The 461,373-nt window shown below is 61.6% G+C and carries 401 protein-coding genes, 1 tRNA gene, 1 other RNA gene, 8 pseudogenes and 2 riboswitches (1 of these 413 running past the window's edge); of the genes and pseudogenes, 173 read left to right on the forward strand and 238 right to left on the reverse strand.

Annotated features, from left to right (window positions below):
- Positions 1–1,100 precede the first annotated feature (1,100 nt).
- On the reverse strand, positions 1,101–1,586 hold the full coding sequence (locus JFU04_RS19910) for a hypothetical protein (RefSeq protein WP_201145478.1): 486 nt from the start codon (positions 1,584–1,586) through the stop codon (positions 1,101–1,103).
- Positions 1,587–1,660: 74 nt separating this feature from the next.
- Positions 1,661–1,854, forward strand: a riboswitch (cobalamin riboswitch).
- A gap of 115 nt (positions 1,855–1,969) precedes the next feature.
- Here JFU04_RS19910 and JFU04_RS19915 point away from each other — a divergent pair.
- Genes JFU04_RS19915 through JFU04_RS19925 form a run of 3 tightly spaced genes read left to right on the forward strand, consistent with a single transcriptional unit; the run spans position 1,970 to position 4,742 of the window.
- The gene (locus JFU04_RS19915) at positions 1,970–2,980 is read left to right on the forward strand and encodes an ABC transporter substrate-binding protein (RefSeq protein WP_201145480.1); all 1,011 of its coding nucleotides are present in this window, start codon (positions 1,970–1,972) and stop codon (positions 2,978–2,980) included.
- The gene (locus tag JFU04_RS19920) at positions 2,977–3,981 is read left to right on the forward strand and encodes a FecCD family ABC transporter permease (RefSeq protein WP_065904489.1); all 1,005 of its coding nucleotides are present in this window, start codon (positions 2,977–2,979) and stop codon (positions 3,979–3,981) included. Before JFU04_RS19915 ends, JFU04_RS19920 begins: the two co-directional genes overlap by 4 nt.
- On the forward strand, positions 3,978–4,742 hold the full coding sequence (locus JFU04_RS19925) for an ABC transporter ATP-binding protein (protein WP_065904487.1): 765 nt from the start codon (positions 3,978–3,980) through the stop codon (positions 4,740–4,742). Before JFU04_RS19920 ends, JFU04_RS19925 begins: the two co-directional genes overlap by 4 nt.
- Positions 4,743–4,794: 52 nt before the next feature.
- On the opposite strand, the gene JFU04_RS19930 is transcribed toward JFU04_RS19925, so the two are convergent.
- The 3 genes from JFU04_RS19930 to JFU04_RS19940 all read right to left on the reverse strand — a co-directional run bounded on the left by JFU04_RS19930 (position 4,795) and on the right by JFU04_RS19940 (position 6,154).
- Positions 4,795–5,292 (reverse strand): GNAT family N-acetyltransferase, encoded by a 498-nt coding sequence (locus JFU04_RS19930; protein WP_106803162.1) that lies wholly within the window; start codon positions 5,290–5,292, stop codon positions 4,795–4,797.
- Positions 5,289–5,513 (reverse strand): hypothetical protein, encoded by a 225-nt coding sequence (locus tag JFU04_RS19935; RefSeq protein WP_201145482.1) that lies wholly within the window; start codon positions 5,511–5,513, stop codon positions 5,289–5,291. The genes JFU04_RS19930 and JFU04_RS19935 overlap by 4 nt, the downstream gene beginning before the upstream one ends.
- Before the next feature lie 101 nt (positions 5,514–5,614).
- Positions 5,615–6,154, reverse strand: a complete 540-nt coding sequence (locus JFU04_RS19940; RefSeq protein ID WP_226939940.1) for a hypothetical protein — start codon at positions 6,152–6,154, stop codon at positions 5,615–5,617.
- Positions 6,155–6,278: 124 nt separating this feature from the next.
- Here JFU04_RS19940 and JFU04_RS19945 point away from each other — a divergent pair, with 124 nt between their 5' ends.
- Genes JFU04_RS19945 through JFU04_RS19955 form a run of 3 tightly spaced genes read left to right on the forward strand, consistent with a single transcriptional unit; the run spans position 6,279 to position 7,830 of the window.
- Positions 6,279–6,680, forward strand: coding sequence for a hypothetical protein (locus JFU04_RS19945; protein ID WP_201145484.1), 402 nt, complete (start codon positions 6,279–6,281; stop codon positions 6,678–6,680).
- Positions 6,681–6,706: 26 nt separating this feature from the next.
- The gene (locus JFU04_RS19950) at positions 6,707–7,393 is read left to right on the forward strand and encodes a hypothetical protein (protein ID WP_201145486.1); all 687 of its coding nucleotides are present in this window, start codon (positions 6,707–6,709) and stop codon (positions 7,391–7,393) included.
- 2 nt (positions 7,394–7,395) lie between these two features.
- The gene (locus JFU04_RS19955; protein WP_201145487.1) at positions 7,396–7,830 is read left to right on the forward strand and encodes a DUF6678 family protein; all 435 of its coding nucleotides are present in this window, start codon (positions 7,396–7,398) and stop codon (positions 7,828–7,830) included.
- Here the strand turns inward: JFU04_RS19955 and JFU04_RS19960 are convergent.
- From JFU04_RS19960 to JFU04_RS19985, 6 genes are all read right to left on the reverse strand, one after another.
- On the reverse strand, positions 7,827–8,750 hold the full coding sequence (locus JFU04_RS19960; RefSeq protein WP_201145489.1) for an alpha/beta hydrolase fold domain-containing protein: 924 nt from the start codon (positions 8,748–8,750) through the stop codon (positions 7,827–7,829). The two genes, JFU04_RS19955 and JFU04_RS19960, sit on opposite strands and share 4 nt — an antisense overlap.
- On the reverse strand, positions 8,750–9,190 hold the full coding sequence (gene tspO / locus JFU04_RS19965; protein ID WP_201145491.1) for a tryptophan-rich sensory protein TspO: 441 nt from the start codon (positions 9,188–9,190) through the stop codon (positions 8,750–8,752). Before tspO ends, JFU04_RS19960 begins: the two co-directional genes overlap by 1 nt.
- Positions 9,191–9,499: 309 nt before the next feature.
- Positions 9,500–10,063 carry a nucleotidyltransferase family protein gene (locus tag JFU04_RS19970; RefSeq protein ID WP_106803158.1) on the reverse strand — a complete coding sequence of 188 codons (564 nt, stop codon included), beginning with the start codon at positions 10,061–10,063 and terminating at the stop codon, positions 9,500–9,502.
- Between the two features lie 70 nt (positions 10,064–10,133).
- On the reverse strand, positions 10,134–10,433 hold the full coding sequence (locus JFU04_RS19975; protein ID WP_065904505.1) for a hypothetical protein: 300 nt from the start codon (positions 10,431–10,433) through the stop codon (positions 10,134–10,136).
- A 66-nt stretch (positions 10,434–10,499) separates the two neighbouring features.
- Positions 10,500–10,733, reverse strand: coding sequence for a hypothetical protein (locus JFU04_RS19980; protein ID WP_106803157.1), 234 nt, complete (start codon positions 10,731–10,733; stop codon positions 10,500–10,502).
- A gap of 189 nt (positions 10,734–10,922) precedes the next feature.
- The gene (locus JFU04_RS19985) at positions 10,923–11,345 is read right to left on the reverse strand and encodes a hypothetical protein (protein ID WP_120449206.1); all 423 of its coding nucleotides are present in this window, start codon (positions 11,343–11,345) and stop codon (positions 10,923–10,925) included.
- A gap of 300 nt (positions 11,346–11,645) precedes the next feature.
- On the opposite strand from JFU04_RS19985, the gene JFU04_RS19990 reads away from it, so the two are divergent.
- The gene (locus tag JFU04_RS19990) at positions 11,646–11,981 is read left to right on the forward strand and encodes a hypothetical protein (protein ID WP_201145494.1); all 336 of its coding nucleotides are present in this window, start codon (positions 11,646–11,648) and stop codon (positions 11,979–11,981) included.
- Positions 11,982–12,015: 34 nt separating this feature from the next.
- Here the strand turns inward: JFU04_RS19990 and JFU04_RS19995 are convergent, their stop codons facing one another.
- Together JFU04_RS19995 and JFU04_RS20000 are read right to left on the reverse strand one after the other, a co-directional pair.
- Entirely contained in the window at positions 12,016–12,384 is a 369-nt protein-coding gene (locus JFU04_RS19995; protein ID WP_201145496.1) for a hypothetical protein, read from the reverse strand.
- A 486-nt stretch (positions 12,385–12,870) separates the two neighbouring features.
- On the reverse strand, positions 12,871–13,416 hold the full coding sequence (locus JFU04_RS20000; RefSeq protein ID WP_201145498.1) for a GNAT family N-acetyltransferase: 546 nt from the start codon (positions 13,414–13,416) through the stop codon (positions 12,871–12,873).
- 444 nt (positions 13,417–13,860) lie between these two features.
- On the opposite strand from JFU04_RS20000, the gene JFU04_RS20005 reads away from it, so the two are divergent.
- Positions 13,861–14,166: a hypothetical protein gene (locus tag JFU04_RS20005; protein ID WP_201145499.1), complete on the forward strand. Its 306-nt coding sequence runs from the start codon at positions 13,861–13,863 to the stop codon at positions 14,164–14,166.
- Between the two features lie 295 nt (positions 14,167–14,461).
- The gene (locus JFU04_RS20010; protein WP_201145501.1) at positions 14,462–14,764 is read left to right on the forward strand and encodes a hypothetical protein; all 303 of its coding nucleotides are present in this window, start codon (positions 14,462–14,464) and stop codon (positions 14,762–14,764) included.
- A 175-nt stretch (positions 14,765–14,939) separates the two neighbouring features.
- On the opposite strand, the gene JFU04_RS20015 is transcribed toward JFU04_RS20010, so the two are convergent.
- A complete protein-coding gene (locus JFU04_RS20015; RefSeq protein ID WP_201145503.1) occupies positions 14,940–15,266 on the reverse strand; it encodes a phosphotyrosine protein phosphatase in 327 nt (108 codons plus the stop codon).
- 629 nt (positions 15,267–15,895) lie between these two features.
- Here JFU04_RS20015 and JFU04_RS30425 point away from each other — a divergent pair.
- Entirely contained in the window at positions 15,896–16,027 is a 132-nt protein-coding gene (locus JFU04_RS30425) for a hypothetical protein (protein ID WP_274610241.1), read from the forward strand.
- A gap of 466 nt (positions 16,028–16,493) precedes the next feature.
- On the opposite strand, the gene JFU04_RS20020 is transcribed toward JFU04_RS30425, so the two are convergent.
- A complete protein-coding gene (locus tag JFU04_RS20020; protein ID WP_065904450.1) occupies positions 16,494–16,787 on the reverse strand; it encodes a hypothetical protein in 294 nt (97 codons plus the stop codon).
- A 218-nt stretch (positions 16,788–17,005) separates the two neighbouring features.
- Here JFU04_RS20020 and JFU04_RS20025 point away from each other — a divergent pair, with 218 nt between their 5' ends.
- The gene (locus JFU04_RS20025) at positions 17,006–17,356 is read left to right on the forward strand and encodes a DUF7079 family protein (protein WP_065904448.1); all 351 of its coding nucleotides are present in this window, start codon (positions 17,006–17,008) and stop codon (positions 17,354–17,356) included.
- A 120-nt stretch (positions 17,357–17,476) separates the two neighbouring features.
- On the opposite strand, the gene JFU04_RS20030 is transcribed toward JFU04_RS20025, so the two are convergent.
- On the reverse strand, positions 17,477–18,037 hold the full coding sequence (locus tag JFU04_RS20030) for a hypothetical protein (protein WP_201145505.1): 561 nt from the start codon (positions 18,035–18,037) through the stop codon (positions 17,477–17,479).
- Between the two features lie 247 nt (positions 18,038–18,284).
- On the opposite strand from JFU04_RS20030, the gene JFU04_RS20035 reads away from it, so the two are divergent.
- Together JFU04_RS20035 and JFU04_RS20040 are read left to right on the forward strand one after the other, a co-directional pair.
- Positions 18,285–18,746: a hypothetical protein gene (locus JFU04_RS20035; RefSeq protein ID WP_201145507.1), complete on the forward strand. Its 462-nt coding sequence runs from the start codon at positions 18,285–18,287 to the stop codon at positions 18,744–18,746.
- A gap of 364 nt (positions 18,747–19,110) precedes the next feature.
- Positions 19,111–19,647 (forward strand): hypothetical protein, encoded by a 537-nt coding sequence (locus JFU04_RS20040; protein WP_106803150.1) that lies wholly within the window; start codon positions 19,111–19,113, stop codon positions 19,645–19,647.
- 12 nt (positions 19,648–19,659) lie between these two features.
- Here JFU04_RS20040 and JFU04_RS20045 read toward each other — a convergent pair whose 3' ends face one another.
- Positions 19,660–20,286, reverse strand: coding sequence for a LysE family translocator (locus JFU04_RS20045; protein WP_201145509.1), 627 nt, complete (start codon positions 20,284–20,286; stop codon positions 19,660–19,662).
- Positions 20,287–20,397: 111 nt separating this feature from the next.
- Here JFU04_RS20045 and JFU04_RS20050 point away from each other — a divergent pair, with 111 nt between their 5' ends.
- Entirely contained in the window at positions 20,398–21,261 is an 864-nt protein-coding gene (locus tag JFU04_RS20050; RefSeq protein WP_065904438.1) for a LysR family transcriptional regulator, read from the forward strand.
- Between the two features lie 13 nt (positions 21,262–21,274).
- Here the strand turns inward: JFU04_RS20050 and JFU04_RS20055 are convergent, their stop codons facing one another.
- Positions 21,275–21,757, reverse strand: a complete 483-nt coding sequence (locus JFU04_RS20055) for a GNAT family N-acetyltransferase (protein WP_201145511.1) — start codon at positions 21,755–21,757, stop codon at positions 21,275–21,277.
- A gap of 94 nt (positions 21,758–21,851) precedes the next feature.
- Between JFU04_RS20055 and JFU04_RS20060 the strand changes: the two genes are divergently transcribed.
- The 3 genes from JFU04_RS20060 to solA all read left to right on the forward strand — a co-directional run bounded on the left by JFU04_RS20060 (position 21,852) and on the right by solA (position 24,926).
- Positions 21,852–22,202: a hypothetical protein gene (locus JFU04_RS20060; protein WP_201145513.1), complete on the forward strand. Its 351-nt coding sequence runs from the start codon at positions 21,852–21,854 to the stop codon at positions 22,200–22,202.
- Between the two features lie 97 nt (positions 22,203–22,299).
- The gene (locus JFU04_RS20065; protein WP_106803147.1) at positions 22,300–23,559 is read left to right on the forward strand and encodes a hypothetical protein; all 1,260 of its coding nucleotides are present in this window, start codon (positions 22,300–22,302) and stop codon (positions 23,557–23,559) included.
- Between the two features lie 182 nt (positions 23,560–23,741).
- Complete coding sequence (solA, locus tag JFU04_RS20070; RefSeq protein ID WP_201145515.1) at positions 23,742–24,926, forward strand: N-methyl-L-tryptophan oxidase; 1,185 nt, start codon at positions 23,742–23,744, stop codon at positions 24,924–24,926.
- Between the two features lie 52 nt (positions 24,927–24,978).
- Here solA and JFU04_RS20075 read toward each other — a convergent pair whose 3' ends face one another.
- Positions 24,979–25,605 (reverse strand): glutathione S-transferase family protein, encoded by a 627-nt coding sequence (locus JFU04_RS20075; RefSeq protein ID WP_201145517.1) that lies wholly within the window; start codon positions 25,603–25,605, stop codon positions 24,979–24,981.
- A gap of 141 nt (positions 25,606–25,746) precedes the next feature.
- Between JFU04_RS20075 and JFU04_RS20080 the strand changes: the two genes are divergently transcribed.
- Positions 25,747–26,373 carry a LysE family translocator gene (locus JFU04_RS20080; RefSeq protein WP_201145519.1) on the forward strand — a complete coding sequence of 209 codons (627 nt, stop codon included), beginning with the start codon at positions 25,747–25,749 and terminating at the stop codon, positions 26,371–26,373.
- A gap of 10 nt (positions 26,374–26,383) precedes the next feature.
- Here the strand turns inward: JFU04_RS20080 and JFU04_RS20085 are convergent, their stop codons facing one another.
- The 5 genes from JFU04_RS20085 to JFU04_RS20105 form a co-directional block, all read right to left on the reverse strand.
- Entirely contained in the window at positions 26,384–28,123 is a 1,740-nt protein-coding gene (locus JFU04_RS20085) for an OPT family oligopeptide transporter (RefSeq protein ID WP_201145521.1), read from the reverse strand.
- A 202-nt stretch (positions 28,124–28,325) separates the two neighbouring features.
- Positions 28,326–30,383 carry a methyl-accepting chemotaxis protein gene (locus tag JFU04_RS20090; protein WP_201145523.1) on the reverse strand — a complete coding sequence of 686 codons (2,058 nt, stop codon included), beginning with the start codon at positions 30,381–30,383 and terminating at the stop codon, positions 28,326–28,328.
- A 220-nt stretch (positions 30,384–30,603) separates the two neighbouring features.
- Positions 30,604–30,894, reverse strand: a complete 291-nt coding sequence (locus JFU04_RS20095; RefSeq protein WP_065904424.1) for a DUF3144 domain-containing protein — start codon at positions 30,892–30,894, stop codon at positions 30,604–30,606.
- A gap of 129 nt (positions 30,895–31,023) precedes the next feature.
- Positions 31,024–31,719, reverse strand: coding sequence for a tRNA (adenine(22)-N(1))-methyltransferase (locus JFU04_RS20100; RefSeq protein WP_201145525.1), 696 nt, complete (start codon positions 31,717–31,719; stop codon positions 31,024–31,026).
- Between the two features lie 24 nt (positions 31,720–31,743).
- Positions 31,744–32,454 carry a FadR/GntR family transcriptional regulator gene (locus JFU04_RS20105; RefSeq protein ID WP_065904421.1) on the reverse strand — a complete coding sequence of 237 codons (711 nt, stop codon included), beginning with the start codon at positions 32,452–32,454 and terminating at the stop codon, positions 31,744–31,746.
- A gap of 339 nt (positions 32,455–32,793) precedes the next feature.
- Between JFU04_RS20105 and JFU04_RS20110 the strand changes: the two are divergent.
- Positions 32,794–34,154 (forward strand): annotated as a pseudogene (locus JFU04_RS20110) (MFS transporter).
- 19 nt (positions 34,155–34,173) lie between these two features.
- Positions 34,174–35,499, forward strand: a complete 1,326-nt coding sequence (gene gudD / locus JFU04_RS20115; protein ID WP_065904417.1) for a glucarate dehydratase — start codon at positions 34,174–34,176, stop codon at positions 35,497–35,499.
- A 109-nt stretch (positions 35,500–35,608) separates the two neighbouring features.
- On the opposite strand, the gene JFU04_RS20120 is transcribed toward gudD, so the two are convergent.
- Both JFU04_RS20120 and JFU04_RS20125 read right to left on the reverse strand, forming a co-directional pair.
- Positions 35,609–35,962: an addiction module antidote protein gene (locus JFU04_RS20120; RefSeq protein WP_201145527.1), complete on the reverse strand. Its 354-nt coding sequence runs from the start codon at positions 35,960–35,962 to the stop codon at positions 35,609–35,611.
- Between the two features lie 4 nt (positions 35,963–35,966).
- Entirely contained in the window at positions 35,967–36,269 is a 303-nt protein-coding gene (locus JFU04_RS20125) for a type II toxin-antitoxin system RelE/ParE family toxin (RefSeq protein WP_201145529.1), read from the reverse strand.
- Positions 36,270–36,565: 296 nt separating this feature from the next.
- Here JFU04_RS20125 and JFU04_RS20130 point away from each other — a divergent pair, with 296 nt between their 5' ends.
- Positions 36,566–37,810, forward strand: coding sequence for an acyl-CoA dehydrogenase family protein (locus JFU04_RS20130; RefSeq protein WP_201145531.1), 1,245 nt, complete (start codon positions 36,566–36,568; stop codon positions 37,808–37,810).
- A gap of 628 nt (positions 37,811–38,438) precedes the next feature.
- Here JFU04_RS20130 and argE read toward each other — a convergent pair.
- The 7 genes from argE to JFU04_RS20165 form a co-directional block, all read right to left on the reverse strand.
- Complete coding sequence (gene argE / locus JFU04_RS20135; protein ID WP_201145532.1) at positions 38,439–39,590, reverse strand: acetylornithine deacetylase; 1,152 nt, start codon at positions 39,588–39,590, stop codon at positions 38,439–38,441.
- Positions 39,587–40,261 (reverse strand): DUF1028 domain-containing protein, encoded by a 675-nt coding sequence (locus JFU04_RS20140; protein WP_106803134.1) that lies wholly within the window; start codon positions 40,259–40,261, stop codon positions 39,587–39,589. Before JFU04_RS20140 ends, argE begins: the two co-directional genes overlap by 4 nt.
- A 10-nt stretch (positions 40,262–40,271) precedes the next feature.
- Entirely contained in the window at positions 40,272–41,003 is a 732-nt protein-coding gene (locus tag JFU04_RS20145) for a class II aldolase and adducin N-terminal domain-containing protein (RefSeq protein ID WP_106803133.1), read from the reverse strand.
- A gap of 50 nt (positions 41,004–41,053) precedes the next feature.
- Positions 41,054–41,884 (reverse strand): ABC transporter substrate-binding protein, encoded by an 831-nt coding sequence (locus tag JFU04_RS20150; protein WP_065904498.1) that lies wholly within the window; start codon positions 41,882–41,884, stop codon positions 41,054–41,056.
- Between the two features lie 29 nt (positions 41,885–41,913).
- Positions 41,914–42,786: a phytanoyl-CoA dioxygenase family protein gene (locus JFU04_RS20155; RefSeq protein WP_201145535.1), complete on the reverse strand. Its 873-nt coding sequence runs from the start codon at positions 42,784–42,786 to the stop codon at positions 41,914–41,916.
- Positions 42,787–42,813: 27 nt separating this feature from the next.
- Positions 42,814–44,331, reverse strand: a complete 1,518-nt coding sequence (locus JFU04_RS20160; protein ID WP_106803132.1) for an amino acid ABC transporter permease/ATP-binding protein — start codon at positions 44,329–44,331, stop codon at positions 42,814–42,816.
- A 311-nt stretch (positions 44,332–44,642) separates the two neighbouring features.
- The gene (locus JFU04_RS20165; protein WP_065904400.1) at positions 44,643–45,617 is read right to left on the reverse strand and encodes a LysR family transcriptional regulator; all 975 of its coding nucleotides are present in this window, start codon (positions 45,615–45,617) and stop codon (positions 44,643–44,645) included.
- 182 nt (positions 45,618–45,799) lie between these two features.
- On the opposite strand from JFU04_RS20165, the gene JFU04_RS20170 reads away from it, so the two are divergent.
- The 6 genes and pseudogenes from JFU04_RS20170 (at position 45,800) to JFU04_RS20195 (ending at position 50,343) form a co-directional block, all read left to right on the forward strand.
- A complete protein-coding gene (locus JFU04_RS20170; RefSeq protein WP_201145537.1) occupies positions 45,800–46,222 on the forward strand; it encodes a RidA family protein in 423 nt (140 codons plus the stop codon).
- A complete protein-coding gene (locus JFU04_RS20175) occupies positions 46,219–47,199 on the forward strand; it encodes an NAD(P)H-quinone oxidoreductase (protein ID WP_201145539.1) in 981 nt (326 codons plus the stop codon). The genes JFU04_RS20170 and JFU04_RS20175 overlap by 4 nt, the downstream gene beginning before the upstream one ends.
- Positions 47,200–47,212: 13 nt before the next feature.
- Positions 47,213–47,674, forward strand: coding sequence for a type II 3-dehydroquinate dehydratase (locus JFU04_RS20180; protein ID WP_201145541.1), 462 nt, complete (start codon positions 47,213–47,215; stop codon positions 47,672–47,674).
- Positions 47,675–47,718: 44 nt separating this feature from the next.
- Positions 47,719–48,971: pseudogene (locus tag JFU04_RS20185) on the forward strand (flavin-containing monooxygenase).
- Between the two features lie 220 nt (positions 48,972–49,191).
- Positions 49,192–49,686: a hypothetical protein gene (locus tag JFU04_RS20190; protein WP_201145543.1), complete on the forward strand. Its 495-nt coding sequence runs from the start codon at positions 49,192–49,194 to the stop codon at positions 49,684–49,686.
- Positions 49,687–50,010: 324 nt separating this feature from the next.
- Positions 50,011–50,343 (forward strand): DUF6124 family protein, encoded by a 333-nt coding sequence (locus tag JFU04_RS20195; protein ID WP_201145545.1) that lies wholly within the window; start codon positions 50,011–50,013, stop codon positions 50,341–50,343.
- A 737-nt stretch (positions 50,344–51,080) separates the two neighbouring features.
- Here JFU04_RS20195 and JFU04_RS20200 read toward each other — a convergent pair.
- From JFU04_RS20200 to JFU04_RS20210, 3 genes are all read right to left on the reverse strand, one after another.
- Positions 51,081–51,338, reverse strand: a complete 258-nt coding sequence (locus tag JFU04_RS20200; RefSeq protein WP_201145547.1) for a bacteriocin immunity protein — start codon at positions 51,336–51,338, stop codon at positions 51,081–51,083.
- A 1-nt stretch (position 51,339) separates the two neighbouring features.
- A complete protein-coding gene (locus JFU04_RS20205; RefSeq protein WP_342389449.1) occupies positions 51,340–53,049 on the reverse strand; it encodes an S-type pyocin domain-containing protein in 1,710 nt (569 codons plus the stop codon).
- A gap of 566 nt (positions 53,050–53,615) precedes the next feature.
- Positions 53,616–53,927 carry a hypothetical protein gene (locus tag JFU04_RS20210; RefSeq protein WP_201145550.1) on the reverse strand — a complete coding sequence of 104 codons (312 nt, stop codon included), beginning with the start codon at positions 53,925–53,927 and terminating at the stop codon, positions 53,616–53,618.
- A gap of 261 nt (positions 53,928–54,188) precedes the next feature.
- Between JFU04_RS20210 and JFU04_RS20215 the strand changes: the two genes are divergently transcribed.
- Together JFU04_RS20215 and JFU04_RS20220 are read left to right on the forward strand one after the other, a co-directional pair.
- On the forward strand, positions 54,189–54,689 hold the full coding sequence (locus JFU04_RS20215; protein WP_201145552.1) for a septation protein IspZ: 501 nt from the start codon (positions 54,189–54,191) through the stop codon (positions 54,687–54,689).
- 157 nt (positions 54,690–54,846) lie between these two features.
- The gene (locus JFU04_RS20220; protein ID WP_201145554.1) at positions 54,847–55,215 is read left to right on the forward strand and encodes a hypothetical protein; all 369 of its coding nucleotides are present in this window, start codon (positions 54,847–54,849) and stop codon (positions 55,213–55,215) included.
- Between the two features lie 48 nt (positions 55,216–55,263).
- On the opposite strand, the gene msrA is transcribed toward JFU04_RS20220, so the two are convergent.
- The 3 genes from msrA to JFU04_RS20235 form a co-directional block, all read right to left on the reverse strand.
- Positions 55,264–55,770 carry a peptide-methionine (S)-S-oxide reductase MsrA gene (gene msrA / locus JFU04_RS20225; RefSeq protein ID WP_201145556.1) on the reverse strand — a complete coding sequence of 169 codons (507 nt, stop codon included), beginning with the start codon at positions 55,768–55,770 and terminating at the stop codon, positions 55,264–55,266.
- 116 nt (positions 55,771–55,886) lie between these two features.
- Entirely contained in the window at positions 55,887–56,300 is a 414-nt protein-coding gene (locus JFU04_RS20230) for a hypothetical protein (protein WP_201145558.1), read from the reverse strand.
- The gene (locus tag JFU04_RS20235) at positions 56,293–56,595 is read right to left on the reverse strand and encodes a DUF7660 family protein (protein ID WP_201145560.1); all 303 of its coding nucleotides are present in this window, start codon (positions 56,593–56,595) and stop codon (positions 56,293–56,295) included. Before JFU04_RS20235 ends, JFU04_RS20230 begins: the two co-directional genes overlap by 8 nt.
- A 160-nt stretch (positions 56,596–56,755) precedes the next feature.
- Between JFU04_RS20235 and JFU04_RS20240 the strand changes: the two genes are divergently transcribed.
- Together JFU04_RS20240 and JFU04_RS20245 are read left to right on the forward strand one after the other, a co-directional pair.
- Positions 56,756–57,805 (forward strand): alpha/beta hydrolase family protein, encoded by a 1,050-nt coding sequence (locus JFU04_RS20240; RefSeq protein ID WP_120449246.1) that lies wholly within the window; start codon positions 56,756–56,758, stop codon positions 57,803–57,805.
- Positions 57,806–58,085: 280 nt separating this feature from the next.
- On the forward strand, positions 58,086–58,247 hold the full coding sequence (locus JFU04_RS20245; protein WP_065904377.1) for a DUF2986 domain-containing protein: 162 nt from the start codon (positions 58,086–58,088) through the stop codon (positions 58,245–58,247).
- Between the two features lies 1 nt (position 58,248).
- Here JFU04_RS20245 and JFU04_RS20250 read toward each other — a convergent pair whose 3' ends face one another.
- Positions 58,249–59,460, reverse strand: a complete 1,212-nt coding sequence (locus tag JFU04_RS20250; RefSeq protein ID WP_201145562.1) for a YeeE/YedE family protein — start codon at positions 59,458–59,460, stop codon at positions 58,249–58,251.
- 942 nt (positions 59,461–60,402) lie between these two features.
- Between JFU04_RS20250 and JFU04_RS20255 the strand changes: the two genes are divergently transcribed.
- From JFU04_RS20255 to JFU04_RS20265, 3 genes are read left to right on the forward strand one after another with little or no spacing between them, the layout of a single operon-like run.
- Positions 60,403–60,855, forward strand: a complete 453-nt coding sequence (locus tag JFU04_RS20255) for a MarR family winged helix-turn-helix transcriptional regulator (protein WP_106803121.1) — start codon at positions 60,403–60,405, stop codon at positions 60,853–60,855.
- Positions 60,856–60,883: 28 nt separating this feature from the next.
- Positions 60,884–61,450: an isochorismatase family protein gene (locus JFU04_RS20260; RefSeq protein ID WP_201145564.1), complete on the forward strand. Its 567-nt coding sequence runs from the start codon at positions 60,884–60,886 to the stop codon at positions 61,448–61,450.
- Between the two features lie 4 nt (positions 61,451–61,454).
- Positions 61,455–62,723, forward strand: coding sequence for an MFS transporter (locus tag JFU04_RS20265; protein ID WP_106803119.1), 1,269 nt, complete (start codon positions 61,455–61,457; stop codon positions 62,721–62,723).
- Here the strand turns inward: JFU04_RS20265 and JFU04_RS20270 are convergent.
- Together JFU04_RS20270 and JFU04_RS20275 are read right to left on the reverse strand one after the other, a co-directional pair.
- Positions 62,674–63,471 (reverse strand): DNA/RNA non-specific endonuclease, encoded by a 798-nt coding sequence (locus JFU04_RS20270; protein WP_201145566.1) that lies wholly within the window; start codon positions 63,469–63,471, stop codon positions 62,674–62,676. The genes JFU04_RS20265 and JFU04_RS20270 overlap by 50 nt on opposite strands.
- 93 nt (positions 63,472–63,564) lie before the next feature.
- Positions 63,565–64,780, reverse strand: a pseudogene (locus tag JFU04_RS20275) (MFS transporter).
- 121 nt (positions 64,781–64,901) lie between these two features.
- On the opposite strand from JFU04_RS20275, the gene JFU04_RS20280 reads away from it, so the two are divergent.
- Positions 64,902–65,606, forward strand: a complete 705-nt coding sequence (locus JFU04_RS20280; protein WP_201145568.1) for a TetR/AcrR family transcriptional regulator — start codon at positions 64,902–64,904, stop codon at positions 65,604–65,606.
- On the opposite strand, the gene JFU04_RS20285 is transcribed toward JFU04_RS20280, so the two are convergent.
- Complete coding sequence (locus JFU04_RS20285) at positions 65,509–66,432, reverse strand: LysR family transcriptional regulator (protein ID WP_120449254.1); 924 nt, start codon at positions 66,430–66,432, stop codon at positions 65,509–65,511. The two genes, JFU04_RS20280 and JFU04_RS20285, sit on opposite strands and share 98 nt — an antisense overlap.
- 168 nt (positions 66,433–66,600) lie before the next feature.
- Here JFU04_RS20285 and JFU04_RS20290 point away from each other — a divergent pair, with 168 nt between their 5' ends.
- The 3 genes from JFU04_RS20290 (at position 66,601) to JFU04_RS20300 (ending at position 70,556) form a co-directional block, all read left to right on the forward strand.
- A complete protein-coding gene (locus JFU04_RS20290; protein WP_120449255.1) occupies positions 66,601–67,122 on the forward strand; it encodes a sigma-70 family RNA polymerase sigma factor in 522 nt (173 codons plus the stop codon).
- Positions 67,119–68,069, forward strand: a complete 951-nt coding sequence (locus JFU04_RS20295) for a FecR family protein (protein WP_201145570.1) — start codon at positions 67,119–67,121, stop codon at positions 68,067–68,069. The genes JFU04_RS20290 and JFU04_RS20295 overlap by 4 nt, the downstream gene beginning before the upstream one ends.
- A 75-nt stretch (positions 68,070–68,144) precedes the next feature.
- Positions 68,145–70,556, forward strand: coding sequence for a TonB-dependent siderophore receptor (locus tag JFU04_RS20300; RefSeq protein ID WP_201145572.1), 2,412 nt, complete (start codon positions 68,145–68,147; stop codon positions 70,554–70,556).
- A gap of 980 nt (positions 70,557–71,536) precedes the next feature.
- Here the strand turns inward: JFU04_RS20300 and JFU04_RS20305 are convergent.
- The 6 genes from JFU04_RS20305 to JFU04_RS20330 all read right to left on the reverse strand — a co-directional run bounded on the left by JFU04_RS20305 (position 71,537) and on the right by JFU04_RS20330 (position 82,686).
- Positions 71,537–73,369 (reverse strand): peptide transporter, encoded by a 1,833-nt coding sequence (locus JFU04_RS20305; RefSeq protein ID WP_201145574.1) that lies wholly within the window; start codon positions 73,367–73,369, stop codon positions 71,537–71,539.
- Complete coding sequence (locus tag JFU04_RS20310; RefSeq protein WP_201145576.1) at positions 73,366–76,263, reverse strand: two-partner secretion domain-containing protein; 2,898 nt, start codon at positions 76,261–76,263, stop codon at positions 73,366–73,368. Before JFU04_RS20310 ends, JFU04_RS20305 begins: the two co-directional genes overlap by 4 nt.
- Positions 76,264–76,273: 10 nt before the next feature.
- A complete protein-coding gene (locus JFU04_RS20315) occupies positions 76,274–79,303 on the reverse strand; it encodes a porin (RefSeq protein WP_201145578.1) in 3,030 nt (1,009 codons plus the stop codon).
- A gap of 53 nt (positions 79,304–79,356) precedes the next feature.
- On the reverse strand, positions 79,357–80,421 hold the full coding sequence (locus JFU04_RS20320; RefSeq protein WP_201145580.1) for a hypothetical protein: 1,065 nt from the start codon (positions 80,419–80,421) through the stop codon (positions 79,357–79,359).
- A 99-nt stretch (positions 80,422–80,520) separates the two neighbouring features.
- Positions 80,521–81,846: an MFS transporter gene (locus JFU04_RS20325; RefSeq protein WP_106803107.1), complete on the reverse strand. Its 1,326-nt coding sequence runs from the start codon at positions 81,844–81,846 to the stop codon at positions 80,521–80,523.
- A gap of 186 nt (positions 81,847–82,032) precedes the next feature.
- On the reverse strand, positions 82,033–82,686 hold the full coding sequence (locus tag JFU04_RS20330; protein WP_106803106.1) for a GntR family transcriptional regulator: 654 nt from the start codon (positions 82,684–82,686) through the stop codon (positions 82,033–82,035).
- Positions 82,687–82,858: 172 nt separating this feature from the next.
- On the opposite strand from JFU04_RS20330, the gene JFU04_RS20335 reads away from it, so the two are divergent.
- Entirely contained in the window at positions 82,859–83,728 is an 870-nt protein-coding gene (locus JFU04_RS20335; protein ID WP_201145582.1) for an NAD(P)-dependent oxidoreductase, read from the forward strand.
- 14 nt (positions 83,729–83,742) lie between these two features.
- The gene (locus tag JFU04_RS20340) at positions 83,743–84,402 is read left to right on the forward strand and encodes a 4-carboxy-4-hydroxy-2-oxoadipate aldolase/oxaloacetate decarboxylase (RefSeq protein WP_226939943.1); all 660 of its coding nucleotides are present in this window, start codon (positions 83,743–83,745) and stop codon (positions 84,400–84,402) included.
- An 81-nt stretch (positions 84,403–84,483) separates the two neighbouring features.
- Here the strand turns inward: JFU04_RS20340 and JFU04_RS20345 are convergent, their stop codons facing one another.
- The 3 genes from JFU04_RS20345 to JFU04_RS20355 form a co-directional block, all read right to left on the reverse strand.
- Positions 84,484–84,942, reverse strand: a complete 459-nt coding sequence (locus JFU04_RS20345) for an Hsp20 family protein (RefSeq protein WP_065904350.1) — start codon at positions 84,940–84,942, stop codon at positions 84,484–84,486.
- 390 nt (positions 84,943–85,332) lie between these two features.
- On the reverse strand, positions 85,333–85,794 hold the full coding sequence (locus tag JFU04_RS20350) for a hypothetical protein (protein WP_162946119.1): 462 nt from the start codon (positions 85,792–85,794) through the stop codon (positions 85,333–85,335).
- 420 nt (positions 85,795–86,214) lie between these two features.
- Positions 86,215–86,814 (reverse strand): histidine phosphatase family protein, encoded by a 600-nt coding sequence (locus JFU04_RS20355; RefSeq protein WP_201145584.1) that lies wholly within the window; start codon positions 86,812–86,814, stop codon positions 86,215–86,217.
- A gap of 430 nt (positions 86,815–87,244) precedes the next feature.
- On the opposite strand from JFU04_RS20355, the pseudogene JFU04_RS30700 reads away from it, so the two are divergent.
- The 3 genes and pseudogenes from JFU04_RS30700 to JFU04_RS20370 form a co-directional block, all read left to right on the forward strand.
- A pseudogene (locus JFU04_RS30700) lies at positions 87,245–87,328 on the forward strand (RAQPRD family integrative conjugative element protein); the annotation flags it as partial.
- 97 nt (positions 87,329–87,425) lie between these two features.
- Entirely contained in the window at positions 87,426–87,563 is a 138-nt protein-coding gene (locus JFU04_RS30340; protein WP_240435260.1) for a TIGR03758 family integrating conjugative element protein, read from the forward strand.
- 92 nt (positions 87,564–87,655) lie between these two features.
- A pseudogene (locus tag JFU04_RS20370) lies at positions 87,656–87,963 on the forward strand (TIGR03745 family integrating conjugative element membrane protein).
- 103 nt (positions 87,964–88,066) lie between these two features.
- Here JFU04_RS20370 and JFU04_RS20375 read toward each other — a convergent pair.
- From JFU04_RS20375 to JFU04_RS20420, 10 genes and pseudogenes are all read right to left on the reverse strand, one after another.
- A complete protein-coding gene (locus tag JFU04_RS20375; RefSeq protein ID WP_201145586.1) occupies positions 88,067–88,315 on the reverse strand; it encodes a DnaB-like helicase N-terminal domain-containing protein in 249 nt (82 codons plus the stop codon).
- Positions 88,312–89,199, reverse strand: a complete 888-nt coding sequence (locus JFU04_RS20380; RefSeq protein WP_201145588.1) for a ParA family protein — start codon at positions 89,197–89,199, stop codon at positions 88,312–88,314. The genes JFU04_RS20375 and JFU04_RS20380 overlap by 4 nt, the downstream gene beginning before the upstream one ends.
- A 972-nt stretch (positions 89,200–90,171) precedes the next feature.
- The gene (locus tag JFU04_RS20385) at positions 90,172–90,423 is read right to left on the reverse strand and encodes a hypothetical protein (RefSeq protein WP_201145590.1); all 252 of its coding nucleotides are present in this window, start codon (positions 90,421–90,423) and stop codon (positions 90,172–90,174) included.
- A 15-nt stretch (positions 90,424–90,438) separates the two neighbouring features.
- On the reverse strand, positions 90,439–90,687 hold the full coding sequence (locus JFU04_RS20390; protein WP_201145592.1) for a hypothetical protein: 249 nt from the start codon (positions 90,685–90,687) through the stop codon (positions 90,439–90,441).
- A gap of 4 nt (positions 90,688–90,691) precedes the next feature.
- The gene (locus JFU04_RS20395; RefSeq protein ID WP_201145594.1) at positions 90,692–97,780 is read right to left on the reverse strand and encodes a two-partner secretion domain-containing protein; all 7,089 of its coding nucleotides are present in this window, start codon (positions 97,778–97,780) and stop codon (positions 90,692–90,694) included.
- A 33-nt stretch (positions 97,781–97,813) separates the two neighbouring features.
- Entirely contained in the window at positions 97,814–99,535 is a 1,722-nt protein-coding gene (locus tag JFU04_RS20400; RefSeq protein WP_201145596.1) for a ShlB/FhaC/HecB family hemolysin secretion/activation protein, read from the reverse strand.
- Between the two features lie 744 nt (positions 99,536–100,279).
- Positions 100,280–101,911: a hypothetical protein gene (locus JFU04_RS20405; protein WP_201145598.1), complete on the reverse strand. Its 1,632-nt coding sequence runs from the start codon at positions 101,909–101,911 to the stop codon at positions 100,280–100,282.
- A gap of 459 nt (positions 101,912–102,370) precedes the next feature.
- Positions 102,371–102,586: pseudogene (locus JFU04_RS20410) on the reverse strand (ParA family protein); the annotation flags it as partial.
- Between the two features lie 124 nt (positions 102,587–102,710).
- Positions 102,711–102,786, reverse strand: a tRNA-Asn gene (locus JFU04_RS20415).
- 60 nt (positions 102,787–102,846) lie between these two features.
- On the reverse strand, positions 102,847–103,743 hold the full coding sequence (locus JFU04_RS20420) for a LysR family transcriptional regulator (RefSeq protein WP_201145600.1): 897 nt from the start codon (positions 103,741–103,743) through the stop codon (positions 102,847–102,849).
- 101 nt (positions 103,744–103,844) lie between these two features.
- On the opposite strand from JFU04_RS20420, the gene lldD reads away from it, so the two are divergent.
- Positions 103,845–104,975, forward strand: a complete 1,131-nt coding sequence (gene lldD / locus JFU04_RS20425; protein ID WP_065904338.1) for an FMN-dependent L-lactate dehydrogenase LldD — start codon at positions 103,845–103,847, stop codon at positions 104,973–104,975.
- On the opposite strand, the gene JFU04_RS20430 is transcribed toward lldD, so the two are convergent.
- From JFU04_RS20430 to JFU04_RS20440, 3 genes are read right to left on the reverse strand one after another with little or no spacing between them, the layout of a single operon-like run.
- On the reverse strand, positions 104,972–106,204 hold the full coding sequence (locus JFU04_RS20430; RefSeq protein ID WP_201145602.1) for a CaiB/BaiF CoA transferase family protein: 1,233 nt from the start codon (positions 106,202–106,204) through the stop codon (positions 104,972–104,974). The two genes, lldD and JFU04_RS20430, sit on opposite strands and share 4 nt — an antisense overlap.
- Before the next feature lie 26 nt (positions 106,205–106,230).
- Positions 106,231–107,760 (reverse strand): 3-hydroxyacyl-CoA dehydrogenase, encoded by a 1,530-nt coding sequence (locus JFU04_RS20435; protein ID WP_201145604.1) that lies wholly within the window; start codon positions 107,758–107,760, stop codon positions 106,231–106,233.
- 2 nt (positions 107,761–107,762) lie between these two features.
- Entirely contained in the window at positions 107,763–108,548 is a 786-nt protein-coding gene (locus tag JFU04_RS20440) for an enoyl-CoA hydratase (protein ID WP_120449278.1), read from the reverse strand.
- Positions 108,549–108,798: 250 nt separating this feature from the next.
- On the opposite strand from JFU04_RS20440, the gene JFU04_RS20445 reads away from it, so the two are divergent.
- From JFU04_RS20445 to JFU04_RS20460, 4 genes and pseudogenes are all read left to right on the forward strand, one after another.
- Positions 108,799–109,668: an IclR family transcriptional regulator gene (locus tag JFU04_RS20445; RefSeq protein WP_065904331.1), complete on the forward strand. Its 870-nt coding sequence runs from the start codon at positions 108,799–108,801 to the stop codon at positions 109,666–109,668.
- Between the two features lie 69 nt (positions 109,669–109,737).
- Positions 109,738–110,892 carry an acyl-CoA dehydrogenase family protein gene (locus JFU04_RS20450; protein ID WP_065904329.1) on the forward strand — a complete coding sequence of 385 codons (1,155 nt, stop codon included), beginning with the start codon at positions 109,738–109,740 and terminating at the stop codon, positions 110,890–110,892.
- A gap of 55 nt (positions 110,893–110,947) precedes the next feature.
- A pseudogene (locus tag JFU04_RS20455) lies at positions 110,948–112,220 on the forward strand (MFS transporter).
- A gap of 326 nt (positions 112,221–112,546) precedes the next feature.
- The gene (locus JFU04_RS20460) at positions 112,547–113,473 is read left to right on the forward strand and encodes a GGDEF domain-containing protein (RefSeq protein WP_065904326.1); all 927 of its coding nucleotides are present in this window, start codon (positions 112,547–112,549) and stop codon (positions 113,471–113,473) included.
- 20 nt (positions 113,474–113,493) lie between these two features.
- Here the strand turns inward: JFU04_RS20460 and JFU04_RS20465 are convergent, their stop codons facing one another.
- From JFU04_RS20465 to trhO, 5 genes are all read right to left on the reverse strand, one after another.
- Positions 113,494–114,261 (reverse strand): TenA family transcriptional regulator, encoded by a 768-nt coding sequence (locus JFU04_RS20465; RefSeq protein ID WP_207200669.1) that lies wholly within the window; start codon positions 114,259–114,261, stop codon positions 113,494–113,496.
- 77 nt (positions 114,262–114,338) lie between these two features.
- A complete protein-coding gene (locus JFU04_RS20470) occupies positions 114,339–116,801 on the reverse strand; it encodes an EAL domain-containing protein (protein WP_106803084.1) in 2,463 nt (820 codons plus the stop codon).
- 71 nt (positions 116,802–116,872) lie between these two features.
- Positions 116,873–118,687: an ATP-binding cassette domain-containing protein gene (locus tag JFU04_RS20475; protein WP_201145606.1), complete on the reverse strand. Its 1,815-nt coding sequence runs from the start codon at positions 118,685–118,687 to the stop codon at positions 116,873–116,875.
- A complete protein-coding gene (locus JFU04_RS20480) occupies positions 118,680–119,282 on the reverse strand; it encodes a DsbA family protein (RefSeq protein ID WP_177343946.1) in 603 nt (200 codons plus the stop codon). Before JFU04_RS20480 ends, JFU04_RS20475 begins: the two co-directional genes overlap by 8 nt.
- 36 nt (positions 119,283–119,318) lie before the next feature.
- Complete coding sequence (gene trhO, locus JFU04_RS20485) at positions 119,319–120,260, reverse strand: oxygen-dependent tRNA uridine(34) hydroxylase TrhO (protein WP_033900937.1); 942 nt, start codon at positions 120,258–120,260, stop codon at positions 119,319–119,321.
- A gap of 285 nt (positions 120,261–120,545) precedes the next feature.
- Between trhO and JFU04_RS20490 the strand changes: the two genes are divergently transcribed.
- The 3 genes from JFU04_RS20490 to JFU04_RS20500 are packed head-to-tail and all read left to right on the forward strand — an operon-like array spanning position 120,546 to position 132,477.
- A complete protein-coding gene (locus tag JFU04_RS20490) occupies positions 120,546–123,038 on the forward strand; it encodes a Tc toxin subunit A (protein ID WP_201145608.1) in 2,493 nt (830 codons plus the stop codon).
- A gap of 35 nt (positions 123,039–123,073) precedes the next feature.
- Positions 123,074–127,951 carry a Tc toxin subunit A-related protein gene (locus tag JFU04_RS20495; protein ID WP_201145610.1) on the forward strand — a complete coding sequence of 1,626 codons (4,878 nt, stop codon included), beginning with the start codon at positions 123,074–123,076 and terminating at the stop codon, positions 127,949–127,951.
- Entirely contained in the window at positions 127,948–132,477 is a 4,530-nt protein-coding gene (locus tag JFU04_RS20500; protein WP_201145612.1) for a SpvB/TcaC N-terminal domain-containing protein, read from the forward strand. Before JFU04_RS20495 ends, JFU04_RS20500 begins: the two co-directional genes overlap by 4 nt.
- Positions 132,478–132,534: 57 nt before the next feature.
- Here JFU04_RS20500 and JFU04_RS20505 read toward each other — a convergent pair whose 3' ends face one another.
- The 3 genes from JFU04_RS20505 to JFU04_RS20515 all read right to left on the reverse strand — a co-directional run bounded on the left by JFU04_RS20505 (position 132,535) and on the right by JFU04_RS20515 (position 136,220).
- On the reverse strand, positions 132,535–135,243 hold the full coding sequence (locus JFU04_RS20505) for an RHS repeat-associated core domain-containing protein (protein ID WP_201145614.1): 2,709 nt from the start codon (positions 135,241–135,243) through the stop codon (positions 132,535–132,537).
- 158 nt (positions 135,244–135,401) lie between these two features.
- Complete coding sequence (locus tag JFU04_RS20510; RefSeq protein WP_065904311.1) at positions 135,402–135,695, reverse strand: BolA family protein; 294 nt, start codon at positions 135,693–135,695, stop codon at positions 135,402–135,404.
- A gap of 6 nt (positions 135,696–135,701) precedes the next feature.
- Positions 135,702–136,220, reverse strand: a complete 519-nt coding sequence (locus tag JFU04_RS20515) for a DUF2059 domain-containing protein (RefSeq protein WP_025855033.1) — start codon at positions 136,218–136,220, stop codon at positions 135,702–135,704.
- 193 nt (positions 136,221–136,413) lie between these two features.
- Between JFU04_RS20515 and JFU04_RS20520 the strand changes: the two genes are divergently transcribed.
- Positions 136,414–137,796 carry a class II fumarate hydratase gene (locus JFU04_RS20520; protein ID WP_065904309.1) on the forward strand — a complete coding sequence of 461 codons (1,383 nt, stop codon included), beginning with the start codon at positions 136,414–136,416 and terminating at the stop codon, positions 137,794–137,796.
- Here the strand turns inward: JFU04_RS20520 and JFU04_RS20525 are convergent.
- The 3 genes from JFU04_RS20525 to pap form a co-directional block, all read right to left on the reverse strand.
- The gene (locus JFU04_RS20525; protein WP_065904307.1) at positions 137,793–138,749 is read right to left on the reverse strand and encodes a DMT family transporter; all 957 of its coding nucleotides are present in this window, start codon (positions 138,747–138,749) and stop codon (positions 137,793–137,795) included. The genes JFU04_RS20520 and JFU04_RS20525 overlap by 4 nt on opposite strands.
- A 118-nt stretch (positions 138,750–138,867) precedes the next feature.
- Positions 138,868–140,052, reverse strand: coding sequence for a thiolase family protein (locus JFU04_RS20530; RefSeq protein WP_201145616.1), 1,185 nt, complete (start codon positions 140,050–140,052; stop codon positions 138,868–138,870).
- A 447-nt stretch (positions 140,053–140,499) separates the two neighbouring features.
- A complete protein-coding gene (gene pap / locus JFU04_RS20535; RefSeq protein WP_201145618.1) occupies positions 140,500–142,014 on the reverse strand; it encodes a polyphosphate:AMP phosphotransferase in 1,515 nt (504 codons plus the stop codon).
- Positions 142,015–142,170: 156 nt separating this feature from the next.
- On the opposite strand from pap, the gene mnmC reads away from it, so the two are divergent.
- Positions 142,171–144,168, forward strand: a complete 1,998-nt coding sequence (gene mnmC / locus JFU04_RS20540; protein WP_201145620.1) for a bifunctional tRNA (5-methylaminomethyl-2-thiouridine)(34)-methyltransferase MnmD/FAD-dependent 5-carboxymethylaminomethyl-2-thiouridine(34) oxidoreductase MnmC — start codon at positions 142,171–142,173, stop codon at positions 144,166–144,168.
- Between the two features lie 8 nt (positions 144,169–144,176).
- Here the strand turns inward: mnmC and JFU04_RS20545 are convergent, their stop codons facing one another.
- Complete coding sequence (locus JFU04_RS20545; RefSeq protein WP_201145622.1) at positions 144,177–149,012, reverse strand: NEL-type E3 ubiquitin ligase domain-containing protein; 4,836 nt, start codon at positions 149,010–149,012, stop codon at positions 144,177–144,179.
- Positions 149,013–149,323: 311 nt separating this feature from the next.
- Between JFU04_RS20545 and JFU04_RS20550 the strand changes: the two genes are divergently transcribed.
- From JFU04_RS20550 to JFU04_RS20565, 4 genes are all read left to right on the forward strand, one after another.
- Entirely contained in the window at positions 149,324–151,096 is a 1,773-nt protein-coding gene (locus JFU04_RS20550) for an N-acetylglutaminylglutamine amidotransferase (protein ID WP_201145624.1), read from the forward strand.
- 3 nt (positions 151,097–151,099) lie between these two features.
- Positions 151,100–152,848, forward strand: coding sequence for an N-acetylglutaminylglutamine synthetase (gene ngg, locus JFU04_RS20555; RefSeq protein WP_065904291.1), 1,749 nt, complete (start codon positions 151,100–151,102; stop codon positions 152,846–152,848).
- A 567-nt stretch (positions 152,849–153,415) separates the two neighbouring features.
- On the forward strand, positions 153,416–154,600 hold the full coding sequence (locus tag JFU04_RS20560) for an osmoprotectant NAGGN system M42 family peptidase (protein ID WP_065904290.1): 1,185 nt from the start codon (positions 153,416–153,418) through the stop codon (positions 154,598–154,600).
- Between the two features lie 60 nt (positions 154,601–154,660).
- Positions 154,661–154,888 (forward strand): YheU family protein, encoded by a 228-nt coding sequence (locus JFU04_RS20565; protein WP_003192759.1) that lies wholly within the window; start codon positions 154,661–154,663, stop codon positions 154,886–154,888.
- Positions 154,889–154,898: 10 nt separating this feature from the next.
- Here the strand turns inward: JFU04_RS20565 and csrA are convergent, their stop codons facing one another.
- Complete coding sequence (csrA, locus tag JFU04_RS20570) at positions 154,899–155,102, reverse strand: carbon storage regulator CsrA (RefSeq protein ID WP_120449285.1); 204 nt, start codon at positions 155,100–155,102, stop codon at positions 154,899–154,901.
- Positions 155,103–155,266: 164 nt separating this feature from the next.
- The gene (locus tag JFU04_RS20575) at positions 155,267–156,088 is read right to left on the reverse strand and encodes an SDR family oxidoreductase (protein ID WP_065904286.1); all 822 of its coding nucleotides are present in this window, start codon (positions 156,086–156,088) and stop codon (positions 155,267–155,269) included.
- A 328-nt stretch (positions 156,089–156,416) separates the two neighbouring features.
- Here JFU04_RS20575 and JFU04_RS20580 point away from each other — a divergent pair, with 328 nt between their 5' ends.
- Positions 156,417–156,569 (forward strand): DUF3309 family protein, encoded by a 153-nt coding sequence (locus JFU04_RS20580; protein ID WP_015885095.1) that lies wholly within the window; start codon positions 156,417–156,419, stop codon positions 156,567–156,569.
- Positions 156,570–156,639: 70 nt separating this feature from the next.
- Here the strand turns inward: JFU04_RS20580 and JFU04_RS20585 are convergent, their stop codons facing one another.
- The 5 genes from JFU04_RS20585 to JFU04_RS20605 all read right to left on the reverse strand — a co-directional run bounded on the left by JFU04_RS20585 (position 156,640) and on the right by JFU04_RS20605 (position 162,565).
- Positions 156,640–158,727 (reverse strand): LTA synthase family protein, encoded by a 2,088-nt coding sequence (locus JFU04_RS20585; RefSeq protein ID WP_065904285.1) that lies wholly within the window; start codon positions 158,725–158,727, stop codon positions 156,640–156,642.
- Between the two features lie 569 nt (positions 158,728–159,296).
- A complete protein-coding gene (locus JFU04_RS20590) occupies positions 159,297–159,488 on the reverse strand; it encodes a PLDc N-terminal domain-containing protein (protein ID WP_003172956.1) in 192 nt (63 codons plus the stop codon).
- Between the two features lie 67 nt (positions 159,489–159,555).
- Positions 159,556–160,086 carry a hypothetical protein gene (locus JFU04_RS20595; protein ID WP_201145626.1) on the reverse strand — a complete coding sequence of 177 codons (531 nt, stop codon included), beginning with the start codon at positions 160,084–160,086 and terminating at the stop codon, positions 159,556–159,558.
- Between the two features lie 41 nt (positions 160,087–160,127).
- Positions 160,128–160,643, reverse strand: coding sequence for an ankyrin repeat domain-containing protein (locus JFU04_RS20600; protein WP_065903353.1), 516 nt, complete (start codon positions 160,641–160,643; stop codon positions 160,128–160,130).
- Positions 160,644–160,738: 95 nt separating this feature from the next.
- Positions 160,739–162,565, reverse strand: coding sequence for a long-chain-acyl-CoA synthetase (locus tag JFU04_RS20605; RefSeq protein WP_120449289.1), 1,827 nt, complete (start codon positions 162,563–162,565; stop codon positions 160,739–160,741).
- Positions 162,566–162,960: 395 nt separating this feature from the next.
- On the opposite strand from JFU04_RS20605, the gene JFU04_RS20610 reads away from it, so the two are divergent.
- Positions 162,961–163,239 carry a DUF3509 domain-containing protein gene (locus JFU04_RS20610; RefSeq protein WP_003172952.1) on the forward strand — a complete coding sequence of 93 codons (279 nt, stop codon included), beginning with the start codon at positions 162,961–162,963 and terminating at the stop codon, positions 163,237–163,239.
- A gap of 58 nt (positions 163,240–163,297) precedes the next feature.
- On the opposite strand, the gene JFU04_RS20615 is transcribed toward JFU04_RS20610, so the two are convergent.
- The 4 genes from JFU04_RS20615 to aroC form a co-directional block, all read right to left on the reverse strand.
- Positions 163,298–163,561, reverse strand: a complete 264-nt coding sequence (locus JFU04_RS20615; RefSeq protein WP_065903357.1) for a response regulator transcription factor — start codon at positions 163,559–163,561, stop codon at positions 163,298–163,300.
- Positions 163,562–163,772: 211 nt separating this feature from the next.
- Positions 163,773–164,303, reverse strand: a complete 531-nt coding sequence (locus JFU04_RS20620) for a 1,2-dihydroxy-3-keto-5-methylthiopentene dioxygenase (RefSeq protein ID WP_201145628.1) — start codon at positions 164,301–164,303, stop codon at positions 163,773–163,775.
- Positions 164,300–165,463: an MFS transporter gene (locus tag JFU04_RS20625; RefSeq protein WP_120449291.1), complete on the reverse strand. Its 1,164-nt coding sequence runs from the start codon at positions 165,461–165,463 to the stop codon at positions 164,300–164,302. The genes JFU04_RS20620 and JFU04_RS20625 overlap by 4 nt, the downstream gene beginning before the upstream one ends.
- 73 nt (positions 165,464–165,536) lie before the next feature.
- Positions 165,537–166,628, reverse strand: a complete 1,092-nt coding sequence (aroC, locus tag JFU04_RS20630; protein WP_106803068.1) for a chorismate synthase — start codon at positions 166,626–166,628, stop codon at positions 165,537–165,539.
- Positions 166,629–166,771: 143 nt separating this feature from the next.
- On the opposite strand from aroC, the gene JFU04_RS20635 reads away from it, so the two are divergent.
- The gene (locus tag JFU04_RS20635) at positions 166,772–167,734 is read left to right on the forward strand and encodes an alpha/beta hydrolase (protein WP_201145630.1); all 963 of its coding nucleotides are present in this window, start codon (positions 166,772–166,774) and stop codon (positions 167,732–167,734) included.
- 99 nt (positions 167,735–167,833) lie between these two features.
- A complete protein-coding gene (locus tag JFU04_RS20640; RefSeq protein WP_065903367.1) occupies positions 167,834–168,640 on the forward strand; it encodes a hypothetical protein in 807 nt (268 codons plus the stop codon).
- 83 nt (positions 168,641–168,723) lie between these two features.
- On the opposite strand, the gene prmB is transcribed toward JFU04_RS20640, so the two are convergent.
- The gene (gene prmB, locus JFU04_RS20645; protein WP_065903369.1) at positions 168,724–169,632 is read right to left on the reverse strand and encodes a 50S ribosomal protein L3 N(5)-glutamine methyltransferase; all 909 of its coding nucleotides are present in this window, start codon (positions 169,630–169,632) and stop codon (positions 168,724–168,726) included.
- Between the two features lie 240 nt (positions 169,633–169,872).
- Between prmB and JFU04_RS20650 the strand changes: the two genes are divergently transcribed.
- The 3 genes from JFU04_RS20650 to JFU04_RS20660 all read left to right on the forward strand — a co-directional run bounded on the left by JFU04_RS20650 (position 169,873) and on the right by JFU04_RS20660 (position 171,559).
- A complete protein-coding gene (locus tag JFU04_RS20650; protein ID WP_065903371.1) occupies positions 169,873–170,463 on the forward strand; it encodes a cysteine hydrolase family protein in 591 nt (196 codons plus the stop codon).
- 142 nt (positions 170,464–170,605) lie between these two features.
- Complete coding sequence (locus JFU04_RS20655; RefSeq protein WP_120449294.1) at positions 170,606–170,926, forward strand: hypothetical protein; 321 nt, start codon at positions 170,606–170,608, stop codon at positions 170,924–170,926.
- Between the two features lie 75 nt (positions 170,927–171,001).
- Entirely contained in the window at positions 171,002–171,559 is a 558-nt protein-coding gene (locus JFU04_RS20660; RefSeq protein WP_057721413.1) for a Smr/MutS family protein, read from the forward strand.
- 50 nt (positions 171,560–171,609) lie between these two features.
- Here the strand turns inward: JFU04_RS20660 and JFU04_RS20665 are convergent, their stop codons facing one another.
- Both JFU04_RS20665 and JFU04_RS20670 read right to left on the reverse strand, forming a co-directional pair.
- Positions 171,610–171,789 carry a hypothetical protein gene (locus JFU04_RS20665; RefSeq protein WP_106803066.1) on the reverse strand — a complete coding sequence of 60 codons (180 nt, stop codon included), beginning with the start codon at positions 171,787–171,789 and terminating at the stop codon, positions 171,610–171,612.
- Positions 171,786–172,481, reverse strand: coding sequence for a zeta toxin family protein (locus JFU04_RS20670; protein WP_242485922.1), 696 nt, complete (start codon positions 172,479–172,481; stop codon positions 171,786–171,788). The genes JFU04_RS20665 and JFU04_RS20670 overlap by 4 nt, the downstream gene beginning before the upstream one ends.
- Positions 172,482–172,694: 213 nt before the next feature.
- On the opposite strand from JFU04_RS20670, the gene folE reads away from it, so the two are divergent.
- On the forward strand, positions 172,695–173,240 hold the full coding sequence (folE, locus tag JFU04_RS20675; RefSeq protein ID WP_019826593.1) for a GTP cyclohydrolase I FolE: 546 nt from the start codon (positions 172,695–172,697) through the stop codon (positions 173,238–173,240).
- Positions 173,241–173,341: 101 nt separating this feature from the next.
- The gene (locus JFU04_RS20680) at positions 173,342–173,713 is read left to right on the forward strand and encodes a glutathione S-transferase N-terminal domain-containing protein (protein ID WP_065903382.1); all 372 of its coding nucleotides are present in this window, start codon (positions 173,342–173,344) and stop codon (positions 173,711–173,713) included.
- 114 nt (positions 173,714–173,827) lie between these two features.
- On the opposite strand, the gene JFU04_RS20685 is transcribed toward JFU04_RS20680, so the two are convergent.
- The 3 genes from JFU04_RS20685 to JFU04_RS20695 are packed head-to-tail and all read right to left on the reverse strand — an operon-like array spanning position 173,828 to position 176,758.
- A complete protein-coding gene (locus JFU04_RS20685) occupies positions 173,828–174,142 on the reverse strand; it encodes an AtuA-related protein (protein WP_106803065.1) in 315 nt (104 codons plus the stop codon).
- Positions 174,139–175,464, reverse strand: coding sequence for an acyclic terpene utilization AtuA family protein (locus JFU04_RS20690; protein WP_201145632.1), 1,326 nt, complete (start codon positions 175,462–175,464; stop codon positions 174,139–174,141). The genes JFU04_RS20685 and JFU04_RS20690 overlap by 4 nt, the downstream gene beginning before the upstream one ends.
- Position 175,465: 1 nt before the next feature.
- Positions 175,466–176,758, reverse strand: a complete 1,293-nt coding sequence (locus tag JFU04_RS20695) for a CitMHS family transporter (protein WP_120449296.1) — start codon at positions 176,756–176,758, stop codon at positions 175,466–175,468.
- 130 nt (positions 176,759–176,888) lie between these two features.
- Here JFU04_RS20695 and JFU04_RS20700 point away from each other — a divergent pair, with 130 nt between their 5' ends.
- Positions 176,889–177,776 carry a LysR family transcriptional regulator gene (locus tag JFU04_RS20700; RefSeq protein WP_201145634.1) on the forward strand — a complete coding sequence of 296 codons (888 nt, stop codon included), beginning with the start codon at positions 176,889–176,891 and terminating at the stop codon, positions 177,774–177,776.
- Positions 177,777–177,813: 37 nt separating this feature from the next.
- On the opposite strand, the gene JFU04_RS20705 is transcribed toward JFU04_RS20700, so the two are convergent.
- Positions 177,814–178,416, reverse strand: a complete 603-nt coding sequence (locus JFU04_RS20705) for a glutathione S-transferase family protein (protein WP_106803062.1) — start codon at positions 178,414–178,416, stop codon at positions 177,814–177,816.
- A 10-nt stretch (positions 178,417–178,426) separates the two neighbouring features.
- Positions 178,427–179,593, reverse strand: coding sequence for an aminotransferase-like domain-containing protein (locus JFU04_RS20710; RefSeq protein WP_120449298.1), 1,167 nt, complete (start codon positions 179,591–179,593; stop codon positions 178,427–178,429).
- Between the two features lie 81 nt (positions 179,594–179,674).
- Here JFU04_RS20710 and JFU04_RS20715 point away from each other — a divergent pair, with 81 nt between their 5' ends.
- From JFU04_RS20715 to JFU04_RS20725, 3 genes are all read left to right on the forward strand, one after another.
- Entirely contained in the window at positions 179,675–180,109 is a 435-nt protein-coding gene (locus JFU04_RS20715) for a MarR family winged helix-turn-helix transcriptional regulator (protein ID WP_065903407.1), read from the forward strand.
- Positions 180,110–180,603: 494 nt separating this feature from the next.
- Positions 180,604–181,950 carry an NCS2 family permease gene (locus JFU04_RS20720; RefSeq protein WP_065903410.1) on the forward strand — a complete coding sequence of 449 codons (1,347 nt, stop codon included), beginning with the start codon at positions 180,604–180,606 and terminating at the stop codon, positions 181,948–181,950.
- Between the two features lie 15 nt (positions 181,951–181,965).
- Positions 181,966–182,607, forward strand: coding sequence for a LysE family translocator (locus tag JFU04_RS20725; protein WP_065903413.1), 642 nt, complete (start codon positions 181,966–181,968; stop codon positions 182,605–182,607).
- On the opposite strand, the gene JFU04_RS20730 is transcribed toward JFU04_RS20725, so the two are convergent.
- Together JFU04_RS20730 and uraH are read right to left on the reverse strand one after the other, a co-directional pair.
- Positions 182,588–187,780, reverse strand: coding sequence for a dermonecrotic toxin domain-containing protein (locus JFU04_RS20730; RefSeq protein WP_201145636.1), 5,193 nt, complete (start codon positions 187,778–187,780; stop codon positions 182,588–182,590). The two genes, JFU04_RS20725 and JFU04_RS20730, sit on opposite strands and share 20 nt — an antisense overlap.
- Before the next feature lie 155 nt (positions 187,781–187,935).
- Positions 187,936–188,289, reverse strand: coding sequence for a hydroxyisourate hydrolase (uraH, locus tag JFU04_RS20735; protein WP_065903417.1), 354 nt, complete (start codon positions 188,287–188,289; stop codon positions 187,936–187,938).
- Positions 188,290–188,669: 380 nt separating this feature from the next.
- Between uraH and puuE the strand changes: the two genes are divergently transcribed.
- The 8 genes from puuE (at position 188,670) to JFU04_RS20775 (ending at position 195,928) form a co-directional block, all read left to right on the forward strand.
- Positions 188,670–189,596 carry an allantoinase PuuE gene (gene puuE, locus JFU04_RS20740; protein WP_065903420.1) on the forward strand — a complete coding sequence of 309 codons (927 nt, stop codon included), beginning with the start codon at positions 188,670–188,672 and terminating at the stop codon, positions 189,594–189,596.
- Positions 189,593–190,108, forward strand: a complete 516-nt coding sequence (gene uraD, locus JFU04_RS20745) for a 2-oxo-4-hydroxy-4-carboxy-5-ureidoimidazoline decarboxylase (RefSeq protein WP_065903423.1) — start codon at positions 189,593–189,595, stop codon at positions 190,106–190,108. Before puuE ends, uraD begins: the two co-directional genes overlap by 4 nt.
- Positions 190,109–190,189: 81 nt before the next feature.
- Positions 190,190–191,185 (forward strand): allantoicase, encoded by a 996-nt coding sequence (alc, locus tag JFU04_RS20750; RefSeq protein ID WP_120449303.1) that lies wholly within the window; start codon positions 190,190–190,192, stop codon positions 191,183–191,185.
- A gap of 137 nt (positions 191,186–191,322) precedes the next feature.
- Entirely contained in the window at positions 191,323–191,826 is a 504-nt protein-coding gene (locus tag JFU04_RS20755; RefSeq protein ID WP_027603915.1) for an ureidoglycolate lyase, read from the forward strand.
- Positions 191,827–191,877: 51 nt separating this feature from the next.
- Positions 191,878–193,185: a urate hydroxylase PuuD gene (locus tag JFU04_RS20760; protein WP_065903429.1), complete on the forward strand. Its 1,308-nt coding sequence runs from the start codon at positions 191,878–191,880 to the stop codon at positions 193,183–193,185.
- A 177-nt stretch (positions 193,186–193,362) separates the two neighbouring features.
- Positions 193,363–194,706, forward strand: coding sequence for a nucleobase:cation symporter-2 family protein (locus JFU04_RS20765; protein ID WP_065903433.1), 1,344 nt, complete (start codon positions 193,363–193,365; stop codon positions 194,704–194,706).
- A gap of 44 nt (positions 194,707–194,750) precedes the next feature.
- On the forward strand, positions 194,751–195,119 hold the full coding sequence (locus JFU04_RS20770; protein ID WP_201145638.1) for a hypothetical protein: 369 nt from the start codon (positions 194,751–194,753) through the stop codon (positions 195,117–195,119).
- Between the two features lie 23 nt (positions 195,120–195,142).
- Entirely contained in the window at positions 195,143–195,928 is a 786-nt protein-coding gene (locus JFU04_RS20775) for an outer membrane protein OmpK (protein ID WP_065903436.1), read from the forward strand.
- 111 nt (positions 195,929–196,039) lie between these two features.
- Here JFU04_RS20775 and JFU04_RS20780 read toward each other — a convergent pair whose 3' ends face one another.
- Positions 196,040–197,188, reverse strand: a complete 1,149-nt coding sequence (locus JFU04_RS20780) for a patatin-like phospholipase family protein (RefSeq protein WP_120449305.1) — start codon at positions 197,186–197,188, stop codon at positions 196,040–196,042.
- Between the two features lie 84 nt (positions 197,189–197,272).
- Complete coding sequence (locus tag JFU04_RS20785) at positions 197,273–198,205, reverse strand: lipid A biosynthesis lauroyl acyltransferase (RefSeq protein WP_065903442.1); 933 nt, start codon at positions 198,203–198,205, stop codon at positions 197,273–197,275.
- A gap of 118 nt (positions 198,206–198,323) precedes the next feature.
- Here JFU04_RS20785 and minC point away from each other — a divergent pair, with 118 nt between their 5' ends.
- From minC to JFU04_RS20820, 7 genes are all read left to right on the forward strand, one after another.
- Positions 198,324–199,061 carry a septum site-determining protein MinC gene (gene minC, locus JFU04_RS20790; RefSeq protein WP_065903444.1) on the forward strand — a complete coding sequence of 246 codons (738 nt, stop codon included), beginning with the start codon at positions 198,324–198,326 and terminating at the stop codon, positions 199,059–199,061.
- Between the two features lie 201 nt (positions 199,062–199,262).
- Positions 199,263–200,075 carry a septum site-determining protein MinD gene (gene minD / locus JFU04_RS20795; RefSeq protein WP_003175251.1) on the forward strand — a complete coding sequence of 271 codons (813 nt, stop codon included), beginning with the start codon at positions 199,263–199,265 and terminating at the stop codon, positions 200,073–200,075.
- 3 nt (positions 200,076–200,078) lie between these two features.
- The gene (minE, locus tag JFU04_RS20800; RefSeq protein WP_003175252.1) at positions 200,079–200,333 is read left to right on the forward strand and encodes a cell division topological specificity factor MinE; all 255 of its coding nucleotides are present in this window, start codon (positions 200,079–200,081) and stop codon (positions 200,331–200,333) included.
- Positions 200,334–200,428: 95 nt separating this feature from the next.
- Positions 200,429–201,064: an RluA family pseudouridine synthase gene (locus JFU04_RS20805; protein WP_201145640.1), complete on the forward strand. Its 636-nt coding sequence runs from the start codon at positions 200,429–200,431 to the stop codon at positions 201,062–201,064.
- A gap of 1,127 nt (positions 201,065–202,191) precedes the next feature.
- Positions 202,192–203,481, forward strand: a complete 1,290-nt coding sequence (locus tag JFU04_RS20810; RefSeq protein WP_065903452.1) for a M18 family aminopeptidase — start codon at positions 202,192–202,194, stop codon at positions 203,479–203,481.
- Positions 203,482–203,700: 219 nt separating this feature from the next.
- A complete protein-coding gene (locus JFU04_RS20815) occupies positions 203,701–203,868 on the forward strand; it encodes a hypothetical protein (protein ID WP_162946051.1) in 168 nt (55 codons plus the stop codon).
- 72 nt (positions 203,869–203,940) lie between these two features.
- Positions 203,941–206,109, forward strand: coding sequence for a mechanosensitive ion channel family protein (locus JFU04_RS20820; RefSeq protein WP_065903455.1), 2,169 nt, complete (start codon positions 203,941–203,943; stop codon positions 206,107–206,109).
- Between the two features lie 320 nt (positions 206,110–206,429).
- Here JFU04_RS20820 and JFU04_RS20825 read toward each other — a convergent pair whose 3' ends face one another.
- From JFU04_RS20825 to JFU04_RS20845, 5 genes are all read right to left on the reverse strand, one after another.
- The gene (locus JFU04_RS20825; RefSeq protein WP_065903458.1) at positions 206,430–206,651 is read right to left on the reverse strand and encodes an MbtH family protein; all 222 of its coding nucleotides are present in this window, start codon (positions 206,649–206,651) and stop codon (positions 206,430–206,432) included.
- Between the two features lie 82 nt (positions 206,652–206,733).
- Positions 206,734–208,146 carry an aspartate aminotransferase family protein gene (locus JFU04_RS20830; RefSeq protein WP_120449306.1) on the reverse strand — a complete coding sequence of 471 codons (1,413 nt, stop codon included), beginning with the start codon at positions 208,144–208,146 and terminating at the stop codon, positions 206,734–206,736.
- A gap of 162 nt (positions 208,147–208,308) precedes the next feature.
- On the reverse strand, positions 208,309–209,076 hold the full coding sequence (locus JFU04_RS20835) for an N-acetylmuramoyl-L-alanine amidase (protein WP_201145642.1): 768 nt from the start codon (positions 209,074–209,076) through the stop codon (positions 208,309–208,311).
- Between the two features lie 122 nt (positions 209,077–209,198).
- A complete protein-coding gene (locus JFU04_RS20840; protein WP_065903466.1) occupies positions 209,199–210,521 on the reverse strand; it encodes an ATP-binding protein in 1,323 nt (440 codons plus the stop codon).
- Positions 210,518–211,198, reverse strand: a complete 681-nt coding sequence (locus JFU04_RS20845; protein WP_065903475.1) for a response regulator — start codon at positions 211,196–211,198, stop codon at positions 210,518–210,520. Before JFU04_RS20845 ends, JFU04_RS20840 begins: the two co-directional genes overlap by 4 nt.
- A 176-nt stretch (positions 211,199–211,374) precedes the next feature.
- Between JFU04_RS20845 and dsbD the strand changes: the two genes are divergently transcribed.
- Genes dsbD through dsbG form a run of 3 tightly spaced genes read left to right on the forward strand, consistent with a single transcriptional unit; the run spans position 211,375 to position 214,705 of the window.
- Entirely contained in the window at positions 211,375–213,102 is a 1,728-nt protein-coding gene (dsbD, locus tag JFU04_RS20850) for a protein-disulfide reductase DsbD (RefSeq protein ID WP_201145644.1), read from the forward strand.
- Positions 213,102–213,953 carry a prolipoprotein diacylglyceryl transferase family protein gene (locus JFU04_RS20855; protein WP_201145646.1) on the forward strand — a complete coding sequence of 284 codons (852 nt, stop codon included), beginning with the start codon at positions 213,102–213,104 and terminating at the stop codon, positions 213,951–213,953. The genes dsbD and JFU04_RS20855 overlap by 1 nt, the downstream gene beginning before the upstream one ends.
- Complete coding sequence (gene dsbG / locus JFU04_RS20860) at positions 213,929–214,705, forward strand: thiol:disulfide interchange protein DsbG (protein WP_201145647.1); 777 nt, start codon at positions 213,929–213,931, stop codon at positions 214,703–214,705. The genes JFU04_RS20855 and dsbG overlap by 25 nt, the downstream gene beginning before the upstream one ends.
- Before the next feature lie 87 nt (positions 214,706–214,792).
- Here the strand turns inward: dsbG and JFU04_RS20865 are convergent, their stop codons facing one another.
- Both JFU04_RS20865 and JFU04_RS20870 read right to left on the reverse strand, forming a co-directional pair.
- Positions 214,793–227,689, reverse strand: a complete 12,897-nt coding sequence (locus JFU04_RS20865; RefSeq protein WP_201145648.1) for a non-ribosomal peptide synthetase — start codon at positions 227,687–227,689, stop codon at positions 214,793–214,795.
- Between the two features lie 51 nt (positions 227,690–227,740).
- Positions 227,741–228,493, reverse strand: coding sequence for a thioesterase II family protein (locus JFU04_RS20870; protein WP_065903494.1), 753 nt, complete (start codon positions 228,491–228,493; stop codon positions 227,741–227,743).
- Positions 228,494–228,795: 302 nt separating this feature from the next.
- On the opposite strand from JFU04_RS20870, the gene JFU04_RS20875 reads away from it, so the two are divergent.
- Positions 228,796–229,347 carry an RNA polymerase factor sigma-70 gene (locus tag JFU04_RS20875; RefSeq protein WP_065903497.1) on the forward strand — a complete coding sequence of 184 codons (552 nt, stop codon included), beginning with the start codon at positions 228,796–228,798 and terminating at the stop codon, positions 229,345–229,347.
- On the opposite strand, the gene JFU04_RS20880 is transcribed toward JFU04_RS20875, so the two are convergent.
- The 3 genes from JFU04_RS20880 to JFU04_RS20890 all read right to left on the reverse strand — a co-directional run bounded on the left by JFU04_RS20880 (position 229,344) and on the right by JFU04_RS20890 (position 231,158).
- Positions 229,344–229,583, reverse strand: coding sequence for a hypothetical protein (locus JFU04_RS20880; RefSeq protein ID WP_201145649.1), 240 nt, complete (start codon positions 229,581–229,583; stop codon positions 229,344–229,346). The two genes, JFU04_RS20875 and JFU04_RS20880, sit on opposite strands and share 4 nt — an antisense overlap.
- A 68-nt stretch (positions 229,584–229,651) precedes the next feature.
- Positions 229,652–230,440: a substrate-binding periplasmic protein gene (locus JFU04_RS20885; RefSeq protein ID WP_083221366.1), complete on the reverse strand. Its 789-nt coding sequence runs from the start codon at positions 230,438–230,440 to the stop codon at positions 229,652–229,654.
- Positions 230,441–230,534: 94 nt separating this feature from the next.
- The gene (locus JFU04_RS20890) at positions 230,535–231,158 is read right to left on the reverse strand and encodes a TetR/AcrR family transcriptional regulator (protein ID WP_201145650.1); all 624 of its coding nucleotides are present in this window, start codon (positions 231,156–231,158) and stop codon (positions 230,535–230,537) included.
- A 153-nt stretch (positions 231,159–231,311) separates the two neighbouring features.
- Here JFU04_RS20890 and JFU04_RS20895 point away from each other — a divergent pair, with 153 nt between their 5' ends.
- From JFU04_RS20895 to ppnP, 8 genes are all read left to right on the forward strand, one after another.
- Positions 231,312–233,090 carry an acyclic terpene utilization AtuA family protein gene (locus JFU04_RS20895; RefSeq protein ID WP_201145651.1) on the forward strand — a complete coding sequence of 593 codons (1,779 nt, stop codon included), beginning with the start codon at positions 231,312–231,314 and terminating at the stop codon, positions 233,088–233,090.
- Between the two features lie 12 nt (positions 233,091–233,102).
- Positions 233,103–233,975 (forward strand): SDR family oxidoreductase, encoded by an 873-nt coding sequence (locus tag JFU04_RS20900; protein ID WP_065903510.1) that lies wholly within the window; start codon positions 233,103–233,105, stop codon positions 233,973–233,975.
- Positions 233,976–233,978: 3 nt separating this feature from the next.
- Positions 233,979–235,595, forward strand: a complete 1,617-nt coding sequence (locus JFU04_RS20905; protein ID WP_201145652.1) for an acyl-CoA carboxylase subunit beta — start codon at positions 233,979–233,981, stop codon at positions 235,593–235,595.
- 20 nt (positions 235,596–235,615) lie between these two features.
- Positions 235,616–236,773: a citronellyl-CoA dehydrogenase gene (atuD, locus tag JFU04_RS20910; RefSeq protein ID WP_065903517.1), complete on the forward strand. Its 1,158-nt coding sequence runs from the start codon at positions 235,616–235,618 to the stop codon at positions 236,771–236,773.
- The gene (locus JFU04_RS20915; RefSeq protein ID WP_065903520.1) at positions 236,770–237,531 is read left to right on the forward strand and encodes an enoyl-CoA hydratase/isomerase family protein; all 762 of its coding nucleotides are present in this window, start codon (positions 236,770–236,772) and stop codon (positions 237,529–237,531) included. Before atuD ends, JFU04_RS20915 begins: the two co-directional genes overlap by 4 nt.
- A gap of 124 nt (positions 237,532–237,655) precedes the next feature.
- Complete coding sequence (locus JFU04_RS20920) at positions 237,656–239,578, forward strand: acetyl/propionyl/methylcrotonyl-CoA carboxylase subunit alpha (RefSeq protein ID WP_201145653.1); 1,923 nt, start codon at positions 237,656–237,658, stop codon at positions 239,576–239,578.
- Positions 239,579–239,652: 74 nt separating this feature from the next.
- Positions 239,653–240,195 (forward strand): exonuclease domain-containing protein, encoded by a 543-nt coding sequence (locus JFU04_RS20925; protein WP_065903525.1) that lies wholly within the window; start codon positions 239,653–239,655, stop codon positions 240,193–240,195.
- Positions 240,196–240,347: 152 nt separating this feature from the next.
- A complete protein-coding gene (gene ppnP / locus JFU04_RS20930) occupies positions 240,348–240,632 on the forward strand; it encodes a pyrimidine/purine nucleoside phosphorylase (RefSeq protein ID WP_058424671.1) in 285 nt (94 codons plus the stop codon).
- 65 nt (positions 240,633–240,697) lie between these two features.
- Here ppnP and JFU04_RS20935 read toward each other — a convergent pair whose 3' ends face one another.
- Positions 240,698–241,504, reverse strand: coding sequence for an MOSC domain-containing protein (locus JFU04_RS20935; protein ID WP_120449320.1), 807 nt, complete (start codon positions 241,502–241,504; stop codon positions 240,698–240,700).
- A gap of 39 nt (positions 241,505–241,543) precedes the next feature.
- Complete coding sequence (locus JFU04_RS20940) at positions 241,544–242,479, reverse strand: chemotaxis protein CheV (RefSeq protein WP_065903528.1); 936 nt, start codon at positions 242,477–242,479, stop codon at positions 241,544–241,546.
- 551 nt (positions 242,480–243,030) lie between these two features.
- Between JFU04_RS20940 and JFU04_RS20945 the strand changes: the two genes are divergently transcribed.
- The 3 genes from JFU04_RS20945 to JFU04_RS20955 all read left to right on the forward strand — a co-directional run bounded on the left by JFU04_RS20945 (position 243,031) and on the right by JFU04_RS20955 (position 245,367).
- Positions 243,031–243,480, forward strand: coding sequence for a hypothetical protein (locus tag JFU04_RS20945; protein ID WP_201145654.1), 450 nt, complete (start codon positions 243,031–243,033; stop codon positions 243,478–243,480).
- Between the two features lie 337 nt (positions 243,481–243,817).
- Positions 243,818–244,711, forward strand: coding sequence for a sensor histidine kinase (locus JFU04_RS20950; RefSeq protein WP_201146435.1), 894 nt, complete (start codon positions 243,818–243,820; stop codon positions 244,709–244,711).
- On the forward strand, positions 244,708–245,367 hold the full coding sequence (locus JFU04_RS20955) for a response regulator transcription factor (protein WP_106803042.1): 660 nt from the start codon (positions 244,708–244,710) through the stop codon (positions 245,365–245,367). The genes JFU04_RS20950 and JFU04_RS20955 overlap by 4 nt, the downstream gene beginning before the upstream one ends.
- Here the strand turns inward: JFU04_RS20955 and yegS are convergent.
- From yegS to JFU04_RS21210, 51 genes and pseudogenes are all read right to left on the reverse strand, one after another.
- Positions 245,326–246,246: a lipid kinase YegS gene (gene yegS / locus JFU04_RS20960; RefSeq protein ID WP_106803041.1), complete on the reverse strand. Its 921-nt coding sequence runs from the start codon at positions 246,244–246,246 to the stop codon at positions 245,326–245,328. The genes JFU04_RS20955 and yegS overlap by 42 nt on opposite strands.
- Before the next feature lie 901 nt (positions 246,247–247,147).
- Positions 247,148–247,540: a DUF2802 domain-containing protein gene (locus JFU04_RS20965; protein WP_065909843.1), complete on the reverse strand. Its 393-nt coding sequence runs from the start codon at positions 247,538–247,540 to the stop codon at positions 247,148–247,150.
- Complete coding sequence (locus JFU04_RS20970) at positions 247,541–248,023, reverse strand: chemotaxis protein CheW (protein ID WP_010564003.1); 483 nt, start codon at positions 248,021–248,023, stop codon at positions 247,541–247,543.
- Between the two features lie 80 nt (positions 248,024–248,103).
- Complete coding sequence (locus JFU04_RS20975) at positions 248,104–248,919, reverse strand: CheW domain-containing protein (RefSeq protein WP_106803040.1); 816 nt, start codon at positions 248,917–248,919, stop codon at positions 248,104–248,106.
- On the reverse strand, positions 248,919–249,707 hold the full coding sequence (locus tag JFU04_RS20980) for a ParA family protein (protein ID WP_014719332.1): 789 nt from the start codon (positions 249,705–249,707) through the stop codon (positions 248,919–248,921). Before JFU04_RS20980 ends, JFU04_RS20975 begins: the two co-directional genes overlap by 1 nt.
- A 51-nt stretch (positions 249,708–249,758) precedes the next feature.
- Positions 249,759–250,646 (reverse strand): flagellar motor protein MotD, encoded by an 888-nt coding sequence (motD, locus tag JFU04_RS20985; RefSeq protein ID WP_065909838.1) that lies wholly within the window; start codon positions 250,644–250,646, stop codon positions 249,759–249,761.
- A gap of 63 nt (positions 250,647–250,709) precedes the next feature.
- Entirely contained in the window at positions 250,710–251,450 is a 741-nt protein-coding gene (locus JFU04_RS20990; RefSeq protein WP_010208778.1) for a flagellar motor protein, read from the reverse strand.
- On the reverse strand, positions 251,450–252,586 hold the full coding sequence (locus tag JFU04_RS20995; protein WP_201145655.1) for a protein-glutamate methylesterase/protein-glutamine glutaminase: 1,137 nt from the start codon (positions 252,584–252,586) through the stop codon (positions 251,450–251,452). Before JFU04_RS20995 ends, JFU04_RS20990 begins: the two co-directional genes overlap by 1 nt.
- 47 nt (positions 252,587–252,633) lie before the next feature.
- Positions 252,634–254,841, reverse strand: coding sequence for a chemotaxis protein CheA (locus JFU04_RS21000; RefSeq protein ID WP_106803038.1), 2,208 nt, complete (start codon positions 254,839–254,841; stop codon positions 252,634–252,636).
- A gap of 11 nt (positions 254,842–254,852) precedes the next feature.
- Entirely contained in the window at positions 254,853–255,641 is a 789-nt protein-coding gene (locus tag JFU04_RS21005) for a protein phosphatase CheZ (RefSeq protein WP_065909831.1), read from the reverse strand.
- An 18-nt stretch (positions 255,642–255,659) separates the two neighbouring features.
- Complete coding sequence (locus JFU04_RS21010; protein WP_015885173.1) at positions 255,660–256,034, reverse strand: chemotaxis response regulator CheY; 375 nt, start codon at positions 256,032–256,034, stop codon at positions 255,660–255,662.
- 170 nt (positions 256,035–256,204) lie between these two features.
- Entirely contained in the window at positions 256,205–256,945 is a 741-nt protein-coding gene (fliA, locus tag JFU04_RS21015) for an RNA polymerase sigma factor FliA (RefSeq protein ID WP_201145656.1), read from the reverse strand.
- Positions 256,942–257,775 (reverse strand): flagellar synthesis regulator FleN, encoded by an 834-nt coding sequence (gene fleN / locus JFU04_RS21020; protein ID WP_003192912.1) that lies wholly within the window; start codon positions 257,773–257,775, stop codon positions 256,942–256,944. The genes fliA and fleN overlap by 4 nt, the downstream gene beginning before the upstream one ends.
- A 106-nt stretch (positions 257,776–257,881) precedes the next feature.
- Entirely contained in the window at positions 257,882–259,198 is a 1,317-nt protein-coding gene (gene flhF / locus JFU04_RS21025; protein ID WP_065909827.1) for a flagellar biosynthesis protein FlhF, read from the reverse strand.
- Between the two features lie 12 nt (positions 259,199–259,210).
- Positions 259,211–261,324 (reverse strand): annotated as a pseudogene (gene flhA, locus JFU04_RS21030) (flagellar biosynthesis protein FlhA).
- A 272-nt stretch (positions 261,325–261,596) separates the two neighbouring features.
- On the reverse strand, positions 261,597–261,785 hold the full coding sequence (locus JFU04_RS21035) for a cold-shock protein (RefSeq protein WP_242485923.1): 189 nt from the start codon (positions 261,783–261,785) through the stop codon (positions 261,597–261,599).
- A 399-nt stretch (positions 261,786–262,184) separates the two neighbouring features.
- Positions 262,185–263,321 (reverse strand): flagellar biosynthesis protein FlhB, encoded by a 1,137-nt coding sequence (gene flhB / locus JFU04_RS21040; RefSeq protein WP_065909824.1) that lies wholly within the window; start codon positions 263,319–263,321, stop codon positions 262,185–262,187.
- 3 nt (positions 263,322–263,324) lie between these two features.
- Positions 263,325–264,110: a flagellar biosynthetic protein FliR gene (gene fliR / locus JFU04_RS21045; RefSeq protein WP_065909822.1), complete on the reverse strand. Its 786-nt coding sequence runs from the start codon at positions 264,108–264,110 to the stop codon at positions 263,325–263,327.
- 4 nt (positions 264,111–264,114) lie between these two features.
- Positions 264,115–264,384, reverse strand: coding sequence for a flagellar biosynthesis protein FliQ (gene fliQ, locus JFU04_RS21050; protein ID WP_003214552.1), 270 nt, complete (start codon positions 264,382–264,384; stop codon positions 264,115–264,117).
- A gap of 4 nt (positions 264,385–264,388) precedes the next feature.
- A complete protein-coding gene (gene fliP / locus JFU04_RS21055) occupies positions 264,389–265,132 on the reverse strand; it encodes a flagellar type III secretion system pore protein FliP (RefSeq protein WP_016976565.1) in 744 nt (247 codons plus the stop codon).
- Entirely contained in the window at positions 265,132–265,572 is a 441-nt protein-coding gene (gene fliO, locus JFU04_RS21060) for a flagellar biosynthetic protein FliO (protein ID WP_065909820.1), read from the reverse strand. Before fliO ends, fliP begins: the two co-directional genes overlap by 1 nt.
- Position 265,573: 1 nt before the next feature.
- Positions 265,574–266,041 (reverse strand): flagellar motor switch protein FliN, encoded by a 468-nt coding sequence (gene fliN / locus JFU04_RS21065; RefSeq protein ID WP_003214557.1) that lies wholly within the window; start codon positions 266,039–266,041, stop codon positions 265,574–265,576.
- Between the two features lie 39 nt (positions 266,042–266,080).
- Positions 266,081–267,049 carry a flagellar motor switch protein FliM gene (fliM, locus tag JFU04_RS21070; RefSeq protein ID WP_065909818.1) on the reverse strand — a complete coding sequence of 323 codons (969 nt, stop codon included), beginning with the start codon at positions 267,047–267,049 and terminating at the stop codon, positions 266,081–266,083.
- A 9-nt stretch (positions 267,050–267,058) separates the two neighbouring features.
- A complete protein-coding gene (fliL, locus tag JFU04_RS21075) occupies positions 267,059–267,559 on the reverse strand; it encodes a flagellar basal body-associated protein FliL (protein ID WP_065909816.1) in 501 nt (166 codons plus the stop codon).
- Between the two features lie 223 nt (positions 267,560–267,782).
- Complete coding sequence (locus JFU04_RS21080) at positions 267,783–269,123, reverse strand: flagellar hook-length control protein FliK (RefSeq protein ID WP_106803037.1); 1,341 nt, start codon at positions 269,121–269,123, stop codon at positions 267,783–267,785.
- Positions 269,124–269,267: 144 nt separating this feature from the next.
- Complete coding sequence (locus JFU04_RS21085; RefSeq protein WP_065909810.1) at positions 269,268–269,612, reverse strand: Hpt domain-containing protein; 345 nt, start codon at positions 269,610–269,612, stop codon at positions 269,268–269,270.
- Between the two features lie 30 nt (positions 269,613–269,642).
- Complete coding sequence (locus JFU04_RS21090) at positions 269,643–271,361, reverse strand: ATP-binding SpoIIE family protein phosphatase (RefSeq protein ID WP_201145658.1); 1,719 nt, start codon at positions 271,359–271,361, stop codon at positions 269,643–269,645.
- Positions 271,358–271,663 (reverse strand): STAS domain-containing protein, encoded by a 306-nt coding sequence (locus JFU04_RS21095; protein ID WP_106803036.1) that lies wholly within the window; start codon positions 271,661–271,663, stop codon positions 271,358–271,360. The genes JFU04_RS21090 and JFU04_RS21095 overlap by 4 nt, the downstream gene beginning before the upstream one ends.
- Before the next feature lie 170 nt (positions 271,664–271,833).
- Positions 271,834–272,283 (reverse strand): flagellar export protein FliJ, encoded by a 450-nt coding sequence (gene fliJ / locus JFU04_RS21100; RefSeq protein ID WP_065909807.1) that lies wholly within the window; start codon positions 272,281–272,283, stop codon positions 271,834–271,836.
- A gap of 3 nt (positions 272,284–272,286) precedes the next feature.
- The gene (gene fliI / locus JFU04_RS21105) at positions 272,287–273,645 is read right to left on the reverse strand and encodes a flagellar protein export ATPase FliI (RefSeq protein WP_201145659.1); all 1,359 of its coding nucleotides are present in this window, start codon (positions 273,643–273,645) and stop codon (positions 272,287–272,289) included.
- Positions 273,635–274,399, reverse strand: coding sequence for a flagellar assembly protein FliH (fliH, locus tag JFU04_RS21110; RefSeq protein ID WP_065909803.1), 765 nt, complete (start codon positions 274,397–274,399; stop codon positions 273,635–273,637). The genes fliI and fliH overlap by 11 nt, the downstream gene beginning before the upstream one ends.
- Positions 274,400–274,409: 10 nt before the next feature.
- Entirely contained in the window at positions 274,410–275,429 is a 1,020-nt protein-coding gene (gene fliG / locus JFU04_RS21115) for a flagellar motor switch protein FliG (protein ID WP_010208743.1), read from the reverse strand.
- Entirely contained in the window at positions 275,422–277,200 is a 1,779-nt protein-coding gene (gene fliF / locus JFU04_RS21120; protein ID WP_201145660.1) for a flagellar basal-body MS-ring/collar protein FliF, read from the reverse strand. Before fliF ends, fliG begins: the two co-directional genes overlap by 8 nt.
- 16 nt (positions 277,201–277,216) lie before the next feature.
- Positions 277,217–277,546, reverse strand: coding sequence for a flagellar hook-basal body complex protein FliE (gene fliE, locus JFU04_RS21125; protein ID WP_065909800.1), 330 nt, complete (start codon positions 277,544–277,546; stop codon positions 277,217–277,219).
- Between the two features lie 132 nt (positions 277,547–277,678).
- The gene (locus JFU04_RS21130; RefSeq protein ID WP_201145661.1) at positions 277,679–279,055 is read right to left on the reverse strand and encodes a sigma-54-dependent transcriptional regulator; all 1,377 of its coding nucleotides are present in this window, start codon (positions 279,053–279,055) and stop codon (positions 277,679–277,681) included.
- Positions 279,056–279,061: 6 nt separating this feature from the next.
- The gene (locus tag JFU04_RS21135) at positions 279,062–280,273 is read right to left on the reverse strand and encodes a sensor histidine kinase (protein WP_106805615.1); all 1,212 of its coding nucleotides are present in this window, start codon (positions 280,271–280,273) and stop codon (positions 279,062–279,064) included.
- 110 nt (positions 280,274–280,383) lie between these two features.
- Positions 280,384–281,859, reverse strand: coding sequence for a sigma-54 dependent transcriptional regulator (locus JFU04_RS21140; protein WP_065909797.1), 1,476 nt, complete (start codon positions 281,857–281,859; stop codon positions 280,384–280,386).
- 171 nt (positions 281,860–282,030) lie between these two features.
- Positions 282,031–282,327: a flagellar protein FliT gene (gene fliT, locus JFU04_RS21145; RefSeq protein WP_028617332.1), complete on the reverse strand. Its 297-nt coding sequence runs from the start codon at positions 282,325–282,327 to the stop codon at positions 282,031–282,033.
- Positions 282,328–282,368: 41 nt separating this feature from the next.
- Complete coding sequence (gene fliS / locus JFU04_RS21150; protein ID WP_065909795.1) at positions 282,369–282,773, reverse strand: flagellar export chaperone FliS; 405 nt, start codon at positions 282,771–282,773, stop codon at positions 282,369–282,371.
- 140 nt (positions 282,774–282,913) lie between these two features.
- Complete coding sequence (gene fliD, locus JFU04_RS21155) at positions 282,914–284,314, reverse strand: flagellar filament capping protein FliD (protein WP_120449338.1); 1,401 nt, start codon at positions 284,312–284,314, stop codon at positions 282,914–282,916.
- 80 nt (positions 284,315–284,394) lie between these two features.
- The gene (locus tag JFU04_RS21160; RefSeq protein ID WP_120449340.1) at positions 284,395–284,745 is read right to left on the reverse strand and encodes a flagellar protein FlaG; all 351 of its coding nucleotides are present in this window, start codon (positions 284,743–284,745) and stop codon (positions 284,395–284,397) included.
- A gap of 74 nt (positions 284,746–284,819) precedes the next feature.
- Positions 284,820–286,319, reverse strand: coding sequence for a flagellin N-terminal helical domain-containing protein (locus tag JFU04_RS21165; RefSeq protein ID WP_120449342.1), 1,500 nt, complete (start codon positions 286,317–286,319; stop codon positions 284,820–284,822).
- Between the two features lie 264 nt (positions 286,320–286,583).
- The gene (locus JFU04_RS21170; RefSeq protein WP_065909788.1) at positions 286,584–287,513 is read right to left on the reverse strand and encodes a ketoacyl-ACP synthase III; all 930 of its coding nucleotides are present in this window, start codon (positions 287,511–287,513) and stop codon (positions 286,584–286,586) included.
- A 275-nt stretch (positions 287,514–287,788) separates the two neighbouring features.
- Positions 287,789–289,420 carry a flagellar hook-associated protein 3 gene (locus JFU04_RS21175; RefSeq protein ID WP_201145662.1) on the reverse strand — a complete coding sequence of 544 codons (1,632 nt, stop codon included), beginning with the start codon at positions 289,418–289,420 and terminating at the stop codon, positions 287,789–287,791.
- Between the two features lie 14 nt (positions 289,421–289,434).
- The gene (gene flgK / locus JFU04_RS21180) at positions 289,435–291,489 is read right to left on the reverse strand and encodes a flagellar hook-associated protein FlgK (RefSeq protein ID WP_106803032.1); all 2,055 of its coding nucleotides are present in this window, start codon (positions 291,487–291,489) and stop codon (positions 289,435–289,437) included.
- A gap of 10 nt (positions 291,490–291,499) precedes the next feature.
- On the reverse strand, positions 291,500–292,765 hold the full coding sequence (gene flgJ, locus JFU04_RS21185) for a flagellar assembly peptidoglycan hydrolase FlgJ (RefSeq protein WP_065909782.1): 1,266 nt from the start codon (positions 292,763–292,765) through the stop codon (positions 291,500–291,502).
- Between the two features lie 4 nt (positions 292,766–292,769).
- Positions 292,770–293,858, reverse strand: a complete 1,089-nt coding sequence (locus JFU04_RS21190) for a flagellar basal body P-ring protein FlgI (protein ID WP_033901075.1) — start codon at positions 293,856–293,858, stop codon at positions 292,770–292,772.
- Positions 293,859–293,885: 27 nt separating this feature from the next.
- Positions 293,886–294,581, reverse strand: a complete 696-nt coding sequence (gene flgH / locus JFU04_RS21195; protein WP_003214607.1) for a flagellar basal body L-ring protein FlgH — start codon at positions 294,579–294,581, stop codon at positions 293,886–293,888.
- Between the two features lie 53 nt (positions 294,582–294,634).
- Positions 294,635–295,420 carry a flagellar basal-body rod protein FlgG gene (gene flgG, locus JFU04_RS21200; protein ID WP_005790105.1) on the reverse strand — a complete coding sequence of 262 codons (786 nt, stop codon included), beginning with the start codon at positions 295,418–295,420 and terminating at the stop codon, positions 294,635–294,637.
- 59 nt (positions 295,421–295,479) lie between these two features.
- On the reverse strand, positions 295,480–296,220 hold the full coding sequence (locus JFU04_RS21205) for a flagellar basal body rod protein FlgF (RefSeq protein WP_065909780.1): 741 nt from the start codon (positions 296,218–296,220) through the stop codon (positions 295,480–295,482).
- Between the two features lie 311 nt (positions 296,221–296,531).
- Positions 296,532–298,094 carry a sigma-54-dependent transcriptional regulator gene (locus tag JFU04_RS21210; RefSeq protein WP_106803030.1) on the reverse strand — a complete coding sequence of 521 codons (1,563 nt, stop codon included), beginning with the start codon at positions 298,092–298,094 and terminating at the stop codon, positions 296,532–296,534.
- Between the two features lie 255 nt (positions 298,095–298,349).
- Between JFU04_RS21210 and phhA the strand changes: the two genes are divergently transcribed.
- From phhA to JFU04_RS21225, 3 genes are all read left to right on the forward strand, one after another.
- Positions 298,350–299,141 (forward strand): phenylalanine 4-monooxygenase, encoded by a 792-nt coding sequence (phhA, locus tag JFU04_RS21215; RefSeq protein WP_120449348.1) that lies wholly within the window; start codon positions 298,350–298,352, stop codon positions 299,139–299,141.
- 97 nt (positions 299,142–299,238) lie between these two features.
- A complete protein-coding gene (locus JFU04_RS21220) occupies positions 299,239–299,595 on the forward strand; it encodes a 4a-hydroxytetrahydrobiopterin dehydratase (RefSeq protein ID WP_010208721.1) in 357 nt (118 codons plus the stop codon).
- Positions 299,595–300,788 carry an amino acid aminotransferase gene (locus JFU04_RS21225; RefSeq protein ID WP_106803029.1) on the forward strand — a complete coding sequence of 398 codons (1,194 nt, stop codon included), beginning with the start codon at positions 299,595–299,597 and terminating at the stop codon, positions 300,786–300,788. Before JFU04_RS21220 ends, JFU04_RS21225 begins: the two co-directional genes overlap by 1 nt.
- A gap of 123 nt (positions 300,789–300,911) precedes the next feature.
- On the opposite strand, the gene JFU04_RS21230 is transcribed toward JFU04_RS21225, so the two are convergent.
- Positions 300,912–301,721 (reverse strand): UDP-2,3-diacylglucosamine diphosphatase, encoded by an 810-nt coding sequence (locus tag JFU04_RS21230; protein WP_106803028.1) that lies wholly within the window; start codon positions 301,719–301,721, stop codon positions 300,912–300,914.
- Between the two features lie 137 nt (positions 301,722–301,858).
- On the opposite strand from JFU04_RS21230, the gene JFU04_RS21235 reads away from it, so the two are divergent.
- The 3 genes from JFU04_RS21235 (at position 301,859) to JFU04_RS21245 (ending at position 303,997) form a co-directional block, all read left to right on the forward strand.
- Positions 301,859–302,620 (forward strand): helix-turn-helix transcriptional regulator, encoded by a 762-nt coding sequence (locus tag JFU04_RS21235; protein WP_201145663.1) that lies wholly within the window; start codon positions 301,859–301,861, stop codon positions 302,618–302,620.
- 82 nt (positions 302,621–302,702) lie between these two features.
- A complete protein-coding gene (locus JFU04_RS21240) occupies positions 302,703–303,587 on the forward strand; it encodes a DMT family transporter (protein ID WP_065909764.1) in 885 nt (294 codons plus the stop codon).
- A 128-nt stretch (positions 303,588–303,715) separates the two neighbouring features.
- The gene (locus tag JFU04_RS21245; protein ID WP_106803027.1) at positions 303,716–303,997 is read left to right on the forward strand and encodes a hypothetical protein; all 282 of its coding nucleotides are present in this window, start codon (positions 303,716–303,718) and stop codon (positions 303,995–303,997) included.
- Positions 303,998–304,036: 39 nt separating this feature from the next.
- Here JFU04_RS21245 and JFU04_RS21250 read toward each other — a convergent pair whose 3' ends face one another.
- Positions 304,037–304,324 (reverse strand): SelT/SelW/SelH family protein, encoded by a 288-nt coding sequence (locus tag JFU04_RS21250; protein ID WP_201145664.1) that lies wholly within the window; start codon positions 304,322–304,324, stop codon positions 304,037–304,039.
- Between the two features lie 84 nt (positions 304,325–304,408).
- On the opposite strand from JFU04_RS21250, the gene JFU04_RS21255 reads away from it, so the two are divergent.
- A complete protein-coding gene (locus JFU04_RS21255) occupies positions 304,409–306,598 on the forward strand; it encodes a patatin-like phospholipase family protein (protein ID WP_106803026.1) in 2,190 nt (729 codons plus the stop codon).
- 113 nt (positions 306,599–306,711) lie between these two features.
- Here JFU04_RS21255 and JFU04_RS21260 read toward each other — a convergent pair whose 3' ends face one another.
- Positions 306,712–307,146, reverse strand: coding sequence for a MarR family transcriptional regulator (locus JFU04_RS21260; RefSeq protein ID WP_065909756.1), 435 nt, complete (start codon positions 307,144–307,146; stop codon positions 306,712–306,714).
- 121 nt (positions 307,147–307,267) lie between these two features.
- The gene (recQ, locus tag JFU04_RS21265) at positions 307,268–309,394 is read right to left on the reverse strand and encodes a DNA helicase RecQ (RefSeq protein ID WP_065909753.1); all 2,127 of its coding nucleotides are present in this window, start codon (positions 309,392–309,394) and stop codon (positions 307,268–307,270) included.
- A gap of 275 nt (positions 309,395–309,669) precedes the next feature.
- On the opposite strand from recQ, the gene JFU04_RS21270 reads away from it, so the two are divergent.
- The 3 genes from JFU04_RS21270 to JFU04_RS21280 all read left to right on the forward strand — a co-directional run bounded on the left by JFU04_RS21270 (position 309,670) and on the right by JFU04_RS21280 (position 314,251).
- Entirely contained in the window at positions 309,670–310,257 is a 588-nt protein-coding gene (locus JFU04_RS21270; RefSeq protein WP_065909751.1) for a UPF0149 family protein, read from the forward strand.
- Between the two features lie 20 nt (positions 310,258–310,277).
- Positions 310,278–310,661, forward strand: a complete 384-nt coding sequence (locus tag JFU04_RS21275; protein WP_065909749.1) for a YbaN family protein — start codon at positions 310,278–310,280, stop codon at positions 310,659–310,661.
- Between the two features lie 119 nt (positions 310,662–310,780).
- A complete protein-coding gene (locus JFU04_RS21280) occupies positions 310,781–314,251 on the forward strand; it encodes a hybrid sensor histidine kinase/response regulator (RefSeq protein ID WP_201145665.1) in 3,471 nt (1,156 codons plus the stop codon).
- Between the two features lie 90 nt (positions 314,252–314,341).
- Here JFU04_RS21280 and rmuC read toward each other — a convergent pair whose 3' ends face one another.
- Entirely contained in the window at positions 314,342–315,706 is a 1,365-nt protein-coding gene (rmuC, locus tag JFU04_RS21285; protein WP_177343968.1) for a DNA recombination protein RmuC, read from the reverse strand.
- Between the two features lie 175 nt (positions 315,707–315,881).
- Entirely contained in the window at positions 315,882–316,205 is a 324-nt protein-coding gene (locus JFU04_RS21290; RefSeq protein WP_065909744.1) for a hypothetical protein, read from the reverse strand.
- A 456-nt stretch (positions 316,206–316,661) separates the two neighbouring features.
- On the opposite strand from JFU04_RS21290, the gene JFU04_RS21295 reads away from it, so the two are divergent.
- The 4 genes from JFU04_RS21295 to JFU04_RS21310 all read left to right on the forward strand — a co-directional run bounded on the left by JFU04_RS21295 (position 316,662) and on the right by JFU04_RS21310 (position 319,823).
- Entirely contained in the window at positions 316,662–316,967 is a 306-nt protein-coding gene (locus JFU04_RS21295) for a hypothetical protein (protein ID WP_201145666.1), read from the forward strand.
- A gap of 443 nt (positions 316,968–317,410) precedes the next feature.
- On the forward strand, positions 317,411–317,632 hold the full coding sequence (locus JFU04_RS21300; protein ID WP_024076751.1) for a hypothetical protein: 222 nt from the start codon (positions 317,411–317,413) through the stop codon (positions 317,630–317,632).
- 281 nt (positions 317,633–317,913) lie between these two features.
- The gene (locus JFU04_RS21305) at positions 317,914–318,396 is read left to right on the forward strand and encodes a hypothetical protein (RefSeq protein ID WP_065909741.1); all 483 of its coding nucleotides are present in this window, start codon (positions 317,914–317,916) and stop codon (positions 318,394–318,396) included.
- 146 nt (positions 318,397–318,542) lie between these two features.
- Positions 318,543–319,823, forward strand: coding sequence for an OmpP1/FadL family transporter (locus JFU04_RS21310; RefSeq protein ID WP_201145667.1), 1,281 nt, complete (start codon positions 318,543–318,545; stop codon positions 319,821–319,823).
- A gap of 65 nt (positions 319,824–319,888) precedes the next feature.
- On the opposite strand, the gene JFU04_RS21315 is transcribed toward JFU04_RS21310, so the two are convergent.
- From JFU04_RS21315 to cobO, 14 genes are all read right to left on the reverse strand, one after another.
- Positions 319,889–320,443 carry a glutathione peroxidase gene (locus JFU04_RS21315; protein WP_065909737.1) on the reverse strand — a complete coding sequence of 185 codons (555 nt, stop codon included), beginning with the start codon at positions 320,441–320,443 and terminating at the stop codon, positions 319,889–319,891.
- A 35-nt stretch (positions 320,444–320,478) separates the two neighbouring features.
- On the reverse strand, positions 320,479–320,601 hold the full coding sequence (locus JFU04_RS30430; RefSeq protein WP_256595067.1) for a hypothetical protein: 123 nt from the start codon (positions 320,599–320,601) through the stop codon (positions 320,479–320,481).
- Positions 320,598–321,797, reverse strand: a complete 1,200-nt coding sequence (locus JFU04_RS21320) for an MFS transporter (protein ID WP_162946160.1) — start codon at positions 321,795–321,797, stop codon at positions 320,598–320,600. Before JFU04_RS21320 ends, JFU04_RS30430 begins: the two co-directional genes overlap by 4 nt.
- Before the next feature lie 63 nt (positions 321,798–321,860).
- Positions 321,861–322,265, reverse strand: coding sequence for a MarR family winged helix-turn-helix transcriptional regulator (locus JFU04_RS21325; RefSeq protein WP_065909733.1), 405 nt, complete (start codon positions 322,263–322,265; stop codon positions 321,861–321,863).
- A 42-nt stretch (positions 322,266–322,307) separates the two neighbouring features.
- Positions 322,308–323,036 carry an adenosylcobinamide-GDP ribazoletransferase gene (locus JFU04_RS21330; protein WP_201146436.1) on the reverse strand — a complete coding sequence of 243 codons (729 nt, stop codon included), beginning with the start codon at positions 323,034–323,036 and terminating at the stop codon, positions 322,308–322,310.
- Positions 323,037–323,038: 2 nt separating this feature from the next.
- Positions 323,039–323,614, reverse strand: a complete 576-nt coding sequence (gene cobC, locus JFU04_RS21335; protein WP_106803022.1) for an alpha-ribazole phosphatase family protein — start codon at positions 323,612–323,614, stop codon at positions 323,039–323,041.
- Positions 323,611–324,666: a nicotinate-nucleotide--dimethylbenzimidazole phosphoribosyltransferase gene (cobT, locus tag JFU04_RS21340; protein ID WP_201145668.1), complete on the reverse strand. Its 1,056-nt coding sequence runs from the start codon at positions 324,664–324,666 to the stop codon at positions 323,611–323,613. The genes cobC and cobT overlap by 4 nt, the downstream gene beginning before the upstream one ends.
- Complete coding sequence (gene cobU / locus JFU04_RS21345; protein ID WP_106803020.1) at positions 324,663–325,184, reverse strand: bifunctional adenosylcobinamide kinase/adenosylcobinamide-phosphate guanylyltransferase; 522 nt, start codon at positions 325,182–325,184, stop codon at positions 324,663–324,665. Before cobU ends, cobT begins: the two co-directional genes overlap by 4 nt.
- A 139-nt stretch (positions 325,185–325,323) precedes the next feature.
- A complete protein-coding gene (locus tag JFU04_RS21350) occupies positions 325,324–326,775 on the reverse strand; it encodes a cobyric acid synthase (protein WP_201145669.1) in 1,452 nt (483 codons plus the stop codon).
- The gene (gene cobD, locus JFU04_RS21355) at positions 326,772–327,761 is read right to left on the reverse strand and encodes a threonine-phosphate decarboxylase CobD (RefSeq protein ID WP_065909725.1); all 990 of its coding nucleotides are present in this window, start codon (positions 327,759–327,761) and stop codon (positions 326,772–326,774) included. Before cobD ends, JFU04_RS21350 begins: the two co-directional genes overlap by 4 nt.
- Positions 327,754–328,662: an adenosylcobinamide-phosphate synthase CbiB gene (cbiB, locus tag JFU04_RS21360; protein ID WP_201145670.1), complete on the reverse strand. Its 909-nt coding sequence runs from the start codon at positions 328,660–328,662 to the stop codon at positions 327,754–327,756. The genes cobD and cbiB overlap by 8 nt, the downstream gene beginning before the upstream one ends.
- The gene (gene bluB / locus JFU04_RS21365; protein ID WP_201145671.1) at positions 328,659–329,309 is read right to left on the reverse strand and encodes a 5,6-dimethylbenzimidazole synthase; all 651 of its coding nucleotides are present in this window, start codon (positions 329,307–329,309) and stop codon (positions 328,659–328,661) included. The genes cbiB and bluB overlap by 4 nt, the downstream gene beginning before the upstream one ends.
- Positions 329,306–330,697 (reverse strand): cobyrinate a,c-diamide synthase, encoded by a 1,392-nt coding sequence (locus JFU04_RS21370; RefSeq protein WP_201145672.1) that lies wholly within the window; start codon positions 330,695–330,697, stop codon positions 329,306–329,308. Before JFU04_RS21370 ends, bluB begins: the two co-directional genes overlap by 4 nt.
- A complete protein-coding gene (gene cobO, locus JFU04_RS21375; protein WP_010208674.1) occupies positions 330,694–331,305 on the reverse strand; it encodes a cob(I)yrinic acid a,c-diamide adenosyltransferase in 612 nt (203 codons plus the stop codon). The genes JFU04_RS21370 and cobO overlap by 4 nt, the downstream gene beginning before the upstream one ends.
- Before the next feature lie 79 nt (positions 331,306–331,384).
- Positions 331,385–331,648, reverse strand: a riboswitch (cobalamin riboswitch).
- Between the two features lie 99 nt (positions 331,649–331,747).
- Between cobO and JFU04_RS21380 the strand changes: the two genes are divergently transcribed.
- On the forward strand, positions 331,748–333,061 hold the full coding sequence (locus JFU04_RS21380) for a PQQ-dependent sugar dehydrogenase (RefSeq protein WP_201145673.1): 1,314 nt from the start codon (positions 331,748–331,750) through the stop codon (positions 333,059–333,061).
- A 43-nt stretch (positions 333,062–333,104) separates the two neighbouring features.
- Here JFU04_RS21380 and JFU04_RS21385 read toward each other — a convergent pair whose 3' ends face one another.
- From JFU04_RS21385 to JFU04_RS21405, 5 genes are all read right to left on the reverse strand, one after another.
- On the reverse strand, positions 333,105–333,644 hold the full coding sequence (locus JFU04_RS21385) for a C40 family peptidase (RefSeq protein ID WP_025855819.1): 540 nt from the start codon (positions 333,642–333,644) through the stop codon (positions 333,105–333,107).
- Positions 333,645–333,788: 144 nt separating this feature from the next.
- Positions 333,789–334,418, reverse strand: a complete 630-nt coding sequence (locus tag JFU04_RS21390) for a C40 family peptidase (RefSeq protein ID WP_065909715.1) — start codon at positions 334,416–334,418, stop codon at positions 333,789–333,791.
- Positions 334,419–334,631: 213 nt separating this feature from the next.
- Positions 334,632–335,336 carry a DnaA regulatory inactivator Hda gene (hda, locus tag JFU04_RS21395; protein ID WP_058422138.1) on the reverse strand — a complete coding sequence of 235 codons (705 nt, stop codon included), beginning with the start codon at positions 335,334–335,336 and terminating at the stop codon, positions 334,632–334,634.
- 203 nt (positions 335,337–335,539) lie between these two features.
- Complete coding sequence (locus tag JFU04_RS21400; RefSeq protein ID WP_065909713.1) at positions 335,540–336,613, reverse strand: AI-2E family transporter; 1,074 nt, start codon at positions 336,611–336,613, stop codon at positions 335,540–335,542.
- A 43-nt stretch (positions 336,614–336,656) separates the two neighbouring features.
- Positions 336,657–337,697 carry a DUF2066 domain-containing protein gene (locus tag JFU04_RS21405; protein WP_065909711.1) on the reverse strand — a complete coding sequence of 347 codons (1,041 nt, stop codon included), beginning with the start codon at positions 337,695–337,697 and terminating at the stop codon, positions 336,657–336,659.
- A 356-nt stretch (positions 337,698–338,053) separates the two neighbouring features.
- Here JFU04_RS21405 and purM point away from each other — a divergent pair, with 356 nt between their 5' ends.
- From purM to JFU04_RS21425, 4 genes are all read left to right on the forward strand, one after another.
- Complete coding sequence (purM, locus tag JFU04_RS21410) at positions 338,054–339,112, forward strand: phosphoribosylformylglycinamidine cyclo-ligase (protein ID WP_005790182.1); 1,059 nt, start codon at positions 338,054–338,056, stop codon at positions 339,110–339,112.
- Positions 339,112–339,762, forward strand: coding sequence for a phosphoribosylglycinamide formyltransferase (gene purN, locus JFU04_RS21415; protein WP_065909707.1), 651 nt, complete (start codon positions 339,112–339,114; stop codon positions 339,760–339,762). The genes purM and purN overlap by 1 nt, the downstream gene beginning before the upstream one ends.
- 8 nt (positions 339,763–339,770) lie before the next feature.
- A complete protein-coding gene (locus JFU04_RS21420; protein ID WP_065909705.1) occupies positions 339,771–340,484 on the forward strand; it encodes a DUF3108 domain-containing protein in 714 nt (237 codons plus the stop codon).
- Positions 340,485–340,791: 307 nt separating this feature from the next.
- The gene (locus JFU04_RS21425; protein WP_065909702.1) at positions 340,792–340,980 is read left to right on the forward strand and encodes a hypothetical protein; all 189 of its coding nucleotides are present in this window, start codon (positions 340,792–340,794) and stop codon (positions 340,978–340,980) included.
- Between the two features lie 511 nt (positions 340,981–341,491).
- On the opposite strand, the gene JFU04_RS21430 is transcribed toward JFU04_RS21425, so the two are convergent.
- The 7 genes from JFU04_RS21430 to JFU04_RS21460 form a co-directional block, all read right to left on the reverse strand.
- Positions 341,492–342,037 carry a DUF2058 domain-containing protein gene (locus JFU04_RS21430; RefSeq protein WP_010208656.1) on the reverse strand — a complete coding sequence of 182 codons (546 nt, stop codon included), beginning with the start codon at positions 342,035–342,037 and terminating at the stop codon, positions 341,492–341,494.
- A gap of 25 nt (positions 342,038–342,062) precedes the next feature.
- A complete protein-coding gene (gene mazG, locus JFU04_RS21435) occupies positions 342,063–342,896 on the reverse strand; it encodes a nucleoside triphosphate pyrophosphohydrolase (RefSeq protein ID WP_201145674.1) in 834 nt (277 codons plus the stop codon).
- Between the two features lie 161 nt (positions 342,897–343,057).
- Entirely contained in the window at positions 343,058–345,301 is a 2,244-nt protein-coding gene (gene relA / locus JFU04_RS21440) for a GTP diphosphokinase (protein WP_201145675.1), read from the reverse strand.
- Between the two features lie 122 nt (positions 345,302–345,423).
- Positions 345,424–346,776: a 23S rRNA (uracil(1939)-C(5))-methyltransferase RlmD gene (gene rlmD / locus JFU04_RS21445; protein ID WP_201145676.1), complete on the reverse strand. Its 1,353-nt coding sequence runs from the start codon at positions 346,774–346,776 to the stop codon at positions 345,424–345,426.
- Entirely contained in the window at positions 346,776–347,678 is a 903-nt protein-coding gene (gene cysM / locus JFU04_RS21450; RefSeq protein ID WP_106803010.1) for a cysteine synthase CysM, read from the reverse strand. The genes rlmD and cysM overlap by 1 nt, the downstream gene beginning before the upstream one ends.
- Before the next feature lie 173 nt (positions 347,679–347,851).
- Positions 347,852–348,457, reverse strand: coding sequence for a tRNA-uridine aminocarboxypropyltransferase (locus JFU04_RS21455; RefSeq protein ID WP_201145677.1), 606 nt, complete (start codon positions 348,455–348,457; stop codon positions 347,852–347,854).
- A 5-nt stretch (positions 348,458–348,462) separates the two neighbouring features.
- Positions 348,463–349,356, reverse strand: a complete 894-nt coding sequence (locus tag JFU04_RS21460) for a LysR family transcriptional regulator (RefSeq protein WP_017134867.1) — start codon at positions 349,354–349,356, stop codon at positions 348,463–348,465.
- Between the two features lie 522 nt (positions 349,357–349,878).
- Here JFU04_RS21460 and speB point away from each other — a divergent pair.
- Genes speB through JFU04_RS21480 form a run of 4 tightly spaced genes read left to right on the forward strand, consistent with a single transcriptional unit; the run spans position 349,879 to position 354,194 of the window.
- On the forward strand, positions 349,879–350,829 hold the full coding sequence (speB, locus tag JFU04_RS21465; protein WP_065909690.1) for an agmatinase: 951 nt from the start codon (positions 349,879–349,881) through the stop codon (positions 350,827–350,829).
- Positions 350,829–351,251, forward strand: a complete 423-nt coding sequence (locus JFU04_RS21470) for a YybH family protein (protein ID WP_106803008.1) — start codon at positions 350,829–350,831, stop codon at positions 351,249–351,251. Before speB ends, JFU04_RS21470 begins: the two co-directional genes overlap by 1 nt.
- A gap of 21 nt (positions 351,252–351,272) precedes the next feature.
- A complete protein-coding gene (locus JFU04_RS21475; RefSeq protein ID WP_201145678.1) occupies positions 351,273–352,787 on the forward strand; it encodes a purine-cytosine permease family protein in 1,515 nt (504 codons plus the stop codon).
- 24 nt (positions 352,788–352,811) lie between these two features.
- Positions 352,812–354,194 carry a sodium:solute symporter gene (locus JFU04_RS21480; RefSeq protein ID WP_106803006.1) on the forward strand — a complete coding sequence of 461 codons (1,383 nt, stop codon included), beginning with the start codon at positions 352,812–352,814 and terminating at the stop codon, positions 354,192–354,194.
- 63 nt (positions 354,195–354,257) lie between these two features.
- On the opposite strand, the gene JFU04_RS21485 is transcribed toward JFU04_RS21480, so the two are convergent.
- The 3 genes from JFU04_RS21485 to ptrR all read right to left on the reverse strand — a co-directional run bounded on the left by JFU04_RS21485 (position 354,258) and on the right by ptrR (position 358,018).
- Positions 354,258–356,357, reverse strand: coding sequence for an NAD(P)-dependent oxidoreductase (locus JFU04_RS21485; RefSeq protein ID WP_201145679.1), 2,100 nt, complete (start codon positions 356,355–356,357; stop codon positions 354,258–354,260).
- Positions 356,358–356,859: 502 nt separating this feature from the next.
- The gene (locus tag JFU04_RS30435; RefSeq protein ID WP_003193089.1) at positions 356,860–356,982 is read right to left on the reverse strand and encodes a PA1414 family protein; all 123 of its coding nucleotides are present in this window, start codon (positions 356,980–356,982) and stop codon (positions 356,860–356,862) included.
- 142 nt (positions 356,983–357,124) lie between these two features.
- Complete coding sequence (gene ptrR, locus JFU04_RS21490) at positions 357,125–358,018, reverse strand: putrescine utilization regulator PtrR (protein ID WP_065909679.1); 894 nt, start codon at positions 358,016–358,018, stop codon at positions 357,125–357,127.
- Between the two features lie 103 nt (positions 358,019–358,121).
- Here ptrR and JFU04_RS21495 point away from each other — a divergent pair, with 103 nt between their 5' ends.
- Entirely contained in the window at positions 358,122–359,330 is a 1,209-nt protein-coding gene (locus JFU04_RS21495; RefSeq protein ID WP_120449391.1) for an MFS transporter, read from the forward strand.
- Here JFU04_RS21495 and JFU04_RS21500 read toward each other — a convergent pair.
- The 3 genes from JFU04_RS21500 to JFU04_RS21510 form a co-directional block, all read right to left on the reverse strand.
- Positions 359,242–360,684, reverse strand: a complete 1,443-nt coding sequence (locus JFU04_RS21500) for an NCS1 family nucleobase:cation symporter-1 (protein ID WP_065909676.1) — start codon at positions 360,682–360,684, stop codon at positions 359,242–359,244. The genes JFU04_RS21495 and JFU04_RS21500 overlap by 89 nt on opposite strands.
- Before the next feature lie 196 nt (positions 360,685–360,880).
- Complete coding sequence (locus JFU04_RS21505) at positions 360,881–361,279, reverse strand: DUF2177 family protein (protein WP_201145680.1); 399 nt, start codon at positions 361,277–361,279, stop codon at positions 360,881–360,883.
- 113 nt (positions 361,280–361,392) lie between these two features.
- Positions 361,393–362,229 (reverse strand): CvfB family protein, encoded by an 837-nt coding sequence (locus tag JFU04_RS21510; RefSeq protein ID WP_034099624.1) that lies wholly within the window; start codon positions 362,227–362,229, stop codon positions 361,393–361,395.
- A 322-nt stretch (positions 362,230–362,551) separates the two neighbouring features.
- Here JFU04_RS21510 and JFU04_RS21515 point away from each other — a divergent pair, with 322 nt between their 5' ends.
- From JFU04_RS21515 to JFU04_RS21525, 3 genes are all read left to right on the forward strand, one after another.
- Positions 362,552–362,731, forward strand: a complete 180-nt coding sequence (locus JFU04_RS21515) for a hypothetical protein (protein WP_003193095.1) — start codon at positions 362,552–362,554, stop codon at positions 362,729–362,731.
- A 207-nt stretch (positions 362,732–362,938) separates the two neighbouring features.
- Positions 362,939–363,661 (forward strand): TorF family putative porin, encoded by a 723-nt coding sequence (locus JFU04_RS21520; RefSeq protein WP_065909672.1) that lies wholly within the window; start codon positions 362,939–362,941, stop codon positions 363,659–363,661.
- Between the two features lie 66 nt (positions 363,662–363,727).
- Positions 363,728–364,594 carry a DUF6279 family lipoprotein gene (locus JFU04_RS21525; protein WP_201145681.1) on the forward strand — a complete coding sequence of 289 codons (867 nt, stop codon included), beginning with the start codon at positions 363,728–363,730 and terminating at the stop codon, positions 364,592–364,594.
- 628 nt (positions 364,595–365,222) lie between these two features.
- Here JFU04_RS21525 and JFU04_RS21530 read toward each other — a convergent pair.
- Positions 365,223–365,612 (reverse strand): hypothetical protein, encoded by a 390-nt coding sequence (locus JFU04_RS21530; protein WP_017134854.1) that lies wholly within the window; start codon positions 365,610–365,612, stop codon positions 365,223–365,225.
- A gap of 152 nt (positions 365,613–365,764) precedes the next feature.
- Between JFU04_RS21530 and JFU04_RS21535 the strand changes: the two genes are divergently transcribed.
- Entirely contained in the window at positions 365,765–366,040 is a 276-nt protein-coding gene (locus tag JFU04_RS21535) for a hypothetical protein (RefSeq protein WP_065909667.1), read from the forward strand.
- A gap of 49 nt (positions 366,041–366,089) precedes the next feature.
- On the opposite strand, the gene JFU04_RS21540 is transcribed toward JFU04_RS21535, so the two are convergent.
- The gene (locus JFU04_RS21540) at positions 366,090–367,436 is read right to left on the reverse strand and encodes a DEAD/DEAH box helicase (RefSeq protein ID WP_065909664.1); all 1,347 of its coding nucleotides are present in this window, start codon (positions 367,434–367,436) and stop codon (positions 366,090–366,092) included.
- 193 nt (positions 367,437–367,629) lie between these two features.
- On the opposite strand from JFU04_RS21540, the gene JFU04_RS21545 reads away from it, so the two are divergent.
- Complete coding sequence (locus JFU04_RS21545) at positions 367,630–368,928, forward strand: mechanosensitive ion channel family protein (protein ID WP_106802997.1); 1,299 nt, start codon at positions 367,630–367,632, stop codon at positions 368,926–368,928.
- Here JFU04_RS21545 and JFU04_RS21550 read toward each other — a convergent pair.
- From JFU04_RS21550 to JFU04_RS21560, 3 genes are all read right to left on the reverse strand, one after another.
- Positions 368,925–369,794: a carboxylate/amino acid/amine transporter gene (locus JFU04_RS21550; protein WP_201145682.1), complete on the reverse strand. Its 870-nt coding sequence runs from the start codon at positions 369,792–369,794 to the stop codon at positions 368,925–368,927. The genes JFU04_RS21545 and JFU04_RS21550 overlap by 4 nt on opposite strands.
- 202 nt (positions 369,795–369,996) lie before the next feature.
- Positions 369,997–370,596: an FMN-dependent NADH-azoreductase gene (locus tag JFU04_RS21555; RefSeq protein ID WP_065909657.1), complete on the reverse strand. Its 600-nt coding sequence runs from the start codon at positions 370,594–370,596 to the stop codon at positions 369,997–369,999.
- 148 nt (positions 370,597–370,744) lie between these two features.
- Entirely contained in the window at positions 370,745–371,059 is a 315-nt protein-coding gene (locus tag JFU04_RS21560) for a 3-phosphoglycerate kinase (RefSeq protein WP_120449401.1), read from the reverse strand.
- Positions 371,060–371,108: 49 nt separating this feature from the next.
- On the opposite strand from JFU04_RS21560, the gene JFU04_RS21565 reads away from it, so the two are divergent.
- From JFU04_RS21565 to aqpZ, 5 genes are all read left to right on the forward strand, one after another.
- Entirely contained in the window at positions 371,109–372,032 is a 924-nt protein-coding gene (locus JFU04_RS21565) for a LysR family transcriptional regulator (RefSeq protein WP_065909653.1), read from the forward strand.
- A 14-nt stretch (positions 372,033–372,046) separates the two neighbouring features.
- The gene (locus JFU04_RS21570) at positions 372,047–372,850 is read left to right on the forward strand and encodes an alpha/beta fold hydrolase (protein ID WP_201145683.1); all 804 of its coding nucleotides are present in this window, start codon (positions 372,047–372,049) and stop codon (positions 372,848–372,850) included.
- Positions 372,851–372,853: 3 nt separating this feature from the next.
- Positions 372,854–373,417, forward strand: coding sequence for a peptidylprolyl isomerase (locus JFU04_RS21575; RefSeq protein ID WP_065909649.1), 564 nt, complete (start codon positions 372,854–372,856; stop codon positions 373,415–373,417).
- Between the two features lie 82 nt (positions 373,418–373,499).
- Positions 373,500–375,332 carry an ABC transporter ATP-binding protein gene (locus JFU04_RS21580; protein WP_065909647.1) on the forward strand — a complete coding sequence of 611 codons (1,833 nt, stop codon included), beginning with the start codon at positions 373,500–373,502 and terminating at the stop codon, positions 375,330–375,332.
- Between the two features lie 275 nt (positions 375,333–375,607).
- Entirely contained in the window at positions 375,608–376,309 is a 702-nt protein-coding gene (gene aqpZ, locus JFU04_RS21585) for an aquaporin Z (protein ID WP_065909644.1), read from the forward strand.
- 10 nt (positions 376,310–376,319) lie between these two features.
- Here aqpZ and JFU04_RS21590 read toward each other — a convergent pair whose 3' ends face one another.
- Positions 376,320–377,444 carry a GNAT family N-acetyltransferase gene (locus JFU04_RS21590; RefSeq protein WP_120450794.1) on the reverse strand — a complete coding sequence of 375 codons (1,125 nt, stop codon included), beginning with the start codon at positions 377,442–377,444 and terminating at the stop codon, positions 376,320–376,322.
- 283 nt (positions 377,445–377,727) lie between these two features.
- Here JFU04_RS21590 and JFU04_RS21595 point away from each other — a divergent pair, with 283 nt between their 5' ends.
- Entirely contained in the window at positions 377,728–379,074 is a 1,347-nt protein-coding gene (locus JFU04_RS21595) for a putative porin (protein ID WP_065909643.1), read from the forward strand.
- Positions 379,075–379,181: 107 nt separating this feature from the next.
- On the opposite strand, the gene JFU04_RS21600 is transcribed toward JFU04_RS21595, so the two are convergent.
- The 6 genes from JFU04_RS21600 to aceK form a co-directional block, all read right to left on the reverse strand.
- Positions 379,182–379,427 (reverse strand): zf-HC2 domain-containing protein, encoded by a 246-nt coding sequence (locus JFU04_RS21600; RefSeq protein WP_201145684.1) that lies wholly within the window; start codon positions 379,425–379,427, stop codon positions 379,182–379,184.
- Positions 379,421–380,035 carry an RNA polymerase sigma factor gene (locus JFU04_RS21605; RefSeq protein ID WP_106802992.1) on the reverse strand — a complete coding sequence of 205 codons (615 nt, stop codon included), beginning with the start codon at positions 380,033–380,035 and terminating at the stop codon, positions 379,421–379,423. The genes JFU04_RS21600 and JFU04_RS21605 overlap by 7 nt, the downstream gene beginning before the upstream one ends.
- A 159-nt stretch (positions 380,036–380,194) precedes the next feature.
- Entirely contained in the window at positions 380,195–381,316 is a 1,122-nt protein-coding gene (locus JFU04_RS21610) for a beta-ketoacyl-ACP synthase III (RefSeq protein WP_065909636.1), read from the reverse strand.
- 549 nt (positions 381,317–381,865) lie between these two features.
- Positions 381,866–385,777 carry an ATP-dependent RNA helicase HrpA gene (hrpA, locus tag JFU04_RS21615; RefSeq protein WP_201145685.1) on the reverse strand — a complete coding sequence of 1,304 codons (3,912 nt, stop codon included), beginning with the start codon at positions 385,775–385,777 and terminating at the stop codon, positions 381,866–381,868.
- Positions 385,778–387,107: 1,330 nt separating this feature from the next.
- A complete protein-coding gene (locus JFU04_RS21620; protein ID WP_162946123.1) occupies positions 387,108–387,593 on the reverse strand; it encodes a hypothetical protein in 486 nt (161 codons plus the stop codon).
- A gap of 272 nt (positions 387,594–387,865) precedes the next feature.
- Positions 387,866–389,599, reverse strand: a complete 1,734-nt coding sequence (gene aceK / locus JFU04_RS21625; protein ID WP_201145686.1) for a bifunctional isocitrate dehydrogenase kinase/phosphatase — start codon at positions 389,597–389,599, stop codon at positions 387,866–387,868.
- A 406-nt stretch (positions 389,600–390,005) separates the two neighbouring features.
- Between aceK and JFU04_RS21630 the strand changes: the two genes are divergently transcribed.
- Together JFU04_RS21630 and JFU04_RS21635 are read left to right on the forward strand one after the other, a co-directional pair.
- The gene (locus tag JFU04_RS21630) at positions 390,006–391,616 is read left to right on the forward strand and encodes a methyl-accepting chemotaxis protein (protein WP_446739701.1); all 1,611 of its coding nucleotides are present in this window, start codon (positions 390,006–390,008) and stop codon (positions 391,614–391,616) included.
- 64 nt (positions 391,617–391,680) lie between these two features.
- Entirely contained in the window at positions 391,681–392,568 is an 888-nt protein-coding gene (locus tag JFU04_RS21635) for an EamA family transporter (RefSeq protein WP_201145688.1), read from the forward strand.
- 65 nt (positions 392,569–392,633) lie between these two features.
- Here the strand turns inward: JFU04_RS21635 and JFU04_RS21640 are convergent, their stop codons facing one another.
- The gene (locus tag JFU04_RS21640) at positions 392,634–393,494 is read right to left on the reverse strand and encodes a DMT family transporter (protein WP_065909624.1); all 861 of its coding nucleotides are present in this window, start codon (positions 393,492–393,494) and stop codon (positions 392,634–392,636) included.
- Between the two features lie 421 nt (positions 393,495–393,915).
- On the opposite strand from JFU04_RS21640, the gene JFU04_RS21645 reads away from it, so the two are divergent.
- Both JFU04_RS21645 and JFU04_RS21650 read left to right on the forward strand, forming a co-directional pair.
- On the forward strand, positions 393,916–394,707 hold the full coding sequence (locus JFU04_RS21645; protein WP_201145689.1) for a CPBP family intramembrane glutamic endopeptidase: 792 nt from the start codon (positions 393,916–393,918) through the stop codon (positions 394,705–394,707).
- Between the two features lie 73 nt (positions 394,708–394,780).
- A complete protein-coding gene (locus JFU04_RS21650) occupies positions 394,781–396,346 on the forward strand; it encodes a methyl-accepting chemotaxis protein (protein WP_065909619.1) in 1,566 nt (521 codons plus the stop codon).
- Between the two features lie 84 nt (positions 396,347–396,430).
- Here JFU04_RS21650 and JFU04_RS21655 read toward each other — a convergent pair whose 3' ends face one another.
- Positions 396,431–397,123, reverse strand: coding sequence for an alpha/beta family hydrolase (locus JFU04_RS21655; protein WP_065909618.1), 693 nt, complete (start codon positions 397,121–397,123; stop codon positions 396,431–396,433).
- Positions 397,124–397,202: 79 nt separating this feature from the next.
- Here JFU04_RS21655 and ccoN (JFU04_RS21660) point away from each other — a divergent pair, with 79 nt between their 5' ends.
- From ccoN (JFU04_RS21660) to hemN, 16 genes are all read left to right on the forward strand, one after another.
- Positions 397,203–398,627 carry a cytochrome-c oxidase, cbb3-type subunit I gene (gene ccoN / locus JFU04_RS21660; RefSeq protein WP_065909616.1) on the forward strand — a complete coding sequence of 475 codons (1,425 nt, stop codon included), beginning with the start codon at positions 397,203–397,205 and terminating at the stop codon, positions 398,625–398,627.
- A gap of 10 nt (positions 398,628–398,637) precedes the next feature.
- Complete coding sequence (ccoO, locus tag JFU04_RS21665) at positions 398,638–399,246, forward strand: cytochrome-c oxidase, cbb3-type subunit II (protein WP_038847986.1); 609 nt, start codon at positions 398,638–398,640, stop codon at positions 399,244–399,246.
- Positions 399,247–399,249: 3 nt separating this feature from the next.
- Positions 399,250–399,450: a cbb3-type cytochrome oxidase subunit 3 gene (locus JFU04_RS21670; RefSeq protein ID WP_065909612.1), complete on the forward strand. Its 201-nt coding sequence runs from the start codon at positions 399,250–399,252 to the stop codon at positions 399,448–399,450.
- A complete protein-coding gene (ccoP, locus tag JFU04_RS21675) occupies positions 399,447–400,361 on the forward strand; it encodes a cytochrome-c oxidase, cbb3-type subunit III (protein ID WP_065909608.1) in 915 nt (304 codons plus the stop codon). Before JFU04_RS21670 ends, ccoP (JFU04_RS21675) begins: the two co-directional genes overlap by 4 nt.
- Before the next feature lie 480 nt (positions 400,362–400,841).
- Positions 400,842–402,284 (forward strand): cytochrome-c oxidase, cbb3-type subunit I, encoded by a 1,443-nt coding sequence (gene ccoN, locus JFU04_RS21680; RefSeq protein ID WP_065909606.1) that lies wholly within the window; start codon positions 400,842–400,844, stop codon positions 402,282–402,284.
- Entirely contained in the window at positions 402,284–402,892 is a 609-nt protein-coding gene (gene ccoO / locus JFU04_RS21685; protein ID WP_003193167.1) for a cytochrome-c oxidase, cbb3-type subunit II, read from the forward strand. The genes ccoN (JFU04_RS21680) and ccoO (JFU04_RS21685) overlap by 1 nt, the downstream gene beginning before the upstream one ends.
- Before the next feature lie 5 nt (positions 402,893–402,897).
- On the forward strand, positions 402,898–403,083 hold the full coding sequence (locus tag JFU04_RS21690; RefSeq protein WP_005790274.1) for a CcoQ/FixQ family Cbb3-type cytochrome c oxidase assembly chaperone: 186 nt from the start codon (positions 402,898–402,900) through the stop codon (positions 403,081–403,083).
- Positions 403,080–404,057 (forward strand): cytochrome-c oxidase, cbb3-type subunit III, encoded by a 978-nt coding sequence (ccoP, locus tag JFU04_RS21695; RefSeq protein WP_065909604.1) that lies wholly within the window; start codon positions 403,080–403,082, stop codon positions 404,055–404,057. The genes JFU04_RS21690 and ccoP (JFU04_RS21695) overlap by 4 nt, the downstream gene beginning before the upstream one ends.
- 159 nt (positions 404,058–404,216) lie before the next feature.
- Positions 404,217–404,471, forward strand: a complete 255-nt coding sequence (locus JFU04_RS21700) for a type II toxin-antitoxin system Phd/YefM family antitoxin (RefSeq protein ID WP_065909603.1) — start codon at positions 404,217–404,219, stop codon at positions 404,469–404,471.
- A complete protein-coding gene (locus JFU04_RS21705) occupies positions 404,472–404,882 on the forward strand; it encodes a type II toxin-antitoxin system VapC family toxin (protein WP_065909602.1) in 411 nt (136 codons plus the stop codon).
- Positions 404,883–405,089: 207 nt separating this feature from the next.
- Positions 405,090–406,505, forward strand: a complete 1,416-nt coding sequence (ccoG, locus tag JFU04_RS21710; RefSeq protein ID WP_065909601.1) for a cytochrome c oxidase accessory protein CcoG — start codon at positions 405,090–405,092, stop codon at positions 406,503–406,505.
- A 15-nt stretch (positions 406,506–406,520) separates the two neighbouring features.
- Entirely contained in the window at positions 406,521–407,060 is a 540-nt protein-coding gene (locus tag JFU04_RS21715) for a FixH family protein (RefSeq protein ID WP_201145690.1), read from the forward strand.
- 115 nt (positions 407,061–407,175) lie between these two features.
- Positions 407,176–409,626 carry a heavy metal translocating P-type ATPase gene (locus tag JFU04_RS21720; RefSeq protein ID WP_065909597.1) on the forward strand — a complete coding sequence of 817 codons (2,451 nt, stop codon included), beginning with the start codon at positions 407,176–407,178 and terminating at the stop codon, positions 409,624–409,626.
- A 22-nt stretch (positions 409,627–409,648) separates the two neighbouring features.
- The gene (ccoS, locus tag JFU04_RS21725) at positions 409,649–409,867 is read left to right on the forward strand and encodes a cbb3-type cytochrome oxidase assembly protein CcoS (protein ID WP_065909596.1); all 219 of its coding nucleotides are present in this window, start codon (positions 409,649–409,651) and stop codon (positions 409,865–409,867) included.
- On the forward strand, positions 409,860–410,543 hold the full coding sequence (locus JFU04_RS21730; protein WP_120449427.1) for a sulfite exporter TauE/SafE family protein: 684 nt from the start codon (positions 409,860–409,862) through the stop codon (positions 410,541–410,543). Before ccoS ends, JFU04_RS21730 begins: the two co-directional genes overlap by 8 nt.
- 103 nt (positions 410,544–410,646) lie before the next feature.
- Complete coding sequence (gene hemN, locus JFU04_RS21735) at positions 410,647–412,029, forward strand: oxygen-independent coproporphyrinogen III oxidase (protein ID WP_201145691.1); 1,383 nt, start codon at positions 410,647–410,649, stop codon at positions 412,027–412,029.
- Between the two features lie 7 nt (positions 412,030–412,036).
- Here hemN and JFU04_RS21740 read toward each other — a convergent pair whose 3' ends face one another.
- Positions 412,037–412,501 (reverse strand): hypothetical protein, encoded by a 465-nt coding sequence (locus JFU04_RS21740; RefSeq protein ID WP_201145692.1) that lies wholly within the window; start codon positions 412,499–412,501, stop codon positions 412,037–412,039.
- A 153-nt stretch (positions 412,502–412,654) separates the two neighbouring features.
- Here JFU04_RS21740 and fnr point away from each other — a divergent pair, with 153 nt between their 5' ends.
- On the forward strand, positions 412,655–413,389 hold the full coding sequence (fnr, locus tag JFU04_RS21745; RefSeq protein ID WP_065909589.1) for a fumarate/nitrate reduction transcriptional regulator Fnr: 735 nt from the start codon (positions 412,655–412,657) through the stop codon (positions 413,387–413,389).
- Positions 413,390–413,470: 81 nt separating this feature from the next.
- Positions 413,471–414,019 carry an adenine phosphoribosyltransferase gene (locus JFU04_RS21750; protein ID WP_065909587.1) on the forward strand — a complete coding sequence of 183 codons (549 nt, stop codon included), beginning with the start codon at positions 413,471–413,473 and terminating at the stop codon, positions 414,017–414,019.
- A 108-nt stretch (positions 414,020–414,127) separates the two neighbouring features.
- Here JFU04_RS21750 and JFU04_RS21755 read toward each other — a convergent pair whose 3' ends face one another.
- The 5 genes from JFU04_RS21755 to dnaX form a co-directional block, all read right to left on the reverse strand.
- Entirely contained in the window at positions 414,128–415,276 is a 1,149-nt protein-coding gene (locus tag JFU04_RS21755) for an acyl-CoA dehydrogenase family protein (protein WP_201145693.1), read from the reverse strand.
- Between the two features lie 200 nt (positions 415,277–415,476).
- Complete coding sequence (gene recR, locus JFU04_RS21760; protein WP_015885312.1) at positions 415,477–416,079, reverse strand: recombination mediator RecR; 603 nt, start codon at positions 416,077–416,079, stop codon at positions 415,477–415,479.
- A 66-nt stretch (positions 416,080–416,145) separates the two neighbouring features.
- Positions 416,146–417,180: an NADP-dependent oxidoreductase gene (locus tag JFU04_RS21765; protein WP_065909583.1), complete on the reverse strand. Its 1,035-nt coding sequence runs from the start codon at positions 417,178–417,180 to the stop codon at positions 416,146–416,148.
- A gap of 182 nt (positions 417,181–417,362) precedes the next feature.
- Entirely contained in the window at positions 417,363–417,701 is a 339-nt protein-coding gene (locus JFU04_RS21770) for a YbaB/EbfC family nucleoid-associated protein (protein WP_003193199.1), read from the reverse strand.
- Between the two features lie 43 nt (positions 417,702–417,744).
- Entirely contained in the window at positions 417,745–419,799 is a 2,055-nt protein-coding gene (gene dnaX, locus JFU04_RS21775) for a DNA polymerase III subunit gamma/tau (RefSeq protein ID WP_201145694.1), read from the reverse strand.
- Positions 419,800–419,932: 133 nt separating this feature from the next.
- On the opposite strand from dnaX, the gene JFU04_RS21780 reads away from it, so the two are divergent.
- A complete protein-coding gene (locus JFU04_RS21780; RefSeq protein ID WP_065909580.1) occupies positions 419,933–420,700 on the forward strand; it encodes a substrate-binding periplasmic protein in 768 nt (255 codons plus the stop codon).
- A gap of 54 nt (positions 420,701–420,754) precedes the next feature.
- Positions 420,755–421,126: a VOC family protein gene (locus tag JFU04_RS21785; RefSeq protein WP_065909579.1), complete on the forward strand. Its 372-nt coding sequence runs from the start codon at positions 420,755–420,757 to the stop codon at positions 421,124–421,126.
- Here the strand turns inward: JFU04_RS21785 and JFU04_RS21790 are convergent.
- Positions 421,040–421,999 (reverse strand): DMT family transporter, encoded by a 960-nt coding sequence (locus JFU04_RS21790; RefSeq protein ID WP_201145695.1) that lies wholly within the window; start codon positions 421,997–421,999, stop codon positions 421,040–421,042. The two genes, JFU04_RS21785 and JFU04_RS21790, sit on opposite strands and share 87 nt — an antisense overlap.
- 101 nt (positions 422,000–422,100) lie before the next feature.
- Between JFU04_RS21790 and JFU04_RS21795 the strand changes: the two genes are divergently transcribed.
- Entirely contained in the window at positions 422,101–422,964 is an 864-nt protein-coding gene (locus tag JFU04_RS21795) for a LysR family transcriptional regulator (protein ID WP_201145696.1), read from the forward strand.
- Between the two features lie 61 nt (positions 422,965–423,025).
- The gene (locus JFU04_RS21800) at positions 423,026–423,928 is read left to right on the forward strand and encodes a DUF2167 domain-containing protein (protein ID WP_065909570.1); all 903 of its coding nucleotides are present in this window, start codon (positions 423,026–423,028) and stop codon (positions 423,926–423,928) included.
- Positions 423,929–423,984: 56 nt separating this feature from the next.
- Here the strand turns inward: JFU04_RS21800 and JFU04_RS21805 are convergent, their stop codons facing one another.
- Both JFU04_RS21805 and JFU04_RS21810 read right to left on the reverse strand, forming a co-directional pair.
- Positions 423,985–424,572 (reverse strand): hypothetical protein, encoded by a 588-nt coding sequence (locus JFU04_RS21805; protein ID WP_201145697.1) that lies wholly within the window; start codon positions 424,570–424,572, stop codon positions 423,985–423,987.
- Between the two features lies 1 nt (position 424,573).
- Positions 424,574–425,620: an N-acetylmuramidase family protein gene (locus JFU04_RS21810; RefSeq protein ID WP_201145698.1), complete on the reverse strand. Its 1,047-nt coding sequence runs from the start codon at positions 425,618–425,620 to the stop codon at positions 424,574–424,576.
- Positions 425,621–425,878: 258 nt separating this feature from the next.
- Here JFU04_RS21810 and JFU04_RS21815 point away from each other — a divergent pair, with 258 nt between their 5' ends.
- On the forward strand, positions 425,879–426,436 hold the full coding sequence (locus JFU04_RS21815; RefSeq protein WP_201145699.1) for a hypothetical protein: 558 nt from the start codon (positions 425,879–425,881) through the stop codon (positions 426,434–426,436).
- Between the two features lie 86 nt (positions 426,437–426,522).
- Here the strand turns inward: JFU04_RS21815 and ffs are convergent.
- The 6 genes from ffs to JFU04_RS21845 form a co-directional block, all read right to left on the reverse strand.
- An RNA gene (gene ffs / locus JFU04_RS21820) (signal recognition particle sRNA small type) lies at positions 426,523–426,619 on the reverse strand.
- Between the two features lie 142 nt (positions 426,620–426,761).
- Positions 426,762–427,925, reverse strand: a complete 1,164-nt coding sequence (locus JFU04_RS21825) for a zinc-binding metallopeptidase family protein (protein WP_201145700.1) — start codon at positions 427,923–427,925, stop codon at positions 426,762–426,764.
- 151 nt (positions 427,926–428,076) lie between these two features.
- Positions 428,077–430,446, reverse strand: coding sequence for an NAD-dependent DNA ligase LigA (gene ligA, locus JFU04_RS21830; protein WP_201145701.1), 2,370 nt, complete (start codon positions 430,444–430,446; stop codon positions 428,077–428,079).
- A gap of 87 nt (positions 430,447–430,533) precedes the next feature.
- Positions 430,534–431,397, reverse strand: coding sequence for a cell division protein ZipA (gene zipA / locus JFU04_RS21835; protein WP_065909559.1), 864 nt, complete (start codon positions 431,395–431,397; stop codon positions 430,534–430,536).
- Positions 431,398–431,717: 320 nt separating this feature from the next.
- Positions 431,718–435,206 carry a chromosome segregation protein SMC gene (smc, locus tag JFU04_RS21840; RefSeq protein ID WP_201145702.1) on the reverse strand — a complete coding sequence of 1,163 codons (3,489 nt, stop codon included), beginning with the start codon at positions 435,204–435,206 and terminating at the stop codon, positions 431,718–431,720.
- Between the two features lie 2 nt (positions 435,207–435,208).
- On the reverse strand, positions 435,209–435,868 hold the full coding sequence (locus tag JFU04_RS21845; protein ID WP_065909555.1) for a GntR family transcriptional regulator: 660 nt from the start codon (positions 435,866–435,868) through the stop codon (positions 435,209–435,211).
- A gap of 280 nt (positions 435,869–436,148) precedes the next feature.
- Between JFU04_RS21845 and xdhA the strand changes: the two genes are divergently transcribed.
- The 4 genes from xdhA (at position 436,149) to guaD (ending at position 442,282) form a co-directional block, all read left to right on the forward strand.
- On the forward strand, positions 436,149–437,597 hold the full coding sequence (gene xdhA, locus JFU04_RS21850; protein ID WP_106802953.1) for a xanthine dehydrogenase small subunit: 1,449 nt from the start codon (positions 436,149–436,151) through the stop codon (positions 437,595–437,597).
- On the forward strand, positions 437,590–439,989 hold the full coding sequence (gene xdhB, locus JFU04_RS21855) for a xanthine dehydrogenase molybdopterin binding subunit (RefSeq protein WP_201145703.1): 2,400 nt from the start codon (positions 437,590–437,592) through the stop codon (positions 439,987–439,989). The genes xdhA and xdhB overlap by 8 nt, the downstream gene beginning before the upstream one ends.
- 123 nt (positions 439,990–440,112) lie before the next feature.
- Positions 440,113–440,970, forward strand: coding sequence for a xanthine dehydrogenase accessory protein XdhC (gene xdhC / locus JFU04_RS21860; RefSeq protein WP_065909550.1), 858 nt, complete (start codon positions 440,113–440,115; stop codon positions 440,968–440,970).
- 7 nt (positions 440,971–440,977) lie between these two features.
- Positions 440,978–442,282 carry a guanine deaminase gene (gene guaD / locus JFU04_RS21865; RefSeq protein ID WP_106805611.1) on the forward strand — a complete coding sequence of 435 codons (1,305 nt, stop codon included), beginning with the start codon at positions 440,978–440,980 and terminating at the stop codon, positions 442,280–442,282.
- Between the two features lie 138 nt (positions 442,283–442,420).
- On the opposite strand, the gene JFU04_RS21870 is transcribed toward guaD, so the two are convergent.
- The gene (locus tag JFU04_RS21870; protein ID WP_017477154.1) at positions 442,421–443,185 is read right to left on the reverse strand and encodes a GntR family transcriptional regulator; all 765 of its coding nucleotides are present in this window, start codon (positions 443,183–443,185) and stop codon (positions 442,421–442,423) included.
- 225 nt (positions 443,186–443,410) lie between these two features.
- Between JFU04_RS21870 and JFU04_RS21875 the strand changes: the two genes are divergently transcribed.
- Positions 443,411–444,601, forward strand: a complete 1,191-nt coding sequence (locus tag JFU04_RS21875) for a benzoate/H(+) symporter BenE family transporter (RefSeq protein ID WP_106802952.1) — start codon at positions 443,411–443,413, stop codon at positions 444,599–444,601.
- A 56-nt stretch (positions 444,602–444,657) separates the two neighbouring features.
- Here JFU04_RS21875 and JFU04_RS21880 read toward each other — a convergent pair whose 3' ends face one another.
- A complete protein-coding gene (locus tag JFU04_RS21880; RefSeq protein WP_106802951.1) occupies positions 444,658–445,002 on the reverse strand; it encodes a YggL family protein in 345 nt (114 codons plus the stop codon).
- A gap of 238 nt (positions 445,003–445,240) precedes the next feature.
- Between JFU04_RS21880 and dacB the strand changes: the two genes are divergently transcribed.
- Positions 445,241–446,701: a D-alanyl-D-alanine carboxypeptidase/D-alanyl-D-alanine endopeptidase gene (gene dacB / locus JFU04_RS21885; RefSeq protein ID WP_106802950.1), complete on the forward strand. Its 1,461-nt coding sequence runs from the start codon at positions 445,241–445,243 to the stop codon at positions 446,699–446,701.
- 37 nt (positions 446,702–446,738) lie between these two features.
- Here dacB and JFU04_RS21890 read toward each other — a convergent pair whose 3' ends face one another.
- Together JFU04_RS21890 and rlmKL are read right to left on the reverse strand one after the other, a co-directional pair.
- On the reverse strand, positions 446,739–449,177 hold the full coding sequence (locus tag JFU04_RS21890; RefSeq protein ID WP_201145704.1) for a sensor domain-containing diguanylate cyclase: 2,439 nt from the start codon (positions 449,175–449,177) through the stop codon (positions 446,739–446,741).
- A gap of 139 nt (positions 449,178–449,316) precedes the next feature.
- Positions 449,317–451,581: a bifunctional 23S rRNA (guanine(2069)-N(7))-methyltransferase RlmK/23S rRNA (guanine(2445)-N(2))-methyltransferase RlmL gene (rlmKL, locus tag JFU04_RS21895; protein WP_065909542.1), complete on the reverse strand. Its 2,265-nt coding sequence runs from the start codon at positions 451,579–451,581 to the stop codon at positions 449,317–449,319.
- Between the two features lie 542 nt (positions 451,582–452,123).
- Here rlmKL and rmf point away from each other — a divergent pair.
- Positions 452,124–452,339: a ribosome modulation factor gene (rmf, locus tag JFU04_RS21900; RefSeq protein WP_002553055.1), complete on the forward strand. Its 216-nt coding sequence runs from the start codon at positions 452,124–452,126 to the stop codon at positions 452,337–452,339.
- A gap of 184 nt (positions 452,340–452,523) precedes the next feature.
- Here rmf and JFU04_RS21905 read toward each other — a convergent pair whose 3' ends face one another.
- From JFU04_RS21905 to sctC, 5 genes are all read right to left on the reverse strand, one after another.
- Positions 452,524–453,576: a quinone-dependent dihydroorotate dehydrogenase gene (locus JFU04_RS21905; RefSeq protein ID WP_065909540.1), complete on the reverse strand. Its 1,053-nt coding sequence runs from the start codon at positions 453,574–453,576 to the stop codon at positions 452,524–452,526.
- A gap of 86 nt (positions 453,577–453,662) precedes the next feature.
- Positions 453,663–454,124 carry a transglycosylase SLT domain-containing protein gene (locus JFU04_RS21910; protein WP_065909539.1) on the reverse strand — a complete coding sequence of 154 codons (462 nt, stop codon included), beginning with the start codon at positions 454,122–454,124 and terminating at the stop codon, positions 453,663–453,665.
- The gene (locus JFU04_RS21915) at positions 454,117–454,536 is read right to left on the reverse strand and encodes a winged helix-turn-helix domain-containing protein (protein ID WP_065909538.1); all 420 of its coding nucleotides are present in this window, start codon (positions 454,534–454,536) and stop codon (positions 454,117–454,119) included. Before JFU04_RS21915 ends, JFU04_RS21910 begins: the two co-directional genes overlap by 8 nt.
- Before the next feature lie 155 nt (positions 454,537–454,691).
- Positions 454,692–454,916, reverse strand: coding sequence for a FliM/FliN family flagellar motor switch protein (locus JFU04_RS21920; RefSeq protein WP_065909536.1), 225 nt, complete (start codon positions 454,914–454,916; stop codon positions 454,692–454,694).
- A 15-nt stretch (positions 454,917–454,931) separates the two neighbouring features.
- On the reverse strand, positions 454,932–456,395 hold the full coding sequence (gene sctC, locus JFU04_RS21925; protein WP_446739688.1) for a type III secretion system outer membrane ring subunit SctC: 1,464 nt from the start codon (positions 456,393–456,395) through the stop codon (positions 454,932–454,934).
- A 252-nt stretch (positions 456,396–456,647) separates the two neighbouring features.
- Here sctC and JFU04_RS21930 point away from each other — a divergent pair, with 252 nt between their 5' ends.
- The 4 genes from JFU04_RS21930 to JFU04_RS21945 form a co-directional block, all read left to right on the forward strand.
- On the forward strand, positions 456,648–457,874 hold the full coding sequence (locus JFU04_RS21930; protein ID WP_201145705.1) for a CmpA/NrtA family ABC transporter substrate-binding protein: 1,227 nt from the start codon (positions 456,648–456,650) through the stop codon (positions 457,872–457,874).
- Between the two features lie 13 nt (positions 457,875–457,887).
- Positions 457,888–458,463 carry an ANTAR domain-containing response regulator gene (locus JFU04_RS21935; protein WP_065909533.1) on the forward strand — a complete coding sequence of 192 codons (576 nt, stop codon included), beginning with the start codon at positions 457,888–457,890 and terminating at the stop codon, positions 458,461–458,463.
- Between the two features lie 211 nt (positions 458,464–458,674).
- Entirely contained in the window at positions 458,675–459,886 is a 1,212-nt protein-coding gene (locus tag JFU04_RS21940) for a nitrate/nitrite transporter (RefSeq protein WP_065909531.1), read from the forward strand.
- On the forward strand, positions 459,886–461,373 hold the 5' portion of the coding sequence (locus JFU04_RS21945; RefSeq protein WP_201145706.1) for a bifunctional protein-serine/threonine kinase/phosphatase. Its footprint extends 183 nt past the window's final position; the window shows 1,488 of its 1,671 coding nt (coding positions 1–1,488); the start codon lies at positions 459,886–459,888; the stop codon falls past the right edge of the window. The genes JFU04_RS21940 and JFU04_RS21945 overlap by 1 nt, the downstream gene beginning before the upstream one ends.

Consider the following 461,373-nt stretch of genomic DNA (forward strand, 5'->3'; position numbering starts at 1 on the left):
GCTTCGCAACCCAACGCAGGGCAAGCCTGCTCACCACAATTAGCCTGCTGGGCCTGCGCATTGGTGCCCGAGTAGTAAATTTGCATGCCTTTCAAATCCAGCCCTTCACAAGCGTTGCCGATCACGGCCACGTCAACGGGGTGTTGTGGTGAGCCTGCTCACCACAATTATCTTGCTGGGCCTGCGCATTGGTGCCTGAGTAGTGAATCTGCATGCCTTTCAGATACACCCCTTCACAGGCGTCGCCGATCACGGCCACGTCAACGGGTTGCTGTGGTGAGCAGGCTTGCCCTGCGTTGGGGTGGTGAGCAGGCTTGCCCTGCGTTGGGGTGCGAAGCGCCCCCATGAATCCCACCGCATCGTTTCAGGCAAACCGTGGTGTGAGGTTTTGGGGCTGCTTCGCAACCCAACGCAGGGCTAGCCTGCTCACCACAATTATCTTGCTGGGCCTGGGCATCGGTGCCTGAGTAGTGAAGCTGCATGCCTTTCAGATACACACCTTCACAGGCGTTGCCGATCACGGCCATCTCAATGGGTTGTTGTGGTGAGCAGGCTTGCCCTGCGTTGGGGTGCGAAGCGCCCCCATGAATCCCACCGCATCGTTTCAGGCACACCGTGGTGTGAGGTTTTGGGGCTGCTTCGCAACCCAACGCAGGGCTAGCCTGCTCACCACAATTAGCATGCTGGGCCTACGCATTGGTGCCTGAGTAGTAAATCTGCATGTCTTTCAAATCCAACCCTTCACAAGCGTCGCCGATCACGGCCACGTCAGTGGGTTGTTGTGGTGAGCAGGCTTGCCCTGCGTTGGGGTGCGAAGCGCCCCCATGGATCCCACCGCATCGTTTCAGGCAAACCGTGGTGTGAGGTTTTAGGGCTGCTTCGCAGCCCAACGCAGGGCAAGCCTGCTCACCACAATAACCTGCTCACCCTGCTCAACCTGCTCAACCTGCTTGGCCTGCTTGGCTGCTTAGCCTGTCTGGCCTGCTTAGCCTGCTTAGCCTGCTTAACCTGCTGGGCAAGATACGTCCGCATACCCGTACAAGAGCGTTTGCGAGCACTGGCCCACTCACTGCCAAAAGGCTGCCTCTACTGCCAGACACTCACTGCGCATTAATGTAATAAAACTGCGCCTGGGTCTTTTCAACCGCGTTTCGCACTTTATCCTTCTGCGCATCGGTGCCCGAGTAGTAAATCTGCATACCTTTCAGATCCAGCCCTTCACAGGCGTTGCCGATCACGGCCACGTCAACGACAGTGCTGGCGCCGATAATCAGAAAGCCGGTGTCGCCCAGGCTTTTGGCCTTCAGCAATTCTTCTTTCAGATACATCGCATTGGCGCCACCGGCCATGGCAAGGGCCAGGTTGTCGGCGATCAAGCCGTGGCTGGGGATTTTCACACTGTGCAAGCGCACCCTGTTTTCCCCGGAAGGCAGCGACATGACATGCGCGGTGGCGGCTTCGTCAAAAATCTGCTTTTCGCTTTTACCCGGGGTGGCGCAACCGGCGAGCATGGCGATGAGGGCGAGGGCGACGAATGATTTCACTGTGTATTCCTTGTGTGAAGGCTGTCCATGGCCGCGCATCATAGGAGACCCATCCCACAAGAGCTACCGCAGTCCTCTCACCGCGCGCCGTCAGAACTCCCGCTCAACCGCGTGATCGACTACCATACCGCGCCGGTTCCCAAATGGGACTAATAGGGAATCCGAAGCGCGGTATGCCGCGCCAATCGGAACTGCCCCCGCAACTGTAGGTGCCGAGCCTGCTCCTTGATGCCACTGGACCTCGTCCGGGAAGGCCGGAGCGTGGCGACGACGCATCAGTCAGGAGACCTGCCGGCCCAAGCACCAACACTAACCGGCGGGGTGTCCGGGAAGGACATCCTTGCCTGCCTGACCCGCAGCGTTCGAGGGCGTAATTCCAGACCGTACCTCCCCAGTTCCACGTACGGTTTCAAGGAGATCGCCCCATGCTGCCACGCGTTACCGCCCTGATCACTGGCCTGGGCTTCTGTGCCCTGGCCCACGCCGCACCCACCGAGTACCCGCTGACCGTGCAGAACTGCGGCAGCACGCTCACCTTCCAGCAGGCACCCGCGCGCAGCGTGACCATCGGCCAGGCCGCCACCGAAATGCTCTACGCCCTCGGCGTAGGCGATAAAGTGGTCGGCACCTCGCTGTGGTTCAACAGCGTCCTGGCGCAGTACAAGGCACAGAACGACACAATCGAACGCCTGGCCGACAACGAGCCCAGTTTCGAGTCGGTGATCGCCAAGCGCCCGCAACTGGTGGCTGCCGAGCTGGAATGGGTGGTCGGCCCGCAGGGCGTGGTCGGGACCCGCGAGCAATTCCACGAATTGAAGATCCCCACCTACCTGCTGCCCTCCGACTGCGAAGGCAAGGACAATCTGGTCGGCGCCGACGGCACGCGGCTGGAGCCGTTTCGCATCGAGACCATTTATAAAAGCATCAGCCAACTGGCGCAGATTTTCGACGTACAGGATCGCGGCCAACAGCTGAACGACGAACTCAAGGCGCGCTTGGCCAAATCCGTCGCGACCGTGCAGGGCAAAGGCCTCAAGCAGGCCAGCGCGCTGGTGTGGTTCTCCAGCTCGGAGATGGCCAGCGACCCTTACGTGGCCGGCCACAAGGGCATTCCCGAGTTCATGCTGCAAACCCTGGGCCTGCACAACGTGGTGCAGTCCGATGAAGAATGGCCGGCCGTTGGCTGGGAAACCATTGCCAAGGCCAACCCGACCTTTTTGGTGATCGCGCGCATGGACCGCCGCCGCTACCCCGCCGATGACCACGAAAAGAAACTCGCCTTCCTGCGCAGTGACCCGGTCACCCGCAACATGGACGCGGTGAAAAACAACCGCATCATCATCCTCGACGCCCTGGCGCTGCAGGCCAGCATCCGTATGTTCGATGGCCTGGAACAACTGGCGACAGCCATCGATGGCTACGACTTGCCCAAATGATACGCACCCTACTCGCCCTGTCGCTGCTGCTGATCGCCGTGCTCGCCGGCGTGGCCATCGGCGAAACCGCCATCGCACCAAAGGTGGTACTGCAGGTGCTGGCCAACAAGCTCTGGGCCGCCGGTTACGTGCTGGACCCGATCGATGAAGGCGTGGTGTGGAACTACCGCCTCACGCGCGCGCTGGTCGCTGCCGCATGCGGCGCCGGGCTGGCGACCTGCGGGGTAATTCTGCAATCGCTGTTGCGCAACCCGCTGGCCGATCCGTACCTATTGGGCATCAGCGCCGGCGCCTCGACGGGCGCGGTGCTGGTGGCGTTGATCGGGGTGGGCGGCGGTTTGATCTCGCTGTCGGCCGGCGCCTTTGTCGGTGCGATGGCGGCATTTGCGCTGGTGATCCTGCTCGCGCGAGCCAGTGGTTCGGCCAGCGGCACCGGGCAGATCATCCTCGCGGGCATCGCCGGTTCGCAGCTGTTCAATGCGCTGACGGCGTTCCTGATCACCAAGTCGGCCAGTTCCGAACAGGCGCGCGGGATCATGTTCTGGCTGCTCGGCAATCTCAGCGGGGTGCGCTGGCCTTCAGTATGGCTGGCGGTGCCGGTGGCGGTTGCAGGGCTTGCTGTGTGCCTGTGGCACCGCCGCGCGCTAGATGCGTTTACCTTCGGCAGCGACTCGGCGGCCTCCCTGGGCATCCCGGTGCGCCGCGTGCAATTTGTGCTGGTGGCCTGCGCCGCACTGGTCACGGCGGTAATGGTGTCGATTGTCGGCTCCATCGGATTTGTCGGCCTGGTGATTCCCCACGCCGTGCGCCTGCTGCTCGGCACCGGGCACTCGCGCCTGCTGCCCGCCAGCGCCTTGGGCGGCGCGTTGTTCTTGATTGCAGCCGATGTGTTGTCGCGCACTTTGATCAAGGGCCAGGTCATCCCGGTCGGCGTGGTCACGGCGTTGGTGGGCGCGCCGGTCTTTGCGCTGATCCTGATCGGCCGGAGGAATGCGCGATGACCGTACTGAGCTGCACCGGCCTGGGCTTCAAAGTGCGTGAAGCCACGTTGCTGCGCGACATTCACCTGCAGGTCCAGCGGGGTGAAACCCTGGGCATCGTCGGCCCGAACGGCTCAGGCAAATCCACCCTGCTGAAACTGCTGGCCGGCCTGCGCACCCCGGCCACGGGCGAGGTGCGACTGGGTGAAGTGCGCCTGGGCGACCTGTCCCGTCGTGCCATTGCGCAGCAACTCGCGGTGGTCGAACAACAGGCCGACACCGACGACGCCATTCGCGTGTTCGACGCCGTGGCCCTGGGCCGCACGCCGTGGCTGTCGGCACTCAGCCCCTGGTCCCGCGAGGACGACGCTATCGTGCACCAGGCGCTGCAGGATGTAGACGCCACCCACCTGGGCCAACGTGCGTGGCGCAGCCTCTCGGGCGGTGAACGCCAGCGGGTGCACATCGCCCGTGCGTTGGCGCAACGGCCGCAGATCCTGTTGTTGGATGAGCCGACCAATCACCTGGATATCCAGCATCAACTGGGGATTCTGAAGGGGGTGCAAGGCTTGCCGGTCACCACCTTGATTGCCCTGCATGACCTCAACCAGGCGCTCACCTGCGACCGCTTGGCGGTGCTGGATCATGGGCGGTTGGTGGCGCTGGGCAAGCCGCTGGACGTGCTGACGCCGCAGCGGTTGCAGGCAACGTTCGGGGTGCAGGCGCATTACCTGACAGACCCGTTCGATGGGGCGCAGATACTGCGGCTACGCCCAAACTGACCAGAACACTCAACGGTAGGAGCCGGCTTGCCGGCGCTTACACTGGGTGGTGTTAGAGGGTGCGCTGCATATGCGTCGTGCGCCACACCGGGTCCGCGTCCACATCCACCACTTCGAACCCCTGCCGAAGCCAAAAATCAATCGCCCCAGGCAAAAACGGATGGGTGTGCAGGTACATCACCGCGACCCGATCCGCCTTAGCCTGCGCCTCCAACGCAAGGTACAACGCGCGCGCCAGACCCAAGCGGCGAAACGCCGGCAGCACAAACAGGCGCACCACCTCCACGGTCTTTTCGCCTTGGTAATTCAACTGCGGGAAACGACCGTCATAGGGCAGATAGCCAATGGCGGCGACGATCTGGCCTTGATCGCAGGCAACCAGAAATCGCCCATCACCCTGCACATAAATCGCCTCGAAATGCGCCAGGTCCGCTGGCATCCCTGTCGCGTCGAGCTTGGGGAAAAGCTCGGCACGGGCCTCCAGCACGAACGCCAGTACCTCAGGGATATCCGCCGCCGTGACCGCCCGAATGATCGGCCTTGGGCTCATGCAACCTCGATCTGCGTAATCCCCACCACCTGCGCCTGCTCGAGAATTTCCTTCGGCGCTGCATCCGCAGGCGGCAGGATCAAGCCATTTTCCGCATCACCGAAATGCAACTGCAGCAAGTGCAACGCCGCCTCATGCACCGGCAGGTCGGGCTGTTTGAGCTCGAACACATGGGTGCGGGGTTCGTCGTTGAACAAGTAGTTGAGGGTGTATTCGCGCATGGGAGGAGTCCTTGTCATGGAAGAAGAGTTGCTGATTAACCTGACTCATCGATCAAGTTTTAAGTTCAATGGATCAGCATTGACAACAGCTCCGGCAGCACTTACTGGCGCAACTCACACACTGCATTGCCCTTCATCCCCGACGCATGCACGCTCACATGGCGCACGCGAAAACCCGGCTTCTGGACGAACTTCTTCTCTTCCCAGGTGCTGCCGTTTTCGACCTGGTAGCCGATGGCGCCATCGGCTTGCCAGGTCAGGCGCAGCGTATACACACCGTTTTGATCGGGAGCCCGGTGGAAAAACGTGTCGATCACCGGCTCCGCCTTGTTGAAGGTGCGCACCTGGAACAAGCGCAGGTCAGTGTCGGCGGGCGTGTAGCTGGAGAGAAACAACGTATCGTCTTCGGCAGCATCCTCAGCGGCCGCGAGGATCACCGATGGCACCCACTTCTCGCCACGGTCCTGGGTGTCGGTGGTCACCTTGCAGGTCAACTGGCCCTTCTCGGTCACGTCCTGGCGCCAGGCGGTCTCGTAGTAGCCGTAGGGCACGTCGAAGCGCACGGCTTTCTCAGTGACTTGCTCGCAACCGGCCAGCAGGTACAGCGCCGACAAACCGATGAATCCTTGAAGAACCTTCACGTGCTTTCCTTGGCTTGATTGTGGGAGGCGAGAGGTTACCCGGCTTGTCGGAAAAAGGGGATCGTTTTAGCCGGACGGCGTGGCGTGGTATATCTGCGCGCCACCTCTACAACAGGAACGGCCCATGTCCTCCCCCGTCCCCCTCCTCGGCTGCCGGTCGATCATCGACGTGCTGCGCCACATGACCGAAGACGGGCCGGAATGGGCCCACCGTTACGTCACCCTGTGGTTCCAAAGCCCTCCGGATGCCTGGGTGTTGGTGTACCCGCTGCAAGACACCACCGAGGCGTATTTTGACTTTATGTACACCGGTACGCAGTCGCCGAAGGCAGCCCTGCCGACGCTGTTGGCCAAGTACCCTCAATGTGACGTCATCGATTGGTCGCCCGGACGCCTGGCATGCATCAGCGCCCCTGCGACAAACATTGAGACACTGCAGGAGATTATCCAGGATCTTGCGCAAGAGGCGTGGGGTGAACGCGGCACACTGATGAGCGCCTCGTACGAGCAGACGATTAGCGCCTGAACACCTGGCTGAAATGGAGCATCTTGATGGCTGAAAACTCTCTTGTGACCGCGGTTGTTACCGCTGTCCTGACTTCACTACTCACGCTGGCCGGTACCTACGCCCTGCAATCACGCCAAGAGGCGCGGGCGCAGGCGAGCCAATTTCTGGACGCAGCACAAAACACGGTGCAAGAAACCGTGTCTATCTTGGATGATGGTTACAACGCGCTGGACAAGTTGCTCAGCGCAACGCATGAAACCGGGTGGAAAGAGTTCTCCCAAGGCCCTTGGCGCGAGTACAGGGCATTCGAGCGCCGCTGGCATCAGAGAATGATTGTTCAGCACTTCAAGCTGGAGCGGTACTTTGGCAAAGACATGGCCGATACGCTGATTGACTTGGACGACGTCCCCATGGGCCCGACCCACACAGGCAATGCTAAGGAAGACGCGGCAGTCAGGCGCTATAACCTCCAGAAGCTCGCGGCCGATACCGAGTACACCGTACGAAGTATGACAGTGACCCAGGACATCATCGACGAAGACATCAAAGCCGGAAAACCTGATGGGTTGATGGAGATGATTTTTGCCGTGAACAGCGACAGGGATACCGCGAACCGTCAGCTCAAGGAATACGATGCCGGCTCGATCAGGCTGCTCAAGGCACTCGACGGAAGGCTGACCGAACTGGGTGCCAGTAAGGTCACAGTCGTGAATACGAACAAAAAGGACTGAAGATGACTGAACTGCCAATGGCCGACGCGCGCCAGAACGATAAAAACCGCAAGATTATCCACGCCACGGTCGCGGCGAGGAACCTGGCAGGCGCAGCAAACAATACCAAGTGGAACGAACTGATCAGTCACTTCCGCCAACGCCCTGGTTGGCGCCCGTCCTATCGCTCCAAATCCATCAAAGGCCCACGCTCGGATTGGGATGTGGAATGGTTTTACCACCTTCCATTTCCATTTGCGTATGTCGAATGGTTCGACATCGGCTTGTGGGAACTGGCGCCCTCTTTGGGCGTGCTACTGCCACAAACATACATCGACCATACCGAAGAAATATCGACAGTCGTCGCGCGAATTGGCTTCGAGTTTGAAGTGCAAGCCGATGTGCTAAGGATTTGGGGTTACCTTCCAAAATCCTACGAAGACTTTCCGCCTGCCTAAGACGAAACCTCGATGGTCCGGGTAATCCACTCTCGGCTGTAGGCAAGCACGCCCGCGCCCATTGCCACCGGAAAATGAATAAACCCATGCGCCGACTCCGCCAACAGATGCGCCTCAGCGCCCGGCCACTGCTCAGCGAGCATCAGCGTGTCATCCTTCAACGGGTCCAGCTCCCCGACAAACATCAACGCCGGCGGCAAGCCCTCGAAGTCGCCATACAACGGTGACAGCGGCGGCCGCCGACGCTCATCATCGCTCAAGCCCGGCGTCAGCATGCGCAATGCCTCGACCATGCCCGGCCCGTCCAGCAGCAACGTATCGGGCCCTGCCGCACGTACGCTCGGGGTACCGGTCAGGTCGTAGACACCGTAATACAAGACCGCCCCGCTCACTCGCTGGAGCAATTGCGGCCATTCTTTCAACGCCAGCAATGTCGCCGCAGCCAAGTGCCCACCGGCCGATTCGCCGACGACAATCACCGGCAGGTCGGCAAACTCATCGTCGGTGAGCAACCAACGAGCGGCCGTCAGGCAGTCATCCATCAGCCCTTCGACCGGCGTGTCGACCGCCAGCCGATAATCCACCGACACCACCGCCACGTCGCACGCGTTGACCATGCCCAGGTTGAGGTCGTCGTCCATCTGCGCATTGCCGATGACCCAACCGCCGCCGTGGATATCCAGCACCACGCCCTTGGGCTTGCCGCTCGGTCGCAGGATGCGCACGGGCACCGATCCTACAAGCTTGCGCTCTGCATCTGGCGCCTTCTTCAGCGTCTGGCTGACGCGCAGCAGTGCCTGGATCAAGCGCGGCGTGACGCGATTACGGATCTTGAAACGCGGCAACCAGGCGAGCTTCTGATTGAAGCGGCGCATCTGGGCCAGTTCAGCCTCACTGGCAGGCCAAGGTTTGCAGGCCATCAACGGTTATTCCGCAGGATCGAGAAGTTTAGCGCCGCCGCCACACACAGCCACGCCAGGTAAGGGAACAGGATCAACCCGGTGATCAAGTCCAGGCGCACTGCCAGCACCACCATCGTCGCCACGGTGATCCACAGCAACACGATCACCACCATCCCGGCGAGGATGCGATGTGCGCCGAAAAACACCGGCGTCCACAGCGTATTCAAGGCGATCTGCGCCGCCCACAACGCCAGCACTTCCTGGCTGCCGGGGATCAGGCTCAGGCGATAGCCGGCCCACGCCAGCAGCACGTAGATGATCGTCCACGCCACCGGAAACAACCAATTGGGTGGGGTGAAACCGGGTTTGACCAGGGAGTCGTACCAGGCCCCGGGCTTGAAAATAATGCCGGTACTGGCGGCGGCGGCGCAGGCGAGCAGGAAGATGAAGAAAGTCATGGTCGGTCCTTGGCTGAGCATTTCAAGCTTGGACGTGTCGCACAGGGGTAAAAGTTCACTGCCGATCTACAGGTAGGCACTGGCAATGCGGGGTACCTTTATCGCCTGAAATACCGCTTTCGCAGCCTCGCTGGGGCTCGGCAGCTCCCACAGGGGGGCTGCTGTGCTGCTGCATTCCAGTATGTCTAAAGATGGGATTTCAGCCGTGACCACGATCAACTGTGAGAGCTGTCGAGCCCTAGCGAGGCTGCGAAGGGATCGCCACGCCCTACCGACCCACACCCTACAAGCATCACCGCCACACTCACGCTAGCCAGGCGCCACAATCTTCAACCATGGCCAGCGTGCCTGATAACTCCTGGCCTTCTGCGCAAACAACTCAGGCTCCGCATGCAGCGGATTGATCCGCAGCACGCCCTGCGCCACATCCTCCAGCCCGTAAGGGGCATACACCTCACCCGTCGCAATTTCCACGCCGATGCAGGTGCCCGCCACGAGGTAGCGATCAATCCCCTGCTTGGCCGTGTGCAATTGCGGATAGGGCCGGCCAAAGCGCTGCACATACCACAGGTGCACCCGCGCCTGGTTCTTCAACTCGACATGAACGCCAAGGTCCTGGAACAACTGCTCGGCCGCACGAATGACCTTGTCCTCAGCCTCGTAGGACAGGTCGGTGTCGAAATAGAAAACGTCGTAGTCCTTAACGCCCTGATCTGCAGGCAGGTTCGACTGATGATTCCACACCGCCTGAAACAGACAGCCCGCCGTCAGAAAACACTGATCCAGGCCCAGGGCCGGCAGACGCGCGATGATTTCGGCATTGATGGGGTTGGCCATGGCCAGTTCGAGCAGGGTTTCGACGGTCAATGTCATGGAGACTCCTGGGTGATCAACAACCCTTCACCGTTGGCTTTTCGTGACTGAGCGGCCGGCAGCGCCGCCTTCAGTTAACGCCAGGGTAGTGATCCACGTACTGAATAGTGAAATCGGGGTAGTGATCGACGATCTGGATCTTGTAGTCGGGGTAGTGATCGACCGTTTTCCATTTGCCGGCGGAGTCAGGATAGTGATCGACCTGCTGCACCTTGAGGTCGGGGTAGCTGTTCACCACCTTGACCTTATAGTCGGGATAACTATCGACAAATTGGATATTGCCGTAAATCTTCGAGACATCAACGCTCGTCCCCGCCGAAACACAGACGGACGCGCTCAACAGCAGTGATGCGACGACAACTTTAAGCATGAGCATTTCATCCTGAAATATAAGGCGCCCAGTCTAGCGGACGTGCGCGCGCAGTGTCCCTGAAAGTCAGCCCTTCAACTCGCTGGCGCGGTGACTGGCAGCGTCATCGTAAGCCACATACAACGACTCGGCGATCTGGCTCTTGATGGCCTTGGCGGACTCCAACCCCAACACAAAACCCTCGGCCTTGCCGCCGGCGCGGTTGAGTTCTTCATGGGTGGATGCGCCGGTGATGGCGTCGAGGAGCTTGGTGGCGTGGGGGCCTACGCCTTTAGGCAGGGAGATCTGGTCGATGGTCATGAGCGTTACCTTTAAGGAAAGAGAGCGGTAGCGCGTGAAACCACTGCCGGGGTGGCATGGTAGACCGGATGGGGGGAGAAAGGGGCTGATTTCGGCCAATTTCTGCCCTTTGTGAACCGGCTTCGGGCCGAAAACACTCAGTCGTATACCGCAGTAACTGTCCGACCACGGACGTGCCCTTTCTGGCGGTCAATTTGAGTTGAACATACCGACATATGAAATAGTTCCAGTGCTCTGCGGCAAGCGCACCAGCGGTTCTACTTGGGAAGAGGTCGAACGACGGTCGCCCCAGATGGCATTCGAACCCACAATGATAAAATGCGTGAATTCTCCTGCTTTGGAGACGATCAGCGCTCTTTCGGACTGACTGCGGATTTGCGCTATGACGTCTTCCGCAGTGGCGGCAAGCTCAACGAAGTCTGAATCCATGTAGAACCCAAGATCCTCCGCCAGTCGCCAGGTTGGATTGCGTTCTTCCCACACATCGTACTCGGCTTCGCTCGCGCCTTCAGGCGGCTCTGGCTCCCAATGTTCAAACACAAACTTCTGCGCCTCGGATTCCGTGGCGAAATTGGCACCGAAGAGATGAAAGGGCCAACAGCCATCTTGCATGACACGATCTCAGTTGTTGATGAGTCGTCAGGATCGTACCTGACTGTAGGTGGAGGAGCAGCTTGTCAGGGAACCTCCGACGGGAAAAGATACGCACAACTCCCCCCTCATCGCTGTGACAAGCTTAAAACTTACCCGCCCGTGCGGGTGCAATATAGGCTGCACACCCGTTACCACGCTGAAATATTGCGAGCACGTAGCCCGAATTCACAGTGGTCACCCAGGCTTCCAGAGCACACGCTGGAGCAGCCATCCTAGTAGAATACATCGAGCTGATTACCGCCCCCTTTGAGATGTTCTATGAACACTGAATTAACTGAAGAAGAAATGCGTTGTGCTCTATTCGGTACGCCTCAGCCCGAAGAGCAGGTTTCTGCTCCTCTAGTAAAGGCGCCTGTGGAAGACGTTGTGCCCGCGAAACCCGTGGTCGTTCCAGCAGCCAAGAAGAAGGTGGCGAAAGCATTTACGCCCAGGCTGAGGGTCACGTTGCGTGTTGGAAACGAGTTTGAGGGAAAAATGATCGAGTTGATTCACGAGGCCGATACGTTGAGCTCATTGCTTGCTGAGCAGGAGGCGGTGAAGGCTGCCAGGAAGAAGTACAAGTACGTGGATGTGGTATCGGTTAAATCCATGTAGGCGACGCCATCGGGCAGGATTGGGAGGTTCTTTTTTACAAAAAATCAGCAATAACAACGGGTCTATCGGTGGCAAAGATCGACTCGTAAATGGCTTCGCCGGGTGCCTCACGAGCCAACCAAGCGCTGGCGCTGTAGGCTCGAGCCTTACAGAAAAACACTCGATGCATCTCATCTCCGAGCTCGAAGAGCTTGAAATACTGCAACTCCATCTCAGAACAAAGGTTGTCGAACAGCACTGGATCCAGCTTTGATAGCGTGACCATGATTTCGGCTGGATCTAGCCCGGCGTCACTCGCCGCCCAGAGGACAATACGAGTAGCCACGTCCATTTTTTTGCTTGGAATGAACGCGTCCAGTGCATGTTGAATATCTGGGTAGCTGGAGGCCAAACGTGAAGGCATGTCTTTTTCCTGAGCCGCTTTAGATGGAATGTGAAAGACCTGAGGTTGTTTGTCTACGCTATTTGATTCACCGGCAATGTGTTCACACATCCTGGGTGAAAGCAGTCAGCTGGATGCACCTCTAGATACAGGGGGCAACTCAGCCTACGGGGTTTTCAATAGGCTTCATTGCGCCGACTCACAGGCTTTCAACGGTTCCTTGGGGTGCAATGCACAGATGTCGAAACCGTCACGCCGGGTATAACCCGCACGCTTCACGCATACAAGTCGCTGGGCCATTTCTTGGAAGCTGGCCTTGGGATCAACGCCGGAGCCATTGTTTTCACCACACGCCAACATGGAAGCAACCACATCCTGGTGACTGGCGCCGGGTTTCTCCCACACGTCGGCATCGGCCGTGGGGGGCTAGGGGGCGAGGACAGTCGCCGGAGGCATCGAGTCGCAGGTTTTGGGTTGGAACACCCATAGATGAGTGACCGCCCCTTCTCACCCCCGCGACGTCCTCCATTGAGCGCGCGTTAGTCCGTAACACTTCGCCAAGGCAGGCGCGGCGGATATTTTCAGTTCGGCATCATACAAGTGCACCGCACCCAACTTCATCGTGGCCGTTTGCGAACGAATGTTCGTAGTCGCTATGTGGAAATAGACGATGTCGTAAGCCTTGAATGCATGCTCCAGCATCAACTGCTTAAGCTCGCGGTTGGAATTGCCACCCCACTTCGCACGCACCAGAAATGTAAAACCGATGGCAATGCTGTTCGGTAGATCCGGCGGCGTGTAGTAGCTTGATGTGCCAACGATATCTCCCGAGGCAATATCAATGACGGCGAGCGCCTTCTTCGTGGCGAGTAGAGAGGCGAAGTACGCCTCGAACACCTCACGTTTATAGCGATCCCTGGCGGGATGACCGCCCCAGATGTCTGGATCAGCCGCAGCCTGAAACATACCTTCAAAATCACTGCCTGCCAGCGGTCTAAGCCTCAGGGTGCTTCCGCACAGATCGGGTTGGCAGTCGAAGTCGGGGGCAGACATGGGTTTGTTTCCGATTGGCCAAGGGGTAGGAGCCAGTCTAGAGCGGCACTTTGATAAAGAAAGATCCAATGTGACAGGGAATGATGGAGCCATCGCTGTAGGAAAGGAGACGGGGTTATTTTCCGAGTAACAGCTCGTTAGCTGGCCTTCCTGAAAGGCAGGTGTTGGCCGGGAGTAACTCTTCATGACAGACCGCTGTCGGCCAGAAGCAGTCATTCAATACTCTACAAAATCAGGGGCGATTCAGAATTTTCTCTCCGCCATTTTCGGATCACCGGCGGGGAATTGCACGGGCTCGCGCTCATGTGCATTCGACTTAACTATTCATGCGCACTATTTTTGATCAGCAAGATCAGCGAAAAACAGCAAGACATAAAAATGCGCTAAAATCTTTGGCTATGCTCACTGGGACGGATTAACGCCCGCCCATTAACCGAATGGTAAATGCAAAATCAAAGTCGGCAACATGGTCAAAAACATATGAAGTTTAAAGATGGTGATAGAGTAAAAATTAAGCCGCACCCGTGGTGGCCCAATGGTGGAGTTGGAGTAATTTCGTTACCACCAGAATTTGTAAAAGAAGCTTTGGATGGCGAGGTGGCATTCACTAGTACTCAGCGAACTATTGCTGGCAAAGAAAGAGTTATCACCAGTGCCTGGGTTAATTTTGACGAGCCGGCAATGGATTGTGGTGGTGACGGCCCTTACATCGGTGGAGAGGTCTCCATAGAATATTTGGAGCATATATAGTGGAGCAACCGCTGGAGGTCGCATTTAGTCAGTGCGGCATCCAATGGCCGCAGACATCATTGTTCTCGCGCAATAATAGTTATGGCGGTCAAGAAACGGATAATTAAAACAAGCATTACCGTAAAGGCTTGGACGTTCGCGTCGGAAATTAATAGAACTCTTCTGGAGGGCCGGTTTTTGCCCTCCCCGAAGGGCTGCTATGGGTCGAAAAAAGCTGCCAGTCGCGGCCGGCTCAAATCGATCTAAAGCAGCCCTATGAAATGGAAAGCCCACGATATATAAGGCGACCGAGGTCATGCCACAACCTACGAATTGTTTTTTTGCAAAAGTAAGGAAACTCAACGAATTTCGGCCTGGCGTAACCTCACTCGTGCTTTTCGGCCTAGAAATAGAAGGTGATAACCCGATGTATCTGGAGATCCGCTTTGAGGACTACGAAACGATCCAGATTGAAGGTGACCACTTGATGCTTGGATTAGAAGAGGCAATGGAAAGCGCCGAGCTTGAGTACGGTATTTTGCGTAGCGATTGGCGAGAAATGAGCGAGATGGAAATTCAGCGCATTCCTTTTTTTGTTGGTGGATTACCTGTTAAGTGATTCGTCGCTGTGATTCTACAGATGTCACTCGCAAGCGGCTGCTACTGGCCGTAAGTGGCCCGTCACAAATGGCGGCTAATGGGTGTGAGCTTGATCTTTAAACGCAATAGAAGGTCTAGATCGGCCCGCCGGCTTATCCGCGACCATTCCTGCGACAGTCGTTCCCACATGAAGCCTATGTGGTGAGGTAGGACGTCACAATGTCTTCAAGCATGCCCACCAGTTCAGGATCCATGTAGCGGTAATCATCTGGAATATCGAGAGAGTGGAGCCGTTTGTGTTCAAGAAGGCGGGCGTATTCAGCCTGAAGACGATTAAGGTGTTTGCGTTCCATGACAAAGATCACATCAGCCCAGCGAATATCCGCTGGGCTGATAGGTTTACGTGCACTTGGACTGGTTCCTGCTGAACGGGCATTAAAGCCGGGACGACGGCGCCAGATCGCTTCCGCAGTAGGACTACGCCATTGGTTACGGCTACAGACGAACAGGAGGTTAGTCACTCTTGATCCAGTAGTTGACGGGTTGTGCGGGATAGCTCATCCCGAGTTGGTGTGCTCTGTACAGTTTGGCTGCGCGGGTGTACATCAGTTTCCAATGCTTTTCTGGCTTGAACTCTAGCGGACGAACCGTATTGTCGCCTCTGCATTTAAGGGCCTGCATACGTCTCCAGGCGCGGGTTCTTTTCATCGTTATATCCTCGTGAGTACCGGGTTCAGCAGCCGCAGTAATACGAGTTGGAAATATAGTAAACGTGAATCGATGCAGGGGCTAGCTAGGTTGAGCGCTTGATACTAGCAGCAGCTAATGACTGTAGGCAGTCTCAGCGCCAAACGGCCGACTTCTGTCGGTGCCGGAAGGCTGCTCTGGGCCGAAAAAAGCTGCCAGTTGCGGCCGGCTCAAATCGATCTAAAGCAGCCCTATGAAATGGAAAGCCCACAATATATAAGGCGACCGAGGTCATGCCACAACCTACGAATTGTTTTTTTGCAAAAGTAAGGAAACTCAACGAATTTCGGCCTGGCGTAACCTCACTCGTGCTTTTCGGCCTAGAAATAGAAGGTGATAACCCGATGTATCTGAGATCCGCTTTGAGGACTACGAAACGATCCAGTTTGAAGGTGACCACTTGATGCTTGGATTAGAAGAGGCAATGGAAAGCGCCGAGCTTGAGTGCGGTATTTTGCGTAGCGATTGGCGAGAAATGAGCGAGATGGAAATTCAGCGCATTCCTTTTTTTGTTGGTGGATTACCTGTTAAGTGATTCGCCCGCTGTGATTCTACAGATGTCACTCGCAAGCGGCTGCTACTGGCCGATTGCCGCCTTTCGCGAAGGGCAGCTTAGGGTCGATAGCTGCCACTCAGTGAAGGTGGAAAAGCCTCAAGATCAAGCGTGAGGCTTTATCACCGTCGGTCTCATATAGACCGTGTAATCCGGCCTGATCGGTGAGTTTGTGTAGATTGAAGTGGTTGTAAAACGCTTGGCCCAGTCGCTGATGCTCGAAGCTTCCTTGACTCCACAGCCGAACGAACTCCTCATAAGCGGCGCGTTCGATCTGCAACGAGCAATCATGTCCCATGTCAGGTTCCTATCATTCGAGAGACTCAAGCGTACTAGCTGCCTATCAGCCCTTCCAGCTCGGCCTTTCCAATCAGAAAGTCAGTTATCGGCCACAATCAGACATCCGTGACGGTTAGCATTCAGCTCGAAGTAGCCTCCCGCACGGTAGTTACATCAGCTTTTCAATCAAAATCGAGGTGGCTGTGATCGTTATATCTCCAAAATCGCCTTCAAGGGATAGAACATTATCAACGATATTTATCCCTTCAAGCTCTCCGAGTTCGCTGATGTTTTGAAGTTTAAGAGCGCCAAGCCTGATAGCTAGCTGAGTGCCGTCCGCGTTCCACGCCATCAGCTTGTTTCTGGACCCGTCATCCAGTCTGACAACCATCTCGAAATAGCGATGGGCTTGGTCCATTGTGATCGATAAGACACTGCTTTCTTCAAGTGCGTGAACATCCATGATGAAGCTTCTTTTGTTCAAATCCGCATTCTACTACAGGCCGCTATAGGCGAATGAATGCATCTAAAATGAAGGTCCGCTTCTGGCCGATTGCTACCCTTCACGACAAGCCGCTTTGTATCTAAAGCAGCCCGTCCCGACGGCGAATATCTGTCTAAACGCTTTTTCGGCTACCCTACCCTCTGGCCTCCGGGCGCCATCCAGCTTCGGGATATTGCATGGAAACTGTCGACACAAACCGCCTGAAGATCTGGCAGGCACTTTCAGAGTTTTTCCTAGATACAGAGATCACCGACTCGACGTTTGACTATGTCGCTCGCGTAGTCGTGGAAACAGGCTATTCGCCCCAGGAAATTCACAGCATCCTATGGGGTGAAGTTTTCCCGGCACTTGAAGCAAACCTCAAATCCATTGCAGGTGAATGGGCGGGATGGACAGATGAGTGGCTGTTAGAGCATTTGTCGGTGTGTGAGGTCTCTACGAAAAAACAGGGTGACAGCAGCATTATCAAAGAAATCAGAAGATGCTGGGAGCAAGTGGCAACCCGCCTTCCGCCGGGATATGCCTGACCTGACTCATCAATGCCCCTGGTGGCTAGCCGGGCGTATAGGCCAGAAGCTACCGATAAACAGAGATAAATTTCGAACGCCCCAACGCTTGGTATGAGCCCCTCTCGTAGCCGCCGCCGCTCAAGGCGTCGCACATTGACCTGTCCGAAGGAAATCTTTAAGCGCCGCCTGATAGAGCGTCAATGGCTGATTGTCCGTATTGAAGAGTGCAAACGGAATCATGGTGAGATGTGAAAACGACGTGGAGTTGATCGAGTAGGTTTTCTGCCTGCAAAAGCGCTGATCCTTGTTCAATATAAAATCAAACTTGAAAAGGTTTGTCCGCGTACACCAACTGGGGATCAAGCCCAGGCTCAGGCCCGTCAAGTACTCTTGTCCGCACGCGCCGCCAGATGAAAACTCCGAGATCTTTATTTCCAATGCCGGCAGGCTCGGGGCGGCAAGGCTGGAGCTCGTATCCTGGGCATCGGGAATAACCTTGAGTGTCGCTGCGTACGCGTCCTTGCCGAAGCGACTGGCTTTCCAGGGGGAGTTTATTGCGTAACTGAAGCTGGAGATGATTTCTTTTGTTTCGGGCTCAACGTGTGCGTTGATTGTCGGCTGGGACGAATAAGATGTGCAGCCGGAACAGAGTATCGCAATGCTGACAAACACAAACCAATGGGCTATTAAGCGACGCATACTCAGTTTTCCCTAACCATCAATTAGCCGACATTCCTGTCGCTTAATGCCGTATGGCATCTTATCTACACCCCGGATTGCTGAATCAGAATAACAGGGCGGACTGTACGCGCGACACATCGGCAGGGGAAAAAGGCAGCCGCCCGGCTTTCTTTGCCCAATCCAATGCGAGCCTGCGAACTTTGAAGGCAAACGCCTGCCCAAACCCCGTCATCACCAAGGTTGCGCCACTAACAGGGAGAAAATAATGAAGCAGGACGCCAGCAAGCGCTCATCAATTCATACCGGCTTGGGCACTGTCATCGCACGCCTGGGGCTGTTGCTCATCGTGCCGTTGGCTGTCGGGGGCTGCACCTTCAAGAAAACCGATGTCCAGGACCCGGCCGAGATGGCCAAGTACGACCCCGCCAGTACGGCGCGCATCCGCCTGATCAGCGGGCAAGGGGCCTACGCAGGTTTTGTCTCCGGCCAAAGCTGCGAGCAGTATTTCAACGACACTTACGTAAAAGCGCTGGCGGCCCGCGAACGGCCGCAAGGATGGAATCCTTCGCGTATCGTGCCCAGCGGTCAGAGCGGCGATATCTTCGGCATGTGGCCTTCCGACTACCAGAACAATGTCATCGGCATGCCCCCTCCCCGGTCAGCGCGAAGATCGATGAGACGCGCAGGTACTTCGATGAACATGTGGTCCCGGCCGGGCAGCCGCTGATCGCGTTTGTGGCGTTCGTCACGTCCGGGTCCAGTTGCTCTTCAGCGCCCGTGAGTTTTGTGCCACGCGCAGGCGCCGACTATGAAATCCGGCAGGCATTCCAGTCGCAAACATTCAAGACAACGTGCCGCAATGAGGTGGTTGAGTTGAAAGCCGGCGAGGAAAAGCCGATTTCCCCCAATTACTGCATCCAGGACGCGTCGGGCGATTATCACACCCGCAACGTGACCCCTGTCAGCCAGGCCGGGCAATAAGCCGACCGGGCCTGGTACACAATGGCTGCTGTGTGTGCAGCCACTTTCGCGCTGGCCCTTTTGCGCTGAAAAAAGGGCGTTCTTGACCGTCAATCCGCAGGGAGCACCTCATGTACACATCGCCGCGCGCGCTTAACTCGCTTGTCGGAATCAGCCTGCTGGCATTGCTCAGCGGGTGTGGAGCGCTGACGGATGTCCGCTCCTTCTCCACTCCCTACTCATCGCCCACCAGCGGCGACACTGCCCGCGTGCGAGTGATCAGCGACGGCATGGTCCGCGCCGTGCCCAAGTCGGACTGCATCAACTTCCGTCTGCCTGGCGCGGGGGTGATGGTGGCGCAGCGCGACGGCTATGCTGATCGCAACGGTGAAAAGCTCGGCATGCAGCCCACCGCCGTGCAGTTACCCTCCACCGTGGAGAGTGAGCTGCTGGTGCCCGCCGGGCAGCCCATCGCGTTTCATTACATCGGCAATCGTTGCTACAACATGTTCACTTTTGTGCCTGTTGCTGGCGCGGACTACGAACTGCAGGCGGCCGGGCTTGGTAGCTGCGCGGTGATCCTCAAGAGAATGCAGGTGGGCACACGCTCGTTCAGCTTCGAACCGTTGGGCGACAGCAAGTTGTGCAAATGGGGCGACAACTTCTAAGGCCAACGACCTTCAGCTATGCGCCGGCAAGGCCAGCCCGAACAGCACAAAAAAACCGCCGCAGACTTTATTGAAGCGGCGCCCGGTTCGGGCCAGCCAAGGGCGCACTCGGTGTGCGGCGCTGGCGACCAGGTATTCCACCGCGAACTCCACGACGGCGTAAGTCAGCGCGATGGCGGCTGTCTGCGCGATGGCGGCTGTCTGCGCGATGATGCTGCGGTGCGGGTCGAGGAATGGCGGGATAAACGCGGTGAACAGCAGCAACGCCTTGGGGTTCGAGAGGGCCGAAACCAGCCCCTGGCGAAACAACGGCCAGCGGCGCAGGCTTGGCGTCGCAGTGGTCTCGAGGCTCACCGGCGGCGACCGCCACAGGCCAAACCCCAGCCAGATCAGATACAGCCCGCCGACCACCTTCAAGGCCGTGAACCAGGTGGCCGAGGCCTTGATCAGTGCGCCCAGGCCGAGCGCGCACAGCGTCAGCACCAGGGCAAAGCCGAGTACGCCGCCGCTGATGGTGAACAACGTCCTGCGGCTGCCGTGAAGGGCGCCATGGGTCAGCACCAGTAACGCATTGGGTCCTGGCACCACGGCAATGCCGCAGCAGGTCACCAGGTACAGCAGCCACGTGTCGAATGGCATGATCAGATCCTGCAAATGGGGGGCAAGCGCCTATCTTGCGAGTGAACAATCACCCTGAAAAGCGCATTATTCACGTCGCAGCCATTCGATTAACGAATACAGGTAAGTGCAATGCCGTCCAGCGATCTGCAGATTGATTGGCTCAAATGTTTCGTCGCCGTGGTGGACGCGGGGTCGCTCTCTGGCGCTGCCCAGGAGGTTAACCGGTCGCAGTCCGCCGTCAGCATGCAGATGAAGAAACTCGAAGCCGCACTGGGACGCCCGCTGTTGAACCGTGGCCCGCGGCACCTGCAACTCACCGATGACGGCCAGACGCTGCTGGGCTACGCGCGCCGCATGCTTGCCCTGCACGCCGAGACCCAGGCGGCCTTCAACGGTGAGGCATTGACCGGACGCATCCGCCTCGGCGTTGCAGAGGACTACGCCGCCAGTTACCTGACACCGGTGCTCAAGCGTTTTTCGCCGCGCTACGCAGGGGTCGAAATCGAACTCACCTGTGAGCAGTCGACCACGCTGATCCCGCGTCTACGCAGCGGCGATCTTGACCTTGCGCTGGTGTCCCGCGACTCGTCCCACAGCGGCACCTTTCTGTTCAAGGAGCCGATGGTGTGGGTGGGCTCGCCGCAATTCGAACTGTGGCGCCGAGACCCGCTGCCTATCGCGGTCTACGAAAGTGAAAGCCTGGCGCGGCGTTACGCGGTGAATTCACTGGCCCAGCAGGGGCGCCAATACAAGGTGGTCTACAACAGTTCCAGCCTCGCCGGCCAGGTGGCCGCCGTCGAGGGCGGCCTCGCGATTGCCGCGATCACCCAGTGCACCGTGCAGCCATCGCTGCAGGTGTTGAGCGCCGAGCATGGCCTGGGCACTATCGCGCCGATGGAAGTTTCGATCCTGCGCAGCCGCGCCTCGCGCGGGTCCAAGGCGGTGAATAGCCTGCACGCGTTCATCATCAGCGCATTAAGGGCGCCGGTGTAGTCGACGGCCCGCGCTACAGACGCATTCCCATCTCCAGCGCACGCCTCTCAAACCCCAACTCGGTGTACATGCGCACGGCACGCTCATTGAACGACCACACCGATAAGCGCAAATCCTGCGCGTCATTGACCAGCGCCCAGTTTTTAACCAGGCCCATAAGGTGGCGGCCAATACCTTGGCCCCAATACGCTTCGGCTACGCACACCGAGCCTACGCGCGCGACAGTCTGCGGCTGCATCAGCGGCCCACTGCTGGCTGAGAGGCTGGCGGTAATAAAGGCCACGGCCTCAAGGCCCGCATGCGCGATGAAGACAACCTGGCCTGCCTTTTCGAACCGGCCAGACCAATGGGCAAGATCGCGGGAAAAATCCTCGGTGGGCGCCGCATAGATATCGGGCCGCGCAGCATGGTGCACGTCGCAGAGCACTTGCCCCAGTTCACACAGGCTCAGTGCGTCATCGAGCGTGGCAAGTCGATAGGTAACAGCGTCGTCCATGAGGGCACTTTCCTTGAAATGGATTTGCACAATGCAACCAGCCCATTAGTCTGGGACCTCCTCGTGAAAAACACATGACATCCCGGAGCCCCGCATGCCCTTGACCCCACGCGAAGCCACGCGCCTGGAACGCCGCCTCGTCGCCACCCTCACCGACGCCTGCGAAACCGCCAAAGCCGAAATCCCTGGCTTCGAGTGGCTGACCCACACCGTCGACTACGCCGCCTTCCCCCAAAGCCTGCGGGTGATCTGGGTGTTCGACACCCGCGCCAGCAAAGACCAGGCACTCGCCGCCGGCACTGACCAGCGCCTGCGTGAGCTGACCAGCATTGCGCTGGCCGCTGCCGAAGCCGGCGCGGTGCGCCTGGACCGCTGCGTACGCGTTGACAGCGAAGAAGAATGCCGCCTGCAGCACGGCGGTGATTGGCGTGTACGCCTGGGCTGAAAGGCGACACGCTCGACAACGCCTACATTTTGACTGCGCTGGCGCTCAATTTCTGGATAATGCCCACCTCCCCGCCTCGATACGGAAATCCCGCCCAATGAAGTTGCCTGCGTCCGCCCTCGTCCTCGCCTGCGCCCTGCTGGCACCGTCCTTCGCCCACGCCGATGACGCCGCCCTGACCGACACGCTCAAGGCCTTCGCCCGTTGCGACGCGAGTTTCTTCAGCAGCTTGAACACCCATCGCGATGCCTGGCAGGCCTATGCGCCGCTCAAGCAGGAAAAGAACTACACCTGGATCGCGGTGAAAGATCGCACCAACCGCAACGCCAACGCCGTGCCGGTCAGCGCGCCGCCGATCGCCGGGTTGAAACTGCTGGCCTATAACGACGAGGTCGCCGACCTCGGCCCGTTGGGGCTCTACTATTACTGGGGTTTCATTGCGCAGGGCAATATCGATGAAGTGGCTCAGCGCCTGGCGCCGTTGCTGGACCAACCGAATTTCCTGTTCAAAGGCGAACACGAATACACGCGCAGCGAGCTTAAGGTCGGCAACAGCTGGCGCTCGATCAAGCCCCAGCCAGGCAAGGCGCCGGGCACGCGCAATGTCGAGCGCGTGCTGATCATCGAACCGGAAGGCAAGCAAGGCACGCAGTCGCGGATCAGTTGTTCGGTGCAGGGTGGGGTCAACGCAGCGCTGCTGGCGATGTTGCGACCGGACATCGCGCCGGTCGACTACCCGCGTACCCAGGTTGAAACCAGCCTCGGCGATGTCGAGGTGCCGGCTGCCGTGCTGCAACGCCTCGATTCGCCGTTGCTGCAACCCAAGTTCAAGACGCTGAGCTACACCTACCTGTCCAAGAAGGGCGACGGCAGCGAGGATTCGCCGACGTCGGTGACGCTCAAGGCCGAGGGCGGCCTGCTGGTGAAGAACGAGGTCTACGGACCGGTCTTCAACGTCGACCGCCTGATGCAGGCCGACCTGATCCAGCTGAAATCGAAGATGAACGGCGTGGGTGACGGGCGGGTGCTGCAAACCCGCACAGCCGAGCTGAAGCTGCCGACCAGCTGGACGCCGGGCCAGACGCTGACCGCTCACCTGAGCATGGTCAATGTGCCGGCCAAGCCCACCGACAAACCGAACGACACGACGTTGACCTGCAAGGTCGGCGAGCGTTTCCCGGCGCGCCAGGTGTTTGCCACGCTGACCGGGGACGCCATCCGGCTCGCGTGCGACCAGGGCGACTACAAAACCTCGCGCGCCTTCATCGAGGACCTGGGCGTCGCGTTGACGCTGGAATCGACGTCGAGCGAATTTCACTATGTGAATGAAATTACCGCGTTGGACGTGGTGCGCTGACCGGCAGCGTTATCGGTTGCCGGTGAGCCCTTCACCGGCAACGCAAAGCTCGGCACCTCGCAAAAACGTTGCGCGGTTTCGCCCAAGCGCACATTGACCGGCCTGAAACATCCCGCCCCCCATTGTGTTTTAGCCGCCGTTGCCCTCAACTAAGCGCCCTCCCTCTCTAGCGAGTATCGACAGTGGAACGTTATGAATCGCTGGTCATCGGCCTGGGCGCCATGGGTGCCGCCACCGTGTACCAATTGGCCAAAGCCGGGGTAAAGGTCGCCGGCATCGACCGTCATCATCCGCCCCATACCTTCGGCTCCAGCCATGGCGACACCCGCATCACGCGGCTGTCGGTGGGTGAAGGCGCGCAGTACGTGCCCATCGTGCGCAACTCGCACCGTATCTGGCGTGAGCTTGAGGCCGCGTCGGGGGAGGCATTGTTCGAACAATCCGGGTTGCTGGTACTGACCTCCCGCGATGATTTCGACCCCAGCGATGAATCGGACTTCACCTTGCGCACCATTGGCCTGGCGAACACCTACGGCATCGAACATGAAGTATTGGACGCGGCGCAGATTCGCCAGCGCTTTGCGCAATTCGCCCACGTGGTGGACAGCGCCATCGGCTATTACGAACCGGGCGGCGGCTTTGTGCGGCCAGAGCGTTGCATCGAGGTGCAGCTCCGGTTGGCTGAACAGCACGGCGCCACGTTGTACAAGGGCGAGACCGTGACCGCTATCCGCGCGGACGATCACGGCGTCACCGTGACCACCGACCGGCGCACGCTGCAGGCCGACAAGTTGGTGGTGAGTGCGGGCAACTGGGCCGGCGGCCTGCTTGGCGCGCCGTTTGATCAACTGCTCAAGGTGTATCGGCAACAGCTGTTCTGGTTCGAGCTTGAGCCGGGGGCCGACCTGGTGGGGAAATCACCGACCTACATCCTCACGCACGGCCAGGGCGAGGGCAATACCAACTACGGTTTCCCGGCATTGCCCGGCGAGGGCACGTTGAAGATTGCCACGGCGCAGTACCACACTGCGTCCACCCCCGAAACACTCGACCGCACGGTCTCGGCCGCTGAGGAGCAGGCAATGTATGAGCAGCAGGTACGAGGCCGTATTGCCGGGGTCACGTCCAAAGTCGTCAAGTCGGCGGTGTGCGCCTACACGGTGACGCCGGATCACCATTTCATCATCGACCAGCACCCCACGCTGCAGCACACCCTGGTGGTGTCGCCGTGCTCGGGGCACGGCTTCAAGCACTCGGCTGCACTGGGCGAGGCATTTGCGCAGTGGTGTATCCGCGGTTCGAGCGACCTGGACCTGTCGGCGTTTTCGCTGAAGCGGTTTGCAGGCCAGGCATTAGCGCCGCAGTAAAGCGCTGGAGGCGAGGCTGGGGCGAGGCGGATAGGCCTCGCCTGCGCTGAGTTTATTTGGCAAACGCGTACTCGCCGCCCTGCTCCACCGCCTTGCGGTAGGCAGGTCGCGCCTGGAAGCGCTGCACCCACGCCGCGAGGTTCGGGTAGGCCTGGAGCTTGCCCTGGGCCTTGGCGATTTCACCGATGAAGCTCATCTGGATATCCGCGCCGCTCAACTCGTCGCCGACAAGGTAAGGCGAATCCGCCAGCACATCGTTCAAATAGCCCAGGTAGTTGGCCAGCTCCGACTCGATCCGTGGGTGCAACGGCGCGCCCGCCTCACCCAGGCGGCCGACGTAGAGGTTGAGCATCAACGGCAGCATCGCCGAGCCTTCGGCGAAGTGCAGCCATTGCACGTACTTGTCGTAGGTGGCCGTGGCAGGATCGGGCTGCAGGCGGCCTGCGCCGTGGCGGCGGATCAGGTAGTCGATGATCGCGGCGGATTCGATCAGGACCAGCGCGCCGTCCTCGATCACCGGGGATTTGCCCAGCGGGTTGATGGCCTTGAGTTCCGGCGGCGCCAGGTTGGTTTTCGGGTCGCGCTGGTAGCGCTTGATCTCGTAAGTCAGGCCCAGTTCTTCGAGCAGCCACAGGATGCGCTGTGAGCGCGAGTTGTTGAGGTGGTGGACCGTGATCATGGCAAGCTCCGCAGGACGAGAGTGAGGGGTGTCTAGAACAAGACTACGCCGTCGCCGTGGAGTGCCCTGAATCAAACAGTATTGCATTCATGCCAAACCTGAGGATAACTGAGGGCCTTGCCTTCAACTGGACAGCTCGCCATGTTTGAACTCACCGCGCTCATCACCTATATAGCCGTGGTCATCGGCCTGTTCCTGATCCCCGGTCCTGCCGTGTTGCTGGTAATCACCCGTACCGTCCAGGGCGGACGCCAGGCCGGTATCGCGACCGGGCTGGGGGTGGCCACGGGCGACTTGATCCATACGCTCGGCGCGGCCCTGGGTTTGTCGGCGATCCTGATGACCTCCGCCACCGCGTTCAATCTGGTGAAGTGGGCGGGTGCCTGTTATCTGGTCTATTTGGGCGTGCGCGCGTTCATGGCCAAGACCAGCACCTACGCACGCGCAGACCTGCCGCAGGTGACGCCGACCCAGGCGTTTTTCCAGGCGGTGGGCGCCGAGGTGCTGAACCCGAAAACAGCAATTTTCTTCCTGGCCTTCCTGCCACAGTTCGTCCACCCGCAATCCGGCTCGTCCCTGCTCCAGTTCGCCGTGCTGGGCCTGATTTTCTCGGGACTCAGCGCGGTCTACACCAGCCTGATTTCACTCTCGATTCGCCCCTTGAGCCGCATGATCAAAGGCCTGGCCCGGCTGCGTCGCTGGGAAGGCAAAATCATCGGCACGCTGTTCATGGGCCTCGGGCTGAAAATCGCCCTGCAACAGCGCTAGACAGGCGTGATCAGCCATTCATCATGGCCCACAACGACGCGCCGACACCGGTGATGCTCTCCCCCGCAATCAACCCGGCGGCGGCGGTAATGGCGAAGCGTTCGGTGAGGCTCGCCCAGCGGCAGCTCACCAGCCAGGTGAGGATGGCGCCGAGCGCCATCATCAGTGACACCGACGCCGGCAACACAAAGGCCAGGCCCAGGGCAGCGGCGCTGGGCAGGTAGCGCGCCCGCTGGGTAGACAGTGTGCTGTCGAGAATGCCCAGCAGTACGCCAACCAGGCCCGCGATGGCAATCGCCCAGCGGATGCTGGTGGACAGTGACTCCAGGCCATGGGTCAGGGTTTGCGCCACGGCTTTCCAGGTGGCGACCGCCGGCGCCGGCCATTCTTCCGTGAGCAGCATGGCTTGCGGGTCCGGAATCAGTGCCAGGTAGGCGAACACCCCGACGATGCTGCCGATGAAAATCCCCAGGATCTGCGCGATCACCTGCTTATGCGGCGTGGCGCCAATCGCCTTGCCCACCTTGAAGTCGTTCATCAGATCCGTGCATTGCCCGGCCGAGCCGCCGGCGGTGTTGGCGCTCATCAGGTTGATCGGCACCTGGCCGGGCGCGACGATGCCAAAGCTCAATTGAGACAGCTGCCCGATGGCGCCGATCGGCGGAATACCGGTGGCGCCCACCACCCGCGCGGCCACGGCGGCCAGGCAGATCGCCAAGGGAATCGTCAACAATGCCATCCACAGGTTGATGCCGAACAACACCGCCTGCAGGCAAACGACCAATACGATCGATAACACGAACCCCGCAGCCGGCCCTGGCCGGGGCACGCTCCAGGTGCGCCCGCCCGCTGCCTGGGTGGCGGCGCGCAACGCCCACAAGCGAATCGCCAATGACGCCAAGGTGGAACACACCATCAGGCTCACGCCCGGCCACAGCAACCACTCCACCAACGCCGCGAACTGCGGGCCACTGCTGTCGGCCGGCAACGTCACCAGGTGCTGCGCCAAAAGCCAAGGGCCGAGGCCGCCCCACGCGAGCAAGGCCCCCAGCAACAGGGTCAGGCCCACACGAATACCGATGATGCCGCCAAACCCCACCAGCAGTAACGACGGGTCGGCGGTGAAGGTCAGGCGCTCCAGTGATGCGCTCGGCGCCCAGCGCGGGATCGCCCACCAAAACGTGTCCACCCATTTCACCAGCCCCGACAACAGCGCGGCGCCGAGCAGCACCTTCAAGCGTGTCGCGGCCTCGCGCCCGTGGTTGTAGATGTGCAAGAGGGTTTCGAGGGTGGCCATGCCTTCGGGGAACTTCAGTGCCTTGTCATTCAGCAACGAGGGCCGCAGGTACCAGGCGATCCAGATCCCCAGGAAGCTCACCGAGAACACCCAGGCGATCATCGGCAGCGCGTCCAGCTGGTTACCGGTCAGCAGCGTGTAGGCCGGGATCGGCGCGACCAGCCCGCCGGAGATGATCGACGCCGCCGCCGAGGCGACGGTCTGGTTGATATTGCTCTCGTGCAGCGTCCACGGCAGTGGCTCGGCAGTGCGCCGGGCCAGGCCCTGCCAGATGGCATAACCGACCAGCAGGGCAATGATCGACATGTTGAACGACCAACCGATCTTCAACCCGGCGTACACATTGGAGGGCGTCAGCAGGATACCGAGCACGCTCCCGGTGATCACGGCGCGCAGGCTCAGTTCGCGTTCGACAGGGCCGCACGGAGGCAGCGTTGGCGAGGTTGCAGGCATGCGGATTCCTTTCGGCAAGGGAACAGGGCGACCTAACAAGTGAGCCCTGTATCCACCGAAGGTTCAGGTGGCGAACATAACCGGGGCCGGAAAACACCGCTGCTGTGCCGTGGGGGCGGGGTTACTCGCGAGCGCGGCGGGTCAGTGAGGGAGGCGGTGGCTGACCCGGCGCATTCGCGGGCAAGCCCGCTCCCACGCCAGATCAGGCCAGGCGAAACCGTGCGGTGTTGTCGCTCAAGGCCTGGCTGCCCTTGCTCAGGGTGTCCGCCGCGCGATTGACCGCACGCGCACCGTCCAGCAAGCGCCCTGCCGCCTGGTCGACCTGCTGGATATTGCCGCTGACTTCATCCGCCGTCGCCGCTTGCTCCTCCACCGCCGTGGCGATCTGCGCCAGGGTGTCGGTGACGTTCTGCACTGCACCGGCGATTTCGCCCAGGCGCGTGCCCAGCCCTGTGACCGACTCGGCATCGGTCAGCGCCTGTTCGCACGCGGCACCCATCAGGTTGACTGCCTGGCTGACCGTGGCGCGCAGGCTGTCCACCGTGCCGGCGATCTGTGCGGTCGAGGCCTGGGTGCGTTGCGACAGGCTGCGCACTTCATCGGCCACCACGGCGAAGCCGCGCCCCTGCTCGCCGGCGCGCGCGGCCTCGATCGCTGCGTTGAGCGCCAGCAGGTTGGTCTGCTCGGCGATGCCTCGAATGGTGTCGACCACCGATTGAATCTGCTGGCCCTGCTGGCTGACTTGCTCCAGCGCATCGGCGGTGTCGGTGAGGCGCTGGTTGAGCTGCTGGATACTGGCCGTGGTGCGCTGGCTGTCGCGGCTGCTGTCCTCGGCGATGCGCCGCGTCTGCTGGGCACTGCCCGAGGCCTGTTCGCAACTCTTGGCGACGCCCATCGAGGTGGCGGCCAACTGGGTGGCCGCTGCGGCAATCTGGCTGATCTGCTGTTGCTGGTCCTCGACCTCGGTGAGGGTGCTGCCCGACTGCGTATTGAGGGTGAGCACCGCCGAACCGAGCTGCTGGGTTTCATGGTTGACCCCCAGCAGGCTGGTGCGCAACTGCACCACCGCGACGTTGAGCGCGGTGCTGATGGCGGCGAGTTCGTCGCGCCCTTCCACCGCCACTTCCACGCACAGGTTGCCGTCGCGCAAGGATTCGGCCAGCGTGGTGATGCCGCTGGCACTGCGACGAATCGAAGCCTGCAGGCAGATGAATAGGTACAGGGCCGCCAACGCCAACAGGCTGAAGGTCGCGGCCACCGGAACGAATTTTTGCAGCGAGCGGTCGCGGTAGTAACCGAGCCGCGCGTCCAGCGACATCAGCGACTGGTTGCGCAGCGCGCCCAGGCCGTCGAGCATCGCGTCGACACTGCCCTCAAAGGCTGCGGTATCGAGCTTGATGGTGCCGCCGAACACGCCGTCGTCGAGGACTTTGAGCTGGTTATCGAGCTGTTGCAGGCTGTTGTCGTATTGCGCCGTCCAGGGCTCCAGGCCGGCGTATTGCTTGGCCTTGAGCGACGCCGCGGCCTTGACCAACTGGTCGCGCGCATCGCCGATGCGACCGCGCAGATCGCGCATCTGCAAACGGCTTTGCAGGGTGAACTGCCCCGAGGCGATGGACGACTGGCCGACACTGGCCATGCGGCCGATACGCTCGATCAGATCGGGGCTGTGCTGGGTGGAAATCTGCATGAGCAAATAGGTTTCCAGCCATGGGTCGAGGATCAGGCCGGCGTCCAGGGTGATCTGCTCGCGCAGGGTTTGCATCGCGGTCAGGGCCGACGTAAAACGGTCATATCCGTCCGGCCACCAGCCCACGGTGCGCAGCGATTGCGAGTCCATGCCCTTGACGCTGGCTTGCAGCGCCTCGAAGCGCGCCAGGGTGTCGGCGCTGGCGTTCTGGCTTTTCAGCGACTCGCCCAGGGCCTGCAGGCTTTGCAGGATCAGCGGGAAATTCGCATCGACCTTGTCCATCGCCGCCTTCGCCGCGGGGGTGGGGGCGTGCAGGATGTCTGCGGCCTTCCAGCGCGCCGCCAGGTTGCGCTGGGCGGTCAATTGGGCATCCAGCGCATCGAGGGCCAGCAGTTGCCGAACGCCGGATTGCTCGCTGGAAATCACGGTTAACTTGTCGCGATAGTCCGCCCCAATCATCCACAGGCTGCCCGCCAGGGGCAGCATGAACAGGAAAAACAGGATCTGGAATTTGCGCGCAAAGCCGAAACGCCCGAGCAGGCGGATACCGGGTGACAAGAGGCTGTGCATGTCCGACTACTCCCCAAAAACAACCCACGCGTACAGCGGTGGGCAAAGCCTTGAAATGACTAACGGCAAAATGCCATGTCATTGACTGGGAAGGCACTAGCAAGATACGGGCCGCAGGGAGCATGCCCCGAAATAGACGGTGTGACGCACGAAGGCAGGTGAGGTGTGCGCGAAAATGGGGCAAAAGCACTCAAGGTCTGGGCACACCTGTAACAGTGAGCTATTTCACCAGCATGTACTGGCTGAAATTATTGATGTGATCGTCGAGGTTATCTTCAAGCATCATCCGGTACTGATCGCAGAAATACTTCAACATCGCCTCGCGCGCCTCGGCCATTTCCGCACCGGACTTGAAGTTGCGCGCACTCGCCCAGGCATTGAAACGGGTGGTGCCGAACATCATCGAGGCGCTGACCTCGCCGAGGTTTTCACAGGTCTTGAGTTGCTCGTTCGACAATTCGATATGCGCGTCTGCACGGTCATAGAAGGCTTGGTCAGTGGCGTCTGCCATGGCGGATGTCCAGGATAAGTGAATGATGGCCGCCATTGAACCATACCCCCCGCCAGCGTAGGAGCCCGGCCTGGCGCCAGCCTGCTCAAGAACACCACCGACAGCAGGCCCGGCGCCGACCAAAACGCATCAGGCCAGCAGCGAACTGATCCACCGCACCTGCCGCGCAACCTCCTGCACCTTCTCCTGCGGCACTGCCTGCCGCGCCTGCTCGAAACTGGCCAGGGTCTTCTGCTTCTGGCGCAGCATGCGCTGCCACTTGGCCAGGAACTCCGGGCTGCGCGCCTGCATCTGCAGTGGGCCGAAATACAGCTGCTCAGCGGTATAACTCACCGGCGGGGCACGCTCGGCCACAATGATTTCGTAGTAGAAGCGGTTTTCGCGCAGCAGCTCTTCAGTGAGGATCGCGTAACCGTTGTCCATCAACCACTGACGCAACGGCTGCTCGCCGCCATTGGGCTGCAGGACCAGGCGCTCACGGCCGCTCAGGTGGGCCTTGCCACTTTCCAGGATGTCGCGAATCGTCTCGCCGCCCATGCCGCAGAGGCTGATCGCGGTGATCTGGTCCGCCGGCGTTATCGCCGCCAGCCCATCGGCCAGGCGCACGGTAATGTGCTGCTCCAGGCCATTCTCACGCACAGTGCGCACAGCCGCATGGAACGGCGTGGTCGCCACCTCCCCCGCTACCGCCGCGGTGATCAACTCGCGTCGCATCAACGCGACTGGCAGGTAAGCGTGGTCCGAGCCGATATCGGCCAGGCGCGCGCCAGCGGGCACGTTCGCCGCCACGCGCTCCAGGCGCATGGACAATGTCTGTGGGTTCAACAGCTGTTCCTTATCAACACAAAATTACTCACCCGAAAACCGATCCCGACTGTTGGTCAGGTGCAGCACCATTGCGGCGCGGGCAGCGTCCGGGTCTTGGCGCTTGATCGCGTTGAAAATCGCCTCATGCTCCAGGTTCGCCAACTGCCCCAGTTGGGCAAAGTCCGCACCGCCACGCTCATCCCCCTTGAGCTGGGTGCGCGGAATCATCGCATTGCCCAGGTGCAGCATGATTTCGGTGAAGAAGGTATTGCCGGTGGCCTCGGCGATCAACTGGTGGAAACGCTTGTCCTCTTCGACGCAGCTGTCGTTGTTGGCCAGCGACGCCTGGTAATCGTCGAGCGCAGTGCGCATGTGCGCCAGGTGTTCGTCGGTCCTGCGTAACGCGGCCAGCGCAACCGCCTGCACCTCCAGGCCCAGGCGCAACTCGAGCATGTTGCGCACACTGGCAACCGTGTCCACGTGCAAGCGCAGGCCTTGGCGGGCGTGTTGCGCCAGCACAAAGGTGCCAATGCCATGGCGGGTCTCGACCAGCCCCGACGCCTGCAGCTTGGAAATGGCCTCACGCACCACGGTGCGACTCACGCCATGCTCAAGGACGATGGTGGATTCCGACGGCAGCTTTTCACCGGGCTTCAACTGCCCGAGCAGGATGCGCTGGGTCAGCGCGTCGACCACGCCTTGGGCAAGGTTGTTGGAGCGTCTACGGACGGGCATTCCACTGTCAATCGGCATCGTTGCGGGTCCACGGGGTTGGGCTGGTGCGAGCTTAACATCCCGCCCGGCGACACGGCTGAGTTGATTTGCCCTGGCTTAACTTGTATGACAACCAATCTTAACCCCTAATCTCCGCATCACTACCAGCGTCAGACACCCACATCATTCCTGGGTACCAAAGCCCTCTAAAAACCAAGTAAATGCTGGCACATAACCAAAATAATTGGTCGAGCATCGGCCTTATAAGAACAAATTCACTTATGACCGCATTGCGGCCTTCGGAAAATCACTTGTATGATGTCTATCAACAAGACACGCAAACCCGCATAAAAATAAATCAGGGGGAGTTTTGAATTTGTGAACAATTCAAGCCATGCATCTGCCGCTCCAGAAAGTGATTCGGTCCTCGCGCGCGCCGTGAGCAAAGTGAAGGGCCACGTGCTCCCACTGTTCGTGATCATGTTCATCCTCAACTACATCGACCGGGTCAACATCGGCTTCGTGCGCACGCACATGGAGCACGACCTCGGCATCGGCGCTGCGGCCTACGGCCTGGGTGCCGGGTTGTTCTTCATCGGCTACGCGCTCTTCGAAGTGCCCTCCAACATGCTGCTGCAGAAGGTCGGCGCGCGCATCTGGCTGACCCGCATCATGTTCACCTGGGGCATCGTCGCCACGCTGATGGCGTTCATCCAGAACGAAACCCAGTTCTACATCCTGCGCTTCCTGTTGGGCGTGGCCGAGGCCGGGTTCTTTCCTGGGGTGATCTACTACTTCACGCGCTGGCTGCCGGGTGTGGAGCGCGGTAAAGCCATCGCGATTTTCCTCAGCGGCTCGGCGGTGGCCTCGTTGATCTCCGGCCCGCTCTCCGGTGCGCTGCTGCAGATCGAAGGGTTCGGCTTCCACGGCTGGCAATGGATGTTCGCCATCGAAGGCCTGGCCTCCGTGGCGCTGGGGTTCTTCGTGTGGTTCTGGCTCGACTCCAACCCCCACGACGCCAAATGGATGACCCGCGAAGAACAGGACGCACTGGTCGGCGCCATCGATCAGGAACAGCGCGAGCGTGAAGCCCTGACCACGGTCAAGCCGACGCTCGGCAAGCTGCTCAAGGATCGCCAGATCCTGCTGTTCTGCGCGTTGTACTTCTGCATCCAGCTGACCATCTACGCCGCGACGTTCTGGCTGCCGAGCATCATCAAAAAGATGGGCGACCTGAGCGATGTGCAGGTCGGTTTCTTCAACTCGATCCCGTGGCTGATCTCGATCATCGCCATGTACGCGTTCGCGTCGTTGTCGAGCAAGTTCAAGTTCCAGCAGGCCTGGGTCGCGGCCGCGCTGTTGATTGCCGCTGCCGGCATGTTCATGTCCACCACCGGCGGGCCGATCTTCGCCTTCGTGGCGATCTGCTTTGCGGCCATCGGCTTCAAGTCGGCGTCTTCGCTGTTCTGGCCGATCCCCCAGGGTTATCTGGATGTGCGCATCGCTGCAGCCGTGATCGCGCTGATCAACTCCATCGGCAACCTGGGGGCTTCGTCGCACCGACCACCTTCGGCTTCCTCGAACAGACCACCGGCTCGATCCAGGGCGGCCTGTATGGCCTGGCAGGCACATCAGTGCTCGCCGCAATCCTAGTGTTCTTTGCCAAGACCTCACCGTCCGCCGTACTGGCCTCGCCCGGCGCTGTGCCCGTGGGCGCAGCCATCAGCAAACCTCTCTGACCTTATCCAGGAACGTGCCATGAATACCCCAGTAGTCACCCACTTCCAAGTCATCCCCGTGGCCGGCCACGACAGCATGCTGCTCAACCTGAGCGGCGCCCACGGGCCTTACTTCACGCGCAATATCGTCATCCTCAAGGACAGCAGCGGCCGCACCGGCGTGGGCGAAGTGCCCGGCGGCGAACGTATCCGCGAAACCCTGGAGGACGCGCGCAGCCTGGTGATCGGCCAACCGATCGGGCAGTACCAGCGCATCCTCAACCAGATGCGCAGCACCTTTGCCTCACGCGACGCGGGCGGTCGCGGCCTGCAGACGTTCGACCTGCGCATCACCATCCACGCGGTCACGGCGATGGAAGCAGCGCTGCTCGACCTGCTGGGTCAATTCCTGGAAGTGCCGGTGGCCGCCTTGCTCGGCGAAGGGCAGCAACGTGATGCGGTGAAAATGCTCGGCTACCTGTTTTATATCGGCGACCGCAACGCAACGACCCTGGCATATCGCAACGAGGCCGAGGCCGATGATGACTGGTTCCGCCTGCGTCACGAAACAGCCCTGACGGCGGAGGCCGTAGTCCGCCTGGCCGAAGCCGCCAAAGCCAAGTACGGCTTCAATGATTTCAAGCTCAAGGGCGGCGTGCTGAGCGGTGACGCAGAAATCGAAGCCGTCACCGCACTGGCCGAGCGCTTCCCCGACGCACGCATCACCCTTGACCCGAATGGCGCGTGGTCATTGAAAGAAGCCATCCGCCTGTGCCGCGACCAGCACCACGTGCTCGCCTACGCCGAAGACCCATGCGGTGCCGAAAACGGTTACTCGGGCCGCGAAGTCATGGCCGAATTCCGCCGCGCCACCGGCCTCAAGACCGCTACCAACATGATCGCCACCGACTGGCGCGAAATGGGCCACGCGATCCAGCTGCAATCGGTCGATATCCCGCTGGCCGACCCGCACTTCTGGACCATGCAAGGCTCGGTGCGTGTCGCGCAGATGTGCAACGAGTGGGGCCTGACCTGGGGCTCGCACTCCAACAACCACTTCGATATTTCCCTGGCGATGTTCACCCAGGTGGCCGCCGCCGCACCGGGCGACATCACCGCCATCGACACCCACTGGATCTGGCAGGACGGCCAGCGCCTGACCCATGAGCCATTGAAGATCGAAGGGGGCTACGTGAAGGTGCCCGCCAAGCCTGGCCTGGGCGTGGACATCGACATGGACGCCGTGGCCAAGGCCCATGAAGTGTACAAAGGCATGGGCCTCGGCGCGCGCGATGACAGCGTGGCGATGCAGTTCCTGATCCCGGGCTGGAGCTTCAACAACAAGCAACCGTGCCTGGTGCGCTAGGCACTCACACGCCCGCTCAATGCAGGAGTGGGCTTGCCTGCGATAGCAACTCTGAGGTGGCCTGCCCCATCGCCATCGCAGGCAAGCCAGCTCCCACTGGCGATCGTGGTCACTTCGCCGAGTGGGTTCGCTTGATCGGCTGCACCGTCAGCTCCACGCCTAACGCCAGCATCAGTTTCTGCACGGTCTCATAGCGCGTTTTAGACCCGCCCTTGAGCGTCTTGTACAGACTCTCGCGATTCACTCCCGCCGCCGCGGCCACCTTGTTCACACCTTGTGCCTTGGCAACCTCGGCAAGCGCCTTCATGAGGATCTGCAGGTCTTGCGACTTCATGCTTTGCGCAAGGTAAGCACTGATAGTTTCAGGGCTGTCGAGGAAGCGCGAAGCTTCATAGACCTGGGTACCGGAGGTATCCAGATCGAGGATCGGCATGTCCTCTGGCTTGAATGTCGAATTGCTCATTTGGTTAACCTCTCAGGGCATCCAGAATCTCTTTGGCGCGCTTGATGCCTCTTTGCTGGTCGGTTTTGTCACTGCCCCACAGCATCAAGTAGGCGGTGATGCCCGTGCGTACAAAGTAGATCCGGTAGCCGGGCCCGACAAAAATACGCATGTCACTGAGGCCGTTACCGGCAGGCTCGCAATCGCCAAAAAAATTGTTGTCTTCGGCGCGATCCAACCGAGTCAGAACCGCCACTTTTCCACAAACGTCCCTCATTCCATCCAGCCATGTATCAAACTCTGGCGTCCTGCCGATTATGTTGGTCACAGATTCACATGTAGCCTACTGGCTACTCCCTGCCGATGCTAGTGATTTTTCAAGCTGCGCAGAGCTCCCCGAAGAAAAAATCCTAGTTCACGCCCGGTACATGGGGCCGGGCGATTCTGTGAGTGCTTGTTTCCCGTCGCGCCGATAGAACCAGCCCGCAGTTCGATAGCAATTTTTCGTATTAAAAACCTCGTCACCGCTGGGTTAGGGTGGCGTCACCAGACCACTGGCCCCGTGCTTCTGACTCTTTTTTTCCAGCCCGACGCGTCCACGCGCAGGCACCGCCAGGTCAACCCATGTCCAATTCTGCCTTGCCTATCTGGGGCGCACCGCCGTCTGCCCGCTACGAACAATTGGCCGCACCGTTGCGCCCACTCTTCGCTCACATCCTCGCGCAGGCGGCCGAGCACGATCAGACGCGTGCCAGCCTGGCCGGTGTGATCCAGCAACTCACCGCCCTGGGCCTGCCGCGCTGGCGCCTGCCGCCAAGCCATGGCGGTCACGGCGCGACCCTGGTTGAGCTGCTCGCCGTGCTCACCGAACTGTCTGCCGCCGACTCCAACATCACCCAGGCCCTGCGGGGGCATTTTGGTTTTTGCGAAGATGTACTCAGCGCCAAAGACCCCGCCTGGCGCGCCAAGTGGCTCGACCGTCTCGGCGAGGGCGCGTTGCTCTCTCCCGGCAGCACCGAAGTCGGCAACCAGACCCGTGGTGATTTCGAAACCCGACTGCACCGCGACGCAAGCGGTACCTTGCGCATCAGCGGCCGCAAGTTCTACACCACGGGCGCGCTCTACAGTGACTTGATCAACACGATTGCAACCGGCGAAGACGGCACGACCTACAGCGTGGTTGTCGATCTCAAGGCTGCCGGCGTGCAGGTCGTCGATGACTGGAACGGCTTCGGCCAACGCCTCACCGCCAGCGGCACCTGCATCTTCGACAGCGCGCCGGTGCTGGACAATGAGGCGCGTCCCACCCAACAGCGCTTTGGCCATGGGCAATCGTTTTTCCAGCTTTATCACCTCAGCACCCTCGCCGGCATCGCCCGCCGCGCGGCCTTGAGTGGCGCCGAAGAACTCAGCCAACGCGCCCGCACTTTCACCACGGGCAATGCCGATGTCGCCGGCCAGGATGTGCAATTGCTGCAAGTGATCGGCGAAGTCGCCAGCCAGGCCTACGCCGCCCAGGCCATCGCCCAACAGGCGGCGCAGCGCCTGGAACACACCGCGCAGTATGTGATTGCCCACGACCAGCCCGTGCATGACGACGACCCACAGGTGGCACTCGCCGAGCTGGAAGTGTGCCTGGCCGTCAACCCGGTGGTGGATGCCACACTCGCAGCGACCACCGCGCTATTCGACGCCCTGGGCGCCAGCGCCACCGCCAGCAACAAGGCACTGGACCGGCTATGGCGCAACGCGCGCACATTGGCCAACCACAACCCGCGCGTCTACAAATCGCGGATCGTGGGAAATTACCTGGTAAACGGAACCCTGCCCCCGGCGCAGTGGCGAGTGGGCGTGGCCGGGGCTGGGTGAAATCACCAGCCAGCTTCCACATTTGATCTCCATATGCTTGGGGGCTTGAGCTATACCTTGGGGCCTCTGTGGGAGCGGGCTTGCTCGCGAAGGCGGTGGGTCAGTTAACTAATTCGTCGACTGACACACCGCCTTCGCAGGCAAGCCAGCTCCCACATTTGATCTCCATAGACTTGGGGGGCTGAGCCATGCCTTGAGGCCTCTGTGGGAGCTCCATATGCTTGGGGGCCTGAGCCATGCCTTGAGCCCCCTGTGGGAGCGGGCTTGCCCGCGATGGCGGTGGGGCAGTTAACCAATTCGTCGACTGACACAGCGCCTTCGCAGGCAAGCCAGCTCCCACAGTTGATCTCCATATGTCCGGGGGCCTGAGCCATGCCTTGAGGCCCCTGTGGGAGCGGGCTTGCTCGCGAAGGCGGTGGGTCAGTTAACTAATTCGTCGACTGACACAGCGCCTTCGCAGGCAAGCCAGCTCCCACATTTGATCTCCATAGACTTGGGGGGCTGAGCCATGCCTTGAGGCCTCTGTGGGAGCTCCATATGCCTGGGGGACTGAGCCATGCATTGAAGCCTCTGTGGGAGCGGGCTTGCCTGCTCCCACAGTTTGATGAGCACATGGCTTGAGAGGGATTTATCGGCTCACGAACGCGAGCACCCGTTCCAGCATTCGGTCGCAGGCATTCAGCTGTTCCAGGCTGATGAATTCATCCGGCTTATGCCCCTGCTCCATGCTGCCGGGGCCGCATACCACTGTCGGGATGCCAGCCTGGTCAAACAGCCCGCCTTCAGTCCCGAAGGCCACGGTGCCGTACTCCCGGGAGCCGCAAAACTGCGCGACCCATTCCGCTGCCTGGCTTTGCGGCGAGGTGGCCAACCCTGGGTAGCTGGACAATTCACTGAACTCAATCGCGCAGTGCGCGCTCACTGCCTGCATCGCCGGCAGCAAGGTGTGCTCGGCGTAATCACGCAGTTGCTGCGCCACCTGCCGGGGATCCTGGACCGGCAGCGAGCGCACTTCAAAGTCGAACGTGCAGTTTTGCGGGACGATATTCAGCGCCTTGCCGCCGCCGATCACGCCGGTCTGCACCGTGGAAAACGGCGGATCAAAACGCTCGTCGAGCAACGTCGGCGCCTTGAGCGTTTCACCGAGTCGCACCAGCTCGCTGATCAGTTGCGCGGCATATTCGATGGCATTCACACCCGACGGTGCATACGCCGAATGGCAGGCCGCGCCGTGCACTTCGCAGCGCACTGCCAGCTTGCCTTTGTGGCCGACCACCGGCTTGAGCTCGGTAGGTTCGCCGATCACGCACAGCAACGGCTTGACCGCCTGCCCATGGAACCGCTCGATCAACGCGCGCACACCCAGGCAGCCCACCTCTTCGTCGTACGACAGCGCGATATGCACCGGCATGCGCAACGGAGCCTTCACCAGCGCCGGCACACAGGCCAGTACGCAGGCGATATAGCCCTTCATATCGGCAGTGCCGCGCCCGTACAACCGGCCGTGTTTTTCCGTCAGTTCAAACGGCGCCACCGTCCAGCGCTGCCCGTCCACCGGCACCACGTCGGTATGCCCGGACAACACCACGCCAGGCACCTCGGCCGGGCCGATGGTCGCCAGCAGGTTGGCCTTGCTCTTGTGCGCGTTGTAGACCAGCTCGCAGGCCACGCCGTGGTCCTGCAGATAGGTACGCACAAAGTCGATCAACGCCAGGTTGGATTCGCGGCTGGTGGTATCAAAGCGCACCAGTTGCGCCAGCAGGTCGCGGCTTGTGTTCAACGCTCATCTCCCGGCACGGCATAGCCCGGTGCGATTTGCGGGTTGAGGGCGCGGTCGATGTAGGCCTGCAGTTGCGGGCGATAGGCTTGCCAGAGTTGGTCGAGCGCGCCGATCGGGTCCTCGTCGGCCCAGTCGACGCGCAGGTTGACGATCGGCCACAGCAAGTCGTCGACCACCACCAACGCCGCCGAATGCACTGGCCCCGCTTCACCGCCTTCGGCCTGGCCGGCCTGCATCGCCGCCAACAAGCGCTCGGCGAGCGGCCCCGTGGCCATCTCGAACGCGCGCACCATCGCCGCAATCACCCCGGTGTCGGCCAACATATTGCCCGCCGCTACGCACTGCTCGCCGTTCAGCGCGTGATGAATCCCGAGGGTCTGCGCCCCGCTGAAATGCGCGGTGCGCCCCTGGCTATCAATCACGGTGACCTGACGATATTGGCTGTGATCCTGTTCCACCAAGGTCGCCAGCGCCTCACTCGGTGCCAGGCCCTGCTCGAGCAAATCCAGCAGTTGCGGCCCCAGGCTCGGCAGCGTGATGTTCTGCGACGCCACCGCGCCAACGCCTGGACGCAGCCAGGGGCAACGGGCACCCACGGCAATGCTCGAAGAGCTGATCGCAATACCCAACTGGCCGGTCTCGGCACACCGGGCGACAACGGAAAAAGTCATGGCGTGCTCCTCAATCGAGTACCGAAGGGTCGGCGTCGATCATCAACTGCTTCATTTCTTCAAAATGCCGGACCGAGAAATCCACAATCCCTTCCCAACCGCGCGCGGTTTTCTCCGCCACGTCATCGGATAGCACCCGCAACGGCTGCCCGGTGGACCAGGCCGTCACGAGGATCTGGCAGGCACGCTCCAGGGTCCAGATATCATCGAAGGCCTCGCCGATGGACGTCGCCGTCACCATCACGCCGTGGTTGCCCATCAGCAGGCGGCGCTTGCCGTCGAGCAGCCCGGCCAGGCGAGCGCCTTCGGCCTCGGTGTCGGCCATGCCGCCGTAGAGTTCATCCACCGCCACGCGGTTGAAATAACGCGCGGTGTTCTGGTCGATCGGCGGGATGTGCGGCGTGGCCAGGCACGCCACGGCCGTGGTGTACACCGGGTGCAAATGCAGCACCGCGCGGGTTTGTGGCAACAGCCGGTGGATCTGCCCGTGGATCGACCAGGCGGTGGCGTCCACGTTCGGGTGATCGGCACAGGCGCTGTCATCAGCGTTCAGCAGCAACAGGTCACTGGCACGGATACGCGAGAAGTGCTTCCACTTAGGGTTGAGCAAAAACTGTTTGCCATCGGCCGACACGGCAGCGCTGAAGTGGTTGGCCACCGCCTCGTGCATGCCCAGGTGGGCGATGATGCGAAAGGTCGCCGCCAGGTCGATGCGCGTCTGTTCTTCGTGGGATAACGCCATGAATCGGTCTCCGCAGGACGCGGCCGCACAGCGGCGGCCGCGTGATTGGGTTACTTGGGCATCAGCGCCGCGAGGTCGGCATCGGTCGGTGCTTCGAAGTTGTACTTCTTCAGCAAGGCCGCGTACTCAGGCGTGGCGCGGTATTTTGCCAGGCCGTCGAGCAAGGCCTGCTTGACCGTGTCATTGCCCTTCTTCACACCAAAGCCGTTGAGCACCGGGTAGATCAAGGTGTCGGACGAAATCACCACGCGGTTGCCCAACTTGTCGATCACCCCACGGGCCACGGCGGCGTCGGTGATCTGCGCTTCAACCGCATGCGCCAGCAGGGCCTGGGTGGTCTGCGGGTCGGTGCTGTATTCGCTGATCTGGATCGGCTTCAAGCCCTTGGCCACGCAGTACTCCGTCGACAGTTTGTTCATCTGCGCCAGCCACGAGGTGGCGCCCATGGAGCCGATCTTGTGGCCGCAGAACTCTTCCGGGGTCTTGGGCTGGAAGGCACTGTCCTTGAGGGTCAGGATCGACTCGCCGCTCTTCAGGTAAGGGATCATGTCGATGACCTTGACCCGCTCCGCCGTGATGTACATCGACGAGTTGGTCACATCGAAACGCCCGGCCTGCAGGCCGGTGATCAAGTTGGGAAAGCGTGTGTCGAGGGTCTCGACCTTGCGACCCATGACCTTGCCCAGGCCGTCCATGAACTCGATATCGAAGCCCGCCGGCTTATTGTTGTCCATGTATTCATAGGGAAAGAACGTGACGTCGGAGCCGGCGACAATCGTGCCGTCTTTCTGGAAGGCCGAAGCCGCCAACGAAGTCATCGCAACCGCAGCACCCAACAGGCACACGGCAAGGGGGCGAACACTTTTACGAAACGCTGTCATGGTCATTACCTGCAAGGTCTTGGGGGTGGTTAGGCAGTGGCGGTATCTTGTCCGGCCTGTTGCACGAAGAACGACGCGCCGCGAGGCTTCTGCGGCAAGCGCATGTGGTTGCTGGTGGAGCGCACCAGGCCACTTTCGGCACCGGCCACGAGCAGGCCGGCATGAACGCTGGGCAATGGGTTTTCGCCGAATGGCAGCGCGTCTTCAGCGGCGTAGACACTGATGAACAGCGTGCGCGGCACCTCGGTCTCGTTAGGGCTCGACGCATGCAACAGCCGCGTGTGCATAAAGCACACGGAACCGGCCGGGCCGTAGCAGGCGACCGGTTGCTGGCAGTGCTCTCCAACCACCGCGTCGTCCACCGAACCGGTGAAACGCTGGTTCTGCCAGTGCGACCACAGCGGGCCTTTGTGGCTGCCGGGGATCACATTCAGCGGGCCGTTCTGCGGGGTCACTTCGCTGACCATCAGCAAGGCCGTGACGATGTCGTCATTGCTGTGCGGCGTGAACAGAAAGTCCTGGTGCCACTTCACCTGGGTCGCGGTGTGCGGCAGCTTCGAGTTGATCTTGCTGTGGTGAAACCGCGCACCACTGGCGCCGACCAGCTGCGCGGAAATCGCTGCCATCCGCGAGTGCAACGCCACGCGCTCGTACACCGGGGAAATCTCGGTAGGCGAACTCACCCGGCGCAGCGAGGGATGATCCGCGCGGTGGTCGCCCTCCAGGTCGAACCGCGCGCGGCCATCCACGGTGGCGCCCCAGCCCTGGTCATGGCTGCGGCTCTCTTCTACCCACTGGTCGAAGTCATGCTGCAGCGCGGCCACTTCATCCGCCGACAGCACGCCTTCTACCACCAGGAAGCCGTCGCGCTGGAATTGTTCGATGTGTGCTTGCTCGATCATTTTAGTGTTTCCTGAACGTTAAAGAGATCACGCCAGCGAGACGTCCTTGAGGAACGCCTCCACGCGTGGGTTATGGCCGCTGCGCAAGGCATCGGGCGTGTCGTCGCAGACCACGCGCCCCTTCTCCATGAACACGATGCGGTCGGAGACCTTGAAGGCGAAATTCATCTCGTGGGTGACGATCACCATGGTGATGCCCTCCTCGGCCAGGGCCTCGATGACCTGCAGCACTTCGTTGACTTTTTCCGGGTCGAGCGCCGAGGTGGGCTCGTCGAACAGCATGATCTGCGGGCGCATCATCAAGGCGCGGGCGATGGCCACGCGTTGCTGCTGGCCACCGGACAACTGGTGCGGGTACTTCCAGGCGTGATCGAGCATGCCGACCTTGTGCAGCAGCGCGTAGGCCTGCTGCTTGAGTTCGGAGGTCGCGCCCAGGCGGTGGTATTTGGGCGCCATCAGCAGGTTGTCGAGCACGCTCAAATGCGGGAACAGGTTGAAGCTCTGGAACACCATGCCGATGTTCAGGCGATGCTCGGCGTGCTCGATGTACTGGGGTTTCTGCGCGCCGACTTTGTTCAAGTGAATGAACGGCTGGCCATTGATCTGGATCTCGCCGTTGTCCAGTTGCTCGAGGCCGTTGAGCAGGCGGATCAGCGTGGTCTTGCCGGAGCCGGACGGCCCGATCACCGACACCACTTCACCCGGCTGGATCTGCAGGTTGACCGAGCCCAGCACCTCGATGTCGTTATAGGCCTTGTGCAACCGCGTGGCTTGCAGCGCGGCGGCGCCGGTGCTGGCCGGGCGTTGCAAGGCGACGCGTTGCTGCGTGGCCAGGGCCAGCACCGCCGCATCCGGCACGCGGGAGACATTGCGTTGGTTGACGTCGAGAAAACGCTCCAGGCGTTTGAGCAGGAAGTCGAACACCGTGACGATAAACACATAGAAGAACGCCACCGCCGCCATGGTCTCGATCACCAGGAAGTTCTGCGAATACAGGCGCTGGCCGACCATCAGGATTTCGGTCAACGAGATCACCGACACCAGTGAGGTGAGCTTGACGATGGAGATGTATTCGTTGGCCAGCGACGGCAACGCCACCCGCAGCGCCTGCGGGATGACCACGCGCCATTGCGTGCCGAAAAACCTCAAGCCCAGCGCCCGCGCCGCTTCGCCCTGGCCCTTGGGAATCGAGAGCAAACCGCCGCGATGGATCTCGGCCACATACGCGGTTTCGCAGATCACCAGCGCCAGCAGGCCGGACCAGAACGGATCGGCCAGAATCGCCGAGGTGCCCGGCAACGCCTGGGGCAGGTTGTAGATGAAGATCAGCAGCACCAGCAGCGGCAGGCTGCGGAACAGCCAGATATAGCCACGCGCGGGAACACTCAACAACGGGTGCCGGGATTGCTTGGCCAGCGCCAGCAGAAAGCCCAGTGCGATACTCAAGACCCACGTCAGGGTACTCAGCTTGATCACCGTCCACGTCGCGCGCCAGAACTCGGCATCGCCCAGCAAACCAAACATGTAATTCCAGTCGAATGTCATCGTCGCTGTGCCCTGCAAAAAAAAGAAGTTGATCTGCATCGATGGGATGAGAGTCGTGGCGGGAGGTGGTCAGGGTCAATTCGTAAAAGCCGGGGCACTGGGTAGGCAGAGCCTATGCAGCCCCGCAAGCCCCCCAGATCAGCTGTAGGCGCCGGCTTGCCGGCGATAGCGATCTGTCAGTCAATGAATGGACAGCTGCGCAGCGCCCTCCCGGGCAAGCCAGCGCCTGCAGGTGCGCGCTGCCCAGGCACTGGCCAAAACGGTGCACGCCTGAATGCAGGGCGCGGCACACGCGACCTTTTGGTGCAACCTCAGCTCACACCACTCAGCACCCGCACCGCGTGTGGGTCAAAAAAGCTCGGCGGGGCCATGCCGGGGATGTATTGGTCGGAGACAAACATGCGGCAGCGCTCGGCAAACGCCGACACCACGCGCGACAGCTGGGTGTTGCTGGCCGTGGCATAGCCCAGCCGCATCGGCCGGTGTGCACCGGCCAGGCGCAGGCGGATCACGCGCTTGCCGTCCTGGGACATATTGGATTTTGGCCGCGCATTCGCGAAGGAATAGCCGATCCCGTTGCCGACCATGGCGCGCACCGTTTCGAGGTTGGTGGAGCGCATGATGATGTTCGGCGTGGTGCCCGCCTGGATAAACAGGCTGAGGAAATAGTCGCGGCTCCACGGCGTATCCAGCAGCACCACCGGGTACGCCTCAAGGTCCTGCATGCTCACGGCCGGCAAGCTCGCCAGCGGGTGATACTCACCGACCATCACATACGGCGGCAGCTGCGCCAGGGGTTGGAAATCGATATCCGGGCTGGTCACCAGGTCATAGGTCAGGGCGATGTCCAGCTCGCCGCTGCGCAGTTTTTCCAGCAATTCCTCATGGTTGCCTTCGGCCTGGGTCAGGCGCACGCCGGGAAACGCGCGGCCAAAACCAAACACCAGTTCCGGCGTGATCATCGGTGCCAGCGACTCCAGGCAGCCCACCCGCAACGGCCCGCGCACCGTGTTCAATGACTCCGAGGCGATGGTGTAGAGGTTGGTCATCTGCTCCAGGATCAGCTTGGCCTCCTGCATCACCAGGCGCCCCACCGCCGTCAGCGAAATGCCCTGGGCGTGATGCCGGACAAACAGTTGGATGCCCAGTTCGGCCTCCATATGGGTGATCGCCGCCGAGATCGACGGCGACGACACGTGAATGCGTTCAGCTGCAGCACTGATGCTGCCCGCCTCTCCCGACGCGACGAAATACTCCAGTTGACGCTGAGTAATACGACTGAGCATTACGCCTGCCCCTCAACAATGACTGTATGGGCAGCGTTGCAGGGTTCGTGCCGGGTCCGCCACGAACCGATGAGGGGCACAGGCTTCGGTTTTTCCTAAGCACTACCCCGCGCAAATGCTGGTTTCGCCGGAACCGGGGCGGTGTGAAGCTGGATTCATCCCGCTTCCCACGAGTTGCCGTTATGCCTACCCACACCCGCATCCGCATGTTCAACACCCGGCAGACCTACCCCAACCAGGCCCTGGACAACGACCTGTGCCAGGCGGTCCGCGCCGGCAACACCATTTATGTGCGCGGCCAGATCGGCACCGATTTCGACGGCAACCTGGTCGGCCTCGGCGACCCGCGTGCCCAGGCCGAGCAGGCGATGAGAAACGTCAAGCAACTGCTGGAGGAGGCAGGCTCCGACCTCTCGCATATCGTCAAGACCACCACCTATTTGATCGACCCGCGCTATCGCGAGCCGGTGTACCAGGAGGTCGGCAAGTGGCTCAAAGGCGTGTTCCCGATTTCCACCGGGCTGGTGATTTCCGGGTTGGGCCAGCCGGAATGGTTGATGGAAATCGACGTGATCGCCGTCGTGCCGGACGACTGGACCGTATGAAAGCGGTGATCGCCCGCGAGCCCGGCGGACCGCAGGTGCTGCAGTCCGTCGAGCGCCCGCTGCCGGATGTACAAGCCGGTGAAGTGCTGATTCGCGTCACGGCTGCCGGGGTCAATCGTCCCGACCTGATGCAACGCAGCGGCGCGCCGATTCCGGCAGGCGTCACCGATGTGCTGGGCCTCGAGGCGGCAGGCATCGTGGTCGCGGTAGGCAGTGGCGTGGATGAGTTCGCGATCGGCGATCGCGTGATGGCCTTGCTCAACGGCGGCGGCTACGCCGAGTACTGCGTGGCCCACGCGGCGCACTGCTTGCCGGTGCCTGCGGGGTTGTCGCTGCTCGATGCCGCCGGGGTGCCGGAAGCGGCCTTTGCCGTGTGGCACAACCTGTTTGAACTGGGGCGCTTGCGCAGCGGCGACAGTGTGCTGATCCACGGCGCCGCCAGCGGTGTCGGCAGCTTCGCCGTGCAGTGCGCGCATGCCGCCGGTGCGCGGGTGATCGCCACGGCCGGCGGCCCGCACAAGGTCGCGATGCTGCAAACGCTCGGCGTGTGGCGCGCGGTTGACCGCCACCTTGAAGACTTCGTCGAGGCGGTGCACGACTGCACCGACGGCCGTGGGGTCGACGTGGTGCTGGATAACGTCGGCGGGCCCTATGTGGCGCGCAACCTCGCGGCCATGGCCATGGGCGGGCGGCACGTGAGTTTGTCGTTCCTGCAAGGCGCCCATATCGACTTGGATTTGCAGGTGCTGATGCGCAAGAACCTCAGCCTGACGTCCTCCACCCTGCGCCCGAAAAGCCACGCCGAAAAAGCCCGCCTGGCGGTGTGCATCCGCTCACGCTTGTTGCCGTGGCTGGCGGCCGGCGTGGTGCGCCCGCAGATCCACGCGCGCGTGCCGCTGGCTCAAGCCGCCGAGGCGCACCGCCTGCTGGAAGCCAACGCCAATGTCGGCAAAGTCGTGCTCACCGTCGCTGAATAACCTGGAGCCCTTCATGACCCACCGCGTGTTTTTCCTCAATGGGCCCAACGCCAACCTCTACGGGCTGGATAAAAACGGCACCTACGGCCGCGAGAGCTTCGCCAGCATCCAGGCGCGCTGCGAACGCCACGCTGCCGAGCTGGGCCTGAGCCTGGACTTTCGCCAGAGCAACCACGAAGGCGTGCTGGTGGACTGGATTCAAGCGGCACGCCTTGATGCCGACGCCGTGGTGATCAACGCCGCCGGGCTCAGCTACAGCTCGGTGCCGATCCTTGACGCGCTGCTGGCCTTCGACGGCCCGATCATCGAAGCGCACATGAGCAACCTCTGGAAGCGCGAGAGCTTCCGGCACCACTCCTACGTCTCCAAAGCCGCCACCGGCGTGATCGCAGGGCTGGGCGCACTCGGTTACGAACTGGCACTCACCGCCGTGGCGGCATTGCTACAAGAAACCACCATCAGCGCCCACAGCTGAAACTCGGTGATGCCTACACACCTCTTACCTCCCAGGAACCGCCCATGTCAGTAGAAACCATCAACACCCTGGTCGTCGGCGCAGGCCAGGCCGGCGTCGCCATGAGCGAACACCTGTCCCTCATGGGCGTCCCCCACATCGTCCTCGAACGCCACCGCGTCGCCGAACGCTGGCGCTCCGAGCGCTGGGATTCTCTCGTCGCCAACGGCCCCGCCTGGCACGACCGCTTCCCCGGCCTCACCTTCGAAGGCCTCTCCCCGAAGCCTTCCCGCCCAAGGAGCGCATGGCCGACTACTTCGAAGCCTACGTGGATAAGCTGCGGGCTCCCGTGCGCACCGGTGTAGAAGTCCAGCAAGTGGAACGCCACATCGGCCGCCCCGGCTTCAAAGTCACCACCTCGGCCGGCGTGTTTGAAGCCGCCAACGTGGTCGCCGCCACCGGCCCGTTCCAGCGCCCCTCTATCCCCAACATCGTGCCTGCCAGCGCACCGATTCACCAACTGCACTCCTCCACCTACAAGAACCCCGGCCAACTGCCCGAAGGTGGCGTACTGGTGGTCGGCGCTGGCGCCTCCGGTTCGCAAATCGCCGAAGAACTGCAAAAGGCCGGCAAAACCGTATACCTCTCGGTCGGCGAACATTACCGCCCGCCGCGCGCCTACCGCAGCCGCGACTATTGCTGGTGGCTGGGTGCGTTGGGTTTGTGGGACGAAGTCAAAATCCAGCCGAAGAAAAAGCACGTGGCCTTTGCCGTCAGTGGCTACGAAGGCGGCAAGACCGTCGACTTCCGCCGCCTCGCGCACCAAGGCATTCAGTTGGTCGGCGTCACCCAGGATTGGCAGGACGGCGTCATGACCTTTCAACCTGGGCTCGCCGAAAACGTGGCCGAAGGCGACCGCGCCTACTTCGATGTACTGCGCGACGCGGATGCCTACATCGAGGCGAACGGATTGCCGTTCCCCCTGGAGCCTGAAGCCTGGGAACTGCTGCCCGACCCTGAGTGCTTGGTGAACCCCATCCTCAGCCTGGATCTGGCGAAGGCCGGCATCACCACCATCCTCTGGGCCACCGGTTTCAGGTTCGATTTCAGCTGGCTGAAGGTCGATGCGTTCGACGAAAAAGGCGAGCCCTTCCACAAACGTGGGATCTCGGCGGAAAGCGGCATCTACTTCCTGGGCCTGCCCAACCTGGTCAACCGTGCGTCATCGTTCATCTACGGGGTGTGGCATGACGCGAAATACGTCGCCGACCACATCGTGCTGCAAAACGACTACAAGTCCTACAAGAAACCCGAGTGAGGCGGCCAACTACTTTCACACACCTCGGCGCGCCCCTGGGACGCGCCGAAAAACCACACTCCCCACAACCACCGCCGCTCCCCTGTAGGAGCTGTCGAGCCCCAGCGAGGCTGCGAAGACGCCCGCACACACAATAAAAATCTCACGCCCCCAGCCCCCCACTTTGCGTAAACTGCGCCCCCTACTCGATCAGGACAACACCACCCAGGAGGGGTAACGCTTGAAACTGCTCAACACCGACACACCCATCACCCGACTCACGCTCAAAGACCAACTGACGGTTGACCCCTACAAGGCCTTGGCACTGCTGGAAACACTCCTGCTGTTTTTTGTCGTGATGGCACTGGTGCTGTTCGTCGCACACCGCGTCGGCATCACCGACACCTTCAAGAGCGCCCTCCTCTACAGCGGCACCTTCGGCGCATCCATCGGCATGGCGTTCAATATGTACCGCGAGGCCGCCCTGTCGGAGTGGACCTTCGCCGCCCCCCTCAGCCCCATCGCGCTGCAAAACGCCATGCTCAGCTTGAAGTATTCCGAGCGACAGCCAGGTGTCTACGGCCCCAAAAAACCCATGTTCACGCTGTTGCATCGCTGCGATTCGGAAAGAATCACAGTGACGACCCTGAACGGTAAAACGCGCTTCACCGGCCCCGCCAACAAACTCAAAGCACTGTCGGCTTTGCCCCTCACTGATACACCCGACGCGCAGTGAGGACATGTCCTACAGCAGGCTTCAGCGGCTTGCTCCATTGCCTACAGTTACGTCAGAATCCGCCGGCTTGTGCGCTTGAGTGGGCGTCTCTAAGGTGGTTCGGTCGCTGACAACTCAGTGATCGGGTTTAGTAGCCCGCGTGACAACATAAAGTGCATGAGCCTCATCAATCAGATGTTCTTGTCTGTGCTTGATGGTGGCTGTACGCAGGGCGCCCTCGGGCGCGCCGGCTTTGTGTGTTTCCCCGGTCTACTAACCTGCGTACAGCCGCCACCCTCTCGTTTAGTAGCGAAAAGGTGTTGGCCCTAATCAGGTACAACACACATGTTCAAAGTCACGCCCAACCCTCCGAACGAGCCGGACCTGAAATTTAACCAGGCTGCGCACCGTGCAATCGATCACTACCTCAATCCAAAAACTGCCCCATCTGTGGCCACCCTCGGCCTATTCACCGTCGCCGCCAACGCCAGCAACGAAACCCTGATCACCAACAGCTACGAAACCTTCTCCTCAGTAACCGCGTTGCTGCTCGACCTGTCAGAGGACTTGACCGGTAAACAGCGAGATGTGGTCCTGGCGATTCACCAGTTGAGTGAGTTGGGGGTGTTGTTGATGGACAGGCTGATGGAGCGGGAGTCGGCTGTAGCAGGCGGTTAAGCGTTCAGTTTTAGTACCCAAAAAAATCGCCGAGTCGTCGTGATTGCTACATGACGAATCGGCGATTGTGCGACTGAGCGGCTTTCTGAAAGGCATGAACAGACAAGGCATGTATTGGCCGAGCCGTCAGTCATGCCCGACGACTTGCGATCCCTCCCCCCGCCCGTGAATGATCAGGGCGCACCACCCGCCATTCTCAGTAACTGAGAAACTGGTAGATCGCGAAGTGGATGTCATCCCTCGTATCACCATCCCACGCCTCGACCGTTTCCAACTCGGCCCTGAGGGATTCGATGCGTCTCTCGATCTCCGCAATTTCCGCCGGCCCGCATTGCGACGCGATCGCTGCCCATTTTTCATGTGGGATTTGCTGCTGGATGGAAAGGGCTGATCGGGCTTGCGTGAGTAGTGTTGGGAGTCTGCTCATTGAGTTCCGGGCTGAGGAGAAGGAAGGGTCAGCGATTTTAGCTGTGTTGACGTCGGGGTTCGGCCAATTGCTGCTCTACACGACAGGCAGTAATCGGCCAGGAGCTGTCGTTCAATCTTAGGTTACTAGCGGCTCGGCAGCGAACTTCCGCAGTTGACACCTATATACCTGAATCCACTTCCCACCTACGCCACATATGTCCTTTCAACTGAATTTACCAGGGAACCTCCCAGTTACCTCCTACAATGTTCGAAAAATAAAATACCCTCACCGAAGCTCACGGCAAGGGCATCACCAGAAGCAATCGAGCTTAAGTAGCTCTAAATCCAGGCTTACCGTTCGCTGCGCGCCACTCTTTAACTTTTTTTGTTATGACTTCAGGCGTACTCTCCGCATTCGATGGAGGATAATAAATTAAGTCAGATCCGTCTGGATGCTCTGTCAATACCTCAAACTCTAAAACCGCATCAACTTGGTCTTTCTCGGTGGCGTACTCAGAATCACAAATTTTTTTAACAAATAGTAAAAACTCAGACTCTGTGTACTCTTCTATTTTTTTAATGCTCATATTACTTACCCTCTAGATGTATTGAGCTGTGCTGCTTTGGGGTAACCACCCGAATATTATCAATATCAAAAACTGCGCCTCCTTTGGATACATAAGTGGCATGATGAAGTTCAAACTTCACCTGACCACCAACCCGATCTCCCTTTCGAACAAACGGAGCTCGTCCGTTCTTCATTTCAGAAATATTGTTGCTGATAAATTGCTTTGATAGTTCGGAGTCATTAGCGACAGACTTCCAAAACGCCTCTCGAAATTTCCTGAAGTTTTTAAACTCTTTCCCTCGCAATTGGTCCGCAATCTGTGACGGAATTGGAGCCCCTTCAACTTGTGATGCAGCGCCCAACCAGTTCCCCGACACAGGCTGGCCAAAACCTGTTGCAACACCTGCATCCTCTCGCCGATCCCGGAACATCGTATAGATCGGTGGCAGACCTGAATCCGCCGGAAAGACCGTAATAAAATCATCAAAACTCGCTTCTGAAACTGCAGGAAAGGCGTCAATGCGGCCTTCCACCGGAGTCACTGTAGCGCCAGTGTAAACTGTTGGCACAGGCTGTTCAGTAGGCGAAGTCGTTGAATTATTCCCTGGGCTGACAATAGGCGTCCAGGTTAGAGTCCGTGGAGGTACATCCGCTGTCGTAGCGGTATAGACTTTCTGTGCCGCATCATAACGAGCCGCCACTACCCTGACCTTTGACGGAACCGTCACGCCATCAGTCTTGACTACAAAGACCTCTGACTGCCCATCTGCAGCAGTTTTTGAGCTAATGCGGTAAGCCAAATCAACGGTGCCACCCATGGCAACAACGCTATTCAGATCTTGCTGAAGGTCAGGAATCAGGTCCGATACTGGGGTACTGAAAGCATAACGCTCCGACAGTTCGCCATTCGCCAGCTTTGACGAGTAAAACAGCGCTGAGACCCCAACAACAAGGCCTGCCCCAACACTCGCAACAACTCCGCCCAAAGCGCTAATGGCTGCACGAATAGCCGCTTGTAGAGTGAGCGCTGCGGCTTCAACTACCGTTACGGTTCCGGCTGAAGTCATAAACAGCGAGCCGGCAGCAGATGCAGGGCCCGGTGCACGGAACGTATTGGCGTTCCGAACAGCTTCATGTGCGGCGGTTAGGCGTGCTTGTTCGGCCTGAATAACAGCCAATGCATCTGCTGCCACTTTTAAACGCCTGGCTGTTTCTGCATAGACCTGAGCGAGCCGAAGGGCTTCATAGCCTAAAGCCCAATCAATAAGCCGTTGCTTTCGGACTGCTGCATCTTGGTACTTATTATCCGGAAATACATCAGAAACAGAATAATACGGTTTAAGGTCCGGGCCGACTTTCAGCGACGCTGCTTTGTCCGCTTGGTTTTTTTCTTCTGCTTTAGAATTGTAGTATAATTTTACATGAATGACATGTTCTTTTGTTACGGTTGATTCTGGAGTTATGGCATCCATTGGCTCATTAGAGCCTCCCTCACTCTCTACATCCTTTTTTATGTCACTGTCGATTTTCTGCATGTTTTCAGCATGCGCGGCATCGATTTCTTTTTGAAACTTGCTTGTGAATGCATTTATTACATCCCGTCTTTGGAGGTCCATCCGAGTAGCGGGAGGGAAGAAGTTCAGTGGCTGATTATCGCTTCTAAGATTGAAGTTAAACGCCTCTATCAAGGCCGGGGCTGTTACTCTGGATTCTCCGAGTTCTATTGTCATTACCATTTCCTTTTGGTTAAGTCGTCTGATCCATTCATCGACAGTATTCCTATTTGTGAAGGCTTCCAGCCTTCGCTGCTTCGTGTACTTCGCCCGCCTAAGGTTATCGCGAAGCATGACGTGGGCGAGCAAAAAATACTGTATATACATACATATTTTGCGTCAATGTATATTTTTGCATAAATGCATTTTATGCATCTGTAGAACTGGCTGGGATGGCAATGTGATCTCGCCTAATGAAACCCCTGAGGTTTGAAGCAGAAAATTTGGAGTGCCGTCGGTTGGCTCTGGGCATTCGAACCCATATTTCGCAAGCATCCACCTCTGGCCGATTTCTGCCTGTCGCAACCGTCAGCTTTGGGTCGATAGCTGTCACTCGCGAACGGCAGCTCCCGACCCTGAGCGGACTTTGAAGGCCAGGCCTCCACCTCAGTCACTGCTGCTGCCCATCAGAATCCATCGCTTTCCATGGGCTTGGATATCGAAGGAAAAACCCGAGTACACCGGATAAGCCGGATGGCCCTTAACAAGCCAGAATGAAGTGATGGCTTTGGCTTTGTCGAGATTCACAGAAGTAAACAGGGCTTGGCCAGCGCTAGGATTTCTGAGCGTTTTGCAGCCAGGTCTATCGGGCCGTAGGCTTCATCACCTGGGTGCAAAAGTAGTTCTAATGCTTCGCGACGTGCTTTGCTTGCAGACACGTTAGTCTGGTTACTCACGATGGCGTTTTTGCTTACGGAGCGGGCCAGTTGCTCTTCAAGTGTCCGGTCCAAGTCAAAAGGCCCGTAGGTATTTATCCAGACAGTATAGTTGTAGCCCTCTAGGAGATCCTCCAGCCTGAGGATTTCGTTTGGCCGGGAATCTGTGACGATGCGCATGATGGTTCCATCCAGCCGCTAGTGGACCGATATTCTGAGGCAACGCCAATTAGAACGGCAGGACATCGTAAAATATGCGGGCGAACGTCTGCTTTTGGCCGAAAGCAGCCAGTCACAAGCAAGCAACATCGCCCCTAGCCGCCCTGGTAGCAGAAAGCCCGCAATGCATGATTCCTTTCACCCTAAACCCAATCGACAACACCAAACAGACACCCAAAACATTAGAATGCCGCCCTCCCCAACCACAAGGACGTAGGCAGCATGATAAAACAACGCTTCTCCCTAGCCCTCAGCCTCCTATGGCGCACCTACCTGGCGTATTTCATCTACTCCGTAGTATTCAGCCTGGCGCTGGGGTTCACGATTGGTGCTGAATTGCTTGCCAGCCGGGATTTTCTGCGGTTCGGGCCGCCGTTCACGCTCGGTTTGTTTGCGCTGTTGATCGCCGTCCTGGAACTCGGAGGTCGCGTCAATGTGCTGCAGGCCGTGTTCGGTGCGCGGTTGAAGCGCACACAGGCTCACTGGCGGACCTATGTGCTTCAGTTGTCATTGCTACTGATTGCCCTGGCACTCTTGAATGCCCTGTTCGCACTCTTCGCTCCGTTTGAGGTTTGGGTGTACTACAAAGTCTATGGCGCCCCGTTGCTGTTTGCCTTTGGCATCTTTGTGCTGGGTTGGGCGCAAACGCCTTCCACCGCTGAAACGATCGCGGCACACGCAGAAGAGTCATCACCAACAAATGCTGCACCTAAGTGGCCATAAGCTTCAGGGCCTGACCCCGAATCCCTGCGCCTATTTTTGATACCTGCGCTTGGCCCGTTCTCGGCTACGCTTTTCAACATTCACTTCCCCGGTGAGCGGGATAGTTGGCGGTGGAAACGAAAGAAACTTGATGTGATGACTCAGTCGAGAACGGCCTATGGACATTACGATTTGTCGCAAGCGTGGTTTTTTTGATAGCGCCCATGGACGACGCGTCCCGCTGCTGGTGCTCTTTAACGGCGCGGTTGTCGGCCGTGTTGCAACCGGTGAAGTCTTAGCGCTGACACTGGCGAATGTGGTCGGCACGTTGCAAGTCGGCCTCCTTGACGACAGGAAACCGTCTCGCAGTGGGGATGTGCCTGAGGGCGTTTTCTCCGTCAGTCAGGGCATCAGTATTTCCCCGAGCCCTCAGGTTCAGGCTTTTTCGGTAAAGACCCGCAGTTGGGTGTTGTTTGATGTTTTTGATTGGGTGTATTTTCGGCCACTGGGGCGCTGGGTGTTCGCGGTCCAGAAAGAAGCCACCTAGCGGCCCCTGAATCAGGCTCCGCTCGGGCTTCTCTGCCGCGACGCCCTCTCAGCCTCGCTTCGGCAGCTTCCAATTCGGTCGAATGAAGTGGCAGGTGTAGCCGTTGGGAATCCGCTCCAGGTAATCCTGATGCTCCGGCTCTGCCTGCCAAAACGGGCCTGCTGGCTCGATCTCTGTCACCACCCTTCCCGGCCACAGCTTCGATGCGTCTACATCCGCCGCCGTATCTTCCGCAATATCGCGCTGCTGCTCGCTCAGGTAATAAATCGCCGACCGATAGCTCGGGCCGAGGTCATTGCCCTGCCGGTTAGGCGTGCTCGGGTCGTGGATCTGGAAAAAGAATTCCAGGATCTGCCGGTAACTGATTACCGCCGGGTCAAACACGATTTCAATCGCTTCGGCATGGTTACCGTGGTTGCGGTAGGTGGCGTTCGGCACGTCGCCGCCGGTGTAGCCGACGCGTGTCTGCAGCACGCCGGGGTAGCGTCGCAACAGGTCTTGCATGCCCCAGAAGCAGCCGCCGGCAAGGATGGCGGTTTCGGTTGGGTTGGTCATGGTCTGTCCTTCCGCTCAATGGATACAGGGATAGTTATGGGGCTGGGTTGGCCAATAGCAAGTTGAACGGTGGATTGCCCGAATCAGCCCGCGCGCCTGGCACTGACAGACAACCACTAATGCCGAAGCTTGCGCATTATCTGCAAGACCAACGGTTTCACATATTTCTCACCGGGGTCCGTTTCGGGTGGGTCGTCGCTGCGCCGCCACTCGCCCTGATCGAACGCCTGATACAGCGAAAACGCAGGCTGCGGCAGGTCACGGGACATGCCCACGTCAACGATGGCGTCGATGAGCCCGTTGAGCACGCCGTCGCAGAACGCATAGGTCAAAGTGCCCTGGAGATAGCGCTCGGCGACGCTGATGGACAGGGTGTTCAACAGCGCTTGCGGTGTCACGCCGATTTTCTCGCATGGGTCGGCCAGGTCATCCAGGGTCAAGCCGCTGGCTTCGGCTTGTGCCAAGAGCCTGTTGAGTTCGGTCTCCGGTAATACACCGCGGCGGCGAGGGGGTGTACGGGGCTCACTCATAAAATTTGCCGGCGAATAAAATCGCCGCGCAGCGTTGCCACACATTGGGTGCCGTTGCTTGCGTTTGGGCAAGCCCGGCGCTGGCCTCTGCCCATGCGGTTGCCGCCTCGAAAAACGCATCAATAGAGCCGTTTTCCCAACCTAGCGCACCGGGCCCATAGGGTGATGAAGGCGAGGTCTTTTCGATCTCGCGTTCATGGGCGAAATCGGTACCGAGCGCCTCAACAAAGCGGATGAACGACGGTTCATCGCTGACGTGCGCCAACAACTCATGAAGGTCCACAGAGCTAGGCATAGGTCTCCAGGCAAGGCGTAACGAGTCGACGCATGCTGCCGCACGGCATCGTCAACGGTCAACGTCGGCGGTGTTGGCCGCTTTTTTGTGGCCGGCCGGGGATGCATTGCGGCAGGTTTCAGGTAATGATGCGCCACCCGAATCAAGGACGATAACAACAATGAAAACTGCACTGCGCGCCCTGTTCCTGCTGTGCTTGGCCACTCCTGCCGTGGCTGCCGAAAGCCCTGTGGGCTTGCGGACTGCCACCCTGGCGGATGCGAAAAACACTCGCCCACTCGAGCTGGTCGTGTGGTACCCCGCCAGCACCTCGGCCACACCTGAGCTGATCGCCGACAACGCGGTGTTCGTCGGCGCGCTCGCCGTCCCCGACGCGCCGCCCGCTGCCGGTGAGCATCCGCTGGTGGTGCTGTCCCACGGGTACGGTGGCAACTGGCTCAATCAGGTATGGCTGGCGAGTGCGTTGGCGCATCGGGGCTTCATCGTGGCGGCGGTCAACCACCCTGGCACCACCAGCAAGGACCGCAGCCCGCAGGCCGCCGCGCAGTTGTGGCAACGCCCGGCCGACCTGAGCCGCGCTATCGACGCGGTGCTGGCTCAACCGACGCAGTTTGGCGCGGTGGCAAAGACGCGGATTGCCGCTGTGGGCCATTCCCTCGGCGGCTGGACCGTGCTGGAAATCGCCGGCGCACGCTTCGACCCCGACCTGTTCAGCCGCGACTGCAGCGCACACCCCAAGCTCGGTGGTTGCATTGGCTACCAGCAGATGAACCCCGCCGGTACGCCTGCCGGCAAAGCCCAACTGGCGGCGGACTTGAGCGACACTCGCGTCAGCGCCATTGTGTCCTTGGACCTGGGCCTGTCACGCGGCCTGACCGACGCCAGCCTGGCCGCGCTGCCGGTGCCGGCGCTGGTGATCGCGGGGGGCGTGCCGTCAGAGGATATGGATCCCAATCTGGAATCCGCCGACATGGTCAAGCGCCTGCCAAAAGCATCCACGCAGTACGTGGAAATCGGCGACGCCACGCACTTTAGCTTCATGACGATCTGCAAGCCGGGCGGCATGGCGTTGATTGAAGAGGATTCCCCGGGGGATGGCATGATTTGCCGCGACGGCGAGGGCGCACGACCTCGGGCGCAGATTCAGCAGCAGGTGGTGGCGTTGATCAGTGAGTTCTTGGGACGTACAGCGCCGCAAAAAAGCCTCTGAAAAAACTAATTGCATCAAATGCGCTGCATGTTTGATCGGAGTATTTGCTGATAGCTGCCAAATGGAAGGTCGGCGATGAGGCAGGCCAAGCGTTTGGTGCGGGGTGTGGAGGCTCATCGTGTCTTCCCTGTGGCGTTCAATAGTCGGGGATTCAGGGCCCGATTATTGGCGAAAGACACGGTGATTCAATGCACGGATCGGCGCTAAAAAGCGACCCAGGCAGCGGCTGGCGATTTTTAAACTGGTATCATCGCGGCCTGTATCCACCAGGTAAAAACCGATGAATCGCCAGAAAAAACTCCAGCAGCTGTTCAAGGCCAAGGCCAAGAAGGCCAGCGCCAAATTGGCGCCGAAAAGCAAGGACCGCTATATCAGCAAGGCGGATCGGGAAAAGCTGGCGGCCGAAGCGGCCCAAGAGCCCAGCCTTTCCCCCGAGGCGTGACTCAGCAACCGCTCAACGCCACCTGCGGCCGCTCGCCGGCAAAGAAAAACGGCCGCAGGCGCACGCCCACGCTATTGCCGATAAACGCCGCCACCAGCCACACCCAGCCATGCAGGCTGCCTGAGGCGATGCCGCTGAAGTACGCGCCGATGTTGCAGCCGTAGGCCAGGCGCGAGCCGTAGCCGAGCAGCAGGCCGCCGATCACTGCCGCGACCAGCGAGCGCGCCGGGATTTTCAGGCTGGGGGCAAAACGCCCGGCCAGGCCGGCAGCCAGCAGCGCACCGAGGACAATGCCGATGTCCATGACGCTGGTGATGTCTTCCCACACCGGCGCGGCCAGCGCCTTGGCGTTGCCCGGCATCTGCCAGAACGCCCAGCTGGCCACATCCACGCCCAATCCGCTTGCCACCTTGGCGCCCCACAATGCGAACGCCGAGGTAATCCCCCACGGCCGCCCGGCCAGTGCCAGGGTCGCGTAGTTGAGCAGCGCCAGGCCAATCGCGCCCCACACCAATGGCCACGGCCCGCGCAGGAAACGGCGCAGGCCCTGGTGCTCGCTGGTCACGCCGGCTTCGAGTTGGCCATGACGGCGTTTTTCCAAGCGCACGGTGACAGCTGCAATCAGGCCGAACACGGCCAGGCTGAGGATCAAGGCCGGCACCACGCCGAAGCTCTTGACGATGGACACGGCCGGGAACGCCGGCAGTGCAAACCACCAATCGACATGGTGCGTGGCGATCAACGAGCCACAAATGAAGAAGAACAGCGTCACCAGCATGCGCGCATTCCCGCCGCCCACGGTGAACAGCGTGCCGGACGCACACCCGCCGCCCAACTGCATGCCGATCCCGAAAATAAACGCACCGAACACCACGGAAACGCCCGCCGGTGCTACCAGCCCGACCACCGGCTGCCCGAACAACGTGCCCGCCCCCAGCGCCGGGAAGAACAGCAGCACCGCCACCGCAAGCATCACCATTTGCGCACGCAGGCCGGCGCCGCGCCGATCATTGATGAACACCCGCCAGGCCGAGGTGAAACCAAAGGCGGCGTGGTAGAGGGTCAGGCCCAGCGCCGCGCCGACCACCAGCAACAGCACCTGGCGCGAGCCCACGCTGTTTTGCAGGAACAGGGCGCCAAGCACCAGGATGATAAAAGCCACCAACGGCGCAACAGGCGTGCGCGCTGGGGCGATAGGAAGAGAACTGCTCATGGGGTATCTCGGTGTGAAGGGGTTGAATGCGAGGGGGACGAGTATAAACCCAGGGCACGCGGGGGGCGCGTTGTGCCTGACAGACTTTTTTGTGAGGAGCGATCGTCTTCTGTGGTGAGCGGGCTTGTTGTGGTGAGTGGTCATCTTTGGTGGTGAGCAGGCTTGTTGTGATGAGTGCTCATCTTTTGTGGTGAGTGGTCATCCTTCGTGGCGAGCGGGCTTGCCCCGGGTACAAACCGGGGACATCGTTTACATTTCTAACCGGGGACATGGTTTACAGGCTAATACGCATGATCAGGAGGTAACTGATCATGCCCTGGAACCAAGAGTTCCAAGCCGACCCTCTGTGGCAAGCGGTCATCCTTCGTGGTGAGTGGGCTTGCCCCGCGTTGGGCTGCGCAGCAGCCCCAATCCAGCAGAATGCGGTGTGTCAGGAACTACTCAGGGGATGGCTTTGGGGCCGCTACGCAGCCCAACGCGGGGCAAGCCCGCTCACCACAGGAAGCTCGCTCGCCACAATGAATCCATTCGCCACAAAGACACTGCTAACCGGTCCGCGCCCCACAAGAAAAAATTTAACTGGGGGCGTACGCACAGGACACATTGGATTATCAAGGTGGCCGTGCTGTGCCTGCCCGACTTCCCGTCCCCAGCCGACCTTTTGTGGCAAGCGATCATCCCTTGTGGTGAGCGGGCTTGCCCCGCGTTGGGCTGCGCAGCAGCCCCAATCCAGCAGAATGCGGTGCATCAGGTGCTACTCAGTGGATGGCTTTGGGGCCGCTACGCAGCCCAACGCGGGGCAAGCCCGCTCACCACAGGAAGCTTGCTCGCCACCACAAATCCATTCCCCACAGAGAAACTGCTCGCCCTCCCCGCCCACATGAAAAAAATTTAATACAGCTAAACTGTACAGTTTTCCTGTACCCATGCTACGGTTTCAGCATGACTAAACCACTCTCCACCCCCTCATCGCATTCCGCCGCCACCCTGGCCGCCGAGCTGCGTATCTCCCTGGGCAAGCTGATCCGCCGCCTGCGCGAGCAAACCCATCCTGATGATTTCACCACCGCGCAAAAGTCCGTGCTGCTGCGCCTGGATCGCGATGGCCCGAGCACAGTTTCTGCCCTCGCCCGCGCCGAAAGCGTCAAGCCGCAGTCGATGCGCATCACCGTGGCCGGGCTGGAAGTGATGCAGGCCGTGAGCGGCAAGCCGGACCCAAGCGACGGCCGGCAGACGCTGATCAGCCTCACGCCGAGCTTTCGCAAACACCTGAGCGAAAACCGCGCGGCCAAAGACGATTGGCTGCTGCGCGCGCTGCAGGAACAACTGTCGCCCCAGGAACAAGACGAACTCGCCGCCGCGGTGAAACTGCTGGAGCGCCTCGCCGACTTTTGACTCTCCCCTACCCGCTTGAGGAAATAGCATGGCTGTCACCTCGCTGGATGCAACAACCGCACTGATCATCGTGGACCTGCAACACGGCATCATCGGCTATCCCTTCATGCACCCGATCGGCGAGGTGGTGCAGCGCTCGCGCACACTGCTCGATGCCTTCCGCGCGCGCGATTTGCCGGTGGTGCTGGTCAACGTCACAGGCTTTGCGCCGGGACGCACCGAGCGACCACGGCGCAGCGAAGCCTTGCCGCCCGACTGGGCCGAGCTGATCCCCGAACTCAACCCACAACCCACTGACCTGCGAGTGACCAAACGCAGCTGGGGCGCGTTCGCCAACACCGACCTCGAGGCCCGGCTCAAGGCCCTCGGCGTTACGCAGGTCGTGGTCACCGGCGTGGCCACCGGCACCGGGGTCGAAGCCACCGCGCGCCAGGCCTATGAGTTGGGTTTCAACGTGACGCTCGCCATCGATGCAATGACCGATGCCAACCCCGAGGCCCACGCCTATAGCCTCCAGCACGTGTTCCCGCGCCTGGGCGAGTCGGGCACCACGCAGGCCATCATTGATCTGCTCGACACCCGGGGGAACGAATAACGCCATGAGTTTCCTCGGCACCTTCCGCTCCCTGCGCAGCCCCAACTACCGCATCTGGGCCGCCGGTGCGCTGGTCTCCAACATCGGCACCTGGATGCAGCGCACCGCCCAGGACTGGCTGGTGCTCACCCAGCTCACCCCGCACAACGCCGCCGCTGTCGGCATCGTCATGTCGCTGCAGTTCGGCCCGCAGTTGTTGTTGCTGCCATGGACCGGGTTTGCCGCCGACCACTACGACCAGCGCAAGCTGCTGATCGTCACCCAGGCGGTGATGGGCCTGCTGGCGCTGACGCTGGGGGTGTTCACCATCACCGGGTTTGTCGAGCTGTGGCACGTGTACGTATTTGCGTTCCTGTCCGGCTGCGCCTCGGCGTTCGATGCGCCCGTGCGGCAGATTTTCGTCGCGGAGCTGGTGGGCGAGAAGGATTTGTCCAACGCCATCGCGCTTAATTCCACCTCGTTCAATATGGCACGCATGATCGGCCCGGCGGTGGCCGGCCTGACCATCGCGTCGGTGGGCACCGGCTGGGCGTTCCTGCTCAATGGCAGCAGTTTTTTTGCGGTGCTGGCCTCGCTGTTCTTCCTGCGGGTGTCGGGGCAGCACGCCAAGGTGCGAGCCTTGCGCACCAAAGGCAGCCTCACCGAAGGCCTGCGCTATGTGTGGGCGCGGCCGGACTTGAAGGCGATCCTGCTGATGCTGTTTCTGATCGGCACCTTCGGCATGAATTTCCCGATTTTCATCTCGACCATGGCCGTGACCGCGTTTCATACCGATGCACGCGGCTACGGCCTGCTGACCTCGACCCTGGCCATCGGCACCATCGCCGGCGCACTGCTGGCCGCCGGTCGCGAAAGGCCGCAGTTCAAGTCCCTGCTCAATGGCGCCGCGATCTTCGGCGTGGGCTGCACCCTGGCGGCCCTGGCGCCGAACTACTGGTTGTTCGCGGTCGCGCTGGTGATCATCGGCGTGGGGGCGATGACCTTCAGCAACACCACCAACAGCCTGATGCAACTCACCACCGAACCGGCGATGCGCGGCCGCGTGATCGCCCTGCGCGTCGGCGTGGCCCTGGGCGGCACGCCCATCGGCGCGCCCATTGTCGGCTGGGTCGCCGACCACCTGGGGCCGCGCTGGGCGCTGGTGGTCGGCGCGGTGTCAGGCATCCTGGCGGTGGGGGTGGCGGTCTACACGATCAAGCGCCAGCTGGATCGGCCCGCGTCGATTACGTCCGCCCCACCGAGCCCGACACCGGGAGATTCCCCAACAACTTGAGCCCGGTGCTCTTCACGAACGTGTCGTAGTCCATCGGTTTCTGGATGCGGGTTTCGGTGTTGGGCAGTACGTAGGCCCAGGCACGCTGGCTGGAAGCGTCATACACCAGCTTGAACAGGCGCGTCGGCACCCACACCCGGTTGTCGCCGATGGTGCCGTAGCCTGGGTCGAACAGTGGACCGGTGAACACATACACATCGCCGCCGGCGCGCTTGGCGAATTTGCGCACGTCGGCTTCGACCTTGCTCCAGATCTTGCGGTTGTTGGTCGGGTCCTGCGGGACCATGTTCGACAGCGCGAAGGATTGCGCCATGGCGTGCGCATTCGGCGCGTCGGCGGCTGGCGCCTGGTGGCCACGGTCGACGGCCGGGTGCTGGCTGCGGTAGTCGCTCAACTCCGCACGGCCACCTTTGGGAATACGCGGATCGGGGTAGAACTGGTTGGTGCGTTCCTCGCCCTTGGCCTCCTGCAATTGCGCGGCGTTGAGGCGCTCGACCACCACCAGAGGGGTCTTGCTGGTTTGCGAGTACAGCACCGCAAAGGTGTCCGAACACAGCGCCAGCGGTTTCATCGCCGCCGGGACAGTCGCCGTGTTGATCGGATTTTTCGCCGGGAAAAGTTCAGCGCATCCGTCAAACGAGGCGCGTTGTTCCGAAGGCGTGTAAGGGGTTGCGGGGGTGCGGGCATCAACGGTGGTGGAGAACAAAAACAGGGCAGACAGCCCGACTGCAATATTGCGTAGGTGCATGGGTAAATCTTCGAAAGGGAATAAAGCGGCAGGCTCCGGCGCGCGGAGCCAAGTGGATGATATTTCGAGGATTATGGACTAGCTAAAGTCAGATTAGTGCCCGACAGCCGCAGGTTTACCCGCTCCCCGCGCCCCCGGTTTGAAGGCATGGGCGCGGGCCGCCCAAGTCAGCACCAACGCCACCCCGATCAACCCCAGCATCGCCCACGGAAACGCCGCCACGCCCCAGCTCTCCAGCAACACCCCCGACCACGCCGCTGCCGGCAATCGCGCTGTTCCAGGCCACCACGTTGAGTGACAGCGCCACGTCCGCGCCATCTCCCGCCGCATCGGCCAGGGCGGTCTGCAGCAAGGTCGCGGCGCCGCCGAAGCTCAGGCCCCAGACTGCCACGCCGAGGTAGATCACCGACGGCAGATTGCCCAACAGGCCGAACACCACGCTCACGCCGGCAAACAGCAGCAGGCTCGCCAGCACCGTGTTGCGCAGCAGCGGCTCGACCAGCCGGGCGGTGATCCAGATGCCGGCCAACGCGGCGATGCCGAACACCAGTAACACCAGGTCCACGCGCTCGGCCAGGCCGGCCGGCGCCACGAACGGGGCGATGTAGGTGTAGAGGATGTTGTGGGCGAGCATCCAACTGATCACCACCGCCAGCACCGGCCGCACGCCCGGCGTGGTCAGCACCTTGCCCAGCGACACGCGTTGATGCGCGGGCTGGGGCGCGAAGTCCGGGACTTTCACCAGCACCCAGGCAATCAGCACCAGGCTCACGCCGGACATCAGGCCGAACGTGGTGCGCCAACCCACCAGACCGCCGAGCCAGGTGCCCAGCGGCACACCCAGCGACAGCGCAATCGGCGTGCCGACCATCGCCAGTGCGAGTGCCTTGCCCTGTTGGTGCGGTGCGACCATGCGCCGGGCGTAACCGGCCAGCAGGCTCCAGGCCAGCCCCGCCGCGACACCGGCGAAGAAGCGCGCCACCAGCGTCACGCCATAGTGCGACGACCACGCGGTGATGGAGTTGAACAGCAGGAAACCGACGATGGTCAGCAGCAACACATTGCGCCGGCGCCAGCCACGGGTGGCGATGGTCATGGGGATCACCGCCAGCACCGAGCCCAGCGCGTAGGCGGTGACCATTTGCCCGGCCATCGACGGCGAAATCGCCAGGCCGTCGCTGATCAGCGGCAACAGGCCGGCAGGCAGGGTTTCGGTGACGATGCAGATGAAGCCGGTCATGGCCAGCGCGAGCAAGGCGCCGATGGGCAAACGTTCGGACGAGGCCGATAGGGTCAGTGAGGGCGTCACGGGATACTCCTGGGGCAAGACTTAGATACTGATCGATATAAATGTTGCGGGCAGTCGCGACGCGTTGTCAACGACTTATGTATCGACTAGTATTTATCTCATTCCCCACCGGAGACCCGACATGGCACAAATGGGCCGCCCCCGCACTTTCGACCGTGAACAGGCTGTGGAACAGGCCTTGCACCTGTTCTGGCAGCACGGCTACGACGCCACGTCTTTGGCCCAGCTCAAGGCGGGGTTGGGTGGCGGTATCTCTGCGCCGAGTTTCTATGCGGCGTTTGGCTCCAAGGAAGCGCTGTTCGATGAGTGCGTGCAGCGCTACCTGGCGACCTACGCCCAGGTTACCGAATGCCTGTGGGACGAAACCCTGTTGCCGCGCAAGGCGGTGGAGACTGCGCTGCGCCAGTCGGTGCGCATGCAGTGTGAAGACGGGCACCCCAAGGGCTGCATGGTCGCGTTGGGCGTGATGAGCGCGCCGAGCCCGGAGAATGCACGCGTGGCCGATGCATTGACCCAGTCACGGCTGCGCACGCGGGCGGGGATCGTCGCGTGTGTGGAGCGGGCGATGCGGCTCGGCCAGTTGCCGCAGCACACTCAGCCGGCGGTGATGGCGAGCGTGTTTGACAGTTTCCTGCAGGGGGTGTCGATCTTGGCCCGGGACAACGTGCCCCATGCGACCCTCGATGCGGCGATCAGCCAGCTCATGCTGGGCTGGGATGTCGCCGCCTCTATCGCGCCGCCTTTGCATCCCGGTGCTGCATCAGAAAATCCACAAACGCGCGCACCCGGTGCGGCACATAGCGCCCATGGGGATACAGCAGGGTAAACGGCCGCGAACGGCCGCCATACGCCTGCAGCACTTGCACCAGGCTGCCGTCCGCCAATTCCTGCTCGACGATGAACTTGTAGGTCTGGAACAACCCCGCACCATGCTTGGCCAAAGTCACGCCGCCAAGGACATCGTCGGAACAGCTATACCCCGCCTCCCCCGCGAATTCCTGCGCCTTGCCGTCCACCTGGAACAACCACGGGATGCGGCGCCCATTGCTCGGCAGTTCGTACTGGATGCATTCGTGGGTAGGCAAATCCTCCAGCGTCTGTGGGGTACCGGCGCGTTGCAGGTAGGACGGCGCGGCCACCACCACCAGTTCGGCATCTTCCAGCAGGCGTGCGATCAGCGATGAGTCGGGTTGTGCGCGTACGCGCACGGCCAGGTCATAGCCCTCGGCGACGAAGTCGATATTGCGGTTGCTGATGTGGATATCCACCGTGACCTGCGGGTACAGCGCGCGAAACTTCGGCAGCAGCGGCAGCAGGCGATGATGGCCGTAGGTGGTCGGAATGCTGATGCGCAGCAGGCCGGAGGGCACGGACTGCGCGCCCATCACTTCCTGTTGGGCTTCCACCAGTTGGGTCAGGGCTTGGCGGCATTGCTCGAAAAACGTCCGGCCGCTGTCCGTCAGGCGAATGCTGCGGGTGGTGCGCACAAACAGCCGCGAGCCCAGGCGTTCTTCCAGGCGCGAGACGCTGCGGCTCACGGCAGCCGGGGTGACGCCGGCGACCTGCGCGGCGGCGGTGAAACTGCTGGCTTCGGCTGCCAGGCAAAACAGCTCGATACTGCCCAGCTGCAAATCTTCGAAATGACGCTTCATGAGGGAGGCTTCTGACTCAACGGCAGCGAGTAGCGGTTTGATGGATGACACGCCCTGTTTATCAGCAGTGCCAAGATAAATACAGCGTTCGGCACCGGCCACGCTTGCTTTCGCTGATGGCACACCGCTAATCTTGCGAATAATTCTTATCCGCAGACGTATCTTTCCATGTCGGCCAGCAACCTTCCCTTGAATCAGGCGGTCCATGCGCTCTACGCCGAGCACCATGGTTGGCTGTTCGGCTGGCTGCGCAAAAAGCTCGGTTGCCCGCAAAACGCTGCGGATCTTTCCCACGATACGTTTCTGCGCATCCTTGCGTCCCGCGATGCCCTCGGCGCAATGCGCGAACCGCGTGCGTTTCTGACCACCACCGCGCGCCACCTGATCATTGACCGCGCGCGCCGGCGCCAGCTGGAAGACGCCTACCTGCGCGAGCTGGCCCTGACCATCGAGATGATGGAGCAGTGCCAGCAGTCGCCGGAAGAGATCCTCGTCACCCTGGAAGCGCTGGAACAGATCGCCTTTGTGCTCGACGGCCTGGCGCTGAATGCGCGGCAGGCGTTCCTGCTGTACTTCCTCGAAGGCCTGCGCCAAAGCGAGATCGCCAGCCGCCTGGGGATTTCCGAGCGCATGGTGCGCAAGCACCTGATGAATGCGCTGATGCACTGCAACCACGCGCTGGACATATGAGCACCGACCTCGACCAGCAGGCCGCGAACTGGGTGATCCGCCTCAATGAGGGCAATCTCAGCGAGCGCGAGCAGCAGCAGTTCGAGCGCTGGCAAGCGGCCGATCCACGCCACGCGGCGGCTTTCGAGCGCCTGCAAGGGTTTGTCGGGCGCTTGCAGGCGTTGCGCCCGCAACAGGCCCCGGTGCAAGCCGCGCTGGAAGCCGCCCGCGTGCGCCGGCGCAACCCGGCCGGGCGCGTGCTGCTGGGGTTGCTGGTGGCATTGCCGGTGGCCCTGGCGTTGCGCGCGTACCCGCCGAGCTACTGGCTGGCCGACCAGCGCACGGCGCCGGCGCAATGGCAGCAGGTCGCCCTGGAAGATGGCTCGCAACTGACCTTGAGCGGCAACAGCGCCGTGGACCTGACCTTCAACGGCCAGCAGCGCCAGGTGCGTTTGCTGCGCGGCGAAATCCTGGTGCAAGTCGCCCACGATGCGACGCGCCCCTTTACGGTGGTGACCGACGACGGCCAGATGCGCGCCCTCGGCACACGTTTTACGGTCAAGCGCGAGGCGCCGGGCACCTTGCTGAGCATGCTTGAATCGACCGTCGCGGCCACCGACGCCGCCCAGCACAAGGCTGTGCACGTCAGCGCCGGCCAACAGGCGCGCATTACCCCGGATGCCGTGAAGGTGCTGGGCAAAATCGACCCGCGCGCCACCGACGATGCCTGGAAACACCATCAATTGGTGGTGCAGGACCGGCCCCTGCCGGAGGTGCTCGACGAACTGGCGCGCCAATACGGCGGCCATGTGCAGTTTGATCGCCAGCAGTTGGCCGACCTGCGCGTGTCTGCCGTATTGCCGCTGGATAACCCGCGCCGTGCGCTGCAATTGATTGCCGATGGCCTGCCGGTGCGCATCCGCGCGTTCAGCCCGTTGTGGCTGCAGATCGAACGCTACGAAAAATAGTTTCGCGTGCCGGGTTCCGCTTTTCAGGGTTGCCCCGTCAAGGAAGAAAGCACCTCAATAACAGGAATTTCTTCCATGCCGCGCCACTTCAAGCGTTCTCCGTTGCCCCTCGCCCTGGCGATCAACCTGGCCAGCCTTGCTGCGCTGAGCCTGGGCCTCTGCAGCCCGGTGGCGGCACAAGAGGCGGCGCGGTATGCGATCGCTGCCGGCCCCCTCGGCCCGGCGCTCAACCTGTTCGCGCAACAGGCGCATGTGGCGCTGCTGTTCGACAGCCAGACCGTCGCCGGCCTGACGACTGCCGGCCTGCACGGTGACTTCGCAATTGCCCAGGGGTTCGCCCAACTGCTGCGCGGCAGCGGTTTGCAGGCCGTGCAGGGAGCAAACGGCTATGTGCTGGTGCCGATCAACACCAGCGGTTCGCTGGAGCTGGGCCCCACTGCAATCACGGGCCTGACCGAAGAAAGCAGCACCGAACACGTCAAGGGTTACGTGGCCACACGCAACCTCAGTGCCACTAAGACCGACACGCCGATCATCGAAACCCCGCAATCGCTGTCGGTGGTCACCAGCGACGAGATCCGTGATCGCCAATCGGAAACCCTCTCGCAAACCCTCGACCTGACGCCGGGTTTCACCAGCCAGCCGACCAGTTTCAACCGCACCTCGGACCGTTTCCGCATTCGCGGCTTCGACGTCGAATCTGCCACCGGCGGTTCCCTGCGCGACGGGCTGCGCCTGCAGAACAACTCCTACGACGGCGTGCAGGAGCCCTATGGCCTGGAACGCGCCGAGGTGATTCGCGGCGCGGCGTCGGTGTTGTATGGGCAACTGTCGCCGGGCGGCCTGATCAATACCGTGAGCAAGCGTCCCAGCCAGACGCCCTACCACGAGGTCAACCTGCAAGCCGGACAGAACAACCGCAAGCAACTGTCCGCCGACTTCACCGGCCCGCTGGGCGACAGCGACACCCTGAGTTACCGCCTGACCCTGCTCGACCGCAAGAGTGACACCGCCGCCGACCACATCAACAACGACAAGGTCTACGTCGCCCCGGCCCTGACCTGGCGGCCGGATGACGACACCTCGCTGACCCTGCTGTCGTTCTACCAGAAGACCGAGACCGGCTTCTCCGCGCCGCTGCCCTATCAACTGACCAAGGGCGTCGGCAGCGGCAAATTCCAGATCGGCCGCCACGACTTTATCGGCGAGCCCGACTACGACGAAATGAACGGCGAGATGTCGGCGCTGGGCTATGAGTTCGAACACCGCTTCGATGAGCACACACGCATCAGCAACAAGCTGCGCTACTACCAGTCGGATGTGACGTGGCGCTACCTGCAGGTCAACATCGGCGGCCAGAACATCACCAACGCGCAAAACACCGGCATCCTGCAGCGCCAATACAGCGACCGCCGTGAACGCTCGCGGGGCCTGGCCAGCGACACCAATATCGAGAGCAAGTGGCAGTTTGGAGACTGGCAGCACACGTTCCTGCTGGGCTTTGATGGCTACGACACCAGCTACGACTCGCACAATTTCCGCGGCGCCGCCCAGCCGTTGAACCTGGCCACCTACCAGTATGGGCAGCCGGTGGTGGTGAATCGCAACCCGGCCACCGACCGTGGTTCCCAGATCGACACCTTGCAAAAGGGCATCTACTTCCAGGACCAGATCAAGTTCGATGAACGCTGGATCCTGCTGCTCGGCGGCCGTCATGACTGGGCGGACCAGGACACCGAACTGTTCCGCAATTCGGCCAAGAGCAGCCAGAGCGATGAAGCCACCACCTGGCGCGCGGGGCTGGTGTACAAGGCCGACAATGGCCTGGCGCCCTACATCAGCTACAGCGAATCCTTCTTCCCGGTAGCCGGCACCAACAAGGCCGGCGAAAGCTTTGTGCCCACCGAGGGCAAGCAGTATGAAATCGGTATCCGCTACCAACCCGAAGGCAGCGCGACCCTGCTGAGTGCGGCGGTGTACCAGCTGGAGCAGAAAAACGTCCTGAGCCAGGACCGCACCGATATCAACTTTTCGGTACAAGTCGGCGAAGTGCGCTCGCGTGGTTTCGAACTGGAAGCCAAGACCGAGGTCACCCCCGACCTCAGCCTGATTGCCTCCTACGCCTACATCGACGCGCGCATCACCAAAAGCGATATCGCCCGCGAAATCGGCCAACGCAGCGAAGACACGCCCTACCACCAGGCGGCCCTGTGGGCCGACTATCGCCTGGCGGCGCTGGGAATCCCGCAACTGCGCATCGGCGGCGGCGCCCGCTACAAAGGCACCACCCAGGCCTCCGGCGTGCCTTCCTCCATGCCCGCCTACACCCTGTACGACGCCCGCGCCAGCTACGAAATCGACCCGCACTGGGAAGTCGCGCTCAACGCCAACAACGTCACCAACAAACGCTACACCTACTGCGAGTTCGCAATTTGCCGGTACGGCGACGAGCGCCAACTGGTCAGCTCGCTGACGTATCGCTGGTAGCAGCGCGCCGCCGAGCAAAATGGGGAAGCGGACTGGTTGTGGTGAGCAGGCCTGCTTTCTGTGGTGGACAGATCTGTGTCAGTGGTGAACAGGCCTGTTTTTCTGTAGTGAGCAGGCCTGTTTTGTGGTGGACAGGCACGTTTTTGTGGTGAGCGGGCTTGCCCCGCGTTGGGCTGCGCAGCAGCCCCAATAAGACCGCTGCGGTCTTTCAGGTAAATCAGGTACTCAGGTTTTAGGGGGGCAAGCCCCCCAACGCGGGGCAAGCCCGCTCACCACAAAGGAAGTGTGCTCATCACAATAGGCTCACCCTTCCCTCTGCGATTCAAACTACTCTGCCAACAAACCCTCACTCAACGCATAAGGCTCGCCCTCAAACAAAATCTCCCACGGCCTGTGTGCTTGTTTATGGCAGCAGCAATTGTTGTGGTGAGCAGACCCGTTTTTTGTGGTGAGCAGGCTTGCTTTTTGTTGTGAGCAGGCCTGTTTCTGTGGTGAGCGGGCTTGCCCCGCGTTGGGCTGCGCAGCAGCCCCAATAAGACCGCTGCGGTCTTTCAGGTAGATCCGGTACTCAGGTTTTAGGGGGGCTTCGCCCCCCAACGCGGGGCAAGCCCGCTCACCACAAAAAAGCCCGCTTGCCACAATAAGTTCGGCCTCATCCCGCGATTCAGCCCGGTTCTGCCAACCACGCCTCACTCAACCTCTGAGGCTCGCCCTCGAACAAAATCTCCCGCGGCCTGTGTGCTTGTTTATGGCAGCAGCAATTTTTGTGGTGAGCAGACTCTCGAGTGAGCAGGCCTGTTTTTTGTGGTGAGCGGGCTTGCCCCGCGTTGGGCTGCGCAGCAGCCCAATAAGACCGCGGCGGTCTTTCAGGTAAATCCGGTTCTCAGGTTTTAGGGGGGCTTCGCCCCCCAACGCGGGGCAAGCCCGCTCACCACAAAGGAAGTGTGCTCATCACAATAGGCTCGGCCTCATCCCGCGATTCAGCCCAGTTCTGCCAACAACGCCTCACTCAACGCATGAGGCTCGCCCTTGAACAGAATCTCCAGCGGCGCGCTGGTGTCCAGGTGCCGATACAGCGCGCTGCGCTCGGCGAAGTCGCCGGCCAGGCGCACAGCGGCCGCTATGTACTCTTCATGGGTCAGTGCAATGCACCACGGCGCCAGGCCGACTCGGCGAAACAACCCTTCGTCGATATGCTCGAACACTTGCGGGCCGGTCTTGCAGACGCCCGGCAGGCCGACGGTCAGCGCGTCGATGATGCCGTTGGTGTTACCAAACGGAAATGGGCTAAGGAACAGGTCGCAGCGGTTCAACGTGGCCATGTAATCGGCATAGGGCTGATGCGGGTACACCGTAGCATCGCCGACATACCGCTCGATCAGGCGCACCAGTTGCGGGAACAGCAGCCCTTGCGCCTGCCCCACCAGGAAGTGAAAACGCACGCGCTTGCCGCAGGTGTGCAACGTGCGCACGGCAATCGCCTCGCACGCGCGCAGGAAGGTCGGGTTGAGTTTCATGGTGGTGGCGGCGATGGCGACGTTGACCCACGGCGCGTCCTCGCGCGGCAGCCGTGGCAACTGCACCGGGATCGCCGAGGGCCGATACGGCTGCCCGTTCGCCGGCAGTTGCAGCAGGCGTTCGGTAAAGCACGCGGGGTCGCCGACAAAATCCGCTTCGACGCTGATCAGGTCGATATGCCGCGACGCCGTGGTCGCCGGGTGCCCGAGGGCGGCCACCTGCAGCGGCGCGAAGCGCAGGTTGCTGGCGAACAGGGTGATCTGGAACATGCCGACACTGGGCATGTAGAACACCTCGGGCCGGCGTGCACCGGCGATGGCCGAGATCTGCCGCAGGCAGGCAAACAGGTCATCCGGCTCCGACAGCTCGATAAACTCATCGAACACTGCCCGTCCGAGCTCATCCACGTTCGCCGCATACCCCAGCGCCACCACGTGGAAATCCCGCCGCGCCGCCTGCAACGTCAGCGAGTGCGTGCGGTAGATAGAATGCCCGCCGGAGAACCATTCGAGCAGCACCAGCATCAGCGGTTTGTCACGCACCGGCGCGGCAGCCGGGGGCACGCTGGTGATGCCCACGCTGGCGAGCTTGCGTTCGATCAACGTATTGATCGAGGCCTTGATGCGATGGCGCTCGGGCAAGTCGGCGTAGCTGCAGTGCATGTACACGTCGTGCAGTACGTTGAGCGGCAGCGTGTCCAGGCTGTCCAGTTGCTCCAGGCGCCCCGGCAGCCAGGCCAGCAAAGCCTCGCGCTTGGAGTGCGCGGCCGGGGTGCCGAGAAAGCGCGGCGACAGCAGCGCCATGCACAGCGCCGCCGCCAGCGTCGGGTTCTGCGCCCACAGCAGGTCCACGTCCAGCGGCAACTGGGATTCCGGCGAATACAACAGGCAGAACTTCACCAGGTCCTGCTCGGCCAGGCGGTAGTCACCATCGTCGGGCCCCAGTAGGTTCAGCGCGCGCAGGATGTGATCCGCATTGATAAAGGCACTCGCGGCAAACAGCGAGGACAGCCAGCGCTGCAGGTTGATCAACTGGCCAAAGCCCCCCGGGCTGAGGCTGAAACCGGGGTCGGAAAACAGCGCGGTGATCGCGCAGGTAATGCGCGTCAGCACGTGGCTTTCCAGCTCGCCAGGACTGATTGCCGGCGACACACTGAGGGAAAACTGCTCGGACAATTTGCCGTAGTTGCGGTCGATCAATTGCAGCAAACGCACCAGTTCACGCGCGCCGCCTTCATGGTCGCGGGTGTAGCACAGGTATTCGAAGCCCTCCAGGGAGAACAGCGGCTCGGTCATAGCGGTCGCTCCACGTCGATCTGCACCTCATCGGCGTCCCGGCTGCGAGCGGTGAGCGGCTGGCTCCAGGCGCCGCCGACCATCTGGCTCTGATGGTATTGGCGCGTCGGTTCGGTACGGGTCTCCAGCAGGTTGTTGTGGATCAAGCCGCCGCGACTGGTCAGCACGGCGCCGTTGCCGGTGGCGGTGATCGACGCGGTGCCGTTGCCTTGGTTGAGGTAGTTGCCTGACGGCGTATCGAGGTCCAGGCGCAGGGTGCCGTCCGCCACTTGCAGGGTGTTGGTGCCGTTGTCGAAGCTCAAGGCGGCGCCACTGGCACTGCGCGCGGTGACGGTAAGGTTGCCGCTGCCGCCGGTCATCACGTTGTTGAAGCCGCGCGCGTTGGTGGCGTTGAACGACAGCCCCGGCCCCGCCCCTTGTGCGGTGCCTTGCAGGCGAATATCGCCGCTGCTGGAGAGCACATTGACCCCATTGCCCGCACCCGAGGCGCCGCTGCGAATGCTCAGGCCCGGTGCGCTGGAGGCCGGTCCCGAGGTGCCGCTCAAGGTCAGGTCGCCGTCCTGGGTGGTCAGGTTGATCACCGAGCCGGTGCCGGTGGAGTTGACCACCGTGCCGGAGTCACCGGCACTGCGGCCCTCGATGAAGATATCGCCGCCCGCGCCCGCGTTCAGCGTCACCACGCCGGTGGTCGAAGCCGCGAGGAAAACACCTCGGCCCGAATCCGCCGCGCCCTGCACCGTCAAGGTGCCGCTGCCGACGCTCAGGGTTTGCGTCGACGTTGTCGCCGTCGAGCACACCAGCACGCCGCTGCCCGACACCGCGCTACCACGCAGGGTGAGGTTGCCGCTGCCGGTGGTGGCGATGGTGTTGCTGGTGCTGAAGATGCGCGTGCCATTGCCGCTGCCGAGATTGCTGCTGTCGATGTTGATGTTGCCGACACCCGAGGTCTGGAGTGTGCTGCCGCCAGTGAGCACGAAGGCATCGCCGGTGCCGGTGGTGCTGGCCTGCACGGCGGTGATGCTGATATTGCCGCCACCCGCATCCAGGGTGCTGCGGCTTATATTGATCGCGGTCGCCGTGGAGCCTGCGGCCAGGCTCGACGAGGTGGCGCCGCGCAAGGTGATGTCGCCGCCGCTGGTGCTGATGCGCGTGCCGTTGGTCAAGGAAATACCCACGCCATTGCTGACGTTGGTGCTGGCCCAGGACGTCGCCGGGTCGACCGCGCCACTGAGGGTGAGGTTGCCGCCGTTGGTGCTGATGCTCGCGTTGCTCAGGGCCACCGAGCCGTTGCCGCTGTTGTTGAAGTTGGACACCAGCGACACATTCAGGGTCTTGCCGGTGCCATTGCTGATGCTGGTGTTGGTCATCACGATATTGCGGTGGGCCTGCAGGGTCAGCGTCGCGTTGCCCACGCCCTTGACGTTGGACAGCACGTTGATGTCCCCCGAGGTGCCGGCGCCCGATGAGGTGGTCACCAGGATATTCGCGCCCTCGGACAACGACGCATTGAGCGTCGCCGAACTCAGGTTGGAACTGGCGCCGGCATTCGGCGTGAACGGAGAGCTGGTCGACGTGCCGCTGCTGGCGCCGCTGGTGATGTTGATGTTGAACGGATCGATCAACCACGTACCGCCCTGCCCCGACACCGCACTCAGGTCGACGGTGCCGGCGATGTCCAGCGCGTGCCCGGAAGTTTCCACCAGCCCGCCACGGCCCTGGCGGCCGGCGCCGCGCACGCTGATGTCGCCGTAAAACTGAGTGTTGTCCTTGGACCACAGGATGACCTTGCCACCATCACCGCTGCTCAAGGCATTCGCACTGATGCGTGCGTCACTGCCCATGAAGGTGCTGTCGGCCTGGTGCAGGTTGCCGCTGCCCTGGTAATCGCCGCCCATCAACACCGTGCCGCCGCCGAGGTCGCCGTCGGCATCGATGCGGCCGCTGTCGAACAGGCCGACATACTGCCCGCTCATGGTAACGTTGCCGCCGCGCTCACCCACCTGCTTGCCCGAGACATCGAGCACGCCGCCGTTGACCACCACGCCACTGTCGCCGCCATCGAGGATGATCCTGCCGTTGCGCTGTTGCAGGCTGCGCGCCTCGATCACGCCCTGGTTGTTCACCACATTGCTGAGCATGGCCTGGGAGTCGCGGGCGGTCATGGTCACCGCACCGCCGTTGGCGCTGAGCAGACCGCGATTGATCACGCTGGCGCCGATGGCCGGGTCGTTGACCTCGACATTGATCAAGCCGTCGCCGGTGAAATCCAGGGTGATTTTTTCACCGCCGCCGAGCACCACCGAGCCCAGCCGCGCAACCACCGTGCCTTCGTTGCGCACCTGGCTGCCGAGCAGCGCCACGCTGCCGCCGTCCCGCGCGCGGATAGTGCCCTGGTTGACCACCGCGCCACCGCCCTGGCCGGCAAACACGTGCTTGCCGGCCATGAAATCGCTGTTGGAAATATTCAGCGAACTGGCGACCAGCCCACCGACATCCACCATGGAGCCGGCACCAAACAGCACGCCCTGGGGGTTGATCAAGAACACCTGGCCGTTGGCATTCAGGTGGCCGAGGATCTGCGAGCCGTCGCTGCCGGTCACCCGGTTGAGCGCCACTGACGACGCGCCAGGCTGGAGGAAATTGACCTGGGCGTTCTTGCCGATATTGAACGTGTCCCACGTGGCGATCAGGCGGTCGCTGCCCTGGTTCACCGTGAGGACATTGCCGTTGCTGGTGATGGTGCCGCTGCCCGCGACCACCTGGCCGTTGGTGGGCAAGGCATTGTTGTCCAGGGCCAGCGCAGGCATCGGCACCAGGCCGTACAAGGCGCAGAGCACGGCAAAACTCAGGGGCTTGAGTACAGGCAGTGCGGTGTGACGGTATTGTTTGCTCATGGCCTGCTCCTCAGAACGAATAGTTGATGCCAGTGCCGATGGCGCTGATGGTGGTGCCCACGCCCGGCGAGTAACCGCTGGCCGCGTAGACCCCGGTCAAGGCGAAGTTGTAGTTGGCCAGGGAGTTGTTTTTGAGCAGCACGTACTGGCTGAACACATCGATGTTCTTGGTCAGCTTGTAGTTGGCGCCGATGGCGTACTGGGTGGCGCCCATGCCATGGGTGTCGCAGTCGACGGCGGTGGCGCGGATCATTTCGCACTTGCCGGCCAGCGCCTTGCCGTAGCTGGCCTTCAGGCGCCAGGCGCCGATCTTGTGCGACACGCCGAGCAGGTAGGCACGACGGCGGTACTCGGAGAGATCGCTGGAGGTGGTGCTGTTATTGATCACGCCGTCTTCGGAGTACGACAGGTCATCGGCAATCGCCGACCACGTGGTGTTGCCGAAGGTATAGGCCAGGCCGTAGCGGAAGCTGAAGTCATCCGAGGAGGTACCGTCGGTGACATGCGTACTGCTGCCCACGCCCCGCGCGTTACGGCTCAGGTTGGTGATGCCGAAGTAGTTGATGTGCCGTTCGGCCGCCACCACGGCGGTGAAGCCCCGGTAGTTCCAGACCAGGCTGCTGCCGTAGATATAGCCCTTGTCGACGTCGCTGGCGGCGCTCATGCCGTTGTTCGAGTAGGCCAGCTTGAGCTGCAGGCCGTTCCACTCCGGTGTCCAGTACTGCACCACGCCGGCCTGGCGCCGGTTGAACGCAGCGTCGCCATTCACCGAGGTGTCGTTGTAGCTTTGCGGGCCGTTGGCGTTGGTGGACAAGCCGGCGCTGAAACCCGGCGAGCCGATGATGTTGAAGTACGCGGCGCTGGTCTTGCCGTTGAACGGGTCGAGGCTGGTGGTGGCTTCTTTCATCGGCATGTCCCACACGCCGTAGAGCAAGGTGCCGTAGTCGCCGTTATTGAAGGCCGCGCCGGTGTTGCGCAACTTGGTGCTGGGCGACGCGGATTTCACCACCGAGTCATCGTTGCTCTCGGTGTAGTTCATCGAGATGCCGTATTCGAGTTGCCACAGCAGCTTCCAGTCTTCACTCAGGCCGTAGCCGCCGTGCACACCGATGGCCGACACGTTGTCGCGGGCGCGCCAGAAGCTCGCCATGTTGCGCCCGTTGGGCGTGGCCAGCCGGCTTTGGTCGTTCGGCCCGGCCGAGGTCGCGCCACGCCGGTCGACGTATTCGGGGACGATGCCGATGCTGCCGTAGAACACCGTGTCGGTCTCGGCTACCTCGAAGTCTTCGCCCTTGGAGCCGATGTCGCTGGCCAAGCCGGCAAACGCCTGCGGCGAACCGGAGATCGAGAACCACAGGCGCTTGGCCGCGCGGTCGTCGCTGGTGGGGTCTTCACCCGGCGAAAACGCCAGGCTGGCGTTCATCACCAGGTCGCGGTGATAGAGGTTCAGGCCCACGCCATAGCCGTAGCGCGTCAGGGTATTTTCGCTGTTGTCCCACGGGTTCTTGTTGACCGTGACCTTACCAGCGTCGGCAAACAGCGTGCCCTCGGCAATCGCCCCGGACACACGCCCCAAGTATTTGCGTAGCTCCAGGCGGCCCAGCAGCCCTTCGTCGCCAGCCACTTCTCCGACCGGATACGCGCGCACGCCGTTGGGGCCACCGAGGCTGAGTTTTTCCGAAGAATCGAGGTTCTTGTCGGCCCACTGGCCGGTCAACGAACCGAACAAGGAGTAGCCGTTGCCCAGGTACTGCAGGCGGCTGAAATTCGCATTGGCCTTCTTGTAGCGACCGGCAGCATTGGCGGTGAGCGCATCCAGCGCGGCGTCGGCTGGGGTGTTTTTATTCAGGTCGCCAATGCCATACGCCAGGCTCCAGGCATTGTTGCCCTGCCAGTCATCGCGCCAGTTGCCGTACAGCGTGGCGCTGCGAAACACCGCGGATTTGTTCACGGTAAAACCGCCGGCCGAGTCTTCGAAACGCCGGTGATCCTCGGCCAGGTTAAAGCTGATGTTGCTGTCGCGCGAGCGCAGCAGCGCGCTGTTGATAAACACCGAGGACACCTCGGCGGTGCCGTCCGCATCCAGGCCCTTGAGGTTCTTGCCGATGCTGTATTCCAGCTCGGCGTAGTTGGCGCCCACCGAAATCCCGGTGGCACCGAGCGGCTGCTGGTAGCCGACGCCCTTGATGTCCAGGCCTTCGAAGGAGTTCTGCGAGGTGACGGTAAAACTGTCGCCAATCCCCAGTGCATCGTTGAGGCTGACGCTCGAGGTGAGGCGGTTGGTGCCGGTGTAGTAGTTGCCGTAGTTGTCGATGGCGGCGCGGGCGGTCCAGGCGGTCATTTCGCTGAGCTTGAGCACGATGTCGGCCGCGCCCGGCTGTTGCGAGGGGCGCAGGATGGCGTGCACCGACACTCCGGTGATGTCGGACAGGCGCAGCAGCACGCGCTCCAGGTCCTGCTCGCGGATGATCGTGCCGGTCGGCAATGCGTTGACGAACTGCTGCTGCACACCGGGGCGCAGGCGCACATTTGCGTCCGGCAAGGTGCTGACCTGGCCGATCACCCCTTCGGAAACGCCCACGATGACCTGGCCGTCCTGGATGTCCTGGGCCGGCAGATACGCCCGCGCCACCAGGTAGCCCCGCGCCCGATACAGCGCGGTGACTTGCGCCGCGGCTTCGCGCAGGCCGTCGAGGCCGAGGGTCTTGCCCACATAGGGTTGCAGCACGGCCTGCAACTGGGCATCGCTGAGTTCGCGATTGCCGTTCACCACGAAGCGCTTGACCTGCAACTGCAAGGTCGAGGCGCTGGCTGTGGGCGCCGGCTCATCGCGCTGGCTTTCGATGTGCACACTGCCGGGCGCTGCCGGCTGGGCGTTGTCCGTGGGACGCAGCACCGAGCGGCTGTTATCGAACAGGGTGCCGGACGATGGCAGCGTATCGGCCTGGGCATGGGCGGCGATCAGGGCAGCGGCCAGCAGCGACAACGCGCCAGGCCCCCAGGCGCGAGGCGCCCGGGTATTCGGGAGAGGTTGGCTCATACAATGCTCTTATTGTTTTTATCGAGACGCGGCGTCAGGCAGCAGCGTTGAACTCAGGGAAACAGCATCCGCGCGACGGCTTTGTCACCCAGCAGGCGTGCCGCGTTGTGGCCGATCCCCGGGATCGTGTGCTGGGGGTGGCGCAAGGGAATCTGCCATTGGCTGGCCAGGAACTGCTCGTAGCTCACGTAGTTCAACTGGCGATCCAGCCGTGTCGCGCCCTGGTAGCTGGCCCCGCAGGAGCTGTCCAGCACACGGCTGGTAGGGTTGTTGTCCTGGGCGCCGACCAGATAGGTGATGTCGCGCGCGGCATAGCGGGCAAACACCTGGCGGCTGGTCAGTTGCTGCTTGAGCAGGTACGCCGGCGCGCCGTCGAGGCCATAGCGGTAGCGGCTGTAGCTGGGGCACATGATGGTCACGACCGGCTTGAACGCGCCGTCCTGCAAGCGACTGTCTTCGAAATACACGTAGCTCGACGGGCTGGCGACCACGTAGCGAATGCTCAGGCCACGGGCCTTGAGGCCGCCGTCGAGGTCATTCATCACCGCGTAGCGCTGCATCAACTGCGCGCCCGCCGAGTGGCTGACCATTACGATTTCCTTGAGCGCAGGATAACGCTGGCGATCGGACAAATAGGCGACCAGATCGTCCAGCACCTGGAACGCCGGGATGCCCTTGTGGCCGTATTGCGAATCGATGCCGTGCATCCACTTGTCGCGTGGCCACAGCGGCATGTCATCGCTGATGCCCGAGTCGGTCGGCGTGAGGAAATTCGGCGCCAGCAGCAGTGTGCTGGTGTTCTGCAGGTGCGCATTGCCGAGCAGCTTGCGGCCGGTCTTGAAGTACTCGTCGCCGTCACGCTGCACGCCATGCAGGATCACCACGGCGCGTTCGATGGAACTGGGCGGGTTGTACAGGTCGGCGTTGGCGTAGACCAGGAACGGGTAGGCATTGCCGTCATGGCCCAGGCGCAGCACCTGGCGCGCATCGGCCTCAGGCTTGTCGACGCTTTCGGTGTGCACATCGACCTTGGCGCAGCTGGTCAGCGTGCCCATCAGGGCCAGGGTGCCCAGCAGGGTGGTGAAGGGTTTGATGGAGGTGGACAGGCGTATAAACATGACCGGGCACTTCTCTTGTTTTTTTACGAGCCTATCAGTGCCGTCCACCTATGAAAAATATCTAAATAACGGGGTTTGGATACTTTAAAAATATGACAATCATTCGCTCACCGGCACCGGCTCGGCGATGGTCAGCAGCACCAGGAAGCTGGCGAACGAGCCGATGGCCATGAACAGGAACACCTGGGACCAGCCATAGCTGTCGAGCAGTAAACCCACCAGGAACGGTGCTGCCGCGCCGCCCAACTGCCCGCCCATGTTGACGATGGAACTGGCGATCGGGAAAGTCTTCTTGGTCGCCAGGCCCATCGGGTAAACCATGTAGGAGGAGTAGCCAATGCTGATCAGCGTGCCGGTGAGGAACAACAGCGCGGCATACAGCGTGGGGTCATTCGGTGAATTGATCAGGGCGTACATGGTGCCGACCGTGGCCAGCGCCGAAAGCATCATCCCCGGCTTGCGCCGCTTGCCCAGCACGCGGTCGGACAGGATCCCGCCGAGCAGGTTGCCGCAAATGGCGCCCACCCACGGTGCGGCCGAGACAAAGCCCATGTGCATGATCGAGAACTGCTTGACCGTCATCAGGTAGGTGGGAATCCACGACAACAGCACCATGGTGATGCCCACCTGGAAGCTGTAGCTCAGCGCGCAACCGACCACGTTCCAGGAGCGAAACAGGCCACGACTGGTGGCGATCGGCGCCACCGGCCGGACCCGGATAAACGTATCCAGGCGCTTGAAGTGGCGCTGGGCGCCTGCGGTTTTCTGGGTGATGACGTTGTTGCTTTCATCGGTGATATACGCCAGCTCGCCGGCGTTCACGAAACGGCTTTGCGCGGGCTGGTTGGCCACCAGGAAATACCAGGCGATGGACAGCAAAATCCCCGGTACGGCGAAGATGTAGAAAATTTCGCGCCAGCCCCACATCGCCACGATCGCCACGCATAACGGCGGCACGATCACCGGGCCGAACTTGACCGCCGCTAGGAAGATACCGGTGGCCGTGCCCTTCTCTTTCGCCGGGAACCACTGGTTGATCGTCGAGGCGATGCCAATCGGCAGCGGGCCTTCGGCAACGCCGAGGGCAAAGCGATAGATCTTCAGCGCCAGCACCGAATTGACCGTGCCCATCAGCGCAGTGAACACCGACGTCGCAATCATCGAAAACGAGAAAATCTTGCGCACCCCGAAGCGGCTGGAGGCAAAGCCCGAGGGAATCTGCGCCAGGGCGTAGGCCAGCAGAAACACACTCAGCAGCGCCCCGGCCTCGGCGTTGGTCATGGGGTATTCCTCGCGGATAAACGGCAAGGCCACGCCGAGGTTGGCGCGGTCGGCCGACGCCACGGTGTACACGAGGAAAAACAGCCCAGCGACGATCCAGCGAAAACGCGACGGTTTTTCAGTGGTGGAGTCCTGAATACTCATACGGGATACCTGATTTTATTATTGGAATGTGCCGTGTGTGCCGAATCCGGGGTGCAGGCTCCCGCTGAGGCGTGTTGAAAGCCTCACGTCAGGTGTTTCTTCGGGTCCTTGTGAATCTCAGGCAGGAGTCATTGCCCGGTCTCGTGGCGCCGACTCTAACGCATATTGTTTTAGTTTTGTATTTTTTTATCGACGAACGGGCGACTCGCTGCGGCGTGCCATAAAGCGCAGGTAGGCCATGCGAATATGGGTCTGCATGGCGTGCCGGGCCAGCTCGCCGTCGTTCTGCTCGATGGCGTAGGTGATGTCCAGGTGCTGCTGCAGGCTGCGCTCCAGGTCCGCCGGACGGTAGAGGAAAAACGAGCGAGTGATCACCGGCATGTCGATCAGGGTGGCGAGCATCGACTTGAGCCGTTGCGAGCGCGCGATCTCCAGCACCTGGCCATGAAACGCCCGATTGGCTTCCTGCACACGCAGGGTCACATCCGCGCCTTTGCCGGCGATGGCAGCTGCCATCTGCTCGTTGATACGCTGCAACTCGGCCACGTCCTGTGGCGTCGCACGCTGGGCCGCGAGCATTGCCGCATGGGGCTCGAGCAGCTCGCGAAAGCTGAACATCTCTTCCAGATCCCATTGGGTCCAGCCGGCCACGAACACACCACGATTGGCCTCGATCACGGCCAACCCGTCGTCCACCAGCTTCTTCAGCGACGCGCGCACCGGCGTGCGGCTGAGGCCGAACTCCTTGCCCAGCGGTTCTTCCTTGAGCTGCGTGCCGGGCTCGTACTGGCCGGCAATGATGCGGTTGCGCAAGGTCTCGTAGATGAGATCGTTGGCCATTTTTCCCTTCTGATCATTTGAATTTCAGCGGTTCTACCGTGGACGCCCCCGCCATGCAAGCAGTCGATTTCGTCACCTGCGCCTGGGCACCCTGCAGGCACTTTGTACAAAAATCGTTTGCAATCGGCTAAATTGTATTTTAATTGTATTGCCACCTGAATCCGGAGGCGACATGAAAATAACAATCGTAGGGCTCGGCGAAGTGGGCCGTTGCTATGCCCAGGCCCTGGCCAATACCACCACGGCGCAATTGCTGCTGTGTGAGCAACGCATTGCCCCGGCAGCGCAGACACTGGCGGATAACATCGGCGTGCCGATCCACTCATCCATCGGCGCGTGGCTGGCTGACTCGGACTGCGTCCTGTCCTGCGTGGTGGGCACCCAGTCGCTGGAGGTCACCCGCGAATGCCTGGCGCACCTCAAGCCCGGCGCCCTGTTCGCCGACCTCACCACCGCCGCGCCCGAACGCAAACGGATCGCTGCAGAGGAAGCCGCACAGCAACAGATCGATTACGTCGACGTGGCGATCATGGGCGCCATTGCCTACCTGCGCGAACAGACCCCGCTGCTGTGTGCCGGCGCCAAGGCCGATGCGCTGGTCGAATTGTTGAACGCGGCCGGTGCCCGTGCACGCGCCCTGCCGGCCAGCCAGCCGGGGGATGCGATCACCCTGAAGATCCTGCGCAGCGTGTTCACCAAAGGCATGGAGGCCCTGGCCGTGGAAGTGCTGCTGGCCGCCGAGCGCCAGCAATTGCGGGGGGCGCTGTACGAAGTGCTGGCCGATATCGACCAGGCGCCCCTGCCCGCCTTCCTCGAAATGCTCGTGTCGACCCATGTGGTGCATGCCACGCGGCGCCTGCACGAAGTCGAAGACGCCGAGCGCCAGCTCGCCTCGCTGGGCATCGCCAGCAGCGTGCTCGGTGGCGTGCGCCAGCGCTTCAGCCACAGCAGCCAGGGCCTGGCGGTTGAGCCGATCAGCGAAGAAAAACCCAGCCTCGACCAGGCACTCGACTGGCTGGGCCGCCACACCCCTGCCGCCTGAAAAACCGACCTTCAATAAAAACGGAAAGCATCATGCCTATCACCCAAGACCAACTCGACACCCTCAAGCAATTGGGCACCGCCACCATCCACGAAGCCCAGGGCCAGACAGGCGCGCTGGACAGCGGACTGCGCCCGGTCGACCCGAGCCTGCGCCTGGCCGGCCCGGCCCTGACGGTAGATTGCCGCCCCGACGACAACCTGGCCATCCACTACGCCCTGACCAAGGCCAAGCCCGGCGATGTGCTGGTGGTGGACGCGAAGGGCTTCATGGAAGCCGGGCCCTGGGGCGACCTGTTGACCCTGGCCTCGCAGAAACTGGGGATCGTCGGCCTGGTGATGAACGGCGCCGTGCGTGACGCCAACGCCATCATCGAAATGGGCTTCCCGACCTTCTCGCGCGGCCTGAGCATCAAGGGCACCAACAAGTGCCAACCGGGCAAGGTCAACGTACCTATCGTAATCGGCGGCGTGCACATCAACCCAGGCGACATTATTGTCGGCGACCGCGACGGCCTGGTGGTGGTGGAGCAGTCACGGGTCGAGGAAGTGATTCGCCTGAGCCGCAATCGCGAGGACAAGGAAGATGGCATCCGTGCGGGGCTGGAAGCCGGCAAAAGCACCGTGGATCTGCTGGGGCTGGCGCCGACGCTGGAAAAATTCGGGATGCGTTGAGGTCGGCCGATTCGCCGCTAATGACGGTCAATCGCCAGGCAGAATAAAGGCGCTCCAAGGAGCGCCTTTATTCATTTCACCTTACTGCTCGCCGATGGATTTCACATCGGCCTTGGCAGCACCGCCAATCGCGATGCGTTTCGGCTTGGCTTCCTCCGGCACCACCCTGAGCAGGTCGATGCTCAGCAGGCCATTGGCGAGCTGCGCGCCCTGCACTTCGATGTGGTCGACCAGGCGGAACGACAAACGGAATGCCCGCTGGGCGATACCCTGGTGCAGGTAAGTGATGCCCTCATTGTGTTCGCGCTTGCCGCCGGCGACGGTCAACACACCTTTTTCCACCTGGATGTCCAGGTCGTCCTCCACCAGGCCGGCAGCCGCGATGACAATGCGATAGTGATCATCACCGTGCTTTTCGACGTTGTGCGGTGGGTAGGTCGTACCGGCCTCGCTGCGAAGCGCCGATTCAAAAAGGTCGTTGAAACGATCAAAGCCAACGGAGTGGCGGAACAGTGGGGCCAACGAAAGCGTAGTAGCCATTGCAAAATCTCCTGAGTTTTCTCCAAGTGATTTGAGCCGCGACCCGTCTTCGGCATCGCGTAAAACCTAAATAGGTTCAGGGGGGAAAATTTCAAGCGGCGCCCTGAAAATTTTTTCAGCGGCCCTTCGACGGAGGATTCAGCGCCTTGATTTCGACCACCTGGCGAGGGTGGTGGTGAATCTACTTGCCTTACAAAAGTGAGGCCAAATAAGTGGATGTATCTCCTGTCTCAGCTCCACGAATCGCGGCCCAAATCGTTAAATATTCTGACAGCACGAATATCGACCTTTCGAGTCGACGAGGTCTCTCAGTGGGTCAGCACAGTAAGACCTTCGCAAACTCATAATAGTGCGAAGGTCCTGCGCGGGAAGATTTCTCGAAGAGATTCGCTAGCTTAGGGTCGAGAACCCTTCCTTACTCCTGACCTTCTTGTAGAAGACATACAGGACTAGCCCAACCAATGTGCTGACAAGAAAGCACATCCAGATCGCCCAAAGCGTCTTTTGTGCGGCCTCGAAAAATGACATCGTACCGTTGTAATCCCGCTGGCTAAGAATGACGTTTGACAACAGATTGGTCGCGAGCCCAGCGCTAAAAAACGGGATCAAATACAGCGCGACCTGATACTGGTCTCTGAGATCCTTGTCCTCTATAGAAGAGTCCGGCAAGAGCCCCAAAATACTCTGAACCATCCCCAAAAAAAGCGCCGCCCACAGAAGCAGAAGAATTGACGCCGCCACATCCATCCATTTGGGAGTCTTTGGGTCACGTATGGCGATCAACATAACAGCTGCGCCTATACCGCCTAGGACAGTTGCACCAATATGGAAATATCTAAATGATTCACTCAACAGCTTGGTCTCCCTTCCAAATCAACACGTTAGGTTTACGAACGTCTCGATATCGACCACATTGCCTTTAGCTTGAGGTTTGTCTTCTAACTAAGTCAGCGCGCCTCTCAAAATGAATAAAAATCAATAAACCCGAGTCTTTCCATACCAGTTTGTCTGGTGCGCATACCTGTGCGGTTTGATACCGTGTACCTTTCCTAAATGAACACACCAGCATGCACTGCCTGCTGATGCAGCCAATGAAAGCCCCACACATCATTACCCCTTTGCTGATCTCAATTACTCTTGCTGGAGAGGCGCGAACGTTGTTTGCCCAGCCACTCTCGTAGATCACCATTGAAAGGACGCTTACGCCCTCTGTTGCAGCGCGACGAAAACTCACCGCAGCGGGAATCTGCCGCAAAATGGCAGCAGCCCACATCACGCTATGGGTAGAGAGCGCCTCAGAGTTTCAAGATCTTGTGTAGGCATATTGAAGCTTTGCAAAAACAGCATGTTACCGTTTGAAAGCTGCCATTCGTAGAAGTCTGAAAAGTCTCCTATGGCCAGTGCTCTGACTACTTTTGCAACGAAGCCGTGTGCTACAAGCAAAACAGTTTTGGAGGAATATTTAGATTCCAGCTCAGCTAAACCGTCTCGCACTCGTTTCACAACGTCAGAGATCGACTCACCACCGGTCGGCCCAGCATCCCAAAGTCGAGTGATGTTCTGCGACCAGAGTTGCGGATAGCGCTTCTTGGCATCGCCTTGGGTCAAACCCTCGAAAACGCCGACATCCCGCTCTCTGAAGCAGTCCATTATTTCAGGCGAGAGCTTGAGGTGTTCGTTCAGAATACTCGCGGTTTGTACCGCCCTGAGGCGTGGAGAAACGACAAGTACATCAAGGCTTGCGGGCAATTGCTCGCAAAGCGTTTGAGCTTGCTGGCGGCCCAGCGCGGTAAGTTCTGGATCAAGAGATCCAAGGTATCGATGTTCGGCATTAGCCCAGGTTTCACCATGCCGCACGATGTATAAATGCATGAAATCCGTCTCAGCGAAATATAAGAGATAGATTGTACCTTTCCATCGCCAGTGAACACACCAAGACGGGGTTTTGGGACAGGTGTATTCTCCAGACGCTTACGAAGCAGTTAACATATAAGCGCTGTAAGAGCGCAGAACCTGATCGTTACCAAAACTATTGGTATAAATTCCCGAGGGGATCATAATTTTTTCGCATCAGCCTGCGGGTGCGAAAATCGCCCCCCCTACTGCCGCCGAAACCCTGTAGACCAGGGCTGTTGTCCGAAGACAACGTCCCTCAATTTCGGTACGGGCTGTGGCGACAGTCAACTGGTCATCAACCACAGCCTCACTGTTAGTCATTGAATCATTGGGATACGCGGGGCCGCACATTCGACTATCCTCGCTTTTCGGCTGACATCGACCTGATGCGCCAAGGCATCACGAGTACCTGACGCCATCTCGCGCTCAACCTCGTATCTCGCCCGAGTTGACCGGTCACTACACTCGGCCAAGCGCTTCACAGCCATGAGCATGAGCCAACAGCAGCTCGTCGCGTTTCGGGCTTTAGGTGGGCTCACACCACAGCAAAGCACCACTCTCTTAATCGGTTTGGTCTGGCTAGTGCCTTGGTCTTCGCCGCTTGGGCGCTCGGTAGCGGCTATCGCGGTTGGACGACGGGCCAGATTTCACAGGCGAAGTTCGTTGGCCTGACAGTGAAGGTAACTCTGATCTACATCCTGCTCACATTCCTGTTACTGCACTGATGCAGCAACAACGTTCACATCGCCATTGGAGGCACACCATGCATTTTCGCCCTATCTTCAAGAACCTCGCTCGCCGCTTCTCGCTCTACTTCATGATCTGCTCCGCCGCTGTGTCTGCCGGCACTCACGCGGCGCTTCCACAAATGGAGGCCCCCAGCCGAGGTGAAGGCAACGGTATTATCCAAACGCTACAGAACCATGGTTCGACATCGTAGGGCTTATCGCCCTGGCCATTGCCGCAGCGGCCTTCTGCGGTGTGGCGTACCACGCCTACGGGACCTATTCCTAACTGCAAAGCGGCAAGAAAACCTGGGTGCAATTCGGATTGACATGCGGTGTGGGCGCCCTACTCCTGGTGATCATCATCTGGCTGCTGACCAAAGGCACAAGCGTGCTGTGAGGCGGACGCTCAATGATAAGAGACTGAGATCAGCAACTGCCTGACGGCACTTTGCGCTTCCTACCCACGCGGCTGAACCGCCAGCCCATTATTGTCTTGAGGCTTAGCCTAGGCCTCCTACTTCATCTGGCTCGTCCAATGACTCGGGGGCGGTTACCACATCAATCGGTGAACCGCGCACAGCAAGCTTCTCGATCGCATGGTAAATCAGACGATGATCACGCCTGAAAAAATCGTCCGCGGTAATGACGTCTGCAATGAGGTCCCACGTGGAATTGTCGAGCATCAGGCCACCGAGAACGCCTTGCTCGGCTTCAACTGAATGAGGCTGGGCTAAATCAAGCACGCTCATACTGCCGCTCTCCCTAGCGTTGCCCTCTTCGATAGCATCGACACGTTCTGGCTCAGCCGCTCTTCACTCAGCGCTTCGAACTTCAAACGCCACTCGGGAAACAGCTCCATAGAGAGGTCTTTGATGACCTTGAACGCGGTTGGTGAACGGCGATGTGTAGGCAGCCGATATTCCAATCGGTGAGCGGGAATACCTTCAGTGGCAGCACGACGAAAACTCACCGCCGCCGGGATTGTTGTGCGGACCATCTGAACCTGGGCATGGTCCGAAAAAGTCTCGGCTAAAGATTGATAAATCAGGTTTGCATCATTCGTTGCGTCAAGCTTGTTGATCACCACATTCAGCGGTGGCGTTACAGCACCAAGCGCTGCCAATGGCTCAAGATCTCGGTAGAGCTGGAGCATCCCGCGGTGAAACTCTCGAGCAGTCAACATATCCGGCGTGATGGGAGAAATAGCCATTTTGGCGCCCAGCAACGCCATCTCCAGGAGGATGGAGCGCGCGCCCTGGGTGTCGATCAAAATCAGATCAAAGTCGCTCTCAAATGCCGGCATCAAATTTTTGAGACGAAGACGGCCGTCAGCTGCGTGCAACAGCAGATTGCTCAACTGGTTGAACGGGTCATTGGAGTGAATCAGCGAGAGATTGGGAATGCAGGTCTGGGAGATGATCTGTTCGGCCCGGGTCTCATTATTCGCGATCAGTTGATAAGTGCCCCCTGGCGCTTCATGCGAAAGCGCGTAGAAAGACGACAGCGACGGCTGATTATCGAGATCAATAAGTTGGGTTCGAAGACCTGCATCGGCGCAGAACGCACCTAGGTTGGCGCCTACCGTGGTTTTACCCGGTCCGCCCTTGGTTGAAACAATTGCTGCGATTTTCATACTGCTTGCCTCTGAATCGAAGGATTAGAGACAGCTTCATAAAGGTCAAGCTATAGGCTGATTGTCAGGAGTAAACGCCCTGAACCAAAAAAGCCTGCATCTCTGCAGGCTTTTCTCAACGTCTGACTCCACGACCTGGACTCGAACCAGGGACCCAATGATTAACAGTCATTTGCTAGCTGTTAGGCACATAGGGACCACGAAAAAAGTGGTGGAGAGATGGGGTTGCTGCATAGCGTGGGTCGCATGAATGCGTCACGCCAGGAAAGTTAGTCGGGTTGGGCTGGCTTGTCAAAGCTGGGAAAATAAATGGTCTGTAAGAAAAGGAGACGGTCGTTGTCAGCTACCCGGAGCCCCACGAGCCGTATCAATGATCTACCTTTTCGGACGCCTCCGTCTGAAAACGAATGGCGTTATCACCAAGCCAGTTGGAGCCAGGCCATGGCCATATTGCTGGCCTCACTTATCAATGCGGCTCTGAAGTTGCTACCGAAACTGTCACCACCAATGTCCGAAGACACCCGCGAGAGATGAGCGCCCACCCAACAGTACGAGTGGCGGCAAAGGTGGGGATGAGGACCGAGGAGGGGTCCGGATGAATGTGGAGCGGTGGCACCAGGAAGCAGAACATTACTCGCAATTGTTTCAGAAGGCATGCATGTGATAGTTTCTGATCGTGCGGTAATGGATCGGTGAAAAACCGAATAGGGGGAATTTTGGGCCCTGAAAATTCAAACCTTTCGCGTTTGCGTGTTGCCCCACCGGATTGCCATGGTGATTTTGTCTCCGCCGCAGACCCAAGCTACGCAGCATTCGAACAGGCCTCAGCCGGTCTCAGAGCAATCGTCTGAGGTAGGTGAGTATCCTGACCCAATTGAGACATATTGAGCAGAACCTCTGACGGTTTATTCGACTTTAGTACATTCGCCATTTTTCCGCGGCGAGGGGTGACTTCCAGTCTTTCCATGAATCTCACCCCTCAAAATTAATCTTATCTACGATCGCCTGCAATTTTTGCTGATCCGCTGCACACCCAAAAAAATACTCAAGCATGCCCTCACCATCCAGACTTGGTACCTTAGACACCCAGTAAGGCAAATAATACTTCCCCTCAAGTATTGCCTTCAGCCATTCAGGCTCACTCTGTCCAGAAATACGAAAATAAGGGCCGTACTCCTCACTAATTAAGACAACAACTCTTTCACCCGAAATCCTGTCAATCATCTAGTCCACCTGTGTCTACCAATTTAAGCCGATGCTGTCTATGCGTTCTTGCAATTTTTCAACATCAACAGCCCATCCAAAATAATACTCTCTGGCCCCCGTCTCTTGAAAATCTTTTGGGGTTTGTGGCCAATAGAGCACGTAGTCATCGTCCAGTACATCTTCGAGAGCGCCACCATCGTCCGCGTCAAGAACGCGGACATAGGGGCCATACTCCCTGTCAACCACTACAACAACGCGCTGCCCTGTAGCTGAATCGATCATCTTTTTAATCCCATGTGATGCTATTGAACCAATCTAGCTCCGCCTTCGTCGGAGCCCGTTTCGTTCCGCTATTATCAAGAGCATTCTCAAATTTAACCGGCCGCGTTTTCCCCGGTTTATAAGTATTTGGCTCCGTTTCTTTGACGCGAGTGCGAGTCATGTCAAAGGTTGTGCCGTCCTTGTAAGTGATAGTAATCCCTGGCTCGCCTGCCTCACCTCCCAAGCGAGTCTGGTTTTTGGTCGTCCTGACTTTGATAGTACCGATTTCTGGCGCCGGGGTCGTCACGGAGTCCTTCGTCGCACCAGGGCGCTTTCCAGGGACAAGAAAAATTCCCTGCTTAATCGCCTCCGCCGCCAACAGCGTCACAGGACTACCGCCTTTTGACTTGATTATTGAACCAATCGTCGCAGTGGCTCCAAAATTTTGGTCAATAATCATGCCGACTGTTGACGCCGCAGGATTGCCCTCGTGACGTAGCGTAGTAATCAAATCTGCTGATTTCTGATAATCGTCAGCAAGTCGAATGGAAATCGCTCTGCACTCTGATGGTGATCTAACACACAATTCATCCAGCTCAGCGTCTCTTTTCGCGCTTAGTGCATTGTAACGGTCTATTACTTCCTGCTTCTCAGCCGCAGTTACCTTGCTATCAACCTCCCGAAGCATTTCTTTGACTTCTTCATGATAAAGATAGTTAAACGTTGTCGCCTTCTGAGCAATCACCGAGCCTGCATTTAGATCCCCTCCAACGGCGGCCGCTCCCACCAGACCGGTAAGCTGAGAAAGCACCAACTGCAAATCTTTGTTTTTTCCAGCTACGGCAGCCATTCCGTTGATCAAGGCTTCGTTCAGCCCTGCCGCTGCGGCTCCCGTTTTAAAATCGCTTCCAGTCAACTCTGCCAGTAGACCGCCCATGATCGCGTGAGCAGCAATTTTCTGAACACTTCCATTTGGGAAAGTAATGGTGTCGCCAACCCAATTGAAGCCGGTGGCCATAGCCATATTCCCAGCTTCCCCAAGCAAGGCAGCATTGAAACTACTGCCAAAACTACCACCGCCTATGGCCGTCGAGATTCCGCTGGTAATCAGTGCTCGCCCAACTACCCGGGTGGCTGCATCAGTCGCGCTACTCCAATGGAAAATGTCCTGGGAGCTATTAGTCGTGCTCAGCGCGGAGCCAGTGGAAGGCTGGACCCCCTGTGTAACCCCGCTGGCCTTATCAGCGGCCGCAAACCAATTGTCGTTGGCGTAATCCAGCATCTCAGCAGTGAAGCCCGCAATTGCCGCATTTTTCAGGCTACCCGCGCTGAACGTTTCCTTCACTGCTAACCCAAGATTTCCCTTGTTATCAATGGTACTTGTGACTGCCGTAGTACTCAGGCTTGTCGCCACGGCCAAGTTGGCGCCCTGTAACCCGAAACCTGCTGGGCCCATGATGAACGACATCAAGATTGCGATGGCAATCTTTGCCCCCGCCCCCAACCCAGAAGACTCGTACTTGAAGCTATCGTGAATTTCCTTGACCTGACGCCAATCGATATCGCCCCGAGCTTCCGCCTGCTTCATCCAAGCAAGGTTCGGATCAGCTTGAACCATCGCGTCGATGGTTTGGCTAACGCTTTGTTGATCGACCTGTTTGATGTCAATACGAATGCCTTCGGCCGCTTTAATGACAAGCTTGCCTTGAGCGATCAGAGCGCTTTGCCGAAGAGTCTCATCCGTTTTCCCTTCGCCTTTCATCTTGTACCAAGCCAAGTCACCCTTGCTCTTGGTATGGCTCTCATCGTGGAAATCCTTCACACCCTCAAACACGATGCGGCCACCGCTATCCAACGTCAGGTCTTTACCGCTATCCAGTCTTGCCACCTGATAGCGTTGATCGCCACCGCTCTTGAGCGTGAGATCACCGCCGGTCTTAATTTCACTACCAACGTTCGTGTTTTGCGTTATTTCGTCGCGCTTCGCCGCGTTGCTTCCCCAACTCCCTTTCTTTTTCATATCGTAGAGGGAATGATCGCGGTCCTGCTCTGCGAGCAGATTTAGCTTGTTTTCCGCGACCAGATAGGCTTCCTGCCCAGCGATTATCTTGCTCGACACCATCGACAAATCATTACGTGCAGTGACATTGACGTCACCGCCCGCATTTATCGTCGTTGACTGTTGTTTGACATGATCCTCTTCCTGGTTGACTTTTTTCCCGCTGCGCTTGTAACGATATTCACTCGACTCTTCATTGGCTGCGGCTAGTAAGCTAACGTCGTTGCCCGAAAGATTGATATCGCCTTCGGCTGTTACATTGCTAGCAACGATCGCCAAATCCTTCGTGGCGGCGATTTCCAAATCCCCACCGACCCTGACCTCACTCGCATGCTGAACCGTCTGGCTTTGCTCCCAAAAATGCCGCTTATCCTGGCGCATCGACCCGGTTTCTTCGCGAGCTGCCGCGATAACAACATCCCTGCCTGCGATCAGGTCTGCATTGTTTCCAGCAGTAATGGCCCCGCCCACATTCAGCAGGTCGCGAGCGGCATGCATCGTCAGGTTGTTTCCGGCTTCAATGCTCGCAGCGCTATCCACAACAGCAGTCTTGGAGCTGAACCCTTTTCCACTGTTTTCAATCGTGGTGATGCTCCGGTCGTTGCGGATATCGCCGGTCAACGTGCTCAGGTCAACATCCTTGCCTTTGAGGATGCCGCCTTGCATATTCACCAGGTCCTTGCCCGCGACCAGCTTGAGCTTTTCACCAGCCTCGACCAGCCTTGTATTCACCAGGTTATTACCCGCCGCTGCCGACAGGCTTTCACTGGCGCGCAAGGTCCCGGCGTTCTTCAAATCCGCACCGGCAATCAGCGTCACATCCTTGCCTTGAATCAGCGCGCCATCCGCCGTCAGGCGGTTGTTCGCCTGGGCCATGTACAACACGGGCACTAACACGTGCTCACCATTGACCACCTGGTCTTCCATCCAGACGATGTCGTGGGTCAGTGCGGCGACTTGTTGGGAGGTGAGGCTTACACCCACGGAAAGGTTGAGTTGATCCTTGCTGGCAATGGCGTTGTTCATCAAGTACTTGAACATGCCTTCATCGGTGGTCTGGCCAGCGATGAAACGTTGGCCGGTTCGGGCCGTGACGGCTTGTTGGATCAGGCGTTGTTCGTAAAGGCCGTCACCCAGGCGTTTCCAACTGGTTTCAGGGTCGTAACCGAGTTTGCCCAACAGGTAATCCGAGCTCATAAATTGCTTGAGGTCGGTGAAGGCAGAGTTGGTTTCGACCAGGTATTTAGGGCCAACAAACACGCGACTGGCGTCCGAGCCCTGGATGTTGGCCTTGCTCAGGTCCTGGCTGTTTTTGGCTGCGGCGGCGCTATCGACCACATGGAACAAGCCGTTCGTACCGCTCGGCAACGTAAAGCCTGGCAGGGTGGTCGGGTTGACTTGTTGCTGTGCCAGGTCGGGTGGCAGTTGTGGGTTCAGCACGACCACGGCCGGTTTGGTCACAGCAGTGGCGCCGCCTTTGTCCGAAACCGGTGTAGGCGGTGCGAACTGTATGATGCTGCTGTTTTCCAGCTGTTGTGTCGCCTGGATGCTGATGTTACCGCCCGCTTGAATCACCGAGGCGATCGGGTCGCCCGGGGTCACGTTGGTGGTATCACCTACCAGATTGAAGGAGTTGAGCGCGCCTACCGGTAGTACCTTGGGGTTACCTTGCGCGTTGTAGGGGTAGATCCAGTTGGCACGAAAGCGCTCGTCTGTACCATCGGTAATACGACCGGTGTTCCACGTACGCGTGCGTGTGCTGGTACCGGTGGTCGCGCCGATGTTGGCGAAGTTGTCAGCGGTGATCAGCAGATCAGCGCCCGAGGCCATGGTGCTGTACTTATTGAGAACACTTGACCCTTCGACGGTCAGCTTCGCGCCACTCTGGATCAAAGAGCTGCCCGAATCTGTCGCCACCACACTTTTGGAGACTTCATGTGCAACGTAGTCGACGTTGTGATGATCACCACTGCAGTCGTAGCACGTTACGCTGAGGTAGCCCGACACGGCTTCGTCGACAGTGCTGAACACATCCTTGCGGTTGATCACGCTGTCGCTGCGCACTAATACGTCGTTGGTGGCCTCGATATGGCTGGAGATGTTTTCCAACGACGCACTGCGCGCCACGCCGTCGCGAGCCATTACGCTCAGGCCGCCCAAGCTGTAGATATCGGCGTAGTAATTGGTCAGGTTCTTGAGGCGCAGCGCCATGTCGGTGCCGCTGAAGATCAGGCCGTGGTCGTTGCGTACAGCGTCAGCGTTCACATCAACCTTGCCGGCACCACCCAGGGTACCGGTGTTTGTGACGTTGGTAGCCGTCAGGGAGAACGCCCCGCCGCTGGTGATACGCCCGGCATTGATCCACGTGTCGCCTTTACCGGTGAAACTCTGGCTGGCCGCAAGCTTGCCGGTGGATGCCTGGTTGAACTGGCCGACGGTGACGTTGAGCACATCAGCTTGAACGTCAGTGCTGTTGTCCCAGGTCGCGGCATCGACGGTCAGTGTGCCGGCAGTGGCAACGCTTCCGCCGATATTGCTGAACTTCGCCAGATCGACTCCAAAGGTCCCGGTGCCGACGTGCTGGATATTGCCACCCGCGTTATTGAAGCTGGCCATGCGCAGGGACACGTCATGGTTAGCCGCTTCGATCATGCCGCTCTGGTTATCCAGCAATTGCTGGCTGGCCACGCTGGCGGTGCCTTGTTGGCCGAGGGAGCGCAACTTGCCGTTCTGGTTGTTGATGGAGGCGGCGTCGATCAGCAAACCGCTGCTGCCTTCGACCAGGCCTGACTGGTTGTTCAGTGCGCCGGTCAGGCCGAGATCGATGGCGTCGCCAGCCGCGCGGCCTTGGGTGTTGTTGAGGTCGTGAGCGCGCACCACCAGCTGTTGCTTGGCCAGCACGGCGCCGCCCTGGTTGTCGAGGGTGGCGGTGGTGATCAGGGCATCGCCATTCAAGGCAGACACCTGGCCGCCATTGTTGAGGACGGCCTGCTGAGCACCAAGATCGAGCGACTGAGCCTGAATCAGCCCCGCCTCGCCGGGCGTGCTGAGCGACTTGCCGTTATCCAAAACAGACGCCAGGGTGGTCTTGAGTTTGCCCGCGACACTCGCCAAAACGCCCCCACGGTTATCGACGCCGTCGGCATCAATCGTGAGGTCGCCTGTTTGCGTGATGACGCTACCGTCTCGGTTGTTGAGCCCCTCGCTCAACGTAGCGGTAATACCGCGCTGGCTGAGCAGGCTGCCGGTGGTGTTGTCCACCGCACCGCCGTTGATCGTCAGGCCCTGCTGGGTGCTGATAATGCCTTTGCCGGTGTTGATCAATTGCTGGTGGGCCGTAAGGCTCATGGCATTGGCGGACGCGATGTAGCCGTCAAGACTGTTATCGAGGGTGTCGGCTACCAGGGTGAGCTGGCCCTGGCTGATCAACTTGCCGCCTTGCTGGCTGAAGGTTTTGGCCGTGGCGAGGATGTCTCCCTGGCTGGTGATTTGGCCCTTGGCGTTTTCAATGGCCATGCCGTCAAGGGTCAGGGTGTTTTTGGCGGTGATCTTGCCGCTGGTGTTGTCGAGACTGGCTAGGTCCAGGCCGAGCGTGTCCTGGCTGCTGATCACGCCATCAGTATTTTTTACCGCCGCAGCGTTCAACGTTTGCTCGCCGCCGCTGGCGAGCGTGCCTTTTTCTCGGTTGTCGAGTGTGCCGCTGAGGGTGGTCTTGACCGCACCCTGACCCGTCAAGGCACCGCCACGGTTGTCCAGATCCTGCGCGTCAAGCGTCAGGCGGGCGTTGGCTGAAAGCGTACCTGCACGGTTGTCGAGTGCTTCGGTGGCGGTTGCCTTGAGGTCACGGCTGGCGACAACGCTCTGGCCACGGTTGTCGATGTTCTTGGCGGTGAGCACCACGTCACCCGTCTGGTTGCGGGTGTTCTCCGGGGTGACGCCCGCTTCGATCATGCCCAGGTTTTCAAGCTGACCCGCACTGGTCAACGCAACGCTGTCTTGGGCAGCGATGGCGCTGCGATTGGTCAACGTACCTTGGGTGGTCGCTTCAACGCGGGTGCCGGCGTAGATCTTGCCCTGGGCGTCCAGGCTCTGTGCCTTGATGACAACCGCTTCGGCGGCGGTGGCTTGCACCAGGCTCAAATGACCATTGGCATCCAGTTGCATGTCGCCGCCACTGGCGAGCATCTTGCCGTCGAGCTTCACGCCTACGCCGGCTTCGCTGCTGACCAGCTTGATTGCGCCGGCGTACATACCGCCCAACGCCGAAGAGTCGATGGCCAGTTGAGGGGCGGTCGCCGGGTCAGCGCCACGTGCCGTAGTTTTCAGGGTCTTGGCATCGACGTCATTGGCGCCGGCGATGATCGTCAGGTTCTTGGCCTGGATCTCGGCATTGATCTTGGCCGAGCGGGTGATGATCTCGAAACGATCGATGTTATTGACGTTGAGCCCGGCACCTTCGATGGAAACGCTGCCTTGATCGACCTGATAGCGGCCGACCTGGCCGTTTTCAATCACTGCTTTACCGGTGGTCAGCGTCGCCTGCGGCGTGTTGATAAACCCGCAGCCGTTGCAGGTGATGCCGTAGGGGTTGGCGACGATCACATGCGCCGACTGCCCCGCCACTTCGGTGTAGCCGCGTAACTGGCTTGGGCTACCGCCATTGACTTCATTGAGGATGGTGCTGGCGGCGCGACCGTTGAGGTTCGAGTTGCCAAGGATGATCCCGCCCAACTGCGTGGACTCGGTGCGATTCGTCGCGTTGTTGAGGATGAGCCCGTTGGCGCCGACGTTGTAGTCCTTGAACTGGTTGTGCGACAGCCCGCTGCCATTGGGCGCCGCGATATTGACGATCGGCACGCCATTCGCGGCCTGGCCCAGGCCGGTGCCGGGTGCACTGACCACAATGCCGTCCGCTTGCGCCAACAACGGTTGCCAGAACATGGCGTTGGCCAGCACCAATGCCAACCCGCGTTTGGGCAGCCCCAAGAAGTTGGAACGATTTTTCAGGGCCGCAGAAGGTTGGCGCGCAAGGAAGGCAAACTGGCGAACGTCCATGTGATGTCTCGATGCCCGAAGGGCGGTAAAAATTTAAAGGAAGAAATCCAGGCGGAAATAGATCGGCGCTTCACGTTCAGTGATCGGCCCCGGTCGTTCCAAAGAGTGGGCAAAAGTCACCGTGGCGGCGACGTTTTGGCCGCGCGCAAACAGCTCCACGGAGTTGCTGCTCATGCGTCCATGCTGCTCGGCGTTGTAGCGGCCATGGCTGATCACGCCTTGGTCGTAGCCAAGGCTGGTGCCGTACTCGCTGAACACCGGCTGCATCCAGGCCCAGGTCACCGGGCGGCTCCAACGCAGGTCGTTGCGCCAATAGCCGCCGCTATCACCGGCCAGGCTCTGGTCCTTGTAGCCACGAATCGAAGACTGCCCGCCGAGGCTCATGCGTTGTGGGCTGAACAGCACGTCTTCGCTGCGCTGGCCGGTCATCAGGCTGCTGAAACTGAACGACTCGCCCCACAGCTTGAATGGGTACAGGTAGCTCAGCGTGGCGGTGTATTTGCGATAGCGCGCATCGGCCTGGCCGGGGCGTGGGTTGTGATTGGCCTGGGCGTCGAACGCACCGATGCCATCCTGCATGCCCAGGTCGATGTTGAGGAACGAACCGCCAATACGTCGACCATGGTTGATGCCGAACTGCGCTTCGCTCAGTCGGTTGCTGCTCAGGGCGAGCTTGCTGTCTTCGATGAAGTTGTTGGTGCGCAGGTAGGCAACGCCGGTGTTGAGGGAGGTTTTGCTCAGGGCGTCACGGTGAATAACCCGTTCCAGGCGTAACTGATGGTTCTGGCTATCGCCCGATTGCTTGAAGTTGAAGCCGCTGGCTTGGGCCAGTGAGCGGTATTCGGTTTCGCTGTAGCTGTAATTGAGGTTCCACCAACCGAACGGCAGGCTGTAATTGAGCATAGAGTTGCGCGAGGTTTTCTGGTGGTCACTGACCGCATCGTGGCCGCCACGCAGCGACAATTGATCGGCCAGACCGAGTGGATTATCCCAATCCAGACTGGCGCCCCACTGCTGCTCGCCAGTGGCGCGCTGGCCGCCGTTGTGGCGCGACAGGCCGACGCGCCAGGGTTTCTGCGGGGTGTTTTTGACCAGCACTTCGCTGCCGCCCACTTCTTTGCCGGGCGCCAACTCCATCTGGGCCTGGTTCGAGGGCAGACGGTTCAGTTGATCCACCATTTGCTCGATTTCGCGCAGGTTAAGCAGGTCACCCGGTTTGCCTGGGAAGCTCATGGCGAGTTGGCGGTCGGTGATGCCGCTGCCCTCCGCGCCCTTCATGCCTTCCAGACGGCCTTCCACCACTTGCACCTTGAGGTTGCCGCTGGCGAGGTTCTGTTGCGGCAGGTAGGCGCGACTGGTGACGAGGCCTTTGGCGAGGTAGTGGTCGGTGATGACCTTGAGCAGATCATTGAGCTGAGGTACGCCCAGGCACTGGCCAATGTACGGCTTGAGCAAGCTGTTGCGCTCGCCTTCGGAGAGGGCGTCAGCGCCGGTGAGTTCGATGGTTTTGATCAGGAAGCAACGGGTGTCAGCCGGGGCTGTCGGTTTGGCGGAGGCAGCGGTTTTGCCGGGCAGATCCTTGAGTTCTTCGAGGCGGCGCTGCTGCTCTTCGAGCAGGCGATCCTGACGATCGCGGATCAGGTCGGTAACGCCCGGCGTGTTCTGCGGGGTTGCGCCTTGGGCCGTCCCGGCTAAGCCCAGGCATAAAAAAACGGACAGCAGGCTGAGCCTGGTCCGACGCCTGCAACGCCACATGTGTAGATCCCTCTATATAGCCAAGTGCCATCAATGAGCGGCGATCATATGGTGGCGTTATAGTGGCGTCAATTAAATGTACAAATTTGTTTTCTGGACGATACATGGAAAATTGGGACCGCCGCTCAGCCGTACATGGAGGAAATTGAGACGAGCTCTGTAAATATAGCCAAGCACTCTAATCGCTAGGCCAATCAAAAAACCTGCATGGCTGCAGGCTCTTCTCAAGCTAGGTTCTCAATCCAGACAGCAAATCGCCCGCTACCGCATTGCCTCCAGTGCATGCCTCACCTGCTCAACATCCACATGAACATATTTCAGGGTCGTGGCGATACTTCGGTACCCCAACAGGTCCTAGAAGATGTGAAGGTTGCTCTTGGGTTGCTTCATCAAATCGGTAGCGATCGTATGCCGAAAGCCGACTTAGCACTCGGAGCAGAACGCCTCATGCGTTCATTTCAAGAGCTTCTTGGAGAGGTACGGATGTAACCCAAGACTATTCCCCAGTGCTGTTCTTGATTGGGGGCATTTCCCGAGCGCCCTACGTGATCGATGCGATCAAAGAGGCATTCCCGGAATGTGATTTTGCTCCGAGCGACGCATCACTCGGAGTCGTGGACGGTTTATCAGTGTATGCATCACTGACATGAAGGTCTGGTCCCTCAAAACGACTGGAACATTGAACGCCATTATCAATGAGCTTGTAGAACCTCAATATCCAGATCTTCCTTAGCGGCAAGCGAATCACATCCGCGTGTATTGCATCTGTGATAGCCCCAAGACGTTGAATGCTTTACGAATGTTTGCGTCAGTGGGCTCTCTATCCCGTAACCACCTCACAGGTAAGTCGAGATAGCTAGCCCACAGCGCCCCTTGCTTGAAGTCCAGCCACCGATTGGTTTTTGCCATTACCTCCAGATATTGATTCACCAGTGGGTACTGCAGATCCCCAGCTGAATACTTAGCCAACTTGAATGCTTGGGTGTAGTAAATAGAGGAAGCGGCGTAATCGGCTGACCTGTAGAAAACGATCCCCTTAAGCCATTCCACAAGCCATGGCAAACGCCCTGCTATGGAGGCGCAGCTCAACTCTTCGTGGAAAGAATTTACGTCCTCCAAGGTTAAATTTTGGAGGTTCCTCATCACCATGCCTCGCTGCACATACGTGTCAAGATCAGCGGGCTTGTCTAATCTCCAGCGAGAAATAACGTCTGCGCGGATCCGCGCTGCATAGGCGCCGTAGCGCTTCTCCAACCACAAAGTAACGTTATCGGGCACATGCCCATCATGGTCTGTGTGTTCCATCATAAGGTCGCTTGCAGTCTGGCATTTAGCTTCAAAGCCCCCCCAAAAGTAAGGTGCCATTTTGATACCTAGACTGACTCTCTTCTTCATGCGGATTGAAGCCTGGCTCTCTAGTCCAAACTTTTTCCCACTCTCGTCGGGTGGCTCAATTTCTGAAGCATGTTCAATAAGGTATTGATCTAGATTGGCAAGGTATTCCTTGATCTCTACCGCCATCCATCCAGCGTAAAGCCGTGTCTGGCTCAAGGTCTCCTTCAGAAACTCCCTGCCAAAGACCTTTTGAACATCCTGCGTAATGAAGGTGGTGATTCGTGCAATTACAGCGCAGGTAACAATACCGTCTTGGAGCCGTTGCTCAACTGGATTTCCAATCAATGCTTGCGCATTGAAAGAGTCCTCCAAGTTTTTCACCAGCGCAGGAAGGGAAGGTAAATGCTTGCCCGCTTTCCAGTTCCGGGCAGCCCTCTCGTTGCGCTCATGTCGACCTATTTCGTCCTGCGTCCCTGCGGGATCATGGAACGTGGAAAGGCGACAGCCACATGCCGCATAGGCCCAAGCCATTACCTTAGCAAGGGGTGTTGTCATATCCCCATCAACGTTTGAGGGCAGGTACCAACACGGCTCCAGAGGCTGAGGAACGGCATAGATATACCCTTGCATCACGATCCAGGTACGAGCCGCAGAGCGCACCGCTATTTCAATGGCATAGCTCGTTAGAAAATAGCGTGTGGTGTCGGCCTTGGTCATGTACGTACCCATCTGTTTAATCAGGGACACGTACGACTCGTGCAGGTCATTGAGTAATTCGCGGATTTGCTCCGCTCGGAACCCACATCGGACATACCGCCCTAGCGTGCTTGTAAGGAGCTTCGCGATATCCTCAAATGTGCTCTGCAAATGGCAGTCCTCCTTCGCCAGGCGCTGCATTCGCTTTTGGTAAGTCTTCGCCATGCTCTGATCGAACTCGGTTTCGTCGAGACGATCATGGGCCTTTCGGGGCATCACGCCAGACGCCGCAACCGCATACTTAACCACGTCGCCTAGAGTGGGTGATGTGTACACTCTTTCCATGATGTGTTTCCCCGAAGTGCCCGTGTGGCTTACTGCTGATTAGGGTTCATTTGCTTACCTCGGTTTCCGTGCACAAGGGAGTTGGTGGTGTTCGAACCATTGGTACCTCGGTTCGTGTTTAACGAGTCAGAACGGTGATTGTTCTGAACGCGCTGGTGGTTGGATGGTTGCTGATTCGACGGTTTGTTCGACATGGTGTTACTCCTGAGTAATGGAGGCGCAGCGTGATTGAGCGCGCTCCTTGGGTGACGCCTGCAGATTACTCAGTGCCCCCTCATCACTCCACGTCGAAACTGGCGACGTTCTTTTTATACGTTTGGGAACTTACAGAACGTCAAGGCGCCCCCCGTACATTTTTTTTCAGCGCTAGCAGTTGAACAATTAGGTCTGTCTGAGCGGCATAGTCATCACACCCATAAAGCGCGGCACACTGAATCAGAGATGAATCAATTTCTGGAAAATTGAATCGCCCCGGGTCTCATTATTCGCGATTAGTTGATAGGTGCCGCCTAGCGCTTCATGCGATAGCGCGTAGAACGACGACAGCGATGGCTGATTATCAAGATCAATGAGCAGGGTCCGAACACCTGCATCGGCGCAGAACGCACCTAAATTGGCGCCAACCGTGGTCTTACCCGGCCCGCCTTTGGTTGAAACGACTGCAGCGACTTTCATGGAGCTTCCCTCTGAATCGTAAGATTTGGGACGGCTTCATGCTGGTCACACTGTGCACTTTGATCACCCTGGAGAAATCCAAGGCAAAAAAAAGCCTGCATCTCTGCAGGCTTTTCTCAATGTCTGGCTCCACGACCTGGACTCGAACCAGGGACCCAATGATTAACAGTCATTTGCTCTACCAACTGAGCTATCGCGGAATGCGCCGTATGTTACTGATTGAAAAGGAGAAGTCAAGCTTTCTCTGGTATTTCAAGTGATTAAACCGGATGACCGGTTGCGAGCCGGTGCTCCTTTGCCAGTTCCAGCCAGGCCAGGGCTGCCGGTGGCAGGTGGGCGTTGGTGCGCCAGGCCAGGGCGATGTGCCAGTCGGTGTGGGGTTCGTCCAAGGGGATCAGGGCGATGCCGGGGTGTTGGTGTTTGTGCGCCAGCATGCGCGGCAGGAAGGCGACGCCGAGGCCGGCGGCGACCAGGTCGACGATGAAGTCGATCTGTCCGCTGCGTGCGGTGACACGCGGCGTGACGCCTTTGCGCTCGCAGGCGGCGAGGATCTTGGCGTTGAGGGCGAAGCCGGCTTCGAAGAGGATGAACGGTGAATCGGCGAGGCCGGTAAAGTCGATGCGTGAGCGCCGCGCCAGTGGGTGACTGATGGGCAACACCGCCATCAGCGGTTCATTGCGCACGGGCTGGTAGTCGAACGCTTCATCCACCGGCAGCAGCAAGGCGGCGAGGTCGACCTCCCCCGCTTCCAGGCATTCGCGCAGGCGTTTGCTGCCGTATTCGGTGAGTTCGATGTCGATGTCCGGGTAGCGGCTGCGGTAGGTGGCGAACATGGTCGCGAACAGCACGCCGCAGCCCACCGGTGGCAGGCCAATGCGCAATACACCGCGCTTGAGGCCGCGCAAATCGTTGATCTCGGCCACCAGGTCGTTGCGTTCGGCGAGCAGCACCAGGGCCCGGCGATAGGCGATTTCGCCGGCGGCGGTGAGTTCGTTGCGGTGACCCAGGCGGTTGAGCAGTGGCGTGCCCAGTTCGTCCTCCAGGGTCTTGACCGCCTTGCTCACGGTGGACTGGGTCAGGGAGACCACCTCGGCCGCCTGGGAGAAACCGCCCTGGCGGACCACTTCGACAAAGGCGCGCAGTGTTCTGAGGTTCATCGGTATTCCCTTTGCGACTGGATGCCAGTGATAAAAGTTGTTTTTATCATGCCATAAATTTCCTTATCCTCAAGCCACCTTGCCTTGTGGAGACACTGTTGATGATCATCTCGTCCGCTTCCGATTACCGCGCCGCCGCCAAACGCAAGCTGCCGCGCTTTCTGTTCGACTACATCGACGGCGGCGCCTACGCCGAGCACACGATGCGCGCGAACAGTTCGGACCTGGCCGAGATCAGCCTGCGCCAGCGCGTCCTGCGCAATGTCGACAACCTGAGCCTGAAAACCAGCGTGTTCGGCCAGGAACTGGCGATGCCGGTGATCCTCAGCCCCGTCGGCCTGACCGGCATGTACGCGCGACGCGGTGAAGTGCAGGCCGCAAAAGCGGCGGCCAAGCAGGGCATTCCCTTCTGCCTGTCGACGGTGTCGGTGTGTTCGATTGAAGAAGTGGCGTCGCAGAGCCCGCAGTCGATCTGGTTCCAGCTGTATGTGCTCAAGGACCGTGGCTTCATGCGCAATGCCCTGGAGCGCGCCCAGGCGGCCGGGGTCACCACGCTGGTGTTCACGGTCGACATGCCCACACCTGGCGCGCGCTATCGCGATGCGCATTCGGGCATGTCGGGTCCGTTCGCGGCACAGCGGCGCATGCTGCAGGCCGTCACCAAGCCACAATGGGCCTTCGATGTGGGCCTGATGGGACGTCCGCACGACCTCGGCAATATCTCCAGATACCTGGGCAAACCGACGCACCTGGAAGACTACATTGGCTGGCTGGCCAACAACTTCGACCCGTCGATCAGCTGGAAAGACCTGGAGTGGATCCGCGAGTTCTGGAAGGGACCGATGATCATCAAGGGCATCCTCGACCCGCAGGACGCCAAGGACGCCGTGAGTTTTGGCGCCGATGGCATCGTGGTCTCCAACCATGGTGGCCGCCAGCTCGACGGCGTGCTGTCCACCGCCAAGGCGCTGCCACCGATTGCCGATGCGGTCGGCGATGACCTCACGGTGCTGGTCGACTCCGGCATCCGTTCCGGACTGGACGTGGTGCGCATGCTCGCCCTGGGCGCCAAGGCGTGCCTGCTGGGCCGCGCGACTGCCTATGCACTGGCCGCCGATGGCCAGCACGGGGTGGAGAACCTGCTGGATATCTTCGCCAAGGAAATGCGCGTGGCCATGACCCTGACCGGCGTCACTTCGATCGACCAGATCGACCGCACCACCCTGGTCTAGCCCTGCTGCTCGACGATACCGCGCGCCTTGAGGTGCGCCAGTTGCTCAGCCGACAGGCCCAGCCGCTGCCCGAGGATATCATCGGTGTGTTGCCCCAGCATCGGAGCCGGCCGCACATATTCCACCGGCGTCCCGGACATCTTGATCGGGCTGCCGACCATGGCGAAATCGGGATTCTGCGGGTGGGGGATTTTCACCATCAGGTTGCGCGCGATCACTTGGGGCTCTTCCAGCGATTGCGCGATGGAGTTGATCGCCCCCACCGGCACCTTCGAGGCATGAATGCACGCCACCCACTCATCGGCCGTACGCCCGAGAAAGTGCGCCGAGAGCAACTCGACGATCTCGGCGCGGTGGGCCACGCGGTCGGCATTGCGGCGAAAGCGCGGGTCATCCGGCAGGTGCGGCAAGCCGATGCTCTGGCACAACGCGACGAACTGGCTGTCGTTGCCACAGGCAATGATGAAGTCGCGGTCGGCTGCCCGGAACACCTGGTAAGGCACGATATTGGCGTGGGCGTTGCCATAGCGCTGCGGCACCTTGCCCGAGGCCAGGTAGTTCATGCTCTGGTTGGCCAAGGTCGCGACCTGCACGTCGAGCAAGGCCATGTCGATATGCTGGCCGACGCCTGTGCGCTCGCGGCTGAGCAGCGCGGCCTGGATCGCCACCGTGGAATACAGGCCGGTCATCAGGTCGGAAAAGGCCACGCCGACTTTTTGCGGACCGCCACCCGGCAGATCGTCGCGCTCGCCGGTGATGCTCATCAGGCCACCGATGCCCTGGATGATGAAGTCGTAGCCCGGTTCTTCGGCACGCGGGCCGGTCTGGCCAAAACCGGTGATGGAGCAGTACACCAGACGCGGATTGATCTCGGCCAGGGTCGCGTAATCCAGGCCGTAGCGCGCCAGGGAACCGGCCTTGTAGTTCTCGATCAACACATCGGAACTCGCCGCCAGTGCCCGTACCAACTCCTGCCCTTCCGCACTGGCCAGATCGATGGCCACCGACAATTTGCCGCGATTGGTGGACTGGTAATAAGACGCCTGCCCGGACGACTCGCCGGTGTCGGTCTTCATCCACGGCGGGCCCCAGCCACGTGTGTCGTCACCGCTTTGCGGCCGTTCGATCTTGATCACTTCCGCGCCGAGGTCCGCCAGCACTTGCCCACACCACGGGCCGGCCAACACACGGCTTAAATCCAGTACCCGCAAACCTGTCAATGCACCCATTGTTCTTATCCTGTGAGGTTGGGAAATCAGCCGACTGCCGGCTCTTCATGGCGCAGGGAAATCCCCAGCAACGCCCGCCGCCGCAACCAGGGGCTGGGGCGGTAGCGCGGGTCATGGGTGAGTTCGCTCATACGCTGCAAAATTGTCAGCAAACGTCGCGGGCCAAGCGCATCGCCCCAGGCCAGCGGGCCGTTGGGATAGCCCAGGCCCAATTGCACCGCCTGGTCGATATCGGCGGGGGTGGCGATCCGTTGCTGCGCGATGTCGCAGGCCAGGTTGACCACCATCGCCAGGGTGCGCTGGGCGACAAAACCGACACTGTCACCGATCACGGTCACCCCGACCCCATCCGCCGCGAGCAAGGCATGCGCAGCATCACGCATGGCGGCAGAGGTCAGCGGGTTTTGCATCAGGGTGCGCTGGCGCGACAGGTCCGTCAGCACATCGATGCACACGGTGCGCGCCGGATCGGTGTCGAAGTGCACCGACGCGCTGGTCGCGTCCCGCCCATAAGGTGCCAGCAGGCACAGCGCGTCCGGCGACGGTTGTGGCGTGTTTTCCAGCTGGGCGCCGAGGTCGATCAGCAAGGCACTGAGGCGCGCATGGTCTTCACTGTTTTCGGTGGCGATCCACACCGGTGGCTGTTGCCGCACCGTCGGTACGGGCTGAGGCTGCGGGGCGTCCACTAACTGACCGTTTTCATAGCGGTAGAAACCCTGCCCGGTCTTGCGCCCGAGGCGCCCGCCCACCAGCATCTGCCGGGTCAGCGGTGACGGCCGGTAGCGCGGCTCCTGGTAGAACTGGGTGTAGATCGATTCCATCACCGGGTGTGACACGTCCAGGCCGGTGAGGTCGAGCAGTTCCAGCGGCCCCATGCGGAAGCCGGCGCCGTCACGCAGGATGCGGTCGATATCGCCCCGCGCAGCGATGCCCTCGTCGAGCATCTTCAGGGCTTCGGTGCCATAGGCGCGCCCGGCGTGGTTGACGATGAAGCCCGGGGTGTCCTTGGCGCGCACGCCGCGATGGCCCATGCGTGCAACCAATGCGAGCAGCGCGGTGGCGACGTGCGGCGCCGTGGCCAGCCCGTCGATGACCTCCACGACGCGCATCAACGGCACCGGGTTGAAAAAGTGCAGGCCCGCCACGCGTTCCGGGTAGCGGCAGCCGGTGGCGATGGCGGTCACGGACAGCGAGGACGTGTTGGTGGCGAGGATGCAATGCGGGCTGACAATGCCTTCCAGCTGTTGCAGCAGGCCGCGCTTGGCGTCGAGATTTTCGACGATGGCTTCGACCACCAGATCGCAATGCTGCAGGTCATCGATAAGCTCAACCACCTGCACGTTGGCCCACGCCGCATCCATCGCCGCCTGGCTGATCTTGCCCTTGCCCACCAACTTGGCAAACGTGGCGCCGAGGTTGTCGCGGGCCGCTTGCGCAGCGCCGTCGCGGGCATCGAACAGGCGCACCGCCACACCGGCTTGAGCGGCGATCTGCGCAATGCCCGCGCCCATCACACCGGTGCCCACCAGGCCCAACGTATTAAGGGTGTCGGTCATGCTTATTCCCCCCGGTATTCAGGCGTGCGTTTCTCGAAGAACGCCGCAGCGCCCTCCTTCTGGTCCTTTGAATCGAACAACAACTGGAAGGCCTTGCGCTCCAGTACCAGCGCACTTTCCAGCGGCAGGTCGGCACCGGCCAGCATCACTTCCTTGATCTGCTCGACTGCCAGGGGCGGCAGTGCGGCAATCTGCGCCGCCAGCTCCAGCGCCCGAGGCAGGGTCTGGTCGTCGCTGACGACTTCGCTGAGCATGCCCATCGCCAAGGCTTCTCGTGCGCCGACCATGCACCCGGTGAGCGCGATGCGCATCGCCTGGAACTTACCCACCGCGCGGATCAACCGCTGGGTACCGCCCGCCCCCGGCATCAAGCCCAGCTTGACCTCCGGCTGGGCAAACCGCGCCGATTCGCCGGCGATGATCAGGTCGCAATGCATCGCCAACTCGCAACCGCCGCCCAGGGCAAACCCGTTGACCGCGGCAATCACCGGCTTGGGGCAACGGCTGATGGCTTCCCACAGGTACTCGGTGTGGCGTCGATACATATCGATTGCGCCTGCGCTGGCGAACTCTTTGATATCGGCTCCGGCGACAAAAAACTGCGCGCCACCGGTCAGCACAATCGCACGCACCTCGCGGCGTTTGGCGAGTGCCCGAAAATGCTCGGCAAGGGCCTCACGCACCTGGGCATTCAGGGCGTTCTTGACCTCGGGGCGATGAATACGGACCACGGCCACGCCGTTGTCGTGGACGTCGAGGGTTACCACGGGTTGGTCTGCGCTGGTCACATTCACTCCTGCTGCAACGTTCTTGTTAGTCGGCCTGTCACTTGTTTCGCTGTGCGAAATAACATTCCGTATTTAGCCATGATCATAAGTATCGACCCTGCAGGTGTAAACGCAAAACCCCCAATCCATTTGAAAATAGCCGCTAACCCGCTGTTTCCACAGGTGTTATCAGCAAGCGTCGGAAAACCTCAACATCTTGCTTTGTTTCGCTGTGCGGAATAGAATTTTGTTTTGTTGATTTTATAAAAAAATGAGGCTTAACATGCGCCGTCAAAACGCGGACCCGGATAGCTCAGAAGTCCCGGCTGGCAACCACGCTTTCGAGCATGTGTTGATTGACCCGATGAACAACGATGAGGAGGAAGACAAGGACCGCCAGTTCGTCACTGCGCTGGCCCGTGGCCTGGAACTGCTGCGCTGCTTTACGCCCAGCGAGAGTGTGCTGGGCAACCAGGAACTGGCGCGCAAGACCGGGCTGCCGAAACCGACGATCACCCGCATGACCCACACGTTGACCCGCTTGGGTTACCTCAAGCACCTGCCGCAGTCAGGCCGGTACCAGTTGGATGTGGGCGTGATGGCCTTCGGTTACGCGATGCTGTCGAACCTGTCGATCCGGGCCGTGGCCCACCCGTTGATGGAGACGATGGCCAAGTACGCCCAGGCGGCCGTTGCCATGGCCACCCGGGACCGCCTGGACATGGTCTACCTGGACGTGGTCCAGGGCGAAGCGAACATGACGATGCGCCGCCAGGTCGGTACGCGCCTGCCGTTGCACTTGAGTTCGGCAGGCCGCGCCTGCCTGGCGGCGATGCCGGAAAACGAGCGCGAGTTCATGCTCGACCATATCCGCCAGCGTCATCTGGAGGACTGGCCGACACTGCGCAAGGGGCTGGAACGCGCGTTCAGGGACTACACCGACTTCGGCTATTGCATGTCGATCGGAGAGTGGCACCGCGATGTAAACGCCATCGCCGTACCGCTGCTGCACCCACAACATGGCTTGCTGGCGTTCAACTGTGGCGGACCGAGTTTTCACCTTTCCCGGGAGAAACTCGAAGACGACATCGGACCGCGCCTCAAGCACATGGTGAACAATATCGTGGCCGCCACCCGCTAGCTGGATCGGTGTGCGGCCTCGGCAGATTGACGATAACAGGCCCGCTGAACGGGCCGCTGAGGAATGCACATGATCCGAGACCCGCAAACACTTCATATCCTGGTGGATGCCATTGCGCAGTTCGTCAACGAAGCGCTGATCCCACGGGAAAACGAAGTCGCCGAGACCGATGAAATCCCGGCGGACATCGTCAGCCAATTCCAGGAAATGGGCCTGTTCGGCCTGACTATTCCCGAAGCCTACGGCGGCCTGGGGCTGACCATGGAAGAAGAGGTGACCATCGCCTTTGAGCTGGGGCGCACCTCCCCCGCCTTCCGCTCCTACTTCGGCACCAACAACGGTATCGGCTCCATCGGCATCCTGCTCGATGGCACCGAAGCGCAGAAGGCGCATTACCTGCCGTTGCTGGCCAGCGGCGAGCTGCTCAGTTCGTTCTGTCTCACCGAACCGGACTCGGGCTCGGATGCCGCCTCGCTGAAAACCACCGCGGTGCGCGACGGCGATCACTATGTAATCAACGGCACCAAGCGCTTTATCACCAACGCGCCCCACGCCGGGATTTTCACGGTGATGGCCCGTACTGACACGGCGATTCGCGGCTCGGGCGGTATCAGCGCGTTTATCGTCGAACGTGAAACACCGGGGCTGTCGCTGGGCAAGCGCGACCACAAGATGGGCCAGCAAGGTGCGCATACCAGCGATGTGATCTTCGACAACGTGCGCGTTCCGGCCAGCCAATTGATCGGCGGCGTCGAAGGCGTGGGCTTCAAGACCGCGATGAAGGTCCTCGACAAGGGGCGCCTGCACATCGCGGCCGTCAGCGTGGGAGCGGCAGAGCGCATGCTCAACGACGCGCTCAACTACGCCATCGAACGCAAGCAATTCGGCCAGCCGATTGCCGAATTCCAACTGATCCAGGCCATGCTTGCCGACAGCAAGGCCGAGATCTACGCCGCCCGTTGCATGGTGCTCGATGCCGCGCGCAGACGCGACGAAGGCCAGGACATCGGTACCGAAGCCTCGTGCTCGAAGATGTTCGCCACGGAAATGTGCGGGCGGGTAGCCGACCGTTGTGTGCAGATTCATGGGGGTGCCGGCTATATCAGCGAGTACGCCATCGAACGGTTTTACCGGGATGTGCGCCTGTTCCGCCTGTATGAAGGGACCACGCAAATCCAGCAACTGGTGATCGCCCGCAACATGATTCGCGCGGCGCAGCGCTAGGACTCACCGCAATACCCATACCCAATGCCCTAACAACTACAAACAAGGTATCGCTATGGAAGTCGCCGCATCGGCGGGCGCGTTGTCGCCTGCCAAAAACCACCTGTGGATCATCGTATTCATCTTTTGCTTCCTCGGCCTGCTGATCGATGGCGCCGACCTGATGCTGCTGTCCTACAGCCTCAGCAGCCTCAAAGCCGAGTTCGGCCTGAGCAGCGTCGAAGCCGGCAGCCTGGGCAGTTTCACCCTGGCCGGCATGGCCATCGGCGGGATCTACGGCGGCTGGGCCTGTGACCGTTTTGGCCGGGTGAAAACCGTGGTGTGGAGCATCGTGCTGTTCTCTGTCGGCACCGCCATCCTGGGCATGACCCACAGCTATTGGCAGTTTGCGAGCACGCGGTTTTTCGCCTCCCTCGGCCTGGGCGCGCTGTACGTGGCGTGCAACACCCTGATGGCCGAATACGTGCCGACGCGCTATCGCACCACCGTCCTCGGCACGCTGCAGGCGGGCTGGTCGGTGGGGTATATCGTCGCCACCTTGCTGGCCGGCTGGATCCTGCCTGAACACGGCTGGCGCTGGCTGTTCTACGTGGCGATCATCCCGGTGGTCCTCGCAGTCCTGATGCAACGCCTGGTTCCGGAACCCCAGGCCTGGCTGACGGCCCGCGCCGAACGCGCGCGGCAGAAAGCCGATGGCACCCGGCACGCGCAGAAGAGCAAGCCCGACGGCATGTTCAAACTGATTTTCAGCGATCCAAAAGCCAGCCGCATGTTCCTGCTCTGGGCCCTCACCGCAGGCTTCCTGCAGTTCGGCTACTACGGCGTGAACAACTGGATGCCGTCGTACCTGGAAAGCGAGCTGGGGATGAACTTCAAGTCGATGACCAGCTACATGGTCGGCACCTACGCGGCGATGATCTTCGGCAAGATCCTCGCCGGCCTGGCGGCGGACCGCCTGGGTCGGCGTACGGTGTTTGCCGTGGGTGCGTTGGGCACCGCGATCTTCCTGCCGGTGATCGTACTGTTCCAAAGCCCCGAGAACATCTTGTGGATGCTGGTGGTGTTCGGCTTCCTGTACGGGATTCCCTATGGCGTCAACGCCACCTACATGACTGAAAGCTTCGAAGCCAAGTTTCGCGGTTCGGCAGTGGGGGGCCTACAACATCGGCCGCATCGGTGCCGCCGTGGCGCCAGCCGCCATTGGTTTCCTGGCATCCCACGGCTCCATCGGCGTGGGCTTTCTGGTGATGGGCGGCGCGTACTTTATCTGCGGGGTGATCCCGGCGCTGTTTATCCGCGATAAACAGTTCGATCCACAAAAACAGTAAAGCCGAGCGGGCCGGTGGCAGCGCCGGCCCTTGTTTGCCAAATAACTGGCGTCAGTCTTTGCTTGCCGGTTTAACCTGAAAAGAAGGCGATTGATTTATAAGGGTTTTAATTTAGTTAAAACCAATTGGCATGGATCTGGCTCTAACCTCTTTCAAGCAGGTTACGCGATGACAAGACGTGCGGCAGTGCCCAGGGGTTATAACCCACTGTAAAGCGGTTTAAACTATTCCCATGTTTTACGGAACTGAAGGAACAGTAAGACGCTTGGCACTCGCCACTCTCATCGAGCCTGTAAGACAGCCAAGTGCTTAGAGGCCGATCGTTTATGAAAACACCCACCCAGACCAACGCAATTGACTTCGACAGTGCCAAATTGCAACGCCTGGGCTTTGGTCAGCCGTCCCTCCTGCCGCGCCGTCCCATCACCCTTCTGCAACTTCGCCAGCAACTGGGCATGCAACTGCAGACCAGCCTGGAACCGGAGCGCATCCTCGCGACGTTTTTCCGCGAGATCCAGCGCCTGGTGCCGCTGGACGCCCTGCAATATCGCCACGCTGCCAGCGATCTGCGCCTGGAGTTCGGTCATCGCGGCCACCATTCGATGAGCTATAGCCTGAGCCACGAAGGCGAGCATCTGGGCGAGCTGATTTTCCGGCGCAACCAGCGCCTGCTGGAAGAGGAACTCGGCCAGCTGGAGTCGCTGCTGGCAACCTTGCTCTACCCGATGCGCAACGCCCTGCTCTACCGCGCCGCCACCCGCAGCGCGCTGCGTGATCCGTTGACCGAGACCGGCAACCGGATTGCCATGGACCAGACCCTGCAACGGGAAATCGACATGGCACGTCGTCACCTGAACCCGCTGTCGCTGCTGATGCTGGACATCGACCACTTCAAGAACATCAACGACACCTACGGCCACGCCGCCGGCGATAACGTCCTGCGCGCCGTTGCCGGAGCGATCAAGGCCCAGTTGCGCAATGTCGACATGGTCTTCAGGTTTGGTGGGGAAGAGTTTCTGATCCTGCTGTCGAACACCGGCCGGGATGCAGCCGCAATGGTCGGCGAACGCCTGCGCCAGGCGGCACAGGCCCAGGATTATTCGGCGGAGGGTAAACGGATCGAATTGACGGTGAGCCTCGGCTGCTCGACCTTGCTGGCCGCCGAGTCTGCGGAAAGCCTGCTGCGCCGGGCCGACAACGCCTTGTACGTGGCCAAGCGCGAAGGCCGCAACCGCCTGGCGATGGCAGGGTAACCCCCACCACCGCCGTTACATCAGGCTTCGCTGGCCACCCGCGCCGGGCGCTCACGCACCAGCACCGCCGGCTTTTCCTTCTCCAGGCGCATGCAGCTTTCCAGGAACAGGTACATGTAGTCGTAGCTCTTGCACACGGCCTGGCGCAGCTCAACCTGCAAGGCTTTGCTGGGGTTCATGCCGGCCAGGGTGCAGATGATTTCCAGCGCCTCCCACGGGTGGGCGTCATCGTACTGGGCATGCATCTTCAGCCACTTCATCGCGCGCTTGCGGTCTTCCTCGGGGAAAGCCGCCGCGTAGACACCGGTGGAACACACCACCGCCGACCACTCCCCAGTCGCCCCCTCGATCGCGTAGTTGGTCGCGGCGATGGCCACGATCAGCGAATCGGCCGAGCTGGTGTGCCAGCACCAATGGCTGAGCGCGTGCAGCTCCGGCGGCACGTTCTGCGCCTGCAGTTCTTCGAGGCTGACGCCATGCGCACGGGCCCAATGCACCCAATAATCGGCGTGGTTCAGTTCCACGCGAATGTTGCGCATCAGCCAGCGTCGCGCCATATCCTCCCCAGGATGGCGGGCAAACTTGGTCTTGGTAAGGTTCTGTGCCATGTACAAGGCAAACTGTTCCACCACGGGCCAGCCACCGATCAGGTAGTGACGCAGGGTCTTGGCGCTGAGCGTGTTATCGCGCATGCGCTGGTACAGTTCGTGTTCGACAACGCGCCGCTTGCTCTCGCTACAGTCCTGGATCAGTTGTTGCGCCCAGGCGGGGTAACTCGAGGCTTCCATAAGCGGGCCGGTTCTGTTGAATGTGTCGATCACTGTCGGGCTCCTTTTTAAGTGTGATGTACAGACCAGCAAAGGTTTCAGCGGAATGTGCCGGGCGCCTTGAATAACAGGGGCTGCGGCCGCGAAGGTCGACACTGCAGACTATCAAAGGTAAACAACTGCGGTCGTTCGATCAGGTAACCCTGAGCGTAATCCACCCCGATCTCGAGCAACGCCTGTTCGATGTGCGGTGTTTCAACAAACTCTGCAATTGTGCGCTTACCCATGACGTGGCCAATGTGATTGATCACTTCAACCATCGCGCGGTTAATCGGGTCGTCCAGCATATCCTTTACGAAACTTCCATCGATCTTCAGGAAGTCTACAGGTAAATGTTTGAGATAAGCGAATGAGGACATTCCGGCGCAGAAGTCATCCAGCGAGAAATGACAGCCTAAGGCCTTGAGTTCATTAATAAAGCGGATCGCACTGCCCAAGTTTGCAATTGCACTGGTTTCAGTAATTTCAAAACAGATCATGCTGGGCGGAATACTGTAAGTATGAAATTTCTCACGCAAGAATCCGAGGAAGTCATCATCACCGATAGTAATGCCTGACAGATTGATCGCACACATGGCCATCGGACGCCCCGGACGTTCGTGCATGCAGGCGGCAATCAGCTTGAAGACATTCTCGACCACCCAGCGGTCCAGGGAAGTCATCAGACCGTAGCGCTCGGCCGCCGGGATAAAGCTGTCCGGCAGGATGATGCGCCCGCCCTCATCGTGCAGGCGCAGCAGGATTTCTATATGCCCGTTGCCGCCGTCAGTGTGCCCCAGCGGCATGATTTCCTGGGCGTACAGGCAGAAGCGGTTTTCTTCCAACGCCATGTGCAGCCGCTGCACCCAGGCCATTTCGCCAAAGCGCACCGACAGTTCCGAGTCATCGGCGTGGTACACCTGCACGCGGTTGCGGCCTTTTTCCTTGGCCATGTAGCACGCCATGTCAGCCGCCCGCAGCGACGTTTCAAGGGTGGTCGGCGTGTGCCCGATGTGCACCAGGCCGATGCTGACGGTGGTCATGAACGGCCGGCCCTTCCACACGAAGTGCAGGCTTTGCACGGTATGACGCAGGCTCTCGGCGATTTTTTCCGCCACCGGTGCCGGGCAGTTCTCCAGCAGGATGCCGAACTCATCGCCGCCCAGGCGGGCCAGGGTGTCGCCTTCGCGCAGGTCCGACTGCAACAGTGCGCAGATATGCCGCAACAGCTCGTCACCCGCCGCATGGCCGCAGGTGTCGTTGACCAGCTTGAACTGGTCCAGGTCGAGAAACATCAACGCATGCCGCCCGCTCTGCGCGCCCCCGGCCGGGTGCAGCACCTGTTCCAGGCGGAACTCGAACTCGCGGCGGTTGGCCAGACCGGTCAGGGCGTCATGGGTCGCCTGCCACGACAGGTTGGCGATGTACTGGCGCTCCTGGGTCATGTCGTGCAGCACCAGCACCGCGCCCGTGACCTTGCTCGCGCTGCGGATCGGCGCGCCCACCAGGTTGACCGAAACGGTGCTGCCGTCCAGGCGCTGGATTGTTTTCGAATGCTCGCTGCCGCTGCTGAGCTGGCCCTTGACGATGTGCTCGATCAAGGTGAAACCGTCGGGCTGGGCATTGTCATCCAGCAGGTTGAACAACGCCGCCAGCGGCAGGCCCTGGGCCTGCGCCGTGTTCCAATGGGTCAGCGCCTCGGCCGCCGGGTTCAGGTAGGTGATGCTGCCTTCAACGTCGGTGGTGATCACGCCATCGCCAATCGACTCCAGGGTGATCTGCGCCCGCTCCTTCTCTTCCTGCAGCGCATCGGCAAAGGCATGGCGCTGGGCCAGGAGCTTGTGGGTGCGCAGCAGCGCCAGCACGATCAAGCCCAGGGCCGTGGTCAGGTTGGTGATCAGCAGCAGCCGCAGGATCATCCGCGAGCCTTCGCCCAACGCGTCGCTGAACGCCTTGGCGGCGGGTGTCACGCCTTCGTTGATGGCAATGATGTGCGCCTTCCATTGGCGCACATCATTGGCGTTGACCTGGTCACGGCGGATCGCCTGATGCATCTCCCGGGCCAGGTCATCGAGCTGCATCAGGTAGCCATCGCCCACCGTCCACAGCTCGATGGCTTTTTCCAGGTAGCTGAAATGCCGGAAATTGAGGTACAGCCAGATCAGGCTGGAGACGTCATCGGGATGGTTGCCGCCCTTGAGGATGCCCAGGCGGGCGGCAGCAAGATCGGGCGTGGGCCGATCCAGGGCGATGCGCAGCTCATGCCCGCCCTGGGGCACGGCAATCGCCTGCTGATACTTGAGATAGGTGGATTCGTCACGGTTGTCGGCGTAGAGCGTCAGGTAGTAGATCGCGTCTTTCTGGCCCTTCGACCACAGGCTTTCACCGGCCACGTAGCCGCGTACCGCCGAAAGCACGTAGAGACTGACGCAGCCCAACAATGCCTGAAACAGAACGACGGCGATGAAGGGCCACACAATGCCCAACAGCCGAGGCGTTCCGAGAGTCCGCTTTTGCTTCATGAAGTCCCTTACACATGCACTGCCCAATACGCACGCGAAAATCCGCTTCCGATAGCTAAGCCTAGGCTAAATCAACGCACTTGCTGCAAGTGTCCATATAGCTTGGCGTACAGGCCGCCATCGGCAATCAACTGCTGATGATCGCCGTCCTCAGCAATATGACCGCCGTCGAACACTAATACTCGATCCGCTTGCTTAACCGCCGACAAACGGTGAGCAATGATCAGTGTAGTACGGCCACTGAGAAACCGCGCCAGCGCCTGGTGCAGGTTGTATTCGGTGGCGGCATCGAGGGCGGAGGTCGCCTCGTCGAGGATCACCACTTTCGGCTCGGCGAGGACCATGCGCGCGATCGCCAGGCGCTGGCGCTGCCCGCCGGAAAAGCGCACGCCAGAGCGTCCCACCACACTGTCCAGACCCTGCGGCAGGGCTTTGACGGTGGCGTCCAACTGGGCAATTTCCAGCGCCTGCCAGCAGGCCTGGTCAGTGCGCTCACGCCCCATGGTCAGGTTGGCGCGAACGGTGTCGTTGAACAGCGCCGGGTGTTGCAGCACCACCGCGACGTTCTCGCGAATGGTCTCCAGGCCGATGGCCTGCTGGGTCGCTCCGCCGAAACGGATACTGCCGGCCTGCGGCGTGTACAGCCCGAGCAGCAACTGCACCAGGGTACTTTTGCCGCCGCCGCTGGCACCGACAATCGCGACCTTTTCACCGGGAGCGATGGCAAGGTTCAACTGGTTGAGCACCAGGTCATCGCCATAGCCGAAGTCCAGGCCGCGGACTTCGATGCCGACGGTTTCGCGGCCGCTGAACGGGTCTTCGCCGCCCGCATATTGCGGCTCGTCGGCACGCGCCAGCAGCTCGTTGATCCGCGTCAGCGCGCCACCCGCAGCGTAGTAGGCGTATTGCAGGTTGAGCAGTTGCTCCACCGGGCCGATCATGAACCACAAGTAGCTGAATACCGCGAGCATCTGGCCGATGGAAAGGTTGGAAAACAGCACCGTCAGCATCGCCGCCGCCCGGAAGATGTCGATACCGAACTGGAACAGCAAGCCACTGGCGCGGCTGGACGCGTCGCTTTTCCATTGCGAATTGATCGCGTAGTCACGCACTTCCTGGGCGCGCTGGCCAAGGCGTCCGAGGAAGAAGCCCTGGCGGTTGCCGGCGCGTACTTCCTGGATGGCGTCCAGGGTTTCGGTCAGCGCCTGGGTGAAGCGCGAGGTGCTGTCGTTTTCGAGCTTCTTCAGGTGTTTGACGCGCTTGCCCAATTGCACCGTGGCGTAGATCACCAGCGGGTTGAACAGCAGGATCAGCAAGGCCAGTTGCCAATGCATCCACACCAGGATGGCCGAGGTGCCGACCAGCGTGAGCATGGCCACCAGGAAGCGGCTGAGGGTTTCGCCGACGAACTTGTCCAGGGTGTCCAGGTCGGTGACCAGGTGCGTGGTCACCGTGCCGCTGCCCAGGCTTTCGTACTCGCCCAGGGAGATGCGCTTGAGGCGTTCGATCAGGCGCACGCGGATGCGGTACACGATGTCCTTGGCCAACCGCGCAAACAAGCGCGCCTGCACCACGTTGAACACCAGGGCGCCGCACCGCAGCGTCAGCGTCACCAGCAGCATCAGGCCGATATAACCGGCTGCTTTCTGCCAGCCCAGGGGCAGCGCATGGTTCATCACCTTGAGCGCGGCATCGCCGTGGCCCAGCAGCACTTCGTCCACCAGCAACGGCAACAGCAAGGGAATGGGCACGCTGCACAGGGTCGCCAGCACGGCAACGCCATTGGCGATCCACAGGGATTTACGGTGCCGCAAGGCCAGGCGGCGAATTTCCGCCCAGGTCAGTCGGTCGACGCGTTTGGGTTGCTCATCGGGCCGGTCATACACAGGCAGCTCGCTCCAGCCAACGGGCGAGCAAGGGCGACAGTTCCGACAGCGGCTGGTAGCCGTTGGTCAGCAACGCGAGCTGGCCATTGCGTTCGGCCAGCAGCGTCGGGAAACCGGCGATGCCCAAATCCTGGACCCAGGTGAAATCGGCGGCGGTCGCGGCGTGCTGCTCGGCACGGTCGAACGCACCGGCAAACTCGATGCGCGGGATGCCGGCCTGCTCGGCCAGCTCCACCAGCACGCTGGCGAGGGTCACATCGCGACCCTCGACATAAAACGCGCGCTGGATCAGCCCCAGCAGTGTCCACGCGCAATCCGGCGCCAGGCTGCGCGCGGTGACGATGGCGCGACAGGCGGGCTCGGTGTCATAGACAAAACCGTCGGGCAACGCACCTTCGCGCTTGAACGGCTGGCCGGTGGCATCGGTGACGGCCTGCCAGTGCTCCAGGATGTAGCGCCGGGTGGTCGGTTCCAGCGCCGCGCCGCTGCCGGTGCGCAAGCCGCCCACCACCAGGTGCAGTTCCACCCCGGCCGCCTGGGCCTGCTCTACCAACGCCTGCGCCACCGGGGCAAAGCCCCAGCACCAGGAACACATCGGGTCCATTACATAGAGCAGGCGCGCGGACATGGGTCAGGCCTCGGAAGGGGTTTGCTTATAGTTGAAGCCAATCGGGTGCGGCATGTTGCGGGCCTTGGCCAGCTCGATCTGCTTTTGCCGGTCGATCGCGCTGCGACGGGTCTTCTCCGGCAGCTTATCCCAGCAATGTGGACAACTGATGCCGGCCACATAGTGCTCGGACGCGCGGTCTTCCACGCTCACCGGTGTGCGGCAGGCATGACATTGATCGTAGTCGCCTTCGCTCAAGTCGTGGCGCACAGTCACGCGATTGTCGAACACAAAGCAGTCGCCCTGCCATTTGGTTTCTGCCTGGGGCACCTCTTCGAGGTACTTCAGGATGCCGCCCTTGAGATGGTAGACCTCATCGAACCCTTCGCTGAGCATATAGCTCGAGGCCTTCTCGCAACGAATGCCGCCGGTGCAGAACATCGCGACTTTCTTGTGCTTGGCAGGGTCGAAGTTGGCTTTGATATAGTCGGGAAATTCGCGAAAACTAGTGGTTTTCGGATCGATTGCGCCTTCAAAGGTGCCAATCGATACTTCGTAGTCGTTACGCGTGTCGATCAACAGCACTTCCGGATCGCTGATCAGCGCGTTCCAGTCTTGTGGATCAACGTAGGTACCGACTTTTTTGTTCGGGTCGACGCCTTCGACACCCAGGGTCACGATCTCTTTCTTGAGCTTGACCTTGGTGCGGTAGAACGGCTGGTCGTCGCAGTACGATTCCTTGTGGTCGATGTCGACCATGCGTGGATCGTTCTTCAGCCACGCCATCAGCCCGTCAATGCCTTCGCGGCTGCCGGAAACGGTGCCGTTGATGCCTTCTTCGGCGATCAGCAAGGTGCCTTTGATGCCATTGTCGACCATTGCTTGCAGCAATGGCTCGCGCAGGGCGACGTAATCTTCCAGGGTGACGAACTTATACAGTGCCGCCACGACAATCGGTTGAGTCATGGGTGTTCTCTCCAGGTGGCTACCCTCGTAAGGGGTGAACCGGATGTCGGCAGCTGCGGGCTTTTAACCGCAAGCTGCCAGTAAACGCAAAAAAAACGCGCCGACTGGGCGGCGCGTTGCGGATTCTAGCAAAACCCCGATGCGACTGCATCGACACTCAATCACCGATATTTCCTTGACGCCCTCACGGCATTGGCTGACCTCGGCCCAGACCACCTGCGTGATAGCGTCTTGCGTCGCCCATGGGACCCGCCTTTGGACAGTTTTATTGGAAGATCGATTGATATGGACACCTCAACTCCAAGCAGTCCGCTACTGGCGCAACTGGTGGAACACCCCGTCACTCCTGGCGCAGGGAGGGTCGATTTGAGTACCGCCTTGAATAGACTCAAACTCACCAGCGTCTTCGACATTGTCGACCAGCCCAAGGCCGAATTCATCCGTCAATTGGCTCAATACACTGATGACGATGGCGCCCAGGCCTATGAAAATGCGCTGTCCTACGCCACCCAGTTGCAATGGCTGCACGACCAACAATCATTCAGCCCGCGCCCTGCCCCCTCCCACAGCAAGCGCGACCTGGGTTCAAAGGCGCCCAGCCCGCTCAACGAGGACTGGGGGAATGTCTGCCACCCGGAGGCCATCGCCGCTATCGACTCACCGGTTGCCTACCTGCGCACGCTGTTTCTTTTTGCAACTCAACTGGAAAAAAAAACCGCGGCAACCAGTAAAAAAAAAATCCTGTTGAGCCAACGACGTCCGGACCTGGGACGCTTATTGATCGACCACGACACAACCTATTCTCAACGCCCCCTGCTGACACTCATTGATGAGATGTTGCACGTGCAGATCCAGCTCCACCATCCGGATAAGGACCTGCATCAACAACTCAGCAGGGCGCGCTACCCCATGGCGTTGCCTTACCACCATCATCATCGCCAGTGCCAGCTGGCACTCTCGGGAACCCGGTACTCCCTGGGTGAGTTGAATTATCGAATCAGCAAACGCTTGCCGTTTGACGACGCCAGCAGCGCACGCTATGCCACGGTCACAAAGCCCAATGCCAATACCCAGCGGCTGCTGGGTGAACTGAGTCCGGAGCAGCAAAAGCTCTTGGCGCAATCGCTCGTTCCGGAAGACACTTTGTATGAAATCTACTACGGCCGGCCTCGGAAACCGCCGACCCAGATGGCAATCCCACTGGAAAACCTCGACGTCTTCTTGAAAAGTACGGCGTTGAACAGCCTCCAATTGCAGGCACTGTTGGCGCAAAACAGTTTCGCTCCCCACGCCTCTCTCTCGACCAAGGGCCAGACACTGCCGACCTTTGGGGCGCGCTACGTCAACGGTACTGGTGACCCGCCCATGACTGTGGAGGGCATCTCCACCAGCAGGCAAACCGCGCAACTGCTGAATACCTCGCACGACCGGTTTGATCGCATGCAACGGATGATCCGCCTGCAACAGTGGGTCAATCTGCCTTTCGCCGAGCTGGACACTTTGATCGTCAGCGCCATGGAGTGTGAGGGCACAGCCAACTCGAGCCTGCGCATCAGCCCCAATACCCTGCGCGCACAAGGCGTCTACCGCTACCTGAGTCGGCACTACGCCCTTAAGCCATTGGAGTTTTCCGCGTGGCTGCATCGCTTGCCCGTTCAGGCCAGCGCCAATGAGCAGCCGCTGTTCGATCAAGTGTTCAACCGCACAGCGGTGTCCTCGCAACCCCTGCCGCTGGACGACCAGGCCTTCGATTCACACACCCGCCAGCAACTCTGCGCCGCGCTGACGTTGAGGGACACGCCGGATTCACTGCAATTGCTCATCGAGGCCACGCCGGCCCCTGTCGCCCGAAACCTTGCCACGTACTCCGCGATCTATCGGCAAGCGCGGATCGCTCAAGTCTTCGGCCTTTCTGTCCTGCACTGCAAACAACTGGCTGACGTGCTCGGCCCGTCGACCTGGGCGTCGCTGGTCACCCCCACATTACGCATCAAGAAAGCCGCTCCGATGGATTTTCTCGATGTGCTGATGCAAATGGACTGGGCCGTCACGTGGCTCAAGGCCTGCGGTACCAGCGTGACGCAGCTGCGCCAGCAATTGCTGCTGGAACCCATTACTGACAGCCCGGCACTGCAACGCGGGGTCGACCTGCTGAGACAAGGGTCGCACTCATGCATCCAACAGTTCCTGGAAAGCCCGGAGCCGGCCGTCTACAGCAATGAGCTGAAACTCTACTACGGCCAACATTTTATGCCTGAGCCTGAGCCTGAGCTGGCACCGGTACACCTGATCCTGCTGGTTCCAGACATCACCACATTGTTGTCCTTGCCGGTTAACGGCACGTCGCTACGTCAATTGCTGCTCAACCCTCATTGGCTGGACAGCGAGATGACGAAAGGCGCGCTGGTCGGGCTGAACCTGGGCACGCTTTATCTATTACAGCGTTTCAGAGACTGCTGCGATACGTATGGCCTGGCGCAGGACAGCCTCCTGGCGTTTTTCCAGGGCGCCAACAACAACGGGCCGCAAAACCCCAACGCCCAGCTGAGTCAATGGTTGGGCTGGGATGAACGCGAGCTGCGCGTGCTCACGGCGACATTGCCCTCAGGCATGGTCAGGTCCATGGACCAACTGGATTGGATCATGCGCTGCCGGCAAGCCTGCACCCTCACCCGACTCTCCAGCCAGACCCTGCTCGACACCAGCGAACTGGATATCCAAAGCGACTTCAGCAGTTGGCAGTCCGTGGGTGAAGCCGTCGTCGCCGCACGTCAATAACGCTGCATCTCAATCAGCAGACTCAAGGAATGACTATGTCTGAGAACCTCGACCAACGGCTTAATGAAGCCAGGCGTGATGCCATGCTGAGCTACTATCTGGCTCACTGCATCAGCGCCGACCTTAAAGACGCGTTGCAGACACCCAACGACCTGTACGACTACTGGCTACTGGACGTACAAGTCAGCGAAGCAGTGCCGACCAGCCCGGTCGCCAGTGCGATCACCAGCCTGCAACACTACATAAACCGCATCCACTCAGGCCTCGAACCGGGTTATGAGACCCCGGGCATGTCGCCACACGAGACCCTGGCCTGGCAGAACTCCCTGCACACTTACCCCCTCTGGAGCGCCAGCCAGCAACTGCGCTATCACCCGCACAATTTCCTCGACCCCACGCTGCGCGAGGACAAGAGCGACAGCTTTGCGCAACTGGAAAACGAACTCCAACAGCATCGACTCCAACCCGACACCGCACTGAAGGCCGTGCAAGGCTTCCTGTCACGGTTCGAAGAGGTCGCCAGCATTCAAACGCTCAATGGCTACATTGATGGCAATGTCGGACAGTTGGAGACCAGCACTTATTATTTCGTCGGCAAGTCCGCCACCGACAGCATCTATTATTGGCGTTCGCTGGACCTGTCCAAACGCTCGACCGCCAACCCTGACGCACCTGCACCTCTGGCCTGGACAGACTGGAAACCCATCAACCTGACGTTTGGCGCCGATACACCGGCCCACAGTATCCGTCCCGTCCTGTTCAATCAGCGGCTATTTATGGTTTGGGCCGAGATCATCAAGCCGGCCCCGCACCACTCCTTCAAGGCACAGGGCAATGGCAATGGCAATGGCGACAACGAAGAGGACGGGGATGAAAAACAACGCCAGGCTGAATGGCTGAACAGCCAGTTCGTGAAGTTTCGCCTGTGCTTTTCCTATAAAAAACTGGATGGCACCTGGAGCTTTGCGCACACGGGGCTGGAAGAGCACTGCGTCACGCGGGGTATCAACGCACTCACGCCAGCGCAACTTATCGGCATCACGCAGACCATTGCCGTAGTCGATAGCCGCTCTCCTCACACCCTGTTCCTGGGTATACGCGCCAACACGCTGAATCATGGCAGCGATCAAATGGGCGAATTCTTCCAAGCCATCAGTATCGATCAGTCATTGAGCATAAAAATCGTCGCCAGCGCAGGCAGCCCCGGCCGCTACAAAATCGTGCCAGGTTCAGCCGTAGCCCAGGAAGCCCTCCGATTGCTGGAAGCCTATGAATCCACACAAAACACGCCACTACAGAAAGCGTTGTTGGGCGGCGTCGACAAGGACAACCTGTTTTCCAGCGCGTTACTTCCGCCGTTCGCTCACCAATACTTCCGTCTGTTTTTCGATATAAACAAAGACAACTTACAGTTCAAGACACGCCTGGCGCAGGAACAAGACGAAAGAACGGTAGTCCTGGACGCTCAAACACCCCAGATCGAAGATCAGCGAACGTGGGACTTTGAATCCAAAAGCACAGCCATAGTCACCACCGATACAGCCACCACCGCCTTTGATCCCGCCACCAACGAATTCGTCTTCACCTCAAGAATCGTCAAGCCCTTTCTGCAGACGTACAGCATCACCCTTGCATCCCGGTACTCCGAGATGAGCATTACCCTGAGCACCCAGTCGGCGTTGCATGACTCTACCTTGTCCGAAGTTGAACTCATCAGCGGTTCGGTCATCAGGATCGACTGCGCGATACATCCCAGTGCAGACGCCACGTATCACTCGATGTTCTTTAAAAACCCCAAGACCGGAAAAAGCTATTCCAATGCCATTTATGACAAAGACTCCATATTGTTCAGGCTTGAGAAAGAGATGAAATCAAGGCCGGACCCGAGACCCGGGCATACCGACCAATACGTTCCCATCTTCGAATACTCCCTGGCAGGGAAGTTTCTCAACAAAAATGCATTCCTCCACTTATATACCCATCATCAGGATCCCTTCCTGGTGATACTCGACCGTTACAGCGGCTACCACCTGCCAGGTGATGAAGTCGCCAACCCAAAACTGCACTTCGTGAATGACGTGAGGCTGGAGCTGGGTAACACTTTCACGCCGACGTTGCGTTTCTACAAGCACGTCATCATGCAATCCAAACTGAAGGACGTGCCCACTCCGCAAGCCATTAATAACAACACTGCCCAAATCCTCAACGACTCGGACCTCGATCACGAGAGTCTGGTAGGCGCCTCCCCCGAACTCGCAGCCGGGCACCTGGCAAGTACGCGGGTAAAGTTACCCAATGAGCAACCCGCATCAGCCATCACGCTGATCCATGGGGTCATCACGCTTGAGAGCAGAGAGAACCAGGTGACTGTCCTCGGCTATGCACTCAAGGCCGTCAAATGCGCCCTTGCCACCTCCGTTGCCGTCGACAAGCCCGCGCATTCCCCACGAATTACGCGCCAACAGCAAAACACCGGAGCGACCCACGAGTGGATTGATTTTTCCACAAGCTTCGCCCCGAGTGTCCCGGCCATCCGACTCAACACCACGGTGGCGAGTCAACTGACCCAACATTCCACGGTCAGCTTCGACCCAGTATTTTTACGCTCCCCCGATGACTGGACGGAACCGGCACTGACTGCGGACGCCACCCCCGAGCCCCCGGATTTCCAGGGCGCGCACGGTAAAAATTTGCGCGAACTGTTTATCTACTTACCCTGGACCATCGCCCATTACTTCAACCAGCAGCAGCAATACGCTCACGCCCAGACCTGGTTGCACGCCCTGTTCGACCCACTCCACCCAGACACCGGGGCCCTCAGTGCCCTGCCAGGCAACCCGGTAGAACTGAGCTTCGCCTGCCAACACCCCGAGAGCCCGCATTACCTGGCTCTCAGCTTTCCGACATACCTGCGTAAGGCGCTGTACCACCTCAATGTGGATATCCTGATCAACCGGGGCGACGCGGCTTATCGCCAAGTGAGCCCCGACAGCCTGGCCGAAGCCAAACTCTGGTACATCCAGGCGCAGAACCTGCTCGGCATGCGCCCGACGGTCACACGTGCCGATACCTGGACCTCCCGCACCTTGGACGCACTGGCGACGGTGTCCTCCCAGGCCATACGCCAGTTGGAACATCAACCCGAATACACCACCGTACTGTCCCGGCACTGCAAGACCACGGGGCAACACACTTGGCTCATGGACAGCCCCTATTTGTTCCGCCCGCTGAACACGCAACTGGTCGCACGCTGGGACATATTGGAAAGTCGCCTGCACGGGCTTCGCCATCATCTGGATATTTCCGGCAAGCCATTGCGCCAGACACTCTTTGCGCCCCCCTTGTCCCCTGCCGCGCTGCTGACGCGAAATGCACAGGGCGCTGCGGGTGACGCCAGTACATCGCCACCGGTCCGTCCTGAAGTGGGTCACTACCGGTTCCAGGTCATGCTGGGGCACGCCTTGAGCGCGGTCGACAGCCTGGCGCAGTTCGGCACCACGCTGCTCACCTTGATCGAGCGCAAGGAACAGGCGCACTACCTTGAGGTGCAACAGCAAAACGCCTGGCAGTTGGCCGAACTGGTGTTGACCCAACAGACCCAGGCCGTTGCCATCGATGAAAAAAATAAAGATGCCCTGCGTTGCAGCCGAGCAATCGTCGAGGGGCGACTGGACTTCCTGACACGTCAGCTCAGCGAAGGCATCAGCACCGGTGAAATTTCGGCCGGCCAACACTATCTGGAGAGCGCCGCCTGGGAGAGAAAAGTCGCGATTGCCGGTATAGGCGCCGGCGCCGCCATGCTGTTGCCGAATATCTTCGGCACGTCGTCCGGAGGGATGCGTTGGGAGGGGGCGTTTCATGCCTATCAGGCCTTCGCCCAGGGCGAAGCCAACATCGCCCGCGCCAACGGTAACGAATTGGAGCGCACTGAACAGTTAAATCGTCGCGCTCAAGAATGGGCCCACGCCGAACAACAGGCTCGCCTGGAACTGGCCCAGATCGACACCCTGCTGCTGGTGCATGCCGAGCAGGAAAAAGCCACTCGCCTGCAACTACGCAGTGCCCACACCGCATTGGCCCAGGCCAAGTCAGCCTACCAATTACTCGGCATGCGCTTTACCGGGACCCAGCTCTATCAATGGCTCACGGCCCAACTGAGCACGTTCTATTACGCGCTGTATGACAACGTCCACTCCCTGTGCCTGGCCGCTGAAGCCTGCTGGCAGTACGAAACCACCGACAGCCGGCAGTTCTTTCAAGGTGGGGCCTGGCATCACACCTGCCGAGGACTGCTGAGCGCGGAAAGCTTGAAACTGAACCTGGTGAAGATGAACACCGCGTACCTGCAACACACACCTCGCGAGCTGGAAATCAGCAAAACCATGTCACTGCGCCATCGCCTGATCGAGTGTCAGGTCGTGACCGGCCAACAGACCTTCGAAATCACCGCGCCTGCCAAAACCTGGACTGAACATAAAGCGCAATTGGTCAGCAGCGGCACCATCAGCTTCGCCCTGACTCAAGCGCTCCTGGATGAGGACTACCCTGGGCAGACCCTGCGCAGGATCAAGCATGTCAGCGTCACACTACCCGCCTTGCTAGGACCTTATGAAGACATCAAGGCAACACTGACCCAGACCCGAAACGAACTCCAGATGCCCGATGGCACCCTCAGGACCGACTTCAGGGCACACCAGCAAATCGCCTTGTCACGCGGTCTGGACGACAACGGCCTGTTTACGCTCAACTTCGACAACGACCCACGCTACCTGCCGTTTGAATACACGGGGGCGATATCGTGCTGGCGCTTGAACTTTCCCAATCCGCTGCAACAAAAAAACCTGCTTGAATCCATCACCGACATCATCATTCATGTGCGCTACACGGCCAGGCCTGGCAGGAGTGAAACATGAGCACTCAGGCGAATGAATCGCCCCTCAAGGTGCCATCGCTGCCTAAAGCCAGCTCCGCCATCGAGGGCGTCGCCAAAGGCTGGGGCAACGTGGGCGCTGATGGCACGGCGACTTTTGAGGTTGGGTTGCCGATTTCCACTGGCCGTGGTTATGCACCTACGTTGTCGCTGATCTATCGCAGCACGGCGGGTAACAGTGCGTTCGGTTTCGGCTGGGACGTCAATCCGGGTGCCGTCACACGGCGTACCCAGCAGGGCGTCCCCGATTACACCGCAGCCGATACATTCCAGGGTCCGGATGCACAGCAATGGATGCCCGAACGCACCGCCGCGGGCACGCTTGTCCAGACACAACGCGATAGTTTTGACCAGGTGCCGCTAGGCCGCCACTACGTCGTCACGCGCTACTTTCCGAGGGTCGAACAGCGCTTCGAGCGCGTCGAGCATTGGCGTTCAGAGGGCGATGCGGCCGGGTTCTGGCTGATCCAGGCGGCTGACGGCAGCCGGCACGTGTACGGCAAAACGCCTGCGGCGCGTATCGCTGATCCCGATAACCTGAGCCATGTGGCGCAATGGCTGCTTGAGGAAAGCCTGAACGCCCATGGCGAGCATATCGGTTACCAATACCTGGCCGAGACCGATACTCGCACGGAACCCCATGACAGCCGGGCCCAGCGTTATCTGCATAAAGTGTGTTACGGCAACGTCATGGCGAGGGAAAAAGAGACGCTGTATTTGCTCAAGAATGACGATTTGTCCCGTCAGGCGTGGCACTTTTACCTGCTGTTCGACTACGGTCAACGCACCACCGCCAACGATAAGTTGCCTTCCTACGACGCGCTCAACCCGTGGCTCCCACGCGAAGATCCGTTTTCCAGTTTCATCTACGGTTTTGAACTACGAACGCTGCGACTGTGTCGGCAAATCCTGATGTTTCACGCCTTCGCAGATGCCCCCGACATGGGCCCCTCACCTGTCTTGGTCAAACGCCTGCGGTTCGAACACAAAACCTTTCCCAACGGGCTCAACACCTTGCTAGCGGTACACGAGCAGGCCGTTGACGCCCAGGGAACGCTCACCAGCCTGCCGCCGCAAGAATATCTGTATCAATACTCAGGCCTGAAACTGGATGCCCGCCGCTACCAGCGTTTCGTGGACGTGCCCGGTCTCAATGACGGCCAGCGCTATCAACTGGTGGATCTATTCGGCGAGGGCTTACCGGGAATCTTGTACCGCGGTGATCAAGCCTGGTACTACCGGGCACCCCAGAGAGATGAGGCGTCTACAGGCGATGGGGTGACGTACGCTCCCGCTCAAGAACTGCCGGCTATTCCCGTGGCGGACGGTTCACGCCCGGTCTATCAGGCCTTGCTCGATATCGATGGTGACGGTCGGCTGGAATGGGTCCTGGCCCGACCGGGCATGAGCGGTTTCTTCAGCCTGGCCCCACAACGTAAAGACGCGGGGTTCGTACGGTTCGATGCGTTCCCGGTGGAGTTCTTGCACACCCATGCGATATTTGCCGACCTGATGAGCAGCGGCTTGGCTGATATCGCACTGGTAGGCCCGCGTAGCGTGCGCCTGTATGCCAACCGGCACAGCGGTTTCCAGCAGGGCATCGAGCAGGCGCACACGATCGACGGCGACGACTTACCGTCCTTCCTCGGTTCTTCCGCCGACTGGGTTGGCTTCAGCGACATACTTGGCAGCGGCCAGCAGCACCTGGTGCGTATACGACACAACGAGATCAAATGCTGGCCCAACCTGGGCCATGGGCGATTCGGCAAAGGGAGAGTATTGGCCACCTTGCCTTTCAGGGAAACGACATTCAATGCTTCCAACGTGTTGCTGGCGGATCTGGATGGCTGCGGTGCCAGCGACTTGCTGTACCTGACGACCCATGAGGTACGCATTTTCACCAACAAGGGCGGTAATGGCTTTGCCAAAACCCCGTTGGTCTTACCCTGGCCATCAGGCGTTCAGCACGACGCCTTATGCCAGGTGAGCGTGGCGGACCTGCAAGGCAACGGTTACGCCAGCCTGATCATCAGCGTCACGCACCCACACCCTCGCCATTGGCGCTACGATTTTTTTGATAGCAGGCCTTGTCTACTCAGCATTACCAACAACAATCTGGGCGCACAAGTAGAGGTGAGCTACCGCAGCAGCGCCCAGGAATGGCTGGACGAGAAAAGGCAGCACCAGGCCGAAGGCAGGCAGGCCGTCTGCCGATTGCCCTTCGCACTGACCCTGGTTAAACGCCAGAGGCAGCGCGATGAGATCAGTCATCACACACTGACCCAGCATTTCAGCTATCGCCAAGGGTTTTACGCCCCCCATGAACGCGCCTTCCAGGGTTTTGGCTTGCTGCTTCAAACCGACATCGAGACCGGCACCCATGACACGCCCGGAGCAGGGACGCACACCAAACGCTGGTTTCACACCGGCCAGGCGCTGGATATGCCCAAGGACGACTACAGCCAGCACGACCCTGACGCCATCACGCTCGGCCGCACGTTGCTGGCGACACATGATGCCCCCCAACAGCCGCAACCGACCGACCATCACGACCGCGTGATCGCGTCGCCCACGCCACCGGAGACACGGGCGGCAACCTACGCGCTCAGGGGCTTGCCGCTACGGGTGGAAGTGTTCGCCCTTGACCCGGCCAACAGCACACCCTATTCGGTGCAGCAGTACCGCTATCTGGTCCGTCGCTTGCCCCCGGCATCCGGCTCGCAACCCTGGCCGCGAATGCTGCCACTGACGCTGGAGTCCGTGCATTATCAGTACGAACAGGTGCCCGATGATCCGGTCTGCGAACACCAGGTCAACTTGCGCTGGGATGCCTACGCCAGCCTGGTCCACAGCGTCACGGTGCATGGCGCGCGGCGCAAGACGGTCAGTGACACACCACCGGCACTGCTCGAGGATGAGCATCAGCGACAATGGTGGCGTGACACCCACGACCCGGCTCAGCAGGTGTTTTATCTGCGCGAAACCTTGGTGCAGTGGATTCATCAACCCAACGACGACCAATGGCGATTGGGACTGCCCTATCGTCAACGCAACAACGCCTGGACCCTGCCTGACGGGCAGCCACCTGCGGGGTTGAACGCATCGGCTATCCGCTACGAGATATTGATCGACCGGCTTTCAGGTCCACTGGGGCCACAAGCACCGCGCGAGCTGAGCGGCTTGACGATCCAGCACTACCGCGAACCGGGCGGCAAAGGGCAAACCTTGCCCCCTGGAACAGCAAACTTCCAGGGGCTGGCGGATTATCAAGAAAGCGCTGAACTGGTCCCCAACGCGCTCCAGGCGCTGGAGAAAATTCCCGACATGCCCGGCCAATCCGCCGAAGACCTGCCGAGCCGCCTGGGCCGAATCGGTTACCGGCCCATGGCGCTGTTTTTTCATGCCAATGACCAGGAACGCCAATCGTCCCCCCTCTGGTCAATTCGCCGTCAGTTTCCGCGCTACTTCAACGCCAAACACTTCTTTCGTCTACACACTTGGCGCCTGACTCAGGCCGAGGGCGAAACCACGCTGACCTATGACCCTTACGGGCTTCAGGTCATCCAGGTCAAACAACCCGACGGCTGCATCACCCGCGTCCAGCATGACTACCGCCTGCTCCAGCCGATCAGCATCACCGATCCAAACGGCACGACCGAGCAAGCGCTCTACGATGCGTTCGGTCGCTTGCTCGCGACCAGCATCAACGGGCAAGCATCGGCAACGTCCGTGGGCTTCGGGCCATTGTCGGCGTATCGACGGCCGGTAGACGCATCCATCGAATCCGCCATTCAAGCACCCGCAACGATCCTCGGCGAGGCAGCCCGTACCTGGCTCTACGACCCATTCAGTTGGATGGGTTCGATCGCACCGACGGACAGGCAGGCGCACTGGGTCACCCAGCGCTATATCTCACCAGACGGACACATACGCGCCACCGCCCGGTTGCGCCTGAAAAAAAAGGCCAGCGCCTTGAGTGCGAGCGAGAAAGCCTTGTCCGACTTGATCCAGAAGGCCCAGCGCGAACCCGCCCGAAGCCTGATGTTGGCAGCTGATCGCTATACCCACGATCAGGAACAGCTCATCCACATGAGCCTGGTCTCCCATGACGGCTTCGGGCGCATCCTGCAAAGCAAACAACAAGCCGAGCCGGGGCCGGCCTGTGCGGTGGGCGACAACGCTGACCTGACGGTCAAGGACGGCGCCATCCAGACGGTTCAGGCTGATCCGCGCTGGTGTGTCAGCGAACACACCGAGTACAGCCCCACGGGGCGGATCATGCGGGTGTATCGCACCTATTACGCCGACCGCCACCGGTACATCGACGGTCAGTCACTGCAGCAGTTCCTGCCTGGCGACAGGCAGTTCCATGACCCCCTCGGCCGCCCCACCCGCACCCTCACCGCCAGGAAAACACTACGGCAAATCACCTACTGGGCCTGGTACACCGTCAGCGAGGATGAAAATGATACGTCTGGAGCGCAGGTAGACCCCTCGGCTGAACACTGAAGCCAGGGGAAGCGTGGCCGTCTCACCGTTGAGAGACGGCCAAACGGCTTTGTTCACTCAACGTGCCGCCGTCCGTGAAGCCCTGGAACTGGCGGGTTTATAGCGACGCCACGCGGAGGAGTCGGACTCCCAAGGGGCGTCGACCCGTTGTTGATGCCGATAGAACGTCACGCGGCCTGCCAGTTGCTGTCGATGCCGATACAGCCAGCGCAGCTCAGAACCCGTGGCAGAAACCGCGGACTTATTGATCACAACGTCCATGTCCAGATCATCCAGAGCAAAGTGCGCCTGGCGCAGGCTCTGAGGGTCCGTCAGCGTCTTCAACGCCGACTTGCTGGCGCGGCTGACCAGCTTGTGCTGGAACGCACTCAAGTTCACATCTATGTAGCCTTCAAGGGTGCGTTCGAAGGAAGAGTCACTGGAAGAAAAATCACTGACGAATTTCTTCGCGAACTCCCGGTTGGCGGTGGTCGATGTGCAGCCCGAATACTTGGACACAATAGCGCCATAGAATTGCCGTGCGACCTGCCCCCCTTGCTCTGCGATCGTTTGCTCATACTCGGACTCGCCGATCCTGCCGAGCCCGCGCCGAATGTACGCGTCGACACTTACGGCCAGCGCCGCAGTTGCCGCCCCCATCTCCTCGACGCCGAAATAGGCAGCCATGATGTCCCCGCGTGCCGTCAGCTTTGACCAGAAGCTGCGATAGATCCGCACGGTGTTGGCCAAGCCGAAAAGGATATCGCCTCGACTGGGTTGGAATTGCTCGCCAAAAGACACTTGCCCGCCATCAACATCCTTGAACAGCAAGGGGTTGCCCAGGGTCATCGCATACAGGTTCAGGCCGTCCACGTCGCCCAACGGGTCCGGGCTGATCCAGCGTTGCAGCCACGGCGCGTAATACCGTGATCCGTAGTAATACAACCCTGTCGCATCGCGCTCCTTACCTGCATAGCGGCGAACCTTATAGCGAGCTCGCTGCGTATCGTTGGTAGCCCACCACGCCGTCGCGCCATAAGGATAATAATGCTCCTGGCTCAGCAACTGGGCCTGCTCGTCCAGTTCCAGCAAGCTGCTATTGAGGTGATCGAGGAGGCTGAATTGCACGTGCTCGTCTTTCATATCGCTGGGGCGACCCTGCTCCCATTGCAACACCGTGACATGACCGCCGCCGATATCGATCTCCAGCACGTTCAAGCGCTTGCCTGCTTGTACATGCAGGCGCAAACCCGGCAAGTAGCATGTCAGTTGTGTATGGGGTTTCCCCGCGACCTGCTGGCTTCTGATTTTGGCTGCCCGTTGGCCCTGGCCGTCGTAGAGGTAACTTTCCACATCCGGATCACCCTGCTCACGCCACACCTGAGTCACATGGGTGAGCTGATTCCGCACGTCCCAGCCTAACTGTTGGCCGCTGCCGAGCACGTGTTGGTTGCCATTGGCATCAAACATCATTGCCCATTGCCGCGGTGCACCGTCAGTCACCGGCAAGGCGCGATTGCTGCCCGCAGCGACACGCATGTCCCGGGTATGACCGGCTCCGCTACTCGGCACATGGCGAACGCTCGTCAAGTTGCCATGTTCATCGTAACGGTAATGTTGGGTGTAATTACGCCAGAGCCCGGTGTCAGTTGCACCGAACGTCACCCGTCCCGGCGCCGCCTGGCCACCGCTGTTGCCGGCATTTTCCCGACCGGTGGCCTGGGTCAGCTGGTACAGACTGTCGTACTGGTAACGGTTGACCGCATCAATACGCGCATTGGTGTGCCATTGCGTCGGCTGCGCCTGGTCGCTGAGGCTGAGGATGTTGCCTACCGGGTCGTACTCGTACACAAGGTCCTGTAAAGGCTTGGCGGCCTCGCCCTTGCGATGCACCGTCAGTTGCAACAGACGATTATCCTCAGCGGCGTATTTCGCCAGCTTGGTAACGCCATTACCCATCCGTTCGGAGATCACCAGACCGCTGGCGTTGTACACGCGCTGGTTCGTCAAAACCTGGCGTGAGCCGCCACGGAGGGTCAGCGCAACCTCCTTCAGCCAGCCTTGCTGCCCATAGAGCCAGTGTCGGCGATTGCCCTGGGCGTCGACCTGCTCCAGCAGCGCCCCCGTGGCATCGTAGCGCCAAGTCGTAGTATGGGCCTTGGGCTCCAGCTGTTCGGCTTGTTCGTCATGACTGGATGGCCAGTCAACTGCCGACGCATCCAAGCGAAACCGTCGAGTCTGCTGCGTGACGCTTCCATCGATCCCGTACTCATCCATCACCAAGACACCGGCCGGGTCCGCGTGGCGAATCAGCCGACCACAACGGTTGACGGCCGCCTCGGCGGGTTCGGCGGCCGCATAGGTCAGGCGCTCGACACAACGCGGACGTGGTTCATTGGCCGCCTGTTCAAACACGGCCACTGGGCGTAACAGGCGGTCGTAGCGCCGCTCGTGATGAGCTAGACGCGAATCCCAGCGATGCAACAGCTGCCCTGCTTCACCATGTATCAGCAGGCGCCAGCCGGCATCGGCGCTCTCGGTGCGCACAGGCTCGCCCGACAGGCTGTAAATGGTCGATTGTGACGCCACACCCGCAGCGCCGCGCGCAAATTGCCGCGGGTCCCACTGGCTGAGCAAAAGACCATTGGCCCCAAAAACCTGGCGGGTGACCCGTGCCTGCGGAGTCTGCGTCACGCTCTCGCGATGATAGTGAACAGCACGCACAGCCAGCCCGCGAGGATCCATGGCCTTCAAGGTCGGTGTATTTCGATGCAAAGAAGTGGACATAAACTCATGACCTGATCAGCTAAGGTCAAAAAAGTCTAGGGAACCCCTTTAGGGCGTGGGGGGTACTGCGAGGATGTTTTATGTGTCTAATTACAGGCACAGGATACGGCAACCTGCGAGCGCGAACGCGCCGCGCCCGCAGGCCTCGGGCTGCGGGCTCAGTGCCCGCCGGCGCAGGTCGGCGAGGCCGGGGCTGCGTCGATTTTCGCCCATTCTTCAGGCGTGTAGGTGTGCAGCGCCAGCGCATGAAATTCGCTCATCAGGTCACCCAGGGTGGCGTAGACCTTCTGGTGGCGCTTGACGCGGTTGAGCCCCTCGAACTGCGGGCTGACCAGTACGGCCTTGAAGTGGGTTTGCAGCCCACGGCTGTGCATGTGGCTTTCATCCAGCACGCTCAAGTGGTCCGGGCCCAGGGCGGCAAGTGCCGTTTCGATACGCTGTTGCATGCTCATTCCTGCTTACTTCTTCTTGGCCGGTGCGGCGGCTTTTGGCGTCAGCTCGTTGGTCATGTCTTCCAACAGCTTGTTCACCACCGGTACGGCGCTTTCCAGTTTTTCCTGGGTCATCTGGGCCGATTGCTGGGTCAGCTGCGGCATTTTCTCGAGGACTTTCTTGCCCAGTGGCGACTGGTAGAACGCGACCAGGTCCTTGAGCTCGGATTCGCTGAAGTTGCTGGTGTAGAGCTTGACCATGTCCGGTTTCAGCTTCGGCCAGCCGATGGCCTGGTCGAGGGCGGCGTTGGCCTTGGCCTGGTAGCTGTCCAGTACGGACTGCTTGGCGGCAGGCGCCTTGGTCTGTTCGAAACGCTGGGCGAACATTTGCTGCACTTGCATGTACACCGGGGTACCCAGCTTGTCGGCGTGGGCCAGGGTAAGGAAGGCTTCGGCACTGGCGTTGTGGCTGGCGGTATCGGCAAAAACCTGGCCGCTGGCGCAAACCAGAGCAACCGCGGTACAGATGGCACGAAGACGAGTCATCGAGTTTCCTTTTCTAGCAGGCGAGGTAAGACCCCAAGGGCGCCCATTCTGCGCCTAAAAAACGCTGCGGCTCAACCCCGGGCCTTGTACGGCCTGGATTGGCACGGGATGAATCCGATGAAAAGTCTTTTAGGGAACCCCATAGGCCCATCAAGGCCTAAACTGCGCAAACGAACCTGAAGGAGTGTGCCCGATGAGCCGTATCGAAACCGACAGCCTGGGAGAAGTCGCCGTCCCGGATGACGCTTACTGGGGCGCCCAGACCCAACGTTCGCTGGTGAATTTCGCCATCGGCGAGCAGCGCATGCCACTGGCGGTGCTGCACGCCCTGGCCCTGGTGAAGAAGGCCGCCGCGCGGGTCAACGACCGCAATGGCGATTTGCCCGCCGACATCGCCCGCCTGATCGAGCAGGCCGCCGACGAAGTGCTCGCCGGCCAGCATGATGACCAATTCCCGCTGGTCGTCTGGCAGACCGGCAGCGGCACCCAGAGCAACATGAACGCCAACGAGGTGATCGCTGGCCGTGCCAACGAGCTGTCGGGCAAGACCCGCGGCGGCAAGAGCCCGGTGCATCCCAACGATCACGTCAATCGCTCGCAAAGCTCCAACGACTGCTTCCCCACGGCCATGAGCATTGCGGCCGTGCAGGCGGTGCACACCCAGTTGCTGCCGGGCATCGCCAATCTGTCCGGCGGCCTCGCGGAACTCGCCGCGCGGCACATGAAACTGGTGAAGACCGGCCGCACCCACATGATGGACGCCACGCCGATCACCTTTGGCCAGGAACTGTCAGCCTTTATCGCCCAGCTTGACTACGCCGAACGCGCCATCCGCAGCGCCCTGCCCGCCGTGTGCGAGCTGGCCCAGGGCGGCACCGCCGTCGGCACCGGGCTGAATGCGCCGCATGGTTTCGGCGAGGCGATTGCCTCCGAGCTGGCCGCGCTGTCCGGCCTGCCGTTTGTCACGGCGCCCAACAAATTCGCCGCGCTCTCCGGACACGAGCCACTGGTGACCCTGCACGGCGCGCTGAAAACCCTGGCCGTGGCGCTGATGAAAATCGCCAACGACCTGCGCCTGCTGGGCTCGGGCCCACGCGCCGGGCTGGCCGAGGTCAAGCTGCCGGCCAACGAGCCCGGCAGTTCGATCATGCCCGGCAAGGTCAACCCGACCCAGTGCGAGGCGCTGTCGATGCTGGCCTGCCAGGTGTTGGGCAACGACGTGACCATCGGCATTGCCGCCAGCCAAGGGCACTTGCAGTTGAACGTGTACAAGCCGGTGATCATCCACAACCTGCTGGAGTCGATCCGCCTGCTGGCCGATGGTTGCAACAACTTCCAGGAGCACTGCATTGCCGGCCTGGAGCCCGACGCCACGCAAATGGCCGAGCACCTGGAGCGCGGATTGATGCTGGTCACCGCGCTCAACCCACACATCGGCTACGACAAGTCGGCAGAGATTGCCAAGAAGGCCTACGCCGAAGGGCTGACGCTGCGCGAGGCCGCCCTTGAACTGGGCTACCTCACCGACGCAGAGTTCGACCAATGGGTTCGCCCGGAAAACATGCTGGGCGCCTAAGACGCCATGCGCAGCCGCCGGGCCTTGAGCCCGGCGAGCAGCGAGGGGGCCAGCGCCACGGCCGCCGAACCGAGCATCACCACCAGCGCGCCGAAATATCCCAGCGCGTTGATTTCTTCTGCCTGCACGTAGTCCGGCCACAGCCAGGCTGCCAGCGCCACCGCGACAAACGTCACCAGCGGCGTCAACGCCAGCGTCGCACTGACCCGCGAGGCCTCCCAATGCGCCAGGGCTTCGGCAAATGCGCCGTAGGCCACCAAGGTATTCATGCAGCACGCCAGTAACAGCCAGCCTTGCAATGGGCTCAGGTCCAGCGCTTCCAGCGGATGCGCCCAGGGAGTGAGCAGCACCGCGCAGGACAGGTAGATCACCATCATCACCTGCAGCGAATTCCACACCGTCAGCAACTGCTTCTGGCCGAGGGCGTAGAACACCCAGATCGAGGTGGCGAGCAGGATGGTCAGCACGCCGGCGGTGTAAGTGCCGACAGACGTGAGCAACTCCTCCAGGCGCTGGTTGAAAAACAGCCCAAACCCCACGATCAACACCACCAACCCAAGCACCTGCCCCCGGCTGAAACGCTCCTTGAACACAAACACGCTGGCGATCATCAGAAAGATCGGCCCCATCTGCACCACCAACTGTGCGGTGCCGGGGCTGAGCATGTTCAGGCCCACCAGGTACAACACGTAGTTGCCGACCAGCCCGCACACGGCCATCGCCACCAGCCAGCCGCCCTTGGGGCCGAGCACTTTGCGGCTGGGCAGGCGCTTGGTGGCCGCCAGGTACAGGAACAGGCAACTGCCGGCGACCGTCAGGCGAAACCAGGTGACGGTGACCGGGTCCATCACTTGCAAGACCTGTTTGAGTTTGACCGGGAGGATGCCCCAGAGCAGCGCGGTCAACAGGGTCAGGCAGAAACCGTAGACCCAGCGGCCGGAAGAGATGTGCATGAGTGCCCCAGATGCCAGAGGAAGTGGAACGGGCATTCTAGGGGCAAGCAGAAGGATTGGGCTACGGCGCAATTCAATTGTAGGAGCCGGCAAGCCGGCGCCTACATTGGCGGGTGATCTAGCGGACGGCCTCGAACAGACCGGTGGCGCCCATGCCGCCGCCCACGCACATGGTGACGATGCCGTAGCGCAGGTTGCGTCGCTGCAGTTCCCGCACCAGGTGCCCGACTTGCCGCGAACCGGTCATGCCGAACGGATGGCCGATGGAAATCGAGCCGCCGTTGACGTTGTACTTGGCGTTATCGATTTCCAGGCGGTTGCGCGCATACAGGCACTGGGAGGCGAACGCTTCGTTGAGTTCCCACAGGTCGATGTCCGCCACCTGCAAGCCACGCGCCTTGAGCAGCTTGGGCACCGAGAACACCGGGCCGATGCCCATTTCGTCCGGCTCGCAACCGGCCACGGTGAAGCCGCGGAAAAACGCCTTGGGCTTGAGCCCCAGCGCCAGGGCTTTTTCCAGGCTCATCACCAGGGTCATCGAGGCCCCGTCAGACAACTGCGACGAGTTGCCCGCGGTCACCGAGCCGTCTTCGGCAAACACCGGCTTCAACCCGGCAAGGCTGGCCAGGGTGGTGTCCGGGCGGTTGCAATCATCGCGATCGACCACGCCATCAAGGACCTGCACCGCGCCGGTGTTCTTGTCCTCGACCTTGTACTTGACCGCCATCGACACGATTTCATCGTCGAACAACCCGTCGGCCTGCGCCTGGGCCGTGCGCTGCTGGCTTTGCAGCGCATAGAGGTCCTGGTCTTCGCGGCTGACGTGGTAGCGGCGCGCGACGATTTCGGCGGTCTGGCCCATGGGGAAATAGATGCCCGGCACCTGCTCCTTGAGCAGCGGGTTGATCAGGTTGTCGGTGTTGACGCTTTTCATGGTCAGGCTGATGGACTCGACGCCGCCGGCGACGATGATGTCGCTGCAACCCGAAGCAATCTGGTTGGCCGCAATCGCAATCGCCTGCAGGCCCGACGAGCAGAATCGGTTGAGGGTCATGCCCGCCGTGCCGGTGCCCAGCTGCGAGAGCACTGCCACATTGCGACCGATGTTGTAGCCCTGGGCGCCTTCGTTGGAGCCGGCGCCGACGATGCAATCCTCGACACTGGCCGGGTCGATGCCGTTACGGGACAGCAGTGCGTTGACGCAATGGGCCGCCATGTCATCCGGGCGGGTCTGGTTGAACTTGCCGCGAAAGGACTTGGCCAGGCCGGTTCGCACACTGTCGACGATCACTACTTCACGCATGGGCTACCTCGATCTTGTCGTTGTTGGGAGACCAATCGAGGATAGATCCGCGCCCGCCCGGCCGCGATGATCATTCACCTGGCATATACAAAAGCATGGGGTGGTGCGCGGGTTTGTAATGGGGGGGGTGTTGGGCAGTGGGGTTGTTGTGCAGAAGTCTAGTTGTGCAGGAGGTTGTTGTGCAGCGGGTTTGTAGTGCAGAGAGTTTGGGTGGCCAGGCCCTTGTGGTGAGCAGGCTTGTCCTGCGTTGGGGCGCGAAGCGGCCCCGGCCCCAGGCAGTGCGGTGCTTCAGTTAGAAGGGGTGGGCAGGTTTTGGGGCTGCTGCGCAGCCCAACGCGGGGCAAGCCCGCTCGCCACAAAAAGCGGGCTCTCCACTAAATACCAGCTTTGTCCACCATAGCTGTCCACCACAAGCCAGCTCTCCACCCCAATCCGGCTGCCTCGCGCTTATTTCTTTTTCTTCTTGTCGTGCTTGTCGCTTTTCTCGAACGCTTCTTCCAGCGCGCGGTTGATGGTGCGCAGCACTTTTACCCGCGCCCAGCGCTTGTCATTGGCTTCCACCAATGTCCAGGGCGAGACCTCGGTGCTGGTGCGGTCGACCATGTCGCCGACGGCGGCGCGGTAGTCGTCCCACTTTTCACGGTTGCGCCAGTCGTCTTCGGTGATCTTGAAGCGTTTGAACGGGATTTCTTCGCGGGCCTGGAAGCGTTCCAATTGGGTTTGCTTGTCGATCGCCAGCCAGAACTTGACCACGATCACCCCCGCATCTCGCAGTTGCTCCTCAAAGTCATTGATCTCGCCGTAGGCACGCATCCAGTCGGCCGGGGTGCAGAAGCCTTCGATGCGCTCCACCAGCACGCGGCCGTACCAGGAACGGTCGAACACAGTGAACATGCCACGCGCCGGGATCTTCTGCCAGAACCGCCACAGGTAAGGCTGGGCGCGTTCATCCTCGCTCGGCGCGGCAATCGGCACGATGTGGTACTGACGCGGGTCCAGCGCCGCCGCCACACGCCGGATCGCGCCGCCCTTACCCGCCGCGTCATTGCCTTCAAATACGGTCACCAGGGCGTGCCTGCGCATGCGCTTGTCGCGCATCAGGCCGGAGAAGCGGGCCTGCTCGGTAATCAGCTGTTCTTCGTAATCGTCCTTGTCCAGGCTCAGCGTCATGTCGAGGCTGTCGAGCAGACTCTTCTGGTCCACCGAGGCCAGCAGCGGCGCCGGGTTCATGCCGCTGGCCTTGCCCTTGGCCTGCTTCAGGGCATTTTGCAGGCTTTCGAGCAGGATCTTGCCCACGGTAAGGCTGCGGTAGTGCGCATCGACGCCTTCGATCACGTGCCACGGCGCGTAGTCGCGGCTGGTGCGGCGCAGGATGCGCTCGCCAAAATGCACGAACTTGTCGTAAGTCGCGGACTGCTGCCAGTCCAGCGGGCTGATGCGCCAGCTGTGCAACGGGTCGTCGGCCAGGGCCTTGAGGCGCGCTTTCATTTGCTTCTTGGACAGGTGGAACCAGAACTTGAAGATCAGCGCGCCTTCATCGCAGAGCATTTTCTCCAGGCGCTCGGCCCCGGCGATGGCCTGGTCGAGCCGCGCGTCCTTGATCTCGCCATGCACCCGGCCCTGCAGCATCTGGCTGTACCAGTTGCCGAAAAAGATGCCCATGCGGCCCTTGGCAGGCAATTGGCGCCAATAGCGCCAGGCCGGTGGGCGGGCCAGTTCTTCGTCGGTCTGCTGGTCGAAGGTGCGCACCTCGATCAGGCGCGGGTCCATCCATTCATTCAGCAGTTTGACCGTCTCGCCCTTGCCGGCCCCTTCAATGCCGTTGATCAGGATGATCACCGGGAAACGCTTTTGCTGCTGCAGCTCGTACTGCACCTCCAGCAACGCTTCGCGCAGGGCCGGGACTTCGGCGTCGTAGGTGTCTTTGTCGATGGCGTGACCAATTTCGGCAGATTCGAACATGGGCGGCTCCGTTCCATAATTCAGCAAGACTAGCGGATTGGGCAACGACACGCGGGAGGAAATTCCACTGCCGCTTGCCATGGATCAATGCGTTGGTAGTTGATCGGCTAGAATGGCCGCCTTGCCGTTGCCTGCTTCGTTGATGATGAGCCGCCCATGACCCCCGTATTGCCCAACGCCCAGCTCGACTGGGATGACCAAGGTCGCCCGCACTCGCGGGTGTTTGACGACGTGTACTTCTCCGATAAGTCCGGCCTTGAAGAAACCCGCTACGTGTTCCTCGAGCAGAACCGCCTGCAGGAACGCTTTGCGGCCCTGCCGGTGGGCGGGCGGCTGGTGATTGGCGAGACCGGCTTCGGCACCGGCTTGAACTTTCTCTGCGCCTGGCAGTTGTTCGAACAGCACGCCGTGGCCGGTGCGCGCCTGCATTTTGTCAGCGTGGAAAAGTACCCGCTGAGCCACGCCGACCTGCAGCGCGCCCTCGCCCTCTGGCCGCCACTGCAGCCCTTCGCCGAGCAACTGCTGGCCCAGTACATCGCCATTCATCCAGGCTTCCAGCAACTGGTGCTGGATAACGGCCGGGTGACCCTGACCCTGCTGATCGGCGATGTCATGGAGCAATTGCCGCAACTGGACGCCCAGGTCGACGCGTGGTTTCTCGACGGCTTCGCCCCGGCGAAAAACCCCGAGATGTGGACCGCCGAGCTGTTCGCCGAACTGGCACGCCTGGCAGCCCCCGGCTCGACCATCAGCACCTTCACCAGCACCGGCTGGGTACGGCGCCTGATCAACGCCGCCGGTTTCAAGATGAAGCGCACGCCGGGCATCGGTCATAAATGGGAAATCCTGCGCGGTGAGTTTCTCGGCTGGCCCGCCGAGACGCCCGCGCCGGCTGCGGTCAAACCCTGGTTCGCGCGCCCTCCCGCGCTCCATGGCGAGCGCCACGCCCTGGTGATCGGTGGTGGCCTGGCCGGTTGCGCCAGCGCCGCCAGCCTGGCCGCACGCGGTTGGCAGGTGAGCCTGCTGGAGCGGCATGAGGCCCTGGCCCAGGAGGCCTCCGGCAATCCGCAGGGGGTGCTGTACCTCAAGCTGTCCGCCCACGGCACCGCCTTGTCGCAGATGATTGTCAGCGGCTTCGGGCATACCCGGCGCCTGCTGGAACACCTGCACCGGGGGGTGGATTGGGATGGCTGCGGCGTGCTGCAACTGGCCTTCAATGCCAAGGAGGCCGAACGCCAGGCGCAACTGGCCGGGGCGTTCGCTCCGGACTTGCTGCACCTGCTGGACCGGGATCAGGCCCAGGTGCGCGCCGGGGTTGGCCTGGAGCATGGCGGGCTGTTTTTCCCCGAAGGTGGCTGGGTGCACCCGCCCGCCCTCTGCCAGTGGCAGGCACGCCACTCCGGGATCAATGTGCTGGCCCATCGAGAGGTGCTGGAGCTGCGCAAAGTCGACGACCATTGGCAGGCCTGGGACGGTGAGCAGTTGCTCGCCAGTGCCCGGGTGGTAGTGCTGGCCGGTGCCGCCGAGGTCAAGCGTTTTGCTGCCAGCGCCGCGTTGCCCCTCAAGCGTATTCGCGGGCAAATCACCCGGTTGCCCCAGACCGCCGACAGCCAGGCCTTGGCCACGGTGGTGTGCGCCGAAGGTTATGTGGCGCCGCCACGCCTGGGTGAACACACACTAGGGGCCAGCTTCGATTTCCACAGCGATGACCTCGCCCCCACTGCTGCCGAGCATGCCGGCAACCTCGAGCTGCTGGAGGAAATCTCCCCGGACCTGGCCCGGCGCCTGCAGGCGGCCAGCCTCGCCCCGGATGCCTTGGAAGGCCGCGCTGCATTTCGCTGCACCAGTCCGGATTACCTGCCGATTGTCGGCCCGCTCGCCGACCCCGAGGCCTTCGACCTGGCCTACGATGCGCTGCGCAAGGACGCCCGCCACGCTCCGCAAGCCGCCTGCCCGTGGCTGGACGGTCTGTACGTCAACAGCGGCCACGGCTCGCGGGGCCTGATCACCGCACCGCTGTCCGGCGAGCTACTGGCAGCCTGGCTGGACAACGAGCCGCTGCCCCTGCCGCGCAGTGTGGCCGAGGCCTGCCACCCGAACCGCTTCGCGGTGCGGGCCTTGATTCGCAGCAACGCCGTGAAAAATCCGCGCTGAGCGCAGGCTCAGTGCACCGTTGGCAATGCACAGCCACCCAGGTCATCCAGCCTCAACGCCTCCTGGGTCAGGCGTTCAAGCTCGGCGGACTCCGCCCGTTGCCGGTCGTCACTGATCTGATCGATACGGTTTTTGTAGGTGGCGTCATCCAGGGCTTCACGCTGCTCGAACAGCGTGTCCGAGCGGCTGATGAAGGGTTCGTTCAAGGTTTCAAACGAACCGCTCTGGGTCTTTTTCAAGTAGTTTTGCCACCACGGCAGACTCGCCAGGTACTTCAGAAGCAGCGGCGAAAGCTCAGCCTCCTTGACCTGCGCTTCGGCCATTCTGAGCATGTTCTGGGTGACCCCGCCGAGGCTGGCATAGCGCATGTGGCGAGGCTGCCCCGGCAAGTGCAGGCGCTCGACCAGGCCAGTCCGATAGGCCAGGCTGACCTCCAGCGGGTCCACCGTCGGATGCGCGACACTATGGCGACGGGCGATGGACGCCAGCCGATCGAGACGAAACAAGCCCCTGCCCAAGCGCAGCAGCGGCCGGGTCTGCGCCTCGCCCGTTTCGACCTGTCGCACCGCCCTGCGGACCAGAACCAGTACCTCCACATTACTGAAACTGTCGGCGGCGCTGTCATCACAGTTCAACGGCGTGGCGGCGAGCTCGAACACTTGGCCGCGCAACTCGACATCCTCTGCCGTCGCTTCCAACACGTTCCAGACGCGCCGGTGCAGGTCCTCTCGCACGTGCACGCTGTCTGCGGTATCACTCAGCCCTGCCAGCAGCTTGAACAGTCCGTCGCAAGCCGGCTCATCGCGAAGCCCCAGCCAGATCTCGGCTTGCTGCGCGTGCCCCGCCAGCCGTTCATCCCCCAGCCACAGGGCCTTGGCCCGCTGTTCGTGTAACCGGCCAATGTCATCTTCAAAAAACCCCATGCCCACCCCCGTCTCGTCGCGGTAATGGTTCAGTAGCTGGCGGGTGCCGGCATCCAGCGGGTTTTGCTCCAGGTGGATGTTCTCGGGCTTGCGCTGCTCGGTGTCGAACAACCACGGCGGCAAGCTGACGATATCGTTGGCGCGCAGGTCGAGTCGGTTCAGGTGGGGAATGCGCATAATGCCGGTCGGCAGGCTTGTCAGCCGGCAATTGCGCAAGGCCAGGGTCTGCAGATCGAGCATCTTGTAGACCACCGGTGAGTCCAGCAGCGGGTTGTCGTTCAGGTTCAGCACTTGCAGCGCCTTGAGGTCGGCGAGTTTGGTGCGGGTGTACTCGGTCAGTTGCAGTTGGTTGTGGTCCAGATACAAGTGACTGAGCTGCTTCATTTGCTGGAGCACTTCCGGCAGCCGCGTGATGCGGTTACCCGTCAGTTCGAGGAAATTCAGGCCCTTGAAGTGCTTGAGGAAATACCCGACGTCGTCGTTGAGCCCCATCCGCTTCAACGACAACTGCCGGACATGCCCGAAATGGACACCCGGCGGCAGGGTCGGCAAGGCGCCAACGGCCATGCCGTCAAGATTCAGGATCGGGACCTGGCGAGCCGCCACATCCCGGCTCAGCGTCGCGTATTGCCAACTGCGCTTGATCGCTTCTGCGGCCTGATGGCGCGCCAGGCGCAGGTCAAGCAGGGCCTGGTTGGATTGCGCGATCTTGTCCTTGGTCCACAGCTTCAGGGCCCGATGCAACGCCTCATATTGTTCTTCAAGGGCACGCACGGCTTTGGCGCGGGACAGGTGATCGGAGCCCAGGGCTTGCAGGAAAGTCGCGATGCGCGAGTCATCAAACAAGGGGTAGAGCTTTCTGACCTTGCGCATCAGGCCATGGGGATATTGCTGCCACCCCATCGGCGTGGCCTGCACGCACGACAGGGCCGGTTCCTCAGCCAGCGCCCGTTCCGGCCACAGGTAACGGGCCATCCGGCTGCGCTCATCCTCGGCCTTACCGATAAGGGTGTGGCGCAAGCGACTGGCCATTTCGTTTCCGTCGAGTCCCATTGCCTCGATGTGCTCGGCGGACAGGCAGTCGAGCAGTGCCGTGTAGAACCCTTCCGGACCACCGGCCAGCGCACCCAGCGACACCCCCTGCCCATCGTGGGCGCGAAAGCCCTTCGCCGACTGAACCAGCACACGCGTGGCGGCGGCCTCTGTATCGCCCACCTGGGCGAGAACGTCGCCTCGCAAGCGCTCACGGCGCACCTGCAGCACCAGGTCCTCGGGCCAGCCCGGCACCACGCGCAGCAGGCCGGTAGCGATGCGGCGGGTGGCATCGGTGGCCACCTCCGGTACGTACAGGCCCATCAGGGCCTCGTCTTCGTCCAGCGCCTCCTCGGTCGCGCGCGCCCATTGGCGCAGGCGCAGCGGCACGCGCCGGGTATGCCGCAAGCGCAGGCGCTCGGCGGTGGAGGCTTCACTCATGACTTCCCAGGCGAGCCGAATAGGCAACTGCGGATGACGGTCCTTGAGCAGCCCATGATCCGCCTGCTCGGTGAAGTCGGCATGCGCTCGCAGCCGTTCATACACCGCTCGATGATGCTGCTTGAGCGATGCCGCGAGGCGCCGCGCCAGGATCGCTTGCGCCTCGCCTGGCTGAAAGGCGCCGCCCAGCAGTGTCACCTTTTCTTCATCGTCCAGGGCGGCCAGCAATGTCGGCAGGATCTGCCCGCTTTTCAGTTGCTGCGTGGTCAGGTGGATGCTCAGGTCTTCGTAGTCGAAAGGCGCAGTGTCAGGGTGGCGCTCCAGCACATAGCCTTCATCGTCCAGCAGTTCGAAAAACCGCCCTTTGGGCCAGCCGTCCATCAACGGCAGCGCCTGCATCTGCACGTGGGCGGTCGTCGCGTCGAGGGGGGCTTGATGGTCCATTTGCCAGATCAGGTCGCGAATACTCTGGTTCTGCCGCATGCGCTGCGCACAATCGCGCAACCGTTCCGGCAATGGCAGGTTGTCCCTGGCCAGTTGCTGCAGGCGGGACAAGTTCATATCGGTGATGGCGGCGATTTGGCGCAACTGTTCCGGGGTAAAGGACTTCAGGCTCGGGTCGAGCCGCCCCAGGATGTATTCGACACTTTCCCACTCATAGGGACGCTCGAACGAGAACTGCCAGCCGCCCTGGAAGTTGTGGCTCACCGGCGGCTGATACGCCGACGCACGTCGCGGGTGCACGGCTCTCCACCGGCCGGTACGGGCATCGAAGGTGATCGAATACACCGCACCGTCGATATTCACGTAGGACTGGCCGTCGACCTGATACACCCCTCGCGGACCGGCAACCCGGCCGTGCAGCGACAGGGACTGCTGATAGGGCTCGGGACGGGTACGCCATAACCGCGTGGATTGGTCCGGCATGCGCACACCTTCGACTTTCTCGTACAGCCGCGACGTGGCAGGGGTAGATCGCCACAGCCGCCCCACCACGCTCGTCCCCGCCGCGAACAAGGCCATGGCGGCCAGGTTTTCAGCGACGTTGGTCAGGTGCCTGAGCGCTTCGTGCTTGTCTTGGTGGACCCAATCGTCCACCCCATCGAAGACCTCCCCAAGAATCTGCCCGACCGCCACGCCCATCATCAGTTGCCCGATGACCGGCACCATCAACCCCGCGACATTCAGCAGGGTCAGGCCGATATCAAGGTAATTCTGGACGCGCTCCTTGCGCGCATCGTCATCGGCCTGGGCGTTGGGCACCGCCAGTACCAGGGCATCGAGGCGTATCTTGCCGACACAGGCATTGAAAAAAAACGTCGACACATTGCTGGTTACCGCCAGCGGCTCCACCCGTATCAACGTTTTGTTCTGGTCAAAGCGCTGAAAAAAATCGAAGCGCTCGGACTCATCCAGATAGCCGGTGAAAAACGTTCGATAGGAACCGACCTGGAGTTTGAGCGTCAGGTAGACCTTGAACTGCTCCAGGGACTCATAGCGGTACCACGGGCGCACCGGCTCATTGGGCATGTACACCACGATCGGGCCGCGGGAAAGACCCTCGGCCGCCGTGCTGGAAAACACCAGCACGCCCCACAGGCAAGCCCCGTCTATGTTCAAGCCCTGCCAGGTCAACGGTTGGCGGTTGAACCACACGTTTGGAACCTCGGCGGCTGGCAGGTCGAGCCTGACCACGTCGAGCAACAACGCACGGGTGGGGGCGTCGATATCGCCCTTGCCATAGGCCACATGCAGGTCGATCTGCATGTCCAGGCAGCGAGGCTGGCCAACCTCGCTGACCGCCGGGTTATAGCCCCGGCCAGTGTCCAGTTGGCCCTCACCGGGAGCAGGCAGGTTGAACACTTCACGGATATGCGCCTGATAAGCCGCGCCCAGGTTCAACTCGCGACAGTAACCAACAAAGGTATGCGCGGTGGGGTGTTGCGCAATCGCACGCTTTGGCCCGACACGCACGACCGCGTTGATCGGTAGCCCGCCAACCGCGGCCGAGGTGTCGGAAAAGTTCTGCATGGCGGCCTGCAACAGGCTGTGCCGCTCCAGGTTGATGGTCTCGATCAGCATGCCGCCGAGGTCTGCACTCACACCGCTGAATGAACGCCGGGGCAGATCCAGGGTGTCATTATCGATGTCCAGTTCAGCCAGGCCTTTGCTCGCCAGGAAGGCGCCGAGCCGTTCGCGGCAAAACTGATCCAGGGGCTTGAGGCGGCGCAGCAGCCGCTGCAGTTTTTCCCGCGGCCGTTCACTCAGAGCATGCGCCCGCTCGATGCCGTGCAGCACCTCGGTATCAGCCTTGACCAACCAGGCCGGCAGTTGCTCATACAGCACTTGCGCCTTGTCCAGGTCGCCAGTGACTCCGAGCAGCGCGGCCATCGTTTCATCCTGAGTCACAGGCGCGACGGCCTGGCTCAAATCAACTGTTTGCGTCATTAACAACGTTCCTTCATTGCGTTGAACAATGACGCAGCACGATAAGCCCACCCTCCTCGCCAAAGGGTTCAAATAGTTGCGCGTTCAAGCACTGGAGCGCCCTGGTTTTTGTACCTGAACGTGATCTGGTTACCGCCACGTTGGCCCACGCCACGCGGGCCGGGGGGCACTTCGCAGGCAGGGGCGGCCGTTTGCCATATAACTTATTGATCTAAAACTCCGCACATGGGCGTGGGGTCAGTCCCTAGGTACCCGCTGAATTGGCGCGTGCATTTCTATCCCTCCCCAACGGAAAAACCGGTAAGGACTCTATGTGCGGATTAGCTGGAGAATTACGTTTCGATCACCAACCTGCCGACCTGGCAGCGGTGGAACGAATCACCCATCACTTGGCGCCACGCGGACCTGACGCGTGGGGCTTCCATGCCCAAGGGCCGATTGCCCTGGGCCATCGACGCCTGAAAATCATGGACCTGTCGGACGGCTCCGCCCAACCGATGGTCGACGCCCAACTGGGCCTGTCCCTGGCGTTCAACGGCGCGATCTATAACTTCCCGGAATTGCGCCAGGAGCTTGAAGCCCTCGGCTACGCTTTCTATTCGGGTGGCGACACCGAAGTGCTGCTCAAGGGCTATCACGCCTGGGGCGAAGCCCTGCTGCCCAAGCTCAATGGCATGTTTGCATTCGCCATCTGGGAGCGCGATGCCCAGCGCCTGTTCATCGCCCGCGACCGTCTCGGCGTCAAGCCGTTGTACCTGTCGCGTACCGGCCAGCGTTTGCGCTTTGCCTCGGCCTTGCCGGCGCTGCTCAAGGGCGGCGATATCAACCCGATCCTCGATCCGGTGGCGCTCAACCATTACCTGAACTTCCACGCCGTGGTGCCTGCACCGCGCACCTTGCTGGCAGGTATCGAAAAACTGCAGCCGGCCAGCTGGATGCGCATCGACGCCGACGGCACCACCGAGCAGAAAACCTGGTGGACCCTGCCCTACGGCCCGCACGAGGATGAGCGCAACCTCACCCTCGAAGACTGGACCGACCGCGTGCTCGACAGCACCCGCGAAGCCGTGGCGATTCGTCAACGCGCCGCCGTGGATGTCGGTGTGCTGCTGTCCGGCGGCGTCGACTCGAGCATGCTCGTCGGGCTGCTGCGTGAAGTGGGCGTGCAGGACCTGTCGACCTTCTCCATCGGTTTTGAAGACGCCGGCGGCGAGCGTGGCGACGAATTCCAGTACTCGGACCTGATCGCCAAGCACTACGGCACGCGCCACCATCAATTGCGCATCGCCGAAAGCGAGATCATCGAACAATTGCCGGCGGCCTTCCGCGCCATGAGCGAGCCGATGGTCAGCCACGACTGCATCGCCTTCTACCTGCTGTCGCGGGAAGTGGCCAAGCATTGCAAGGTGGTGCAGAGCGGCCAGGGTGCCGACGAGCTGTTCGCGGGTTACCACTGGTACCCGCAGGTCGACGGCGCCAGCGATCCGTATACCGCCTACCGCGAAGCATTCTTTGACCGCAGCTATGACGACTACGCCGCCACCGTCGCGCCGAAATGGCTGACTGCCAACGACGCCGCCGGTGACTTCGTGCGCGAACATTTCGCCATGCCCGGTGCCGATGCGGCCGTGGACAAGGCGCTGCGCCTGGACAGCACCGTGATGCTGGTGGACGACCCGGTCAAACGCGTCGACAACATGACCATGGCCTGGGGCCTGGAAGCGCGTACGCCGTTCCTGGACTACCGCCTGGTGGAACTGTCGGCCCGCGTGCCAGGCAAATTCAAGCTGCCCGACGGCGGCAAGCAAGTGTTGAAGGAAGCGGCGCGCCGGGTGATCCCGAGCGAAGTCATCGACCGCAAGAAAGGTTACTTCCCGGTCCCCGGCCTCAAGCATTTGCAAGGCGACACCCTCAACTGGGTGCGCGAGTTGCTGCTCGACCCGAGCCAGGACCGTGGCCTGTTCAATCCGGCCATGCTCGACCGCCTGCTGACCGATCCGCAAGGCCAACTGACCCCGCTGCGCGGCTCCAAGCTGTGGCAACTGGCGGCGCTGAACCTGTGGCTCAGCGAACAAGGAATCTGATTGATGAAACCCCATGCAGCGGCTTACAGCCAACGCTTGCTCAAGGGCCAGGCGCCAACCTACGAGCGCCTGCAAGCCCGACTGGCCGAAGATGGCAGCCCGCTGGCCGCCGAGCCGATTGCCGTGCATTGCGGCTGGGGCCGGTTGTTGATCGGCCATACCTTTCCCGACCCCGCGAGCCTGGCCGAGGAACTGCTCAACGAGCAGCCTGGTGAGCGCGACATCGCCCTGTACGTGGCGGCGCCGCAGCAGATCCTCGGGATCGATCCGCAGCAGTTGTTTCTCGACCCCTCCGACACCCTGCGCCTGTGGTTCAGCGACTATCGTCCGGCCACCCGGGTGTTTCGCGGTTTCCGCATTCGCCGGGTGCAGACCGAGGCAGACTGGGCGGCAGTCAACCAGCTCTATCAAGGGCGGGGCATGTTGCCGGTCGACGCTGAACGCCTGACCCCGCGCCATCAAGGTGGCCCGGTGTATTGGCTGGCCGAGGATGAAGACAGCGGCGCGGTGATTGGCAGCGTGATGGGCCTCAATCACCAGAAAGCTTTCCACGACCCGGAAAACGGCTGCAGCCTCTGGTGCCTGGCGGTGGACCCGCACTGTACGCGTCCTGGCGTCGGCGAAGTATTGGTGCGCCACCTGGTCGAGCACTTCATGAGCCGTGGCTTGAGTTACCTCGACCTGTCGGTGCTGCACGATAACCGCCAGGCCAAGAACCTCTACGCCAAGCTCGGCTTTCGCGCGCTGACCACCTTTGCGATCAAGCGCAAGAACGGCATCAACCAGCCGTTGTTCCTCGGCCCGGGTCCGCAGGCGGGGTTCAACCCCTACGCGCGGATCATCGTCGAAGAGGCGCACCGACGCGGCATCGATGTGCAGGTAGATGACGCCGATGCCGGCCTGTTCACCCTGAGCCATGGCGGGCGCCGCGTGCGCTGCCGCGAGTCGCTGAGCGACTTGACCAGCGCGATCAGCATGACCCTGTGCCAGGACAAAAGCCTGACCCACAAGGTGTTGAAAGCTGCCGGATTGAAACTGCCATCGCAGCAACTTGCGGGCAGCGCCGATGACAACCTGGAGTTCCTCGACGAACACCAGCGCATCGTGGTCAAGCCGCTGGATGGTGAGCAAGGCCAAGGCGTGGCGGTGGATCTGCAGACCATTGAAGAGGTGCAGCAGGCCATCGAAGCGGCGCGCCAGTTCGACAGCCGCGTGTTGCTCGAAAGTTTCCACCAGGGCCTAGACCTGCGCATCCTGGTAATCGGCTTCGAGGTGGTCGCCGCCGCGATCCGCCGCCCTGCCGAAGTTACCGGCGACGGCCAGCATTCCATCGGGGCATTGATCGAAGCCCAGAGTCGGCGGCGCCAGGCGGCCACCGACGGCGAAAGCAAAATCCCCGTGGACGCCGAGACCGAACGCACCCTGCAGGCGGCCGGCTACGACTACAGCAGCATCCTGCCGCGGGGCCAGACCCTGGCCGTGCGCCGCACCGCCAACCTGCACACCGGCGGCTGCCTGGAAGACGTCACCGCCATCCTGCACCCCACGCTGGTCGACGCCGCCGTACGCGCCGCCCGCGCCCTGGACATCCCCATGGTGGGCCTGGACCTGATGGTGCCCGCCGCCGACCAACCGGACTATGTGTTTATCGAAGCCAACGAACGGGCCGGCCTGGCCAACCATGAGCCGCAGCCGACGGCGGAGAAGTTTGTGGACTTGTTGTTTCCCCATAGCCAGCCGACCGCTCAATAACCCAGTGGAGAGCATGTGCGCGATGGCAAGCAGGCTGTGTCTGGCAGGCAGGGCTGTTTTGGCAAGCAGGGCTGTCGTGACAGGCAGAACTGGTGTGGCAAGCAGTGCTGTCATGGCAAGCAGTGCTGTCATGGCAGGCAGAACTGTTTTGGCAAGCAGGACTGTCATCACAGGCAGAACTGTTGTGGCAGGCAGGGCTGTCATGACAGGCAGAACTGTTGTGGCAGGCAGGACTGTCATCACAGGCAGAACTGTTGTGGCAAGCAGGACTGTCATCACAGGCAGAACTGTTGTGGCAAGCAGAGCTGTCATGACAGGCAGAACTGTTGTGGCAGGCAGGTCTGTTGTGGCGAGCGGGCTTGCCCCGCGTTGGGCTGCGAAGCAGCCCCCATCCAGGCGCCGCGTTTTTCCAGCCAGAACTGACTGGCAGGTTTTGGGGCCGCTTCGCAGCCCAACGCGGGGCAAGCCCGCTCACCACAATTAACTCGCTCACCACAATTAGCCCGCTCGCCACGCCACAACCAGCCCGCTCGCTCCAACAGCGCGCTCACCTCACGAGGAGTTTTCATGACTCGAACCATCCCCGAACCGGACCTCAATTACCTGCAAAAAGTCTTGCTGGAAATGCTCGCCATTCCCAGCCCGACCGGGTTTACCGACACCATCGTGCGCTACGTCGCCGAGCGCCTGGAAGAGCTCGGCATTCCGTTTGAAATGACCCGGCGCGGCACCATTCGCGCCACCCTCAAGGGCCAGAAAAACAGCCCTGACCGCGCCGTCTCCGCACACCTGGACACCATCGGCGCCGCCGTGCGCGCGATCAAGGACAACGGTCGCCTGACCCTGGCGCCGGTAGGTTGCTGGTCGAGCCGCTTTGCCGAAGGCAGCCGCGTCAGCCTGTTCACCGACAACGGCGTCATCCGTGGCAGCGTGCTGCCGTTGATGGCCTCGGGGCATGCGTTCAACACCGCCGTGGATGAAATGCCGGTGAGCTGGGATCACGTTGAATTGCGCCTGGACGCCTACTGCGCGACCCGTGCCGACTGCGATTCCCTGGGCATCAGCATTGGTGACTATGTGGCGTTCGACCCGCTGCCGGAGTTCACCGAGAGCGGGCATATCAGCGCGCGTCACCTGGACGACAAGGCCGGCGTCGCCGCCCTGCTCGCGGCCCTCAAGGCCATCGTCGACAGCGGCGAGCCGTTGCTGATCGACTGCCATCCGCTGTTCACCATCACCGAGGAAACCGGCAGCGGCGCCGCAGCTGCCCTGCCCTGGGATGTGAGCGAGTTTGTCGGCATCGATATCGCCCCGGTCGCCCCCGGCCAGCATTCCAGCGAGCATGCCGTGAGCGTGGCGATGCAGGATTCCGGCGGGCCGTATGACTATCACCTGTCGCGGCACCTGTTGCGACTGGCAACCGACAACGAACTGCCGGTGCGCCGCGACCTGTTCCGCTACTACTTCAGTGATGCTCACTCGGCCGTGACCGCCGGCCACGACATCCGCACCGCGCTGCTGGCGTTTGGTTGCGATGCAACCCATGGCTACGAGCGCACGCATATCGACAGCCTCGCCGCCCTGAGCCGGCTGTTGAGCGCCTACATCCTCAGCCCGCCCGTGTTCGCCAGCGACGCCCAGCCGGCCCAGGGTTCACTGGATCGGTTCAGTCACCAGATCGAGCATGAAACACAGATGGAAAGCGATACCCGCGTGCCGTCGGTGGACAGCCTGGTGGGCAACAAGTCCTGAATACTGGCAACTGGAGTCCCGGCGCAGTAGCATCGCCGGGATTCTCTATGTGAGGCTTGTATGCTGATTCCCTACGACGCGCTTGAAGTCGACACCCTGACCCGCCTCATCGAAGATTTCGTCACCCGTGACGGCACCGACAATGGCGACGACACGCCCCTGGAAACCCGTGTATTGCGCGTGCGCCAGGCGCTGACCAAGGGCCAGGCATTGATCGTGTTCGACCCGGAAAGCGAGCAGTGCCAGTTGATGCTCAAGCACGATGTGCCCAAGCATCTGTTCGACTGACCGAGGTTATTCAGGGGTTGGGCACCAGCACCGGATGGGTGGCAGCGCCTTGGCGCTCAAGGATTTTCTGATAGACCTCGGCACGATGAACATGCACCCCGGTCGGTGCCTCTACCCCGAATTTCACCTGGTTACCGTTCACCTCGAGGATGTGCACGGCGATGGTGTCGCCGATGGAGATGATTTCGTCGACAGTACGGCTTAATACCAGCATGGTCGTTGTCCTTTTTGAGTCTCAGGACCTTGACCATGCGCGCATGGATGGGCGCCATCAATGGCTTGCAAACAAATCAGCCAGCACCTACAAACGTTGGTAATTTGCCTGACAGACCTGACGAAATATTGCCTTCGACAGCACCCTCACCTGCCAGCCTGGGTTCAAGCCTTGGCGCTTTGACCCTGGGCCTTGGCGCGCATCTTGTCGGCCATCACTGTCATCTCGTCGTACAGCAACTGCGGATTCTTCTGCTTCAACGCCCACGCCATCCGCCCCTGCTCATGGGGCAGGATCATGAACTCGCCCGCCGCCACCCGCTGGTAGATGTAGTCGGCAATGTCCGCTGCCGAGATCGGCGAACTCTCGAGCAACTTGCCCACCTGCGCCTTCATTGCCGGGGTCGGTCCGCGAAACGAATCCAACAGGTTGGTCTGGAAGAACGACGGGCATACCACGTGCACCCCGACCTCTTGCTGCTTGAGTTCCACCAGCAGACTCTCCGACAAGGCCACCACACCGGCCTTGGCCACGTTGTAGTTGCTCATGGCCGGGCCCTGCATCAACGCCGCCATCGACGCGATGTTGATAATGCGGCCCTTGCTCTTTTCCAGCAGCGGCAGAAACGCCTTGCAGCCCTTGACCACCCCCATCAGGTTGATCGCGATCTGCCAATCCCAATCCTCCAGCGACAGCTCGGCGAAGAACCCACCCGAGGCCACGCCCGCATTGTTGACGATCACATCAATGCCGCCCAGCTTCACCTCGCAGGCCTGGGCAAACGCGGTGAGCTGGCTGTAGTCGCGCACGTCGCAGCGCTGGATAAAACCCTCGCCACCGGCCTCTCGCACCAGCCTGAGGGTTTCCTGCAAGCCCGGCTCACTGACGTCCGACAAGGCCAACTGCCAACCCTCACGGGCCCAGCGCAGAGCGATTTCACGACCCAGGCCGGACCCGGCGCCAGTGATCATCATGCGATTTTGCATAGGAAGTAGCCTTGTGGTTCACAGAAGAAGTGACCGGCAGTGTAGCGAAGGTTTTTCCCGCACCCACGCACCATCAGATTGATGAATGCCCCAGGCAAACCGCAGGCCGGGTCGGATGCCGGCGTATAGCCTAAGTTCAATCTTTTTCAACTAATGAGCTGCAGTTGCGAACGCATTAAAAGAAATAAGCCGGTGTGCGAAATGCTTTAAAAAAACACGGAATTTTCTCCGTCGTGGTGCAGTCGGAGTTGTTAAGGCGTCCGAATTTAAATGACGGGCCTCTCGTTAAATAACCGGTCTTTGCAGAAGGCCTATAAGGAAAAAAACTATGAGCCTCATTCTGATCATTATCCTGATCCTGTTGCTGGTCGGCGGTCTGCCAGTGTTCCCTCACTCGCGTAACTGGGGTTATGGCCCGTCGGGTATCCTCGGTGTAGTGCTGGTGGTGCTGTTGGTGCTGTTGCTGCTGGGTCGGATATAACCGCCACCCGGTATTAAAAAGATGCAAAAAAAGAGGCCTTGAAAAAGGCCTCTTTTGTATTGCCGGTTAGTTAGTCCGGCTTACCATTCACTACGCCGGCGGTATTATCCAGCAGGCTCTTGGTGGCGGTTTGCAGGAACGACTCGAGTCGCTGCTTGAGTGCAGCCTCGTCCGGCGATTCAGGGATCACTTTGCCGGTAGGGTTAGCGCCGAGTTCGTATTCCCACAGTTTCGGCGGCATTTCCTTGGGCAATACCAGGATCCGGTCGGCGGTGACCAAGGCTACCGTCTGGTCGCTGCCGGACGGCTTGATCACGCCGAAGCCCTTGTCGCCTTCCGGCAGGTTGAGCAGGTCACGGCCCCAGCACTGGTGCAGGGTGTCGCCGCCGAGACGGCCCATGATGGTCGGCACGATGTCGATCTGGGTGCCCACGGTGTGGTCACGCTCGCCGAACTTCTCTTGCATGCCGGGTGCAATCATCAGCATCGGTACGTTGAAGCGGCCCAGGTCCATCTCGGTGATTTGCTGTTCGTTGCCGAAACCGTGGTCGCCGACGATCACGAACAGGGTTTCCTTGAAGTACGGCTCCTTGCGGGCCTTTTCAAAGAACTGGCCCAGGGCCCAGTCGGAGTAGCGCATGGCCGTCAAATGCTCGTTGAGGCTGCCACGGTCAGTGACTTTCTCGACCGGCAACGGCGTCGGCAATGCGTACGGGGTGTGGTTGGACAGGGTTTGCAGCAGCGCGTAGAACGGCTTGCCACCTTCGCGGGCTTTCAACTCTTCCAGGCCACGGTTGAACATGTCCTGGTCGGACACGCCCCAGGTCGGGTCGGAGAACACCGGGTTGACGAAGTCATTGCGGCCGATGAAGTTGGTCATGCCCTGGTTGCTGAAGAAACCCGACTGGTTGTCCCAGGCGAAGTCGCCGTTGTAGACATACACGTCGTCAAACTTGCGCGCACTGAGCAACTGCGGCAGGCCCGACAGCTTGTGGCTGCCTTCCGGGGTCTGCATCAGGTATTCGAAGCCCGGCAGGTTCGGGAAGCACGCCATGGTGGCGAACATGCCCTGGTGGGTGTGGGTGCCGTTGGAGAAGAAGCGGTCGAACAGCAGGCCTTCCTTGGACAGTTTGTCGAAGTACGGCGTGATGTTGCCCGGACGCCCCAGCGCGCCGACCGAGTGACCGGCGAAGCTTTCCATCAGGATCACGACCACGTTCTTGATCGGCAGGGTCTTCTCGGCCGGTGGCGTGTAGTCACGGCGCACGGCGGCGATGTCGGCATCCACCAGTTTTTCCTGCGGCAGCACCAGCATGTCACGCACGGTCTGGGTCGCCAGTGGCTGATCCAGGGTGGCCTTCCAGATGTTCGAGCGGTCTTCGGAGAAGCGCGACTTCGCAGCCGCGATCAGCGACAAGGTGCCGTTGAGGCCCAGTTGGTTGGCGAAGTTCGATTCGGTGGTGTAGACATCACCCCAACGCAGCGGCGGGCCCTGGCGCAGGGTGCCACGTGCGGCGACCACGGCGATCAGCAGGCAGACCACGAACACCGCGATGCGGCTGTACCACGGTGCGACCTGGCGGGTGCCGATGCTGCCACCGCTGAACGGGCCGCGCGGGCGAGTGGCGCGGTCGGCGCCCTTGAACGCGATGCTCAGGATCAACGTGCCCACGGCCCATGCCAGCAGGTAGCGCACCACCGGGAAACCGTACCAGAGCATGCTCATCACGGTTTTCGGGTCTTCCTTCACATACTGGAAGACCAGGCCGTTGAGGCGCTGGTGGAACTCGCGGTAGAAGTCCATTTCCATCAGGCCCAGGAACAGCGCGATGCTGGACGCTACGGTCAGCCAGAAACGGAAGAACCCACGTGCCGCCATCGCCCGTACGCTGAACAGCGCCAGCAGCAATGGGATGATCAGGTACACCACCAGGCGCAGGTCCAGACGCAGGCCGTTGGCGAAGGCTTCGAGGAAGGTCGAGGCCGGGGTGTCGAGGATCATCTCGCGGTTGTACACCAGCAGCGCCAGGCGCAGCAGCGAGAACATCACCATCATGACCAGTGCGCAGAGCAGCGTGTAAGCCAGATGGGATTTGACGGTCGGTTGCAGCAGGCGATTAGAAGCTCGCTGCTGACTCAGGGCGTCCGGGTTTGCCATGTCGTTTCAGGACCCATTGGAAGTTTAAGTTGCGAAATAATGCAGTGGCGTCCGTCCCTCGCCCAGGCTGGCTGGGGTAGGCGGTTAACGCGGTGGCGCAAATGGTGCCCGATCAAAGCCGGCAAGGCTATTAATTACTGAACGTGCACCCCTGCCCCGCCTTTAATGGCAGTTGAGATAGAGCCTTTGGCTGGGAGGTTTGAGCGGGCGAATTGTCTTGGATGGGATGTGAAAATTGTGTGCGCAGAATATTTCGAAACATAAATGTGGGAGCGGGCTTGCTCGCGAAGGCGCCACATCAGCCACCCTCTCCAGCGACTGACCCACCGCTTTCGCGGGCAAGCCCGCTCCCACAGTTTTGATCGCTGCTCGGGCTTGGGATTCGGGGTGCTGCGGCATTTGAGCGGACGGTACAGCTCGGTTCCAACCTTGAAATACACCCCAAATGTGGGAGCGGGCTTGCTCGCGAAGGCGCCAGATCAGTCACCCTCTTCAGCGACTGGCAAACCGCTTTCGCGGGCAAGCCCGCTCCCACCTTTATCGTGCCCACTCCAGAGGGAGTGAGGCGCTTAGATCCGCACGTTGCCGCGCGGCCCGGCGATTGCCCAGATGATCAGGCCCAGTACCGGCAACAACAGGATCAGCAGGATCCAGAGCACCTTGGCCCCGGTGCTCGCGCCGCTTTTGAACACGTTGATGATCGCCCAGATATCCAGCGCCAGGATGATCAGCCCGATCAGGCCGTTGAAAGTGGAACCCATGGTGTCGCTCCTAAGTGAGGGCATGCACTTGTAGGATAGTCAGCCCTGGCCGGGGTTCCGTTTTATTTCAGACGTGTACGGCGACTTTCAACGCTTCCAGGGACGGCTCGGCCTTGATGCCGACTTCAGCGCACAACTCGAGCACGCGCGGCAGGTCATTGCCGTAGACCAGCACGGCCTGGATTTCATCATCGAGCAATTGGCTGAAATCCAGCAGCACATAGCCGCCATCTTCCGGGCTCAGGGCGCTCATCTGGATCTGGATACGATTGAGCGCGGTCAGGTCCTCGGTCTTGGCCAACTGCTTGGGCTTGAGGTTGAACGCCACACCCGGGCCGAACGAGGCGACGATCTGCGCAAACAGATCGCCATAGGTATCGGCCTGGAACAGCACCGTGTCCGGCAGGCTGCCAACCACCACCCACTCGCCCAACGGGATCGGGAAGGTGTCGTCGTAGTTGATATCCGGGTTGGCCGCCAGGAAGGCCACTGGATCGGCGTAGGCCTGGGCCGCTTCCTCGGCGATGCGCGCCACCTCGTCAGCGCCCATGACCCCGGCGCTGATTTTGCTGATGAGTTCGACGAGGGCGGTTTTCATGGGGTGATCCTGTAGCGGGCTGGTTTTCGAGGGCGCACAGCCTACACCAGTTTTTGCAACTGCGCCGCCGTATCCGTGGCCCCCATGGTCTGCGCCGCTGCCAGCGCCGTGGCGCCCTGGGCGTCGGTGGTCTTGGGGTTCGCGCCCTGGCTGAGCAGGTAGTCGACCATTTCCACGCGATTGAACATCGCCGCCATCATCAGCGCGGTGCGGCCGTCAGAGGATGCCGCTTCGACCGGCGTGCCGCCTTCGATCAGCGCCTTGACCACCGGCAGATTGCCCTTGAACGCCGCACCGGCAATCGGCAACTGGTTCTTGTCATTCGCGATCAGCGGGTCGGCCTTGAATTCCAGCAGTACTTTGACCGCTTCGGCGTGGCCGTGGTACGCGGACAGCATCAGCAAGGTGTCGCCGTTGTGGTTACGAAAATTCGCCGGCAAGCCCTTGGCCAGCAGCGCGGCGAGCATGGCGGCATCGCCCTTGCGGGCCACGTCGAAGACTTGCTCGGCAAATTCGGCGGCTTCGTCTTCGGTCATTTGTTTGGCGTGGTCTGACATGTGGGAACTCCGTGTCTGGTACTGAATAGGCGCCAGTGTCGCGACGGAGTTCCCAGCTGTCATGGCTTTTTTGTCAAAAACGCCCATAGGCAGAATCAATAGCGGAACTGCCCACCCTGGATCTGCGCGAGTAACTGCCCGGTCACCGGCACGTAGCAGTCGGACCCCGGCAGCCACGCGTACACTGGGTCATTGCCCGCCTTGTCCGGGTCAAACGCCTCTTCCTTGAGCCGCACTTTCTGATACTTGAAGGTGCCGGTGGTTTCCATCTTCACCTTGATCCGCAGGAACAGTGGCACCGCATAGTGCGGCAGTTGGCCATGGGCGAATTGCAGCAGCTCGCGCATGTCCAGTGAGGCCAGGGATTCGCTCGGGGTGATGGCGACCATGCCCGCGCGGCCATTGGTGTTTTCGATTTCGACCCCATAGGCCACTACCTCGGCGATCTGCGGGTGCTGCAGCAGGACGTTCTCGACCTCGGTGGTGGAGACGTTTTCGCCTTTCCAGCGATAGGTGTCGCCCAGGCGATCGACAAATTGCGCATGGCCGAAGCCGATGCTGCGCAACAAATCGCCGGTGTTGAAGTAGCGGTCGCCCTTTTCAAACACGTCGGTGAGGATCACCTTGCGGTTCTTTTCCGGGTCGGTGTAGCCGTCGAACGGCGATTTATCATCGATCCGCGCCAGCAACAGGCCTTGCCCGCCGGTTTGCACCTTGCGCATGAAGCCATCAGCGCCCCGGATCGGCTCACCGCTGTCGTGGGCGTAGTCCACCAGCGCCCAGTGTTGCAGGCAGAAGCCGATGGTGTTGTCGAAATTCAGCACGTTGGTAAAACCGATGTTGCCGTCGCTGGCCGCGTACAGCTCGCAGATATGCTCCACGCCGTAGCGCGCCTTGAACTGCGCCCACACGCCGGGGCGCAGGCCGTTGCCGACCATCTTGGTGACCTGGTTATCACGATCGAGCCCGCTGGGTGGCTGGTCGAGCAGGTAGCGGCACAACTCGCCCACGTAACCGAGGGTGGTGGCCTTGAACTTGCGCGCGTCATCCCAGAATTGACTGGCGCTGAACTTACGGCGAATGGCAAAGCCCGACGCGCCGATAATCGCCGACCCCCAGCACACGCACAGGCCGGTGGCGTGGTAGAGCGGCAACGTGCAATAGAGGACGTCTTGCGGGCCCATGTCCAGGGCGATGCTGCCGAAACTCACGGCGGTCTTGGTCCAGCGGCCGTGCTTCATGATGCCGGCCTTGGGCAGGCCGGTGGTGCCGGACGTGTAGATATAGAAGCACGGGTCGTTGAAGAAGATCTGTGCAGTGCTGGCGGGGTTGTCCTCCGCGCACTCGGCGCTCGCGGCCAGCAGGTCGAGGTAGCCCTCGGGCACGGCGGCGGGTTGCTGGTCAGCGACAAACCAGGTACGCCGGGCCTCGATCTGCACCTGCTCACGTACTGCGTCATAGGCTGCTACCAGCTCAGCGCCCACCACCACCGCCACCGGGCTCACCAGGTTCAGGCTGTGCACCAGCGCACCCTGGGTCTGCGCGGTATTGAGCATCGCGCAGATGCCGCCGAGCTTGGCCACGGCCAGCACACTCAGCAGCAGTTCCGGGCGGTTTTCGATAAACAGCGCCACCACGTCGCCCTTGCCGATGCCCTCGGCCTGCAGGTGATGGGCGATACGGTTGGCGCGCTGGTTGGCTTCGCGGTAGCTGAGCACGCGGTCGCCATACAACAGCGCCGCGCCGTCGGGGTTGCGCAGGGTCGCTTGCTCGAAGTGCCAGCCCAGGCCGCAGGGCTGTTGGGGATCGGTGACGTTGGCGGCACGCATGCCGCGCACCACCCGTGGCAGGGCTCGAACGATGGCGGGCATCTTACGCAGCATCATGCCCCAGGTGATCATGTCGTTTTGCGGATGGCTCATGGAGGAACGTCCTTTTTCTTATTCTTCGTATGATCCAGAAACACCGACTCTCTTGTAGGCAGAAGGCCGAATGCATTGAAGGAAAATACGTCAGCCCCTCTTCGGCTGTACACGCGGGATTTGAAAAGTTTTGTATCCCGAGGGGCGCGTGCTGAAAAAAGGAATTTAGCCGCGTGCGGGCAGTCTTTATGGATAACGGCACGCGCAATTCGCCGGGTTGAGCAGCGCAAAATGCAGGATGCATGATGGCCATTCATGCAAATTGCACGAAAACGAAAAATCTCATTTTTTATAAGTTGCTGATTTATAACGATATTTTTAAAATTCAGTAGCTGGCACAATCACTGCACCTATCACTCCATGCTTGCCAACTTGAGCCAACGGAGCTGATAGACATGAGCCTGATCCAAGATAAATTCGCTTCAGTATTTTCCAACTACGACGTCACCACCCAGCCACGTCCCGACGGCGGCATCCTGTTGACCCTGCGCAACAGCGAAGGCAAACAGGTCAAGCGTTCGATTTCCTACCAGCAGCTGCACACCGCCGATCAACTCACTTGGGTGATCAGCGCCATTCGCCGCGACCTGGCCGAACAAGCCAGTGAGTTGCCGCAAATCTCGATGCTGCAGAGCCAGAACCGTTTTGCCCTGCCGACTTACCATTCGGCCTGAGCAAGCAACCAAAAAAGGGCCGCAATGCCGTTGAGCATTGCGGCCCTTTTTCATGGATTCAGCACAGGCCTCGGCGCGCCGCCTCGTTCATCGCCTGCACGCGGTTGGTGACCTCCAACTTGCCGTAGATGTTGCGCAAGTGGAATTTCACCGTGGCTTCGGACGTATTGCGTATCTGGCTGATCTCCCAGACCGTCTTGCCTTCCGCGGCCCAGCGCAGGATCTCCAACTCGGTGGGGGTCAGGGGCTTGCCGGACAAGCTCAGCCGCCGCCTGACGGCATCGGGCACGCAGTACGGTGACGACTCCTCTGTGCCTATCATTAAGTTCTCTCCCTTTTATTGGCGGACGCCCTGTCAGCATTCGGATTCCTCCTATTGACAGGTGATATAAACATCGATGCCGCAGAGAGTTACATAACGAATGGTATTAAGGCGTAGGGCCTGCAACAAACAGCCGGGCCTTACAGGAATTTAAGTTTCTTCCCACAGCAACTAACAACTCATCGGGGTTGATGTTTGTAATTCGCCGCAATCAGTCGTCCAATCCGGGGAAACGTCGGGCGATCTCATCTCCCGTGAACGCGGGTACCTGGCCTTGAGCGTTATTGAACAGCCGCAGCGTGACCAGGTGCGGGTTCTCGCCGATATCAAACCAGTGTGCAATACCCGCCGGGATCATCAGCAGGTCATGCTTTTCGCAACGTATGGCGTACACATAGTCGCCAATGTGCAGGGTGTACAAGCCTTGGCCGGCAATAAAGAAGCGCACTTCTTCGTCAGTGTAACGGCGCTCATCGAGGAACTGCGCGCGCAGTGAGTCTTTTTGCGGGTGGTCGCCAGTGACGCTGAACACGTCCACGCGCTCGTAGCCCAGGGCGTCGATCTGCGCCTGGTATGCCGCGATCATTTGCGCGTCGCTGGCCCCCTGCTCGATGGATGCGGGCTGCCAGCGCTCGAACCGCACACCGTGCTCGGCGAGGGTCGCGGCGATGTCGTCGGCATGGGTCAGGACCTTGTTCGGGGTATCCGGTGAAGTGACGGGGTAGACGGCGACATAGCTCATTGAGGGTTTCCTTGGTTCTGCTCTTGCAATCGAAGACCGATGATAACGGCGGCGGCCAGGGCCGCGACGCTGGCGATGCTGAAAGTCAGGGTCGGCCCCAACAGGTTCCAACTGTAGCCGGAATACAGCGCGCCCAATGCGCCGCCGGTACCGGCCAGCGCGGCATACAGCGCCTGGCCCTGGCCTTGTTGTCTAGCGCCGAAGCTGCGTTGCACAAAGGCGATGGCCGCCGCGTGAAAGCTGCCGAAAGTCGCGGCGTGCATGACCTGCGCCAGCAACAGCACCCAGAAGTACTCGGCAAACGATCCCAGCAGCAACCAGCGCAGGGCCGCCAGCAGAAAACTGGCCAGCAGCACCCGGCGCAGCGAAAAACGCGTGAGGATGCGGCTCATGCCGAGGAACATCAGCACCTCCGCCACCACTCCCAGCGCCCACAGCATGCCGATCGTGCCACGGCTGTAGCCCAAGTGTTCCAGGTGCAGGGTGAGGAAGGTGTAGTACGGGCCGTGGCTCATTTGCATCAGCGCCACGCAGGCATAAAACGCCAGTACCCCAGGGCTGCGTAACTGCTTGAGGAACCCCTCCCCGGCCAGGCGATTGCCGTGGCTGGCGGGTTGCGCATTCGGCACCCACAGGCTGGCACCGATGATGCCGGCCATGATCACCACGACGACTACCGGGTAGATGTCCAGGCTCAACCAGTCGAACAGACGGCCCATGATCACCACGGTGAGGATAAAACCGATGGAGCCCCACAGGCGGATCTGGCTGTAGCGCGAGGTCTGTTTTTGCAGGTGCGCCAGGGTGATCACTTCAAACTGCGGCAGCACCGCGTGCCAGAAAAACGCATGCAGTGCCATCACCAGGGCCAGCCAGGCGTAGGTGTGGCTGACGAAGATCAGCGAAAAACTCGCCAACGTACACACCGCGCCAAAGCGCACGATGGCCAGGCGCCGACCGGTGTAGTCGCCGAGCCAACCCCACAGGTTGGGTGCCACGCAGCGCATCAGCATGGGGATGGCCACCAGCTCGCCGATGCGCGCGCTGGAGAACCCCAGATGATCGAAATACAGCGCCAGGAACGGCGCCGTCGCCCCGAGCAGGGCGAAGTAGAACAGGTAGAAGCTGGAGAGGCGCCAGTACGGGAGGGCTGGGGTCATTACCGGGGCTGCATCGCCGCCCGGCAAGAACAAGCGCCCTTGCCACGGCAAGCTCGCTCACCCCTACAGGCGGTCACAGCTGGCCCAGCACCGGGGTGGTCACCTGTACATCAGCGTTTTGCCCACGGTTGCGCAGCAGGTGGTCCATCAGCACGATGGCCATCATCGCCTCGGCAATCGGCGTGGCGCGAATGCCTACGCATGGGTCGTGGCGGCCCTTGGTGATCACATCCACCGGGTTGCCGTGCACATCGATCGAACGGCCCGGCGTGGTGATGCTTGACGTGGCCTTGAGCGCCAGGTGCGCAACGATTGGCTGCCCGGAGGAAATACCACCGAGGATGCCGCCGGCGTTGTTGCTGAGGAAACCTTCGGGGGTCAGCTCATCACGGTGCTCGGTGCCGCGCTGCGACACGCAGGCAAAACCGGCGCCGATTTCCACGCCTTTCACCGCGTTGATGCTCATCAACGCGTGGGCCAGCTCGGCATCGAGGCGGTCGAAGATCGGCTCGCCCAGGCCCGGCTTGACACCTTCGGCGACCACCGTGATCTTGGCGCCGACGGAATCCTGGTCGCGGCGCAACTGGTCCATGTAGGCCTCCAGCTCCGGCACCTTGTCCGGGTCGGGGCTGAAGAAGGCGTTGTCTTCGACGCTGTCCCAGGTCTTGAACGGAATCTCGATCGGGCCCAACTGGCTCATGTAGCCACGAATGACGATGCCCTGGGTTGCCAGGTATTTCTTCGCGATCGCGCCGGCAGCCACGCGCATGGCGGTTTCGCGGGCCGAGCTGCGGCCACCGCCACGGTAGTCGCGCTCGCCGTATTTGTGATGGTAGGTGTAGTCGGCGTGAGCCGGGCGGAACAGGTCCTTGATCGCCGAGTAGTCCTTGGACTTCTGGTCGGTGTTGCGAATCAGCAGGCCGATGGCGCAGCCGGTGGTGCGGCCTTCGAACACGCCGGAGAGGATCTCGACCTCGTCGGGCTCCTGGCGCTGGGTGGTGTGGCGGCTGGTGCCGGGCTTGCGGCGGTCGAGGTCACGCTGCAAGTCTTCCAGGGACAGCTCGAGGCCAGGCGGGCAGCCGTCGACAATGGCGACCAACGCCGGGCCATGGCTTTCGCCCGCGGTGGTGACAGTGAACAGCTTGCCGAAGGTATTGCCGGACATGCAGAGCGCTCCGTGAAATCAGTTGAATCAAGTCAACCGTAATAACTTAAGGCGGCCAGTATACGCAGGCTAACTCACTAGTTCATCCTCGAAACCTTACCGGTAGACGTTGGTCCAACCGGCACCTTCCCAATGATGGCGCGATGATGCTGCGAGTTCTGCTTTTGACCCTCACCCTGTTTTCCAGCCTTGGCTTCGCCGCCTCCCCTGTCGTCCTGCAACGGCCCATCAGCCTGGACACCGGCAGCGGCGAGCTGTTTGGCTCGCTCCTGTTGCCCAAATCCGACAAGCCGGTACCGGTGGTGTTGATCATCGCCGGCTCCGGTCCCACCGACCGCAACGGCAACAGTGCCGACGGCGCACGCAACGACAGCCTCAAGCGCCTGGCCTGGGTGCTGGCGCGGCACAACATCGCCAGCGTGCGCTACGACAAGCGCGGTGTGGCCGCGAGCCTGGCCGCCACCCCGGATGAACGCAACCTGACCCTGGATGCCTATGTGGCGGACGCCGTGGCCTGGGGCAAGCAGCTCAAGGCCGATGAACGCATGGGCCCGCTGATCCTGCTGGGCCACAGTGAAGGCGCATTGGTGGCTGCCCTGGCGGCACCGCAACTGGACCCGGCCGGGGTGATCTCGCTGTCCGGCAGCGCGCGGCCGGTCGACCAGGTGATCCGCCAGCAACTGGCCGACCACCTGCCCCCTGCCCTGTTGCTGCGCAGCAATGAAATCCTTGATCACCTCAAGGCCGGCCAGGTGGATGCCGATGTGCCTGGCCCGCTGGAGGGCATTTTCCGTCCCAGCGTGCAGCCGTATCTGATCAGCCTGTTCCGCGCCGACCCGTCGGCGGCCTTCGCCAAGCTGAACATGCCGGCGCTGATCATCCAGGGCACCAACGACATCCAGGTCGGCGTCGACGATGCCCGCCAACTGAAAAACGCCAAGCCCGACGCGCAGTTGTCGGTAATCGAAGGCATGAACCACGTGATGCGCATCGTGCCCAATGACGTAAAGCAGCAATTGGCCTCCTACAATGACCCGCAACTGCCGCTCGCCGCCGAGTTGGGCAGCCGCCTGGTGCGCTTTATCGACGGACTTCAACCCCGTTAAGCGACAATTTGCCTCCAGTCCTGCAGAAACCGGCCGATAAGCCCTGAGTCGACAGCAAAAAGACTGTCGACTCGCTGGGCTTGGACAGGATCGCGCCGCATGACAACCACTGAAGCAACACCGGAACCAATCGCCGACACCCCGGCTGAAAAAACCGAGGCCGTCGACGCGGCGCCCCTGCCGTGGGCGGATGTTCAGGCCGAGCATTTCAAGATGCTGCGCCTGGCGCCGCTGGCTACCGACCGCGCCACAGGCGTGCGGCCATTGCGGTTCGTGCAGTTCGGCTATGCCGAGCGCCACGACAAACGCCACAGCCTGTTGCGCATGGTCATCCAACTGCCGGGGCAGCGCGTGCGCCGTGAGCAGAACCATCTGGATATCTGGGTCGACCATGACACGCACCGCGTGCACTTCGGCCCTGGCAACAGCCTGGAAATCGAACCGGCCAACCGTGGCATCGGTCGCTTCCTGGTGGCCCAAGGCGCCGCCTGGGCGAAGAAGAAGTGGTCGCACTACCGCGTCGACGGCGTCGACCTGGCCAACAAGGACGCCCTCAACGAATCCACGCGCCTGCGCCGCGATCACTTCCTGCGCATCCAGGGGTTTGATGTGGCTTACGCCGATGTGCAGCACCTCAAGGGCAACGTGCAGCCGGGCAAGGTCAGCGACGTGCTCGACAGCTGGAACACCGAGAAAGTGCAGTTCGTGGAAATTCTCGAAGCCGCGCAGATGCTGCAACAGGCCGAGCAGAACCTGGCGGAGCAGGAAGTGAAGCTGCGCAAGGAAGAAGAAAAGGTCACCAAGTTCAAGCGCGAAGACAGCGGCTTGCGCTTCACGATTACTTGCCTGGTGGCGTTTACCGTGTTTCAGGCAGGGTTGTTGATCTGGATTGCCACACACCGGTAATGCAACTGTAGGCGCCCGGCTTGCCGGCGATGGTGGCCTCAAGAGAGCCATCGCCGGCACGCCGGGCGCCTACAGGGCGTGCTTCACACCCGAGCGGCAAAGACCGCTTGATGCTGGCGGCACTGCTCGGCCGTCAACATGAACACCCCGTGGCCACCGCGCTGGAACTCCAGCCAGGCGAAGTCCACTTCCGGATACAGCGCCTCGACGTGCACCTGGCTGTTGCCCACTTCGACAATCAACAAGCCCTTCTCGGTCAGGTGGTCTGCCGCTTCGGCCAGCATGCGCCGCACCAGGTTCAAGCCATCATCGCCACAGGCCAGGCCCAGCTCCGGTTCGTGCTGGTATTCGTCCGGCATGTCGGCGAAGTCTTCGGCATCCACATACGGCGGGTTCGACACGATCAGGTCGAAGCGCTGGCCCGGCAGGCCGTCGAAGCCGTCGCCCTGCACGGTGTAGACGCGCTCGTCGACACCATGGCGCTCGATGTTCTGGTTCGCCACCTCAAGGGCTTCGAAGGACAAGTCGCCCAGCACCACTTCAGCGTCCTGGAACTCGTAGGCACAGGCAATGCCGATGCAACCGGAGCCGGTGCACAGGTCGAGGATGCGCGCCGGTGGCTGGGCCAGCCAGGGTTCGAAGCGGTTTTCGATCAGTTCGCCAATCGGTGAACGCGGGATCAGCACGCGCTCGTCGACGATAAACGACATACCGCAGAACCAGGCCTCTTTCAGCAGGTAGGCGGTAGGCACGCGCTCGTGGATACGTCGATGCAGCAAGCGCTGCACGTGGGAGATTTCCTCTTCTTCCAGATTGCAATCCAGGTAGCTGTCGGCGATTTCCCACGGCAGGTGCAAGGCGCCGAGCACCAATTGCCGGGCTTCGTCCCAGGCGTTGTCGGTGCCATGGCCAAAAAACAGGTCTTCCCCATGGAAACGGCTGACAGCCCAACGGATGTGGTCGCGCAAGGTGCGCAGGCGGGAAGTGATCACGGGGGCAGACTCCTGGAAAAAACGACTGGCGATTCTAACAGCCTTCGCCTGTACCGACGATGTACGAAAAGCCCAGGCCATACGTCGGATTTCTTCCAAATTGCCATCATTCGGTTAAACAAGCCGCCCACTTGACATGGCTGCACGTCAACAACGGCGTACCTTACGATGGTAGCGATTCACAGAACCGCTCAGCCAGTGGACAATGTCACAAAAGCCCCCCTCACAGGAGCCCCCAGAATGTCCGTTCCAAAGACGATGTTTCAACTCAGCGGTCGTGGTTATGCGGCAGCCAACCTTGGCCATGCGACCCTCGTGATCATCGATGCCCAGAAGGAATACCTCAGCGGCCCGCTCGCCCTCTCGGGCATGGACGCGGCGGTCGCCAACATCCAGCAACTGGCCGCTGCCGCGCGCAACGCCGGGCGCCCGATCGTGCATGTGCGTCACCTGGGCACCGTTGGCGGCCTGTTCGACCCGCAAGGCGAGCGCGGCGAATTCATCCCCGGCCTGGAACCTGTCGGCGACGAGACCATCATCGGCAAACTGCTGCCCAGCGCGTTCCACGGCACTGGCTTGGAAAAACACCTGCAGGACCTTGGCTCCCTGGACCTGATCGTCTGCGGTTTCATGAGTCACTCCAGCGTCAGCACCACCGTGCGCGCCGCCAAGAACCTGGGCTTTCGCTGCACCCTGGTGGAAGACGCCTGTGCGACACGCGACCTGCCCTACAAGGGCGGCATCCTCAGCGCCGAGCACGTGCAACAGACCGAAATGGCCATCATGGCCGACAACTTCGCGACCCTCGCGTTGACCAAAGATCTGATCTGATCGACCCATGGGATGAGCGGCGCGGCATGTTTTATGTCCCGCTCATCTGCAAATGCCTGTCATTTGCTGCAATTACCTCGGGTACAGGAACAACCTGTGTATCTTCCGGTCGAAGGGCCGATACCCTGGAGGAAAGGTCGGAATGAAGATATCCGATGGTTTTGATGCTCGTCGCTTGCGCCCCAAGGGCCCGAGCAACTGGCGTCTGCGCCTGGTGGCCGGCATTGCCGCGCTGCTGGCGATTGTTGGTGTGCTGCTGGCGGGTGCGGGTGCCGCTGGTTTATTCGGTCACTCGCCGGCCCTTGGCGAACTGAATGCCAGCCCCGGTGGCTCGGCGATCTTGGCGGTCGTTGGCCTGCTGGTGCTGTGGCTGGGCGTCTGGCTGTGGCGTCGCAGCCGTCGGAAGATGCGTCAGCCGTTGTCGCTGAACATCGCTTCACACCTGATGAAAAAGCACGACTGATGGCGCTTGGATAGCGTTTCCTGCGCCCTGGCCGCCGCGATTTAGGTAAACTGCCCGCCCTTCGCGGAGGCTGACATGCAAGACGACGATTTTTCCCTGTTCAAAAACGAGCTGCGCGGCGTCAAGCCGATCAAGCACGACCGCGCCGACACCGGCAAACCCAAGGCCGACCGGGCGCAGATCGCCAAACTGCGCCAGGCTGCAACCGTGCGCACCGACGCCACCACCGTTGATGGCCTGTCGGACCAGTTCGTGATCGATGTCGGCCCCGAAGACGAACTCATGTGGGCCCGCGACGGCGTGCAGGAAAGCCAGATGCGCAAGCTTAAGGCCGGCCAGATCCCGTTCGAAGGCAGCCTCGACCTGCACGGCATGACCGTGGAAAAAGCCCGCGAAACCCTGTGGGCCTTCCTCGCCGAAGCCACCAAATTTGAAATCCGCTGCGTGCGCGTCACCCACGGCAAGGCTGTGCGACTGGACGGCAAGCGTCCGATGATCAAAAGCCACGTCAACACCTGGCTGCGCCAGCACACCCAGGTACTCGGCTTCACCTCCTGCCAGGCCCGCCACGGCGGCGCGGGGGCGGTGTATGTGATGCTCAAGCGCACCATGATGGAAGGGCGTGACGAGTAAGCAAAAAAAAGCCCAGCAAGTGAGCTGGGCTGTTGTCGGCCGCATAGGTTTCAGCTGTCTTTCGCTTTTTTCTCTCTTGCCAACGAGATCACTGCTTTTTGCAGGGTGATTGCCGTGTTGGCCGCGCTCCGATAGACCGCACGTCGCTCCTCCACAGAACCACTTCGGAAAAAATCTGACATTGTGGTCGATGAGTACTTCTCAACAACTTCCGTCACTTCGCCTTTCATAAGGCTACTCCGGTCAATATTTGCTCAAGTTCTTCAGGATGGTAGGGCTGCCTGACAAGTTCGTCAATTTCCCCTGCCGATAGGTTGATACCGATCTGCGACTCGCCGCCGTCGGTGTCCTTGATGAGAACATCGACTTGAAGACGCCCAATGAACTCGCGCTTCAATCCGCACACCGTTGCCTTTGATGCATAAAACTGGCGAATGAACTCTTTGCAGGGGATATTTCTACCTTCAACAGCCTCGCGTGCCAGCACGAACTCCCATGCAAGTTCAGGCTTTTGGTAAACATAGATAACTTGAACGGACCGATTTTCCTTATCGAGTGCACGCTGGATGTTTTTTCGAGCAACAGCAAAATTCGCCAGCGTTCCGTCCAACAGGAAGGACTGCCGCTGCTGATAGACCAAGCCAACGGTACGCTCGACCATAGCCGTCAAGCCACGTTGAAAAAGGCTGGAGTTTCGACCCGGGTACTCGGGAAAGTATTCCCTGAAGTCATCCGGGTCGATACGCAAGGCACCTGCTCCCCCTTCCTCCATCAAACGAATAAAGGACTTTGATACTTCTGTGTTACCTGCACCGGGAGAGCCCGCCATAAATACCGAGACTGGATAGCGCTCACCCGGGTACTTATCCAGGCAAGCCAGCTCCCGGGCTATCCTCGTCCGATTGGCCTTGGCAAAGGTCAATGCGCGTTCTGAGATGCATCGCTCCAGCGGGGGTCATTACGTCGTCCTCAGCGGAGGCAGACTCTAACATCGCTATCGCCCAGGAATACAACTGTCGGCGTTCCTACGCTACTATGTGCGCCACATCACCCGCCGCCACTAAGCGCCGGGCAACGCTTCACATTGGTACAGGCATACACCGTACCGTTCTGAAACCCATACGGAAACAGTCCTGTGACATTGGAACAGAATTACACCGCGATCCTCGGCCAACTCGGCGAGGACGTTTCCCGCGAGGGCCTGCTCGACACGCCAAAGCGTGCCGCCAAGGCGATGCAGTACCTTTGCCGCGGCTATGAACAGACCCTGGAAGAAGTCACCAACGGTGCCTTGTTCAGCTCTGACAACAGCGAAATGGTGCTGGTCAAGGACATCGAGTTGTATTCGTTGTGCGAACACCACCTGCTGCCGTTTATCGGCAAGGCGCACGTTGCCTACATCCCGAGCGGCAAAGTGCTGGGCCTGTCGAAGGTCGCGCGGATTGTCGACATGTATGCGCGCCGCCTGCAGATCCAGGAAAACCTCAGTCGCCAGATCGCCGATGCGGTGATGCAAGTGACGGGAGCCCTGGGCGTGGCCGTCGTGATCGAGGCCAAGCACATGTGCATGATGATGCGCGGTGTCGAGAAACAGAATTCCTCGATGATCACCTCGGTGATGCTGGGTGAGTTCCGCGAAAACGCGGCCACCCGCAGCGAATTCCTCAGCCTGATCAAGTAATCGTCTGAGTAGGAAAAAACCGGCGTTCATCGCCGGTTTTTTTTCGCCTGCAGAAATCAGGTAAGCTGCGGCCCCTTCTTCATGGGCAAGAGGTTTCAGCCATGTTCGTCAAAGCACTTCGAGTGGGCCTCGGCCACGTCATCATCGCGGGCGACTTCCTTACCCGTCCGCGTAAAAAGCAGCGCCCCGCCGAACAACAGGCACAGGTCAACGAAGCGGCCAAGGGCCTGACCCTGTATCAATTCCACGCCTGCCCGTTCTGTGTGAAGACTCGCCGCACCCTGCACCGCCTGAATGTGCCGGTGGCGCTCAAGGATGCGAAAAACAACGAGCAGGACCGCCAGACCCTGCTGGAGCAAGGTGGCAAGATCAAAGTGCCGTGCCTGCGCATCGAAGAAAACGGCCAGACCACTTGGATGTATGACTCCAAGGTCATCATCGACTACCTGGACAAGCGCTTCGCCGCGGTCTGACAAACACTGAAGATCGAACGTGGGAGCGGGCTTGCTCGCAAAAGCGGCGGATCAGTCAATCAATCTATCGACTGACACAGCGCATTCGCGAGCAAGCCCGTTCCCACTTTGAGTTCAGATTACCAAGTCAACATCCAGCAGCGCCGAGCCCAGGCATTTGCCATGGGCATCCAGCGCCAGGGAGCGGGTCACGCCACCGCGCAGAATCCCCGGCAAGACGAAGTTCAGCGCCTGGACAGTGGGCAATTCATAACGCCGCACCGGCGCAGCACCCGGTTCCAGCAGGCCGGCAAAGAACTCGGTCACGCGTTCGGCCGTGAGCTGTTCACACAGCAACGGGTAATCCTCGGCGCGATAAGCAATGATCGAGATGTTCGAGGTGTCGCCCTTGTCCCCGGTCCGGGAGTGGGCCAGCGTGTGCAGTTTCATGCTTCGATCCTCGGGTTGACCGCGCTTCGCGGCAGCAGTAATGACGCCACCGCCACCACCTGGCGCACGCTTTTACTGGCACCGCCGCCGCCGGAGGGGCCGTTGGTGTAGAGGGTTTCCACTTCATTGCCGATCCGTACCGCTTCGCCACGCTCCTCGCATCGAGCCGCGACGCGCAAGCGCACTTCCCAAGGTTCGACACTGCTGCGCGGGCCGTGGAGCGAGTCCATGCCGATCAGCTCGGCGCGCACGTCCTGCATCTTCACGCCGGTTAACGCCAGACGCTTGAGTACGACATCCCGCGCCAATTGAGCCCGTGCGACGGCGCCGGGGCCGCCGTAGGACATCTGCCCTTCGCCGATCCAGCCATCCAGATAGCCCACGCTGACCTTCAACTGTTCAGGTCGCGCGCGCCCCGCGGCGCCCTGGGCGCGCACACGATCAACCGCTTCCTCGACAAAACCCACCTTGGAAAAATCCGCGGTCACATCAGGCGTCAAATACGCCGCTGGATCATGCACTTCATAAATCAGTTGCTCGGTGCAGGTCGCACGGCTGACCCGTCCACCTGAGCCTGCAACCTTGGTGATCAGCGCTTCGCCCTCGGCATTGATCTCGGCCAAGGGGAATCCCAGGCGCGCCAGGTCATCCACATCTTTGAAGCCCGGGTCGGCAAAATAGCCGCCACTGACTTGCCCGGCGCATTCGAGCAAATGTCCAACTAAAGTGCCGCGACCCAAGCGCTGCCAGTCATCCGCGGCCCAGCCGAACTCGAACATCTGCGGCGCGAGGAACAGCGACGGGTCGGCGACACGTCCGGTAATCACCACATCGGCGTCGGCGCGCAGGGCTTCAAGGATGCCTTCCACGCCCAGGTAGGCATTGGCGGAAATCAGCCGTTCGCCGAGTGAACCGACGGTCTGGCCGTTATCCAGCACTTGCTCGGGCTGCAACGCAGCCAAGACATCGTCGCCCACCACCGCGACCACCTTGAGGCGCAGGCCCAGCTCGCTGGCGATGCGCCGCACTTCAATCGCCGCCGACACCGGGTTGGCCGCGCCCATGTTGGTGACCACCCGCAGGCGGCGACGCCCGGCGCCCTCCCCCACAAACGGCAACACGCGGCGCATGCGCTCACTGAGCAGCGGGTCATAGCCGCCGTCGGGATCCGTGATCCGCGCCTGTTGCGCCAGGGCAATCGTGCGTTCGGCCAGGCATTCGAAGACCAGGTAATCCAGATCGCCCTGTTCAGCCAGTTCCACGGCGGGTTCAATACGGTCGCCGGAATAGCCGGCACCGGAACCGATGCGCAAGGTTTTCATCTCAAATCACTCCCAGGAGCAACGCGGTCAGGGTCATCAACACCGACGCGGCAAACAGAAAAGGGATGGTGAAGCGCTGGTGATCGGCCAATTCGATCTTGCACAGGCCCACCAACAGGAAGGTCGCGGGGGTCAGCGGGCTGACCGGGAAACCGGTGGTGTGCACGCCCAGCAGCGAGGCCTGGGCCACCTGCAACGGGTCGACACCGAGGGCCTTGCCGACTTCGGCGATCACCGGCATCACGCCGAAATAATACGAATCGGGGTCGAACAGCATGCTCAACGGCATGGAAATAAAGCCCACCACCGCCGGGATCAGCTTGCCGTGGCCGGCCGGAATCTGCGCCACCGCCACTTCGGCGATCGCCTTGAGCATGCCGGTGCCTTGCATGATGCCGGTGAACACCCCGGCGGCGAGCAGGATACTGGCCATGGTCAGCGCGGTTTTCGCATGGGCATCGATGCGCGCGCGCTGGGCGTCCACATTCGGGTAGTTGATGCACAGGGCCGCCACGGTGCCGAGCATGAACATCACCACCGGGTCGACCCAGCCGGCGATCATCACCACCATCACCAACACAGTCAGCACCAGGTTGACCCAGAACAGCCGAGGCCGGCGCAGCTGGATGTCGGCGTCGCTGAGCACCCGTTGCGGCACGGCATCCACGCTGGAACCGGCGCCCAGGCCCAGGCGTTTTTCCTCGCGGCGGCCGAGCCACCAGGCGCAGGCGAAGACGAAGACCAGGCCGACGATCTGCACCGGGATCAGCGGCTGGAACAGGTCAGCCACCGGCACATGCAGTGCCGCCGAGGAGCGCAGCACCGGGCCGGTCCACGGCAGGAAGTTGACCCCGGCGGCCATCGCGCAGACACAGGCAAGGATACGTTTATCAATGCCCAGCCGCGTATACAGCGGCAGCATCGCCGGCACTGTCACCAGGAAGGTCACCGCGCCGGAACCGTCGAGGTGTACCAACAGGGCCAGGGTCGCGGTACCGACGACAATCCTTGTAGGACGCGTCCCTACCGTGCGCAGGATGCGATCAATGATGGGGTCGAGCATGCCGGCATCGGTCATGATCCCGAAAAACAGGATCGCGAACACAAACATGCCCACCACGGGGGCAACGTTCTTGATACCGGTAATGATGAAGGCGCTGGTTTGCAGGCCGAACCCACCGAGCAACGCGGCGATGATCGGCAAGGCGATCAGGGCCACTAGCGGCGAGAGGCGTTTGCTCATGACGGCAGCGAGCAGGCACAGGATGGTGATGACACCCAGGGTAGCGAGCATGGGTTACTCCAGAGCGGCCTTTGCGGCCGGTTATTGTTTTCCCCCGAGTATTGGAATCACGTTACCCTTTGTAAATTGGAATGTTCAGCGAGTCATGTTCGTAAAAACAAAACGCTCGAGAAAAACAACAATGAAAAATTCGATCCAGCATATCCAGGCATTCCTCGCGGTGGCCCGTACCGGGAGTTTCACCAAGGCGGCCAACGAACTGCACCTGTCACCTTCGGCGCTGACCGTGCAAGTCCAGCAATTGGAGGATTGGCTGGGCGTTGCACTGCTCGACCGCAGCCCGCGCCATGTGAGCATCACGGCCGCCGGCCAGGACGCGCGCGGCCCTATGGAAAAACTGCTGCTGGACCTGGACAACATTGTCACCGGTTCCCGCGACCTGGCCGCCTTGCGTCGCGGCGTCGTCACCATCGCCGCCCTGCCCTCGGTCTGCGCCGGCACCCTGCCCCCGGCCCTACGGCTGTTTCGCGAACGCTTTGGCGGCATCGAAGTGCGCCTGCACGACCTGGTGGCCCATCGCATTCATGCCCAGGTACGTGCAGGCGAGGTTGATTTCGGCATTGGTGTACGCGCACGGCTCAGTCACGGCCTGGCGTTTGTGCCGGTGCTCAATGATCGACTGTGCGCCTTCGTGCCGCTGGACCATCCCCTCACCCGCCATCGCCAGCTGACCCTGGAGCAACTGGCGGACCAGCCGATCATCCTCACCGGGCGTGACAGCAGTGTGCGTGAGCAAGTGGATGCGTTGTTTGATGAGACGCAGCTGACGATGAACGCAGGCATGGAGGCCAACTATATGTCGACGGTCCTTGCCTTGGTGCGCCAGGGGCTGGGCATCAGTGTGCTGCCGGAGTCGGCGGCGGACAGTTTGGCAGGCTTGAAACGCATCAATATCGATCATCCCGGCGTGAACCGGGAGATCGGGCTGATCAGCCGCAGCGGCATGCGCCTGAGCCCGGCGGCGCAGCGCTGTTTTGACCTGCTCAAGGCCCAGATGCCCTCCTTGTAGGAGCCCGGCTTGCCGGGCGCCTACAGATTGAGGGCGTTCAGTCGAGCATCGCGACGTGCTTGGGGTGGCTGGCCACACGCGCCAACCACGCCTGCACGCCCGGGTACGCATCCAGGTCAAAACCACCTTCCCGGGCCACGTGGGTATAGGCATACAATGCCACGTCCGCGATGGAGAACTGGTCGCCCACCAGGTACGGCGTCAGTTGCAGCTGGCGTTCCATGACCTTGAGGGCTTTGTAACCGCCCTTGTGCAGCTTCTTGTATTCCTCTAGGCGCTCCTGCGGCAACCCCAGGTAAAACTGGATAAACCGCGCCACCGCAATGTACGGCTCGTGGCTGTACTGTTCGAAGAACTGCCACTGCAGCACCTGCGTGCGCAGGCGCGGCTCGGTGGGCAGGAATTCGCTGCCGTCGGCGAGGAAATTCAGGATCGCGTTGGATTCCCACAGGCAGGTGCCGTCTTCGAGCTCCAGCACCGGGATCTTGCCGTTGGGGTTCTTTGCCAGGAATTCGGCCGTCTGCGTGTCACCCCTGAGGATGTCGACATCCACCCATTGGTACGGAATGCCCAGCAGGTTGAGCATCAATTTGACCTTGTAGCAGTTGCCCGACTTGTAATCGCCATAAACCTTGTACATGGGGCTCCCCTTATGCCGCTTGCGCGTGCTGTGCTTGACGGACCACTGCGGCCAGGCGCTTGAGACCTTCGTCCAGACGGGACGGGTCGATATGGCTGAAATTGAGTCGCAGTGAGCCCAGGTGCTGGTCCGGCTCGGAAAAGAACGGTTCACCGGGCATGAACGCGACGTCCTGATCGAGCGCAGGAGCCAACAAGGTGCGGGTGTCGAGCGGCTGTTTCAAGGTCAGCCAGAAGAATAATCCACCCTGGGGCACTTGCCAGTCGGCCAGTTCGCCGAAGTGACGCAGCAATGCCGCCTGGAAGGCATCGCGGCGCTCGCGGTAAAAGCTGCGCAATTGCACCAGGTGTTGCTGGTATTTCTGTGTGCCGATCCACTGCATCGCCTGCCACTGGCCGACGCGGTTGGTGTGCAGGTCCGCCGACTGCTTGAGCTTGAGCAAGTGCGGGAACAGGTCCGGGCTGGCGATCAGGTAACCGACGCGCAGTCCCGGCAGCAAGGTTTTGGAAACCGTGCCGGTGTAGATCCAGCTGGCTTTGTTCAGGCGGCCGACGATGGGCTTGGCGCTGCCACCGTCGAAGGTCAGCTCGCGGTAGGGTTCGTCTTCGATCAGGGTGACGCCGAACTCATCCAGCAACGCGGCGACAGCCTCGCGCTTGGCCTCGCTGTAGCGCACGGCGGATGGGTTCTGGAACGTCGGAATCAGGTAGATGAACGCCGGGCGATGGCGCTCAAGGTTGGCACGCAAGCTGGCCAGGTCGGGGCCGTCTGCTTCCAGCTGCACCGTGAGGCAATCGGCGCCGAACAGTTGGAAGATCTGCAACGCGGCCAGGTAGGTCGGGCCTTCCAACAGGATTTTCGTGCCCTTGTCGATATACAACTTCGCCGCCAGGTCGAGGGTTTGCTGTGAGCCGCTGACCACCAATACCTGGCTCGCCTGGCACGGCACCCCCAGGGCGCGCGCCTCGGCCGCCAGCAACTCACGCAATTGCGGCTCGCCCTCGCTCATGCCGTATTGGCCGATGTTCAGCGGCATGCCCTCCCACTGCAAGGCCGGCAACATGGCCTCCGCCGGCAGGCCACCGGCGAACGACATCACTTGCGGGCGCTGGGCTGCCGCGAGGATTTCACGGATCAAGGAGCTTTTGAGGCGCGTTACACGTTCAGAGAAGGCCATAAGGTCACCGGTAGCAAAGCCTGTGGGAAATACGTCAAACTGGTTGACCGAAATTACGACAGCTTGAATGGATACGTCAACATGCTTGACCTTAAAAACCAGGGCAGCCAGCAAGAGGCGATGCAAGCGTTCTTCTTCGGCTACCAGGCGTTCACTGCCAAAGCCGATGAAATGCTCGAACGCCGCGGCCTGAGCCGGGTGCACCAGCGCATCGTTTTTTTTATCGCGCGCTACCCGGCCTTGAGCGTGAAGGAGTTGCTGGAATTGCTCGGCGTGAGCAAGCAGGCGCTGAACATGCCGTTGCGCCAATTGCAGGAAATGCACCTGGTCAACAGCGTTGCGGCGCAGACCGACAAGCGCAAACGCCTGCTGGAACTGACGGAGGAAGGTATGCGGTTCGAGCAATCACTGCGGCGTGAGCAGGTGAAACTGTTGCAACGCGCGTTCAGTGAAGCCGGGGAGGAAGCCGTGGCGGGCTGGTTGGCGGTGAATCAGGCCCTTGCCGGGCAGCCTTGATTGCTTTGCAGATGTGCTTGTGGCTGTGGCTGGACTTGTGGCGAGCGGGCTTGCCCCGCGTTGGGGTGCGAAGCAGCCCCAATTCAGTCACTGCATTCTTACAGACAGAACCTGCCAGCAGGTTTTGGGGCTGCTGCGCACCCCAACGCGGGGCAAGCCCGCTCACCACAATTAAGTCCAGTTCACCCCAATAAGGCCAGTTCACCCCAACAAGCCCAGTTCTCCCCCAACAAGCCCGGCTCACTCCAATAAACCCAACTCACCAAAAAAACCCGCCTCCCCCCCTATCCAGACACCACAGCCGTGGCCTTCCATCGACTTTCGCCCAAACAATCGAAAACATTATTTGCTTTATTTGTATACAAAAGCATAATTCGCTTCGTGCGAGTTCCTGACCTATTGGTCAACAAAACCCGCCAGTACCTCAAAGCGCTGCTGCCCACTGTCGTGACCGGCGCTGGAAATAACAATAAAACTCTTGAGGAGTACTCGCTGTGGAAAGCCGCAAATCCGAAGCCCCAACGCTGGATCTTTTACCTGCACGCAGTGGCTGGCTGGAACGCTTGTTCAAACTGCGCCTGCATGGCACCACAGTGAAGACCGAACTGATCGCCGGCCTCACCACGTTCATCACCATGGCCTACATCATCTTCGTCAACCCCAACATCATGGCCGACGCCGGCATCGATCATGGCGCGGCGTTTGTCGCCACGTGCATCGCCGCGGCGCTGGGTTGTCTGTTGATGGGCCTGTACGCCAACTGGCCGGTAGGCCTGGCGCCGGGCATGGGCCTGAACGCGTTTTTCACCTACACCGTGGTCGGCACCATGGGCTATCACTGGGAAACCGCGCTGGGTGCGGTGTTCATTTCCGGCGTGTTGTTCATGGGCCTCACGCTCTCCCGGATCCGCGAGTGGCTGCTCAACAGCATTCCGGTCAGCCTGCGCCACGCCATGGGCGCGGGTGTCGGTCTGTTCCTCGGGGTGATCGGCCTGAAAACCGCCGGGATCATCGTCGACAGCCCGGCCACGCTGATCAAGCTCGGCTCGCTGCATGAGCCGGCGCCGCTGCTGGCGGCGGTGTGTTTCCTGCTGATCGCGATCCTCAGCTATCACCGCGTATTCGGCGCGATCCTCATCAGCATCATCGCCGTGACCCTGGCTGGCTGGGGCCTGGGCCTGGTGCATTACAACGGGATCCTCTCCACCCCACCGAGCCTGGCACCGACCTGGATGGCCATGGACGTGAAAGGTGTGTTCAATGTGAGCATGATAAGTGTGGTATTTGCCTTTCTTTTTGTGCACATGTTCGATACCGCCGGTACACTGATGGGCGTTGCGCAACGCGCCGGGCTGGTCAATGCCGACGGCAGGATCGATAACCTGTCCCGCGCCCTCAAGGCCGACAGTGCCTCCAGTGTGTTCGGCGCCATGGTCGGTGTACCGCCGGTGACCAGCTACGTGGAAAGCGCTGCCGGTGTTGCCGCCGGTGGCCGTACCGGGTTGACGGCGGTCACGGTCGGCGTGCTGTTCGTGGCGGCGATGTTTTTCGCGCCGCTGGCGGGCATGATCCCGGCCTACGCCACGGCGGGTGCGCTGATTTACGTGGCGATGCTGATGATGGCGAGCATGGCCCATATCAATTGGGATGAAGCCACCGACAGCATCCCGGCCATCGTGACCGCGATCATGATGCCGCTGACCTTCTCGGTCGCCGACGGGATCGCCCTGGGCTTTATCACCTATGTGGCGCTCAAGGCCGGCACCGGCAAGTACCGCGAGATCTCCGTGAGCCTGTGGGTGCTGTGCGCGATCTTTATCGCCAAGTTCGTCTTTCTATAAAAAAAGGAGCATGCAATGAGTCTGGAAACCTGGCTGCTGTTCAGTGGCGCTGCACTGGTAGTGATCCTGATCCCGGGGCCGCTGTCGTTGCTGATGATCAGCAACAGCCTGAACTACGGCCTGCGTCGCTCATACCCGGCGTTTCTCGGCGGGGTGATCGCCTCGATCTGTCTGTTGAGCGCGTCGGCCCTGGGCCTGGGCGCATTGCTGCTCGCGTCGGAAAACCTGTTCAGCGCACTGAAGATTGTCGGCGCACTGTACCTGTTCTATCTCGCCTGGCAGAGCTGGCAGCAATCACGCCAGCCATCCCAGGGCGCGACAGTGCCGCAGGCTGCGCCGGTGCCACGCTTTCGCGCGCTGTTCGGGCGCGCTTTTGTGCTGGGGGCCAGCAACCCCAAGGACATCCTGTTTTTCGCCGCCTTTTTGCCGCAGTTCCTGAGCAGCCAGCAACCTTTCCTGCCGCAATTGCTGATCATGATCGCTACCTGGACCTTGCTCGACCTGCTGTGCAAGCTGGCCTACGGCCTCGGCGCCCATGGTGCTGCGCGGTACCTGCGCAGTGGCAGCGGTCAAAGCTGGTTCAACCGCGTCAGCGCCGCCCTGTTCGGCAGTGCCGGCGTGGCTTCGCTGATCAAGGCTAGAATGGTTTCACTTTGACGAAATAAACCGTTGGCGGCAGATTGCCCTGGCTGGGCCATTGAATGCCGGTGACGATCGGAACGAGGCGCTGCTCCCTCATGGCGCTTCGGACCATGGCAGCCACGACTGAATCCTGATGCGCGTTGATGGCCGTATTCACCCAGCCATCAGTCAGGCGCATATTCAACTGAACGCTCCCTCGCTCAAGCCACTGATAGGTCATGTAATACAGCTGGCTTGAACGTGGATGCGTCGCCACCAGTTCATGCATCGGAACATGCCCGCGCCTTACCTGCCATTCGTGAAGGCTGAAACCCTGCTGCTCGAGCACTGACCTGACAGCCGCGCGTTGCGTGGTTCGTCTCTCAATCGCCAACGACATGTCACCGGACCGCAGCCGCGCATCCAACGCCACAGGGGGCCTGAAGTCGACACGCGTAAAGCCTGGGGTCTTGCCTTCGTAACCAATGAACACTGACGTCGGCTTCCTTTGCACAGGCCGCAGCATCCTCAGCAAATCATCCGTCTGACCGGGCCTCACCGGATTGGGGGTCATCCAATCGTCCAACGTCGCCCGCAGGTTGAGCAAATGGCTGGCCGTTGCCGAGCGAGAGGAGTCCGAAAGCTCAAGCACCCGGGCCACTGCAAACTTGCGGCTGTGACGCGTCAGCCCTGGGAACGCCCTGCCGACCTCTGCCTCCGGCGGCCCAGTGAACAGAGGGGCATGGAGCTGCCACTCACCGGTGGCGGTACGCGTTGCCGGCAGCGGTTGCTCACCCAGCGCGGTGGTGGTCCATCGTTCAATGTCCACGCTGACCCTGGAAACCAGTGGCTCGTGTTTGCCGATAAACACGAACTCGCTCAGCGGCGCGTGATCGCCTTGGTGGAGCAACCGGTAATAACCCGCCGCCGATTGTGTGGGCGTGTCATAGCGGCGGCCCACGTAAATGAGGTCATAGGGAAATCCTGGCGGTTCCAGCGGCACATGGAATACCCCTGAAGCCACGGAAGCCAGCGACTGCGCGTCGGGGGCGGGTGCACGCCAACTGAACCAGTGATCGGCCGGTGCGGATGACTGGCGGATCCGGTTGTGCGTGGCGATGCGCACGCTGGGCGGGCGCCAACTCGGCGGCTGCACCGCTTGCCACGGACTGAGTAGCGCGGAACTCGGACCGGCCATGGGCGCATCCGCCCCCAGCAGCCATTCCTTGGGCGAATAAATCGTCAGGATCAGCTCATCCGTTCCCGGCGCGTCGCTGTTTTGCAGGCGGAAAAACGCTTCGCCCTCACGGCGGTAAACCGGGTAATGGTGCGTGTCTTCCACCCAAAAGTGCTCGCCGCGCCGCACGTAGAGACCCTTTTCCCCAGGCCCCTGCAACACCACCGCGTTTTGCGGCCTGCCCGGGGTGCGAAACCGTTCCAGGGGCTTGAGCCGCGCGACTGCCGGGGACGATCGTGGCAGGTTGAGGGGCCGACCAAACTGCGCGAGGGTTGAACGATGGATCCGTCCCAGGCTTGCACCTATCGACCGCGTCATCGGGCGAACCACCGCGCCCGCCTTCACCTTTGGGCCGGGCACAAAGCTCAGCAACAGGTCTATCGCCAAAAATACCGAGCCAAACGCCACGTCCACCGCAACCCGAGGATCACCCGTGCGGTGATAGTGTCGCGCGGTCAGCAATAGCTCATACAACTGGTTACCCAAGCCAAAAAACGGCAGGACAATCGACAGCAAGGCCCGCCCCCGGCTATCCGCCTCGGCCTCCAGGCGCTGCTCGCGGTAGGTCTCCAGACTTTTGCGCGACTGACTAACGGCCTGTGCCTGACGGTGCAGATCAATTGCCCTCGCCTGATACAGGAGCGCCCTGGCATCACTGTGTGAGGTGGGCACCAAGGCTAGCCAGTGCTGCGGGTCACTGGCGATCTGCTCGAGAATCTGTTTTTCAATGTCCTCGACCCGTGCAGTGGGCACCAGGTGTTTGACGGAGAACGAGCGAACAAACTCGACGCCGCGCCAGAACCCATTCACCAGGGCGTAGTCAGGGCGCAAGTCGGCGGGGTCGAAGGACGTCGCGTGTGTTTGCCCGGGATGCGCGTTGATGGCCTCGAACGCCCAGCCGGGTGCAATGTGCCGTGCCAGTGCGCTGACGTGATCAGGTGATGCCCAGTGACGGTTCAGATGTTCCTGGGCCGCTTGCAGGTTGGCGTGCTCACTGAGGCTCATGCCATCCGGCGCGGCGGGCCAGTAAACCACGCAACGTTGGGAAAGCCGGTCATGAATCACCAGGATGCCCGCGCAATAACGATCATGCTGCAGGGTATGGGCCACCAGATGCACGATGTACAGCTGCAATTGATCGCCGTGCTCCAGCAAATCCTGAGGAATGCGTGCGTTCATGGCGGTGTTGAAAAAACGCTGCGCCTCCAGCGTCAACCCGCGTCGAACCGCCGAATACAGATCTGCGTCGGCACCTGCCCGCAAGACGCGCCTCAAGAGTTGTGGCACACGCATGTCGGTGCCGGGCGAATAAAACACACTGTCGATCAATGCCGCATAGCGCCCGCCGATATCCAGCGAGAACACCATATTGATCAAGTAGTCCGCGCTCAGTTGCTGCTTCCACGCGGGTTTGAGGTACTCGGCGTACTTGAAACGCCACCATGTGGGCATCATCTGCGGGTCGAGGTTATGCAGCGCCAACTGCAGCAGGCTGAACCGCGAACGCTCGGGGCTGGGCGTCAGGACTTCCTTGCGATCGCCCACTGTACAGCTGCTTTCCCAACCACAGACCTTGCCGTCGACGTGGTCGGGCATGTCGATAAACGGTGTGTCGACGTCCACTTGCGGGAACAGGCCGTCCTCGCGTAAGCGCGCAATCAACCGTTCACGGGCATAGGTGTGCAGATCCGGCAGCCGCTGTTTAAGGTGCTCTTCAAACGCCAGCATGCTGCCCAAGGAGTGGCGCAGCAGGTGCTTGAAGCGCTTGCGCTGCGCCACGCTCGACTCGCCCAGCCAGGACGGCAGTTTTTTCTTCGCGCTCGCAGCTTTGCGCACCAGCGCCACATGCACCTGCGCCTGGATCAGCGCATCGCTGACTGGCGCATGCAGATGCTGCTCCAGTTCGACCGCCAGCAGCAGGCGGCTCAAGGCAATATCCGCGGTTTCACTGAATACACGGGCGCCGCCATCGAGGCCGCGCTGCAGGGACAGGTAACCCTTGAGCAGCCGCTTGAGCGCCAGCAGCACGGGGTTACCCTCGATGATTTGATAACGCACCGCGAGGGTTTGGTCGGCAGCCTGCTCACGCACACTTTGGCGTTTAGGTCGCTCGACGTAGCGCCCCAGCAACGATTCATCTCGGCTGCCAAGGCTGGCCCTGATCCCCGCGGATAATGCGCCAAGGCTGTCAAATACCGTCACGCCGCCGTCTCGCCCGAACGCACACAGCACCGCCGGTTCGCGCCGCTCTGGATCACTGAGCGCCGCCTTGCGGGTCACCGCAAACAGGCTGTGCAACGAAGAATCGGTATCGGGTCCAGCCCCCACCAGAACCGACAGCACGCAGGCCTCGCTGTCTGCCCGTTTGCTGGCCAGCGGCGTATCCAGCACTTCGAGCAGCAGGTCGCGGTGGGCTGTGCGGACCAACTTGAGTCGGTGCTGCAACTCGATTTCGCCACGCAGCCAATCGGTCCAGAGTTGGAGGACAGAGGCCAGGCGATGGCGTTCACCGTCGGGTTTTGCCTTCCAGAACGCCACGTCGAACAGCTGCAGTTGCGCCCCCTGCACCAGCGCGGACAAGGTGTCCGCGGCAGTCTTGAGTTGCGCTTCAAGCGTCACGAAATCCCGCAAGGCTTGGGTATCTTCCACAGGGTCCTGCGGGTTCAGCAGTTTCATCAGGCCTTTTTCGTAGCGCTTGACTTGGTGCAGCGCAGTGTCCATCGCCAGCCACGGCGCCGTACTGGCGAAAATGATCTCGTGACGCCGTCGATGCCGGTCCCAGGCCTGCAATGGCTGGCGCATACTCCCCAACCGTGGCGTGCCCACCCAATGTGTTCGGCCGCGCTCGACGTCGGCGAGATAGCGGCCGGCGTCGGTCACTGGAGGCTGTCGCGCACCGGCAAAGACCTGCGCCAGGTTGATCGACACCGCGCACGCCAACTCATTTTCCCATTGGCTCTCCAGCATCGCCTGGGCGCTGAGCACAAACACATCGCTTTTCACCGCTGAACCTTGCCACACCGCTGCGGCGGTCATTTGCGCCGGGCACACCGGGTGCCGACGCCGCAAGGGCAGGCACTGCCACAGCTCATCCAGTGACGTCCCCTGGATCAGCGCCACCAGGCCGCACTGCAATTGGCTGAATGAGCGGTACTCGTAATAGTTGCGCGTCAACCCTGGCAGGTACATCACGTGCGGCGACTGCGCAGGGTCATCCGCGCGATGAATATGCAGCGCACCGGGGATGGGCATCAGCCGCGGGCCCACACCCGGCCACATCAACTGGCTGACCTTGAGGCTGGCCCACGGCTCACCCGCGCGTTGCCGCGCCTGCGCCGTCGGCGCATCCACCAGCGCCTGGACCATGGCCCGCCCTGCACTCGATAACTCGTCCAGTTGCCAGGCCACAAAAGCCTGGTCGGCGAACGCCTGCTGGTGCAACTGGGTCCAGCGCTCCTGGCGCGTCAGCCACGATCCCGGCACCAGCGCCTGCCAATAATCGCTGTATGCCTGGGCAAGCCGCCCAAACAGGTTCAGGGCAATCACCCGCTGCAACGCCTCCAGCGGGGTAAACGGCAGAACGCGGGCGGGATCGTCCTTGAGGCTCAGGGTGGTGTACTGGTTGAGATTGATCGGCACCGAAGGCAGCACCAACAGGCGCAGCGTGCGGTCGGTCAGGCTCTCGACTTTTTGCGCGGCGGCAGGCGGCCTGGGCTCGGTGAGCAGCAGCTTGTCCGGGTCCAGGTCAAAGGCCTTGCGCAACTCGGCGCGAATGACCCGCAAGACCCTGGGCGCTCCGAGGATCAGGCGCGAGCGTAATTTGGCTGATTCGGCACTGCGCAGATCAGCGGCTGCGAGCCAGTTGATCAGCAGGCTGGGATGGGGGCTGGCGTTGATCCGCCGCGTCAATTGAGTACGCATCGCCTGCCATGCATCGTCGTCAGGCACATCGGAATCGTCAGGTAAGGTCACGGCGGTATCTGCGTCGAGGAAAACACCTAGCCTATGCAGCACCCGCCCTGATAAGGCGCTAGATAATTGAACGCGCCCCGGGCAAAAAAAAGCCCGCAGTGTGGGCGGGCGAAAAACCAACGAAGAGCTTTGGGGGTGTGAAGCGAGGTGACGACTCAGCTACCGCGATAGGTGGAGTAGCTGTAAGGCGAAATCAGCAGGGGCACGTGGTAGTGATCCTGTTCGGCACTGATGCCAAAACGCAGCACCACCACATCGAGGAACGCAGGCTGTGGCAATTGCACGCCGCGGGCGCGGTAATAGTCGCCGGCGCTGAATTGCAATTGGTAGACGCCACTGCGGTAATCCTCCCCTTGCAGCAGCGGCGCGTCGCAGCGACCGTCGCTGTTGGTCACGGCCGTGGCAACCAGCTCCAGTTGCGCACCTTCGACGCGGTACAGCTCAACCTGGATGGCGCTGCCTGGGCAGCCGTGGGCTGCGTCCAGTACGTGTGTGGTCAGTCGTCCCATGGGTTGGGGCTCCCTTGCGTTGAGTGAAATAAGCCGCCCCCTTATGGGGCATGAAAAAGTCGCGATTGAGCTGATTAAGACACTTTTAATAAAAATTGTACACAATAAAAATCACAAAGTTTCTGACACCCCTGCCAGCACACGCCCCAAGCTCAAAAACTCAACACCCCTTGCTTTTAAACGACCTTTTATCCATTTACTGACCAACCGGGCAAGTTTCTTGCAGTGTTAAGCTGCGGCAACCGCCGAGAAAAAATGCGGAAATACAGGCTTACAAAGTGACTATCAAGTTGTATACAATCAGCCCATCGCTGTGACGCCACCCAGTCTTTCCGCTGGCCGCCACACACTTGCTACCACGAACAAGAAGGAAGACTGCAGTGAGCGCTGACTACCCACGCGACCTGATCGGTTACGGCAGTAACCCTCCTCACCCCCACTGGCCGGGCAAGGCGCGCATCGCTTTGTCGTTCGTACTCAACTACGAAGAAGGCGGCGAGCGCAACATTTTGCACGGCGACAAAGAGTCCGAAGCCTTCCTTTCGGAAATGGTCTCGGCCCAGCCGCTGCAGGGCGAACGCAACATGAGCATGGAGTCGCTGTACGAGTACGGCAGCCGTGCCGGCGTGTGGCGCATCCTCAAGCTGTTCAAGCAATTCGATATCCCGCTGACCATCTTCGCCGTAGCCATGGCCGCCCAGCGCCACCCGGATGTGATCCGCGCGATGGTCGAGGCCGGCCACGAGATCTGCAGCCACGGCTATCGCTGGATCGACTACCAGTACATGGACGAGGCCCAGGAGCGCGAGCACATGCTCGAAGCCATCCGCATCCTCACCGAACTGACCGGCGAACGCCCACTGGGCTGGTACACCGGGCGCACCGGCCCCAACACCCGGCGGCTGGTGATGGAGGAAGGCGGCTTCCTGTATGACTGCGACACCTACGACGACGACCTGCCCTACTGGGAACCCAACAACCCGACCGGCAAGCCGCACCTGGTGATCCCCTACACCCTGGACACCAACGACATGCGCTTTACCCAGGTGCAGGGCTTCAACAAGGGCGATGACTTTTTCGAGTACCTCAAGGATGCCTTTGACGTGCTGTACGCCGAAGGCGCCGAGGCGCCGAAAATGCTTTCGATCGGCCTGCACTGCCGCCTGATCGGCCGCCCGGCGCGCCTGGCTTCGTTGAAGCGCTTTATCGAATACGCCAAAAGCCACGAACAGGTGTGGTTCACCCGCCGCGTCGATATCGCCCGTCACTGGCAAGCAACCCACCCGTACACGGGAGCTGCGAAATGACTGCGTTTAAGACATTGAAACCCTCGACCTTGAGCCGCGACGCTTTCGTCGCAGCCTTTGCCGACATCTACGAACATTCGCCATGGGTGGCCGAAAAGGCCTACGACCTGGGACAGGACACCTCGATCGACCAGATCGAAACCCTGCACCAGCGCATGAGCGACATCCTGTTGAGCGCCGATCATGCCAGCCAACTGGCGCTGATCAACGCTCACCCGGACCTGGCCGGCAAAGCCGCCGTCCAGGGCCAACTGACCGAGGCCAGCACCAATGAACAGGCTGGCGCCGGTATTCACCAATGCACGGCCGAAGAGTTCTCGCGCTTCACCGAGCTGAACGACGCCTACAAGGCCAAGTTCAAGTTTCCCTTCATCATGGCGGTAAAAGGCAGCAACCGGCATCAGATCCTCGCCGCGTTCGAAACGCGCATCCACAACTCGGTGGACACCGAGTTCAAGTGCGCGCTGGACGAGATCAACAAGATCGCGTTGTTCCGATTACTGACTCTTTAAGCAGACCTGGCCCGAGCGGTTCATGAACGCCCAGGGCCTGGCGAGCATCCCAAGCCACTCTATTTAAGGCAGACAAGAAGAATGAAAGCTTACGCCGTACCTTTCGAGAAGTTCGTCAACCTGGCCGACGCCCGCCTGGGCACCAAGATCATCTCCGTCACCGATGACTGGTTCGCCGACGCCAACCGCCTGTTCCAGCCGACCCCGGCCGTGTGGAAGGAGGGCGTTTTCGATGACAACGGCAAGTGGATGGACGGCTGGGAGTCGCGCCGCAAGCGCTTCGAAGGCTACGACAGCGCGGTGATCCGCCTGGGCGTACCGGGCTCGATCAAGGGCGTGGACATCGACACTTCATTCTTCACCGGCAACTACCCGCCATCGGCCTCGCTGGAAGCCTGCTTCCTGGCCTCGGGCGAGCCGGATGACAATACCCAGTGGGTGGAAGTGCTGTCGGCCGTCGAGCTGCAGGGCAACAGCCACCACTACCACGAAATCAGCAACGACCAGGCGTTCAGCCACCTGCGTTTCAACATCTACCCGGATGGCGGCGTGGCCCGCCTGCGTGTGTACGGCGTGCCGTTCCGCGACTGGTCCGCAATCGGCGACAACGAACAGGTCGACCTGGCTGCCGCGTTGAATGGCGGTCGCGCCCTGGCGTGCTCCGATGAACACTTCGGCCGCATGAGCAACATCCTCAACCCGGGCCGTGGCATCAACATGGGCGACGGCTGGGAAACCGCACGTCGTCGCACGCCAGGCAATGACTGGGTGATCGTCGCGCTGGGTCACCCGGGCGAGATCGAGAAGATCATCGTCGACACCCTGCACTTCAAGGGCAACTACCCGGACACCTGCTCGATCCAGGGCGCCTTCGTGAAGGGCGGCACCGACAGCCAGATCGAAACCCAATCGCTGTTCTGGCGCGAACTGCTGCCGGCACAGAAACTGGAAATGCACGCCGAACACACCTTCGCCGAACAGATCAAGGCACTGGGCCCGATTACCCACATCCGCCTGAACGTGTTCCCGGATGGCGGTGTGAGCCGCCTGCGCGTTCTCGGCAAGGTCGCGAAGTAACACCCGATCGTTCCCACGCTCCGCGTGGGAACGCATTCCGTGACGCTCTGCGTCACAAGAGCGGACGCAGAGCGTCCGGGGCGGTGTTCCCACGCAGAGCGTGGGAACGATCCATAGACAAGATTAAGAAGACAGCCATGCGCACACTGATGATCGAACCCCTGACCAAAGAAGCCTTCGCCCCTTTCGGAGACGTTATCGAAACCGATGGCAGCGATCACTTCATGATCAACAACGGGTCGACCATGCGCTTTCACAAGCTGGCAACGGTAGAAACCGCGCAGCCTGAAGACAACGCGATCATCAGCATCTTCCGCGCCGACGCGCTGGATATGCCGCTGACCGTGTGCATGCTGGAGAGACACCCGCTGGGCAGCCAGGCTTTCATCCCGCTGCTCGGCAACCCCTTTCTGATCGTGGTCGCGCCACTTGGCGATGCACCTGTATCAGGCTTGGTCCGCGCCTTCGTCACCAACGGCAGGCAGGGCATCAATTACCATCGCGGCGTCTGGCACCACCCGGTGCTGACGATCGAAAAGCGGGATGACTTCCTGGTGGTTGATCGCAGTGGCACAGGCAATAACTGCGATGAGCATTTCTTCAAAGAGGATGAGCGATTGATCCTCGCCCCCCACCAATAAGAGAAGGCCGGATCACCCGACAACAAGGGTGACAGGCGAGAGGTAAAGACTGTGGAAGCACATCTGTTGGAATGGCTGAACCTTAGCGTGCGCTGGGTTCACATGATCACTGGCGTCGCCTGGATCGGCGCTTCGTTCTACTTTGTCTGGCTGGAAAACAACCTCAACCGCGTCAACCCCAAGGACGGCCTGGCCGGTGACTTGTGGGCGATCCACGGTGGCGGTATCTACCACCTGGAAAAATACAAACTGGCCCCGCCGACCATGCCGGACAACCTGCACTGGTTCAAATGGGAAGCCTATTTCACCTGGATGTCAGGCATCGCGCTGCTGTGCGTGGTGTTCTACTCCAACCCGACCTTGTACCTGCTGGCCCCGGGCAGCAGCCTCAGTGGTCCGGAAGGCGTGCTGCTGGGCATCGGCTCACTGTTCGTCGGCTGGTTCATCTACTCCTTCCTCTGCGACTCGGCCCTGGGCAAGCGCCCTGCCCTGCTCGGCTTCATTCTGTTCGTGCTGTTGATTGCCGCCGCGTACGGCTTCAGCAAAGTGTTCAGTGGCCGTGGCGCGTACCTGCACGTGGGCGCCGTGATCGGCACCATCATGGTCGGTAACGTGTTCCGCATCATCATGCCGGCGCAACGCGCGCTGGTGGCGGCAATCGCCGAGAACCGCACGCCGGATCCGGCCCTGCCGGCCAAGGGCTTGCTGCGTTCACGCCACAACAACTACTTCACCCTGCCCGTGCTGTTCATCATGATCAGCAACCACTTCCCGAGCACCTACGGCAGCCAGTACAACTGGCTGATCCTGGCCGGGATCGCGGTGGCGGCAGTGCTGGTGCGGCATTACTTCAACACCCGCCACAACAGCCAGAAGTACGCGTGGACCTTGCCGGTGGGCGCCTTGGCGATGATTTGCCTGGCGTATGTGACCGGGCCCAAGCCCGTTGCGACCGCTCCGGACGTGGCCAAGGCACCGGCGGCGATCGAGTACCAGCCGCTGCCGGAAACCGCCTTGGGCGGTGGCTTGAAGCCCGCTGCCCCTGCCGCTCCAGCCGCGCCAGCCGCAGAACCTGCACCTGCGCCGGCCCAGGCGACGATTGATTTCGACAAGGTGCACGGGGTGATCCAGGAACGCTGCGCCGTGTGCCATTCGGCCAAGCCCACCAGCCCACTGTTCAGCACCGCGCCGGCCGGGGTGATGTTCGATACCCCGGCGCAGATCCAGCAGCAGGCGGCACGCATTCAAGCGCAAGCCGTGGCGAGCCAGATCATGCCGCTGGGCAACATCACCCAGATGACCCAGCAGGAGCGTGACTTGATTGGCACATGGATCAATCAGGGGGCGCGTACCAACTGACAGCCTGACACAGGTCCAAATGTGGGAGCGGGCTTGCTCGCGAATGCGGTGTGTCATCCAACACATCAGTGGCTGAACCACCGCATTCGCGAGCAAGCCCGCTCCCACAGGGGATTTTCTGAGTTTCGAAGATTGCGTTCCAAACAACACAAAAATAAAAAAGATCCGAGGTGTTGCATGTCCCAGTTAGAACCGCAGATCCCTGCCGCGCCCGCGATGGAGCGGCTGCCCCTCTTGCAACTGATTCTGGTAGGCCTGCAACACGTCTTGCTGATGTACGGTGGCGCCGTCGCCGTCCCCCTGATCATTGGCCAGGCCGCCGGCCTGAGCCGTGAAGAAATCGCCTTTCTGATCAACGCCGACCTGCTGGTAGCCGGTATCGCCACCCTGGTGCAGTCATTCGGCATCGGCCCGGTGGGCATTCGCATGCCGGTGATGATGGGCGCCAGTTTCGCCGCCGTGGGCAGCATGGTCGCGATGGCCGGCATGCCCGGCATCGGTCTGCAGGGAATCTTCGGCGCGACCATCGCCGCCGGCTTCTTTGGCCTGTTGATCGCGCCGTTCATGTCCAAGGTCGTGCGTTTCTTCCCGCCGCTGGTGACCGGCACAGTGATCACCGCGATCGGCCTGTCGCTGTTTCCGGTGGCCGTGAACTGGGCCGGTGGCGGCAGTGCAGCGGCCACCTTTGGCTCGCCGATCTACCTGGCGATTGCCGCCTTGGTGCTGGCCACCATTTTGTTGATCAACCGCTTCATGCGCGGCTTCTGGGTCAATATCTCAGTGCTGATCGGCATGGGCCTGGGGTACGCCTTGTGCGGCGCCATCGGCATGGTCGACCTCGCCGGCCTGGCCCAGGCGCCGTGGGTGCAAGTGGTGACGCCGCTGCATTTCGGCATGCCCAAGTTCGAGCTGGCGCCGATCCTGTCGATGTGCCTGGTGGTGGTGATCATTTTCGTCGAATCCACCGGGATGTTCCTCGCGCTGGGGAAGATCACCGGCCAGGACGTCACGCCGAAGATGCTGCGCCGCGGCCTGTTGTGTGATGCCGGCGCGTCATTCTTCGCCGGTTTCTTCAATACCTTTACCCACTCCTCGTTCGCGCAGAACATCGGCCTGGTGCAGATGACCGGCGTGCGTTGCCGCTCGGTGACCATGATGGCCGGCGCCTTCCTGATCGTGCTCAGCCTGTTGCCCAAGGCCGCGTTCCTGGTGGCGTCGATTCCACCGGCGGTCCTCGGCGGCGCGGCGATTGCCATGTTCGGCATGGTCGCGGCCACCGGTATCAAGATCCTCCAGGAAGCCGACATTGCCGACCGCCGCAACCAGTTGCTGGTGGCGGTGAGCATCGGCATGGGCCTGATCCCGGTGGTGCGTCCGGAGTTCTTCGCGCAACTGCCACTGTGGATGAGCCCGATTACCCACAGCGGGATCGCCATGGCCACCCTCAGCGCGTTGTCGCTGAACATATTGTTCAACATTCTCGGCGGGGCTGAACGCCCTGTCGTCGCCCACACGCATTGATTCCTTCGTTAAAACAACAATAACAACGAACAGGAAACAGCCCCATGCACGCCATTCACCCGGGGCCGGCCACCCGCCGTGCCCCATTCCTGCCCCATGCGCTCTGTAACGGCGCACTTGAGCCAAGGCTTTGGAGCCAGTATTCTCCGCGCCCGTTCGAATCGACTCAAAAAAAAACAGCCAATGTAAAAGCTGACTGCAAGGCCAACTTACCCCGGCCCAATGTCTGCTGCCAAAGTGCGCAAAAGTTCTCGATATTCGACTGCATCCGATGCAGCCGACGGGGATTTTTTGGCTTTTTAAACACCTTGGCGCAGCTCTTGCTAAAAGCATTAAAGCTGACCGAACAGACGATTTTTGCAGCGAACCAAAAGGCGCCACACCAGAGCGCCTGCGTAGAAGAAAAACCATAAAACTTTAACTCGGGAGCAACCGAATGAAACCTATGTTCAAAGGCCTGATGCTGGCGGGATCCCTGCTGGCCGGTGGCCAGGCCGTGGCCGGTGATCTGTTGCAGTGGCAGAACAACAGCCTGACTTACTTGTGGGGCAAGAGCTTTACCGTCAACCCGCAGATCCAACAAACCGTGACGTTCGAACATGCCGACGCCTGGAAGTACGGCGACAACTTCTTCTTCCTCGACCGCATCTTTTACAACGGCAAGGAAGACGGCAATGTCGGCCCCAATACTTATTACGGTGAGTTCAGCCCGCGCCTGTCGTTTGGCAAGATTTTCGACAAGGACCTGTCATTCGGCCCGATCAAGGATGTCCTGCTGGCCTTCACTTATGAGTTCGGCGAAGGCGACAACGAGTCGTACTTGCTCGGCCCAGGCTTTGATTTGAACATCCCCGGTTTCGACTACTTCCAGTTGAACTTCTACCAGCGCCAGACCGAAGGCAATCGCCCGGGTGACGGCGTCTGGCAAATCACCCCGGTATGGTCGTACACCGTGCCGGTCGGCAACTCCGACATCCTCATCGACGGCTTCATGGATTGGGTGACGGACAACGACAAGAACGCGCGCGGCACTTACCACGCCAACCTGCACTTCAACCCACAGGTCAAGTATGACCTGGGCAAGGCGCTGCACTGGGGCGACAAGCAGTTGTATGTGGGCTTTGAGTACGACTACTGGAAGAACAAGTACGGCATTGAAGATTCCGGCGCGTTCAAGACTAACCAGGACACGGCGAGCTTCCTGGTCAAGTATCACTTCTAAATAACACTGCAAAACAAATGTGGGAGCGGGCTTGCTCGCGAAGGCGGTGGATCAGTCAGCAGATTCGGGGGCTGACACACCGCTATCGCAGGCAAGCCAACTCCCACATTTTTAGACCGGTGACAGGCCTAAGAACCTCGACAGTTCCTCGCGCTTGGCCAACGCATCCTTCCTGCCCAACTCAATCAACTCGCTGCAGTACCCCGCCTCGAACAGCAGGTAGCTCAACACCCCCGCCCCGCTCGTCTTGGTCGCCCCCGGCCCGCGCAGGAACAAGCGCAATGCCGCCGGCAATTCCTGCCGATGACGTGCTGCGATTTCATCGATCGGCTGGCTGGGTGCAATCACCAGCACTTCAACCGGGGCCAGGCCCTGTATCGCGGCATCCGCCGGCAACACGTGGCTGAACTGGTTCAAGCGCTCCAGCAGTTCGATATCACTTTCCAGGCTGTCAATGAACGTGCTGTTGAGCATATGCCCGCCAATCTGCGCCAACGTCGGCTCCTGGCCGGTGTAGGTGCGCTGCGTCGACGGCTCGTTGCCCCGCGGGTTGCCGCTGACGCCGACCACCAGCACTCGGCTGGCGCCCAGGTGCAAGGCCGGGCTGATTGGCGCCGATTGTCGTACGGCGCCGTCACCGAAATATTCCTGGTCGAGTTTCACTGGCGCAAACAACAAGGGGATCGCCGAACTGGCCAGCAGGTGTTCAACCGTCAGTTGCGTCGGCACGCCGATACGCCGATGGCGCAACCACGCGTCGATGGTGCCGCCGCCTTGGTAGAAGGTCACGGCCTGCCCGGATTCGTAGCCGAACGCCGTCACCGCGACCGCATGCAAATGCTGGTGGCGGATGGCTTCGTCGATGCCGTCCAGATTCAACCGCTCCTGCAGCAAATCGCGCAGCGGCGCGCTATTGAGCAACGCCACCGGCACCTGGGCGCCGATGCCCAGCAGGCTGTGGATAAAGAACCGGCTCGCCTGGCGAATCACCCCCGGCCAGTCGCTGCGTAACACCCGATGGCTGCGAAAGCCCTGCCAGAACACGGTAAGACGTTGGACTGCAGCGGTGAAGTCCATGGCGCCACTGGCCAGGCTCACCGCATTGATCGCGCCGGCAGAGGTGCCGACGATCACCGGAAAAGGGTTCGGCGCTCCCGGCGGCAACAGCTCGGCAATCGCCGCCAATACCCCCACCTGATACGCCGCTCGCGCCCCGCCGCCGGAAAGAATCAAGCCTGTAACCGGTTCAGCTGGGCGCATCGCATCACTCCGTGTGGGGAAAGCTCGTTCTTTGTGGCGAGGGCGCCTGCTCCCGGAGGACTGCACAGCCGCCACACGCTCTTATCAACGACGTTTTTCGTACAGTTTAGGCTCACCGGGTGGCCGGCTCTTGAAGCGGCGATGGGTCCACAGGTATTGCTCGGGGCATTCTCGTACCGAGGCTTCGACCCACTGATTGATCCGCAGGCAATCGACTTCATCGCTTTCGCCGGGAAAGTCGGTCAACGGCGGGTGGATCACCAGGCGGTAACCGCTGCCGTCCGCCAGGCGCTCCTGGGTGAACGGCACCACCAGCGCCTTGCCCAGGCGGGCAAACTTGCTGGTGGCGGTCACCGTGGCGGCCTGGATGCCGAACAACGGCACGAACACGCTTTGCTTGGCGCCGTAGTCCTGGTCCGGTGCGTACCAGATGGCGCGGCCGGCGCGCAGCAGCTTGAGCATGCCGCGCACGTCTTCACGCTCGACCGCCAGCGAATCGAGGTTGTGACGCTCGCGACCACGGCGCTGGATGTAGTCGAACAACGGGTTGCCGTGCTCGCGGTACATGCCATCAATGGTGTGTTTCTGCCCCAGCAGGGCCGCGCCGATTTCCAGCGTAGTGAAATGCAGGGCCATGAGGATCACGCCCTTGCCATCCAGCTGGGCCTGCTTGAGGTGTTCAAGGCCTTCGACGTGGGCCAGGCGCGCCAGGCGCTGACGCGACCACCACCAGCTCATGGCCATTTCAAAGAAGGCGATGCCGGTGGAGGCGAAGTTTTCCTTGAGCAGGCGCTTACGCTCCTTGGCGGATTTTTCCGGGAAGCACAGTTCCAGGTTTCGCGCGGCGATACGCCGACGTTCACCGGCCACCCGGTACATGCCCGCTCCCAGCAGGCGACCAATGGTCAGCAGCGCGCGGTACGGCAATTGGGTGACCAGCCACAGCAGGCCGAGTCCCAGCCATAACAGCCAAAAACGCGGGTGAAAAAATACAGCTCGAAAACGCGGGCGATCCATTACAGATTCCGGTAAAGACAGGGCCGCGCATTCTACAACGGTTCGACTCGGCTTGCGGCCAGTGAGTGTTCTCGTTATAAGTCTCGACACTTTTCGTGACAAGCCGCTTTTGCCGACCATGAGCCAAACCGAACCGCTAGACCAAGATCCCGTGTTCCAGCTGAAAGGCAGCATGCTCGCCATCACCGTGCTGGAACTCGCCCGCAACGACCTCGACGCCCTGGATCGCCAGCTCGCCGCCAAGGTCGCCCTGGCGCCGAACTTCTTCAACAATGCCCCGCTGGTGCTGGCCCTGGACAAATTGCCGGCCGGCCAAGGCTCGATCGACCTGCCCGGCCTGATGCGTGTGTGCCGCTCCCATGGCCTGCGTACACTGGCGATTCGCGCCAGCCGTATCGAAGACATCGCCGCCGCCATCGCCATTGAACTGCCAGTACTGCCGCCATCCGGCGCGCGCGAGCGTCCGCTTGAACCTTTGGTCGGCGAAGTGAAGAAAAAACCGGAAAAACCTCCGGAGCCTACGATCAAGCCTACAAAGATCATCACCTCGCCCGTACGCGGCGGGCAGCAAATTTACGCCCAGGGTGGCGACCTGGTGGTGATCTCCTCGGTCAGTCCGGGGGCGGAACTTCTCGCCGATGGCAATATCCATGTATACGGCCCGATGCGCGGACGTGCCCTCGCCGGCATCAAGGGTGATACCAAAGCGCGTATTTTTTGCCAGCAGTTGACTGCTGAACTAGTGTCCATCGCAGGCCAGTACAAGGTTTCAGAAGATTTGCGCCGTGATCCGCTGTGGGGGGCCGGGGTGCAGGTCAGCCTGTCGGGCGATGTGTTGAACATCATCCGTCTTTAACGGATACTGCCGCATTTTCCAAGCATCTCTAGACTCTGATAGCACAGCGAAACCGGCAAGACTTGCGTAGGAATAATTGAAAGTTGGCGTTTCCCCTACGGAAACCACATCTTTTTCCTACTAGGGCTGCCCGCCTGCAGCGAGTTCCAAGAGATGTTTTTCAGGGACTGAAAAGTCCTTTTTCCTTAGGGGTGAAACACCTTGGCCAAGATTCTCGTGGTTACATCCGGCAAGGGTGGTGTGGGTAAGACCACCACCAGCGCCGCTATCGGTACCGGCCTCGCTCTGCGCGGCCACAAGACAGTCATCGTCGACTTCGACGTCGGTTTGCGTAACCTCGACCTGATCATGGGCTGCGAACGCCGCGTGGTGTACGACTTCGTCAACGTGGTGAACGGCGAAGCCAACCTGCAACAGGCCCTGATCAAGGACAAGCGCCTTGAGAACCTGTACGTACTGGCCGCCAGCCAGACCCGTGACAAGGATGCATTGACCAAAGAAGGCGTGGGCAAAGTCCTCGCCGAGCTGAAAGAAACTTTCGAATACGTGGTGTGTGATTCGCCGGCGGGTATCGAAACCGGTGCTCACCTGGCGATGTACTTTGCCGATGAAGCCATCGTGGTGACCAACCCGGAAGTGTCCTCGGTACGTGACTCGGACCGCATGCTCGGCCTTCTGGCCAGCAAATCCAAGCGCGCCGAGGAAGGCCAGGACCCGATCAAGGAACACCTGCTGCTGACCCGCTACAACCCTGAGCGCGTCAGCAATGGCGAAATGCTTGGCGTTGAAGACGTCAAGGAAATCCTCGCCGTGACCCTGCTGGGCGTGATCCCGGAATCCCAGGCGGTGCTCAAGGCATCCAACCAGGGCGTGCCGGTGATTCTCGACGACCAGAGCGACGCCGGCCAGGCGTACAGCGATGCCGTTGATCGCTTGCTGGGCAAGACCGTGGAACATCGCTTCCTCGATGTCAAGAAGAAGGGATTCTTCGAGCGTATCTTTGGAGGCAACTAAACAATGAAATTTCTCGACTTCTTTCGCGCCAACAAAAAGCCAAGTACCGCGTCGGTAGCGAAAGAGCGTCTACAGATCATCGTGGCGCACGAACGCGGCCAACGCAGCACTCCGGATTACCTGCCGGCCTTGCAGAAGGAACTGGTCGAGGTGATCCGCAAGTACGTCAATATCGGTAACGATGACGTGCATGTCGCCCTGGAAAATGACGGCAGCTGCTCGATTCTGGAACTCAATATCACCCTGCCTGATCGTTGATCGAACAGGCGGCCGCCACGGCGGCTCGTTCACCCTGACCTGTTTTACGGGCCGGGTGGGCGAGCCGCCGTTGGCGTTTGTTACGAGGCTGTTTAATGCCGCTGTCCACTATTCATATCCTGTACCAGGACGACGCTGTCCTGGTGGTGAACAAGCCGACCCTGCTGCTCTCGGTGCCTGGCCGCGCCGATGACAACAAGGACTGCCTGATCACGCGCCTGCAGGAAAACGGCTACCCCGAAGCCCGCATTGTCCACCGCCTGGACTGGGAAACCTCGGGCATCATCCTGCTCGCCCGGGACGCCGATACGCACCGCGAACTGTCCCGTCAGTTTCACGACCGCGAAACCGAAAAGGCCTACACCGCCCTGGCCTGGGGCCAGCCTGAACTGGACAGCGGCAGCATCGACCTGCCCCTGCGCTACGACCCGCCGACCAAGCCACGCCACGTCGTCGACCACGAATTCGGCAAGCACGCGCTGACCTTCTGGAAGGTGCTGGAGCGCTGCGGCGACTGGTGCCGCGTCGAACTGACGCCGATCACCGGGCGTTCGCATCAGTTGCGCGTGCACATGCTGTCGATCGGGCATCCATTGCTCGGTGATGGGCTCTACGCCCACGAACAAGCCCTGGCCGCCTGGCCACGCCTGTGCCTGCACGCCAGCATGTTGAGCTTCACCCATCCGCAAAGCGGCGAACGCGTGCGCTTCGAGTGCCCTGCACCGTTCTAAGCTGCACACACGCTCAAATGCTGTCGAGCTTTAGCGAGGCTGCGAAGGCGGTGGCACTGACAGTCCTTCTGTGCCTGACACACCGCCTTCGCGGCCTCGCTGGGGCTCGACGGCTCCCACAGGGGGGGCGGCTGTGTGGCTGAGATTGAGCAGGCACGGGTTTCGCTGATTGCAGTTTGTGCAGAGTGTCGCTGGGTGAGCTGGATCCCAGCGACCGCTAGGTTTCGCTATGTGGCTGAGATTCCAACCACCACACCGCCCAACTGTGGGAGATGTCGAGCTTTAGCGAGTCTGCGAAGGCGGTGGCACTGATAGCTCCTCTGTGCCTGACACACCGCCTTCGCGGCCTCGCTGGGGCTCGACGGCTCCCACAGGGGGGGCGGCTGTGTGGCTGGGATTGAGCAGGCACCGGGTTTCGCTGATTGCAGTTTCTGCAGAGTGTCGCTGGGTGAGCTGGATCCCAGCGACCGCTAGGTTTCGCTACGTGGCTGAGATTCCAGCCACCACACCGCCCAACTGTGGGAGATGTCGAGCTTTAGCGAGGCTGCGAAGGCGGCGGCACTGACAGTCCTTCTGTGCCTGACACACCGCCTTCGCGGCCTCGCTGGGGCTCGACGGCTCCCACAGGGGGGGCGGCTTTGTGGCTGAGATTGAGCAGGCACGGGTTTCGCTGATTGCAGTTTGTGCAGAGTGTCGTTGAGTGACCTGGATCCCAGCGGCCACTAGGTTTCGCTATGTGGCTGAGATTCCAGCCACCACTCCGCCCAACTGTGGGAGATGTCGAGCTTTAGCGAGGCTGCGAAGGCGGCGGCACTGACAGTCCTTCTGTGCCTGACACACCGCCTTCGCGGCCTCGCTGGGGCTCGACGGCTCCCACAAGGGGGGCGGCTGTGTGGCTGGGATTGAGCAGGCACCGGGCGGCTGAGATTCCAGCCACCACACCGTCTAAATGTGGGAGCTGGCTTGCCTGCGATGGCGGTGTGTCAGCCTCAAATCTTTCACTGACAGACAGCCATCGCAGGCAAGCCAGCTCCCACAGTGGTTCTGTGTGGTGCTCAAGAAGGCAGCTTCACTTCAAATGTGTAGCCAATACGGTAAACTCCGCGCATTGCTGTCTGGAGCTATTTATGCGCGAAGCGTTGAATCAAGGCCTGATCGACTTCCTCAAGGCCTCCCCTACTCCTTTTCATGCCACCGCCGCCCTGGCCCAGCGCCTCGAAGCCGCCGGCTACCAGCGTCTCGACGAGCGCGAAACCTGGACCACCGAAGCCAACGGTCGCTACTACGTGACCCGCAACGACTCCTCGATCATCGCCTTCAAGCTCGGCCGCCACTCGCCGCTGCTGGGCGGCATCCGCCTGGTCGGCGCCCACACCGACAGCCCGTGCCTGCGCGTCAAGCCACAGCCGGAACTGCAGCGCCAGGGTTTCTGGCAGTTGGGCGTCGAAGTCTACGGCGGTGCGCTGCTGGCGCCGTGGTTCGACCGCGACCTGTCCCTGGCGGGCCGTGTCACCTTCCGCCGTGACGGCAAGGTCGAAAGCCAGCTGATCGACTTCAAGCTGCCCATCGCCATCATTCCCAACCTGGCCATTCACCTGAACCGTGAAGCCAACCAGGGCTGGGCGATCAATGCGCAGACCGAGCTGCCGCCGATCCTCGCCCAGTTTGCCGGCGATGAGCGCGTGGACTTCCGCGCCGTGCTCACCGAGCAACTGGCCCGCGAACACGGGCTGAACGCCGACGTGGTGCTCGACTACGAGCTGAGCTTCTACGACACCCAGAGCGCCGCCGTGATCGGCCTGAATGGCGACTTCATCGCCGGCGCACGCCTGGACAACCTGTTGTCGTGCTACGCCGGCCTGCAAGCCTTGCTCACCAGCGAGACCGATGAAACCTGCGTGCTGGTGTGCAACGACCACGAAGAAGTCGGTTCCTGCTCGGCCTGCGGCGCCGATGGCCCGATGCTCGAACAGACCCTGCGGCGCTTGTTGCCGGAAGGTGATGAATTCGTACGCACCATTCAGAAATCGCTGTTGGTGTCTGCGGACAATGCTCACGGCGTGCACCCCAACTACGCCGAAAAGCACGACGCCAACCACGGCCCCAAGCTCAACGCCGGCCCGGTGATCAAGGTCAACAGCAACCAGCGCTACGCCACCAACAGCGAAACCGCCGGGTTCTTCCGCCACCTGTGCATGGCCCAGGAAGTACCGGTGCAAAGCTTTGTGGTGCGCAGCGACATGGGCTGCGGCTCCACCATCGGCCCGATCACTGCCAGCCACCTGGGCGTGCGCACCGTGGACATCGGCCTGCCGACGTTTGCCATGCACTCCATCCGTGAACTGTGCGGCAGCCATGACCTGGCGCATCTGGTGAAGGTACTCGGCGCGTTCTACGCGAGCCGCGACCTGCCCTGATCTCGGCAACTGACTGCGGTCAGAACTGTGGGAGCGGGCTTGCTCGCGAAGGCGGTGTGTCAGCCACTGAATCGGCTGACTGATGTATAGCCTTCGCGAGCAAGCCCGCTCCCACATTCATTTCTACGCACACCTGATCTGTATCACCTGCATTTTCTGCAATCCGGCCTAGACTTGTCAGAATTCCCACTCTGACAAGGCCGTCGCCCGATGATCTCCATGTCCTCCTTCCACGCCATGCTTATCCCTATTGTGATCGGCATGATCATGCTCGCGGTCGGCTTCAACTTTCGTGACAAACCTGCCGGGGTGTTCGGCATGTGGGTGGGCATGCTGCTGATCCTGGGCACCGTGGTGTACAAGATCCTCGCCAAACTGGCCGAATGACAAATGCACTCGCATTGGGCATAGCGGCCTCGTACACTCGGTCAATTCGTCGTTTCCAAGGTTGACCGCCTCGTGCTTTCCCGTCTGTTCGCCCTGCCCTGTTACCTCCTGATCGCTCTGCTCACGCTGCTGCCGCTCGCGCCTGCCCAGGCCGTGAGCCTGCCCGGCCTGCTGGGCAGCACCAACAAGACCCAACCCCAGGCCGAAGTGCCGCTCGGCCAGTCCCTGGACGAGGTGATCAAGACCCTGGAAAACGACCAGCAACGCACCCAGTTGCTGAGCGACCTGAAGAAACTGCGCGAAGCCACGCAAAAGGCCCAGCCGGCCGCCGAACAAGGCGTGCTCGGGTTGATCGGCAGTACGCTGTCGGGCCTCGAGCAGCAGTTCTCCGGTGCCGACAGCCCGCTGGGACGCTGGTCCAATGAAGTCGACCTGGCCAAGGATGAACTCGGCGCGCTGATGCTGCCGGCCAGCGAATGGCTGCCGATCATTTTCGGCTTTGCCTTGATCCTGGCGGTGTGGAGCCTGCTCGCAGCCGCGCTGATCTGGCTGAGCCACCGCGTGCGTGAACGCTTCGGCCTGCCCGAGGAACTGCCGCAACACCCGCGCACCTGGGACATGCTGCGCTTTGCCCTGCGCAAACTGGGGCCATGGCTGATCGCGCTGGTGATCACCGTGTACCTGAGCTACGCGCTGCCCTCGTCCCTGGGTAAATCCCTGGCGATGGTGCTGGCCTACGCGCTGGTGGTCGGCACGTGTTTCTCGGCGATCTGCGTCATCGCGTTTTCGGTGCTGGACGGCCCGCACCGTCACCGCGCGCTGTATATCCTGCGCCACCAGGCGTTTCGTCCGTTGTGGCTGATCGGCAGCTTTGCGGCCTTCGGCGAGGCGCTGAGCGACCCACGGATGATGCAGGCCCTGGGACAGCACCTGGCACACACCGCCGCGACCGTGGCGAATGTGATGGCCGCGCTGTCCACCGGCGTGTTCATCCTGCGCTTCCGTCGTCCGATCGCCCACCTGATCCGCAACCAGCCGCTGTCCCGCCGCCTCACGCGCCGCGCCCTCAGCGACACCATCGAAATCATCGGTTCGTTCTGGTACATCCCGGCCTTGCTGCTGGTGGGTATCTCGCTGTTCGCCACCTTCGTATCCGCCGGCGACACCAGCACCGCCCTGCGTCAGTCACTGTTGTGCACGGTGCTGCTGGTGTTGTGCATGGTGATCAACGGCCTGGTCCGCCGCCACGCCCTCAAGCCGCAACGCGGGCACAAGCGCCATGCGCTGTACTCCGAACGCCTGAAAAGCTTCGTCTACACCCTGGCTCACCTGGTGGTGTGGCTGGTGTTTATCGAGCTGGGCCTGCGGGTCTGGGGCCTGTCGCTGATCCGCTTTACCGAAGGCGACGGCCATGAAATCAGCGTCAAGCTGTTCGGCCTGGGCGGCACGCTGCTGTTTGCCTGGCTGATCTGGATCCTCAGCGACACCGCGATCCACCACGCCCTCACCCGCTCGCGCAAAGGCCTGGCGAATGCCCGCGCGCAGACGATGATGCCGCTGATCCGCAACGTGCTGTTCGTGACCATCTTCATCATCGCGGCCATCGTCGCGCTGGCGAACATGGGTATGAACGTCACGCCCCTGCTGGCCGGTGCCGGTGTGATCGGCCTGGCCATCGGTTTCGGTGCACAGTCGCTGGTGGCGGACTTGATCACCGGCCTGTTCATCATCATCGAAGACTCCCTGGCCATCGATGACTACGTGGATGTCGGCGGCCACCTCGGCACGGTCGAAGGCTTGACCATCCGTACCGTGCGCCTGCGCGATATCGACGGCATCGTGCACACCATCCCGTTCAGCGAGATCAAGAGCATCAAGAACTACTCGCGGGAGTTCGGCTACGCGATATTTCGCGTGGCGATCCCCTACAACATGGAAATCGACGACGCGATCAAGCTGATGCGCGATGTCGGCCAGAAGATGCGCAACGACCCGCTGCAACGCCGCAATATCTGGTCGCCACTGGAGATCCAGGGGGTGGAAAGCTTCGAATCCGGCAGCGCGATCCTGCGCGCGCGGTTCAAGACGGCACCGATCAAGCAATGGGAAGTGTCGCGGGCGTTCAACTTATCGCTCAAACGTCACTTGGACGAAGCCGGCCTGGACCTGGCCACCCCGCGCTTGAGCGTGCAGGTGGTGACGGGAGCGTCGGGCGGGTTGGAGAAAGAGAAGAACGCGTGAGTGGGAGGGGCCTGTAGTGGCCCGGAGCCATGTAGCGGTCTGAGGTCTTGTTGGGGTGATCGGGGCTTTTGTGTTGAGCCGGCCTTTTGTGGTGAGCGGGCTTGCCCCGCGTTGGGCTGCGCAGCGGCCCCTCTCAAGAAACACTCAGTGCATCAGGTAAACCTCAGCGGCTGGTTTTGGGGCTGCTTCGCAGCCCAACGCGGGGCAAGCCCGCTCACCACAACAAGCCCGCTCACTACAATAGCCCTGCTCACCCCAACAAGCTTTGAGGCCACAACAGGCCCGCATTTCACACCAATCGAGCCTGCTGCAGCGCTGGCTCAGGACAGCGCGGCGCCGTCCATCTTCTGGCGCAGGCTCAACGGACGCATGTCGGTCCAGGTTTCTTCGATGTAGGCCAGGCATTCTTTCTTCAGGCCGCTCTTGCCCACGGTGCGCCAGCCTTCTGGCACCGCCTTGTAGTCGGGCCAGATGGAATACTGTTCTTCATGGTTGACCACTACCTGAAACAGGATGTCGTCGCGGTCAAATACTGAGGTCATTGCTGTTCTCCATCGCTCAAAGGCTGGCTGCGCACCACGCGCAGCGCTGATATCTGTAGAAACGTACCAACGCGTAAAAAAATTAGAGGCTGGCCACCGCTGCGGCCAGGGCGCGCCCGAAGATCTCGGCCACTCGGTCGACTTCGGCGGCGGTAATCACCAGCGGCGGCAGGAAGCGCACCACGCTGCCATGCCGGCCGCCGAGTTCCAGGATCAGGCCGCGCTTGAGGCATTCACGCTGCACCAGCGGCGCCAATTGGCGATGCACCGGTGGATGGCCCTGAATATCCAGGGTGCCCTCGGGGTCGACCAATTCCACGCCGAGCATCAACCCACGCCCGCGAATGTCGCCAAGGTGCGGGAATTCACGCTGCAGGATTCTCAAGTGTTCACCGAGGCGTTCGCCCATGGCGGCCGCGTGGCCAGCCAGGTCGTGTTCCTTGAGGTAGCGCATCACCGCCGAGCCCGCCGCCATGGCCATCTGATTGCCACGGAAGGTCCCGGCATGCGCACCCGGCAACCAGGTGTCGAGCCAGTCGCGATACACCACCACCGCCAACGGCAGGCTGCCGCCGATGGCCTTGGACATCACCACCACGTCGGGAATGATGCCGGCGTGTTCGAAGGCAAACATCTTGCCGGTACGGCCAAAACCGCTCTGGATTTCATCCACGATCAACGCCACGCCGGCCTGCTCGGTGATCCGCCGCAAACCGCGCAGCCAGTCGAGATCGGCCGGGATCACGCCGCCCTCGCCCTGCACCACCTCGACGATCACCGCCGCCGGCAGCAACACCCCGGCTTCCGGGTCATTGAGCAGGTTCTCCAGGTAATGCAGGTTGACCCGCACACCCTCGGCGCCGCCCAGCCCGAACGGGCAACGGTAGTCGTAGGGATACGGCAGGAATTGCACGCCATTGCCGAGCAAGGCGCCCAAGGGTTTCTTCGGTCCCAGGCTGCCCATCAGGCTCAACGCGCCCTGGCTCATGCCGTGGTAGCCGCCCTGGAACGACAACACCGTGCTGCGCCCGGTGGCGGTGCGCACCAGCTTCAACGCGGCTTCCACCGCGTCGGTGCCGGTCGGGCCGCAGAACTGGATCTTGGCTTCGCGCGCCAGCGCAGTCGGCAACAAGCCGAACAGGTCCTGCACGAACTGGTCCTTGACCGGCGTGGTCAGGTCCAGGGTGTGCAGGGGCAGTTCGTCACTGAGCACCTGCTGGATGGCTTCGATCACCACCGGGTGGTTATGCCCCAGCGCCAGGGTGCCGGCGCCGGCCAGGCAGTCGATGAAGCTGCGGCCTTCCACGTCTTCCACGTAGATACCCTTGGCGCGCTTGAGCGCCAGGGGAATGCGCCGCGGGTAACTGCGCGCGTTGGATTCCTGCTGGCGCTGTCGAGCCAGCAGCGGGGTTTCGTCGAACTGGTAGAGCGTTTCCGCGGGCGCCGGGCTGGCATGCACCGGGGCATCTTCGATACGGCTGATAGCGACTGACATCTCTCGATCCCTCAATACGCTGATGATGGTGACCAAACTGCCGATCCGTTGGCGTCTGGCCCAAGGGCATGCGCACGGATTTCCTGTTCTGGAAACGCACCAGCGAGAAGAGGATTTAGGGGACAGTGACGGTTAACGGATGGATGAGCCTCGCGCCCGGCGTCATAACCCGAGGTATTTTTCGTTCAGCGCATACAAAATCGCGCAGGTCTCCGCGTCCAGGCACCCGCCGTAATCCCGCGGGCGAAAGTGCATCTGGAAGGCGCGCGTGCGCCGCTCGAACATCTGGCGATTCTGCGCCGGTTTATAGCCATAGCGCTGGAACGCCCGCTCCACCTCCACTTCAGGCGGCAACCCCAGGCGAAACCGGCGCTGGTACATGGCCCGCGTCGACTCGTCAAACCACGCGCCCACTCCCGCCTCGAACAACGTGCGCCACGGCAGGCGCGGCCCCGGGTCACTCTTGCGCCAGTAGGCCACGTCCGAGTGCCCCAGCACGTCGGCCGGGCCGATCTGCGGATGGCGCCCCAGGATGTCGCGCATCAGGGCGATGAGCACCTCCACCTGCGCCTGGCCGTACGCGGGAAAGGTAAACACCCCGCCATCGTCGCGCGCCAGATTGACGATCTCGATGCCGATCGCCCGGCTGTTGAGGTTGTCACGCCCACCCCAATGGCTGGCCCCGGCATGCCACGCACGCAGGTCCTCGTCCACCAGGCGAAAGACACGCAATTCTTCATACCCGGCGGCACGGTAGCCGGGTTCATCGGGGTCGGGCAGCAGATAGTGAGCGCTGACCCCGTTCTGCGTCAGGGTCCGCAAGGACGAGGCGAAAGGCGCCGCGGTGTAGTGCAGGACCACCTGGCGCACGGGCTCGCCGCTGCGTTCGTTGAAGTCCCGGGCAGGGAAACTGGTATCGATGACCAACATAAGAACTGTCCTTTTCAGTACAGGCCGAGTCTTTCGGCCCGTTCAAGCGCAAAAAAATTACCGCCATCCTGAAGGGTTGATCTTCAGCAGGGCGGTAACTATTTGGCACATGAGAAAACGGATCAGCGTCGCAACGGCATGCCCAGGTCGACGCGCAGGCCATCTGCCTGGCTGTCGAATGTCAATGAGCAGGAACACCGCTGCACGATGGCCTGCACGATCGCCAGGCCCAGGCCACAGCCTTCGCTGTTGCCATTGCGCCAGAAGCGTTGGGTAAGGTACTGCAGGTCCTCGGCGGAAATCTGCGTGCCGTGGTCACGCACGCGGAACACCACCTGATCGCCAGCGTTGAACACATTCAGCTCTACCCGGGTGTCGGCCGGGGTGTGGCGCAAGGCGTTGTCCAGCAGGTTGCGCAGGGCCGCGACGGCCAGGCCCACCGGCATTTCCACCGGAGCGCTGGTGAGGGTGTCTGCCAGGACCAGGTCGATGCGCTGGTTGTCGCCGGCGTTCGCATCCTCGATCGCCAGCCGCGCGACTTCCTCGGCGCTGGACTGCAAGCCGTCGTCGAATGACAGGCTGCCCTCTACCCGCGCCAGTAGCAGCAATTGCTCCAGGGTCCGGTGCAGGCGGTCGGCGCCTTCCTCGGCGTGGGCCAGCGACTGGTCGCGCGCCGCGCCCTCGGTCATGCGCGCGACTTGCAGGTGGGTCTTGATCGCGGTCAGTGGGCTACGCAACTCGTGGGCCGCATCGCCGGTCAGGCGGCGTTCGCGCTCGATGGTCTTGGCGATGCGCTGCAGCAGTTGGTTCTGCGTATCGAGCAGCGGCTTGAGCTCGCTGGGCAACGGGTGAATCTGCAGCGGCTCGAGGGAATCGGCGCTGCGGCGCATCAGCGCGTCACGCATGCGATTGAGCGGCAACAGGCTCTGGCCGATGCCTAGCCACAACAGGCACAGGCAACCCAGCATCGCAACGCCGACCGGCACCGAGGCAGCCAGCAGGATCGACAGGTTCAGCGCCTCGCGCTCCACCTGGCGGTCGGCGGTGGTGATCAGCAGGTCGCCACGCGACAGGGTAAAACTGCGCCAGCCCACACCGTCGACCACCTGGTCGCGGAAGCCGCTCTTGCGCGACTCCAGGCCCTCTTCCGGGGTGGTATGGCTGCGCGCGAGGATTTCGCCGCGCAGGGAGCTGACCTGGCAGGCCATGCCGCCCGGCACATGCAGTTGTTCGGCGCTGAAATGCGCGCCGCCGCTGACACTCGCCAGCCCCGGCATTTGCTCGGTCAGCCCGGCCACCATGCGCGCGGACGCCACCAGGCGCTGGTCGAGGGAAAACATCATCTGGTTGCGCAGGTCGTTGAGCATCCAGGCCGCTGCCAGGGCCCAGATCAGCACAAAAGCGGCGCCCAGCTTGAAGGTCAGGCGCAGGCGCAGGCTTTTCACGACACGTCCTCTCCCCCGTCCGCCGGCCCGAGGCGGTAGCCCAGGCCACGCACGGTTTCGACGATGCCATTGCCCAATTTGCGCCGCAGGTGGTGGATATGCACGTTGAGGGCATTGCTTTCCAGTTCGTCGTTGAAGCCGTAGACGCTGTCCTTGAGCTGCTCGCTGGACAGCACCCGGCCCTTGTTATGCAGCAAGGCCTGCAGCAGCGCCTGCTCGCGGCGCGACAGGTCGACCGGCTGGCCGCCGAGGAAGGTCTCGCGGCTGCTGGGGTCGTAGGCCAGGCGGCCGTGCTCGATCAGGTTGACGCTGCGCCCCGCCACGCGCCGCAGCAGGGTCTGCAGGCGGGCGGCGAGTTCACGCAGGTCGAATGGCTTGAGCAAATAGTCGTCGGCCCCGGCTTGCAGGCCGTCGACACGATTGGTCACCGAATCTCGCGCGGTGAGGATCAGCACCGGGATTTCGAGGCCCTGGCTGCGCTGCTGCTGCAACAGCTTGAGGCCATCTTCGTCGGGCAGGCCGAGGTCGAGCACCATGATGTCGAACGTGGCCGCCTTGAGCATCGCCCGCGCCGCCGCCGCCGTGGCCACGTGCTCGACGGTAAAGCCCTGGGCGCCAAGGCCGGCGACGATGCCGCTGGCGATCAGCTTGTCGTCTTCACAGACCAGTACGTGCATGGTGAACCCTTCATGAAAGATGGGGAGGATTAAAGGTGTCGCGGATTAAGCGCCGATTATGCCGTGAAAAGAGGCGCGCTCAGTCATCCCCTTCACTTTAGAATAGCGCCCGGTTAATCATCGGTTAATCAACGCCACACATTGTGTGCCTACTTGCATCGAACTAAGGCTTGACCATGCGGCATCTGTTTACCTTTCTGCTGGTGTTGTTCGCGGGATTCGCCCAGGCCGCGCCGGGCAACCCGTTCGAGACCAAACCCGACTTCCTGCCGGTGGGCAAAGCGTTCACCTTTACTTCCGAGCGCCTGGAATCCGGTGAGACCCAGCTTTACTGGCAGATTGCCGACGGGTACTACCTGTACAAGCAGCGCATGAAATTCGATGGCCTGGCCGAACAGCCAGTGCTGCCGCAGGGCGAGGCCCATAGCGATGAGTTCTTCGGCGAGCAGGAGGTGTATCGCCAGGGCCTTGAAGTGAAGATCCCCGCCGGCGCCACCGGCCAGGTCAAGCTCGGCTGGCAAGGCTGCGCCGATGCCGGCCTGTGCTACCCGCCGCAATCGATCACTGTAGATCTGGGCGGCAACCCCGCTGCTGCCGCTACCGCCGAGGCGCAGGACCAGAGCCTGGCCAGCGGCCTGCAACAACGCAGCCTGGGTTGGAGCCTGCTGGTGTTCTTTGGCCTCGGGCTGCTGCTCGCGTTTGCCCCCTGTTCGTTACCGATGCTGCCGATCCTCGCCGGCCTGGTGGTGGGCAGTGGCGCCAGCCCGCGTCGCGGCTTTGCCCTGGCCAGCAGCTATGTGGTGTGCATGGCCCTGGTGTATGCCGCGCTCGGCGTGTTGGCTGCCCTGCTCGGCGCCAACCTTGCCGCACTGCTGCAAACACCGTGGATCCTCGGCAGTTTCGCCGCGCTGTTCGTGATCCTCGCGCTGCCGATGTTCGGCTTCTTCGAGCTGCAACTGCCGGCCTTCCTGCGTGACCGCCTCGACAACGTCAGCCGCCAGCAAAGCGGTGGCAGCCTGCTGGGCGCCGGGGTTCTCGGCGCGCTGTCGGGCCTATTGGTGGGGCCCTGCATGACAGCGCCCCTGGCCGGCGCCCTGCTGTACATCGCCCAGAGCGGCAATGCCGTGCACGGGGGCTTGATCCTGTTCGCCATGGGCATCGGCATCGGCATTCCGCTGTTGCTGCTGGTGACCGTGGGCAACCGCTTCCTGCCCAAGCCGGGTACCTGGATGAACGTGCTCAAGGGCGTCTTCGGCTTCCTGTTCCTGGGCACCGCGGTGCTGATGATTCGCCCGGTGGTCGACGACAGCCTGTGGATCGGCCTGTGGGGCGCATTGGCCTTGGTGATGGCTTACTGCGGCTGGACCCTGGCCCGTGAGTACGGCCTGGCCGCCAAGGTGTTCGGTGCCGGTTCGCTGGTGCTCGGCCTGTGGGGCGCGGTGCTGGTGGTGGGCGCAGCCGGTGGCAGCGATGACCTGTTCCAGCCATTGAAGGTCTACAGCGGTTCGCGAGTCGCCACCGCAACGGACGCCCACGACGCCTTCATGACCATCAAGGATCCAGCCGTGCTGCAAAGCCAGCTCGACAGCGCCAAGGCCCAGGGCCAATGGGTGCTGGTGGACTACTACGCCGACTGGTGCGTGTCGTGCAAAGTCATGGAAAAACAGGTGTTCGGCAAACCCGAGGTCATGGCCGCCCTGAAGGATGTCCGCCTGCTGCGCCTGGACGTCACTGCCGACAACGCCGCCAGCCGTGCGCTGCTCGGCCGCTACAAGGTGCCGGGGCCGCCGAGCTTTGTCTGGATCGGCCCCGACGGTGAGGAGCGCCGTGCCCAACGCATCACTGGCGAAGTGGACGCCGCCGCTTTCCTGCAACGCTGGACCCAGACCCGGGACGCCCTCTGATGCTGACCCTGACCATCGGCACCTTCGCCATCGCCCTGAATCACATCCTGTTGATCGGCGCGCTGATTCTCGCCACCCTGGTGGGTTGGCGCGTGGCCAAGCGTGGCGGTGAAAACCCGGAATCGGTGCTGTTCAGCCTGTTCCTGCTGGGCATGCTGGTGGCCCGCATCAGCTTTGTGCTGATGTACTGGAGTGACTACAGCAACGACTGGCTGCAGATGGTCGACCTGCGCGACGGCGGTTTCCTCGCCTGGCCTGGCGTGATCGCACTGGTGCTCGGCGCACTGGCCTACGGCTGGCGTCGCCCGGCCCTGCGCAAGCCGCTGAGCGCCGGGGTGATCACCGGCCTGCTGTTCTGGGGCATGGCCACCCTGTCCCTGAGCCTGTACGACAAAGGCACGCAACTGCCGGACATCACCCTGCGCAATGCCAACGGCGAGGTGGTGCAACTGGCCGACTACAAGGGCGGCCCGCTGGTGATCAACCTGTGGGCCACCTGGTGCCCACCGTGCCGGCGGGAAATGCCGGTGCTGGAACGCGCGCAACACCAACGCCCGGACGTGACCTTCCTGTTCGTCAACCAGGCTGAAAGCATGCAGAGCGTCAGCACCTTCCTCGCCACCCAGGGCCTGACCCTCGACAACGTACTCTTCGACGCCAGCGGCCGCCTCGGCCAGGCCGTGGGCTCCATGGCGCTGCCGACCACGTTGTTCTACCGGGCCGACGGGCGCCTGATCAACAGCCACCTGGGCGAGTTGTCCCAGGCCAGCCTGGCCCGTGCCATGGAACCCTTCGACACCGAACCTGCCGCCATAAGGAAACCGACATGCCCCGCCTCCGTCACCTGCTGACCCTGCTGCCGCTGACCTTCCTGTCACTCAGCGCGACAGCCACCCTGGCCCAGGCCGAAGACTGGCCGGCACCGATCAAGCAGATCGAGGCCAAGGGCGCCAAGATCCTCGGCAAGTTCGATGCGCCCAGCGGCCTCACCGGCTACGCCGCGCAATACCAGAATCGCGGCATGGCGCTGTACCTGACCGCCGACGGCAAGAGCGTAATCGCCGGCAACCTGTACGACGCCCAAGGCAATGACCTGAGCAGCGCGCCCCTGGAAAAACTGGTGTACGCGCCGATGGCCAAGGCAGTCTGGGCCAAGATGGAAAACAGCAGCTGGATCCAGGACGGCGACAAAAACGCGCCGCGCACCGTCTACCTGTTCAGCGACCCCAACTGTCCTTACTGCAACATGTTCTGGGAACAGGCGCGGCCATGGGTGAAAGCCGGCAAGGTGCAGTTGCGCCACATCATGGTCGGCATCATCCGCGAAGACAGCCCAGGCAAATCCGCCGCACTGTTCGCCGCCAAGGACCCGAAAAAAGCCCTGGAAGAACACGAGGCCGCCGGCAAAGCCAGCAAGTTGCAGGCGCTGGCCAAGATCCCGGCGACTATCGAAGCCAAGCTCGATGCCAACATGAAGTTGATGGATGAGCTGGAACTGTCGGCAACGCCGGCGATTTTCTACCTGGATGACAAGGGCCAATTGCAGCAACAGCAAGGGGCGCCGTCGCCGGAGAAGTTGGTGAAGATTCTGGGGCCAAAGTAAGCAACGCCTGGCCTGACATCATCGCCGGCAAGCCAACTCCCGCAGGAGCCGGCTTGCCGGCGCTGAGGCCCTGGCAGACCACAACGATCAAAGCCCCTCCAGCTCCGCCATCAAATCACTCAACCGATCCACTTTCTCCGCGCTGATCTCGTTCGCCGCCAGCCCATCAATGTACTCGGCCAACTCCGCCACCGTGCTGCACTCGAACATGGCTCGCAGTGGTACATCGCGTTGCAGAGACTTCTGCACGCGCGAGGCAATCTGCGTGGCCAGCAACGAGTGGCCGCCCAGCTCGAAGAAGTTGTCCTGCACGCCCACCCGCTCGACTTTCAGTACCTCGGCCCAGATGGCGGCCAGGGTGGTCTCCAGTGCGTTGCGTGGCGCCAGGTAGTCCTGGCTGTGCAACTGGCCGATTTCGAGTGCCGGCAGGGCCTTGCGGTCGAGCTTGCCATTGGCGTTGAGCGGCAGGCGCTCGAGCCATAACCAGTGCAACGGCACCATGTATTCCGGCAGTTCGGCGCGCAGGCGTTGCTTGATGCGGTCCAGGCGTTCGCTTGAACTCAGCGCTTCATCGGCCGCCACCAGGTAGCCGACCAGATGCTTGCCGTTGACGCCCTCCTGCACGCCCACGGCGGCATCACGCACGTACGGCTGCTCGTGCAGGCGCGCTTCGATTTCACCCAGTTCGATGCGGTAACCGCGAATCTTCACCTGATGATCGATACGCCCGACGTATTCCAGCACGCCATCACTGCGCCGACGCGCGAGGTCGCCGGTGCGGTACAGGCGCTCGCCCGGCGCGCCGAACGGGTTCGGCACAAACACCTGGGCGGTGCGCAGCGGATCGCTGACATATCCGCGGCCCACACCGGTACCGGCCACGCACAGCTCGCCGACTGCACCTTGCGGCACCAACTCCAGCGCGCCATCGAGCAGGTACAGGCGGTTGTTGTCGGTCGGTGTACCGATCGGCAGGTAAGTGCCACGGGTCGACGCCACATCGACGCGGAAGAACGCCACATCGTCCGAGCACTCCGCCGGCCCGTAGGCGTTCACCAGGCCAATCTGCGGGTATCGCTGCAGCCACTGGTGCGCCAGTTCCGGCGGCATCGCTTCGCCGGTCGGCAGCATCCAGCGCAGGCCGTCCAGGCTCATGCGCTCCTGGGCCAGCATGCCCTGGATCAGCGACGGCACGCTTTCCAGCACGGTAATGCCCTGGGCCTGTACATGCGCCAGCAAGCCTTGCGGATCGTGGGCAATGGTGTTCGGCACGATGTCCACCCGCGCGCCGAACAGCGGCGCGGCAAGGAACTGCCACACGGAAATATCGAAGCTTTGCGAGGCGGTCTGGGCGATCACATCCGCCGGCCCGAGGTCCAGGTACGGCACCTTGCTCAACTGGTTGTTGAGCATGCCGCGCTGTTCGACCATCACGCCTTTGGGCAGGCCGGTGGAGCCCGAGGTGTAGATCACGTAGGCGAGGTTGTCCGCTGCGCTGTAGATGCCGGGATTGGCACCACGGCCAGGCACTTCTTCCCACACCAGCAGTTGGCAATCAAAACCCTGCAGCAGTTCGATGGCCTGCTCGCGGCACGCCTCGGTGCACACCAGCAACGGCGTGCGGCTCAGGTCGATGATGCGGCTCAGGCGCTGGCTGGGCAGCCCCGGGTCCAGCGGCAGGTAACCGGCGCCGGCCTTGAAGCTGCCGATGATCATGCCCAGCAGGTCCAGGTTGCGCTCAGCCAGCAACGCCACCGGTTGATCCAGGCCCACGCCCGCCGCGATCAACGCGTGGCCGAGGCCGTTACTGCGCCGGTTCAACTCGTCATAGGTCCACTGCTGGTCGAGGCAGCTGGCGGCAATCCGCTGCGGATGCGCGGCCACCTGCGCCTCGAACAACTCAATGTAGCTGCTCTCCAGTGGATAGGCGTGTTCGCTCTGGTTGCAGCCGTCTACCAGGAACTCGCGCTCCTGCTCGCCGATCAGCGGCAGGTCGGCCATGTCGCCATGGAAGCCCTGCACCAGCGCCAGCAGCAGGCGCTTGAATTCGCCGAGCATGCCTTGCACGGTGGTTTCGTCGAAATAACGCTGGTCGTAGGACAGGTGCAAACCGAGGTCATCCCCCGGATAACACACCGCCGTCAGCGGGAAGTTGGTGTGGGTGCGGCCGGAGTCCGAAGTGGCATTCAAGCTTTGCGCACGGTCCAGCACCGAGACTTCCACCGGAGCGTTTTCGAACACGAACAGGCTGTCGAACAGCGGTTGGCCCTTGGGCAGCTCACTGTGTTCCTGAATAGTCACCAGCGGCAGGTATTCGTACTCGCGCAGTTGCATATTGCTGTCGAGCAGGCCGTTCAACCACTCGCGCACGCTGCAACGCTGGTCGTCCTCGGGCAGCTTCACACGCAGCGCGATGCTGTTGATAAACAGGCCGACGGTGCGTTGCATCTCGGGCATTTCCACCGGGCGCCCGGCCACGGTGACGCCGAACAGCACGTCGCGGTCGCCGCTCAGGCGCCGCAGCACCAACGCCCAGGCTGCCTGGGCGAAGGTGTTGACGGTGAGCTGATGGGCCTGGGCCAATTCGCGCAACTGCGCGCCGTCACGGGCATCGAGGCGGGTGTAGCAGTCGCCCACCACCATGCCGCCACTGTGACCGGCATGTTCACGCAGGAACGGCCGGTCGCTCGGGATCGGCGTGGTGCGCTCGAACCCCTGCAGGTTCTGCTGCCACCACTGGCGCGCTGCGTTCAGGTTCTGGCGTTGCAGCCAGGCGATGTAGTCGCGATAGCGCGGCGGCGTGGCCAGTTGCGCCTCGCGGCCTTCGCCGAGGGCCGTGTAGAGCTCAAAGAAGTCATTCATCAGCAGCGAACGACACCAGGCATCGATGAGGATGTGGTGGTTGCTCATCATGAACCAGTAGCGCGCTTCGCCGACACGGATCAGGCGCAGGTGGAACGGCGCCTGGTTGAGCAGATCGAAACCGGCTTCGCGCTCCTGCTTGAGTAACGCCTGCAGACGCGGCTCCTGCTCGCTCTCCGGGTCGGCGCTCCAGTCCAGATACTCGATCGGCGTGCTGCCGGGTTTGTGGATCACTTGCAGCATGTCTTCGCCGACATTCCAGCAGAACGACGCGCGCAACGCTTCGTGACGGGCAATCACCGCCTGCCAGGCGTGGGCGAAACGCTCGGGGTCCAGCGCGCTGTTGATGCGGTAGCGGTCCTGCATGTAGTAGAGGCCGGTGCCCGGTTCCAGCAGCGTGTGCAGCAGCAGGCCCTCCTGCATCGGGGTCAGCGGGTAGACGTCTTCGATGGCAGTGGCCGGCACGGGCAACGCGTCCAGTTGCGACTGGGTCAGGTGGGCCAGCGGGAAATCGGACGGGGTCAGCCCGCCCACGCTGTCCTCAAGGCAATGCGCAACCAGGCCTTGCAGTTCGGCCAGGTAGGCATCGGCCAGCGCCTGGAGGGTCTGCGGGTCGTGGCGTTCACGGCTGAAGGTCCAGCGCAGCACCAGTTCACCGCCGTAGACCTGGCTGTCCACGCTCAGCTCATTGGGCAGCGGCGCGTCCGGGTCATGGGCCAGGCCGGCGGACTCGTCCAGCGGATGGAACAGCGCATCGGCGCCGAAGCTCTGGTCGAACTGGCCGAGGTAGTTGAAGGTGATCGCGGCACTCGGCAACGCGGCCATGCTGCGCTTGCACAGATCATCCGCCAGGTAGCGCAGCACGCCATAGCCGAGGCCCTTGTGCGGCACGCCGCGCAGTTGCTCCTTGATCGCCTTGATCGAGTCGCCCTGCCCGGCTTGTGGGGTCAGGCGCAATGGATAGGCACTGGTGAACCAGCCGACGCTGCGGGTCAGGTCGATGTCGTCGAACAGCGCTTCGCGACCATGCCCTTCGAGTTGGATCAGCGCCGAAGCGTGGCCACTCCAGCGGCACACCACGCGGGCCAGGGCCGTCAGCAGCAGGTCGTTGACCTGGGTGCGGTACGCGCTCGGCGCTTGTTGCAGCAGTTGGCGGGTGCGTTCGGCATCCAGGCGCACGCTGACGGTGTCGGCATCGCGGTGGCGCAGCGACCCTTGCGGGCGAGCCACCGGCAACGCCACCACTGGGCCCGCCAACTGGTCCTGCCACACGCTCAACTCTTCGCGCAGCGACTCGCTGCCGGCATACGCCTGCAGGCGCGCGGCCCAGTCACGCAAGGCACTGGTCTTGGCCGGCAGGTTGACGGATTGGCCGTCGCTCAGTTGGCGGTAAACGGTCTGCAAATCCTCCAGCAACACGCGCCACGATACGCCGTCCACCACCAAGTGATGGATCGCGAGCAAAAGACGTTGCTGGCCTTGCGGGCCATCCACCAACAAGGCCCGCAGCAGCGGCCCGTGTTCGAGGTCGAGGCTGCGTTGGGTGTCGGTGAACAGCGCGGTGCACTGCGCCATATCACGCACTTTCGCTTGCATCAGCACGCCACCTTCGGGCACGGCCAGGTGTTCGGCGTGCCACTGCGCATCGCGCGGGGTGAAGCTCAGGCGCAGGGCGTCGTGGTGTTCGAGCACCGCCAGCAGCGCCTGTTCAAGGCGATGGGGTTCCAGCAGTTGCAGCGGTTTGAGCAGCAAGGCCTGGTTCCAGTGCTGCCGGTTGGGAATGTCCGTATCGAAGAACCAGTGCTGGATCGGTGTCAGGCCCGAGGGCCCCGTGAGCACGCCCTGCTCGGCGATGACCTGCTCGGAGCGCGTGGCGACGGCGGCCAGGGTTTGCACGGTCTGGTGCTGGAACAGGTCACGCGGGCTGAAGTGAATCCCGGCCTGCCGCGCGCGGCTGACCACCTGGATCGACAGGATCGAGTCGCCGCCCAGTTCAAAGAAGTTATCGTCCAGGCCCACCTGTTGCACGTTCAACACCGCGCACCAGATGGCGGCCAGGGTCTGTTCCAGCTCGTTGCGCGGCGCCACGTACTGTTGGCGGTTGGCCTCGGGGTCGGGTTGCGGCAAGGCGCGGCGGTCGAGTTTGCCATTGGCGGTCAGCGGCATGCTGTCCAGCACGATCAGGTGCGCGGGCACCATATAGTCCGGCAACTGCGCCTTGAGGTGCGCCTTCAGCGCGTCACGCAAGGTGCCGTGGTCGGCGTCGCTGACCAGGTACGCCACCAGTTGCTTGCCGCTCGGCGAATCCAGCGCCAGCACCACCGCTTCGCGCACGGCTTCATGCTCCAGCAGGCGGGTTTCGATCTCGCCCAGCTCGATACGGAAACCACGAATCTTCACTTGATGGTCGATGCGCCCGAGGTACTCCACCAGGCCATCGGCGCGTTGCCGAACCAGGTCGCCGGTGCGATACAGACGCCCACCGTTGGCCGCGAATGGATCCGCGACAAACCGCTCGGCGGTCATGCCTGGACGCTCGTGATACCCCTGGGCGAGGCCGGCACCGCCGACGTACAACTCGCCGGTCGCACCCTGTGGCACCAACGCCAGGTCGGCGTCGAGAATGTAGGCCACGCGGTCACCGATAATGCTGCCGATCGGCACGCTGGCCGCGCCCTCCTCCACGTGCTGCGGCGCCAGGCTGGCGAGCGGCATCACCACGGTTTCGGTCGGGCCATAGGCGTTGAAAAACACGTCGGGCTGGAACGCTGCGCGGATGCGCTGCAGGTGCTCGCCGGTGAGGGCCTCGCCACCGGTGATGCACATGCGCACCGGCAGCGTCTGGTGTTGGGTCGCCAGCCATTGCGCCAACTGGCTGCCATAACTCGGGGTGAAACCGAGGATGTTGATGCGATGGGTGCGGATCAGCGCGCAGATTTCCTCCGCATCCCACTGGCCCTGGGCACGCAACACCACCTGCGCGCCGCTGAGCAGCGGCACCAGCAGGCGCTCGGTGGCGGCGTCGAAGTTGATCGAATAGAAATGCAGCTCGCAGTCATCCGGGCGCATGCCGAAGCGCTCGATCACCGCCTGGCAGTGCATGGCGATTTCACCGTGGGCGACCACCACGCCTTTCGGCTTGCCGGTGGAGCCGGAGGTGTAGATCAGGTACGCCTGGTGCTGCGCCAGGCTAATGAACGGCAGCTCGTCGGCCGGGTAATTTGCCAGCACCGGCAAGTCATCTTCCAGGCACCAGCAGGCCACGGTGGCCGGCAATTCGCCGAGCGCTGCGAACATCGCCGCATCGCTGAGCAGCAGGCCGATGCCACTGTCTTCGATCATGTAGTGCAGGCGGTCGAGCGGGTATTCCGGGTCGAGCGGCACATAGGCGCCGCCCGCCTTGAGGATCGCCAGCAGGCCGATGACCATTTCCAGCGAACGCGGCAGCGCCAGGCCGACCCGCACCTGCGGGCCGACGCCGCGCTCGCGCAGCATCCAGGCCAGGCGATTGGCGCGGGCGTCGAGTTCGGCGTAGGTAAGAGTCACGCCGGCAAAGGTCAGCGCCGGGGCATCGGCACGCTTGGCCGCCTGTAGGCTGAACAGTTGATGAATGCACTGGTCGAGGCGATGTTCACCGGCCTCGACGCCCAGGCTGTCCTGCAAGGCTCGTTGCTCAACCGCGGTCAGCAACGGCAGTTCGCTGAGGCGCTGCGCGGGATTTACGATCAGGGCTTCAAGCAGGTTGCGCCAATGTTCGGCCATGCGCGCAATGCGCGGTTCATCGAACAGGTCGGTGCTGTAGGTCAGGCAGCAACCCAGGCGATGGTCGAGGTCGGTGACTTCCAGGTTGAGGTCGAACTTGGTCGCGCGGGCATCGTTGGCCAGGTACTCGACGGTCATGCCGGCGAGTTGGCGGCTCTGCTGGAACTCCCAGCGCTGCACGTTGCACATCACCTGGAACAGCGGGTTGTAGGCCGCGCTCCGAGGCGGTTGCAGGGCTTCGACCAGATGATCGAACGGCAGGTCTTGGTGGGACTGGCCTTCGATCACGGTGTGGCGCACCTGCTCGAACAGCTCAGCGACATTCATCTGCCCATTCAGCTGGCAGCGCAGCACCTGGGTGTTGAGGAACGCACCGATCAGGCCTTCGCTTTCCGGGCGAATCCGGTTGGCCACCGGCGCGCCGATGCGCAGGTCGGTCTGGCCGCTGTAGCGGTAGAGCAACACGGCCAGGGTCGCGGTCATGGTCATGAACAGCGTCAGGCCGCGTTCGGCGTTGAACGCGCGCACGCGGGCGGCCAAGTCATCACTCAGGTCGAAGCGGTACAGCTCGCCCTGATGACTTTGCACCGGTGGCCGCGGACGATCACCGGGCAGTTCCAGCAGCGGGTGTTCGCTGCCCAGCTGCGCCGTCCAGTAGTCCAGTTGGCGCTGGCGTTCGCCGCTTTCCAGCCACTGGCGTTGCCACACGCTGTAGTCCAGGTACTGCACCGGCAACGGCAGCAGCGGCGACAGGCGTTCATCGATAAACGCTTCGTACAGGGCGCTGAGTTCACGGGCAAAGATGTCCATGGCCCAGCCTTCGGTGACGATGTGGTGCAGGGTCAGCACCAGGTAGTGCTCCTGATCGCCCGCCTTGACCAGGCACGCGCGCAGCAACGGCCCGGTCTCCAGGTTGAACGGGGTGTGGGCCTCCTGATCGGCACGTTGCTGCAGGCGCTGCTGGCGCTCGGTTGCGTCCAGCGCCGAGAGATCCTGCCAGTCCATGCGCAGGCCGGTCTGCGCCGAGACTTTCTGATAGGCCACGCCATCGACACTCGGGAAGGTCGTGCGCAGGGTTTCGTGGCGCATGACCAAGGCCTGCAACGCCGCCTCGAATCGCCCCACATCCAGCACGCCACGCAGGCGTGCCATGCCGCCGACGTTATAGGCCGGGCTGTCCGGTTCCATCTGCCACAGGAACCACATGCGCTGCTGGGAATAGGACAGCGGCACCTTCTGGCTGCGGTCGACCTGGGCAATTGCCGTCTGCTGGTTGCGCTGGCCGGAGGCCTGGATCAGCGCCACTTGCTCGGCAAAAGCGCCCAACTCGCTGGCTTCGAACAACGTGCGCAACGGCAACTCGACGTCGCAGGCCTGGCGGGTGCGGGAGATGATTTGCGTGGCCAGCAACGAATGGCCGCCGAGGGCGAAAAAGTCATCGCGCAGACCCAGGCGCGGCACGCCGAGCACTTCGCGCCAAATCGCCGCGATCTGTTGCTGCAACGCGGTTTCGGGCTCGATATGTTCGCGGGCTTGCCACACCGGTGCCGGCAAGGCACGGCGGTCGAGCTTGCCGCTGGGGCTCAGGGGCATGGCGTCCAGGCGCATCAACAGCGCGGGCACCATGTACTCCGGCAGTTCGGCGGCCAGCGCGGCCTTGACGTCCTGTTCATCCAGCGCGGTGCTGGCGGTGTAGTAACCGATCAACTGCGCGTCGCGCACCAGCACCACGGCCTGGGCGATACCGTCCAGGGCCAGCAGGCGCGCTTCGATTTCTTCCGGCTCCACACGGAAGCCGCGCAGCTTGACCTGCTGATCGAGGCGGCCCAGGTATTCGAGCACGCCGTCGGCGCTCCAGCGCGCGCGGTCACCGGTGCGATACAAGCGTGCGCCGCCCTCGCCCAGCGGATCGGCGACAAACCGTTCAGCGGTCAACCCGGCGCGTCCGAGATACCCGCGTGCCAGGCCGATGCCGCCGATGCACAGCTCACCCGGCACACCGGCCGGCAACGGATTGAGCTGCTCGTCCAGCACGCGGCAGATCACATTGCCCAGCGGCCGGCCAATCGGCGAGCGCTCGCCGTCTGCGGCCGTGCACTGCCAGTGGGTGACGTTGATCGCGGTCTCGGTCGGGCCATAGCGGTTGTGCAACTGCACTGCCGGCAACTGTGCCAACACACGGTTGCGCAACTCGGCGGGCAAGGCTTCGCCGCCGGAAAACAGGCGACGCAGGCTGGTGCATTCGACCGCCAGCGGCTCATCGATAAACAGCTGCAACAGCGGCGGCACAAAGTGCAACGTGGTTACCCCGTGCTCCTGCACCAGTTGCGCAATGCGATGCGGGTCGCGATGCTCACCAGGGCCGGCCAGTACCAGGCGGCACCCGGTGATCAGCGGCCAGAAGCACTCCCACACCGACACGTCGAAACTGATCGGCGCCTTCTGCATCAGCACATCGGTGTCATTGAGTTGATAAGTCGCCTGCATCCACTGCAAGCGCTCGGCCAGGGCCGCATGGGTATTGCCCACGCCCTTGGGCTGGCCGGTGGAGCCGGAGGTGTAGATCACGTAGGCGAGGTTATCGCCCTCCAGATGCAGGCCCGGTGGCTGGGTCGGCCAGCTGTCCAGGTGCAGGCTGTCCATGGCAATCGCGCACACGCCGGGCGCAGCCGGCACGCGGTCCAGCAATGCGGTCTGGGTCAGCAGCAGGTGTACGCCGCTGTCCTTGAGCATGTAGGCGAGGCGGTCGGCGGGGTAGTCCGGGTCCAGCGGCACATAGGCACCGCCAGCCTTGATGATCGCCAGCAGGCCGATCAACAGCTGCGGCGAACGCTCGGCGGCGATGGCCACGCACACGTCAGGGCCGACGCCTTTGTCGCGCAGGTAGTGGGCCAGGCGGTTGGCCTGGGTGTGCAGCTGGGCGAAGGTCAGGCTAGCGTCCTGCCAAACCAGCGCGGTGCGGTCCGAGGCCTGCTGGTTGAGCAACTCGGGCAGCCACTGCCGGGCCGGCGCACACGGTGCCGTGCTCCACGCGGGCTGTTCGTCCTGCAGCCTCAACGGCAGGTCGCCGAGGGTTTGCTGCGGCTGCTCGCAGACCGCTTGCAGCAGCTGGATAAAGTGCTCGGCCAGGCGCTGGAGGGTCGCGTGTTCGAACAGTTCATCGGCGTAATCGAAGGACAGGCTCAAGCGCCCGTTACGGTCTTCTTCACTGTGCAGTTGCAGGTCGAACTTGGCTTCGCGGCTGTGCCACGGCAGCTCCTCGGCGAGCATGCCGGGCAGGCGGCGCAAGGCGCTCAAGTCGCGTTGCTGGTGGTTGAACATGACCTGGAACAGACCTTGTTCGCGCGCCTGCGGAAAGGCTTCCAGCAGTTGCTCGAATGGCAAGTCCTGATGCGCTTGCGCGCCTAGTACCGTCTCGCGGGTCGAGGCCAGCAGTTGGCTGAAGGGCAGGCGCCCGTCCAACTCGGCGCGCAGCACCAGGGTGTTGATGAAGAAGCCGATCAGGCCTTGGGTTTCCTGGCGCGGACGGTTGGCATTCGGCACGCCAATGCGGATATCGCGCTGGCCGCTGTAGCGGTAGAGCAGGCTCTGGAACGCCGCGAGCAACACCATGAACGGCGTGGATTGATTGGCCTGGGCGGTCTGGCGAATCGCTGCGCTGAGGCCGGCGCTCAAACGCACACTGTGGCGCGAGGCGCTGTAGCGTTGCTGCGCCGAACGTGGGCGATCGGTGGCCAGGCTAAGGGGCGGATGCTCCTCGCCCAATTGCGCTTTCCAGTACGCCAGTTGCCGCTGGCCTTCGCCCTGGGCCAGCCATTGGCGCTGCCAGCTGCCGTAGTCGGCGTACTGCAGGGTCAGTGGCGGCAAAGTCAGGGCCTGGCCCTGGCTGGCGGCGGCGTACAGGCGCGAGAACTCATCGAGCAGAATATTCAGCGACCAACCGTCGGCGATGATGTGGTGAAGGGTGACCAGCAATTGGTGATCTTCATCGTCCAGGCGCACCAGGGTTACCCACAGCAACGGGCCTTTTTCCAGGTCGAACTGGGTGCGGGCTTCGTCCTCGCGGATCTGATGCGCGCGGGCCTCACGCTCGGCGGCAGGCAGGTCACTGAGGTCGATGATTTGCAGCTCGAAATCGGCGTGAGCAGCCACGCGCTGGAAAGCCTGGCCATCGCGTTCGTAGAAACGCGTGCGCAAGGCCTCATGGCGCTGGATCAGTTGCTGGAAGCTCACGCGCACTGCATCTGCGTCCAACTCGCCCCGCAGGCGCAAGCCACCGGGGATGGTGTAGGCGCTGCTCTGCGGGTCCAGTTGCCAGGTGATCCACAGGCGGTTCTGTGCCAGCGATTGCGGCAGTTCGTCCTGGCGCGACAAGGCAGCAATCGCGCCTTGGGCCAGGCCACCGTCCTGTTGCAGTTGCGCCACACTCGCGGCGAACGCCGACAGCGTCGGCGCCTCGAACAGCAGGCGCAGGTTCAGTTCCAGGCCAAGGGTTTCGCGCAGCCGCGCGACCACCTGGGTGGCGCTGATGGAGTTGCCGCCGAGCAGGAAGAAATGGTCATCGGCGGCCACGCTCGGCACCTGCAATTGCTCGCACCAGATCGCTGCGATCCGACTTTGCAGCTCGGATTCCAACGCCGCATCGCTTGCCTGCGCGTGCAGGTCGGGGAACTGCGCATAGCTGTCGAGGCTGCCATCGGCGTGACGCAACGCACACGCGGCACGCTGCACTTTGCCGCTGGAGGTCTTGGGCAAGGCACCGGGGTTGAGCAACACCACCACGCTCGGCGCTTGCTGACAGGCCTCGGCCACCGCTTGGCGGATCGCCTTGATCAGCGCGTCGGGCGGCAGGATTTTCTGCACGCTGCGGCTGATTTCCACGGCGATGCCGATCCCTTCCAGGCCCTGGTCATTCACCGCGAACGCCGCAACGCGGCCCTTGCGCACCACCTCGACTTCGCGCTCGATGGTCTGCTCGATATCCTGGGGATACAGGTTGTGGCCACGCACGATCAGCAGGTCTTTGAGACGCCCGGTGATGTACACCTCGCCGTCTCGGATAAAGCCCAGGTCACCGGTGCGCAGCCACGTACGGCCGGCGTGTTGGACGAAAGTCCTCGCGGTGGCCTCAGGGTTGCGCCAGTAGCCATGGGCGATGCTCGGCCCGGTGGCCCAGAGTTCGCCGACGCAGTTGTCGGCCAGTTCACTCAAGGTCTGTGGGTCGGCGATCAGCACCGCGTGGTCCGGCTGGCTGGTGCCGCAACTCATGATTGCACTGCCCTGCCCAGGCTCGGCGCGATTGCCGGCCAAGGCCTGCTCGTCGACACGCAGCGCCGGGATGCCCTGGCCACGGCGGCCACCGGCGACAAACAGGGTGGCCTCGGCCAGCCCGTAGGAGGCAAAGAAATTGTTCGGGGTGAAACCGCAGCTCGCGAACTTCTCGGCGAAGCGTTCCAGGGTGTCGAGGCGAATCGGCTCGGAGCCGGAATAGGCCACGCGCCAGCGGCTCAAGTCCAGGCGTTCCAGCGCGGATTCACTGACCCGCTCGCTGCACAGGCGGTAGGCGAAATCCGGTCCGCCGCTGATGGTGCCGCCGTATTCGCTGATCGCTTCCAGCCAGCGCAACGGCCGGCCGAGGAAATACGCCGGCGCCATCAACACGCACGGCACGCCACTGAAGATCGGTTGCAGCAGGCCACCGATCAGGCCCATGTCGTGGTACAGCGGCAGCCAACTGACGATCACGTCGTCGGGGTTCAGGTCGATACCAAAGCCACGGCGGATCAGCACTTCATTGGCCACCAGGTTGCCGTGACTGACTTGCACGCCCTTGGGCAACGCCGTGGAGCCGGAAGTGTATTGCAGGAAGGCAATGTCGTCGGGCTGCAGCTCAGGCGCCAGCCAACGCTCGGCGATGCCGGCATCGAGGGTGTCGACACTCAGCACCGGCGGCGCGTTGTCGATCTGGGCCAGACCATCGCCGAGGCTGGCGATGGTCAGCAGCAGGCGCGGTTCGGCATCGGCGATGATCGACAGCAGGCGCTCCTGATGGTGACGGCGCGTGGATTCCGGCGGATAGGCCGGCACCGCGATCACCCCGGCGTACAGACACCCAAAGAACGCTGCGACGTAGTCCGGGCCGCTGGGGAACAGCAACACTGCGCGATCGCCCAGCGTCGCCTTGGCCTGCAAGGCGGCGGCGATGGTCCGGGCGCGCTGGTCCAGGTCACGGTAACTGAGCACCACGCTGTGCTCGGCCGACTCGGCGAGGAAGCGCAGGGCCACCTGGTCCGGGGTCTGCGCAGCACGACGTTGAAGGGACTCGACCAGGTTACGGGGAAGTTCGAAGGCGTCCATCATGGGGTTCCTGCCTGAAATCGGCTTACGGGAAATTCGGGAAGTGGGGAGCTGTCAGCCGGCGGCCAGTTGCCGCGCCGCGCCATTGCGCCAGCGGGCCAGGTGTTCATCGGCGTAACGGCGCACGCAGCGCAATACGGCGCTTTCGTGCTGCACAAGGAAGAAGTGGTGACCGTCGAACATGTCGAGGGAAAAGCCGCTGGCGGCATCGAGTTGCCAGTCGAGCAACTGGTCGGCGCGCACGCTGTCCTGCTTGCCGCCGAACACGTGGATCGGCATGTCCAGCGGCGTGCGCTGGCCATAGATGAAGCTGCCGCACAACAGGAAATCGGCGCGCAGGATCGGCAGCATCAACTGCATCAACTCGGGGTTGGCCAGGGCTTCTTCGGCGGTGCCTTGCAGCTCGCGCAGGCGGGCAATCAGCTGCTCATCGGTTTTCTCGATGGCGTATTCGCTGACATCCCGGCGCGCCGGCCCGGCGGTGCCGGAGGCAAACAACGCGAGCGGCGCGGGCACACCGCGGGCCTTCAAGGCATGCGCCAGTTCGAACGCCAGCAGGCCGCCGAGGCTGTGGCCGAACAAGGCGTAGGGGCCGCTCAAGTCGCGGCTGATCTCTTCCGCGAGCTGCGCCGCCAGGGCCTTGATATCGCGCTGCAGGGGCTCGTCCATGCGCATGCCACGCCCGGGCAATTCCAGCGGGCACACGTGCAGCCATTCCGGCAGGGCTCGGCGCCAACGCGCGTAGACCATGGCGCTGGCACCCGAATAGGGCAGGCAAAACAGGCGCAGTCGCGTCGGCGCAGTCATCGGCCGACGACTCCAAACTGAAACACGCTGTATGCACGATAGAAACCCATTTCGTCCTCCTGCGGGGGCTGATCCTTGGCCGTTTTACTAACGGACCTGTCACCCAGAAGAACGGACGGCACCGGCAAATAATTAGTCGCCGGGGGCGAGCGCGACGTGGTTCACATCTAACAAGAAAGCATAAGATTAGTTCGTCTTCTCATTTGACAATCATTATCATTAAGCATAATTTGTTGCCCGATGTGTAGGAGGCCTCAGCAAGGACGCCCTCCCCTAACCTCTTTTGCGACAAGGTGATTTCCATGACGGAACCAGTAACCACAGGCAGGTGCGACTCACCACTTCTCCAGGCTTTCGTCGACAATCGACTGATATTGGTGAAGATCGCGGCACGCATTACCGGCTGCCGCTCGCGGGCCGAAGACGTAGTGCAGGACGCCTACTTCCGGCTGCAATCCGCGCCGACGATCACCTCGTCGTTCAAGGCCCAGTTGAGCTATCTGTTCCAGATCGTGCGCAACCTGGCGATCGATCACTACCGCAAGCAGGCCCTGGAGCTCAAATACTCCGGGACGGAAGAGGAAGGCTTGAATGTGGTTATTCACGGCGCTTCACCGGAAACCTCGCATATCAACTTCAATACCCTGGAAAACATCGCCGACGCCCTGACGGAGCTGCCGCAACGCACCCGCTACGCGTTCGAGATGTACCGCCTGCACGGCGTGCCGCAAAAGGACATCGCCAAGGAACTCGGCGTCTCGCCGACCCTGGTGAACTTCATGATCCGCGACGCGCTGGTGCATTGCCGCAAAGTTTCGGGCAACCACAGCGATACGTTTGCACGCCGGGTCTAAACGTTGATGCGCGAAGGGCCGGGCCGTTGCGCGCCAAGAATCAGCAGCGCCGCGCGTTTATGGGCGAAGTCGAATTCTCGCTGGCAATGGGGGCAACGATTCTGCGCGGAGCCTGCCGCCCCTTCTGCACACTGCGCATCCAGGTAGAAGTAATGCACCATCGCCGCCAACCGCGCATCGAAACGCCGCAGGACTTCACCGTGGGAAAGGTCGCAAAGATCAGTGGGATGTGACATGAAGGACACTCGCAAACATCGTCAACCGTTGGTTGAGATGACGTGAGCAGCGCTAGGAAATTTAGCCGTCAGGGCGTCGGCATGACGTCAATGCGATAGGGTTCGAAAATCTTCAGCAGCTCGCCGCTGTCACGCAGGCGCTTGAGCAAGGCGGAAAAGGCCGCGCCGGTGATCGGCGCCTTGGGGCGCAGCAAGGCGTAGTGGTGGTAGACCTGGTCGATGCGCTCCGAAACCAGGAACTGCCCGGCCATGTCCGCATTGCGCACCAGGAAATCACTCAGGTAGGAACGCGTGACCAGCGCAATATCCGCACGCCCGCGCACCACCATCAGCAGGTTGCTGTCATGGGAATACGTCAACGTGGCGTTGAACTGCTCGGCCAGGTACTTGGGGTCGGGGTTGAAATGCGCGAAGGCGTAGTGATAGCCGCTGAACACTGCCAGGCGTTTGCCGGTGAGGTCGGTGAAATAGTCCTGGCCGCGATCGAGCTGCCGCTGGGCGACGAAGATTTCCGCGTCTTCCAGGCCCATGTCCACGCTGGTGTGAGGAATTTTCTGCCAGCCCCAGTCGGGGTTTTCGAAAATGGCCATGTCGATACGGCCCTGCTCGAAATCACGAAAACGTCGCGGGATGGAGGTGGGCACCAGTACGAACTGGTAGTCGGCCTGTGAAGCATTGAGCGCTTCGACCAACTGCGGCAGCAGCCCGGTGTCGGCGCCCTGCTCGGGGCGCACGGTGTAGGGTGGAAAGTGCGCGGCGCCGATCCGCACCAATTGCGCAGCCGAAGCCGGCATCCACCACGCGGTGCCCAGTGCCCAAAAAGTAAGTCCTGCAGCCAGCCGCCATGGCGAAAACATCAAGGCACACACCGTTCACTACGTTAATGGCGATAAGCTAGGCGTTTTTGTCTGGCGAGACAACTTTTTCACCGTCAAATGAATAGCTTGCGCCTCAGTCGGGCTTCAACACCATCAGCAGGGCTTCTTCAGCCAACTCTTCCAGCGTCAGGCTGCCCTCGGCGCGAAACCAGGTGGTGGTCCAGGACAGCGCACCGGTGAGGAAACGCCGGGTGATAAACACATCGCCCTTGATGTAGCCCGCCGCCTTGGCCTCACCCAGCACCTGCAGCCAGATCTGTTCATATACTTCGCGCAGGGCCAGTACCTGGGCCTGGCCCTCGGCCGACAGCGAACGCCATTCATAGACCAACACCGCCATGGCTTCGCCACTGCCGCCCATGATCGACTGCAACTCGCAACGGATCAGCGCCAGCACGCGTTCGCGCACGGTGGTCGCTTCTTCGAGCGAGGCGCGCATCATCGCCGTGTTGTAATGAATGGTTTCCTCCATCACCGCCCGCAGGATCTCGTCCTTGCTCTTGAAGTGATGAAAGATGCTGCCGGACTGGATGCCCACGGCGCCGGCCAGGTCGCGCACCGTGGTGCGTTCAAATCCCTTGTTGCGAAACAGGTGAGCCGCGGTCTGCAGCAACTTGCCCCGGGCACTGTCGGGGTCAGTCAATTGGCCACCGTCGACCATGGTGCGCATCACCCGCAGGGCTTTTTGCTCATCCATGCTGCTCTCCTCTACTTCTACGGACGTCTTGGCCGGCAATTTAGGCCGTGGCCGCCACCCAAGCAAGCGCTTGGGCAAAACTTGTGTCTGGAGTTTACAAACCAAGCGCTTGCTTGGTAGTCTCATTGCCAGCCATTCGAGGAAGGATTTCTCATGAGCAAGACGGTTCGTATCGGCTGCGCCAGCGCCTTCTGGGGCGACACGTGCACGGCCGCCGCCCAATTGGTGCACGGCGGCGCACTGGATTACCTGGTGTTCGACTACCTGGCGGAAGTCACCTTGTCGATCCTCGCCGGTGCGCGGATCAAAGATCCCCAGGCCGGCTACGCCACGGATTTTGTCGAAGTGTTGACGCCGCTGCTCGGCGAGATCCAGCGCCAGGGCATCCGCGTGATCAGCAACGCCGGCGGTATCCACCCGCAGGCCTGCGCCGCCGCCCTGCAAGCGGCCTGCGACAAGGCCCAGGTCCCGCTGAAAATCGCCGTGTTGCTCGGCGACGACCTGCACCCTCAACTCAAGCACCTGCAGGGCATCACCGATATGTTCAACGGCGAGCCGCTGCCGCCCCTGTGCGTGTCGGCCAATGCCTACCTCGGCGCACCCGGGATTGTCCAGGCACTGCAGTTGGGTGCAGATATCGTGATCACCGGTCGCGTGGTCGACAGCGCGGTGGTCAGCGCAGCGCTGGTGCATGCCTTCGACTGGTCCTGGCAGGACTATGACCGCCTGGCCCAGGCGGCACTGGCCGGGCACATCATCGAGTGCGGCGCGCAATGCACCGGCGGCAACTTTACCGATTGGCGCGAGGTGCCGGACTACGAGCACATCGGCTTCCCCATCGTCGAAGTGAGTGCCGACGGCCAGTTCACCGTGAACAAGGTCGATGGCACGGGCGGCCTGATCAGCGAACTCAGCGTGGCCGAGCAACTGCTGTATGAGATCGGCGACCCACGCGCCTACTTCTTGCCCGATGTGATCTGCGATTTCAGCCAGGTCAAATTGCACCAGCAAGGCAAACACAGCGTGCGCCTGCACGGTGCCAGGGGCTTGCCGCCGACCGACCAGTACAAGGTCAGTGCAACTTACCCGGACGGCTTTCGCTGCACCGCCAGTTGCCTGATTGCCGGCATCGACGCGGTGGCCAAGGCCGAGCGCGTCAGCCAGGCGATCATCAACAAGACCGCCGAACTCTTCAGCCAGCGCGGCTGGGCGCCCTACACCGACGTGAACATCGAGTTGCTCGGCAGCGAAGCCACCTACGGCGCCCACGCCCAGCGCCAGGATTGCCGCGAGGTGGTGGTGAAGATGGCGGTGCGGCACCCGAGCAAACAGGCCTTGGTGCTGTTCGCCCGCGAGATCGCCCAGGCGGCCACTGGCATGGCGCCGGGGCTGACCGGCATTGTCGGGGGACGCCCGACCGTGTACCCGCTGATTCGCCTGTTTTCATTCCTGATCGACAAGTCCGCCTGTGGGGTGGTGATCGACTTCCAGGGCGACAAACACCCCTGCGCGCTGCCGACCGCCGACGCCCCTCTCCTGCCGGCCGCCGCCGTGGATCCGCCCAAACCCCAAGGCCGCGCCGACGCCAGTGTGCCGTTGGTGAAGCTGGCCGTGGCGCGCTCCGGCGACAAGGGCAACCACAGCAATATCGGCGTGATCGCGCGCGCCCCGGAGTACCTGCCGTGGATCGCCGAGACGCTGACCCCGGAAGTCATCGTCGACTGGATGGGCCACGTGCTCGACCCCGTGCACGGCCGCGTCGAGCGCTGGTACCTGCCCGGCAGCCACAGCCTCAACTTCCTGCTGGAGAACGCCCTGGGCGGTGGCGGCATCGCCAGCCTGCGCATCGACCCGCAAGGCAAGGCCTTCGCCCAGCAACTGCTGGAAATTCCCATCGCCGTGCCGCAACACATCGCTGATCAACTCACTTAAAGGAGCGTTGCCGTGGCCTTCGACTCGATCTTCAAAGCCGACCTGTTCCAGGGACATACCGTGATCGTCACCGGCGGTGGCAGCGGGATTGGCCGCTGCACCGCCCACGAGCTGGCGGCCCTTGGCGCCCGCGTGATACTGGTCGGACGCAAGCCGGAAAAACTGCAGAAGGTCGCGGCGGAAATTGCCGAGGATGGCGGCACTGCCCATTGGCAGGCCTGCGATATTCGTGATGAAGAGGCGGTGAAAGCGCTGGTCACGCAGATCATTCAAGCACATGGCCCAGTGCATGGCCTGGTGAATAACGCCGGTGGCCAGTACCCGTCGCCACTCGCGTCGATCAATCAGAAGGGCTTTGAAACCGTGCTGCGCACCAACCTGGTGGGCGGTTTCCTGATGGCGCGGGAGGTGTTCAACCAGTCGATGAGCAAGCATGGCGGTGCCATCGTCAACATGCTTGCCGACATGTGGGGCGGCATGCCCGGCATGGGCCACTCCGGCGCGGCACGCTCGGGCATGGACAACTTCACCAAGACCGCCGCCTTCGAATGGGGGTATGCCGGGGTGCGGGTCAATGCCGTGGCGCCGGGCTGGATCGCCTCCAGTGGCATGGACACTTACGAGGGCGCGTTCAAGGCGGTGATCCCGACCCTGCGTGAACACGTGCCGCTCAAGCGGATCGGCACCGAGTCGGAAGTCAGCGCGGCCATCGTGTTTCTGCTCAGCCCCGCCGCGGCCTTTGTCAGCGGCAGCACCCTGCGCATCGACGGCGCCGCCAGCCTGGGCAGCCGCGCCTGGCCGTTGCACAAGGCCGCGTCGCCAAGTGAACCGTTCAACGGTTTTCACCGCGCGTACCTGCCCGATGTCCTCAAGGCGGAGCGCTGAACCATGCCGGTGATTGAAAGCCTGATCGACGCCCACAGCCCGCAGTTTGCGCAGAACCGCGAAGCCATGCTGGAAGGCATCCAACACCTGCGCCAGCTGGAACACGCGCTGCTCGCCAAGGCGCAGGTGGCCAAACCGAAGTTCGACCAGCGCGGCCAACTGCTGCCACGCGAACGCCTCAATTTGCTGCTGGACCCCGGCGCACCGTTCCTCGAACTGGCGAGCCTGGCCGGCTACAAACTGCATGATGACAAGGACGGCAGCGCCGCCGGTGGCGGCTTGATCGCCGGCATCGGCTACGTCAGCGGCGTGCGCATGCTGGTGGTGGCCAATAACAGCGCAATCAAGGGCGGCACCATTTCCCCCACGGGCCTGAAGAAATCCCTGCGCCTGCAACAGATCGCCATGGAGAACAAACTGCCGGTGGTGACCCTGGCCGAAAGCGGCGGGGCCAACCTCAACTATGCCGCCGAGATTTTCGTCGAAGGCGCGCGCAGCTTCGCCAACCAGGCGCGCATGTCGGCCATGGGCTTGCCGCAGATCACCGTGGTGCACGGCTCGGCCACTGCAGGTGGGGCGTATCAGCCGGGGTTGTCGGACTACGTGGTGGTGGTGCGCGGCAAGGCCAAGCTGTTCCTCGCCGGGCCGCCGCTGCTCAAGGCCGCCACCGGTGAAGTCGCCACGGATGAAGAACTGGGCGGCGCCGAGATGCATGCGCAAACCGCCGGCACCGCCGAATACCTGGCGGAAAACGATGCCGACGGCGTGCGCATCGTGCGCGAGATTGTCAGCCTGTTGCCGTGGGATGAGCGCCTGCCGCCGGCGTCGAGACGGGCGTATGCCGAGCCGCTGTATCCCATCGACGAGCTGTTGGGGTTGATCCCCGATGACCCGAAGAAACCCTATGACGTGCGCGAGATCCTCGCGCGGCTGGCGGACGGCTCGCAGTTCCTCGAGTTCAAGGGCGAGTTCGATGCCCACACGGTCTGCGGCCACCTGCAGATCCAGGGCCGCGCCGTCGGCGTGATCGGCAACAACGGCCCGATCACGCCCAAGGGCGCGAGCAAGGCCGCCCAGTTCATCCAACTGTGCGACCAGAGCCGCACGCCGCTGCTGTTCCTGCACAACACCACCGGCTTCATGGTGGGCACCGAGTCGGAGCAACAAGGCGTGATCAAGCACGGTGCGAAGATGATCCAGGCGGTGGCCAACGCGCGGGTGCCTAAACTCACGGTGGTGGTCGGCGGTTCGTACGGCGCCGGCAACTATGCGATGTGCGGGCGTGGCCTGGACCCACGGTTTATCTTCGCCTGGCCCAACAGCCGCACGGCGGTCATGGGCGGTGCGCAGGCGGGCAAGGTGCTGCGGATTGTCACCGAGGCCAAGCAGTTGAAGGACGGCCTGGTGCCGGATCCCAAGGTGCTGGACATGCTCGAGCAGGTCACGGCGCAGAAGCTCGACAGCCAATCCACTGCGCTGTATGGCAGTGCGAATCTGTGGGATGACGGGCTGATTGATCCCCGCGATACCCGCATGCTGCTGGGGTTGCTGCTGGATATTTGTCATGAGGCTGATGTGCGGCAGTTGCAGCCCAACAGCTTTGGCGTGGCGCGTTTCTAACGCTCAGGAGAACAACAACAATGATCTTCACCCAGGAACACCAGGCACTGCGCCGCACCGTCCGCGCCTTCGTCGACCGCGAGATCAACCCCCATGTGGATGAATGGGAAAAAGCCGGGCGCTTCCCCATCCACGAGATCTTTCGCAAGGCCGGCGACCTCGGCCTGCTGGGCATCTCCAAGCCGGAACAGTTCGGCGGCATGGGCCTGGACTACAGCTATTCGATCGTCGCCGCCGAAGAGTTCGGCACCATCCGCTGCGGTGGCATCCCCATGTCCATCGGCGTGCAGACCGACATGTGCACCCCCGCCCTTGCCCGCTTCGGTTCCGATGAGCTGCGCGATGAATTCCTGCGCCCGGCCATCAGCGGCGAACAGGTGGGCTGTATCGGCGTGTCGGAAACCGGCGCCGGTTCCGACGTGGCCGGGCTGAAAACCCACGCGCGCAAGGACGGCGACGACTACGTGATCAACGGCAGCAAAATGTGGATCACCAACTCGCCCAGCGCCGATTTTATCTGCCTGCTTGCCAACACTTCCGATGACAAGCCGCACATCAACAAGTCGCTGATCATGGTGCCGATGAACACCCCGGGGATCAGCGTCAGCCCGCCCCTGGAAAAGCTCGGCATGCACAGTTCGGAAACGGCCCAGGTGTTTTTCGATGACGTGCGCGTGCCACAGCGCAACCGCATCGGCCACGAAGGTGCAGGCTTCATGATGCAGATGCTGCAGTTCCAGGAAGAACGGCTGTTTGGCGCGGCCAATATGATCAAGGGCCTGGAGTACTGCATCGACAGCACCATCGCCTACTGCCAGGAGCGCCAGACCTTCGGCAAGGCGCTGATCGACAACCAGGTCATCCACTTTCGCCTGGCCGAACTGGCCACCGAAATCGAATGCCTGCGCGCGCTGGTCTACCAGGCCACCGAGCAATACATCAAAGGCCAGGACGTAACCCGCCTGGCCTCCATGGCCAAGCTCAAGGCCGGGCGCCTGGGCCGTGAAGTCAGCGACAGTTGCCTGCAATACTGGGGCGGCATGGGCTTCATGTGGGACAACCCGGTGGCGCGGGCTTATCGCGATGTGCGCCTGGTCTCGATTGGCGGCGGCGCCGACGAAATCATGCTGGGCATCATCTGCAAACTGATGGGCACCTTGCCGGGGAAAAAAGCATGAACACGCTCTTGCTGGAGCCGCATAACGGCGTGCTGCACATCACCCTCAATCGCCCTGAAAACCGTAATGCGATGAGCCTGGAAATGGTCAATGAACTGCGCGCGGTGCTGGCGCAACTCGACGGCCAGGTACGCGCCTTGGTGATCAGCGGCGCCGGCGGGCATTTCTGCGCCGGGGCCGATGTGAAGGACCTGGTCACGGCGGGTACTCAACTCCAGGCGCTGAACCGGGCGTTTGGCACCTTGTTGCAAGAAGTCGAGGCGGTTCCCCAAGTCGTGATCGTGGTGCTGCAAGGCGCGGTGCTGGGCGGCGGCTTTGGCCTGGCGTGCGTGAGTGATATCGCGATTGCCGATCACCAGGCGCAGTTCGGTTTGCCGGAGACCAGCCTGGGCTTGCTGCCGGCGCAGATTGCGCCGTTCGTGGTCAAGCGTATCGGCCTGACCCAGGCCCGCCGACTGGCACTGACGGCGGCGCGCTTTGACGGCCTTGAAGCCGAGCGGCTGGGCGTCGTGCACTTCACCGAGCGCGACCCGCAGGCATTGGCGGAGCGCCTGGACGAGGTGCTGGGGCAGGTACTGCGCTGCGCGCCGGGAGCGAATGGACGGACCAAATCCCTGTTGCTGGCGAGTGTGGATGAGCCGCTTGAGGCGGTGCTGGATCGCGGCGCGCAGTGGTTTGCCGAGGCGGTGAGAAGTGAAGAAGGGATTGAGGGGACGCAGGCGTTTGTGCAGAAACGCAAACCGCGCTGGTGCAAATGACGTCCTCGCAGGCAAGCCAGCGCCCACAGGGAAATGCATTCCAACGGTGAGAGCGGCGCTGCGACAACCCGACCTGCCCGCAATGAGGCCCGAACCATCACCCCATCAGTCAAGGGATAAGCCCATGCCCGACTTCACCAAGATCCTGATCGCCAACCGCGGCGAAATCGCCTGCCGCATCCAGCGCACCGCCCAGGCCCTGGGCTACCGCACGGTTGCGGTCTACAGCGACGCCGACGCGCAGGCGCTGCATGTGCAGATGGCCGATGAGGCGGTGAATATCGGGCCCGCGCCGGTGCAGCAGTCCTACCTGAATATCCCGGCGATTATCCAAGCGGCCAGGCTCACCGGCGCCGATGCGGTGCATCCCGGCTACGGCTTTCTGTCGGAAAACCCCGCGTTCGCCCGCGCCTGCCAACACGCCGGCCTGACGTTCATCGGCCCCAGCGCCGAGGCCATCGAGCTGATGGGCAGCAAGCGCCTGTCCAAACTCGCCATGCTCGAGGCCGGGGTGCCGTGTATCGCTGGCTACCAGGGCGCGGCCCAGGACGACAGCACACTGCAGCGAGAAGCCGAGCGCATCGGCTATCCCTTGATGATCAAGGCCAGTGCCGGCGGCGGCGGTCGAGGCATGCGCCTGGTGCATCAGCCCGAGGCGCTGTTGGACAACCTGCACACCGCCCGCTCGGAGGCGAAAAACGCCTTCGGCAGTGACGAACTGATCCTCGAACAGGCGTTGATCGAGCCGCGCCACGTCGAAATCCAGGTGTTTGGCGACAGCCACGGCCACCTCATCTACCTGGGTGAGCGTGACTGCTCGATCCAGCGGCGCCATCAGAAAATCATCGAAGAAGCACCCTGCCCGGTGATGACGCCCGCGCTGCGCCAGGCCATGGGCGAAGCCGCACTCAGGGCGGGACGCGCGGTGAATTATGTCGGCGCAGGTACCGTGGAGTTTCTGCTCGATCGCAACGGCCAGTTCTACTTTCTGGAAATGAACACCCGCCTGCAGGTGGAGCATCCGGTCACCGAATTGATCACCGGCCTCGACCTGGTGGACTGGCAACTGCAGATCGCCGCCGGCCACCCCCTGCCGCTGGACCAGGCAGGCGTGACCCTCAGCGGCCACGCCATGGAAGTGCGCCTGTACGCCGAAGACCCGGCCCAGGGCTTTCTGCCGCAAACCGGCAAGGTCCTGCATTGGCAACCGGCGGCGGGCGTGCGGGTTGACCATGGCGTGCTGGAGGGCCAACGCATCAGCCCGTTCTACGACCCGATGCTGGGCAAAATCATCGCCCACGGCGCCACCCGCGAAGAGGCCCGGCGCAAGCTGCTGCGCGCAGTAGAAGACACGGTGCTGCTGGGGGTGGCGAGCAATCAGCACCTGCTGGCCGACCTGCTCAAGCACCCGGGGTTTGTCAGCGCTGACTTCAGTACCGGGTTTATTGCCGAACACTTCAGCGAGGTGCCAGCCCTGGCGGCGACCGAGGAACAGCTCGCCGTGGCCGCCGCGCTGTTTTATCAACACAGCGCCGGCCAGCATCGCCAGGGGTTGGCGGGCTGGCGCAACAACGCCACGCTGGCGTGGACCTACCGCCTGGCCGTCCACGACGAGGTCCGCGAAGTCGCGGTCAGCGTGCTGGAGAACGAGCGCCTGCACGCCAACGGCCTCGACATCCACCCCCTTGCCACCGACGGGCGCTGGGCCAGCCTGATCATCAATGGCATCCGCCGGCGTATCGCCTATCACCTTGATGGCGACCAGCTGTGGCTGCCCGGCATCACCGTGACCAACCGCACCCAGCAGGTCGTCGAGCGCCAGGCGGACGCCGGCAACGGCCGGGTCAAGGCCCCGATGGATGGTGCCATTGTCGATGTGCGGGTCAGCGCCGGCGACACCGTGAGCAAAGGCCAGCTGTTGCTGGTGCTGGAGGCGATGAAAATGGAGCACCCGCTGAAGGCCGACAGGGACGGCGTGGTCAAGGGCGTGCAGGTGACTGCCGGCGATCAGGTGCGCAATCGCCAGGTTTTGCTCGAGATCGAATAAGCGCTGGGCGGGAACTACAGGGCCGGGCTACGCTCTATCCCCATCAGTAAGGGATGAGTACGGGAAGCTGCACAATGCCTCATTGGCTGATTATTGACCTTGAAGCCACGACGGATGACGGCGGCTGGCCCGTGACGGAGATGGAAGTCATCGAGATCGGCGCGAGCCTGGTGAACCGCCAGGGCCGCGAGCTGGACCACTTCCAGCGATTCGTACGGCCCCTGCGTCGGCCCTTGTTGACGCCCTTTTGTCGCAAGCTGACCCACATCACCCAGGCGAATATCGACAGCGCGTTGCCGATGATCGAGGTGTGGTCGCTGTTCGAGCGCTGGCTGGGCCAGCACCAGGCACGCCTGGAGGGCTGGGCCAGCTGGGGTGACTACGACCGTGTGCAACTGGAACTGGAATGGCAGCGCCATGAGCTGGCCAGTGCACTCGCCCACACGCCCCATGTAAACCTCAAGCAGCGCTTCGCCAAGGCCCGGCGCCTGGACAAGCCGCTGGGGCTCAACGCCGCCCTGCAATTGGCGGGAATGCAGTTCCATGGGCAGCAACATCGGGCCCTGGAAGACGCGCGCAACACCGCCCGGCTGCTGCCGCTGATTTTGCCGGTCTAGGCAGCTCCCGAAGGCTTGGGCATACTGGCCAGCCTTTTTGCGTAATCTGCTCTTCCTGCAGGCGCCGGCTTGCCGCCGATAAGGCCCTCAAGCCTTGCATCGGGCGCCTGCAGGAAGCAGGAAGCCTTAACCCACTTTCCGAGGAATCGCCCATGTTTAAAGTCAACGAGTACTTCGACGGCACCGTCAAGTCGATCGCTTTCGGCACCGCTGAAGGTCCGGCGACCATCGGCGTCATGGCCCCGGGCGAATACGAATTCGGCACCGCCCAGCGTGAAATCATGCACGTGGTGTCCGGTGCCCTGACCGTCAAGCTGCCCGACGCCAGCGACTGGGAAACCTTCGCCGCCGGCAGCCAGTTCAACGTACCGGCCAACAGCAAGTTCCAGCTGAAGGTCGCCGTGGACACCGCTTACCTGTGCGAATACCGCGGCTAAGCCGTCGACCGGTCAAAAAAATGCCCGTCTCCTGCGAGACGGGCATTTTTTATGCGCGCGGCACCCTATTCAAGCAGCGTCACCGGCATGCCGACTTCAAGCCGGCCCACGCCGTCATTGACCAGGTTCTGGCCAAAAATCGCGCCGTTTTCGGTCTTGCGATATGCCTCAAGGGTCGCGAAAGGCTCGCGGTCGGCACTGCGTTCGCCGGTGTGCGGGTCGATGGTGGTGAGGATGCACCGTGAGCACGGCTTGACCGCGCGGAATTCGACATCGCCAATGCGCAGGCGCTTCCAGCCGTCTTCGGCAAAGGCGGCGCTGCCTTCGATCACAAGGTTGGGGCGAAAGCGCAGCATCTCCATGGGCCGGCCGATGCGTTGCGAGAGGTCGTCCAGGGAGGCCTGGCCGATCAGCAGCAACGGGTAACCATCGGCGAACGCGACCTGGTCGTCATCGCGCCCGTAGCCCGCTTCGGTGGTACGCGCACGTTCAAGGGGAATGTGCACCAGCCGGGTCGGCTTGCCGATAAAGTCACTGACCCACGCCGCCGCTTCGTCGCCTGCGTCCGGCACGCGCAGGGTGTCGCGCCAGATGGTCACACCGCGCAACGCGGCGTCGCCGGCCGGCAACGCCACGTCCAGCGGCGCATACCCGGGCGAACTCAAGCTCAGGCCACCGCTGCTGCTCCACAGCGCCGACAACTGGCTCATCTTCGCCACGGCCCGCTGCGTGAGGAAACGCCCACTGGCCTCGTCCACCAGCATCCAGCGTCGATCCCCGTCCAGCCCCAGCTTATCCAGGCCGATGTGTTGCAGGCTCTCGGCCTTGCCGGACTTCAAGGGGTAACGGTACAACGCGCTGAGACGAAGCATGGGCCTGCATTCCTGAGGGGCAAAGCCGTCACCCTAAGGTCAAGCCGGCACTTCGTCCAGCATCAGACGCTGACGCACCACATCGACGAGTTTGTCGGGCTGGAATTTGGACAGGAAGTTGTCGCAACCGACCTTCTTCACCATCGAATCGTTGAAGCTGCCCGACAGCGACGTGTGCAACACCACATACAGCCCACGCAGGCGCGGGTCGTTGCGGATCTCGGTGGTGAGGCGGTAACCGTCCATCTCGGGCATTTCGGCGTCGGTGAAGATCATCAGCAGTTTGTCGGTCATCACCTGGCCGCTGTCGGCCCAGGCCTTGAGCATGTTCAGCGCCTTGAGGCCGTCACTGGCGATGTGCATCTTCACGCCCAACTGGCCGAGGGTGTCGCGCAGTTGCGACAAGGCCACATTGGAGTCGTCGACCAGCAGCACTTCGCGACCACGCGCACGCTCCAGCACCGGGTCGTCGAGTTTTTCGCGGGAGACCTTGGCGTTGTACGGCACGATTTCGGCGAGGACTTTTTCCACGTCGATGATCTCCACCAACTGGTCATCGACCTTGCTGATGGCGGTGAGGTAGTGCTGGCGCCCGGCGCTGGTCGGCGGCGGCAGGATAGCCTCCCAGTTCATGTTGACGATGCGGTCCACGCCGCCCACCAGGAACGCCTGCACCGAGCGGTTGTACTCCGTGACGATAATCGTGCTGTTCGGCCCAGGCACCAAGGGGCGCATGCCAATCGCCTGGGACAGGTCGATCACCGGCAGCGTCTGGCCACGCAGGTTGACCACGCCGCACACGAACGGGTGGCGCTGGGGCATCAAGGTCAACTTGGGCAATTGCAGGACTTCCTGGACCTTGAACACGTTGATCGCGAACAGCTGGCGCCCGGCCAGGCGAAACATGAGGATTTCCAGGCGATTCTCACCCACCAGTTGCGTGCGTTGGTCTACCGTGTCGAGAATGCCGGCCATTAAAAGCTCCTGGTGTGCGCTGAAAGTGTGGCGCGAGGGTGAGTGCATTGCATGGAGAGGTTATCGGCGGCGAGCGCCAGACCTTGACCCTGGTAAAATGCCATGTAAATTCATTGATGTCACACTGACATCATGGTTTACTGCGAACGCCGCTCCAGAGGCGGTGCAGCGACGTTGCGCGACATTCAAATCGACGCAAGGTTCCGCTATCTAAGGGATTCCCTTAGACACAATCGGGCCCAACCTGATATTCGCAATATCTAATAGCCATTAATGTGACGCCATTCTCAATGCATGAATGGAGTCAGGCTTTTGTTTGCCATCCCAAGCCCTCGGCCCACGGGCCTTCCAGACCTCCACGCGAGGGTAACTGAAGGTGTGCAACGGACCCCGCTCATGAGGGCCGCGCATCGCCGTCGCCATCATTCAAATAAGCGTCCTACTGAAATCTCAGAAGCGACCTACAGATTTCAGTCATATTTCAGCGCTAGTTTTAAGCCATTCACCCGGTGCGACATCTCATCACCCGACCTTAAGTTGTGGAGACTTGCATGATGAACGACGGTAACGAGTGGCAACTTGCACTTCCCGAGTTTCTGCATGAAGCCGAGAAGCTACTGGCCAAGTCCGAAGAGTGCCTCAGTCATCTGCATATGATCCGCAATGACAGTGACGCGATCGACTGCATGAAAATCAGCCTGATCAAGCTGGCCGAAAAGGCCGACGCCCTGGCACTGCAGGCCATCAGCGAGTTCTCACGGCACATCCAGTACCTGATCGCGAATGCCGAAAACCCTCTGCACCTGCATGACCAGGCCCTGGATGCGCTGCATGATTGCCTGACGTTACTGGCCTGGCAGCTGGAACTCATCGACGCCAAGACCGGCCAACTGACCCTGGACGAAACCGAGCAAACGACCTTGATTGCCACGGTCATCCTGCAGATCCCACAAAAAGACTTCAGCAGCAAACCGCAACAACGAATGCATCACACGTCCTGAACCAATGACAGGTCGTATTCGCACCCTGAGTTATCTAAAAACGACCGGAATAAATATCAAATAGCCACTAACGGACATATCGATACAAACCAACTTCGATAATACAACTTCCCACTGTTCCAAACTCTGTGGTTACCGCCCGGGTATTTGCCTGGATATAGGCACGGCAAAAGCAAAGTGCCAGGCGACCAACGGTTACAGGGGTGATACTATGCCCCGCTCGAAGTAACTCAACTTCATCATGTATAAAAACGATTCGGCCACGCATTCCACACAAAGCCCTGTCAGCCGCCGTGACCGGTCTTCCCGCAGCGAACCCTCATTGGCTCCATCCGCTATGTACGCCAACTTCAAGTCACTCCTCGCCAGGTCCGTGTCCCGCAGCCATGCTCGACGCCTGGTCCTTGCCTTGTGCCTTGTCTCGCTGCTGCTCAGCCTGTGGACCTACGCGCGCGCCGAGCCGATGCCGCTGGTGGTGCTGCTGTTGAACCTGGCGATCGTGGTGGTGGTTGGCCTGCAGCAGTGGCGCTCACGCAAGTCCATCAAGTTCCAGCCCCAGGAACTCGCCGACCGCCTGCTGCAGGTGCAGGAAAACGAGCGCCACCGCCTCAGCCGCGAACTGCATGACGATATCGGCCAGCTACTGACCGCCGCCAAGCTGCAAAGCGAGTGGCTCAAACGCCGCCTGCCGGAAGACCTGCAGAGCCAATGCACGGTGCTGTGCAACACCCTCAACGAAACCCTGGCCAAGGTGCGTGACGTCTCCGCCATCCTCAACCCGCGCCAGCTGGCCAGCCTGGGCCTGGAAGCGAGCCTGCGCGCGCACCTGCTCAAGACCCTGGAAAACACCCCGATTCACTGGAGCCTGGAATGCCAGCAACGGCTGACCGGCATCCCGGAAGAAATGGCCGTGGCGGCCTTTCGCATTACCCAGGAAGCGGTGACCAACATGCTACGCCACGCCGAGGCGCGCAATTTGCTGGTACGCCTGCAACGCCTGCCCGAAGGCCTGTCGCTGTTTATCAGCGATGACGGCCTGGGCTTTTCGCCTGCCATCAACCCCGGCCTGGAAGGTCAACGGGGCATGGCCGGCATGTCGGAGCGGATTGATCAGCTGGGGGGCACCTTGTCCGTCAGCAGCCAGCCAGGCAAAGGGACACGGATCGACGCGCTCTTCCCCTGGGCGCCCCGCGCCCTCGAACGGGCCAGTTCCCCTAAGGTTCTCGAGTGACCTGCAAATTACTCCTGGTGGATGACCATGCACTGATCCGGGCCGGCGTACGCGCGCTGGTCCAGGACATACCCGGCTATACGGTGATCGGCGAAGCCAGCGATGGCGCACAACTGCTGGAGCAGTTCAGCGCGCTGTTGCCGGATATCGTGCTGCTGGACCTGTCGATGAAGCACACCGGCGGCCTGGATGCCTTGCAGCAACTCAAGCGCGGCTACCCCAAGAGCAAAGTGCTGATCCTGTCGATGCACACCGATCCGGAACTGATCATGTGCGCGCTGGAGTCCGGCGCCCATGGCTACCTGCTCAAGGACACCACTGCCAACGAGCTGGAACACGCGCTGCTGGCCTTGCGCAACAACGAGCGCTACCTGAGCCCGGCGATCGCCCACACCGTGATCAACCAGGCGCTGGTGCGCGGCCAGGGCGCCACCACGCCCGCCGGCCACAGCCATAACCTCACCGCCCGGCAGTTGGAGATCCTGCGCTTGATCGTGCGTGGCAAGTCCACCCGCGAAATCGCCCACGGCCTGGGCCTGAGCATCAAGACCGTGGAAGCGCACCGTTCGCAAATCATGAAGCGCCTGCAGATTTTCGACGTGGCGGGCCTGGTGTTATTCGCGGTGCGCGAGCAGATCATCAGCCTGGACGACTAACGGCGAATTCACCGGCAGGTGCACGCGCAAGGCCTTGGGCACGACCTCGAAGTGCAAGTCGTCGCCTTCCAGCGGCTCGCCGTCGAGGTTGATGTACAGGCCCTGTGCAACCTTGATATTGACCCACGGCAGGCGCGCGCGGACGAACATGGTGTCCAGGCCCCAGCCGTTGGTCATCAGCTCGCGCAGGGTGCCGACCACCTCCTGGGGCGCCGGCAGGATGCTGACGTCCAGCAAGCCATCATCGGCCAATGCCTCCGGGCATAGCACATGCCCTCCCCCAGCCTGGCGCCCGTTGCCGATCCCGAGCGCGAGCAGTTCGCCTTTCCAGTGAAAATCCGGGCCTTCCAGCTCGCCATAGGCGGCCTTCAACTCGCTGAAACGGGTCAAGCCGGTGAACAGGTACGCCGCACCGCCGAGCACCTTCTTCAGGTCCTCGGAGGTGTTGGCGGTGACCTGGCTGCCGAAGCCGCCGGTGGCCATATTGAGGAAGATTTGCCCGCCGACCCGGCCGAGGTCGATCGCCTTGGGCGGCACGTCCAGCAATGCCAGGGCCTGGGCAGGTTCCAGCGGCACCCCGGCGGCGCGGGCGAAGTCGTTGGCGGTGCCCAGGGGCATGAGCACCAGGCTGGCATCGGTGTTGGCCTGGGCCATGGCTTCGGCGACATCGCGCAAGGTGCCGTCGCCACCGCCGGCGATGATGTGCGGGTAGCCGCCGTCCAGCGCTTCATTGACCAGGCGCTGGGCGTCGCCGCCCTCCCATGTGACCCGCACCGCCAGTTCCCAGCCCAGGTCGCGCCGGGCCTGCACGGCCGCGCGCACGTCCTCGTTGAGGGCTTGCTTGCCGTGGAGGATCAACAGTGCCTTGTGGGTGGTCATGGGGGGGTCTCCTGGGTTCTAAGGTGCTTGAAGGATGTTGACCTTTGGTGGGGAGGAAAAAGTCAGTGGGGGTGGAAATAATTTGGCGGGGTTGGGGGGTTGGGGGTTGGGGGGTTGGGGGTTGGGGGGCATATCCGTTTTTGCGGTAATGGCGGCTTATGGTTCCGCCCTTACGGCGGGTCACTTTTGGAAAGGAGCCCCAAAAGTAACCAAAGGGCTCTTGCCCCAACACTCGGCACCTCGCTCACGCTCGGTGTGCCCGTAATCCGACATTGATTTGGGGGCCGCCGCCACGCGCCATCCATGGCGCGGGGCGGCTAAACCGGCATCCCTGCCGGTTTACCCCCCAAATCAATATCGAATTCCGGCCAGCGTGTTTGATGGGGCGCCTAGATCAAGATCAAGATCAAGATCAAAAGCAAAAGCACGGCGGCCTTAAAGCCGACCTGAGTGGTTAGATCAAAAGCGGATACGTGTGGGAGCTGGCTTGCCTGCGATGGTCGTTAACGATGACGCGGAAACATCAGAATGTACGCGGCGCACACGCGTTTTTCGCCGGCAAGCCGGCTCCTACGGAGATCAAAAAGCGTACCTACGATGCGAAGCGAGCCGCTTTTGATCTTGATCCTAGGCGCCCCATTAAACACGCTGGCCGAACGCAGGTTTGAATCCGTGGGTAACCCGGCAGGACGCCGGGTTAGCCGCACTGGGCCAGGGATGGCCCATTGCGGCGGCCCACGGATTCAAGCCGGAGTGAGGGCACACCGAGCCTAGGCGAGGTGCCGAGTGTTGGGGCAAGAGCCCTTTTGGTTACTTTTGGGGCTCCTTTCCAAAAGTGACCCGCCGTAAGGGCGGAACCAATTCCAGCCACGACCCCAAATCCGGATACCCCCCCAAGAGGTCAGCCCTTGTGCAACTTACTCATCAACTGCGCCTCAGCCTGGGTCAACCCACACGACTGCGTCAACTCATCCACCGTAGCCCCCATCCCCACCAGCTTGGCAGCCTGGGCAAACGACAGGCTCGACGGATCACGCTGCTCCAACTGCGCAAGCTTGTCCGGCAACGGCCCGAGGATCGCGCGCAGTTCATGCACCTCGTCCCCCACCTTCACTGCACTCTGCTGGAAATGGTCGACACGCTTGACCAGCTCCAGGATGCGCCGGTCACGCACGGCATCCCGCTCGGCCTGCTGCACCACCGACTCACGCTGCTGGCGCACATAGCGCAGCAGGAATGCCAAGGTCCCGGCCCACAACAGGGCCAGGATGATCACTGCGGCCTCAAGGAACAATCAGATGCTCTCCAGTTCCGACCATTCTTCTTCGCTCATCATCTTGTCCAGCTCAACCAGAATCAGCAGCTCGCCGTTCTTGTTGCACACGCCCTGGATGAACTTGGCGGATTCTTCATTACCCACGTTCGGCGCGGTTTCCACTTCCGATTGGCGCAGATAAACCACTTCGGCGACGCTGTCGACCATGATCCCGACCACTTGCTTGTCGGCTTCGATGATGACGATACGGGTGTTGTCGTTGACTTCGGTCGGCACCAGGCCGAAACGCTGGCGGGTGTCGATCACCGTCACCACGTTGCCGCGCAGGTTGATGATACCCAGCACGTAGCTTGGCGCACCCGGGACCGGCGCGATCTCGGTGTAGCGCAGCACTTCCTGCACGCGCATCACGTTAATGCCATAGGACTCGTTGTCCAGTTTGAAGGTAACCCATTGCAGGATCGGATCATCCAAACCTTGTGCGGACGCTGACTTATTCATACCCCTGACCCCTTCAAATGCCGCTTCACACGGCGTGTGTGCTTCGCTGACCGCGCAACCGCGCGGCCCTTATTGTTCAATCAACTGCGTTTATTCACCGGCAGCGTCTTGACCGCGCCGCTGGCGATCAACTCGGCCAGCTCGGCGACGTCGAGCAACGCGCACATGTGTTCGATCACGGTGCCCGCCAGCCAAGGCCGTTGGCCCCGGTGGCTGCGCCATTTGATTTCATTCGGGTCCAGGCGCAACGAGCGGCTGACCTGATGCACCGCCAGCCCCCACTCGTAGCCCTGCACCGAGATCACGTATTGCAGGCCCTGGCGAAAATCATCGCGGTAGCGGTCGGGCATCACCCAGCGCGCGGTGTCCAGCACCTTGAGGTTGCCGGCCTGGCTGGGCAGGATGCCGAGAAACCACTCCGGCTGCCCGAACAGCGGCGTCAGTTCCTGGCCTTCCAGGGAATAGATCGAGCCCAGGCACACCAGCGGCACCGCCAGGGTCAACCCGGCGACGTCGAACAACAGGCATTCGAACGGCTCGGCGGCCCAGGCCGGGCGATCATCACCGGCCACCGGCGGCGGCGTGATGCTGGGCGGCAGGTGGACTTCCACCACCGGCTCGACCACGACCGGGGCAACGACCACCGGCTCGACCACCACGGGCACGACAACTGCCGGGGCGATCGGCACCACCACCGGCGCGGTCACGACCTGCGCATCGCGAGCCTGTTCTTCCAGCACCGCCAACTGGAATTCATCCAGGGTGCTTTCCGGCGCCAGGGCCGGTTCCAATACCAGTATCGGCTGCTCTTCCTCGGTCGCATCCTGCAGCAGGGCATCCAGGTAGGATTCCAGTGCCAGTTGCGGCCGGGTCTTGAGTTCGATGGGACGGTTCATCACGCCACCTGCGCGACAAGCTGCTGGGACAGCAGGTGCTTGAGCAACGCGCGGTAAGCCAGCACGCCACGGCTTTTACCGTCGAACTGCGACGGGGTCAGGCCGGCGCGGCTGGCGTCACGCAGGCGCGTGTCCACCGGGATGTAGCCATTCCAGATGGTGTCCGGGTAGGCATCGCGCAGCACGCGCAAGGTGCCCAGCGACGCCTGGGTGCGACGGTCGAACAGGGTCGGCACGATGCTGAACGGCAGCGCCTGCTTGCGCGAGCGGTTGATCATCGCCAGGGTACTGACCATACGCTCCAGGCCTTTGACCGCGAGGTGCTCGGTCTGCACCGGGATTACCAGTTGCTGGCTGGCCGCCAAGGCGTTGACCATCAGCACGCCGAGCAACGGCGGGCTGTCGATGATCGCGTAGTCGAAGTCCTGCCACAGTTGCGCCAGGGTCTTGGCGATCACCAGGCCCAGGCCGCTCTGCCCCGGCGACTGGCGCTCGAGGGTGGCCAGCGCGGTGCTCGACGGCAGCAGGGAAATACTCTCGTTGCTGGTGGGCAACAGCAGTTGCCCGGGCAGGTCGGCCGGCACGCTGCCCTTGTGCAGGAACAGGTCGTAGCAGCTGTGCTCCAGCGCATCCGGGTCGTAGCCGAAATAGCTGGTCATGGAGCCATGCGGGTCCAGGTCCACCACGACCACACGCTTGCCCGCCTCGGCCAGCAAACCGGCTAAGGCGATGGAGGTGGTGGTCTTGCCGACTCCACCTTTTTGATTGGCAACTGCCCAGACTCTCATTCGGATGGTTCCTCCCGGCAGGCACAGGCGCGACCGAGACATTGCATAAGGTTATTGAGCCGGCGACGGAGAATTGACGGCACTCTGACGCACCGGCGGCTTTGCAGGGGCCGGTGCAGTTTGTGTGCCAGCCCGCTTCAAGGCCGCGTCCGGTGTTGCATTGGCGGTGCCGGTACCGGTCAGGCTGCGGCGCACATCCAGGTTGCGCGAGACCACCAGTACCACCCGGCGGTTGCGCGCGCGGCCTTCCACCGTGGCGTTGTTGGCCACCGGCTGGAACTCGCCATAACCCACCGAGGCCAGGCGCCCGGGGTTTACGCCCTGCATCGCGAGCATGCGCACGATGCTCGCGGCCCGCGCCGACGACAGCTCCCAGTTGGTCGGGTACTGCGCGGTGCTGATCGGGAAATTGTCGGTAAAGCCTTCCACGTGGATCGGGTTTTCGAACGGCCTGAGGATCGCCGCCACCTTGTCGATGATGGTGAACGCCTGGTCGCTGGGCATTGCATCGGCGCTGGCGAACAACAGGCTGGAGTTGAGTTCGATCTCCACCCACAACTCATTGCCGCGCACGGTCATCTGGTTGGAACTGATCAGATCGCCGAACGCGGCGCTGATGTCGTCGGCGATGCTTTTCAACGGGTCGCTGGTGCCGCCTACGCCGGCGGCGGTTTCATCGCTGTCATTGACCAACGGCTTGGCCGGGGTCACGGTCTTGGGCCGTTCCTCGCCAATGGGGATCGGCTTGAGGGCGCGGTCGGCGTCGTTGAACACCCCGATCAGCGCCTGGGAAATGACTTTGTACTTGCCTTCGTTGATCGACGAGATGGAGTACATCACCACGAAAAACGCGAACAGCAAGGTGATGAAGTCCGCGTAGGACACCAGCCAGCGTTCATGGTTGACGTGCTCTTCAGGCTCGCGACGGCGACGGCTCACAGGCTGACACCTCTCTGTACGTAAATCATGTGGCCGCTCGCCACAAGTCGATAGCCATGTTCATCAATCCATGAAGCCCTGGAGCTTCAATTCGATCGACCGCGGGTTCTCACCCTCGGCAATCGACAGGATGCCTTCGAGCAACATCTCGCGGTAACGCGACTGGCGCATGGCGATGGACTTGAGCTTGCTGGCCACCGGCAGCAGTACCAGGTTGGCACTCGCGACACCGTAGATGGTGGCCACGAACGCCACGGCAATGCCGCTGCCCAGTTGCGACGGGTCGGCCAGGTTGCCCATCACGTGGATCAGGCCCATCACCGCACCGATGATGCCGATGGTCGGCGCGTAGCCGCCCATGCTTTCAAAGACTTTGGCCGCGTTGATGTCGCGGCTTTCCTGGGTGTAGAAATCCACTTCCAGGATGCTGCGGATCGCTTCCGGCTCGGCGCCGTCCACCAGCAGTTGCAGGCCTTTGCGCGCGTAGCTGTCGGGCTCGGCATCGGCCACGCCTTCCAGGCCGAGCAGGCCTTCCTTGCGAGCGGTGAGGCTCCAGTTGACCACGCGGTCGATGCCGCCGGGCAGGTCCACGCGTGGCGGGAAAATAATCCACACCAGGATCTGCATGGCGCGCTTGAACGAACTCAAGGGCGACTGCAACAGGGCCGCGCCGACCGTGCCGCCGATCACGATCAAGGCCGCCGGGCCGTTGGCCAGGGCGCCGAGGTGGCCGCCTTCGAGGTAGTTGCCGCCGATGATCGCGACAAACGCCATGATGATGCCGATCAGGCTCAATACATCCATCAGAGGCAGGCCTCCACCAGATGCTTGCCGATCTCGTCCAGGCTGTAAACGGCGTCGGCCAGGTCAGCCTTGACGATCGCCATGGGCATGCCATAGATCACGCAGCTGGCTTCGTCCTGGGCCCAGATCGCGCTGCCGCCCTGCTTGAGCAGGCGTGCGCCTTCACGGCCGTCGGCGCCCATGCCGGTGAGCACCACCGCCAGAACTTTGTCGCCATAGGACTTGGCCGCCGAACCGAAAGTGATGTCCACGCACGGCTTGTAGTTGAGGCGCTCGTCGCCCGGCAGGATTTTGATCGCACCACGCCCGTCGACCATCATTTGCTTGCCACCCGGCGCCAGCAGCGCCAGGCCTGGACGCAGGATGTCGCCATCCTCAGCTTCCTTGACGCTGATGCGGCAGAGCTTGTCCAGGCGTTCGGCAAAGGCCTTGGTGAAGGCCGCCGGCATGTGCTGGATCAACACGATCGGCGCCGGGAAGTTGGCCGGCAATTGCGTCAACACGCGCTGCAAGGCCACCGGGCCGCCGGTGGAGGTACCGATGGCGACCAGCTTGTAGGCCTTGCGCTTGGGCGCGGGCGAATGGGCGCTGGGCGCCGGAGCGCGGGCCGGGGCCACGGCAGGCCGAGCCACCGGGGCGGGCGCAGGCGCAGGTCGACCAAACGCAGGGGCCGGGGCCGGCGCCGCAACCGGTGCAGGTGCAGATGCAGGTGCAGGCGTGCTGAACAGGCTGCGACGGTTACTGCGGGAAATGCTGTGGACTTTCTCGCACAGCAGTTGCTTGACCTTCTCGGGGTTGCGCGAGATGTCTTCGAAATTCTTCGGCAGGAAGTCCACCGCGCCGGCATCCAGCGCATCCAGGGTGACCCGGGCGCCTTCGTGGGTGAGCGAGGAGAACATCAACACCGGGGTCGGGCAGCGCTGCATGATGTGACGGACAGCCGTGATGCCATCCATCATCGGCATCTCGTAGTCCATGGTGATCACGTCGGGCTTCAACGCGATAGCCTGATCGATCGCCTCTTTGCCGTTGGTGGCCGTGCCGATCACTTGAATCGTTGGATCGGCGGAAAGAATTTCCGAGACGCGGCGGCGGAAGAAACCCGAATCGTCCACCACCAGGACCTTGACTACCATAAACACTCCGTTAGACGGGGCGGGCAAACCGCCCTGCCCCACCAGAATCAAATACGCCGAGCGGCGTAACGCTTGAGCATGCTCGGAACATCCAGAATCAGCGCGATCCGACCGTCACCGGTGATGGTCGCACCCGACATGCCCGGGGTTCCCTGCAGCATTTTGCCCAAAGGCTTGATGACCACTTCTTCCTGGCCCACCAGTTGATCGACCACGAAGCCGATACGCTGGGTGCCCACGGAGAGAATCACCACATGGCCTTCGCGCTGCTCTTCATGCTTGGCCGATGCCACCAGCCAGCGCTTGAGGTAGAACAGTGGCAACGCCTTGTCGCGCACGATCACCACTTCCTGGCCGTCCACCACGTTGGTGCGCGACAGGTCGAGGTGGAAAATTTCGTTGACGTTGACCAGCGGGAAGGCGAAGGCCTGGTTGCCCAGCATCACCATCAGGGTCGGCATGATCGCCAGGGTCAACGGCACCTTGATGACGATCTTCGAGCCCTGGCCCTTGGTCGAGTAGATGTTGATCGAGCCGTTGAGCTGGCTGATCTTGGTCTTCACCACGTCCATGCCGACGCCACGGCCGGACACGTCGGAAATCTCGGTCTTGGTCGAGAAGCCCGGGGCGAAGATCAGGTTGTAGCACTCGGTGTCGGTCAGGCGGTCGGCGGCGTCCTTGTCCATCACGCCACGCTTGACCGCGATATTGCGCAGGATGGTCGGGTCCATGCCCTTGCCGTCATCGGTGATCGACAGCAGGATGTGGTCACCCTCCTGCTCGGCCGCCAGGATCACTTTGCCGTTGCGCGACTTGCCCGAAGCTTCGCGCTCTTCCGGGGTTTCGACGCCGTGGTCGACGGCGTTGCGCACCAAGTGGACCAGCGGATCGGCCAGGGCCTCGACCAGGTTCTTGTCGAGGTCGGTCTCTTCGCCCACCAGTTCCAGGTTGATCTCTTTCTTGAGCTGGCGTGCCAGGTCGCGAACCAGGCGCGGGAAGCGCCCGAAGACTTTCTTGATCGGCTGCATCCGCGTCTTCATCACGGCGGTCTGCAGGTCGGCGGTGACCACGTCGAGGTTCGACACGGCCTTTTGCATGGCTTCATCGCCACTGCTCAGGCCCAGGCGCACCAGGCGGTTACGCACCAGCACCAGTTCGCCGACCATGTTCATGATGTCGTCCAGGCGCGCGGTATCGACGCGCACGGTGGTTTCGGCTTCACTGGCCGGCTTCTCGGCCACGGCAGCCGCCGGCGCGCGGGCAGCAGCCGGGGCGGCGGCAGGTGCCGGGGCCGGTTTGGCAGCAGCAGGTGCAGCGGCCTTGGCCGGCGCCGGTTTGGCCGCCACCGGGGTGGCGGTCGCGGCAGCAGCCGGAGCCACTTCGCTGAACTTGCCCTTGCCGTGCAATTCGTCGAGCAGGGATTCGAACTCGTGGTCGCTGATCAGACCGTCGCCCGCAGGTTCTGCCGCAGCGGACGGCGCAGTGGCAGTCGCGGCGACTTCCGGCAAGGCGTCGGCCGCGAAGGTGCCTTTGCCATGCAGTTGGTCGAGCAGTGCCTCGAATTCGTCATCGGTGATGTCGGTGCTGGTCGACGCGGCAGGCGCATCCACAGCGGCGGCAGGCGCCACGGCGTCGGCCGCAAACTGGCCTTTGCCGTGCAACTGGTCGAGCAGGGATTCAAATTCTGCGTCGGTAATGTCTTCGCTGGTCGGCGCTTGTGGCGCGGCGGCTGCAGGCGCTTCAGCCTCGGCTTTCACCGCGTTGAGGGAGTTGAGCAACTGCTCGAACTCGCTGTCCGTCACATCCGCTTCAGGCTCTGCCACAGGCGCAGGCTCAGCTTGCGCCACGGGCGCTGCCGAGGTGTCGGCCGGCTCTGCCAGGCGCGCCAGGGCGGCGAGCAGTTCCGGGGTGGCCGCAGTGATCGGGGCACGTTCGCGGACTTCGCTGAACATGCCATTGACCGCATCCAGTGCTTCGAGAATCACGTCCATCAATTCCGAGTCAACGTGACGCTCACCCTTGCGCAGGATGTCGAACACGTTCTCGGCGATGTGGCAGCACTCCACCAGCTCATGGAGCTGGAGGAAGCCGGCGCCCCCTTTTACAGTGTGAAAACCGCGAAAAATTGCATTGAGCAGGTTCGCATCATCCGGACGGCTTTCCAGCTCGACCAGTTGCTCGGACAGTTGCTCTAAAATTTCGCCGGCCTCTACAAGGAAATCCTGAAGGATTTCTTCATCGGCGCCGAAGCTCATGTGGGTGCTCCTTAGAAGCCTAAACTGGATAACAGGTCATCTACGTCATCCTGACCTGACACAACGTCTTCACGTTTATCGGCATGAATCTGCGGACCTTCACCCTTGGCGAGATGTTTTTGTGGATCTTTTTCCGAGAGGATCGCTTCACGGTCATGTTCGATGCCGGCAAAACGGTCTACCTGGCCGGCCATGAGCACCAGTTTGAGCAGGTTGCTTTCCACTTCGGTGACCAACTGGGTCACACGCTTGATCACCTGGCCGGTGAGGTCCTGGTAATCCTGGGCCAGCAGAATGTCATTGAGGTTGCTGGAAACCGTGCGGTTTTCCTGCTCGCTGCGTGACAAGAATCCGTCGACCCGACGCGCCAGCTCCCGAAACTCCTCAGCCCCCACCTCGCGGCGCATGAAGCGGCCCCAATCGTGGCTCAGGGCCTGGGCTTCGGTAGCCATGCCATTGACCAGGGGCGTGGCGTTTTCCACCAGGTCCATGGTGCGATTGGCCGCTGCTTCAGTCAGCCTGACCACATAGGACAGGCGTTCGGTCGCGTCGGTGATTTGCGAAATTTCTTCGGCCTGGGGCATGTGCGGGTCAATCTGGAAATTGACAATCGCACTGTGCAGCTCGCGTGTGAGCTTGCCCACTTCCTGATACAGGCCGCGGTCACGGGTCTGGTTGAGCTCATGGATTAACTGCACCGCGTCGCCGAACTGGCCTTTTTCAAGGCTGTCGACCAACTGGTGAGCATGCTTTTTCAGGGTCGACTCAAAGTCTCCCTGTGACGTTTCTTTATGCTCCATAGCTCCCCCGCGATGGCATTAGCCGTGGATGCGTTCGAAGATTTTTTCGATCTTCTCTTTCAAGGCCAATGCAGTGAATGGCTTGACCACGTAACCGTTGACCCCGGCTTGGGCGGCTTCGATGATCTGCTCACGCTTGGCTTCGGCGGTCACCATCAGCACGGGAAGGCTGCGCAGTTTTTCGTCGGCGCGCACATGGCGCAGCAAGTCGATACCGGTCATGCCCGGCATGTTCCAGTCCGTTACCAGAAAGTCGATGCTCCCGCTGTTGAGGATCGGAATCGCCGTAATGCCGTCATCCGCCTCGACCGTGTTAGTGAACCCAAGGTCACGCAACAGGTTTTTTATGATCCGCCGCATCGTTGAGAAGTCATCAACGATGAGGATTTTCATGTTCTTGTCCAATTCGACCTCCAAGCAGTCTTAAACGCGCCCAGCACCTGGACGCGCCATTTCAATCAACAGGCATTACACAAAAAGGACTGCCGGGGGCACCACGGGCCGATCCCGCGAGGGTCAATCACCCTCGCGGTGTGGTTTGCAGTGCTCCCCAACACTGCCTGTCAGCGCGCTCGCCACTCTCCCAAACGCCCCCGCAAGCGGGCTGCGCACTGGCTGTGCAACTGGCTGACCCGCGATTCGCTGACTCCCAGGACCTCACCGATTTCCTTGAGGTTCAGCTCTTCGTCGTAGTACAGCGCCAACACCAGTCGCTCACGCTCCGGCAAATTGGCAATCGCGTCCGCCAGCGCACCCTGGAAGCGTTCATCCTCCAGGTCGCGCGACGGCTCCAGATGAGCACTCGCGCCGTCCTCGTGCAGCCCTTCGTGTTCGCCGTCCTGCAACAGGTCGTCGAAACTGAACAGGCGGCTGCCCAAGGTATCGTTCAAAATCCCGTAGTAATCGTCGAGACCCAATTGGAGTTCGGCCGCAACTTCGTGATCTTTAGCGTCGCGACCGGTTTTTGCTTCAATTGCGCGAATTGCGTCACTGACCATGCGCGTATTGCGATGCACCGAACGCGGCGCCCAGTCACCTTTACGCACTTCATCGAGCATCGCGCCACGGATGCGGATACCCGCATACGTCTCGAAACTCGCGCCCTTGCTCGCGTCGTATTTGGTCGACACTTCGAGCAGGCCGATCATGCCCGCCTGGATCAGGTCTTCGACCTGGACGCTGGCGGGCAGGCGTGCCAGCAAGTGATAAGCGATGCGCTTGACCAGCGGCGCATAGCGCTCGATCAATTCACCCTGGCTGTCACGTGCCGATTTCTTGTAAAGGTTGTAGCCGCTGGATGTCATAGCACCGGTCCTGCGCTCGTCTGATGCACCAATCGCTCGACGAAAAACTCCAGATGCCCCCGAGGGTTGGCAGGCAACGGCCAGGTATCGACCTTCTGGGCAATAGCCTTGAACGCCAAGGCGCATTTGGAACGAGGGAACGCTTCGTAGACTGCACGCTGCTTTTGCACAGCCTTGCGTACACACTCGTCGTAGGGAACTGCGCCGACGTATTGTAAGGCGACATCGAGGAAGCGATCCGTGACCTTGGTCAACTTGGCGAACAGATTGCGCCCTTCCTGTGGGCTCTGGGCCATGTTCGCCAGCACACGGAAGCGGTTCATGCCGTAGTCACGGTTAAGCAGTTTGATCAGGGCATAGGCGTCGGTGATCGAGGTGGGTTCATCGCAGACCACCAACAGGACTTCCTGCGCAGCGCGCACGAAGCTGACCACGGACTCGCCGATCCCGGCGGCGGTGTCGATCACCAGCACGTCGAGGTTGTCGCCGATATCGCTGAACGCCTGGATCAGGCCGGCATGCTGCGCCGGGCTCAGGTGCACCATGCTCTGGGTGCCGGAGGCGGCCGGCACGATGCGGATACCGCCAGGGCCCTGCAGCAGCACGTCGCGCAGCTCGCAGCGCCCCTCGATCACATCGGCAAGCGTGTGTTTGGGCGTCAGCCCCAGCAGAACGTCGACGTTCGCCAGCCCCAGGTCAGCATCCAGCAGCATGACGCGACGGCCAAGCTCTGCCAGGGCCAGGGACAAATTCACTGACACGTTAGTTTTCCCGACGCCACCTTTGCCGCCGGTCACCGCGATCACCTGTACGGGATGCATGCTGCCCATTTTATTTCTTTACCTTGTCTTGCTTAGACGCAGGCTACATGGCTTGGCCGCGTGAATCGCTTGCAGACCATCGATGTAGGTACATTTCACGGTGTTCATCCTGCCCTCAACCCACCCGCTTTGCCGGGCTGTGATAGAGGTCGGCGAACATATCGGCCATCGCTTCCTCGCTAGGCTCTTCTTGCATTTGCACGCTGACTGCACGGCTGACCAACTGATGACGGCGCGGCAGATGCAGATCATCCGGAATCCGCGGGCCGTCGGTCAGGTAGGCGACCGGCAACTCATGACTGATGGCCAGGCTCAACACCTCGCCCAGGCTCGCGGTTTCGTCGAGCTTGGTGAGGATGCAGCCGGCCAGGCCGCAGCGTTTGTAGCTATGGTACGCAGCGGTAAGAACCTGTTTCTGGCTGGTGGTTGCAAGCACCAGGTAATTTTTCGACTTGATACCGCGCCCGGCCAGGCTTTCCAGCTGCATGCGCAACGCCGGGTCGCTGGCTTGCAGGCCGGCGGTATCGATCAGCACCACGCGCTTGCGCAGCAGCGGGTCGAGGGCGTTGGCCAGGGATTGGCCCGGATCGACATGGGTCACCGACACATTGAGGATCCGACCCAAGGTCTTGAGCTGCTCCTGGGCACCGATACGGTAGCTGTCCATGCTCACCAGCGCGATATTCTGCGCGCCGTACTTGAGCACGTAACGGGCGGCCAGCTTGGCCAGGGTGGTGGTCTTGCCCATGCCGGCAGGGCCGACCATGGCGATCACACCGCCCTCTTCCAGCGGCTCGATTTCCGGGGTGACGATCATCCGCGCCAAGTGGGCCAGCAACATGCGCCAGGCCTGGCGAGGTTCTTCGATTTCAGTGGTCAGGGCCAGCAGGTCGCGCGACAACGGGCCGGACAGGCCGATGCGTTGCAGGCGACGCCACAGGTTGGCCTGCTGCGGCTTGCTGCCTTGCAGCTGGTTCCAGGCGAGGGAGCCGAGTTGCACTTCCAGTAGCTCGCGCAGGCCATTGAGCTCAAAGCGCATCGAGTCGAACACGCGCTGGTCGACTGCGGCGGCCGGGGCCGGCGCTGCAGGACGCGGGGGTTCAACGAAAGTCGGCTCGACCAGCGGCTCGGCAGCGGTCAGCGGCAGGCCGGCGAACAACTGGCGGTTAGTGGTGGCGTCGCTGTCACCACGCATGCTCAGTTCGGCCTGGGCCGAGACAATGCGCGAGGCCGTCTTGCGCAGCTCGTCTTCGAGTTCCATGTTCGGGACGCGCGGGGCCAGGGCCTGGGGAGTGTAATCCAGGGCAGCCGTCAGCTCGACACCGCCGGCAATACGACGGTTACCGATAATCGCGGCGTCGGCGCCCAGCTCATCACGAACCAGTTTCATAGCCTGACGCATATCGGCGGCGAAAAAACGCTTAACTTGCATAACCCACTACCCTCAGCCGTTGGGCCCTACTGTCGCGACGATAGTCACTTGCTTGTTGTCAGGAATTTCCTGATAAGCCAAAACGTGCAAATTCGGTACTGCCAGGCGCCCAAACCGCGACAACATCGCCCGGACGGGGCCGGCCACCAGCAGGATCACCGGTTGGCCCTGCATTTCCTGGCGCTGCGCGGCATCGATCAACGAACGCTGCAGCTTCTCAGCCATGCTTGGCTCCAGCAGAACGCCCTCTTCCTGGCCTTGTCCTGCCTTCTGAATACTATTGAGCAATATTTGTTCCAACCTTGGTTCCAAGGTGATCACAGGCAGCTCAGAGTCAAGCCCTACAATGCTTTGGACGATTGCGCGCGACAATCCGACGCGCACCGCAGCCACCAGGGCGGCAGTATCTTGACTCTTGGCGGCATTGTTGGCGATAGCCTCGGCAATGCTGCGGATATCGCGTACCGGCACCTGCTCGGCCAGCAGCGCCTGCAGCACCTTGAGCAGTTGCGACAGCGACAGCACGCCCGGCACCAGTTCTTCGGCGAGTTTTGGCGAGGCTTTGCCAAGCAAACCCATCAATTGCTGGACTTCTTCGTGGCCGATCAGCTCATGGGAGTGCTTGTACAGAATCTGGTTGAGGTGGGTGGCGACCACGGTACTGGCGTCCACCACGGTGTAGCCCAGAGACTGCGCCTGGCTGCGCTGGCTGATTTCGATCCACACCGCGTCCAGGCCAAAAGCCGGATCTTTGGCGGTAATGCCGTTGAGACTGCCGAATACCTGCCCCGGGTTGATCGCCAGTTCGCGATCCGGGTAGATCTCGGCTTCGGCCAGGATCACCCCCATCAGGGTCAGGCGGTAGGCGCTGGGGGCCAGGTCGAGGTTGTCGCGGATATGCACGGTGGGCATCAGGAAGCCCAGGTCCTGCGAGAGTTTCTTGCGCACCCCTTGATCCGCGCGAGCAATTGGCCACCCTGGTTGCGGTCGACCAGCGGGATCAGGCGGTAGCCGACTTCCAGGCCGATCATGTCGATCGGAGTCACGTCGTCCCAGCCCAACTCCTTGGTTTCCTGGGCCCGGGCCGGCGACGGCAGCAGTTCCTGCTGGCGCGCGATTTCCTGCTGGGCCTGGACCTTGACCGCGTTCTGCTTCTTCCAGAACAGGTAGGCACCGCCGGCCGCCATGGCCGCCATGCTCAGGAACGACACGTGGGGCATGCCCGGCACGATGCCCATGATCGCCATGATGCCCGCCGCCACGGCCAGGGCCTTGGGCGAGGCGAACATCTGGCGACTGATCTGCTTGCCCATGTCTTCGGAGCCCGAAGCACGGGTCACCATGATCGCGGCAGCTGTGGATAACAACAGTGATGGCAATTGCGCCACTAAACCGTCACCAATGGTCAGCAAGGCATAAACCTTGCCGGCATCGCCGAAGGTCATGCCGTGCTGGAAGATCCCGACGGCCATGCCGCCGATCAGGTTGATGAACAGAATCAGCAGGCCGGCGATGGCGTCACCGCGCACGAATTTGCTGGCACCGTCCATGGAGCCGTAGAACTCGGCTTCCTGGGCCACTTCCAGACGGCGCGACTTGGCTTGGTTCTGGTCAATGAGGCCGGCGTTGAGGTCGGCGTCGATGGCCATCTGTTTGCCGGGCATGGCGTCGAGGGTAAAGCGCGCGCTCACCTCGGAAATCCGCCCGGCGCCCTTGGTCACTACCACGAAGTTGATGATCATCAGGATCGCGAAGACCACGATACCCACCACGTAGTTGCCGCCGATCACCACCTCACCGAAGGCCTGGATCACCTTACCGGCGGCGGCGTGGCCGTCCTGGCCGTGGAGCATCACCACGCGCGTCGACGCCACGTTGAGCGCCAGGCGCAACAGGGTCGCCACCAGCAGGATGGTCGGGAATACCGCAAAATCCAGCGGTCGCAGAGCGTATACGCAGACCAGCAACACCACCACGGACAAGGCAATGTTGAAGGTGAAGAACACATCCAGCAGGAACGGCGGCATCGGCAACATCATCATTGCCAGCATCACCAGCAACAACAACGGCACACCCAGATTGCCCCGCGAGAGGTCAGTCAGGGTCGTACGGGCCGTGCCGAGCATTTGAGAGCGATCCACCACCGGTATTCCTCGTTTCCTTGAAGCAAACTTTTGACGCCGGGAGGCGTCCTGGAGGCGGTATTGCAAGAAGCCTTCCAACTTTGGTTTCAGGGCGACGATCGTCGAGGGGAACGCGTTTCAAATGCAGGAGCTTGCCTGCGATGGCGGTGTGTCGGTCACCTGAAGGGCCAGGCTGAGCTAAGTCATCGCAGGCAAGCCAGCTTCCACATTTATTGGTCGGTGGACACACCGCCAACAGCCAGGCATGCATGCCGCTAGATAAGTTTGATATGGAACGCATACACCCCTTGAGGGCAATGGATCCTCACGAACTGCACGCGCAAGCCTTTCTTGAGCCAGATGCCGGCTGAGCTGGTGCGATCCACATGCACCGGCTCGTCATCGCCATCCAGCGCAATCAGGCCTTTTCCGGTTTTTCGGCTGTAGGATTTGATCGTTCCCATCACCGCTTCCATCACTACGCCCTCTGCATCGCTGGATGACCTGTGCACAGTAGGGAGCCATGGAAGCGCGAGAGGACGGCGCTGGCTACTGTCAAAGTTGACAGGTAGACGAGGGTTGCCGACGAGTGGTAGCGGATGAGGCGGGCGGGCTTGTTGTAGCGAACGCACTCACTGTGGTGAGCGGGCTTGCCCCGCGTTGGGCTGCGAAGCAGCCCTGAAACCTGGCGACTCGGTCTGACTATTGGACCGCGGTGGCTGGATTGGGAGCGCTTCGCACTCCAACGCGGGGCAAGCCCGCTCACCACAAGAAGCCCGCTCGCCACGACAAGCCTTATCACCACAAAAAGCCCGCTACCCACAACAAGCCCGCTCACCACAAAGCGCGCATCAGCCGAGCAGTCAGGAATCGCGGCGCAGCTCCGGCGGAATGGGCAGGTCCTTGAGCGGATCGGGCCGCTTGCCTTTGCCCGCGCGGTACTGGCGAATCTGATAGACATACGCCAACACCTGGGCCACGGCCAGGTACAGCCCGGCGGGGATTTCCTGGTCGAGGTCAGTGGAGTAGAAGATCGATCGCGCCAGCTCCGGCGACTCCAGCAGCAGGATGTCGTTGGCCACGGCGATTTCGCGGATTTTAAGCGCGGTGAAGTCGCTGCCCTTGGCCAGCAGCATCGGCGCGCCACCCTTCTCCGGGTCGTACTTGAGGGCCACGGCGTAGTGCGTCGGGTTGGTGATGACCACGTCGGCGTCGGGCACCGAGGCCATCATCTTGCGCTGCGACATTTCCCGCTGCAGCTGGCGAATGCGCTGCTTGACCTCGGGGCGACCCTCTTGGTCCTTGTGTTCGTCGCGCACTTCCTGCTTGGTCATCAGCAGTTTCTTGTGGCTTTCCCAGAGCTGGATCGGCGCATCCACCGCCGCGATGATGATCAACCCGGCCGCCATCCACAGCGCACTCCAGCCGACCACCTGCACACTGTGGATGATTGCCGACTCCAGCGGTTCGTGGGCGATGCGCAGCAAATCGTCGATATCCGACGACAACACCGTCAAGGCCACGAACAGAATCAGGATGAACTTGGCCAACGCCTTGAGCAGCTCCACCAGCGCCTTGGCGGAAAACATGCGCTTGAGCCCGGCCGCCGGGTTCATCCGGCTGAACTTGGGCGCCATGCTGCCGGCGGCGAACAACCAGCCGCCCAGGGCGACCGGGCCGATCAAGGCGGCCAGTAGCAAAGTGATCAGAATCGGCTGCACCGCCAGGATCGCGATTTTGCCCGAGTGCAGCAGGTATTGACCCATCGAATCGGGATTGAGCAGCACCTCGCGTGGCAAGGTGAAGTTGTGCTTCATCAACTCCAGCAAGTCCAACGCCAGGCCGCCGCCGTAAATCAGCAGGCCGCCCGCGCCGGCCATCATGGTCGCAACGGTATTCAGCTCTTTGGAGCGCGCAATCTCGCCCTTTTCCCTGGAGTCCTTTTTGCGTTTCTCCGTGGGGTCTTCTGTTTTGTCCTGACCACTCTCGCTCTCGGCCATGGCTCAGCGCGCCCGTGCCAGATCACGTAAGAACTGCAGGGCGTCGGTCGCCAGCGGTTGATACTGATTGAGAATGTCAGCCAGGCCGACCCAGAAAATCCCCATGCCCAACACCAGGGTCAACGGGAAGCCGATCGAGAAGATGTTCAGTTGCGGCGCCGCGCGGGTCATCACGCCGAACGCGATGTTGACCACCAGCAACGCGGTGATTGCCGGCAGCACCAGCAACAGCGAGGCGCCCAGCACCCAACCGAGGCGCCCGACCACTTCCCAGAAATGATTGACCACCAGGCCCGAGCCCACCGGCAAGGTGGTGAAGCTTTCGGTCAGCACCTCGAACACCACCAGGTGGCCGTTCATGGCCAGGAACAGCAACGTCACCAGCATGGTCAGGAACTGCCCGATCACCGCTGCCGACACGCCGTTGGTGGGGTCGACCATGGACGCGAAGCCCATGCCCATCTGGATCGAGATGATTTGCCCGGCAATCACGAATGCCTGGAAGAACAGCTGCAGGGAGAAGCCCAGCAACGCGCCGATCAGGATCTGCTCGGCGATCAGCATCAGCGCGCTGAGGTCCAGCGCATTGACCGGCGGCATGGCCGGCAAGCCCGGCGTGATCACCACGGTAATCGCCACCGCGAAGTACAGGCGCACGCGACGCGGGACCAGGGTGGTGCCGAACACCGGCATGCTCATCAGCACCGCCGTCACGCGAAACAGCGGCAGGATGAAGGAGGCCACCCAGGTGCTGATCTGGGTGTCGGTCAATGCCAGCAAAGACTGCATCGGGTCAGCCGATCAACTGCGGAATACTGCCGTACAACTGCAGGATGTATTCCATGAAGGTCTGCACCAGCCAGGGGCCGGCAACGATCAGGGTGATCAGCATCACCAGCAAGCGCGGGAGGAAGCTCAAGGTCTGTTCGTTGATCTGGGTCGCGGCCTGGAACATCGCCACCAGCAGGCCAACCAACAGGCTCGGCACCACCAGCACGGCGACCATCATGGTGGTCAGCCACAGCGCTTCACGGAACAGGTCGACGGCAACTTCTGGGGTCATGGCCCTACACTCCGCCGAAACTGCCGGCCAGGGTGCCGATAATCAGCGCCCAGCCGTCCACCAGCACAAACAGCATGATCTTGAACGGCAACGAGATGATCAGCGGCGACAGCATCATCATCCCCATGGCCATCAGCACGCTCGCCACCACCAGGTCGATGATCAGGAACGGGATAAAGATCATGAAGCCGATCTGGAACGCGGTCTTCAGCTCCGACGTGACAAACGCCGGGACCAGGATGGTCAGCGGCGCCTGGTCCGGGGTGGCGATGTCAGTGCGCTTGGACAGGCGCATGAACAGCTCGAGGTCGCTGGAGCGGGTCTGCGACAGCATGAAGTCCTTGATCGGGCCCTGGGCCTTGTCGATCGCGTCCTGGGCGGTCATTTTTTCCGCCAGGTAAGGCTGCAGGGCCTGCTGGTTCACCTTGTCGAACACCGGCGCCATGATGAACAGCGTCAGAAACAAGGCCATGCCGGTGAGGATCTGGTTCGACGGCGTCTGCTGCAGGCCCAGGGCCTGGCGCAGGATCGAGAACACAATGATGATCCGCGTGAAACTGGTCATCAGCATCACGAACGCCGGGATAAAGCTCAGCGCGGTCATGATCAGCAGGATCTGCAGACTGACCGAATACTCCTGGGCCCCCGCCGCGTTGGTGCCCAGCGTAATCGCCGGGATCGACAACGGGTCGGCGCCGAACGCCAATGGCGCGGCCAGCAACAGCATGAGCGTCAACAAAACGCGCATTACTTCTTATCCTTCTGATCCTTGCCCAGCAACTCCATCAGGCGCTGGGCGAATTCCGGTGTGGTGGCCTGGGTCTGGGCCACGTCCACCGGCGTCTTGAGCACATGCAACGGGGTGATGCGGCCGGGGGTGAGGCCCAGCAGGATCTGTTCCCCACCGACCTGCACCAGCACCAGCCGATCACGCGGGCCGAGGGCGCGCGAGCCGATCATTTCGATCACCTGGGCGTTGCCCGGCCCGACGTTCTGCACGCGGCGCATCAGCCAGGCCAGCACGAAGATCAGCCCGACCACCAGCAACAACCCCAATACCAACTGGGTCAACTGGCCGCCGATGCCGCTGCTCACCACTGGCGCCGCAGCCGCCGCTTGCGCGACCGGCTCAGCCGCCAGGGCGCTCAATGGCAGCGCCGACAACAGTCCCGCCATCGAATACTTCATCTCAGCGCAACTTCTTGATGCGTTCGCTCGGGCTGATCACGTCGGTCAGGCGGATGCCGAACTTCTCGTTGACCACCACCACTTCGCCGTGGGCGATCAGCGTGCCGTTGACCAGCACGTCCAGGGGCTCACCGGCCAGGCGGTCGAGCTCGATCACCGAGCCCTGGTTGAGCTGCAGCAGGTTGCGGATGTTGATTTCGGTGCTGCCGACTTCCATCGAGATCGAGACCGGGATGTCGAGGATCACATCCAGGTTCGGGCCATCGAGGGTCACCGGGTCGTTGTTCTTCGGCACGCTGCCGAATTCTTCCATCGGCAGGCGATTGCCGACCGGTGCGGTGGCCGCGTCGGCCGCCAGCAGTGCGTCGATATCGTCCTGGCCAACATCGCCGGTTTCTTCCAGGGCAGCTGCCCATTCGTCAGCCAGGGCCTGGTCTTCGGCGGAAGTGTTTTCGTGTTCGGTAGCCATTACATGTCCTCGGCGGAGCAAACATTCATAAATTAGGGATCAGCGACGGTTGATCGGCTCAACCACTTGCAAAGCCAGGTTGCCCTTGTGGGACCCCAGCTTGACCTTGAACGACGGCACGCCATTGGCGCGCATGATCATTTCTTCCGGCAATTCGACCGGGATCACGTCCCCCGGCTGCATGTGCAAAATATCTCGCAGACGCAACTGGCGACGGGCCACGGTGGCGCTCAGGGGCACGTCGACGTCGAGCAGGTCTTCGCGCAGGGCCTTGACCCAGCGTTCGTCCTGGTCGTCGAGGTCGGACTGGAAGCCCGCATCGAGCATCTCGCGCACCGGTTCGATCATCGAGTACGGCATGGTCACGTGCAGGTCGCCGCCACCGCCATCGAGTTCGATGTGGAAGGTCGACACCACGATGGCCTCACTGGGGCCGACGATATTGGCCATGGCCGGGTTCACTTCCGAGTTGATGTACTCGAAATTGACTTCCATGATCGCCTGCCAGGCTTCCTTCAAGTCGATGAAGGCTTGCTCCAGCACCATGCGCACCACCCGCAGTTCGGTCGGGGTGAACTCACGGCCTTCGATCTTGGCGTGACGGCCGTCGCCGCCGAAGAAGTTGTCCACCAGCTTGAACACCAGCTTGGCGTCGAGGATGAACAGCGCGGTGCCGCGCAGCGGCTTGATCTTGACCAGGTTGAGGCTGGTGGGCACGTACAGCGAGTGCACGTATTCACCGAACTTCATCACCTGCACGCCGCCCACCGCCACGTCCGCCGAGCGGCGCAGCATGTTGAACATGCTGATACGGGTGTAGCGGGCAAAACGCTCGTTGATCATTTCCAGGGTCGGCATGCGTCCACGGACGATGCGATCCTGGCTTGTGAGGTCATAACTTTTGACGCTGCCGGGTTCGGCAGCCATTTCGGTCTGTACCAGACCATCGTCCACGCCATGCAGCAGCGCGTCGATTTCATCCTGGGACAGCAGGTCTTGCACGGCCATGTCGTGATCCTACTGCAATACGAAGTTAGTGAAGAGCGCCTGTTCGACCACCACTTTGCCGAGCTCTTTCTGGGCCACTTCCTGCACGCTGGCAGTGACCTTCTGGCGCAGCATTTCCTGGCCCACCGGGGTGGCCAGGGTGTCGAAGCTCTGTCCGGAGAACAGCATCACCAGGTTGTTGCGGATCACCGGCATATGCACCTTGAGGGCATCCAGGTCCGCCTGGTTACGCGCCAGCAAGGTGATGCTCACCTGCAGGTAGCGTTGACGCCCGTTCTGGTTGAAGTTGGCGACAAAGGCCGGGAGCATCGGCTCGAAGATTGCCGGTTGCTTGACGTTACTGGCGGTTTCGGCGGCGGGTGCCGGTTTGCTTGCACTGCTGTGCATGATGTACCAGGTGCCACCCACCGAGGCGCCGATGGCCAGGAGCAGGCCCAGGACTATCAACAGGATAAGCTTGAGCTTTCCTTTGCCTGCGGGTGCTTTTGCTGCGTCGTCGCTCTTCGCCATGCCAATAATCCGTCACTATTCGGGGATTCATAGATCTACGGAAAGGCAAGAGCAAGTGTTATGCCAGAGTTGTCTGGTAATTCAGGAAGAGAGAACACTGCAAATCAAATGTGGGAGCGGGCTTGCTCGCGAAAGCAGTGTGTCAGTCAGCACACATGCAAACTGACACACCGCCTTCGCGAGCAAGCCCGCTCCCACATTTTGGCCTGTGCCAGGCTCAGGATCAGGCGTAGTAGTCGACGGCGCTGGAGCCGATCACGGTAGACGTCACCGGCGCGACGGCCTCAGCCACATCGCCGTGACTGGCATTGTCGCCGTTGTCGCCGCCGCGCCCACCCGTGCCACTCACGCCACGGGTCTGGGCCTGCTGTTGCTGCTGCTCCTGGCCACGGGACTGGTCGGACACGTTGACGTCGACCTGGCCCATGCCTTGCTGGGCGAACATCTCCCGCAGGCGGCCGGACTGGCTTTCCAGCGCTTCACGCACCACCGGGTGGGCGCTCATGAAGTTGACCTGGGCCTGCTGGTCGGCCGTCATGTTGACCTTGATGTCCAGGCGGCCGAGTTCGGCCGGCTGCAACTGGATCTCTGCCGACTTGAGGTTGGCGCTGGAGAGGTACATCACGCGGTTGACGATTTCGTCGGTCCAGCCGCTCTGGTGCATGGCCAGCGGCGCATTGGTCGTGGGCGGCAGCGCATTGGCGGTTTTCGGCGTGGCGGCCTGGGTCAGCGCGGCAAGGCGATTGGCGAAGTCATCGACGCGCGTGTCGCTGCTGGCTTCCTTGAGGTCCTTGAGACCGCCTTCGATCAGCCCGCTGAAGGCCTTCTCGCCGCCGGAGTCAGTGCTGTCCTTGGTGGCTTGCTGGTCGACCATGTTGGCCAGGCCGGCGGCAAAGTTCTGCGCAGCCGTCGGCTGGTCCTGGGTCGGCGCCGGGGCGGTTTTTGCCGGTGCCTGGCTGCTGGCCGACACATGCCCGCCCTGCTCCATCGCCAGGCGCACGGCCGGCATCGCATCCAGTGGATCGGCCTCGGGGTCAAACGCCGGCTTGGCTTCCTCGGTGGCCGCGATCGGCGCCGCAACCACCGGCTGGGCACTGTCGTCCTGGGCGGCAGCCGCCGGTGCCGGGGTTTGCACCGGTACCGGCACAACCACCGGCGTGACCGTGGCAATCAACGCCGGATCGACCACCGGGTCGGTCGGGGGCTGCTGCACCAGGGTCGGATCGACCGGCGCGTCGTCATCGGTGCTGGCACTGTCATCGGACTTGGCCGGCGGCGTGGCAGGCAAGGTATTGCCGCTATCGGCAACCGCTGGCGTGCTGGCGGCAGGCTTGTCGCTGCTGGCGACAGGCTTGGCAGAGTTGTCGGAAGGCTTGTCCCGTGTGGGCTTGGCCGAGTTGTCGTCGGCCTTGATCGCGGGCTTGGCGCCTTGGTTGGCGAACACCTGTGCAAAGCCAGGGCCCTTGTCCCGTGGGTCCGCATCCGCAACCGGCTGCGGGGCGGCGGACGCTTGAGGCTTGGCCGCGGGGGCAGCCTGAAGGAGCGAATTAGGGGCGACTGGCATAGGTAAAGGTCTCCACTGCATGGGGATCGGGGATGCAGTATCGGGAGATAGAGCAAGAGTCGGGCCAGGTTTTACTTGGGCTTGGTTTTGTTGTGTACCTATCCGTGATTCAGGTAACGGCTGATGGATACGTACACCCCCCAACTACACGCCAAACCGCTGCCGCTCGGACTCATACAACGGCTTCACCAACGCAAACTCGTGATCAATCTGATCCACCAGCGCCCCCAGGTCCGCCGAGGACTCAACCGACTCGACCTCCAGCCGCTGGCACAACTGCGCCAGGCGCACCGCGCCGAGGTTGCCGCTGCTGCCCTTGAAGCTATGGGCGATGCGCCCCAGCGCCTTGGCGTCGTCGCGGGCCTTGCGCAGGGCTTCGACGCGCTTTTGGGAATCATCGAGAAAGGTATCGAGCAGCTTGGGGTACTCGCCTTCCATGACTTCCTGCAAACCCGACAACACGTCTGGGTCCAGATGAATATCAACCACTTGCTCGCTCCTTGATCAAGAATCGGCGGATTATGCCAGAGCCCCCCAGCAAAACTCCACGCAGACACTGCGCCCGCCATCGGACCAGCGTACATCGCTGCTCAACTGGCGCACCAGGCTCAGCCCGCGGCCGGACAGACGGTCGATATCCAGCGGCCGGGCCAGCACCTGTTCGACGTCGAACCCCGGCCCGCTGTCTTCCAGGCGCAAGGTCATCTTGCCGCCCACTTCGGTGGGCACCACCTGCACGTGCACGCGCACATAACCGCTGTTCAGCTGCGCCAGGCGATCGTTGCGCAGGCGGTAATACTCGGTAAACCCCTGGGCATCGCGCTTGAGCCGCGAGTCCAGGCCCAGCACGCCATGCTCCAGCGCGTTGGAATACAGCTCGGCCATCACGCTGTACAGCGCCCCGCTCTGCTCACGCAGGCCGTGGATCTCCAGCAACAGCTGCAGCAGGTAGGGCAACGGGTTGTAGCGCTTGAGGGTTTCGGCGCGAAACTCGAAACTCACCGACCAATCCAGCGGGCACGACTGGCCGCTGTCGGCATACAACGGCCCGGTCGCGCGCAACGACTGGCCGGGCTGCAGGGTGATTTCCACCATGCTCACGTCATCCCGCGCCTCGCCGCGAAAGGCCGCCAGCGCCTGTTCAATGTCTTCGAACAGCCGATCCGGCTCGCGATTGGCGGCGAACACCTGCTGCAAACGCTCGGCGCCAAACAATTGATCATTCGCGTCAGCGGTGTCCAGCACGCCATCGGACAGCAGGAACACGCGGTCGCCCAAGGCCATGGGCCAGACTTCGGTGCGATCATCAAAAGCGTCGGCCGAAAGCACGCCCAACGGCAAATGCCGCGACTGCAGCGGCGTGCGCCTGCCACTGGCGACTTCATGCACATAGCCATCGGGCATGCCGCCGTTCCACACCTCCACCACGCGGCGCTGCGTGCTCAGGCACAACAGGGTGGCGCAGCAGAACATGTCCACCGGCAGGATGCGCTTGAGCTTGGCGTTCATCTCGCGCAGGGTCTGCGCCAGGCCGTAGCCCTTGGCGGTCATGCCGTAGAACACTTCCGCCAGCGGCATCGCGCCCACCGCTGCCGGCAGGCCGTGGCCGGTGAAGTCGCCGAGCAGCACGTGCATGTCGCCGGACGGCGTGTAGGCCGCCAGCAGCAAGTCACCGTTGAACAACGCATAGGGCGATTGCAGGTAGCGAATGTTCGGCGCGGCATTGATGCAGCCGGAATGGGCGACCTTGTCGAACACGGCCTTGGCGACCCGCTGCTCATGCAATAGATAGTCGTGGTGCCTGGCGATCAGGTCGCGCTGCTGCAACACGGTGGCCTGCAACCGGCGCAGGCGGTCCATGGCGTTGATCTTCGCGGCCAGGATCAGTTGGTTGTAGGGCTTGGGCAGGAAGTCGTCACCGCCGGCATCCAGGCATTGGGCCAGCGCCTCGCTTTCGCGCAGGGAGGTGAGGAAGATAATCGGCACCAGCGCCTCGCCAGCCAGTTGCTTGATGCGGCGGGCCGCCTCAAAGCCGTCCATCACCGGCATCAGCGCGTCCATCAGCACCAGCTGCGGACGCTCGCGGGCGAACACCTCAACCGCTTGCGCGCCGTTGGTGGCGGTCAGCACCTGATGGCCCTGACGCCGGATGATCGTCGACAGCAACAACAGGTCGGCGGCGCTGTCTTCGGCGATCAATATGCTCAGCGCTTCAGGAACCGGGGCCAGGACGCTCAAGTGAGGTCGAACAATTTGTCGAAGTTGGAAATGGCGAGGATCTTGCGCACGTCAGAATTACTGTTGATCACCTGAACCTCGGCGTTATCGCCACCGGCATGGTCACGCAGCAGCAGGAGCATGCCCAGGGCCGAGCTGTCCATATAAGTGGTGTGCTTCAAGTCCACCACGTAGATCTCGGGCACTTTGTAAAACCGCTCGTAGGCATCACGAAAGGCTTGGTGGCTACCGAAATCGAACCGCCCCTTGATGGTAATCGTCAATTTCGTCCCATCCAGGGATACTTCTGACTCGACTGACATGCGACTGCTTCCTTGTCATTGGCAATGTGCAACAAGGTTTAGCAGGCGAAGCGGATCTGAGCAACACGGCGAATCAAATGCGCGAGCGGATTTGCTCGCGAAAGCAGCCTGCCAGCACCACAGATGCAAACTGACATACCGCCTTCGCGAGCAAGCCCGCTGTCACATTTTTAGAATTGGGATTGACGCGGCAGACGCTGGGACAGTTCGTCGAGCAGCTTCTGCTCACGCTTGTCTTCGATGGCCCGCGCCTCGTCGATGTAGCGCTGCACCAGTTTGCGCAGGCCTTCGACCCGCGCAAACGCTGCTTGCCAGCTCTCGCGGGCTTTATCGAGATTGTTCTGGTGCCAGGCCAGGCTCTGGCGCTGTTGGCCGACGGCGGTTTCCAACTGGTTGAGAAAGCCCTGGTAGCCCATCAGCCACTGGCCGGAAACGCCTTTGCTGCCGCGTTCGATCCATTGCTGCTGGTACTCGCTGCGAAAGCGCTCGAGGTCGCCTAGCTTGCTTTCCGCCAGGCGCACCTGGCCCTGGAAATACCCCAGGCGCTGCACGGCGGTTTTCTCGGCCTTTTCGGCCATGTCCACCACCGGGGCCAGACGTGAAGAACGCGTGCTGGCCATGGCTTAGCCGCCTGGCGCCGGGGCGAAGATCGAGCCCAGGTGCGCTTCGCTTTCACCCATGCTGATCTTGTCGTTGAGGCCCTGGCGCAGGTAGGTCACCAACTGCGGTTGCAGGGCGATCGCCAGGTCGGTCTCGCGATCACCACCGGCGACATAGGCGCCGACACTGATCAGGTCGCGGCTCTGCTGGTAGCGCGACCACAACTGTTTGAAATGCTGCGCGCGCGCCATGTGCTCCGGCGAGACCACGGCCGGCATCACCCGGCTGATCGACGCCTCGATGTCGATGGCCGGATAGTGCCCCTCTTCCGCCAGGCGCCGCGACAGTACGATGTGGCCGTCGAGTACACCCCGCGCCGAGTCGGCAATCGGGTCCTGCTGGTCATCGCCTTCGGACAACACCGTGTAGAACGCGGTGATCGAGCCCCCACCGGCTTCGGCATTACCGGCGCGCTCCACCAACTTGGGCAGCTTGGCAAACACCGACGGCGGATAGCCCTTGGTGGCCGGCGGCTCGCCGATGGCCAGGGCAATTTCCCGCTGGGCCTGGGCAAAACGCGTGAGCGAGTCCATCAGCAACAGGACGTTCTTGCCCTTGTCGCGAAAATATTCGGCGATGCGCGTGCAATACATGGCGGCGCGCAAACGCATCAGCGGTGCATCGTCGGCCGGGGACGCGACCACCACCGAGCGCTTGAGGCCTTCTTCACCGAGGCTGTGCTCGATGAACTCCTTGACCTCACGACCCCGCTCGCCGATCAGCCCCACCACAATGATGTCGGCCTCGGTAAAGCGGGTCATCATGCCGAGCAACACCGACTTACCCACGCCGGTACCGGCGAACAGGCCCAGACGCTGGCCGCGACCGACCGTCAATAATCCGTTGATGCTGCGAATGCCCACGTCCAGCGGCACGCTGATCGGGTTGCGGTTCAGCGGGTTGATGGTCGGGCCGTCCATCGGCACCCAGTCTTCGGCCTTCATCCCGCCCTTGCCGTCCAGCGCGCGACCGGCGCCGTCGAGCACGCGGCCGAGCATGCTCATACCCATGGGCAGGCGACCGGTATCAGCCAACGGCACCACGCGGGCACCGGGGGCGATGCCGGCCAGGCTGCCGACGGGCATCAGGAAAATCTTGCTGCCGGAAAAACCCATGACTTCGGCTTCGACCTGCACCGGGTGGTAGCTGTCGTCGTTGATCACCAGGCAGCGGCTGCCCATGGCGGCGCGCAGGCCCTCGGCCTCCAGGGTCAGGCCGACCATGCGCAACAGGCGCCCTTCGAGGATCGGCTGGCCAGCCAACTCAGTGGCTTCGGCATAGCCACCCAGGCGTTTGGCGAAGCTGGTGCGATCAAGGCGCATCAGGGGCGTCCAGGTCCACACTCAGGTCAGGCTCGGCCGGGTGCAGGGCTTGTTCGTGGAGTTGGTCGAACAGCTTGGCCATGATCTGGCTGATCCGGGTTTCCACCGTCGCATCGATGCGGCTGTGCTCGGTCTCGACGCGGCAACCCCCTGGCTGCAGGGAGGCGTCCTCGACGATGCGCCAGGTTTCTTCATGGCGCTCGCGCAGGGCCTTGACCTGTTCGAAATCCTGCGGGTTGATGTACAGCCGCACATTGCCGACGCCCAGCGGCAGCAATTTGAGCGCTTCGCGCATCACGCTTTCGATGTGGCTGGAATCGAGCACCAGCTCACGCTGGATCACCTGGCGGGCGATATGCTCCACCAGGCCGACCATGGCTTTCTCGATCTGCGAATCCTGCTCGGCGATGGGGTCGAACAAGCCGCCCATCAAGCGCTCCAGGCTGGCGAGCTTGACGGCGAGCGCCGCCTCGGCCTCCTGGCGCACCTTAAGGGTGGTGCTGCGAAAACCATCTTTTTCACCGGCGGAAAACCCTTCGTTGTAGGCCTCCTGGCGGATGCTCTCCAACTCTTCCAGGGTCAGTGGCTGGACTTCTTCCAGCGGCACTTCTTCCATTTCCGCAGGCGGCTCCTCCACCGGTTCCGGCTCGGGCTCCGGCACATGCGGATCGAAGCTGGGCAACGACCAGATGTCGAACCCGCCGACATCCCGCGCGCGAATCAGATCGCTGGGAGCCCCATCTTTGTTCGACATGAGTGGCGCCTTAAATCATTTCTTCGCCGCCCTTCCCGCCGAGAACGATTTCTCCGGCTTCGGCCATACGGCGGGCAATGGTGAGGATCTCTTTCTGCGCGGTTTCCACGTCGCTGACGCGCACCGGGCCCTTGGCCTCGAGGTCGTCGCGCAGCAGCTCGGAAGCACGCTTGGACATGTTCTTGAAGATCTTCTCCTTGACGTTCTCGTCGGAGCCCTTGAGCGCCAGCACCAGCACGTCGGAGGACACCTCGCGCAGCAACGCCTGGATGCCACGGTCGTCGACATCGGAGAGGTTGTTGAACACGAACATGAGGTCTTCGATCTGGCCGGACAGGGTGTCGTCGATCTCGCGGATCGAGTCCATCAACTGGCCTTCGACCGAGCTGTCGAGGAAGTTCATGATGTCGGCCGCGCGCTTGATACCGCCCAGGGTGGTCCGCGAGGCATTCGAGTTGCCCGAGAACTGCTTCTCGAGAATCGTGTTGAGTTCTTTCAAGGCCGCCGGCTGCACGGTGTTCAGCGACGACACGCGCAGGATGATGTCCAACCGTACTTTATGGTCGAAGTGGCCAAGCACTTCACCGGCCTGGTCCGGGTCGAGGTACGCCACGACGATCGCCTGGATCTGCGGGTGCTCGTAGCGGATCACGTCGGCTACGGCGCGCGGCTCCATCCATTTGAGGCTGTCGAGGCCGCTGGTGTTGCCACCCAGCAGGATGCGGTCGATCAGGCCGTTGGCCTTGTCTTCGCCCAGGGCCGAGGTGAGCATCTTGCGGATGTAGCTGTCGGAGCCGACGCCCAGGCTGGTCTGGTCGCCGACGATCTCGACGAACTCACTCATCACCTGCTCGACCTGCTCACGGTGCACATTGCGCATCTGCGCCATGGCCACGCCAACCCGCTGGACTTCTTTAGGGCCCATGTGGCGCAGCACTTGGGCGGCGTCGGTTTCACCCAGCGACAGCAGCAATACAGCGGCTTTGTCGACTTTGGTGAGCTTGGCAACAGCGGCTCGATTATCACTCATCTGCGTTGATCCACTCTTTCACGACCTGGGCCACACGGCCCGGGTCTTCTGCCACCAGACTCTTGATTGCATTCAGCTGAGCGTCATAGCCTTCGCTCGGGCTTGGCAACAGGATGCTTTGCGGGCCGCCGAGGCTGACGCGGTCGTTGGCCAGTTCGCCATCCAGGCCGCCCATGCCACCCAACTCGACGTCGCTGCCACCGAAGGCCGCGAGTTGTTTCTTGCCGTTGCCGGTGATGTTGTTGAGCACCGGACGCAGCACGCCGAACACCAGCACCAGGATGAACAACACACCCAGCACTTGCTTGACGATGTCCCAGAACCACGGCTGCGTGTAGAACGCCGGGTCGGCGATCACTTCGCCACGCTCGGCGGAGAACGGCATGTTGATCACGCTGACGCTGTCGCCACGGCTGGCGTCAAAACCGACGGCGTCCTGCACCAGGCGAGTGAAGCGCGCCAATTCGTCGGCGCTCCAGGGCGCACGGGTAACCGCGCCGTCAGCCGGGTTGACCTTGACCTGGTCATCGACCACCACCGACACCGACAGGCGATTGACACGGCCCTGCTGCTGCTTGGTGTGGCTGATGGAACGGTCGAGTTCGAAGTTCTTGGTGGACTGGTTACGCTTGTCCGCCGGGTACGGGGCGAGCATCGGCTGGCCGGTGGCCGGGTCCATGATCTGCTGGCCGTTGGCGTCCAGCAGCGGCTGCCCAGGTTGCACTGCACCAGCAGTCGCGGCAGCGCCACCGGTGGTTTGCGGCGCGGTGGCCGGTGCCGGTGGCTGGTTGCTCAGGGCACCCGGCACACCTTGCGGGCCATTGCTGGCGGTGCGTTGTTCGCTGGTCGACTGCTCGCTGCGCAAGGCCGGCTGGTCGGGGTTGAACTGCTCGGAGGTCGACTCGACGGCGCTGAAGTCCACATCGGCAGACACTTCAGCCTTGTAGCGGTCGTTGCCCAGCACCGGTTGCAGGATGTTATGCACGCGCTGGGTGAGCATGCTCTCCATGCGGCGGCTGTAGTCGAACTGCTTGCCGGCCTGGGTCAGCGCGGAGTTTTCAGCCTGGTCGGACAGCAGGTTGCCCTTCTGGTCGACCACGGTGATTTGCGACTTGCTCAATTCAGGAACGCTGGTGGCCACCAGGTTGATGATCGCCAGGACCTGGCCAGGCTCCAGGGAGCGGCCGGAAAACAGTTCGACCAGTACCGAGGCACTTGGCTTGCGCTCATCGCGCACAAACACCGAGCTTTTCGGAATAGCCAAGTGCACGCGGGCGCCCTTGACGTTGTTGAGGCTGGAGATGGTGCGGGCGAGTTCGCCTTCGAGGCCACGACGATAGCGAGTGGCTTCCATGAACTGGCTGGTGCCCAGGCCCTGGTCCTTGTCGAGGATTTCAAAACCGATGTTGCTGTCGGACGGGGTCACGCCAGCCGCCGCGAGCTTCATCCGCGCCCGGGCCACGTCGTCGGCCTTGACCAGCAGAGCGCCGGAGTTGGGCTCCACAGTGTAGGAAATGTCGGCAGCCGACAGGGTTTCCATGATCTGCTTGGAATCCATGCCCGCCAGGCTGCCGTACAGCGGCCGGTAATCGGGTTGCTGCGACCACAACACCACGGCAAAACCAATCGCCACGCTGGCAGCCAGGCCGACCATCAGGCCCACCTGACGCAACATGGTCATTTCCGAGAGGTTTTCCAGGAACGACAGGCCAAACAGCGCCGGCTTGCCGTCTGCCTTGGCGGGTACGTTGTCCACGACTGCTTCTGCCATGACTTAAATCTCGTCCTTAAACCGGCATCTGCATGATGTCTTGGTAGGCTTGAACCAGCTTGTTACGCACTTGGGTCAGGGCCTGGAACGAGACGCTGGCCTTTTGCGAGGCGACCATCACATCGGTGAGGTCCACGCCGCTTTTGCCGATCTCGAACGCATTGGCCAACTGGTTGGAAGCTTGCTGGGTATCACTGACTTTGTTGATGGCTTTGCCGAGCATGTCGGCGAAGCTGCTTTGGCCCAATTCCGGCGCTGGCGCGACGGATTTCGGTTGAGCCATGGCATCCATTTGCATGGAGCGCATATCCAACATCAACCGATTGAACTCAATACCCTGGCTCATGACCTTCTCTCTCCCGACAACCCGCAAATTTTTGACACTACGCAGCAATTACTAGGGGAGGTAGCAACAAGGGTGCCAGCTCTGTAGCAACTCGTAAGAAAAGGCGACAAAGCTTGTCCGCCTTGTTACCGATCAGGTGGCGAAAAGATAAGCCTCGACATCCATCCCGGCGTCGCGCATCTGTGCCAGCTTGTAGCGCAGCGTGCGTGGGCTGATCCCCAGGCGTTCGGCGGCTTCCTTGCGGCGGCCGCGCTCGGCACGCAGGGTGTCGATGATCATCTGGAATTCGCGGCGACGCAGGTCGTCGCCCAGGGCCCCGGCGGTCTCGGTTTCGGCGACCACCGGCACCGTTGCCAGGGTCGGGAGCGGCGCCGCGCCACTGCCCATGGCCAGGCAGAAATCCTGGGGCTGGATCAAGCCGCCCTGCTGCAAAATCAGCGCGCGCTGGATAGCGTTGTCCAATTCGCGCACGTTGCCCGGCCATGGATAGCCGATCAGGCACGCCTGGGCCTCGGCCGAGAGCCGCGCCTGGGCATGCTTCATTTTTTTGACGTGGTTGTTCAGCAGGCGCTCGGCCAGTGGAATGATGTCCGCCGGGCGTTCGCGCAACGGACGCCAGGCCAGCGGAAACACCGAGAGGCGGTAGAACAGATCCTCACGGAAGCGCCCCGCCGCCACTTCACCGGCAAGGTCTCGGTTGGTGGTGGCCACCACGCGGATATCCAGCTGGATCGGCTTGCGCGCCCCCACACGTTCCACTTCACGCTCCTGCAGCACCCGCAGCAGCTTGGCCTGCAGGCCCAGGGGCATCTCCGAGATCTCGTCGAGCAAGATGGTGCCGCCGTCCGCCTGCTCGAACTTGCCCGCCTGGGCCGCGATGGCGCCGGTAAAGGAGCCCTTTTCGTGGCCGAACAGCGTGGCTTCGAGCATGTTGTCGGGGATCGCCGCGCAGTTGATGGCGATGAACGGTTGTTTGGCGCGAGTCGATTGCTGGTGGATATAGCGCGCCAGCACCTCTTTACCGGTACCGGACTCGCCGGAAATCAACACGGTCGAATCGCTGCGCGCCACGCGGGCCGCCAGTTCCAGCAACTGCGCGCTGGCCGGTTCGAAGGCAATCGGGCCCTCGCTGTCACTGGCCGTGATCACGCCCAGGGCATGCCGCGCCACCAGTTCGATCAGGGCCTTGGGCTCGAAAGGCTTGACCAGGTAATCCGCCGCGCCCTGGCGCATTGCATCCACCGCGCGCTCAACGGCGCCATGGGCGGTCATCAGCAACACCGGCAGTTGCGGCTGGCGCGCACGCAGCAGGCCGAGCAACTGGTGGCCGTCCATGCCGGGCATGTTCACGTCGCTGACCACCAGGCTGAAGGTTTCCTGCTCGACCGCCTCCAAGGCGTCCTCGGCAGAACCGACCGCCCGGTAGTCATGGCCCGCCAGCAACAGCGTGTCAGCCAATGCTTCACGCAGGGCGCGATCGTCTTCCACCAACAGAACCTTGATAGCCATTACTTTTTACTCCGCGCCTGCCGCGCATGAAAACAGCGGCAAGGTCATCAATGCACAGGTGCCACGCCCGACTCGGGAGTGCAGTTGCAATTCTCCCTGATGGGCACGTGCCACCGCCTTGACCACGGTCAGGCCGAGGCCGGTACCGTTGGTCTTGGTGGTAAAAAACGGCTCGCCCAGGCGCTGCAATACGACCGGGTCGATACCGCTGCCGCTGTCGCTGATGCACAGGCGCAGGGTTTGCTCGCGGCTGTACAGGTGCACCTTGAGGCGCGCGCCGGGGCCACTGGCCTGGGTGGCGTTTTCGATCAGGTTGAGCAGCGAGCCGACCAGGGTGTCGCGGTTGCACAGCAGCTCACCGAGATGACTGTCGCACTGCCAGCGCACCTGGACGTCTTGAATATGCGTGGCGGCTGCAGCCTGCAGGGCCTGCATCAGCGCGGCCGGAGTGATGCGGTCAGTCAGCGGCAATTCGCCACGGGCAAACACCAGCATGTCGCGCACCTGGTGCTCCAACTCGTGCAGGCGCTCCTTGAGGCGCCCGGCAAATCGCTGGTGGGTGGCAGCGGGCAATTGCTCATCAGTCAAATGACTGGCGTAGATCAACGCCGCCGACAGGGGCGTGCGGATCTGATGCGCCAAAGAAGCGACCATCCGCCCCAGCGACGACAAACGCTCGTGGCGCGCCAGCTGGTCTTGCAGGTGACGAGTTTCAGTCAAGTCGTTGAGCAGCACCAGCTGGCCCGGCTCCGCATCCAGGGAACGGGTGGCGATGGACAAGCGGCGGCCGTCCTTCAGGGAGATTTCGTGGCCGTCGTCTTCGCGCGGCGCAAAGCAGCGCGTGATGACATGACGCCACAACTCACCTTCCAGCGGCAGGCCGAGCATGTCGCAGGCCGCCGGGTTGGCTTCGCGCACTCGGCCCTGATCGTCAATCACGATCACGCCGCCCGGCAACAGTGACAGCAGGTTTTGCAGACGGTTGGCCAGGCGCTCTTTCTCGGCCAGCTCTTCCATGCGCTGGGCACTGACCACCGCCAGCTCGCCTTTAAGCTCGGAGACCCGGGCTTCCAGCAGGCTGTAGGAGTCAGTCAATTGGCTCGACATCTGGTTGAACAGCGAAAAAGCCTGCTCCAGGCCATTACGGCTGAGTTCTTCTACAGACGGGGCAGGCCCCTGCAGGACAGGGACCGAAGATAGTTGGGCGGCGTGGGGCATCATGCTCTCTCGCTTGGCTGACCGTCAGTTAAACGGAACGTTGCGAGGGCTGTAGCAATAGTTGTGCCGAAAAAAAACCGCTGAAATTTCAGCGGTTTGGAAAACAGGCGTCAATCATCCGCCTGTTCATCACCTTCTTTGCGGCTCATACCGTACTTGCGCATCTTCTCAACCAGGGTGGTTCGGCGGATGCGCAGGCGCTCGGCAGCCCGCGCGACGATGCCATTGGCGTCATCCAACGCCTGCTGGATCAACCCCTGCTCGAGGTTGCCGAGGTAGTCCTTGAGGTCCAGGCCTTCGGGCGGCAGCATGGCGGTGGAGCCGAAGTCCGGGGTGTGGCCGTTGATGGCGACGCGCTCTTCCATGTCACTGCGCAGGCTGTCGACCAGTTGCTCGTCTTCATCGTCGACGTAGCGGAATTTCTTCGGCAACTCGACCACGCCGATCACGCCGTAGGGGTGCATGATCGCCATGCGCTCCACCAGGTTGGCCAGCTCGCGGACGTTGCCCGGCCAGCCGTGGCGGCACAGGGACATGATCGCCGCCGAGTTGAAACGGATCGAGCCGCGCTTTTCGTGCTCCATGCGCGAGATCAGTTCGTTCATCAGCAGCGGGATGTCCTCCACGCGCTCGCGCAGCGGGGCCATCTCGATCGGGAATACGTTGAGGCGGTAGTACAAGTCTTCGCGGAAGCTGCCCACCTCGATCATGCTTTCGAGGTTCTTGTGGGTGGCCGCGATGATGCGCACGTCGACGCTTTGGGTCTTGTTGCTGCCCACACGTTCGAAGGTACGTTCCTGCAGCACGCGCAGCAGCTTGACCTGCATCGGCAGCGGCATGTCGCCGATTTCGTCGAGGAACAGCGTGCCGCCGTTGGCCAGTTCGAAACGCCCGGCACGGCTGGTGATCGCCCCGGTAAAGGCGCCCTTCTCATGGCCGAACAATTCGCTTTCCAGCAGCTCGGCCGGGATCGCCCCGCAGTTGACCGGCACAAAAGGCCCGTCGCGGCGCTTGGAGTGATAGTGCAGGTTGCGTGCGACCACTTCCTTGCCGGTGCCCGACTCGCCGAGGATCAGCACGCTGGCGTCGGTGTCGGCCACTTGCTGCATCATCTGGCGCACGTGCTGGATCGCACGGCTGGTGCCGACGAGGCTGCGGAACAGGTTGGGTTCGCGGTGGCGACCGCGCTCGCGCGCCTGGTCATACATCTCGCGATAGACCTGGGCACGGTGCAGGGAGTCGAGCAATTTGCTGTAGCTGGGCGGCATTTCCAGGGTGGACAGCACGCGGCGGCGCTGGTCTTCAGGCAGGTCGATAGAAGAAATATCGCCCATCAGCAACACCGGAAGGAACTCATCCCAGGTTGACAGTGTCTTTAACAAGCCCAAAACAGCGCCAGGAGCGTTCACCGTCCCGATCAGCACACAAATGACTTCACGGCTCGATGACAATGAGCTGACCGCCTGCTGCCAATCATGGCTGCCGCAGGGCAAATTTTCTTCGCCAAGAAAATTCAAAATCACCGCTAAATCGCGGCGGCGGACGCTATCGTCATCAATCAGCAGAATTTTGGTTTCACGCCACATGCAATAGCAACTTCCCTAGTAAAACGCTCTGCCCCAAGAGTGAGGGCAATCGAGACGCCTGTAAGACTTCATGCCTTACTAGACGTCTGAAATCTGAAAACAGCACTAGTTAAGTCAAAAATGCTGGCACAGTCAAATATATGACGCGCCGTTCGGATTAACTGAGCTCATTCAGCCGAACAGATGGTAAACCTTTGACGCATTTTTCGCTTGGTTGATCTGCGACATCTCTTCGAAAATCGCCTGCCGCTCGCCCGTCGTCACCTCAAGCAATTGCTGGTAAACCGCGAGCAGGCTCTCAAGCTTCTCACGCAACGCATCCTCGTCGACCGGCGCCTCACTGAGCACCTGCTCGATCACGTCGCGACACCCCATGTCGAGCTCGCCAATCGCGTCCCAGTTACGGTCCGCCAGCGCGCCCATCAGCGCCTCACGGGTTTCATCAATGCGTTGCAGTGCTTGGCTCATCACATAGTCCTCAAGGCCCTCAGGCCCTTCTCTGCTGCGCCTTACTCGGTTACAGCCTGTGGCGCGGCGATGGCATCCCAGCCTTCTTTCACGGTAATCAACAAACGCGCCACTTCGTCGATCATGTCGGCGTCGTTATGCAGGTTCGCCTCCATCAGGCGGTTGGTCATGTACGCATACAGACTTTCCAACTGCTGGACGTAAGCCGGGTTATCACTTTTTTCTGCATCCAGGCCGTCACGCAGCCCGATCACGATATCGATAGCCTTGCCGAGCATCAGGCCCTTCTGCGCGATGTCACCACGCGCCAGCGCACCTTTGGCCTGGGCCATGCGGTCCAGCCCGCCTTCCATCAGCATCTGCACCAGGCGATGAGGGCTGGCTTCGGAGATCTGAGCATGGGAATTGACCTTCTGGTATTGGCGAAGGGCTCTCATGGGATTCATGTTTCTACCTCGTGACAGGCGACAGCGAAAAGGGTTTCAGTAACCAATATGTCGACGGGTTCGCAAAAAGCTTTAGCACCAGTCGTCTCTCGATAAAAAAAGGCCAGGCAGGTTGCCTGGCCTTTTTTTATTCGCAGCGATCAACTATTGGTCTTTGGGTTGTTCAGCGCATTGAGCGTGGTCATCACACTGGTGCTTTGCTGGCGCAACTGGGCAACCAGGGTGTCCATGGCGTTGTACTTGTCCGAGAGGCTCTTGGTCAGCAGGTCCATGCGCTCGTCCAGGGAGGACTGTTGCTTGGTCAGGTCCTTGAGCGTGTCGGACAACGAGGTGGAACGCGTTGCCAGGATGCCGGTGGTGGACTTGGCGTAGTCGTCGGTGGCGCTTTTCATGCGCGCCAGCATGCCGCTTGGGCCGGTGAACATGCTGTTGATATCGGCAGCGTTGGTTTTTACCGCTGCGTCCCACTTTTTGTCGTCGATCGTCAGCAGACCAGTGCTCGAGTTGGTGACCACACCGAACTGAGCCAGGGACTTGAACTGACCAGTGCCCGACAGCGCGTTGAACTCATTACGAATCGCCGCCTGGAGCGAACGCATGGTGGAGTCGCCCGTCAGGGTCGCCCCCGTGGTACTACCGTCCAGGTTGGTGGTGACCTTGGTTTCGGCGTTCATGGCAGTGACCAAAGCGTTGTAGGAGTCAAGAAACCCCTTCACGCCGGATTTGAGCGCAGTGTTGTTGGTGCTGACGGTGATGAGCGTGGCGTTCTTTGCCGGTGGATTACTGGTGTCGCCAGTCTTGACTGTCGACACAGACACCAGCTTGATGTTCACACCACTCAGGGCACCTTCAATACTGTTGGTTTTGGAAACCGAAGCAACACCGTCGATGCTGTACAGCGCATCCTTGGGCTCATCAACCACCGTGGAGCCAAGATCCAGCCCCGAATTACCCGACAGCTTCAGGTCAGAGCCGGTACCCATGGTGGTCGAGGTCAGGATCAACCGCGAGCCGTTGGAGTCGGTCTGGATGTTCGCACTCAAGCCCGAGGTGCCGAACTGGGTGTTGATCGAGTCACGCACCTGCTGCAAGGTCGCGCCGGCAGGAATGTTGACGTCATAGCCCTTGCCGGACTGCGTGATGGTCAGAGTCGTCGGCTTGTCAGTGGCATTCACCACTGTCGAGGTACCACCCGAGAAGTTCTTGCTCGACAATTTGGACGCCTGGGCCAACTGGTCCACGATCAGGCGGAAACTACCATTGGACGCAGTATTACTGGCGGTCATGGTGGCGACTTTTTCATCCGAGGAAGAACCGGTCAAGCCGGTGAAACTGCTGTCCTTGGTCATTGAGTCCAGCGCACCACGAAACGCATCCAGCGCCGCCTGAATCTTGCCGATCGAAGACAGCGTGGTGGTCGCCTTCTGGGACGCGGTATTGATCTGCGTCTGCTTGGGCACCTTTTCGGCGTCCACCAAGGACTTCACGATCGCTTGCGTATCGATGTTCGAACCGATACCACTTACCGTTGAACCCGCCATCATCTATCTCCTGTTCGGTGGCTGCCGTTATCTTGACTTATTACGCCTCAAGACAACTCAGCAACAAGTTTCATGCCAGCTCAAGCCTTGTCGTCAAACAACACGTGGCTTGCGCTGGAGAGGCTCTGTGCCAGTTTCAATGCCGTTTCCGACGGAATCTGGCGAATCACTTCACCATTGTCGGTATTGATGACCTTGACCACCACACGGTGAGTCGTGTCATCAATGGAAAAATCCAGGCTGCGCTGGGCAGCTTGTACGAATTCGCGAATGTCGGTTACCGCTTTTTCCAGGTCCGCACGCTCAGGCTGTTTGCCGATGGCGGGGGTTTCCTGGACTTGGGTGGTGCTTTTGTCGGCTGCCACCTGAACAGGCGCGCTCTGAGGTGCAACCGGCGGATAAGACTGGTTCAGCTTTACACTCATGTCCATGTCCAATCTCCTCTAAACCGAAAAAACGGAAGGGCACGTAGACGCGCCCTTCCGTTAGTTACCAAGCGCTGGAATTACTGAAGCAGTTTCAGTACAGCGGATGGCAGCTGGTTGGCCTGCGACAGGATCGCGGTGGACGCCGACTGCAGGGTTTGTTGCTTGGTCAGTTCGGCGGTTTCGGAAGCGAAGTCGACGTCCTGAACGGTGGAACGTGCAGCGGTGGAGTTCTTCTGAATGTTCTGCAGGTTGTCTGCAGTGGTAGTCAGACGGTTCTGGGTAGCACCCAGGCCCGAACGAACGCCGTCGATGGTGCCGATGGCCTTATCCAGAATCGCGATAGCGTTCTGAGCGTTGTAGGCGTCGGTTACGTCGGTTTCAGCAACGCTGATCTTCTTGGAAGATACGTCAGCGCCACCGAATACAGCAGCGGTGCCAGCATCAGCGATCGAGTAGCCTTTGGACGAATCCAGCGAAACCTGACCAGCAGCAACGATTACAGCGCCATCAGTAGCACCCAGAGCAGTAGCGGTGCCAGCTGGAACGGTATCAGTAGCGTATTTGCCGCTGCCGTCTTTAACGTCAACCGAAATTGCGTCAGCGCCAGTACCAACGGCCTTGAACGAAAGGTTTTCGCCGGTATCGGATTTAACTTCCAGAGTCCCCTTGGCTTCGTCGTAGTTAACGCTGATGCCCAGTTTGGCGGCGTTGGACTTCAGTTGGTCGGCCAGGCTAGCAGTGTCGGTCACGCCAACGAACTTAACGGTAGATTTTCCTACAGTCAGCTCGAAGTTGGCGGCTACGCCCGGAACTGCTGGGTTAGCGACTGGATCCGCGCCTGCTGGAGTACCCTTGGTCTTGGCTTCATCAACCGAGAACTTAACTTGAGTGCTGGCAGTAGCGCTCAGGCCACCGATGGCACCGTTCAGGCCAGCAGCGATGGTCTTAGCCGAGTCGCCCGCTTTTACTTCTACTGCAGCAGTCTGACCGTTACCAGTAACGTTCAGGGTGGTAGCGCCGTAGCCAGTAGCGTTTGGCTTCAGTGCAGCCGACTTGATCTGCTGCGAACCGATGTTATCGGCAGCAACGTTTTCCAGGCTCAGGTTGATGGTTTCGTTGGCGTTTGCGCCAACCTGAATGGCCTTGGTACCGTACGAACCGTCCAGCAGCTTCTGGCCACCGAAAGTAGTGGTTTGCGAAATACGGGTCAGTTCCGAAGTCAGAGCCTGGTATTCGTCGTTGTTCGACTTACGGTCGTCAGCGCTGAGGGAGCCAGTAGCGGAGGACAGAGCCAGGGTACGCATTTTCTGCAGGATGTCGGTCGAAGCCTGCATCGCGCCTTCAGCGGTCTGAGCGATGGAGATACCGTCGTTCACGTTTTTTACTGCTTGGCCCAGGCCGTTGATTTGGCTGGTCAGGCGGTTAGCGATCTGCAGGCCGGCAGCGTCGTCTTTAGCGCTGTTGATACGCAGGCCGGAAGACAGGCGCTGCATGGAAGTGGCCAGGGCGCCGCCAGCTTTGTTCAGGTTGCCCTGAGTAGTGATCGAAGCAATGTTGGTGTTTACTGTTAAAGCCATGACGAAATCCTCGTTGGATGGATACTGCGGCTTCCGGCCCTGGCAACCGCCGGGTGTGGCCTGAGAACCTACGTAATAGTTATCGTCGTGGTGGGCAGTTGCTTGAGGATTTTTTTGATTTTTTTTACTGGCGCCGTGCCACCCCTTGCAATTCAAGGGTTTACGCCTGCACAAAACCCAACAAACATTGGCTTTTCTGGCGCCAAATAAAAAACGCCGATGATCTTTCGATCATCGGCGTTTTTGTTTGTCGCTATTAAAGCGTCACGGGCGATAGAGAATCGCCGAACCCCACGACAGGCCAACCCCGAAACCGCTGATGGCCACGCGTTTCCAGGTAGCGTCCATCACGTGCTTTTCCAACAGCAGCGGAATGCTCGACGACACGGTGTTGCCGGTCTCGACCATGTCCTTGATGAACTTGTCGACCGGCGCATCTTCGAAACGACGCGCTACGGCGTCGACAATCGCCGCACTGCCCTGGTGAATACAGAATGCATCGATGTCATCGGCCTTGAGCTGCGACTCATCGAGCAGCTCGTGCAAATGCGCCGGCACCTTGAGCAAGGCGAAGTTGAACACCTGGCGACCATTCATGAAGAACACGCCATCGCTGACCTTCAGGTGCGGCGCGCCGGAACCGTCGGTGCCGAACTTGGATTTGCCGAGCAACCACGGTGCGTCTTCGCCCATCCAGGTAGCGGTGGCGGCGTCGCCGAACAGCATGGTGGTGTTGCGGTCTTCCGGGTCGACGATCTTCGAATACGGGTCGGCGGTGATCAGCAGGCCGTTTTTCAGGCCGGCGGCTTCCATGAAGCCCTTCATCGCGTAGATGCCGTAGACATAGCCGGAGCAGCCCAGGGAGATATCAAAGGCGGCGACGTGAGTCGGCAGGCCCAGTTTGTCCTGGACGATGGCGGCAGTGTGGGGCAGCCCCTCTTCATCGCCGTTCTGGGTGACGACGATCAGCGCGTCGATGGACTCGCGCTTCAAATCCGGGTTGTTGGCAAACAAAGCGTTGACCGCCTCGACACACAGGTCAGAGGTTTCCTGCGCCGCTTCCTTGCGTGGCAGGAAGGCCGAACCGATCTTGCCAATGATGAACTCTTCATCCTTGGCGAATTTGGCACCCTGGGCGTAGTTATCGATCCCGTCTGCCGGCACGTAACTGGCGATGCTTTTTATGCCAATCATTGTGGCTTCCCAATACTAAATAGCTGGAGAACACCCCCGGACCACGCCTGGGGTGCTGACAATAAAGGGGATAACCCCATAAAAATCTCGCTGAAAGCCGCCCCGCACGGACCCTGTGACGACTTATCCTTTTCACACGATACAGTGAAGATGCGCTTTATGACTCACAGGTCACTCAATTTTGTGTGCTTTATGCAAAACCTTCAAACAATTAAATCCCAGAAACGACAACGGCCCAGCCTGTTTCCAGGCTGGGCCGCTTGACATGCCAGCGCTTACATCTTGTTAAACAGGCTCAACTGCGAGACTTTCACAAACGCCAGTTGCGAGGCTTCCAGCATGGTTTGCTGCAAGGTCAAGTTGATCGCCGCCTCGCCCATGTCGACGTTGGCCAGCGCACTCATGGTGCTGGTATTGGCCAGGCCAACGCTGGTGTTTTCGCTGGCCTGCACCGTCAGCGCGTTCTGCCGCGCGCCGATGGAACCGCGCACGTTGTCGACCTGGTCGGACGAACTGGTGAGGTTGGCGACCGCCGCGTTCAAGGCGTCCTGCAGCTTGACCCGCGCGCCCGGGATACCGTCTGCCGGCTGTTGCAGGGCCTGGCGCAGTTGGCCCAGGGTGTCGAGGGCGTTCTGGGTTTTCTGGGTGCTGTTGCCGATCGAGAACTGATCGCCCACATTCGGCGTGCCGCTCACCTCGAAGGTGACCCCCGCCGCGGTGATCGTGTTCGGAGCCGGTGGAGTGCCCGCGTTGATCACGCCCTCGCCAATCGACTTGCTGTTGGCGGAGTACGGCTGGGCATAGACTTTATAAGCCGTCGCGTCGGTGTCATCGAACTTGATCAACACGCCGCTGTTCGGAAAGGTGCTGGCGTAGCCGGCCGCGCTGCTGACCTGGCCATTGGTCAATTGCGCCGACGAGGTGTTGCTCGGGGTGCGCGAGGTGTTGAAGGCGTCCGGCTTGGCGCTCAGGCTGAATTCACGCCCGGCGACCAGCGCATCGGCGTCAGGCCCGGTGGCGGTATCGGTGAGGTCGACGGTGATATCGAACTTCACCCCGCGGATGTTGATGCTGGCACTGCCTTCCTTGGTGGAATCGAACGTGCCATTACCTGGCAGCTGCGAGGTAATGTTGTTGTTGTCCTTGTCCGTCACCACGTACTGGGTGCTGCTGGTAAAGGTCACCTTGTACGGCTGGCCATCGGCGAACTGCTTGGTGTAGTCGATGCCCGAACCCACCAGGCCCGCCGAAATCGCAACCTTGTGATCATCCACCAGCGGCGGCGAAATCGCCGGCGGCACAGGCGCAGTCGCAGGTGCGAGGTAATTGGACTGGGTACGACTGGTGTTGACCGCCCCTTCGAGGATGGTCTTGCCGGTGTCGCCGGTGCGCACATTGAGCGTCTCGGAGACTTGCAGGCTCAGCTCGTTTTCGTCGCCCTGATAGCTATATGTGCCATCGTTGTTGCGCGAGTACGGCGGTGTATCGGTCTTGGAGCCGGAGAACAGGTAGTTGCCCGCCGAATCCTTGCTGTTGAGCAAGCCCAGCAGTTGATCTTCAAGCGCGCCCACCTCGACCGCAATCGACTTGCGGTCGGCATCACTGGTCACGCCGCCGGCGCGCAGTGCGAGCTGGCTACCGGCCTGGATCGTGTTACTGATCGCAGTCAGGACGCTTTCTTCGTTGGTCAGCGTATTTTGAATGCTGGTGATATTGCCGCTGAACTGGGCCAGCATGTCTTTCTGCTGTTGCAGCATCAGCAGGCGCTGGGCGGCAACGGGATCATCCGCGGCGGTTTGCACACGCACGCCGGAGCTCGCCTGCTGCTGCGCCTTGACCACGCTGGAGTAGTTATCCGTATAGCGCGTGGCACTGGTGTCGAAGTACTGCTGTGTAGAAATGCGCATCGTCCCAGGCTCCCTTAAAGACTATTGATCAGCGTACTGAAGGTTTCTTGCGCAGCCTTGATGATCTGCGACGACGCGGTGTAGTACTGCTGGAACTTGATCATGTCGCCCGCCTCTTCGTCCAGGTTGACCTGGGACACCGAGTTGCGCGCGTTCTTGTTGGCCGTCAACAGCGCGGTGGTAGCCGTGGTGTCGGTGGTGGCTGCAGCGGCCTTGGCGCCGACGGTCGACACCAACTTGCTGTTGGCCCCCACCAGGCTGAGCCCGCCACTGCCATCCGCCCCAACACCGACGGTCGCCTTGGTCTGCAGACCGATCAGCGCCTGGGCGTTGCGGTTGTCGGACTTGCCGGTGGCATTGAACGAGAACGAGGTGCTGTCACCGCTGGTCGGCGAACCGGCCACAGTGGTGTCGAAGCTGAAGCTCTTGGCCGGGACGAGCAACGTGCCGCTGGCATCGCGCATCGGCACATTGATAGTGATCTTGTTGGCTTGGCCCGGAACGATAGTGCCCGTGCCGATAGGCTCACCCTTGGCGTTACTCAGGGTGTAGCTCTGGGTGCCATCAGCGGCTTTGTCGCCGAATACCATTTTCACCGGCATCGAGTTGGCGATGCCGACGCGCAGCTGCGCGGCGTCAGCCCCGCCCTCAATGTCGATGGGCACCGTCAGGGTCGGTGGCGTAAACGTGCCGGTGCCCTGGTTGCTCTTGCCGGCCTCGCCCTGCAACGGCGCGGCAAACGCGATCTTGCTCGGGTCGGTCAGCACGGTGCCGATTTCCTTGGCGCCGTTGGCGGTCGGGCTGACCTTGAAGCTGTCACCCTCTTTTACCCCGGCCGCGCCGTTCTTGATCGTCAGGGTAACCCCGTCGATTACCGGCGGCGGCGTGGCGCTCAGATCGTAGGTACCCATGGCCTTGCCGTCGGATCGCAGCACGGTGACCTTGTTGAGGTTGGTGCCATCGTTGAACGAGACCTTGTAGTCGAAGTTGGTCAGCTTGCTGCTGTCCGCAATCGTCACGCCCAGGCTGGCGTCACCCGTGTTGCCTTGTGCCGCCTGGCTGCGCAGGGCGACGGACGCCGCGTTGTTGATGTCCTTGAACATCGAGGCGCCGAACTCACCGTTGAGGTCCACGCCCTGGCCCAACTGGCTGTTGATCGCGTCGGCGGTGACGATGGCAATCCGACCCAGGTCGTTGATCGCCGGCATCAGCACGTCGCTGCGATAGCGCAACAGGCCGCCGATGCTGCCGCCGCTGATCACGTTGCCCAGGTCGACGGCGGTGTTCCCGGCCATGTTGAGCTGGATCGTGTATTGGCTGGTGTCGCCTTTGCTCGGTACTGCAGAAATCGTGTTGGACTGGTCACCCAGCACCAGCGATTGACCGCTGCCGGTGCTGACACTGAACACGCCGTTTTTCTCGCTGGCGGTCACGCCAATCAACTCGTTCAGCGAGCGCACTGCCTCGGCACGCGCATCCAGCAGGTTGGCCGGCGTGGTGTTCGACGAACCCTGGACCTGGTTGATCTGCTTGTTCAGGGAAGCAATCGACGACGTCAGCTGATTGACCTGGTCGGCCATCGAGGTCAGCTGGCTGTTGATGGTTTCTTTCTGCTGGCCCAACTGGTTGGAGATCGAGTTGAACCGGTTGCTCAAGGTCTGGGCGTTGGTGAGCAGAATCTGGCGGGCCGACGTATCGTTGGGGTTGGCCGACGCCGTCTGCACGGCAGCGAAGAACGAACTGAGCACGGCCGACATGCCGGTGGTCTTGTCCGACAGCGTCTTGTCGACGGCACTGACCTGGTCCAGGTAAGCCGCGGCATCGCTATTGAGCGCGGTGCTGTTCTGGTAGGCGGTGTCCAGGTACTCGTTGTACACCCGACGCACGTCAGCCAGGGTCGTACCGCTGCCGATAAACACGCCGCCGTACGGGTTCGACGCATTGGCGCTCTGGGTGGTCTGCTGACGCGAATAGCCCGCGGTATTGGCGTTGGCAATGTTATTACTCAAGACCGACAACGATCCTTGAGCGGCGTTAAGCCCTGACATCCCGATACTGAGCAAACTCATGGTTCAGACCTTATAAATGTGTGGTTGCGCCAGCGGCAGCGTAGTTCTGGTAGCTATTCATCGTTTTGGCGATCTGCGAAATCTTGCTGGCGTAGTCCGGATCGGTTGCGTATCCGGCTTTTTGCAACTCGCGTACAAACTGTTCCGGGTTGTCGGCCGACTTCACAACTTCTTTATAGCGATCATTGCTTTGCAGCAATGTCACCAGGTCATGGAAGCTGTCCTGATAGGAATTGTAGGAACGGAACTGTGCCGTCTCCTTGACCATCGCCCCATCCCGAAACTCGCTGGTGATTGCGCGCGCCTGGCCGCCCTGCCAACTCTGGCCGGCCTTGATGCCGAACAGGTTGTGGCTGCTGCTGCCGTCTTCGGCGCGCATCACCGACTTGCCCCAACCGGTTTCCAGGGCGGCCTGGGCCACCAGGTATTTGGGGTCGACGCCAATACGCGCGGCGGCCGCCTTGGCCATCGGCAACATGGTCGCGACAAATTCATCCTGCGAGCTGAAGGCCTTCTTCGCCGGCGCCAACGGTGGCTGGGCGACGGCGCGGCCGTACACCTGCATGCGCCCGCTGGGCACGGCAAAGGTGCGTGCGCTGCTGTTGATCACGTTGTCGGCAGCCGCGCTGTTACGCAGCGGCGCGGCCTGGGCCACGGTGGTTGCGTCGGTGCTCGGCACGATGCCGGCCAGCAGGCGATCGGTCAGTTTGCTCGGCAAGGCGATACGGCGCTGGTTCATCAACTCCATATCGTTGGCATGCGCGCTGGCGCCTTCGGGGACCGCCACGCGGTAAGCCCAGAGTGGGCGCTGGCCATTGGAACGGCCCAGCGGACCTTCGGCCTGGGTGCCGGCGGCAATCTCGGTCGGCACTGCGGCTTTCTTCACCGGCTCGGCTGCCGCCGGGCCCTGCAAGGTGGCCGCCTGGGCGTCCACCGGCTTGTTCTTCTGCATCTGGCGCATCAGCACGTCGGCCAGGCCGATACCGCCGCCCTCGCGGGACATCGAGACCGCCAGTTGCTGGTCGTACATTTCCTGATACTGCTTGGCCGCCGGGGTGTTCAGCGGGTTGTCCTTGCCCAGCGCTTCAGTGGCCGAGCGCATCGACTTGAGCATCTCGCTCAAGAACAGCGACTCGAACTCCTGCGCCACTTTGCGCATGTTGCCTTCGCTGTTCTTGTCGTCACCGACCTTGAGCTGATTAAGCCGGTTCAGGTCGGAGTAGGACCCCGAGTCCGCCGTGCTGCTGATCCCGCTCTTGCGCATATCCATGGCCATGGCCTCAGATCACGATCAGGTCGGCTTGCAAGGCGCCGGCCTGTTTCAGTGCTTCGAGGATTGCCATCAAGTCGCCGGGGGCTGCGCCCACCTGGTTCACCGCGCGGACAATCTCATCCAGGGTGGTGCCGGGGCCGAACTTGAACATCGGCTTGGCTTCTTGCTGGGCATTGACGCGCGAACGCGGTACCACTGCGGTCTGGCCGTTGGACAACGGGCCAGGCTGGCTGACAATCGGGTCTTCGGTGATGGTCACGGTCAGGCTGCCGTGGGTCACTGCCGCTGGCGAGACCTTGACGTTCTGGCCGATCACAATGGTGCCGGTGCGCGAGTTGATGATGACCTTGGCCACGGCCTGGCCCGGATCGACTTCCAGGTTTTCCAGGATCGACAGGTAGTCGACGCGCTGGCTTGGGTCGAGCGGCGCGGTGACGCGGATCGAGCCGCCGTCGATGGCCTGGGCCACGCCAGGGCCGAGCATGTCGTTGATCTTGTCGACCACGCGCTTGGCGGTGGTGAAGTCGGAGCGATTGAGGTTCAGGGTCAGGCTGTTGCCCTGGTTGAAACCACTCGGCACGGTCCGCTCGACCGTGGCGCCCCCGGGAATACGCCCGGCCGACGGCACGTTGACGGTGATCTTCGAACCGTCGCGACCTTCGGCATCAAAACCGCCGACCACCAGGTTGCCCTGGGCGATGGCGTAGACGTTGCCGTCGATACCCTTCAGGGGCGTCATCAACAGGGTGCCGCCACGCAGGCTTTTCGAGTTACCGATGGACGACACGGTGATGTCTACCACCTGGCCCGGCTTGGAAAACGCCGGCAGGTCGGCACTGATCGATACGGCGGCGACGTTCTTGAGCTGCACGTTGCCCGAGCCTGCCGGCACCTTGATGCCGAACTGCGAGAGCATGTTGTTGAAGGTCTGCAAGGTGAACGGGGTCTGGGTGGTCTGGTCACCCGTGCCATTGAGCCCCACCACCAGGCCGTAGCCGATCAACTGGTTGGAACGCACGCCGGAAATACTGGCGATGTCCTTCAGGCGTTCGGCCTGGGCGACGGCGCTCAGGGACAGCAGGAGTGCCGCCGCCATCAGCTGTTTGAGTTTCAAAGTGGCCACCTAGAAAGGGAACAGCGGGCTAAGGAAGAAACGGTCGAACCAGCCCGGCTGACTCGCATCAGCAAACGAACCCGTACCCGAGTAGGTAATGCGCGCATCGGCAATCCGCGTCGACGGCACGGTGTTGTCGGTGGAAATATCATCGGCGCGGACCATGCCGGCGATGCGCACCAGCTCATCGCCGGTGTTGAGGGTCATCCACTTTTCACCCCGTACGGCGATGATGCCGTTGGGCAACACGTCAGCCACCGTCACGGTGATCGAGCCGGTCAGGCTGTTGCCCTGCCCTGCCGCGCTCTTGCCGTTGGTGGCACGGTCGCCGCTGTAGCCGGCGTCAAGGCTCAGGTCACCGCTGCCCAACGGGTTGTTGGTGTTGGGCACGCCGCCGAACAGCGAAGTCAGGCCAATGCTGGTCTTGCTGGTCTTGCCGATCTGCGAGTTGGCATTCTTGCTGGCCTGGGTCTTCTCGTTCAGGGTGATGGTGATGATGTCACCCACGCGGAACGCCTTGCGGTCGCTGTACAGGTTCTGTTCGAAACCGGCCTGGTAGATCGAGCCATTGTTGGCCGCCGCCGGCAGCGGCGTGCGTGGCAACACCGGCGCGTAGTACGGGTCATTGGGTTTTGGCGTCGGGGCGACACAGCCCGCGAGCACGGCAATCCCACTCAATGCCAGAACGGAAACATAGCGATTCATGACCCTTACCTCACGGTGCTGCAGGCGCCCTCAAGAGCGCCCCATAGACTTGATTACAGATTCTGCGTTACGAACGAAAGCATCTGGTCGGCGGTGGAAATCACCTTGGAGTTCATCTCGTAGGCGCGCTGGGTGGTGATCATGTTGACCATCTCCTCAACCGTGCTCACGTTGGAAGTTTCCAGGGTGCTTTGCAGCGTGGTGCCGAAACCGTTGAGGCCAGGGGTGCCGATTTGCGGCGCGCCGCTGGAGGCGGTTTCCAGGAACAGGTTGTTCCCCATGGCCTGCAGGCCGGCCGGGTTGATGAAGTCGGCGGTCTGCAGGTTGCCGATCACTTGCGACGCCGGGTTGCCGGCGACGGTGATCGACACGGTGCCGTCGTTGCCGACGGTGAAGGTCTTGGCATCCGCTGGGACGACCACAGCCGGCTCCAGGGCAAAACCGTTGGCCGTCACGATCTGGCCGTTGGAGTCCAGGTGGAAAGTACCGTCACGGGTGTAGGAAGTAGTGCCATCCGGCTGCAGGATCTGGAAGAAGCCACGGCCGTTGATGGCCATGTCCAGCGGTTGGCCGGTCTGCTGCAGGTTACCGGCGCTGAAGTTCTTCTGGGTGCCGACGATCTGCACACCAGTACCCAGTTGCAGGCCCGACGGCAGTTCGCTGTCCTGGGTCGACTGGGCGCCCGGCTGTTTCTTGATCTGATAGAGCAAGTCCTGGAACTCGGCACGGTCACGTTTGAAACCCGTGGTCGACACGTTGGCCAAGTTGTTGGAAATGGTGGTCAGGTTGGTGTCCTGGGCGGACAGACCTGTTTTGGCAACCCATAGAGCCGGAAGCATGCTGTTCTCCTTCGTGCGCCTGTTTGTTGGCGCCGCATCACAAATTAGTTAGGGCTGTATCAGCTCATCTGCATGACGCGAGTCATGGCCTGATCGTCTTCTTTAGCGCTGTTCATCATCTTGATGTGCAGCTCGAACTGCTTGGAAAGCGCCAGCACTGCGGTCATTTCTTCCACCGCATTCACGTTGCTCGCCTGCAGGAAACCCGAGGTCAGGGTCACGTTCGCGTCGGCCTGGGCCGGCTGGCCATCCTTGGTGTGGATGGTGCCGTCCAGGCCTTTATTCATATTCTTGAGGTCCGGCTGGACCAGCTTGATGCGGTCCACTTCGGCCATCACACGCGGGCCTTCGCCCATGGCGCGGATGCTGATGGTGCCGTCGGAACCCACTTCGATTTTTTGCTGCGGCGGCACGGCGATCGGACCACCATTGCCCATCACCGGCATACCGTTGCCGGCCCGCAGCACGCCCAATGCATCGACGTTCATGCTGGCGCTGCGCACGTAGGCTTCGCTGCCGTCCGGGGTCTGCACGGCCAACCAGCCGTTGCCGTTGACGGCCACATCAAGGTCGCGACCGGTTTCGATCATCGCGCCGGGGCTGAAGTCAGTGGCTGGGCGCTCGGTCATGGCAAAGGCGCGCGCCGGAAAGCTGTCGCCGAACACCGGCATCGAACGCGCCTGTTCCAGGTCGCGTTGGAAACCATTGGTGGAAATGTTCGCCAGGTTGTTGGCATGGGCCTTCTGCGCCAGAGCATTCTGGCTGGCGCCGGTCATTGCCACATAAAGGTACTTGTCCACGCTCTTTCCTCTTTCTGACGGACGCTTGCCGCCCACCGCTGTACTGATGAGGCTTAAGCAATTTGCGAACCAACTTTTTAAAATGAGGGAAAGACCAGGCGGGGCAAGGGTTTGCGACTGGGTGACGGGAAATGGGCGGTGAGTAAGAGTCGAAAAAACGGCGGACTTATGCCGCTTACGGCAACGACACAATCAAATGTGGGAGCGGGCTTGCTCGCGAAGGCGCTGTGTCAGCCAGCACATAAGGTGACTGATCCACCGCATTCGCGAGCAAGCCCGCTCCCACATTTTGACCCAGTTGTCTCAGGTAGTTACTTGTCGGCCTTGAGAATTTCGTAATCGCGTAACTTATTGGCGATGGTGGTGTGGGACACCCCCAGGCGCTTACCCAGTTGCCGGCTGCTGGAATGCTCGGCATACAGGCTTTCCAGTACCGCCTTCTCAAAGCGTCCTACGATCTCTTCCAAGCCGCCCTCCAGGGAGAAATCGCCAAGCGGCTGACGCACGCCGTAATCCGGCAGGCGAATATGCTCAGCCTTGACCGTACCGCCCTCGCACAACGACACCGCCTGGAACAGCACGTTTTCCAGCTGCCGCACGTTGCCCGGCCAGTGGTAGTGGCTCAGGCGATCCATCGCGGCAGGTGCCAGCTTGGGCAGCGGGCAGCCAATCTGGCGGCTGGCCTGATCAAGAAAGTGCTCGACCAGCGGCGCCAGGCCATCCAGGCATTCGCGCAGCGGCGGGATATGCAGGGACAGCACATTGAGGCGGTGATACAGGTCCTGGCGGAATTCGCCCCGGGCACACAGTTCGGACAAATCCACCTGGGTGGCGCAGATCACGCGCACATCCAGGTACACCTCTTCATCACTGCCGACCCGGCGAAAGCAACCGTCCTGCAGAAAGCGCAGCAATTTCACCTGCAACCGCGCGCTCATTTCACCGACACCATCGAGAAACAGCGTACCGCCCGCCGTCAACTCCAGCAGCCCGAGCTTGCCCTCGGCCCGCGCACCTTCAAACGCACCGGGACCGTAGCCGAACAGTTCGGTCTCGGCCATGGACTCCGGCAGACCGGCGCAATTGAGCGCCATCAACGGCGATTGCCCGCGTGGGCTGGCCAGGTGACAGGCACGCGCCAGCAGCTCTTTGCCGGTGCCGGTTTCGCCTTCTATTAATAGAGGCGCATCCAGCGGCGCCATACGCCGGGCTTCACGCACCACCGCGGCCATGACCTTGGAGCTTTGGAAAATACTGTCGAAGCCGCGCAGCTCTTGCTTGCGCACATTGTAGATACGCTCGCCCACGCGGTCGGCGCGGTGCAGGGTCAGCACGGCCCCGGCCATGGCCTCGCTGTCATCATGCTCGGAAGATTGCAGCGGCGCGATATCCGCCAGGAACACGTCACCCTTGACCTTGACCCGCAGGCCATTGATCCGCGATTTGCTCGCGCGCACCAGCTCGGGCAAGTCGAAGTCTTCGGCGTAGCGCGACAGTGGAATCCCCGGCACCTCATCCACCCGCACCCCGAGCAACTGCGCCGCCGCACGGTTGGCGGCGACAATCGAACCGCCCATGTCGATCGACAACACCGGAAACTCCAGGGCGCCGAGCAAGGCATTGAGCTCCATATGCCGCCGCTCGCTGGGCATCAGCCCGACCCGCTTGACGCCAAACACCCCGGCAATCGCCTCGAACTGCGGGCGCAACGCCTGGAACTGCATGTTCACCAGGTTCGGGCAATACAGGTAGATGGCGTTGCCATGCTCGCCGCCGACCTCGCCCTTGGCGACGTTGACGCCGTATTCCACCAGCAGATTGAGGATGTCCCGCAGGATGCCGATGCGGTTCTGGCAGTGCACTTTGATACGCATGAAAAGGCCCGAAGAGTGGGGAGGCGCCGCGTCTTTTGCCGCTGGGCGCAGATAGTCGTCAAGATTATGTGACAGTCACCGGCCTTTTTACAGCCCGCCGACGCCACCGGCCCACAAGCGTAACGAATACTTTACATAATTCGGTAAATTTTCCTACAGATAGCTGCCGCCGGTGGATGGCATCGGCGCCGCGCCTCGGTATCAATAGAGGCATCGCAGGACATAACAAGAACGAATGCCTAGCAGGAGAGCCGTATGAAGCAGACGCAATACGTGGCCCGCGAGCCCGATGCGCAAGGTTTTATCCACTACCCGCCGGAAGAACACGCGGTGTGGAACACCCTGATCACGCGCCAGTTGAAAGTGATCGAAGGCCGCGCCTGCCAGGAATACCTGGACGGCATCGACAAGCTCGGCCTGCCACTGGACCGCATTCCGCAATTGGGCGAGATCAATAAAGTGCTGGCCGAGACCACAGGCTGGCAAGTCGCCCGGGTCCCCGCATTGATCCCCTTCCAGACCTTTTTCGAATTGCTCGCCAACAAGCAGTTCCCGGTGGCGACCTTTATTCGTACGCGTGAAGAGCTGGACTACCTGCAAGAGCCGGATATTTTCCACGAGATCTTTGGTCACTGCCCGTTGCTGACCAACCCCTGGTTCGCCGAATTCACCCACACCTACGGCAAGCTCGGCCTGGCGGCCACCAAAGAGCAGCGCGTGTACCTGGCGCGCCTGTACTGGATGACCATCGAGTTCGGCCTGGTGGATACGCCCGCCGGCCTGCGCATCTACGGTGGCGGTATTTTGTCGTCGCCCAAGGAGACGGTGTACAGCCTGTCGTCCGAGCCCGAGCACCAAGCCTTCGACCCGCTGGAAGCAATGCGCACGCCGTACCGCATCGACATCCTGCAGCCGTTGTACTTCGTGCTGCCGGACCTGAAGCGCCTGTTCGACGTGGCGCAGGAAGACATCATGGGCATGGTTGAACGCGGGATGCAGCTGGGTCTGCATGCACCGAAATTCCCGCCAAAGCCCAAGGCTGCTTGAACCTTACATCTTGAGGCCAGGTGAGTCTGTTCCCTGGCCGCGCGTTGCTTTAGGGTAACGCTACTGACCTTCATACATTCGAATTCAGGACACCCCCATGACCACCTTGAACCAAGCCCATTGCGAAGCCTGCCGCGCCGACGCTCCACAAGTCAGCGATGAAGAACTGCCGGTGCTGCTCAAGCAGATTCCCGACTGGAACATCGAAGTGCGCGACGGCGTGATGCAACTGGAGAAGGTCTTCCTGTTCAAGAACTTCAAGTTTGCCCTGGCCTTCACCAACGCCATGGGTGAAATCTCCGAAGCCGAAGGCCATCACCCAGGCCTACTGACCGAATGGGGCAAGGTCACCGTGACCTGGTGGAGCCACTCCATCAAGGGCCTGCACCGCAACGACTTCATCATGGCCGCGCGCACCGACGAAGTGGCCAAGGACGCCGAGGGCCGCAAGTAATGCATTTCGATGCCATTGGCCGTGTGCCCGGCGACCCGATCCTCGGGCTGATGGACCTGTACGCCCAGGACCCCAACCCGAACAAATTCGACCTCGGCGTGGGCGTGTACAAGGACGACCAGGGCCTGACGCCGATTCCGCACTCGGTGAAGCTCGCCGAGCAGCGCCTGGTCGACACCCAGACCACCAAGACCTACATCGGCGGCCATGGCAACGCGGCCTTCGGCACGCTGATCAGCGCCTTGGTGCTCGGCGCCGATTCGGCCCTGATCCAAGCCCGCCGCGCCGGTGCGACCCAGACGCCGGGCGGCACCGGCGCCCTGCGCCTGAGTGCCGACTTCATCGCCCACAGCCTGCCCGGCCGTGGCGTGTGGCTGAGCAACCCGACCTGGCCGATCCACGAAACCATCTTCGCCAAGGCCGGCCTCAAGGTCAGTCATTACCCTTACGTGGGCACCGACAACCGCCTGGATGTGGCGGCGATGCTGGCGACTCTCGCCACCATTCCCAAGGGCGACGTGGTGCTGCTGCACGCCTGCTGCCACAACCCGACGGGTTTCGACCTGTCCCAGGATGACTGGCGCCAGGTCCTGCAGATCGTGCGCGAGCGCCAGCTGCTGCCGCTGATCGACTTCGCCTACCAGGGCTTCGGCGACGGCCTGGAGCAGGATGCCTGGGCGGTGCGCCTGTTTGCGGCCGAGTTGCCGGAAGTCCTGGTCACCAGCTCCTGCTCGAAGAACTTCGGCCTGTACAGCGACCGCGTCGGCGCGTTGATCGTGTGCGCGGCGGATGCCGAGAAGCTGACGGATGTGCGCAGTCAACTGGCGAATATCGCACGCAACCTCTGGTCGACGCCGCCGGATCATGGCGCGGCGGTGGTCGCGACGATCCTGGGGGATGCCGAGCTGAAAAAACGCTGGAGCGACGAGGTCGAAGCCATGCGTTCACGCATTGCACACCTGCGTTCCGGGCTGGTGGAAGCATTGGCGCCCCATGGCCTGTCGGCGCGGTTCGCGCACATCGGCACACAGCGCGGGATGTTTTCCTATACCGGCCTGAGTGCCGAGCAGGTGAAACAGCTGCGGGAGAAACACAGCGTGTACATGGTGAGTTCGGGCCGGGCTAACGTCGCGGGCATCGATGCCACGCGCCTGACGCTGCTGGCCGAAGCCATCGCCGACGTCTCCAACTGACGAAACCGACTCAAGCTGTAGGAGCTGGCGTGCCGGCGATGGCGGTGTATCAGTCACTGAACAAGCTGACTGAACACCGCTATCGCCGGCACGCCAGCGCCCGCATGTGGAAGGTGTCGGCCCTTAGCCCGCCACCATTTCAGCCTTGAGCTGTGCCTCTTTCGCCTGCGCATCCGCCAAGCGATACAACTCGATACTCCCATCCCAGTGCTCGATCAACGCCGTGCACGACTCCACCCAATCCCCGCAATTGAGGTAGTCCACCTCGCCAACCTTGCGAATCTCCGCATGGTGGATATGCCCACACACCACGCCGTGCAGCTCGCGCTTGGTCACCTCATGGGCGATGGCTTCTTCGAAATCGCTGATGAAACTCACCGCGGTCTTGACCTTGTGCTTGAGGTACGCCGACAACGACCAGTAGCCATAGCCATAACGCGCACGCCAGTGATTGAGCCAGCGGTTCAGGGTGAGGGTGAACTCGTAGGCCGAGTCGCCGAGGAACGCCAGCCAGCGGTGATACCGAGTGATCACATCGAACTGGTCGCCGTGGATCACCAGCAAATGACGACCATCGGCGGTGACATGCACGGCCTCGTCCACCAGTTGGATGTTGCCCAGGATCAGCTTGGAATAGCGGCGCAGGAATTCGTCGTGGTTGCCGGTGACGTAGATCACTTCGGTACCGCGCTTGGCCATGGTCAACAGGCGGCGGATCACGTTGGTATGGGCCTGCGGCCAATACATGCCACCGCGCATTTTCCAACCATCGATGATATCGCCGACCAGGTACACCTTGTCGGCGTGATACCCCTTGAGGAACTGCGACAAATGTTCGGCCTGGCAATCCCGAGTGCCCAGGTGCACATCAGAGATCCACAGGGTACGAACCCGTTGCTTGCGGCTGGGCTTGGCGAACTCGGCACTGGTCATGGGCATCCCTCGACGGTGTTTTCGCGAGCTTGCGCCCTGGCGATTAATAGCCCATGACAGTCGTGCGTCACTCTGATGACAGCGCCGGCGCGCCGCAAAGCGTTGTAGACTGGCACGCTGCAACCCTGGAGACCGCGATGAGAGCCGCCCTCACGCTACGCCACTACCTCGAAGCGCCGCTCGCCCACAGCCATGACCACGCGCAGTTGGTGTTCGGCCTGTCCGGGCACCTGGACCTGGAAGTGGATGGCCGTGGCAGCCAGGTGCGCGAAAGCAGCGTGATGGTGCTGCCCTTCTCCGCCCACCACGCGTGCGGCAGTCGCGATGGCAGCCGGTGCCTGGTGCTGGATGTACCCAACGAACATTGGCTGCTGCAATCCCTGGGCGAGCATGCGGACGCCAGCCGCCGCCTGCTCGACCAGCCCGCGCGCCTGGCCCTCGACTCGCGGCAACATCAACTGGTGCAATGGCTGGCGCACAGCCCGGTGGACGATCCGCTGATCGTCCAGCAAGGCGCGGTGTTGCTGCTGGCCAGCCTCAATCATTCCCTCGCGCCACCGCTGCCGGGCCGGCGCCTGCCGTATGCGGCGTTCAATGCGCATATCGAGCGACACGTGGCGCACCCGCTGCAAGTCGCCGATCTGGCCCGTATCGCGGAGCTGTCGGTGGCGCGCCTGCATGCGCGATTCGTCGCCGAGTGTGGGCAGACACCGATGGACTACATCCGCAGCCGCCGCCTGCACAAGGCCCTGGGCCTGCTGCGCGAGACGCCACTGGCGATCGGCGAGATTGCCGCGCGCGTCGGCTATGCGTCGCAAAGTGCATTCGCGGCGGCGATGCTGCGTGAATTTGGCGCTTCCCCCACCGCCTTGCGCGTGGGCGAGAGTCCTGCGCTATAAATCGCGAGCCCCACGACAGACACCCTCGCCCGCAACCCTCTAGACTGCGAACCTGTCACTCCCGTTGGTTTCAAGGATCGCAATGACTCCCCGCTCAGCCCTCGGCGCCCTGCATATCGGCGCACTGATGTTTGGCCTCACCGGCGTATTCGGCAAACTGGCGGCCGCTTCACCCGCCATCATCGTGTTCGGCCGTGCCGCGTTTGCGGTGCTGGCGTTGGCAGTGTTTGCGCGCTTTGCCAGCAACACCACCTGGAAGCGCCTGGCGTTGCGCGACTGGCGCCGGCTGGTGATCAGCGGCGTGCTGCTGGCCGCGCATTGGGTGACATTTTTCATCGCGGTCAAGGTGGCTGGCGTGGCGGTGGCAACGCTGGGGTTCACCGCGTTCCCGGCGTTTACCGTGATCCTCGAAGGGCTGATCTTCCGCGAGCGCATTCGCGCCAATGAAGTGCTGCTGGTGGCGCTGGTCACCGTCGGCCTGGTGCTGGTGACACCGGATTTCAATCTCGCCAGCGAAGCCACCGGCGGCCTGCTCTGGGGGATCGTCTCGGGGTTGCTGTTCTCGTTGCTGTCGCTGAACAATCGCGCCAGCTCCGGGCGGATTCCGGCGGTGCAGGCGGCGCTGTGCCAGAACCTGGTAGTCGCGGCCTGCCTGCTGCCCGTGGCGGCGCCGGGGTTGGCCGAGGTTCGCGCGCTGGACTGGCTGTGGATCGGCCTGCTCGGCGTGTTCTGCACCGGCCTGGCCCATAGCCTGTTCGTCGCCAGCCTCGCGGTGATCAAGGCGCGCACCGCCTCCGTGGTATTTGCCATGGAACCGGTGTACGGCATCACCGTGGCCTGGCTGCTGTTCGCCGAAACCCCGACACTGCGCATGCTGATGGGCGGCGCGCTGATCATCGTCGCCATCGTGCTGTCCGGGTTGATGGGCAGCGCCAGCCAGGCCAAACAGCCCGCAGCGAGTGCCTGATCTATACTCTGGTCATCCGCAACAGTTTGTCGTCGTTCAACGGATAAAGACTCCTCGACGACAGCCCTGATGCTTGAAGTTGCTGCAAGCGAGAGGTCACTCGATTAACGCTATGCAGGGGTTTCATCATGGAAATGTTCATCAGCTTGCTGGTGCAGATCATCAGCGGCGCCATCGGCGGCAACATCGCCGGCATGACCAAAGAGGGCCTGGGCACCGGGCTCAATACACTGATCGGCGGCGTGGGCGGACTGGTACTGGGCCAGATAGTCGCGGCACTGACCGGCACCAGCAGCGGCGAAGCGCTGGATGTCGCGGCAGTCGGCGGCAATATCCTCGGTGGCGGTATCGGCGGCCTAGTGCTGACCTGGGTCGTAGGCTTCATCAAAAGCAAAATGGCCGCCAAATAGCTGCCTGCACCAGTCACCGTCCTGCAGTGGCGGTGACTGTCAGGGCTTGCGCTCGTTGTGCCCGAGGTCGCGCTGTGGGTCGATCTGGTCGCGCACGCGCTGCTTGAGCACCTTGGCCTCGGGGAAGCCCCCGTCCGCCTTGCGCTCCCAGATCTGCACGCCCTCGCAGGTGATGCGAAACGCCCCGCCCGTGACCGGTTCCAGCGACACTTTGCCCAAGTCATCGGCAAACGTACTCAACAGTTCCTGCGCCAGCCATGCGGCGCGCAGCAGCCACTGGCACTGGGTGCAATAGGTGATGACGATCTCGGGTTTATCAGCGGACATAATTTGAGAGGCTCCTGACGTAACGGGCTCGGCGGATCGGGTGGCTATAATACCGGCCTTTATCGCCCAGCCTCGAGATTCATGATGCGCCGCCTGTTGTCCTGCCTGTTCCTGTGCCTGCTCCCTCTTCTCGCCGACGCTCTCGAAACGCCACGCCCGAAAATCGGCTTGGTGCTGTCCGGCGGCGCCGCCCGTGGCCTCGCCCACATCGGCGTGCTCAAGGCACTGGAAGAACAAGGCATCCATATCGATGCGATTGCCGGCACCAGCATGGGTGCCGTCATCGGCGGCCTGTATGCATCGGGCTACAAGATCGACGAGCTGGAAAAACTCGCGCTCGGCATCGACTGGCAGCAGGCCCTGTCCGACGCGCCACCGCGTGAAGACGTGCCGTTCCGGCGCAAGCAGGATGACCGTGATTTCCTGGTCAAGCAGAAACTGAGCTTTCGCGATGACGGCAGCCTCGGCCTGCCCCTCGGGGTGATCCAAGGCCAGAACCTGGCGCTGCTGCTGGAAAGCATGTTCGCCCACAGCAGCAATACGCGTAATTTCGACAAGCTGCCGATCCCCTTTCGCGCCGTGGCCACCGACATCACCACCGGTGAAAAGGTGGTGTTCAGCAAAGGCCATCTGCCCCAGGTGATCCGCGCCAGCATGTCGATCCCGGCGGTGTTCGCCCCGGTGGAACTGGACGGCCGGCTGCTGGTGGACGGCGGCATGACTGACAACATCCCGCTGGACGTGGCACGGGAAATGGGCGTCGACATCGCTATCGTCGTGGACATCGGCACCCCGCTGCGCTCGCGCAAGCAACTGGCCACGGTGGTGGACGTGCTCAACCAGTCCATCACCCTGATGACCCGACGCAACTCCGAAGAACAACTCAAGGCCCTGCACCCCAAGGATGTGCTGATCCAGCCGCCGCTGGCCGCCTATGGCGTGACCGACTTCGGCCGGGCCAAGGACATGATCGACGCCGGCTACCGCGCCACCCGTGCCCTCGATGTGCGCCTGGCGCACCTGCGCCCGGCCGAGCCGATCGACCCGCAGCTGGTGGCCGCGCGCACGCCGGGCGAGCGCACCCCGGTCATCACCGCGATCAACGTGGAGAACGACTCGAAAGTCAGCGACGACGTGATCCGCTACTACATCCGCCAACCGCTGGGCGAGCCGCTGAACCTGGGTCGCCTGCAAACGGACATGGGCACCCTGTACGGCCTGGATTACTTCGAGCAGGTGCAATACCGCGTGGTCAAGAAAGGCCAGGACAACACCCTGGTGATCAGCGCACGCGGCAAGCGCAGCGGCACCGACTACCTGCGCCTGGGCCTGAACCTGTCGGACGACATGCGCGGCGACAGCGCCTTCAACCTCGGCGCCAGCTACCGCATGAATGGCATCAACCGCCTCGGCGCCGAATGGCTGACGCGCGTGCAGATCGGTGATCGCCAGGAGCTGTACAGCGAGTTCTACCAGCCGATGGACACCGGTTCGCGCTACTTCGTCGCCCCCTACCTGAGTGCCCAGGCACAGAATGTCGAACTGATCCTGGACAACGACCCGATCTCCGAATACCGCCTGGAACGCTACGGCTTCGGCCTGAACGTGGGGCGCCAGATCGGCAACAGCGGCGAGATCCGCTTCGGCGTCGGCGAAGCCTGGGGCAAGGCCGATGTGCGCATCGGCGATCGCAGCTTGCCCAGCGTGAGCTTCAGCGAAGGCTTCTATGAACTGAAGTACTCCTTCGACTCCCTGGACAACGTGTACTTCCCCCATACCGGCGAAGACATCGGCCTGGCCTACCGCGAATTCGAACCGGGGCTGGGCTCGGACCAGCGCTATCGCCAGTGGGAATTCAAGCTGGACAAGGCCATGAGCCACGGCCCGGACACACTGGTGCTGGGCGGTCGCTACGGGCGCACCCTGGATGATTCGGACGTGGTGATTTCCAGCTTCCTGCTCGGCGGTGCACGGCAGCTATCGGGCTTTCGCCAGGATGCGATCTCGGGGCAGAACATCAGCCTGATGCGTGCCGTGTACTACCGCAGGCTGACGCCACGCTCGTACCTGCCGCTGGATTTCCCGCTGTACCTGGGCGCGTCGCTGGAACGCGGCCGGGCGTGGAACAACGACAATGAGTTCGACAGTGGCTATATCAACGCAGCGAGTATTTTCCTCGGCTTTGACACACCGTTGGGGCCGCTGAATTTCAGCTACGGGTTCAACGATGACAATCAGAAAGCGGTGTACCTGAACCTGGGGCAGACGTTCTGACACGCGCTTCACAGGCGCCCGGCTTGCCGGCGATGGCAGCGGTATTCTCCGCATGGCTCCAGGGCCTCATCGCCGGCAAGCCGACTCCTACGGGGGGCTGTCGTTTCTGGAGGTCAGGACTTTTCCAGGTTTGCCAGGATGTGCCCATGCACGCGCATGCACACGCTCAAGTCAGCTTCGTCCACACCCACAAACAACTCATGGCGCAGGGCGGTGGCGATGGTCTCGATCTGTTCGATCAGGGGGCGGGCGGTGTCACACAGCAGAATGCGTTTGGCACGACGATCTTCCACGACGGCTTGGCGTTGCACCAAACCCTGGCCTTCCAGGCTGTCGAGCAAGCGTGCGAGTGTCGGCCCTTCGACGCCGACGCTTTGCGCCAGCTCGCGTTGCGTCGGCGCGTCCTGGAAACGGGCCAGGTGCAGCAGCACCAGCCAGCGCGCCTGGGACAGGCCCAGCCCCGCCAAACGGCGGTCCAACTCGGCGCGCCAACCTCGGGACATTTGCGCCAGCTGCATGCCAAAACGGTGTTGATCGGTTAACGGCATAAAAAACTCATGGTTTAGACTGAAAATAAAGTGTGGCTAATTATTAGTCAGCTAAGCATGAGCCATGCCAGTAGGCAAGAGTTGCTATGTACTGATTCGTTACATTGTCATAATCAACGCACTAAATTTCGAATTCAGACTGCAAAGCAGCGCGTACGCAGTACAAAACGCCCTCCGGAACACGCCCGGTAAACAGCGGCGCGATCTCGGCAACCGGTGGCAATTCGCCTTCTCCGTCGAGGAAGGCATCCTGGATTTCACCGAGCAGATCCTCCGGTAAATCCAGCGCCTGCTCCAGCGACAACTGTTGCTTGCCGATGGACTCGGCCAGCAAGGTGTACACATTTTTTTCCGAGCATTGCAGCTGGCCGGCGATCTGGATCGGAGTCATCCCGGCGCGCGCCAGGCTGATCAGTTCGTGGCGAATATCGGCAACTTCCTTGGGGGCTTCGGCCTGGCCGCCGAGCACTTCGAGGAAGGCCTGGCCGTAACGCTCCAGCTTGCGCGCGCCGACACCGCTGACCCGCGCCATTTCGGCCATCGTGGTCGGCTGCTCGCGCAGCATTTCCAGCAGGGTCGAGTCGGGGAAAATAACGTACGGCGGCACACTGTGTTCCTGTGCCAGTTTGCGCCGCAGGGTGCGCAAGGCTTCCCACTGCTCGCGCTCTTCGCCGCGCACCAGTTGGCTGGCCTGGCTGGTGCTGCTCTTGGCGGTGGTCTGCGGCTTGAGATCGCGTCGCAGCTCCAGGCTCACTTCGCCCTTGAGCAATGGCCGGCAACTGTCGTTGAGGCGCAGCCCGCCATAGCCTTCCAGGTCGATATCCACCAGGCCGCGCGCGACCATCTGCCGGAACAGCGAGCGCCACTCGCCCTCGGCGCGGGCCTTGCCGACGCCGTAGACCGACAGTTTCTCGTGGCCGAAGCTGCGCACCTTTTCGTTGTCCTTGCCCAGCAGCACATCCACCAGGTGACCGACGCCGTAGCGTTGGCCGGTGCGGTAGATCGCCGACAACGCCTGGCGCGCAGGCTCGGTGGCGTCCCAGGTCTGCACGCCGTCGACGCAGTTGTCGCAGTGACCGCAAGGCTCGGGCATATCCTCGTCGAAATACGCCAGCAGCGTCTGGCGACGGCAGCGGGTTTCTTCACACAGCGAGAGCATGGCGTCGAGCTTGTGCTGCTCCAGGCGCTTGTGGCGCTCATCGCCTTCGGAGTTCTGCAGCATCTGCTTGAGCATCACCACATCTTGCAGGCCATAGACCATCCAGGCATCGGCCGGCAGGCCATCACGGCCGGCACGTCCGGTTTCCTGGTAATACGCCTCGAGGGACTTGGGCAGATCCATGTGTGCCACGAAGCGCACGTTGGATTTATCGATGCCCATGCCGAACGCGATGGTCGCCACCATGATCAGGCCTTCCTCGTTGAGGAAGCGCTTCTGGTGATAGGCACGCAAATCATTCGGCAGGCCGGCGTGATAGGGCAGCGCCGGGTAACCTTGTTCGCAGAGGAACGCGGCGACCTCATCGACCTTCTTGCGCGACAGACAGTACACGATGCCCGCATCGCTGCGCCGCTCGGAGAGGAACGCCAGCAACTGCTTGCGCGGCTGCTCCTTGGGTACGATGCGGTAGAAGATGTTCGGGCGGTCGAAGCTCGAGAGGAAGCGCTCGGCATTCTGCAAATGCAGGCGCTCGACGATCTCTTCGCGGGTGCGCTTGTCGGCGGTGGCGGTCAGGGCGATGCGCGGCACGTCAGGGAACAGCTCCGCCAATTGGCCCAGCTGCAGATACTCGCGACGGAAATCATGCCCCCATTGCGACACGCAGTGGGCTTCATCGATGGCAAACAGCGCGATTTCCAGGCTCTGCAAAAACGCCAGCATGCGCGGCTGCACCAGGCGCTCGGGGGCCAGGTAGAGCATCTTGACTTCACCGCGCTTGATGCGGGCGGCCAGGTCGCGCTGCTGCTCGGCGCTGAGGGTGGAGTTCAGGGAGGCGGCGGCGACGCCGAGTTCTTCGAGGGTCGCCACCTGATCGTCCATCAACGCGATCAGCGGCGACACCACCACGGCCAGGCCGTTGCGCAACAGCGCCGGTACCTGGAAGCACAACGATTTGCCGCCGCCGGTAGGCATCAGGACCAGCGCGTCACCGCCACTGGCCACGCGCTCAATGATCGCACCCTGGCGGCCACGAAAACTGTCGTAGCCGAAGATGTCCTTGAGGACGCGTTGAGCCTGCTCGAGCATGTAAAACTCCAAATAGTGCCGAAATCCCTCTGTACAGGCTGGCCGAAAAAATACGTTTTCACGGAGAATAATCCGTAAGCGAAGTTTTCGCGGACGGGCGCCTAACCTGCAGGGGCATCACAAAACGCGGCAGTATACCCGAGCGACACTCGGCAAAGGGCGCGACTGACGAATAGACGCCCGTCTCTAAAACCCGGCAAATATGCCTTGCAGCTGGCCTGGGCGCTCAAGAAAGCCTAGAATTCAGCATCGTTTATTCCCAAGGTAGCCCTTCAATGTCCTTCGCTGAGCAACTAACCCGCCTGCAAGCCTTCCTCGACGCCGATGAGCTGCATGACGAGGCGCTGGACTACGTGGCCGCCCACGGCTACCTGACCGCCCTGTCCATCTGCTCCGAGGCCGTGCCGGACCGTGAGTGGATCGACGCCTTGTTCGCCGAAGAGCCGCACTACACCGACGCGGCCCAGCGCGAAGAAATCGAATCGACCCTGCTCGCCCTCAAGGCCCATATCGGTCGCCAGCTGGCCTCCGACGAGGAATTCGAGTTGCCGTGCGACCTGGACCTGGGCGAAGAGCCGGATGACTCCGACCTGCGCGGCTGGTGCATCGGTTTCATGGAAGGTGTGTTCCTGCGCGAAGCCGCCTGGTTCGAAACCGCCGAGGAAGAAGTCAGCGAAATGCTGCTGCCGATCATGGTCGGTTCGGGCCTGTTCGACGATCAGCCGGAATTCTCCGACATCGCCGCCGACGCCAACCTGATGGACGACATGATCGTACAGATCCCCGAAGCACTGACCGCGCTGTACCTGCTGTGCAACGCCCCTGACGAAAAACCGGCGATCCTCAAGCCACGTCACCACTGAGTCAGTTGCCCGTGACACCCATGGGCAATCGCTCGCTGCTCCTGCGCTACCTGCTGCTGGCCATCGGCTGGCTCAGCGTAGCGTTGGGCGTCATCGGCATCTTCCTGCCGGTACTGCCGACTACGCCCTTCCTGCTGCTCGCCGCCGCCTGCTTCGCCCGAAGCTCCCCGCGTTTCTACCACTGGCTGGTGGAACACCCGCGCCTGGGTCCGTGGATCAAGGACTACCTGGACGGCAATGGCATCCCGCTCAAAGGCAAGGTCTACGCCATTGGCTTGATGTGGCTGAGCATCGGTGTCTCCTGCTACCTGGTGCCGCTGCCGTGGGCCCGTGGTTTCATGCTGACCAGCGCCGTGCTGGTGACGATCTACATCCTGCGCCAGAAAACCCTGCCGCCACGTTGATCACTGCCTGCGACATTAGCGCCCACACGACCTTGGTCGACACTGACTAACCCCAGGCATCATGCGAGACTGTCCAACCGGGCCTGGAATGCCTGGGCGTTCTTATGCTCGGAGTTACCATGACGCTGTCCAGCGGGCTGATCGCCGCCGTTGCCCTGGCCTATATGGCCATTATGTTTGCCATCGCCTTCTACGGTGACCGCCGCCGTGCGCCGCTGCCACCGCGCATGCGCGCGTGGGTGTATAGCCTGTCGCTGGCGGTCTACTGCACCAGCTGGACGTTCTTCGGCGCCGTAGGCCAGGCCGCCGAACAGTTGTGGGCGTTTTTACCGATCTACCTGGGACCCGTGCTGCTGCTGGTGTTGGCACCCTGGGTGCTGCAGAAGATGATTCTGATCAGCAAGCAAGAAAACATTACCTCGATCGCCGACTTTATCGCCGCACGCTACGGGAAATCCCAATCGCTGGCCGTGGTCGTGGCACTGATCTGCCTGGTTGGCGTGCTGCCCTATATCGCCCTGCAACTCAAAGGCATCGTGCTGGGCGTCAACCTGCTGATCGGTGCGGGTGCCGACACCACGGGCACCCGCGCCCAGGACACGGCACTGATCGTGTCGCTGGTGCTCGCGCTGTTCACCATCGTCTTCGGTACGCGCAACCTCGACGCCACGGAGCACCACCGTGGCATGGTGCTGGCGATTGCCTTTGAATCGCTGGTCAAGCTGTTCGCGTTTCTCGCCGTCGGCGCGTTCGTGACCTACGGCCTGTACGACGGTTTCGGCGACTTGTTCAGCCAGGCCATGCTCGCGCCGAGGCTGGAGGAATACTGGAAAGAAACCGTCAACTGGCCATCGATGGTGGTACAGACCGGCGTGGCGATGATGGCGATCATCTGCTTGCCGCGGCAATTCCACGTCACCGTGGTCGAGAATATCGACCCGCAGGACCTGCGCCTGGCCAAATGGGTGTTCCCGGCCTACCTGATTCTCGCCGCCTTGTTTGTGATCCCTATCGCTCTCGGCGGCAAAATGATGCTGCCCGGCTCGGTGATGCCGGACTCCTATGTCATCAGCCTGCCACTCGCCGAAGCCCATCCGGCCCTCGCCGTACTGGCGTTTATCGGCGGTGCGTCGGCGGCCACCGGCATGGTGATCGTGGCGAGCATCGCGCTGTCGACCATGGTCTCCAACGACATGCTGCTGCCGTGGTTGCTGCGTCGCTCCAGTGCCGAGCGGCCGTTCGAAGTGTTCCGCCACTGGATGCTGTCGGTGCGCCGGGTCAGCATCGTGATCATCCTGCTGCTGGCGTATGTCAGCTACCGCTTGCTCGGCTCGAGTGCCAGCCTGGCGACCATCGGCCAGATCGCCTTTGCCGCCGTGACCCAATTGGCGCCGGCGATGCTCGGTGCGCTGTATTGGAAACAGGCGAACAGGCGCGGCGTATTTGCCGGATTGGCGGCGGGCACCTTCCTGTGGTTCTACACCCTGGTCCTACCGGTGACGGCGAAAAGCCTGGGCTGGTCCCTCAGCCTTTTCCCTGGGCTGACGTGGATGCATTCGCACCCGCTGGGTTTGTCCGTGACGTCATTGACCTTGGGCACCGTGTTCTCGCTGGCGGGTAACTTCACGCTGTTTGTGTGGGTGTCGATGCTGTCGCGCACGCGCGTGTCGGAACACTGGCAGGCCGGGCGCTTCATTGGCCAGGAAATCAGCCAACGTGCCAGCGCCCGTTCGATGCTCTCGGTACAAATCAGCGACCTGCTCAGTTTGGCCGCGCGCTTCGTCGGGGATGAGCGGGCACAGCAAAGCTTTATCCGCTTTGCCTACCGGCAGGGCAAAGGCTTCAACCCCAACCAGAATGCCGATAACGACTGGATCGCTCACACCGAGCGATTGCTGGCCGGTGTACTCGGTGCATCGTCCACGCGGGCGGTGGTGAAAGCCGCCATCGAAGGACGCGAAATGCAACTGGAGGACGTGGTACGGATCGCCGACGAAGCCTCCGAAGTGCTGCAATTCAACCGGGCCCTGCTGCAGGGTGCCATTGAGAACATCACCCAGGGCATCAGCGTGGTGGACCAGTCCCTCAAGCTGGTGGCCTGGAACCGCCGCTACCTGGAGCTGTTCAACTACCCGGACGGGCTGATCAGCGTGGGGCGGCCGATTGCCGACATTATCCGCTACAACGCCGAGCGCGGCTTGTGTGGCCCAGGCGAGGCCGAGGTGCATGTGGCGCGCCGTCTGCACTGGATGCGCCAGGGCCGCGCTCACACGTCCGAACGCTTGTTCCCGAACGGGCGGGTGATCGAGCTGATTGGCAACCCGATGCCCGGTGGCGGTTTCGTCATGAGTTTTACCGACATTACCGCGTTCCGCGAAGCCGAACAGGCCCTCACTGAAGCCAACGAGGGCCTGGAGCAACGGGTCACTGAGCGTACCCATGAGCTGTCGCAACTGAATGTGGCGCTCACCGACGCCAAGGGTGTCGCCGAGTCTGCCAGCCAGTCGAAGACACGCTTTCTTGCCGCCGTCAGTCATGACTTGATGCAGCCGTTGAACGCCGCGCGCCTGTTCTCCGCCGCCCTCTCCCACCAGCACGACGGCCTGTCGAGTGAAGCGCGGCAACTGGTGCAACACCTGGACAGTTCGCTGCGCTCCGCGGAAGACTTGATCAGCGACTTGCTGGATATTTCGCGCCTGGAAAACGGCAAGATCAATCCACAACGCCAGCCGTTCGTGCTCAATGAGCTGTTCGATACCCTCGGCGCCGAATTCAAGGCGCTGGCCCACGAGCAGGGCTTGCGCTTCCGACTGCGTGGCAGCCGATTGCGGGTGGACAGTGATATCAAGTTGCTGCGGCGGATTTTGCAGAATTTCCTGACCAACGCCTTCCGCTATGCCGACGGCCCGGTGCTGCTTGGCGTACGCCGTCGCAAAGGCGAACTGTGCCTGGAGGTGTGGGACCGAGGGCCCGGCATCCCGCTGGACAAACAGAAAGTGATCTTCGAAGAATTCAAACGCCTGGACAGCCACCAGACCCGTGCAGAAAAAGGCATGGGACTGGGCCTGGCGATCGCCGACGGCCTGTGCCGGGTGCTCGATCACCGATTGAGCGTGCGCTCCTGGCCAGGCAAGGGCAGCGTGTTCAGTGTGCGCGTGCCGCTGGCGCGCAACCAGGCCAGCCCGCAGATCAAGGCTGCGCCGGAAAACGGCCTGCCGCTGAGCGGCGCGCAGGTACTGTGCGTGGATAATGAAGAAAGCATCCTGATCGGCATGCGCAGCCTGCTGACGCGCTGGGGCTGCGAGGTGTGGACCGCCACCGACCAGGCACAATGCGCAGCGCTGCTCGCCGAGGGCGTGCGCCCGCAACTGGCCTTGGTGGACTATCACCTCGACCACGGCGAAACCGGCACCGAACTGATGGGATGGCTGCGAGCACAACTGGCGGAGCCGATTCCCGGCGTGGTGATCAGCGCCGATGGCCGCCCGGAGATGGTCGCCCAGGTGCATGCGGCAGGGTTGGATTACCTGGCCAAGCCGGTCAAGCCTGCGGCGCTGCGGGCGCTGCTGAGCCGGCACCTACCGCTGTAACCGACCCGACTCGGTCCCCTCTAGGAGCCGGCTTGCCGGCGAAGCGGGCCTCGAGCATGGCGCCGATTTTACCGACGCCATCGCCAGCAATCATTCGGGCAGGTGCGCCACACCGTCGGAGTCGGTCATCGCCCGCTCCAGCAGATCGGCCGGCAGGCTTTTACTGGCACGCGCGCCGAGCAGTCTTAATTGCTCGGTGCGGCTGACCAGGTTTCCGCGTCCATCTGTCAGCTTGTTCCGCGCAGCACTGTAAGCCTTGTCCAACTGCTGCAGACGGTTGCCCACTTCATCCAGGTCCTGGATAAACAGTACAAACTTGTCGTACAGCCACCCCGCACGCTCGGCGATCTCCCGGGCATTCTGGCTTTGGCGTTCCTGCTTCCACAGGCTATCGATCACCCGCAGGGTGGCGAGCAACGTCGTCGGGCTGACGATGACGATATGCCGGTCGAAAGCTTCCTGGAACAGGTTGGGTTCGGCCTGCAGCGCCGCCGAAAACGCCGCTTCGATGGGCACGAACAGCAGGACAAAGTCCAGGCTGTGCAGGCCCTCCAGGCGTTTGTAATCCTTGCCGGCCAAGCCTTTGACATGATTTCGCAGCGACAGCACGTGCTGCTTCAGCGCTGCCTGGCCGATTACTTCATCATCGGCGGCGACGAATTGCTGATACGCGGTCAGGCTGACCTTGGAATCGACCACCACCTGCTTGTCACCGGGCAACATGATCAGTACATCAGGCTGGAAACGCTCGCCATCCGGGCCCTTGAGGCTGACCTGGGTCTGGTACTCGCGGCCCTTCTCCAGGCCCGCGTGCTCCAGCACCCGCTCAAGAATCAGTTCGCCCCAGTTGCCCTGGGTTTTCTGGCCCTTGAGTGCGCGGGTCAGGTTGGTGGCTTCGTCTGACAGACGCAGGTTCAATTGCTGCAGGCGCTCAAGCTCCTTGGCCAGGGAAAAGCGCTCGCGCGCCTCGTTCTGATAGCTTTCTTCCACGCGTTTTTCGAACGACTGGATGCGCTCCTTGAGCGGGTCGAGCAATTGGCCCAGGCGCTCCTGGCTGGTTTCGGCAAAGCGCTGCTCGCGTTCATCGAAGATCTTGCCGGCCAACTCGGCGAACTGCGCACGCAGCTCGTCGCGCGAGCCCTGAAGGTCGGCGAGGCGCTGCTGATGGCTGTCCTGTTGCTCGCGCAGTTCGGCGCGCAAGGCCGCCGCCAGCGCATCGAGGCGGCGCAATTCGGTTTCCTTGGCGCTGCGGTCGAGGTTCCAGGCGTGGGCCGCGTCGCGAGCGTTGTCGCGGTCGATCTGCAGCAGCTCGACTTCACGGCGGACGGCGGCCAGGTCGGCCTGCTTGGCGGCGTTGGCCTGGCTCAAGTCGCTGATCTCGTCGCGACTGGCATCCAGCTGGGCGGCGAGGCCTTCCTGGGCCAGTTGCGCAGTGGCCAGGCGCTCTTCGAGCAGCTCCCAACCGGCCATGCGCGCAGTCAGTCGTCGCTGAATCTGCCAGCACACCGCCAATAAAGGCACTGCGGCACCCGCCAGGCCCAGGGCGATACTGGTCCAGTCAAAAACCATAGCCATTTCTGCCATTACCGAAAAAGAGCAAGGTTAACCAAGCACAGGGCTGGAGGACAGCTCAGTCTTCGACCTGGCCGAGTTCGCGTTGGGCGCGGCGGTCGCCCGCGCGGGCGGCCAGGCGCAACAGGTCATGGCCGATGCGACGGTCGCGGGCATTGCCGCATTCACGGCACATCAATTGGCCCAGGCGGCTCTGTGCGGCGACCACACCTTCACGGGCAGGCTGCTTGAGCAAACGTCCGGCAAAGTGTTTGACGTTGGTGTTGTGACCCAGGCGTGGACTGTCGAGCAACCACAAGGCAACTTTCATAGAGAAACGCTTGGGTGCGGTAACAGTCTGAGGGGTATCGGTAACAGAAGGTGATACTGAGCGAAACTTCATAAAGCACTGTGGGACAGAACGGAAGGCGCGCCACTCTACTCTTTTTTTCGCACAGGTAAAGCTGAAAAAACCCTGCACGCCCGTTCTAGAGCAAGCGCTCGGGACAATCCACAGAAGCTGTGGATAACTCAGTGGACAACCCCCCTTTAACTCGCGCAAAGCCCCATGGAATGGGGGCCGCAGTCAAACTGACGATTTTTTCACCAATAAAAAAAAGCCAGATTTTTCATTGACTTAAATTTCCATTGCAGGCAAATGGCGGCTGAGCGGAGCAGTTGACAGCGCGGTTACACATGCGGCAACTAATGTGCACAAGTACCCATCCATTGGTTATATCGCCGGCGGTTTTTGAAGCGACCGCCGCCAAAAATGTTACCGACAGGCCAGGTCGGGACTTTTCAAAACTTTGCGCGCTCGCCACACTGCCCGACCGACAGCACAACAGTGGATGGGTCGATGAAAGGCATTCTGCTGTTCGCGCTGCTGTTACTGGCGATCTGCGCCCTTTCCCTGGGAATCAACGCGGCCCTGCCGTCGCCGGACGGCGCCTTGTTTGCCATTGCCATTCTGCTCTCGGCCGCCTTCACGGCCGTGTGCCTTTGCATCGAACTGGGTGAAGGTCGCATCGATGACATGGGCGATGTGATCAACATGATCGAGACCGGTCGGTGCGTGCACCTGACATTGGCGGCCTATGCCCTGGGTTGCTCGCTGGCGGCGGCGATCACGGTGCTGGTCTACCGTGGCCTGCTGAGCGCCTGATTGAAGTTTTTTGGCTAGCACACTTCCCTTCCCTGTTTCAATCCGTTACTATCCGCGGCGTTAGTACCAAGCTGAAAGTCAATTCTGGTCGAACAACTCCCCTGAACAACACGGGATCGACCACCTCGATGGTTTCCAGGTATCACTTGCGACGGCACTGCCTTTGAACAAGCAAAGGGTGCCGCGAAGTCTCAATACTCTGACCGAACCAACCTGCAAATTGATCAGGATCTTCACCCCGGGCCCAGAACCTTTGCCCCTGTTGTGTTGCCTGCCCTCCTAAGTACCTACCTGCCAGCCCAAGCGCGCCTAACTTATCAGCGCTTCAAACTGGCTGCTTTGTTCCAGTCGGGTTCTTCGTTCGATCAATGGTGATCAACGTCACTGGAACGTTTTAACGTTGCACGGTTCTTAACCGTGTCATTTGTAGGAACACCAATAATATGTCGACTATCCACACTCAGGATGCCATTCGCACCCTCACCAACGCTTTTGCTCCAATGAACTGCCTGATCATGGCCGCTCGCAAAGGCTGCTTCAGCTTCACCCTGGTCAACGAACACGGCATCGCTCGTCACAGCGAACGCCTGTACCCCGATCAATACTCCAGCGCAGAACCGCTGCAGGCCGTGATCGAGCGTACCCGTCAGGCACTGGTTGCCTGATCGACCCGAGTCGCTGAAACACCAAAAACCCTGTCTGAAAAACAGGGTTTTTTATTGCCCGGAATTCGGCCATTGAGCTTTTGCACTAAGTTCAAATAGATATAACCGTTATAACTGCATAGCGAAGATGTTTTAAAAACAGTCCTTTACATCACAAATATGACACTACACTTCAACTCAAGCGGCATGATCCGCTTGCGACGCGCCTGAGATCCGATCCACTGCTGCCAAGCCCCCACCCTTCTCAGGCCCGTCGCCCACTTCCACGGATTGAGGCTTGTATGGGTATCGCCGCCAGCGAATTGTGTCGTTATGTGATCCGGCCAACGTTGATGTACCTGGGCCGACACGATCAAACGGCTGAGTCCCTGCTGCTGGGCATCGCCGCCAGTCAATCGGAGCTCGGCTCCGCCTTGCACGACCGCCGCGGCCACGGCCTGTACAGCATCACCGAACCCCGTCACCGCGCCTTATGGGACAACTACCTGGCGCTGGACCCGGAACGCGCCAGCCTGGTACGCGGGCTGGCCAGCCAACACGCGTTTCTCAGCGCGCCCCAGCTTGAGTTGACGGTCAACCTGCGTTACGCCACAGCCATCGCCTGGCTACTAGTGGAACAGCACCGTCCGGCACTGCCGGAACCGGGTGACGTCTTGGCCATGGCGCGTATCTGGAAAGAAATTTTTCATCCACAAGGACGGCTGCGTGATTTCACTCAAGCCTGGCAAACCTGTGTTTCACCCATGAATCACGTGGTTTGCTGACCGGGCATTTTGCAAGATTCGCCAAAAATCGCGAATTTTGGTCGGATTGTCCTACAAAACCGCTCTATCTCCTGCATTTCAGCCTATAGCGCGATCTTAAAATTATTGTTACTTTCCGCAGCGGTGATCACCACGGAGTTCTAATAATGAAAAAAGTAATGCTCAAGACCACACTTAGCCTCGCCGTTGCCATGGCATCCTCCCAACTGTTCGCAAGCGGTTTTGCACTGAACGAACAGAGCGTCAGCGGGATGGGTACGGGTTTCGCAGGTCGCTCCTCTTCTGCCGATGATGCAAGCACTGTCTACGGTAACCCTGCCGGTATGTCCCGCCTCAATGGCCAGCAAATCACCGGTGGTGTTGCGGCGATTGATGCCTCCACTGATATCAGCGATACCGGTGGTAACTCCCGCGGTTCCAACAAAGGTGACATGGTTCCTTTTACTGCGGTGCCATTCGGTTTCTACACCAACAAACTCAACGATCAGTGGGCCATCGGCTTCGGTGTTTATGCACCGTTCGGCCTGGTGACCGACTATGAAAACGGCTTCCAGGGCCGCGGCTTCGGCAGCAAGAGCGAAGTGAAGGTCATGACCTTCCAGCCAACTGTCAGCTATGCGTTCAATGATCGCGTGTCGATTGGTTTTGGCCCGACCATCAACCGGATTTCCGGGGTGCTGGAGTCGGATCGGACCACGCTGCCGACTGCCGGCGACACCAACGTAAAGATCAAGGGTGACGACACCGCACTGGGCTTCAACGTCGGCGTATTGGTGCAAGCCACCGACACCACGCGGGTAGGCCTGACCTACCACTCGAAGGTCAAGTACAAGCTTGATGGCCACACCACCGTCAGCGGCCCGAGCAACACCCAGTTCCTCCTGGCCAATAACCGCTACGACGCCTCGCTGAAAATCGACACGCCTGAGTCCTACGATCTGTCGGTCACTCAAGACCTGAGCGATGCCTGGAAAGTCTACGGTGGTGCCACCTGGACGCGCTGGAGCCGCCTGAAAGAAATCACCGTGAACAACGAAGGCGTCTCGGCTTCCGGCGGCCTGCTGGCCGGCGGGCTCACCAACATCACTGAAGAACAGAACTGGCACGACACTTGGGCCTACGCTGTGGGTACCTCGTACCAGCTGACCAAGCAAGTGGTACTGCGTACCGGCCTGACCTTCGACCAGTCGCCTACCAACAACACCGATCGTTCGCCGCGCATCCCGACTGGCGACCGTACGATCTTCAGTGTGGGCCTGGGCTACAAAGTCCTGGATAACATGACCATCGACCTGGCGTACTCCTACCTGAAGGAAGAAGACGTCAAGGTCAACCAGGTGGCCGACGCGCCGTCGACCGCCTCCTACCGCGCCAAATATGAAAACAGTGCCAACGGTTTCGGCCTGGGCATGACCTACACCTTCTGATCCAGACCGGTGTGAAAAAGCCCCGCTCTCCTGCAAAGGAGGCGGGGCTTTTTAGTGGGCTTCGATCAAGGTTTAGAGGCGATCGCCTGCTCGACTGCCTTGATCAGCTCCGGACTGTCCGGCTTGGTCAGGCTGGAGAAATTGGCAATCACCTTGCCTTGGCGATCGACCACATATTTGTAGAAATTCCACTTCGGCGGCGCGTCGGTCTGCTGTGCCAGCACCTTGAACAAGTGCACCGCGTCCGGCCCCTTGACCTTCTGTGGCTCGGTCATGGTGAAGGTCACGCCGTAATTCACATAGCAGACCTTGGCGGTTTCCTCGCCGGTCTTGGCCTCCTGCTTGAAGTCATCGGACGGTACGCCAATGACCTCCAGCCCTTCACCCTTGTAGCGCTGGTACAAGGCCTCAAGGCCTTTGAATTGCGGGGCAAACCCACAGAAACTTGCGGTATTGACGATCACCAAGGGCTTGCCGGCAAAGCGCTGGCACAGGTCGATGGATTCCTTGGCGCGCAACTTGGGTAATTGGCCTTCGAGCAACGGTGGGCAATCGGCGGCCATCGCCACACCGCCAAAAGCAGCCATCAGCACGGGAACTGCAAGCCAGCGCATCTGCATGTCGAAAAGTCCTTTAAAGAGTTCAGACCACGAACTTAACAGATCGACATACCCAGTTGCATCAACGCCAGGCCACCGCGTTGCCAGCCCCACCACGCCAGCAGCAACAGCAGTGCCACCGTCCCTGCGCCGACGAGCCAATACCCGTTGAAACTCATGCCGCCTCCATCTGCGCCTGCAAGCGCGCCACTGGTCGCTCACGCACCGGCCAGTTGAGGGCCGCGGCGAGCAGGCTCAAGAGAATTGCTACCTGCCAGATCAAATCGTAGTTGCCGGTTCGATCATAGACCACCCCGCCCAACCAGCCGCCGAGGAACGAGCCGAGCTGGTGGAACAGGAATACGATCCCGCCGAGCATCGAGAGGTTGCGCACCCCAAACAGCGTGGCGACCGTGCCATTGGTCAGTGGCACCGTGGACAACCACAAAAAGCCCATGGCCATGCCGAAGAGGTAAGCCGTGACTTCAGTGACCGGTGCCCACAGGAACCACACGATCACCACGGCGCGCAGCAAGTACAGGCCCGTCAGCAGGCGTGGCTTGGACATGCGCCCGCCCAGCCAGCCGGCGGTGTAGGTGCCGAAGATATTGAACAGGCCGATCAGTGCCAGCACCGTGGTGCCAACCGTGGCCGGCAAGTGCTGGTCGACCAGATAGGCCGGCAGGTGCACACCAATAAATACCACCTGGAAACCGCAGACGAAAAAGCCGAAGGCCAGCAGCCAGAAACCCGAGTGCGAGCAGGCCTCCTTGAGCGCTTCACGCAGGGTTTGCTGGCCGGCCACTACCGGCAGCGGGCGGTCCTTGAGCATCGCCACCAGCGGCAGGATCAACGCCACCATCAAGCCCAGCGCCAGCAGCGCTGCCGACCAGCCCAACCAACTGATCAGGCCCAGGGTGCCTGGCACCATGGCGAACTGGCCGAACGAGCCGGCAGCGCTGGCAATGCCCATGGCCATGCTGCGTTTTTCCGGCGCCACGGCGCGCCCGACCACACCCAGGATCACCGAGAACGAGGTGCCGGACAGGCCGATACCAATCAACAGGCCGGCACTCAGCGACAACGACCACGCCGAATCCGACATGCCCATCAGCACCAGGCCCGCGGCGTAGAGTACACCGCCGACAAACACTGCCTTGGTCGCGCCGAAGCGGTCGGCCAGCGCGCCGGTGAACGGCTGCGCCAGACCCCAGATCAGGTTCTGCAAGGCGATGGCAAAGGCAAAGGTCTCACGGCCCCAGCCAAATTCGCTGCTCATCGGCGCCAGGAACAGGCCGAAACCGTGCCGCACACCCAATGACAACGCCAGGATCAGCGCACTTCCTACAAGAATCCAGCCACTGGTGCGCCACATCGAGGTCATTTCTTATTCTCCGTTCGCGGGTATATACCCGCTTGTAGTCGAAAAAACTCGCCGTCAGGCGAGTTCATCCAGCAAGGCCAACAAGGTTTCGCGTTTTTCCGCGCCGAGTTGATTGATCAATTTCTGTTGCGCCGCTTCCCAGGCGGGTAACGCTGCAGCCAGTCGTTCCTCACCGGCTGTGGTCAACAGCACGAGGCGGTTGCGCAGGTCATCGCCCTCGACCAACTGCACCAGGCCCTCGCCTTCCAGCACCCGCAGGTTGCGCCCCAACGTACTGCGATCCAGGCCCATGGCTTCCGCCAGGCTGGAAATGCTCGGTTGATCAAGGCGCTGCAGGTTGCACAGCAGAGAATACTGGGCGACGTTGATCCCGAAGCCGTCGAGAGCGCCGTCGTAATGCCTGCTGACGCCACGGGCGGCACGTCGCAGGTTGGTACACAAACATTGGGAGGCAAGCATGGAACGTGTATATACCCGCGATTAAGGAAATGCAAGAAAGTGTTACAGCGCCAGGCCGACCAATACCGCGACTTCCAGCAGCTCCAGCAACGCGCCCGCCGTGTCACCGGTGGTTCCGCCCAGGCGGTTGATCATCAGTTGGCGCAGGCCGACAAAGCACAGGGCCGCCAGCAACACTGCGATCCCGCCACTGAAACCTCCGACCAGGAGGCACGCCAAACCACTCAGGATCAGCACCTGCTGACCGACGATGCGCGGCAAGTGATCCGACAGCGCCTGGCCCAATCCTCCGGCACGCACGTAACGCGTAGTGAGGAACAACGCCAGCATCGACGCCCGGCCGATCAGGGGTGCCAGGATCAGCGCCGCGCCATTGTGCTGTTCAATCAAGGCCACCAGCGCAGTGAACTTGAGCAGCAACACCAGGCCGAGAGTGACCACGGCAATCGGTCCGCTGCGCGGGTCTTTCATGATGGCAAGGGTACGCTCGCGATCGCCGAAGCCACCCAGCCAGGCGTCGGCGCTGTCCGCCAGGCCGTCCAGGTGCAGGCCGCCACTGAGCAACACCCAAGCAGTCAGCAGCAACGCGGCGTGCAGCAACAGCGGTGCGCCCATCAGCGCCGTATTCAGCGCCCACAACAGCACGCCGAATAACAGGCCAACCAGCGGATAAAACAGCAGCGAACGTCCCAGCTCCTGAGGTTGCGGCATGCCCGGCAGGCGAATCGGCAGGCTGCTGAGAAATTGCAGGGCAATCCAGAAGGGCAACATACTCAATCCACCTCCTTCAATACGACGTCAGCCGCGACCTGCAGACTGAACAATCCACCGTGCCCGACCTCGACGTTCAGCAACTGCTCCCGGGGCAATCCCCGCGCCCTGGCCAACAGCAGGCGCATCACACCACCGTGGCTGATCAATAGCACCCGTTGGCCAGCATAGGCTTGGTGCAAGCGTGAGACGGCGCCCAGGACACGGTCGGAAAAGTCGCTGACACGCTCCCCCTCCGGCGGTGTGAAGCTGTAGGGATCGGCCCAGAACAGCCCCAATCCTTCGGCATCGGTTTCCATCAACGCCGCCGCGCTCTGGCCTTCCCAGGCACCGAAGTGCAGCTCCTGCAGATCTTTTTCGAGGCTGACCGGCACATTGAGGCGCGCGCCCAGCTCATCGGCAAAGCGCGCACAGCGTTGCAGCGGCGAGCTGATCAAGCGGTCCCACGGCCCGCGCGCCTCGACGGCGGCGCGCATCTGCTCCCACCCCTGGGCAGTCAATGCATCGTCCAGGCTGCCGCGCAGGCCGCCGCCCAGTTCGGTTTCGCCGTGACGCAACAGGTCCAGGTGCAGATTCATGCGGGGCGGTCTGCCACGGCCGCTTCGGCGAAAGTCGCCATCTGCCCGTGCAACGCACACGCCAGGCGCAGCAACGGCACCGCCAGCGCCGCCCCACTGCCCTCGCCCAAGCGCAGGCCGAGTTCCAGCAAGGGCTGTGCGTCGAGGCTCTGCAGCACATGACGATGGCCCGGCTCGGCGCCACGATGGCCAAACAGCAACCACTCGCGACAGGCCGGATTCAACCGCGTGGCAACCAGTGCAGCGACGCTGCAGATAAACCCGTCGACCAGCACCACGATGCCTTCCTGGGCACAGGCCAGATAGGCGCCCACCAGCGCCGCGATCTCAAAGCCGCCCAGGTTGAACAGGGTTTGCAATGCATCACCGCGCTGCCCGGCATGCACGGCCAGCGCGCGCTCGATCACCGCCACCTTGTGACTGACGCCCTGAGCGTTCAGCCCGGTGCCTGGCCCGGTCAGGTCACTGACCTGGCAATCGAGCAAGGCACACGCCAGTGCACTGGCGGCAGTGGTGTTGCCGATGCCCATCTCGCCGCCGATAAACAGCTGTGCGCCGCTTTCGCGCGCGCGCAGCACACTCTCACGCCCGGCCTGCAGGGCCAGGCGCCCCTGGGCTGCGGTCATTGCCGGGCCGTTGACGAAGTTGGCCGTGCCCGCGCCGAGGTTCAAGTGACGAACCCCGGGCAAATCCAGCGACGGCGTGACAGTGCCGAGGTCGACCACTTCCAGTTGCGCCTCCAACTGCCGCGCCAACACGCTGATCGCCGCGCCGCCGCTGACGAAATTGAGCAGCATCTGCCCGGTCACTTCCTGGGGAAACGCCGACACGCCTTCGGCTACCACACCGTGATCACCGGCAAAGATCGCAATCCATAGCTGCTCGACCGAGGGTTTGACCTGGCCCTGCAGGCCGGCCAATTGCACCGCCAGCGCTTCGAGCTGACCAAGGGAGCCGGCCGGCTTGGTCAATTGTTGCTGGCGTGCCAAGGCTTGTTCGTACGCTTGAGCGTCAATCGCCTTACAGGGGTTGAGCCACCAGGTGTCAGTCATATCGCAGTACCTTTCAAAGTCAGGGGCAGGCCGGCAACCGTCAGGACCACACGCTGACACCGCTCGGCCAAAGCTTGATGCAGCCAACCGGCTTCATCCACATAGCGGCGAGTCAATTCGCCCAGCGGCACGACACCCAGTCCGGTCTCGTTGCTGACAAAAATAATCTGCCCCGGCAGCGCGGCCAGGGTTTCCAGCAATTGATCGCGCTCGAATGCCAGGCGGTCGGCGTCTTCGAGCATCAGCAGATTGGTCAGCCACAGCGTCAGGCAATCCACCAGCAGGCAACGATCCGGCGCGGCATTTTCGCGCAGCACCCGCGCCAGTTCGACGGGCTCTTCGATCAAGCCCCAATGGTCGGGGCGGCGCTGGCGATGCAGGGCCACGCGCGCGTTCATTTCGCCGTCCAGCGGCTGGCTGGTGGCAATGTAGATGACGGGCAACGCGCTGTCAGCGGCGAGCTTTTCCGCCAGGCGGCTTTTGCCGGAGCGAGCGCCGCCGAGAATCAGTTGGTGCATGGGACACTCCCTCTATTTACCACCCGCTCAACTGTAGGCGCGGGCTTGCCTGCGATGGCGTCAACCGGGGCTTGCTGATTCACCGAGGTACCTGCATCGCACGATAGCCAGCGCGTACAGGGAGAGTGCGGGCGCACCGTCAAATCCCACATAGCGTGCGCAGCAGTTCGGTATCCAAGTGGTTTTCCACCAAGTCGGCCAACCGCTCGATATCGCGCTCGCGCAGGGCGTGGTAATCCACCTCCTGCACATCCTGCAAGCCGGCCCAGCGCAGCAAGGCGCTGCACGCCGCCGGCGTCTCGAACAGGCCATGCAGGTAAGTGCCAAGAATCTGCCCGTCGGCACTTTGCGCGCCATCACTGCGGCCGTCATCGAGCAGGACCGCGGCGGTCGACAGCGCGTCGCCGGACGTCACGCCCGCGTGAATTTCATAGCCACTGACCTCGGCGTTCTCCAGCAACAAACGCCCGCGCACATTGCGCAATTGCTTCTCTTCTTCCAGCGTCGTGCTGAATGCCAGCAGCCCCAGGCCAGGGCTGGAGCCGGCCGGCCCTTCGAGGCCCAGCGGGTCATGCACCTGCTCCCCGAGCATCTGCAGGCCACCGCAAATCCCCAGCACTTTGCCGCCGTAGCGCAAATGCCGAGCCACGGCGCTGTCCCAACCATTGGCGCGCAGGTAGGCAAGGTCACTGCGCACGCTTTTCGAGCCTGGGAGGATGATCAGGTCGGCGGCCGGGATCGGCTGGTCCGGCCCGATGAACTGCAAATCCACCTGGGGGTGCAGGCGCAACGGGTCGAAATCCGTGTGATTGCTGATGCGCGGCAGCACCGGCACCACCACCTTGAGCACTTGCGCGGCCTTGTCGATCTGGCGCTGGTCAATGCCGTCTTCAGCTTCCAGGTGCAGGTCCATCACGTAGGGCAACACGCCCACCACCGGTTTGCCGGTGCGTGCTTCGAGCCAATCCAGGCCCGGTTGCAACAGCGCGATTTCGCCGCGAAAACGGTTGATAATGAAACCCTTGACCCGCGCCTGTTCGCTCGGAGACAGCAGCTCCAGGGTGCCGACCAGATGGGCGAACACGCCGCCGCGATTGATGTCGGCGATCAGCAGTACCGGGCAGTCCACCGCCTCGGCGAACCCCATGTTGGCGATGTCATTGGCGCGCAGGTTGATTTCCGCCGGCGAGCCCGCGCCCTCGACCATCACCACCGGGAAGCGTTCGCTCAACCGCGCGTGAGAGGCCAGCACCGCTTGCATCGCGATGGCTTTGTAGTCGTGGTAGGCCACCGCGTTCATGCTGGTCACGGCGCGGCCGTGGATGATTACCTGGGAGCCGGTATCGCTGTTGGGTTTGAGCAGCACCGGGTTCATGTCGGTGTGGGGTGCGAGGTTGGCAGCCTGCGCCTGCACCGCCTGGGCGCGGCCGATTTCGCCACCCTCGGCGGTCACGGCACTGTTGAGCGCCATGTTCTGCGGCTTGAACGGCGCCACCTCCACGCCTTGGCGCACCAGCCAACGGCACAGCGCGGTCACCAGGGTACTTTTACCGGCGTCGGAGGTGGTGCCTTGCACCATCAGCGTAGTCATGCAGCTTCCTTGTAGGCGCCCAGGGCCTCGTCGAGGCGCAGCCAGTCCGCCTCGGTGTCGGGCAAGCCAAAGCGCAGGCTGCTGTCGTGGACAAACAGGCGCAGCAGAATGCCGCGCTGGGCCATGAATTCGTGCATGCGCTCGGCATGCGGTGTGATCAGCCATTGAAACAGCGCGCAGCCGCCCTGGGGCTGGAAACCATGGCGCTTGAGCAAGGCGTAGAGGCGCTGGCCGGCCTCGATGCAGCGCGCACGTTGTCGCGCGTGCCCGGCGGTGTCGCGCAGGCAGGCCTGGCCCAGCACGCGCGTCGGCCCGCTGACGGCCCAGGGCCCGACCTGTTCGGCGAGCAGCTTGAGCAGTTTGCGTTCGGCCAGCACGAAGCCCAGGCGCACACCGGCCAGGCCGAAAAACTTGCCGAATGAGCGCAGCACAATCAAACCGACCTGATGGGCCTGGCTGGCCAGGCTCAGTTGCGGGGTGACATCCATGAACGCTTCGTCCACCACCAGCCAACCGCCGCGCTGGGCCAGCCGGGTGTGCCAGTCGAGCAGGCGTTGCGGCGCCAGGCTCAGGCCGGTGGGATTGTTGGGATTGACCACCACCAGCACGTCGAGGCCATCAAGGAAGAAGTCGACTTCCTGCTCCTGCACCTCGCGCACCACATAACCGGCACGGCGCCAGGCTTCGGCGTGTTCGGCATAGCACGGTGACAACACGCCGACCTTGCCCGCACGGCGCAAGCGCGGCAGCAGCTGGATCGCCGCCTGGGAACCGGCCACCGGCAACAGATGCGCAGCGCCGTAGTACTCGCTGGCGGCCTGCTCCAGGCCGTCGTCGGTTTCCGGCAGGCGCGCCCAGGCTCGCAGCGGGATTTCGGGGATCGGCCAGGGCCACGGCGCCAGGCCGCTGGAGAGGTCGAGCCAATCAGCCTCGGCAATCCCGTACTGCATCGCCGCCTTGCGCAGCCGGCCACCGTGTTCAAGCATAGAATTGCGCCCCCGCACATAGGATCAGCAGCCATAACCATACGCCGCGCTGCACCAGTTGCCAGCCCCGGTCGATGGAATCGGCATCCGCCGCCGGGCCTTCGCCCAGTGGCGGCCGTTGATGCACCTCGCCGTGGTAGATCGCCGCGCCGCCCAGCTCCACACCCAAGGCGCCAGCACCGGCGGCCATCACCGGGCCAGCGTTGGGGCTGTCCCACGTCGGGCCCTGGGTGCGCCAGCATTTGAGTGCCAGGCGGGTTTTGCCCAGCACTGCGTAGGTCAACGCCACCAGGCGTGCCGGAATGTAGTTCAGCAGATCGTCGATTTTTGCCGCAGCCCAGCCGAAGCGTTCGAAGCGTTCGTTGCGATAGCCCCACATCGCGTCGAGGGTGTTGCTCAGGCGGTAAAGCACCACGCCCGGCACGCCAGCGACGACGAACCAGAAAAGCGCGGCAAACACCGCATCGCTGCCGTTTTCGAGTACTGACTCGGTGGCGGCGCGGGCGACTTCGGTGCGATCCAGTTCACTGGTCTGGCGGCTGACCAGGTAGCTCACGCGCTTGCGCGCTTCCTCCAGGTCATCGCTGCGCAGCGCCTGGGCCACCGGGATCACGTGTTCGCCAAGGCTGCGCATGCCAAGGGCACAGTACAGCGCGAGGATCTCCAGCACCCAGCCGATATACGGCGCCCACGACAAGGCGGTCGCCAGCAGGGTCAGCGGCACCACCGCGATAAACCACGCGGTCACCCCATGGCTGCGCCAGCCACGGCCACCGCTGTTGAAACGTTGCTCGATGCGCCCGGCAAAATTGCCGAACGCCACCAGCGGATGCCAGCGCCTGGGTTCACCCAGCAGCGCATCCAGCGCCACTGCAGCGACACACAGCAAGGCCACACTCATTGACTCACTCCCCACACATTCTCATACAACATGTCACTCAGCGGCCGTGGTTCGGTCCAGCCTTCGAGCTGCAACATCGGTGCCGGATAGAACTCGGCCACCGGCCCCAGGCACAACACCGCCAGGGGTTTCGCGCCGGGCGGCAGGCCCAGCAGGTCGGCCAGGGCCTGGGGCTCGAACAGCGAGACCCAGCCCATGCCCAGCCCTTCGACGCGAGCCGCCAGCCACAGGTTCTGGATCGCACAGGACAGCGAGGCCATGTCCATTTCCGGCAAGGTGCGCCGGCCGAAGATATGCCGCTCGCGATCATCCATCAGCGCTGCCACCAGCACTTCGGCGCAGTCATGGATGCCTTCGACCTTGAGTTTCATGAACTCATCGGAACGCTCGCCCAACGCCTCGGCAGTACGCACGCGTTCTTCTTCCACCAATTGCTGGATCTGCCCACGCAGTTGGCGGTCGCTGATGCGGATAAAGCGCCACGGCTGCATCAGGCCGACACTCGGCGCCTGGTGTGCAGCCTGGAGCAGGCGGTGCAGCAACTCGGGGGCCACGCTGCCGCCGCTGAAGTGGCGCATGTCGCGGCGCTCGGCGATGGCGCGGTAGACGGCGTCGCGGTCGGCCTGGGGGAAGGCGTTGTCGGTCATGGCCGCATCGGGGGCAAGCCCGCTCCCACAGTGGATGGGGATTCAACGCGGTCAATGGTGGGAGCCTGCTTGCCGGCGCTGGCGACCTCAGGGTCGGGCGCAAACAAGGCCGCCACCGCCCTCGGGTTGGACGGGAAATAGAAGTGCACGTAGGACGCGGTCATACGCCCTTGTCGGAATACCGCCTCGGCGCCGCGCCCACCATTGGGGCTGACGCCACGGGCAATCGGCTGCCACTCGGTGCTGGTCAGGGAATGGTGATAAGTGTGCCCACGCAGCACGCCTTCCGGCAGCTCGACGTTTTGCAGGGCCAGGGCCGCAAGTTTCTTTTGCATCACCGCATCGCCCTGCAGCAGGCCGACCAGTTCGGCGCGGGTGCCGTCGACGTCGGTCAGCGAGTCCAGCAGGTAGAGCATGCCGCCACATTCAGCGAGCAAGGGTTTGCCGGCCGCGTGATGGGCGCGGATGGCATCGAGCATCGAGGTATTTTCCGACAGCGCCTGGTGGTGCAGTTCCGGATAGCCGCCGGGCAGATACAGACTGTCGGCGTCAGGCAATTCGCGGTCATGGATCGGCGAGAAAAAGCGCAGCTCGGCGCCCATCGCCCGCAACAGGTCGAGGCTGGCACCGTAGGTGAAGGCAAACGCTTCGTCACGGGCCACCGCAATGCGCACGCCGGCCAGCAACGGCTCGGCCTCGATCACTTCGGGGGCGGCGAAGGTCACCGGCGGCGGCAAGGCAACTTCACAACTGCTGCCCAGTGCCTGCGCAGCAGCATCCAGGCGCAGGTCGAGGTCATTCAGCTCGCTGGCTTGCACCAGGCCCAGGTGGCGGCTCGGCAGTTCGATTCCGGTTTCACGGGACAGCGCGCCATACCAGCGCAGGCCTTCGGTGAGACTGCCTTCGAGGAGTTGCGCATGGCGCAAGGTGCCGACGCGGTTGGCCAGCACGCCCGCGAACGGTAAATCCGGCTGATAACGCGCGAGGCCCAAGGCCAGGGCGCCAAACGTCTGCGCCATCGCAGTGCCGTCGATCACGCCCAATACCGGCACGCCGAAATGCCGCGCCAGGTCGGCGCTGGACGGCGTGCCGTCGAACAGCCCCATCACCCCTTCGATGAGGATCAGGTCGGCCTCAGCGGCGGCTTCCCACAAAAGGCGGCGACTTTCCTGCTCGCCCACCATCCACATGTCCAATTGATACACCGGCGCACCACTGGCGCGCTCGTGGATCATCGGATCAAGAAAGTCCGGGCCGCATTTGAACACGCGGACTTTGCGCCCCAGATTGCGGTGCAAACGGGCGAGCGCGGCGGTGACGGTGGTTTTGCCCTGGCCGGACGCCGGTGCGGCGATCAAGACAGCCGGGCAATGACGGGGCTGATTCAAAGTTCGACGCCCTTCTGTGCCTTGATACCGGCCTGGAACGCGTGCTTGAGCATGCCCATCTCTGTGACGGTGTCGCCCATTTCGATCAACTCGGGCTTGGCGCCACGGCCGGTCACCACCACGTGCTGCATTGGCGGGCGCGCCTGCAGGTCGCTGAGTACCTGGTCGAGGTCGAGATAGCCGTGCTTGAGGGCGATGTTCAGCTCGTCCAGCACCACCAGGCCGATGGACGGGTCTTGCAGCAACTCGCGGGACACCGCCCACGCAGCTTCGGCGGCGGCGATATCGCGCTGGCGGTCCTGGGTTTCCCAGGTAAAGCCTTCGCCCATCACATGAAAACGCACCTGCTCGGGAAAGCGGCGGAAGAACAACTCTTCACCGGTGCTGTTGCGCCCCTTGATGAACTGCACCACCCCGCACTGCATGCCGTGGCCCATGGCGCGGGCGAGCATGCCGAATGCCGAACTGCTCTTGCCTTTGCCGTTGCCGGTGAGCACCAGCAGCAGGCCGCATTCGTTGGGGGAGTTGGCGATGCGCTCATCGATCACGGCTTTTTTGCGCAGCATGCGCGCCAGGTGGCGTTCGTCGCGGTCGGGGGAATCGGTCATGACAGCTCTCCGTTGGGGCTGGACAAAAACGGCGGGCAGGAAAAAGGATAAACAGACAGCCAAGCATCGCCCACCGTGATGCTGTTGGATGAACCAGGCCGGTCTCCGGACTCATGAGTGGCGCCCTGGCTCTTTATAAAGAGAGCACTCGGACAGGCCGACAGCGCGCCTTCCCATATCGCACGCGATACAGTGGCAGAAAGCACCGTCTTGACTCATTTACCGTTGCGGGGGCAGCGCCGGAATCGCGGCAGCACTGTGTACAAGTGTGCTCACTCACCGGCTTCCCTGTTTCACTCCGTCGACCCATGGGTCACAGAGCACCTGGAACAAGCCGCGAAGGTTAGTGGGTTGGGGGTGGAGCGTCAATTAAAGCTGGCCTTGCACTTGAACCATCCTACGGCCGGCCTCCTCTACCCTTACAGGTATTAAGGAGAACACCATGCACAAAACCAGACTCGCCCTGCTTATCATGCTCGCCGGCACCCTCGCTGCCTGCGGGGAAAGCTCTACCTTGCAGGTCTCCGATGGCACCGGACCCTCGCCCAAGTTGCCGGAGCCGAACAAGACCCTGATCCCGACCGTGAATATCGCCCCGGCGATTGGCTGGCCGGACGGCGCCAAGCCCACCGCCGCTGCCGGCACGCAGGTGGCGGCGTTCGCCGAAGGCCTGGACCATCCGCGCTGGCTGTATGTATTGCCCAATGGCGACGTGCTGGTGGCGGAAACCAACGCGCCACCCAAGCCGGATGACGCCAAGGGTATTCGCGGCTGGGTCATGGAGAAAGTCATGGGCCGTGCCGGCGCCGCTGTGCCGAGCCCGAACCGCATCACCTTGCTGCGTGACGCCGACCACGACGGCGTCGCCGAAACGCGTACGTTGTTCCTGGAAAACCTCAATTCGCCGTTCGGCATGACCCTGGTCGGTAACGATCTGTACGTGGCCGACTCGGACAAGCTGTTGCGCTTCCCCTACCAACCAGGTGAAACCGCGATCAAGGAGGTCGGCACCAAAGTCGTCGACCTGCCGGGCGGCAGCATCAATCACCACTGGACCAAGAACGTGGTGGCGAGCAAGGACGGCAGCAAACTGTATGTAAGCGTCGGCTCCAACAGCAATGTCGGTGAAAACGGCCTGGAAGCGGAACAAGGCCGGGCGGCCATCTGGGAAGTCGATCGTGCCAGCGGCGAGCACCGCATCTTCGCCTCCGGCCTGCGCAACCCCAACGGCATGGCCTGGGAACCACAAAGCGGCAAGCTGTGGACGGCAGTGAACGAACGCGATGAAATCGGCAGCGACCTGGTGCCGGACTACATCACCTCAGTCAAGGACGGCGCATTCTATGGCTGGCCCTTCAGCTACTACGGGCAGCATGTGGACGTGCGCGTCAGCCCGCAGAACCTGGACCTGGTCGCCAAGGCGATCGCGCCGGATTACGCAGTGGGCCCGCACACCGCCTCCCTGGGATTGACGTTTGCCGAGGGCAGCAAACTGCCAGCCCAGTTCAGCAACGGCGCATTCATCGGCCAGCATGGGTCGTGGAACCGCAAGCCGCACAGTGGCTACAAGGTGATCTTCGTCCCGTTCGAGGCTGGCCAGCCCAAGGGGCAGCCCGTGGACGTGCTGACCGGCTTCCTCGACAAGGATGAGAAGGCCATGGGCCGGCCGGTGGGCGTGGTGATTGATCAGCAGGGGGATTTGCTGGTGGCAGATGATGTGGGGAACAAGGTGTGGCGGGTGTCGGCCGCAAAATGATGGGTAGGAGCCGGCTTGCCGGCTCCTACAGGGATACTGTGCGTCAGGGGTTACGCGCCAGGTTTCCTGGCAATACGCGCTTGGCACTCAGGTAGGCATTCTGCCAATACGCCTTGGACAAGGTATCCAGCTTTACCGTACCGCCGGTCTGTGGCGCGTGCACGAAGCGGCCCTCTCCCACATAGATCCCGGCGTGGCTGACCTGGGAACCGCCACCGGTGGCGAAGAACAGCAGGTCGCCGGTTTGCAGGTTCTGCTCGCTGACGTCCTGCGCGCGCATCACGATCAACTCACGGGTGGTACGCGGCAGGGAAATACCGGCCGCATCGCGAAACACAAAGCCGATCAAGCCACTGCAGTCAAACCCTGAGTCCGGGGTGTTGCCGCCCCATCGATAAGGCGTGCCAACCAGGCCCAAGGCACGGAAGAGCACATCTTCGGCAGCAGGCGAAAAATTCTGTGTGGAGTAGTTGAACACCGGCTTGGGTTTCACCGCTACGGGAGCGGGCGGCGGTGGACGGCTGGCGCAGGCGCTGAGCAGCGCGGCGCAGACAATGAGAATCAGGCGGGCCGAGGTCGACATGTGCAGAACAATCCTGGTCTGGATGCGGCTTTCGCTGCCGAACGCTGAAAACCAGAACGCGCAAGCAAAGCTCGCGCGAACGGATTCCAACAATATCCAGGGATTCTAGCGCTTACACGTCAAACTTCAAGTATCACTTTAAGTTTACTTGCTAGCGGTAACCGTCGTCGGGGCCATGGCGAGTGCGCGCTTGGCTTCGATGAAGGTTTTGCTCCAGTAGCTGTCACCCAGGTTGTCGACTCGAACACCGCCACTGCGACGGCTGCTGGAGTGGATAAACTGGTTATCGCCCAGGTAGATACCGGCATGGCTGACGCGACCACGACCCGCTGTACTGAAGAAAAGCAGATCACCGGGCTTGAGGTTGTTGCGTGCGACCAACGGTGCATTCACGTTGATCATTTCGCGCGTGGAGCGTGGCAGGTTCATGCCAGCTTCTTCACGAAACAGATAGCCGATGAAGCCGCTGCAGTCGAAACCGGCTTCAGAGGTACCGCCGAAACGGTAACGGGTACCGATCAGGGACATGCCGCGTTCGAGGATACTGTCGGCGAGGACTGGAAGCTGGTAAGGCTTGTTGCCGGCGAAGTCGGCCAGTTCCTTTTCAGTTGCTACTTCTTCCTCATAAACAGTGGAAGACTGTGCAGCAACGAATTTTGCCTGATTTTGAACCTGTGGTTTTTGCTGTTCTGCCACCTGTTGAGGGTGGGAGGCGCAACCAAACAACAGGGTAACGAGTGCGAGAGGCACGAGGGGTGCGAAGCGATTTAGCATGGGCACGACCGTGGCTGATATGTAAAGAAGTCGAGACTATGCCTTCTATCACATCGATTTGCAAATTCAATCGTGATCTATGTGACTTCTTGTTTGGACTATGACATCTAAGCCCTTAACACCCCTTACCCGCCTTTCGCGTGGCCAAAACGGCCCAAACGCGGGTTTTCTGACGCCTGGAAATTGCCGAAAGCCCTGAAAACAAAGGGCCGGCTACCAGCCGAGGGTTTCCTTGAGGAAGGGAATGGTCAGCTTGCGCTGGGCTTGCAAAGAGGCCTGGTCGAGCTGTTCGAGCAAATCGAACAACGCGCTCATGCTGCGCGTACCGCGAGTCAGAATGAAGTGTCCGACCTCGTCGGTCAGGTGCAGACCGCGACGGGATGCGCGCAACTGCAGGGCACGCAATTTGTCTTCGTCTGACAGGGGGCGCATCTGGAAGATCAACGCCAGGGTCAGGCGCGATTTGAGGTCTGCCAGCTTCACCGGCAATTCACGCGGCGACGTCGAGGCGGCGATCAGCAGGCGCCGGCCACTGTCGCGCAGGCGGTTGAACAGATGAAACAGCGCCTCTTCCCACTCCGCCTTGCCGGCAATCGCCTGCAAGTCGTCCAGGCACACCAGCTCGTATTGCTCGAGGTGATCGAAGATGCCGATACCGCGGTCCATCAACTCCGCCAATGGCAGGTACACCGCCGGCTCGCCCATCTGCTCGAAACGCAGGCACGCGGCCTGCAACAGGTGGGTACGCCCTACGCCGTGCTTGCCCCACAGATAGATCAGGCTTTCGGTCCACCCGGCGTCGGCTTCGCAGAGCCGCTCGACATAGCCGAGTGCAGCGGCATTGGCGCCTGGGTAGTAGTTGATAAAGGTGGCGTCATCACGCAGACGCACACCCAAGGGCAGCTGAATCGGTTTCATGCTGACTGAACGGCTCCAAACGAACCGTTAGTGGCCTCTGTGTAAAGTTTGCAAAGTTTATACCCGTGACGCCGGGCGCACAATGCAGCAGACCACAAGCAAAATCAAAGGTTTGCGTTAACTTGGTAGTTTTTCGCAGATTGTTTGACGACCCGCCCCCAGAAACAACAAACCCGGCTCAGGCCGGGTTTGTGATGAAACGGTTACAGGTCCGGATCTTCGACCCCGGTATACGCATCCGAATCCTTGTACAGATCGTGCACATGGCGCACCAGCACCATGATCACCGCCGCCACCGGCAGCGCCAGCAGGATGCCGGTAAAACCGAACAGCTCACCGCCCGCCAGGATCGCAAAGATCACCGCCACCGGGTGCAGGCCGATCCGGTCGCCCACCAGCAACGGCGTGAGCACCATGCCTTCCAGGGCCTGGCCAACCATGAACACCGCGACAATCCCCAGCATCGGGTACAGGTCGCCGCCAAACTGGAACAACCCGGCAACCAGCGCCGCGCCGATCCCGATCACAAAACCCATGTACGGCACGATAGCCGCCAGGCCGGCGATCAGGCCGATCAACAGGCCCAGCTCCAGGCCGATCGCCATCAAGCCTGCCGCGTAGATGATCCCCAAGGCCAGCATCACCAGCAACTGCCCCCGCACGAAGGCGCCCAGCACCTCATGGCATTCGCCAGCCAGGGCCACGATGCGCTCTTCGCGGTTGCGCGGCAGCAGGCTGCGGATCTTGGCCATCATGATGTCCCAGTCGCGCAGCAGGTAGAACGCCACCACCGGGATCAACACCAGGTTGGTCAGCCAGCCGATCAGCGCCAGGCTGGATGCGGTGGCCTGACTGAGCACCACCCCGACAATGTCGGTGGTCTGGCCCATGTGCTCGCTGATCGCAGCCTTGACCTTGTCGAACTTCCAGAAGCCATCCGCCAACCCCAGCTTGGTCTGCACCCACGGCATGGCCGTGTGTTGCAACCAGTCGAGCATTTGCGGCGCCAACTCGTACAAGCGAAACAGTTGCTTGGCCAGCATCGGCACCAGCACCAGCACCAATGCAGTGATGATCAACGTGAACAGGGCAAACACCGTCACCACACCCAGAGTCCGCGACAGTCCGGCTTTTTCAAGGCGATCCACCACGGGATCGAACAGATAGGCGAGCAGCAACGCCACCAGGAACGGCGTCAGGATCGAATGCAGCAAGAATACAAAAGCGCACAGCAGGACAAGTCCGCCAAGCCACACCCAACGACGCGTATCCGCCATAAACCACTCCATCTGTCTTTGCTTCTATATAAAGGAAGAACGTTTACCAGCGAAAACGCAGCTGCGCCTGCGGCTCAGGAGCGGGCGCCGGCTGGGTGCCATCACCCACTGGCTGCTGCACAGGCGCCTCGCCGGCCGGCACCTCCTGCAATTTGGCCAGGCTCAACTGGGTACGCAACTGGTCGGCGCTGCCGTTGACGCGATACACAATGCGATTGCCATCCACCCGCAGCGGATGGCCACCAAACGGCTCGAGCAGATGCCCCAGGGCCGCGTAGCGCTCCAGGTTCATGCCCTGCACTTCCAGCAATTGTTCGGCGCTCGCACCGGGCTTGACCGCAAAACGCGGCGCCAGCTTCTGGCTGACGGCCAACATCACCGCATCGGCCACGGCGGCGGTGTCGGCGCCTTGCGCGGTGCCCTGATCGCTCTTGTCGCCCAGCCACAGGCGCCATTTGGCCTGCCATTGGTTGCCTTCCTGGCGCGCGTGCACGGCGAGCAAGGCATCGGCGCCGTAGCGTTCGGAAGCGGCGCGCAATGGCGTGGCATCGGCGCTTTCAAGGTTCGGCGCGGTAGCAACGACCTGTTCATCCAGATCGCCCAGCGGCAGGCGCAATGGCAAGCCACGGTGCTGTGCCGCGCGGCGCAGCGCCTGGGCGACGGTCTGACCATCGCCCACCAGGCTGCTGCCTTCGGTGGAATCGTTCAGCCACCAGCCAAGGATCGAGGGCCGATTGCTGCCCCAGATCGACAGGCCGGCGTCACGTAGGGCGCGATCGGTGCTGACTGGATCGAAATCGACTTGCAGGCTTTCCGGCGGGCCGGCGTCGTAGCCGTATTGACTGATGATTTGCTGCGGATCCTTGCGCACCGCCGCCAGGCCCGGGCCATCGGCGGCCTTGGCATCGCCGGTGAGGCGGATCACCAGCGTCTGCACGGCGCGCTGGGTGGCCTGGTCGCGCTCCTGCGGGGACTGACTGCTGACCGGTTCAAGTACTTGATAAAGACCATTGAGGGTTTCGGCATGACTCGCCAGGCTGACCCAAGACAGGCAGCCCACAAAAAAGAATTTACACAGACGCATGGAAGATTCCCGAACGACAAATTTAGCGGCTGGAACAGACCGCGTGAACTCGGCTTGGCAAGGCTGTGACCACAGCGACCGGTAAAACATTCACAGGGTCTCGGTAAGTTTTCGTACTGTCATAACGATAGCGGATTAAAGGCTATACCTTAATACGCAGCATGGCAGACCCGATTAGCATTTTTTTAACCGGCTTTTTTCAGATATGCAGCCCTGCCCGTCGGCCCGAGGATGGCCGCTGCCCCTCAAGCCTGATAAAATCGCGCGCCTTCGCAGACCGTCAACGGCTGGGCCGCTGTTCAAAAGCCCCTGCCCGCTCGGTCGTTACCCAGAAATCCCCCCTAAAGGCCTGGATCATGAGCAAGCAACCCTCCCTGAGCTACAAGGACGCCGGTGTAGACATCGACGCCGGTGAAGCATTGGTCGAACGCATCAAGAGCGTCGCCAAGCGCACTGCGCGCCCCGAAGTCATGGGCGGCCTGGGCGGTTTTGGCGCCCTCTGCGAAATCCCGGCCGGCTACAAGCAGCCTGTGCTGGTTTCCGGCACCGACGGCGTGGGCACCAAGCTGCGCCTGGCGCTGAACCTGAACAAGCACGACAGCATCGGCATCGACCTGGTGGCCATGTGCGTCAACGACCTGGTGGTGTGCGGCGCCGAGCCGTTGTTCTTCCTGGACTACTACGCCACCGGCAAGCTCAACGTCGAGACCGCCACCCAGGTAGTCACCGGCATCGGCGCCGGCTGCGAACTGTCGGGTTGCTCCCTGGTCGGCGGCGAAACCGCTGAAATGCCAGGCATGTACGAAGGCGAAGACTACGACCTGGCCGGCTTCTGCGTCGGCGTCGTGGAAAAAGCCGAGATCATCGACGGCTCCAAAGTCGCCGCGGGTGACGCCCTGCTCGCCCTGCCTTCTTCCGGCCCGCACTCCAACGGCTACTCGCTGATCCGCAAGATCATCGAAGTGTCCGGCGCCGATATCGAGAACATCCAGCTCGACGGCAAGCCACTGACCGACCTGCTGATGGCCCCGACGCGCATCTACGTCAAGCCACTGCTCAAGCTGATCAAGGACACTGGCGCGGTCAAGGCCATGGCCCACATCACCGGCGGCGGCCTGCTGGACAACATCCCGCGCGTGCTGCCAAAAGGTGCCCAGGCGATCGTCGACGTGGCCAGCTGGCAGCGCCCTGCAGTGTTCGACTGGCTGCAAGAGAAAGGCAACGTCAACGAAACCGAAATGCACCGCGTGCTGAACTGCGGCGTGGGCATGGTCATCTGCGTGGCACAAGAGCACGTGGAAACCGCGCTGAATGTACTGCGTGAAGCCGGCGAGCAGCCATGGGTCATCGGCCAGATCGCCACTGCCCCGGAAGGCGCAGCCCAGGTTGAACTGAAGAACCTCAAGGCGCATTGATGTCCCAGACCTGTGATGTCGTGGTGCTGCTTTCCGGCACCGGCAGTAACTTGCAGGCCCTGATCGACAGCACGCGCACCGGCGACAGCCCGGTGCGCATCGCTGCGGTGATCTCCAACCGCAGCGACGCCTACGGCCTGCAACGCGCCAGGGACGCGGGCATCGAAACCCGCTCCCTGGATCACAAGGCTTTCGAAGGCCGCGAGGCCTTCGACAGTGCCCTGGTCGACCTGATCGACGCGTTCAACCCCAAACTTGTGGTACTCGCCGGCTTCATGCGCATCCTCAGCGCGGATTTCGTGCGGCACTACGAAGGGCGCCTGCTCAATATCCACCCTTCCCTGCTCCCCAAGTACAAAGGCATGCACACGCACCAGCGCGCACTCGACGCCGGTGACAGCGAGCATGGCTGCAGTGTGCACTTCGTCACCGAGGAACTCGATGGCGGGCCTCTGGTCGTACAGGCAGTGGTTCCGGTAGAGTCTGACGACTCGGCGCAGACGCTTGCGCAACGGGTTCACACCCAGGAACACAGGATTTACCCGCTGGCGGTTCGCTGGTTTGCCGAGGGGCGGTTGATTCTTGGCGACCAGGGTGCATTATTGGACGGTCAGTTACTTGCGGCCAGCGGCCACTTGATTCGAACCTAGGAGATTTTATGCGTCGCGCCTTGCTCTTCGCTTTTGCGCTGTTCGCCTTGCCTGCCGTGCAAGCAGCAGACCTTCACCCTTTCTCCGCGAGCTACACCGCCGACTGGAAACAGTTGCCCATGAGTGGTTCGGCTGAGCGCAGCCTGACCAAGAACGGCGACGGCACCTGGACCTTGAATTTCAAGGCTTCCATGATGATCGCCAGCCTGACCGAAACCAGCGTGATCCAGTTTGACAAGGATGCCCTGCAACCGAAGAGCTACACCTTCGAGCGCGGTGGCCTGGGCAAGGCCAAGAAGATCAACCTGGACTTCGACCAGGCGGCCAAGAAAGTCACCGGTTTCGAGAACAAGGACCCGGTCAATGTGCCCTTGCAAAGCGGCATGCTCGACAAGTCCACCTACCAGTTGGCGCTGCAGCGCGACGTGGCAGCGGGCAAGAAGAGCATGAGCTACAACGTGGTGGAAGGCACTGACGTCGACACCTACGACTTCCGCGTGATCGGCCCGGAAAAGGTCCAGACCAAGGTCGGCTCCATCGACGCCATCAAGGTCGAGCGCGTGCGTGACCCGACTCAGAGCAAGCGCATCACCCAGATGTGGTTTGCCAAGGACCAGGGCGGCATCCTCGTTGCCCTGCGCCAGGTCGAGACCGACGGCAAGGAATACAACATCATGCTGCAGGACGGGACCGTTGACGGCAAGGCTGTCAAAGGTAGCTGATCGGTAGATGGAACAAAGAGCCTCGCGAATGCGGGGCTTTTTTTCGCCTTGGATGTGTGGCGGCTCGTAGAACGCCATCGCCGGCGAGGCCAATAAAGGGCGAAAAAGCCTCACTCGAACATGAAACTTTTGTCATATAACTCAGCACCCTGCGGCGCAATGTCGCGGTTTTCGCGGCCTGCAGCACTGTTGCGTTTTGCGCAATGATTTGTTGCGTGCAAAATCGGTTTACTTAGCAAGCTAACAAAACATATAACAAAGGCCTGCGACGACTTGCCGCAGATCCACCAGAGATTGGAGCAAGCAGATGACTGTAAAAGTAACTGAACGCGACGACGAACATATGTCCCACGAAGCACTGGGCCATGGGATTCACATCTGGGATGTACACCAACAAGATATGTTGGTCGGCATGTTTCACAATGAGAGCGACGCTCATAATTATAAAAACGAGCTTGAAGCCCTTGAAATGAGAAGCCAGGCGCAAGGCTCCTGAGACTCTGAAATCCGGTAGGCATCCCAGCCCCACGCAGCTGGGGTGCCGATAAACAAAAACCCCGCCTTTTGAGCGGGGTTTGTGTTTTGTTGGCTTGGTTTTTTTTGGGGGCGCTTCGCACCCCAACGCAGGGCAAGCCTGCTCGCCACAACACACCTGTTACCCTGACAAGCCTGCTTGCCACGACACACCTGTCACCTCACAAGCCTGCTTGCCACGACACACCTGTCACTCTGACAAGCCTGCTTGCCACGACACTCCTGTCACCTGACAAGTCTGCTTGCCACGACACACCTGCCATCCTCACAAGCCTGCTTGCCACGACACACCTGTCACCCTGACAAGCCTGCTTGCCACGACACGCCTGTCACCCTGACAAGCCTGCTTGCCACGACACGCCTGTCACCCTGACAAGCCTGCTTGCCACGACACACCTGCCATTCTCACAAGCCTGTGTGCCACGGCGACGCTGCAGCTCCTCACAATCGGGTCATTGCAATGCTTTGACGCCTTACCACATCAGATCGTCAGGGATCTGGTACGCGGCGTATGGATCATCCTCGTCCGGCACCTGGCTTTCGGTGAGGATGTTGAGCTGCACGATACGCTCCGGGGCGCGTTCCTGGATCTTCAGGGCGGCCTCGCGCGGGATCACCTCGTAGCCGCCGCCGTGGTGCACGATGGCCAGGGAGCCGTTGCTCAGCTTGTTGCGCATCAATGTGTTGACCGACAGGCGCTTGACCTTCTTGTCATCCACGAAGTTGTAGTAGTCCTCGGTGGTCAGCTTGGGCAGGCGCGAGGTCTCGATCAGTTGCTTGACTTGGGCCGTGCGGGCCTTGGCCTCGGCTTTTTCCTGCTGCTGGCGGTTCAGCTCCTGGTCGCGCTTGACCTTCTCGGCCTGCGCCTCGGCAGCCAGGCGAGCCTGGGTATCATCGGCCTCGATCTGGCCCTTGTGGACCAGGCGCTGCTGTTTCTGTTTCTCTTTGCCGACCTGCTTGGCCTGCTTTTGGTTGACCAGACCTGCTTTGAGCAACTGGTCGCGAAGGGAAAGGCTCATGGTGCTTACTCACTTAGGCAACTGCTCAACCGCAGCTGGACACATTCTTTTCCTGACGTTTGGCTTCGCCCCACAGGGCGTCCAACTCTTCGAGGGTGCAATCTTCTATGGGTTGGTGCGTGTCGCGCAATGCCTGTTCGATAAATCGGAAACGGCGTTCGAACTTGGTGTTGGCGCCACGCAGCGCGGTTTCGGGGTCGACCTTGAGATGACGGGCCAGGTTGACTGCCGCAAACAACAGGTCACCGACCTCGTCGGCGATGGCCACCGGGTCGTTATCGGCCATGGCTTCGAGCACTTCATCCAGCTCTTCGCGCACGTTGTCGACCACCGGCAAGGCCGATGGCCAATCGAACCCGACCTGGCTGGCGCGCTTCTGCAATTTGGCGGCACGCGACAACGATGGCAACGCGGTCGGCACATCGTCCAGCAGCGAGAGCTGCTCCGGTGCGTCGGATTTTTCCGCGCGCTCCTCGGCCTTGATCTGCTCCCAGCGCTCCTTGACCTGCTCCTCGCTTAACTGCGGAATATCCAGCGGCGCGTACAAATCACCGGTCGGGAACACATGCGGATGGCGACGGATCAACTTGCGGGTGATGCTGTCGATCACCCCGGCAAATTCGAAGCGCCCTTCTTCGCGCGCCAGCTGGCTGTAATACACCACCTGGAACAACAGGTCGCCCAGCTCGCCCTGCAGGTGATCGAAATCCCCGCGCTCGATGGCGTCGGCGACTTCGTAGGCTTCTTCCAGGGTGTGCGGGACGATGGTCGCGTAGGTTTGCTTGAGGTCCCACGGGCAGCCGTATTGCGGGTCACGCAGGCGCTTCATGAGGTGCAGCAGGTCTTCAAGTGTATACATCAGTCAATCTCTGCCCATTGTCTGGAACCGCTGAAAATCTACTGTGGGAGCTGGCTTGCCTGCGATGGCCTCCACTCGGTCTGTCAGACAGACCGAGTCGCCTGCATCGCGGGCAAGCCCGGCTCCCACAGAAAGCAGCCCTTATACATTTTCAGACCGCATTACGGGGTGCGATTACGCCGGGTTTCAATGATGTTCGGCAACTGGGAAATCCGCCCCAGCAACCGCCCCAGCGCATCCAGTCCCGGGATCTCGATGGTCAGGGACATCAACGCGGTGTTGTCCTCTTTATTCGAGCGGGTGTTGACCGCCAATACGTTGATCCGCTCGTTGAGCAGCACTTGCGAAACGTCACGCAGCAGACCGGACCGGTCGTAGGCGCGGATCACAATGTCCACCGGGTAGGTGAGCACCGGCACCGGGCCCCAGCTGACCTGGATGATCCGCTCCGGCTCGCGCCCGCCCAACTGCAGCACCGAGGCGCAGTCCTGACGGTGAATGCTCACGCCACGGCCCTGGGTGATGTAGCCGACAATTGCATCGCCCGGCAGAGGCTGGCAGCAGCCGGCCATCTGGGTCAGCAGGTTGCCCACGCCCTGGATCTGGATATCGCCGCGCTTGCCCGGCTTGTAGCCCGTTGCCTTGCGCGGGATCAGCTCCAGCTGTTCGTTGCCGCGTTCCGGCTCGACCAGTTGCTGGGCCAGGTTGACCAGCTGCGCCAGGCGCAGGTCGCCGGCACCGAGGGCGGCGAACATGTCTTCGGCGATCTTCATGTTGGCTTTTTCGGCCAACTTGTCGAAGTCCACCTGCGGCAGGCCCAGGCGCGCCAGTTCGCGTTCGAGCAGAGTCTTGCCGGCGGCGACGTTCTGGTCGCGCGCCTGCAGCTTGAACCAGTGGACGATCTTCGCCCGCGCCCGCGACGTGGTGATGTAGCCCAGGTTCGGGTTCAACCAGTCGCGGCTCGGCGTGCCGTGCTTGCTGGTGATGATCTCGACCTGTTCGCCGGTCTGCAGGCTGTAGTTGAGCGGCACGATACGCCCGTTGATCTTGGCGCCACGGCAGTTGTGGCCGATCTCGGTATGTACGCGGTACGCAAAGTCCAGCGGCGTGGCGCCCTTGGGCAAGTCGATGGCGTGGCCGTCGGGGGTGAAGATGTAGACCCGGTCCGGCTCGATATCCACCCGCAGCTGTTCCGCCAGGCCGCCGATGTCGCCAAGCTCTTCATGCCATTCCAGCACCTGGCGCAGCCAGGAGATTTTCTCTTCGTACTGGTTGGACCCGGCCTTGACGTCGGTGCCCTTGTAGCGCCAGTGCGCGCACACCCCCAACTCCGCCTCTTCGTGCATGGCGTGGGTGCGGATCTGCACTTCCAGCACCTTGCCCTCGGGGCCGATCACCGCCGTGTGCAGCGAGCGATAGCCGTTTTCCTTGGGGTTGGCGATGTAGTCGTCGAATTCCTTGGGGATGTGCCGCCACAAGGTGTGGACGATGCCGAGCGCGGTGTAGCAATCGCGCATTTCCGGCACCAGCACGCGCACCGCACGCACGTCGTAGATCTGGCTGAAGGCCAGGCCCTTGCGCTGCATTTTGCGCCAGATGGAATAGATGTGTTTGGCGCGGCCGCTGATGTCGGCATCCACACCGGTGGCCTGCAGCTCGGAACGCAGCTGGCCCATCACGTCGGTGATGAAGCGCTCACGGTCGAGGCGCCGCTCGTGCAGCAGGGTGGCGATCTGTTTGTATTGATCGGGTTCGAGGTAGCGGAAGGACAGGTCCTCCAGCTCCCACTTGATATGGCCGATGCCCAGGCGGTGCGCCAGTGGCGCGTAGATGTCGAACACCTCGCGGGCCACGCGGTTGCGCTTTTCGTCGTCAGCGGTCTTTACCGCACGGATCGCGCAGGTGCGTTCGGCCAGCTTGATCAGGGCGACGCGCACGTCGTCGACCATCGCCACCAGCATCTTGCGCAGGTTTTCGACCTGGCCCTGGGTGCCCAGCACCATCGACTGGCGCGGGCTCAGGCTGGCACTGATGGCAGCCATGCGCAGCACGCCGTCGATCAGTTTGGCCACCACCGCGCCGAAGCGCTGGCTGACCGTCGGCAACGCAATGTGCCCTTCACGCACGCCGCGATAGAGCACGGCGGCGATCAGCGAATCCTGGTCCAGCTTGAGATCGGCGAGGATCTCGGCGATTTCCAACCCGGTGCGAAAGCTTGAAGTGCCTTCGGCCCACAGGTTCTTGGCCGCATTGTCTTGCTGTTCAGACTCACGAGCGAACTCGCAGGCTGCTTTCAAGGCTTCACGGTCCAGTGCCGGGTCGACACTGATGGCATGATCCAGCCATGCCTCGAGATTGATACTGCCGTCGGTGTTGATCGGCTGGTGTGCTCTCACCTGTACCATCTTGCTTACCTTCCCTACGACGCACCTTCGGTGCGCCAATATCATCGCCGACCTTTTACTGCAGACTCCCTGGCAGATCACAGGCCTTGGAGAATGCAGGCCAGTCGGATTAAACGGGCATCCTAGCCCGCTTCAAATAACGCCATGGCCTCGACATGCGCTGTTTGCGGAAACATGTCGAGGATCCCGGCACGTTTTAGCCGGTAGCCTTGCTTGACCAACTCAACCGTGTCCCGCGCCAGCGTGGCCGGGTTGCAGGACACATACACCAGGCGCTTGGCCCCAAGGGTGGCGAGCTTGCGCACAACCTCCAGGGCACCGTCACGGGGTGGGTCCAAGAGTACCGCAGAAAAGCCCTGTTTGGCCCATTCCGCGTCAGTCAAAGGCTGGGACAAATCGGCCTGAAAAAACTGCACATTATGCAAATTGTTGCTGACGGCGTTGAGTGCCGCGCGGTCCACCATGGTCTGCACGCCTTCTACCGCCACCACTTCACGCACCTGGCGCGCCAGTGGCAGGGCGAAGTTGCCCACGCCGCAAAACAGATCCAGCACCCGCTCGTCGGGTTGTGGCGCCAGCCATTCCAGAGCCTGGGCGACCATCGCCTCGTTGACGCCGGCGTTGACCTGGACAAAATCCCCTGGCCGGTACGCCAGCTCCAAGTCCCATGCGTCGAGTCGAAAACCTAGTGGCTGATCAGCCTCGACGGGTTCCGGCTGGCCCGCGCCATGCAGCCACAATTGAGATTCATGGAACGCGCAGAATTCTTTCAGGATCAGCAGATCCGCATCCGACAACGGCGCCATATGCCGCAGCAGCACGGCGACGGACGAGCCACTGAACAGCTCCACATGGCCCAGGGCCTGTGGCTTGCTCAGGCGGCGCAGCATGTTGGGCAGGCGCTGCATGATCGGTTGCAAGGCCTGTACCAGCACCGGGCAATCATCGATGGCAATGATGTCCTGGCTGGCCACGGCGCGAAAACCCACTTCGAGTTTTTTCGCCTTGGCATCCCAGCGCACAGCCACGCGGGCGCGGCGCCGGTAGCCGAATTCCGGCCCGCTCAACGGGGCTGCCCACTCCAGCGGTTCGACCGCCGCCACGCGGGACAGCTGCTCGGCGAGCATGCGCTGTTTCAGGGCAAGTTGTTCGTCATGGGGCAGGTGCTGCACGCTGCAGCCACCGCAGCGGCCGAAGTGCGCGCACGGCGCAGGGCGGCGCAGTTCGCTGGCCTTGAAGACCCTTTCGGTGCGCGCCTCGACCACTTTGCCATGGGCGCCCAACACCCGCGCTTCAACCTCTTCACCGGCGAGCGCGCCGTTGACGAACCAGGTGCGACCTTCAAAGAACACGATGCCACGGCCATCGTTGGCCAGGCGCTCGATGGTCAGGCGCTGTTTCTTGCCCACGGGAATCTGTGGGGCCCGGCTGCCGCCCGTCGGTTGGAAGCGCAGGCCTCTCTCGTGCTTGGCCATCAGTTGGGCGCGTCGAAGATGCCGGTCGACAGGTAGCGGTCGCCTCGGTCACAGATGATCGCGACGATCACCGCGTTTTCCACTTCCCTGGACAGGCGCAACATGCCCGCCACTGCGCCACCGGAGGACACGCCGCAGAAGATGCCTTCTTCACGCGCCAGGCGGCGGGTGGTGTCTTCGGCTTCACGCTGGGCCATGTCGATGATGCGATCCACGCGCGTCGAGTTGTAGATCTTCGGCAGGTACTCTTCGGGCCAGCGGCGGATGCCGGGGATGGCCGAGCCTTCCATCGGTTGCAGGCCGATGATCTGGATGTCGGGGTTCTGCTCCTTGAGGTAGCGCGAATTGCCCATGATGGTGCCGGTGGTGCCCATCGAACTGACGAAATGGGTGATGGTGCCCTGGGTCTGGCGCCAGATTTCCGGACCGGTGGTGGTGTAGTGCGCCTCGGGGTTATCGCCGTTGGCAAACTGGTCCAGCACCAGGCCACGGCCTTCGGCGGCCATGCGCTCGGCGAGGTCACGCGCGCCTTCCATGCCTTCTTCCTGGGTGACCAGGATCAGCTCGGCGCCATAGGCGGTCATCGCTGCCTTGCGCTCCGCGCTGCCGTTGTCGGGCATGATCAGGACCATCTTGTAGCCCTTGATCGCAGCGGCCATGGCCAAGGCGATCCCGGTGTTGCCGGAAGTGGCTTCGATCAGGGTGTCGCCGGGCTGGATCTGCCCACGCAACTCGGCGCGGGTGATCATCGACAGCGCCGGGCGGTCTTTTACCGACCCGGCCGGGTTGTTGCCTTCGAGCTTGAGCAACAGGGTATTGCTGGTTTCACCCGCCATGCGTTGCAAGCGGACCAGGGGCGTGTTGCCGACGCAATCGGCGATTGTAGGGTACTGCAAGGTCATGGCGTATTCGCAATCCAGACTGCGGGGGCGAACATCATACCGGGAAAGGCTGGCGGGCCATATCACGCAAAGTGCGGTGCTTATGGCGTAAAGGAATAAGCACGCACTGTGTGGACGCGCGCCTACAGGAAATGTGCGGGCTTGCCGGCGATGGCCGCCCCCCGGTCAATAGCCTACCCGACCTGTCCGTCGCCATGATTCTTGCGAAACACCTCCTCCCCCATCGCCGCAATCTGCCCCTCGATCAATGCTTCAAAAGGTTTGAGCAACGGCTCGAAGGAAGTCGGCGCCTCCAGTACCTGTAACGCCCGCACAATCGCCTCGACCGTCGACAGCGCACCCGGCCCCGGCGCCTTGCGCAATCGATAGCGGGAAACCGCGCCTTCGGCCAGCGTCACCCGTGGCAACGCCGCCAGCAACGGATTGAGGTGCAGCAGCTTGCGCGCCTTGCGCCACGTGCCGTCGGGGACTACCAGCAACAGCGGTTGATCCCCAGACGCGTAGGCTTGCAACGGCTGGGCATCGTCAGCCGGAAACAGCAACCGCGCCTGATAGCCGGGCGGGTTCAATAATGTCGCGAGGTTGTCGAATACCTCACCCACGACCAACTGCGCGTTGTTCAACCCCAACGCCGCCAGCCGCGCCGTGTTCAGCGCATGGTTGACCTCACTCGGATGCTGCAGCAGCAACACCCGCGTGCGGCTGTCGAGGCTCGGGATCTGCGCGCACAGGCAGTGAGTGGCGGGCCTCAGGCAGGTGGGGCATTGGGGTCTGGACATGATTATCAGGCCTGGTTGAGCTGAGCTTTGAGCAGATCGCGGAAAGTCTGGATCAGCGGTTCGCGGCTGCGACCGCGGCGCATGATCATCGAGAACGGCGCCTGGTAGCCGAAGGTGGCCGGCAACAGGACGCGCAGGTCGCCCTTGTCGGCCCAGGCCTGCGCATAGTGCTCGGGCAGGTAGCCGATGTAGGCACCGGACAACACCAGGATCAGTTGCGCCTCCATACTTTCCACGGTCGCCGCGCTGTGCTTGAAGCCATGGCGCGCCAGTTCGGCCTGGCTCCAGTAGCCGCGTCCGACCATGCGTTGCTGGGTGATCACCTGTTCGGGGATGCGTCGCTCGTTGAACAGCGGATGCCGGGTACTGCAATACAACCAGTGCTGCTCACGGTACAGCGGCATGTAGATCAGCCCGCTCATGCGGTTGGAAAAAGCGCCGATGGCCAGGTCCAGGCGGTTGTCCTGCACGCCGAGTTGCAGTTCGTACGGGCTCATCACCGACAGGTGCAGGTGCACCGCCGGGTGCTCGAGGCTGTAGGCGCCGATCACTTCGGCGAACGGCAAGGCCTTGTCGCTGACGGTGGAGTCGAGCACGCCCAGCTTGAGCGTACCGCGCAGCTCGCCCTTGAGCGCGGCGGCGTATTGCTCGAAGCCTTCCAGCTCGCCCAATAGACGCAAGGTTTCCTGATGAAACAACTCGCCTTTGCTGGTCAGGCTGAACCCGCCCCGGCCGCGATGGCACAGCACCAGGCCCAGTGCGCTTTCCAACTGGCTCATATACGTCGAGATGGCCGAGGTGGACAGGTTGAGTTCGTGCTGCGCGTTGGCAAACCCCTGGTGGCGCACGACGCTGACAAAGATGCGCAGGAGTTTCAGGTCGGGCAAGGCGTTGGCCATCGGGTCTCCGGGTGTCTCGTGGCAAGCGGGCTAGTTTTGGTGCACAGGCTTGTTTGTGTTGCACAAGCCTGCTGGTTGCAGAGGCTTGTTGTGCTGCACAAGCCTGCTGGTTACAGAGGCTTGCTGTGTTGCACAAGCCTGCTGGTTACAGAAGCTTGCTGTGTTGCACAGGCTTGTTGTGGCGAGCAGGCTTGCCCTGCGTTGGGCCGCGCAGCGGCCCCGAAACCTGACGACTCATTACTTCTGGAAAACCGCAGTGTGTTTTGGGGGCTGCTTCGCACCCCAACGCAGGGCAAGCCTGCTCACCACAACAAGCCTTCTCACCACAGAAAACCTGATCACCACAGAAAGCCCGCTCACAACAGAACCCCCGCTCATCACAGAGAACCCGTTCATCACAGTCTACCTGCTGGCATTAGTTTATAAAAATCTGAACTAAGTATTTGCCCCTGCCGATTCTTCCCGTCCCGGGCTTTTCGCAGAATCGGCCTCTAATAAACAAAACAACGATGAGGCAATCCCGTGGACAAGATTTTCCACCAACCACTGGGCGGCAACGAAATGCCGCGCTTCGCCGGCATCGCCACCATGATGCGTCTTCCCCACCTGCAAACGGCCAAGGGCCTGGATGCCGCCTTCGTTGGCGTGCCCCTGGACATCGGCACCTCGCTGCGCGCCGGCACCCGCTTCGGGCCGCGTGAAATCCGCGCCGAGTCCGTGATGATCCGCCCGTACAACATGGCCACCGGCGCCGCACCGTTCGACTCGCTGTCGGTGGCGGATATCGGTGATGTGGCGATCAACACCTTCAACCTGCTCGACGCCGTGCGCATCATCGAAGAAGCCTACGATGAGATCCTCGAGCACGACGTGATCCCGCTGACGCTGGGCGGCGACCACACCATCACCCTGCCGATCCTGCGGGCGATCCACAAGAAACACGGCAAGGTCGGGCTGGTGCACATCGATGCCCACGCCGACGTCAACGACCATATGTTCGGCGAGAAAATCGCCCACGGCACCACTTTCCGCCGCGCCGTGGAAGAAGGCCTGCTCGATTGCGACCGCGTGGTGCAGATCGGCCTGCGTGCCCAGGGCTACACCGCCGAAGACTTCAACTGGAGCCGCAAACAGGGCTTCCGTGTGGTCCAGGCCGAAGAATGCTGGCACCACTCCCTCGCGCCATTGATGGCCGAAGTGCGTGAGAAAGTCGGCGGCGGCCCGGTGTACCTGAGCTTCGATATCGACGGCATCGACCCGGCCTGGGCGCCCGGCACCGGCACCCCGGAAATCGGCGGGCTGACCACCATCCAGGCCATCGAGATCATCCGTGGCTGCCAGGGCCTCGACCTGATTGGTTGCGATCTGGTAGAAGTTTCGCCGCCCTACGACACCACCGGCAACACCTCGTTGCTGGGCGCCAACCTGCTGTACGAGATGCTCTGCGTACTGCCCGGCGTGGCGCACCGCTGATGAGCGCGCAAGCCGAGGTACTGACTGCCGCCGCCGATCTGGTGGCGGCCTTCGCGCGCAATGACCGCGAGGCCTATTTCGGCGCGTTCACCCACGATGCCAGCTTTGTGTTCTACACCCTCCCCCAGCCGCTGCTCAGTCGCGATGCCTACCAGGCGTTGTGGGACAGCTGGCGTCGGGACGAGGGATTCGAGGTGCTGTCCTGCACCTCGAGCAATGCCTTCGTCAGCCTGCAGGGTGACGTGGCGATATTTATTCATGACGTGGCCACCGAGTTGCGCATGAACGGGGAGCAATTTCATAGCCAGGAACGCGAGACCATTGTCTTCAAACGGCAAGGGTCTGGCGCAGAACAACAAGGCCTGTGGCTGGCCTGTCACGAACATTTGTCCGCTATGCCGGAAGGGCTGCCGCCCCATTAGCCAATGTGATCGGAGCAGATCATGAATAATAAAAACAACGAAAACAGTATTCGCAAAATAGAAACCAACGGGGTCGAACAGATCCCGGACCACGAGCGTACCGCCGGCCCCAAGGATCTGTTTCGACTGATCTTCGGCGGTGCCAATACCTTTGCCACCGCCGTGCTGGGTGCCTTTCCGGTGTTGTTCGGCTTGTCGTTCCAGGCCGGCGTCTGGGCGATCGTGCTGGGCGTGCTGGTGGGTGCGCTGATCCTGGCGCCGATGGGCCTGTTCGGGCCGATCAATGGCACCAACAACGCCGTGTCTTCCGGTGCGCATTTTGGTGTGCACGGGCGGATTGTCGGCTCGTTCCTGTCGCTGCTGACGGCGATTGCGTTCTTCTCACTGTCGGTGTGGAGTTCAGGCGATGCGCTGGTAGGCGGTGCGAAACGTCTGGTGGGCTTGCCTGAAACTGACCTGACCCTGGGCCTGGCCTACGGGCTGTTTGCGCTGCTCGTCCTCACCGTCTGCATCTACGGCTTTCGCTTCATGCTGTGGGTCAACCGCATCGCGGTGTGGGCGGCGAGCCTGTTGTTCCTGCTGGGGATCTTCGCCTTCGCGCCGGCCTTCGACAGCCACTTCGCCGGCAGCGTCGCCATGGGCCAGGCCGGGTTCTGGGCAGCCTTCATCGGCGCCGCGCTGGTAGCCATGAGTAACCCGATTTCCTTCGGTGCATTCCTCGGCGACTGGTCGCGCTACATCCCGCGTGAAACGCCGAAAATGCGCATCATGCTGGCGGTGGTCCTCGCACAGATCGCCACGCTGATCCCGTTCCTGTTCGGCCTGGCCACCGCGACCATCGTGGCGGTCAAGGCACCGGACTACATAGCGGCCAACAACTACGTCGGCGGCCTGCTGGCGGTTGCGCCCAGCTGGTTCTTCCTGCCGGTGTGCCTGATCGCGGTGATCGGCGGCATGTCCACCGGCACCACCTCGCTGTATGGCACGGGGCTGGACATGTCCAGCGTGTTCCCGCGCCTGCTGTCGCGGGTCAAGGCCACGCTGCTGATCGGGGTGATGTCGATTGCCTTCATCTTTATCGGACGTTTCGCCGCCAACCTGGTGCAGAGCGTGTCGACCTTCGCCGTGCTGATCATCACCTGCACCACGCCGTGGATGGTGATGATGATCATCGGCCTGATCGTGCGTCGCGGCTTCTACTGCCCGGATGACCTGCAGGTCTTCACCCGCGGTGAAACCGGCGGCCGCTACTGGTTCAGCCATGGCTGGAACTGGCGCGGGCTGGGGGCCTGGATCCCGAGCGCGCTGGTCGGCCTGTGCTTCGTCAACCTGCCTGGGCAGTTTGTCGGGCCGCTGGGCAACCTGGCCGATGGGATTGATATCAGCCTGCCAGTGACGCTGGGACTGGCCTCGATGGTGTACCTGACCTTGCTGCGTGTGTTCCCGGAACCAGCGGCCGTTTATGGCCCCAGGGAGCTGCTGCACAGCCCCACGGGAGCAAGCTCCCCCGCCACAAAAAGCGCCTCAATAGCCTAAAAAAATAATCGGAGAACCGCCGTCATGGCTTTGGATTTATTCGTCGTACTCATCTACGCCGCCGGCATGCTCGTGCTCGGCTATTACGGCATGCGCCGCGCCAAGACCCACGAAGACTACCTGGTGGCTGGCCGCAACCTGGGCCCGTCGCTGTACATGGGCACCATGGCCGCCACAGTGTTGGGCGGGGCGTCCACCGTCGGCACCGTGCGCCTGGGTTACGTGCACGGCATCTCCGGCTTCTGGCTGTGTGCCGCGCTGGGCATGGGCATCATTGCGCTGAACCTGTTCCTGGCCAAGCCACTGCTGAAGCTGAAGATCTTCACCGTGACCCAGGTGCTGGAAAAACGCTACAACCCTATGGCCCGCCAAGCGAGTGCGGTGATCATGCTGGCCTATGCGCTGATGATCGGCGTGACCTCGATCCTGGCTATCGGCACGGTGCTGCAGGTGCTGTTCGGCCTGCCGTTCTGGATCTCGGTGCTGCTTGGTGGTGGCGTGGTGGTGGTGTACTCGACCATCGGCGGCATGTGGTCGCTGACCCTGACCGACATCGTGCAATTCGTGATCAAGACCGTCGGCCTGATGTTTATCCTGCTGCCGATCTGCCTCTACCGCGTGGGCGGCTGGGATGAACTGGTGGCCAAGCTGCCGGCATCCAGCTTCAGCTTCACCGCGATCGGCTGGGACACGATCATTACCTACTTCATGATCTACTTCTTCGGCATCCTGATCGGCCAGGACATCTGGCAACGAGTATTCACCGCCCGTGACGAAAAGGTCGCCAAGTACGCAGGTACGTTCGCCGGCTTCTACTGCATCCTCTACGGCCTGGCCTGTGCACTGATCGGCATGGCCGCCCATGTGCTGATTCCGGACCTGGACAACGTCAACAACGCCTTTGCGGCCATCGTCAAAATGTCGCTGCCGGACGGCATTCGTGGCCTGGTGATCGCCGCTGCACTGGCAGCGATGATGTCCACTGCCAGTGCCGGCCTGCTGGCCGCCTCTACCGTGCTGACCGAAGACCTCCTGCCGCGCCTGCGCGGTGGCAAACAGTCGAGCCTGAGCATCAACCGCCTCTTCACGATGCTGACCGGCATTGCCGTGCTGGGTATCGCGCTGGTGGTGAGCGACGTGATCAGCGCCCTGACCCTGGCCTACAACCTGTTGGTGGGCGGCATGCTGATCCCGCTGATCGGGGCGATCTTCTGGAAACGCGCGACCACCTCGGGGGCGATTACGTCCATGACCCTGGGCTTTGTGACAGCGCTGGTGTTCATGATCAAGGATGGCTTGGATGCCAACACACCGATCTACTACAGCCTGGCAGTAGGGCTGGTGAGTTTTGTGCTGGTGAGTTTGTTGTCGCGCCGGCCAGCGGGTGTGACGGCCAGCGCGGTTTGAGATAGAGCGGGATTTAGAGCGGTTTCTTCAGCGGGCGCGACGTCGGATGTCGCGCCCGTTTTTTTATTGATACATTGCCGAAACGACAGGCGCTTTTGTCAGGATGATTTCCTGGACCAGAGAGGCCCAGACCAATCCCTGTGTCGTTCCCCCGGCATAAGTCCCTCCGGCCGCAATTAGGTTGTAGGCGGCGCAATAAACGATTGATAGCCCATCCGCAGTCCCGGGCCTCGCACATTCAATAATTTGCAAGTCACCATTTTCGATCGCCCTGCGATAGGACTTTGGAAAGTGACGAGAAACGGCGGCCTGACATGCCGCCAGTATCTGCGCCTTGTACTCGGGCGTGGAATCGGGCGGAACCTGCCCGCCGGAGACAAGAATGAAGTCCCCGTCCAAGCGGCAATTCATTACGCCAATGGGCAGATCGTACTGCAGCTTGAGTCCGCGAAGTCCGACAGCTTCATTACCAACAGCGCTCATCTTAAAAAACCAGCCAATGATCGCAATGACTTCTTCTTGCTCGACTCCCATTGCAGTGACGACGAAGTGTTCCCTGCTTAAGTCAGCAATTTGGATCGAGCTTAGATGCCGGGGTAGGAACTGAACCCCAGAGCGCGCCAATAGCGCCACTATCTCATCCCTTAGCTGTACAAATTCCAGATCGTAGCCCGATACCTCAAGAGCCCGACCAATCCCAGGGACGCCATAACTTGTCTGGAATTGCAGTGGAGTGATCTCTGCAAGCTCACATCCCGGCTTGCCACTCGGCCAAGGCCTTTTTTCGATATCGCGTTGCTCGCGGATCGCGACTTCTACTTCACTGGCGTCGTCAATGTAGGCTCGCACCAGCCGCGACCGTGCGAATCGTGCCAGCGAAGGGTTATCGACCAGGAGCTTTTCAAACAGCTCAATGCCCGCGCGATTGCACTCAACCGTCAAATACTGATTTCCAGGTGTCAGATAATCGTTACCTAGCGGCTTTGCAGTCGTCTCCGTGGCTGACAGATGGCGCATATTCACCTGCTTATGACTGGCCCCATCGCTTTGCTGATTTCCTCCGTAGACTGACACCTGATAATTGGCCAAGCGGAACATCACGGCCTGAAACAGACCATTGATGCCCCTGCCGATAATCGACACGCGCGGCGCGTCGGCTTCTGCCCGCTGCGTGGGGATCATTAACGAGTGGGCAAGTTTGCGCCTGACAAGGCCGCGCAAGGCGGTCAAGCTGAGTTGAATCGAGACGGCATAGTCAAGATCGCAATGGCAGGCTTCGGTAGTTGCCGCCTGGGTAGTCAGCGTCGCCGGTTTGCGCCATTTGGAGACAGTGCAACCGAGCACCTGTGCGCGCACTCGAAAGGCATCCAACGTCTCAAACCCGTAGTCCAGGACCAGTTGGATGTCGTCAGCCGTTGCCAGGGCCTGCAAAGCGTCATCACTGAAGACATCCGGCTTGGCGACACACACAAGGCGAGCTTGCCTGTGCAGACATTGAATGAGGGCGCAATCAATACGATGCATCGACTCATCGTTCAGGGGCACACATATCGCCACAGCACGGCTCCCCTCCAGCGCTTCATACCAGTCCACGCCAAAGGACACTCTGGTGTCGGAACAAGCATTGCCGGAAGTGTCCGGTGCTCGTCCGTGTCGATCCAATACCTTGATCCGAACATCCGGATCTCGATCAAGCAACAACTCGACCAGCTCTCTACCCACATTGCCGTATCCCAGTACGCAGATGTCACGAGGCAGGGAGCCGTCGGCCATGGTCAGCCAGCGCGCAATATAGGCAGCGACATGCGGCGCGTTAACCCCTGGCGTATTGATCACGCGAATGTCGTTGGAGCCGCAAAGATCCAGTCGCACCTTATCCAGGCTCGTACCTCTGCGGAGCAAATGGAGGTCGCCAAATGGATGAGAGATGCGCCATTGGGCAATGACGTCGGCATCGATCGCTTGATCCCCGACAACAATCGCCACTGGGCTGAGGAGGCCGATCTGTATCAGCAGGTCCTGTTTGGTCAATGTCGGGGGGAGGAACACTACGTTGCTGGGTGCATGGGCCTTCCAGGCTCTCGATACCGGTGCGATATGGAGAATATTTCCGGTGATGGCGATGAGTGACGTGGCGACTGGCGGAATGGAAGAGGGCCTCATAGCGTTGTCTCCAACAATTCTGACTGACTAATGCCTCACATAACGCAACCTACGCTCATCTTTTGAATTGAATAAGCCAGCCGATTCCGATGAACAAGTAGCCTTATTCCGACACTTAAACGTCAAAAGCCTGATTGACATGCATGCGCTTGGACTACTTACCCGAATGATCGTGGAGCGACCCAGCAGGCGTTTCCTGGAACCAGGCGTTGTCATCCGTACAAATGCTCAGGTCATTTGGGCGGATGTGTGATGAGGGGAGGTGCGGTTATGCAAGCCTGAGGCGATAGTGGCTCAAGCGGAGGGCGGTGCGACTGGCCTTAGTGCGCATTGTTGGGCAGATGCGGCGTCAGATATCACGACCGTAGTCTGCGCCTAACACAAACAACTGTGGGAGCGGGCTTGCTCGCGAATACGGTGGGTCAGTCAATATTAACCTTAACTGACACACTGTATTCGCGAGCAAGCCCGCTCCCACTTTTAATCCTGTTGCGACCGGAGATTACCTGCGACGTGGACGACGCTGCTCATCGTCGGTGCGGATCGGCACCGGCTGCAGTGGCGGCTCGATCAAGCCCAGTGCAACACCGAGGTCGTGGAGCCAGTTCTGGATTTTCTCTTTCATGGTTGCCCCCTTTGAGGGTAATGCTGGTAGGCGCAAGTTCTGTCGCCCTTTCCTACACTGATAGTAGCCCGAAGTCCTACGTATTGCTTGAACGAAACCACAACGAACTATTACTGGATTGATCAAAATCCTGACAGATCGTTCAAGCGATTGCGCGCGTGTCCGGCAGGAACTCGGCCTTGCCCTCTTGCTGCAGGTCGATCCACGCATTGAGGTTAGCGCCGAGCATACCCTTTCGCCACATCAGCCAAGTGGTAGCAGTGGCGAAAGGCCCTGTCAGCGGATGAACGGACACGCTGTCCTTGCCCGGCAGGCTGTCGAGCATGGATTCAGACATCAGCGCCACGCCGGAGCCTGCGATCACGCACGCGAGCATGCCTTGATAGGATTCGATCTCAATCGCCCGGCCCATGGCCACACGCTCGTGGGAAAACCAGGTTTCCAACCGCGCCCGGTAGGCGCAACTGCGTCGGAAGGTGAACACTGCGCGGCCGGCGACGTCCTGCGGCCCGCGCACTGGCGGATGGTCGGCTTCGCAAATCAGCACCAGGCGCTCTTCACACAAGGCCACGCCGTCCAGCGTGGCGATCGTGATCGGGCCGTCCACAAATGCAGCATCCAGGCGACCGGTAATCAGACCTTCAAGCAACTCGCCACTGGGCGCCGATTGCACCTGCAGGTTCACCATCGGGTAAGCCTTGTGATAACGCGCGAGCAGCTTCGGCAAATGCACGGCAGCCGTGCTGTACATGCTGCCGAGTACAAAATCACCCGCCGGTTGCCCGCCTTGCACGGCGCCGTGGGCTTCGTCGTGCAAAGCCAGCAGACGCGTGCTGTAGTCCAACAACACCTTACCTGCAGGAGAAAGCTGCAAACGCTGGCGCTCGCGCACGAACAGCTCTACGCCGAGCTGCTCCTCCATTTGCTTGAGGCGCGTAGACAGGTTTGACGGCACCCGGTGCAACCGGTCAGCCGCCCGCGTGATGGAGCCCTCTTCCGCCACGGCCTGGAAGATGCGTAATTGACTGAACTCCATACCTTTCTCCAAAACTGAACAAGTTACTCACTATTATTCATTTTTACAGAAAGTCAATCCGCTTTAGCCTGAGGGTATTCGCTGACCCGCAGGAAACCTGACCATGTCCCCTTTGATCCGCTTACTTGCCAGCTTTGTCGCCTTGATGATGGCGATGGGCATCGGCCGCTTCGCCCTCACCCCGCAAATGCCGCATCTGCTCAGCGAGGGGCAGATCGACTTGACCGGCGCCGGACTGATCGCTGCCGCGAATTACCTGGGCTACTTTGTCGGCGCGGTGGATTCGATCTTCGCGCGCAGCCATCACCACGTACGCGGTCGCTTGTACGGCGGGCTGTGGCTGTGTGTGCTGCTGACGCTGGCGTCGTACTGGGCCCACGGGTTCTGGCCGCACCTGCTGCTGCGTTTCGGCACGGGTGTGGCAAGCGCCTGGGCGCTGGTGATGATCACCAGCCTGAGCCAGCCGTTGGCGATTGCCGCCGGCCGCCCACGCCTCGGGGCCCTGGTGTTTGCCGGGCCGGGGCTGGGGATTCTGCTGACCGGGTTGCTGGCGCTGGGCTCGAACCTGCTGGGCCAAAACTCCGCAACGCTGTGGCTGGTGTATGGCGGGGTGGCATTGGTGATGCTGCTGGCCATCCTGCCATTCTTGCCCAAGCCTTCCGCCGCCAGCGCGCCCGTTTCCAGCCATACCGAGGTGGCCAGTAATGGCAGCATCACGCACCTGTGCTGGATCTACGTGCTGTACGGCCTGGGCTACATCATTCCGGCGACGTTTCTGTCACAGATGGCCAGCGCGCAATTCAAGGGCGCCTGGCAGGCCGACCTGTTCTGGCCCTGCTTTGGCCTGGCCGCGGCGATTGGCGTGGTGGCCGCGAGCCTGCGCCGCAAGGACCCGCACACCACCCGTCGCTGGTTGATGGCGACCCTGTGGTTGCAAGCGGCCGGGGTGTTCGCCTGCCTGCTGGGCAATGGCTGGGGGTTGGCGCTGGGCGTGCTGCTGTGCGGAGGGCCGTTCCTGGCGTGCATGCAGTTGGTGATGGCGCGCTTGCGCGAAGTCGCCCCCCACGGCTACCAGCGCAGCACCGGGCTGTTGACCGCGAGCTTTGCGATCGGCCAGCTGAGCGGGCCATTGCTGGCGTCGGTCAGCAGCCAACTCAGCGGCGGCCTGCAACCGGCGCTGGTAGTCGCCGGTGCGGGCCTGCTGGTAGCGGGCGGGGTGTTGGTCAGCCGGCAACCATCGGCGCAGGCACTCGCACCTGTTCGCGCCGCGACAACACCAGGAAAAACAGCCCACCCAGGAAGCATCCGGTAAACCAGGCAAAATTGGCCATGCCCTGCAACGCCGGGGTGAAGGTGATCGCGACGCCCACCAGCGTCGCCGGCACCAGCGCCTTGACCGCCGTCCAATTCACGCCGCCGTCGAAGTAATAGCGCCCGCCTGGGCTGTCATCGAACAGCGCATCGACATCGATCTTCTGCTTTTTGATCAGGTAGAAATCCACCAACAGAATCCCGAACAACGGCCCGATGAAGGCTGCGAGGATGTCCAGGGTGTAGTGAATCATCAGCGGGTTGTTGAACAGGTTCCAGGGGGTGATGAAGATCGATGCCACAGCCGCGATCATCCCGCCGGCGCGCCAGCTGATTTTGCTCGGTGCGACGTTGGCGAAGTCAAACGCCGGGGAGACGAAGTTGGCGACGATATTGATGCCGATGGTCGCCGTGACAAAGGCAAAGGCGCCCAGCAACACCGCCATGCTGTTATCGATGCGCGAAACCGTCGCGATCGGGTCATGGAGCATTTCACCAAACACCGGCAAAGTGCCCGAGACGATCACCACGGTGACCAGGGAAAACGCCAGGAAATTCACCGGCAGCCCCCAGAAGTTGCCGCGCCGCACGTCGCGCATGCTGCGGCAGTAACGACTGAAGTCGCCAAAATTCAGGGTCGGCCCGGAAAAGTACGACACCACCAGCGCCGTCGCCACGATCACCTGACCAAACGCCTGCCAGCCCGACAGCGACTTTTCTGCCAGGGTGAAGCTGATATTCGCCCAGCCGGCCTTCCACACAATCCATCCAGCCAAGGCAAACATCACCGCGTAGACCACCGGACCGGCCCAGTCGATGAAGCGGCGAATCGACTCCATGCCGGCCCAGAAGACCGCTGCCTGCAGCACCCACAGGCTGAGGAAACCAAACCAGCCCAAGTACGACAAGCCTGCGAAATGCGGCTCTGCATACACCGCCATCTGTGGGAAAAAGCGCAGCACCACGATGATCAAGGCACTCGACGCCAGGTACGTCTGAATCCCGTACCAGGCCACGGCGATCAGGCCGCGAATCACCGCGGGAATATTCGCTCCGAATACGCCAAAGGCCAGCCGGCAGATCACCGGATAAGGCACTGCCGCTTGCTGGCTCGGCTTGGCCACCAGGTTGGCGATCAATTGCACGATGCAGATGCCGGCGAGCAAGGCAATCAAGACCTGCCAACTGGCCAGCCCCAACGCGAACAGGCTGGCGGCGAACACGTAGCCGCCGACGCTGTGCACGTCACTCATCCAGAAGGCAAAAATGTTGTACCAGGTCCACTTCTGCGGCAGCGGCCCCAGGTCCTGGTTGTACAGGCGCGGGCTGTAGCCTTTGGGCAAGTGTTCGGTCATCGCTGGGCTCCTCGAAATACCTGCCTGCGCTACCGTAGCGGGTGCATACGGAAGGCGGCATTGTTTGTATACGAGGCATTCAGCAGAATACATGCCAATGGCACACAATCCCTGTGTGACGGCGTTCCAAAGGGGTTTATCAGCGTTTAGCGACTGGGTTTCGCTCAGTAACGGTGCACGTAAATCCTGTACACAATCATTGGTGCACTCGATGTGCACACAGGTATCCCACGGTGCAGCAGGCCGCCGTCAGGAAGGTGCCCCACGCCATGTCCATGATCGCAAGAGCGGCCGACCAGCCGTGCAGCGTGGCCCAATTGCTCAGGTCATAGGTGCCGTAGGCGACCAGCCCAAGCAAGGCGCCAAGGCGCGCGGCGCGTTGCCAGCTGGCGCTGGGCAAGACCACGAAGACGACACAACCGAGGGCATAAAGGAGGTAAAACAGCACCGCGGGCAACAGGCGCGGCTGATCAAGCATCAGCGGGCCCAGCAAGGATTTGTAGGTCGGGCCCATCAGGACGCCGAGCCAAAGACCGTCAAGGACGAGAAACGCGAACAACGTGCCGAGGTAGGCGAACAGCGATCGTTTGGACATTGCAGTGACCTTCTGTAGGCGCTGGCTGGCCAGCGACGGCGTGTGAGGAAACACCTTAAAGGCCACTGGCCTCATCGCCGGCAAGCCGGCGCCTACAGGAGAGCAAATTGCACTCAGCTTAGTTCAATGCGATCCGCATGAATCACGATCTGGCCCTGCTTGTAGAGCGCACCGATGGCTTTCTTGAAGTTGCCCTTGCTCACGCCGAACAAGTTGCTGATCACCGCCGGGTCGCTCTTGTCGCTGACCGGCAGGGTGCCATTGTTTTCACGCAACTTGGCGAGGATCTTGGAGTTGAGGCTGGACGCCGCTTCCTGGCCGACCGGCTGCAGGCTCAGGCTGATGTTGCCATCGGCGCGGATCTCTTTGATAAAGCCTTTCTCTTCCTTGCCAGGGCGCAGGAACTTGAACACTTCGTTCTTGTGGATCAAGCCCCAATGCTTGTTGTTGATGATCGCCTTGAAGCCCATGTCGGTGGCTTCTGCGACCAGCAGGTCGACTTCCTGGCCCACCTGGTAGTTGGCAGGCGTCTTGTCGAGGTAGCGATCAAGCCGCGCGGTGGCGGTAATGCGCTTGGTGTGCTTGTCGAGATAAACATGCACCACGCAGTATTCACCGGCGCTCAACTGGCGTTTTTCTTCCGAATACGGCAGCAACAGATCCTTGGGCAAGCCCCAGTCGAGGAACACGCCGATACTGTTGACTTCAACAACTTTCAAACTGGCAAACTCGCCAACTTGAACTTTGGGTTTTTCGGTCGTGGCGATAAGTTTGTCATCGCTGTCCAGATAAATGAAAACATTAAGCCAGTCTTCATCTTCACTGGGAATATCTTTGGGGATGTACCGATTAGGCAAGAGGATTTCACCGTCTTGCGCACCGTCCAGGTACAAACCGAAGTTCGTGTGTTTAACCACTTGCAAGCTGTTGTAGCGCCCGACTAAAGCCATTTCCAAATACCCTCATTGCGTGGGCGGCATTCTACCCGAGTTGCGCTCGCCACGCGCGCGCGCCTGAAAAATCGCGACGTGCGTGGCGTTCTACTGGCACCGCCCCGCTCGTCCGATCATTCGGCTGAATTTCGGCGCGCCCGTCACGCCTCACAGCCCACTGGTTTCCAGTTAAAACAGTAAGTTAGGGGGTTAATTCAAAAACCAAGTTTGCGCATTTCCCGCCTCACGACTTATTCCCGGGGGATATTTGCCAAGCAATTGTCAAGTATTTCCTGTACGATGCCTGGCCAAGTTAATTTTCTACAGGTTAGTGGCCGCCATGCGCGTAAAAGCATCCAACAGCAAAGCAAAGCCAGCTCCCGCCGTTGAAACCAGCGAATCGATCAACAGCCAGATTGCTGCTTTCCTCAAGTCCGGTGGCGAAATCCAGCAAATTGCCAAGGGCGTCAGCGGCCAGACTTTCGGCCCGTCCAAGCAGATCAGCCTGGGTAAAAAGTAACACCGCGCAACACACCTGGTCCCTAAGCGCCTTGCCATCAAGGCGCTAGGACTAGAGCCGCAAATTCCCTCTTAAACACACTCTATCTCGCGCCAATCGACGAACGGGGCTCAGCTCCTGGCATTCGCCGGTATGCTTGCACACGTCTAGCACGGGCATCTCCCCGACTTTCTTCGTCACTGCTCCTCGCTTTTCACGGAGTGAAGCATGTTCAAACCCTGCATTTTCCTGGTCGCAGCCCTGGCCGCCAGCCCCCTCGCCGAAGCGCAGATCTTCCAGCGCGAACTGGGCGACTTCGACCTCAAATTGGGCACCACACCTACCCGCAGCATGGCACAGGGCCTGGTCAAGCCGACTTCTCCCGGCAGCGACTCGTTCCACGGCGGGCTGGACCTGAGCCACGACAGCGGACTGTATGTCGGCCAGTTTTCGCCGAACATGGGACTGTCCTCGACCAGCAATCTTGAGGTCGACTCGTACATGGGCTTCAAACACCCCTTCGACCAGACCCTGGGTTATGAAGTGGGCCTGATCCATTACAGCTATCCCAAGCTCAGCCCTCTCGACAGCCAGGAGTTCTACGGTGGCCTGAACCTGCTGGGCAACCGCTTCGGTGCGTCGTTCAGCAATGATCCGGACCGCCAGGACAGCACGCTGTTCGCCGACCTCGGCGGCACGCAGCCGTTCGGCATCGGTGTGAGCATGAAATACACCACCCATCAGTTGGGCACCCCGGTCTCGGTGGAGGGCGGCTCCATCAGCACGTTCAGCGACTGGTCGGTGCAGTTCTCCCGCCAGTGGATGGGCGTGGACCTGAACCTGATCTACAGCGACTCCAGCCTCAGCGGCGGCGACTGCTCGGCGTACTCCGGACACAACTCGCAATGCGACGGCCTGTTGACCTTGAAGGCCGCGCGGTCGTTTTATTGACGGGCTGAACTGTCGCGCCTGCCGCGGGTTCACATGCACTAACCCCCTCAGCGCAAGGACCCGCCCATGCTGCGTCGGCTCAAACTACTGGTGATATTGCTGACCCTGAGCCTGGTGCTCGCCGGCTGCAATCGCGTGGGCCTGGCCTATCGCAACCTCGACGTCATCATCCCGTGGACCCTCAACGACTACCTGGACATGAATGCCGGGCAGAAGAGCTGGTTCAACGACAAACTCAAGGAACACCTGGCCTGGCACTGCACCACGCAACTGCCGGGCTACCTGGATTGGCTGGACCGCCTGCAGCAGATGGTCGACACCAACCAGGTCACCGACGCTGCTTTACAGACGCGTACCGCCGAAGCCAAACAGGCCATTGCCGATGTCGCCCGCGAGATTACCCCGTCGGCCATCGAACTGCTCAAGGGGCTGGACGACCAACAGGTCAAGGACATGAACGATGCGCTGGCCAAAGACCTGCGCAAGCGTCAGGACGAGTACCTCAAGCCGCCGCTTGAGCAGCAGATCAAGGAACGCGCCCAACGCATGAGCAAGCGCCTGGACGCCTGGATGGGCCCGCTGAGTGCCAGCCAGCAGAATCGCGTGACCGCCTGGTCCATCGCCCTGGGTGAACAAAACCAGGAATGGATCGGCAACCGCGCGCATTGGCAGGCGCAATTTATCGAAGCGGTGAAGCAGCGCCAGAGCCCCGACTTCCCGCAGAAAATGCAGCAACTGCTGGTAGATCGCGAAAGCCTGTGGACCCCGCAATACCGCGCGGCCTATGCCCAGACCGAAGCGGCTGCGCGCAGTTTGATCGTCGACTTGATGGCTGAGAGCACCGTGCAGCAGCGACTGAAACTGACGCAAAAAATCGACGGCGTGCGCAGTGACTTCAAGGCACTCAAATGCCTGAAGGGTGCTGCGAACTAGAAATGTGGCAGCGGGTTTGCTCGCGAAGGCCGTGGATCAGCCAGCATCTTCGTTGACTGACACACCGTATTCGCGGGCAAGCCCGCTCCCACAGGGAGAGAGGCGTGATCCACGCCTGCGGTGCAAGGTCCGACTATTCCAGCCACGCCACCAAACCCCAGGCTTCACCGCGATCAAAAATGTGGGAGCGGGCTTGCCCGCGAAGGCGGTGGATCAGCCAGCATCTTCGTTGACTGACACACCGTATTCGCGAGCAAGCCCGCTCCCACAGGGAGAGAGGCGTTGTCCATGCCTGCGATGCAAGGCCCGACTATTCCAGCCACGCCGCCAGATCCCCGGCTTCACCGCGATCAAAAATGTGGGAGCGGGCTTGCTCGCGAAGGCGGTGGATCAGCCAGCATCTTCGTTGACTGACACACCGTATTCGCGGGCAAGCCCGCTCCCACAGGGAGAGAGGCGTTGTCTACGCCTGCGGTGCAAGGTCCGACTATTCCAGCCACGCCGCCAGATCCCCGGCTTCACCGCGATCAAAAATGTGGGAGCGGGCTTGCCCGCGAAGGCGGTGGATCAGCCAGCATATTCGTTGACTGACACACCTCTTTCGAGGACAAATCCGCACGTTGGCCGCTCAGGCAATCTGGGCCTTCGAAGCCACCTCGGCAAACGTTGCCGGGTCCAGCGCATCCGCTTGCTCATCGAGCACCTGGCGCGGGTGATCATTGCCAGGTATCGAGCTGTCGATCAGCGCCAGCAGTTGCGCGCCGAGCGCGGTCAGGATGAAATTCTCACCATTGCCGCCCTCCTCCTCAGGCCGCGACTCAATAAACCCTCGCTTGAACAGCAGCGCTTCGTAATCGGCAGCGGTCTTTTTCAGCGCATCCAGATTGCCCGTGGATTCGCCCGCCGTGGCCTTCTCGGCGGCTTCCTGCTCGGCATATTTGCGCGGGGCAAAGCTGCCTTCGCCGTTCTGCACTTCATGCAGCAGACGTTCGATCAAATCCCAGTTGTAAGTCGTCATCCTGATTCCTCCTGCAGGCCTAAGGAAAGTAGCCCGTCTAAAGGTGTGACACGCCACGCCACTCGCCGTTCAGCCGACCGGACGGACGTGATTTCTCTGAACTTTCCAGACGTTCGCCCCCTCAACTGAGCATAACGCCAAGGAGGTCCCCCATGAAAACCCTGATGAACCTGGCCATCGCCGCCACGCTCCTGACCGCCCTGCCCGCCTGGGCCTGCACGCCCGAAGAGGCCACCGCCAAGCGCGAGCAACTCGCCCAGGAAGTGGCCAAGCTCACCGAGCAGAACCCCACCAAGGCCAAGGAAATGAATGATGAATTGCAAAAAATGAACCTGGACACGGAAAGCGCGGAGTTCCCCGACAAGTGCCAGCTGATCGACGCCCGCTTGAAAGAATTGAAGGAAGCCGCCGCCAAGGCGAAAAACTGAAGGCATAAAAAAACCGGACATTGTCCGGTTTTTTCATATCAGCCCTGAATCACTCAGCAGCCGGTGCTTCTGGCTTGCGGCGCTTAAGGGGTGCCATGCCGTCCTTGCTGACCAACGACAGGTTGTCGGTCTTCGGGCGGTTGGCAATCTTGCGCTTGGTCGGCGACTTGGCACCGGCCTTTTTCTTGTCGCCCTTGGCGTCGGTCTTTTTCTTCTTCACGCCCACGGCCTTGCCCGACGCCTTGACCTTCTTCGGCCCGGTGTAGGTGCCTTTGACTTCCTTGATGGTACGGCGCTCGAACGACTGCTTGAGGTAGCGCTCGATGCTCGACATCAGGTTCCAGTCGCCGTGGCAGATCAGCGAGATCGCCAGGCCATCGTTGCCGGCACGCCCGGTACGGCCAATACGGTGCACGTACTCGTCGCCGCTGCGGGGCATGTCGAAGTTGATGACCATATCCAGGCCGTCCACGTCCAGGCCGCGAGCGGCGACATCGGTGGCCACCAGGATCTTCACGCCACCGGCCTTCAGGCGGTCGATGGCCAGCTTGCGGTCTTTCTGGTCTTTTTCGCCGTGCAGCACGAATGCTTTGTAATCCTGGGCCACCAGGCGACCGTAGATACGGTCGGCCGCTGCACGGGTGTTGGTGAACACAATGGCTTTCTGGTAGGTCTCGTTGGCCAGCAGCCAGTTGAGAATCTGCTCTTTGTGCACATTGTGGTCGGCGGTGACGATCTGCTGGCGCGTGGTCGCGTTCAGGTCACTGACGTTGTTGACTTGCAGATGCTCAGGATTGTTCAGGACCTTGGCGACCATGTCGCGCAGGGTCGAACCGCCGGTGGTGGCGGAAAACAGCATGGTCTGCTGGCGGTTGACGCATTCGCCGACCAGACGCTGCACGTCGTCGGCAAAGCCCATGTCGAGCATGCGGTCGGCTTCGTCGAGTACCAGCACTTCGACTTCCTTGAGGTCGAGATTGCCGGCATTCAGTTGCTCGATCATGCGGCCCGGGGTGCCGATCAAGATGTCCGGCACCTTGCGCAGCATGGCGGCCTGGACCTTGAAGTCTTCGCCACCGGTGATCAGGCCGGACTTGATGAAGGTGAACTGCGAGAAGCGTTCCACTTCCTTCAAGGTCTGCTGGGCCAGCTCGCGGGTTGGCAGCAGGATCAGGGTCTTGATGCTGACGCGGACTTTGGCCGGGCCGATCAGACGGTGAAGAATCGGCAGGACGAAAGCGGCGGTCTTGCCACTCCCGGTTTGAGCCGTCACCCGCAGGTCACGCCCTTCGAGCGCGAGCGGGATGGCCGCTGCTTGCACAGGCGTAGGCTCGACAAATTTAAGCTCGGCCACGGCTTTGAGCAGGCGTTCGTGCAGGGCGAATTGGGAAAACACGGGTGCTACCTCGAAGAAATACAAAAAATCAGCTGCATAGGGTACCGGTTTCGGGCGTCCAAACCGAGTGTCTTTACGCGAACGGTGCTAATCAGCTGCTTTTTTGTCAGGGCATTTGTCCGGAACATCAACTTTGTTGCACTTAAATGCTCTAATCGCCTCGTCTTGTCTTACAGAAGAATCGGTTTCACCCATGGATATCAAACAGCTCTGGCTCAACGCCCAGGACCTCTGGGGCGCCCTCGATCAACACCCGCTGCTGCACGCCAGCCTGGGCTTGCTGGTGTTGCTGGTAGTGGCGCTGCTGCTCGGACGGGTGGCGCGCTACCTCATCCTCCACGCCGTCAAATTGCTCGGCCGGCAGCCGGCGCTGCACTGGCTCAACGACCTGCGGCACAACAAAGTCTTTCACCGCCTGGCGCAGATGACGCCGTCGCTGGTGATCCAGTTCGGCCTGTACCTGGTGCCGGACCTGAGCAAGACCGCCATCCTGTTCATCGGCAACGTGGCCCTGGCGCTGACCATCCTGTTCATGGTGCTGGCGATCAGCGCGCTGCTCAGTGCACTGCTGGACATCTACGCGCGCACCGAACACGCCCGCACCCGCTCGATCAAGGGCTACGTGCAACTGGCGAAAATGGTGCTGTTCGTGTTCGGCGCAATCATCATCGTCGCCACCCTGATCGACCGCTCGCCGCTGTTGCTGCTGTCGGGCCTGGGTGCGATGTCGGCGGTGATCCTGTTGGTGTACAAGGACACGCTGCTGTCGTTCGTCGCCAGCGTGCAACTGACCAGCAACGACATGCTGCGCGTCGGCGACTGGATCGAAATGCCTCAGGTCGGCGCCGACGGTGACGTGGTGGACATCACCCTGCACACGGTCAAGGTGCAGAACTTCGACAAGACCATCGTCTCGATTCCCACCTGGCGCCTGATGTCCGAGTCGTTCAAGAACTGGCGCGGCATGCAGGCTTCCGGCGGGCGGCGGATCAAGCGCAGCTTGTTTATCGACGCCAGCGGCGTGCGCTTCCTGCGTGACGATGAAGAACTGCGCATGACCCAGGTGCACCTGCTCACCGACTACATCGGGCGCAAGCAAGCTGAACTCAAGGCCTGGAACGAAGCCCAGGGCAACAGCGCGCAACTGTCGGCCAACCGCCGCCGCATGACCAACCTCGGCACCTTTCGCGCCTACGCCCTGGCCTATCTGAAAAGCCACCCGGACATCCAGCCGAACATGACCTGCATGGTTCGCCAGATGCAGACCACCGCCCAGGGCGTGCCGCTGGAGATCTACTGCTTTACCCGCACCACCGCGTGGGCGGATTACGAGCGGATCCAGGGGGATATCTTCGATTACCTGCTGGCCGTGCTGCCGGAGTTTGGCTTGAGCCTGTATCAACAGCCGAGTGGCAGTGATTTGCGCGCGGGGATGTTGCCGGCGGTGCTGGGGGCCAGCCATTTGCCGGCCCCGGAAAGTCGCGCGATTTAAACCACGGAGCGGTTGGGCGGCTTTACGCCCAACCGACTGATCCACACCGCCCCCACGATCACCAGCCCGCCCAACGCCAGCCGTCCCAGCGGCTCATGCTGGTTCCAGATCAGCAAATTCAGCAGCAGGCCCACCGGCACATGGAGGTTGTTCATCACCGCCAGGGTGCCGCCCTGCACCAGGCAGGCGCCCTTGTTCCACCAGTACATGCCCAGCGCAGTGCTGACCAACCCGAGGAACACCAGCACGCCCCACTGCAGCGGCGCGTCGGGGAGGAAGTCGGCTTTGCCGAACAGCAGGAATGCCGGCAGCACTACCAGCAGCGCCCCCACGTAGAAATAACCGAAACGTCGGTAGTGCGGCAGATCGCTCGGATAACGCGCCACCAGGTGCTTGTACATCACCTGCCCGGCGGCGTAGGTGAAGTTGGCCAATTGCAGCAGCAAAAAACCCATGAGGAAGTGCGGCGTGATCTGGTCGAAACGAATCACCGCCGCGCCCGCTACCGCCACCAGCGCGGCGATCAGCGCCCAGGGATTGAAGCGGCGGTTGAGGGCGTCTTCGATCAGGGTCACATGCAGCGGCGTAAGGATGGTGAACAGCAGCACCTCCGGCACCGTCAGCACGCGAAAGCTCAGGTACAGGCACACGTAGGTCACGCCAAACTGCAAGGCGCCGATCAGCAGCATGCCGCGCATGAAGGCCGGCTCCACCGAGCGCCAGCGGGTCAGTGGGATAAACACCAGCCCGGCCAGCACCACGCGCACCAGCACCGCGAAGTAGCTGTCGACGTGACCGGCGAGGTATTCGCCGATCAAGCTGAAGGAAAAAGCCTGAATCAGGGTGACAACCAGTAGATAGCCCATGCGCGCCTCGTTTCGAATGGGCGGGACATTAAAGGTTTTCGGCGCTTGACGAAACTCGAGGCAAAAAAAACCCGACCTCGCTAAAGCGTCAGTCGGGCAGGAGCACTCAGGAGCAAAAGTGCAAAGGGAGGTTCGTTACGCGTACTTGAAGGGTTTGCGTGGCACTAGATAAACACCGCGCGATTATCTGGCGATTAACGGATCAGGCCACCTGTGCCAACAAGGCCTTGGCGTGGTTGATGCCCTTTTCCTGGAAGTCCCCGCTCAGGTTCACTCCTTCGGCGTGGATGAAGGTCACGTCGTGAATCCCGATAAACGCCATGACCTGGCGCAGGTACGGTTCCTGGTGATCGGAGCTGGCGCCGGTGTGGATGCCGCCGCGAGCGGTCAACACTATCGCGCGCTTGCCGGTGAGCAAACCCTGCGGGCCGGTAGCGGTGTACTTGAAGGTCACACCGGCGCGCAACACGTGGTCCAGCCAGGCCTTGAGGGTGCTTGGGATGGCGAAGTTGTACATCGGCGCAGCCATCACCAGCACATCGGCGGCGAGTAATTCGTGGGTCAATTCATCGGAGCGGTCGAGCGACACCTGCTCATCGTCGTTGCGCTGCTCGGCAGGCTTCATCCAGCCGCCGAGCAGGTTGGCGTCCAGGTGCGGAACCGGGTTAAGGGCCACGTCGCGCACGGTGATCTGGTCTGCCGGATGGGCGGCCTGCCATTGGCTGATGAACTGGCGGGTCAGTTGGCGGGAAATCGAATCCTGCTGGCGAGCGCTGCTTTCGATGATCAGAACATTGGACATGGCTTCGTAGGCTCCATCTGTAAATGCTGTAAGGCGATGGAGAAAAGGTTAACCAGGGCTCATTCGATTAAAAAGCGCAAAAAACTGCTATAACCCATCTATAAATTTGTTTATATGTGCAGTGTTCCTGTCGACCTGCTCTGCTGCTTTATTTCGGCGCACAGTCCAAGGCGATTCGCATCTTGATAATGGCGCGGTTGAACTTGACCGTGGTGTTGGTGCTTTTGCCGGCGGGCACCGTCACCGTACGGCGACGTGGGGACTCCGGACCGTTGGTGAAGGTTACCGAACACACGGCATCCTGGGTGCCGTAGTTATTGAGCTGGATCGAGCTGATGTCGCCGTCCACATCGGAAGCGGTGTAATCGATTTGTACCCCACTGATCTTTTTAGTCACGTCGATGGGGTAGGCAAACGCGGTCATCGGCAGCAGTGCCAGCAACACGCAACAGAATTTTCTCATTCGGCAGTCTCCAATAAGGACTGTCAGCTTAGGACAAGAGGAGCCCATCTTGAAAGCGCCCCGCGTTACCCTCGATCAATGGCGCACGCTGCAAGCCGTGGTCGACCACGGCGGCTTCGCCCAGGCGGCTGAAGCGCTGCACCGTTCGCAGTCCTCGGTGAGCTATACCGTGGCCCGCATGCAAGACCAACTCGGCGTGCCCTTGCTGCGCATCGATGGGCGCAAGGCGGTGCTCACCGACGCCGGAGAAGTGCTGTTGCGCCGCTCCCGGCAACTGGTGAAAAACGCCAGCCAATTGGAAGACCTCGCCCATCATATGGAACAGGGCTGGGAGGCCGAGGTCCGCCTGGTGGTGGACGCTGCCTACCCCAACGCGCGCCTGGTGCGTGCCCTCACCGCCTTTATGCCGCAGAGTCGCGGTTGCCGCGTGCGACTGCGCGAAGAGGTGCTGTCGGGCGTTGAAGAACTGTTGCTCGATGGCATGGCCGACCTGGCCATCAGTGGGTTCATCATCCCGGGTTACCTGGGCACGGAAATGAGCGACGTGGAATTCATCGCCGTGGCTCACCCCGATCACCCCCTGCATCGGCTCAACCGCGAACTGAGCTTCCAGGACCTCGAAAGCCAGATGCAGGTGGTGATCCGCGATTCCGGCCGCCAGCAACCGCGGGATGTAGGTTGGCTCGGCGCCGAACAGCGCTGGACCGTCGGCAGCCTGGCCACCGCCGCCACGTTCGTCAGCAGCGGCCTGGGCTTTGCCTGGTTGCCCCGCCACCTGATCGAGCGCGAGCTCAAGGAAGGCCTGCTCAAGCAACTGCCCCTGGAAAAGGGCGGGAGCCGCAACCCGACGTTCTATCTCTACTCGAACAAAGACAAACCCTTGGGCCCGGCCACGCAGATCCTCGTGGAACTGCTGCGCACCTTTGACACTGCGCCGCTGGACGCACCGTTCGCGGCCCCCCAGCAAGCCTGAAACGGAGTTCACCCATGGCCTGGTTCGAACATGAAGGATGCAACCTGCACTACGCGCAATACGGTCGCGGCAGCCCGCTGATCCTGATCCACGGCCTGGGCTCCAGCAGCCAGGATTGGGAGCTGCAGGTCCCGGTGCTGGCCCGCCACTATCGGCTGATCGTGGTGGATGTACGTGGCCACGGCCGATCGGACAAACCCCGCGAGCGCTACAGCATCCAGGGCTTCACCAACGACCTGCTCGCGCTCATCGAGCATCTGGACCTGCCCGCCGCGCACGTGGTGGGGCTGTCCATGGGTGGCATGATCGCGTTTCAACTTGCGGTGGACGAACCCGCACGGGTCAAGAGCCTGTGCATCGTCAACAGCGCGCCCGAGGTCAAGGTGCGCAGTCTCCAGGAATACGGGTGGTGGGCCAAGCGCTGGACGCTCGCCCGGGTGCTCAGCCTCGCGACCATCGGCAAGGCCCTCGGCGACCGGTTGTTCCCCAAGCCGGAACAGGCCGACCTGCGGCGCAAGATGGCCGAACGCTGGGCAAAAAACGACAAACGTGCTTATCTCGCCAGCTTCGATGCGATTGTGGGCTGGGGCGTACAGGAACGACTTTCGAGAATTACCTGTCCAACCCTGGTCATCAGCGCCGACCACGACTACACCCCCGTGGCGCACAAAGAAAACTATGTAAAACTGCTGCCCGATGCGCGGCTGGTGGTGATCGAAGATTCACGCCATGCCACGCCCTTGGATAAACCCGAAGTCTTTAATACCACCCTGCTCGATTTTCTAGAGACAGTCGAAACCACTACCCAGGATCACTGACCCATGCTGAAAAAAATCGCCTTCTTTGCCGGTTCCGTTCTGTTCGCTGCCAACCTGATGGCCGCCGAGCCCGCCAAGGCGCCTCACGTGCTGATCACCACCACCAACGGCGAGATTGAAATCGAACTGGACCCGGTCAAGGCGCCGATCAGTACCAAGAACTTCCTGGCCTATGTCGACAAGGGCTTCTACACCAACACGATTTTCCACCGTGTGATCCCGGGCTTCATGGTCCAGGGTGGCGGCTTTACCCAGTCGATGTCGCAGAAGCCGACCGAAGCACCGATCAAGAACGAAGCCAGCAACGGCCTGCATAACGTGCGTGGCACCTTGTCCATGGCGCGTACCAATGACCCGAACTCGGCCACCAGCCAGTTCTTCATCAACGTGGCCGACAATGCCTTCCTCGACCCAGGCCGCGATGCCGGTTACGCCGTATTCGCCAAAGTGGTCAAGGGCATGGACGTGGTCGACATCATCGTCAACTCGCAGACCACCACCAAACAAGGCATGCAGAACGTGCCAATCGATCCTGTCCTGATCAAGTCGGCCAAGCGCATCGACTGAGGTCTGCAGGTAGTTCCGCGCGCGGCCCACGAGGCGGCGCGCGCATTTGAACAGGAGAGCCCGCCAGGCGGGCGTCAACCTAATGCTCTATCGTCGTTTTGAAAAGCTGATCGATATTTTCCGCGACGCGCCCAGCGCCGCCCCTCCCGATAAAGTCCTGCCCTTCTACCTCTACTACCTGCGCCAGGTGTGGCCGAGTTTTGCCGCATTGCTGGTGGTGGGCCTGATCGGTGCGCTGATCGAAGTCGCGCTGTTCAGCTACCTGAGCCGCATCATCGACCTGGCCCAAGGCACGCCGCCGGCGAACTTCTTCCAGCTGCACAGCACCGAGCTGATCTGGATGGCCGTGGTCGCCCTGCTGCTGCGCCCGATCTTCGGCGCCCTGCATGACCTGCTGGTACACCAGACCATCAGCCCGGGCATGACCAGCCTGATTCGCTGGCAGAACCATAGCTATGTGCTCAAGCAGAGCCTGAATTTCTTCCAGAACGACTTCGCCGGGCGCATCGCCCAGCGCATCATGCAGACCGGCAATTCCCTGCGCGACTCCGCCGTGGCGGCGGTCGATGCGATCTGGCACGTGGCGATCTACGCCATCAGCTCCCTGGTGCTGTTTGCCGAGGCCGACTGGCGCCTGATGATCCCGCTGGTGACGTGGATCATCGGCTACAGCCTGGCGCTGCGCTACTTCGTGCCACGGGTGAAGGAACGCTCGGTGATCTCGTCCGAGGCGCGCTCCAAGTTGATGGGCCGCATCGTCGACGGCTACACCAACATCACCACCTTGAAGCTGTTCGCGCACACTCAATACGAGCAGGAATACGCCAAGGAAGCGATCATCGAGCAGACCGAAAAAACCCAGCTGGCCAGCCGCGTAGTCACCAGCATGGACGTGGTGATCACCACCATGAACGGCCTGCTGATCGTCACCACCACCGGCCTGGCCCTGTGGCTGTGGACCCAGTCGCTGATCTCCGTGGGCGCCATCGCCCTGGCCACCGGCCTGGTGATTCGGATCGTCAACATGTCCGGTTGGATCATGTGGGTGGTCAACGGTATTTTCGAAAACATCGGCATGGTGCAGGACGGCCTGAAGACCATCGCCCAGCCGCTCGCCGTAATCGACCGTGACCAGGCCCCGCGCCTGAGCGTGCCGCACGGCGAAGTGCGCTTCGAGCAGGTGGATTTCCACTACGGCAAGAAGAGCGGGATCATTGGCGGCCTGAACCTGACCATCAAGGCCGGGGAGAAAATCGGCTTGATCGGCCCTTCCGGCGCGGGCAAATCGACCCTGGTCAACCTGCTGCTGCGCCTGTACGACCTGCAAGGCGGGCGCATCCTGATCGATGGCCAGGACATCGCCGAGGTGGCCCAGGAAACCCTGCGCGAACAGATCGGCATGATCACCCAGGACACCTCGCTGCTGCACCGCTCGATCCGCGACAACCTGCGGTATGGCAAGCCGGACGCCACCGATGAAGAACTCTGGGCCGCCGTGCGCAAGGCGCGGGCTGATGAATTCATCCCGCTGCTGTCCGACTCCGAAGGCCGCACCGGGCTGGATGCACATGTGGGTGAGCGCGGGGTCAAACTCTCGGGCGGACAACGCCAGCGCATTGCGATTGCGCGCGTGTTGCTCAAGGATGCGCCGATTCTGATCATGGACGAAGCCACCTCAGCGCTCGACTCGGAAGTGGAAGCGGCGATCCAGGAAAGCCTGGAGACCCTGATGCAGGGCAAGACGGTGATTGCGATTGCGCACCGGTTGTCGACCATCGCGCGCATGGACCGCCTGGTGGTGCTGGAGAAAGGCCAGATTGCCGAAAGTGGCAGCCATGCCGAACTGCTGGCCCATGGCGGCTTGTATGCGCGGTTGTGGCAGCACCAGACCGGCGGTTTTGTCGGCATCGACTGAGACAACACCGTTAACTCCCCGTAGTAGCCGGCTTGCCGGCGATGAGGCCCAAAAGATCACCGAGGTGTTTGAGGGCGCCATCACCGGCAAGCCGACTCCAGGTTAAAACGGCGCCAGCCCTTTGTTTCAAAGGGCTGGCGCTTTTTTTTGCGCCTGGATTTGTGCCGTATCCGTGCTGTACTTCAGAGCAGTGCCCAGACGGGCGCTGAAGTAAATCTGCAGGGAGCATCACTGATTTACGGATTGGGTAGAGCGATCTATCAAGGACGGGTTGCATGTCTTTGTTCAAGCGTTCAGTCACAGAGGGGTTAGGTACGTTTTGGCTGGTGTTGGGCGGTTGCGGAAGTGCGGTGTTGGCCGCAGCGTTTCCTGCAGTCGGGATCGGATTGTTGGGGGTGGCCCTGGCGTTCGGGCTCACGGTGCTGACCATGGCAGTCGCCATCGGGCACATCAGTGGTTGTCACCTCAACCCGGCGGTCTCGGTGGGGCTGGTCGTGGGCGGAAGATTTCCGGCCAGGGAGTTACCGGCGTACATCGTGGCTCAAGTCATTGGCGGCACACTCGCCGCCGCCTTGCTGTATTTCATTGCCAGCGGCAAACCGGGGTTTGAACTCGCGTCGGGCCTGGCCTCCAATGGCTATGGCGAGCATTCGCCGGGCGGCTATTCAATGGCAGCGGGGTTTGTCTGTGAGCTGGTGATGACAGCCATGTTCCTGCTGATCATCCTCGGCGCCACCGACCATCGCGCGCCCAAGGGCCTCGCGCCCATCGCCATTGGCCTGGCCTTGACCTTGATCCACCTGATCTCCATCCCCGTGACCAACACCTCGGTCAACCCGGCCCGCAGTACGGGCCCGGCGCTGATCGTGGGCGGGTGGGCGATCCAGCAGTTGTGGATGTTCTGGCTCGCGCCATTGCTGGGTGCGGCGATAGCCGGCGTGGCCTATCGATGGCTGGGCAAGGAGGAGCCGGCTTAAGGCAAACCGGTCAGCCCTGCCGATACGGCAGGGCTGCCCTTGCTTCTTCGGCATACGCCAGGATTCCCACCTGTTCGCGTGCCAGGAAGTCCGCCACCGCATTCTTCAACCCCGGATGACGCAAGTAGTGCCATGAGCGGGTAATCACCGGCTCGAACCCGCGAATCAGCTTGTGCTCGCCCTGGGCGCCGGCGTCGAAGCGTTGCAGGCCGTGGGCAATGGCGTAGTCCATGCCCTGGTAGAAACAGGTTTCGAAATGCAGTCGATCAAACTCGGCCAGGCAGCCCCAGTAGCGGCCGTAGAAGCTGTCGCCACCGATCAGGCTGAAGGCCATGGCGACCGGGCGACTACCTTGCTTGGCCAGCACCACTCGGATCGCCTCGGGCATGCGTTCGGCCAGCAGGCTGAAAAACGCGCGGGTCAGGTAGGGCGATTGGCGGCGTACCGCGTAGGTATTGGCGTAGCAGGCGTAGACAAAATCCCATTGCGCTTCGCTCAGCTCATGGCCTTGCAGCCACTCGAAATCGATGCCCTGCCCCGCCACCTGTTCGCGTTCTTTGCGCATCTGTTTGCGCTTGCGCGAACTGAGCGCGTCGAGGAAATCCTGGAAGTCGCGGTAGCCACGGTTCTGCCAGTGAAATTGGCACCCCAGGCGCTGCAACCAGCCGGGTTGGCGGGCCAGCGCATCATCGGCCAACGCGTCGGTGAAGTTGATATGGGCGCTGGAAAGGCCCTCGATTTCCAGGTAGCCCGGGAGGCTGTTGAGCAGCTCGAACCCGTCCTCGGCATTGGCCGCCAGCAGGCGCGGCCCGCTGACCGGACTGAACGGCACGGCCGTCAACAGCTTGGGGTAATAGTCGATGCCCGCCCGCTCACAGGCATCCGCCCAGCCGTGGTCGAACACGTACTCGCCATAGGAATGCCACTTGCGATAACTGGGCAAGGCCGCCACCAGCCGATCGCCCTCCCAGTGCAACAGGTGCTCCGGTTGCCAGCCCGATTGCGGGCCCAGGCTTGCGCTGTCTTCCAGCGCGCTGAGGAAAGCGTGTCGCACGAAAGGTTGGGCCTGCGGCACCAGTGCATCCCAAACCTGCGGGGCGATTTCGGACAGGCTGTCCAGGCGTTGCAACGGCATCGGCATCCTCACTACGTCATGGCGTGAAAGCCTCGCGAGTATCGCTTATCGCCGAGCCCAGCACACCCTCAAATCGCCGGACAAGGCTCTAAACCGATAGTTCCATTCTTAAATAATTTGTCATCTAGATGACATCACTTCGCCACTGTTGCGTCATAAACGATCGTGATACTGACGCCTGTTTTTAGAGCGCCTGGTTCTAACAGGTGGTTATTTTTCCGTCCGTCATCGGTCGGTTGTGTCCTGGATGGTTTGCCATCCCTCCTCACTTTCGGAGATTGATATGCGTCTTGCTTCCACTAAAACTGCGGCGGTCCTGTGCGGCGGCCTGTTACTGGCCCTGAGCGTTCCGGCCAGCGCTGCAGTCGACGCTAAATTGCTCGACATGCTCAAGGCCAATGGCCAGATCACTGCGGCGCAGTACACCGAGCTGCAAGCGGAACTGGCCAAGGATCAGAAAGAAAAGCAGATCGCACAGCAAGCTCAACAAGAGACCAACGAACAGATCGCGGCCACCGCGAAAAAAACCAACGACCTCAGCGTGTTCGACCAGAAGCTGGCCTGGGCCGCCAAGACTCAGCTCAAGGGTGATGTGCGTTTCCGCCAGGAAACCGTCAAGATCGACGGCACCCCCAACAACGGTGGCAAGGACAAGGATCGCCAGCGCATCCGTGCCCGCCTGGGCGCCTATACCGAAATCAACTCGCAGGTCGACACCGGTATCCGTATCGCCACCGGCAACAGCGAAGACGCGCGCTCCACCAACCAGGACCTGGACAGCTACTTCAACAAGAAGTCGCTGTGGCTGGACCTCGGCTACATCGACTATCACCCGGACCAGATCAAGAACCTGCACGTGATTGGCGGCAAGATGCTGCAACCCTGGGTCAGCATGGGCGACGTGATCTGGGACAGCGATGTCAACCCGGAAGGCCTGGCGGTGACCTACAAATACCCATTGGGCACCAGCGCCGAGCTGTTCGGCAGCCTGGGTAACTACACCCTCAAGGACAACGTCAACGGCGAAGGCGTGCAATTTCGCAATGACCTGCGCATGACGGCCGGCCAGTTGGGCTCGCGTTTCTCCCTCACCGACAACCTGAAAGTCACCCTGGGTGGCAGCGTCTACGCTTTTCAGAACGACCAGGACAGCCGCTGCCCCACCGCTGGCTCGACTCAATGCCTGACGCCGGCCGAAACCATTGCCAACACCGCAGCCGGCAATGCCAGCGAGTACCGTTTGTATGAAGGCTTCAGCCAAGTCGATATCGGCGGCCTGGCCGTACCGTTGTCGTTCTACGGTCAATACGTGAAGAACAACGAAGCCACTCAAAAAGATCAGGACACTGCCTGGTTGCTGGGTGCCAAGTCCAAGGTGTTCGGCTTCAACCTGGACTACAACTACCGCGACGTACAGCGCTACGCAGTGGTCGGCGCCTTCACCGACTCCGATTTCGCCGGCGGCTTCACCGGTGCGCGCGGTCACAAGTTCAAGGTCGGCTACGACATCGACAAGAACTTCGCCATCGGCGCCACGTACTTCCTGACCAAGGCCGATTACGCCAGCGCCCCGGGCTACCGCGACGCGAACGCCAACACCCTGCAACTGGATGCAGAAGCCAAGTTCTAAGTGTCAGCGTTGAACGCCTTGGGCCAGGACGGCCCGAGGTGGCTGTAACAGTCTTGCGTGGGCGGGGAGATCCCCATCATCCGTTCGCCCCACCCACGCGAGCCTGCCTATTCCTCGCCTTTCTGATCCTTGAGTCGCTCGTCAGCCAGGCGCTGCGCCAAGGCATCCACATCTTTTACCGGCGCTTGCGGCATGATCTTCAGCGTCGCCTGCATCAGGCGCATCTGACGGATGAACCGTCGGCAGTTCGGGCAGAACATCAAGTGATGACGCACCAGCAGACGCTCGCGAAAGGTCAATTGCCCATCGAGATAGTCACTGGACCGCGCCACTTGCTCTTTACAGGTCAACATTCGCCCGTTTCCTCAAAATGCTCCACCGTGGCGAAGACTTTAAGCCGTGCTCGATGCAACAGCACACGGACATTGGAGAGCGAGAGTGTCAGAAGATTACAGATCTCTTCCAACTCCAGGCCCTGGCGTTCGCGCAATACCAGCACGCTGCTTTGCAAATCAGACAGGTTCAGCAACGTATGCTCCAGGCACTTGCGCAGTTCATCCTCGGTCAGCAGCGCTTCCGGGGTGTCCTGGTGCCAGGCGTAGGGCGCGACAGCCCAGTGGCCATCATCGGGGGTAAAACGGTCGTCGCCAATGGTGCCATGGGGCGAAGGCAGATCGTCGAGCAGCACTTCCCGGCGATTCTGCTTATAGCGACCCTTGGCGGCGTTGGCCGTGATGGTCAGCAGCCAGGTCTTGAGGCTGGAGCGCCCCTCGAACCGGGACAGGTTGCGCACCACCGACAGCCAGGCGTCCTGCACCACCTCGTCGGCATGGCGCTGCCCGACAATGGCATAGGCCACCGCGCGCATCGCGCTTTGATAGGTGGTGACCAATTCCTTGTAGGCCCGCTGCTCACCCTTGAGCAAACGTTCAAGCAGGTGCGCGTCGTCCGCTGCTGCCATGTCTACCTCGATTCCACTGTGCAAACCCGCTAATGCAGCAACCAGGCCCTGGTAGGAGCTGGCTTGCCAGCGATGCAGGCACCTGGGTGATTCAGTCGCACCGCGCTGATGCGATCGCTGGCAAGCCGTCGCCTACAGGGACGGCGTTACCCCGGTAGATCAGCGCTTGCGCAGGATCACGCTACCGATCGAATAGCCTGCGCCAAACGAACTGAGTACCGCGACGGCACCCTTGGGCAAGTCGTCCTGGTAGGTGTGGAACGCAATCACCGAGCCGGCCGAGCTGGTGTTGGCGTAAGTATCGAGGATCACCGGCGCTTCTTCCACCGACGCTTCGCGGCCCAGCAGTTTCTTCACAATCAGGTGGTTCATGCTCAGGTTGGCCTGGTGCAGCCAGAAGCGCTTCACGTCTGCCACGTTCAACTGGTTTTCTTCCAGGTGCACACCGATCAGCTCGGCGACCATCGGGCAGACATCGCGGAACACTTTGCGGCCTTCCTGCACGAACAGCTTGTCGGGCGCGCCGATGCCCTCTTCCGCCGCGCGGTTGAGGAAGCCGAAGTTGTTGCGAATGTTGTTCGAGAACTTGGTCAGCAGCTTGGTGCTGACCACGTCGAACTGGTGTTCGGAGGTGGCCAGGTCGGCACGCTCGAGGATCACCGCGGTGGCGGCGTCGCCGAAGATGAAGTGGCTGTCGCGGTCACGGAAATTCAGGTGGCCGGTGCAGACTTCCGGGTTGACCATCAGGATCGCCCGCGCCTGGCCCAGCTGGATGCTGTTGGCGGCGTTCTGGATGCCAAAGGTCGCCGAGGAACATGCCACGTTCATGTCGAAACCGAACCCTTCGATGCCCAGGGCTTCCTGGACTTCGATGGCAATGGCCGGGTAGGCGCGCTGCAGGTTGGAGCAGGCGACGATCACGCCGTCGATGTCGGCGGCGGTCTTGCCGGCGCGCTGCAGGGCCTGTTCGGCAGCGCCGACGGCCATCTGGCAAAGCACCGACCACTCGTCATTGCTGCGCTCGGGCAGACGCGGGGCCATGCGCTGCGGGTCGAGAATGCCGTCCTTGTCCATGACAAAGCGGCTCTTGATGCCCGAGGCTTTTTCGATAAAGGCGGCGCTGGATTCGGTCAGCGGCTGAACGTCACCACGCTCGATGGCGGCGGCGTTGTCGGCGTTGAACTGCTGCACGTAGGTATTGAAAGACTGCACCAGCTCTTCGTTGGAGATGCTGTTGGCCGGGGTATACAGGCCAGTGCCGCTGATGACGACGTTATGCACGGTCGTTCCTCTAAATCTGTCAGGCAGAAGATATTGGTACCGTCGTACCAAACTGTAAGTCGTTCGATTCCGTCCAGCGGCATCAAACTGGCAACGCTTTATTCCATCGCGCCGTGGCTGTACGCCAGCCCATCCCGACGATCCCGGCATTTATAACCGCGAAGTTTGCCACAAACCCCAGGATTTGGCGCCATGTGCCCGATAAACCTGCTGTGCAGTGGGATTGGCCCTGTGGCAAGCAGGCTTGTCTTGATGAGCGGCCTTGTTGTGGCTGGCGAGCCTGTGGTGGCAAGCAGACTTTTTGTGGTGAGCAGGCTTGTTGTGGCGAGCAGGCTTGCCCTGCGTTGGGCTGCGCAGCAGCCCCAGTCCAACCTCCTCGGTCTGCCAGATAGATCCGGTGAGCTATTTTTGGGGCTGCTTCGCAGCCCAACGCAGGGCAAGCCTGCTCACCCCAACAAGCCTGCTCACCACAAAAAGGCCACTCACCCCCAAGAAAACCCATCTGCCACAACAAGCCGGCCAGCCTTAGCAAGCCCGCTCACCACAATTTCAAGCCTCGACCAGGCTCCATTGCTTGCTCAGGCGCTTGTCGGAAATCGGCACTTTGGTGCCGAGTTGCTGGGCGAACAACGACACCCGATACTCCTCCAGCCACCAGCGATAGAGCTCCAGCTGCGGGTCGCGCTTGCCTTCCTGGGTGTGTTTGTTCAGGCGGTTCTGGTATTGCGCCCACAGGCCGCTCAGTTCGGTGCTCCACACCCGATCCTTTTGCACCTGGCTCGGCAGTTTCTCCAGACGCAATTCGATGGCCTTGAGGAATCGCGGCAGCTCCTTGAACCACTGCGCCGGGGTTTCGCGCACAAAACAGGGATACACCAGGTTACTCAATTGTTGCTTGATGTCGTTGAGGGCCACCGCCTGGGCCAGGTCGATCTTGCCCTTGAAGCGCTTTTGCAGGCCGTGCCAGAGTTTCAACACCTCCAGGGTCAAGCGTGCCAGGCGTTCGGCATGTTCGGTCCAACTGCCACGCTTGCGTTCGGCCAACGCGGCGAGGCCGGCGCCGTCACGCGGCAAGCTGGCTTCGCCTTCCAGCACGCAGCTGTCGAGGCTGGCCAGCAGGATGTCTTCGACCAGCGCGTCGATGCGCCCCAGTTCGCGGTACATCAGGCCCAATTCAGTGAGGCCGGGCAATTTGCCGCGCAGGAATTTCGCCGGTTCCGCCAGTTGCTGCATCAGCAGGCGCTGCAACGCGCGGCGATGCTGGAACTCGGCTTCGGCAGCGGTGGAGAAACGCCCTTCCTTGACCGTGCCGTTTTCCTCCACGAGCGCCGGGTAGACGGTCATCGACAGGCCGGCGATGTTCTGCTGGGTCTTCTCGGCCACCGCGGCGAACACCTTGGCCTCCACCGGCTGCTGGCTCTTCGCCGTCTGCGGTACCGCCAAGGCCGCTTGGCTGGCTTGCGCAAAACGTGCCGTCAGCTCGGCCAGGTCGCGGCCTTCGCCGAGGAACTTACCCTCGCCATCGACCACTTCCAGGTTCATCTTCAGGTGGCTGTCCACCTGCTGCGCGGCCTCGGCCCAGGCTTCATCGCTGACCCGTGCGCCGGTCATGCGCAGCAGTTCCCGGCCCAGGGCCTGGGGCAGCGAGCCCTGGCCGAATTCAATGCGCTGCAACGCCGCCTTGACGAAATCCGGCACCGGTACGAAGTTCTTGCGCAACGCCTTCGGCAAGTTGCGCACCAGGGCGATACATTTGGCTTCGATCACCCCGGGCACCAGCCATTCCAGGCGCTCCGGCGGCAACGCCGGCAGCAGCGGTGCGGGGACGCGCAGGGTTACGCCGTCGCGTGGATGATTGGGCTCGAAGTGGTAACTCAAGGCCAGCGCCAGGTCGCCCAGGTGCAGGGTGTCCGGATAATGCGCGGCGGTGACCTCGCTGGCCTCGCGGGCCAGCACGTCTTCTTCGCGCATGATCAGCAGCTGCGGGTCTTTCTGGCTGTTGACCTTGTACCAGCTGTCGAACGTGGCGGTCTGGTGGATCTCCGCCGGCAGGCGCGCATCGTAGAAGGCGTACAGGGTTTCTTCGTCGGCGAGGATGTCGCGCCGGCGCGCCTTGGCCTCCAGCTCATCGAGCTGTTCAAGCAGTTGCTGATTGGCCGTGAGGCACTTGGCCCGCGACTGAATTTCGCCACGCACCAGGCCTTCTCGGATAAACAGCTCGCGCGACACCACCGGGTCAATCGGCCCGTAATGCACCGGACGACGCCCGACCACGATCAGCCCGAACAGGGTGATCTGTTCAAAGGCGACGACCTGGCCGCGCTTCTTTTCCCAATGCGGTTCGAAGTGGTTTTTCTTGATCAGGTGCCCGGCCAGCGGCTCGATCCAGTCGGCATCGATCTTCGCCACCATGCGCGCGTAGAGCTTGGTGGTTTCCACCAGTTCGGCGGTCATTAGCCATTGCGGGCGCTTCTTGCCGATGCCCGAGGACGGGTGAATCCAGAAGCGTCGCTGGCGTGCACCGAGGTAATCGCCTTCTTCAGTCTTCTGGCCGATCTGGCTGAGCAGGCCGGACAGCACCGCCTTGTGCAGTTTCGGGAAGTCCGCCGGTTCTTTATTGACGGTCAGCTGCATGTCGCGGCAGATCAGGCTCAACTGGCGGTGGGAATCGCGCCACTCGCGCAGGCGCAGATAATTCAGGAAGTTCTTGCGGCACCAGTTGCGCAGCGGGCTGGCGGTCAATGCCTGGCGCTGCTCTTCAAAGCCGCGCCACAGATTGACCAACCCGGCGAAGTCCGAGTCGGCGTCTTTCCACTGAGCGTGCGCCTGGTCGGCGGCTTGCTGGCGTTCCGGCGGACGCTCGCGCGGGTCCTGGATCGACATGGCGCTGGCGACAATCAACACTTCCTGCAGGCTGCCGAGCTTGGCCGCCTCCAGCAGCATGCGGCCCATGCGCGGGTCCACCGGCAGGCGCGCCAGTTGGCGGCCCAGCGGCGTCAACTGGCTGTTGCGGTCTACCGCCGAGAGTTCTTGCAGCAAATTGAAACCGTCGCTGATGGCCTTGCCATCCGGCGGTTCGATAAACGGGAAATCGGTGATCTCGCCCAGGCGCAGGTGCAGCATCTGCAGGATCACGGCGGCGAGGTTGGTACGCAGGATCTCCGGGTCGGTGAATTCCGGACGGGCGATAAAATCCTCTTCGCTGTACAAGCGCACGCAGATGCCCGGCTCAACCCGCCCGCATCGGCCCTTACGCTGGTTGGCACTGGCCTGGGAAATCGCCTCGATCGGCAGGCGCTGCACTTTGGCGCGGTAACTGTAGCGGCTGATGCGCGCGGTGCCGCTGTCGATGACATAGCGGATGCCCGGCACGGTCAGCGAGGTTTCGGCGACGTTGGTCGCCAGTACCACGCGCCGTCCAGGGTGGGACTGGAAAATCCGCTGCTGTTCGGCCGGCGACAGCCGCGCGTACAACGGCAAAATTTCGGTGTGCTTGAGCTGAGCCTTGCGCAGCATCTCGGCGGCGTCACGGATCTCGCGCTCGCCAGGCAAAAACACCAATACGTCGCCGGGGCTGCGGCGCTCGCTGCGCTCATAGGCGGCAATTTCATCGAGGGTGGCGAGGATCGCCTGGTCGACTGTCAAGTCGTCCTCGACGCGGTTGCCCTCCTCGTCTTGCTCCAGGGTCAGCGGGCGGTACCAGGTATCGACCGGGAAGGTGCGGCCCGACACTTCGACAATCGGTGCATCGTCGAAATGTTTGGAGAAACGCTCCAGGTCGATGGTCGCCGACGTGATGATGACTTTCAGGTCGGGGCGACGCGGCAGCAGGGTTTTCAGGTAACCCAGCAGGAAGTCGATATTGAGGCTGCGTTCGTGGGCTTCGTCGACGATGATCGTGTCGTAGCGTTCCAGATACCGGTCGTTCTGGGTTTCGGCGAGCAGGATGCCATCGGTCATCAGCTTGATCAGGGTGTTGGAATCGCTCTGGTCTTCAAAGCGCACCTGATAACCGACCAGCGCGCCCAATGGCGTCGCCAACTCTTCGGCAACCCGGCTGGCAACGCTGCGCGCGGCAATCCGGCGCGGCTGGGTATGGCCGATCAGGCCGTACTGGCCGCGGCCGATCTCCAGGCAGATCTTCGGCAACTGGGTGGTTTTACCCGAGCCGGTTTCACCGGCAATGATCAGCACCTGATGCTTGTTCAGCGCATCCTTGATCTCGTCACGCTTGGCCGCAATCGGCAGGCTGTCGTCGTAACGAATCACCGGCAGGCTGGCGCGCCGTGCCGTCACCTGGGCACAGGACGCCTGCATGCGCGTCACCCACTGCGCCAACTTCTCCTCGTCGGGTTTCTTGCGCAGCTCGAGCAACTGCCGCCGCAAGCGGTGGCGGTCGGCGAGCATGGCGTGATCGAGGTTTTTCAGCAGTTGGTCGATAGCGGGCGCTTGGTCAGTCATCAGGGCGGCAAGGGTCTTTTGGGTGAGGCAGGTGAGGCCTGCGCAGCATTAATCAATGGTATGGAGGGGATTGTCGCAGATTTCGCCACGGCAGGAGACGCTCCATCACTTTGCAATGGTCCCTGTCCCGCCCCCAGTAACGACTTTTACTACAAGGCTTTGAGCGCCCTTCACACTGTTAAAAAGAGAAAGTCCGATTTGATCGGTGAGATACGCAGGCTTCAATGAATCGCCGGAAACCTCAAGCAAATCAAAATATTCCCCATTCAAAACGGAGCTTAATATGCCAATCGATTCTGTCACGCCGCGCCTGCCGAGTTACCAGGAATCTATCGATGCCCAACCACGCTCGGCAAAAACCCAGCCACCGCCAAGCTATGAATTCCCTCCGGCCTATACCGAAAAGCCGTCATCAACATCCGCCAGCCGCCAAGCCTCATCGGAGCGCCCAACAAACCTGACGGCGAATCGAATCTCGGAGTTCCACTCTAGAAGCCAGGCCAATCGGGGAATGAACTTCATGAGCGGTCTATGACGCGCAAAAATCAGGAAGTCGCCTGATTGAATGTTGCGCCGAACACAAGGGGGCGGGCCAATTACAGCATGTGATGTTTGAAGTCACGACTCTTGCTCCCTTGACGGCAGGCTGACGCGTCACTCACGCGCCAGCTTCAGTCTTCGCCCACGGCGACATTTACTACAACACTGAGTGGATCATTCTGTGTTTTCAACAGCAGAAGTCCGATGGGATGGAGGGCATAGGAAAGGTTAAATGAGACTTCCAGACAACAACTTCCATTTTTAACGTGAACCGGAGCTTCCATGCTGATCCCGCCGACCACTACGCGCCCAGATAACCCGCCCTCTTACGCTGTAGTAATGAGCCCTGAGAGCCCGCCGCCCTACGAACATCTTCCGAGCTATGCGCAAGCAACTGGCACGCCCTCTAACGCTGGAGTAATGCGCCCTGAGAGCCCGCCGCTCTATGAACCTGCGCAAGCAACAGGCATTCAGCCTTCGCCCCGTAATAGCCATGATCCATCCGCGCCGGCCACCAACCTGACGGCGAATCGAATCGCAAACAGCGTTACGAACGGACTGATGAGCCTCTTGTCTCGCGTTTAAAATGAAAGCTCACGATTAAGCCCACTTGGTAAATCACGCTACTTTCTGGTTTCACATTACCTAGAACTATTGGCACCCAGTGCCTGGGTGCCAATAGTGCATAATCGACTGGAACACGGACACAACCTTGCACTACCGGTACTCCTACTTAGAGTACCAGCAGCTCAAGGCCTTCAACACTTGCAATTACGCTAGAGCAAACTCCTCACTTTGGTAAAAAGGATATATCTTTATTGGTATTAAGCAATATATCGCTCCAGTTGCTCAGGCGGTTCCTGTTTTGTTCGCTGGGGTTATGAAGTTGGCCATGGGCAGACTCTTTATGCAGATCCTGCATTGACCCCTTATACTGTTCTTGATTTGCCTTGAGCGCGTTGTTGATCCGAAATTTTTGCGTGGGATCAGTGGTTGTTTCGCTGCGGTCAAGCAATGTTATTCTTCGCTCCAACAAGCCCGCAGGCCTATCAAGTAATTGCCTGTCGACGGCGTTCTGTGGAAAAACCTTGGGAAGGCTATCGAGAGTGTTAAGCACTTTCTGCGCCTTCTCACGCTCCTGGTGTCGAGGTGAAGCGCTGGGTGCCCCCCAGGAGCTCTCCGACGGTTTTACCGGCGCCATACTTTGGGTTTTATTAGAAAAAGAATGCTCACCATAAGTGGCCACACGATGGGGTGAAAAACGATCTATAGGCATAAACACCTCCGCCCGCTGAGATTAATAATTGACTGACAGCAACTAAATTTAGTTGTGAAACCTTTGAGAGGCCATCAGACTTATCTCAATAGACCGTACTACCTTTCAACGCGGCGGTAATAAAACCGCTTATCAGAACATTCACACCGCAACGGTTAGCAACCTTATATAACGCACTGCCAAGCAAGCATTAAAACAGGCACGGGCATTCTCAACACCTTGTTCAAAACCCACCCCATCACATAAAAACATCTGACCGCACAGGTGGTTACTCAAATAATGACCTGTGCGTCATGACTCTCTTTACGCCGATACGGAAACACGTCAATCACCTTCCCCGCGCGAATCGCGTCCTGCAAACCTTTCCAGTAATCGGCGTTGTACAACTCGCCATGCAGTTCATTGAACAACTTGCGCTGGCCCGCATCGGCGAACAGGAACGGTGGAAATTCTTCCGGGAACACGTCCAGTGGGCCGATGGAGTACCAGGGTTCGGAGGCCATTTCGTCCTCGGGCGTGCGCGACGCAGGAATATGGCGGAAGTTGGCTTCGGTGAGAAAGCAGATTTCATCGTAGTCGTAGAACACCACGCGGCCGTGGCGGGTGACGCCGAAGTTCTTCAGCAGCATATCGCCGGGGAAGATATTCGCCGCCGCCAGTTGCTTGATCGCCAGGCCGTAGTCTTCCAGGGCTTCGCGCACCTGGGCGTCGTTGGCGTTGTCGAGATAAAGGTTGAGCGGGGTCATGCGCCGTTCGGTCCAGCAGTGGCGAATCAGCACAGTGTCGCCTTCGACTTCGACGGTGCCGGCGGCGACTTCGAGCAGCTCGGCCAGGCACTCCGGCTCGAATTTGCTCAAGGGGAAGCGGAAGTCGGCGAATTCCTGAGTGTCGGCCATGCGCCCGACGCGGTCGACGCTTTTGACCAGGCGGTACTTCTCGATCACCGTGGCGCGGTTGACATTTTTCGACGGCGAAAAGCGGTCCTTGATGATCTTGAACACGGTGTTGAAGCCGGGCAGCGTAAACACGCTCATGACCATGCCACGCACGCCGGGGGCCATGATAAAGCGGTCGTCGGTGGTCGCCAGGTGGTTGATCAGCGCGCGGTAGAACTCGGATTTGCCGTGCTTGTAGAAGCCGATGGAGGTGTACAGCTCCGCAATGTGCTTGCCCGGCAGGATGCGCTTGAGAAAACCGATGAATTCCGCCGGCACCGGCACGTCGACCATGAAGTAGGAACGGGTAAATGAAAAGATGATCGACACATCGGCTTCGTCGGTGATCAGTGCATCAATCTGGATGCCCTGCCCTTCACGGTGCAGCAGCGGGATCACCAACGGCCACTGCTCGTCGCGGGTGTAGATACGTCCTACAAGGTAGGCGCCCTTGTTGCGGTAAAGCACCGAGGAAAACAGCTCGACGTTGAGGTCCGGGTCCTTGCATACCCAGTCCGGCAGGTTTTCGCGCAGTTGCACTTCGAGGCGGCGCAGGTCGGCGGCGAGGTCCGCGTAGGGTTCGCTGAAACGGTAATCGGCGAAGATCTGCGCCAGCATCTCGGCGATCTGGCCGCCCGGCGTATACGTGCGCGTCTGCGCCGCCCGTGCCCGGCGCAGGCTGGGCCGGGTGGTGTGGATAAACATGCAGCCATCGCTGATCAGGTCATGGCTGAAAAGGCCGCAGAAAATCGAGTTGTACCAGGTCTCGGACAGCTCATCGTCGAAACGCAGGTCGATCAGGCCGATGTAGGCGCTTTTCACCAACGGCCACACCTCGATATCGAGCAATGCCGCGTCGGCAAAATTCGCCCGCAGGCGTGCGGTCACCTCGCCGACCTTCTCTTCATACAGGTTGATACGCGCCGCCGAGGCCGCCTGCCCCAATTGCCACTGGGCCTTTTCGAAACGCTCGCGGGCACCGTCGGTGATCTGGCGAAAGTGCTCACGGTAGTCGTCGAACCCTTCAAGGATCGTGCGGGCAATGGCGAGTGCAGGCGTGGTGAGCGACATGCGGGAAACCTCGAACGGGCATCGGGAAGCCCTGAGCTTAGCCAGTGCAGGGAGAGAGGAGAAGGGCCACTTTCAGCGCCCTGTTGTACAACTTCGTTCACTTTGTACATTTATTTTCAATTTATTTATTTCGACTGTACGGTCAATAAACGCACCCAAAAGTCGCACGCCGTTTTCACTCCAGGCCTTCATCGACGTGGCCTGCCAGCGTGAACCAGGAAAATCGCGCGGCGCCTCGAGGGTACATCCCCTAGCAGAGCTTTGGATCCAACTAAGGGAAACCCTGATTACCACCTTGATGGCACTTTGATATATAGCGCGCCCTTTCCCACCCTAACAAGGTCCAAAGACCGATCCGGGATCAGGTTTTAATTGCCCAAGGAGCATTGAGATGTCATTGAGGAATATGAAAATCGGCCTGCGTGCCGGATTGAGCTTTGGGGTATTGGCCAGTCTGCTGGTAATTGTCGGCCTGTTTGGCCTGGGTCAGATGGCCAAGCTGCGCGAGAGCGCGCTGGTCATCGAAGACGCCTGGATGCCGAGCATCGAGAACGCCCACGACATCGCCGCCTACGTCGCCAACATTCGCCTGGAAGGCCTGCGCCTGGTCACCACCGACGAATCGCGGATACGCGACACCAGCCGGGCCTTGATCACGCGCAACACCAGTGAATTGCAAGCGCTGCTGGAGCGTCACGAAAGCCTGCTGAACAACGATGCAGAGCGTGAAATGCTCCAGCAGGCAAAAAGCAATGTGGCGACCTACCTGGGCACCGTCGGCCAGATGGTTGCCCTGGTCGACAAGGACCAGCAACAAGACGCCATCGACCTGCTGAACGTGCGCCTGGCGCCCCAGGGCATGGCCCTCAACCAGAATTTGGAAGACCTGATCGCGTTCAACCAGAAAGGTGTCGAAGCGGCAGCCGACGCGGCTGCCGAGACCTACTCGAGCGCGCAGTGGGTTGTCGGGCTGATCATCGGGGTCGCGCTGATCGCCACCTTGCTGCTGGCGTGGCTGCTGACCCGCAGCATCACTGCGCCGCTCGGCCAGGCGTTGATCGTGGCGCGTACCATCGCCGACGGCGACCTCAGCCAGCCGATCGTGGTGCACGGCCATGACGAGCCGGCGCAACTGCTGGGCGCCCTGGCGACCATGCAGGAACAGTTGCAAAGCACCATTCGTGGCATCAGCGAATCCGCCCAACAACTGGCTTCCGCCGCCGAGGAGATGAGCTCGGTGATGGAGCAGAGCACCCGTGGCCTGCAGGCACAGAACGACGAGATCGAACAGGCCGCGACGGCCGTGACCGAAATGAGTTCGGCAGTGGACGAGGTGGCCGGCAACGCAGTGTCCAGCGCCGAAGCCTCCAAGGCTTCCGATGAAGACAGCAAGCACGGCCACTACCAGATCAGCGAAACCATCAGTTCGATCCAGAACCTGGTGGATGAAGTGCTCGGCGCGTCGAACAAGGCCGAAGGCCTGGCCGTGCAGGCCCAGGACATCAGCAAAGTGCTGGAAGTGATTCGTGGCATCGCCGGGCAAACCAACCTGCTGGCGCTCAACGCCGCCATCGAAGCCGCCCGTGCGGGTGAGGCCGGACGTGGTTTTGCGGTGGTCGCCGATGAGGTGCGCTCGCTGGCGCAGCGCACCCAGGACTCCACCGAAGAAATCGAGCAGATGATCACCGGCATCCAGCAAGGCACCCAGGACACCGTCGACGCGCTCAACAGCAGTGCCGAACACGCCGGCCAGACGCTGCAGCGGGCCAACAGTGCGGGCAGCGCGCTGGAAAAAATCACCGCGGCGATCTCGCAGATCAGCGAGCGCAACCTGGTCATTGCCAGCGCCGCCGAGCAGCAGGCGCTGGTGGCGCGTGATGTGGACCGCAGCCTGGTGAACATTCGCGACCTGTCCACCCAGACCGCCGCCGGCGCCACGCAGACCTCGGCGGCCAGCCAGGAACTGTCGCGCCTGGCGGTGGACCTCAATGGCATGGTGACGCGGTTTATCCTTTAAACAGTGATTGTGCAGGGCCAAGTCACTGGGCACACTCGCGGCCTTGTTCGCGTAGGAGTTTTCCGTGAGACCTGTCGACACCCTGTACCTGCTCGGGCTCGCTGCCATCTGGGGCGCGAGTTTTCTGTTCATGCGCATCATCGCGCCGGAGATCGGCAGCGTGCCGACTGCGTTTTTCCGCGTGTCGATTGCCGCCGCCGGGTTGCTGGTCATCCTGTCGCTGATGCGGGTGAGCTGGGATTTCCAGGGCAAGTTCAAGACGGTCCTGCTGCTGGGGGTGATCAACTCCGGGATCCCGGCGACCATGTACTCGGTGGCGGCACAGGTGCTGCCGGCGGGTTACTCGGCGATCTTCAATGCCACCACGCCGCTGATGGGCGTGCTGATTGGCGGGCTGTTCTTCAGCGAGCGCCTCACGCCTTCGAAAGTCGCCGGGGTGTGCCTGGGCCTGCTGGGCGTGGGCGTGCTGACCCGCGCGGGGCCGGTGGCGTTTGACCTGGAGTTGTTGATGGGCGCGCTGGCCTGCCTGCTGGCGACGACCTGTTATGGGTTTGCCGGGTTCCTGGCACGGCGCTGGCTGGACCAGCGCGGTGGCCTGGACAGCCGCCTGTCGGCCTTGGGCAGCATGCTCGGCGCCACCCTGTTCCTGTTGCCGTTCTTTGCCTACAGCGCGATCAGCCAGCCGCCCGCCAGTTGGGGTGGGTGGCAGGTGTGGTTGTCGCTGCTGGGGTTGGGACTGGTGTGCACGGCACTTGCCTACATCCTCTATTTCCGCCTGCTGTCATCCATCGGGCCGGTCAAGTCGATGACCGTGACCTTCATGATTCCGCCATTCGGCGTGCTGTGGGGCGCGTTGCTGCTGGATGAGCCGCTGTCGATGGCGCACGTGTATGGCGGGGTGTTGATCGCGGGAGCGTTGTGGCTGGTCTTGCGGCCGAAAAAAATCCTGTAGGAACCCGGCTTGCCGACGATGGCGTTCATCGCCGGCAAGCCGGGCGCCTACAGGACGGGGTGGTGTCAGGCCTTACGGAAGACGAACACCAGGCCGATGATGATCAATCCCATCCCCAGCAGGCTCAGCAGCGCGAGCCGGTTGCCGAAGATCAGGTAGTCCATCACCGCCGTTACCGCCGGCACCAGGTAGAACAGGCTGGTGACATTCACCAGGTTGCCGCGGGCGATCAGGCGGTACAGCAAAAGTGTCGCCAGCAATGACACCACCACGCCCATCCACAGTACCGGTAGGTAAAAGCCGGCGTTGTGTTCAAAATGGAACGGCTGGAACGGCACAAACACCGAACACAGCAGCAAGCCCGCCAGGTACTGCACGGGCAGCGTGCCCAATGGGTTGTCGGTGATGCGCTTTTGCATGATCGAGCCAAAGGTCATGCTCGCCAGGGCCAGCAGCCCGAACAGCATCCCGGCCAGGGACATGCCCGCCAGCCCGATGCCCTGGTAGACCACCATGATCAACCCCGCCAGGCCCAGCCCGAGGCCGAACAGCCGCCGCCAGGAACGCTGGCGCTCCATCAGCACCACCGTGAGGATCGGCTGCACGCCCATGATGGTGGCCATCATCCCGGGCGTGACTTTGAGGTCCAGGGCCAGCAGGTAGAAAATCTGGTACGCCCCCAACAACACCAGCCCGGTCGCCGCCGCGTACAGCATCGGCTTGCCGGGGCGCGGCAATTGCAACTTGAGGATCGGCACCAGGAACACCAGGCCCACCAGGGCGATGGCAAAACGGATGAGCAAAAACGCAAAGGGCGAAGCATGGGCCAGGCCCAGCTTGGAGAAGATCGCCCCACTGCTCCAGAGCAGGACGAACAGGCTCGTCGAGGCCGCCGCGGCCACGGATTGTTTCGAAATGACAGACATGGTTACCACCTGTAATCAGGCAAAAAAGCCAATTCAGCTGAAGCTGAAACTCAGTAGGTTTTTTTCAGGCAGGCAGAGGGGCACAGCGAATCGCTGATCAGCCCGAAATGCCAACACCCGGCGGTGATACGACTGCGTACACCGGCGTGCTACTGACAGGTGGGGGGTAGTGGCTGATCTGCGCAGGCTGCTTGTCCTCGCACGGCACGACCGCAGCGTTGACCGCTGAATCGACTACCGCTATGCGCAAGGAAGCTGGCATGTGCTGATCTTTTTGAAGGGATAAAGACGCGCCGACTATACCCAGCCGGCGACAGGTATGGCAATGACTTGGCCAACGCGTTTTTGCCTGGCGCAGTTTTCACAGTGATGGCGTGGGGGCGTCGCTATAATGCGCCCGATTTTTTTCCAAGGATTTCCCATGCTCGCATTGCCCTGGCTGTACCTGGCGCTTCTTTCCATTGGCTATGTGATGGCCCTGGCCTACGGGCAACTCGGCGCGCTGGCGCTGGTGTCCGTGGCCCTGCTGCTGATCGCCGGGTACGCGGTACGCCAGCAGCGCACGCCGTGGGCCCGTTACCTCGGTCATGGTTTGTTTATCGTCCTCGCCGTGAGCCTGGCCATGCACTGGCTGCCGGGGTTCTACAACGGGCGCGGCATCGGCTCGCAGCAATTCAGCCCCGACGCCGTGCCCTTCTCGATGTACCTGAACCAGGACAAACCGCTGATCGGCTTCTGGCTGCTGTTGGCCTGCCCGTGGATTGTGGCGCGGCGCAGCCTGCGCCTGTCGTTGTGTGTCACGGCCCTGGCCCTGACCCTCACGGCCATTGCTGCACTCGGTGGCGCCGCCTTGCTGGGGGTGATCAGTTGGGCGCCGAAATGGCCGGAACAGGCCTGGCTGTGGGTGCTCAACAACCTGCTGCTGGTGACCCTGGTGGAAGAGGCACTGTTTCGTGGCTACATCCAGGGCGGCCTGCGCCAGCGCTTCCAGCATCTGCCTTACGGCGAGAACCTGGCGCTGTTGCTGGCTTCACTGCTGTTCGGCCTGGTGCACCTGGGCGCGGGCTGGCACTGGGTGTTGCTGGCGAGCATTGCCGGGGTCGGATATGGCCTGGCCTATCGCTTCGGTGGCCTGGGTGCAGCGATTGCCACGCACTTTGGCTTGAACCTGCTTCACTTCGGGTTGTTTACCTACCCGATGCTGGCGGGATGATTGTTGCAAAAATAAGTTAAATAAATGCCCGCCATGGCCGATACCCCCTGAAAGCCTTGCGGATTGAACAATCATGCGTAATAACCAACCCGTTACCCAGCGCGAACGTACCTTCCCCGCTCAGCAACGGTTGATCTCCACCACGGATGCCAAGGGTGTGATCACCTACTGTAACGACGCGTTTGTCGAGATCAGTGGGTTCACCCGCGAAGAGCTGCTTCGCGCGCCGCACAACCTGGTGCGTCACCCGGATGTACCGGCAGCGGTGTTCGCGCACATGTGGTCCACGCTCAAACAAGGCTTGCCATGGATGGGCATCGTCAAGAACCGCTGCAAGAGCGGCGATCACTACTGGGTCAACGCCTATGTGACGCCGGTCTTCGAAGGCAACCAGGTGGTCGGCTACGAATCGGTGCGCATCAAGCCCACCTCCGAGCAGATCCGCCGTGCCGAAGCGCTCTATCAACGCATCAACCAGGGCAAGTCGGCCATTCCCCAGCGCGACAAGTGGCTGCCGGTGCTGCAGGACTGGCTGCCGTTTATCCTGGTGAGCCAGCTGAGCTTCATGATCGGCGCCTCGCTCAACTCCCACTGGGGCTTCGCCTTGGCGGCCGGGCTGTCGGTGCCATTGGGCCTGCTGGGCCTGAGCTGGCAACAACGCGGCCTCAAGCGCTTGCTGCGCCTGGCCGAGCAGACCACGTCCGACCCGCTGATCGCGCAGATGTACACCGACAGCCGGGGTGCCCAGGCGCGCCTGGAAATGTCGATCCTCAGCCAGGAGGCGCGTCTGAAGACCTGCCTCACGCGCTTGCAGGACACGGCCGAGCACCTCAACGACCAGGCTGCACAGTCCAACACCCTGGCGCATAACAGCTCTTCCGGCCTGGAGCGCCAGCGCGTGGAAACCGAGCAGGTGGCCACGGCAGTCAACCAGATGGCCGCGACCACCCAGGAAGTCGCCAGCCACGTGCAGCGCACCGCCGATGCCACCCAGGAAGCCAATCGCCTGACCGGCCGTGGCCGCGATATCGCCGGGGAAACCCGCGAGGCGATCCAGCGCCTGTCGGTGGCCGTGGGCGAGACCGGCGTGACCGTCACCCAACTGGCCAAGGACAGCGATGAAATCGGCGGCGTGGTCGACGTGATCAAAGGCATCGCCGACCAGACCAACCTGCTGGCGCTGAACGCCGCCATCGAAGCGGCCCGCGCCGGTGAGATGGGCCGTGGCTTTGCGGTCGTGGCGGATGAAGTCCGCCAGTTGGCGCAACGCACCGCCGAGTCCACCGGGCAGATCCATGCCCTGATCGCCAAGCTGCAGCAAACTGCCGCGGCCGCCGTGCAAACCATGGACGCCGGGCATCGCCAGGCCGAAGAAGGTGTGGCACGGGTGATGGAAGCGGACCAGGCGCTGGTCGGCATCAGCGAAGCCGTGGCGCACATCACCGACATGACCACCCAGATCGCCGCCGCGACCGAAGAGCAAAGCTCGGTGGCCGAAGAGATCAGCCGCAATATCAGCACCATTGCGCTGCTGGCGGACCAGACCTCGGAGCAGGCGTTGAACTCGGCGCAGTTGAGTGAAGAGCTGACGCATACCGCCAATACCCAGTACTCGCTGGTAGAGCGGTTTAACCGATAGATCGCTATCGCAGGCAAGCCAGGTCCCACATTCGACGGTGTTCACACATCAAAATGTGGGAGCTGGCTTGCCTGCGATGAGGCCCTAAAGGCCAGCAAGAAAGCTTGAGACCTTCACCGCCGCAGCCTCCAGATGCTGCTCATGACTGAAGCCCGATGCCTTCAACGGCTTCAAGTCATGATCCCCCGCCACCAGCCACATCACCTCGATGCTCGGCGACAAGCCATACCCCTCCACCGCCGCCCGATTGCCCAACGCATCGCGCTCGCCCTGCACGATCAGGGTCGGCGTCTTCAGCCCGGCCAAGTGCTCGACCCGTGGCTTCTCTGGCTTGCCCACCGCATAAAACGGATAACCCAGGCACACCAGCCCATCGGCGCCCAGTTCATCCGCGACTAAACTGGCCATCCGCCCGCCCATGGATTTGCCGCCAATCGCCAGTTTCCCAGCGACATGACGTCGCACCTCGGCATGCACCTCGCGCCACGCCTCCAGCAGTTTCGGCGCCGGGTTCGGCGGGCGTTTAACGCCGTCTACCCGGCGCTGGGCCATGTACGCAAATTCGAAGCGCAACACGTTCACGCCGTGCCCGGCAAGGCGTGCAGCCATGTCGTTCATGAACGATGAGTCCATCGGTGCGCCGGCGCCGTGGGCCAGGATCAATGTGACAGGTGCCCCCGACGCCTCGCCCGCCGCGACATCCCACAGCCAGCCGCGTTCGCGCACACAGTGCGCCCATTGATCCCCGTCAATACTGGCCTTGTGCTCTTTGCCCATGCTTGCCTCGCTTTTTAGTCTGCCTATAACTCCAGCCCAAGTGCCGCATCTGCTTGGGTTGAACCGTGGATGGGGAACCATGAACACTACTTTAAGTACCGCCTATAACTACAAGGTGGTCCGCCAATTCGCCATTATGACGGTGGTGTGGGGCATCGTCGGCATGGGGCTCGGGGTTTTTCTCGCTGCCCAATTGGTTTGGCCTGCGCTCAACTTCGACCTGCCCTGGACCAGCTTCGGCCGCTTGCGCCCGCTGCACACTAACGCGGTGATCTTCGCCTTCGGCGGCTGTGCGCTGTTCGCCAGCTCCTTCTACTCGGTGCAACGCACCTGCCAGACACAGCTGTTCGCGCCGAAAATCGCCGCGTTCTGCTTCTGGGGCTGGCAATTGGTGATCCTGCTGGCCGCGATCACCTTGCCGCTGGGCTACACCAGTTCCAAGGAATACGCCGAGCTGGAATGGCCGATCGACATCCTCATCACCATCGTCTGGGTGGCCTACGCCATCGTGTTTTTCGGCACGGTGATGAAGCGCAACACCAAGCACATCTACGTCGGCAACTGGTTCTTCGGTGCGTTCATCATCACCGTGGCCATCCTGCACATCGTCAACAACCTGGAAATCCCGGTCAGCCTGACCAAGTCCTACTCGCTGTACGGCGGTGCGACGGATGCCATGGTGCAGTGGTGGTACGGACACAACGCGGTAGGCTTTTTCCTCACTGCGGGCTTCCTGGGGATGATGTACTACTTCGTGCCCAAGCAGGCCGAGCGTCCGGTGTACTCCTATCGCCTGTCCATCGTGCACTTCTGGGCGCTGATCACCCTGTACATCTGGGCCGGCCCGCACCACCTGCACTACACCGCGCTGCCGGACTGGGCACAGTCGCTGGGCATGGTGATGTCGCTGGTCCTGCTGGCACCGAGCTGGGGCGGCATGATCAACGGCATGATGACCCTGTCGGGCGCCTGGCATAAGTTGCGCAGCGACCCGATCCTGCGCTTCCTGGTGGTCTCCCTGGCGTTCTACGGCATGTCGACCTTCGAAGGCCCGATGATGGCGATCAAGACCGTCAACGCCCTCTCCCACTACACCGACTGGACCATCGGCCACGTACACGCCGGCGCCCTCGGCTGGGTGGCGATGATCTCCATCGGCGCGCTGTACCACATGATCCCGAAAATCTTCGGTCGCGAGCAGATGTACAGCCTCGGCCTGATCAACGCGCACTTCTGGCTGGCCACCATCGGCACCGTGCTCTACATCGCGTCGATGTGGGTCAACGGCATCGCCCAGGGCCTGATGTGGCGTGCGGTCAACGAAGACGGCACCCTGACCTACTCCTTCGTCGAAACCCTGGTGGCCAGCCACCCTGGCTTCATCGTGCGGCTGGTAGGCGGTGCGGTGTTCCTCAGCGGCATGTTCCTGATGGCTTACAACACATGGCGCACCGTGCGCTCGGCGCAACCCGCCGAAGCCGCCACCACTGCGCAGCTGGCCTGAGGAGTCTGTGATGAAACACGAAACGATTGAAAAGAACGTCGGCCTGTTGATGCTGCTCATGGTGCTCGCCGTGAGCATCGGCGGCCTGACCCAGATCGTCCCGCTGTTCTTCCAGGACGTGACCAACAAGCCGGTCGAGGGCATGAAGCCCTATACCGCGCTGCAACTGGAAGGCCGCGACATCTACATCCGCGAAGGCTGCGTACAGTGCCACTCGCAGATGATCCGCCCGTTCCGCGCCGAGACCGAACGCTACGGCCACTACTCGGTCGCCGGCGAAAGCGTGTGGGACCACCCGTTCCTGTGGGGCTCCAAGCGCACCGGCCCGGACCTGGCGCGCGTCGGCGCACGCTACTCGGACGACTGGCACCGCGCGCACTTGTACAACCCGCGCAACGTGGTGCCCGAGTCGAAGATGCCGGCCTATCCGTGGCTGGTCACCGCCGCCGTCGACAGCAGCCACACCGAGACCAAGTTGAAAGTGATGCGCACCCTCGGCGTGCCGTACACCGACGACGACATCAGTGGTGCGGTCGCCAGCCTAAAGGGCAAGACCGAGATGGACGCCCTGGTGGCGTACCTGCAAGTGCTCGGCACCGCCATCAAGAGCAAGAGGTGAGCCATGGGATTTGAATTCGATGCAGGCACCATCCGCGGCCTCGGCACGCTGGTGGTCGCCATCGCCTTTATCGGCTTGTCGCTGTGGGTGTTCAACAACCGGCGCAATGCGGAATTCGAGCAGGCGCGCCTGCTGCCCTTCGCCGATGAACCCACTCCATCCGACGCTCAAGAAGAGCCTGCAACAAGGAGCAACCGGCCATGACCCTATTCTGGAGTACATGGATCTGCGTACTGACCCTCGGCAGCCTGATCGGCCTGACCTGGCTGTTGATCGGCACCCGCAAGGGCGAGACCAAGGGCAGCGTCGACCAGACGATGGGCCACGCCTTCGATGGCATCGAGGAATACGACAACCCGCTGCCCCAGTGGTGGTTCATGCTGTTCGCCGGCACCCTGGTGTTTGCCGTCGGCTACCTGATCCTCTACCCGGGCCTGGGCAACTGGAAAGGTGTGCTGCCGGGCTATGAAGACGGCTGGACCCAGACCAAGGAATGGGACAAGGAAATGGCCAGGGCCGACGCCAAGTTCGGGCCGATCTTCGCCAAATTCTCGGCCATGCCGCTGGAAGAGGTCGCCAAGGACCCGCAGGCGCTGAAGATGGGCGCACGCCTGTTCGCCTCCAACTGCGCGGTGTGCCACGGCTCGGATGCCAAGGGCGCGTTCGGCTTCCCGAACCTGGCCGACAACATCTGGCGCTGGGGCGGTTCGGCCGAGGCGATCAAGACCACCATCCTCAACGGCCGCCACGCGGCGATGCCGGCCTGGGGTGACATGCTGGGTGACGAGGGGGTGAAAAACGTCGCCGCCTATGTGCGCCACGACCTGGCCAAGTTGCCCTTGCCGGCCGACAGCAGTGCCGACCTGGCTGCGGGCCAAACCGCGTTCAACACCACCTGTGTCGCCTGCCACGGTCCGCAAGGCCACGGTATGGAAGCGATGGGCGCACCTGACCTGACCAAACCGGCCGGCTATATCTACGGCACCAGCCTCGCGCAGTTGCAGCAGACCATCCGTCACGGCCGTCAGGGCCAGATGCCGGCACAGGAAGTGCTGCAGGGCAATGACAAGGTGCACCTGCTGGCGGCATACGTGTATAGCCTGTCCCATCAATAGCAGGCGGTGAGCGGGAAGTTTTAAGCTTCAAGCTTCAAGCTTCAAGCTTCAAGCTTCAAGCTTCAAGCTTCAGGCTTCAGGCTTCAAGTGTCAGGCTGCAAGAGAAGAGCTCCCAACTTGGATCTTGCAGCCGTTTTTTCCTGCGGCATGCAACTTGCCGCTTATAGCTGCCGCTCTGCGTCAGTTCGTCACACCCTTCCAAAGCACCACTTTCCCCCCCTGCCAATCGGGTCTACGCTTCCTTGCACAGTGGACCGGTTCAGAGCGCACGGCGTTGCCCGCTGCGGCCTGTGAAAATTCTTGTCCACTCGATCAGCTTTCGATTTCGGATTTTGTCCCTACGCAAAACATGGAAAGGGCGCAGAATCTGGCGTGGAACGCATTGATACAGGTCAGTCATTGCGTTGCAATGGCCCCTCGCTTTCTACATACTTGCGGCCGATTTTACCTATAAAAAAACCTAAACCGTGGAACCTTAGAATGAGCACAGCAATCAGTCCGACTGCTTATAACTATAAGGTAGTCCGCCAGTTCGCCATCATGACGGTGGTCTGGGGGATCCTTGGCATGGGGCTCGGGGTGTTCATCGCCTCGCAACTGGTCTGGCCGGAATTGAATTTCGGCCTGCCCTGGACGACCTTCGGCCGCCTGCGCCCGCTGCACACCAACCTGGTGATTTTCGCCTTCGGCGGATGTGCATTGTTTGCCACCTCCTACTATGTCGTGCAGCGCACCTGCCAGACGCGACTGATCTCCGACAGTCTCGCGGCCTTCACCTTCTGGGGTTGGCAAGCGGTCATCGTCAGCGCCATTGTCACCCTGCCGCTGGGCTACACCACCACCAAGGAATACGCCGAGCTGGAATGGCCGATCGCGATCCTGCTCGCCATCGTCTGGGTGACCTATGCGGTGGTGTTCTTCGGCACCATCGTCAAGCGCAAGACCAAGCACATCTATGTCGGTAACTGGTTCTACGGTGCCTTCATCCTGGTCACGGCGATGCTGCACATCGTCAACCACGCTTCGTTGCCGGTGAACCTGTTCAAGTCCTACTCGGCCTATGCCGGGGCGACGGATGCGATGATCCAGTGGTGGTACGGCCACAACGCCGTGGGTTTCTTCCTGACCACCGGTTTCCTCGGGATGATGTACTACTTCGTGCCGAAACAGGCCGAACGTCCTATTTACTCGTACCGCCTGTCCATCGTGCACTTCTGGGCGCTGATCACCCTGTACATCTGGGCCGGCCCGCACCACCTGCACTACACCGCGCTGCCGGACTGGGCGCAGTCGCTGGGCATGGCAATGTCGATCATCCTCCTGGCCCCGAGCTGGGGCGGCATGATCAACGGCATGATGACCCTGTCGGGCGCCTGGCATAAGTTGCGCACCGACCCGATCCTGCGCTTTCTCGTGGTCTCGCTGGCGTTCTACGGCATGTCGACCTTCGAAGGGCCGATGATGGCGATCAAGACCGTCAACTCGCTCTCCCACTACACCGACTGGACCATCGGCCACGTTCATGCCGGCGCCCTCGGCTGGGTGGCGATGATCTCCATCGGCGCGCTGTACCACATGATCCCGAAACTGTTCGGCCGTGCGCAGATGCACAGCGTCGGGCTGATCAACACGCACTTCTGGCTGGCCACCATCGGCACCGTGCTCTACATCGCCTCGATGTGGGTCAACGGCATCACCCAGGGCCTGATGTGGCGTGCGATCAACGATGACGGCACCCTCACCTACTCCTTCGTCGAAGCGCTGCAAGCCAGCCACCCGGGCTACATCGTCCGCGCCCTGGGCGGTACGTTCTTTGCCGCCGGCATGCTGTTCATGGCCTACAACGTCTGGCGCACCGTGCGTGCCTCCGACCCTGCAGAAGCCGAAGCCGCCGCCAAGATCGCCGTTGTGGGAGCCCACTGATGAAGCATGAAGTAGTCGAGAAGAATATCGGCCTGCTGGCCTTCTTCATGGTCATCGCCGTGAGCATCGGCGGCCTGACCCAGATCGTCCCGCTGTTTTTCCAGGACGTGACCAACAAGCCGGTCGAAGGCATGAAGCCGCGCACCGCGCTTGAACTGGAAGGCCGCGACGTCTACATCGCCAACGGCTGTGTCGGCTGCCACTCGCAGATGATCCGCCCGTTCCGCGCCGAGACCGAACGCTACGGCCACTACTCGGTTGCCGGCGAAAGCGTATGGGACCACCCGTTCCTTTGGGGTTCCAAGCGCACCGGCCCGGACCTGGCCCGTGTCGGCGGGCGTTACTCCGATGACTGGCAACGTGCGCACTTGTACAACCCGCGCAACGTGGTGCCTGAGTCGAAAATGCCGGCGTACCCATTCCTCGTGGAAAACAAGCTCGACGGCAAGGACACCGCGAAGAAGATGGAAGTCTTGCGCACCCTGGGCGTGCCCTACACCGACGAAGACATCGCCGGTGCCGCTGCAGCCGTGAAGGGCAAGACTGAAATGGACGCATTGGTGGCCTACCTGCAAGGCCTTGGCACCATCATCAAAAGCAAACGGTGACCTACATGGATATCGGGATGATTCGAGGCCTGGGCACCGTTGTAGTGATGGTGGCCTTTGTCGGCCTGGCGCTGTGGGTGTTCAGCCCGCGACGCAAGTCGGAGTTTGACGACGCGACCATGCTGCCCTTTGCGGATGATCCCGAAGCCATCAAGCACGTCGAGCAAGCTTCTAGGAGTAACAAAGAATGACTACGTTCTGGAGTCTGTACGTCACAGTCCTCAGTCTGGGTACCATTTTCGCCCTGACCTGGCTGCTGCTGTCGACCCGCAAGGGCCAGCGCGCCGAGCAGACCGACGAGACCGTCGGCCACTCGTTCGACGGCATCGAGGAGTACGACAACCCGCTGCCCAAGTGGTGGTTCATGCTGTTCGTCGGCACCATCATTTTCGCCCTCGGTTACCTGGCGCTCTACCCCGGCCTGGGCAACTGGAAAGGCCTGCTGCCGGGCTACAACTACCTCGACAACGACAAGCAAACCCCCTTCGCCAACGGCCAGACCGGCTGGACCGGCGTGCACGAATGGGAAAAGGAAATGGCCAGGTCGGACGCCAAGTTCGGGCCGATCTTCGCCAAATTCGCGTCGATGCCAATTGAGGAAGTCGCCAAGGACCCACAGGCCCTGAAGATGGGTGGCCGCCTGTTCGCCTCCAACTGCTCGGTCTGCCACGGCTCCGACGCCAAGGGTGCCTATGGCTTCCCCAACCTGACCGACGCCGACTGGCGTTGGGGTGGCGAGCCGGCCACCATCAAGGAAACCATCATGAAGGGCCGCCATGCGGTGATGCCGGCCTGGCTGGATATCCTCAAGGAACAGGGCGTGGCCGATGTGGCTGCCTTCGTCGTCACCAACCTCGATGGGCGCAAGCTGCCGGAAGGCACCAAGGCCGACGTGGCCAACGGCGAGAAACTCTTCGCCGCCAACTGCGTGGCCTGCCATGGCCCGGCCGGCAAAGGCACCCCCGCCATGGGCGCACCCGACCTGACTCACCCGGGCGCGTTCATCTACGGCTCGAGCTTCGCGCAACTGCAGCAGACCATCCGCTGGGGCCGCCAGGGCCAGATGCCTGCGCAGGAGCAACTGCAGGGCAACGACAAGGTGCACCTGCTGGCGGCGTATGTGTACAGCTTGTCCCATGGGGACAAGAAGACTGAAGAGCAGTAAGCCTTAGTCATGACAAAGCCCCGAATCACGGGGCTTTGTCGTTTCTGGCTGCTGCCATTTCAACGGCCGAATGCTCAACCGCTCGTAATATCGAGCTTGTCGCCCACCGCCACAAAGTAGTAACGTAACTACATTAAATCTACCGAAGGGGGGATGCCCATGACTATCACCACCATTTCCAGTCGGGAATTCAACCAAGACACAAGCGGTGCCAAAAAAGCCGCCCGTCAGGGGCCGGTTTTTATCACTGATCGCGGCAAGCCAGCCCATGTACTGCTAAGCATTGAGGACTACCAGAAACTGACAGGTCTGAATGTCGACATCGTTGACCTGTTGGTGATGCCGGAAGCGGCCGAAATCGACTTTGAAACCGAACGTGCCGTGGTCACTCACCGCCCCGTGGACTTCTCTTGAATGTACCTACTCGACACCAACGTAATCTCTGAACTTCGTAAACCTCAGGCTGACGCAAGAGTGGTCGCCTGGGCAAAAAGCGTTATCGCCCCGCGCATGTTTATCTCAGCAATTACGCTGAAAGAACTGGAAACCGGCGTACTGCGGATGGAGCGCCGAGACCCGGCCCAGGGGAAAGTGCTGCGTACGTGGCTCAAACGTCATGTAATGCCAGCGTTCGATGCCAGAATATTGCCGGTTGATGCCGCCGTTGCGCTGCGCTGTGCCCATTTACAGGTGCCGGACCAAGCTAACGAAAGTGACGCATTGATTGCCGCAACTGCGCTGGTGCATGGGCTCACCGTGGTGACGCGTAACATCAGCGACTTCAAGTCCAGTGGTGTTGCCCTGATAAATCCGTGGGACGAATGACCTGCTCACCGGCAAAAACCGTCCATACTTCTCAAGTCAATTGATCCAGGTCACGTACACCATCAATTGATTTCCCCCAACGCGACCAAAGGTCGCACCCTTTGCGCACTGTCGGGGGCGTATCATTAGGCCACTGCAACACCCTTAATTTGACCCCGGTTGGCACGTACTGGCCGAGGCAAATCTCCACCGCCGTGGGATGCAATGATGAGCAACCAGATACCGGTACATGACGTTACCCCGCCTGCCAAAAACGCCAGTCAATCCGTCGACCTTTATGCGTCGCGAGAGAAAATCTACACCCGCGCCTTCACCGGCCTGTTCCGCAACTTGCGCATGCTCGGTGGCGCCGGCCTGTTCCTGCTCTACTTCGGCACGGTGTGGCTGAACTGGGGCGGACACCAGGCAGTGTGGTGGAACCTGCCGGAGCGCAAGTTCTTCATTTTTGGCGCAACCTTCTGGCCCCAGGACTTCATCCTGCTCTCGGGCATCCTCATCGTGGCGGCGTTTGGCCTGTTCTTCATCACGGTGTACGCCGGCCGCGTGTGGTGTGGGTATACCTGCCCGCAAAGCGTGTGGACGTGGATCTTCATGTGGTGCGAAAAAGTCACCGAAGGCGACCGCAACCAGCGCATCAAGCTCGATAAAGCGCCCATGGGCATCAACAAGTTCCTGCGCAAATTCAGCAAGCACACCCTGTGGCTGTTGATCGGGTTTGTCACGGGCATGACCTTTGTCGGCTACTTCTCGCCGATCCGCGAACTGGTGTTCGACTTCTTCACCGGCCAAGCCGATGGCTGGTCGTATTTCTGGGTCGGGTTCTTCACCCTCGCCACCTACGGCAATGCCGGCTGGCTGCGCGAACAGGTGTGTATCTACATGTGCCCGTATGCACGCTTCCAGAGCGTGATGTTCGACAAGGACACCCTGATCGTCTCCTACGACCCCCGCCGTGGCGAAGTGCGTGGCCCGCGTAAAAAAGGTGTCGACTACAAGGCCCAGGGCCTCGGCGATTGCATCGACTGCACGATGTGCGTGCAGGTCTGCCCCACCGGCATCGACATCCGCGACGGCCTGCAAATCGAGTGCATCGGTTGCGCCGCCTGCATCGATGCCTGCGACAACATCATGGACAAGATGGAGTACCCGCGCGGCCTGATCAGCTACACCACCGAGCACAACCTGTCCGGGCAGAAGACCCACAAATTGCGCCCGCGCCTGATCGGTTACGCGCTGGTGTTGCTGGCGATGATCGGCCTGCTGGTCGGGGCGTTTTTCATGCGCTCGCTGGTGGGTTTCGACGTCAGCAAAGACCGCGTGCTGTACCGCGAAAATGCCGAGGGCCGGATCGAAAACGTCTACAGCCTGAAGATCATGAACAAGGACCAGCGCGACCACACCTACGTGCTCGACGCCGCCGGCCTGCCGGATCTCAAGCTGCAGGGTCGGCGCGAAATCAAGGTGGCCGCCGGCGATATCGTCAGCATGCCGGTGGAGCTGTCGAGTGCACCGGAGCAGTTGCCGTCGAGCACCAACGAGGTGACCTTCATCCTGCGCGATGCCGATGACACCAGCGTCCAGATCGAAGCCAAGAGCCGATTCATCGGCCCACAAGTCCGTTAAACAGAGAGCATGAGAATGTCCGTAGCTACTGCCGCAAGCCCCTGGTACAAGCACCTCTGGCCCTGGATCATCATTGGGATCCTGGCCTGCTCGGTGACCTTGACCTTGTCCATGGTGACCATCGCGGTGAACAACCCGGACAATCTGGTCAACGACAACTACTACGAGGCCGGCAAAGGCATCAACCGCTCACTGGACCGCGAAATGCTGGCCCAGACCCTGCAACTGCGCGCCAAGGTGCATCTGGACGAACTGACCGGCGAAGTCGACGTGCACCTGACCGGCAACAGCAACCCGGCGACCCTGGAACTGAACCTGATCTCCCCGACCCAGCCGGAAAAGGATCGCAAGATCAACCTGGCCCGCAGCGACAGCGAAGCCGGCCGCTACATCGGCCAGGTCACCGACAAAGTCGAAGGCCGTCGTTTCGTCGAGTTGCTCGGCGTGGAAGGTGACCGCACCTGGCGCATGTTCGAAGAAGAACAGGTCAGCCACGACAAGGACTTGCTGTTGGGTGATGAGCCACTGCAGGGTGCCGAAGACCTGAAAAAATAATCCACCTGCGCTTCGCGCATCGCCGGCAAGCCGGCGCCTGCAGGCCTGACGCGTTACCCTGCAGGAGCCGGCTTGCCGGCGATGCGGCCCTCCCAGCCGGCTAGAATCCCTACCAATGACCAGCCCAACCCCCTGCTACCACTGCGCCCTCCCCGTCCCGCCCGGCAGCCGCTTCACGGCGGTGATCCTCGGCGAGCGCCGCGAGCTGTGCTGCCCCGGCTGCCAGGCCGTGGCCGAAGCCATCGTGGCCGGGGGCCTGGAAAGCTATTACCAGCACCGCAGCGAAGCCTCGGCCAACCCCGAGGCGCTGCCCGTGCAACTGGTCGACGAACTGGCGCTGTATGACCGCGCCGACGTGCAAAAACCCTTCGTGCGCCACGACGGCGATCTCGCCGAAGCGACACTGCTGATGGAAGGCATCAGCTGCGCGGCCTGCGGCTGGCTGATCGAAAAACACCTGCGCAGCCTACCCGCCGTCGCCGAGGCGCGGTTGAACCTGTCCAACCATCGCCTGCAGGTGCGCTGGGCCGATGGCCAGTTGCCGTTGAGCCAACTGCTCAGCGAACTGCGCCACATCGGCTACGCCGCGCACCCGTATCAGGCCGACCGTGCCGCCGAGCAATTGGCCAGCGAAAACCGCCTCGCCCTGCGCCAATTGGGCGTGGCCGGCTTGCTGTGGTTCCAGGCGATGATGGCGACCATGGCCACCTGGCCGGAATTCAATATCGACCTGAGCCCCGAGCTGCACGTGATCCTGCGTTGGGTGGCGATGTTTCTGACAACACCCATCGTGTTCTACAGCTGTGCGCCGTTTTTCAAAGGCGCCCTGCGCGATCTGCGCACCCGCCACCTGACCATGGATGTATCGGTCTCCCTGGCGATTGGCGGGGCCTATCTGGCCGGTATCTGGACGGCGATCACCGGGGTCGGCGAGTTGTACTTCGACGCCGTCGGCATGTTCGCCCTGTTCCTGCTCGCCGGACGTTACTTGGAGCGCCGCGCACGCGAGCGGACGGCGGCGGCCACCGCGCAATTGGTCAACCTGCTGCCGGCCTCGTGCCTGCGCCTGAAGGGGGATGGCCAGAGCGAGCGCATCCTCTTGAGCGAACTGGCGGTGGGCGACCGGGTGCTGGTGCATCCCGGCGCGGTACTGCCTGCGGACGGAGTGATCCTCGACGGTCAATCGAGCATCGATGAATCGCTGCTCACCGGCGAATACCTGCCGCAACCCCGGCGCGCGGGCGATGCGGTGACTGCCGGCACCCTGAATGTCGAGGGCGCCCTGAAGGTCGAGGTGCGGGCGTTGGGCCACGACACGCGCCTGTCCGCCATCGTGCGCCTGCTGGAGCGAGCCCAGGCCGAGAAACCGCGCCTGGCGCAGATCGCCGACCGCGCCGCGCAGTGGTTCCTGTTGTGCTCGCTGATCGCCGCGGCGGTGATCGGCCTGGTGTGGTGGGAGCTGGATGCGTCGCGGGCGTTCTGGATCGTGCTGGCGATGCTGGTTGCGACCTGCCCGTGCGCGCTGTCCCTGGCCACGCCGACCGCCCTCACCGCCGCCACCGGCACCCTGCACAAACTCGGCCTGCTGCTGACCCGGGGCCACGTGCTCGAAGGCTTGAACCAGATCGACACGGTGATTTTCGACAAGACCGGCACCCTCACTGAAGGCCGCCTGGCACTCAAAGCCATCCGCACCTTGGGCGCCACCAGCAGCGACTTGTGCCTGGCCCTCGCCGCCGCCCTCGAAAATCGCTCCGAACACCCGATTGCCCGCGCGTTTGGCCGTGCGCCCATGGCCGCCGATGAAGTGCTGAGTTTCCCTGGGCTCGGCTTGGAAGGCCGCGTCGGTGAACGCCTGCTGCGCATCGGCCAGCCGGGGTTTGTCTGCGAACTCAGTGGCTGCCCGATGCCGGCCTCGCCGAACGAAGCCGGCCAATGGCTGCTGCTCGGTGACCGTGACGGCGCCCTCGCCTGGTTCGTGCTGGACGACCGCCTGCGCAGCGACGCACCCGCGTTGCTGGCCGCGTGCAAGGCGCGTGGCTGGCGCACGCTGCTGCTGTCGGGGGACACCTCGCCGATGGTCGCGAGTGTCGCCGCTGAGCTGGGCATCGACGAAGCCCACGGCGGCCTGCGCCCCGACGACAAACTGCAGGTGTTGCAACGCTTGCACCAGCAAGGCCGCACGGTGTTGATGCTCGGCGATGGCGTCAACGATGTGCCGGTACTCGCCGCTGCCGATATCAGCGTGGCCATGGGCTCGGCCACTGATCTGGCCAAGACCAGCGCCGATGCGGTGCTGCTGTCCAACCGCCTCGACGCGCTGGTGCAAGCCTTCAGCCTGGCGCGGCGTACCCGCCGGGTAATCATTGAGAACCTGCTGTGGGCCGGGCTGTACAATGGCCTGATGCTGCCGTTTGCCGCCCTCGGTTGGATCACCCCGATCTGGGCGGCGATCGGCATGTCCCTCAGTTCGTTGACCGTGGTGCTCAACGCCCTGCGCCTGACTCGCCTGCCGAGCGCGCCGGCTCACAGCGCCCCCTCAGTAACCCGCCCGCTGCCGGCTTGAGCCGCGCGGGCATGGAGTGCAGATGCCAGCTCTATACGTGATGATTCCGGCGGCGCTGCTGTTAGTCGGTGTCGCTATCTACATCTTCTTCTGGGCGGTGGACAGCGGCCAGTACGATGACCTCGACGGCCCGGCCCACAGCGTGCTGTTCGACGATCAGGACCCCAACCACCTGGCCGCCATCGACGAGGCCAACGGCCCCGAGCAGCCGCCCGCGCCCAAAGATCCGCCCCATGCTTGAACTCGCGCCGCTGCTGGTCTCCGCGCTGATTCTCGGCCTGCTGGGCGGCGGCCACTGCCTGGGCATGTGCGGCGGGCTGATGGGCGCGCTGACCCTGGCGATTCCCAAGGAGCAACGCAGCCGCCGCTTTCGCCTGCTGCTGGCGTACAACCTGGGGCGCATCCTCAGCTATGCCACGGCGGGGTTGTTGATCGGCCTGGCCGGCTGGGCCGTGGCCAACAGCCCGGCGGCGATGTTCATGCGTGTACTCGCCGGGTTGCTGTTGATCAGCATGGGGTTGTACCTGGCCGGCTGGTGGAGCGGCCTGACGCGCATCGAAAGCCTCGGACGCGGCCTGTGGCGCTATATACAGCCGGTGGCGAACCGTTTGCTGCCGGTGTCCAGCCTGCCCCGCGCATTGCTGCTGGGCGCGCTGTGGGGCTGGTTGCCGTGCGGGTTGGTCTACAGCACCCTGCTGTGGGCGGCGAGCCAGGGCAATGCACTGGACAGCGCGTTGCTGATGCTGGCATTCGGCTTGGGCACCTGGCCAGTGCTGCTGGCCACCGGCCTGGCAGCGGAGCGGGTCACGGCGTTATTGCGCAAACGCAGTGTGCGCGTGGCCGGCGGCTTGCTGGTGATCCTGTTCGGCGTCTGGACATTGCCCGGTCCGCATCAGCACTGGCTAATGGGCCATTAAAAGGCCATGTGGCATAGCGCCGCTCCCCGTTGATGCAAATCAACATGCCCTCCAGGTCACGCCCCTAGACTCGGCCCACTAGCCTATCCGGGGGAACGCCCGCATGCTCGACGCCATTCGTTGGGACACCGATCTGATTCACCGCTACGACCTGGCGGGACCGCGCTACACGTCCTACCCCACCGCCGTACAATTCGACAGCCAGGTCGGCACTTTCGACCTGCTCCACGCCCTGCGCGACAGCCGCAAGGCGGTGCGCCCGCTGTCGCTGTATGTGCATGTGCCGTTCTGCGCGAACATTTGCTACTACTGCGCCTGCAACAAGGTGATCACCAAGGACCGTGGCCGCGCCCAGGCGTACCTGCAGCGCCTGGAGCAGGAGATCCAACTGGTGGCCTGCCACCTCGACCCCAAGCAGCCGGTGGAACAACTGCACCTGGGCGGCGGCACGCCGACCTTTCTCAGCCACGACGAACTGCGCCAGGTCATGGGCAGCCTGCGCCAGCACTTCAATCTGCTTGACGGTGACTCCGGCGACTACGGCATCGAGATTGACCCGCGCGAGGCCGACTGGGCGACCATGGGCCTGCTGCGCGAACTGGGCTTCAACCGCGTCAGCATCGGCGTGCAGGACCTCGACCCGGACGTGCAGCGCGCGGTCAACCGCCTGCAAAGCCTGGAAGAGACCCGCGCGGTGATCGATGCGGCGCGCACCCTGCAGTTTCGTTCGATCAATATCGACCTGATCTACGGCCTGCCCAAGCAGACGCCGATCAATTTCGCGCGCACCGTGGAGGAAGTGATCAGGCTGCAACCCGACCGCCTGTCGGTATTCAACTATGCCCACCTGCCTGAGCGCTTCATGCCCCAGCGGCGGATCAACACCGAGGAACTGCCGTCACCGGCGTCCAAGTTGCTGATGCTGCAAACCACCATCGAACAACTGACCCAGGCCGGCTATCGCTACATCGGCATGGACCACTTCGCCCTGCCGGACGACGAACTCGCCGTCGCCCAGGAAGAAGGCACCCTGCAGCGCAACTTCCAGGGCTACACCACCCATGGGCATTGCGACCTGATCGGGCTCGGCGTGTCCGCCATCAGCCAGATCGGTGACCTGTACTGCCAGAACACCAGCGACCTCAACGGCTACCAGAACACCCTCGCCGGCGCTCAACTGGCCACCAGCCGTGGCTTGCTGTGCACCACCGATGATCGGCTGCGACGCGAGGTGATTCAGCAATTGATCTGCAATTTCAGCCTGGCCTTCGATCGGGTCGAGCAGGCTTTCAACATTGATTTTCGCGGGTATTTTGACGACGTCTGGCCCCAACTCGAGACCATGGCGCAGGACGGCCTGATCGAACTGGACGCGCAGGGCATCCGTGTGCTGCCGGCTGGCAGGCTGTTGGTACGCTCAGTGTGCATGGTGTTCGATGCCTATCTGGAACATCAGAACAGGCAGCGATTTTCGCGGGTGATCTGAGCGGGCGCTACTTCGATGCCAGGCTCATGGCTTGCATCTGTGCGTCGGCTGGCTCGTCCTTCAAGGCCTTGCCCAGTTGCATCTGGGCCATCGTCAGGCCGCTTTGCAAGGCCGCCAGCGAGGCCTGCAGGTTACCCACCCGCGCCTGGCGCGCCTCGGGGGTCAAGGAGTTATCCGCCGAAGCCGCCGCGATTTCGGCCATCTTGTCGGCAATCTGCTTCTTCAGCTCACGAATCATTTTCAGCAGTTGCTTGATGCTGTCCTTCAGGTTGCTGTCGTCGATGTCCTTGTTGGAATCGGCTTTGGCAGCCTGGAAACCGGCACTGGAAATCTTCACCGCCACACCCTCGACCGCCTTGGTTTCAGCAGCAGGCGCGGGGGCTTCGGCCTTTTCATCGGCCCCTGCGGCAGGTTTCGTATCCGGCACGATCGGCAGGCGGATGGCAGGGTTGTTGGCAGCGATAACGGACATGTTCTGAGCTCCGGCTCATGGAGGTACACCACTGTATCGACCCTGTTACAAAAACCTTTATACCGCTGCCGGTTTTTTGTACAGGCTGGCCTCGGCGCCCCCCAGTGCGTTACCCTTACGTCTTATGTGTGTTTTCCCACAAGGATTTAAGAAATGTCCGAGCCAGTTAAACTGCGCGCTCACAGCCAGGCTCATTGCAAGGATTGCAGCCTGGCCCCCCTCTGCCTGCCACTTTCGCTGAATCTGGAAGACATGGATGCGCTGGACGAGATCGTTAAACGCGGTCGCCCACTGAAAAAAGGCGAGTTTCTGTTTCGCCAGGGCGACAAGTTCGACTCCGTCTATGCAGTACGGTCGGGCGCCCTGAAGACGTTCAGCCTGAGCGACGGCGGCGAGGAACAGATCACCGGTTTCCACCTGCCCAGCGAACTGGTCGGCTTGTCGGGCATGGACACCGAGATCCACCCGGTGTCGGCCCAGGCGCTGGAGACGACGTCGGTGTGCGAAATCCCCTTCGAGCGCCTCGACGAACTGGCCCTGCAGTTGCCGCAACTGCGCCGCCAGTTGATGCGCGTGATGAGCCGCGAGATTCGCGACGACCAGCAAATGATGCTGCTGTTGTCGAAGAAAACCGCCGACGAGCGTATCGCCACGTTCCTGGTCAACCTGTCGGCACGTTTTCGCGCCAGGGGTTTCTCGGCCAACCAGTTCCGCCTGAGCATGTCGCGCAATGAAATCGGCAACTACCTGGGCCTCGCCGTGGAAACCGTGTCTCGCGTGTTTACCCGCTTCCAGCAGAACGAGCTGATCGCCGCCGAAGGCAAGGAAGTGCATATCCTCGATCCGATCCAGCTGTGCGCACTCGCCGGTGGCTCCCTGGAGACCTGAGGCAGACGCCTGCGGCCGCGCCAATTGGCAAGGCCGCAGGTATACTTGGCGTCCGTTTTCCACGCCCAGGACTCTGCGCCGATGACCTTCGATTCGTTCGACATCAAATCCCTGATCCGTCCCGTCATCGACTTCCCCAAGCCTGGGGTGATCTTTCGTGACATCACGCCCTTGTTCCAATCGCCCAAGGCCCTGCGCCTGGTGGCCGACACCTTTGCTCACCGTTACGTCGAGGCCGATTTCAGCCATATCGGCGCGATGGATGCGCGGGGCTTCCTGATCGGTTCGATCATCGCCTATCAACTGAACAAACCGCTGATCCTGTTCCGCAAGCAGGGCAAGCTGCCGGCTGACGTCCTGGCCGAGGGTTACCAGACGGAATACGGCGAAGCGTTCCTGGAAGTCCACGCCGACAGCCTCTGCGAGGGCGACTCGGTACTGATGTTCGATGACCTGATCGCCACCGGTGGCACCCTGATTGCGGCGGCCAACCTGGTGCGGCGCATGGGGGCGAAGATCTTCGAAGCGGCGGCGATCATCGACCTGCCGGAGCTGGGTGGGTCGCAACGCCTGGAAGACATGGGTATCCCGACCTTCTGCCTGACGCAGTTCGCGTTGAACGAACGTTAATCGCTGCCTGCACCGGCCCCATCGCGGGCAAGCCCGGCTCCCACCTTGGCAGGCGCCCACCCGTAGGCGCTGGCTTGCCAGCGATAGCGCTCGAAAGAGCACCCATGATCACAACCCCATCTGCTTGCTGATGATCTCATTCATCACCTCGCGGGTGCCCCCGCCGATGGACAGGATGCGGTTGTCGCGGTACAGCCGCTCCACCAGGTTGCCGCGCATGTAGCCCTGGCCGCCGAGGATCTGCACAGCGTCATAGGTGACGCGGTCGGCGGTGTCGGTGGCGAGGTTCTTGGCCATGGAGATTTCCTTGATCACACTTTTGCCGGCCGCCATCTTCGCTGCCTGGCGGTAGGTGAACTCGCGGGACACCTCCACAGCGGTAGCCATTTCCGCCAGGCGATGCTTGAGCACCTGGAACTTGCCGATGGGTTTGCCGAACGCTTCGCGCTGGGAAGCCCACTTGAGGCTTTCCTCCAGCGCCATCTGCGCAGTCATGTTGGCCATCAATGCCAGCGCCAGGCGTTCGCTCTGAAAGTTGCCCATGATGCAGGCGAAGCCCATGTTCTCAGCACCAATCAGGTTGCCTACGGGCACGCGGCAATCGTCGAAGAATAATTCAGCGGTGTCCGACGCCCACCAGCCCATTTTCTTCAGGGGCTGGCCAATAGTGAAACCAGCGGTGTTTTTCTCGATCAGCAGCAGGCTGATACCGGCAAAGCCCGGCCCGCCGGTGCGCACGGCAACGGTGTAGAAGTCGGCACGGCTACCGCTGGTGATAAAGGTCTTGCTGCCGCTGACGCGGTAATGCTCGCCCTCCCGAATGGCGCGGGTCTGCAGGCTGGCCACATCGGAGCCGCCGCCCGGCTCGGTCACCGCCAGGGCGATGATCTTCTCGCCCGACAGCACCTGGGGTGCCACCCGGTCGCGCACCGATGGCAACGCCCATTTGACTATCGGCGGCAAGCCGATATCCAACGACCCCAAGCCCGCCACCACCCCGCCAGAACCGCAGCGCATCAGCTCCTCACTGGCGGCCACCTTGGCGAACAGGTCACCTTCATGGCTACCGCCAAGGGCCTCGGGATAACCAATCCCCAGGATTCCCGCCGCACCGGCCTTGAGGTACAGCTCACGGGGAAAGCTGTGGGCCTCCTCCCATTGCTCGATGTCCGGCAGCATTTCGCGCTCGACAAAACGGCGCACGCTGTCGCGGACCAACTGGTGGCTGGGGTCGAAGTAGTCCTGGTAGGCAGACATCGGCAAGCTCCACGGTGAAGTGGAGCGAACTTACCAAGCGCTTGCTTGGTTATCAAGTTATGCGCATATTCTGCTGACAATACAAAACCAATGTGGGAGCGGGCTTGCTCGCGAAAGCAGTGGAACAGTCAGTGCATTTGGCACTGACAGACCGCTTTCGCGAGCAAGCCCGCTCCCACATTTTTGAGCTGCGGTGTTTTTTACAGCGCGATCGGCTTGCGACCTGCGAACGAGTGAGCCAGCGTCCCGCCATCCACCAGCTCCAGCTCGCCACCCAGCGGCACGCCGTGGGCGATGCGCGAGGTGATCAGGCCTTTGTTGGTCAACAGCTGCGCGATGTAATGCGCCGTCGCTTCACCTTCCACCGTAGGGTTGGTGGCCAGGATCACCTCGGTAAAGGTGCCCTGCTCTTCAATGCGCGCCACCAGTTGCGGAATGCCGATGGCCTCCGGGCCCAGGCCGTCCAGCGGCGACAGATGGCCCTTGAGCACAAAGTAGCGCCCGCGATAGCCGGTCTGTTCCACCGCGTACACATCCATCGGCCCTTCCACCACGCACAGCAGGGTGTCGTCGCGGCGCGGGTCGGCGCATTGCGGGCAAAGTTCTTCTTCAGTGAGAGTGCGGCACTGGCGGCAATGGCCCACGCCAGTCATGGCCTGGCTCAGGGCCTGGGCCAGCCGGGTGCCGCCGCTGCGGTCACGCTCCAGCAGCTGCAGCGCCATGCGTTGGGCGGTTTTCTGGCCAACGCCGGGCAATGTGCGCAAGGCGTCGATCAGTTGGCGAATCAGAGGGCTGAAGCTCATGGGGCAATGGTCCGACAAAACAACGAGACGCGGTTTATACCCGCGCCCCGGATGAGCGTCAAATCCTCAATCCTGCGCGACACGTACCACCAACTTGCCGAAGTTACGTCCCTCCAGCAAACCGATAAACGCTTCGGGCGCCTGCTCCAGGCCATCGACCACGTCTTCGCGAAATTTCACTTTGCCCTCGCGCACCCATGGCGCCATGGCACTGATGAACTCCGGATGGCGATCACCGTAGTCGTCGAACACGATAAAGCCCTGGATACGCACCCGCTTGGTCAGCAAGGTCCGCTGCAGCGCCGGCAGACGGTCAGGACCACTCGGCAGTTCATGCGCGTTATAACCGGCAATCAGCCCACACAGCGGAATCCGCGCCTTGGGGTTGAGCAGCGGCACGACCGCGTCAAACACCTTGCCGCCGACGTTCTCGAAATAGATGTCCACGCCTTTGAAGCACGCCAGGGCCAACTCGTTGGCAAAATCCGCGCTCTTGTGGTCAATGCAGGCATCAAAGCCCAACTCCTCGACCACGTAGCGGCACTTGTCCGCGCCTCCCGCCACACCTACCACACGCAAGCCCTTGAGCTTGGCCACCTGCCCCACCACCGAGCCCACGGCGCCGGACGCTGCCGCCACCACCAGGGTTTCGCCGGCCTGTGGCTGGCCAATGTCCGTGAGACCCATGTACGCGGTCATGCCCGGCATGCCCAGCACCCCAAGGGCCATGGACGGGCTGGCCAGGCCCTTCGGCACCGGCATCAGGTTGCGGCCATCGGAAATGCTGTGGCTCTGCCAGCCGGTGGAACCGACGACGAGGTCGCCCACTTCAAATTTCGGATTACGCGACTGCTCGACACGGCTGACAGCACCACCGGTCATCACCTCGTCGATTTCCACCGGCGCGGCGTAGGACGGTGCATCGCTCATGCGGCCACGCATGTAGGGGTCGAGGGACAGGTACAGGGTTTTCAGGAGAACCTGGCCGTCTGCCAACTCCGGCAGGTTCACGCGTTCCAGGCGGAAATTTTCCGGGGTCGGGGCGCCCTGCGGGCGTGAGACCAGGACGATGCGCTGGTTAAGAATCGGTTCTTGAGGCATCAGGGGGCTCCTTTATCGAATTCATCGGTATAGGGTGCAGACCATGGTAGAGCGCTTGCGGTTCGATGTTTCGTCTATCGCCCCGCCGCGTGTGCATCGCAGCGGCGTGGCAAACCGACGTCACACCCAAAAAAAATGCCAGGCACGAGGCCTGGCACTGGAGTCTAGCTAAAGCTCGCCGATCAGAACGGCAGCTTCATGCCCGGTGGCAATTGCATGCCAGCGGTCACGCCGGACATTTTGTCCTGGCTGTTGGCTTCGATCTTGCGCACGGCGTCGTTGACGGCCGCGGCGAACAGCGCCTCGAGCATTTCCAGGTCATCTTCGCCCACGCCTGGCAACACGCTTGGGTCGATGCTCACGCGCTTGATGTCGTGACGACCGGTCATCACCACGCTGACCATATCGCCACCGGCTTTACCGGTGACTTCGGCGTTGGCCAGTTCTTCCTGCATCTTGGCCATCTTTTCCTGCATCTGCTGCGCCTGCTTCATCAGGCCGGCCATGCCACCTTTCATCATGGGAATCACCTCAAAGTACGTGGATCAATTTAGTAGCCCGGTATCAGGACGCCTGGGGCACCGGGGCTTCGACAGGTTCAATTGTATCGTGGCGAACGACGGCGCCGAACTGTTGCATCATTTGCTGGATGAGCGGATCAGCCTGGATCGAGTCCTCGGCTTCGCGCTGGCGGTTGATGCGCCGGCGGGTCGCGGCCTGGGCCGGGGTTTCCTGCTCAGGCTTGATCAGCTCGATGGCGACGGTCAGCGTGCGCTCATGGTACTGGTTCAGGGCATCGTTGAGGCGACGTTGCTGGGTCGCGTTGAACAGGGCGCTGTGGGCCGGGTCCAGGTGCAACAGCCAGTGGTCGCCCTCGATGGAAATCAGGGTGCAGTTGGCGGCAATACTGCCGGTCATGCCGGAAATCGGCAACTTCGGGAACAGCTCCAGCCATTGCAGGGCCAGGCCGGTGGCCGGCGCCGCAGCAGGCTCGGCCTCGGGCTCCAGGGCCGGCTCGGCAGTGTGCTCGCTGGCCAGGTCGTCCAGGTAGCTGTAGGCCGAATCCATGTCCGGCTCGATGTAGTCTTCGTCCAGCGGCGGCTCGTCATCCAGGTCGATCCCTGGAACGGCGGCCTCGACCTGAGCGACGGTCGGTTCCGGCACAGGCGCGGCGACCCACTCCGGCGCATCCGGCACCACGCTGTCAGGGGTCGGCGTGGGCATCGGCGTCAGCTCCGGCTGCTCGCCGGCCGTTTCCAGCACGGGCTCCACCGCAGGCTGCAGTTCGGGCTCGACTTCAGGCTCTACCGGATCATTCCAGGGCAGGTCGACAACAGGCGCAGGCTCGGGCTCGGCCACCGGAGGCGGCGTTACCACCGGCGCTGCCACCACGGGCGCAGGCTCAGGCGCCGGCGCAACAGGTGCAGCAACCACTGGCGCAACCACCGCCGCGCCAGCCACTGGTTTGGCGGAATCAACTGTGGCCTGGCTGATCCCCACTGGCTTTAGCGGCTGTCTCGGTGCGTCCGCCGAGTCAGCGGGCCGGAAGGCCAGCATTCGCAGCATGACCATCTCGAAGCCACCTCGCGGGTCCGGCGCCAGCGGCAGGTCGCGACGCCCGATCAAGCCCATCTGGTAGTAGAACTGCACGTCTTCGGCCGGCAGCGCCTGGGCCAGGGCCAACACGCGGTCGCGGTCGCCATGGCCGTTGTCGACACCTTCCGGCAACGCCTGGGCGATGGCGACGCGGTGCAGCACATTGAGGATTTCCGAGAGCACGCCGTTCCAGTCCGGGCCTTGCTCCGACAAGTGGCGCACGGCTTCGAGCAACGCCTTGGCGTCGCCTTCGATCAGCGCGTGCAGCACGTCGAACACCTGGCCGTGGTCCAGGGTACCGAGCATGGCGCGCACATCGGCGGCCATGACCTTGCCTTCACCAAAGGCGATGGCCTGGTCGGTGAGGCTCATGGCGTCGCGCATCGAACCATCCGCCGCACGGCCGAGCAGCCACAGTGCGTCGTCTTCGAACGGCACGTTCTCGACGCCCAGCACGTGGGTCAGATGCTCGACCACACGCTCGGGGGTCATGTTTTTCAGCGAGAACTGCAGGCACCGCGACAGAATCGTTGCAGGGAGTTTCTGCGGATCGGTGGTGGCCAGGATGAACTTGACGTAGGGCGGCGGCTCTTCCAGCGTCTTCAACAGGGCGTTGAAAGAGTGGCTGGAAAGCATGTGCACTTCGTCGATCAGGTAGACCTTGAAGCGACCACGGCTCGGCGCGTACTGCACGTTGTCGAGCAGCTCGCGGGTGTCTTCGACCTTGGTGCGGCTCGCGGCGTCGATCTCGATCAGGTCGACAAAACGCCCTTCGTCGATTTCCCGGCACACCGAACACGTGCCACAGGGCGTGGAAGTGATACCGGTTTCACAGTTCAGGCATTTGGCGATGATGCGCGCAATGGTGGTCTTGCCCACCCCGCGAGTACCGGTGAACAGGTAGGCGTGGTGCAGCCGTTGGCTGTCCAAGGCATTGATCAGAGCCTTGAGCACATGGGTCTGGCCGACCATTTCGCGGAACGAGCGCGGACGCCATTTACGTGCAAGAACCTGATAACTCATCGAAAACCGTCGCAACTGGGAAGCGGGAGCCGGTAATGCTAGCGGAGCAAGGGGGAAATTGCATCCGGCACGCTCGTCTAATCTGACTAAGCTCTGCTGATTGGCCCCGAAAAGGCCTGAACCCGGAGAGTCTATGCGCGTAGTCCTGGGCGCTTTATGGATGATTGCCTCGGCCAGCCTGGCGGCGCCCGCACCGCTGCGCTTCTCGGTTTCCGACAGCTGGGCGATGCCCATGGTGCAACTGGAGGACGGCCGGCCCACCCAGGGGATTTTGTATGACTTGATGTTGAGCCTGGCCACCCAGGTCGGTCGACCGGCGCAGTTCCACGTGCTGGCACGGGCGCGTATCTCGGCGGCCATGGAACACGGCGAGATCGACGTGCGCTGTTATGTCACCCAGGCCTGGTTCGACAACCTGTCCGGTGATTACACCTGGAGCATCCCGCTGATGGTGCAGCGCAACCTGCTGGTCAGCACCCAGGTGCCCGCGCAACCGGTCCATGTGAAGCAATTGCCGGCGCAATCGATCGGCACGGTGCTCAACTATCGCTACGCCACGCTCGACCCGCTGTTTGCCAGCGGCCAACTCACCCGCGACGATGCGCGCAGCGAAGAACAGGTGCTGCACAAACTGGTGGCCGGGCGCTTCAAGTTTGCGGTGATCAACGAATGGATTCTCGACCGTTTCAACCAGCGCATGCCGATCGGCCAAAAGCTGCACAAGGTCGCGGTGATCGATGAGCAGAACCTCGGCTGCACCGTGCGCAACGACCCGGACGTGCCGGTACAGCGCATCCTGCGCACGCTGCTGCGGATGAAGATGTCGGGCGAGATCGATGACATCATCCAGCTGTACACCGGGGAAGGCGCGCAGCCCCTGCACACTCCTGACAGGAACTGACAGTACCGCCTTATAGACTGGCCCCACTCAAACGCCCGTCCTCAAGGAGCCAGCATGCACACCGTCGCTCATTACTTCCTGCTGTACGTCGACAGCCCGGCCACCAGCGCCAACTTCTATAGCCGCCTGCTGGACCAGCCGCCAGTGGAGCTCAACCCGACGTTTGCCCTGTTCATTCTGGGCAACGGCGTGAAACTCGGGCTGTGGTCGCGTCATACCGTGGCGCCGGCAGCGCAGTTGACCGGCGGCGGTGGTGAAGTGGGCTTCTCGCTGCCCGACACCGGCGCCGTGGACGCGTTGCACGACGTGTGGGTCGAACGTGGCGCGACGATCATTCAATCACCGACCGCCGTGGATTTCGGCTACACCTTTGTCGCCCAGGACCTCGACGGCCACCGCCTGCGTGCGTTCAGCCTGAACGACTGAGCGCCAGCGCCCTTCCAGGCTGATGGCCGCGACGCTGGCCAGCACGATCACCGCGCCGAGCATCACTTGCACGGCAATGTGCTCGCCCAGCAGCGTCGCGGCCAGCACCATGGCGACCGGTGGAATCAGGTACATCGCCACCGACGCACGGCTGACCTCGACATGCTTCAACACGTAGCCCCAGGCCAGGTAGGCCAGGGCGCTGGGGAAGATACCCAGGACCAGCACCGCCAGGTTTTCCGCCAACGGTGCCTGCGCCACGGCGGCGGGCAGGCCCGGCAGGTTCACGCAGAGCATCAGCGTGCCGGCCCACACCATGTAGCACGCCATGGTCAACGGGCTGTAGCGGTGGGCATAGTGTTTCTGGATGGCGAAATACACGCTCCACGACACTGCCGCGAGCAGTATCAGCAAGCCTCGCGGGTCGATATCACTGATGCCCTGGTCACCCCAGATCACCACCAGCACGCCGAGCAATCCGAGCAAGACGCAGCTCCAACGCCACAGGCTGACCCGCTCCTTGAGACAGACAAACGCGATCAGCACGCTGAACAATGGCGCCGACTGCGCCAGCACACTGGAGGCTGCCGCCGTCACCCATTGCTGCCCATAATTGAGGCTGGTGTGGTGCAGGAACACCCCGAAGAACCCCAGCACCAGCAACCACGGCACATCCCGCAGGCGCGGCCGGCCGATGCCCAGCACCAGGGCTACAGCGCCCATGAACACCGAGGCAATCAAGAACCGCAGCAACGCCAACTGGCCGGGGCTGTAGCTGTGCAGCCCCATGTGCACGCCAATGGGCGAATAGGCCCAACAGAGGATGACGCTGGCGATGACTAGCGTAAGCTTTACGGGTGACGGGGTATTCATCGACGGCATCCGGAACTGAGAAGGAATGCCGTCAGTCTTGGCCCGGCCAAGGCGCAGGACAATTAACCGTTTCTGACTTCTGAAATCACTGGAACTGAGCGATGGAACTGGCCCAACTGAAAATGGTGCGAGCCGTGGCGCAAACCGGCAGCGTGGCCCAGGCCGCCCTGCAATTGCACTGCGTGCCGTCCAATATCACCACGCGCATCAAGCAACTGGAGAGCGAGCTGGGCACCCCGCTGTTCATCCGCGCCGGGCGCGGGCTGGCGATCAGCGCGGCCGGTGAGATCTTCCTCGAATACTGCGAGCGCATCCTCGCCCTGGTGGATGAATCCAAACGCGCCGTGGACGCGAATGCCATCCCGCGTGGGACCTTGCGGATCGGGGCGGTGGAGTCCAGCGCCAGCGGCCGCTTGCCGCCGCTGCTGGCGGAATATCATCGACGCTACCCGGAGGTCAGCCTGGAACTGGTGACCGGTGCCTGGGGCCAGCTGCTCGATGACCTGCAGCACCACCGCCTGGACGTGGCACTGGTGGCCTCGGGCAATAAACGCGCGAAGCTGGAACACAGCGTGGTCTACAGCGAGCGCCTGGTGCTGATCGCCAGTGCCTCCAGCGCCCCCATCCAGAGTGCCCAGGACCTGGCCGGGCGCACCTTGCTGGTCTGGCCACCCGGCTGCCCCTACCGCGCGGCACTCGAAAACTGGGTCAAGCCCCATGACTTCAAGCCGACCATCGCCAGTTACGCCAGCTGGGGCACAATCATCGGCTGCGTCAGCGCCGGGATTGGCGTGGCACTCGCGCCCGAAGGCATCCTGGCCCGGTATGAGCAGGCCAACCAGTTGGCGTCGTACCGATTCGAGGAACTGCAGGCCGTGGACAACCTGCTGTTCTGGCATAAGGACACCCAGCGGCACCTGGCACGGGACGCCTTCGCCGGGCTGCTGCGCGAGACGTTTGGCTAACCCGTAGCAGCTATTTCGTATTATCCTCCCGCGAAATTAATTCAAAATGTAAGGGACTACCATGAATTACTTCCGCCTGTTACTGGCGGCGGCCGCCCTGAGCCTGCCTGTCGCCCCCGCTTTCGCAGCCGCCCCACCTGCCCCCGTAGAAGCCAGCGCCCCCGCGGAAACGGCTGAGCACTTTCTTGCATCACTCAAGCAGAAGACCGGCACCATCAGCCTGCCCAGCGGCATCGCCACGCTCAAGCTCAACGACGAGTTCTACTACCTCGACCCGGCCGACACCGAGCGCCTGCTGACCGATGGCTGGGGCAACCCGCCGGGCTTCAAGACCCTGGGCATGATCGTGCCGAAAGCCGTCAGCCCGCTGTCGGAGCGCGGCTGGGGCGTGATCGTCAGCTACAAGGCCGACGGGCACATTTCCGACGAGGATGCGGCGAAAATCGACTACGCCGACCTGCTCAAGCAAATGCAGGAAGAAGACGAAGCCGAGAACCAGGAACGCCAGAAACAAGGCTACGCGGGCCTGCACCTGCTGGGCTGGGCCGAGCCGCCGCGCTACGACGACACCACCCACAAGATGTACTGGGCCCGCGAACTGAAGGCCGACGACGCCGAGCAAACCACGCTCAACTACAGCATCCGTGTGCTGGGCCGTGAAGGCGTGCTGGAACTCAATGCCGTCGCCGCGATGGCCGATCTGTCCACGATCAAGCAGGAAATGCCCAAGGTCCTGGCCTTCACCAACTTCACCGACGGCAACCTCTACACCGACTTCAACCCGAAAACCGACAAGCTGGCCACTTACGGCCTCGCGGCATTGGTAGCCGGCGGGATTGCCGCCAAGGCCGGCTTGTTCGCCAAGATCGGCATCTTCCTGCTGGCGGCGAAGAAGTTTCTGGTGATCGGCGTCGTGGCGCTGCTCGCCGGTGTGCGCAAGCTGTTCAACCGCAACAAGGCCTGAAACCCGCACACAAAAACGCCGCTGCGTGCCAGGCACGCAGCGGCGTTCGGGAGGTCTCAGCGCGGCGGCGCGAGACGGCTGTATTGGCCCTGGCTGATCCAGCCGCTGAACGAACGGTCCTGGGCATTGATGAACTCGACCTGGGCCCAGCCATCCCTGACAGCCAGCACGCCCACCACATCACCCTTGACGATATACGGGCGCTTGGCGGCCTTGGCGCCAGGGGTTTTCTGCAAATACGCCTTGTCGGCGGCCACCGTGACCAGGCCGATCCAGTTTTTGCTGGCGGTCCGGGTCAGCTCCAGGCCGGTGGCAATCTCCGGCATCAGCACGTTCATGCAGCCGGGATGCTGGCGGCCCTGCTCCACCGTCAGGGTAACGCCGTCGGACGACGGGGCCACGCTGCCGGGGTAGGCTTCGTCGTGCCAGGTGGTCAGTGCGCCGGGCTGGCCTTGCAGGTAAAACGCGCAACTGCGGGTCACGCCCTCGCCCAGTTCCTCGGCGTAGAAACCTTCGACTTGATGGTCAGGCGTCACTGCCAACATCAGGCCCTCGTACTTGCCCGAATGCAACGCAGGGGTGCCAGCAAACGCAGGGGCAACCGCGCACAATGACAACACGCCGACAGCAAGAAAACGGATCATCTTATTTCTTCCTTTCAAATTCTTCGTAGGCTTTTTTCATAAGGACGTCATAGTTGCCGTAGTCCTCGCCGTTATAGTTGTAGGCCATGGCGGTAAAATCCTTGGCCTTCATTGCCTTCATCAGCGCCGGGCTCTTGCTGCAAAAACTCAAGTACGCTTTAAGTTGGTTACCGGCATTCACCTTTAATGCCGCGACGAATTCAAACACGGTCTTGTAACCGCACGATCCGAAGTTGAAGCCCATGACCTGAAACATCCCCCAGGACGCCGACATCAACGCCGCTTCCTGATCGAGGGCGAAGGCGGTCGCCATGGTTTCCCAGGCCTTGACCTGGTCCTTGTTGTTGACCTGCCACTGCGGCCCGGCTTTTCTCTTGTAGGGGTAAGACAGCAGCGGGTGCGCCTGGTCGTAGATATGATTGGTGTACTTGCGAAAGTGGTGCCCTTCGAAGGCGATGATCGGCAACTTGGCCGGCCCGAACCCAAAGCGCCCGCCAGACTCGATGGTCGCGAAAGCCTTGATCACATTCACCGAAATACCGTTGCCCAACTGCGTGGCGGCGTTCTGGAAGTCTGTATCGCTGAGCGTCATGCCCCCGTCGCACGTGGCCTGCATCATCAGTTGCCGGTTACGCCGCTCGGCCTCGATCGTCGCGCGAACGCGGTCCAGGTACACATTGACCGTCGCCTGCACTGCATCGCCCTGGTTATTGCCGAACGCATTCAAGAAGATGGGGATGCGCAGGGTCGGGAAGGCTTTGACCGGCACCTTCACCGCCTCTTCGATCAGACTGTTGAAGGTCCGGCCGGTGGGGTCGATCACGCCATCGGGGTGGGCATATTTAAGGTGGCGAAACTGATACTGGCTGATGCACTGCACCAACTGGCCGTCACACTTGCCGTTTTCGGCCAGTGGAAAGCCCATCTTGGGAATGATCAAGTTGAATAGATACTGGATGCACTGAACATCGGCGGGCAAGTTACGGGCTTTACCGGGAGCACCTACCGAAGCACTGATAAGACGGGGCAACCCTTGCAGGCTTTTCATCACAGACATCCTTGTGAGTTAAAGAAGTGATAGCACTTCAATATCATTGCGTGCTCTTGTCATAATCTGAAACAAGTAGCCGGCGCAAACTAGCAAGGTGGTTTTGGGTTGTCCAGAGTGAGTATTAAAACCTGTGAAAGAGCCCTCACCAGGGTGCCGTTAAACCCTGCAATGACCATTAAGCGAGGTATTTGCCGGCGCATTCGGCTACTGTCACGGGCGCATGACGCTCGTACCTGAAAACATTCAAGGATTGAAATGAAAGCCACCCTGCTTATCGTGTCGCTCGTAGCCCTGCTGGCCGGCTGCGCCTCCACACCGAAGCCCGACCTGTCACGCCCCTCCATCGCCGACACGCAGTCGGTGCAGTTCGCCGGCAAGACGTTTGTACTCAAATTCCGCAAACCGGGGCTGTGGGAGTTTTTCCCGCCGCAGGAAAGCGTCGATGCCTGGAGTGAAATGCTCGACTTCACCGTCGTCCCACGCGATCAGAACCGCTTCGAGCCGCTCGACCTGGGCAAACGCACCGTGCAACTCCACCAGCAGGAAAACCCGAACATGCCGGCGATCCTGACGACCGATAACAGGACCGGGGTCTTGTACCTGATGCTGTTCTTCCCCAAGTCACTGCGCAAGGATGGGCAGTTCTCTGAAATAAGCTTCTTCAAGTACTACAAGGACAGCGCCACCGACCAGATCATCATCTTTCACTTCGCCCGGAATATTCCCACACCGGATGACCCGGTAGAGAGCACGCAAAAGATGGGCGCGGAATTGGTGCCGACGTTCAAGGCCTTTCCACTGTATCGGCCATAAAGCGCGCAGCAGACATCGATTCGCCAATGGCGATTGGAACTGAAAGGATTTTTGAGGGGTGTTGCGGAAGAGCGTTATGGAGGCAACCCCACCAGCCACACCCCGGCACACAATGTTCCCGCTGTGGCTGCTGCCTTCCGGCTCTGACCAGGTTCACGGGTAATCGTTGCGGGGGGACCGATGGGGTCACCATAACGACGCTCGCCTCTCGGCAAGCCGCGCCATTGTACCGATCTCATCGGAAGTTACAACCGTTGGTGCCGGATTAAAAATATTCGATGGTTCAAGCACTTGTGTCCGCCCGCAGGAGCTGGCTTGCCGGCGCCTACAGGATCACCGCGTCGTCAGCGCGGCCGCCCTCTTCCTGGATGACCAGGTGAATGAAGTGCAGCTTGGCGATCACCGCAGGGGGTAGCACGAAGGGATAGAAATCCGGCTGCCCCATGCTGCGCGACAGTTCGTTGAGCATGCCGGCCAGTTCGATCCAGGCGTTGACGAACGACAGGAACGCAACACCGCCGGGATGCTCGGGGTCGTACAGGGTGGAGAGCGGGAATGGCTGGTAATCCAGGTCCATCTCGCGGGCGCTCATGCCGAAGCCCAGGGCGGTATCGACGGCGTCCATCATGTGCAAGTAGTGCGCCCAGGTTTCGGCCCAGTCTTCCCAGGGGTGCATGGTGGCGTAGGCACTGACGCAGGTTTGCTGCCAATCGGGGCGCGGGCCTTTCTGGTAGTGCTGGTCGAGGGCATCCGCGTAACTGGCGCGTTCGTCGCCGAACAGGTGGCGAAAAGGCTCCAGCCAGTGGCTATTGGCAATCAGGCGATCCCAATAATAATGGCCGACCTCGTGGCGAAAATGGCCGAGCAAGGTGCGATACGGTTCACGCATCTGCACGCGGATTTTCTCGCGGTGGGCGTCGTCGGCCTCCTTGATGTCGAGGGTGATCAGGCCGTTGGCATGGCCGGTCATCGGCGCATTGCCTTCCAGGTCGATGCCGACGAAGTCGAAGGCCAGGCCGTTGTCCTCATCCTCACTCTTGGGCACCACGCGCAGGCCGAGGCTGATCAATTGCGCCACCAGGCGGCGCTTGGCGGTCTCGACCTTGCGCCAGCGCTCGGGATTTTCCGCGATGGAAAGGTCGGGGATGGTGCGGTTGAGGCTGCAGGCCACGCACAGTGGCGCGGTGCTGTGGGCAGGGATCAGCCAGTTGCAGGCAGCCGGCGTGTCGAGGTTGGCGCAGCGGCGGAAGGCGCCGGCGTCAAGGTTGTCATCCTGCAGCCACGTGCCGGCGACGGGACCGGGTTGCAGGGAGGACAAGCGGCTTTGCTGCGGCTGGTAGCCGAGCACGGCCTGGCAGGCCAGGCACTGGCTGTTGCGAAAGAACAGCGATTGCCCGCAACGGCATTGCCACACCTTGCTATCGCGCGATGAGCCCGGCATGAACGGCGCGGCGATGCGCGAACTGAGTTGCTCGAAGTAGCGGAACATGGCGGTCTCTCCCTGGGTGACGAAGACTAGATCAATTCGCGCCGAAGAACGTTCCGAAAATATAACCATATCCTGCAGGAGCCCGGCTGCCGGCGATGGCGCACGTGAAGGCGCTACCGCCGGCAAGCCGGCCTCCTGCAGTGGAGGGGTGTCAGTCGACAGTGATGTTGTGCTTGGCCAGGAAGGCTACAAAGGCCTCTTCGTCCAGGACCTTCAGGCCCAGCTCGCTGGCCTTGGCCAGTTTCGATCCGGCGCCCGGCCCTGCCACCACGCAGTGGGTTTTCGCCGACACGGAACCGGCGACCTTGGCGCCCAGGCTTTCGAGCTTGTCCTTGGCCACGTCACGGCTCATCAGCTCCAGGGAGCCGGTGAGCACCCAGGTGTGACCGGCTTCTGGCAAGCCTTCGACCACCTTTTTCTCGCTCTGCCAGTGCATGCCGAAGTCTTTGAGCTGCTGCTCGATGGCCAGGGCGCGGTTGGCGTTGTCTTCGTTGTCGAAGAACTCGCGCACCGCCTTGGCCTGCTTCTCGGGCAGCGCCTGGCGCATGTCGAGCCAGTCGGCCTTGATCACGCCTTCGAGGCTGCCGAACTTGTCCGCGAGTTTCTGCGCGGCGCCCGGGCCCACACTCGGCACATGCAGCTTGTCGAGCAGACCACCCAGCGTGGTGCTGGCGGCGAACTCGGCGCTCAGCTCGCCTTGATCCTGCAGTTGCAGGCCGCATTCATCCGGCGACAGCAGCGCGCCGATCACGTCCTGGTTGTGGCTGTCCTCGAAGAAGCTGTGGATCTCGTGCGCCACTTCCAGGCCGACGTCCGGCAAGTACGTCAGCACTTCCGGCAAGGCCTTCTGCACCCGCTCAAGGGACGCCAGCGAGCGTGCCAGCACCTTGGCGGTCTCCTCGCCCACGTCGGGAATGCCCAGCGCGTAGATAAAGCGCGCCAGGGTCGGCGACTTGCTGTTTTCGATGGCGGTGATCAGCTTCTTGCTGGATATATCGGCAAAGCCTTCCAGGTCGATGATCTGCTCGTATTTGAGCTTGTAGAGGTCGGCCGGCGAACCGATGAGTTTTTCATCCACCAATTGCTCGATGGTCTTGTCGCCCAGACCGTCGATGTCCATGGCGCGGCGCGAGACAAAATGGATAATCGCCTGCTTGAGCTGCGCCCCACAGGCCAGGCGCCCAACGCAGCGGTATACCGCGCCTTCGCTGACGGTTTCCTTGCCCTTGCTGCGCTTGACCAGCTGCGTGCGCTCCACATGCGAGCCACACACCGGGCAACTCTCGGGGATCTGCACCGCGCGGGCGTTTTCCGGGCGGCGCTCGGGCACCACCGAGACCACCTGCGGAATCACGTCACCGGCGCGGCGGATGATCACCGTGTCACCGATCATCAGGCCCAGGCGCGCAACCTCATCCATGTTGTGCAGGGTGGCGTTGGATACAGTGACGCCCGCAACCTTGACCGGCTTCAAGCGCGCCACCGGGGTCACGGCGCCGGTGCGGCCGACCTGGAATTCCACATCGAGCAATTCAGTCAGCTCTTCCATGGCCGGGAATTTATGCGCGATCGCCCAACGCGGCTCACGCGCGCGAAAGCCCAGTTCACGCTGGGCAGCAATGCTGTTGACCTTGAACACCACACCGTCGATTTCGTACGCCAGGTTGTTACGCCGTTCACCAATGTCGTGGTAGTAAGCCAGGCATTCCTGGATACCCTTGGCCAGTTTCAACTCATGGCTGATGGGCATGCCCCATTTCTGCAACTGCTTGAGGTTGCCGATATGGGTGTCGCTGATATCCGCCGTCACCTGGCCAATGCCATAGCAGCAGAATTCCAGCGGGCGGCTGGCGGTGATCTTCGAGTCAAGCTGGCGCAGGCTGCCGGCCGCGGCGTTGCGCGGGTTGGCGAAGGTCTTGCCGCCGACTTCCAGCTGCCAGGCATTGAGCCGTTCGAAACCGGCCTTGGACATGAACACTTCACCGCGTACTTCGAGCGTCGCCGGCCAACCGCTGCCGTGCAGTTTCAGCGGGATATTACGCACGGTGCGCACGTTGACGCTGATGTCCTCGCCAGTCGTACCGTCGCCGCGCGTGGCGCCGCGCACCAACTCGCCATCCTGGTACAGCAGGCTGACCGCCAGCCCGTCCAGCTTCGGCTCGCAGCTGTACTCCACCGCCGCGCCGCCCCCAAACAGATCGCCCACCGGCAGGTCGAGCCCTTCGGTGACCCGCCGATCGAATTCGAGCATGGTGGTTTCATCGAAGGCGTTGCCCAGGCTGAGCATCGGAATTTCGTGGCGCACCTGGGTAAAGGCCGAGAGTGCCGCGCTGCCGACCCGCTGCGTCGGCGAATCACGCGTGACCAGCTCCGGGTGCTCGGCCTCCAGGGCCTTGAGCTCGTGGAACAGCCGGTCGTATTCGGCGTCCGGAATGCTCGGCTCGTCGAGGACGTGGTAACGGTAGTTGTGCTGATCCAGTTCAGCGCGCAGTTCGAGGATGCGGGTAGGGGCGGCGGTCATGGGTGTTCTCTCAGAAAGCAAAAGAGCAGCCGAAGCTGCTCAATATGTTAGTGCGCTTATTCTACTGACAACGCTGAGGACCAATCCTCAGCGTTTCTGTGTCAGTGCGCGACGCTCGAACTCGACGATGCGCTGACGGTAGTGTTCGATGGTCTGGGCGGTCAGGACGCTGCGCTGGTCGTCCTTGAGCTCGCCGTTGAGTTCCTGGGACAGCTTGCGGGCGGCGGCCACCATCACATCAAACGCCTGTTTGGGGTGACGCGGACCCGGCAGGCCGAGGAAGAAGCTCACGGCCGGCGTGCTGAACAGGTCGATATCATCCAGGTCGAAAGTGCCCGGCTTGACCGCATTGGCCATGGAGAACAGCACTTCGCCGTTACCGGCCATGCTTTCGTGACGGTGGAAGATGTCCATCTCGCCGAAACGCAGGCCGCTTTCGAGGATGTTCTGCAGCAGCGCCGGCCCCTTGAAGCCAGCGGCGTCGCGGCAGATCACGCTGATCACCAGCACTTCTTCGGCGGCCGGCTGATCGTTGACCGATTGGCGCGGGGCATTCTTGCCGACGTTTTCGTCCGGGAAGTCGTCGTCGCGGCTGCTGAAGCTCGGGCCTTCGTCCACATCCAGGTTGAGGTCGCCCTGATGTGGCTCGGCCACGGCAGGGTTGGCGCGCTTGCCACGCTTGGAGGACGGCTCGCGGGCTTCACGCACCGGCGCGCTCATCGACGGCAAGTCATGCTCGTCCAGTTGCGGTTCTTTATGGGTATCCAGCACACGGGGCGGCCCCAGCAGCTCGGCGCCGCCGTCGTCGTCGGGCAAGTTGGACAGGTTGCGGTCCAGACGGAATTTGAGCTTACCCTTGCCACCGCGCATGCGGCGCCAGCCATCAAAAAGAATACCGGCAATGACAATAATGCCGATGACGATCAGCCACTCGCGCAGACCGATTTCCATGTAATCCCGTGCCTCTAATAAAAAATGCTGAAAAATAAGGGGTTTAGCACCGTGCAAACCGCTTTAAAACGTGGCGCCAACTCTATGTTCTGACTGACGTTTTGCCCACGCATACGAAAAATTGACATTAAACTAGCACGACCAAAGATAACTTTACACAGTTGGCGCGAAATGTGTCGATTTGCCATCTTTCGACACGCTGATCGACCTCTTACACCCGCCGCCAACTGTGAGCTACAAGCTGCACGCTATAAGCCTCAAGCCTCAAGCCTCAAGCCTCAAGTACTTGCCGCCAGCCGCTGACAACTAGCAACTCGCCGCTAGGCGTCCACCATCGCCATCGCCTCTTCCACATCCACCGCGACCAATCGCGAACAACCGGGTTCGTGCATCGTCACGCCCATCAACTGATCGGCCATTTCCATGGCGATCTTGTTGTGGGTGATATAGATGAACTGCACCGTCTGGGACATTTCCTTGACCAGTCGTGCGTAACGTCCAACGTTAGCGTCATCCAGCGGGGCGTCAACTTCATCGAGCATGCAGAACGGCGCCGGATTCAACTTGAAGATGGCAAATACCAGGGCCAATGCGGTCAGGGCTTTCTCGCCGCCGGACAACAAATGGATGGTGCTGTTCTTCTTGCCGGGTGGCCGCGCCATGATCGTTACCCCTGTATCGAGTAGATCTTCGCCCGTCAGTTCCAAGTAAGCGCTGCCACCACCGAAAACTTTCGGGAATAACGCCTGTAAACCGCCATTAATCTGATCAAAGGTATCTTTGAAGCGATTACGGGTTTCCTTGTCGATCTTGCGGATCACGTTTTCCAGAGTGTCCAGGGCTTCGACCAGGTCGGCATCCTGGGCATCCAGATAACGTTTGCGCTCGGACTGTTGCTGGTACTCGTCGATGGCCGCGAGGTTGATCGCGCCGAGTCGCTGGATACGCGCGGCAATGCGTTCAAGTTCCTCTTCGGCTTCTTTTTCGTTGGCCTGGGCGGTCAGGGTGTTGAGCACGCCGTGCAGGTCGTAGCCGTCTTCGAGCAATTGGTCTTGCAGGGTCTTGCGACGCACGGTCAGGGCTTGCCATTCCATGCGCTGTTGTTCGAGTTGGCCGCGAATCAACTGGGATTGCTGCTCGGCCTGGGTCCGGCGCTTTTCGGCGTCGCGCAGTTCTCGGTCGGCGTCTTCGAGGGCGATCTGCGCGGTCTTGAGCTCTTCGTCGACGGTCATGCGCTTGTCGAGCAACTCTTCCAGCCTGAGCCGCAACTCTTCCAGCGGCGCTTCGCCCTCTTCGAGGTTGAGGCTCAGTTGCTCGCGCTTTTCGGTGAGGCGTTCGGACTGCATCTCCAGGCGCTCAAGGGCCTGGGCCGTCGACGCGTGCTGGGCGCGCAGCGAGCCGAGGCGCACCGCCAATTGATGCGCGTGATCTTTGTGCTGCCGGGCTTCCTGGCGGACGCGGTCAAGGCGCTCGCGCAGGCTGTCGCGCTGGGCCAGCAGCAGTTCGCGCTGTTCGGTGTCCAGCGCCATGCTGTCGAGGGCTTCCTGCAGTTGCAGGCGCGCTTCGCCGATCTGTTCGTGTTCGAGGGTGCGCTGCTCGCCCATCTCGGCGACTTCTTCGTCAAGACGGGTGCGGCGCAGGGTCAATTGTTCGACCTTGGCCTTGCTCGCCGACAGCTGGGCTTTCAATTCGCCCTGCTGGCGCGCTTCGTCCTGCAACAGCCGGCGCAGGTGTTCGCGGCCGGTCTCTTGCTGGCGCTGGGTGGCGCGCAGGGTTTGCAGTTCGGTCTCGAGGCTTTCCAGGGTGGCCTCGCGCTCTTCACGCTCGGCGATCAGGTTGACGATTTCCTGGCCACGGGCCAATACGCCGCTTTCCGCTTCACTGGCGCGGCGCACACGCAGAAAATGCCGGCCAACCCAATAGCCGTCGCGGCTGATCAGGCTTTCGCCGGCCGCCAGTTGACCGCGCTGCGCCAAGGCTTGCTCAAGGGATTCAACCGGCTTGACCTGCCCCAGCCACGGCGACAGATCAATCGCTGCCTCGACCTTATCCAGCAAACTGCCTGGCACCCGTGTGCCATCGGCGGCGGGGCTGAGCAGGCGCAGGTCACCCTGGGCAAACCGGGCCAGGTCGAAACCGCCAAAATCATCTACCAGCACCGCCTGCAGGTCGGCACCGAGCACGGTTTCCACCGCCAGCTCCCAACCGGCTTCGACCTTCAAGCCCTCGGCCAGGCGCGGGCGCTCGGCCAGATGCTGGTCGCGCAGCCACTCGGCGGTGCCGGTGCCTGGGTCCAGTGCGGCCTGCTGCAAGGCTTCGAGCGAGGCGAGCCGGCCGTTGAGCCGCTGCAAATCGCCCTGGGCCTGCTGCTGGGCCTGGGTCGCCTGTTGCAGTTGCTGACGCAATTGCTCCAGGCGCTCCACTTGTTGTTCTTCGCTGGCTTCCAGCTCCTCGAGGGTCATCTCGCTTTCGGCGAGTTGCTCGCTGAGCTCCATGATCGCCGCGTCTTCCGGATCGGCGGCGAGCAGCACGCGCTCTTCCTGCAGGCGACGCTGGCGCTCGGCCAGGCGCTCCATGCTGGTTTCCAGCTGCTGGATGCGCGACTGCTGCACCTCTGCCTGGCGGCGCGGCTCGGCGGATTGCAGGTTGAACGTGTCCCACTGCTCCTGCCAGCCGTGCATGGTGGTTTCGGAGTCTTCCAGCGCGGCGGCAGCTTCTTCGGCGGCGGCGTTGGTGATTTCCTGCTCGGGGGTGAGCATGTCCAGCTCTTCGCCGAGGGTCAGCAGCAACGTGCGGTCATGACCCAGGTGCGATTCGGTTTCCAGGCGCGCGCGTTCGGCTTCCTTCAGATCGTCCTGCAATTGGCGCAGACGCTGCTGGCCGTGCTGGATGCTCTGCTCGACGCGTGCGATGTCGCCCCCCACCGAGTAGAAGCGCCCCTGCACCAGATTGAAGCGCTCGGACAAGTCATGGTGGCCATCGCGCAGGCGCTCGATGCTCGCATCGGCATTGCGCTGCTCGGCCACCAGCGCTTCGAAGCTGATTTCCTGGGTGCCGATGATCGCTTCGCGCTGGCCGACCTGATCATTCAGCGCCTGCCAGCGCAGGGCCGAGAGTTGCGCCTTGAGCTGACGCTCCTCGCCCTTGTATTCCTGATACTTCTCGGCCGCCTGGGCCTGGCGGTGCAGGCGCTCCAACTGGCGCTCCAGCTCTTCGCGCAGGTCGGTCAGGCGGGCGAGGTTCTCGTGGGTGCGGCGAATGCGATTTTCGGTCTCGCGGCGGCGCTCCTTGTACTTGGAGATGCCGGCCGCCTCTTCGATAAAGTTACGCAGGTCTTCGGGCTTGGCTTCGATCAGCTTGGAGATCATGCCCTGCTCGATGATCGAGTAGCTGCGCGGGCCCAGGCCGGTGCCGAGGAAGATGTCGGTAATGTCGCGGCGACGGCACTTGGTGCCGTTGAGGAAGTAGCTGTTCTGGCTGTCGCGCGTCACTTTGCGGCGGATCGAGATTTCCGCGTAAGCCGCGTACTCGCCGATCAGGGTGCCATCGGAGTTATCGAACACCAGTTCGATGCTGGCCTGGCTCACCGGCTTGCGGCTGGTGGAGCCGTTGAAGATGACGTCGGTCATCGACTCGCCACGCAGGTTCTTGGCCGAGCTCTCGCCCATCACCCAGCGTACGGCGTCGATGATATTCGACTTGCCGCAGCCATTGGGCCCGACCACCGCCGCCATGTTACTGGGGAAGTTCACCGTGGTCGGGTCGACGAAGGATTTGAACCCCGCCAGTTTGATGCACTTGAGCCGCACGCTTAGGCGTCCGCCAACGCAGCGATGACCAACGAGCAACTGCGCTGGCCGTAGGCCGACAGCACCAGGCGAATCTGCGCCAGGTCACGGGCGAGTACCGCGGCGAGCAATTGCTCGAACAGCACGAGGTATTCACTCATGGAGGCCTTGCGTTGATCCAGCGCCAGGTAGTAGGCGCGGTTCATCGCCGGTTGCAGGTTCTCGACGGTTTCCTGCAGATACGGGTTGTTGGCAAAGGGGTACGCGGCGCGCATCACGTTGAAGCTTTCTTCGACGAAGGCGCGAATGTCCTGGCGCTCGAAGCTGGAGATCAGGCGTTGCTGGATCTGCAGGAACGGCGCCATGTCAGCCTGCACCTGCCAGCCCTGGGCCACCGCATTGCCGAGCAGGATGTACAGCTCGCCCATCAGTGTGCACAGGCTCTGGACCTTGTGTGCAGTGAGTTCGGTGACGTGGGCGCCCCGGCGCGGCAGGATCGCGATCAGGTGGCGACGCTCGAGGATCAGCAGGGCTTCACGCACGGAACCACGGCTGACATTGAGCGCCAGCGTGACTTTCTGTTCCTGGATCCGTTCCCCAGGCTTGAGATCGCCGCGAATGATACGTTCGGCGAGGTGGTGAGCGATTTGCTCGGCGAGACTGTCCGGCGCCTTGAACGTCATGTTTTCCCTTCAAAATCTTCTATCGGTACAAGCGCGGCAGTGTAGCGCAAATGCTGGCTGATGGCGCTGGGCCCACAAGCGCGAATTTGGCACGAAATAAGCAGCGCTGAAAAGGCAAAAGCCCCATAAAACGCCGGTTTCAGAAGACTGGACCATAATTGAAAGTGTTGTGATCGCAATTTCTTGACCTTCTGGTCAGAAAATCGTTGACCGAAAAGTCAGACATGACTAGATTCGGCGCAAAGCGGTTAACAACAATAATGAGTCTGCGAGGCCTTCCGTGATCCAGTTTTTACTTAACCAGGAACTCCGTAGCGAGCACGCCCTGGACCCCAACCTGACCGTGCTCAACTACTTGCGTGAGCACCTGGGCAAATCCGGCACCAAGGAAGGCTGCGCCAGCGGCGACTGCGGTGCGTGCACGGTGGTGGTCGGCGAACTGCACCGCGATGCCCAGGGTGCCGAGCAGATCCGCTATCGCAGCCTCAACTCGTGCCTGACTTTCGTCTCGTCCCTGCACGGCAAACAACTGATCAGCGTCGAAGACCTCAAGCATCAAGGCCAACTGCACAGCGTGCAAAAAGCCATGGTGGAGTGCCACGGTTCGCAATGCGGCTTTTGCACCCCGGGCTTTGTGATGTCGCTGTTCGCGCTGCAAAAAAACAGCGACGCGCCCGACAGCCAGAAAGCCCATGAAGCGCTGGCCGGTAATCTGTGCCGCTGCACCGGCTATCGGCCGATTCTGGCCGCCGCCGAACAGGCCTGCTGCAACAAGCCGGTGGACCAGTTCGACAGCCGCCAGGCCGAGACCATCGCCCGCCTCAAAGCCATCGCGCCGACGCAGACCGGCGAACTCAACAGTGGCGACAAACGCTGCCTGGTGCCCCTGACCGTCGCCGACCTGGCCGACCTCTACGACGCCTACCCGCAAGCCCGCCTGCTGGCCGGCGGCACCGACCTGGCGCTGGAAGTCACGCAGTTCCACCGCACGCTGCCGGTGATGATCTACGTCGGCAACATCGAAGAGATGAAGCGCATCGAAGACTTCGACGATCGCCTTGAAATCGGCGCCGCCACCGCCCTCTCCGACTGCTACACCGCGCTGCACCACGAATACCCGGATTTCGGCGACCTGCTGCACCGCTTCGCCTCGTTGCAGATCCGCAACCAGGGCACCCTCGGCGGCAATATCGGCAACGCCTCGCCGATTGGTGATTCACCGCCGCTGCTGATCGCGCTGGGCGCGCAGATCGTGTTGTGCAAAGGCGATGTGCGCCGCACGCTGGCGCTGGAAGATTATTTCATCGACTACCGCGTCACCGCCCGCCAGGACAGTGAGTTCATCGAGAAAATCATCGTGCCCAAGGGCCACGCACTGTTTCGCGCGTACAAGGTTTCCAAGCGCCTGGACGATGATATTTCCGCCGTCTGCGCCGCCTTCAATCTGAAGATCGACAACGGCGTGATCAGCCAAGCACGTGCCGCCTTCGGGGGCATGGCCGCCACGCCCAAACGCGCGAAAAGCTGCGAAGCCGCGTTGGTCGGCGCGACCTGGAATGCCGCCACGGTGGAGAAAGCCTGCGCCGCCCTGGCCGAGGATTTCACCCCGCTGTCGGACTTTCGCGCCAGCAAGGAATACCGCCTGCTCAGCGCCCAGAACCTGCTGCGCAAATACTTCATCGAACTGCAAACGCCGCATATCGAGACTCGGGTGACCGCTTATGTCTAACCATCACGTCGTGGTCAAAACCCAGGCCGAACTCGCCGAGCTGTTTGCCCAGGACCTCACCTCCGGGGTCGGCCGCAGCGTCAAGCATGACAGCGCCGCCAAGCACGTCAGCGGTGAAGCGCAGTACATCGATGACCGCCTGGAATTCCCCAACCAGTTGCACCTGTATGCACGCATGTCCGACCGCGCCCACGCCCGCATCGTCAGCATTGATACGGCGCCCTGCTACGCCTTCGACGGCGTGCGCATAGTCATCACCCATGAAGACGTGCCCGGCCTGAAGGACATCGGCCCGCTGATGCCCGGCGACCCGTTGCTGGCCATCGACACCGTGCAGTTCGTCGGCCAGGTGGTACTCGCCGTGGCCGCGCGTGACCTGGAGACCGCCCGCCAGGCGGCGATGGCGGCGGTGATCGAATACGAGGACCTCGAACCGGTGCTGGACGTGGTCGAAGCCTTTCGCAAAAAACATTTCGTGCTCGACAGCCACACCCACCAGCGCGGTGATTCGACGGGCGCCCTGGCGACCGCCAAAAACCGCATCCAGGGCACCCTGCATATCGGCGGCCAGGAACACTTCTACCTGGAAACCCAGATCTCCTCGGTGATGCCCACCGAAGACGGAGGCATGATTGTCTACTGCTCCACGCAGAACCCCACCGAAGTGCAGAAACTGGTGGCCGAAGTGCTCGACGTGTCGATGAACAAAATCGTCGTCGACATGCGCCGCATGGGCGGCGGTTTCGGCGGTAAGGAAACCCAGGCCGCCAGCCCGGCATGCCTGTGTGCCGTAGTCGCGCGCCTCACCGGCCAGCCGACCAAGATGCGCCTGCCGCGCGTCGAAGACATGCTGATGACCGGCAAGCGCCACCCTTTCTACATCGAATACGACGTGGGCTTCGACGACAGCGGGCGCCTGCACGGGATCAACCTGGAACTGGCAGGTAACTGCGGTTGCTCGCCGGACCTGTCGAACTCGATCGTCGACCGCGCGATGTTCCACGCCGACAACTCGTATTACCTGGGCGATGCCACGGTCAACGGCCATCGCTGCAAGACCAACACCGCGTCCAACACCGCCTATCGCGGTTTCGGCGGCCCGCAAGGGATGGTCGCCATCGAGGAAGTGATGGACGCCATCGCCCGTCACCTGGCGCTGGACCCGCTGGCCGTGCGCAAGGCCAACTACTACGGCAAGACCGAGCGCAACGTCACGCATTACTACCAGACCGTCGAGCACAACATGCTCGAAGAGATGACCGCCGAGCTTGAAGCCAGCAGCCAATACGCCGAGCGCCGCGAAGCGATTCGCCTGTACAACGCCCACAGCCCGATCCTGAAAAAAGGCCTGGCGCTGACCCCGGTCAAGTTCGGTATTTCGTTTACCGCAAGCTTCCTCAACCAGGCCGGCGCGTTGATCCATATCTACACGGACGGCAGCATCCACCTCAACCACGGCGGCACCGAGATGGGCCAGGGCTTGAACACCAAGGTCGCGCAAGTGGTGGCCGAAGTGTTCCAGGTCGAAATCGACCGTGTGCAGATCACCGCCACCAACACCGACAAAGTGCCCAACACCTCGCCGACCGCCGCCTCCAGCGGTGCCGACCTGAACGGCAAGGCCGCGCAGAACGCTGCCGAAACCATCAAGCAGCGCCTGGTGGAATTCGCCGCGCGCAAGTACGACGTGAGCGAAGCGGACGTGGAATTCCATAACGGCCATGTGCGCGTGCGTGACCAGATCCTGACCTTTGAGGCGCTGATCCAGCAGGCGTATTTCGCCCAGGTGTCGCTGTCGAGCACCGGCTTCTACAAGACCCCGAAAATCTTCTACGACCGCAGCCAGGCGCGCGGTCGGCCGTTCTACTACTTCGCGTTCGGCGCGGCGTGCTGCGAAGTGATCGTCGACACCCTGACCGGCGAGTACAAGATGCTGCGCACCGACATCCTCCACGACGTGGGCGCCTCGCTGAACCCGGCCATCGACATCGGCCAGGTCGAAGGCGGCTTTATCCAGGGCATGGGCTGGCTGACCATGGAGGAGCTGGTGTGGAACAACAAGGGCAAGCTGATGACCAACGGCCCGGCCAGCTACAAGATCCCGGCCGTCGCCGACATGCCGCTGGACCTGCGCGTGAAGCTGGTGGAAAACCGCAAGAACCCGGAAGACACGGTGTTCCATTCCAAGGCCGTGGGCGAGCCGCCGTTCATGCTCGGGATTGCTTCGTGGTGTGCGATCAAGGACGCCGTGGCGAGCCTGGGTGACTATCGCCATCAGCCGCAGATCGATGCGCCGGCGACGCCGGAGCGCGTGTTGTGGGGGTGTGAGCAAATGCGCCAACTGACTGCCACAAAAGCTGTGGAAACGCAAACCGAGCTGGCTTCGCTTTAGACCCAGGCGCTGCCATCGCGGGCAAGCCCGGCTCCCACATGTTGATGTGTGAACCCAATCAAATGTGGGAGCTGGCTTGCCTGCGATAGCGGTTGGACTGACAACAGAGATGTTGAGGTAATCATGAACTACTGGATCAGCGCCCTCGCCGACCTGCAGAACCGCGGTGAACCCTGCGTACTGGTGACCATCATCGAAGAGCTCGGCTCCACGCCGCGCAATGCGGGCTCGAAGATGGTCATCAGCGCCGCGCAGACCTTCGACACCATCGGCGGCGGCCATCTGGAATACAAGGCGATGCAGATCGCCCGCGACATGCTCGTACGTGGCCAGCAGAACACCCATCTGGAACGCTTCAGTCTGGGTGCCAGCCTCGGCCAGTGCTGCGGTGGCGTGACCGTGCTGCTGTTCGAACCCATGGGCCAGGTGCAGGCGCAGATCGCCGTGTTCGGCGCCGGCCATGTCGGCCGCGCGCTGGTGCCCCTGCTGGCGAGCCTGCCGTGCCGGGTGCGCTGGATTGACTCCCGTGACCAGGAGTTTCCGGAACATATCCCCGAAGGCGTGCGTAAAATCGTCAGCGAAGAGCCGGTCGACGAAATTGCCGACCTGCCGGTGGGCAGTTACTGCATCGTCATGACCCACAATCACGCGCTGGACCTGGAACTGACCGCCGCCCTGCTCAAGCGCAATGACTTCACCTACTTCGGCCTGATCGGTTCGAAGACCAAACGCGTCAAGTTCGAACACCGCCTGCGTGATCGCGGTTTTGATACCGCGCAACTGCAGCGTATGCATTGCCCGATGGGCCTCACCGAGGTGAAGGGTAAATTGCCAGTGGAGATCGCGATCTCCATCGCCGGCGAAATCATCGCCACCTATAACGCCAACTTCGGCCAGCACACTGCGAGCGCCGAACCGATTGCCAAACTGCTGCCGGCCTCGCGCCGCAGCCAAGCTTTGACTTCTTTTGCCAAGAATTGAGATGACCATGCCTTTGACTCGCAAAGCCTACCGTGCCGCCATTCTGCACAGCCTCGCCGACCCCGCTATCGTTGGGATCGAAGCCTCCTACGAGTATTTCGAGGATGGCCTGCTGGTGATTGAAAACGGTCGGATCAGTGCAGTTGGCCATGCCAGCGACGTGCTGCCGACATTGCCCGCCGATATCGAAATCACTCATTACCAGGACGCGCTGATCACCCCGGGCCTGATCGACACCCATATCCACCTGCCGCAGACCGGCATGGTCGGCGCCTATGGCGAGCAATTGCTCGACTGGCTCAACACCTACACGTTCCCGTGCGAAAGCCAGTTCGCCGACAAGGCCCACGCCGAAGAAGTCGCGGATATCTTTATCAAGGAATTGCTGCGCAACGGCACCACCACCGCGCTGGTGTTCGGCAGTGTGCACCCGCAGTCAGTGAATGCGTTTTTCGAAGCCGCCGAGAAACTCGACCTGCGCATGATCGCCGGCAAGGTGATGATGGACCGCAATGCCCCGGACTACCTCACCGACACCGCCGAGTCCGGTTACCAGGAAAGCAAGGCGCTGATCGAGCGCTGGCATGGCAAGGGCCGTTTGCACTACGCCGTGACGCCACGTTTCGCACCGACCAGTACACCGCAACAGCTGACCCTCGCAGGGCAGTTGCTGAGCGAATACCCGGACCTCTACATGCAGACTCACATCAGTGAGAACAAGCAGGAAATCGAGTGGGTGAAGGCGCTGTTCCCGGAGCGCAACGGCTACCTGGATGTGTACGACCATTACAAATTGCTCGGCGAGCGCTCGGTGTTTGCCCACGGCGTGCACTTGTGTGACGACGAGTGTGCGCGGCTGGCGGAGACGGGCTCGGCGGTCGCGTTCTGCCCGACCTCGAACTTCTTCCTCGGCAGTGGCCTGTTCAACCTGCCGATGGCGGAGAAGCACAACCTGAATGTGGGCCTGGGCACGGACGTGGGCGGCGGCACCAGCTTTTCGCTGCTGCAGACCTTGAACGAAGCGTACAAGGTCATGCAGTTGCAGGGCGCACGCTTGAGCCCGTTCAAGTCGCTGTACCTGGCCACGTTGGGTGGCGCGAAGGCACTGCGCCTGGAAGACAAGATCGGCACGTTGCAGCCCGGCACCGATGCGGATTTCCTGGTGCTGGATTACAACGCCACACCGCTGCTGAGCTATCGCCTGAAGCAGGCCCAGAACATTGCCGAGACGTTGTTTGTGCTGATGACGCTGGGGGATGATCGGACGGTGTTGCAGACGTATGCGGCTGGCCAGCTCGTGCATCAACGCTGATCCTGACCACACCGCAAAACAAATGTGGGAGCGGGCTTGCTCGCGAAGGCGGAGTGTCAGTCCCTGGATAGGCTGACTGTTCCACCGCTTTCGCGAGCAAGCCCGCTCCCACATTTTGTTAGTGGTGAGCTTGGCACATCAGAGCTTGACCGAAGAGCGCCCCGGCTTCTTGGTCTGCAACAAATGCGAAAACACCGCATGCAAATCATCCGACGCGCTTTCCTCATCGAGGTTGAGCTTGCTGTCGATGTGGTCCATGTGGTGCATCATCAAATTCACTGCCAACCCTGCATCGCGCGCTTCGATCGCGTCGATCAACTGCGTGTGCTCATCGTAGGAACAGTGCGAGCGGTTGCCGCTTTCGTACTGGGCGATGATCAACGAGGTCTGGGACACCAGGCTGCGCTGGAAGCTGATCAGTGGCGCATTCTTCGCCGCTTCGGCCAGCTTGAGGTGGAACTCGCCGGAGAGGCGGATGCCGGCACCGCGATCGCCACGAGAGAAGCTGTCGCGCTCGTCGTTGACCATCTGACGCAGCTCGGCCAATTGTTCGGCCGTGGCGTGCTGCACTGCCAGCTCGGTAATCGCCCGCTCCACCAGGCGCCGGGCCAGGAACACCTGGCGCGCTTCTTCGACACTGGGGCTGGCCACCACCGCACCCCGATTGGGCCGCAGCAACACCACGCCTTCATGGGCCAGGCGCGAGAGTGCGCGGCGAATGATGGTGCGGCTGACGCCGAAGATTTCGCCCAGTGCCTCTTCACTCAACTTGGTTCCGGGCGCCAGGCGTTGTTCGAGGATCGCTTCGAAGATATGCGCGTAGACGATATCGTCCTGGGTTCCGCTGCGACCGGCCTTGCCGGCTCGCGGTTGTTTCTTGAGAGGTTGCAACTGTTCGTTCATGGGCACTCGGGTTTGGAGAACGGCGGCGAATTAAGGGTAATACGGCAACAGCGGGTCGCTGGCAAGTATCACCTAAAAACAGGGCACATTGTACACAACCCAAAGCGCCAACACACTGTACGGCTGTTTGCGGTCGCGGCTGTATTGCAATGAAACATTACGTTTGAGTTTAGGCTTGAAACCGTGCCGTTACCGGCAAAACCCAGGTAAAAGGATCACCTTTCCATGAACGACGCCACCCAAGCGCCTTTGCGCCCGCTGGCCGACACTTCTGCGTCGGCCGTCGTCGCCGGCTTCATCGCCATGATGACCGGCTACACCAGCTCCCTGGTCCTGATGTTCCAGGCCGGCCAGGCCGCCGGCTTGACCACGGCGCAGATTTCTTCGTGGATATGGGCGATTTCCATTGGCATGGCGGTGTGCAGCATCGGCTTGTCGCTGCGCTACCGCACACCGATCACCATCGCCTGGTCCACCCCCGGCGCCGCGCTGCTGATCACCAGCCTGGGCGGCGTGAGTTATGGCGAAGCCATCGGTGCCTACATCACCTGCGCGGTGCTGGTGACGCTCTGCGGGCTGACGGGCAGCTTCGAAAAGCTCGTCAAGCGCATCCCGGCGTCACTCGCAGCGGCCCTGCTCGCCGGCATCCTGTTCAAGATCGGCAGCGAGATCTTCGTCGCCGCGCAGCACCGCACCGGCCTGGTATTGGGGATGTTTTTCACGTACCTGATCATCAAGCGCCTGTCGCCACGCTATGCGGTGCTGGCCGCGCTGGTGATCGGCAGCGTGCTTTCCGGCTTGATGGGACTCCTGGATTTCAGCGGCTTTCATCTCGAAGTGGCAACGCCGGTATGGACCACGCCGCACTTCTCGTTGGCGGCGACGATCAGTATCGGCATCCCGCTGTTCGTGGTGGCGATGACCTCGCAGAACATGCCCGGCGTCGCCGTGTTGCGCGCCGACGGCTACAACGTGCCGGCCTCGCCGCTGATCACCGCAACCGGCCTGGCCTCGCTGGTGCTGGCACCGTTCGGCTCCCACGGCATCAACCTGGCGGCGATCAGCGCGGCGATCTGCACCGGGCCGCATGCCCACGAAGACCGTAACAAGCGCTACACGGCGGCGGTTTGGTGTGGTGTGTTCTACGGGATTGCCGGGGTATTCGGCGCGACGCTGGCGGCGTTGTTTGCAGCCTTGCCCAAGGAGCTGGTGCTGTCGATTGCGGCCCTGGCGCTGTTTGGCTCGATCATCAACGGCTTGAGCATCGCCATGAATGAGCCGAAGGAACGCGAAGCGGCGCTGATCACCTTTATGGTCACTGCGTCGGGGTTGACGTTGTTTTCGATCGGTTCGGCGTTCTGGGGGATTGTGGCGGGGGTGTTGACGCTGCTGATCCTGAATTGGCGCAAGGCCTGATTGCTTAAATGCCAGGAACAAAAAAGCGACCCCGCAGGGTCGCTTTTTTCATGACATCAGACCGCCGGGTTGATCGGCGTTTCTGGATGCCAGGCGTCCAACAGCGCGCTTACTTCAACGCGAGTCAGCTCTGGGCGGGCCTTGAGCCACGCTTCAACGATTGCACGTTGCTCTTCGGTGACCGAACCACGAGTGGCTTTGCACACCAGACCGAAGTCATCGCCGCCGACGTAGTCCAGGCCATTGCCGTCCATCGCTTCGGTCAGGAATGCTTCGAGGAACGCGTCAACCGCTTCATCATCCAAACCTTCTTTGAAATCCAGGTTCAGTTCGAAACCCAGCTCTTGAAATTCATCAACGCACAGTTTTTTGCGCAGACGCCGGGAACGGTTAGTCGCCATTGGAACAATCCTCATAAGTAATAACGGGCGGCACTTTAGCAGTTTAAGGTGACGATTGCCCGACTCTCTGGGACAGGCGGCAAATTGCCGGTGAAAAAAACGCCGATTACCAGCTATCGTTCAGCTACAACTGGATCCACCTTGGGGCATAATGCCGACACTTTCATGACCATTGAGGGATTTTTCTTATTTACCCCTCGCCTTTTTCACCCTCCTCAGCAGTAGGGTTTTATTTCTTATGATCAAATCGTTGCGTTCAGTAGTGCTTGCCGGTTTTCTTCTGCCACTGGCCTTTTCCACCTCCGCTGCCCCGACCACCAACACCCTGCCCCCGAATGTCCAGCAGGCACTCGCCAAGGCCAAGCTGCAAAATACCGCACTGTCCCTGGTGATGATCCCCCTGAACGGCCCGGGCACCCCCACGGTCTTCAACGCCGATGTCTCGGTGAACCCGGCCTCCACCATGAAGCTGGTCACCACCTACGCGGCCCTGGAAATGCTCGGTCCCAACCATCAATGGAAGACCGAGTTCTACACCGACGGCACCCTCAGCGGTGGCGTGCTGCACGGCAACCTGTACCTCAAGGGCGGTGGCGACCCCAAGCTGAACATGGAAAAGCTCTGGCTGCTGATGCGCGACCTGCGCGCCAATGGCGTGCAGCAAGTCACCGGCGACCTGGTGCTGGACCGCAGCTTCTTCAACCAGCCGCAATTGCCCGAATTCAATGATGATGGCAACGACGAGAACAAGCCGTTCCTGGTCAAGCCCGACGCCCTGCTGGTCAACCTCAAGGCCCTGCGCTTCGTGACCCGCAACGATTCCGGCCGGGTACTGGTGTCGGTCGAGCCGCCGATTGCCAGCATCCGCATCGACAACCAGGTCAAGGTATCCAACGCCAAGCAGTGCACCGGCGACGTGCGCTACAACCCGGTTACCGCCGCAGATGGCAGCGTGACGGTCACCGTCAGCGGCCAACTGGCCGACGGCTGCAGTTCGCAGACCTACCTGTCACTGCTGGACCACGCGACCTACACCGCCGGCGCGGTGCGGGCGATCTGGCAGGAACTGGGCGGCACCATTCAGGGCCGTGACATCCAGGCACCGGTGCCCAAGGATGCCAAGGTCCTCGCCCGTGCGTTTTCGCCGGACCTGGCGGAGATCATCCGCGACATCAACAAATACAGTAACAACACCATGGCCCAGCAGTTGTTCCTGAGCCTGGGCGCGCAGTTTCGCAACGACGCCGACGGCGACGATGCCAAGGCCGCGCAACGCGTCGTGCGCCAATGGCTGGCGAAGAAAGGCATCACCGCGCCGCACCTGGTGATGGAGAACGGTTCCGGCCTGTCACGGGCCGAACGCGTCAGCGCCCGCGAGATGGCCGCCATGCTGCAAGCCGCGTGGAAAAGCCCCTACGCCGCGGAGTACATCAGCTCGCTGCCGATTGCCGGCACCGACGGCACCATGCGTAAACGCTTGAAGACCACCGCCATGCGCGGCGAAGCCCACGTCAAGACCGGCACCCTGAACACCGTGCGGGCCATCGCCGGCTTCAGCCGCGACAACAACGGCAACACCTGGGCAGTGGTGGCGATCCTCAACGATCCGAAGCCTTGGGGCGCTTCGTCGGTGCTGGATCAAGTACTGCTGGACCTGTATCGCCAGCCGAAACTGGCGGCGCCCGCACCGGTGCTCTAGACCGCGCAACAAGCGCGCTTGCCCGCGCTCGGCACTATCAGTCGCTGTACCCGGTGGCTGATAGACCGCTGTCGCGGGCAAGCCCGCTGCCACACGTCTCGACTCGATCCCTGCCGGCCTGCTTGGCCACATACACCGCCGAGTCGGCACGCAACAGCAACCCATCGATACCTTCATCGACCCGCCAACTGGCCACGCCAAAACTGGCGGTAACGATGCCCACCGGCGCCATCGGCGCATTGCGCAGCGATTGCCACAACTCCAGCGCCAAGCTGTAAGCCTGCTCGCCCTGGGTGTTGGGGCACAGCACCATGAATTCCTCGCCCCCCAGGCGGCAGAACACATCGCTGCGGCGCAGGCGCTGGCTGATGCGTTTGCACAATTCCTGCAGCACCCCGTCGCCCACCGCATGCCCATGCTGATCGTTGATGCGCTTGAAGTGGTCGACATCGAGCATGATCACCGACAACGCCCCTGTAGCGCGGTTGAGCCTGACCATCTCGGCCTTGAGGCGATCCTGGAAGTAGCGTCGGTTGTGAATCCCGGTGAGGGAATCGGTGATGGACAGCGCGCGCAGTTCCTCTTCTACCCGCTTGAGATCGGAAATATCCGACACGTAGCCATGCCACAGCGTACCGCCGCTGGGTAATTCTTCTGGCGTGGCTTCGCCGCGAATCCAGCGCAGGCCGCGTTGTGGCAACAGCACCCGGTACTCTTCGCGCCAATGGCTCAACTGCAACGCCGACAGGCGAATCGAGGTGCGCACGCGCTCCGCATCCAGCGGATGGATCCGCTCGAAGACCTTCGTCGCATCCTGCTGCAACACGCCAGGCTCGATCTCATAGATGTCGCGCATGCCGTCGCTGGCGTAGATGAATTTCCAATTGTCCTGCGGCTCCAGGGTGAACTGGAAGATGCCGCCGGGCACATGCGCGCTGAGCTTCTTGAGCAGCCGGTCGCGCGCAGCGAGTGCCTCATAGGCGCGCTTCTGCTCGGTCACGTCGAGGTAAATGGCCAGGTGGCCGATCCACAGGCCATGGTCATCCAGCAGCACGGTGGCCAACATGTTCACGGTCAATGGGCTGCCGTCCTCGCGCAGCAATGTCCACTCGCGGGCTTCGTGCAGGTTGTCGGGGCTTTCCACCAGCATCGCCTGGCTCGCCGGGATGCGCTTGCCCAACATCACGCTCAAACTGCTGGCGCGCGCTTCCAGTTCCGAGGCCAGGTGCAGGCTTTCGAGGGTGTGCGTGCCCATGACCTGGTCGGCCTTGAACCCCAGCATCTGCTCGGCTCCGGCGTTAAAGGTGTTGATCACCCCGCGCAGGTCGGTGGCGATGATCGCAACCTGGGTGGCGGCATTCAGCACGCTGCGCAATTGACCGTGGGCCCCGCGCAGCTCCTGCTCGCGCTGGCGCAACTGCACGGTACGTTGCTCCACCAGTTTCAACGCGCGCTGGCGCTGGCTCACCAGTACATAGAGCAGGCTGCTGAGCAGCAGGCTGAGCAAGCCGCCCATGCTCAGGATCGTCGTCAGTGAAGAATGGTTGGCCTGGTCGAACACCTGGCTCGGGCGCAGGCTCAAGGCGTACACGTGATCGCCCAGGGTCAGGCGGCGCGCGCCGATGAGGTCGCTGCTGCCCACGGCATTCTCGGACTCGAAAAGCACGCGCTTTTGCACATCGGAGGTATCGACAATCTGCATCACCAGATTGTCGCGGTCCGGCTTGGGCAACCCATCGGCGACCAGCTGGCGCATGCTGATCACCGCCATCACGTAGCCGTAGGGCTCATTCTGCGACTGCCCGGAAGTCGCCGGGGTGCTCACCGGCGCCACCAGCAATACCCCGGTTGAGTAGCCCGGTTCTACACCGACCAACTGCATCGGTTGCGACACTGCCAGCTTGCCACTCGATTGCGCACGCTCAAGCGCCGAGCGCCGCAGCGGTTGGGCCAGCAGGTCAAAACCCAACGGTGCGCCCAACAGGCTTTGAGTCTGGCTGTAGAGCACCGGCACGTATTCGTCGCGCTCGGGCGCCGGGGCCAACTCGCCGGCCGAATTCAACTCACGGATAACAAACGGGGTACCGCGCAGGCGCGACACCTCTTGTTCAAATTGCCGGCGCTGCTTGCGAAATACCCGCGGCGCCCAGGAATAGGCACGGGCGCGCAACAACAAGGGCTGGGCGAAACCGTCGAACTCATCGCGGGACACATCATCGGAATTGACGAAGAACCGCCGCAGGCTGTTCAGGCGCTGCTCCTGGTCTTCGAAGCGCTCCTGCAGACGCGTATACCGTTCGTTGACCAGCAACTGAAAGCGCTGGCGCACCTGTTGCTGATAGAGATCGGAAGCCGCCCAGGCGACGATTGCGGTCAGCGCGAACCCTGCCAATAACACCACCAACGCCACCAGCCAAGCCGATGCCTGCTCACTGATAAAGCCTAGGATTTTCGGGCGGACGGCGTTCAACGGCATAGGCAACACTCACAACGCCAGTGTGCGGGGGTGTCACTTTGGCTAGGCGTTAAGTTATAGCTACGGGACCGGTATTTGACCAGCATAAAAAAGCCGCAAGTCCCGAATATTCAAGGCTTGCGGCTTTTTGGTGCAACCATCAGCGAGCGGTGATTTTCCACGCCCGATGGATCTTCGCATTACGCGCAAAATCCGGGTCGATGGTCTTGTCGCTGATTTCCTCGACCGCGTAGCGTTCGCTGAGGTTGTCCTCGAGCTGGAACTTGCGGAAGTTGTTCGAGAAGTACAGCACGCCACCCGGTGCCAGGCGGGCCATGGCCAGGTCGAGCAACTGCACGTGGTCACGCTGCACGTCGAAGATGCCTTCCATGCGCTTGGAGTTGGAGAAGGTCGGCGGGTCGATGAAGATCAGGTCGAACTCATCGCGGCTGGCCTCCAGCCACGCCATCACATCACCCTGCTCCAGGCGGTTCTTGTCGGAAAAACCGTTGAGCGAGAAATTGCGACGAGCCCAATCCAGGTAGGTCTTGGACAGGTCGACGCTGGTGGTGCTGCGCGCGCCGCCCTTGGCAGCGTGCACACTGGCGGTGGCGGTGTAGCAGTACAGATTGAGGAAGCGCTTGCCGGCCGCTTCCTTCTGGATACGCATGCGCATCGGGCGGTGGTCGAGGAACAGGCCAGTGTCCAGGTAGTCGGTGAGGTTGACCAGCAGCTTCACGCCGCCTTCGCTGACCTCGGTGAACTTGCCCTGGGCGCTTTGGCGCTCGTACTGCTTGGTGCCGCTCTGACGCTCGCGACGCTTGACCACCACGCGGCTCTTGTCGATGTTCAGCGCCTGGGGAATCGCGGCCAGGGCATCGAACATGCGCGCCGAGGCTTTTTCCGGGTCGATGGACTTCGGCGCGGCGTATTCCTGCACGTGCACCCAGTCGTGGTACAGGTCGATGGCCATCGAGTATTCCGGCATGTCGGCGTCGTACACCCGATAGCAATCCACGCCTTCACGCTTGGCCCACTTGCCCAGCAGCTTGAGGTTTTTCTGCAGGCGGTTGGCGAACATCTGCCCGCCTTCGCTCAGGCGCGCCTGCTCGACCACAGGGGCCGGGGCCGGCTTGATCGGGTTACCGTTCTTGTTGTACTGGCGCTCTTGCGGCTCGGCCGGGGCCTGGTCGTAGGCGGCTTGCTCACGCTCGGCCTGGCGCTGTTCCGGGGTACGGCGCTCGCCAGTGACGAACTGATCCGGATTGACTTTGATCAGCAGCAATTTGCACGGCAAGGCGCCGTTCCAGAACGAGTACTGCTTGTGGCTGCGGATGCCCATGCGCTTGCCGAGGTCCGGCGCGCCGGTGAACACTGCCGCCTCCCACCCCATGCACGCCTGGCGCAGACGCTCGCCGAGGTTCTGGTAGAGGTACAGCAGGCTGGCTTCGTCACCCAGGCGCTCGCCGTACGGCGGGTTGCAGATCACCAGGCCTTTCTGGTGCTGGTCCGGACGCGGCTCGAAGGTGCCGACTTCGCCCTGGTACACCTTGATCCAGTGGCTGAGACCGGCGCGCTCGATGTTGTTGCGCGCAGGCTGGATCAGGCGTGGGTCGGCTTCATAGCCACGCACCCACAACGGCGGCTTGTTCATGCCGATGGCCGCACGTTCGGCAGCTTCGGCGTGCAGTTTTTTCCACAGCGCCGGGACGTGACCGAGCCAGGTGGTGAAACCCCACAGCTCGCGGTTCAGGTTGGGCGCCATGTCGGCGGCGATCATTGCGCCTTCCACCAGGAAGGTACCCACGCCGCACATCGGGTCCGTCAACGCGCCGCCTTCGGCAGCAATACGCGGCCAGCCTGCACGGATCAGGATCGCAGCGGCCAGGTTTTCCTTCAACGGCGCGGCGCCCTGCTGCAGGCGATAGCCGCGCTGGTGCAAGCTGTGGCCGGAGAGGTCGAGGGACAGGATGGCTTCGCCACGGTCCAGGCGCAGGTGGATGCGCAGGTCCGGGTTGATCTTGTCGATGGACGGACGTTCGCCGGTCGGGGTGCGCAGCTTGTCGACGATCGCATCCTTGACCTTGAGGGCGCCGAAGTGCGTGTTGTCGATGCCCGAGCCGTGGCCGCTGAACTCCACGGCCAGGGTGCCGTCCGGGACCATGTGGTCGGCCCATTCGATATCCAGCACGCCGTGGTAGAGGTCCTCGGCGTCCTTCATCGGGAAGCGCTTGAGCACCAGCAGCACGCGGTTAGCGAGGCGCGACCAGAGGCACAGGCGGTAGGCGGTTTCCATGTCGGCCATGCCGCGCACGGCCGAGGTGTGCTCGCGGGCTTCCTCAAGGCCAAGCCCGACGGCTTCCTCGATCAGCAGGCCTTCGAGGCCCTTGGGGCAAGTGAGGAAGAGTTCAAAACGGTCCGACATGGGCATTCCAGGCTTTTCAGCAATAAATGAACGGGCGACGCATCGCCGGTTCGGTTTTCAATCAAGCACTTTTCTTGAAGAGTGCTCGCGTGGCACGAATGTGCCGTCCCACCCCGTCTGACGGGCGCTTGAGCCTTTATCGACGGGGCAGAGAGAAGTTTCCAAACAACAAAGCAGTAACAAAACGAAATATTCCGACCCTTCGTCGAATAATAACCGACTGCAACGAGCGGGCATTCTCACTAAAGGATTAAACCTGTCCTCTTTGCAGGGTGCATCATAGCTGGCTTTGCCGAATAAATGGGGCGAAAAGCCAGCCCAGCTTATGGCTATAGCATCGTTATCGTTACGTGCTTATGACAAAACGATCATTGAATCCATGTGACCTATTGGTTAGAACTCAACACAGGTTGGCGCCGTAACGACGCCGACACATAGGCTCGCCACGCCGGCAGCGAGCCCACCAACGGCAGAAAAACTCTGCCCGGCCTCGGACGAGGCCGAAGGATATCTAGACAGTCAACAAGTGAGGGAAACACCCTATGAGAAGACTTAAGCGTGATCCGTTGGAAAGAGCATTTTTACGCGGATATCAATATGGCGTTCATGGCAAATCCCGTGAGCTTTGCCCATTTACTCTACCGTCGGTACGCCAAGCCTGGATCAACGGCTGGCGAGAAGGACGTGGCGACAACTGGGACGGTATGACTGGCACTGCGGGCATCCACAGACTCAACGAACTTCACGCCGTCGGCTAATCAAGGGCTTTTAATTCCGACATCACCACGAATACGCAAAGACTTAACCACGCACGCCCTATCCAGGCGGCGGGCTTCGGCCCAGGGGGCTCCTTTTGAGGAGCCCTTTTTTATTCTCGCGAACAGGCTTTCCGCGTGTTGGGTTGCGCGGCAGGCCCGGACACCGGGCGCTGCATCTCTGGGCTTATTGGGGCTGCTGCGCAGCCCAACGCGGGGCAAGCCCGCTCGCCACAATGGCGTCCACCGACTCACGGATCAGCGCCGGGCCTTTATAGATGAAGCCCGAGTAGAGTTGCACCAGGCTTGCGCCGGCGGCGATTTTCTCGGCCGCGTGTTTGCCTTCGGTAATACCGCCTACCGCGATGATCGGCAGGCGCCCCGCCAGCTCGGCAGCCAGCACCTTGACGATGTGCGTGCTCTTGTCACGCACCGGCGCACCCGACAAGCCGCCCGCCTCATCCCCATGGGCCAGGCCTTCGACACCGACACGGCTCAAGGTGGTGTTGGTCGCGATTACCGCGTCCATGCCTGAATCAACCAGGGCCTGGGCCACCAGCACGGTTTCTTCATCGCTCATGTCCGGGGCAATCTTGATTGCCAACGGCACGCGCTTGCCATGACGCACGGCCAGGTCTTCCTGGCGCTGACGCAGGGCTTCGAGCAGTTGCTTGAGCGAGTCACCAAACTGCAGGCTGCGCAGGCCCGGGGTGTTGGGCGAACTGACGTTGACGGTGACATAGCTGGCGTGGGCGTAGACCTTGTCCAGGCAGATCAGGTAATCATCGACCGCGCGTTCTACCGGGGTATCGAAGTTCTTGCCGATATTGATCCCCAGGATGCCCTTGTACTTCGCCGCTTGAACTCGCGACAGCAGATGATCGACACCGAGGTTGTTGAAGCCCATGCGGTTGATGATTGCCTCAGCTTCCGGCAGGCGGAAAATTCGGGGCTTGGGGTTACCTGGCTGAGGCCGTGGGGTCACAGTGCCGATTTCGACAAAGCCGAAACCCAACTGTGCAAAGCCATCGATGGCGGCGCCGTTCTTGTCCAGGCCAGCAGCCAATCCGACCGGATTGGGGAACTCCAGGCCCATCACCGAGACCGGCATTTTCGCCGGAGCCTTGCATACCAGGCCATTGAGCCCCAGACGCCCACCGGCACCGATCAAGTCCAGCGACAGATCGTGGGAGGTTTCCGGGGAGAGTTTGAACAACAGCTGGCGGGCCAGGGTATACATGGGCGGGCTAGACTCGGATGGCGGCGAAAGGTGGCGCCGATTATAGCCGGGGTGACGGGCTACGCGCGAGGCATGCCGCCCAAACATCAATAGCGCTGCGTGACCAGGGCTTCATAACGCGTCCAGATTTTTTCCGCATAGCGCAGGCGCAATGCCTCGCGCTGCGGTCCGGGCCCGGGTCCCACGTTGTAGGAACCCACGGCTGTCCAGTTGTAGCCAAAGCGCTGGATAAACTCGGCAAGAATCGAAGCCCCCACCTCGACTGACAGGCATGGCTCACTCAACAAGCGCTCCTCGGTAATCCCCTGTTTGAGCAAGCGAGGCAAATGGATGCTGTTGATCTGCATCAGCCCGATATCCCGAGTGCCATTACGGTTGGCAGGGCTGATTACGTCCGCACGGTAACCCGATTCCACGTCGGCGATAGCCTGCAGCAATTCCGGCTCGATACCATAACGACTGGCCGTTTCTTCCCAGCAATAGGCGAGGGCCCGATGGCTGCTCATCAACAGGCCGAGCAGCAAGCCCTTGATGCACAACCTAAGCATGTTTTATCCGCTCATGCCCTGACTGCACAGGGCTGACTTGACCGCAGGCCGAGCACACCTGCTCCATCCCGCCTGGAGCTTGCGCCTCAAGCCTGACCGGACAGGTGAAGCGGTACCCGCGACCGTAGATCGTCTTGATGAATCCCTTGTCGGCCCCCAGGTATTTGCGCAGTGAATAAATGCAGCGGGTCAGCGACTCCTCGGCCACCTCTCCCTGGGGCCATGCCAGTTCCAACAAGCGATCCTTGGTCATCAACACGCCGCCGGAAGCCAGCAGCAGGCGCAAAACGTGCCACTCCTTTGGCGGCAACTGAACATCCGCGTGCTCGCCAGTCAGACGACCATCGCCGTGCAGGGTCCATTGAGCGAAAACCAGGGGAGTCCTCGTCAATTGATTACCCACGACGGCCATACCTACCTCGGCATTCAACAGCTGACATTCAAGTCCCTATTTCCAGTAATGGCGCCTACGCCCACGGCACGACTATAAAAACCTGCCTCATGGCTAACGCTAGGAAAAAGCCCGTACATTCCGCGATTTTCCTAACCTCCACGTCAGACATTTCTCTATCCCGTCCAACCAGGCGCCCATTCCTGGTACACCTCATGCAGCTCCACCCCCAACCTGTCCTCCAATTGCACCAATTCGCCCAAGGCCAGTAACTGGCCGTTAACCCGTACTTCCACGCAGTGAATGATCTCGGGCGCCAAGGGCAACACCTTCCCTGGGGCGAACGCTGCCAGGCGCCTGCGGCTGATCAGTTGTTCCTGCAGTAGGATTTCCAGATGCATGGGGTAACGCCTTATTCATGGTGAGATATCACGACCCGGGCGCACAAAAGCACGTCGCACACGCTCGTATTGCGACGCCGTCAACGAAGGTGGCCCGACACCCCCTGCCAGCGTCTTCACCTCGCTGCCCACGGCCTGCGCCTGAATGACAAACAGGCGTACTTCGGCCCTGCGCATCGGCCCCGTACCACGCCCCTGCTCCCTGGTATCGCGGCGAAACACGCCCAGCCACAACCGTTTGCCTGGCTCGACACGCACCACACTGCCCACGCCCACTTGCCCGACCGCAGTGGGCCTGGCGTGCCGTCCGGCTTCGGTCATCGGGCGGCCGTCCTCAATGTCGATGAGCATCTCGATCTGGTTGGCCTCGGCAAAACGTGGCAAGACACTGACCTGGGTGGCGTAACGCACCGGTTTCCAGCTCGCCTCTTCCTCACCGGGGGCCGGCAGGTAGAACGTGTAGTTGTCCTGGAACACTGCCGGCACATTCTCCTGGGTCATCATCACCGGCAACGTCACCACCCTCGCCCGCCGTTTACGCTCCAGCGCCGCGATGTGCGCCATCAAGCGGTTATCATCCGAGGGCTTCAGGAGTTGAGTGGTCATTGGCCTGGCGTTGTCATCCCCGGCCAGGCCGAGCTTTTTCAATTCATCCTGGTCGACGTCCACCAGCCACAGCGAAACCTCGATCGACCGCTTGGGCAGGTCCAGCTCCGCCACCAGTGCCTGGATGAAGCTCACCTGCGCAGGCTTGCCCTTGATCAGCAGGCTGTTGGTATCCGGGTACGCGATGACGGCAAGGCTCTTGTCTGCCAGTGCCCCCTTCAGCTCACTGGACAGCACGGACTCGATCATCGACGCCATCCCCGGCACGGTGACGGGCCGGTCGCTGGAGCCGTACTGCCGGTCCGCCACCGCACTGTTGAGCACCTGGACCACGCCGAATGCCTGGGTCCCCACACGCAGGTCAGCCCTTTGCCGATCCATCATCCGGGCCAGGTGCAGCACGTGGTCGACATAGCTCGGTGGTCCGGACACATAGAATGTCCGCCCACCACTCGCGCGCAGCGGATAGCGTGACTCGTCGAGACCCGAGCGGCGCATCAGGGCGCGCAGCCTGTCGATGGAAATGTGCCGTAACGTCACCGCGGAGCTTTTGGCCTCGCCAGCGTCATAGACGTACAGCACTTGCCCGTCGCTGTACCAGATCAGCCCCTGCTGCAACGCAAGCGCCTCCAGGGTCTGCTGGGGTACATCGAGGTCGAGCACCCCGCTGAAACGTTTGCGCGCGACCTCGCGGCTGACGACGATGGGCAGGCCTAAAGGCAACGACAGCGCGGTAAACACGGTATGCAGGCTGTCATCCTGCGCCTGGTAGTGCTCGCCCCAGGCAACCACATTGGCCAGCATCAGTGCGGCCAACAGGAGCCAGCGGCAACACCGGAGGCGTGGAATCGTTGCGGGAAAGTCAGCGTGCACCGTGGGGGTTCCTGGGTGGGCCTGGCATTGAGATTGCGGCCATACTGAAAGCCAGGCCGGTTTCAATCTTGATGGAAAGTTGACGGCAGACTGCGCCTGCCAGCCCGTGGCATGTGCCTTGCTTGGAACTCTGTATCAGAGCGCACACCAATGGTGGAGTGCGCTTACGGACAAAGGCGTCGTTACCCGCAATGGCTTGCAGCGCCATCTGAGGGAACGGCGCTTTTTTGTGAACGAAAAGGTAGGTGTTGGATGAACGATTCGGTAGGCAGCAGCCCGGCGAGCGACCCGCTGGCCTGGGTCAACGGCAGCGATGCCCCGGAAAAAAGCAGCCTCGATCTGGGCTTCATGGCCTTGAGCGATTGCGCATCGCTGGTGGTGGCTGCCACCCAGGGCTTCGCTCAACCTTACGGACTGACCCTGAACCTCAAGCGCCAAAGCTCGTGGGCCAACCTGCGCGACAAACTGGTCAGTGGTGAACTGGATGCCGCCCACAGCCTTTATGGGCTGATCTATGCAGTGCACCTGGGCATCGGCGGCGTCGCGCCCACCGACATGGCGGTACTGATGGGGCTCAACCAGAACGGCCAGAGCATCAACCTGTCCCACGGCTTGCAGCAGCAAGGCGTGATCACTCCTGAAGCGCTCGACCGCCACGTGCACCAAAGCCGAACAAAACTCACCTTCGCCCAGACCTTTCCTACCGGCACCCACGCCATGTGGCTGTATTACTGGCTGGCAAGCCAGGGCATTCATCCATTGCAGGATGTGGACAGCGTCGTGGTTCCTCCCCCGCAAATGGTTGCGCACCTGCAGGCGGGACGCATCGACGGCTTCTGCGTCGGCGAGCCCTGGTGCGCCAGCGCGGTCAAGCAGAACCAGGGGTTCACCCTGGCGACCACCCAGGCGATCTGGCCGAACCATCCGGAAAAGGTTCTCGGCTGCACCCAGGCCTTTGTCGATCAATACCCCAACACCGCCCGCGTGTTGGTGATGGCGATCCTGGAGGCCAGCCGTTTTATCGAGCAGAACAACGAAAACCGCCGCTCCACCGCGCAGTTGCTCAGCGGCCGCGAGTACCTCGATGCGCCACTCGACTGCATCGAGCCGCGCCTCCTGGGCGCCTATGACGACGGCTTGGGCAACCAGTGGCAAGACCCCCACGCCCTGCGTTTTTTTGCCGGTGGCGAGGTCAACCTGCCCTACCTCTGCGATGGCATGTGGTTCATGACCCAGTTCCGGCGCTGGGGCCTGCTACGCGAAGATCCTGACTACCTGGGCGTGGCCCGCCAGGTGCAACAACTGGCGCTGTATCGCCAGGCCGCCGATGCCTTGGGTATCACTGATAACGGCCAGGACATGCGCCGCAGCCAACTGATCGACGGCAAAATCTGGGACGGCTCCGACCCCGCGGGCTACGCGCGCAGCTTCCGCCTGCACGCCATGGCTGATCATGCCAGCCGCCATGCCTTGCGCTGAGAGGAGGCCCCCGATGCTGCGAATCCTGTTGATCAACGACACCCCGCGCAAGGTCGGCCGCCTCAGGGCTGCGCTGATCGAAGCCGGTTTTGAGGTGATCGATGAGTCGGGCCTGACCATCGACCTGCCGGCGCGCGTCGAAACGGTGCGCCCGGACGTGATCCTGATCGATACCGAGTCGCCGGGCCGCGATGTGATGGAGCAAGTGGTGCTGGTCAGTCGCGACCAGCCCAGGCCGATCGTGATGTTCACCGACGAGCACGACCCGAATGTGATGCGCCAGGCGATCAAGTCCGGGGTCAGCGCCTACATCGTCGAAGGTATCCAGGCCCAGCGCCTGCAACCGATCCTCGACGTGGCCATGGCGCGTTTCGAAAGCGACCAGGCCTTGCGCGCCCAGCTGCAGGCGCGTGACCAGCAGTTGGCCGAGCGCAAGCGCATCGAGCTGGCCAAGGGCATGCTGATGAAAATGAAGGCGTGCAATGAAGAAGAGGCCTACACCTTGATGCGCCGCCAGGCCATGAGCCGCCAGCAGAAGCTGATTCAGGTGGCAGAGCAGATTATCGCCATGAACGAGCTGCTCGGCTGATGTGGCGCAGCTCTTGCTAAAGAATCATCACAGGTAGCCAACGGCGGTTGCCCCTCCACGACAAAGACGTCGCACACCCGGTTTGCCCTCGCGAACCCGGTGGCGGCGTTTTTTCGTTTTGTCCCCCTTTTCCGGGGCAAGGTGGGGCGGCCCTAGCCGGCTGTTCCATCACCAGGCCTTTTTACAAGACTCCCAACCGTTGAGGTGCGTGATGAAATCAAGCTTCTGGAAATCCGGGCACACCCCGACCCTGTTTGCCGCGTTCCTGTATTTCGACCTGAGCTTCATGGTCTGGTACCTCCTGGGTCCACTGGCGGTGCAAATTGCAGCCGACCTGCACCTGACCACTCAACAACGCGGCCTGGTCGTCGCGACTCCGATCCTCGCGGGCGCAGTACTGCGCTTCCTGATGGGCATGCTGGCCGACAAGCTGTCGCCCAAGACCGCCGGACTGATCGGCCAGGTGATTGTGATTGTCGCGTTGTTTGGCGCCTGGAAACTCGGCATCCACAGTTACGAGCAAGCGTTGCTGCTTGGGGTGTTCCTCGGCATGGCTGGCGCATCGTTCGCCGTGGCGCTGCCGTTGGCGTCGCAGTGGTATCCGGCTGAACACCAGGGCAAGGCCATGGGCATTGCCGGTGCCGGCAACTCGGGCACGGTGTTCGCCGCCTTGCTCGCCCCGGTGCTGGCAGCCGCGTTTGGCTGGAGCAACGTGTTCGGTTTTGCCTTGATTCCACTGGTGCTGACCCTGGTGGTCTTCGCCTGGCTGGCGCGCAATGCACCGCAGCGGCCGCAAGCCAAATCCATGGCTGACTATTTCAAGGCACTTGGCGACCGCGACAGCTGGTGGTTCATGTTCTTCTACAGCGTGACCTTTGGCGGCTTCATCGGCCTGGCCAGCGCCCTGCCCGGCTACTTCAACGACCAGTATGGCCTGAGCCCGGTAACGGCCGGCTACTACACCGCGGCCTGCGTGTTCGGCGGCAGCCTGATGCGCCCGTTGGGCGGCGCCCTGGCGGATCGCTTCGGCGGAATCCGCACCTTGCTGGGCATGTACAGCGTGGCGGCGATCTGCATCGCGGCGGTCGGCTTCAATTTGCCCAGTTCCTACGCGGCGCTGGCCTTGTTTGTCTGCACCATGCTTGGACTGGGCGCCGGAAATGGCGCGGTATTCCAACTGGTGCCGCAACGTTTCCGGCGCGAAATCGGCGTGATGACCGGCCTGATCGGCATGGCCGGCGGCATCGGCGGTTTCGCCCTGGCAGCGGGCATGGGTGCAATCAAGCAAAGCACCGGCAGCTATCAGATGGCCTTGTGGTTGTTCGCCAGCCTGGGTGTACTGGCCTGGTTCGGCCTGCACGGCGTCAAGCGGCGCTGGAGAACCACCTGGGGTTCGGCCGCCGTGACCGCCGCACGCGTCTGATGAGCCTGCGACTGAGCGTCGCCCACGCCAGCGGCATCGGCCCTCGGGCGGAAAACCAGGACGCCCTGCGCGTCGTCACCCCCGTGGCGGAACTGGCGGCGAGCAAAGGCTACCTGTGTGCCATCGCGGACGGGGTGAGCCAGTGCGCCGATGGCGGCCTGGCCGCGCGCTCGACCGTGCAAGCCCTGGCCCTGGACTACTACGCCACGCCGCCGACCTGGGGCGTGGCTCAGTCTCTGGAGCGCTTACTGTTGGCGCAGAACCGCTGGCTACAGGCCAATGGCGGTGGCCAGCCCTTGCTCACGACCCTCAGCGCCCTGGTGTTTCGCGGGCAACGTTTTACCCTCGCCCATGTCGGCGATTGCCGGGTGTACCGCTGGCTGGACGGCGAGTTGCAGCGCATCAGCGAAGACCACGTCTGGGAGCAGCCGGGTATGCAGCATGTGCTCAAGCGTGCGCTGGGCCTGGATCAACACCTGGTGGTGGACTTCCTGGACGGCCAATTGCGCGAAGGCGAGTGCTTTGTGCTGCTCAGCGACGGCGTATGGGCAACCCTGGGCGATCACAGCATCGGTGCGATCCTGCGCGAACAAACCGACCTGGACTGGGCGGTCAACACGCTGGTGAATACTGCGCACCTGGCAGGCAGCCAGGACAATGCCAGCGCCCTGCTGGTGCGCATCGACACCCTCGGCGCAGCCACCCTCGGCGATGCGCTGGTGCAGTTGCAGCAATGGCCACTGCCCCCGCCCTTGAAAGCCGGGCAGCAGTTCGAGGGCTGGCAAGTGGAAAGCGTGCTCGCACACAGCCGACAATCCGTGCTGTACCGTGTGCGCGATGCACAGCAGCAACCCTGGCTGCTGAAAACCCTGCCGCTGAATCGCGACGATGACCACGATGCCGGACACGCCCTGTTGTCCGAGGAGTGGTTTTTGCGCCGCGTGGCCGGACGCGCATTTCCTGAAGTGCATGCCGCCAGCACGCGTCAGCATCTGTATTACGTCATGCGCGAATACCCGGGACACACCCTGGCCGAACTCTTCAAGCAACATGGTCCATTGCCGCTGGCGCAGTGGCAATCGGTGGCCGAACGCTTGCTGCGCGCGGTAGGCATGCTGCACCGGCGACAGATCCTGCACCGCGACATCAAGCCGGAAAACCTGCTGCTGGGCGACGACGGTGAGCTGCGCGTGCTGGATTTCGGCCTGGCCTACTGCCCAGGACTCTCGGAAGATCGTGCTCACGCACTGCCAGGCACCCCGAGTTTCATCGCCCCCGAGGCATTCAATGGTGAGCGCCCTACGGCTCAACAGGATTTATACAGCGTCGGTGTGTGCCTGTATTACCTGCTGACCGGGCATTATCCCTACGGTGAAATCGAAGCCTTCCAAAGGCCCCGATTCAATCAGGCCGTCAGCGCCAGCCGCTATCGCCCCGATCTGCCGGACTGGCTACCCCTCAGCCTGGAGCGAGCCGTGGCCGCCCAG

The organism is Pseudomonas sp. TH21, from assembly GCF_016651025.1.
GTDB lineage: Bacteria > Pseudomonadota > Gammaproteobacteria > Pseudomonadales > Pseudomonadaceae > Aquipseudomonas > Aquipseudomonas aylmerensis.

Excerpts from the sequence above, each read along its gene's own strand:
- JFU04_RS21320 (WP_162946160.1), bottom strand. The coding sequence starts at position 321,797 with ATGTGGCGCACCAGTGGCTGGATTCTTGTAGGAAGTGCGCTGATCCTG.
- JFU04_RS21350 (WP_201145669.1), bottom strand. The coding sequence starts at position 326,775 with ATGACTACGCTGATGGTGCAAGGCACCACCTCCGACGCCGGTAAAAGT.
- JFU04_RS19960 (WP_201145489.1), bottom strand. The coding sequence starts at position 8,750 with ATGGCCTGCAAACCTTGGCCTGCCAGTGAGGCTGAACTGGCCCAGATG.
- JFU04_RS21245 (WP_106803027.1), top strand. The coding sequence starts at position 303,716 with ATGGAAATGTTCATCAGCTTGCTGGTGCAGATCATCAGCGGCGCCATC.
- JFU04_RS20785 (WP_065903442.1), bottom strand. The coding sequence starts at position 198,205 with ATGGATCGCCCGCGTTTTCGAGCTGTATTTTTTCACCCGCGTTTTTGG.
- JFU04_RS20595 (WP_201145626.1), bottom strand. The coding sequence starts at position 160,086 with ATGAAAACCGCCCTCGTCGAACTCATCAGCAAAATCAGCGCCGGGGTC.
- JFU04_RS20295 (WP_201145570.1), top strand. The coding sequence starts at position 67,119 with ATGAGCACCGACCTCGACCAGCAGGCCGCGAACTGGGTGATCCGCCTC.
- JFU04_RS21890 (WP_201145704.1), bottom strand. The coding sequence starts at position 449,177 with ATGCCGTTGAACGCCGTCCGCCCGAAAATCCTAGGCTTTATCAGTGAG.
- JFU04_RS21645 (WP_201145689.1), top strand. The coding sequence starts at position 393,916 with ATGCTCGCATTGCCCTGGCTGTACCTGGCGCTTCTTTCCATTGGCTAT.
- recR (WP_015885312.1), bottom strand. The coding sequence starts at position 416,079 with ATGAGCTTCAGCCCTCTGATTCGCCAACTGATCGACGCCTTGCGCACA.
- JFU04_RS20715 (WP_065903407.1), top strand. The coding sequence starts at position 179,675 with ATGCTTGACCTTAAAAACCAGGGCAGCCAGCAAGAGGCGATGCAAGCG.
- dacB (WP_106802950.1), top strand. The coding sequence starts at position 445,241 with ATGATCAAATCGTTGCGTTCAGTAGTGCTTGCCGGTTTTCTTCTGCCA.
- JFU04_RS20835 (WP_201145642.1), bottom strand. The coding sequence starts at position 209,076 with ATGTTGGTCATCGATACCAGTTTCCCTGCCCGGGACTTCAACGAACGC.
- JFU04_RS20120 (WP_201145527.1), bottom strand. The coding sequence starts at position 35,962 with ATGAGCAATTCGACATTCAAGCCAGAGGACATGCCGATCCTCGATCTG.
- flhF (WP_065909827.1), bottom strand. The coding sequence starts at position 259,198 with ATGCAAGTTAAGCGTTTTTTCGCCGCCGATATGCGTCAGGCTATGAAA.
- JFU04_RS21425 (WP_065909702.1), top strand. The coding sequence starts at position 340,792 with ATGACTGTAAAAGTAACTGAACGCGACGACGAACATATGTCCCACGAA.
- fleN (WP_003192912.1), bottom strand. The coding sequence starts at position 257,775 with ATGGGCAGCATGCATCCCGTACAGGTGATCGCGGTGACCGGCGGCAAA.
- JFU04_RS20755 (WP_027603915.1), top strand. The coding sequence starts at position 191,323 with ATGCGCACACTGATGATCGAACCCCTGACCAAAGAAGCCTTCGCCCCT.
- JFU04_RS21010 (WP_015885173.1), bottom strand. The coding sequence starts at position 256,034 with ATGAAAATCCTCATCGTTGATGACTTCTCAACGATGCGGCGGATCATA.
- JFU04_RS20870 (WP_065903494.1), bottom strand. The coding sequence starts at position 228,493 with ATGACTGCGCCGACGCGACTGCGCCTGTTTTGCCTGCCCTATTCGGGT.
- JFU04_RS21380 (WP_201145673.1), top strand. The coding sequence starts at position 331,748 with ATGCACAAAACCAGACTCGCCCTGCTTATCATGCTCGCCGGCACCCTC.
- JFU04_RS21005 (WP_065909831.1), bottom strand. The coding sequence starts at position 255,641 with ATGGAGCATAAAGAAACGTCACAGGGAGACTTTGAGTCGACCCTGAAA.
- JFU04_RS20330 (WP_106803106.1), bottom strand. The coding sequence starts at position 82,686 with ATGGCCAACGATCTCATCTACGAGACCTTGCGCAACCGCATCATTGCC.
- JFU04_RS20855 (WP_201145646.1), top strand. The coding sequence starts at position 213,102 with ATGCTGACCCTGACCATCGGCACCTTCGCCATCGCCCTGAATCACATC.
- JFU04_RS20130 (WP_201145531.1), top strand. The coding sequence starts at position 36,566 with ATGTCCAATTCTGCCTTGCCTATCTGGGGCGCACCGCCGTCTGCCCGC.
- JFU04_RS21640 (WP_065909624.1), bottom strand. The coding sequence starts at position 393,494 with ATGTCTGTCATTTCGAAACAATCCGTGGCCGCGGCGGCCTCGACGAGC.
- zipA (WP_065909559.1), bottom strand. The coding sequence starts at position 431,397 with ATGGAAATCGGTCTGCGCGAGTGGCTGATCGTCATCGGCATTATTGTC.
- hemN (WP_201145691.1), top strand. The coding sequence starts at position 410,647 with ATGCTCGACGCCATTCGTTGGGACACCGATCTGATTCACCGCTACGAC.
- JFU04_RS20905 (WP_201145652.1), top strand. The coding sequence starts at position 233,979 with ATGCCGGTGATTGAAAGCCTGATCGACGCCCACAGCCCGCAGTTTGCG.
- JFU04_RS21295 (WP_201145666.1), top strand. The coding sequence starts at position 316,662 with ATGAAAGGCATTCTGCTGTTCGCGCTGCTGTTACTGGCGATCTGCGCC.
- JFU04_RS21280 (WP_201145665.1), top strand. The coding sequence starts at position 310,781 with ATGACGCTGTCCAGCGGGCTGATCGCCGCCGTTGCCCTGGCCTATATG.
- JFU04_RS21255 (WP_106803026.1), top strand. The coding sequence starts at position 304,409 with ATGCGCCGCCTGTTGTCCTGCCTGTTCCTGTGCCTGCTCCCTCTTCTC.
- JFU04_RS19910 (WP_201145478.1), bottom strand. The coding sequence starts at position 1,586 with ATGATGCGCGGCCATGGACAGCCTTCACACAAGGAATACACAGTGAAA.
- JFU04_RS21870 (WP_017477154.1), bottom strand. The coding sequence starts at position 443,185 with ATGAACGAACAGTTGCAACCTCTCAAGAAACAACCGCGAGCCGGCAAG.
- JFU04_RS20395 (WP_201145594.1), bottom strand. The coding sequence starts at position 97,780 with ATGGACGTTCGCCAGTTTGCCTTCCTTGCGCGCCAACCTTCTGCGGCC.
- gudD (WP_065904417.1), top strand. The coding sequence starts at position 34,174 with ATGAATACCCCAGTAGTCACCCACTTCCAAGTCATCCCCGTGGCCGGC.
- JFU04_RS20770 (WP_201145638.1), top strand. The coding sequence starts at position 194,751 with ATGCACGCCATTCACCCGGGGCCGGCCACCCGCCGTGCCCCATTCCTG.
- JFU04_RS20915 (WP_065903520.1), top strand. The coding sequence starts at position 236,770 with ATGAACACGCTCTTGCTGGAGCCGCATAACGGCGTGCTGCACATCACC.
- fliM (WP_065909818.1), bottom strand. The coding sequence starts at position 267,049 with ATGGCCGTGCAAGACCTGCTGTCCCAGGATGAAATCGACGCGCTGCTG.
- JFU04_RS20210 (WP_201145550.1), bottom strand. The coding sequence starts at position 53,927 with ATGCGCATCGTCACAGATTCCCGGCCAAACGAAATCCTCAGGCTGGAG.
- JFU04_RS21485 (WP_201145679.1), bottom strand. The coding sequence starts at position 356,357 with ATGAGGCCCTCTTCCATTCCGCCAGTCGCCACGTCACTCATCGCCATC.
- JFU04_RS20980 (WP_014719332.1), bottom strand. The coding sequence starts at position 249,707 with ATGAGAGTCTGGGCAGTTGCCAATCAAAAAGGTGGAGTCGGCAAGACC.
- JFU04_RS21240 (WP_065909764.1), top strand. The coding sequence starts at position 302,703 with ATGACTCCCCGCTCAGCCCTCGGCGCCCTGCATATCGGCGCACTGATG.
- fliP (WP_016976565.1), bottom strand. The coding sequence starts at position 265,132 with ATGCGCGTTTTGTTGACGCTCATGCTGTTGCTGGCCGCGCCATTGGCG.
- JFU04_RS21495 (WP_120449391.1), top strand. The coding sequence starts at position 358,122 with ATGTCCCCTTTGATCCGCTTACTTGCCAGCTTTGTCGCCTTGATGATG.
- JFU04_RS20620 (WP_201145628.1), bottom strand. The coding sequence starts at position 164,303 with ATGAGCTATGTCGCCGTCTACCCCGTCACTTCACCGGATACCCCGAAC.
- JFU04_RS21670 (WP_065909612.1), top strand. The coding sequence starts at position 399,250 with ATGGGATTTGAATTCGATGCAGGCACCATCCGCGGCCTCGGCACGCTG.
- JFU04_RS20335 (WP_201145582.1), top strand. The coding sequence starts at position 82,859 with ATGAAAATAACAATCGTAGGGCTCGGCGAAGTGGGCCGTTGCTATGCC.
- JFU04_RS21220 (WP_010208721.1), top strand. The coding sequence starts at position 299,239 with ATGACCACCTTGAACCAAGCCCATTGCGAAGCCTGCCGCGCCGACGCT.
- JFU04_RS20775 (WP_065903436.1), top strand. The coding sequence starts at position 195,143 with ATGAAACCTATGTTCAAAGGCCTGATGCTGGCGGGATCCCTGCTGGCC.
- JFU04_RS21385 (WP_025855819.1), bottom strand. The coding sequence starts at position 333,644 with ATGTCGACCTCGGCCCGCCTGATTCTCATTGTCTGCGCCGCGCTGCTC.
- JFU04_RS20495 (WP_201145610.1), top strand. The coding sequence starts at position 123,074 with ATGTCTGAGAACCTCGACCAACGGCTTAATGAAGCCAGGCGTGATGCC.
- JFU04_RS20830 (WP_120449306.1), bottom strand. The coding sequence starts at position 208,146 with ATGTCAGTCGCTATCAGCCGTATCGAAGATGCCCCGGTGCATGCCAGC.
- JFU04_RS19985 (WP_120449206.1), bottom strand. The coding sequence starts at position 11,345 with ATGCAAGATGGCTGTTGGCCCTTTCATCTCTTCGGTGCCAATTTCGCC.
- JFU04_RS20320 (WP_201145580.1), bottom strand. The coding sequence starts at position 80,421 with ATGTTTATACGCCTGTCCACCTCCATCAAACCCTTCACCACCCTGCTG.
- JFU04_RS20460 (WP_065904326.1), top strand. The coding sequence starts at position 112,547 with ATGAAAACACCCACCCAGACCAACGCAATTGACTTCGACAGTGCCAAA.
- JFU04_RS20060 (WP_201145513.1), top strand. The coding sequence starts at position 21,852 with ATGCCCTTGACCCCACGCGAAGCCACGCGCCTGGAACGCCGCCTCGTC.
- JFU04_RS20065 (WP_106803147.1), top strand. The coding sequence starts at position 22,300 with ATGAAGTTGCCTGCGTCCGCCCTCGTCCTCGCCTGCGCCCTGCTGGCA.
- purM (WP_005790182.1), top strand. The coding sequence starts at position 338,054 with ATGAGCAAGCAACCCTCCCTGAGCTACAAGGACGCCGGTGTAGACATC.
- JFU04_RS21430 (WP_010208656.1), bottom strand. The coding sequence starts at position 342,037 with ATGAGCCTTTCCCTTCGCGACCAGTTGCTCAAAGCAGGTCTGGTCAAC.
- JFU04_RS20105 (WP_065904421.1), bottom strand. The coding sequence starts at position 32,454 with ATGCCGATTGACAGTGGAATGCCCGTCCGTAGACGCTCCAACAACCTT.
- xdhB (WP_201145703.1), top strand. The coding sequence starts at position 437,590 with ATGTCTAACCATCACGTCGTGGTCAAAACCCAGGCCGAACTCGCCGAG.
- JFU04_RS21080 (WP_106803037.1), bottom strand. The coding sequence starts at position 269,123 with ATGCCAGTCGCCCCTAATTCGCTCCTTCAGGCTGCCCCCGCGGCCAAG.
- JFU04_RS20255 (WP_106803121.1), top strand. The coding sequence starts at position 60,403 with ATGACTAAACCACTCTCCACCCCCTCATCGCATTCCGCCGCCACCCTG.
- JFU04_RS21750 (WP_065909587.1), top strand. The coding sequence starts at position 413,471 with ATGACCTTCGATTCGTTCGACATCAAATCCCTGATCCGTCCCGTCATC.
- flgK (WP_106803032.1), bottom strand. The coding sequence starts at position 291,489 with ATGAGTTTGCTCAGTATCGGGATGTCAGGGCTTAACGCCGCTCAAGGA.
- cbiB (WP_201145670.1), bottom strand. The coding sequence starts at position 328,662 with ATGAGTGTGGCCTTGCTGTGTGTCGCTGCAGTGGCGCTGGATGCGCTG.
- JFU04_RS20390 (WP_201145592.1), bottom strand. The coding sequence starts at position 90,687 with ATGATCGATTCAGCTACAGGGCAGCGCGTTGTTGTAGTGGTTGACAGG.
- JFU04_RS20515 (WP_025855033.1), bottom strand. The coding sequence starts at position 136,220 with ATGACTCGTCTTCGTGCCATCTGTACCGCGGTTGCTCTGGTTTGCGCC.
- JFU04_RS21470 (WP_106803008.1), top strand. The coding sequence starts at position 350,829 with ATGAGCGCGCAAGCCGAGGTACTGACTGCCGCCGCCGATCTGGTGGCG.
- yegS (WP_106803041.1), bottom strand. The coding sequence starts at position 246,246 with ATGACCACCCACAAGGCACTGTTGATCCTCCACGGCAAGCAAGCCCTC.
- JFU04_RS20235 (WP_201145560.1), bottom strand. The coding sequence starts at position 56,595 with ATGCCTAGCTCTGTGGACCTTCATGAGTTGTTGGCGCACGTCAGCGAT.
- JFU04_RS20005 (WP_201145499.1), top strand. The coding sequence starts at position 13,861 with ATGCAAAATCAAAGTCGGCAACATGGTCAAAAACATATGAAGTTTAAA.
- JFU04_RS20080 (WP_201145519.1), top strand. The coding sequence starts at position 25,747 with ATGTTTGAACTCACCGCGCTCATCACCTATATAGCCGTGGTCATCGGC.
- JFU04_RS20160 (WP_106803132.1), bottom strand. The coding sequence starts at position 44,331 with ATGACATTCGACTGGAATTACATGTTTGGTTTGCTGGGCGATGCCGAG.
- JFU04_RS21690 (WP_005790274.1), top strand. The coding sequence starts at position 402,898 with ATGGATATCGGGATGATTCGAGGCCTGGGCACCGTTGTAGTGATGGTG.
- JFU04_RS21325 (WP_065909733.1), bottom strand. The coding sequence starts at position 322,265 with ATGCTTGCCTCCCAATGTTTGTGTACCAACCTGCGACGTGCCGCCCGT.
- JFU04_RS19955 (WP_201145487.1), top strand. The coding sequence starts at position 7,396 with ATGACTGAACTGCCAATGGCCGACGCGCGCCAGAACGATAAAAACCGC.
- JFU04_RS20325 (WP_106803107.1), bottom strand. The coding sequence starts at position 81,846 with ATGAGTATTCAGGACTCCACCACTGAAAAACCGTCGCGTTTTCGCTGG.
- fliI (WP_201145659.1), bottom strand. The coding sequence starts at position 273,645 with ATGCGCCTTGATCGCACCAGCTTCGCCAAACGCCTGGGTGGCTATGCC.
- JFU04_RS20305 (WP_201145574.1), bottom strand. The coding sequence starts at position 73,369 with ATGACCGAGCCGCTGTTCTCCCTGGAGGGCTTCGAATACCTGTGCTAC.
- cobU (WP_106803020.1), bottom strand. The coding sequence starts at position 325,184 with ATGCACCAACTGATTCTCGGCGGCGCTCGCTCCGGCAAAAGCCGCCTG.
- JFU04_RS20925 (WP_065903525.1), top strand. The coding sequence starts at position 239,653 with ATGCCTCATTGGCTGATTATTGACCTTGAAGCCACGACGGATGACGGC.
- JFU04_RS21310 (WP_201145667.1), top strand. The coding sequence starts at position 318,543 with ATGAAAAAAGTAATGCTCAAGACCACACTTAGCCTCGCCGTTGCCATG.
- JFU04_RS20245 (WP_065904377.1), top strand. The coding sequence starts at position 58,086 with ATGAATCGCCAGAAAAAACTCCAGCAGCTGTTCAAGGCCAAGGCCAAG.
- phhA (WP_120449348.1), top strand. The coding sequence starts at position 298,350 with ATGAAGCAGACGCAATACGTGGCCCGCGAGCCCGATGCGCAAGGTTTT.
- JFU04_RS20880 (WP_201145649.1), bottom strand. The coding sequence starts at position 229,583 with ATGTCACATCCCACTGATCTTTGCGACCTTTCCCACGGTGAAGTCCTG.
- JFU04_RS21290 (WP_065909744.1), bottom strand. The coding sequence starts at position 316,205 with ATGAAGTTTCGCTCAGTATCACCTTCTGTTACCGATACCCCTCAGACT.
- JFU04_RS20050 (WP_065904438.1), top strand. The coding sequence starts at position 20,398 with ATGCCGTCCAGCGATCTGCAGATTGATTGGCTCAAATGTTTCGTCGCC.
- fliE (WP_065909800.1), bottom strand. The coding sequence starts at position 277,546 with ATGAGCCAGGGTATTGAGTTCAATCGGTTGATGTTGGATATGCGCTCC.
- JFU04_RS21765 (WP_065909583.1), bottom strand. The coding sequence starts at position 417,180 with ATGCCTCAAGAACCGATTCTTAACCAGCGCATCGTCCTGGTCTCACGC.
- JFU04_RS21455 (WP_201145677.1), bottom strand. The coding sequence starts at position 348,457 with ATGTCCAGACCCCAATGCCCCACCTGCCTGAGGCCCGCCACTCACTGC.
- JFU04_RS21515 (WP_003193095.1), top strand. The coding sequence starts at position 362,552 with ATGCGCGTAAAAGCATCCAACAGCAAAGCAAAGCCAGCTCCCGCCGTT.
- JFU04_RS20480 (WP_177343946.1), bottom strand. The coding sequence starts at position 119,282 with ATGTGTTCCTGGTGCTGGGGCTTTGCCCCGGTGGCGCAGGCGTTGGTA.
- JFU04_RS20505 (WP_201145614.1), bottom strand. The coding sequence starts at position 135,243 with ATGTCCACTTCTTTGCATCGAAATACACCGACCTTGAAGGCCATGGAT.
- JFU04_RS21140 (WP_065909797.1), bottom strand. The coding sequence starts at position 281,859 with ATGTGGCGTGAAACCAAAATTCTGCTGATTGATGACGATAGCGTCCGC.
- minE (WP_003175252.1), top strand. The coding sequence starts at position 200,079 with ATGAAATTTCTCGACTTCTTTCGCGCCAACAAAAAGCCAAGTACCGCG.
- ccoO (WP_038847986.1), top strand. The coding sequence starts at position 398,638 with ATGAAACACGAAACGATTGAAAAGAACGTCGGCCTGTTGATGCTGCTC.
- fliT (WP_028617332.1), bottom strand. The coding sequence starts at position 282,327 with ATGAGCCAAGCACTGCAACGCATTGATGAAACCCGTGAGGCGCTGATG.
- JFU04_RS21795 (WP_201145696.1), top strand. The coding sequence starts at position 422,101 with ATGGAACTGGCCCAACTGAAAATGGTGCGAGCCGTGGCGCAAACCGGC.
- fnr (WP_065909589.1), top strand. The coding sequence starts at position 412,655 with ATGTCCGAGCCAGTTAAACTGCGCGCTCACAGCCAGGCTCATTGCAAG.
- hda (WP_058422138.1), bottom strand. The coding sequence starts at position 335,336 with ATGAAACCGATTCAGCTGCCCTTGGGTGTGCGTCTGCGTGATGACGCC.
- JFU04_RS20995 (WP_201145655.1), bottom strand. The coding sequence starts at position 252,586 with ATGGTAGTCAAGGTCCTGGTGGTGGACGATTCGGGTTTCTTCCGCCGC.
- JFU04_RS21420 (WP_065909705.1), top strand. The coding sequence starts at position 339,771 with ATGCGTCGCGCCTTGCTCTTCGCTTTTGCGCTGTTCGCCTTGCCTGCC.
- JFU04_RS21810 (WP_201145698.1), bottom strand. The coding sequence starts at position 425,620 with ATGAAAAGCCTGCAAGGGTTGCCCCGTCTTATCAGTGCTTCGGTAGGT.
- JFU04_RS21705 (WP_065909602.1), top strand. The coding sequence starts at position 404,472 with ATGTACCTACTCGACACCAACGTAATCTCTGAACTTCGTAAACCTCAG.
- JFU04_RS20695 (WP_120449296.1), bottom strand. The coding sequence starts at position 176,758 with ATGCTCGCTACCCTGGGTGTCATCACCATCCTGTGCCTGCTCGCTGCC.
- JFU04_RS21790 (WP_201145695.1), bottom strand. The coding sequence starts at position 421,999 with ATGAATACCCCGTCACCCGTAAAGCTTACGCTAGTCATCGCCAGCGTC.
- JFU04_RS21920 (WP_065909536.1), bottom strand. The coding sequence starts at position 454,916 with ATGCATCTGGAAATCCTACTGCAGGAACAACTGATCAGCCGCAGGCGC.
- fliS (WP_065909795.1), bottom strand. The coding sequence starts at position 282,773 with ATGAATCCCATGAGAGCCCTTCGCCAATACCAGAAGGTCAATTCCCAT.
- JFU04_RS20685 (WP_106803065.1), bottom strand. The coding sequence starts at position 174,142 with ATGAAACTGCACACGCTGGCCCACTCCCGGACCGGGGACAAGGGCGAC.
- JFU04_RS20315 (WP_201145578.1), bottom strand. The coding sequence starts at position 79,303 with ATGAGCCAACCTCTCCCGAATACCCGGGCGCCTCGCGCCTGGGGGCCT.
- hrpA (WP_201145685.1), bottom strand. The coding sequence starts at position 385,777 with ATGACTGACCAAGCGCCCGCTATCGACCAACTGCTGAAAAACCTCGAT.
- JFU04_RS20810 (WP_065903452.1), top strand. The coding sequence starts at position 202,192 with ATGCGCGAAGCGTTGAATCAAGGCCTGATCGACTTCCTCAAGGCCTCC.
- fliO (WP_065909820.1), bottom strand. The coding sequence starts at position 265,572 with ATGAAGTATTCGATGGCGGGACTGTTGTCGGCGCTGCCATTGAGCGCC.
- JFU04_RS20815 (WP_162946051.1), top strand. The coding sequence starts at position 203,701 with ATGTCCTCCTTCCACGCCATGCTTATCCCTATTGTGATCGGCATGATC.
- JFU04_RS20470 (WP_106803084.1), bottom strand. The coding sequence starts at position 116,801 with ATGAAGCAAAAGCGGACTCTCGGAACGCCTCGGCTGTTGGGCATTGTG.
- JFU04_RS21550 (WP_201145682.1), bottom strand. The coding sequence starts at position 369,794 with ATGGGCTATCTACTGGTTGTCACCCTGATTCAGGCTTTTTCCTTCAGC.
- fliN (WP_003214557.1), bottom strand. The coding sequence starts at position 266,041 with ATGGCTACCGAACACGAAAACACTTCCGCCGAAGACCAGGCCCTGGCT.
- dsbG (WP_201145647.1), top strand. The coding sequence starts at position 213,929 with ATGCCCCGCCTCCGTCACCTGCTGACCCTGCTGCCGCTGACCTTCCTG.
- mazG (WP_201145674.1), bottom strand. The coding sequence starts at position 342,896 with ATGTATACACTTGAAGACCTGCTGCACCTCATGAAGCGCCTGCGTGAC.
- JFU04_RS20560 (WP_065904290.1), top strand. The coding sequence starts at position 153,416 with ATGACTCGAACCATCCCCGAACCGGACCTCAATTACCTGCAAAAAGTC.
- JFU04_RS19935 (WP_201145482.1), bottom strand. The coding sequence starts at position 5,513 with ATGCGCGAATACACCCTCAACTACTTGTTCAACGACGAACCCCGCACC.
- JFU04_RS21880 (WP_106802951.1), bottom strand. The coding sequence starts at position 445,002 with ATGGCGACTAACCGTTCCCGGCGTCTGCGCAAAAAACTGTGCGTTGAT.
- JFU04_RS20605 (WP_120449289.1), bottom strand. The coding sequence starts at position 162,565 with ATGAGCCATCCGCAAAACGACATGATCACCTGGGGCATGATGCTGCGT.
- JFU04_RS20250 (WP_201145562.1), bottom strand. The coding sequence starts at position 59,460 with ATGAGCAGTTCTCTTCCTATCGCCCCAGCGCGCACGCCTGTTGCGCCG.
- JFU04_RS21230 (WP_106803028.1), bottom strand. The coding sequence starts at position 301,721 with ATGACCAGTGCCGAGTTCGCCAAGCCCAGCCGCAAGCAACGGGTTCGT.
- JFU04_RS21940 (WP_065909531.1), top strand. The coding sequence starts at position 458,675 with ATGAAATCAAGCTTCTGGAAATCCGGGCACACCCCGACCCTGTTTGCC.
- JFU04_RS21035 (WP_242485923.1), bottom strand. The coding sequence starts at position 261,785 with ATGGGAACGATCAAATCCTACAGCCGAAAAACCGGAAAAGGCCTGATT.
- JFU04_RS20585 (WP_065904285.1), bottom strand. The coding sequence starts at position 158,727 with ATGGCAAACCCGGACGCCCTGAGTCAGCAGCGAGCTTCTAATCGCCTG.
- JFU04_RS20935 (WP_120449320.1), bottom strand. The coding sequence starts at position 241,504 with ATGCTTCGTCTCAGCGCGTTGTACCGTTACCCCTTGAAGTCCGGCAAG.
- JFU04_RS21905 (WP_065909540.1), bottom strand. The coding sequence starts at position 453,576 with ATGTATACCCTGGCCCGCCAGCTGTTGTTCAAACTCTCCCCGGAAACC.
- JFU04_RS21730 (WP_120449427.1), top strand. The coding sequence starts at position 409,860 with ATGCTTGAACTCGCGCCGCTGCTGGTCTCCGCGCTGATTCTCGGCCTG.
- dnaX (WP_201145694.1), bottom strand. The coding sequence starts at position 419,799 with ATGAGTTATCAGGTTCTTGCACGTAAATGGCGTCCGCGCTCGTTCCGC.
- JFU04_RS21475 (WP_201145678.1), top strand. The coding sequence starts at position 351,273 with ATGAATAATAAAAACAACGAAAACAGTATTCGCAAAATAGAAACCAAC.
- fliJ (WP_065909807.1), bottom strand. The coding sequence starts at position 272,283 with ATGGCCAGCACGCGTTCTTCACGTCTGGCCCCGGTGGTGGACATGGCC.
- JFU04_RS20525 (WP_065904307.1), bottom strand. The coding sequence starts at position 138,749 with ATGCACATCTCTTCCGGCCGCTGGGTCTACGGTTTCTGCCTGACCCTG.
- JFU04_RS21305 (WP_065909741.1), top strand. The coding sequence starts at position 317,914 with ATGGGTATCGCCGCCAGCGAATTGTGTCGTTATGTGATCCGGCCAACG.
- JFU04_RS20085 (WP_201145521.1), bottom strand. The coding sequence starts at position 28,123 with ATGCCTGCAACCTCGCCAACGCTGCCTCCGTGCGGCCCTGTCGAACGC.
- cobT (WP_201145668.1), bottom strand. The coding sequence starts at position 324,666 with ATGACTGACACCTGGTGGCTCAACCCCTGTAAGGCGATTGACGCTCAA.
- flgH (WP_003214607.1), bottom strand. The coding sequence starts at position 294,581 with ATGAATCGCTATGTTTCCGTTCTGGCATTGAGTGGGATTGCCGTGCTC.
- JFU04_RS20175 (WP_201145539.1), top strand. The coding sequence starts at position 46,219 with ATGAAAGCGGTGATCGCCCGCGAGCCCGGCGGACCGCAGGTGCTGCAG.
- JFU04_RS20660 (WP_057721413.1), top strand. The coding sequence starts at position 171,002 with ATGCAAGACGACGATTTTTCCCTGTTCAAAAACGAGCTGCGCGGCGTC.
- JFU04_RS21175 (WP_201145662.1), bottom strand. The coding sequence starts at position 289,420 with ATGCGCATTTCTACACAGCAGTACTTCGACACCAGTGCCACGCGCTAT.
- JFU04_RS21390 (WP_065909715.1), bottom strand. The coding sequence starts at position 334,418 with ATGCTAAATCGCTTCGCACCCCTCGTGCCTCTCGCACTCGTTACCCTG.
- JFU04_RS19925 (WP_065904487.1), top strand. The coding sequence starts at position 3,978 with ATGACCGTACTGAGCTGCACCGGCCTGGGCTTCAAAGTGCGTGAAGCC.
- JFU04_RS21530 (WP_017134854.1), bottom strand. The coding sequence starts at position 365,612 with ATGACGACTTACAACTGGGATTTGATCGAACGTCTGCTGCATGAAGTG.
- JFU04_RS19975 (WP_065904505.1), bottom strand. The coding sequence starts at position 10,433 with ATGCTTAAAGTTGTCGTCGCATCACTGCTGTTGAGCGCGTCCGTCTGT.
- aceK (WP_201145686.1), bottom strand. The coding sequence starts at position 389,599 with ATGTCGCTCACCACGCCTGCACTCGCCATTGCCCGCACGATCCTTGAA.
- JFU04_RS21595 (WP_065909643.1), top strand. The coding sequence starts at position 377,728 with ATGCGTCTTGCTTCCACTAAAACTGCGGCGGTCCTGTGCGGCGGCCTG.
- JFU04_RS21460 (WP_017134867.1), bottom strand. The coding sequence starts at position 349,356 with ATGGCCAACGCCTTGCCCGACCTGAAACTCCTGCGCATCTTTGTCAGC.
- JFU04_RS20490 (WP_201145608.1), top strand. The coding sequence starts at position 120,546 with ATGGACACCTCAACTCCAAGCAGTCCGCTACTGGCGCAACTGGTGGAA.
- JFU04_RS20220 (WP_201145554.1), top strand. The coding sequence starts at position 54,847 with ATGGACATTACGATTTGTCGCAAGCGTGGTTTTTTTGATAGCGCCCAT.
- JFU04_RS20890 (WP_201145650.1), bottom strand. The coding sequence starts at position 231,158 with ATGGATGAGCAAAAAGCCCTGCGGGTGATGCGCACCATGGTCGACGGT.
- JFU04_RS20450 (WP_065904329.1), top strand. The coding sequence starts at position 109,738 with ATGATCCGAGACCCGCAAACACTTCATATCCTGGTGGATGCCATTGCG.
- JFU04_RS21655 (WP_065909618.1), bottom strand. The coding sequence starts at position 397,123 with ATGGGCAAAGAGCACAAGGCCAGTATTGACGGGGATCAATGGGCGCAC.
- ccoP (WP_065909604.1), top strand. The coding sequence starts at position 403,080 with ATGACTACGTTCTGGAGTCTGTACGTCACAGTCCTCAGTCTGGGTACC.
- JFU04_RS20725 (WP_065903413.1), top strand. The coding sequence starts at position 181,966 with ATGAGTCTGGAAACCTGGCTGCTGTTCAGTGGCGCTGCACTGGTAGTG.
- JFU04_RS20230 (WP_201145558.1), bottom strand. The coding sequence starts at position 56,300 with ATGAGTGAGCCCCGTACACCCCCTCGCCGCCGCGGTGTATTACCGGAG.
- lldD (WP_065904338.1), top strand. The coding sequence starts at position 103,845 with ATGATCATCTCGTCCGCTTCCGATTACCGCGCCGCCGCCAAACGCAAG.
- pap (WP_201145618.1), bottom strand. The coding sequence starts at position 142,014 with ATGTTCGAATCTGCCGAAATTGGTCACGCCATCGACAAAGACACCTAC.
- JFU04_RS20590 (WP_003172956.1), bottom strand. The coding sequence starts at position 159,488 with ATGGGTTCCACTTTCAACGGCCTGATCGGGCTGATCATCCTGGCGCTG.
- JFU04_RS20010 (WP_201145501.1), top strand. The coding sequence starts at position 14,462 with ATGCCACAACCTACGAATTGTTTTTTTGCAAAAGTAAGGAAACTCAAC.
- tspO (WP_201145491.1), bottom strand. The coding sequence starts at position 9,190 with ATGACTTTCTTCATCTTCCTGCTCGCCTGCGCCGCCGCCGCCAGTACC.
- JFU04_RS21160 (WP_120449340.1), bottom strand. The coding sequence starts at position 284,745 with ATGGACATGAGTGTAAAGCTGAACCAGTCTTATCCGCCGGTTGCACCT.
- JFU04_RS21910 (WP_065909539.1), bottom strand. The coding sequence starts at position 454,124 with ATGCTTAGGTTGTGCATCAAGGGCTTGCTGCTCGGCCTGTTGATGAGC.
- fliG (WP_010208743.1), bottom strand. The coding sequence starts at position 275,429 with ATGAGTGATAATCGAGCCGCTGTTGCCAAGCTCACCAAAGTCGACAAA.
- flgJ (WP_065909782.1), bottom strand. The coding sequence starts at position 292,765 with ATGGCCATGGATATGCGCAAGAGCGGGATCAGCAGCACGGCGGACTCG.
- JFU04_RS21225 (WP_106803029.1), top strand. The coding sequence starts at position 299,595 with ATGCATTTCGATGCCATTGGCCGTGTGCCCGGCGACCCGATCCTCGGG.
- JFU04_RS20095 (WP_065904424.1), bottom strand. The coding sequence starts at position 30,894 with ATGGCAGACGCCACTGACCAAGCCTTCTATGACCGTGCAGACGCGCAT.
- JFU04_RS21500 (WP_065909676.1), bottom strand. The coding sequence starts at position 360,684 with ATGACCGAACACTTGCCCAAAGGCTACAGCCCGCGCCTGTACAACCAG.
- JFU04_RS20165 (WP_065904400.1), bottom strand. The coding sequence starts at position 45,617 with ATGCTCAGTCGTATTACTCAGCGTCAACTGGAGTATTTCGTCGCGTCG.
- JFU04_RS20195 (WP_201145545.1), top strand. The coding sequence starts at position 50,011 with ATGTTCAAAGTCACGCCCAACCCTCCGAACGAGCCGGACCTGAAATTT.
- fliR (WP_065909822.1), bottom strand. The coding sequence starts at position 264,110 with ATGCAGTCTTTGCTGGCATTGACCGACACCCAGATCAGCACCTGGGTG.
- JFU04_RS20940 (WP_065903528.1), bottom strand. The coding sequence starts at position 242,479 with ATGGCCGGCATTCTCGACACGGTAGACCAACGCACGCAACTGGTGGGT.
- JFU04_RS21650 (WP_065909619.1), top strand. The coding sequence starts at position 394,781 with ATGCGTAATAACCAACCCGTTACCCAGCGCGAACGTACCTTCCCCGCT.
- JFU04_RS20170 (WP_201145537.1), top strand. The coding sequence starts at position 45,800 with ATGCCTACCCACACCCGCATCCGCATGTTCAACACCCGGCAGACCTAC.
- JFU04_RS20700 (WP_201145634.1), top strand. The coding sequence starts at position 176,889 with ATGAAAAATTCGATCCAGCATATCCAGGCATTCCTCGCGGTGGCCCGT.
- JFU04_RS20380 (WP_201145588.1), bottom strand. The coding sequence starts at position 89,199 with ATGAAAATCGCAGCAATTGTTTCAACCAAGGGCGGACCGGGTAAAACC.
- aroC (WP_106803068.1), bottom strand. The coding sequence starts at position 166,628 with ATGTCCGGCAATACCTTCGGCAAGCTGTTCACTGTCACCACCGCGGGC.
- JFU04_RS20140 (WP_106803134.1), bottom strand. The coding sequence starts at position 40,261 with ATGACTTTTTCCGTTGTCGCCCGGTGTGCCGAGACCGGCCAGTTGGGT.
- JFU04_RS20780 (WP_120449305.1), bottom strand. The coding sequence starts at position 197,188 with ATGCGCCCAGCTGAACCGGTTACAGGCTTGATTCTTTCCGGCGGCGGG.
- fliL (WP_065909816.1), bottom strand. The coding sequence starts at position 267,559 with ATGGCGAAGAGCGACGACGCAGCAAAAGCACCCGCAGGCAAAGGAAAG.
- JFU04_RS21825 (WP_201145700.1), bottom strand. The coding sequence starts at position 427,925 with ATGTTCCGCTACTTCGAGCAACTCAGTTCGCGCATCGCCGCGCCGTTC.
- JFU04_RS21845 (WP_065909555.1), bottom strand. The coding sequence starts at position 435,868 with ATGACGTTCAAGGCGCCGGACAGTCTCGCCGAGCAAATCGCTCACCAC.
- JFU04_RS20045 (WP_201145509.1), bottom strand. The coding sequence starts at position 20,286 with ATGCCATTCGACACGTGGCTGCTGTACCTGGTGACCTGCTGCGGCATT.
- JFU04_RS19980 (WP_106803157.1), bottom strand. The coding sequence starts at position 10,733 with ATGACCATCGACCAGATCTCCCTGCCTAAAGGCGTAGGCCCCCACGCC.
- JFU04_RS20405 (WP_201145598.1), bottom strand. The coding sequence starts at position 101,911 with ATGGAAAGAGTGTACACATCACCCACTCTAGGCGACGTGGTTAAGTAT.
- guaD (WP_106805611.1), top strand. The coding sequence starts at position 440,978 with ATGCCTTTGACTCGCAAAGCCTACCGTGCCGCCATTCTGCACAGCCTC.
- JFU04_RS21785 (WP_065909579.1), top strand. The coding sequence starts at position 420,755 with ATGCACACCGTCGCTCATTACTTCCTGCTGTACGTCGACAGCCCGGCC.
- ligA (WP_201145701.1), bottom strand. The coding sequence starts at position 430,446 with ATGACCGCCGCCCCTACCCGCATCCTCGAACTGCGCGCTGAACTGGAT.
- rmf (WP_002553055.1), top strand. The coding sequence starts at position 452,124 with ATGAGAAGACTTAAGCGTGATCCGTTGGAAAGAGCATTTTTACGCGGA.
- JFU04_RS20500 (WP_201145612.1), top strand. The coding sequence starts at position 127,948 with ATGAGCACTCAGGCGAATGAATCGCCCCTCAAGGTGCCATCGCTGCCT.
- cobD (WP_065909725.1), bottom strand. The coding sequence starts at position 327,761 with ATGCTTGAACACGGTGGCCGGCTGCGCAAGGCGGCGATGCAGTACGGG.
- JFU04_RS21135 (WP_106805615.1), bottom strand. The coding sequence starts at position 280,273 with ATGCCCCACGCCGCCCAACTATCTTCGGTCCCTGTCCTGCAGGGGCCT.
- JFU04_RS20875 (WP_065903497.1), top strand. The coding sequence starts at position 228,796 with ATGACGGAACCAGTAACCACAGGCAGGTGCGACTCACCACTTCTCCAG.
- JFU04_RS20215 (WP_201145552.1), top strand. The coding sequence starts at position 54,189 with ATGATAAAACAACGCTTCTCCCTAGCCCTCAGCCTCCTATGGCGCACC.
- ppnP (WP_058424671.1), top strand. The coding sequence starts at position 240,348 with ATGTTTAAAGTCAACGAGTACTTCGACGGCACCGTCAAGTCGATCGCT.
- JFU04_RS20640 (WP_065903367.1), top strand. The coding sequence starts at position 167,834 with ATGACAACCACTGAAGCAACACCGGAACCAATCGCCGACACCCCGGCT.
- JFU04_RS21520 (WP_065909672.1), top strand. The coding sequence starts at position 362,939 with ATGTTCAAACCCTGCATTTTCCTGGTCGCAGCCCTGGCCGCCAGCCCC.
- JFU04_RS20845 (WP_065903475.1), bottom strand. The coding sequence starts at position 211,198 with ATGCACGTACTGGTCTGTGAAGACGACAAGCTGATCGCCAGCGGCATC.
- JFU04_RS21525 (WP_201145681.1), top strand. The coding sequence starts at position 363,728 with ATGCTGCGTCGGCTCAAACTACTGGTGATATTGCTGACCCTGAGCCTG.
- ccoN (WP_065909616.1), top strand. The coding sequence starts at position 397,203 with ATGAACACTACTTTAAGTACCGCCTATAACTACAAGGTGGTCCGCCAA.
- JFU04_RS21270 (WP_065909751.1), top strand. The coding sequence starts at position 309,670 with ATGTCCTTCGCTGAGCAACTAACCCGCCTGCAAGCCTTCCTCGACGCC.
- JFU04_RS20920 (WP_201145653.1), top strand. The coding sequence starts at position 237,656 with ATGCCCGACTTCACCAAGATCCTGATCGCCAACCGCGGCGAAATCGCC.
- JFU04_RS20945 (WP_201145654.1), top strand. The coding sequence starts at position 243,031 with ATGATGAACGACGGTAACGAGTGGCAACTTGCACTTCCCGAGTTTCTG.
- JFU04_RS20950 (WP_201146435.1), top strand. The coding sequence starts at position 243,818 with ATGTACGCCAACTTCAAGTCACTCCTCGCCAGGTCCGTGTCCCGCAGC.
- JFU04_RS20035 (WP_201145507.1), top strand. The coding sequence starts at position 18,285 with ATGAAGCAGGACGCCAGCAAGCGCTCATCAATTCATACCGGCTTGGGC.
- JFU04_RS21165 (WP_120449342.1), bottom strand. The coding sequence starts at position 286,319 with ATGGCTTTAACAGTAAACACCAACATTGCTTCGATCACTACTCAGGGC.
- JFU04_RS20145 (WP_106803133.1), bottom strand. The coding sequence starts at position 41,003 with ATGGCGTTATCCCACGAAGAACAGACGCGCATCGACCTGGCGGCGACC.
- cobC (WP_106803022.1), bottom strand. The coding sequence starts at position 323,614 with ATGAATCTGCACCTGGACCTGTTGCGTCACGGCGAAACCGAACTGGGC.
- JFU04_RS21630 (WP_446739701.1), top strand. The coding sequence starts at position 390,006 with ATGAAAATCGGCCTGCGTGCCGGATTGAGCTTTGGGGTATTGGCCAGT.
- JFU04_RS20055 (WP_201145511.1), bottom strand. The coding sequence starts at position 21,757 with ATGGACGACGCTGTTACCTATCGACTTGCCACGCTCGATGACGCACTG.
- JFU04_RS21915 (WP_065909538.1), bottom strand. The coding sequence starts at position 454,536 with ATGGCCGTCGTGGGTAATCAATTGACGAGGACTCCCCTGGTTTTCGCT.
- JFU04_RS21250 (WP_201145664.1), bottom strand. The coding sequence starts at position 304,324 with ATGTCCGCTGATAAACCCGAGATCGTCATCACCTATTGCACCCAGTGC.
- JFU04_RS20265 (WP_106803119.1), top strand. The coding sequence starts at position 61,455 with ATGAGTTTCCTCGGCACCTTCCGCTCCCTGCGCAGCCCCAACTACCGC.
- flhB (WP_065909824.1), bottom strand. The coding sequence starts at position 263,321 with ATGGCCGAGAGCGAGAGTGGTCAGGACAAAACAGAAGACCCCACGGAG.
- JFU04_RS19995 (WP_201145496.1), bottom strand. The coding sequence starts at position 12,384 with ATGCCTTCACGTTTGGCCTCCAGCTACCCAGATATTCAACATGCACTG.
- JFU04_RS21000 (WP_106803038.1), bottom strand. The coding sequence starts at position 254,841 with ATGAGCTTCGGCGCCGATGAAGAAATCCTTCAGGATTTCCTTGTAGAG.
- JFU04_RS21780 (WP_065909580.1), top strand. The coding sequence starts at position 419,933 with ATGCGCGTAGTCCTGGGCGCTTTATGGATGATTGCCTCGGCCAGCCTG.
- JFU04_RS20075 (WP_201145517.1), bottom strand. The coding sequence starts at position 25,605 with ATGATCACGGTCCACCACCTCAACAACTCGCGCTCACAGCGCATCCTG.
- JFU04_RS21545 (WP_106802997.1), top strand. The coding sequence starts at position 367,630 with ATGGATATCAAACAGCTCTGGCTCAACGCCCAGGACCTCTGGGGCGCC.
- JFU04_RS20375 (WP_201145586.1), bottom strand. The coding sequence starts at position 88,315 with ATGAGCGTGCTTGATTTAGCCCAGCCTCATTCAGTTGAAGCCGAGCAA.
- ccoG (WP_065909601.1), top strand. The coding sequence starts at position 405,090 with ATGAGCAACCAGATACCGGTACATGACGTTACCCCGCCTGCCAAAAAC.
- JFU04_RS21620 (WP_162946123.1), bottom strand. The coding sequence starts at position 387,593 with ATGCCTATAGATCGTTTTTCACCCCATCGTGTGGCCACTTATGGTGAG.
- fliF (WP_201145660.1), bottom strand. The coding sequence starts at position 277,200 with ATGGCAGAAGCAGTCGTGGACAACGTACCCGCCAAGGCAGACGGCAAG.
- JFU04_RS20530 (WP_201145616.1), bottom strand. The coding sequence starts at position 140,052 with ATGCGTGAAGTAGTGATCGTCGACAGTGTGCGAACCGGCCTGGCCAAG.
- JFU04_RS20990 (WP_010208778.1), bottom strand. The coding sequence starts at position 251,450 with ATGGATGTATTGAGCCTGATCGGCATCATCATGGCGTTTGTCGCGATC.
- JFU04_RS20465 (WP_207200669.1), bottom strand. The coding sequence starts at position 114,261 with ATGGAAGCCTCGAGTTACCCCGCCTGGGCGCAACAACTGATCCAGGAC.
- ccoO (WP_003193167.1), top strand. The coding sequence starts at position 402,284 with ATGAAGCATGAAGTAGTCGAGAAGAATATCGGCCTGCTGGCCTTCTTC.
- JFU04_RS21535 (WP_065909667.1), top strand. The coding sequence starts at position 365,765 with ATGAAAACCCTGATGAACCTGGCCATCGCCGCCACGCTCCTGACCGCC.
- JFU04_RS19930 (WP_106803162.1), bottom strand. The coding sequence starts at position 5,292 with ATGAGCCCAAGGCCGATCATTCGGGCGGTCACGGCGGCGGATATCCCT.
- JFU04_RS20400 (WP_201145596.1), bottom strand. The coding sequence starts at position 99,535 with ATGTGGCGTTGCAGGCGTCGGACCAGGCTCAGCCTGCTGTCCGTTTTT.
- JFU04_RS20090 (WP_201145523.1), bottom strand. The coding sequence starts at position 30,383 with ATGCACAGCCTCTTGTCACCCGGTATCCGCCTGCTCGGGCGTTTCGGC.
- JFU04_RS19920 (WP_065904489.1), top strand. The coding sequence starts at position 2,977 with ATGATACGCACCCTACTCGCCCTGTCGCTGCTGCTGATCGCCGTGCTC.
- JFU04_RS20805 (WP_201145640.1), top strand. The coding sequence starts at position 200,429 with ATGCCGCTGTCCACTATTCATATCCTGTACCAGGACGACGCTGTCCTG.
- aqpZ (WP_065909644.1), top strand. The coding sequence starts at position 375,608 with ATGTCTTTGTTCAAGCGTTCAGTCACAGAGGGGTTAGGTACGTTTTGG.
- JFU04_RS20420 (WP_201145600.1), bottom strand. The coding sequence starts at position 103,743 with ATGAACCTCAGAACACTGCGCGCCTTTGTCGAAGTGGTCCGCCAGGGC.
- xdhC (WP_065909550.1), top strand. The coding sequence starts at position 440,113 with ATGAACTACTGGATCAGCGCCCTCGCCGACCTGCAGAACCGCGGTGAA.
- JFU04_RS21805 (WP_201145697.1), bottom strand. The coding sequence starts at position 424,572 with ATGATCCGTTTTCTTGCTGTCGGCGTGTTGTCATTGTGCGCGGTTGCC.
- alc (WP_120449303.1), top strand. The coding sequence starts at position 190,190 with ATGAAAGCTTACGCCGTACCTTTCGAGAAGTTCGTCAACCTGGCCGAC.
- JFU04_RS20885 (WP_083221366.1), bottom strand. The coding sequence starts at position 230,440 with ATGTTTTCGCCATGGCGGCTGGCTGCAGGACTTACTTTTTGGGCACTG.
- JFU04_RS20270 (WP_201145566.1), bottom strand. The coding sequence starts at position 63,471 with ATGCACCTACGCAATATTGCAGTCGGGCTGTCTGCCCTGTTTTTGTTC.
- JFU04_RS21405 (WP_065909711.1), bottom strand. The coding sequence starts at position 337,697 with ATGCGTCTGTGTAAATTCTTTTTTGTGGGCTGCCTGTCTTGGGTCAGC.
- JFU04_RS21480 (WP_106803006.1), top strand. The coding sequence starts at position 352,812 with ATGGCTTTGGATTTATTCGTCGTACTCATCTACGCCGCCGGCATGCTC.
- JFU04_RS20310 (WP_201145576.1), bottom strand. The coding sequence starts at position 76,263 with ATGAGCAAACAATACCGTCACACCGCACTGCCTGTACTCAAGCCCCTG.
- JFU04_RS20710 (WP_120449298.1), bottom strand. The coding sequence starts at position 179,593 with ATGGCCTTCTCTGAACGTGTAACGCGCCTCAAAAGCTCCTTGATCCGT.
- JFU04_RS20580 (WP_015885095.1), top strand. The coding sequence starts at position 156,417 with ATGAGCCTCATTCTGATCATTATCCTGATCCTGTTGCTGGTCGGCGGT.
- JFU04_RS19945 (WP_201145484.1), top strand. The coding sequence starts at position 6,279 with ATGTCCTCCCCCGTCCCCCTCCTCGGCTGCCGGTCGATCATCGACGTG.
- JFU04_RS20300 (WP_201145572.1), top strand. The coding sequence starts at position 68,145 with ATGCCGCGCCACTTCAAGCGTTCTCCGTTGCCCCTCGCCCTGGCGATC.
- JFU04_RS21560 (WP_120449401.1), bottom strand. The coding sequence starts at position 371,059 with ATGAGAAAATTCTGTTGCGTGTTGCTGGCACTGCTGCCGATGACCGCG.
- ccoS (WP_065909596.1), top strand. The coding sequence starts at position 409,649 with ATGCCAGCTCTATACGTGATGATTCCGGCGGCGCTGCTGTTAGTCGGT.
- fliD (WP_120449338.1), bottom strand. The coding sequence starts at position 284,314 with ATGGCGGGTTCAACGGTAAGTGGTATCGGTTCGAACATCGATACGCAA.
- JFU04_RS21930 (WP_201145705.1), top strand. The coding sequence starts at position 456,648 with ATGAACGATTCGGTAGGCAGCAGCCCGGCGAGCGACCCGCTGGCCTGG.
- JFU04_RS21580 (WP_065909647.1), top strand. The coding sequence starts at position 373,500 with ATGCTCTATCGTCGTTTTGAAAAGCTGATCGATATTTTCCGCGACGCG.
- JFU04_RS21510 (WP_034099624.1), bottom strand. The coding sequence starts at position 362,229 with ATGGCTTTAGTCGGGCGCTACAACAGCTTGCAAGTGGTTAAACACACG.
- JFU04_RS21740 (WP_201145692.1), bottom strand. The coding sequence starts at position 412,501 with ATGTCCGTTATCGCTGCCAACAACCCTGCCATCCGCCTGCCGATCGTG.
- JFU04_RS30430 (WP_256595067.1), bottom strand. The coding sequence starts at position 320,601 with ATGAGTTTCAACGGGTATTGGCTCGTCGGCGCAGGGACGGTGGCACTG.
- JFU04_RS19970 (WP_106803158.1), bottom strand. The coding sequence starts at position 10,063 with ATGACATTGACCGTCGAAACCCTGCTCGAACTGGCCATGGCCAACCCC.
- JFU04_RS20430 (WP_201145602.1), bottom strand. The coding sequence starts at position 106,204 with ATGGGTGCATTGACAGGTTTGCGGGTACTGGATTTAAGCCGTGTGTTG.
- uraD (WP_065903423.1), top strand. The coding sequence starts at position 189,593 with ATGACTGCGTTTAAGACATTGAAACCCTCGACCTTGAGCCGCGACGCT.
- msrA (WP_201145556.1), bottom strand. The coding sequence starts at position 55,770 with ATGACCAACCCAACCGAAACCGCCATCCTTGCCGGCGGCTGCTTCTGG.
- JFU04_RS21755 (WP_201145693.1), bottom strand. The coding sequence starts at position 415,276 with ATGTCTGCCTACCAGGACTACTTCGACCCCAGCCACCAGTTGGTCCGC.
- JFU04_RS20550 (WP_201145624.1), top strand. The coding sequence starts at position 149,324 with ATGTGCGGATTAGCTGGAGAATTACGTTTCGATCACCAACCTGCCGAC.
- JFU04_RS19950 (WP_201145486.1), top strand. The coding sequence starts at position 6,707 with ATGGCTGAAAACTCTCTTGTGACCGCGGTTGTTACCGCTGTCCTGACT.
- JFU04_RS21130 (WP_201145661.1), bottom strand. The coding sequence starts at position 279,055 with ATGGCTATCAAGGTTCTGTTGGTGGAAGACGATCGCGCCCTGCGTGAA.
- JFU04_RS20680 (WP_065903382.1), top strand. The coding sequence starts at position 173,342 with ATGTTCGTCAAAGCACTTCGAGTGGGCCTCGGCCACGTCATCATCGCG.
- JFU04_RS21575 (WP_065909649.1), top strand. The coding sequence starts at position 372,854 with ATGCTGAAAAAAATCGCCTTCTTTGCCGGTTCCGTTCTGTTCGCTGCC.
- JFU04_RS21190 (WP_033901075.1), bottom strand. The coding sequence starts at position 293,858 with ATGGCGGCGGCACTCCTGCTGTCCCTGAGCGCCGTCGCCCAGGCCGAA.
- JFU04_RS20020 (WP_065904450.1), bottom strand. The coding sequence starts at position 16,787 with ATGGATGTTCACGCACTTGAAGAAAGCAGTGTCTTATCGATCACAATG.
- atuD (WP_065903517.1), top strand. The coding sequence starts at position 235,616 with ATGATCTTCACCCAGGAACACCAGGCACTGCGCCGCACCGTCCGCGCC.
- JFU04_RS21275 (WP_065909749.1), top strand. The coding sequence starts at position 310,278 with ATGGGCAATCGCTCGCTGCTCCTGCGCTACCTGCTGCTGGCCATCGGC.
- JFU04_RS21170 (WP_065909788.1), bottom strand. The coding sequence starts at position 287,513 with ATGATTGGCATAAAAAGCATCGCCAGTTACGTGCCGGCAGACGGGATC.
- JFU04_RS20025 (WP_065904448.1), top strand. The coding sequence starts at position 17,006 with ATGGAAACTGTCGACACAAACCGCCTGAAGATCTGGCAGGCACTTTCA.
- JFU04_RS21800 (WP_065909570.1), top strand. The coding sequence starts at position 423,026 with ATGAATTACTTCCGCCTGTTACTGGCGGCGGCCGCCCTGAGCCTGCCT.
- JFU04_RS20635 (WP_201145630.1), top strand. The coding sequence starts at position 166,772 with ATGATGCTGCGAGTTCTGCTTTTGACCCTCACCCTGTTTTCCAGCCTT.
- JFU04_RS21600 (WP_201145684.1), bottom strand. The coding sequence starts at position 379,427 with ATGTTGACCTGTAAAGAGCAAGTGGCGCGGTCCAGTGACTATCTCGAT.
- minC (WP_065903444.1), top strand. The coding sequence starts at position 198,324 with ATGAGCCAAACCGAACCGCTAGACCAAGATCCCGTGTTCCAGCTGAAA.
- JFU04_RS20690 (WP_201145632.1), bottom strand. The coding sequence starts at position 175,464 with ATGAAAACCTTGCGCATCGGTTCCGGTGCCGGCTATTCCGGCGACCGT.
- JFU04_RS20355 (WP_201145584.1), bottom strand. The coding sequence starts at position 86,814 with ATGCATTTATACATCGTGCGGCATGGTGAAACCTGGGCTAATGCCGAA.
- JFU04_RS30425 (WP_274610241.1), top strand. The coding sequence starts at position 15,896 with ATGCTTGGATTAGAAGAGGCAATGGAAAGCGCCGAGCTTGAGTGCGGT.
- ptrR (WP_065909679.1), bottom strand. The coding sequence starts at position 358,018 with ATGGAGTTCAGTCAATTACGCATCTTCCAGGCCGTGGCGGAAGAGGGC.
- JFU04_RS20520 (WP_065904309.1), top strand. The coding sequence starts at position 136,414 with ATGAGCCGTATCGAAACCGACAGCCTGGGAGAAGTCGCCGTCCCGGAT.
- cysM (WP_106803010.1), bottom strand. The coding sequence starts at position 347,678 with ATGACCTTGCAGTACCCTACAATCGCCGATTGCGTCGGCAACACGCCC.
- JFU04_RS20385 (WP_201145590.1), bottom strand. The coding sequence starts at position 90,423 with ATGATTGACAGGATTTCGGGTGAAAGAGTTGTTGTCTTAATTAGTGAG.
- JFU04_RS20610 (WP_003172952.1), top strand. The coding sequence starts at position 162,961 with ATGAGCCTGATCCAAGATAAATTCGCTTCAGTATTTTCCAACTACGAC.
- JFU04_RS20150 (WP_065904498.1), bottom strand. The coding sequence starts at position 41,884 with ATGACAGCGTTTCGTAAAAGTGTTCGCCCCCTTGCCGTGTGCCTGTTG.
- JFU04_RS20650 (WP_065903371.1), top strand. The coding sequence starts at position 169,873 with ATGTCCGTTCCAAAGACGATGTTTCAACTCAGCGGTCGTGGTTATGCG.
- JFU04_RS21570 (WP_201145683.1), top strand. The coding sequence starts at position 372,047 with ATGGCCTGGTTCGAACATGAAGGATGCAACCTGCACTACGCGCAATAC.
- JFU04_RS20705 (WP_106803062.1), bottom strand. The coding sequence starts at position 178,416 with ATGTACAAGGTTTATGGCGATTACAAGTCGGGCAACTGCTACAAGGTC.
- fliQ (WP_003214552.1), bottom strand. The coding sequence starts at position 264,384 with ATGACCCCAGAAGTTGCCGTCGACCTGTTCCGTGAAGCGCTGTGGCTG.
- JFU04_RS20575 (WP_065904286.1), bottom strand. The coding sequence starts at position 156,088 with ATGCAAAATCGCATGATGATCACTGGCGCCGGGTCCGGCCTGGGTCGT.
- JFU04_RS20290 (WP_120449255.1), top strand. The coding sequence starts at position 66,601 with ATGTCGGCCAGCAACCTTCCCTTGAATCAGGCGGTCCATGCGCTCTAC.
- bluB (WP_201145671.1), bottom strand. The coding sequence starts at position 329,309 with ATGACCGACAACGCCTTCCCCCAGGCCGACCGCGACGCCGTCTACCGC.
- JFU04_RS20285 (WP_120449254.1), bottom strand. The coding sequence starts at position 66,432 with ATGAAGCGTCATTTCGAAGATTTGCAGCTGGGCAGTATCGAGCTGTTT.
- JFU04_RS20240 (WP_120449246.1), top strand. The coding sequence starts at position 56,756 with ATGAAAACTGCACTGCGCGCCCTGTTCCTGCTGTGCTTGGCCACTCCT.
- purN (WP_065909707.1), top strand. The coding sequence starts at position 339,112 with ATGTCCCAGACCTGTGATGTCGTGGTGCTGCTTTCCGGCACCGGCAGT.
- JFU04_RS21330 (WP_201146436.1), bottom strand. The coding sequence starts at position 323,036 with ATGTTGCCCTTCTGGATTGCCCTGCAATTTCTCAGCAGCCTGCCGATT.
- JFU04_RS21400 (WP_065909713.1), bottom strand. The coding sequence starts at position 336,613 with ATGGCGGATACGCGTCGTTGGGTGTGGCTTGGCGGACTTGTCCTGCTG.
- JFU04_RS20510 (WP_065904311.1), bottom strand. The coding sequence starts at position 135,695 with ATGAGCATGCAACAGCGTATCGAAACGGCACTTGCCGCCCTGGGCCCG.
- JFU04_RS20180 (WP_201145541.1), top strand. The coding sequence starts at position 47,213 with ATGACCCACCGCGTGTTTTTCCTCAATGGGCCCAACGCCAACCTCTAC.
- JFU04_RS19915 (WP_201145480.1), top strand. The coding sequence starts at position 1,970 with ATGCTGCCACGCGTTACCGCCCTGATCACTGGCCTGGGCTTCTGTGCC.
- uraH (WP_065903417.1), bottom strand. The coding sequence starts at position 188,289 with ATGGGACGACTGACCACACACGTACTGGACGCAGCCCACGGCTGCCCA.
- ccoP (WP_065909608.1), top strand. The coding sequence starts at position 399,447 with ATGACCCTATTCTGGAGTACATGGATCTGCGTACTGACCCTCGGCAGC.
- cobO (WP_010208674.1), bottom strand. The coding sequence starts at position 331,305 with ATGACCGATTCCCCCGACCGCGACGAACGCCACCTGGCGCGCATGCTG.
- JFU04_RS20565 (WP_003192759.1), top strand. The coding sequence starts at position 154,661 with ATGCTGATTCCCTACGACGCGCTTGAAGTCGACACCCTGACCCGCCTC.
- fliH (WP_065909803.1), bottom strand. The coding sequence starts at position 274,399 with ATGTCGAACAAAGATGGGGCTCCCAGCGATCTGATTCGCGCGCGGGAT.
- JFU04_RS20665 (WP_106803066.1), bottom strand. The coding sequence starts at position 171,789 with ATGAAAGGCGAAGTGACGGAAGTTGTTGAGAAGTACTCATCGACCACA.
- dsbD (WP_201145644.1), top strand. The coding sequence starts at position 211,375 with ATGCGGCATCTGTTTACCTTTCTGCTGGTGTTGTTCGCGGGATTCGCC.
- relA (WP_201145675.1), bottom strand. The coding sequence starts at position 345,301 with ATGGTACAGGTGAGAGCACACCAGCCGATCAACACCGACGGCAGTATC.
- JFU04_RS20000 (WP_201145498.1), bottom strand. The coding sequence starts at position 13,416 with ATGTCTGCCCCCGACTTCGACTGCCAACCCGATCTGTGCGGAAGCACC.
- JFU04_RS21720 (WP_065909597.1), top strand. The coding sequence starts at position 407,176 with ATGACCAGCCCAACCCCCTGCTACCACTGCGCCCTCCCCGTCCCGCCC.
- JFU04_RS21505 (WP_201145680.1), bottom strand. The coding sequence starts at position 361,279 with ATGTCCAAACGATCGCTGTTCGCCTACCTCGGCACGTTGTTCGCGTTT.
- JFU04_RS21715 (WP_201145690.1), top strand. The coding sequence starts at position 406,521 with ATGTCCGTAGCTACTGCCGCAAGCCCCTGGTACAAGCACCTCTGGCCC.
- JFU04_RS21235 (WP_201145663.1), top strand. The coding sequence starts at position 301,859 with ATGAGAGCCGCCCTCACGCTACGCCACTACCTCGAAGCGCCGCTCGCC.
- JFU04_RS20765 (WP_065903433.1), top strand. The coding sequence starts at position 193,363 with ATGTCCCAGTTAGAACCGCAGATCCCTGCCGCGCCCGCGATGGAGCGG.
- JFU04_RS20155 (WP_201145535.1), bottom strand. The coding sequence starts at position 42,786 with ATGATCGAGCAAGCACACATCGAACAATTCCAGCGCGACGGCTTCCTG.
- JFU04_RS19990 (WP_201145494.1), top strand. The coding sequence starts at position 11,646 with ATGAACACTGAATTAACTGAAGAAGAAATGCGTTGTGCTCTATTCGGT.
- JFU04_RS20345 (WP_065904350.1), bottom strand. The coding sequence starts at position 84,942 with ATGGCTACTACGCTTTCGTTGGCCCCACTGTTCCGCCACTCCGTTGGC.
- JFU04_RS20895 (WP_201145651.1), top strand. The coding sequence starts at position 231,312 with ATGAGCAAGACGGTTCGTATCGGCTGCGCCAGCGCCTTCTGGGGCGAC.
- JFU04_RS20825 (WP_065903458.1), bottom strand. The coding sequence starts at position 206,651 with ATGACCTCAGTATTTGACCGCGACGACATCCTGTTTCAGGTAGTGGTC.
- JFU04_RS20280 (WP_201145568.1), top strand. The coding sequence starts at position 64,902 with ATGGCACAAATGGGCCGCCCCCGCACTTTCGACCGTGAACAGGCTGTG.
- JFU04_RS21605 (WP_106802992.1), bottom strand. The coding sequence starts at position 380,035 with ATGGCAGCAGCGGACGACGCGCACCTGCTTGAACGTTTGCTCAAGGGT.
- JFU04_RS21555 (WP_065909657.1), bottom strand. The coding sequence starts at position 370,596 with ATGTCCAATGTTCTGATCATCGAAAGCAGCGCTCGCCAGCAGGATTCG.
- JFU04_RS20205 (WP_342389449.1), bottom strand. The coding sequence starts at position 53,049 with ATGACAATAGAACTCGGAGAATCCAGAGTAACAGCCCCGGCCTTGATA.
- JFU04_RS20040 (WP_106803150.1), top strand. The coding sequence starts at position 19,111 with ATGTACACATCGCCGCGCGCGCTTAACTCGCTTGTCGGAATCAGCCTG.
- JFU04_RS21935 (WP_065909533.1), top strand. The coding sequence starts at position 457,888 with ATGCTGCGAATCCTGTTGATCAACGACACCCCGCGCAAGGTCGGCCGC.
- JFU04_RS21260 (WP_065909756.1), bottom strand. The coding sequence starts at position 307,146 with ATGCCGTTAACCGATCAACACCGTTTTGGCATGCAGCTGGCGCAAATG.
- JFU04_RS20600 (WP_065903353.1), bottom strand. The coding sequence starts at position 160,643 with ATGTCAGACCACGCCAAACAAATGACCGAAGACGAAGCCGCCGAATTT.
- JFU04_RS20030 (WP_201145505.1), bottom strand. The coding sequence starts at position 18,037 with ATGCGTCGCTTAATAGCCCATTGGTTTGTGTTTGTCAGCATTGCGATA.
- JFU04_RS20200 (WP_201145547.1), bottom strand. The coding sequence starts at position 51,338 with ATGAGCATTAAAAAAATAGAAGAGTACACAGAGTCTGAGTTTTTACTA.
- JFU04_RS21300 (WP_024076751.1), top strand. The coding sequence starts at position 317,411 with ATGTCGACTATCCACACTCAGGATGCCATTCGCACCCTCACCAACGCT.
- JFU04_RS20975 (WP_106803040.1), bottom strand. The coding sequence starts at position 248,919 with ATGAACCGTCCCATCGAACTCAAGACCCGGCCGCAACTGGCACTGGAA.
- mnmC (WP_201145620.1), top strand. The coding sequence starts at position 142,171 with ATGACCCCCGTATTGCCCAACGCCCAGCTCGACTGGGATGACCAAGGT.
- JFU04_RS20865 (WP_201145648.1), bottom strand. The coding sequence starts at position 227,689 with ATGATGGACGCCTTCGAACTTCCCCGTAACCTGGTCGAGTCCCTTCAA.
- rlmD (WP_201145676.1), bottom strand. The coding sequence starts at position 346,776 with ATGGCCAAGCACGAGAGAGGCCTGCGCTTCCAACCGACGGGCGGCAGC.
- JFU04_RS20260 (WP_201145564.1), top strand. The coding sequence starts at position 60,884 with ATGGCTGTCACCTCGCTGGATGCAACAACCGCACTGATCATCGTGGAC.
- csrA (WP_120449285.1), bottom strand. The coding sequence starts at position 155,102 with ATGCTGGTATTAAGCCGTACTGTCGACGAAATCATCTCCATCGGCGAC.
- JFU04_RS21590 (WP_120450794.1), bottom strand. The coding sequence starts at position 377,444 with ATGCCGTTGCAACGCCTGGACAGCCTGTCCGAAATCGCCCCGCAGGTT.
- JFU04_RS21210 (WP_106803030.1), bottom strand. The coding sequence starts at position 298,094 with ATGCGTATCAAAGTGCACTGCCAGAACCGCATCGGCATCCTGCGGGAC.
- JFU04_RS20615 (WP_065903357.1), bottom strand. The coding sequence starts at position 163,561 with ATGATAGGCACAGAGGAGTCGTCACCGTACTGCGTGCCCGATGCCGTC.
- JFU04_RS20625 (WP_120449291.1), bottom strand. The coding sequence starts at position 165,463 with ATGACCCCAGCCCTCCCGTACTGGCGCCTCTCCAGCTTCTACCTGTTC.
- recQ (WP_065909753.1), bottom strand. The coding sequence starts at position 309,394 with ATGCTCGAGCAGGCTCAACGCGTCCTCAAGGACATCTTCGGCTACGAC.
- rlmKL (WP_065909542.1), bottom strand. The coding sequence starts at position 451,581 with ATGTCGGACCGTTTTGAACTCTTCCTCACTTGCCCCAAGGGCCTCGAA.
- flgG (WP_005790105.1), bottom strand. The coding sequence starts at position 295,420 with ATGCTTCCGGCTCTATGGGTTGCCAAAACAGGTCTGTCCGCCCAGGAC.
- JFU04_RS21770 (WP_003193199.1), bottom strand. The coding sequence starts at position 417,701 with ATGATGAAAGGTGGCATGGCCGGCCTGATGAAGCAGGCGCAGCAGATG.
- JFU04_RS21815 (WP_201145699.1), top strand. The coding sequence starts at position 425,879 with ATGAAAGCCACCCTGCTTATCGTGTCGCTCGTAGCCCTGCTGGCCGGC.
- trhO (WP_033900937.1), bottom strand. The coding sequence starts at position 120,260 with ATGACTCAACCGATTGTCGTGGCGGCACTGTATAAGTTCGTCACCCTG.
- JFU04_RS21095 (WP_106803036.1), bottom strand. The coding sequence starts at position 271,663 with ATGTCAGTCGAGTCAGAAGTATCCCTGGATGGGACGAAATTGACGATT.
- JFU04_RS21875 (WP_106802952.1), top strand. The coding sequence starts at position 443,411 with ATGAACGACGCCACCCAAGCGCCTTTGCGCCCGCTGGCCGACACTTCT.
- ccoN (WP_065909606.1), top strand. The coding sequence starts at position 400,842 with ATGAGCACAGCAATCAGTCCGACTGCTTATAACTATAAGGTAGTCCGC.
- JFU04_RS20545 (WP_201145622.1), bottom strand. The coding sequence starts at position 149,012 with ATGACGCAAACAGTTGATTTGAGCCAGGCCGTCGCGCCTGTGACTCAG.
- ngg (WP_065904291.1), top strand. The coding sequence starts at position 151,100 with ATGAAACCCCATGCAGCGGCTTACAGCCAACGCTTGCTCAAGGGCCAG.
- JFU04_RS21700 (WP_065909603.1), top strand. The coding sequence starts at position 404,217 with ATGACTATCACCACCATTTCCAGTCGGGAATTCAACCAAGACACAAGC.
- fliA (WP_201145656.1), bottom strand. The coding sequence starts at position 256,945 with ATGACATCCAGCGGCTACAACCTTTACAAGAAATCGGCACGTGACAGC.
- JFU04_RS20970 (WP_010564003.1), bottom strand. The coding sequence starts at position 248,023 with ATGAATAAGTCAGCGTCCGCACAAGGTTTGGATGATCCGATCCTGCAA.
- JFU04_RS30435 (WP_003193089.1), bottom strand. The coding sequence starts at position 356,982 with ATGAAAGAGAAAATCCAGAACTGGCTCCACGACCTCGGTGTTGCACTG.
- JFU04_RS20655 (WP_120449294.1), top strand. The coding sequence starts at position 170,606 with ATGAAGATATCCGATGGTTTTGATGCTCGTCGCTTGCGCCCCAAGGGC.
- JFU04_RS20445 (WP_065904331.1), top strand. The coding sequence starts at position 108,799 with ATGAGGCTTAACATGCGCCGTCAAAACGCGGACCCGGATAGCTCAGAA.
- JFU04_RS21315 (WP_065909737.1), bottom strand. The coding sequence starts at position 320,443 with ATGCAGATGCGCTGGCTTGCAGTTCCCGTGCTGATGGCTGCTTTTGGC.
- JFU04_RS20435 (WP_201145604.1), bottom strand. The coding sequence starts at position 107,760 with ATGACCGACACCCTTAATACGTTGGGCCTGGTGGGCACCGGTGTGATG.